The organism is Lysobacter sp. cf310, assembly GCF_900114355.1.
Taxonomy (GTDB): domain Bacteria; phylum Pseudomonadota; class Gammaproteobacteria; order Xanthomonadales; family Xanthomonadaceae; genus Lysobacter.
Genome location: NZ_FOSS01000001.1, coordinates 980,368 through 1,429,025, shown reverse-complemented (window position 1 = coordinate 1,429,025; position 448,658 = coordinate 980,368). Strand labels below are relative to the sequence as shown.

The following is a 448,658-nucleotide window of genomic DNA, read 5'->3' as shown; positions in this document are numbered from 1 at the left end:
GCGGCGCATCTGGTCGGCCGATGCCGCGCGCGCGGCGTCGCGCAGGAACAGGTAGTACTCCAGGCTGGACGGCGCCAGCAGCGCGGCGCTGGCGGGATCGTCGCGGCTGCTCAGCTGCGCGTAGCGATCCCAGGCCTGGCTCACCGCGTTCATGTCGGCCAACTCGTCGGCCGCGAACGCCGGTGCGGCGAACAGTGCGAAACACAACATCCAACAGCGCATCCATCATCCCCTTGAGTATTGCGTTCGATCGCCGCGGATCGGCCCGCGCGCGCATGCGCGCGGCGGGCGCGGCGTCGGCATCGCTCACCGATTCCAGTACGGGTTTTCCTCGCCCGAACCCGGCGGTCGCAGCGTATAGCGTTTGTAGGTCCACTGGTATTGAGCCGGATCGCGGCGCGCGATGCGTTCGACCGCGGCGTTTAGCGCGGTCGTCGCGATCGTCAGATCGTCGTCGCCGATGTCCGCGGGCGCGGGTTCGATGTGCAGCGCGAAGCCGGGCGTGCCGTCGTGGCTGTCGATGCGTTCGCAATAGGCGAACAGCACCGTCGCGCCGGTGCGGCCGGCGAGGCGGCCCAGCAGGGTCATGGTCAGCGCCGGCACGCCGAAGAACGGCGCGAACTCGCCGTCGCCGGCCTTGGGCTGCTGGTCGGGCAGGATGCCGGTCACCCCGCCCGCGTTGAGCAGCTTCCACAACTGGCGCACCGCCGGGCCCTCGGCGCGGATCTGGGTGACCCGGTCGGGGGCGTCGGCGCGCACCAGGTTGAGGAAGGCCTCGCCGATCTTGGACTCCGGCGGCCGGTACAGGATCGCCAGCGGCGTGCGCGAGGCCAGCCACTGGTTCAGCAGCTCCCAGTTGCCGTAATGCGGTGCGGCCACGATCACCCCGCGTCCGGCCGCGATCGCCGCATCGAACAGCTCGGTGCCGTGGGTCTCGCGCAGCAGGGCCAGGTTCTCCTGGTGCGGCCGGGTCCACAGGCGCAGGGTCTCCAGGATCTGGCGCCCGGTGGTGCGCAGGATCGCGCGGTGCCATTGCTCGCGCTCGGCCGGCAGCAGCTCGGGGTAGGCCAGCTCCAGATTGACCCGGGTCACCCGGCTTTCGCGGCCGTCGCGCCAGCGCCAGGCGGCCGCGACCAGGTCGCCCAGGGCGAGCAGCCAGGACCAGGGCAGGCGCGCGAGCGCGGAGGCGAGCAGATAGAGCAGGCGGGCGACGAAACGGGTCATCGCGTCAGTCTAGCCGGCGCGGCCGCCCGGCCCGGTGCGCAGGCTGGCCGGATGCGCCGGGCCGGGCGACACTGTGCGGCCCGTCGCCGAACCGCAGGACCCGCCGCCGCCGTGCTCAGCCTGATCCAGCGCGTGACCCAAGCCGCCGTGACCGTGGACGGCGAGACCGTCGGGGCGATCGGCCCCGGCCTGCTGGCCCTGGTCGGGGTCGAACCCGGCGACGGCGAGGCACAGGTTTTACGCATGGCCGAGCGCCTGCTGGGCTACCGGGTGTTCGCCGACGAGGCCGGGCGCATGAACCGCGGCCTGGGCGACACCGGCGGCGGCCTGCTGCTGGTCAGCCAGTTCACCCTGGCCGCCGACACCCGCAGCGGCATGCGCCCGGGCTTCAGCACCGCGGCCGCCCCGGAGCTGGCTGAACCGATATTCAACCGGCTGGTCCAGGCCTGCCGGGCCGCCCACGCCGGGGGGGTGGAAACCGGGCGCTTCGGTGCCCATATGGTGATCAGCCTGGTCAACGATGGCCCGGTCACCTTCCTCCTCCGGTCCTAGATCGGGCCCCAGCCGGCCCGGCCTGCTATACTGGAACGTTCCCTAGACCTACAAGCGCGGGTGGCGCAGCCCATGGCCAACGAACGACAGCCCCCTCCGTCCGATATCAAGCTCCTGATCAGCAAGGGTTTGGAGCAGGGCTATCTGACCTATGCCGAGGTCAACGATCACCTGCCGGACGACCTGGTCGACGCCGAGCAGATCGAAGACATCATCGGCATGATCAACGGCATGGGCATCGAGGTGCACGAAGTTGCGCCCGACGCCGAAACCTTGCTGCTTGCCGACGGCAACACCGGTAACCGCGAAGTCGACGACACCGCGGCCGAAGAAGCCGCGGCCGCGCTGACCGCGCTCGACGGCGAAGGCGGCCGCACCACCGACCCCGTGCGCATGTACATGCGCGAGATGGGCACGGTCGAGCTGCTGACCCGCGAAGGCGAAATCGCGATCGCCAAGCGCATCGAGGAGGGCCTCAACCAGGTCCAGGCCTCGCTCGCTTCGTTCCCGGCGACGATCCAGCTGATCCTGGAAGACTACGAACTGCACAAGGCCGGCAAGAAGCGCCTGGCCGAGATCGTGGTCGGCTTCAACGACCACCTCGACGAAGAGCCCGAGCCGCCGGCACCGGTGGTGGTGGCCGAGGTCGAAGTCGGCGACGACGAAGAAGTCGAAGCCGCCGCCGACGAGGAAGCCGAAGAGACCGTCAGCGGTCCGGATCCGGTCGAAGTCGCCAGCCGCATGGAGTCGATGGCGGACAACTACGGCAAGTTCCAGAAGGCGTACGCCAAGAACGGCCCCAGCCACAAGACCGTGCTCAAGGCGCGCGAGGACATGGCGGCGGTGTTCGTCACCCTCAAGCTGCCGCTGGCGCTGACCGATTCGCTGGTCCGCAACCTGCGCGACGTGGTCGGCAAGATCAAGGACCACGAGCGCAAGATCCTCGACCTGTCCACGCGCGTCGCCAAGATGCCGCGTAAGGATTTCATCCGCGCCTGGGAAGGCAACCAGACCAATCTGGAGTGGGTGGACGAGCTGCTCAAGCGCAAGCAGAAGTGGTCGTCGGGTCTGCGCGACGTCAAGGACCAGGTCATCGCCGAGCAGGAAGCCACGATCGCGATCGAGCAGGCCTCGTTCCTGACCCTGGCCGACATCAAGGAAATCAGCCGTGCGATGGCCTATGGCGAAGCCAAGGCGCGCAAGGCCAAGAAGGAGATGGTCGAGGCCAACCTGCGCCTGGTGATCTCCATCGCCAAGAAGTACACCAACCGCGGCCTGCAGTTCCTCGACCTGATCCAGGAAGGCAACATCGGCCTGATGAAGGCCGTGGACAAGTTCGAGTTCCGTCGCGGCTTCAAGTTCTCGACCTACGCCACGTGGTGGATCCGTCAGGCCATCACCCGTTCGATCGCCGATCAGGCCCGCACCATCCGTATCCCGGTGCACATGATCGAAACGATCAACAAGCTCAACCGCATCTCGCGCCAGATGCTGCAGCAGTACGGCCGCGAGGCCACGCCGGAAGAGCTGGCGAAAGAAATGGACATGCCCGAGGACAAGATCCGCAAGGTCATGAAGATCGCCAAGGAGCCCATCTCGATGGAGACTCCGATCGGCGACGACGAGGACTCGCACCTGGGCGACTTCATCGAGGACACCAACGTGGAGTCCCCGGTCGAAGCCACCACCAACATCAACCTCTCCGAGACGGTCCGCGACGTGCTCGCCGGCCTGACCCCGAGGGAGGCCAAGGTGCTGCGCATGCGCTTCGGCATCGACATGAACACCGACCACACCCTCGAGGAAGTCGGCAAGCAGTTCGATGTCACCCGCGAGCGCATCCGTCAGATCGAAGCCAAGGCGCTGCGCAAGCTGCGTCACCCGAGCCGCTCGGAACAGCTGCGCAGCTTCCTCGATATCGACTGAAGCCTGCCGCTGTCGCAATACGAAAAAGCCCCGCCGATGCGGGGCTTTTTCTTTGGGCCGCGACGAGACCCCGGCCGCGCGATCGCGGCTTACGCCGCTCCTACCCCAAAGCGGCGCCCCGCTGCTCCCTGTAGGAGCGGCGCAAGCCGCGACCGCGCAAACGAAGCGACGTCGAAAGCTCACTCAGCCGACGCGGCACCAATTCGCTGCGCCATGCAGCCATCGGCAGCGCAGCCACTGGGCAAAGGAAATTCGTCCCGCATCGGGTCGCGGCTCACGCCGCTCCTACCCCAAAGCGGCGCCCCGCTGCTCCCAGTAGGAGCGGCGCAAGCCGCGACCGCGCAAACGAAGCGACGTCGAAAGCTCACTCAGCCGACGCGGCACCAATTCGCTGCGCCATGCAGCCATCGGCAGCGCAGCCACTGGGCAAAGGAAATTCGTCCCGCATCGGGTCGCGGCTCACGCCGCTCCTACCCCAAAGCGGCGCTCCGTCGCTCCCTGTAGGAGCGGCGCAAGCCGCGACCGCGCAAACGAAGCGACGTCGAAAGCTCGCTCAGCCGACGCGGCTCCAATCCGCTGCGCCCATGCGTCCATGCGCCCATGCCGCCATCGGCAGCGTAGCCGCTGGGCATATCAGATTCGTCCCGCATCGGGTCGCGGCTCACGCCGCTCCTACCCCAAAGCGGCGCCCCGCTGCTCCCTGTAGGAGCGGCGCAAGCCGCGACCGCGCAAACGAAGCGACGCCGAAAGCTCGCGACGCCGACTCAACCCACGTCGTAGAAGAACTGCTCGTGCACGATCTTGCCGTCGCGCACGCGGTAGACGCAGATCTCCGACATGTCGATGCGGCCCATGCCCTTCATGGTCACGTCCAGGTGCATCGACACGCTGAACCAGTTGCCCGCGACCACCGGGTCGCTGCAGCTGCTGCCGTGCATGGCCTCGATGCTCTCGTTGAACTTGCGGCCCTTCTCGCGGATCGCTTCCATCCCATGCGCATTGCCCAGCGCTTCCGGCGGCAGGCCCTCGGGTTCGATGCTTACGGCATCGTCGGCATACAGCTCGACCTGGGCCTGGTCGTACTCGCCCTTGCGGCACAGCTCGACCAGGCGTTGCGCGATCTGTTCGGTATTCATGAGGGAACTCCTTGGGTGGGAGCCAAAGCGTACGCCCGCTCTGCTGACAGCGTGTTGTCAGGGGTGAGCGTCGGCGCAGGCCCCGTCTACGAGGGCGCGATGCGCCGGATCAACGCGGCCGCAGCAATTCCAAGGCGTCGTAGCACGCGCCCATGGTGTGATAGTCGGTCTTGCCGGCCGGGCTCTTCTCGTCGCTGTACTTGCGGTTCTGGCGATCCAAGATGCGGAACCACGCGCCGTGCCGGTGATCGACGAAATGCTCCCAGCTGTAGGCCCACAGGCGCTGATACCAATCCCAGTAGCGCGCATCGCCGGTGCGCTGGGCCAGGCGCGCGGCCGCGGCCAGCGATTCGGCCTGCACCCAGAAGTACTTGTCGTCGTCGCAGACCGCGCCGTTCGGATCGAAGCCGTAGCTCAGCCCGCCGTGCGCCTCGTCCCAGGCATGCGCGACCGCGGTGTCGAACAACTGCTGCGCGGTCGGCAACAACCACTCGACCGGCGCGCCGCGTTCCTGCGCGTGGTGGTCCAGGATCAACAGCAGCTTGGCCCACTCGGTCTGATGCCCGGGCTGGAAACCCCAGGGCCGGAACAGGTGCTTGGGATCGTCGCGGTGGTAGTCCCAATCGACGTTCCAGTCGCGGTCGTAGTGCTCCCACACCAGCCCGCCGGCCAGCGCCGCCTGCCGCCGTGTCATCTGGCTGGCCAGGGTGCGCGCGCGGTAGTAGTAGCGCGAGTCGCCGCTGGCCTCGTAGGCCGCGATCAAGGCCTCGCACAGATGCATGTTGGCGTTCTGACCGCGGTAGTCGGTGAAGCGCCAGCTGGCGTCGGCCTCGTCGCGGTAGAGCCCGGCGTCCTCGTCCCAGTACCAGGTCTCCAGCAGCTGCCAGGTTTCCTCCAGCCAGGGCGCGGCCTCGTCGATGCCGGCCTTGATCGCGCTGGCGTAGGCCAGCATCACGAAGGCGACCCCGTAGGCATGGTTGCTGCGGTCCTCGGGCACGCCGTCGCGCAGGGTCCAGGCGTAGCCGCCGCCGACCGGATCGCGATGGGCCTGGCGCAGATAGCGCAGGCCGTGGCGTGCGGCGTCGCGGTATTCGTCCAGGTCGAACTCGCGCGCGGCCATGGCGTAGTTGAAGACGAAGCGCGTGCTGCTGACCAGATGCCGGTGCGAGCGGTCGTAGACGCTGCCGTCGTCGCGGAAGTAATGGAAGAAACCGCCGGCCGGGTCGATCGCGCGCGGGTGGTAGAACGCCATGGTGTCGGCGATGTGCGCGCGCAGGAACGCGGGGTCGCGGAAATCCGGCAGCGTGCCGTCGTGCAGGGGGGCGTCGTAGCGGCTCATAGCGGTTCTTCCATCACGGCTGCTCTTCCATCAATAGCTCCACTTCCGAACGCGGCGGCATCGCCGCGAACGCGCCGTGGCGCGTGGTCGCCAGCGCGCCGGTCGCGGCGGCGTAGCGCAGCGCATCTTCGAACAGCGCGCGGTGCTCGAGGAAGGCCGGAAAGTCAGGGGCTTGCACGTCCAGCGTCGCCAGCCGGTGCAGCCAGCCGCCGACGAAGGCGTCGCCGGCGGCGGTGGTGTCGGCCGGCAGCACCTCGAAGGTGGGCAACTCGCCCTGGCGCGTGCGCGTGTACCAGCGGATCGGCGCGGCGCCGTCGGTGACCAGCACGCAGGTCGCATAGCCGTGCCACAGGCGCTGCAGGGCCGCGGTCTCGCTGCCCAGCGGCGCGGCCAGGAACGCGAGCTCGGAGCGGCTGAGCTTGATCGTGTCGGCCTCCAGCAAGGCCCGCCATACCGTAGGCAGCGGGTCGAAGGCGTCGGCCCACAGTGCCGGGCGCAGGTTGAGGTCCATGCTGACCAGCGCGCCGGCCTGGCGCGCGCGCTGCATGCCCGACAAGGTCGCGTTGGCGATGCCGGCCTCGGTCAGGCTGTTGGAGCAGACGTGGAAGGCCAGCGCATCCTCGAAGCAATGCGCCTGGTAGTGCTCGGCGCGAAACAGCAGATCGGCTGCGGGCGGGCGGTAGAAACTGAAACTGCGCTCGCCGTGCGCGTCCAGCGACACGAAGGCCAGCGCGGTTTTGGCGCCGGCGGTGCGCACCGTGTAGCGCACGTCCACGCCGACGTCGCGCAGCTGGTCGTAGAGGAAGTCGCCGAACATATCCTCGCCCAGCATGCCGACGAAGCGCGCCTGGCCGCCCAGGCGCGCGATCGCGCTGGCGACGTTGGCCGGCGCGCCGCCCGCGTATTCGACGAAGTGGCGCGACTCGCCCGGCCGTTGCGGCGGGCGCGCGAGGAAATCGATCAGGGCCTCGCCGAAGCAGACGATGGCTGCGCGCGGCTCGCGGGCCATCAGCACGCCGCTCCGTTCGGCGATGCCGACGCGAATAGTTTGGACTTGTTCGAAGCGTCCCGGCTGCAAATGCGCCGGCCGGCGACAGTCGCGGCCGCTGCGCGGGGCAGGGCACGACCGCTCATAGGGCGTCTCCGCAGGAGGCGGAAGCAATGGGGTTGGCGGCGCGAAGGGGTGGACGCATCGAGCCGATAGTACGCGCGGATATCGCACTGCAATCGTGCGCAAGCGGCATCATCGATACGGCCTGGATGCGCTTGCATCGGCCTGCCCCGGCGAACCGAAGCGCCGTGCCTGCGCCGCGCTGCCGCGTCGCGCGCCGAAACTCGTGGGCGGTGCTGCTCGAAATCGTTCGTCCAGGGCGGGCGCGGGTCGGCGCCGACGGGGTGCGGCCATGGCAACGAGCGAGGCTGGGGCGCATGCGTTGGATCGTTCTAATTGCATCGCATGCTGCGCCCCGCCGCAGCGCCGCGCATTCTGCGGTGCAGCATGCGGGCCTATCGGCCGCATGCTAGCGTTTGCAAGGTTTAGAACGATCTAAATTCACTGCCAGCGCCCCGGTCGGGTCCGCCCGGGGCGCTCACCCGGAGCCGTCCATGCCTGCCGATGTCTCGTCCCCGCGCCCCTCGCCCAAGCGCCGCCTGCCCTGGCCGCTGCTGTTGGCCTGGGCCATGAGCGGCCTCGCCGCCGCGGCCGCGCCGCCCGCGACCGACGACGCCGGTCGCCGCGCCTACGCCGCGGTCGATCCCTTCATCGGCACCGGCGGCGAAGGCCACACCTTCCCCGGCGCGGTGGTGCCGTTCGGCATGGTCCAGCTCAGTCCCGACACCCAGATCAAGCCGCGCAAGGAGGCCTACGGTTGGGCCGCGGGCTACCGCTACGACGACACCAGCGTCGTCGGCTTCTCGCACACCCATTTCTCCGGCACCGGCCACTCCGACCTCGGCGACGTGTTGCTGATGCCGATCGCGGGCGAGGTGCGCCTGGAGCGTGGCGAAGACGGCAAGCCCGGCAGCGGCTACCGCTCGCGCTTCCGCCACGACGACGAAGTCGCCCAGCCCGGCTACTACGCCGTCACCCTCGACGACTACCAGGTGCGCGCCGAACTCACCGCCACCGAACGCGTCGGCGTGCATCGCTACAGCTTCCCCAAGGGCAAGCCCGCGCACGTGCTGATCGACCTGCGCACCAGCATGTACGACTACCCCGGCAAGGTGCTGTGGTCGCGCCTGCGCCTGCGCCCCGACGGTACCGTCACCGGCTTCCGCGAAACCCGCGGCTGGGCGCCCGGCCGCCAGCTCTATTTCGCGATGCGCTTCTCGCGCCCGCTCAGCGGCCACCAGTTCCACGACACCGAACAGGACGTGATCTACAAAGGCTTCCCGCCGCCGGCCGAGAAGACGCCCGCGTTGCGCGCGCAGATCGAAGGCCGCCAGCTGGTCGGCGCCTTCGACTTCGCCGACGCCGCCGGGCAGTCGCTGGTGGTCAAAGTCGCGATCTCTCCGGTCAGCGAGGACAGCGCCATCGCCAATCTCGATGCCGAAGTCCCCGGCTGGGATTTCGACGGCGTGCGCGCGCAGGCGCGCGCCAGCTGGACCCAGGCGCTATCGGCGGTCGACCTCGACGCGCCCGAGCCGATGCGCAAGAGCTTCTACACCGCGCTGTATCACACACTGATGGGCCCCAGCCTGTTCATGGACAGCGACGGCCGCTATCGCGGCCCCGACAACGCCGTGCACCAGGCCAAGGGCTATCGCCACCACTCCACCTTCTCGTTGTGGGATACCTATCGCGCGCTGCACCCGCTGCTGACGTTGGTGCAGCCCGAGCAACGCAACAGCGACTTCGTCAATTCGCTGCTGGCCTCGCGCCGCGAAAGCCCCTACGGCGTGCTGCCGGTATGGGCGTTCCACGGCCAGGAGACCTGGTGCATGATCGGCTACCACGCCGTGCCGGTGATCGCCGACGCCTACATGAAAGGCATCCGCGGTTACGACGCCGACGAAGCCCTGCAGGCCATGGTCGCCAGCGCCAGCTACGGCCCCTACGACGGCATCGCCCAGTACATGGAACTGGGCTACGTGCCGATCGACGAAGAGGGCGAGGCCGCCTCCAAGACCCTGGAATACGCCTACGACGACTGGACCATCGCGCGCATGGCCGAGGCCATGGGACGCAAGGACATCGCCGCGACCTTCAACAAGCGCGCCGGCAACTGGAAACACGCCTTCGACGCCAAGACCGGCTTCATGCGCGCGCGCAAGCGCGACGGCGCCTTCCGCGAACCCTTCGATCCCACCGTCAGCGGCTACGGCAGCGACTACACCGAAGGCAACGCCTGGCAGTACTCCTGGTACGTCCCGCAGGACGTCGCCGGCCTCACCGCCGCGCTAGGCGGCGACGCCAAACTCGTCGACAAACTCGACCAGGTCTTCGACGCCAAGGTCGACCCCAAGATCTTCGAGCACATGGAAGACATCACCGGCCTGATCGGCTGGTATGCGCACGGCAACGAACCCAGCCACCACGTCGCCTATCTGTACGCCTACGCCGGCCAACCCTGGCGCACCCAGGAACGCCTCAAGCAGATCATGGCCACCCAGTACGCGCCGCGCCCCGACGGCCTGGCCGGCAACGACGACCTCGGCCAGATGTCGGCCTGGTACGTATTCACCGCCCTGGGCTTCTACCCGGTGGCCCCGGCCAGCAACGAGTACGTGATCGGCCGCCCCTTCGTCCCGCGCGCCACCCTCACGCTGCCCAACGGCAAGCGCTTCAGCGTGATCGCCGACGGCCTGGACGACGCCCACACCTACATCGGCCGCGCCACCCTCAACGGCCAGCCGCTGGACCGCGCCTACCTGCGCCACGACGAAATCCTCGCCGGCGGCGAACTGCGCTTCACCATGCAGGCGCAGCCCGACAAGGCCTGGGCGACCGACCCGAAGCAGCGGCCGTACTCGATGTCCTCCCAGCCCTGAGCCCGCAGCGGCCGCACCGCGCCCAGCGACGCGGCCGCCGCAGGCGTACCTAGCCGGCACCCCCGGCCCGGCTTATGCCGCGCGGCCCGCTCCCGTAGAATTCCCCGACGCGCGGGCCTATAGCTCAACGGTTAGAGCAGAGGACTCATAATCCTTTGGTTCCAGGTTCGAATCCTGGTGGGCCCACCATGTTGCGTCGGGTGGGTATCGGTTCTGCGGGAGGCGCATCAAAGGCTGCCGCGCTTCGCCAATCTTTGATGATTGGTCGCCGTATTTATCGCTTCTAAACCGGGTCAAGTCGATATGAGGATGGCTCCGGGCAGAATGGAGCCGGTTCGCATGTGGCCCGCCATGTAGGGCTCATGAAATTCAACCTGACCCAATTTCTTCTTGTCCAGCTGCAGCACTGCAGAGAAAGGGTCAACTCCGTTACGATTACGGAATGAATCGCGACCAACTCAAAAAGCTCGAAAACGACCTGTGGTCAGCAGCCGACAAGCTCCGAGCCAACTCAGACCTGAAGGCCAGTGAATACAGCACCCCGGTGCTGGGCCTGATCTTCCTGAAGTTCGTTGACAACAAATGCCGCCAGCACGAAGCGGCCATCGCGCAGGAGTTCAAGAAGCTCCAAGGCACTCGCCGGGAGCGGAGCGAAGAGGAAATCGCCATCGAAAAGTGCGGCTTCTATCTGAAGCCACAGGCACGCTACGACTACTTGCTCAACCTGCCCGAGAAGGAAAACATCGCCAAGGCCATACGCGCCGCGATGGCCAGCATCGAGAAAACAAAGCCCGAGTTGCTGGGCGTACTGCCGCAGGAGGAGTACGACCGCTTTACCCGCAGCCCCAAAAATCAGCATATCCCCAAGGACTTGCTCAAGCTGTTCTCCGACATCCCAGTGGACGCCTCGGGCGACGTCTTCGGCCAGATCTACGAGTACTTCCTGGCCAACTTCGCGCTCAGCGAGGGCCAGGGCGGCGGCGAGTTCTTCACGCCACGTTCTGTTGTCAAGCTCATGACCGAGATCATAGAACCCCACGGCGGTAAGGTCTTCGACCCCGCTTGTGGCTCGGGCGGCATGTTCGTGCAGTCGGCGGACTTCATCCACCAGCACCAGACCGACAAGGCGGCCGACCTTGATGTATTTGTCTGCGGCACCGAGAAGACGCTGGAGACGGTCAAGCTCGCCAAGATGAACCTTGCGGTGAATAACCTGCGCGGCGACATCAAGCAGGCCAACACCTATTACGAAGACCCCTTCAACGCCTTTGGCGCCTTCGACTACGTGATGGCCAATCCACCCTTCAACGTAGACGACGTGACGCTGGACGCCGTGGAGAAGGACCGCCGCTTCAACACCTACGGCGTGCCTCGCAACAAGACCAAGGCCAAGGCGTCGGGTGGGGGCAAGGACGGCAAGGAAAAAGCCGTCGAGACCGTACCCAACGGCAACTACCTGTGGATCAACCTCTTCGCCACGTCGCTCAAGCCCGGTGGCCGTGCCGCGTTGGTGATGGCCAATTCTGCCAGTGATGCCCGCCACTCCGAGGCGGATATCCGCCGCACGTTGATCGAGCAGAACCTTATCTACGGCATGCTTACGCTGCCGTCCAACCTGTTCTACACCGTCACTCTGCCGGCCACGCTGTGGTTCTTCGACAAAGGCAAGACGGATGAGAAGGTGCTGTTCATCGACGCGCGCAACATCTTCACCCAGGTTGACCGTGCCCACCGCGAGCTGAGCGACGAGCAGATCCAGAACATCGCCCTCATTCCCCGCCTGCACAAGGGCCGCCGCCAGGAATTCGTGGACCAGGTGGATCGCTATCTGCATCAAGGCATGGCTCAGCTCAAGGAGGCGGCCGAGCACCTGCCGGCCTTGAGCGAGCGCCTGCTGGCCGTGCTGGCCGAAGAGGCGGCCGACCCACAAACCAACCGGGCCGCGCGCGACGCTATCGCCGCGCTGCAGGCTCAGTGGGGCCAGCTCACCGCGCTGCAGCAGGCTCAAGCCCAGCACGAACGCAGCCGCGGCCAGAAGCACAGCGTGGATGACCGCAACGCCGCGCAGCTCACGCTGCGCGCCCGGTTCACGCCCTTCTTCAGCGGCGTGCACGCTGCCGTGAAGGCGCTGGACAAGGCCATTCGAGAAATGGACAAGCGCAAGGCCGAGGCCGCCAAGGCAGATGGCAAGCGCGCCACCGCCAACCGACAGACCAAGGGCGTGAAGGCGGCGGTGCAGGCCCTCCACGACGAGCTGAAGGCCGCCGAGCTGTACTACCAGCATGTGAGCTGGCTGCAGGAGCGTTTCCCGAAGGCGGCTTACGAAGACGTCATCGGCCTGTGCAAGCTGGCCAGTCGCGAAGAGATGGCCGAACAGGATTGGTCGCTGAACCCGGGGCGGTATGTAGGTGTGGTGATCGAGGAGGATGGGAAGACGGAGGAGGAGTTCCTGGCTGACCTACAGTTGTCCATGGATGATTTGGATGAGCTTGACAGCACTGCACTCCGCTTGAAGGCGATCATTGATTCCAACCTTAAGAAGATCTGCGAGTCCAGCTGAATGAATCGGTGGCGCGACATCAAGATCAAAGAGGTGAGCGAGTACGTGACGGTCGGCTTCGTTGGCTCTATGGCCGATCAATATGTCGAGACTGGCGTTCCGTTCCTGCGGTCGTTGAACATTCAGCCGTTCAGGCTCAACTACAACGACCTGAAATACATCCCTGAGTCGTTCCATGACTCCATCAAGAAGTCGAAGCTGCGCCCGGGCGATGTAGCCATTGTCCGCACGGGCTACCCGGGTACTGCCTGTGTGATCCCGGCGGACCTGCTGGATGCCAATTGCAGTGACTTGGTCATCCTTCGTCCCGGCCCAGAGCTAAATCCGCACTACATCGCAGCCATTTTCAATTCCTCCTTTGGTCAGAGCTTAGTAGGCGGAAATCTGGTTGGTGCTGCACAACAGCACTTCAACGTGACCGTTGCGAAGGAGTTGAAGCTGCGTCTGCCGCCCCGTAGCGAACAAGACAAGATCGCTGCTGTCTTGGTCGGACTGAACGACCTGATCGCCAACAACCAGCGCCGCATCGCCTTGCTGGAGTCCATGGCCGAAGAAATCTACCGCGAGTGGTTCGTGCGGATGCGATTTCCCAAGAGCGATGAATATGCGAACCAAACCCAGGTGGATCTCGTGCCGCTTGAACAGCTTGGCACCTTCCTCAACGGCTATCCGTTCGATCCAACGGAGCTGCATGACGAAGGACTACCGATCGTCAAGATCAAAGAACTAAACGCAGGCGTCTGCGCTGGCACGCCGCGGAACGCTGGCGACAAGATCCCCAGCAGATACAAATTCGGGAATGGCGACATCGTCTTCTCGTGGTCTGGCTCGTTGGTAGTTCAAGTCTGGCATCAAGGCCCCGCGTTGCTAAACCAGCACCTTTTTAAGGTCACACCAGCGACGGGAGTGTCGAGGGATTTTCTGTATTTCTCGATCAAGTTCGCCATTCCCATCTTCGAGTCGTTGACGACAGGCGCGACCATGCAGCACATCAAGCGCAAGGAGCTACGGTTTGTGAAGGTGCGGGTGCCTCAGCCGCTACTCATGAAAGCGTTCGACAGCTTGGTTTCACCCTTGATTGAAAAAGCTCTTCGACTAAAGCAGATCAGCGTGAAGTTGAGGGCTCAGCGCGAAGCACTACTCCCTCGCCTGATCTCCGGAAAACTCCGCGTCGATGCCTTAGACATTCAGTTTCCACCTAGTATGCAGGAGCAGCCGCCCGAAGGGGCCGCGCAGCCTGCGGCAATCTCCAGTTAACAGGTCTTCTTCCCCACAACGGGTAACGCCAGGAAGGTGCCATGGCCGCTGCGAAGAATTTCATCAGCGAAGACGACATCGAGCACGCTTTGCTGCAGCGGCTCCAGCACCTGTGCGGCTTCGATGCGCTGAATTGCTTCACAGTCCAGTCCGATGACCTGAACGACGGCTCCGGTCGCAGCGACAAGCGCGAGGTGATCCTGGCCGACCGGCTGCGCGCCGCGCTGGAGCGACTGAATCCGCAGGCCCCGGCCCACGCGGTGGACCAAGCCCTGGCCGAGTTGCTGCTGCCGCGCACCGCGATGAGCCTGGTAGCGGCCAACCGTCAGATGGATGCTTTGCTGCGCGATGGCGTGCCCGTGACCTACAAGCCCCAAGCTGGGCCCCAGGCGGGCCAGACGGTGACCGAGCGGCTGCGTGTGATTGACTTCGATTCGCCCGAGCCGCAGGACGGACGCAACCACTACTTGGTGGTGACGCAGCTCTGGGTGCGTGGCGAGCATGGCTACCGGCGGCCCGACATGCTGTTGTATGTGAACGGCCTGCCGCTGGTGTTCATCGAACTGAAGAACAGCAACGTCAAGTTGCGAGCGGCCTTTGAAGACAATCTCACGACCTACAAGGCCGAGATCCCGCAGCTTTTCACCGCCAATGCCCTGTGTTTGTTGAGCAACGGCATCGAGACCAAGCTGGGCAGCATTACCGCGCAGTGGGAGCACTTCTTCAACTGGCTTCGGGTGGACGACGAGAAAGAAGCGCTTGACCGTTCGGCCATTGCGGCGCAAGGACTGAGCGTGGAACGGGTGGTGCTGGGGTTGCTGAAGCCAGAGAAGTTGCTCGACTACGTGGAGAACTTTTGTGTGTTCTACCGCGAGACACAGAAGGTGATCGCGCAAAATCACCAGTTTCTCGGCGTGAACAACGCCTTCGCGCAGTTCCAGCGCCGCCGCGAGCTAAAAGGCAGGCTGGGTGTGTTCTGGCACACCCAGGGCTCGGGCAAGAGTTTCTCGATGGTGTTCTACACACGCAAGATTTTCCGGAAGCTCACCGGCAACTTCACCTTCGTCGTCGTGACCGACCGGGACGACCTGGACGGGCAGATCTATCGCAACTTCCTGCATACCGGCGTGGTGGCTCCGAAGGACGATGTGCGCCCACGCGATAGCGCCAAGCTGCGCGATATGCTGGGCAAGAACAAGCGCGTGGTATTCACGCTGATCCAGAAGTTTCGCTACGACAAAGGCAGGGACTACCCGCTGCTATCCGACCGAGACGACATCGTCGTCATTGTGGACGAAGCGCATCGCACGCAGTACGCCGGCCTGGCCGCGAACATGCGCGCCGGCCTGCCGCGAGCCAACTTCCTTGCCTTTACTGGTACACCGCTACTGGGCAAGGAGCGCAAGACCAGCGCCTGGTTTGGCGACTACGTGTCGGAATACAACTTCAAACAGAGCGTGGAGGACGGCGCCACGGTGCCCCTGTTCTATGAGAAGCGCGTGCCTGAGGTGTTAATCCAGAACGATGACCTGAGCGAGGAGTTCGCAGAGATTCTGGAGGACGAGAACCTCGACGATCAGGCGCAGGAGAAGCTGGAAAGGCGTTTCGCGCAGGAAATGGAGGTCGTCAAGCGCGAGGATCGGCTGGATACGATTGCGCGCGACATCGTCTACCACTTCCCACGCCGCGGCTACCTGGGAAAAGGCATCGTCATCTCGGTGGACAAGTTCACCGCTGTGACCATGTTCGACAAAGTGCAGGCGCTCTGGAAGGCCGAACTCAAAGTATTGAACGGCCGTATCGCGGCCACGAGCAACGATGTGGAGCGCCAGCGCCTGAGGCAGCTCAAGGCCTGGATGGGTGCGGCGCAGATGGCGGTGATCGTCAGCGAAGAGGCCGGCGAGGAAGAGAGATTCGCCAAGAAGAAGCTTGACATCAGGCCTCACAGGCAGCGCATGAACACGCTGGATGAACACGGCCACGATATCGAGTTCAACTTCAAGGATCCCGAGCACCCGCTGCAACTGGTGTTCGTCTGCGCAATGTGGCTGACGGGTTTCGATGCGCCGACGGTCAGTACGCTCTATTTGGACAAGCCGATGCGGGGCCACACACTTATGCAGACTATCGCGCGGGCCAACCGCGTGAGCAGTCATGAAATTCTGGGTGTAGCCAAGCGGAACGGCGAGATTGTGGACTACTACAACGTCTTTCGCCGCATGAAAAAGGCGTTGAAAGACTATGCCGCCGGCCCCGAGGACGAAGAGCTGCCCGTGCAGGACAAGAGCCAGCTCTTCGCCCTGCTGGACGAGGCCATTGAGCAAGGTCTGACGTACTGCCATAGCCAGGAGGTGCCGCTGCACGAGGCGCTGGACCGTGGCGACGTGTTCACCAAGCTGGGCCAGTTCAACGGCTTTGCCAACACGTTGCTGGCCTCCGAGGAGCAGCGCAAGTCTTTCAATGTCTACGAGAACACGATCTCGTCGCTGTACGAGGCCTGCAAGCCCGAAGTGCTCGAACAGAAGAAGGGTCGCGTTGTGTCGGCCTTCCAGTACCTGCGCGGGGTAATGGATAGCATCGTGGAGCAGGCCGACATCGACAGCGCAGTGCAGCGCATCGAGGCGCTACTGGATGCCAGCGTGGTCGTGGACAATACCGAGGCCTTCTCGGTCAAGGAATTCGAAGCGCAGTACGACATCGTGCAGCGCGGCAAGGCCTGGGACCTGAGCAAGGTGAACGTTGAGAAGCTGCGTGAGGAGTTCAAGAACGCGCCCTTCAAGAACATCGAGATCGCAGACCTCCAGGCCTTCTTGCAGCGCAAGCTGGCCGAGATGCTGGCGCAGAACACCACGCGCGGGGACTTCTTGCAGCGGCTGCAGAACGTGATTGACGCTTATAACTCGGGCGCCACCTCCACCGAGAATTACTACGAAGAGTTGACAGCCTATGCTAAGGAACTCAAGGAAGAGGCTGAGCGCCATATCCGCGAGGGGCTAACCGAGGATGAATTGGAGCTTTTCGATCTGCTGAAGAAGGACGCCCTCACTCAGGACGAAACGCAGCGCGTGAAGCTTGCGGCTAAGCATCTACTGCGGCGCTTGATGGAAGAGCAGCCTAAGGTGCTGGTGCAAAACTGGCACCAGAGTACGCAGACGCAACAGCAGGTGCGAGCCGAGATCGAACGCGTGCTCGATGCCGACCTTCCGGAAAGCTATGACCGTACCACCTTCAAACAGAAGTGCGACAACGTCTACGACCTTGCCATTGCGTACGCGCTGCACGGCAGGAAGTGGGCGGCATGAGCGTGGGTTGGCGGGGGGCGCTGCTGAAGGGAGCCGTGTTACATGCTGTGCCAGAGAAATGAGGTCAGTTCATTCTCGCAGCGGCAACTGCCGAAACGTGACGGGCTCATTTTCGATCCTTTTCGCAACGCAAAGTTCGCAAAATCCAACCTGACCCTATTTCTGTGGGGGCTGTGGCGGCTTCCGCCCCGAAGCGGACATCCGCTGGATGCACGCTCTGCCCAGATTGTCGGGTCCGGCTACAGGTCGGCTTGTTGACCGGACCTGGCAGCCCTAAGATCGAGGTGTATAAAGGGGGGGGCAAAACACACCATTTGGTGCGCTGCGGATAAGTCGTATTACAGGACCTAGAGATCCGGCTATTGGGTAGTTGGGTGCGCATGAAGATCACCGGCAGCTGGCAGATCGCACATCTAAGCGAATCGCAAAGATTCGTCCTTTACGCTGGCGCGTATCTCGAAGCCTCGCGATCTGTATGCCTCCGCATGCGTGCCGAGGATACTGAGAACACTTGGCCCAATGCGGCAGTGACAATGATGCTTGCGGCTCACGCCGTGGAGCTATTCCTTAAGGGTGTCATCCACAGTCGAGACCCAAAGGCACTCGCCAAGATCCATCGCATTGATCAGCTTGCCGAGACTTACTACGGATTGTTCCCAGAGGAGGAATTCGCCTTCGACGTCCCGTTTCAGGGGGATTACCCCGGCTTTTCCGAAGACGAGATCGCTACACTCAAGAAGGAGGAGCCGATTCCGAGCATCCTTTTTCGCTACCCAGTAAAGTCATCGGGCGTCGAATGGCAGGGGGTCCATGGATTCGAGGCGCAGGGGTTTCTTGAGCTTATCGCAGAGCTAAGAGATGTTTTCTCGCGCATCAGCGATCGCATCTAGCAATTCACTCAAGCCGAATCCGCTTCGCGGATCAGCTTAATTCCGGACTTAGTTGTCTATGGCGCATCTCAGTCAATTGCAGAAGCTCAAGCTCGCGATTACCGTCGGCGCGCTTGTGGTGGCCGCCGTACACGTCATCTGGCCTAAGCTAGCAATTGACGCAATCACGCTCGGGCTTGTCGTCGTCGCCCTGCTCCCTTGGCTGGCACCGCTGGTGAAGTCTGTCGAGCTGCCGGGCGGGCTGAAAGTTGAGCTACAGGAGGTAAAGGATGCCGCTGGAAAGGTAAGGAATGCGGGTCTATTGGAGCCTTCGGCCAATCCCGAAAGGATTGAACATACTTTCCTCCAGGTCGCTCAGCGCGACCCCAACCTCGCGTTGGCAGGTTTCAGAATCGAGATAGAGCGCCGATTGGTTGCGCTGTGTGAGCGGAACGGAATCTCGGCTAAGAACCGAGGCTTGGGATATCTCCTGCGCGCGCTCAGCGAGAAAAATTTGCTCACCCCGGAGCAAAGTTCGGCCATTGCAGATTTGGCGTCCCTTCTCGACTCTGCCACACATGGCGCTTCGGTGGATCCGGCTGCGGCGCAGTGGGCGCTTGATATTGCCCCTGAGCTTCTAGAATCCCTGTCGCGTCTGATCTCACCCACCGGCCCCAAGACATTCGTTGGTGCGCAGCAGCCCCGATTCGCCCATGAGGGTGACTTTTGGGTGCAGGAATAGACAGCTAGTAATTCATTTGGGCCGACATCGCTTTGCAGTGCGACCCGATTTAGGCGTTAGATAGGGGCAATTCGTGGGGATTGAAGTACTAATTTCACTGCTGGCCGGCTTGCTCAGCATGACACTAGGTGGAATTGCATCCACCGATGCAATTCGCAAAGCTTTGGGACATCTTCTAGGGGCAGAGGTCGTCCCTGTTGAGAAAAGCTATAGCGAACGCCTTGCCGAACTTACGGCAAGTCTAATTGACGCATCTCAACAGGTAGATTCAATTCTTGTTGAGCTTTCACAAGTGGCGCAAGAGAAAGAACGCGCTGCATTGAAGCTGGCGGGCGAACTTGCTGAGTTGGAAGGGAAGGAGCTCGAGCTTAGAGAGCGCGTCGATGCACTCCAGAATATGCCTCTCCCAGCGGTAGAGCACTTCGCAAAGATTATTGGATCGGGTGAGAAGCGCAGTGCAAAGCGTGACTATATCCTCTTCGGTGCGGGCGTTGTAGTTAGCACTGCTATTGCAATCGTCTTAAAGTTGATTGGACTTGGCTAAAGCTATGTCTATCAATTCATTCAAGCTGAAATCATTTCGGGGATCGGCTTGGTTCAGGTGTTGGGCTGTGCGGGAGCCTGTCGTGGAGATGACGTGACCACTAGAGCAATCTATTGCAGTAGGTGCCGCGATTTGAATGGGCACCACATTGCTCGCGGCAGGGTCGACCCTAGCGTCTTTAGGCGCATTACTGTTGTTGGTCGCAAGAGGAGCGGCGCCTATAGTTGCAAGTGTGAGTGCGGCCATACTTGGTCCTCCGTGTCTCCGGAGGCAGCGGAGCTCTACAAGCGGGCGGGCCTCTAGTGCTGCCCAGTAATTCATTCAGGCCGAACCCGCTTCGCGGGTCTACAGAAGCGGGGCAGATCGGACTGCCCCACATCCCACAGATGGAATAGGATCAGATTCATTTCCGCAGCGGAAACAGTCAAGAACAGTGGCAGGTTCATTTTCGATCCGTTCGTAACGCAAAGTTCGCAAGATCTAACCTGACCCTATTTCTCAACCTGACCCTATTTCTGTGCTGTCGGAGAGGGTGGCCTGCGACCATTGCTTGAGTCCTGGCGCATAGCGGCCGGTCCGCTGCAGGTATCCATGCGCGATGACCTCTTCGATATCGAGGTTGTCGTGGTCATCGAGAAACTTCGACTTCGTCGACTGGTAGACGATCAAAGGCCGCCCTCCTTGTGGCCGTCGCTCATAGTTCGGTGTATTTCTTGCTATTGCCTCTGGCCAGATCGACCGGGTACTTGGAAGCATTGACCTCCAGCTTCTTCCAGGCTGCCGCGATCGGGTCTATGCCGAGCTTGTCCGCGAATCGGAGCAGGTATAGCAGGACGTCGGCAGTCTCCTCGGCGACGGCCGCTAGCTTGGACTCGTCCAGGGCCTGGCTTTGAGCGTCGGTGAGCCATTGGAAATGCTCGAGCAGTTCCGCGGCTTCCACCGACAAGGCGGTGGCCAGATTCTTCGGGGTGTGGAACTGGTCCCATTCCCGGGCCAGGGCGAACTCCCGCATGGCCTCCTGCAGAGCCTCGATACTGCGTTCCATGTTGCTCATCCGTGCGACGTCAGAGCAATGCTAGCTCACCGGAAGGCTGGGGAGTCGACACCCCGCTGGCGGTCGGTTGACGCTAACCTCCTGACCAGGAATGGGGTCAGAGTGCACTTCACGAGACGCGCTGGCTGGATGTCATAAAGAGCAGCCTGCTCCCATGTCAGGTCCTGTTACCCCGTCGTTCCCGATAGGCCTGCTTTGCCACAGCCGGGGCCAGGGCCGAGCGCCGCGCGGAATCGCCGAGCCGTTCGAATCGCCCGACGAGCCGTTGCCGGGATCGCCGGTTCCGGGGTTAGCATCCACGCATCTGCGTCAGCGCGTTCCCGGCACCCATGGCCATCACCGCATCCCGTCCTTTCGATCTGCCGCGCGAGCGCCTGTTCTGGTTGCTGCATCTGGGCGGCTGGGCCGCCTATTTCAGCCTGGGCTATCTGCAGTCGGTGGCCTACGGCAAGCCGGCGGGCTATTGGGTGGTGCCGCTGACCGCCACCGTCACCGGTTCGCTGGTCACCCTGGGCTTGCGCTATCTGCTGCGCAGCGCCTGGTCGCTGTCGCCCCGGCGTCTGCTGGCGGTGATGGTGGTGCCGATCCTGGCCAGCTCGGCGGTGATGGACCTGATCACGCGGCGGGTCATGATCGAGTTCTGCGACACCTGCGTGCCGATGAACAACGCTGCCTACGTCGCGTACGCGCTGGGCTATATCTACGTGGTGCTGGCCTGGGTCGGGCTGTACATGGGGATCAAGTACTACCACCAGCTGCAGGACCAGACGCGGCGGGCGCTGGCCTCGCGCACCATGGCCCATCAGGCGCAGTTGAAGATGTTGCGCTACCAGCTCAACCCGCATTTCCTGTTCAACACGCTCAACGCCATCTCGACCTTGATCCTGGATCGGGACAATCCCACCGCGAATCGCATGGTGCAGGGCCTGTCCTCGTTCCTGCGCCACTCGCTGGACAGCGATCCGATGCAGCGGGTCACTCTGCGTCAGGAGCTGGACGCGCTGACCTTGTACCTGGACATAGAGAAGATGCGCTTCACCGAGCGGCTGCGCGTCGAGACCGACATAGAAGAGGAGTGCTGGCGCGCGTTGCTGCCGAGCCTGTTGCTGCAGCCGCTGGTGGAGAACGCCATCAAGTACGCGGTGGCCAAGCGGGTCGAAGGCGGGCTGTTGCGGATCGAGGCGCAGCACGAAGGCGAGCACCTGGTGCTGCGGGTCATCGACGACGGCCCCGGTTGCGGTGCGCTCGAGAACGGCGAGCTGCCCCCGGGCAAGGGCGTCGGCTTGCGCAACACGCGCGAGCGTCTGGCCGTGCTGTACGGCGACAGCGGCGGCTTCATGGTTCGCAATCGCCGCCGCGGCATCGAGGTGGAGCTGCGCCTGCCGTTCGAAACCAAGGCGCCGGGGAGTAGTCATGGATAACAGCGTTCGCCATCAGGCAGTCGAGCGGGAAGACCGGCTGGCCCAGGCCCGGCTGCGTACCATCATCGTCGACGACGAGCCGCTGGCGCGCCGCGGTCTGGAGCTGCGGCTGAGCGAGCACGCGGACGTGGAGGTGGTGGGCCAGTACGGCGACGGTGCGGCGGCCATCGCCGCGGTGCACCTGCAGCGCCCGGACCTGATGTTCCTGGACGTGCAGATGCCGGGGGTCGACGGCTTCGAGGCCCTGCGCCACATACCCGCGGCGGAGATGCCGCTGGTGGTGTTCGTCACCGCCTACGATCATTACGCGATCCGCGCCTTCGAGGCCTCCGCCACCGACTATCTGCTCAAGCCCGTGGACGAAGGCCGCCTGGCGCAGGCGTTGGCGCGCGTGCGCTACGCGCGGACCCAGCGCGATGCCAGCGGCCACTGCGCGCACCTGCTCGGCCTGCTGGGCGAACTCAGCGGCCGGGAGCCGCTGGGGCTGGACGAAGCGCTGCGCCCGGACGTCATCGAGCAGCTGCGCAACGACAACAAGCTGGCGGTGCGCGACGGAGGCCGCACGGTGCGTATCGACCTGAGCAGCATCCGCTGGATCGTTGCCGCGGGCGATTACATGTGCATCCACACCGACGGCGAAACCTTGATTCTGCGCGGGACCATGCGCGAGCTTGAGAAGCAGTTGGACCCGCAGCGCTTTCCGCGCATCCATCGCTCCACCATCGTCAATGCCAAGCGGGTGGTGGAACTGCGCCCGCACACCAACGGCGAAGGCTTCATCCGGCTGGACTGCGGGCAGGAACTGAAGCTGTCGCGCACGCATCGGGAAAAAGTGGCCCTGCTGATCTGACGCGGGCCGCTTTGGCGCGCGTCCGCGCCCGCTCTCCCGCGCTGGCGGGAGTTAAACGGCATGCGCGCGATTCTTGCGAACCGTATCGGGCCGCGAGCGCGGAGGGCCGGGCAGTGCCCGCGCGTCGCAGTGCTTGCGGCCAGGGCGCCGATAGCGCGCATCGCATGCGGCGAACGCTTGGTCGCACCACTGCAACCACTGGTCGCAGACTGTGACTTCCGGCCCATAGCGTGGTCGCGGGCGCGGCGCATCGTGCGCCGGCCTGCCTGCCGACGAATGCGCCATGAAGATCACCGAAGCCTCCTTGCGCAATCCCGCCGCCGTCGCCGTCGCCGTGGTGATGGTGTGCGCCTTCGGGTTGATGAGCCTGCTCGACCTGCCGCTGCAGCTGTTCCCGGACATCGAGCGCCCGCAGATGTCGATCCAGACCGGCTGGCGCGCGGCATCGCCGCAAGAGATGGAATCGGAGATCGTCGAACCGATCGAGGCGGTGATGCAGGGCCTGCCGGGCCTGGAGGAAATCGCGTCCAATGTGCAGGCCGGTAACAGCCAGATCAGCCTGACTTTCGCCGTCGGCAGCGACATGGACGCGATGCTGGTGGAAGTGCTGGCGCGCATGAACCGCCTGCAGCCGCTGCCGCGCGACGCGACGCCGCCGGTGGTGCAGGCCGGCGCGGACAACGCCAACAATTCGCTGACCTTCTTCTTCGTGCAGAAGCTGCCGGGCACGCCCGGCGACATCCTCGACTATCGGCAGATGATCGAGGACCGCATCGTGCCGCGCCTGTCCGCGGTGGAGGGCGTGGCCGGGGTGGAGATCAACGGCGGCGCGCCGGAGGAACTGACGATCACCCTGAATCTGGAGCGTGCCGCGGCGATGGGCATCCAGATCCCGGAGGTCGCCGCGGTGGCCGCGCGCGCCACGGATGTGTCCGGCGGAATCGTCCAGGCCGGTCGTCGCGAGTACGTGATGCGCTTCGCCGGCCGCTATTCCCCCGAGGCCCTGGGCGAGCTGATCCTGGCCTGGCGCGACGGCCGTCCGGTGCGCCTGGGCGATGTGGCGCAGGTGGAAGTGAAGCGGCCGGAACAGCGCTTCTTCGCCTATCAGAACGGCAACCCCGCGATCGGCTTGCGCATCCTGCGCGAGAACGGCGCCAATGTCCTGGACACCCTGAACGAAGTGAAGGCGGTGGTCGAACAGGTGCGCGAGAAGGAGCTCAAGCCGCTGGGTCTGGACATACGCCAGAGCTTCGATGCGTCGGTGTTCATCAACCGCGCCGTGGGCCTGCTGTCGGGCAACCTGTTCGCGGGCGTGCTGCTGGCGATCGGCTGCCTGTGGTGGTTCCTGCGCGACGTGCGCGCCACCACCCTGATTGCCTGCGCGATTCCGATCTCGCTGCTGGCCACCTTCATCGTGCTGCAGCTGACCGGGCGCAGCCTCAACGTGATTTCGCTCGCCGGTCTGGCGTTCGCTGTGGGCATGGTGATGGACGCGGCCGTGGTTGTGGCGGAGAACATCGTGCGCCTGCGCGAAGAGGGCATGCCCGCCGGCCGTGCCGCGCTGGAAGGCACCCGCCAGGTCGGCGGTGCGCTGTTCGCTTCCACGCTCACGACCGTGGCCGTGTTCCTGCCCGTGATCTTCATGGAGGACGTGGAGGGGCAGTTGTTCGCCGATCTGGCGCTCACGATCTCGATCGCGGTCGGCATCTCGCTTCTGATCGCGTTCACCGTGCTGCCGGCGGCCGCGGGCAACTGGCTGCGCGTCGGCAAGCAGAACCCGCAACAGCATCGCTACTGGGCCGGGGTCAGCGAATGGGCCCTGCGTACGACGACCGGCCGCCGCCGCCAGTGGGCTTGGGTCGGCGCGCTGGTGGTGGCGCCGATACTGCTCACATTCGCCCTGTTGCCGCAGATCGACTACCTGCCGCCGGTGAAGCGCGCGGCGGTGGATGCCGTCTTCAATTTTCCGCCGGGCATGAGCCCGGAGCGCGTCAATCGCGAGATCGTGCCCACGATCCTGCAGCGCATGCGCCCGTACATGGACGGCGAGAAGGCGCCGCAGCTGAGCAACTGGTACATCAACGTCTGGCCCGGCGGCGGCACCATCGGCGCACGCGTGGTCGACCCGGACGATATCGGCGAGCTCGAGCGCATCGTGCGCGACGAGATCGTGGTCGGTTTCCCCGATACCCGCGCCTTCGCCGGCGAGGGCGAGCTGTTCGGCAGCTTCGGCGGCTCGGCGCGTGCGATCCAGATCCACCTGCAGCACGGCGACGGCGACGCGCTCGCGCGCGCGGCGGAAGCCGGACGCAAACGCCTGACCGAACTGTTCCCCGGCGCGAACGTCCAGGCCTGGCCCAATGCCGACGCGGGTACGCCGGAGCTGCGCATCAGCGCCGACGACCGCCGCCTGGCCGAAGCGGGCTGGCAGCGGCCGGAGCTGGGCACCGTGGTGCGCACGCTGGGCGACGGCCAGTGGTTGGGCGAGCACTTCGACGGCGACCGCCGCCTTGCCATCATCCTGCGCAGCAATCGCGAGGAAGATTTCAGCCGTCTCGACGCGGCGCCCCTGGCCACGCCGCAGGGCGGTCTGCTGAGCCTGGGCGAGTTGGCGCGGGTAGACACCGTGCTGGCGCCCAATCAGTTGCGCCGCATCGATCGCCGTCGCACCGTGACCCTGACGGTGGACCCGCCGGCGGCGATGTCGCTGGAGGAGGCGCTGGACATCGTCAACCAGGACGTGGTGCCGGCACTGCGCGACGCCCTGCCCACCGACGCCGCGATTCGCATCTCCGGCAGTGCCGACCGCCTGGGCCAGGTCGTGCGCACCATGGGCTCGAACTTCGCGATGGCGCTGGTCGTGCTGTTCCTGCTGATGGCCGCGATGTTCCGTTCGCTGCGCGACAGCGCATTCGTCATGGCGACCTTGCCGATGGCCGTGTTCGGCGGCGTTCTCGGCCTGCTCGCGCTGGATCTGGTCGCGGGGCAGACGCTGGATCTGCTGTCCATGATCGGCTTCATCATGCTGCTGGGCATGGTCATCAACAACGCGATCCTGCTGGTGGCGCAGACCCGCGACGCGCAGGCGGCCGGCGCGTCGCTGGAGACGGCGCTGCAGCAGGCACTGGAGCAGCGTCTGCGTCCGATCCTGATCGCCGCGCTGACCGGTGTGCTGGGCGCGTTGCCGATGGCGATCAACCCGGGCCCCGGCGCCGTGATCTACCGCGGCTTGGCCGCGGTATCGGTCGGCGGCGTCGCGCTCAGCCTGGTGTTCACGGTGGTACTGGTGCCCGCGCTGCTGCGTCTGGCCGAGGCCCGCCGTCCCGTGCGCATCCGCGACGCCGCGCCGGATGGCGCGCTGCCCGACCCCCTGTCCTGACCTCCTTCCCCACGGAGTACGCCATGCGCACCTTGCACAAGACACTGATCGCCGCGGCGCTCGCCGCCGCATTGTTCGTTCCGTTGTGGGACTACGACGCCGACGCGAGCGCTCCAAAAAAACCCGACGCGCCGCCCGCGATCGTCGGCGTGGCCGCCGCCGTGAGCACCGAGCTCGCGCCGCGCCGCTGGGCATCCGGCAGTGTCATCAGCCGTCAGGATGCGCGCGTGGCCAGCGAACAAAGCGGCCGCGTGGTCCGCGTGGCCGAGGTCGGCCAGCACGTAAGCGCCGGTGAGCCTTTGGCGGTGCTGGACGACGCGGTGCTGCGTCTGCGCGAGCAGGAAGGGCAGGCGGAGCTTGCGCGCATCCAGGCCCAGCTCGATCAGGCCACGCGCCAGGAGCAGCGCTACGCGCAACTGGCCGCGCAGCAGAACATCGCGCGCGCTCAGTACGAGCAACTGCGCGCTGATCGCGACGTGCTTACGCAGGACCGTGCGCGTTCGCAGGCCCTGCTGGCGCAGACGCGGCACCAGCGCGCGCAGATGACCGTGCGCGCGCCGTTCTCCGGCGTGGTCGCCGAGCGCCAGACCCAACTGGGCGAGTACGTGGCCAGCGGCGCGGCGGTTGCCCGACTGGTCGACACCTCGGCGCAGGAGGTGCGGGTGCGCGCGCCGGTGGACCTGGCCCGCTACCTCGTGGTCGGCATGCCGGTGCTGGTGCGGGTGGACGGCCGAGAGCGCACCCATCCGATCAGCGCGTTCGTGCCGGTGGGCGACGAGGCCTCGCGTCAGTTCGAATTGCGCATCGCGATGGATGCGCGCGAACTGCCGGTCGGCACCGCGGTGGAAGTGGGCATGCCCAGCGCGGCTCCGCGCGTGACCGTGGCGGTGCAGCGCGACGCGGTGATCCTGCGTCGCGAGGGCAGTTTCGTGCTGCGCGTGGGCGCCGACAACAAGGCCGAGCGCTTGCCGGTGCGGACCGGCACCGAGGTCGGCGACCTGGTCGAGATCAGCGGTGAGGTCAGGCCCGGCGATCGCCTGATCGTGCGCGGCGGCGAGCGGGTGGAACCCGGCCAGGCGGTGACCGTGCAGGAGGCGGCGAGCCGGGTGGCGCTGCGTTAGCGCAAAGGGTGTTGGGTTCATTTCTGACCGAGCGCCGCCGCATCGGCGCTTCGCCGGCGCGGACGGAAAGGGGCCGCGAGGACGGGGGTATGATGTCCGCGAACCCCCAGTAAGAAGCCGCGGCATGGCAAAGGCAAACCCCCTTCAGGAACAGCTGCTCAAGGCAGGCCTGGTCAAAAAGTCCAAGGTGGCCGAGGTGGCGCGCGAGCAGAACAAAGCGCGGCATGCCAAGGGGCCGTCCGGGCCCAGCGAGGCCCAGCTGGAAGCGGAGCGGGCGCGGGCCGAAAAGGCCGAGCGGGACCGCGCGCTGGCGGCGGAGCGCAAGGCGCAGGCGCGTGTCGCCGAACTGCGCGCGCAGGCGCGACAGATCATCGAGGACAGGAAGGTGCCGCGCTCGGGCGAGAGCGAGTACCGCTTCACGGCAGGCGGGGTCATTCGCACCCTGCTGGTCAACGAGGACCTGCGCAAGAAGCTGTCCGCCGGCGTACTCGTGATCGCCTGCCTGGACGAGCGCTACGAATTGCTGCCGCGCGCAGCAGCGGACAAGGTCCGCGAACGCGACGCCAGCATGATCGTGCTGGATCATGGGCTGGCCACCGATGCCGGTCCTAGCGCGACGACCGCCGAAGACGATGCGTATTACGCGCAGTTCCAGGTGCCCGACGATCTGGTTTGGTAACCGGCGCCTAGAAGCCCGGGAGTTATCGGGAGTCAGTGATATAGCCGCGGGTGCCCTGCGCTGAGGCCGGGGCCGACAGGCCAGCGTGTGGCCCTGGCCGAGCAACGTCGCCGCGCGTCGGGAAGGGGATGGGCCGTCAACGTCGCTGCCCTCCGCAGGGCTATGCTGCCTGCGCACCACGAGCAGCACAGACCGCAGCTCCCTATCACCCAGCTCAAGGATGAAGCCATGAACGACACTCAGGATGGCCGGGCCACGCAGCAAGGCGTGCCCGCCGACAAAGCGGCCTATCTGGCCGAAGCCACCGCACTGTTCAAACAGATCCTGCCGTTATGGGACTCGGCCGGCAATGTCTGGCGCACCGCCTGCGCGTTCGACAGCCTGCTCGATTACTTCGTGGTCAGCGGCACCGACGGCACGAACTACGCCAATGACGCGTTGACCGCGTTGGATCCGACCCGGAAAGGCAATTGGTGGGACGATTTCGGTTGGATCGGCATCGCGGCCTTGCGCGCGGCCGAGTCGGACTTCGCGACCCAGCACCGCTACGACTTCCTCAAGATCGCGATCAACTCCTGGTGCTACATGTACGGCGCGGGCTGGTCGACGGCGTCGGGTCCGCAGGGGATTTATCCCTACCTCGACCCGCCGGGTTGGGCGAGCTTCGCCAGTACCCACACCAAGAACACGGGCGCGCCCAATTGCTGGCTCTACATCAACCAGACCTGGCCGGGCGTGACACCGGACATGCAGGCCCAGCTGCGTCCACGCTATTCGCCCGGCGGCATCTGGAACTCGCCGTTCACCGCCACCGAGCATCCCCTTCCGTCGGCCGAGTACAACAGCGGCGGCGGCGACGTCCTCAATCCGATTCAGAACACCGTCACCAACGCGGTCTATGCGCTGCTGAGCCTGCGCTTGTCGCAGGCCGCGAAGCGGTCGGATTTCGCGCCGTACTTCACCGGTGTGAGCTTCAATCTCGCGGCCTGCAATCAGGCTTGGGAAAACCAGATCGCCTGGTGGCAGTTGTGGATGCTGAAGACGGCGGACCCGCTGCAGTCGTTGTTGCTGACCGGGCAGCAGGGCTCGCAGGGCGGGTCCTTGGTGCGCGAGCGCGTGTCCAGCTTCCATGCGGTGAACAACGAGATCTACTGGGATTCCTCGTACAACAAGGACATGACCTGGAGCGGCGACCAGGGCCTGCTGATCGGCGCCCTGCGCGAGGCCAATGCGATCTACAAAGCCTCGCCGCCGCCGGTGTGCGGCCTGTATCCGGATCTGATCAAAGGCTCGTTCGCCAACTACTTCCGGCCGCGCACCTATGGCTCGGTCAGCGGCAATTTCCCGTTGCCGTGGTTGGAGGTGGGCGCCGCTGACCCGTACAACGCGACGCCGCCGGGCAGCGACTACGGCGATTACCAGACCGGCGTGGGTGCTTACATGCGCTATCTGCTGCAGGCCTACCAGGCCGAGCCGGCGCTGCTGAGCGCGTACAAGCCGGCGATCATCGCCGCGGCCAATGCGCTGGTGAATCCGGCGTTCGGCGCGCCGTCGCCCGCGGGCTCTTGCGACGCGTTCACGCCGCAGGGCAGCGACAAGGCCGACCTGATGTCGGCCTACGTCAATCGCTTGGCGGTGCTGACGCTGGCGATCGCGATGAGCTGAGCGTCCGCAATGCGGTCGTCGGCGCCGCGAGGCGTCGGCGGCCGATGGTGTCGATCGAGGATTCGATGGGCGACGCGCGCGCCGCGTCGACCGCCGGCGGCGGCCTCACACCGGCAAAGCGGTGGTCTTCTTGACCGTGCGCAGCGCCAGCGTCGATTGCACGCGCACCACGCCGGGCAGCTGGGTCAGGATTTCGGTGTGGATGCGCTCGAAGTCGGCGGAGTCGGCGTAGGCCACGCGCACCATGTAGTCCGCGGTGCCCGCGAGCAGGCAGCACTCGGTGACTTCGGGGTGGTGCTGGATGGCCGCTTCGAACGCGTCCAGCGAGGCGCGGCCCTGCTGGTCCAGCGACACCAGCACGAAGGCGGTGCCGGGCAGGCCCACCACTTTCTCGTCCAGCAGCATCACGTAGCGCGCGATCAGGCCGCGCTCCTCCAGCAATTTGACCCGCCGCAGGCAGGCCGAGGGCGACAGGTTGATCTGCTGGGCCACGTCGGCATTGGTCAGGCGGCCGTCCTCCTGGAGCAGGCGCAGGATGGCGCGATCGCGGGCGTCCAATTTCAGTCGCATATTATTCGATGAATAGCCGGAATACTGGCGAATAATGCGGCATTGGCTGTCGCCAGGCAACGAAATTGGCGAATAAGTGCATGTTTGCTCGTCCATACTGCCTCCCCACAAGGCGCCGGACGAGCCGGGGCCAGATCAACGGCGAGAGCAGACCATGCGCATTGGCGTCCCGAAGGAAATCAAGAACCACGAGTACCGCGTAGGTCTCGTGCCCTCGTCCGTGCAAGAGCTGGTGCACCACGGCCATCAGGTGATGGTGCAGGCGGGCGCCGGTCTGGGCGCGGGTCTGTCCGATGCCGACTACGTCGCCGCCGGCGCCGTGATCGTGGACGGCGCCGACCAGATCTTCGCCGAGGCCGAAATGATCGTGAAGGTGAAGGAGCCGCTGGCCGAGGAGCGCGCCAAGCTGCGCCCGGGCCAGATCCTCTTCACCTACCTGCACCTGGCGCCCGATGCGGCGCAGACCAAGGACCTGATCGCCTCGCGCGCGATCTGCATCGCGTACGAAACGGTGACCGCGGCCAACGGCTCGCTGCCGTTGCTGACCCCGATGTCGGAAGTCGCCGGTCGCCTGGCGCCGCAGGTCGGCGCGCACGCGCTGGAGAAGGCGCAGGGCGGCCGCGGCGTGCTGCTGGGCGGCGTGCCCGGCGTGCCGGCGGCCGAAGTCGTGATCCTCGGCGGCGGCGTGTCCGGCACCCACGCGGCGACCATCGCCGTCGGCATGGGCGCCCAGGTCACCGTGGTGGACCGTTCGGCCGATGCGCTCAAGCGCCTGGCCACCCAGTTCGGCACCTCCATCTCGACCGTGTTCTCGACCCGCTCGGCCATCGAAGAGCTGGTGCGCCGCGCCGATCTGCTGATCGGTACCGTGCTGGTGCCCGGCGCCGCGGCGCCCAAGCTGGTCACCCACGACATGGTCCGCACCATGAAGCCGGGCTCGGTCATCGTCGACGTGGCCATCGATCAGGGCGGCTGCGTCGAGACCTCGCACGCCACCACCCATGCCGCGCCGACCTACGTGGTCGACGGCGTCGTCCACTACTGCGTGGCCAACATGCCCGGCGCGGTCGCCCGCACCTCGACCTTCGCGCTCAACAGCGTGACCCTGCCGTTCACTCTGGCGCTGGCCAACCACGGTTGGAAGGAAGCGCTGAAGCGCGACGTCCACCTGCGCAACGGCCTCAACGTCTCCGAAGGCCACGTGACCTGCGAGCCGGTAGCCGAGGCGCACGGCCTGCCTTACGTGAGCGCGGAAACCGCGATCGGTCTGTAAGCGGCGCAAGTCGCTTGCGTGAAAGGGGCGGCGGTGTTGCGCCGCCCCGTCCCGCGAAGGGCGCAACGTCCTTCGCTGCCGGGGCCCAGCCCCGGCGAGGCGGCATCGCGGCGCAGTGAGCCGCGATGCGCGTCCGGCGGTAGAAGATGGCTGCGCGCCGCTCCCGCCCTCTGTTCCCAGGGTCTACCTCGGCTCGTGTCGACGCACCAGCGCCGTGCACGCGGCTGCATGCGCGATGTCCGCGAGTCGGTGCACTCCGATATTGCACTCCTGAGCGCTGCCCAGTGGGTAGGGAGGCGGCGCGGCGGTCGCGTTCTCCTTATTGCGGCGGCTCGCGAGCCCAGGAGGGCGGACGTTGCCGCGGCGCATAGGGGAGGAGTGCCGGTCGATCGCCACGTTGCTCAAGCGGCGGGCCCTGCCTCGTCCCCGATCTGGCAATCAAGGACTATCCACAGGAGGTGACTCATGATCGTGCGTACGGCAATGGCAGTGGTACTGGTGGCGGGTCTGGTCGGCGCGGTGCCGGCGGCGAAAGCGGCGCCTTTGGCTCCGTCGTTCGAGGAAATCTGCCCCATCGGCACCGAGTGCGGCGGCGATGGCGAAGGCGGCGGCAGCAGCGGCGGTGGCGGAGCGGCACCGACCTACGTGCTGCAAGGCGTGATCCAGAACGAGGGCTACGAGAGCGGTCCAGCCGGTGGCAAGCGGGTCAAGATCCGCGGCTACTCGCGCTTCGCCGACGTCAACAACAACCGCGTCGATGCGGACTTCATCAGCGTGCGCTGCAACGCCTACGACGCCTTGGGCGGCTACACGACCGAGTACGACGAGGAGAGCGATGGCGCCCTGGTCGACGTGCATTTCCCGTCGAACTGGATCTACGGCGCCTATCGCAAGATCACCGTGGTCTGCGTTCACAACGCGACCAACGGCGTGAACACCTATAACGCGACCAGCACGGCGGAGTTCACCATCCCGTAAGGGGCGGGCCTGCGATCCACAATAAGGCTGCGGCGCCCGGAGCGTATCCGGGCGCCGCAACCGATCGCGGGCGGCGTCGTTGCGATCCCTCGCTCACAGCGTTCCAGGAGCGGGGGCGGGGACGCTGATAGGGTGTAGGCCCCGCCACTGCCACGCGATACCCGCATGCACATCGCACGAGCCTTCCCCGCCGCTTGCGCCGCCTTGCTGGCGCTGTCGATCAGCCTGCCGTCGCGCGCGGCCGACAAACCCGCTTCCCTGGTCGGTACCTGGCGCGTCGAGCGCATCACCGACACCGACGCCAAGACCGGCAAGGTCGTCCATCCCTATGGCGAGCATCCCAAGGGCTATATCGTCTACGATCCCACCGGCCATCTGAGCGTGCAGATCATGCGCACGCCCGCGACGCCGCCGTTCGCCTCGGGCGACGACGCCAAGGGCAGCGATGCCGAAGTGCGTGCCGCCTACGACGGCTTCGTCGCCTACTTCGGGACTTACGAGGTGGATGCCAAGAAGGGCGTCGTCGTGCATCGGGTGGAGGGCAGCCTGATGCCCAGCTACACCGGCACCGACCAGCCGCGACCGTTCCGGGTCGAAGGGGATGTGCTCACGATCGAGGGCGACAGCGAGGGCGTGCATTTCCTGCGTCGCCTGCGGCGTGTGTCTCAATCGGTCCGATAAGATCGATTCGGTCAATCCGCCGGGGAGCGCGAGTGCAACAGGAAAAGGGATTCTCCAAGTACTTCGATTACGTATCGAACTTCGTCCATCTCGAGATCAACCTTCGTTCGGAGAGCGAATGCGGTCAGTACCATGAAAGATGGATGCGCACCTACGGCGCCGCCATGGCCGCGTGGACCGATTACGACGCCGCGGTCTGGTGCGTTCGGGTCAGGCAATCGTTGAAGCTGTGCTTCAGCGCCACTTACTTCGCTTTGGTGGCGAATCAGACTCGCGAGCAGGGATCGCTCGCGGCCAGCTACTACATGGCCTATTACGCGTCCATGCATGCCATGTGGGCGGTCATGTACCTGCATCCCCACGAGTCGGTCGACAAAATCACCGACATCACGCATTCGAAGATGGCCAACGCCTTCTATGCGGGGTTCTCGCAGGCGAATACCGCGATCATCCGGATGAATTCGAAGGAGCTGGTGGAGGATCTGCGTTTCCTGCGCGAGTACTACTCCTATCGAATGCCGCTGAATCCGCCGTTCGGTAAGGAAGAGGCGTTTTCGAACGCTCACGTCTCACTGGGCGGTTTCGTCAAGCAATGCATTCAGTTGGCGAACCTTCATTCGCACCTGATTCATAAGGCGGCCAGGAAGGCGGATGTATCCAGCGCGGTCGTTCCCGCCGACCGCTGGTCGGACTTCCAGAACGATTTCTTCCGAATCAATGGCAAGGAACACAAGTCGCGCGGGTTGCGTTTGCTCGATCCGGCCGACAGGTACGCACAGGCGGAATTGCTGAATACAGGGGGCGATCTGCTTCCCATCTCCATTCAGTACGATCACATGTTCGACGAGTACATGACCTATGCCCGAGAGGACGCGTCCGAGGAACTCCTGAAGCAGGTTAGGTCGCTGGTGTATCGCGCGCTGTTCTAGGGCATGAGCCCGGTTCGCGCACTAGTGCGGATCGGCTAGCGCAACTCCCCGGTTCGCGGCATCCGCTGGAGCTCTTCGATCACCTTCCTGGGCGCGCGCAGCCTGATCTGCACGGGAAAGGACTCCTGCACGACCACGTCCTTCACCGCGCCGCTCTTCTCCAGTTCCATCACCCGGGCCAATACGGGGTCCGGGGACTGGGCGCTGCCGACGATCAGCGCGCTCTCGTAGGGCGCCTGATCCGCTGCCTGCGGCTTGTCGCCGGGATTGCAACTGGCCGACACCATCATCGCCAGGATGAATGCGATTCTCATGCTTGCCGCCTTGCGTGTTGGGGTTTAGGGGCTGGAACGTGGCGCGCCATACCGCGGCGCGCCACGTGGCTGTTGCGGTACCTCGATACCCGTTGCCAGGTTAGGGGTAGGTGGCGATCCAGTTCTGCAGCTGGTTGTAGACGGTGCTGGTCAACCGCGTGCCGCAGTTCTGCGTGGGCGAGCCCGTGGTGTGGATGCCGCGCACGTTGACGCCGCTGTCGCTGGCGATGCCGCTGCCGCTGTTACCGCCGAAGGTGTCGATGGTGTAGCACAGGCGGTAGGAACCGCTGGTCGAAACCGTCCCGGAGTGCGTCCACATCGTGCCCAGCGGCTTGTCGCCCGGATAGCCGCTGATGGTGTGGGTGCCGCCCGAGTACACGCCCCAACCGGAGTTGCCGCCGTGCGGGGCCGAGCTGAGCACGATCAGCGCGTAGTCGTAGTTGCTGTCGGCACTGTTGTGCCAGGCCGTCGTGGTGACGGCGCGGGCCCAGCTGGTGGTGCCCCAGGGCTGGTAGCTGCCGTTCTGGGCGGTGGTGAAGTTCAGGTCGGAGTACCAGGTGCCGGCGCCGTTGGACACGCAGTGGCCCGCGGTCAGCACGTGCTTAGGCGTGATCAGGGTGCCGGTGCAGCCGATCGCGATACGGCCGATATGCCAGTACGGCGAAGCGACGGTGTTGGTGACCTGCACGCGATTGTCCGGGCCGATGACGACGGTGGGCCCGACCATGGCGCTACCGAAGCGCAGCGGCAGCTTGGGCGGGGTATTCATGCTGGTGGAGGTGCGGCCGATCATTTCCAGATCGCTGATGGCCTGCTCGAAGATGGCCACGTCTTCCGGATCCATTCTGGATTCGTACTGATCGCCGTTGCGGGTGACCATGATGGTGCTCAGGCCGGCCGCCTTCTGGCCGGGCGTCTGCTGGCGGGCGTCGGTGACGATGCCCATCTCCGGCAACGCACGCGTCACCAGGTTGCCGCCGTGGATGAACCGGGCTTTCTCGTTCAACTTCCGGAATGAAGGTTCCTTGGCTTGCGCCGTCTCCATCGCCGGGACCGAAATCAACAGCACCAAACTCAGCGCGACTAGCGTTTTCATAACAAGCTCCGTTTGTGGTGGGGTAGTCCTTTAACGGGTAGCCGAGAAAGCGCGTCCTGCAATCTCTCGACCCGAGCCGTTCGGGCAGTGGCCCGATTCGGCTCCGACGAAACGGGCGCGGGGCGGTCCGTTTCGCCGACACGGCCTTCCATGGCCGCGCGCACAGCGCGTCTCGCGACGCTCTGTCGGTTCTGACGTTTGGCGCGGCATTCCATCAGGCATGCGCGCGCTCGCGGCGTACCGAATGCCGCGGCTGCGGTGGTCGCTCAGTAGGGCGAGCGCGGTCGGTTCGATTAGGCGCGCGCGGTCACGGCGCGCTGCGGAGGCGGCCTTGGTTCGTAAAGGACGAGTCCAACGGAGAGACGGTGGGCCGCGGAAAATATCCAGCACGCGCCTGCGTTGATGCGCATAGCGACCTCCATGTCCACACGGAAAACCGATCGATGATCCGCCCGCTGTGCCTGGGCGGTGAGAAACTCCATTTCTTGCGCGACTTAATTACGCTCTAAAGTGTTTTTTCGTCGTGATGCTACTCACAAATGTTCAAACACGAAGCGTGTGGTCGCAGTAGGCATCGCGTAGAGCGCATCAAGGGTTTGTCGGCGTGTCTGCTCGACGCGAATACTTTTAATTTTCTTGAAGGTCCATTGTCATGATCCTCATGTCGCCGGGATCAACGAAGGTCCGGTTCGTTGCCTGGACAGGATCGTAGCGACTGTCGGCAGAAGGGGCTTCCAGGGGTGGTCGCGGCCGCCGCACCAGGCCGAACCGGCGAGCGCAAGGTGGGCACGTTACTCATGCCATGTTTCTCTGCGCAGCGCGCTTCGCTAGCATCGGCAACCATGCTCGCATCGTATCTGCTGTTCTTTTTCGCCGGCCTGGGCGCCTTTAATGGCCTGGCGCTGTCGCTGTATTTGCTGTGGCGACGGCCGGCGACGCCGGCGCAGCGATGGCTGGCGGTGCTGGTGCTGATGCTCAGCATTCGCACCGGCAAGTCCGTGCTGTTCTACTTCTGGCCCGAGATCTCCAAGCTGGTCCTGCAGGTCGGTCTGACCGCCTGCTTTCTGATCGGTCCGAGTTTGGTCGGGCTGGTGCGCGCCTGGGCCGATCCGCAAGGTTTACGCACCCGCAGGGATCGGGTGATCGGTATGGGACTGCTCGCGCTCGCGATCGGGTTTGGCCTGGCCTTCCCGTATGCCGACCATGTGGGCTTGTGGGGCTCGGTGTGGCGCTGGACCCAATTCGGCTGGCTGGCCTGCCTGTTGGCCGCCGGCGGACTGTTCGTGCGCGCCACGCGGCAGCCGGACCGCCATGTCGCCGGCGACGGCTTGAACCGTGCCCATATCGCGGCGGTGGTCGCGGGCGTGGCGGTGATCTGGCTGGCCTATTTCACCACCGGGCTGACTTCGTACATCGTAGGCGCGCTGTCGTTCTCGCTGGTGCTGTATCTGAACCTGATCGTGGCTCTGGCCCAGCGCGGCAAGCGTCGCGCCGCGCCGCCCTATCAGGACCGCAAGATCGCGGCTGGCGAAGCCGAAGCGGCCTTGCAGGCCCTGCACAAGCTGATGGCCGAGGAACGCTTGTACGAGGACGCCAGCCTGAGCCTGGTCCGGCTGGCGCGGCGACTCAACATGACCCCGGCGCGTTTGTCGCAGCTGCTGAACGACAATCACAAGATCGCCTTCAGGCCGTACCTGCTGCAGCTGAGGGTCGAGGCCGCCAAAGAACGCTTGAGCGCGACCGATCTGGTGTCGATGGAGCAGGTGGCCGAGGCCTCCGGCTTTCTGTCCATGTCCACGTTCTACACCGGCTTCAAGAAGGTCGAGGGCACGACACCGGCCGCCTGGCGGCAGGCGCGGCTGGCGAACGCCGGCTCTTGAAACGCGTTTCCGGAGTCCGGAAGCGCGTTGCAAAATATTGTTTAGAAAGGGAAACAAGCAGCATGTCGGGATTCCCTCACTAGGAGTCCATCGTGCCAGCGCTTCCCTCTTTGCCGACCGTCGTCGGCACCGTGTCCTTACGCGGCGTGTTCGTCCGACTGCTGCGCAGCGCCCTGCTCTTGCTGTTGGTGAGCGGCTGGGCGCAGGCCGCGCCCCTGGCCGATGACCGTCAGGTCGCCGCCGTGATCCAGGACTACCTGCAGGGCAGTTCCTACAACCGGCCGGAGCAGCTACGGCGCGCGTTCCATCCCGATGCCCGTCTGTACCTGAGCCAGGGCGAGAGCGGCATGCGCGAGGTGGGGGTCGAGGAGTATGTCGGCGGGTTCAACAAGAATCCGGGGCAGTTCAACGGCCGCTACGGTCGCCTGATCAGCGTGCAGGTGGACGGCAACATCGCGACCGCGAAGGCGGAGATCCTGATCGGCAAGGATCAGGCGCGCTACGTCGACCTGTTCCTGCTGAGGAAGCTCGGCGACGAATGGCGGGTCATCAGCAAGACGGCGGCGCGCCGCCAGGCGCCGGCGCATGGCCGCCAGGTGCTGCTGGTGGTATCCAATGCCGACACGATGCCTGGTACCAGCCTCAGCGCCGGCAACAGCTTCGCGGAGCTGACCCACGCCTATACCGCGTTCCGCGAGGCCGGCTATGGCGTGCAGTTCGTCAGCCCCGAGGGCGGGGCGGTCCCGCTGGCCTACATCGACACCCGCGATCGGGATCAAAAGGCCAAGGTCTACGACGGCGATTTCATGTGGGCCCTGGCCAATACGCGCCGGCCCGAGGAGGTGAACGCCGCCGACTATGCCGCGCTGATGTACATCGGCGGCAGCGCCGCGATGTATGGCGTCGCCGACCATCTCGGCCTCCAAGCCCTGGCGGCCCGCCTCTATGAGCAGCAGGGCGGCGTCGTCTCCGCGGTGTGCCACGGCAGCGCCGGCCTGGCGAATCTGACGCTGTCCGATGGCTCGCCGCTGGTCAGCGGAAAGCGCGTCACCGGTTATCCCGACGCGTTCGAAGACAAGAACGCGCCGTACTACAAGACCTTGCCGTTCTCGATCGAGCAGCGTTTGCGGGAGCGCAAGGGCATGTTCAGCCACGGCGCCCGCAACAGCTCGCACGTGGAAGTCGATGGCCGGCTTATCACCGGCATGAATTGGCAGTCCACGCGCGATGTCGTCGCGGCCGTGGTCCGGCAGTTGCAAGGCGACAGCGGCGCAAGCCCGGCGGGAGCGACGGAGAAGCGCTGAGGGCTTCGAGCTGGCGCTTGCAGCGGTTCGGGTAAGCGGCAGGCGCCAGGCTCAGTGCAAGCAGGACACCTGCTCGGCCACGATCCGCCGCAACTTCTCCGGGTTGCGCTGCACATACACCCGCAGGATCCGTTCGCCGTCGGTGTCGTAGGACTGGGCCGACTCCAGCTGGTCGCCGAAGTAGCGCAACACGCCCACGCGGCCGTTGATGGTGGCCAGTTCCAGGCGCAGTTCGTGCTTGCGGCGCAGGGTGCAGGCGAACAGCAGCTGGGCGATGCGATCGCCGCCGACCATGGGCTTGGGCAGGGCGGTGACGATGCCGCCGCCGTCGCCGACCAGGACCGCGGACTCGGCCATCATCGTTTTCATGGCGCCGAAGTCGGCGTTGGTCCAGGCCTCGGTGAAGCGGCGCATCAGGTGGCGGTGGGCGTCGGCGGACACCAGGTAGCGCGGTCGTTCCTCGCGCAGTTGGCTCTTGGCGCGGTGCACGATCTGGCGGCAGGCGGCTTCGCTCTTGTCCAGGGTGCTGGCGATGTCGCTGTAGTCGGCGTCGAAGACCTCGCGCAGCAGGAAGGCGGCACGGGCTTCGGGGGCGAGGCGTTCGAGCACGGTCAGGAAGGCGATGGACAGGTCGCTGGAGGCTTCCTGCAGCTCTTCGGGCGTGGCCGGGCTTTCAGTGAGGATGGGTTCGGGCAGCCAGATGCCGACGTAGTGTTCGCGCCGGCTTTGCACGCGACGCAGGCGGTCGATGGAGCGGCGGGTGGTGGCGATCACCAGCCAGGCTTCGGGGTCGGCGACCTGCTCGGGGTCGGCTTCGTTCCAGCCCAGCCAGACGTCCTGGACCACGTCCTCGGCCTCGGCCAGCGAGCCGAGCATGCGATAGGCCACGCCGAGCAGGCGGGGCTGGAGCTGAGTAAAGGTGTGGGTTGCGCCTTCCATAGAACCAAGGTCGCACGAGGAGGCCCGATTGTGACGGATCCAACGTCGGGCCGGCGCAAAGCCGGCCTGACGCAGCGCGGGCTCAGGGCGCGGGGATCAGTGCGGGCTTGTCGATGTCCTTGAGCAGCACCACCACGAACTTCGCCGGCTTGTCGCGGCTGGCGTTGCGGCCGACGGTGTGCAGGTCGTTGGGGCCTTCGTAGAAGCTCTGCCCGGGCGTCAGCGTGACCTCCTTGCCGCCGGCCACGCCCATCACGATCGAGCCTTCGATCACATAGACGAAGGCGTGCGCATCGTGGCGATGGACCGGGTCGGCGCCGCCGGGCGGGTATTCGACGGCGAGCATCAGCGCTTCCTTGCCCGGGTAGTCGCGCAGGGCCTGGGTCATGACCGGCGTGACGGTGGGAGGCGGTGCCTCGCTGCCGGTCTGGCCATGCGCCGCGACCGCGCCCGTCCACAGCAGGGCGAGCAGGCTCAGGGAAGAATGAATTCGCATGAGGGACTCCTGTGTTGCGTGGGGTGGGCTGGGCGCGCGCGGCGCCCAGCGGCCGGCCTCAGGACAGCTGAGCCTTGTCCAGGCCGAAGGCTTGGTCGGCGCTGCCCGGTACGGTGCGGAAGCCGACGTTGACGCGGTTCCAGGCGTTGATGGCCATGATTTCGAAGGTCAGGTCGGAGATTTCCTTTTCCGACAGCTGGCCGCGCACGCGCTCGTAGAGGTCGTCGGGCACGCCCAGCGGCGACAGCTGGGTCAGCGCTTCGGTCCAGGCCAGAGCGGCGCGCTCGCGCGGGATGAACAGCTGCGACTCGCGCCACGAGGCGACGTGATACAGGCGCAGCGGGCGTTCGCCGTGGATGGTGGCTTCCTTGACGTGCATGTCCAGGCAGAAGGCGCAGCCGTTGAGCTGGGAGGCGCGGATGCGGATCAGGTCGCGGGTCGACTGCTCGATCGACGACTTTTGGCTGAGCAGGCTGAATTCGACGAGCTTCTTGAACAGCTCGGGGGACTGCTGCTGGTAATCGACGCGTTGACTCATGGCGCAAGCTCCATTCGGTGAGGGGCCCGGCGGGCGGGGGCCCGACCGGTTGGCGGCCAATCTAGGCAGCGCCGGAGCGGCCCGGTAGGTCGCCGCACGGACGCGCGGTGTTGAGCGCGGCGCACCAATGCGGCGGCGCTGTAACAAAACGCCTCGCTGCTGCGTCCTTGTCGTATGAGCTACCCCAAGGACCACCTCGAAACCGCTTCCGCGGCCGCGAACGCGGACCGTGTCTGGTCCGAATTCATGGCCACGCTGAACCTGCTGGCGCCGGAGGTGCGGGCCGCGTTCCTGCTGCATGAGGTGTTCGAGGCCGGCTACGACGACATCGCCCGGCTGATCGGCCAGCCGGCGCAGGTCTGCCGCGGCCATGTGGAGTACGCACGAGCGCATGCGCAGGTCCGCATGCATGCACTGAGTCCGAAAGCGAAGGCCATGTCGCGATGAGCGCCAACCTGTCAGACCCCCAGGAACGCCAGCTCCCGCTGGAATCCAGCTTCTCCGCCAGCTATGCCGGCGTGATGGCCTTCATCGCGGTGGCCACCGAGGGCAGCTTCGCGCGCGCCGCCGACCGCCTGGGCGTCGGCCGATCGGCGGTGAGCCGCAGCGTGCAGAAGCTGGAGGGCCAGTTGGGCGCGCGCCTGTTCTCGCGCACCACGCGTTCCACCTCGCTGACCAGCGAGGGCGAACGGTTCTTCGAGAACTGCCGCCCCGGCGTGGAGCGCATCGAGCAGGCCTTGGAGGACATGCGCGATCTGCGCGAGGGGCCGCCGCGCGGGCAGCTGCGGGTCGCGGCCACGCACGGCTTCGGGCGCAAGGTGCTGGCGCCGCTGATGCGCGAGTTCCGGCTGCGCTACCCCGACATCGCGATCGAGCTGCTCCTGGACGAGCGCGAGGCCGATCTGGCCGTGGATCGCGTCGACGTCGCCTTCCGCGACGGCCGCCTGGACGATAGTCAGGTGATCGCCAAGCAACTGGTGCCCATGCAGATGTTCGTCTGCGCCTCGCCCGAGTACGTGCGGCGCCATGGCCTGCCCGCCGCGGTCGCCGACCTGGACATGCATGCCTGCATCAATCGGCGCCTGCCCAACGGGCGCCTGCGCAGCTGGGACTTCAAAGTCGAGGGCCGCGCGCACAGTCTTATGCCGAGCAGCGATCTGGTGTTCAACGACGACGACCTGATCCTGCAGGCGGTGCTGGACGGGCAGGGCCTGGCGCAGATGCCGGGCTTCCAGGTCTGCGAGGCTTTGCGCCAGGGCCGCTTGCTGTTCGCGCTGGCCCAGTACGCGCCCGACGATCGCGGGCACTACCTGTGCTACCTGAGCCGGCGCCAGCTGCCCAAGCGCATCCGCGCCTTCATCGACTTCGTCACCGTGCAGGTACGCGCGCTGAATCTGGATTGCGCGCAGCACATGAGCCGCCTGCTGGCCGTGCCGCCGGCGCGCGCCGACCTGGCCGCGCTGCACGACGACGAGGTCGAGGCCGCCTGATTGGTGCGTGCCGGGAAACACCGTGCAGCCGGCCGCAGGGCTACTGCGGCCGGCGCGCGGCTCCTAGCATCGTTGCGCACTCGCCGGTGACGCCTACGGACACCGGCTCCCCCGTCAGGATCTCAAGAGGTGGAACATGAAATTCGTCGTCATCGGTGGCACCGGACTGATCGGCAGCAAGGTGGTCTCGCGTCTGCGCGATCAGGGCCATGAAGCGCTGGCCGCGGCGCCGTCGACCGGGGTCAACATCCTGACCGGCGAGGGCCTGGACGCCGCGATGGCGGGCGCCGACGTGGTGGTGGACCTGGCCAACTCGCCCTCGTTCGAGGACGCGGCGGTCATGGAGTTCTTCCAGACCGCGGGCCGCAACGTGCTGGCGGCCGAAGCGCGCGCGGGCGTGGGCCATCATCTGGCGCTGTCGGTGGTGGGCACCGAGAAGCTGTCCGCCAGCGGCTACTTCCGCGCCAAGAGCGCGCAGGAGGAATTGATCCGCGCGTCCGGCCTGCCCTACACCATCGTCCACTCCACCCAGTTCTTCGAATTCCTGCCCGGCATCATCCAGTCCGGCAGCGAGGGCGACACCGTGCGCCTGCCGACGGCGTTGATCCAGCCGATCGCGTCGGAAGACGTGGCCGCGGCGGTCGCGCGGCTGGCTTTGCAGGCGCCGGCCAACGGCATCGTCGAGATCGCCGGCCCGGTGCGCGAGCCCTTGTCCGACCTGGCGCAGCGTTTCATGAACATCGTCCAGGACCCGCGCGAGGTAGTCGGCGACGCGCATGCGCGCTACTTCGGCGCCGAATTGCAGAACGACACCCTGGTGCCCGCCGGGCCGGCCTGGCAGGGCGCGCTGAACTTCGAGCACTGGCTGGAACAGTCCGAGTACGCGCGCTACGTCCCGCGCGCCTGAGCGCGCACGCGCAGCCATCGGCCACCGGACCCCGCGTGCGCGCGATCGCGCCACGCGCCCGCGCCGCGGCTGCAAGGCATCGGTCGAACCCGACACGGACATTCGTCGCGCATGAGCCCCTTGCAGCCGCCCCCGCCGAGCTTGTTGGACAAATATGTCGGCGACGAAGCCCTGGCGCTGTACACCGGCCGCGTGCGCGTGACCGGCGGCGAGGCCGCGCATGCGCGCGCCTCGGGCGTGGTGCGCTCGGACGATGGCGCGCTGGATGCGCAGCTGCGCATGCCGGTCGAGCTGGGCGGACCCGGCGGCGGCAGCAATCCCGAGCAACTGCTGGCCGCGGGCTACGCGGCCTGCTTCCACGGCGCGCTCACGCTGCTGGCCACGCGCGCGGGCGTGGAATTGAGGGACGTCGCCGTGGATGCGGCAGTGACCTTCGCGCGCGATCCCGTCGACGGACTGTTCCTGCTGTCGGCCGACATCCGCGTGAGCCTGCCCGGCGTGGAGCGCGCGCTGGCCGCCGAACTGGTGCGCAACACCGAGCGCATCTGCCCCTACGCCAAGATGTTCCGCAACGGCATCGATCACGTGGTGGTGCTGGCCAGCGAGCCCGAAGCCTCGTCGTCCGCCGGTCGCGCGGATGATGCGTGAGCGGCGTGCGTCCGACATCGCGGCCGCACCGGCCGCACGCATCGGCGCGTGATCCACGGGCGCTGCACGCGCTTCGCGCATGGTCGGAGCCGGCTTCGGCGCCTGCGCTAAGGCAGCACCATCAACAGCGTACCGGCGGCCGCCAGTGCGGCGGTCCAGAGGGGGCGCCGCGTGCGCGCACTCAGCAGGGTCGGGAACCTGGCGGCTGCGCGGCAAACGCCGACGGCGATGGTGCCGGTGGTGATCAGCATGGCGGTCATGTGCAGCGCGACTGCGGCCAGGGCCAGGGTCAGCGAACCGGTGGCCGAGATTTCGCGTGCCGGCGTGTCCGACATGCACAGCGGTACCAATGCCGGAACCAGCATCAGTCCGGCGCCGTGCGCCGTGGCCATCAGGCAGGACCACAGCGCCATGCCGGCGTGACCGGCAGGCGCATGGACGCGGACACCGCTGCGGCCGCGCCGGTCTTCGCCCGGCGCGGCGGCACGCAGCCAGCGGTAGCACGCCAGGGCGACGAGCAGGGCGCCCGCGAACGCCTGTACCCGGCCGCGATCGACCAGCACGCCTTGCGCAACCGCGAGCACCACGATCGCCACCGAGGCGGCGTGTCCGATCGCGATGGGCAGCAGCGCAAGGCGTGCCCGGGCGCTGTCGCGCGAGTCCAGGCCCGAGGCGGCGGCGAACATCCAGCCGCTGGTCGGGCTCAGCCCGTGCAGCGCGCCCAGTCCGGCGACCGCCAGCCATGGCCATATGCCGCTCACGATGCGCGCCTGCGAGCGGTCAGGATTGAGACGCGCAACACGCGGCCGCCGCCGGCGCCTTTGTCGGCGCCTCGGACGCGTAGCGATCGTGATGGCGCACCCAGGCCATCGGATAGTCCAGGCCGTCTTCGTCGCGCCCCTTAGGCGTCAGGTCCAGCAGGGCGTAGGTGTGCATCATCGCTTCCACGCCGCGGCCGTAGCGCGAGTAGGTGTGGAAGACCTGGCCCGCATCGTCGCGATAGAACACGCTGATGCCGGGCGCTTCCTCGTGCGGGAAGCGCTGGATCATGTAGTTGTAGTCGGCGTTGCCGTCGGCGACCTCGTCCGCGCTGAAATTGACGCCGAAGTCGCGATTGAAGTCGGTTCCGTACGAGGACACCCACTTGAACCGCCAGCCCATGCGTTCGCGAAAGCGCTGGATATCGGACAGCGGCGCACGCGATACGACCAGCAGCGTCACGTCGCGCTGGGCCAGGTGGAGGTTGGCGCCGTCGTTGTGGTCGGCCATGTAGGAACAGCTCTTGCAGCCTTGCTCCCAACCCGGCGCGAACATGAAGTGCTGCACCAGCAACTGGCGGCGGCCCTCGAACAGATCGGCGAGGCGGCGCGGGCCGTCGGGGGTGTCGAACCGGTAGTCCTTGTCGACGCGCAGCCACGGCAACGCACGGCGTTCGCGCGCGATCCGGTCCTGCAGGCGGGTGAGTTCCTTCTCGTGCGCCAGCAGCGCTTTGCGTGCGGCCAGCCAGGATTCCTTGGACACGACGGGGTGATCGGCGAGGTGGATTTCGGCAAGTGCGGCGTTCATGCGGTGCTCCTGGACCCGGGGGTCGGTGGTGGTGAGCGGGCACGGAATCGGCGGCGTGCGGGCAAGGTGCGCCCGTCTCCGGTCCGTTGGCCGGAGGGAGGGCAGAGCGCTTGCGGGCGCGGCGCGGACCCGACGCTCGGGCGGTCCGCGGGGCGGGGTTTCGGCGACGTCCGCCGATGCTCGGTCGGCCGTGCTGCCGGTGTGGCGCCTGATCCCGATGTCCGATGGCGCCAACGGCGGCGCCGTGGGAGCAATGTACCCAGCGATCGGCGCGGCGGGGAGTAACAGGATTGTCGCGAATACGGCGGGCGGGAATGGTCTCGTTTCGGCCCGTCGCGTGTCCGGCGCGGCGTTAGGGAATCCGGTCCAGGTTGGCGTTCACCCGCAGCAGCAGGGCGGCCAGCTGTTCCTTCTCTTTCGCGCTGAATCCCGCCAATGCCTGCCGGCTGGTGGCGTCCATCACCGCCTTCGCGCGCGGCATCCGTTCGCTGGCGCGATCGGTCAACGAGATCAGGCGGCTGCGCTTGTCGTTCGGATCCGGCACGCGCCGCACCCAGCCGTCGCGCTCCATGCGGTTCAACAGTTGCGCCATGCTGGGTTGCTCGACCTGGGCCAGGCGCGCGAGCTCGGCTTGCGACAGCGCCTCGACCTTCTTCAGGGACACCAGCACCGGCAGTTGCCCGATCGCGAACCCGAGTTCGCGCAGAGGGCCGTCGACGATGCGGGCAAAGGCCCGATTGACCTGACCGATGAGACGCAAAGGATTGTCGGACGGGGCATTGGCGGAGGTCTTGATCATATATAGGTAGCTATGTTTATATATAGGAACCTATCATAATCGAAACGAGCGTTCCCGTGGAGTCGCACCCCAAGATCGCCATCGTTGGCGCCGGTCCCGGCGGACTGACGCTGGCCCGCATCCTGCATTTGCACGGCATCGCCAGCACCGTGTTCGAGCGCGAGACGCATGCGCTGGAGCGGCCGCAGGGCGGTACGCTGGACCTGCACGAAGGCTCCGGCCTTTGGGCGCTGGAACAGGCCGGGCTACTGGAGGCGTTCCAGACCATCGCCCGCCACGAAGACCAGGGCACGCGCCTGCTCGACATGGCCGGGCGGCTGCTGTTCGAAACGCCGGACGCCAGCAGCGGCGACCGCCCCGAAGTCGACCGCACGGCGCTGCGCGCGATGCTGCTCGATGCGGTGCCGCCGGATTGCGTGCGTTGGGCTTGCGGTCTGCGCGAGGTCCGGCCGCGCGAGGACGGGCGCTGGGACCTGGCCTTCGAGCACGGCGGCGAGGGGCCCTACGATCTGGTGGTCGGCGCCGATGGCGCCTGGTCGCGGGTGCGCCCCTGCTTGTCGCCGTACCAGCCGCAGTACAGCGGATTGTGTTTCGTGGAGTTCGGCATCGACGACGTCGATCGCCGTCATCCGGCGCTGTCGCGCTTGGTGGGGCGCGGCAAGATGAGCGTCGAGGGCCGGGGCAAGGCCATCATCGCGCAGCGCAACGGCCACGCGCATATCCGCGCCTACGCGATCTTCCGCGTGCCGGCCGACTGGGCGGGCAAGCGCTACGATTTCGCCGCGCCGGCTTCGGTGCGCGCGGGCCTGATCGGCGAGTTCGACGGTTATGCCGACGCGATTCTGGACCTGATTCGGGCCAGCAACGACAGCTTCGCCGTGCGCCCGATCCATGCGCTGCCGGTGGGCCATCGCTGGGCCAACCGGCGCGGCCTGAGCCTGATCGGCGATGCCGCCCATGTCATGTCGCCGTTCGCCGGCGAAGGCGTGAACAACGCCATGCTCGATGCCGCCGAACTCGCCGGGGCGCTGGTCAAGGGCGCCAGCTGGGCCGATGCCGTGGCCGCTTACGAGCAGCACATGTTCGAGCGTGTGATCGAATCCGCGCAAGCTTCGGCGGAGGGTGCGGCGACCTTCCTGTCGCACGACGGGCAGGCGCTGACCCTGGAGATGTATCGCCACCATAGTGGCGTGGCGGCGATGGCCGACTGAGCGGCGCCGGCGACGGGCGATCGTGGGCTGTCATCCGGTCTGGCCGCGCCCGACCTGAGCCGGCGTCGGGCTGCGATGGTGGCGATATGGGGCGCGACCGTCATTGCGCGCTCCCGCCGCTGCGCGACGCGGTGCCATCGCCTTCGAGGAAGCGGTACGTCCTCTGCTCGTCGTCCAGCACCAGCGCGCGCACGCCGTCGCGCTGGGTCACGGTGAACCGGAATCCGGCGACGCTGGGCGAGATCGATTCGATCACGGTGTCCGCCTCGTCCCGGGTCATCAGCACCTCGGTGCGCCAGCCGCCGAAATCGAACCAGGTACTCGTGCCTTCCATGACGATGCGGATCGAGCCCAGGGTGGGGTGGGAGTACATCGGCGCCAGTCGCCGCAGCGTTGGCGCATCCAGCGGCGCGAGTTCGACGCGATGTTCCTCGCGCTCGCGCCGCAGACGCGCCGGCAACGCATCCAGGGTGGCGGCGGCGCCGCGATCCACGTCGAACAGGAGCTCGATGAAGCGATCGGCGAAGAATCCGCGCACCTGCGCGCCCGCGTCGGCGTTCATCAGCAGCACATAGCCGACGTCGTTTTCCGGTAGCCAGAAGATCTCGGCCTGATAGCCGGCCATGCTGCCGCCGTGCACCACTTGCAGGATGCCGGCCCTGCGGTCGGTTTTCAGGCCCATGCCGTACCACTGGTCCACGCCGCCGCGCGCGACCTGGCCCTTCAGGCGTTCGTGCAGCGCCTGCTCGCCGATGTAGCGGCCGCCCTGCGGCAGGCGTCCGGACGCCAGTTCCATGCGCAGGTAACGGGTGAGATCGTCGATGTTGCTCCAGGCGCCGCCGTCGGGCCGCATCGGGATCGACATCAGGTTGTAGCCCATCGCGGCCACCGCGACCTCGCCGTCGATGGTGGTGCCGTGCGGCGAGGCGAAGTTGCCGCGTTGGGCGAGCGCGAAATCGAAGGTGGTCGCGCGCATGCCGAGCGGATCGAACACCAGTTCCTGCATGGTTCGGTCGTAACCCTCGCCCAAGGGCAGTTCAGGATGAGCGACGTGGGCGCCGAGGTAGCCCGCGGAGACGGCCATCAGGTTGGAGTACTGGTAAAGCTCGCCGATCTCGGCCGTGGGTTTGACGGTAGCCAGCAAGCCGAGCACGTCGTCCGGGTCCAGCTCGTCGCCGGACAGCACCCACTCCATGTCCTGCGCGGGGATGCCGGTGCAGGCGCACAACAGGTTGCGCACGCGGATCCGTTGCGTCAGCGCCGGATCGCCGACCTTGAACGAGGGCAGCAGGCGCGCGGCGGGCGCGTCCCAATCCAGCTTGCCCATGTCGACCAGCTTGGCCAGCATCAGCGAGGTCAAAGGTTTGGTGACCGAGGCGATGAGGAAGCGTGTCGAGGCATCGACTTTGTCCGCGCTGCCGACCTTGCGCACGCCGAGCCCGCCGGCGTACTTCACTTCGTCGTTCTGCACCACGCCCAGGGCCAGGCCTGGGATGCCGAGGCGGCTGCGCGCGTCCTCCAGGAATCGCAGCAGGGTGGCGATGCGGTCGGCGTCGAGTTCGTGCGCCCGCTTGCCCGCCAGCGTGTCGGGCACGTAGGTCTTGGCGCGCAGGCTGGACAGCACGCGCGTGACCTGGGCCTCGCGCCGGCTCATCGATTCCGACGGCAGGTCCATGATCGCGACGATCCAGGTCTCGCCTTCGTGCAGCACCTGCGCGCGCACGACGCGATTCGGATCCTGCGCGCTTTCATAGTCGTAGCTGCGTATCGAGGACCAGCCCGCGCGCAGCGGACGGTCGCGCGCGTCGCGCAGCCGCGGCGCGCCCGCAGGACGATAGTGCCGCCACGCCGATGCCACGGCTTCCTCCGCGGTGTGAGCGACCACGTCCACGAGCGCGATCCGGGCGTCCTCCGTCGGTGTGCGCATCACGATGGCGGGGCCCTGTGCCTGTGCGGTCCAGCCGGCCGGGGTGATGTAGCGCACGCCCGATACGGTGCGGTTCCACGCGTCTTCGCGCAGTACGCCGGCCTGCGTCGACGTGGCCGGGGCGATGCCGTCGAAGGCGGTCGCGGCGCCGGTTTGAAGCAATAGGCAGCCCAGGGCGGCCAGGGGCCACCAGCGGCGTCGTTTCATGTTGGAACCCCTTGTCGGTCTGTGAGCTGGACGTACGGCGGGCGTGGGGAGACGGCGACTGCGGCCGCGGAACCGGGGCCTTAGGGATAGCCCAGCGACTTCTGTGCGGCCAGGAACTTGGCTTGCGCTTGTGCGGTTGCGATACGGAACTTCGACTCGGCGGCCGAATGCATGCGGCCATAGCGCTGGTTCAAGCGGGCGAGACGCGCGTCGCTGTCGGCTTGTGGCGCCGCCTGCGCCAGCGCTTCCAGCTCTTGGCCATACGCATCCATGAGGTTCTGAAGGGTTTGCGTGTAGTCGTCGTGGCTGGCGTAAAGGAACTGCGAGTACTCGGCGTGCAGCGCGGTGAGGGCGTCGGGATCCGTTGCCGCCGCTTCTGCGGCCGCGGAGGAGGGGAGCGCGGGCATCGCGGGGGCCGCGTATGGGGTGCTCTCGGCGATGGGATGCTTCAAGGCGATGCGCGGCGCCGCGATGTCCGCCACCACCCACAGGACGATCAGCGCGGTGGCCACGGATAACAGGGTGCCCTGGCCCGTCCACCGCGAGGGCTGCGGCGACTCGATGATCGCGTCGATGCGTTGATCGAGCGTTCCCAGGGAGGCGGCGGCGCACAGCGCCCGCGCCTGTGCTTGCCGCTTGGTGGGGGCGAGCTGCTCGACCGATGCCAGCAGCGCTTCCGCATAGTCGATCGAGGCGCCGTAGGCTTGCGACGCGCGCAGGTCGCAGGCGATTTCGCGCGCCGAGTCCAAGGCCGCACCCATCCGTCGGACGATGGGGTTCCACCAGAACAGCGCTTCGACCAGGCGCTGCATCAGCAGCACGGGCAGGTCCTTGCGCCGGATGTGCGAGGCCTCGTGCAGCAGCACCGCGCGCAGCGCATCGATCGACAACGAGGCTGCCAACTCGTCCGGCAGGACGATCTTCGGGCGAACGATTCCCAGCGCCGCGGGGCCGAACGAAGGCGAGACGTGGATGTGCGTGCCCGCGGGAATCGCGTGCCGGTAGGCGCGCTCGAGCGCGAGGGAGCGGTGCGACGCAGCCAGGACCCGGCGCGCGCCGATTTGCGCGGCCAGTAGCCGCGCCAGCCCCCACGCGGCGCCCGCCAGCCACAGCGCGACGAGCAATGCCGCCAGCTCGGGCGGGACCGTCATGTCGTCGTGCTGCTCGCGCCGATCGGGATGCGCGAGCGCGGTGGCGGGCGCGGCGGATTCGGTCGCGAGCCGCCAGCTCGGATTCGAGACGGAAACGGTAGTGGAGGCCAGCGCCTGCTTCGCCGGCAAGGGAATCGCGGGGCCGACCACGATCAAGGCGAACGCCAGCAACAGCAGCGCGGCGCGTTTGCCGGGCGCGATCGCGCCGGTCCGGATCGCGATGTACAGCACGGGCGCGACGATGAGGCAGAGCAACAGGTGCTCGACCGCGTAACTGAGCAACCACAATGCCAGGTCCGCCATCATGCTTTGCCCTTGTTCCGCGCCGCGCGGACCTTATCGCGCAGCGCCGCGATCTTGCCGGGGTCGACGTCGTGGTTCTCGATCAGGTGCAGGGCCAGCGCTTCGGGCGAGCCGTCGAACAGCTGCGTCATCAAATGGCTGAGCGCGCGTTCGCGCACGTCGGCCTTGGTCAGGCTGGGGCGATAGATGAAGGCGCGCCCTTCCTGGCGGAACGTCACCAGGTCCTTCTTGTGCAGGATACCGAGCATGGTCAGCACGGTGGTGTAGGCGACGGGCTTCTGCTCGGCCAGGGCATTGGCGACCTCGCGTACCGAGGCTTCGCCCAATTCCCACAGCACCTCCAGGATGGCCTGCTCGGCTTCGGTCACCGATTGGGATGCGGGTCGGGCCATGCGGGGCGTCACTAATTCTTTAGTTGTGGCCAGCCTAGGCGCGGCTGCAGGGGTTGTCAACTATGTAATTAGTCGTGGTCCGGGCCGCCGCGCGTTCGCCGGGGGCGTTAGGACGGACTGCCGAACCGCTCCGCGTACACCTGCGCCACCCAATCCACGAACACGCGCACGCGCGGCGACAACTGGCGGTGCGAGGGATACATCGCCGATACCGGGATGCCGGTGCTGGGCCAGGCGTCCAGCACCTCCACCAGGCGGCCGTCGCGCAGTTCCTCTTCGACGTGATAGCGCGGCAGCTGGATCAGCCCGCAACCGCGCAGCGCGCACGTCACGTAGCTCTCGGCATCGTTCACCGCGATCCAGCCGCCGAGTTCGAACTCGCGCACCTGGCCGTCCACGATCAATTCGAACGGGTAGCGCCGATCCTGGCCGCTGGCGAAGAAGCCGACCGACTGGTGCGAGGACAACTCGTCCGGATGCCGCGGCGTGCCGAAGTACTGCAGGTATTCCGGGCTGGCGCACACCACTTCGGGCATGACCGCGAGCCGCCGCGCCACCAGCGAGGAATCCTTGGGCGTGCCCGCGCGCACGACGCAATCGATGCCTTCGCGTACCAGGTCGACCAGGCGATCGCCGCTGCTGATGGTCAGGTCAATTTGCGGATAGCGGCTGCGGAACTCGTCGATGCGCGGCAGCACGATGCGGGTCGCGTGGGTGCCGTGCAGATCCAGACGCAAGGTGCCGCGCGGATTGCTGGCGATGGTGCGCAAGGAGGATTCGGCGTCGTCCAGGTCGGCGAGCAGATGCACGCAGCGTTCGTAGAAGGCCTGACCGTCCAGGGTCGGCCGCACCTGGCGCGTGGTGCGTTCGAGCAGGCGCGTGCCCAGGCGCGCCTCGAGTTCCTTCATTGCGTAGGTGGCGGTGGCGCGCGGCATGCCGAGCGCGCCAGCGGCACGGGTGAAGCTGCCCAGCTCGACGATGCGGGTGAACAACTGGAAGGAATCGAAACGGTCCATGCCCGGATTGTTATCGATTTTTGAATTCTATTGCCAATTATTGCTGATTTATCCAGCTGGTCTCAACAAGAACAATGCCCCCGTCCCTCGCGTCGCCCGACGCCGAGCCCCACCGGAGCATAGACATGAGCAGCACCGCAGCCCCCACCGAGGCGTCCGTTTCCGCCCCCGCCAGCGCCAAGGTCGCCCTGGTCACCGGCGGCTCGCGCGGCATCGGCCGCGCCATCGCGCAGCGCCTGGCCGCCGACGGTTTCGCCGTCGTCGTCAACTACGCCGGCAACGCCGCCGGCGCCGAGGCCGTCGTACAGGACCTGCGCGCACAGGGCGGCATCGCCATCGCCGTGCAGGGCGACGTGAGCGACGCGCAGGACGTCAGCCGCATGTTCGCCGCCACCTTGGAGGCCTACGGCCGCATCGATGCGGTGGTGAACTGCGCGGGCATCATGCCGATCGCGCCGATCGCCGAGTCCAGCCTGGCCGACTTCGACCGCGTCGTCGCCACCAATCTGCGCGGCAGCTTCCTGGTGCTGGCGAACGCGGCCCGACACCTGGGCGAGGGCGGTCGCATCATCGCCTTCTCCACCAGCGTGATCGCCAAGGCCTTTCCCAACTACGGGCCTTACATCGCCTCCAAGGCCGGCGTGGAAGGGATGGTGCCGGTGCTCGCGAACGAATTGCGCGGGCGCGGCATCACCGTCAACGCGATCGCGCCCGGCCCGGTCGGCACCGAACTGTTCTTCAACGGCAAGACCGACGAGCAGATCGATCGCATCGCCAAGCTCGCGCCGCTGGAGCGTCTGGGCACCCCCGAAGAGATCGCCGCCGCGGTCGCGTTCCTGGCCGGTCCGGACGGCGGCTGGGTCAACGCCCAGGTCCTGCGCGTCAACGGCGGCTACGCCTGACTCCTCGCCGCATCCCCTGCCTCAGTCCCTGTTCGCCACTTCCCGCCGCACGCGTCGTGCGCGCTCTAAATGGAGATTCACCATGCAAGGCCCGACTATGAAAAACGTGATCCTGGTGACCGGCGCTTCCAGCGGTTTCGGCGCGATGTCCGCGCGCGCGCTGGCCCATGCCGGCCACACCGTGTACGCGAGCATGCGCGACAGCGCCGGCCGCAACGCGCCGCAAGTGCAGGCCGTGCGCGACTACGCGCAGCAGCACGGCGTCGATCTGCGCACGGTCGAACTCGACGTGCAGTCGCAGCCCTCGGCCGAGGCCGCGATCGCCCGGATCGTCGCCGAACACGGCCGCATCGATGTGGTGATGCACAACGCCGGGCACATGGTGTTCGGCGCGGCCGAGGCCTTCACGCCCGAGCAGTATGCGCAGGCCTATGACGTCAACGTGCTCGGCGCCCAGCGCGTGAACCGCGCCGCCCTGCCGCAGCTGCGCCGCCAGGGGCGCGGTCTTCTGCTGTGGATCGGCAGCAGCAGCCACCGCGGCGGCACGCCGCCCTACCTGGCGCCGTACTTCGCCGCCAAGGCCGCGATGGACGCGCTGGCGGTGAGCTACGCCAGCGAACTCGCGCGCTGGGGCATCGAGACCGCCATCGTGGTGCCCGGCGCGTTTACCCAGGGCACCAACCATTTCCTCCACGCCGGCAAGCCGGCGGACGAAGCGCGTCAGGCCGAATACGACCACGGCGCGACGCGCGGATTGGCCGAAACCGCGCTCGCGAACCTGGCCGCCTGCGAACCGGCCGATGCGGATCCGGCCAGCGTCGCCGCCGCGGTCGTCGACGTGGTCGCCGCGCCCTATGGCCAGCGCCCGTTCCGCGTGCATGTGGACCCGTCCGACGATGGTTGCGCGGTGGTGGCGGCGGTCGCCGACCGCATCCGCGCGGAGTTCCTGCGCCGCATCGAACTGGCGGACCTGCTGGCGCCGCGCATGGACCAGGAGCAGGCCCATGCGCGCTGAAGGATTCGCACGCCAACTCCAGATGATCGTGGGCGAATCCGTGGTCGCGTCCTCGGCGGCCACTTTCAGCCTGCTGGTGCTGGAGCTGCCAGTGTGGGCGATGTTCGTCGGCTGGATCGCCTACTTCACGCGCGGCCTGAACTGGCGCAACGGTCTGATCAATCTGGGCTGCGTGCTGATCGGTTTGGCGCTGGGCCTGGGCGCGGCGCACTTGCTGGCGCTGATGAATCCGCTGCTCGGTCCGTACGCGATCAGCGTGGCGGTGATGGCGATCACCGTGGTCGCGCTGGCGCTGGCCAAGCTGCCGGTGTTCAACAACGTACTGGGGTTCTTTCTCGGGTTGGTCGCCTACTTCGCCTCGCACCAGCCGCCCACGCCGGCCACGTTCGCGCAGTTGGGCCTGGCCGCGGCCGTCGGCAGCCTGGCCGGATTCCTGGCCCACGCCTGGGCGCACCGCGTCACCACCGCGGCCTCCTCTCATTCCGTCGCCTGAGGCGACGACCACCGCAACGACAGTCAGGAGTACGCCATGCCGTTCGCCAACTACAAGTTCCCGCAAGGGATCCTCGATCACCAACGCAAGGAAGAGCTCATCCATCGCACCACCGCCCTGTTCGTCGAGTACTTCGGCGAAGGCGTGCGCCCTTACTCGATGGTCCTGGTCGAGGAGGTCGCCGACGGCGGCTGGGGTCGCGCCGACGAGACCCTGACGCTGGAGAAGATGGGGTTGTCGCCTCAGCCGTAGCGCCCAAGGCCGAGCCTCGTCGTTCATCAGGAGCCCAGTCCATGACATCCCACCGATCGCATCGTTACCGTGTGCGCGTAACAGCCCTCGGCGAAAGCGAAGCCGAGGTCAGCTTCGAGGTCGAGCAGCACGACGACCTGCTGGCCATCGTTCAGCGCGTACGCGACGGCAGCCCTTATTCCTCGGACGATGCCGGCGCGCTGGCGATCGGCCTGAAATTGTTCAGCGGGGTCATGCTCGCGCATCGCGACGATCCCTTGTTCGCGGACATCCGGCCCGCCGTGCGGGTGCTCATCGGCAACCTGAAGTCGCGGGTGGGCGCGAACGGCGGTGCGCCATGAGCCTCGAGCCTTCCGCTGTCGCGGGCGCCACCTCGGCCGAGTCTGCGACGCGTTACGAGGCTGCGGCGTACGCGTTGCTCAGGCTGGTGTTCGCCATCGTCATCCTCACGCATGGCTTGCCCAAGGCGCTGGGCATCGCGCACGGCTCCATGGCCGATCCCATGGCGGGCTCGATCGGACTGATCGACAAGGTCATGGGACTGCCATTCGCGCCGCAGCTGGCGTTCTTAGTGATGCTGCTGGAGACGGTGGGCGCGCTGGCCTTGGCGCTGGGCTTGCGCACCCGCGCGGTCGCGCTGTTGCTCGCGTTCGAAATGGTCGGCATCAGTCTGGCCCTGGGGCCCACCTGGCCGTGGATAGATCGCGGCATCGAGTACCCCGTGCTGATGCTGTTCCTCTCGCTGTACATGGCGTTCAAGGGCGGCGGGCGCTGGTCGCTGGATCGCAGGCTCGCGCGCGGGCGCTGACGGCGCCGAGCCGCGCGAGCGCAAACAAAAACTGTCGAGTGAACATAGGCCGGCCCGCCGCTTGCGGGCGGGCGGCGGGGCTAGGATGCGCTCAGGCCCGGGTTCGGCCGATCCGTGGGAGGCGTCGATGAGCGTCCGCAAGGCCCGCCTTGTCGCAGCGTGGCACGGCGGCTGGCGAGCAGGCGTATTGGCGATCGGCCTTCTGATGTCGGCCTGCGCCGAACCGCCACGCACGGTGGTCATCATCGGCGGCACCGCCAGCGAAGGGCCGGGCAAGCACGACTACCCGCAGGGCGTGCGCAAGCTGCAGGCGCTGATCGAGGCCACGCCGCAGGCGCGCGCGTCGCTGCGCGTGGTCGCTTATCCCGACGGCTGGCCGCAGGACCCGCGCGCGCTGGACGGCGCCGACACCGTGGTCTGGTACTTCGACGGTCTGGAGCGCCATCCCTTGCGCGATCCGCAACGGCGCCGGCATTTCGAGACGCTGATGCAACGGGGCGTCGGACTGGTCGCCCTGCACCAGGCCTCGACGGTACCGATGGGCGAGGACCTGGGTTTGTCGCGCTGGCTGGGCGGCGCGCGCGAGGGCATGTTCGATCGCAGCACGCAGTGGGCGGAGCTCGTGCCGACCGCCGCCGGCGGAACGTTGAGCCGTGGCGTGGCCGCGTTCGCCTATCGCGACGAGTTCTATCCCACCTTCCGTTTCGCGCCGGGCGGCGGCAAGCGCATACCGGTGCTCAAGACCACGCTGCATCCGCAGTTCCGCGCGGGGCGCCCTGTGATGGAGGACCGCGCCGAGGACGCCACGGTGGCCTGGGCCTTCGAGCGCGAGGGCGGCGGCCGCGGTTTCGTCTACAGCGGCGCGCACTATCTGAGCGCGCTGGAGCAGCCGCAGCTGGCGACCTTGTTGCTCAATGCGATCGCGTGGTCGGCCGGAGCGCAGCTGCCGCGCGATGGGCTGCGGGCGAGCGGCCCGCGCGCCGAGACAGCGTCGGCCGACGTGGTCGCGGCCGCAAGCCCCGAGCGCGCCGGCTTCCATATCGACGCGGCCCGTTCCGGTTGGCGCCGCGACGAGCGCGTGTTGAAGCCGGGCAATGTCGACGAGGCCGGCTTCGGCGAGGTCTGGCAATCGTTGCCGCTGGACGGCGAGGGCGGCCAGCCCGCGCGCCTGTATGCCTCGCCGCTGTATCTGGACCGGCTCACGCTCACCCAGGGGCCGCTGCGCGGGCAAAGCTTCCCGGTGGTGATCGCGGCCAGCAATACGGGTTATGTCTACGCCATCGCCGCGGCCAAGCGCGGCGATATCGCGGCCGGTCGCATTCTGTGGCGCACGCGTCTGGGCGCGCCTTGCCATCTGCAGCCGGCGCCGCTGGACGGTGTTGCCACCGGCATCCTGAGCACGCCGGTGATCGATGCCAGGCGCGGCCGCGTGTACGTGACCCACTGCGATCCCAAGGCGCGCTGGCAGGCCTATGCGCTGGATCTGGGCAGCGGCGCGGTGCAGCCCGGCTGGCCGGTGCGACTGGACGAAGAACGCCTCAACGCCGTCAACGCGAACGCCGGCCCGCGACGGGTGCCGCCGAAGCGGCGCTTCGATTTCCGTGTGCAACGCGGCGCCTTGAACCTGTCGCCCGACGGCGGGCAGCTGTACGTGGTGTTTGGCGAGAGCGAGACCGGTTGGCTGGCGGCGGTGGATACGCGACGGGCCGTGGTGAGCAGCGCGTTCGCGGCGGTGGCGATGCCGCACCGCGGCAGCGGCGGTATCTGGGGCGCGGGCGGGCCCGCGGTCGATGCCGAGGGGCGGGTCTACGTGGTCACCGGCAGCGGCTTCGAGGGGTATCAGGACAGCGCGCATGACTGGACGCAGTCGGCGCTGCAACTGACGCCGCCCGGCGAACGCGGCTTCGTGCTCAGCGGCAGCTACACGCCGTTCAACTATTGCCAAAGCGCGAAGATGGATATCGACCTGGGCTCGGGCGGCGCCGTGCTGTTGCCGGAAGCGGCCTCGGGCGATGCGCGGCGCCTGCTCGCGTTGGGCGGCAAGCAGGGCAATGTCTATCTGCTCGATCGCGACCGCATGCCCGGGCGTCTGGATCGGCGCCCGCCGTGTTCCGACGACGCTGCCGGCGATGCGTCCTTGCTGCCGCCGCAGGCGCAGCCGCAGTTCGGCACGCGCGGGCCCTTGAACGTATTCGGCCCCTATTCCGAGCAGGACGCCGCGCTGGATCTGGCGCGTTCGCGTTCGCTGCCCGCGACCTTCCGCGATCGGCGCGGCACGGACTATCTGTTCGTCACCGGCAACAGCAAGCGCGCGCCGGGCTCGGCGGACAGCGTGCCGCCCTCGCTGGTGCGGGTGCGGGTGGTGCGCGCTGCGGGACGGCCTCCGTTCCTGGCCATCGACCGTCGCGAGACCACGCTGGTGCTGGGCAATCCGGGGTCGCCCGTGGTCACCAGCCTGGGCGCGGACCATGCAATCGTATGGGTGCTGGACGAGAACGCGCCGCGCTCGGCGCTGTTGAGCGGGGCCGGTGCGCCGCGCCCGGTGTTGTATGCCTTGGAGGCCGAGAACCTGCGCCTGCTATGGCGCAGCGCGCCGGGCGAGCTGCACACCAGCGGCAAGTACAACGAGCCGGCGTTCGGCGGCGGCCAGGTGTACGTCGGCACCGACCGCATCCAGGCCTTCGGTTTGGGTGGGCGCCGCATAAGTCGGCCGGCGCCCGTGCCGCCCACGGTCGCGACCGTGGTGCCGTCCGCGCCCTCGAACGCGTTGACGGGTGTGGCCGTCGAGGCGATCTACGGTCAGCGTTGCGCGGCCTGTCACGACCACGCCGTGGGCAACATCCCGCCGCGCGAGGTGATCGCCCGCCATCCGCGCGAGCGCATCGTCTACGCCTTGAGCGAAGGCGCGATGCGCCCGCAAGCGGCAGGCCTCGGCGCGGAACAGATCGCACAGCTGGCGGACTACCTGCGGCGCGGCCGCAAGTAGGCGCTCTGCGCCGCGCACGCTTCAGCCGGTGCCGCTGGCGAGATAGTGCCCGACCACGCGCTGGAACCGGTCGTGATCCATCTGCAGGCTGTTGGTGTACACGACCACCGGGGTAGACACCGTGGCGTGCGCGGACAGCATGCGCTGGTAGAGCCGGTGATCGCGGTGCGCGGCCAGGAACCGATCCGCATCCTTGAGCTGCACCTTGTAGCCGTTCAAGGACGGCGTGGTGAAGTCGGTATAGCGCTCGATACCGGCGATGTCGCTCCAGCGGATCTTGATATCGCCGCTCAGGTCCAGTCCTTCCGGCCCGGCCCTCAAAGGGCTGCCGCCGCGCAGCTTCGCCATGCCGACCAAGCCCAGGCCCAGGAACAACAGGGCGCCCAGCACCGTCATGGGATAGAAGATGGCGGGGTTGCGCAGTATCGCCTTCAGGCTGTTCGGGTCGGGTCCGCGGTAGGCCAGGTAGGCGGCCGCCAGGCCCAGCGCAAGCAGGAACAGCGAGGAGATCAGGACCTTGCCTTTGTGGATGTCGGCCGAAAACGTAGGGGTGTTCACGTGTCGCCTCGAAGTCTGTTTCGTGGCCCGGCGCGATCGCGCACGGGGGTCCTTGCAGCGCAGGCGTCGCGGTCGCGCCGGCGGTTTCCGCCGCGATGCAGCGGCGGGTCGCGATCGATCTTCGCGCAGGTTCGCCGGCGGCGGCAACCGGCACGATGCGGTCCGTCGCCGTGCGCCCTGGCGCTATTCGCGGCGCTTGCGGGGTTTGCTGCGCGTGCGCGGCTTGCCGCTTTCGCGCTGCGGCGGATCCTGCGCCGCCAGCACGCCGCTGCCGTTCATCTGCTCCAGCCACGACAAGGCGTCGGCATAGGCCAGGAACTGCTGCAGATAGCCGGGCGAGAGTTCGCGCATCAGGCTGAGCGAGCGATGCACGAGACGGCTGGAGTTGAGCGGGCCGGCGTGGGTGGAGGACTGCTCCAGCGAACGGCGTACCTGGCTGTCGGTGCGCACGTCGGCCCACAGCTGGCGGAAATCGCCGAGCAGCGCCAGCTCCGGCAGCGCGGAGGTCGCGCCTGCATCGTCGTCGTCGCGGCTGTGGCCATTGCGGGCGCGGCCGCGATCCGCGAGCTCATCGGCCAATGCGCCCAGCGCTCCGCGCGTACAGCTGCCTGCGTCGGCGCGGGCGGGCGCACCGCGCGCGAGTTCGCGCGCGTAGGCCTCGATGAGGCCGGCGAGCTTTTCATCCAGCACGCGTCGCGCCTGGCCGCCATGGGCGGCCGCGCGCCGGCGCAGCGCCGTCATGTAGTGGAAGGCGAGGGGATCCACGCGATCGACGCCCTGCTCGCGCCAGGCGTCGAGGATGGCGTGATCGGGCGTGGCTTTATCGCGCATGGGCGGGCGCACCGCTGCGCTGCAGACGCGGGACCGGCGCCATTTCCACGCGCCGGTTGTTGGCGCGGCCGGCGGCGCTGGTGTTGGCGCTGACCGGCTGTTCGGCGCCGAATGCGGCCGCGAACACCGCCGACGAAGGCACGCCCTCCGCGATCAGGGCGCGGGTCACGGTGAGCGCGCGCTGCGCCGACAGTTCCCAGTTGTCGGCGAACTCGGGATTGCTCTGGCTGACCTGGCGGTCGTCCGTGTAGCCGCTGACCATCAGCGCTTCGTCGCGTTCGCGCAGGTAGGCCGCGAGCGGGCGCGCGATGCTCTTGAGCACCTCGCGTCCCTCGGGCTGCAGTTGGTCGGAATTGAGCGCGAACAGCACGCTGCCGCGGATGCCGATGCGTCCGTCGACCAGGGTGATCCGGCCCGCCGCCAGCGGCACGGCCAGGGCCCGCTCCAGGGTCAGGCGGCGCTGAGTTTCCAGCTTGCGCTGGGCGATTTCCTGCTTGAGCTTGAGCTCCAGTTGCAGCTGCACCGCGATCACGCCGACCAGGATCAGCACGAAGGCGCCGAGCAGGATCGACATCAGGTCGCCGAACGCGGCCCACACCGGCACCGACGCGTCGGCGTCGCCCTCGACCTCGTTACCGAAATCGGTACTCATGCCGCCGTGGCGCCGTTGGCCGCGCGGCGGCCGGACAGCTGCTGCATGTCCTCGACGATCTGCTTCTGCGCCAGCAGGCTGAGGTCGACGACCTCGCGGGCCTGGGCGACGTAGTAGGCCAGCTGTTCGTCGCTGCGTGCGAGCGAGCGCTGCAGCGCGTCCTCGATGCCTTGCAGGCGTGCGCTGAGCTGGTCGTTGGACTCGCCGAACACGCGCGCCGCCGCGCCGAAGGCCTCGCCCAGGCTGGCCACTTCGACCGCGCCCACGCTGACCTGGTCGGCGACCGCGCCGAGCTTGCCGGTTTCGGATTCGATATGACCCATGAAGCGCGTGCCGACCCGATCCAGCAGATCCGCAGAAGTCGAGACCAGGGCGTCGATGGCGGCGCGCTGCTCGGTCGACGCGTGGTTCACCGCCGCCAGCAGGGTGTCCAGCGTGGCCATCAGCTGGGTGCGTTCCTCCAGCACCGCGGTGTCGCGGGCCATGCTCTCGGACAGGTTATGGCGCAGTTCGCCGATGACCTCGGCGGCGGCCTTGGGCGCTTCCGAGGCGGTATCCACCAGTCGCGAGATCTCGGCGAGGGTCTGGCTGGCGTGCGCCTGGCCGCGCGTGCCGATCTCGTCGGCGGTGCGGGCCAGGGTGTCGCAGATCTCGCGCTGGCGCTGCGCGGTGTCGGCGCCGGCCTGCGCCCAATCCTCGCGCAGGGCGGCGCTCATCGATGCCAGCGATTCGGTCCAGGCGCTCAGGCGCTGCTGATCCTGCGCGGCCAGCACGGTCTTGAGTTCGCCGTGCGATGCATCCACCGCGCGCAGCAACGAGGCCGAGTGCTGCTCGAAGGTGGCGGCCGCGGCGCTCAATGCATCCTGGTTCTGCGTCGCCAGGCCCGTGTTGTGGTCCTGCTGCTGCGCCAGCGCTTGGGCCCAGGCCTGTGCGACCTGATCGGCGGTGCTGTCCAGGCGCGTGGCCACGCCCTCCACCAGCGCCAGCGAGCGCTGCTCGAAGCCGGCGCCGAACCGATCCAGCGCGGTACCCAGATCGGCGGTGAGCGCTTCGTTGGCTTGCTGTTGCTGAGTCAGCGAGCGAGTCCAGAGCTCGGCGACGTGGCCGGTCGTGGTTTCCAGATGACTGGACCAGCCCTGCAGCTGACGCTCCACGGCCACGCCGACGCTGTCGCGCAGCGCGGCGGTCTCCTGCGCCATCGCCGCCATCGTGGTCCGCATCACCGGCTGCAAGGCTTCGCTGGCGACGCGCACGCTGTCGGAGACGCTGCGCTGCAGGGACTGCTCCACCGACGCGGCCAGTTGCGCGAACACGGCTTCGGTCTTGTCGTGGAAGGCTTGCTGTTGAGCGAGCTGGCGCTCGTTCGCGCTCAGGCTGTGCCGTTCGATCGTCGCCATCATCGTCTGCAGGCGTTCGATCAGGGTCGGCGTCAGGTCGGTCTGGCGCTGCAGCAGCTGCAGGCCTTGCTCGCGCCGATGCGCTTGCGAGTACGCGTGCAGGTCGGTGGCGATCTTCGCGTCCAGGGCCTGCACCGCGCGCAGGCGTTCGCGCCGGCGCAGCGCCGACAGCAGGCCGAGCATGGCCGAGGTCGCCACGCCCGCGATCGAGGTGCCGAAGGCGAAGCCCAGGCCCTGCACGGGCGCGGCCAGCGAGTCGCGGATCGCCTGCAGATCGGTCGCGGTTTCCAGCGCCATGCCGGTGCCGCGCAGCATCGCCATCATGCCCAGCAGGGTGCCCAGCATGCCCAGCAGCACCAACAGGCCGACCAGATAGGGCGTGAGCGCGGGGCCCGGCAGCGGCAGGCGCTGGCCTTCGACGCGCTGGCGCACCGCATTGCGCAGAGAGGGATCGAGTGGGGCCAGCCAGCTCTCCAGGCTGGAAGGCGGCGCGGTCAACGCGTCCAGGCCGTGTTCCAGCGTAAGCGTGGCTTGCCGGTAGCGCAGCAGTTCCAGGGCGCCGGCGAGGTAGCCGGCGGCGATCAGCGCGGTGACCGCCAGCCCCAGCGGGTTCGAGCCGAGGTAGCCGGCGCCGATCCAGCACACCGCCACCAGGCCGAGCGAAAACACAACAAGATCAAGCGTATGTCTGTACATGACGTCCCTGGGGGTGGGGGCGAAGCGCTGCAAGCAGGCCTTCCAGCGGGAGAAAACGGACATCCAGTTCGGCCAGCAGCACGCCCTGCATGTCCCTGCGAAAACCATCCAGCCAGGCATCGGACGCCGTCGTCGGCGCCTCGATCCGGGCCTGTTGCGCGGCCAGGCGCGAGCGTTCGAAGTGCTCGCCGAGCAGGCCGGGCACCGCGGCCAGCAAGGCCTGTTCGCGCGGGCTGAGCACGCCTTCCATCAACGCGTCCAACTCCGCCAGCCGGCTCATCCGCGGCGAACGCGCGCCGAGCAGATCGCGCAGGCGTCCGCGCCAACGTCCGGTCGCGGTCAGCATGGCCCGCTGGGTGGACAGGTAGTGCTGACGGAACACCGCGTAATCGGGCTCCGGCGCCTGCGCGTCCTGCGGATCGGTCGCGCACAGCTCAAGACAGCCGGCGATCGCGCGGGTCAGCGAGGCGCGCGTGGCGGCGTAGGCGGCCTCTTCGGCTGCGTCGAAGGCCGGCCCGCCCGTGCCCACCGCCGGCGAGGCGGCGTCCAGCACCCGCGACAAGGCGACCGCCCGGGTCCAGTCGATCCAATCGCTCAACCGGTCCGACAGCGTTGCGGGGGGAGGCGGTACATCGACGTCCGTGAGGCGAGCGAGCAAGCGAATGAACGTCGGGCCACGGACCAGGGTCCGTTGTAGAGCTTCCAAAGTACGACTGGCCAAAAAACGACCAGTTTACAGGGTGCGGGCAAAGGCCGGGTGCCTGTGGTTGGCGCCCGCCGGGCCCGCCTGGAAACGCGGGCGGGGCCTGGCTGCAGGCCTAAACGGCCGTTCAGCTGGCCTGAGCCGCGGCGTAATGGGCGCGCATGAACTCGGTATAGGCGCGCACCTTGGGCGGCAACGGCCGGGCATGTGGATAGATGGCGTAGTAATGGCGCTTACCCGCCTGCAGCTGCGGCAGGATCCGCAGCAGCCGCCCGGCGGCCAGGTCCTCGCGCACGGTCAGGCGCGTGAACGCGGCGATGCCCTGTCCGGCCAGCGTGGCCGCATGCAGGGCCAGGATCGAGTCCAGGCGCAGGCGCTCGCCGCACTTGACCGTCGCTTCCGCGCCGGTCGCCGACGTCAGCTGCAGGCTGGAGCCGTCGCCGGCATAGGCCAGCAGCGCGTGCGCGGACAGATCGTCGATGTCGCGCGGCAGGCCGCGCTGGGCGACGTAGTGCGGCGCGGCCACCAGCACGCGCTCGGACACCGCCAGTTCGCGCGCGACCAGGGCGCTGTCCTGCAGCGGTCCGGCGATGCGGATGGCCAGGTCGAAACCGCCCTTGATCAGATCGACGATGCGGTCGTCGCAGGACAGGTCCAGATCGATGCGCGGATAGCGCTGGGTGAAGGCCGGCAACCACTGCGCGAGTTCCAGCGCACCCACCGCGTGCGGCAGGCTGAGCCGGAGCAGGCCGCCGGGTTGCTCGGGATCCGCGCTCAGGCGTTGTTGCGCGGCCTCCATCCTGTCGAGGATGTCGACGCAGTCGCGGTAGTACTGCGCGCCCGCCTCGGTGGTGGTGAAACCGCGGCTGTTGCGATTCAGCAGGCGCACGCCCAGATGGGTCTCCAGCTGGCGCAGCAGGCGCGACATCGAGGTGTGGGTGGTGTCCAGGCGTTCGGCGGCCTGGGTGAAGCTGCCCGACTCGATGATGGCGCGGTAAGCGCGCATGGCGGACAGCTGATCCATGGTTCCACTCCAGGCGGACGGCATCCGCGACGCACGGATGCCGCGTGCGCGCAGGGTATCAGCGGACCGGGAGCGCGAGTATCCGATCGGTGCTCATCACATCGCCGAAGGTGTCCTCGATTTCGGCCAGGGCCGAGGCGTGCAACTGCTTATGGCCGACGCTGCCGCCGTCGCGCAGGTCGAGGTCGCGCGTGGCGCTGGCGTCGGAGGACACCACCACCTGGTAGCCCTTGGCCGCGGCGTCGCGCGCGGCGCCGGCGACGCAGGCATGGGTCTGCAGGCCGGCGATGATCAGGGTATCGGCGCCGGCTTCTTTCAGGACCTGCTCGATCTCGCCCGCGGAACGGCCCGCGAACACGCTGACCGCGTCCTTGCGCACCACGCGCTCGCCCTTGCGCGGCTGCAGGTCGGCGTGGAAGCCGACGGTGTCGCCGCCTTCGGCGAACAACGGCGCGCCCGCCGGCAGCACGTGCTGGACGTGCACGACCCGGATGCCGCTGCGATCGGCGAACTCGATCAGGCGGCGGGTCTGGCGCAGCGCGGTGGCGCCGTCGGGGATGGGCATGCGCCCGCCGCTGAAGTATTCCTTCTGGAAGTCGATCACCAGCAGCACGGTCTTGCCGGCCTGCAGCTCGGCGACCGGCGCGGCGCCGGCCATGCTGCGGATGGTGGGGTGGGACGCGCGCGCGGCGGCCTGGGCATCGATGGGGCCGAGTCCGGCGATGCCGAGCGTGGCGAGTCCGAGCAGAGTGGCGATACGCATGTGAGCGGGCCTTGGGTTTGGGGTGGACGCCATGATGCGAGCGCGGCCGCGGATCGCTTAGAGGCCTGCGCGAACACCAACTGTGCGAATTCCGCACAGATCGACGACGCCGGTCGGGCGCCCGGCCGCGCTCGACCCGCCGCCAGTGGAGTGGTCAAATCACGGACGACGCCGATCGTCGGTGCCGTCCGCGCGAGAGGTGGAGCTATGGATCGTATCGAGGCCATGAAGGTCTTCATCGCCGCGCTGGACGAAGGCAGCCTGGCCGGCGCCAGCCGCAGGACCGGTCGTTCGCCGGCGGCGGTGAGCCGGGCCGTGGCCTACCTGGAAGCGCACGTGGGCGTGCCCTTGCTGCACCGGACCACGCGTTCGATCAAGCTCAGCGAGGCGGGCGAACGCTATGCGGCCGCGTGCAGGCGCGTGCTCGCCGAATTGGAGGAGGCCGACCGCCAGGCCGCGGGCGAGCGTTCGGTACCGCGCGGCACCCTGACCATCACCTCCACCGTCTACGTCGGCGTGGAACTGCTGCGTCCGATCGTCGACGCGTTCATGGACGAATACCCGACCGTGAGCGTGCGCATGCATCTGCTGGAGCGGCCGGTCAACCTGATCGACGAAGGCATGGACCTGGCCTTGCGCGTCACCCATCTGGCCGACTCCACCCTGGTCGCGCAGCGCGTCGGCGAAGTCAGGCGGGTGGTGGTGGCCTCGCCGCGCTATCTGGCCACGCATCCGCGCATCGAGCAGCTGTCGGACCTGGCCAAGCACAAGATCATCACGCTCGCGCACATGGGCATGGACTCGTGGAGCTTCCCGCCCGCGGAAGGTTCAAGCATTGCGCGCTCGGTCGCGTTCGCGCCGCGGCTGGTGGTGAACAGCGTGCGCGCGATCGTCGCCTCGGCGGTGGAAGGCTATGGGGTGACGCGCGCGCTGTACTACCACGTCGCCGACGAGATCGCGCGCGACGAGCTGCGCGTGGTGCTGGCCGATGCCGAGCCCGGTCTGATTCCGGTGAGCCTGGTGTCGCCGCAGGGACGGCTGGCCGTGCCCAAGGTGCGCGCCTTCGTCGATTTCGCGCTGCCGCGCCTGCGCGCGGTGTTCGCGCGCCTGAGTCCGTAGCGCGACGCGTTCCGGCGATTCAACCGCCGCACGGAAGAATGTCTGCCTGAGGACGGGGATTCGCAAGCTGGGGATGCGCTCCTAGATTGGGGCGGTCGGCAAACGCTGCCCAGCCCGGGCAGGCCGATCTCCTTCCCCACTCAGAGCGCATCCCATGAACAGTTCCAGCAAAGTAGCCATCGTCACCGGCGCCTCTCAGGGCATCGGCGCGGGCGTGGTCCAGGCCTTCCGCGACCGCGGCTATCGCGTGATCGCCAATTCGCGTTCGATCAAGCCGTCCAACGATCCCGACGTCCTCGCCATCGCGGGCGACATCGGTGAACGCGCCGTCGCCGAACGCGTGGTCGCCGAAGGCCTGGCCAAGTTCGGCCGCATCGACACCCTGGTCAACAACGCCGGCATCTTCGTCGCCAAGCCCTTCACCCAGTACAGCGCCGAGGACTACGCAAGCGTGCTGTCGGTCAATGTGGCCGGCTTCTTCCACGTGACCCAGCTGGCCCTGGCCGAGATGGAGAAGCAGGGCAGCGGGCATGTGGTCACGGTCACCACCAGCCTGGTCGACCATGCGATCGACGGCGTGCCGTCGGTGCTGGCTTCGCTCAGCAAGGGCGGTCTCAACGCGGCGACCAAGTCGCTGGCGATCGAGTACGCCAAGCGCGGCATCCGCGTCAACGCGGTCTCGCCCGGCATCATCAAGACGCCGCTGCACGCGCCCGAGACCCACGAATGGCTGGCCGCGCTGCATCCGGTGGCGCGCATGGGCGAGATCGCCGACGTGGTCCAGGCCATCGTCTACCTCGACGGCGCCGGCTTCGTGACCGGCGAGATCCTGCATGTCGACGGTGGCCAGAGCGCCGGTCACTGAGCGCGGCGGAACGGGTTGGCGCCTCGGATCGGGGCGCCGGCGAACAGTCCATCCGTTGCGGTTACGCGAGGAGTGCGCCATGAGCGAACGTGCGGCGATACAGGCGCTGATGCAGCGCTACTTCCGCGGCATCCACGAAGGCGACGTGGAGGCGCTGCGCGACGTGTTCCACCCCGATGCGCGCATCGAGGACGGGTATGCCGGTGGCTTGCGTACGCGCAACGTCGAGCAGTACCTGTCGGCGGTCGCCTCCCGTCAGAGCCCCAATGCCGCGGGGGAGCCCCTGCGCATGCAGGTGCTCTCGATCGAGGCGCATGCGGGCATCGCCACGGTCGGCGCGGAGCTGCGCTTCCTCGGTGGGCACTACTACAACGCACTGTCGCTGCTGGACTGCGATGGCCGATGGCGGATCGTGCACAAGTTGTTCGCAGCGGCGAACGAGGCATCGTGATGGTCGTCATCGCAGCGCAAAGATCAGGGACATTCATCAATACGGTCGCGACGGCCGTCCTGGAGATCTGAAATGAACAAGGCTTACTGGGTCATCGCATGGCAGTCCATCACCGACCCGGTCGCGGTGGAGCGCTATGTGGCGCCCGCGACCGACGCCATCCTGGCGCACGGCGGGCATGTGATCGCCGCCGGCGTGCCGGCCAAGGCCTACGAATCGGGCCTGTCTTCACGCCTGGTCGTGGTCGAGTTCGACAGCCTGGACGCGGCGGTGTCCGCGTACGAGAGCGCCGACTATCAAGCCACCCTGGTCCATCTGGTCGGCGCGGCCGAGCGCGACGTGCGCATCATCGAGGGGCTGGCCTAGGCGCCGGTCGATCCGCGGCCTCTAAACCCTCTGCGCGTCCGGCGCATCCCTGTGTGGGCGTCGGGCGCGCCAGCGTGCGCGCCACGAGCATCCATCTTCACGTCATGGGCGGGTCCGCCTGAGGGAGTTTCATGCTGTCCGGAAAACCGCGTTTCATGGTGACGATCGTTGCCGCTGCCTTGCTGCTGCCCGGCCTTGCCGCCGCCAGCGCCTTGGACGAGGCCAACGAGCGGGCCCGTCGCTACGTACTGCAAACGATGCAGGATCAACGCATACCCGGCCTGCAGGTCGCGGTGGTCCGGGACAATCAGTTGGTACTATCGGAAAGCTACGGTCTGGCCAATGTCGAGAACAAAGTGCCGGTCACCGACACGACCCGCTTTCCGATCAATTCGGCGACGAAATCCTTCACCGGCGTGGCCATGATGCAACTGGTCGAAGCCGGGCGGGTCGAGCTGGACGCGCCCGTGTCGCGCTATCTGGACGATTTGCCCGAAGCCTGGCGACCGATCCGCGTACGGCAGTTGCTGGCCCATACCTCGGGCTTGCCGGATGTGGTCGGTCCTGAGGGCATGATCGATGGGCTGCCCGAAGCCGAGGCCTGGAACGCGGTGAAGTCGCGCCCCATGGAAGCGCCGATAGGCGCGCGCTTCAGTTACAACCAGACCAACTACGGCCTGCTCGCGCGGATCGTCGCCAAGCAAAGCCATCTGCCCTACGAACGCTACCTGGCCGAGCGCCAGTTCGCCGTGGCGGGCATGCCCCAGACCACGTTCGGCGACAGCTACGACCTGGTCGCCAACGCGGCAACCATGTACAGCTATTTCCCGCGCGGCACCATCGCCGCCGACGACGGCAAGCGTCTGTCGCATTGGTACTACGAGATGCCGCCCAGCCTGTGGTCGGGCGGCGGCATCCAGACCACGGCCGGCGAATTGGCGCATTGGCTGATCGCGCTGTCGGACGGCAAGCTGATCGGCGCGGACTCGGTCCGGCGCATGTGGACGCCGGAGAAGCTCAACGACGGCACCGACGGCGCCTGGGCGGCCGGTTGGCCCGTGCTCGCGCCGTCTCCGCACCGCCAGCTGGCCGGCATCGGCGGCGCGCGTGCCGCGTTCGTGGTCTATCCGGATGATGGGCTGGCGGTGGTGGTGCTGACCAACCTGGTGGGCGCGAATCCGGAGCGCTTCATTCCCAAGATCGCCGAACTCTACCAACCCCTGCGGCGTACTCGCGCACGATAAGCCGGACCGGTCGGCGCCGGCGTTGGCGGATCGGCCGCCATCGCCGGCGCCGGGCGGTGGCTCAGGTCAATCGATCCGAGCTCACGATGCGGGTGCCGGGAGACGGCGACAGCGCCGACTCGATCAATGCCTGTGCGATGCGTTCGGCGGGATTGATCCGCCAGGCGCGTGGCAGTACCGGCCCCAATATGCCCAAGGCCACCTGCGCGGCGCGCTCCCCGCCGCGATACTCCGTGCGACGGCCGCCGATCAGGCCGGGACGCACCAGGCTCAGCGAGTCGAAGCCCAGTTCGCCCAGGTCGCGCTCGAGTTCGCCCTTCACGCGGTTGTAGAAGAAGCGCGAATGGGGATCCGCGCCCAGCGCGGAATTCAGCACGTAGGTCGAGCATCGGTGGCTGCGGGCGAGCTTGGCCACCGCCAGCGGATAGTCGTGATCGACCCGGCGGAAGGCCTCGCGCGAGCCGGCGGCGCGCAGGGTGGTTCCCAGCGTGCAGATCGCGGCATCGGCATGCCACCACGCGGCCTGCTCGGGCAGCGCATCGAAGTCCACGACCGGCGCCAGCAGCTTGGGATGGGCGACCGTGACACGGCGCACCGGCGCGACGACCTCGGCGATACCGGGGTGCGCCAAGGCCCGTGCAAGCACTTCGCGGCCCACCAATCCGGTCGAACCCACCAGCAGGAGTTTCATGCGCGCTCACTCGCCATGGCGCTCGCGCAGGGCCGCGAGGGTCCGGGCCGGATACTTGCACGCCGCGCCATCGATTGCATCCGGTCCTCGCCTGGCTTTAATCCTTTTGCGGCTCATCCGCATCCGAACGGATGCGGATGAGCCGCACGGGGCGGCGAAGGTCGCCCACTAACGTCAGCGCCGACCTCTAAGGCGGCGCCACCAGGAGCAGAACATTGGCTAGAACGCGGGCGATCTGGGGTTTGTTCTTGGGCTTGGTTTGTCCCGGCTTGGCCGCGGCGCAGGTGGATCTGTCCACGCTCGACCAGGGCATGCCGGGACCGCGCAGCCAGGTGCTGGTGCTGGGCTCGGTGCACCTGAGCCAGGGGCGGGAAACCTTCGACCGCGAGTCGCTGGCGCCGGTGCTGGAGCGCTTGGCCGCGTTCAAGCCGGACATCATCACCATCGAAGCCTTGTCCGGCGAGCAATGCGATCTGGTGGCGCGGCATCCGGCGATCTACGGCGGGCCGGACGGTCCGGGCTCGTACTGCCGCAAGCTGGATGCGGTCAAGGCGGCGACCGGGCTGGACGTGCCCGCGGCGATCGGCGAGGTCCACAAGACCCTGAAACAATGGCCCGCGGCGCCCACGCCCGCGCAACGTCGTCGTCTGGCCTCCTTGTTCATGGCCGCCGGCGACCGCAACTCGGCGCTGGTGCAATGGTGGCAACTGCCCGCGTCCGAGCGCCGCGCCGGCGACGGTTTGAACGAAGCGCTGGTGGCGCTGCTGGAGAAGGAGGCGCTGAGCAGCAACGAGAACGCGTCGATCGCGGCGCGGCTGGCGGCGCGACTGGGCCTGCAGCGCGTGCATGCGGTCGACGACCACACCGGCGACAACGTCGACGTGAGCGACGTCGATGCGTTCGGCAAGGCGGTCCAGCAGGCCTGGAGCCTCGGCGCGCCCGCGGCGCAGGCCATGCGCGATCGCGAAGAGGCGATCGGCAAGTCCGGCGACATGCTGGCGCTGTACCGTTACATCAATCGCCCCGACGTGATGCGCTTGGCGATCGCGGCCGACTTCGGCGCGGCGCTCCAGGACCCTTCGCCGCAACGCTACGGCCAGCTCTACGTCGCCGGCTGGGAGGCCCGCAACCTGCGCATGGTGGCCAACATCCGCGAGACCTTCCGCGAACGTCCGGGTGCACGCGTGCTGTCGGTCGTCGGCGCCTCGCACAAGCCCTGGTTCGACGACCTGCTCGGGCAGATGCAGGGCGTGGATATCGTCGACGCGGAGCGGATCTTGAAGTGAGGTCGGGGCCCGCGTAGACGCGGTCCCGGTCAGCCGGGCGTAGTATCTTCATGTGGAGATACTTCGCCTGGATACCATCGAGCCATGCCCAAGTCCGCCCAACCGCCGCTGCCCAAGCCCGACGAAGACGTGGTCGATCAGCTGCTGCGCGACTGGCGGCGCGAGCGGCCGGATCTGGACGCGTCGGCGATGGCGGTGGTCGGTCGCGTGCTGCATCTTGGGCGCCTGCTCGAAGCCGGCGCCAGCGAATGCCTGCGCGAGACCGAGCTCAGCTACACCGAACTGGACGTGCTGGCCACGCTGCGGCGTTCGGGCGCGCCGTACCGGCTCACGCCGACCCTGCTGCGGCGTTCGGTGCTGCTGACCTCCGGCGCGATGACGGCCTGCCTGAATCGCCTGGAGGCGCGCGAGTTGATCGTGCGCAGCCACGAGGACCACGACCGCCGAGCGCTGGCGGCGGCGCTGACGCCCAAGGGCCGCAAGCTGATCGACCGCGCCATCGAGGCGCGTTTCGCGCAGGCCCAGCAGGCGATCGCCGGGCTCAGCAAGAACGAAAGCGCCGAGCTGGCGCGGCTGCTGCGCAAGCTGCGCCTGCGCATGCCCGGCGAGCGCTGAGCCGGCGGGCGATTCACCTATGCCCGAGCCCGCCGCCGCGACGGCGCGCGCTCAGCGGAAATGCGCCTCGATCTGCTCCAGCGACTTGCCCTTGGTTTCGGGCAGGAAGAACGCCGCGACCAGGAAGTACACCACGGTGCAGCCGGCCCAGAAGAAAAACATGCTGGCGTAGCCATAGTGACCGACCGTGGGCAGGAAGATCGCGGCGATCACGGTGGACACGAACTGGTTGATCAGCAGGGCGATGCTCATGCCGTTGGAGCGGATGCGGGTGGGCATCAGTTCCGACAGCGCCAGCCACACGCACACACCCGGACCGACCGCGAAGAAGGCGACGAACACCAGGATGCAGGCCGCGACCGCCCAGCCGTGCGCAGGCGACGGCACCGGGCCCAGGCTGGCGCGCTCGATGCGCAACGGCGCCTGCGCGGCCGCGACGGGATCGGGGAAGGGGTTGAGGTGGATGCGGCGGAAGAACGCGCCGATCACGCTGTCGGCCTGCACGCTGTCCTGGCGCCGGATCGTGAGCTCGGTATCGCCCAGCGCGTCGCTGCGCAGCGAACGCACGTTGCTGAAACCGCCGTAGGCGTAGGCCACGGTGAGTTGTTGCGGCTGCGCGGTCGGGTCCACGCCCAGGCGCTGCCATTGCGCGGTATCGAAACGCAACGTCAGCGCGTCGCCGGCGATCTGCTGCTGCAAGGGCTGGCGTACGTCCTGCAGGCCGCGCTCGGCCTGCACGAACAGCAGCGCCGCCGCGAGCAGGGACAGCGCGATGCCGCCGCTGCCCAGCATCAGCAGGAACTTGCGGCCCTTGCGGTCGACCAGCACCAGCGCGACCACGGTCATCACCGCGTTGAGCAGCTTGATCGAGACGTCGGCCCAGTTGGCCGCCGCGCCGGGCAGGCCGGCCTGGTTGAGGATGTTGACCGCATAGGCCAGCACCGAGTTGATGCCGGTGGCCTGGGTGAAGGCGAGGATCGCGCAGGCCAGCAGGAACGGCCACACGTAGCGGCGGCTGAGCAGGCGGTCGCGTTCGCTGGTGGTACCGGTCGCGGCGGTCGTCGGCGCCTGCATCTGCCGGAGCGTGGTCTCGACTTCGGCCGCGGGCACGGTGCGTTGCAGCGCCGCGCGCGCGCGGTCGATGCGGCCGCGCCGCACCAGCCAGCGCGGCGATTCGCTCAGCAGCAGCACGCCGGCGCTGAAGATCAGGCCCGGCAGCAGGCAGCTCCAGAAGATGGTGCGCCAGGCGTGATCCTTGACCGCGAACAGCACGCGTTGCTGTTCGGCCGCGGCCAGCGACTGTACCGAGGCCGTGGCGGCATCGACGGCGTGCGCGTGATACAGGCCGATCACCGCGGCCAGCACCAGGCCGACCGTGAGCAGCAGCTGGAACATCGCCGCGCCGCGACCACGGCGTTCCGGGCTCAGCACCTCGGCCAGGTACAAGGGCACGACCACGCCGATCAGGCCGCCGCTGATGCCTTGCAGCAAGCGTCCCAGCAGCAGCGGAAAATAGCCCGAGGCCAGCGCCATCACCGGAATGCTGAGGGTGAACAACACGCCGGCCAGCAGCATCGCGCCGCGACGGCCGATCAGATCGGCGATGGCGCCGGCGAACAGCGAGGACAGCACGCTGCCCAGCAGCACCGCCGCGACCACGAAACCCAGCTGCTGGCTGCTCAAATGCCAGCTCGCGGTCGCGGTCGTCTCCAGATACGGCAGGGCGCCGGCGATGATGCCGATGTCGATGCCGTAGAGCAGGCCGCCCATGCCGGCGATGAACAACAGGTAGCGGATGCTCCAGCGCGGCGTGTCGGTGCGGGCGGGCAGGGGCGTGGCGGCGGAAACGTCGTTCATCGGGCCGGTCCTGTGTGCGAGTGAGCCGTCGTGCGGTGCGCGTGCGCGCCGAACGGGCGATGGCGGTACGGTGTTGCGACTCCAGCGGGCTGCTTGGGGGCTGGTCTAAGCCAGGGCGACCTCGTCGCCCTCGACGAAGACCTGGCGCAGCCGCAACTGCGGATCCAGCACCACCAGGTCGGCCCAGGCCTCGGCCTGCAGGCGGCCGCGGTCGTGCAGCGCGAGGTAGTCGGCCGGATACAGCGACAGACGGTGGGAGGCGTCGGCCAGGTCCAGGCCCAGCGAGACCAGATTGCGCAAGGCCTGGTCCATGGTCAGCGCGCTGCCGGCCAGCGAGCCGGTGGACAGGCGCACGCAGCCCAGGCATTTGTGCACGCGCTGCGAACCCAGCGCGTATTCGCCGTCGGGCATGCCGGTGGCGGCGGTGGCGTCGGTCACGCAGTACAGGCGCGGAATCGCGCGCAGGGCGGCGCGGATCGCGCCCGGGTGCACGTGCTGCAGGTCGGGGATCAGTTCCGCGTACCGCGCATGCGCGAGCGCGGCGGCGGCGATGCCGGGGCGGTAGTGGTCCAGCCCGATCATGCCGTTGAACAGATGGGTGAAGCCGGCCGCGCCCGCTTCCAGCGCGGCCACGCCGTCCTCGTAGCTGCCCGCGCTGTGGCCGAGCTGGACGCGGATGCCGAGCGCCGCGAGTTGCGGGATCAGCTGGCGGTGTTCGCCGATCTCGGGCGCCAGGGTGAGCACGCGGATCGGCGCCAGCGCGTGCAGGCGCCGCACCTGCTCCATGGTCGCCTCGACCACCAGCGGCGGCTGCGCGCCCAGGCGTTCCAGGCTGATGTAGGGGCCTTCCAGATGCACGCCCAGCACCCGCGCCATGCCCGCTTCGGGGGCGGCCATCGCCGCGGCGAGCCCGCGCAGGGCGTGGACGATGTCGTCCTCGTGCGCGGTCATGGTGGTGCCCAGCAGGGCGGTGGTGCCGTGACGCGCATGGGTGCGCGCGATCGTGCGTGCGGCGTCGCCGCCTTGCATCAGGTCGACGCCGGCGGCGCCGTGTACGTGCAGATCGATGAAGCCGGGCAGGATCAGCGCGTCGTCGTCGCCGCCCCGGTCCGTGTGCGCGGCGCGGATGCGGCGCACGCGTTGGTCGAATTCGATGCTTCCGCGCACCCATCCCGTTGCGGTGAGGATGCGGCCGTGCAATACGCGGGGCGTGGTCAAGGTGGCGGCTCGGCGATGATCACCTCGATGCCCAGCCGCTGCAGTCCCTCGCGGTACTCGCTGCTGATGCCGTCGTCGGTGATGACGGTGTGGATCTGATCCAGGCGCGCGATCCGGTGCAGGCTCACGCGTCCGAACTTGGAGGCGTCGGTCAGCACCACGACCCGGCGCGCGTGCTCGACCATGCGGTGGTTGAGGCTGGCTTCGGCCTCGTGGTGGGTGGTCAGGCCGAACTGCAGGTCCAGGCCGTCCACGCCCAGATACACGGCGTCGAAGCTGTAGGGGTTGAGGCTGGCCTCGGCCTGGCTGCCCTGTAGCGACAGCGACTGCTTGCGCAGCAGGCCGCCGGTGAGCAGCAATTCCACGCCGGGCGCGTTGGCCAGTTCCCAGGCGATGTTGAGGCCGTTGGTCATCACGGTGACGTCGCGATGCTGACGCAGGTGGCGCGCCAGGGTCATCGTGGTCGAGCCCGAATCGATGATGATGTTGTCGCCGGGCTTGACCAGCCGCGCCGCGTGCGCGCCGATGGATTCCTTCAGCGGCAGGTTGAGCGCGTCCTTCTCGTGGATGTCCTGTTCCTGCGGCGGCGTGCGCACCAGGGTGGCGCCACCGTGGTTGCGCGTGGCCAGGCCCTGCGACTCGATATGGGTCAGGTCGGCGCGGATCGTCACCGAGGACACGCCGTAGCGTTCGACCAGATCCGCGACCTGCACGTTGCCGTGCTGGACCAGCAGCTGCAGGATCTGTTGCCGGCGTTGGCGGGTGTTTCGCATGACGGGCCCTGGAGGTTCGGAACGGAAGCGAAAGCTTAGCCTTACGAAAGCGGGTTGGCTGCGGAGGTTTCGTTTCCGGTCCCGGCCCGGTTGCGGGCGCAGGCGCGCGCGTACTCGGCCAGGCGGCCGTGGATCTTGTGACGGATCAGGGCCAGCGGCTCGGCGGCCAGGCGCCCGGCTTCGACCTCGCGCTGCTGCTCGGGCATGAACTGGCTGAGCAGGATCGCCGGCAGCGGGGTCTGGCGCAGGTTGTCGATCAGCGTGCGCAGCGCGGCCCGCACTTCCGGTTCGCCCCAGTAGTAGCGGCTGCGGTCGCTGAGCGCGTAGGCGCGCAGCAGGCGCAGTTGGCGCTCGTCGCCGTGGTAATGCTTGCGCCAGTGCGCGGGCCGCTCGCGCATGCAACGGTCCAGCACCTCGACCAGGTCGGAGCACTGCGCCGGCGGCAGCAGTTCGCGTTCGATCGCGGCCAGCGCGAACACCGCCTCGCGGTAGGCGTAGGTCGCGGCCGGGCCGACCTTGAGCACCGCGTAGTGGTCGCGCACCAGCGCGTGCAGCGACTCCTCGGTCTGGTAATCGGTGGAATGCGCTTCGTAGACGATGCGCGGCTGGCTCTCGACGAAGGCCGAGAGCGCGTGCGCGGCCCGCGGATCGTAGTGCTGCACGCGGCTGTGATCGAAGTCGACGCCGGGCTGCACCACCATCGCGATCACGCGCTCCCAGGCCGGCGCGAGGTCCGGCCCGAGGAAGGCCTGGCGATGGATCTCCAGCGTGCGCGCGGCCGCGTCGGGTTCGGTGACCGCGACGCCGTCGGCCAGCGAGGCTTCGCCGCCGGGCACCGGCACTTCGGTGCCGATCACGTAGACCGGCGGCGCCAGGCCGGCTTGCGCGGCGGTGCGTTCGGCGACGCGCGCCAAGTCCGCCGAGCGCGCGGCCACGATCTCGTCGGGCAGGGGCGTGGGATCGTCGGCGCAGGACATGCTGCAGTCGAGGTGGATCTTGTGGAAGCCGGCGCCGACGTAGGCGGCGATCAGATCGCGCGCATGCGCCATGGCTTCGGCGGCAGGGCGCTGCTGCCAGGCGTTCGGGCCCAGATGATCGCCGCCCAGGATCAGGCGTTCGCCGGGGAAGCCCTGGGCGCGCGCGAGCGCCAGCACGTAGTCGCGGTACTGCGCCGGGGTCATGCCGGTGTAGCCGCCGAACTGGTCGACCTGGTTGGAGGTGGCCTCGATCAACAGCACGGTGCCGTAGTCGCGCGCGACCTGCATCGCGGCCAGCAGCACCTGTTCGTTGCTGCAGCACACGCTGTACAGGCCGACGGGTTCGCCCCGGCGGTGGGCGGCGATCAGGGTTTGGACGGCGGACATGGACGGGTCTCGGAGATCAGGCGGTGCGATGGCGTTGGCGCGCGAGCAGGGCGGCGCCGCGTGCGCCGCCGGCATCGCCGAACAGCGGCGGCAGGATCGGCGGCACGCGCGGGCCGCCGAACAGATGCGTGGCCACCGCGGCGGGCAGATCGCGATACAGGGCATCGAGCTTGGACAGGCCGCCGCCGAGCACGATCACGTGCGGGTCCAGCGTCAGCACCAGGCCGGCCAGGCCGTAGCCGAGCAGGTCGCGATGGATCGCCAGCGCCTGGCGCGCCTGCGCGTCGCCTTGTTCGGCGCGCTGCGCGATCGCGCTGGCGTCGACGGCGTCGCCGCCGAGCTGTTGGTGGATCAGGGCCAGACCGCTGCCGGACACGTAGCGCTCCATGCAGCCGCGCAGGCCGCAGGCGCAATCCAGCAGCGGCAGGCCGTGGCGCTGCAGCAGCGCGGCCGGCACGCTCCAGTGGCCCCATTCGCCGGCGATGCCGTTGTAGCCGGCGATCAGACGGCCTTCCAGGCAATAACCGCCGCCGGCGCCGGTGCCGAGGATGGCGCCGAACATGCTGGGATAGTCGGCGGCCGCGCCACCCTGGGCTTCCGACAAGGCGAAGCATTGGCAGTCGTTGCCCAGATACAGCGGACGTTGCAGCTGTGCGCGCAGGTCCTGTTCGACGCGTTGGCCGGTCAGCGCCGGCACGTTGGAGCTGAGCTGGCGCCCGCTGTCGCGGTCGACCACGCCGGGCACGCCCAGGCCGACCGCGAGGCCGCCGTCGCCGAGCTCGGCGTCGGCGCCGCGCACCAGCTCGATCACCGCTTGCTGGAACGCCTCGTAATCCTGCGTCGGCGTGGCCACGCGGCGGCGATAGCGCACCTGCATGGCCTCGTCGCAGGCGACCAATTCGATCTTGGTCCCGCCGATGTCCAGGCCGTAGTAGGTCCGCGTGCGGGCGCCGGCATCAGTCATGGCGATGGACGATCACGCCTTGGACCACACGATTGACGGTGCCGTCGGGAAAGGGATTGTCGGGCGTCAGGCCGAGCGCGGCCGAACGCAGCAGGGCGTAGCGCTGGGCCATGCTCAGCCACAGCGGCGCCAACCAGGGATCGGGCAGGGCCGGCGCGTCCAGGCTGAAATCGCCGTCGGCATCGTCGCCGCGCGCGGGGCCCACCGAGAGCACGCGGCCGGCGATGCCGTCGCGACGCAGCTCGTCCAGCAGGTCCTGTTCGTAGCGGCGCGCCACCGCTTCGGCGCTGCGCAGCACCACCACCAGGGTGTCGCCGTCGAGCGTGGACTTGGGGCCGTGGCGGAAGCCCAGCGGCGTGTTGGCCAAGGCCAGCACGCGCCCGGCCGTGAGTTCCAGCAGCTTGAGCGCGGCTTCGCGCGCCAGGGCCTCCAGCGGTCCGCTGCCCAGATAGATCACGCGCGTGTACGGCGACTGCGCCAGCGCCGCGACCGGCGCCGCCCAATCGTCGAGCGCATCGTGCAGGTGCGCGGCCAAATCGTGCAGGCGTTGCAAGCGTTGCGGCCACGGCACCGTGTCGAACGCCGCCAGCGCCGCCAGCAGCATGCAGCTCAGGCTGCTGGTCATGGCGAAGGCGCGGTCGCAGCTCAGCGGCGGCATCAGCAGGGTGAGCGTGTCGGCGCGGTCGCGTCCGCGCCGCGCGAGTTCGCCCTCGCCGTTGCAGGTGATGTCGAGGAAACGCGCATCGGCCACGCGCTCGCGCACCAGATCCACGGCGGCCGTGCTTTCCGGGCTGGAGCCGCTGCGCGCGAACGACACCAGCAGGGTCGGACGATCGCGCTGCAGGTACAGCGAGGGATGGGTGAGCAGGCTGGTGGTGTGCAGGGCGCGTACGTCGGCCGGCCATTGCGCGTTGATCTGGTCGGCGACCATCTCGGCGATGAAGCCCGAGCTGCCGGCGCCGGTGAAGATCACCCGATGCCCGGGCTGGCGCAGCCAGTCGCCGAGAAAGGCGTCGATGCGTGCGCGCGTCTGCTCCAGCGCCTGCGCCAACTGCACCCACAGCTCGGGCTGCTGCGCGATTTCACGGGCGGTGTCGGCTCCGCCCAGGCGCTGCCAGGCGGACAAATCGGGGAGCAGGGAAGCGTCCATTCATGGTTCCTGTTGGGCGCGCTCACGATCTGTGTTTTCTTTCGAAATGTCAAACATCGAAAGCTAATTGAAAGATTTTGGCGCCGCGCCTGGGTTTACGGTGTCCGTAGGGCGGATCGTGCTGCTAAGCAGCAATTCCGCGGTTCTTGCGCAAGTTTCGATCATTCCGCGCCTCGATACGAAAGTGGTGCTTTGCACAATCTTTCGATATGAGGAAAATATCCTTCTTTTTCCTTTGCAATTTGTTGACATATTTCGACGGGCTGCCCTAGAGTCGGTCGCAAGCGTTTCGGATCCCCGCATACGGCGGGCTTGGGGGCAAGGTGGACACCAGCGCACGAGGCCACGGCCGCCTGCTTATCGCAGCCTTGTCCTGGCTGTTGCTGTCGGCCGCGCCCGCGTCGGCGGAGCCGGTCGGCGATCTGCGCGCGATCGCGCCGGGTTCGGCCAGCGCGGCGACCCCGAGCTGGGAACTGAGCACCGCCAGCGGCGCGCGCGTGCGCATCGAACTGCTGCGCGCCGATCTGCTGCGCGTGCAGGCCGGCCGTGGCGGCAAGCTCAGCGCCAACGGCGACAAGGCCACGCCTATCGTGCCCGCGCAGCCCGCCAACAAGGTCGAGCACAGCTACGAAGAAGACGCGAACGAAGTGCGCATCCGCACCGAAGCGCTGGTGCTGCACATCCAGCGCCAGCCGCTGCGTCTGTCCCTGGAGCGCATCGAAGGCGGCCGCGCGATCGCGTTGTGGCGCGAGCTGCAGCCTTTGGACCTGGCCGCCGAGCAGAGCGTGCAGGTGCTGTCCAGCGATGCGGGCGAACACTATTACGGCGGCGGCCAGCAGAACGGCCGCTACGAGTTCAAGGGGCGCGAGCTGGAGATTTCCTACTCCGGCGGCTGGGAGGACGGCGATCGTCCCAGCCCGGCGCCGATGCTGTTGAGCTCGCGCGGCTGGGGCATGCTGCGCAATACCTGGAGCGACGGCAGCTACGACCTGCGCCAGCCCGATCAGGCCACCCTGCTGCATCGCGAGGGTCGCTTCGACGCCTACTACTTCGTCGGCGCCGGCCTGCCGCAGTTGCTGGACCGCTACACCGCGCTCACCGGCCGCGCCGGCCTGTTGCCGCGCTGGGCGCTCTCCTACGGCGACGCCGATTGCTACAACGACGGCGATAACAAGAAGAAGCCCGGCACCGTACCCGAAGGCTGGAGCGACGGCCCCAGCGGCAGCACCCCGGACGTGGTCGACAGCGTCGCGCGCAAGTACCGCGAGCACGACATGCCCGGCGGCTGGATTCTGCCCAACGACGGCTACGGCTGCGGCTACAAGGACCTGCCCAAGGTGGCGCAGGGCCTGGCGCGCTACGGCTTCCGCACCGGCCTGTGGACCGAGGACGGCGTCGACAAGATCGCCTGGGAAGTCGGCACCGCCGGCAGCCGCGTGCAGAAGCTGGACGTGGCCTGGACCGGCAAGGGCTACCAGTTCGCGATGGACGCCAACCACGCCGCCTACGACGGCATCCTGAAAAATTCGGATTCGCGCCCGTTCCTGTGGACGGTGATGGGCTGGGCCGGCATCCAGCGTTACGCGGTGGCCTGGACCGGCGACCAGAGCGGCAGCTGGGACTACATCCGCTGGCATATCCCGACCCTGATCGGCTCGGGGCTGTCGGGTCTGGCCTACGCCACCGGCGACGTCGACGGCATCTTCGGCGGCAGCGCCGAGACCTACACCCGCGATCTGCAGTGGAAGAGCTTCACGCCGGTGCTGATGGGCATGTCGGGCTGGTCCTCGGCGGGGCGCAAGCATCCGTGGTGGTACGACGAGCCCTACCGCAGCATCAATCGAGACTACCTCAAGCTCAAGATGCGCCTGACGCCGTACATGTACGGCCTCACCCGCGAAGCCGAGCTGACCGGCGCGCCGCCGCTGCGCGCGCTGATGTGGGATTACCCGCAGGATCCGCAGGCCTACACCGAGGCGCACAAGTACCAGTTCCTGCTCGGTCGCGAACTGCTGGTGGCGCCGGTGTACCGCAGCCAGGCCGCCAGCCGCGGCTGGCGCCGCGACATCCATCTGCCGCCCGGCCGCTGGATCGACTATTGGGACGGCCGCCAGCTGCAGGCCGGTGCGCAGGGCCGCCAGCTCGATCGCCAGGTCGATCTGGCCACGCTGCCGCTGTTCGTGCGCGCCGGCGCGATCCTGCCGATGTATCCGGCCATGCTCTACGACGGCGAGAAGCCGCTGGACGAGCTGACCCTGGACCTGTATCCGCAGGGCGAGTCGCACTACGTTTTGTACGAAGACGACGGCAACACGCGCCGTTACCAGAAGGGCGAGTTCAGCGAACAGGCCATCGCGATGCAGGCGCCGGCGCAGGGCAGCGGCGAAGTGCGCGTGCGCATCGAAGGCCAGCGCGGCGAATACGCCGGCCAGTTGCCGCAGCGCCGCTACGCCTTGCGCCTGCTCAGCCGCGAGCGCCCGCGCGTGGTCGAACTGGACGGGCGCGCGCTGCCGGCGCTGGCCGATCGCGCCGCGCTGCAGGCCGCCAGCGAAGGCTGGACCTACGATCCGGCCGACAGGCGCGGCAGCGTGCACGTGCGCACCGCGCCGATGGATATCCGCAGCGCGCTCGCGTTCCGCATCGATCTGCCGACCGCGCCCGCCGCGCCCGACGACGAGTTCCCGGCCGCGCCCGCGCAGGGTCGCGCGCTGCCGCCCGACAGTCTGCTGGTGGTCAACCGTCCGGCCGAGGAGCCCGGCCATCCGCTGGAGAACGCCTTCGACGACGACCCGGCGACCTGGTTCCGCAGCGTGCGCAATCAGGCCGTGCGCACCGGCGCGCACGAATGGACGATCGGCTTCGGCGAGCGCGCCCTGGTCGACGGCATCGAGATCGCGCCGCGCAACGATCAGCACTGGAAGCACGGCCAGGTCCGCGACTACGAAATTTATCTGGCCGACAGCAACGGCGAGTGGGGCGAACCGATCGCGCGCGGCCAGCTCAAACTGCAACAGGAGCTGCAGCGCATCGATTTCGCGCCGCGCGCCGGTCGTCTGCTGCGCTTCCGCGTGCTCAGCACCCAGAATCCGGACGGCGACGCCGCCAGTGGCAGCGACCCGATGGTGTCGGCGGCGCAGGGCGGCGGCGCGCGCGCGGTCGACGCGCAGCGTCCGCGCGACGTCGGCCCGATCGCGCTGTCGACCTTCCGCGTGCTCGAGCACCGCGCGCCGGAGCGTCCGGAGCGGCACTACTACCTGTCCGAACTGGCGACGGCCACCGACATCGCGCGCGACCGCGCCTACGGCGGCGTCAGCGAGATGCGCATGAACGGCCTGCAGTTCCGGCGCGGCCTGGGCGTGGGCGCGAACAGCCGGCTCGATCTGAACCTGCAGGGCGACTGGCGCCTGCTGCGCGCCGATCTGGGCGTCGACGACCGTTGCCGCGACGCCGGCGGCCTGCAATTCCAGGTCTGGGGCGACGAACGCCTGCTGTTCGACAGCGGCCTGGTGCGCGCGCCGGGCGTGGTCAAGCCCGAACTGGATATCCGTGGTCTGAAGCGTCTGAGCCTGCGCACCCTCGGCGCGCAGGGCGCGCATCCGGCGCAGGTCTGCGCCAACTGGGCCAATGCCGTGTTGATCGGACAGGAGGGCGATACCGCCGCCATCGCCACGCCCTAAGCCAGCGTCATTCCTAGCACTCGCCTTCCGACTGCGGCCCCACGGCCGTGGCACCGGAGCTTTGTTGCCTAACGCAAGCCAACCCGCCCGCGCAGCGCACGGCGCTGCCGATCGAAATGGAGCCGAAGATGTTGCATTCAAGCCAACGCTGTCGCCAACGCCGCATCCCCGTCACCGCGCTGTCCGTCGCCCTGGCCGCCGCATTGGCGGGCCCGGTCTACGCGCAGACCGCCGACACCGCCGCGCCGGACGCCGAGGCCAAGGAAAAGGCCACCGAACTGGAACGGATCCAGGTCACCGGCTCCAACATCAAGCGCACCGATGTCGAAACCGCTTCGCCGGTGCAGGTCATCAGCAAGCAGGACATCGAGAACATGGGCGCGCGCACCCTGCTGCAGGTGCTCGACAACCTGCCGGCGGCGCGTCCGGCGCAAGTGGATTCCAAGTCGCTGTTCACCGGTTCCGACGGCGCTTCGCAGGCCAATCTGCGCGGCCTCGGCGCGCAGGGCACGCTGGTGCTGTTGAACGGCCGCCGCCTGTCCTATTACGGCGCGCCGGCGGGCTTCCAGACCCAGTTCGTCAACATCGACTCGATCCCGGCCGCCGCGATCGAGCGCATGGAGGTGCTGACCGACGGCGCCTCGGCGGTGTACGGCACCGACGCCGTCGCCGGCGTGATCAACGTGATCACCCGCCGCGAGTACCAGGGCGCGGAGATCAACCTCACCACCGACTTCGCGCCGCGCTTCGACTCCTACGGCGAGCACCAGCTCAGCTTCACCGGCGGTTTCGGCGATCTGGACGAGGACCGCTACAACGTCTACGGCTCGGTCAATCTGTACCGGCGCGACCCGATTCCGCTGTCGGAGTGGTACGACAAGAAGCCCGAGCAGTTCTACGTCAACAACCCGAACTACATAAACAATCTGCGCCTGGGCAGCGGCAGCGCGCCGGGCGTGTTCAATCCCGGCAGCTACTTCGCGATCGACCCGGTTACCGGCCGGCGCACGCAGGAGGCGGCTCCGGGCTGCCAGAACGTCGTCGTCGAGGCGGCCGGACCGCGCTGCATCTGGCAGACCTGGCTGAACAACGAGATCGACGGCGGCGCCCAGTCCGAGCGCGCCACCGCCTACGTCAGCGCGCGCTTCCTGATCGGCGACACCACCGAAGCCTTCGCCGAAGCCACGTACACCGACATCGACCTGCGCGCCAACGGCGGCACGCCGCGCGCGTTCGGCACCACCACCGGCAACCCGACCAGCTGGTTCTCGCGCAATACCGGCAACACCGTCAACCAGTTCTTCTATCCCTACCTCGGCCCCAACAACGTCTACAACAAGGCCAGCCCCGCGCTGCGCGCGATCAACGGCGGCGTGGTCGGCCTGCAGTACCTGCTGCAGGACGTGGGCGGCGACCACTTCGGCCAGCGCAACACCGACAAGAGCTACCGCGGCATGTTCGGCCTGCGCGGCGCGCTGGGCGACTGGAACTGGGAAACCGCCTTCACCACCGCCGGATCGCATTCGGTCACGTATCAGACCACCAACGTCAACCTGGAAGGCTTCGAACGCGCCTTCGGTCCGTTCACCGTCGACCCGGCCACGGGCCGCGTGATCATCTCCGACAATCCGGCCTACAAGTTCGGCGAGATCAGCGAGGCCAACGCCAAGCTGCTGCGCGAGGCCTACCCGACCTTCGACATCGAATCCTGGACGCGCCTGCATACCCTCGACGGCAAGATCGAGGGGCCGCTGTTCGCGCTGCCCGCGGGCGAAGTGCGCGCCGCGTTCGGCTTCAACCTCAGCCGCGAGACCTTCTTCACGCCGGGCAACCCCGACGCGGCCAATGGCCTGATCACCCAGCAGGGCGGCTCCTGGTTCGACGGCAAGCGCACCACCTACGCGCTGTTCGGCGAGGCGGTGGCGCCGATCACCGACAAGCTGGAGCTGGAACTGGCCGCGCGCGTGGACAAGTACCCGAACTTCAACGCCAACTTCGCGCCCAAGATCGGCCTGAAGTACCAAGCGTTCGAGCAGCTGATGCTGCGCGGCACCTATTCGGAAGGTTTCCGCGCGCCCAGCCTGGCCGAAGCCGGCGAAGGCGGCGTGTTCGCGCAGATCGGCGGTTACCGCGACGAGGTGCGCTGCAACGAGACCAACGCCATCGCCAACCTGCTGCTGCAGTCCGCGCGTCCCGGCGACGTGGACCTGGGCCGCACGCTGCGCAACTCCGACTGCAGCCGCAACGTCGCGCGTCTGACCCAGCCCAACCAGGGCCTGGAGCCGGAGAAGGCCAAGATCGCCACGCTGGGCTTCGTGTACGAGCCGACCAACTGGCTGTCGGTGTCGGCCGACTACTGGTTCATCTACCGCCGCAACGAGATCGTCGCGCCGGACTACAGCAAGCCCGAGGACATCCTGGCGATGACGCGCTTCGGCATCACCGACGCCGACCGCGCCAACCTGGCCGCGCTGGCGGCGATGTGCGCCGATCCGGCCAGCGGCGTGACCTGTCCGGGCACGCTGCCGGGCTACAGCATCGGCAACATCTCCAGCGTCATCGGCCAGTACCGCAACCGCGGCCGCACCCTGGTCGACGGCTTCGACATCGACGCGCGCAGCCGCTTCGACCTGGGCGACTGGGGCCGCTTGAACGTCGGCGTGGCCGCGACCATCGCGCGCCGCAACATGTACCACGCCGGCGACGATTCGGGCTGGCTGTACGGCAACACCGTGGGCTACTACAACAACCCGCGTCTGCGCGCGACCTTCAACGTCGACTGGAACTACGGCGACTGGAACACCAGCTTCTACGTCAACTACGTCGGCAAGACCAAGTGGGCCTACGACCGAATCGACGCGCAGGACAACAACGAAGAGACCTGCACCGGCAGCTATGTGTCGGTGCAGCCCAGCAAGTGCGACGGCGCGCCGGCCTGGTGGACGGCCAACCTGGGCGTGACCTGGAAGCCGACCGACAAGCTCACCGTCGGTGCCACCGTCAAGAACCTGTTCGACCGTCATCCGTTCTACGACCCCAACGACTGGATGACCTTCCCGGGCTACACCAACAACTTCGGCCGGGTCTTCAGTTTCTCGGTGGGCTACAAGTTCTGATCGCGGCGCACCGCGGCCGCTCCTGACCGGGGCGGCCGCCGTGCGCGACCACGCCACGACGACACGTCTTTATCAGGAGGGTTCCATGCGCACCATCCGCCATGCCGTGCTGTTGCTGTGTCTTTCGCTGTCGTCCAACGCCTACGCCCTGGTCGCCGGCGGCATGGTCGCCATCGACCGCCAGTGGCCCGCCACCGATGTGGGCTACCTGGACATGAACTTCCCCACCACCGTCACCGACGAGCCCGGCAAGGACGGTTACACCTACTGGGCGCACCAGTTCTGGTTCAAGGGCGGCGACGGCGGCTACCTCGGCCTGCAACAGCGCGACGGCCACAACAAGGCCTTGAACTTCTCGATCTGGAAAGCCACCGGCTGGACCGCCGAACCCGGCACCCAATGCGCCTACTTCGATCACGAGGGCAGCGGCGTGCAGTGCTGGGTCGCCTACGACTGGCGGCAGCGCGCGACCTACGACATCCGCATCGTCGCCGAGGCGCCCGCGCGCTGGGCGGCCTACATCGTCGACACCGCCAGCAACGGCCAGCGCAAGGTCGCGACCATCCACGTGCCCGCGGCCTGGGGCGCGCTGACCAACCGCACCAACACCTTTCTTGAGGACTACGCGCAAGGCAGCCAGGAGCGCGCGAGCTGCGCGGCCGTGCCGGCCAGCAGCGCGGTGCTGCATGCGCCCAGCGCGGAGCAGGGCAGCGTGGCGCCGGTGACCAGCACCGCCACCACCTATGGCATCTGCGCCACCATCGCCCGCGCCGCCTGCACGGCCGAGCAGGACTGCACCGCCGCGGCCAACGTCTACGGCACCCTGGGCAGTCCGCAACGCCTGCTCAACGAACACAGCGGCTACTGCCTGGACACCTTGTCCGGTGGCGCCCAGGCCGGCCTGTGGGACTGCGCCGCCAACGCCAACCAGCAGATCGAGCGCGACGACGGCTTCCGCCTGCTGATGCGCTCGCGCAGCAAGTGCCTGCAGGCCGACACCGACGGCAAGGTGCGCCTGGCCGATTGCGGCAACGGTTCGCGCCAGCGCTGGCTGCCGATCCCCGGCTCCAACGAGGTCTACAACGTCGGCGCGCGGCAGTGCCTGGACCCCATGAACGGCGCGGTGCGCGGCGCGTACCTGCGCACCTACACCTGCCTGGCCAACGGCTATCAGCGTTGGCGCCTGAAACCTTGACCTATTTCGGCGGATCGGACGGTTTCGCGCCGTCCGCCCGCTTTCATTCGAACCACGCGTGGCAAGCTGATGGCAGAGCCGGCCGCGGATGCACAGGAGCACAGCATGAACCGTAGAGATTTCATCATCGCCAGCGCCGCGATCGGCGCCAGCGCCCTACTGCCGAACACGCCGGCCTGGGCCGCGAAGCGGCGCATCCGCCTGGGCCTGATCGGCACCGGCATGCGTGGTCAGGTGCTGCTGAAGGAACTGCTGCGGCGCGACGACGTCGAAGTGGCGGCGCTGTGCGACATCGAACCGATCATGCTGCAGCGCGCGCTGGATATGGCCGCCAAGGCCGGCAAGCCCGCGCCCAAGGCCTACGGTCAGGACGGCGACGTGCATGCCTACAAGCGCCTGCTGGCGCAGCGCGGCCTGGACGCGGTGATCATCGCCACGCCCTGGGAATGGCATGCGCCGATGGCGATCGACGCGATGGAGGCCAAGGTCGCGGTGGGTTGCGAGGTCGTGGCCGGCGTCACCCTGGACGATCACTGGCAGGTGCTGCGCACCCAGCTGCGCACCGGCACGCCCTACATGCTGTTGGAGAACGTGTGCTACCGGCGCGACGTGATGGCGGCGCTGCAGATGGTGCGCGCGGGGTTGTTCGGCGAACTGCTGCACCTGCAGGGCGGCTACCAGCACGATCTGCGCGCGGTGAAGTTCAACTCCGGCGATCCCGATCAGCCCTACGGCAGCGGCGTGGAGTTCGGCCCCAAGGGCTGGTCCGAGGCGCGCTGGCGCACCGAGCATTCGGTGCGCCGCAACGGCGAGCTCTACCCCAGCCACGGCATCGGCCCCTGCGCGATGTACACCGGCATCAACCGCGGCAACCGCTTCACCCGTATCAACAGCTTCGCCACCAAGGCGCGCGGCCTGCACGAATACACCGTGGCCAAGAGCGGCGGCACCACCCATCCCAGCACCCAGGCCAGCTTCAAGCTCGGCGACGTGGTCACCACCACCCTGGCCTGCGAAAACGGCGAGACCATCCTGCTGCAGCACGACACCTCGCTGCCGCGCCCGTACTCGCTCGGCTTCCGCGTGCAAGGCACCAAGGGCCTGTGGATGGACCTCAACCAGTCCATCCATATCGAAGGCCGCAGCCCGCCGCACAAGTGGGAGGAGTTCAAGACCTACCAGGACCAGTACGACCACCCGCTGTGGCGCAAGTACGCCAAGGACGCCGAGGGCGCCGGACACGGCGGCATGGACTACTTCGTGATCCATGCTTTCGTCGAAGCCGTGAAGGCCGAAGCGCCGATGCCGATCGACATCTACGACGCGGTGGCCTGGAGCGCGATCACGCCGCTGTCGGAGCAGTCCATCGCGCAGGGCTATCAGACTCTGGACTTCCCGGACTTCACTCAGGGCCTGTGGAAGTCGCGCAAGCCGATCTTCGCCTTCGACGCCAAGTACTGAGGTCGGCGACCGCCGGCGGCCACGGCCGTCGGCGGCGCGCTCAGATCGACACGCCCGCCTGTTCCAGCAGCCAGCTCCGAAACGCGCGGATGCGCGGATCGTCGCGGCTGCGCTGCGGGTAGACCAAGTGATAGGCGTAGTCCGGCGCCACCGGCACGACCGTGTCGAACAGCCGCTGCAGGCGGCCCTGGGCGAGGTCGTTGGCGATCATGTCCAGGTCGGCCAGGCCGATGCCGCCACCGTCGATCACCGCCTGCACCACGTGGCTGGAATCGGCGAAGCCGACGCAGCGGCGGTCGTCGAAACCCTCGATGCCGGCCGCGGCCATCCACATCCGCCAGTTCGGCCAGACCATGCCGTCGGTCTTCCAGTCGACGTAGTACAGGGTGTGCCGCAACAGGTCGCTGGGCTGTTCGAGTCTGGCGCCGTCGGCGAGCAGGCGCGGGCTGCATACCGGCGCGATCACGGTGTCGAACAGGCGGTCCGCGCAGGCGTCGGCGACGCGGCCGGTGCCGAAACGGATCGCCAGGTCGATGTCGTCGCCGTCGAAGTCGCGCAGGGCATCGCTGATGTCGAAGCTCAGTTCCAACTCGGGGTGCGCGGCCTGGAATTGCGGCAGGCGCGGCAGCAGCCAGTTGGTCGCGAAGCGCGCGCTCAGAGAGATGCGCAGCTGGGTGGCGCCGCGCGCCATGCCGCGCGCGCGACCGACCGCGCGCTGTAGCGATTGCAGCGCCGAGGCCGCGGCCTCGAACAGCACCATGCCGGCCGGCGTGAGCTGCAGGTTGCGGCCGCCGCGCGCGAACAGCACCAGATCGAGCTGGTCCTCGAGCTCCTTGATCTGGTGACTGACCGCGGCCGGGGTCAGTCCGACCTCCTCGGCGGCGCGGGTGAAGTTCAGATGCCGGGCCGCCGCCTCGAAAGTCCTGAGCGCGCGCGTGCCGGGCAACAGGCGGTTCATCGGTGTGCGGGCCGGCTGGACGGGGGCTGAGGATTGCCCGTTTCGGTCGGGCGGGTCAACGGCGGCAGGCGGGGCGCGCGCGCCGTTCTGACGGGCCCGCAGGCCGCGCGAGGCCGTGCCGGGAGCGGCGCCGCCCCGGCGCCCGCGCAATTGCGGGATAATCGCGGTTGCCGGCGACGCCCGGCTCCGGCGTCGCCGCCTTCCTGGCTACCGCATGGCCGCAGGTCGCGGGCCCGGGTTCGCGCGCCGCACGGCGCCCGCGCCGTACGCACCACCGCCCCTCGCATTGAAAGCAGCCGCCAGCCATGAACACTGATTATCGCAAGCCGCTCCCGGGCACCACGCTCGACTATTTCGACGCCCGCGCCGCCATCGAGGCGATCGCGCCCGGCGCCTACGACCGCTTGCCCTACACCTCGCGCGTGCATGCCGAGAACCTGGTGCGGCGCGCCGAGCCGGCGATGCTGGCGGCCTACCTGACCCAGCTGATCGAGCGCCGCAGCGACCTGGACTTTCCCTGGTTCCCGGCGCGCGTGGTCTGCCACGACATCCTCGGCCAGACCGCGCTGGTCGACCTTGCCGGCCTGCGCGACGCCATCGCCGAGCGCGGCGGCGACCCCTCGCAGATCAATCCGGTGGTGCCGACCCAGCTGATCGTCGACCACTCGCTGGCGGTGGAGCACGGCGGTTTCGACAAGGACGCGTTCGCCAAGAACCGCGTCGTCGAGGACCGCCGCAACGAGGACCGCTTCCATTTCATCAACTGGACCAAGCGCGCGTTCCGCAACGTCGATGTGATCCCGCCGGGCAACGGGATCATGCATCAGATCAATCTGGAGCGGATGTCGCCGGTGGTGCACGCGCGCGACGGCGTCGCGTTCCCCGATACCCTGGTCGGCACCGACAGCCACACGCCGCACGTGGACGCGCTGGGCGTGATCGCGATCGGCGTCGGCGGCCTGGAGGCCGAGAGCGTGATGCTGGGCCGCGCTTCGTGGATGCGCCTGCCCGAGATCGTCGGCGTGCATTTGAGCGGCAAGCCGCAGCCCGGCATCACCGCCACCGACATCGTGCTGGCGCTGACCGAGTTCCTGCGCCAGTCCAAGGTGGTCGGCGCCTATCTGGAGTTCTACGGCAGCGGCGCGTCCGCGCTGACCCTGGGCGACCGCGCCACCATTTCCAACATGGCGCCCGAGTACGGCGCCACCGCGGCGATGTTCTTCATCGACGACAAGACCATCGACTACCTGCGCCTGACCGGTCGCGAGGACGCCCAGGTCAAACTGGTCGAGACCTACGCCAAGCAGACCGGCCTGTGGGCCGACGCCCTGGTCGGCGCGCATTACGAGCGTGTGCTCGAGTTCGACCTGTCGACCGTGGTGCGCAACATGGCCGGCCCGTCCAACCCGCACAAGCGCCTGCCGACTTCCGAGCTGGCCGCGCGCGGCATCGCCGGGCAGTGGCAGGACGTGCCGGGCCAGATGCCCGACGGCGCGGTCATCATCGCCGCCATCACCAGCTGCACCAACACCAGCAACCCGCGCAACGTGATCGCCGCCGGCCTGATCGCGCGCAACGCCAATGCGCGCGGCCTGGTGCGCCGGCCGTGGGTGAAGAGCTCGCTCGCGCCCGGTTCCAAGGCGGTGCAGCTGTACCTGGAAGAGGCCGGCCTGCTGAGCGAACTGGAGCGGTTGGGCTTCGGCATCGTCGCCTTCGCCTGCACCACCTGCAACGGCATGAGCGGCGCGCTGGACCCGGCGATCCAGAAGGAAGTGATCGAGCGCGATCTGTACGCGACCGCGGTGCTGTCGGGCAACCGCAACTTCGACGGCCGCATCCATCCCTACGCCAAGCAGGCCTTCCTGGCCTCGCCGCCGCTGGTGGTCGCCTACGCGATCGCCGGCACGGTGCGCTTCGACATCGAGAAGGACGCGCTGGGCTTCGATGCCGACGGCCAGCCGATCACGCTCAAGGACATCTGGCCCAGCGACGAGGAGATCGACGCGATCGTCGCCAGCAGCGTGAAGCCGGAGCAGTTCCGCCAGGTCTACGAGCCGATGTTCCGCTCCGACGGCGCCGTCGGCGGCCAGATCGATCCGCTGTACGCCTGGCGCCCGCAGAGCACCTACATCCGCCGCCCGCCGTACTGGGAAGGCGCGCTGGCCGGCGAGCGCACGCTCAGCGGCATGCGCGCGCTGGCGGTGCTGGGCGACAACATCACCACCGACCACCTCTCGCCGTCCAACGCGATCATGCTCGACAGCGCGGCCGGCGAGTATCTGGCCAAGATGGGCGTGCCGGAAGAGGACTTCAATTCCTACGCCACCCATCGCGGCGACCACCTCACCGCGCAGCGCGCGACCTTCGCCAATCCCAAGCTGCTCAACGAAATGGTCCGCGACGACGCCGGCAAGGTGCGTCAGGGTTCGCTGGCGCGGATCGAGCCGGAAGGCCAGGTCACGCGCATGTGGGAGGCGATCGAGACCTATATGGAACGCCGCCAGCCGCTGATCATCATCGCCGGCGCCGACTACGGCCAGGGCTCTTCGCGCGACTGGGCGGCCAAGGGCGTGCGCCTGGCGGGCGTGGAGGCGATCGCGGCCGAGGGCTTCGAGCGCATCCACCGCACCAACCTGATCGGCATGGGCGTGCTGCCGCTGGAATTCCTGGCCGGCACCGACCGCAACACGCTGGGCATCGACGGCACCGAGACCTTTGATGTGATCGGCGAGCGCACCCCGCGCGCGCTGCTCACCCTGGTGATCCACCGCCGCAACGGCGAGCGCGTGGAGGTGCCGGTGACCTGCCGCCTGGACACCGCCGAGGAAGTGTCGATCTACGAAGCCGGCGGCGTGCTGCAGCGCTTCGCCAACGATTTCCTCGAGTCCGCGCAGGCGGCTTGAGGCCGGTATCGCCGACCTCGCCGCCACGGCGGTCGAGGTCGCGATCCTCACGCAACCATTCCCCCGATCCACGGAAGCCATCGCCCATGTCGCAGCTCCCCCAAATCCGCATTCCCGCCACCTACATGCGCGGCGGCACCAGCAAGGGCGTGTTCTTCCGCCTGCAGGATCTGCCGGCCGCGGCGCAGGTGCCCGGGCCGGTGCGCGATGCCTTGCTGATGCGGGTGATCGGTTCGCCCGATCCCTACGGCAAGCACACCGACGGCATGGGCGGCGCGACCTCCAGCACCAGCAAGGTCGTGATCCTGGCCAAGTCGGACGTGCCGGATCATGACGTCGACTATCTCTACGGCCAGGTCGCGATCGCCCAGCCCTTCGTCGACTGGAGCGGCAACTGCGGCAATCTCAGTTCCGCGGTCGGTCCCTGCGCGATCGCGGGCGGCCTGATCGACCCCGCGCGCGTGCCGCACGACGGCGTCGCGGTCGTGCGCATCTGGCAGGCCAACATCGGCAAGACCATCATCGCGCACGTGCCGATCAGCAATGGCCAGGTCCAGGAGACCGGCGACTTCGAGCTCGACGGCGTGACCTTCCCGGCCGCCGAGATCGCGCTGGAGTTCCTGGATCCCGCCGACGAAGGCGAAGGCGAGGGCGGCGCGGCGATGTTCCCCACCGGCAATATCGTCGACGAGCTGGACGTGCCGGGCGTGGGCACGCTGCGCGCGACCATGATCAATGCCGGCGTGCCGACCATCTTCCTCAACGCCGCCGACCTGGGCTACACCGGCGCCGAACTGCAGGACGCGATCAACGGCGATCCCGCGGCGCTGGCCAAGTTCGAAACCATCCGCGCCCACGGCGCGGTGCGCATGGGCCTGATCGCCGACGTCGCCGACGCGGTACAGCGCCAGCACACGCCCAAGGTGGCGTTCGTGGCGCCGCCGCGCGAGTACGTGTCCTCGGGCGGCAAGCGCATCGCCGCCGGCGACATCGACCTGCTCGCACGCGCGCTGTCGATGGGCAAGCTGCACCACGCGATGATGGGCACGGCCGCGGTCGCGATCGCCACCGCCGCCTCGGTGCCCGGCACCGTGGTCAACCTGGCCGCGGGCGGCGGCAACGACCGCGCCGCGGTGCGTTTCGGCCATCCCTCCGGCACCTTGCGCGTGGGCGTGGAAGCGCGTCAGGTCGACGGCGAATGGGCCGTGACCAAGGCCTCGATGAGCCGCAGCGCGCGCGTGCTGATGGAAGGCTGGGTGCGGGTACCGGGCGACGCGTTCTAAAGGACGCCGGACCTGGCGCTCTGGCCGCCCGCAGCCGCCGGAGCCGTTTGCCTCGCTGGTCGCGCCAAGCCACGGCTCCGCCGGACTGCGCCGGCCGGCGTGGGGCCGGGCGCGACCGCCCGTCGTCTGCTGCCACCGAATATGTGGACTATAAGTGTCGCAAGGGTGCCAGGTAGCGGTATCCTCGCCGCCGTGCCCGCCTGGAGCTTCGCTCGGCCGGGCCGGAGCAGCGGCCCGGGGTGGGTGCTCGCCGCAGCCTGATCGTCAAGGAAGTCGAAGCGTCATCGCCAGGGAGGTGCGGTTATGGGCTACGAATTCGAAAAGCAGACGTTCGCCAGCGGCAAGCAGGTGACGCTGGTCAGCTGGGAGGACGAATCGCCGACCCAGCACGGCGCCAAGCTGCAGAACAAGCCCTGGAAGGCCACCGACGCGCGCGCCGCCGTCGGCTTCTACGACTCCACCGTCGAGTACATGCGCAACGACTGGGCCGCCAAGCACATGGCGCCGAAAGCGGTCGTGACCACGCATGGCAGCCTGATGCTGTATCACAACGCGTCCACCAACACCTGGCATTCCACCGACGCCCTCGACATCGACCACGTGGTGCCGTGGAAGCAGCACCTCGCCAACAAGGGCGCGCGCAACCACGCCGAAGCCAACATGGCCTACAACGACGTGGCCAACCTGCGCATGCTGCCGGCGGTGGTGAACCGCGCGCGCGACAGCGCCGACAATGTGCTGAACACCTATGGCAAGGATTCCAGGCAGTGGCAGGAATGGGTGGACCAGCGTTTCGGTTTCGACGCCAAGGCCAGCGCTTCGGCATTCGACCCGGATAAGGACCTGGCGCGCCGCACCGCCGCCACGACCAGCAAGGAATGGGCGCCGGAGGACGGTCGCAAGGGTCTGAGTTTCGACGCGGCTGTGGCCGGAAAGTGGTACGAATCACAGCTGCACAAGCAGTATGCGACCACCGTGGAGATGAGCCATCCGACCACGGGCGCGAAACAGAAAGTGCCTTTGTTCTATTGCGCCGCCTCCAGGCAACTGTGCACCCGCGACGCCCTGGACATCGATCACGAGCTGCGTTTTGAGGCCCTGGCCAAGGCGATGATGAAGTACGCGCCGGACGGCGGCATCACCAAGGCCCACGCGGCGGACGCCTACAACGAAACCAGCAACCTGCGCCTGGTCAGTCGCGGTGCCAACAGCTCGCACGAGTGGGAACTCAACGCGGAAATGAGCTACCGAGACGATGATGGTCCGGCCCGAGCCGGCGATCGCGAGCAGCCGTCGGCGACGCTGCCCGACAGCATCCGCGATCAGGTCCGCAGCGCGATGGGCCAAGGCCGCGGCACGATCACCGGCATGCAGGATTTTTCGTTCCCGTCCGTCCCGCAGGCCAGCCCTTTCATGCCGATGTACCAGTTGGGCGCGCAGGCCAGTCTCTCTCTGCCGACGTTCGCGTCGGCGACGCTGGCCAGTCCTAGCTTGCCCACGGCTCCGCCGCCTACGCTGGCCAGCCCCTTCATGCCGATGTACCAGTTGGGCGCGCAGGCCAGTCCCTCTCTGCCGACGTTCGCGTCGGCGACGCTGGCCAGTCCTGCCTTGCCCACGGCCCCGCCGGCTACGCCGGGTACGCCGGCCAAACCCTTCATGCCGATGTACCCGCCGGCCCCGCAGGGCAATTCCTCCGCACCTACGGTTGCGTCGGCTCCGGCGGCGAGCGCCGCCGTGTTGGTGCAGCCGCCGGCCAAGCAAGCCGCTACCAGCGCCCCTACGCCGTCGTCGGTGTCGCCCAGTCAGAGTAGTCCGATCCTGCTCAACGACGCGCGACATCCGGACAACAAGCTCTATCTCAGCGCGCTTTCCAGCGTGCAGAAGGAGTACGGCGACAGGTTGTCGAAGCCGCAAAGCGAGAGTTACGCCGCGTCCGTAACCTTGATCGCCAAGACCAATCAAATGCCGAACGTCAGCCGGGTGGTGAGCAATGAAGGCACGCTATATACCGTGTGCGACTTCGGGCCGTTCAATCGCAAGGTCGTCCCGGTCGAGGAAAGTCAATTGAAGGGTCGGACCATGGAGCAGAACACTCGGGATGTCGCCGCGCTGCCGGCCGCGACGCAGGCGGCCAGCCAGTCAGCGCCGACGCGCAGCCCGACGATCGGCCATTGAATCGCGTTAGCGCGGCGAGCCTGGGCCGGATCGACGGCGACAAGCGCGACCGCGAATCGAATCATCGTGTAAGTCCAAGCATCATCGACCAGGAGAGGCGGTAATGGGACACACCTTCGAGCAGGAAAACTTGAGCAGCGGCAAGCAGGTGACGCTGGTCAGCTGGGAGGACGAATCGCCGACCCAGCACGGCCCGAAACTGCAGAAAAAGCCGTGGAAGGATTCCGACACCCGTTCCAGCGTCGGCTTCTACGACTCCACCGTCGAGTACATGCGCAACGACTGGGCCGCCAAGCACATGACGCCACAGGGGTTCGAGACTCCGAAGGGCAACGTGATGCTGTATCACAACAAGAGCAGCAACACCTGGCATTCCACCGACGCGCTGGACATCGACCACGTCAAGCCGTGGAAGGAACACTTCGACGCTCTGGGCGTGAAGACCCACGCCGACGCCCACAAGGCCTACAACGACGTCAGCAATCTGCGCATGCTGCCGGCGGTGGTGAACCGCGCGCGCGACAGCGCCGACAACGTCTACAACACCTACGGCGCGGACTCGCCGCAATGGAAGCAATGGGTGAGCGAGCGCTTCGGCTTCGACGCCAAGGCCGACCATCCGTCCTTCGACGACAGCACCGATCTGGCGCGCCGCACCAAGACCACGATGGAGAAGGGCTGGGAGCCGGACGACGGCCGCAAGGGCCTGAGCTTCGACGCGGCGGTGGTCGGCAAGTGGTACGAGTCGCAGCTGCAGAAGCAATACGCGTGCACGGTCGAGGCCACCCACCCGACCAGCGGCGCCAAGCAGGAGGTGCACCTGTTCCGTTGCGCCGCGTCCGGCCAACTGTGCACGCGCGACGCCCTGGACATCGATCACGAGCTACCGTTCGAGATCCTGGCCAAGGCGATGATGAAGCACACCCAGGACGGCACCGCCACCAAGGCCAACGCCCTGGACGCCTACAACGAGACCAGCAACCTGCGTCTGGTCGGTCGCAGCGTCAACAGCTCGCACGAGTTCGAACTCAACGAGCAGATGGAGTTCCGCGACAAGGAGAAGCCCGAGCGCCGCAACGAGTTCAAGGGCTGGCTGGTCGACGACGGCGGCCAGCTCAGCGACTCGATGCGTCAGCAGATCCGCGAGCTGGCGCGCACCTACGAACCGGGCCGCCCCATCTTGCTCAAGGACGCCGATCATCCCGACAATCGCTTTTACACCCTGGCCATGAACGGGCTGTCGAAGACCGATATCGGTCAGAAGATGAGCGGCCCGGAGCGCGAGAACGCCGCCGGCGCGCTCGCGGTGGTGGCCAAGGGCGCGAACCTGAGCTCGATCGACGTGATCACGCGCAATCATGACGGCAGCACGCTGTTCGCGGTTCAGGGCGACATCAAGGGCGCGCATACCTACGGCATGGTCGCTACGTCGGTGGCGGTCAATTACTCGATGGCCCAGGCCACCCAGGACATGGCCAAGCTGACCGCGACCCAGCAGAACCAGCAGCAGACCACGGTCAAACACATGAGCCAGTAACGGCGCTGCGTCGCCGTCAAGGAACCCAACCATGCCTTTCGAAGACGTCACCCTGCAAAGCGGACAGCACGTGACCCTGGTCAGCTGGGGCGACATGACGCCGACCCAGCACGGCGCCCGGCTGCAGACCACGCCCTGGACCGCCCAGGACACGCGCGAATCCTTGGCCTTCTACGACTCCACGATCGAGTACATGCGCAACGAGTGGGCGTTCAAGAACATGCACGCGCAGCTGGTGGAGACGCCGCAGGGGCGGGTCGCGCTGTTCCACAACGCCAGCACCGACACCTGGCACAGCACCGACGCGCTGGACATCGATCACGTCACGCCCTGGAAGCAGCACTGCATCAACAAGGGGGTCGACAATCAGGCCGACGCCAACATCGCCTACAACGATGTGGGCAATCTGCGCATGCTGCCGGCGGTGGTGAACCGCGCCCGCGACAGCGCCGATCTGGTTTACAACACGCACGGAGCGAACTCGCCGCAATGGCAGAAGTGGGTCGACGAACGCCTCGGCTTCGACCCCAGCGTCCAGCACCCCGGCTTCGACGAGGACCGCGACCTGGCGCGTCGCCACAAGACCACCATGGAAACGCCGTGGTCGGCCGACGAGGGCCGCAAGGGCCTGAGCTTCGACGCCCGCGTCGCCGGCAAGTGGTACGAGGCGCAGCTGGAACAGGCCTATGCGACCACGGTGCAGGTCAAGAGCCCGACCACCGGCAAGATCAGCGACGTGCATCTGTTCAAGTGCGACGCTTCCGGCCAGCTGCTCACCCGCGATGCCCTGGACATCGATCACCGGGTGCCGTTCGAGATCCTGTCCAAGGAGATGATGAAGTACGCGCCGGACGGCGGCATCACCAAGGCCCATGCGGCGGACGCCTACAACGAAACCAGCAACCTGCGATTGGTCGGCCGCAGCGCCAACAGCGGTCACGAGTGGGAACTGGATCGGCACGGCCAGTACCGCGACAAGGTCGAGATCAAGCCCATGCCCGGCGACTACCGTGAGGATCAGCTGACGCTGTCCAGCGGCATGCGCGACCAGATCCGCGCCGCGGTGCAGCAGACCTACGGCGGCATCGGCAGCATGCACGAAGGCGGCTTCGGCGGGCAGCCGTTCGGCGCGCCGCAGCAGCCACAGGCGATCCTGCTCAACGACCAGCGCCATCCCGATCATCCGCTGTTCAACAACGCGCTGCAGTGCGTGCAGGCCGAGTACAAGGCGCTGGGGCCGCAGCAGCAGGAAGTGTTGGCCTCGTCGGTGGCGCTGTTCGCCAAGCAGAATCACATGCCCGAGATCTCGCGGGTGGTGAGCCACGAAGGCAGTCTGTATGCGGTGCGCGATCACGGGTTCAGCGGCGCGCGCGACGTGGTCCACCATCCCGAGCAGAACCTGCTCAACCGCACCCTGCAGCAGAACAGCCAGGAGATCGCCACCCTGGCCACGCCGACCCAGCAGGGCTGGCAGCAGGGCCAGCAGCAGAACCGCGGTCTGGTCCAGTAATCCGCGCCGCGACAGCGCCTGCGTCTAGCCGTTCACGGCTGGGCGCAGGCCGCTTGCGCCAGGACGAAATCCGGCTAACCGCGTTCGGCGCGCTTCATCCAATCCCGTAGACGCAACGCATCGGGATCGAGATGACAACCAGTAAACGCAGCACGCATGCCTGGGCATGCGCTGGATGGGTATTGCCTATGGCGTTCGCCGGCGGCGCGCAGGCGGCCATCGTGATCGACGGAAACGTCGACGAGGCCGAGTGGCAGCAGGCGCGCACGTACGAGGATTTCAAGGTCACCGAGCCCTACCGCTTGGAAGCGCCTCCGGCGGGCGCGGGCACCGTGGCGCGCTTGCTGTCCACGCCCGACGGCATCGCGGTGGCGTTCGAACTGGAGCAGTCCAGCGCCTTCGCGCGGGTCAGGCCGCGCCTGCAGCGCGACCAGCAGCGCGCCGCCGACCGCGTCAACCTCAGCATCGATTTCGACGGCGACGGCCGCAGCGCCTACAGCTTCAGCGTCGATCGCGCCGGCTCGGTGCAGGACGGCGTGATCGCCAACGAAAACGTGCTGAACCTGGACTGGGACACCGACTGGTCCTGGGCGGTCAGCGAGACCGAGCGCGGTTGGCAGGCCGAGCTGCTGATCCCGTGGTCGGTGGCGACCATGCGCGGCGCCGATGCCGCCACGCGCAAGGTCAAGGTCTATTTCAGCCGCGTCCTGGGCAGCAACGGCGAACGCCAGGCCACGCCGGCGGTGGCGACCTCGCGCGGGCGTTTCGTGTCCGACTTCGCGCCGATCGAAATCGCCCAGTACCGCAAGCCCTTGCTGCATTTCTGGCCTTACCTCACCGCCCATCATGACCTGATCGACGGCCGCACCCGCTACAACGCCGGCGTCGACGTGTTCTGGAAGCCCTCGCCGACCTTCCAGCTCAGCGCCACGATCCATCCGGATTTCGGCCAGGTCGAGTCCGACGACCTGGTGATCAACTTCGACGCGGTGGAGACCTTCTACAGCGACCGCCGCCCGTTCTTCACCGAGAACCAGAGCATCTTCGACCTGACCACGCCCGACTCGGGGCGTCTGATCCACACCCGCCGCATCGGCGGCGACGCCGACGACGGCTCCGGCGCCAGCGACATCGACGCCGCGCTCAAGCTCAACGGTTCCGTGGGCGCGCTGGGCTACGGTCTGCTCGCGGCCAGCGAGGACGGCGAGGCCGGGCGCGACTACTACGCCGCGCGCCTGCAATACCCGCTGCGGCCCGGCCTCAATCTGGGCTGGCTGGGCAGCCTGGTGCGGCGGCCGTATCGCCAGCGCGAGGCCCAGGTGCAGGCCGTGGACCTGAGCTGGAAGCCCAACGAGCGTCTGATCGTCAACGCCCAGGCCCTGGCCAGTTTCATCGACCAGGCCGGGCGCCGCAGCGACGACAGCGGCGCCTGGCTGCGCATCAACTGGACGCCGTCGGACCGCTGGCGCTACGAACTGGAGGCGACCCATTTCGGCGGCCGCCTGGACTTCAACGACCTCGGCTTCCAACGCCGCGCCAGCCTCAACGAACTCGAACTCACCGGCGTCTATCTGCACCGCGTGCAGGATCCGACCGCGCGGCTGGGCAGCACGCGCTGGTCGGCCGAACTGCAGGCGCGCAGCAACGACCGCGGCGATCGCCTGCCTACCTACCTGCTGTTGGGCAGCAGCCTCAATTTCCGCAGCGGCGACCTGATCACTCTGGAGGCCAGCCTGGTCAGCGCCGGTTGGGAGGACCTGATCTCGCGCGGCCACGGGCTGTGGCGGCGCTCGGGCCGATACGATGCGGAGATCGGCTACACCAGCCGCCGCTACGGCGACTGGTCGCTGGGCGCTTCGATCGGGCTGTCGCCGCGCGGATTGAGCGCGCACCCGACCCGGGAACTGGTGCTCAGCGCCAACTGGTACCCCAACGACGCCTTCAATGCCTCCTTCGAGTTCGGCCCGGACCGCGGCGAGGACTGGCTGATCTGGGAAGGCGGCCGCGACTTCGGCCGTTACGCGCGCCGCGGCGACTTCGCCAGCCTGGGCCTGAGCTGGTTCCCGGGCCAGCGCCACGAACTGCGCCTGAAATCGGAATGGGTGGCGGTGCGCGGCAGCCAGGGCCAGCGCTACCAGCTGCAGCCCTCGGGCCGGATGGCCGCGACCGGCCTGACGCGCCCGGACTTCGACGTCAACAATTTCGGCCTGCAGCTGCGCTACCGCTATCTGTTGGGCCCGCAGTCGGACGTGTTCCTGGCCTATTCGCGCGGCGGCTACCGGAGCCAGGAGCGCGACGGCATCGGCGGCGGCGCGCTGTTCGACGACGCCCTGGGGCTGCGCGACGCCGACCAGGTGCTGGCCAAGATCCGCTACCGGTTCTAGGCCGGGGCGCGGTGCCCGCAAATCCGGGCTAACCGATCGCGGGGTGGGTGCATCCTAGTGGGATGGACGGCGGCGACCCACCCTTGGACAGCGCAGCGCAATCGGCGGTGGCACGCGCACGCGCCGGCGACGAGCGCGCGTTCCGTGGGCTGGTGGACGCGCATGCGCGGCCGCTGTTCCAGTTGTGCTTCCGCATCACCCGCGACGCGGCCCTGGCCGAGGACGCGGTCCAGGAGACCTTCTACAAGGCCTGGCGCGGGCTGGCCGGTTACGACGGGCGCGCGGCGTTCTCGACCTGGCTGCACCGGATCGCGGTGAACGCGGCGCTGGAGCAACTGCGCCGCGATGCCCGTCATCGCCAGGACGCCCCCGCCGCCCATCCGGAGGACGAGGAGGGCGCGGATTTCCTGGCCGCGCTGCCCGACGACGCGCCGGATCCGGAGGCGCGCGCCTCCGGCGTGCAGATCGGCCTGCGCATCGACCGCCAGATGCAGCGCCTGAGTCCGTCCGAGCGCGCCGCTTTCGTCCTACGTCATTGGGAAGGCGAACCGCTGGAGCGGATCGCCGAGACCCTGGGTATGAACACCGGCCAATGCAAGCAGGCCATCTTCCGCGCGGTGCGCAAATTGCGCGACGCACTGGAAACCTTGAGGTAAGCCATGTCCATCCGCGACGACGACCTGATCCTGTACCACTATCGCGACGGCCTCGCGCCGGAGCGTCTGCGCGAGATCGCGTCCGCGCTGGCCGCCTCGCCCGAACTCGCCGCGCGTTATCAGCGCCTGCGCCAACTGTTGGCCGCGGCCGACGCCGACGCGCTGCCGCCCTACGATCCGGACCTGGAGGCGCGCCTGTGGCAGCGCCTGCAGCCGCGCCTGGCCGAGACGGCGGCACCGACGGTCGCGTCGCTGCCGCCCTCGAGCGCGCGCGCGCACGCGCGGCCGCGCCGCCGCTTGCGCGCCTGGGGCGCCGGCCTGGCCGCGAGCGCCGCGCTGGCGCTGGCGGTGTATCTGCCTTACGCGCGCCGCGACCCGGCCCCGCCCGCGCCGATCGCGGTCCAGCCCGCCGCGCCCGCCGCCGCGCCGGTGCGCACGCCGGAGAGCGCGGGCCAGGACCGCGCCGACCGCGTGCTCGACGCCTACGTGGCCGGCCATCTGCGCAGCACCGAGGGCCTGTTGCTGAGCGTGGTCAACAACGAGAGCGGGGCGCTGGCGCCGATGGACCCGGACTATGTGCGCGATCTGGTCGACGACAACCGCCTCTACGCCGCCGCCGCGGCCGAGCGCGGCGACCGCGCGCTGGCCGGCTTCCTGCATTCGCTGGAGCCGACCCTGATCGAACTGGCTAACCGAACGCCCGCCGCGGGCGTCGAACAAGAAAACGCGCTGCGCGACTACGTCGACGGCAGCGATCTGGTGTTCCAGGTGCGCGCGGTCGAAGCGCGTTTGCAACAGCGCAGCGGCGCGGCCGCCACGCAGGAAGGAGCGACGACATGATCCGCTACACCCCATTGCGTCCGTGCCTGACGGCGCTGGCCCTGGCGACCCTGCTGTTCGCCGCGCCCCTGGCGGCGGCGCCGCTGGATCCGGGCGGCGAGATGAACGCGTTGTACTGGCAGGGCCACAGCGCCCTGGGCGCGGGCGACTGGCGCGGCGCGCAGCTGCGGTTCGCCGATCTGGAGCGACGCCTGCGCCAGAACGAACCCGACGCGGTCGACGCGGCGATCTACTGGCAGGCCTATGCGCTGATGCGCGCCGGCCGCGACGACGAAGCGACCGCGCTGGTCAAGCGCCTGCGCGGCGAGTTCCCGCGCAGCCGCTGGAACCGCGACGCCGCCCAGCTGCTGCACGGCCGCAACCAGGCGCCGGTGGTCGAGGGCGACGATTCGCTGACCTCGCTGCTGCAGCAGCCGCCCGCGCAGGCGATTCCGAAACTGGTGGCCCTGCTCAACGGCAACGGCGCGCCGCGATTGAAGCAGCGCGCGCTGTTCCTGCTCAGCCAGATGGACGACGCCGGCGCGCTGGCGCAGGTGGCGGTGGTCGCGCGCGGCAACGATCCGCTGCTGTCCGAGCGCGCGGTGCGCATGCTGGCGGTGGCCAATGCCGGCGACGAGCTGCGTCAGGTCTATGCCGCCGTGCCGCAGCTGGATCGCAAGCTGCTGGTGCTCAAGGCCATGGGCGTGGCAGGCAGTTACCAGGACCTGGCCGAGGTCGCGCGCCGCAATCCGAACGTGAGCCTGCGCCGCGGCGCGCTGCAGGCGCTGGGTGTGGCCGGGCAGAGCGAGGTGCTGGCCGAGGTCGCCAACAGTTCCACCGATTCCGGGACCCGGATCGCGGCGATCCAGGCCCTGGGCACCGCCAATGCCACCCGCGATCTGCTCGCGCTGTATCCGAGCGTGCGCAGCGCGCCGCTGCTGCGCCAGGAAGTGCTCAAGAGCCTGCTGGTCGCGTCCAACGAGGGCGTGGTGATGAAGCTCTATCACCAGGCCGCCACGCCCGACGAACAACGCGCGGTGCAACGCGTGCTGCTCGACGCCGGCTACGACCCCAACCGCCCGCGCCGCTGAGCGCGACGTCACCGGAGTTGCCACGATGCGTATCCGATATCCGATTCGTGCCGCGCTGTATGCGGCCCTGGTCCTGGGCCTGCTGGCCTCGATGCTGGTCAAACCGGCCAGCGCCGCCTCCGAGGAAGGCGCCGCCCTGGTCGAGGCGGTCAGGGCCGGTCGCATCGACGCCGTGCGCCATCTGGTCGCGCGCGGCGCCGACATCGACGCGGCCGTGCCCGGCGAGGGCAGCGCCCTGATCGAAGCCGCGCGCCGGCGCGATCCGGCCCTGGTCGCCGAGCTGCTGCGCCTGGGCGCTCGCGTCGACCTCAGCGTGCGCGGCGACGGCAATGCCCTGATCGCGGCCGCCGCGCAGCGCGACAACCTGGCAGTGCTGCGGCGCCTGGTCGAGGCCGGCGCCGATGTGGACGCCATCGTCGAGGACGACGAAACCCCGCTGATCAACGCCGCGCGCAGCGGCGACCTGCGCTCGGTGAGCTATCTGGTCGAGCGCGGCGCGGACGTCAACCTGGGCGTGTCGGTGCGCGCGCATGCCGGCGCGGCGCTGGTGTGGCGTTCGCCCTTGAATCAGACGCGCGCGAACGACGTGCGCCGCTATCTGATCGAGCGCGGCGCGCGCCGCTGATCAGGCGTCCGGCGCGGGCGCGGCGCGCAGGCAGTCGGCGAGGAATTCGACCGTCGCGCGCACGCCCGGCAGCAGGCCGCGGCGATGCGGCATCACCAGGGTCGTGGTCACGCGGCCCGCGTTCCAGTCGGGCAGCACGCGCCGCAAGCGGCCGTCGCTCAGCGCTTCGCGGCAAAAACCTTCCGGCACGCAGGCGATGCCCAGGCCGGCGCAGGCCGCGCGCATCAGCGCCACCGACTCGTTCGCGCTCATGCGCGCGCGCGGCGCCACCTGCAATCGGCTGCCGTCGCGATGGTGCAGGGTCCACACGCTCGCGCCGGCGGCGGTAAGCACGCCGTCGTGATCGGCCAGCCGTACGGGCGCATCGGGCGCGCCGTGCGCATCCAGATAGGCCGGCGCGGCCACCAGCACGATGGTCTCCACCGCGAGCGCGCGCTGCACCAGGCCCGAGTCCGGCAACGGCGCGAAATGGCTGCGCAGGGCGATGTCGTAACCCTCCTGGACCAGGTCGACGAAGCGGTCGCTCACGTCCAGCTGCAGCTGCAGCTTGGGATGGCGCAGCGCCAGGCGCGGCAGATGCTCGGCCAGATACAGCTGCGCGGTCGGCACCGAGGCGGTGATGCGCACGCTGCCGCTGGGCTCGGCCACGCGCCGGCGCACGCTGGCCTCGGCGGCCTCGGTTTCGATCAGGGCGGCACGCGCGTGTTCGTAGAAGTCGCGACCGACTTCGGTGAGGCTGAAGCTGCGTGAGGTGCGGTGGATCAGGCGCGCCTGCAGGCCGGCTTCGAGCTCGGCCACGCGCTTGCTGACGGTGGACTTGGGCACGCCCAGGCGGCGCCCGGCGGCGGCGAAACCGCCGTCCTCGACCGCGGCGGCGAACAGGACCAAATCATTGAGGTTGAGCATAGGAATGTCCACATATGTAGACGATTAGTCCACGAAACCTAGTCTACTCAGCCTAAGTCCACGTCCATAGTCTTTCTCCAGGACCAAACCGGCCCAACACCCACCCTGGAGATCCTTATGCAAGCACACCCCATCCTCTATTACGGCGTCCCCTCGGGCTGCTCCTTCGGCTCCATCGTCGCCCTGGAATGGCTGGGCCAGCCCTATGCGCTCAGCCGCATCGAGATGCCCGAGATCGTGACCGGCGCCGAGTTCCGCCGCATCAACCCGGTCGGCGAGACCCCGGCCCTGATGGACGCGCAAGGCCAGACCTTGGCCGAGAGCATGGCGATCCTCAATCACATCGCCGCGCGCGGCATCGATCGCGGCCTGGGTTACCTCCAAGGTAGTCGCGATTTCGACCGCCTCAACCGCATGCTGGCCTTCCTCAACACGAGTTTCTTCAATGCCTTCGCACCGCTGTGGTACGTGCTGGAACACGAAGTGTCGGCCGCGGAAAAAGCGGCCTTGGTGAAATACGGCCGCGCCAAGGTCGAGAAGGCGCACGCCGAGCTGGAGGCCATGATCGGCGACGGTCCCTGGCTGCTGGGCGCGCAGCGCACGGTCGCCGACGCCTACTTCATCGGCATCGCGCGTTGGACGAAGTACCACGACGTCGTCGACCGCCGCGACTATCCCAAGCTGCAGCGTCTGTACGACGCACTGGAAGCGGATCCGGCGGTGGCGTTCGCGCATGCGATCGAGGCGCAGACGCCGGCCGTGAGCAGCGGCGGCTTCCGTGGCGAGATCGCGCTGGCGCAGACGCTGCCGCGGCTCGCGCAGGCCGCCTGAAGCTCGCCGCCGCGGCGGCATAGTGCGGCGCCGGTCACAGCGGCCGGCGCCGCCAGGCAAGTCATGCGTTATGCGATGCGGCGCGGATGACATTCGTCAATTACGCAGGCGCGGTCGCGATGCGAAGCTGGGTCACAAGCCGGTGTGGTCTCCATCGGCGCAGGCGACGGAGGGCAGGATGAACTCGAACAGACGCGCCCTGGTGCTGGGCGCCAGCGGCGGGATCGGCGGCGAAGTCGCGGTGCGCCTGGTCCAGCGCGGCTGGGAAGTGCACGCCCTGCAGCACCGCAGCCGCATGGCCGGGCGCCGCGGCAACGGCATCTACTGGTGGCGCGGCGACGCCATGCAGCGCGACGACGTGATGCAGGCCGCCAAGGGCGCCTCGCTGATCGTGCATGCGGTCAATCCTTCGGTGTTCCAGGACGGCGATGCGCAGTCGTTGAGCATGCTGCAGCACAGCCTGGACGCCGCCGTCGCCGGCCGCGCGCGCCTGCTGTTGCCGGGCAGCGCCAGCAACTACGCGCCCTCGGCGGCGGTGGCGGAAGACGCGTCGCAGCAGCCGCAGACGCGGCGCGGCGCGCTGCGGGTCGAGATGGAGCGGCGCGTCGGCGATGCGGTCGCGCAGGGCGCGCGCGCCTTGATCGTGCGCAGCGGCGACCACTTCGGACCGCATGCCGGTCACAGCTGGTTCGCCCAGGCCATGGTCGAAGCCGGCCGCGCGGTGGGCAGCGTGCGCTACCCCGGCCGCGTCGGCATCGGCCATCAATGGTGCTATCTGCCCGACCTGGCCGAGACCATGCTGCGCCTGGTCGAGCAGGAAGAGCGCCTGGACGCTTACGAGCGCTTCCATGTCGGCGGGCATTGGGATGCCGACGGCACCGCCATGACCGCGGCGATCGCGCGCGCGCTGGGGCGCGCCGAGCTGCGCGTGAAGCGCTTCCCATGGGCGCTGCTGCGCATGAGCTCGCCGCTGCTGCCGATGTTCCGCGACATCGCCGAACAGCGTCGGCTGTGGATGGAGCCGGTGCGGCTGGACAACCGCCGCCTGCTCGCCTTCCTCGGCGAGGAACCGCGTACCGATCTGGACACCGCCGTGCGCGAGACCTTGTACGGCATGGGCTGCCTGGACGCGGCGCCGCCGGCGCCATCCGCACCCGCGCGCGCGACGCTCGTGCCCGAGCCGCCGCCGCTCGATCTTGCCCTGCTGGAGCGCAAGCTACTCGAACGCGCGCTGCAAGACCATGCCGCGCAGATGCGCGGCGAGGAACTGGCGATCGCGGCCTGAGCACGAGGCCACGCGCGCTGCACAGTGCGCATGCGGCGGGTCGGGTAGAGTGTCGACGCTCGGCCTCGTCGGCGGATCCCGCGCCTGCGTCGCCGCCCCGATCCTGACGGAGTCGCCATGCCCTCGACCGCGCAAGCGCCCGACCGCGCGTCCGCAGCAGCCATCGTTTCCATCGTCGGCCTGACCAAGGCCTATGCCGGCGGTTTCCAGGCCCTCAAGGGCGTGGACCTGGCGATCCGCCAGGGCGAGATCTTCGCCTTGCTGGGCCCCAACGGCGCCGGCAAGACCACCCTGATCAGCATCGTCTGCGGCATCGTCAATGCCAGCTCGGGCACGGTGCACGTCGACGGCCACGACATCGTGCGCGACTTCCGCGCCGCGCGCGCCAAGATCGGCCTGGTGCCGCAGGAGCTGTCCACCGACGCCTTCGAAAGCGTGTGGGACACGGTCAAGTTCAGCCGCGGTCTGTTCGGCAAACCGCCCAATCCGCAGCATCTGGAAAAGGTGCTGCGCGACCTGTCGCTGTGGGACAAGAAGGACGCCAAGATCATGGCCCTGTCCGGCGGCATGAAGCGCCGTGTGCTGATCGCCAAGGCGCTGTCGCACGAGCCCAAGGTGCTGTTCCTGGACGAGCCCACCGCCGGCGTCGACGTAGAGCTGCGCCGCGACATGTGGAACATGGTGTCGGCGCTGCGCGCCAGCGGCGTGACCGTGATCCTGACCACGCACTACATCGAAGAGGCCGAGGAAATGGCCGACCGCATCGGCGTGATCAACCATGGCGAGATCGTGCTGGTCGAGGACAAGGTCGCGCTGATGCGCAAGCTCGGCAAGAAGCAGCTCACCCTGCATCTGCAGACTCCGCTGCAGCAGCTGCCGCCGGCCCTGGCCGGGCTGGCGCTGGAGCTGTCGGCCGACGGCAACGAGTTGGTCTACACCTTCGACGCCCAGGCCGAGGAGACCGGGATCGCCGCGCTGCTGCGCTGCCTGGGCGAACACGGCATCGACTTCAAGGACCTGCAGACCACGCAGAGCTCGCTGGAGGAGATCTTCGTCAGCCTGGTGCGCTCGAACGCGCGCGGAGCGACGGCATGAACGTCCACGCGATCCGCGCCATCTACTACTTCGAGATGCACCGCACCTGGCGCACCCTGATGCAGAGCATCGCTTCGCCGGTGCTGTCAACCTCGCTGTACTTCATCGTGTTCGGCTCGGCGATCGGCTCGCGCATGGTCGCCATCGACGGCATCAGCTACGGCGCCTACATCGTGCCGGGCCTGATCATGCTGGCGCTGCTGACCGAGAGCATCTCCAACGCCTCCTTCGGCATCTACATGCCCAAGTTCACCGGCACCATCTTCGAGATCCTGTCGGCGCCGATCTCCTTCGTCGAGGTGGTGCTCGGCTACGTCGGCGCGGCCGCGACCAAGTCGGTGATCCTGGGCGCGATCATGCTGGCCACGGCGCGCGTGTTCGTGCCGTTCGAGATCGCGCATCCGTTCTGGATGCTCGGTTTCCTGGTCCTGACCGCGGTCAGCTTCAGCCTGTTCGGCTTCATCATCGGGGTGTGGGCGGACGGCTTCGAGAAGCTGCAGATCGTGCCGATGATGATCGTGACCCCGCTGGCCTTCCTCGGCGGCAGTTTCTATTCGATCCACATGCTGCCGCCGCTGTGGCAGAAGCTGTCGCTGTTCAACCCGGTGGTCTACCTGGTCAGCGGTTTCCGCTGGAGCTTCTACGGCGTGTCCGACGTCAGCATCGCGGTCAGCGTGGGCATGACCATGGCCTTCCTGCTGCTGTGCCTGCTGACGATCTGGCTGATCTTCCGCACCGGCTACAAGCTCAAGTCCTAGCCGGCTCAGGGCCGCTCGCCGCGGCCTTGCGCCTTGGCGTTGGCGATCACCGCATGCACCAGGTCGCGATCGCGATGGCGCGAGATCGCGACCGCGCCCAGGGCGATCGCGCGTTCGCGCATCGCCGTATCGACGTCGTAATGGGCGCCGCTGGCCTTGTTCTGGAACGCGCGCCGCGGAATCCCCAGGCGCTGCGCGAAGGCGTGCAGCTCGTCCAGGGTGTCGGCCATCAGGTGGGCCCAGCGCGCGCCGCGCCAGGGCCAGACGGCATCGTCGACGTAGACGGTCATGCGCGATCCGATGGGGGAGGGCCCCAGTATCCGCCAAGCGGCGGCGTCACTGCGCCAGTTCGACGCGGTCGCGGCCGGCGGCCTTGGCCCGGTACAGGGCGTTGTCGGCCTTGCGGATCCAGGACCCGGCGTCGGGCGTGCTCGGCCCGGCTTCGGCCGCGCCGATGCTGATCGAGCAGCGCAGGCCCTGCGCGAACAGGCGTTCGCGCACGCGCTCCAACGCGCGCTCGGCCACGTGCCGGGCCTCGCTGAGGTCCGAGCCGGGCAGCACCACGGCGAACTCGTCGCCGCCGTAACGACCGGCGGTGTCGGTCTCGCGCAGGCAGTGCTGCAGCAGCGCGGCGAATTCCTCGATCACCTGGTCGCCGACGGTATGACCCTGGCTGTCGTTGATCTGCTTGAAATGGTCGATGTCGATCATCATCAAGGTGGCCGGGCGCTGGGTGCGCTGATGGCGCGCGAGCTCGCCGCGCACCACTTCCAGCCAGTGCCGGCGATTGGCCAGGCCGGAGGCGAAATCCACCACCGCGACCTCGCGCAGCAGCTTGTTCTGCAGGCGCACCTTGTGGCCCAGCTCCCAGGTCGCGATGCCGATGGTGAGCGGGTAGGCGATCAGCAGCGGCAGCGAGCCCAGGATCTCCATCTGCCCGCTGTGCGGCGCGAACGCGAAACCGTTCAAGGCCGCCACGATCGCGCAGGTGGCCATCATCCACAGCAGCGCGCGCGAGGCGAAGCGCGGGCCGCCGACGCTGAGCTTGTCCATGGTCAGCATCACCGCCAGCAGCACCGAGGGCAGCAGGTTGAACTGCATCAGCGCGATCCAGACCCCGCCCATGGCCGAGTCCACGGTCAGGTTGCGGAACTCGGTGCGGTCGGGGTGGGCGTTGCGGCGCGACAGCCAATAGGCCAGGTGCGGCCAGACCAGGCCGTTGAACGCGAGCAGCGCCCACACCGCCGCCGGCGCGTCGGTGGCGTACAGGCCCGAGCCCACGCACAGCATGCCCAGGCCCAGGCCGATGCTGCGCATGCGATGGATGCGGCGGATGAAACGCAGGTGCGACTGCGTCAGGTCGGCGGCGAGTTGGGTGGACGGCATTGCGACAGCCTGTGGCTTGGACCAGTGTCTCGAACCAGGGTCGGGCGATGTCGTGGGGGATGCGGCTCGTCCTGTGCGGATTGTCTCAGATCGTCGTGCAGGCGATGTCGACACGGCCGCGCCGCGGCCCCCGCAGGCACGGTCGAACCGGCATGCCGATCGTGGCGTGAAGGCGGGGCCGCACCGGGCCGGCAATGCCCGCCCTAGAATGGGGTACGCCCGATTGCGACGACCGTCATGCAGATTTCCGCCCTCCATCACGTTGCGCTGATCTGTTCGGACTACGCGCGCTCCAAACACTTCTACACCCAGGTGCTGGGGCTGCGGGTGATCGCCGAGGCCTACCGGGCCGCGCGCGACTCCTACAAGCTCGATCTGGCCCTGCCCGACGGCAGCCAGCTGGAGCTGTTCTCGTTCCCCGATCCGCCGCCGCGGCCGTCGTATCCGGAGGCGCGCGGCCTGCGCCACCTGGCCTTCGAGGTGGTCGACATCGAGGCCGCGGTGAGCGCCCTGCAGGGCCATGGCGTGACGGTGGAACCGGTGCGGGTGGACGAATACACCGGCCGCCGCTACACCTTCTTCGCCGATCCCGACGCGCTGCCGCTGGAGCTGTACGAGCGCGCGCCCGACTGAGCGCGCCTTCAGTCGCGCGCGATCGCGTGGCCTTCGGCCGCCCAGGCCGCGAAACCGCCGGCGAGCGGCCGCACGCGCTTGTAGCCGCGGCGCTTGAGTTCCTGCGCCAGCACCGCCGCCGAGGCCTCGTTGGGGCAGTCGCAGTACACGATGACCTCGTCGGCCGGGATCAGCGGCGCGTCGGACAGGGTGGCGACGAAGATCGCGCCCGGGATCCAGCCGGATTCGGCGCGGCTCTCGGCGCGGCGGATGTCGAGGATGGTCGGGCCGTTGCCGTCCTCGATCATGCGGTAGAGCTCGCCGACCGTGATCCGGGCCATGCGCAACTGGCGCAGGAACCACTGCCGGCGCACCCACTTGTAGGCCACGAAGGCCGCGATCAGCGCCAGCAACACCGGCAGCGCGTAGTGGCCCAGCGCTTCCAGACGTTCGAGCACGTCGTTGACCGCGCGATGGAACACCGCGCCCACCGCCACCGCCACGCTGGCCCATAGCAGCGCGCCGATCGCGTCGAACAGCAGGAAGCGGCGCGTGCTGGTGCCGGTGTCGCCGGCCAGGGTGGTCGCGACCGCGGCGAAGCCGGGCACGAACTTGGCCACGATCAGCGAAGGCGCGCCCCAGCGCGCGTACACCCCGCGCGTCATCAGCACGCAGGAATCCGGCGACAGCGATAGCCGGCACATCAGCCGCAGCAGGGCGTTGCCGAAACGGCGCCCGCCCAGGAACCACAGCCAGTCGGCGATCACCGCCGCGGCCGAGGCGACCAGCACGATCGCCAACAGACTCTCGCCGCGGTCCACCGCGACCGCGGCGGTGACGATGATCGGCGGGTAGGCCGGTACCGGCACCCCGCCCTGATCCAGCAGCACGGCGACGAAGACCACGAGCAGGCCGTAGCTTTCGATCAGGTGCAGCAGCATGTCCATCGGGGTCCCGGGCGGCAGGCCACGCGGGCCAGAGCGGCAGTGTCCGCGCAGCCCCGGCGCCGCGCAATCGGCGCCGGGAAGAAGCAGCGTTGCGCGGCTGGCACGCCGCGCCGACGGGCCTGTGGCGCCCGCGCTTACAGCCGCGCGGCGTTGGCCAGGGCGCGCACCTCGTCGAAACGCCAGTCGCACAGCAGACGGCCGTTCTCCCACACCGTGACCATGGCGTCGTCGTAGCCGGCCGGCCGCGCCAGGTCCTCCAGCGTCGCCGCCTCGGCCGGCACCGGCACGGTCTTGAAGTGGCCGTACTCGCGATGGCGCAGCAGGGTCATGCGGCCGCGCTTGCTGGCCTTGCCCTTGTCGGTGACCGGGTCCTTGTAGACGTCGATCCATTCGCCGTTCACGCGCGCGGCCGAGCACTTGAGCGCGAACTTCTGGGTGTCGCGGTCCAGGCGCTGCAGCAGGGCGCCGCCCATGCCGAAGGCGAGGTTGTCGGTGGCGTAGCCGTAGCTGGTCGCGCGCTCCAGGATCGCGCGGATGCTGGTCGGGTTGATGCCGTCGCCCTGGATCACGCGCACGTGGTTGAGCACCTTGTAGCCCTTGCCGTTGACGGTGTGGCCGAAGGCCTCGTCCAGCAGGCTCAGGCATTGGTGGACCACGTCGACCGGGTCGCCGGAGTCGGGGCGTATCACCACGGTCGCGCCGGAGGCGATGACCTCCTCGCGCAGGGTCTGGCCCCAGTGCTCGCGGATCGCGTGGAAGATGTCGTAGCTGTCGGAGACTACCGCCACGATCGCGCCGGGCTTGGCGAACTGGCGCAGCATGTTGCGGTAGGCGTCGACCTCGTGCTCGCGGCCCCAACTGGTGATGGTGCTGTGCTCGGCGGCCGGGATCGAATAGCCGGCCATGGCCTCGTGGTAGTAGGCGCGCGCCGCGAGCAGGCCGGCGACGGTGTCGGTGCCCATGAAGTTGACCAGGTGGGCGACGCCGCCCAGCGCGGCGGACTCGGCGCTGGATACGCCGCGCGCGCCGAAGTCGTGCAGCTTGAACGGCAGCTGGCCTTCGGGATCGTCGCTGGTGCGCTCCAGGAACTGGCGGATGGTCTGCTTGGCGTGCCAGCTGATCGTGGCCACGGTCACCGGGTACCACAGGCGCAGCAGCAGGGTCTCGACGTAAGAAGGCACCCAATAGGCCTGGGGATCGGTGGATTCGATTGTGACCAGAGCCTGGTGGGTCGGCACCACCGTGCCTTCGGGTACCGCGCGGATGCGCAGCGGCAGCAGACCGCCGTGGTGGTCGACGATGTAGCGCCAGCCGGCTTCGTTGAAGGGCTCGCCGTGCGCGGCGTAAAGATCGCGCGCTTCGTCGATGTCGGCGTGGCTGATCGGCTTGCCCAGGTATTCCTTGAGGATGGCCTGCAGGCCGAAGAACACGGTGCGGTCGTAGACGCCGCCGCGCGATTCGACATAGAAGAAGGTGGCGTCGGTACCGGGCGGGTATTGCAGCCAGTGACTGGCCTTATAGCTGTCGGTGTTGAGCAGCAGGTTGTTCAGGCATTGCATGACGGGAAGCTCCTTCGCGTCGGGATGGCCGGCGGTCTGTCCGCCGGTGGGTGCGGCCGGCGGTTCAACCGCGGCCGAGGAAGAACTCGAGAATGTGCAGGTGGTCTTCGAACAGCTGCGGGCCCATCTCCAGGGCCACGCTGACCGGGATCCAGCGCGCCTTGTCGGCGTCGTCGCCGCCGCGCACGTCGGGCAGCTCGCCGCTGGGGAAGTCGAAATGGAAGGCGTGGGTGATGGTGCGCCCGCGCTGGCTGCGCTCGGGATGGTCGAACACGTGCTGATGACGGATCGATCCCTTCAGCACCGGCAGCGGAATCTTCAGCCGGGTCTCTTCGCGCAGCTCGCGCAAACAGGCGTCGAGCAGGCTTTCGTCCTGGCCGACGAAGCCGCCGGGCAGCGCCCACAGGCCCTTGCCGGGTTCGGCGCGGCGCCGCACCAGCAGCACGTGGCCGGAGTGCACCACCACCGCGTCGGTGGTGACGAAGGTGGGCGGGTAGGGGGCGTCGGCCCAGGCCGCGCGGTAGGTGTCGATGAACTGGTGCTCGGCGACCAGTTGCTTGAACGCCGGCGAGTTCTTGCGGAAGGCCTCGAGCATGTCGAACACCGGGCCGGGCACGTTGGCGCGGATCAGCATCAGGCCGCCGTGGCTGTCGAGCTGGTTGGCTTCGTACAGATAGCGGCGCAGCTCGGTGGCCGAGAGGGTGGCGGTGTGCTGCACGTCGACCAGCGGCCACTGCGGAAACTCGCGCAGGTAGTAGCTGGAGGCGTCCTTGTCCTGGCCGATCAGGCCCACGCGCGCCTGTGCGTCGCCGCCGTCCTGGGCGATCGCCTCGGCGACCGCGCGCTGCACGCCGGCGATCCAGCGGCTTTCGTTGTACAAGCGGTCGCGCAGCGGCCGTACGATCAGGCGTTCGCTGGCGTCGCTCAGGGCGGATTGAATCATCACCGCGCGCTCGGCCACGGTGAACGGGTTCTTGGTGGTGCGCGGGGTATCGGCCGAGCCGACCAGGAAGATGACCTTGCGGGCCTTGCTCAGGGCGAGGCGGGCGACGGCGGCGTGACCGTTGTGGAACGGTTCGAAACGCCCGATGAAAACCAGGTAGTCGTAATCCATGAGGCTCCCTCACGGTTGATGGGCAGCCCCGGGTCTGTCCCTGGGCTTGGCGATCATGCTACGCCGATCGCCCAGTGCCGACAACGCGATCGCGTCGCCGATTTGCGACCTGGCGCCGGTTCCGCCGGTCGCGCCTACGCCTGATCCTCACACGCGCCGTCGCAAGATCGCGCATGGGGCGAATGCCGACGCGAATGAACGCGCGGCGGCGGCCCTCCGCTCGGCGGGAGAAAGCACGTGCAATTGCGAGGCGCCCAGCAGACGTTGTTGATCACGCTGTATGCCAAGGCCCTGGACAACCGTTCGGCGCAGCCGTTGCTGCACGACGAACTGGCCGACGAGATCGTGCGCAGGATCGACTACGACTTCGGCCGCTTTCCGCTCAATCCAGGCCAGATCGCCGGCATCGCGCTGCGCGCCAAGGTGCTGGACGACTGGGCGCGCGAATGGCTGGCGCAGCACCCCGACACCATCGTGCTGCACCTGGGCTGCGGCCTGGACACGCGCGTGTTCCGGATCAACCCGCCCGCCGATCTGGACTGGATCGACATCGACTATCCCGAGGTGATCCAACTGCGCCGCGAGTTGCTGCCCGAACGCTACGGCAGCTACCGCATGCTGGCGGTGGACGCGTCCGACCCGGACTGGCTGGCGCCGATCGCGGGCGGGCGCCCGGCGCTGGTGATCAGCGAGGGCTTGTTCCCCTACCTGGGCGAGGCCGACGCGCGCGACCTGGTCAAGCGGGTGATCGATCGTTTCCCGCGCGGCGAATGGCTGTGCGACATCTACAGCCGCTTCGCCCTGCGCCTGCTGCGGCGCTCGTGGGTCGCGCGCAGCACCGGCGCGCGCTTCGGCGACTGGGGCTTCGACGATCCGCGGCAGATGGAGGACTGGCACCCGCGCCTGAGCTTCGTCGACGAACCGCGTTTGGGCGAACGTCCCGAAGTGCAGGGGCTGCCCGCGCGCCAGCGCTGGCTGTATCGCGCCTACGATCGCTGGAACTGGCTGCGCCGACTCGGGCGGATGGCGCGCTACCGGTTCTGAGGCGCGCCACGCGCCGCTTCGGATCGCCTTGCGCTTACTTCGCCGCGCGCGACGCCGGCGGCGCCTTGCGGAACGGAATCGCCAGGCGGTTCCAGGCGTTGATCGCGATCACCGCGTAGTTGAGCGCGCCCAGGCCCTGCTCGCCGAACGCGGCCAGCGCGCGTGCGTACACCGCGTCGGCGACCGGCGCGTCGGCCACGCGGGTGACCGCCTCGGTCCAGGCCAGGGCGGCGCGCTCGCGTTCGTTGAAGGGGCCTTCGTCCCAGACCCGCAGCAACTGCAGGCGCTCGGCGGTTTCGCCGTGGGCCAGGGCTTCGCGCGTGTGCAGCCACAGGCAGTAGGCGCAGCCGTTGATCTGCGAGGCGCGCACGTTGATCAGATCGATCAGGGTGGCTTCCAGGCCGCTGCTTTCGACCGCGGTGTGCAGGGCGCCCAAGGCCTGGAGGCCGCTGGGCAGTAGGGTATTGGTATCGAGGCGTTGCGACATATGCGTGCTCCGGTAGGGAAGGGCGGCGCCCGTGCCGGGCGTCTGCGGAGCAGGTTAGGATGTTCATCGGTGAAATACATTCCGATACGAATGCAAGCGGTGATTGCATGAATGAACAACGTCTGTCCTGGGACGACTACCGTTTCATCCTCGCCGTCGGCCGCGCCGGTTCGCTCAACGGCGCGTCCAAACGCCTGGGCGTGAGCCACCCCACGGTGTTCCGGCGCATCAACGAGATCGAGCGCAAGCTCGGCGCGCGCCTGTTCGAACGCGCGCGCGAAGGCTATGCGGCGACCGTTACCGGCGAGGAGGTGATCGCGGTCGCGGCCGAGATCGAGCAGCGCATCGAGGCCACCGAGCGTCGGCTGTCGGGCCTGGACGCGCGCCCGGCCGGGAGCCTGCGCGTGACCACGGCCGAGGCGCTGCTGAGCGGCCTGATGCCGCCGTTGCTGGCGCGCTTCCGTCAGGCCTATCCGCGCATCGTGCTGGAGCTGACCGCCGACAACGCCACCCGCGACCTGAGCCGGCGCGAAGCCGACGTGGCGGTGCGGCCGGGCGGGCAACCGCCGGACAGTCTGATCGGGCGCAAGATCGCGACCATCGCCGCGGCGGTGTACCGGCCGCGCAAATTCAAACTGCGCGCGGGCGCGGACCTGGGCGAGCAGGACTGGGTGGTGCCGGACGACAGCCTGTCGCATATCGCGATGGCGCAGTGGGGGATCAAGCGCGGTTATCACGAGACCGCGGTGCTGCGCAGCAACAGCCTGCTCGCGCTGCGCGACGCGGCCGCGGCGGGGATAGGCATGGCGGTGCTGCCCTGCCATCTGTGCGACGGCGACGCGCGCCTGGTGCGGGTCGGCGATCCGATACCGGAACTGCGTTCGGACCTGTGGCTGCTGACCCATCCGGACCTGCGCCGCACGGCGCGGGTCAAGGTGTTCCTGGACGCGATGCGCGCGGGCTTCGCGGAATTGCAGCCGCGCCTGGACGGTCTGCCCGCGCGCCGGGGGTAGGAAAAATCCTACAAACGATCGAGCGCTCGGATGACGTTATCTGCCTCACAAAAAGCGCACATTGATCACGTCCCCGACAGCACGGCCTTAGGCACCGGCAGGACGCCGCGCCACGGAGACGGACGCCGAGACAGGAACTGTCGGAGCTGGGCCGGGGACGCCTCATTCAGAGCAAGGAAGCGCCATGTTTCGCGTCGAACTGAAGCTGCGTGACGGCAACGACGGCAAGGCCCTGACCACCGCGATCGCGGAACTGGCGCAGGATTACCTTAGCCCCGAAGCCGCGCTGGAAGCGGTGCTGCCGCTGGCGCAGCGCTACGCGGAACAATCGCGCAATGGACTGTGGTTGCGCATCTACGACGCGCGCTCGCAGGCTGTGTTCGGCACGCTGGTCCCCTAGGCCCGCGTGAAGCCCGTGCCGCCCGGAACGTTGGACGAGCGCTCCGGGCGGCGCGGGCGCCTCTCAGGCGCTCGCGCCGCGATCCGACTAATCGGGATCCAGCCAGCCGGCCGCGATCGCACCCGCGACGTCGGCTTCCACATCGATGTCCCAGCGCAAGGCCGGCGCGTCGAGCCAGGCCAGTTCCTGCTGCGGCAGACGCGCGAGCAGCGCGCCGAAGCCGCGGTCGCCGTACAGGCCCCGCGCCTGCGCCATCAGTTCGCCTGAGACCACGGCCGGAATCCCCGGCGCATCGCCGTGCCGCGTCGCCGCGCAACCTGAGCGCGCCCGCGCCGCGTCGGCGAGCAGGGTTCGCAGATGTTCCAGCTCCAGGGCCGGTTGATCGCAACCGAGGATCAGCACCGCGCCGGTATGGGCGGCCAGCGCCGCCGCCCCGCATTGCAGACTGCTGGCCAGGCCGTGCTGCCACTCCGGATTGAGGCAGAGCTCGGCGGGCAGGTCTTCGATCGCCGCCTGCAGGCGCGCGGCCTGCGCACCCAATACCACCAGCAGGCGTTGCGGCCCGGTCTGCGCGGCCAGGCGCACGGCGCGATGGATCAGGCTTTCGCCGTCGCGCGACAGCAGCTGCTTGGCGCGGCCTAGCCGGCGGCTGCCGCCCGCGGCCAGCACCAGCGCCGCGTGGCTCATGCCGGCGCGTGGCGCAGCGACTGCAACTGCGCGGCGACGCTGAGCGCGATCGCTTCCGGGCCGTCGCCGCCGAGCTTGAGCCCGATCGGCGCATGCAGGCGCGGCGTCAGCACGGCGCGCGCGGACTCGGGCAGCACCAGGAACAGATCGTCGCGGCGCTGGTGGGGCCCGAGCAGGCCGACGAATCCGATCTCGCTCGCCGCCAAGGCTTCCAGCGCTTCGCGGTCGAGTTCGAAATGATGATGCATGACCAGCGCGGCGTCGTGCGGACGCGCGCTCGCCAGCGCCTGCGCGGGCGCACGCGCGATCGCGTAGTCGGCGTGCGCGGCCTGTGCGGTCCAGCGCGGCCGCCGTTCGACCACGCTGGTGATCCAGCCCAGCGAGCGCAGCAGCGGTAGCAGCGACGCCGATTCCGGACCGGCGCCGAACACCAGCACCGACGGCGGCCGCGCGATCTCCAGCAGCCAGGCGGTTTCGCCGCGGCCCAGCCACGACGGCGTCGCCACCGGCAGGGTCCAGGGCTGGTGTTCGCCGCCGACGCGCGCGCGCATGGCGCCGTTGAGGTTGATGTCCAGGCGCAGGTCGCCGTGACCGCGCCGCCATTCGTCGACCAGCGCCGGCAGCGCGCGCAGCGCGGCCAGCGGCAGCAGGGCCAGGCGCAGGCGGCCGCGGCAGCCGATCGCCGAACCGTCGAACAGGTCCTCGTCGCTGCGGGTGTCGATGTCCATCCACTCGACCCGGCCGTAGCGCGCCGCGGTCGCGGCCAGCTCCTCGATCTCGGGCTCGATGCAGCCGCCGCTGAGCCAGCCGACCTGGCCCTCGCGCGCGCCGAACAGGGCCACCGCGCCGGGGTGCACATAGGTCGAGCCCTCGCTTTCCAGGACCACGGCCAGGCTGGCCGGGTCGCCGCGTTCCTGCGCGCGCACCGCGGCTTCGAGGGTGCCGCGCACGCCGCCGGCGGCGGGCAGGGCGGGCGCAACGGGCGGAGCGTCTGGCACGGCGAATCCCTGAGCGCGGACGACGCTGCGATCATGCGGTCTGGCCATGACGCCTGCAATGCGGGGCCGCCATGGGCGGCGCGCTTCTTGCAGGGGCGCGGTCGCGGCGGTCGTGGATGGCGCAAACACGGTGGCAGGCGTATGTTCGGCTTTCCCCAGCCGCCGCGAGGGATACATGAAACTGCATGTCAACGGCAGCGAGCACGAGGTGGACGCCCCACCCGACATGCCCCTGCTCTGGGTCCTGCGCGACCTGATGCAACTCACCGGCACCAAGTTCGGTTGCGGCATCGCCCAATGCGGCGCTTGCACCGTGCACGTGGACGGCGCCCCGCGCCGCGCCTGCGTGACCCCGGTTTCGACCGTGGAAGGCAAACAGATCCTCACCATCGAAGGCCTGTCGTCCGACGGCAGCCATCCGGTGCAGCGCGCCTGGGCCGAACTGGACGTGGTTCAGTGCGGCTACTGCCAGTCCGGTCAGATCATGTCGGCGGCGGCCTTGCTGGCCAAGGTGCCCGCGCCCACCGACACCGATATCGACCAGGCCCTGTCCGGCAACATCTGCCGCTGCGGCACCTACCCGCGCATCCGCGCGGCGGTGAAGCGCGCGGCCGGGCTCGGCAAGGCCTGAGTCGCGCGCGCGGCCGCGCGGCCGCCGCGAGCTTCGCCATTCGCAACGGAGGTGTGCCGTGAACGCTGTGCCTCAGCCTTCCCGACGTCGGTTCCTCAAGGCCGGTGCCGTCCTCGGCGGCGGACTGGTGATCGGCTTCGTGATCCCCGGCGCGCGCCGCTACGCGTTGGCCGCGCAGGCCGCCGCCAGCGCCGCCGCGCCGTTCGTGCCCAACGCCTTCCTGCGCATCGGCGAAGACGACAGCGTGACCGTGCTGATCGCGCATTCGGAGATGGGCCAGGGCGTGTGGACCGGCCTGGCCATGCTGGTCGCCGAAGAACTGGATGCGGACTGGTCCAAGATCCGCGTCGAACACGCACCGGCCGCGCCGGCCTACGCGCACACCGCGTTCGGCCAGCAGATGACCGGCGGTTCCACCAGCACCTGGTCCGAATTCGACCGCTACCGCCAGGCCGGCGCGACCGCGCGCCAGCTGCTGGTTGCGGCGGCCGCGCAGCGCTTCGGCGTGGCCGAGGCGGACATCCGTACCGAGAACGGCGTGGTCGTGGCCGGCGCGCAACGCGCACGCTACGGCGAGCTCGCCGCCGAGGCCGCGAAACTGCCGGCGCCGAAGGCCGCGCCGGCGCTCAAGGACGCCAAGGACTGGAAGATCATCGGCAAGCCGACCAAGCGCCTGGATTCGCCGGAGAAGATCACCGGCCGCGCGAAGTTCGGCATGGACGTGCAGTTCGAGGGCCTGCTGACCGCGGTGGTCGCGCGCGCGCCGGTGTTCGGCGGCAAGGTTAAATCCTTCGACGCCGCGGCGGCCAAGGCCGTGCCGGGCGTGCGCGACGTGGTCCAGGTGCCCAGCGGCGTGGCCGTGGTCGCCGATCACTACTGGGCGGCCAAGCAGGGCCGCGACGCGCTCAAGGTGGAATGGGACCTGGGCCCGAACGCGGGCCTGGACACCGCCCAGCTGCGCGAGGAATTCCGCAAGCTTGCCGCCACCCCCGGCGCCGTCGCCGCGCAGGCCGGCGATGCCGCCGCCGCGTTGGCCAAGGCCGGCAAGACCCTGGACGCCGAGTACAACACGCCCTATCTCGCGCATGCGCCGATGGAGCCCCTGAACTGCACGGTCAAGATCGACGGCGACGGCTGCGAGATCTGGACCGGCACCCAGTTCCAGACCGGCGACCAGCATGCCGCCGCCGGCATCCTCGGCCTCAAGCCCGAACAGGTGCAGATCCACACCATGTTCCTGGGCGGCGGCTTCGGCCGGCGCGCCACCACGAACTCGGATTTCGTGTCCGAAGCGGTGCAGGTCGCCAAGGCCGCGGGCAAGCCGGTCAAGACGGTGTGGTCGCGCGAGGACGACGTGCGCGGCGGCTATTACCGGCCGATGTACCTGCAGCAGGCGCGCATCGCGGTCGACGCACAAGGCTATCCGGTGGCCTGGCAGCATCGCCTGGTCGGCCAGTCCATCATCGGCGGCACGCCGTTCGAGGCGCTGATGGTCAAGAACGGCGTGGACGCGACCTCGGTGGAGGGCGTGTCCGATTCGCCGTACTTGAAGGACATCCCCGACCACCGCGTCGAACTGCATTCGCCCAAGACCGGCATCCCGGTGCTGTGGTGGCGTTCGGTCGGACATAGCTACAACGCCTTCGTGATGGAAAGCCTGATCGACGAGCTCGCGCATGCGGCGAAAAAGGACCCGGTCGAATACCGGCGCGCGCTGCTCAAGTCGCATCCGCGTCACCTGGCCGCGCTGAACCTGGCCGCCGAGAAAGCCGGCTGGAGCACGCCGGCCGCGCAAGGGCGCGGGCGCGGCGTCGCGGTGCACGAATCCTTCGGCAGTTTCCTGGCCCAGATCGCCGAGGTCTCGGTGGAGAACGGCGCCATCCGCGTGCATCGGGTGGTGTGCGCGATCGACTGCGGCCTGGCGGTGAACCCGGAAGGCGTGCGCGCGCAGATGGAATCCGGCATCGCCTTCGGCCTGGGCGCGGCCCTGCACAGCGCGCTGAGTTTCCAGGACGGGCGCGTGCAGCAGTCCAACTATCACGACTACCAGGTGCTGCGCATCAACGAGATGCCGCAGGTCGACGTCCACATCGTGCCCAGCACCGAACGCATGGGCGGTGCCGGCGAACCGGGCACGGCGCCGATCGCGCCGGCGGTCGCCAACGCGGTGTTTGCCCTGACCGGCCAGCGCCTGCGCGAATTGCCGCTGCGGCTCAAGGCCTGAGGAGGACCCCATGCGCATCCTGCTTACCTGCAGCCTGGTCCTCGCGCTCGCCGCCTGCGGCCCGCGACCCAGTCCCGAGCAACGCGAGAAAGCGGTGGCCGCGTTCGCCACCGTGCAGAAAGTGTTCCAGCACCCGCGCTGCCAGAACTGTCACATCCCCGGCGACCAGCCGCTGCAGTTCGACCAAGGCCAGCCGCATGCGATGGGCGTGGTACGCGGCCCCGAAGGCAAGGGCGCGGCCGGCCTGCCCTGCGCGACCTGCCACGGCGAGAAGAACCTGCCCGCCAGCTACGGCCCGAACGCGCCGCCGGGCGCGCCGCATTGGCAGCTGCCGCCGCCGGATCACAAGATGGCCTGGATCGGTTTGCCGCCCAAGCAGCTGTGCGAAATGATCCAGGACCAGAAGCGCAACGGCGACCGCGACTTCGCCGCTTTGCTCAAGCACGTCAGCGAGGACAAGCTGGTGCTATGGGGCTGGGAGCCCGGCGGCAACCGCCTGCCGGTGCCGGTGCCGCACGACGAGTTCGTGGCCCAGTTCAAACTCTGGGCCGATGCGGGCGGTCCCTGTCCGGCGGCGTAGCCGCTCGGTTGCCGGAACCGCTTCGCTTCTTGCGGGAGCGGCGTAAGCCGCGATCGCGGCCGCATCGTCGCTTCATTGCCATCGCGGCTTACGCCGCTCCCACAGGGTAAGTATCTGGCAGAGGGCGCTCGTACGCTTTTGAGTTCGCTGCAAGCTGGCACCCGCAGGTGCCGCCTGCGGCGGAACGTTTCCGGAATCGTCCCGCGAATCGAGGCCCGCGCTTCGCGGCGCGGGCCTCGTCGCATCAGCGCGCGGGCGTCGCCGGATGAGCGTCCTCGCTCTCCCGATGCAACCATCGATACAGCACCGGTAACACCAGCAGGGTCAGCAGCGTCGAGGACACGATTCCGCCGATCACCACCGTCGCCAGCGGCCGCTGCACTTCCGAGCCGGCGCCGACGTTGAAGGCCATCGGCAGGAAACCCAGCGAGGCCACCAGCGCCGTCATCATCACCGGACGCAAGCGTCCCAAGGCGCCGTCGACGATCGCGTCGTCGAGGCGATCGCCCTGTTCGCGCAGTTTGCGGATGAAGGCGATCATCACCAGGCCGTTGAGCACCGCCACGCCCGATAGCGCGATGAAGCCCACGCCGGCCGAGATCGACAGCGGTATCCCGCGCAGCGCCAGCGCGATCACGCCGCCGGTCAGCGCCAGCGGCACGCCGCTGAACACGATGGCCGCGTCCTTGGCCGAACCGAAGGCCCAGAACAGCAGGGCGAAAATGATCGCCAGCGTCACCGGCACCACGATCGCCAGACGCTGGCTGGCCGATATCAACTGCTCGAAGGTGCCGCCGTAGTCGATCCAGTAGCCTGTCGGCAGCTCGACCTGGGTCGCCACGCGTTGGCGCAGGTCGCCGACGAAGCCGCCCAGGTCGCGGCCGCGCACGTTGGCGGTGATCACCACGCGGCGCTTGCCGTTTTCGCGATTGATCTGGTTCGGCCCCAGGGTGGTCTCGATCTTCGCCACCTCGCGCAGCGGCACCGTCTGCGGCGCGCCGGACATCCACGCGGCGGCGCGGCTGGACTCGTCGACGTTGTCGTTGCCGGCCAACGGGATGGGCAGGTCCTGCAGAGCCGCCGGATCCTGGCGCAGACGCTCGGGCAGGCGAACCACGATGTCGAAGCGACGATCGCCTTCGAACAGCTGGCCGGCCACTTCGCCGCCCACCGCCGTCGCCACCGTGTCCTGCACCGCGCCGGGATTGAGGCCGTAACGCACCAGCGCCTGCCGGTCCGGCACGATCGTCAGCAAGGGCAAGCCGGTCGCCTGTTCCAGCTTGACGTCGGCGGCGCCGGGTACCGCTTTGGCCACCTCCTCGATGCGCCGGCCTACTTCGACCAAGCGATCCAGGTCGTCGCCGTAGAGTTTGATCGCCACGTCGGCGCGCACGCCCGAGATCAGCTCGTTCATGCGCATCTGGATCGGCTGGGTGAACTCGTAGTTGTTGCCCGGCAATTGCTTGACCGCCGCTTCGATCTCGGCGACCAGCTGCGCCTTGGATTTGCGCGGGTTCGGCCATTGCTCGCGCGGCTTTAGCATCAGGAAGGTGTCGGCGACCGAGGGCGGCATCGGGTCGGTCGCGACCTCGGCGGTGCCGAGTTTTCCGAACACGCGCTCCACCTCCGGGAACTGCTTGATGCGCGCTTCCAGGGTGGCCTGCATCTTGATCGCCTGCTCCAGGCTGGTGCCCGGAATGCGCATCGCATGCATGGCGATGTCGCCCTCGTCCAGGCTGGGAATGAACTCCGAGCCCAATCGCGTCGCCAGCAAGCCGCACAAGGCGATGCCGGCCAGCGCGCCGCCGATCACCCAGGCGCGGCGACGCAAGGCCCAGGCCAGTGCGGGTTCGTAGGCCTGGCGCGACCAGCGCATCAGCCGGGTTTCCTTTTCCTCGACGCGGCCGCGCAGGAACAGGGCGATGGACGCGGGCACGAAGGTCAGGCACAGCAGCATCGCGCCGGTCAGCGCCAGCACCACGGTGATGGCCATCGGGTGGAACATTTTCCCCTCGACGCCGGTGAGAGCGAAGATCGGCAAATACACCGCGGTGATGATGCCCAGGCCGAACAGGCTGGGACGGATCACCTCGGCGGTCGCCGACGCGGTCGTATCCAGCCGTTCCCCGTCGCTGAGCGGGCGTTGCAGCGCATGCTGCAGTTCGCCGAAGCGGCGCAGGCAGTTCTCGATGATGATGACCGCGCCATCCACGATCAGGCCGAAGTCGAGCGCGCCCAGGCTCATCAGATTGCCCGACACGCCGCCGCGGACCATGCCGGTCATCGTGAACAGCATCGCCAAGGGGATGACCGCGGCGGTGATCAAGGCCGCGCGGAAATTGCCCAACAACAAGAACAACACCACGATCACCAGCAAGGCGCCTTCGATCAGGTTCTTGGCCACCGTCTTGATGGTGCGATCGACCAGCGCGGTGCGGTCGTACACCGGCGCGGCCGACACGCCGGCCGGCAGGCTTTTGTTGGCCACGGCCAGTTTTTCGGCGGCGGCCTGGGCCACTTCGCGGCTGTTGGCGCCGATCAGCATGAACGCCGTGCCCAGCACCACCTCGCGGCCATTCTGGGTCGCCGCGCCGTTGCGCAGCTCCGGGCCTTCGCCGACCTCGGCCACGTCGCGCACGCGGATCGGCACGCCGTCGCGACGGTCCAGCACGATGTCGCGGATCGCGTCGAGATCGGCGACCTGGCCCGGCGCGCGCACCAGGAACTGTTGGCCATTGCGTTCGATGTAGCCGGCGCCGACGTTCTGATTGTTGGCCGCGACGGCCGCGACCACGTCGTGCAGGGTGAATCCCAGGGCCACCAGCCGCGCCGGGTCGGGCGTGATGTGAATTTGGCGGGCGTAGCCGCCGATGGTGTTGACCTCGGTTACGCCGGGCGTATTGCGCAACTGCGGCCGCACTACCCAGTCCTGCAAGGTGCGCAGGTCGGTCGCGGTCCAGGGCGTGCCGTCCTTCTTGCGCGCATCGGGCTTGGCGTCGACCGTGTACATGAAGATCTCGCCCATGCCGGTGGCGACGGGGCCCATCTGCGGCTCCAGTTCGGCCGGCAGTTGCGATTTCACCTGCTGGATGCGCTCGGCGACCTGTTGGCGGGCGAAGAACAGGTCGGTGCCGTCCTTGAACACCACCGTGACCTGCGACAGGCCGTAGCGGGAAATCGAGCGCGTGTAGTCCAGGCCCGGCAGTCCGGCCAGCGTGGTTTCGATGGGGAAGGTCACCCGCTGTTCGGATTCCAGCGGCGAGTAACCGGGCGTCTCGGTGTTGATCTGCACCTGGACGTTGGTGATGTCGGGCGTGGCGTCGATCGGCAGCTTGGTGAAGCTCCAGACGCCCACGCCGATCAGCGCCGACGTCAGCGCGATCATCAGCCATCGGTGCGCGATGGCGAAGCGAATGATTTTCTCGAGCATGAGTGTTTCCTCGGTATTCGGGTGGGCCGCGCGTCGCGAACGACGCGGCGGCGTGCGCCGGACCGCTGGCCGACAGGCCTGGCGGACCGTTGCGCCCTCAGTGGTCGTGGGAAGCGCCGGACTTCTCGATGTCCGCCTTCACCACGTAGCTCTGCTCGACCACCACCTGATCGCCGGCTTTCAGCCCCGAAAGCACCTCCACCCGTTGCGCGTCGCGCTTGCCCAGTTCGACCGGGCGCACTTCGTAGACGTCGCCTTGGCGGATGAACACCGCATCCCAATCGCGAAAGGTCTGCAGCGCCGCCAGCGGCACCACCAGCTGGGCCGGCTGGCGCTCCACCGTGATGCGCGCCTTGACCGCCGAACCCGGCCGCCACAGGCCATCGGCGTTGGCGATGGTCGCGCGCGCCACGGTGCTCTGGCTGGCGGTGGCGGTGCCGGGCAGCACGCGTTCCAGCGTGGTGTCGGCGGTGACGCCGTCGCTCATGCGGGTCACGGTGACCGGCACGCCGGCCTGGATGTGTTGGGCATCGGCGCCGAACACGTGCAGGTCGACCCACAGCGAAGACAGGTCGGCGACTTCGAACAGTGCCGCGCCTTCGCCGGCCACCGAGCCGACCGCGGCGTTGCGCGCGAGCACCACGCCGGCGATCGGCGAAGCGACGGTGTAGGTGGTCAGGCTCAGGTTGCTTTCGATGCTGGCCAGCGGCTGGCCGGCACGCACCTGGTCGCCGACGTTCGCGTTCAAGCGCCGCACCGGACCGGGGAAGCGCGCCGCCACTTTGGCGACCCGCCCCTCGACCGGAGTGAGCAGGCCTTGGACTTCGTGCTCGTCGGCGATCACACCGGCCGCGGCCGGCGCGACGCGGATGCCGGCGTCGTGCGCGACCTTGGCCGCGATCTGGGTCCGCCCCTCGTAACTGGGGTAGGCCCAACGCAAGGCCGTGCCGGCGATGCGGGCCGTCACTTCGACGTCGAACGAATGCGGTTCGCCGACGACGCTGGTCGCCATCAGGCTGCCGTCCGCCTGGGGTTTCAAGGCATGAGTCTCGGCGACGCCGCCCAGACGCCTGAGCCGGACCTCGACGGTGCCGGCAGACGCCGACAGCGGCTTGCCGTCGCGGTACAGCCAGGCCTGGTACTTCGGCGGCGTGCCGTCCTCGGCGATCGCCAACTCCACGGCATAGCCGTTGCTTTCCAGCACGCGGCCGCCGTGCTCGCCCTTGCGCGGCGCTTCGGCCTCGGCATGCGCGTCGCCTTCGTCGTGGGCGTGCTCGGCCGGCGCGGACGGATCGCCGCCGCAGGCGGCCAGCAGCAGGGTCAAGGCCAGTGCGGCGCTGAAGTGAGAGATCTTCACGGGGCGGTTCCTTGTGCGGTGGAGGCGGCCGGAGCGGCGACGAAGGCCTCGCCGGTGAGCCTCTGGATTTCGATCAGGGCGCGCTGCGCTTCGAGCGCGGCCTCCAATTGCTGCTTGCGCCCATTGGTGCGCTCGGACTGCAGCTGCGCCCATTCGAGGTAGCTGATGGCGCCCGCGCGGTAAGCGCGTTCGGCCGCGGCTTCGGCGCGCGCGAGCTTGGGCAGCACGTCGTCGTTGAGGCGTCGCACCTCGAGCGCGGCGACCTGGTAGCGGCCGTGCGCATCGGCCAGGGTCGAATACAGCGACATTCCCTGGGCTTCGCGTTCGATCCCCAGCATCGCCAGCTCGGCTTCGGCGGCGCGGATATCGGGAGCGGCGCGACGCGACGCGCCCAGGGGCAGGGCCACGCTGCCCAGCAGCGCCTGGTCGCCGGTCTCCTGCAGGCGGCGCAGGCCGAACTGCCATTCCAGATCCGGCGTCGCCTGGGTGCGCGCGAGCTGCAGCCGCGCCTCGCGGATGCGGCCCTCGTCGGCGAAGCGCGCGATCTCCGGGCTGCGCTGCAGCAGCTCGGCGAGCGCGTCGAAGTCCTGGATCGCCGGCAACGTCAGAGGATCGCCGGCGGCGGCGGCGAAGCCCGGATCGCGCTCGCCCCACAGCGCCGCCAGGTGCCGGCGCGCGGCGAGCCGACGCTGCGAGGCGCGTTCGCGCTCGAGTTCGGCGCGCGCCAGCGCCGCCTGCGCGGTCAGCACCACCGATTCCGGCGAGGCGCCGGCTTGCAGGCGCTGGCGCGCCGCGGCGACGGTCCGTTGGCGCTGGCCGATGTCGAGTTCGGCGATCGCGTGTTGGCGCTGCGCGGCGACGATATTCAGGTAGCGGCGCGCCGCTTCGGCCAACAGATCCAGGCGCCGGCTTTCGCGTTCGACCGCGAGCGCGTCGATGCGGCTTTGCGCGAGCGTGCGTCGCGCGTCGAGCTTGCCGCCGCGTTCGAACACCGAGGCCAGGGTCAGCGACAGTTCGGCGCCGCGCAGGCCGCTGAGCTCGCCGCTGCCGAAGGCGTTCTCCAGCGTCGCGCCGGCGGTCAGGGCCGGGCGCTGGCCGGCGCGGTCGAGTTCGGCCGCCAGCGCATCGCGACGGCTGCCGAACAGGCGCAGGTCGGGGTGGGAGGCATCGATGCGCGCGAGCGCATCGTCGAGGGTGAACACCGCCGGGCGCGCGGGCGCGGCGGCTGGATTGGGGACTGGGGCAGGGGGCGACGACTGCGCCAGTGCCGGAAAGCACAGCGCAGCCGCCAGGACGGCCGTAGCCGCTGGACGCAACCGCATGGGGAGGTACTCCGAATCGGGACAGGAAGGTGCGGCCGGCAATGCCGGCGTAAGCCTCAGCCCGCGATCGGGGGACGGAACGGTGCCGGCAGCGGCGCCGGCACGAAGGCGAACGCGCGCGGCGGAACCGGCTCGCGCGTTTCGAGCGCGAGCATGCGCAATTCGTAACGCGGCAGCATCGCGGCCTGCGGGCCGCAGCAGTGGCTCAGGTGCCAGCGATTGTCGCCGTCGTCGGCGGTGCCGGGCTGGCCGGGCGGATGGTCGTGGCCGTGCTCGCCCAGGCTGAGTTCGGTCTGGGCGGCGTCGATCGCCGCGATCTCGCGCGCTTCCTCGGCGAAAGCCAGCGCCGGCCGGATCACGGCCATGACCATGAGCAGCCCGAACACCAGGCAACGCAGGATCGACGACAGGGGCGGCAGGCCGGACATGGGCGCTAGGGTACGGCCGCGGCGCGGCGATACACAATTGCGCCGACCCGGCACAGCGCGTGCCGCACGGGCGTCACATGCGCTGGCCAGACTGCGCGCCTCGTCTACAGGGGGCGTGCCATGAAGTGGGTTCGGAGCTGTGCGGCCGTCGCCGCGCTGGCGTGCCTGGCCGCATGCGGCGGCGCGCAGGCGCCGCAAAGCGTGCAGGCCTCCTCGTCGCTGGATGCGGTGCCGACGCGCCCGGCCCTGGCCAACCTGGATGCGCAGCGCCTGCGCATGCTGGCCGCGCAGGCCCTGCGCGGCCAGCGCATGTACGCGCCGGCCGGCGACAACGCGGTCGAGTACTACCTGGCCCTGCGCGACAAGCAACCCGGCGACGCCATCGTCGCCAACGCCCTGCAGGAGCTGCAGCCCTATGTGCTGATCGCCGGCGAACAGGCCCTGGCCGGCGGCGAGCTGAACGAAGCGCAACGGATGCTGGATCTGCTCGCGCGCGTGGACGCGCAGGCGCCCGCGCTGCCGCGCCTGCGCGAGAGTCTGTTGGCGGCGCGCGCCGCGCAGGTCGAACAGAGCCAGCGCCTGGATGCGCAACAGGCCGAACAACTGCGGCTGGCGCAGCAGCGCGCGCTCGCGAACGCGGCCAAGCCCGCGGCGCCGATCGCGGCCGCGCCTGCGCCCGCGACCATCGCCGCGCCGCCGGCCCCCGCGCCGGCCGCCGCTTCACCCGCGCCGCTGCCCGAATCGGCCGCGATCGCGCCGCCGCCGCCCGCGCCGCGCAACGCAGCACCGGTCTCGCGCCCGCTGCCGCGCCTGATCAGCGACTCCGCGCCGCGCTATCCGCTCAGCGCGCTCAATCGCCGCATCGAAGGCAGCGTGCAGATCGCGTTCGTGATCCAGCCCGACGGCAGCGTGACCGCGGTGCGCCTGCTGTCGTCGACGCCGCCGGGCGTGTTCGACGAAGCCGCGCTGGCCGCGGTCTCGCGCTGGCGCTTCGAGGCCGGCGGCGAGCGCGTGCCGACCAGTCGCACCCTGAGCTTCCGCCTGCCCAAGGGTTGAGCCGGCGCCGTGACGCCGGTGCTGGCGGCTCGCCGGGGCGGCAGCGCACAATGCGGCGATGACTACCGCCACCGCCCCCCTGCTGGACACCGTCGAACACGAAACCGGCCCGACGCCGGCCTGGACCGTGCTGTGGCTGCACGGACTGGGCGCCGACGGCAACGACTTCGCGCCCATCGTGCCCGAGTTGCTGCGCCCCGGTTGGCCGGCGCTGCGCTTCGTGTTCCCGCATGCGCCGGTGCGCGCGGTCACGATCAACAACGGCGTGCGCATGCGCGCCTGGTACGACATCCGCGATTTCAGCGACCTCAACCACCGCGCCGACGAAACCGGCGTCGACGAATCGGTGGCCCAGATCGAGGCCCTGATCGCGCGCGAAGCCGAACGCGGCGTGCCGGCCTCGCGGGTGCTGCTGGCCGGTTTCTCGCAGGGCGGCGCGGTGGCCCTGGCCGCCGGCCTGCGCCGCACGCAGCCGCTGGCGGGTCTGATCGCCCTGTCGACCTACCTGCCGATGCCCGATCGCCTGGCGCGCGAGACCCAGGACGCCGCGCGCGCGCAGCCCTTGTTCATGGCCCACGGCAGTTACGACCCGGTGGTGCCCTTCGCCGCCGGCGAGATCAGCGCGGCGCGCTTGCGCACGCTCGGCCTGAGCCCGGACTGGCACGCCTATCCGATGGCCCACCAGGTCTGCCTGGAGGAAATCCGCGACCTCGGCGACTGGATGTCGCGGCGCTTCGCGGCCTGAGCATGAGCGCCTCCGGCAGCGAGCGCGAACCCTGGTTGCCGGACCTGTGCCGCCTGCCGCGGCTGGTGGTGATGCTGAGCATGGCCGAGCTGATCGTGGTCGTGCTGGCGCTGGCGCCCGACGGCGGCGCGCCCTGGGATTGGCAGCGCTTCGTTTCCGGCAGCACCTTCGCGTTGTGGCTGGCGCTGACCGTGTCGGTGCTGCTGTGCGTGTCGCGCGAACGCCTGCTGCGTCTGCCCGCCAGCCTGGGCGGCGTGATCGCGACCGCGGCGGCGGCGCTGCTGGGCGCCACTTTCGCCGCGATCACCCACTCGATCGACCACGCCGTCGGCGCCAGCCTGGTGCCGCCCGGGGTGACGCTGGCGCGTTTCAGCCTGGGCACCGCGGCGGTGACCATGCTCGCGGTCGGCGTGGTGCTGCGCTATCTCTACGTCAACGACGGCTGGAAGGCGCAGGTGCGCGCCAGCGCGCGCGCCGAGGTCGACGCGCTGCAGGCGCGGATCAAGCCGCACTTCCTCTTCAACAGCATGAACACCATCGCCGGCCTGGTGCGCAGCGACCCGGTGGTGGCCGAGCGCGCCGTGCTCGACCTGTCGGATCTGTTCCGCGCCGCGCTCGGCGCCGGCGAGTCCGACTCCAGCCTGGCCGAGGAGGTCGAGCTGGCCGAGCGCTATCTGGCCATCGAGCAACTGCGCCTGGGCGACAGGCTGCGGGTGGAGTGGCGCAAGCACGAGCCGCTGCCCTGGACCCTGCCGATGCCGCGCCTGGTCCTGCAGCCGCTGGTCGAGAACGCGGTCCTGCACGGCATCTCGCGCCTGTCCGGCGGCGGCACCCTGGAAATCGAACTGGCCGTCAGCGGCCCGACGCTGGCCCTGCGGGTGCGCAATCCGGCCCCGGCGCCGGCCGAGGGCCCCGGCAACGGCACCCGTCACGCCCAGCGCAGCATCGGCCAGCGCCTGCGCTACGCCTACGGCCCGCAGGCACGGATGACCGCGGGCTGGGCCGAGGACTACTATCTGTGCGAACTGCACGTGCCGACTGGGGTGGAGGCGCTGTACCGATGAAGGGCGCAATGAGGATAGTCATTGCCGACGACGAGCCGCTGGCGCGCGAGCGCCTGCGCACGCTGCTGGCCGAGCAGCACGGCGTCGAGGTCGTGGCCGAAGCCGCCGACGGCCAGCACGCCCTGCACGCCTGCGCCGAGCATCAGCCGGACCTGGTGCTGCTGGACATCGCCATGCCCGGCATCGACGGCCTGGAAGCGGCGCGCCATCTGGCCGCGTTCGAGCCGCGCCCGGCGGTGGTGTTCTGCACCGCCTACGACGCGCACGCGCTGTCGGCGTTCGAGGCCGAGGCGATCGACTACCTGGTCAAGCCGGTGCGCGCCGAACGCCTGAGCGCCGCGCTGGAGCGCGTGCGCACCTTCGCCGCCGGCCGCGAGCGTGGCGGCGAGGTCGCGCCGGGCCAACGCCGCACCCACCTGTGCGCGCGCCTGCGCGGCAGCCTGCGCCTGATCCCGATCGAGGACGTGCACTACCTGCACGCCGAAGAGAAGTACGTGATCGTGCATCACGCGCGCGGCGAGGACCTGATCGAGGAATCGCTGAAGTCGCTGGAAGACGAGTTCTGCGAACGCTTCGTGCGCATCCACCGCAACTGCCTGGTCGCCCGCCACGAGATCGTCGAACTCAAGCGCTGCCCCGACGGCCACGTCCAGGCGGTGCTGCGCCACGGCAAGCAGCCGCTGGAAGTCAGCCGGCGCTGCGTGTCGGCGCTGCGTGAGACTTTGAAGCATCTGTAAGGGGCGTCGTTGGGTGTATGGCGGGCGCTCCGGCGAGGGTCGGGGGAATTCGCGACCCAAATGCAGGCTGTGACTTCAGGTGCCGCCCGTACCTTGAGGAGCCGTAGCTCAGGGGCCACTCGTGGCGCCAGGAGCCGTTCGTTGTGAGCCTGCGAACCATGGGCGGTGGGTCCGTGGCGCCGCAAAGCAAATCCCCCTCGATCCCCCTTTTTCAAAGGGGGAGGCTAAGCAGCGCTGCTTCTAGTGCCGGTCGTGGTGAGCCTGCGAACCATGGGCGGCGGGCCCGCGGCGCCGCAAAGCAAATCCCCCTCAATCCCCCTTTTTCAAAGGGGGGGCTAAGCAGCGCTGCTTCTAGTGCCGGTCGTGGTGAGCCTGCGAACCATGGGCGGCGGGCCCGCGGCGCCGCAAAGCAAATCCCCCTCAATCCCCCTTTTTCAAAGGGGGAGGCTGAGCAGTACCGTTTCGAGTGAGCCCGCGAACCGTGTGCGGCGGGCCCGCGGCGCCGCAAAAAGCAAATCCCCCTCAGTCCCCCTTTTTCAAAGGGGGAGGCGCACACGTCGCGGATGGCGAATGCCGTTCCCGCCCCGCTTTTGCGGTTCCCCCCTTTGAAAAAGGGGGGCTAGGGGGGATTTGCTTCTAAAATTCCCCCCATGACCCGCCTCCGCATCGCCACCCGTAAAAGCCCGCTCGCCCTGTGGCAGACCGAGCACGTCGCCGCCCGCCTGCGCGCCGCCCACCCCGGACTGGAGGTGGTGCTGGTGCCGATGAGCACCCGCGGCGACGAAGTGCTGGACCGCTCGCTGGCCGCGATCGGCGGCAAGGGCTTGTTCCTGAAGGAGCTGGAAGTGGCGATGCAGCGCGGCGACGCCGATTGCGCCGTGCACTCGCTCAAGGACGTGCCGATGGAACTGGAGCCGGGCTTCGCCCTGCCCGCGATCCTGGAGCGCGCCGACTACGCCGACGCCTTCGTCAGCCCGCAGTACGCGAGCATCGACGCGCTGCCGCAGGGCGCGCGCGTGGGCACGTCCTCGCTGCGCCGCCAGACCCAACTGCGCGCGCGGCGCCCGGATCTGCACCTGCTGGACCTGCGCGGCAACGTCAACACCCGCCTGGCCAAGCTCGACGCCGGCGAGTACGACGCGATCGTGCTCGCGGTCGCCGGCCTGGAACGCCTGGACCTGGGCGCGCGCGTGCGCGAACGCCTGCAGGCGCCGCAGTGGCTGCCCGCGCCGGCGCAGGGCGCGATCGCGATCGAATGCCACAGCGATCACCTGGCCACCCGCGCCTTGTGCGCCGCGCTGGACCACGCCGACACCCGCACCTGCGTCGAGGCCGAGCGCGCCATGAACCGCGCCCTGCACGGCAGCTGCCACGTGCCGGTGGCCGCCTACGCGCGCCTGGACGGCGAACACCTGCGCCTGGACGGCCTGGTCGGCGCCGCCGACGGCCGCCAGGTGCGCGCCCACGGCGAAGGCCGCGGCGACGCCCCCGAATGCCTGGGCCTGGAAGTCGCGCAAGCGCTGCTGGCGCAAGGCGCCGGCGACTTCATCGCCGCCGCGCTGTGAATGCAGCGGCGCCGACTGCGCCCGCCTCTCAGCGCCGGTAGAGAGCGCACGCAGGCACGGGGTCGCCCGGAAGGGAGAGCGGACCCAGGCACGAGGTCGCCCGTAGTGAGAGCGGATGCAGGCACGGAGTCGCGCAGTCCTATCGCTGTGGGAGCGGCGTAAGCCGCGATCCGCGCGGCCAGCCCCAGCTTCGCAATCGCGGCTTACGCCGCTCCCACAGGAAGCCGGCCATCGATAGCCAGGGGTAGGAGCGGCGCAAGCCGCGACCGCGGCACGCCGATCAGCTGCGCAACCTCCGATGCCTGTGGCTGCCTGAGCCGCGATCCACGCAGGCAGCCGCAGCTTCGCAATCGCGGCTCACGCCGCTCCCTCAGGAAGCAGGCCATCGATAGCCGGGGGTAGGAGCGGCGCAAGCCGCGACCGCGGCATCCATCAAAGGCGCACGCCGCGATTCCCGCGACCGGCCCAACCGCGACGGCCGCTAAAACCGCCGCCGCAACTCGATCGAACTCTCGGCCGACTCGCTGCCGCCGCCGCCGTCGGAATCGTGGCGTATCGCGAAATCGGTCTCCAGCGTCCAATCCGGCCACAGCGCCACGTCCAGCCGCACCGACTGCTTGACGAAGGTGTCGCCGTGCCCGCTCTCGACGAACACGCGCTGGGTCCAACGCGCGCGATCGCCGATCTTCTGCCCGAAGTTGAGCTCGCCACGCATCACCGCGCCCGGACGGTTGATGCCGTCGTCGTACAGCGGCGCCAACCGATAGCCGGCGCCGAACTGCAGGCCGAGCTGGGTCGGACCGTCGCGCAGCACCTGCAGGCCATACCGGGTGCCGATGCGGAAATCGTTGGAATACGCGCCGCGGCTTTCGCGCGCGGCGGCCGGTGCGCTCAGGCCGATGTAGCGCTGCGAGCCCGGCAGGCGCAACGGCCGCCGCGCTGGCCGTTGCGGCTCGGCCAGTTCGCGTGCCTGCGGCGGCGGAGGCGCCAGCGCCAAGCGCCATTCCTCGTCGCCGCAGCGCGTCGAAAAACAGTACAGCCGCATCTGCGCCGGATCGCTGGCGAGCGCCATCAGCGTGGGGTCGCCGGGGACCGGCATGGTCGGCAATGTGAGGAGGGGGCCGCCCAACAGGGCGAGCCCGAGCAAGCCGGACATCGTCGTGAACAGGGCCGAATAGGTGCCAAGATCATGCCATGGAAGCGATTACAGTCCCAAGACCCAGGCTGAATCGCCGTCGCGACCGCGCCGGAACGCGGTCGCAGCTTCAGTAATACAGTGTGACCAGGTGCCGGGCCTGGGCGAAGAACAGCCAGCGTTCGACCAGCGCGCCCAGCAGCGCGGCGGCCGCCGCCAGCGGGAACGCGACCCAGGCCGCGCCCGGCCACAGCCACACCAGCAGCGCCAGCAGCAGCGGCACGGCCGCGAACGCGAGCACCGCGATCAGGCGAAGCTTGCGCGCGTGCTTGCGCGCGAGCACGTAGCCCATTTCGCGGGTCAGATAGTTGTCTTCGGTATGCGGGCGCTCGAACACGCTGAGCTCGCGACCGGGCAGGCCGACCGCATCAGCGCGGGTGACGGTGAGCGGCGTGCTGTCGATCGCGCGCCAGTAGCGCAGTTTCATCGCCGCCACCGCCAGCGCCAGGATCGCCAAGGCCACCGCCAGCAAGCGCAGCGCGGGGGTAGGGGTACCGGTCGTCGGCAGTACGGCGGCCAGCAACGCCCATCCCGTGAGCAGCGCGAAGCCCAGATAGACCGGTACCACCAGGCGATGGCGCCAGGCCGGAATCGGCGGCAGCGAGGCGTAGATCATCGCGGTGCACGCCACCGTCAGCAGTGCCAGAACGCTCAACGCGCCGCCCAGCCACGGCACCCATGCCGCCAGTCGTGCGGCATCGGCCGCGTCGCCGCGCGCGGCCAGCAGCGCCAGCGCCGCCAACGCCAGCGCGGGTACGAAGGTCGCCAGCGCCAGCACGCCTTCGCGCGACAGCCACGAGGTGCGCCACTGCGAGAACGCGCGCCAGGCGCGCAGCGGCTTGCCCAGGTGGAAGGTGGAAGCCAGCAGCCCGACCGCGGCCAGCACCAGGCCCAGCGCCAGTACGATCAACATCAGCGTTGCCGTCACCGTGACGTCGTCGGACAGCGCATGCAGCGACGCCAAGCGCGAGCTCGCCAGCAACGCGCCCAACCACGCGAGCAAGCCGTAGCCGGCGCCGGACAGCGTGGTGAACAGGATGACCGAAAAAGCAGGATGCATCAGCGCACCGGCAGCGGGCAGCGAGAGTGCAGGGTGGGGCACGCCGCGGTCGCCGCTTGGTTGCGCGATCCATCGATCGCACCGGCGACGGCTTGCGGCGCACGCGGCCGCAGTCGCGGCGTTTCCGCGTTCGCGCGCAGGGCGGTGCCGGCAAGAGCGATGCGCCCCATGCTCATCGCGACAGCACCCGGTCCAGCCAGCGCAGCACCGGCGGCAAGGCGGCGGCGTCCAGCGTTTCCGCGGGCGGCGTGGGCGCGGCGGCGGTATCGCCCGCACGGCGCGGGCGCGGCGGCAGATACTGGTTGGTCGGCTTGTAGCCCAGCTCCGGCATCAGGTCGACGCCGCCGCGCGCGGCGACCAGCTGCGAGACCTTCGACTCCGGATCGCCGAGGTCGCCGAAATGGCGTGCGCGCGTCGGACAGGCCTGCACGCAGGCCGGTTGGCGCTCGGCTTCTTCCAGGTGTTCGTTGTAGATGCGGTCGATGCACAGCGTGCATTTCTTCATCACGCCTTCGACCTGGCTGTACTCGCGCGCGCCGTAAGGGCAGGCCCAGGAGCACAACTTGCAGCCGATGCACTTGTCCTCGTCGACCAGCACGATGCCGTCCTCGGCCCGCTTGTAGCTGGCCCCGGTCGGGCACACGGTCACGCAGGCCGGAGTCTCGCAGTGCAGGCAGGAGCGCGGGAAATGCAGGGTCATCGCCGGTTGCGGCGCCACGCTCTGAGCGCCGCTCCCGCAACCGCCCGACGCCGGCTCCGCCGCCACCTCGTAACTGTGCACGCGGTTGAACCACACCCCGCTGGGATCCTTGCCGTACGGGCTTTCGTCGGTCAGCGGCGCGGCGAAGCCGCCCGCGTTCCATTCCTTGCAGCTCACCGCGCAGGCATGGCAGCCCACGCAGGTGTCCAGGTCGATCACCAGGCCCATCTTCTTCTTGCCCGGCGGCGGCAGGGCGGTCACCGTTTGCGCCCCGTGCTGATCAGCCACACGCCCAACGCGAACAGGGCGATGCCGAAGCTCACGCTGGGCAGCAGGCCCATCAGCACCGGCGTCAGCGAATCGTGGCCGGCGACGCTGCCGACCGGATCGAAGATGCCGGCGCCGATCAGGACCACCAGGGCGAAGCTCAGCGCCACGCAGCACCAGCCGACCAGCATGCGTAAGGAACGTTTCATCGGGATGCCTTGTCGCGGAAAGCCGCGCCGTAGCGCAGCGGTCGGTTGTCGGCCTCGCCCAGCGCCAGCGGCGGGAACTGCGGCGCGCTCTCGCCGACGGGCTCGACGCGTTCGATGCGCACGCGCAGGTCGAACCACGCCGCCTGGCCGGTGACCGGGTCGGCGTTGGCGTAGTCGCCGCGCGGGGTGATGTCGGAAATCAGGTGGTTGAGCAGGAAGCCCTTGCGGCCTTCCGGCGCGTCCTTGGCCAGGCGCCAGGCGCCCTTGCGCTTGCCGATCGCGTTCCAGGTCCAGACCGTGTCGGGCTGCACGTTGCCGGCGAACTTCGCCTGCACCGTGATGCGCCCGTGGTGCGACTGCACCGCGATCCAGTCCTCGTCGGCGATGCCGTGGCGCGCGCCGGTATCCGGATGCAGGTAGAGATAGTTGCGCGCGGTGATCTGGCGCAGCCAGGCGTTCTGCGAACCCCAGGCGTGGTACATGAACATCGGCCGCTGGGTGACCGCGCTGAGCGGGTAGCGGCTGGCCGAGTCGGCTACCTGCGCGCCCTCGAAGGGTTCGTACCAGATCGGCAGCGGGTCGAAGTAGGTCGCCACGCGCTCGCGGTGCTGCTCGGGTGGCCGATGCTCGCCGTGGCCCTGCGCGGCCAGGCGGAACTTCTGCAGGGTTTCCGAATACAGCTGCAGCACGATCGGATCGGCGTGGCCGATGAAGCCCATCTTCTGCGCCCAGTCCAGATAACCGCGGTTGGCCATCTTGAAATAGCGCGCGTGCTCCGGGATCGGGCTGCGCCAGAAACCGCCGTGCTCGATGTAGCGGTCCAGCTGCTGCGGGTTCGGCGGGCCCTTGGCCTCGAGGTCGCCGTGCTCGCCGCGCCAGCCCGCGAGCAGGCCGACGCCGGGCGCGCGCTCGTGGCGCACGATGTAGTCGGCGTAGTCGCGATAGCGCGGGCTGCCGTCCTCGTGCACCAGCCCGGGCAGGCCCAGGCGCGCGCCCAGATCGATCAGCACCGACTGGAAGCCGCGCACGTCGCGGCCCTCGCGCTGCTCCTTGGCGTCGACCACCGGATGACGGATCGCGTCGATCGCGCTCTCGGCATCGGAGATCGGGCGATCGAGCATGCTGATCGCGTCGAAACGTTCCAGATAGGTGGTGTCCGGCAGCACCAGGTCGGCGTAGGCGACCATCTCCGAGGCGTAGGCGTCGGCGTAGATGATGCGCGGGATGCGGTAGTCGCCGCTGTCGTCCTTGTCGGTGAGCCAGCCTATGGTCTCGGAGGTGTTCATGGCCGAGTTCCAGCTCATGTTCGCCATGAACATCATCAGGGTGTCGATCTTGTAGGGATCGCCGGCCCAGGCGTTGCGGATCACGCTGTGCATCATGCCGTGCGCGGACAGCGGGTAGGCCCAGGAGAACGCGTGGTCGATGCGGCGCGGCTGGCCGTGTTCGTCGACCACCAGGTCCTCGGGCGCATGCACGAAGCCCAGCGGCGCCGCATCGAGCACGCCGTTGGCCTGGCGCTGCTTGCCGGGCCGGTTCGGCGGCGCGATCGGTTTCGGGAACGGCGGTTGGTAGCGGAACGAGCCCGGCGTATCCACCGCGCCCAGCAGCATCTGCAGCAGGTGCAGGGCGCGGCAGGTGTGGAAGCCGTTGCTGTGCGCGCTGATGCCGCGCATGGCGTGCATGCTGACCGGGCGCCCGACCATCTCGCTGTGCTCGCGGCCGTGGGCGTCGGTCCAGGCGATCGGCAGGGTCAACGGGTGATCGAACGCGGCCTCGGCCAACTCACGCGCGATGCGGCGGATGGTGTCGGCCGGAATGCCGCAGCGTTCGCTGACCGCGTCGGGCGCGTATTGCGGGTCGAGATAACGCTCGGCGATCAGATGGAACACCGGGCGCGCGCGGCGACCGTCGGGCAGGGTGTATTCGCCGACCACGGCGGGCGAGATGCCGATGGCGTCGGCGCGCAGCGCGCTGCCCTCACCCTGTCCCTCTCCCGCAGGCGGGAGAGGGGATCCTTCGGCGGTATGCGTTGCGTCGTGAACAATGCCGGCTTCGGCCGCGCGCGCGGCGGCCGTGTGCGGCGTATCGGCTGCCTCTCCCGCTTGCGGGAGAGGGCCGGGGTGAGGGTCGCGCACCCAGCACAAGGGATGCCCTTCGCCATCGCGCGCGAACAAGCCGTCGTCCGCGCCGCCCGGATTATCGATCACCAGCCAATGCGCATTCGCATAGCGCACCAGGTAGTCCAGATCGATGCGGTCGGCCTTGAGCAGTTCGTGGATCAGTGCGAACGCGAACAGGCCGTCGGTACCGGGGCGGATCCCGATCCACTCGTCGGCGATCGCGCCGTAGCCGCTGCGCACCGGATTGACCGCGACGATCTTGGCCCCGTGCGCCTTCAACTTGCCCAGGCCCAGCTTGATCGGATTGGAGTCGTGGTCTTCGGCCACGCCCCACAGCATCAGATAGCGCGAGTGCTCCCAGTCGGGTTCGCCGAATTCCCAGAACGAGCCGCCCAGGGTGTACAGGCCGCCGGCGGCCATGTTGACCGAGCAAAAGCCGCCGTGGGCGGCGTAGTTGACCGTGCCGAACTGCTGCGCCCACCAGCCGGTCAGCGCCTGCGACTGGTCGCGGCCGGTGAAGAAGGCCAGCTCATCGGGATTGCGTGCGCGGATCGGCGCCAGCCAGTCGGTGGCGATGCGCAGCGCCTCGTCCCACTCGATCTCTTTGAACTCGCCGCGTCCGCGCTCGCCCACGCGCAGCAGCGGCTTGTCCAGTCGCGCCGGCGAGTAGTGCTGCATGATCCCGGCCGACCCCTTGGCGCAGAGCACGCCCTGATTGACCGGATGCTCGGGATTGCCCTGGATGTAGCGGATCTTGCCGTCGGCCAGCCAGACCTTGATGCCGCAACGGCAGGCGCACATGTAACAGGTCGTGGTCTTGACCTCGTCTCCAGGCGACGGCGACAGGTTCAGAGCTGGCTCTTTGGGAGCGGGCGCGGGCATGCGCGCATTGTGCCTGCGCGCGCCGGTTCCGGCGAGCGCGCGCTCAGGGGCGGCAGTAGCGGCGTTCGTAGTCGACCGCGCGCTCCAGGGCGGCGCGATCGCCGCCGACCGCGAGCGCGGCGATGTCCTTGCGGTTGTCCGGACACGGCGAACTGCGGCCGCCGAACAGGCTGCCGACCTTGTCGATCACCGACGCGGCACTGATCGGCTCGCGCATCGGCACGCCCAGGGTCGCGCCGGCACCGGGCAGGCGTGGGTTGCGGCTGGCGAAGGCGTCGGCCTGCGGTTCCAGCCCCGGCGGCGGGCGATCGCGCGGGCGGCCGGCCTGCTGCAGGTACACGGCCGACAGCGGGCGTCCGCCCAAAGGCTCCGGCGCGGCTTCGACCATCGGCGTCGCCGCGGGCGCAGGCAGGGCGCGTGTCGCTCGCGGTGCGGGTGCGGCTGTGGGCGCGGCGCGCGCGCTGGACGGAGCCGGCGTCGGCGCGCGGGTATCGCGCGGCGAGCTCACGAATACCACCTGCAAGGCCTCGTCCTCGCGCGCGCTCGCGGCGGGCGGGTCGAAGCGGAGGAAGCGGTTGAGCGCCAGGGCCATCAACAGATGCGTCGCGATCACGAGCGAGCCGATCCAGGTCTGCTCGACCCACCACTTCCTTGTCCGCATCGTCGGCTTCCGTTCCGGGGCGACGCATCTTGCGTGCGCGCCGGTTAAACGCTCGTTAGCCGCGATGTCGCGCGGCCGGCGCGCCTACTTCGGCAGCTCGACCCGGATGCCGGGATCGTCGAAACGCGAATAGCGAATGGTGGTCACCACCGGTTTTCCGCGCAGTTGCGCGCTGGTCACGATCTGCAGCGGATAGCCGTTGCCGCCCACCCACAAGGTCATGGTGCTCGCTTGCGGCTGGGTATGGTCGACGCGGTACTTGCGCGTCGCCACCCCGTCCAGGCTTTCGCTGCCCAGCGCGGTGACGCTCATGGTCTTGGCGTTCTCGGCCAGGCGCGCCGGGTCGCGCCATTGCGACAGCGTGCCCTGGGGCAGCGGCACCTTCATGCTTCGGCCGCCCACGTTCAGATACATGGTGTCGCCGACGACGGTCTGCTCGCCCGCGCCGGCCATGCGCATGCGGTAGCGGCCGGGCGCGGCGTAGTCGATGTCGTTGCGCATCGGGCGCTCGCCGGTCGAGCTCATGGTCGCGTGGAAGCTGCGCGCGGCCAGGAATTTGTCGATCGAGGCCGTCACCTCCTCGCGCGGACCGGCCCAGACCGCCGCCGGCGACAGCGTTACAGCCAAGCACAGCAAGCTTCTTGCGCACCCGATCACGTTCATGGCCCATCCGGCAGTAGCGGCCGTGCATCGGCCGATGCCATGCTTAACGCGGGAATCGCCCCCGACCAGCCAGACACGGCCGCCGAATCGCCATGGAACGCATCGAACGCATCCACGCCCTGCACCGCATCCTGACCGCCGCGCGCTATCCGGTGACCGTGCAGCGCCTGCAGGAGGACCTGGAATGCTCGCGCGCCACGGTCTATCGCGACCTGGCCTATCTGCGCGACTACCTGATGGCGCCGGTGGTCGGCAACGGCGAAGCCGGCTTCCGCTACGACAGCAGCGAGGGCGACCGCTTCGAGCTGCCGGGTCTGTGGCTGAGCTCGGAAGAGCTGCATTCGCTGCTGGCCGCGCAGCAGTTGCTGCTGCGCAGCGGCGGCGGCGTGTTGTCGAACGCGCTCGCGCCGTTGCAGCACCGCATCGAGAAGCTGCTGGACGAACACGCCGGCGGCCGCCGGGTGCCGGTCGAGCGCGTGCGGGTGATCCCGCACCGCACCCGCCGCCTGGACGAAACCGCGTTCCGCAACGTCGCCACCGCGGTGCTGGACCGCAAGGTCCTGAGCTTCGAATACCGCGCGCGCTCCACCGACGAGCGCACCCGCCGCAACGTCTCGCCGCAGCGCCTGACCCACTATCGCGAAAACTGGTACCTGGACGCCTGGGACCACGAGCGCGACGCGCTGCGCAGTTTCTCGGTCGACCGCATCAGCGGCGCCCGCATCGGCGAGGGCGAGGCGCGCGACGTGCCCGACGAGGAGCTCGACCGCCACCTCGCCTCCAGCTACGGCATCTTCTCCGGCACCCCCAAGGGCTGGGCCACCATCGTGTTCAGCGCCAAGGCCGCGCGCTGGGTCGCCGACGAGCACTGGCATTCGCAGCAGCAGGGCCGCTTCCTGCCCGACGGCCGCTACGAACTCAAGCTGCCCTACAGCGCCGGCCGCGAGCTGCTGATGGACGTGATGCATTACGGCAGCGACGCCGAGATCGTCGAGCCGACGGTGCTGCGCGAACAGGCCAAGAGCATGCTGTCGCTGGCGCTGGCCAACTACGACCGCTGATGGCCGGCGCCGACGCTCCGCGCATCCGCAGCGACGAGCATGTCGCGCTGGTGCTGGGCGCGGGCGGCGCGCGCGGGCTGGCCCAGATCGGCGTGATCGAGGCGCTGCAGGCGCGCTCGATCAACATCGTCGCCGTGGCCGGTTCCTCCAGCGGCGCCCTGGTCGGCGGCCTGTACGCGGCCGGCAAGCTCGACGCCTATCGCGACTGGCTGTACAGCCTCAGCCGCACCGACATGCTGCGCCTGCTGGACCCCGCGCTGGGCCAGGCCTCGCTGTTCCGCGGCGAACGCCTGATGCAGGCCCTGCGCGAACTCGCCGGCGAGCCGCGCATCGAGGACCTGCCGATCGCCTTCACCGCGGTCGCGGTGGACCTGATGCGCCAGCGCGAAGTCTGGCTGCGCGAGGGCGATCTGTGGGATGCGGTGCGCGCCTCGATCGCGATCCCCGGCGTGTTCACCCCCTATGAAGTGCACGGCCGCGAGCTGGTCGACGGCGGCCTGCTGGCGCCGCTGCCGATCGCGGCGACGCGGCTGTCCGACGCCCACCGTCTGATCGCGGTGGACATGCACGGCTGGCCGCAGCGCCCGCCCGGCACGCCGGCGCGGCGCAACGGCGGCGACGACGGCGCCAGGCAGGCCGACGAGGCCGAGGCCCAGGCCGTGCACACCCGCAGCGCGCGTCTGTGGCGCTGGTTCGGCCAACGCTGGCGGCGCGAGAACGCGGCCTCGGCGCCGGTCGCCGACGCGGCCGGTCACGAACTGGGCTTCACCGAGCTGATGGCGCGTTCGCTGGACACCATGCAGGCCCAGATCGCGCGCGTGCAGTTGGCCCTGGATCCGCCCGAACTGGTGATCCGCATCCCGCGCGACGCCTGCCAGTTCTACGAATTCTGGCGCGCGCGCGAACTGATCGCGTTGGGCCGCGCGGAAGCCGATAAAGCCCTGGACGCAGCGGGCTACTAGCGAAGCCTCCGCTTTTGCCGTGGGGTAGGAGCGGCGTAAGCCGCGACCGTGATTTCCACCTGCAGCGAACTTACAGCCACCGCCGTAGTTTCGGATCGCGGCTTGCGCCGCTCCTACCCCCAAGCCGGGTCGGGCGCGGCCGTAGGATGCGGTGAGCCACAGGCCAACCGCATCGCCGCGCCCTCCATGCGCCGGCGCCGGCGCAAGCGCCGCGAACGCCGCCTCAAACCCCTCGCACCCCCTCGAATCGAGGGTCGCAGCCTCTGAGACGCCCCCGTCCCAAGGTGAGCCCATCGGGCCGCCAGGCCCGGTCCCGCCACCCGGAGCCTCGCCATGCGCCAGTCCGTCGCCCGCCTCGATTCCTCCCGCCCCGCCGCCGACCCGATCGACCCGCGCGTCGAGCAGGCCCTGCGCTACATCGTCGCCATCGGCGCGGTGCTGGTGCTGCTGCTGCCGGCCGCGCGCGCCAACAGCGCCCAGATTGGCTGGCTGCCGCTGTGGCTGCTGGCGATGCCGCTGACCGCCTGGTGGGCGCTGCACCGCTTCCGCCTGCCGTGGCGCGCCGAGGATCAGGCCGCGCCCGCGGCCGCGCGCCGCCGCCGGCCGGGCGCCCAGGCCCGGCGCCGCGCGCGCCCGCTCGCACGCAGCGCCGCCGCGCGCGCGGCCTGAAACGCCTCAACGCGCAAAGTCGCGCTCGCGCGCGTCGCGGCTGGGGCGCGATCGGCGCCGAAAAGCCCGCGAATAGCGCCATAACGCGTGCGCGGCACACCCTCCCCACATGACTTCGGGCACGGCGGGGCGCGTCGGGCCCTGTGCTAGCGTTCGGCCTTTCCCTGTATTCGCGGAGCGCCGATGTCCACGCTGTCCAAGGCCTGCAAGCCGTTGCTCGTTTCGGTAGGAATGATCTCCATCGGCATCGCCGGTCTGGGGGCCCCGGTCGCCACCGCCGCTGCCGCCGAGGAGGCCGCCAAAATGACCACCGACGGGTCCGATCCCTACGCCTGGCTGGAAGACGTGCAGGGCGAGCGCCCGCTGGCCTGGGTGCGCGAGCGCAATGCCCAGGCCGAGGCCGAGCTGGCCGCCACGCCCGCGTTCAAGACGCTGGAAGCCGACATCCGCGCCATCCTCGATTCCGACGCCAAGATCCCCGGCGTGATGAAGATCGGCGACCACTACTACAACTTCTGGAAGGACGCGAAGCATCAGCGCGGCCTGTGGCGCCGCACCACCCTGGCCGAGTACCGCAAGGACAAGCCGGCCTGGGAAACCGTGATCGACCTGGACGCGCTCAACAAGGCCGAGGGCGAGAACTGGGTCTGGCACGGCGCCGACTGCCTCAAGCCGCAGTACCAGCGCTGCCTGATCGCGCTCTCGCGCGGCGGCGCCGACGCCGACGTCACCCGCGAGTTCGACCTGGGCACCCAGACCTGGGTCAAGGACGGCTACTTCCGTCCCGAGGCCAAGGGCGGCCTGCAGTGGATCGACCGCGACAACGTCTACGTGTTCACCGATTTCGGCGCCGGCAGCATGACCTCGTCGGGCTACCCGCGCATCGTCAAGCAGTGGAAGCGCGGCACCCCGCTCAGCGCGGCCAGCGTGGTCTACGAAGGCACCGCGGAGGACATGTACATCTCCGCCGGCCATGACCCCACCGAAGGGTTCGAGCGCGACTTCGTCTCGCGCACCATCGCCTTCTACAACAACGAGCTCTACTTGCGCGGCGCCGACGGCAAGCTGACCAAGATCGACGCGCCGAACTCGGCCGAGAAGGGCGTGCACCGCGAGTGGCTGACCCTGGAGCTGCGCGAGCCCTACAGCGCCGGCGGCAAGACCTATAAGCCGGGCAGCCTGATCGTCACCCGCTTCGACGACTTCATGGCCGGCAAGCGCGATTTCACCGTGCTGTTCGAGCCGACCGAGCGCAGCTCGCTGGCCGGCACCACCTGGACCCGCAACAAGCTGGTGCTCAACGTCATGGAGGACGTGAAGTACAAGCTCAGCGTGCTCACCCCGGGCAGCTGGCAGCGCAGCGAATTCGTCGGCGCGCCGGCCTTCGGCAGCATCGGCGTGTCGGCGGTGGACGACGACGAGAGCGACGACGTCTGGCTGACCGCCACCGACTACCTCACCCCGACCACGCTGTCGCTGGCCAAGCTCGGCCAGCAGCCGGAAACGCTCAAGACCATGCCGACCTTCTTCGACGGGTCGAACAACGTGATCGAGCAGCACTTCGCGACCAGCAAGGACGGCACCAAAGTGCCGTACTTCATGGTCCGTCCGAAGAACCTCAAGCTCGACGGCAGCACCCCGACCCTGCTGTACGGCTACGGCGGCTTCGAAGTATCGATGACCCCGGGCTACTCCGGCGGCGTCGGCAAGGGCTGGCTGGAGAAGGGCGGCGTGTACGTGGTCGCCAACATCCGCGGCGGCGGCGAGTACGGCCCGCGCTGGCACCAGGCCGCGCTCAAGGCCAACCGCCACAAGGCCTACGAGGACTTCGCCGCGGTCGCGCAGGACCTGATCGCGCGCAAGGTCACCTCGCCCAAGCACCTGGGCGTGCAGGGCGGCAGCAACGGCGGCCTGCTCACCGGCAACATGCTGACCCAGTACCCGGAGCTGTTCGGCGCCGTGGTCGTGCAGGTGCCGCTGCTGGACATGAAGCGTTACAGCCACCTGCTGGCCGGCGCCTCGTGGATGGCCGAGTACGGCGATCCGGATACGGCCGACTGGGACTTCATCAAGACCTTCTCGCCCTACCACCTGTTCGACGCCAAGCGCGACTATCCGCCGACCCTATTCACCACCTCGACCCGCGACGACCGCGTCCACCCCGGCCACGCGCGCAAGATGATGGCCAAGATGCTGGAAGCCGGTAAGGACGTGCGCTACTACGAGAACATCGAAGGCGGCCACGGCGGTTCGGCCAACAACGCCCAGGCCGCCCACATGAGCGCGCTGGCCTACACCTTCCTGTGGGACAAGCTGTCCAAGTAAGGCCCTAGCGACGGGCGCCGCACGGCGCCCGTCCTCCCCGGCAGGCATGCCCCGCGGCGGCTCGCGGCCCGCCGGCCATTGCGCTCTTCGCGAACGGACCCTATTTATGAAACCGACCTCCCTCCTGCTGGCCGCCACGCTACTGATGACCACGACCCCCAACGCCTCCGCCGCCGACGCCACGCTGCCGCCCGACGTGGCCAAGAAGCCGCATGTGGTCAAGGCCCCGCACGGCGCCCAGCGCAACGACGAGTACTACTGGCTGCGCGACGACAAGCGCGAGAATAAGGAGATGCTGGCCTATCTCGAGGCCGAGAACGCCTACGCGACCGCGCAGATGACGGCGCTGAAGCCGCTGGAGAACAGGCTGTACGACGAGATCGTCGCGCGCATCAAGCAGGACGACAGTTCGGTGCCCAGCCGCGAGCGCGGCTATTGGTACTACAGCCGTTTCGAGACCGGCCAGGACTATCCGATCCACGCCCGCCGCAAGGACGGTCCCGGCGTGGACGCGGCCTCGATCCAGAAGGCCAACGCCGACGGCGATTTCGCCGGCGAGACGGTGCTGCTGGACGTCAACGCCCTGGCCAAGGACAAGAAGTACTACCAGGTCGGCGACTACGCGATCAGCCAGGACAACCAGCTGCTGGCCTACGCCGACGACACCAACGGCCGCCGCCAGTACACCGTGCGCTTCAAGAACCTGGCCACCGGCGAGACCTACGCCGACGAGATCAAGGGCGTGTCCGCCAACCTGGTCTGGGCCGACGACAACAAGACCTTGTTCTACGTCGAGAACGATCCCGAGACGCTGCTGACCAAGCGCGTCAAGAAGCACGTGCTCGGCACCCCGGTCGCCCAGGACGCGGTGGTCTACGAGGAGAAGGACGACAGCTTCTACATGGGCATCGATCGCACCCGCGACGATCGCTACATCGTGATCGGCGTGAGCAGCACCGTTTCCGACGAACTGCGCTACGCCCCCGCGGCCGACCCCAGCGCGTTCACCGTGCTGGCGCCGCGCGCGCGCGATGTCGAGTACGACGCCGATCACTTCGGCGACCGCTGGGTGATCCGCACCAATGCCGACCGCGCCACCAACTTCAAGGTCGTCACCGCGCCCAGCGGCTCGACCTCGCGCAAGGACTGGAAGGACTGGATCGCGCACCGCGACGACGTCTACATCGAAGGCGTCGAACTGTTCCAGGGCTATACCGCCGTGGCCGAGCGCTCCGACGCGCTGGAGCGCGTCCGCATCCTCAAGGCCAACGGCGAATCGGAGTTCGTGAAGGCCGACGAGCCGGCGTACTCGATGGGCCTGTCGTCCAACCCCGAAGCCGATACCCCGTGGCTGCGCTACAGCTACACCTCGCTGACCACGCCCGCCACGGTCTACGAATTGAACGTGGACACCGGCGAGCGCCGCCTGCTCAAGCGCCAGCCGGTGCTGGGCGGCTTCGACGCGGCGCAGTACGTGACCGAGCGCGTCTGGGTGCCGGCGCGCGACGGCGCCCGCATCCCGGTCTCGCTGGTCTACAAGCGCGGCTTCGAGAAGAACGGCAAGGCCGCTCTGCTGCAGTACGGCTACGGCAGCTACGGCGCCTCGATGGACCCGGGCTTCAGCGTCGTCAACGTCAGCCTGCTCGACCGCGGCATGGTCTATGCGATCGCGCATATCCGCGGCGGCGAGGAAATGGGCCGCAAGTGGTACGAGGACGGCAAGCTGCTGAAGAAGAAGAATACCTTCACCGACTTCATCGACGTCACCGACTACCTGGTCAAGGCTGGCTACGCCGCGCCCGACCGCGTCGCGGCCTACGGCGGCAGCGCCGGCGGCCTGCTGATGGGCGCGATCGCCAACATGGCGCCGGACAAGTACCGGGTGATCCTGTCGCAGGTGCCCTTCGTCGACGTGGTCACCACCATGCTGGACGCCAGCATCCCGTTGACCACCAACGAATACGACGAGTGGGGCAACCCGGAGCAGAAGAAGTACTACGACTACATGCTCACGTACTCGCCCTACGACAACCTGTCCAAGCAGGCCTACCCGGCGATGTTCGTCGGCACCGGCCTGTGGGATTCGCAGGTGCAGTACTTCGAGCCGGCCAAGTACGTGGCGCGCCTGCGCGATCTGAACACCGGCGCCTACCCGCTGCTGTTCCGCACCAACATGGAAGCCGGCCACGGCGGCAAGTCCGGCCGCTTCCAGCGCTATCGCGAAACCTCCGAGATGTTCGCCTTCATGCTCGGCCAGCTCGGTCTGGCCGGCGGCGGTGCCGCCACCGCAACGCACTGACGCATCGCCGGTGCGGCCGCGGCGCTCGCCGCGGCCGCATACTGGCGGCATGTCGACTCCGCCCCCGCCCGAGGAGCCCGCCCCGGTCCGCCCCAGCCGTTTCCGCTGGGCCTGGTGGCTGCTGGCCTACGCCAGCCTGGGCCTGGGCATCGTCGGCATCGTGGTGCCCGGCCTGCCCACCGTTCCCTTCGTGCTGCTGTCGGCGTTCGCGGCCGCGCGCGGCTCCCAGCGCCTGCACGCCTGGCTGCTCGCGCACCGCCAGTTCGGCCCGATGATTCGCGACTGGCAGGCGCACGGCGCGGTCAGCCGGCGCGCCAAATGGCTGGCGGTGAGCATGATGTCGGTTTGCGCGGCGATCATGTTCCTGACCGCCCCGAAATGGTGGATGGCCGCCACCGGCACCGGCTTCATGACCGTGGTCGCAATCTGGCTGTGGGCGCGACCTGAACCGCCGCCGCGCTGAGCTTCGTTCGGTCGCGCTCGCGGGCTACACTGCGGCCATGAATGCACGCATCGTCCTGAGTCTGATCGCGCTGTCGCTGGCCGTCTCGGCCTGCGGCAACAAGGGCCCCCTGGTCCTGCCCACCAAGCCGGTTCCGGTGACCGCGCCGGCCCAGCCCGCGGGCGAGGTGCCGGTGCAGATGGCGCCGGAGGCCACGCCGCCGTCGCTGCCGCAGAAGGCGGCCGAGCCGCCGGCCGCCGAGCCCGCCACCGACACGCCCACCGACGACGGCAAGGACGATCCGACCCCGCCGGCCGACGGCGGCCGATGAGCCCCGGCGCGGAGCGAACGATGCAGCGTTTCAGCAAGATGCACGGCGCGGGCAACGACTTCGTCGTGCTCGACCTGCGCGGCGGCCTGGCGCCGCCCGCCGCCGCGCACTGCCGGCTGCTCGCCGACCGCCACTTCGGCGCCGGCTGCGACCAGATCCTCACCGTCGAGGACCCGCGCGAGCCCGGCTCGGTCGCCAGCTACCGGATCTGGAACTCCGACGGCTCCTCCTCGCAGCAGTGCGGCAACGGCGCGCGCTGCATCGCCGCCTGGCTGGTACGCGACGGCGCCGCGGGCGAGGGCAACTTCGCCTTGGACAGCCCGCTCGACACCCACCAGGTCGAACGCCTGTCCGAGCAGCATTACCGCATCGGCATGGGCGAGCCGCGCTTCGACCCCGATGCGATCCCGCTGCGCGGCTTTCCCGGCGCGCGCGACCAGTACGTGCTCGACATCCACGACACCGTGATCGGTTTCGGCGCGGTGTCGATGGGCAATCCGCATGCGGTGATCGAGGTCGACGACGTCGATGCCGCGCCGGTGGACAGCATCGCCTCGCTGCTGCAGTCGCACGAGGCGTTTCCCGAATCGGTCAACGTCGGTTTCGCCCAGGTCGAATCGCGCGACCGCATCCGCCTGCGGGTGTACGAGCGCGGCGCCGGCGAAACCCTGGCCTGCGGCAGCGGCGCCTGCGCCGCCGCCGCGGTGCTGATGCGGCGCGGCCGCGTCGACCGCGACGTCGCCGTGGTCCTGCCCGGCGGCGAGCTGCGCATCGTGTGGCCGTCCGACGACGCTCCGCTGTCGATGTCGGGGCCGGCCGCTTTCGTCTACGAGGGGGAATGGGCGCAATGAACGAAACCCTGGACAAGCTGGGCGCGCACGAGGTCGCGGCCTGGCTGCGTCGTCACCCGCGCTTCCTGCAGCAGTTCCCCGATCTGGCCCTGAGCCTGATCGTGCCGCGCGAGGAAGGCTCGGCGGCCTCGCTGGCGAGTTATCAGCTGGAGGTGCTGCGCGACAAGAACCGCGAACTCTCGCGGCGTCTGCAGGAGCTGTTCGGCAACGCTCAGGAGAACGAGCGTCTGTCGGTGCGCACGCACCAGCTCACCCTGGCCCTGATGCGCCAGAACAGCGCCGCCGACACCCTGCGCGCGATGGCCGCGACCCTGGCCGAGGACTTCAACGGCGACCGCGTGCGCCTGGTGATGTTCCAGCCCGTCGAGGGCCTGGACGCGCCCGAATGGCTGCAGGTGATCGCCGCCGACGACGCGCGTCTGCAACCCTTCCGCGACTGCCTGGCCGACGGCGAACCGCTGTGCGGCCGTCTGCAGCCGGAAAAGCATGCCCTGCTGTACGGCGCGCAGGCCGACGAAGTCCAATCCACCGCTCTGCTGCCGTTGCCTGGCGTCGGCCTGGTCGCGGTCGGCAGCCGCGACCCCAACCGCTTCTTCCCCGGCATGGGCACGCTGTTCCTGCGCATGATGGGCGAGTCGCTGGCGGCGGCCTTGAAGCGCTACTGAGCGCTGCGCCGCGCTTCCTGTGCCTTCGCAAAACGGTGAGGGCGCAGGTTAGCCACGGCAGGTTCGTGGGCGAATGAACGCCAGCGGGCCGCGCCCGCTGGCCTGGCGGGTTGAGGGAGATGTGCTCCCTGGCTGTTTTTAGATCGTCATCCCCGCGAAAGCGGGGGCCGTGACTTAAGCGACGCGCGACGGCGTCCGGTCCAAACAGCGGCGACCTTGCGGGCCTCCTTCCTGGTTCGACTGGCGCGCCCGGCCGCGCTCGCGAGCCTCCCTCGACATCGCCCACTCCGCATCGCAAGATGCCCACGATTCCGACGCACTCGTCGGAACCCCGGAGCCCGCGTCCCGTGTCCCCAGGACCGATCGAAGATTTCCTCGCGCACCTGCAAGTCGAGCGGCGCATGTCCGCGCACACCCTCGATGCCTACCGCCGCGACCTGACCGCGCTGGCCGACTGGGCGCAGACCCAGGGCGCCGATCCGCTGAGCCTGCATACCGAACAACTGCGCGCCTTCATCGCCGCCGAACACCGGCGCGGGCTCACGCCCAAGAGCCTGCAACGTCGTCTCTCCGCCTGCCGCAGTTTCTACGGTTGGTTGCTCAAACAAGGCCGCATCGACACCAGCCCCGCCGCCGCGATCCGCGCGCCCAAGGCGCCGCGCAAACTGCCGCAGGTGCTGGACCCCGACGAAGCCAAGGCCCTGGTCGAAGTGCCGACCGACGTGCCGCTGGGTTTGCGCGACCGCGCCCTGCTGGAGCTGTTCTATTCCTCCGGCCTGCGCCTGAGCGAACTGTGCGGCCTGCGTTGGCGCGACCTGGATCTGTCCGACGGCCTGGTCAGCGTGCTCGGCAAGGGCAACAAACAGCGCAGCGTGCCGCTGGGTTCGCACGCGCGCGCGGCGCTGAGCGAATGGCGCGCGTCCACCGGTGCGGTCAACGAGGCGCCGGTATTTCCGGGGCGCGGCGGCGCGCCGATCACGCCGCGCGCGGTGCAACTGCGCCTGCGCCAACTCGCCCAGCGCCAGGGCTTGTTCAAGCGCGTGCATCCGCATCTGCTGCGGCATTCCTTCGCCAGCCACATCCTCGAATCCTCCGGCGACCTGCGCGGCGTGCAGGAGCTGCTGGGCCACGCCGATATCGCGACCACCCAGATCTACACCCATCTGGATTTCCAGCACCTGGCCAAGGTCTACGACGCCGCGCATCCGCGCGCCAAGCGCAAGGCCGACAAGGAGGGCGCTTAGGCGCTACGAGCCCGCGCGAATCCCGATCCGCCACGCCGGCAGACGAGCTGGCCGCGTGCGCGATGCGCGACGGATTCGAGTGCGGGCGGTTCGCTTCGTCGTTCCGCCACCAGGCCCGCGACGGAAATCGTCGTCGCCGCGCAGCGCTCCATACTCGACCGTACATCGCCATCGCGCTTCGCGATGCGCCGCGCTGCGGTATCGATACAACGAGTTAGCGCCGAAAATCGAACTCGAAAATTGCGAAAAACACGCGCGGAAATTGGCTTGACGCTACCCGGGCGCGAAACCATACTCGACGTCGAGTGCAGGTGAAGGAATTCACCGCGGTATGCAACTCCAGGCGGCGCGGCCGTCATACAACTCGAGCATCAGCACCCGTGATTCAGGATCGGAGGGCGTGTGTTGAAAGAAGAAGCCTGGTCCGGCTTTCAGCGGGACCCGCTTGGATTTCTGGATCGGCAGTTGGCCGATGCCGGCGATATCGTCCAAACCGGACGCAACGAGTATTCGCTCGGCAACGCCGCCGATGCGCGTTCCGTGCTCAGCAATGCGGACGGCAGCTATGCCGAACATTCCGATTTCTTTCACACGCGCTACGGTTACTTCGAGCCCCGCTCCGCGCAGCTGAAGATGCGCCGCGAAGCGCGCGGCCTGCTCAAGGAGTTCCTGCAGGCGCGCGGGCCGGACGCCTTGCGCGATTTCGTACGCGGCCAGCTCGGCGCCACCAGTCAGTGGCCGGATGCCGGGAACTGGTTGAGCTACCGCTATCTGCTGCCGGCGCTGCTGGCGTCCGACCGCCCGCCGTCCCTGCGCCGCCTGCTCGATCAGATCGTGCAGCGCTCGGTGCTGGCTAACGCGCGTGCGCGTCAGCCGCGATGGCGGCGCATGTGGCTGCAGTTCAATACCACGCTGCGCTTGTCGAACGCGATCGGCGCCTGTCAGCGCCATCCGCGCGTCTCGCCGCTGGACATCCTCGACATCGTCGCCCATTCGGACGGGCCCGAGCGCCGCCAGGACGAACTGGTCGAGGTGTTCCTGTCCTTCCTGTTCGCCATTTCCGGGTCGGTGGGCTTCGTGCTCGCCTGGTCCCTGTATCTGTGGGGCACGCATCCGCGTCGCGATACGCCGGTCGAATGGATCGTGCAGGAGGCGCTGCGGCTGTGGCCGGTCGCATGGCAGTTGGGGCGGCGCCCGGCGCAGGCGCACGAACTGTCCGGCGTGAAGCTGGACGTAGCCGACGAAGTCGTGGTCTGTCCGTACATGGTCCAGCGCAATGCCGCCTACTGGACGGAGCCGGCCGAGTTCCGCCCCGAGCGCTGGGCGGATCCCGAGGCTTGGCGCAATCCGGCGTTCATTCCGTTCGGCCATGGCGCGCATCGTTGCGTCGCCGCCGACCTGGCTACCCAACTGGTCGGCGACATGCTGCGCAGCGTGCTCGAGCTGGGCGACGTCGAGGTGATCGCGCACGGCGATCGCCCGGTCGTGGCGTCGGCCATGGCGCCTCCGCCGTTCACCCTGACCATCCGGCCATCGCGCTGAGGAATCCCGTAACGATCCAGAATCCGCGGCGATCGCCCTGCGATCGCCGCAGCAAGAACTCCACGGCACGCTCAGCAGGAATGGCTACGCGCGTCGTGGCGTAAACGCGGTCAAAACCCACATATCCACATGGAGTGATTCGATATGAGTAAGGTTATTTGCGCGATGCGTGCCGCTTTCGGCGTGCGCGGTACCTCCGGCCCCAGCGCCGGCATCGGCGGCTGGCGTTGGTTGACCTACCACAACATCTAAGTGGTGGTGCCGGGGGCGGCGCTGCCGCCTCCGGCTTAAGAGCGGGGCCGGTCGTCATTGCGGCTTGCGGCTCCATGCGCATCGCCGGTCACGCGCGTACGCGAACGGCGGGCTCGCGATCCAACCAGAATTTCGCGGCAGCCTGACGGCGGCCGCAGCAAGGACTCCACGGCCCGAAGGCCGGTGCCGGCTCCGATGTCGTGGCGTAAACGCGGTCACTACCCACATATCCACAAGGAGAAGTTCGATATGAAGAAGGTCATTTGCGCGATGCGGGCCGCCTTCGGCGTGCGCGGTGCTTCGGGTGCCAGCATCGGCATCGGCGGCTGGCGCTGGGTGCATTACCACAACATCTGAGCCGTCCCACCGGAGGCGGCGCCGCCGCCTCCGGTACTCGGCGCGATGTCCATCGCAATCGATTCGGCGGCCGCGTGAACTCCGGTTCGCGCCGCGAGTCTGGCGGACATCGCCCGAAACCGACCCCATTCCGCGGCAACCAGGACACGGGCGCCGCAGCAAGAACTCCGCAACCCGAAGGCCGAATATCGCTTGCGCGTCGCGGCGTAAACGCAGTCCACCACCCATATCCAAAGGAGATAGATATGAAGAAGGTCATTTGCGCGATGCGTGCCGCTTTCGGTCTGCGCGGCGCAGGACACTGCGGCATCACCAACTGGCGTTGGGTCATGTACCACAACATCTGAGTGGTGGCGTCGGAGGGCGGCTTGCCGCCCTCCGGCATCGATCGGCGCGGCTCGCTCATTGCAGGGACACGGACGATGCAGGATTCGAAGATATTCGAGATACCGGCGGTGCAGGTGCTGCGCCGGCGTATCGAGGAGGAAGGCTCGGTGTTCTGGTTCAAGGACGAGGCGCTCGCGATCGCCGATGCCGAAACCGCGCAACGCATCGAGGCGGCGAACTACGCCGACCTGACCATGCTGGACGGCTTCTCCGACGTGGTGCGCGGCCGCAACAGCGAGCCCGTGTCCTGGCATCAGGTGCGCTCCGGCTGGCTGGGACAGATGCGCGCGCTCACCAGCGCCGAGGGCTTCAAGCGCCTGGCCCTGCGCATGCAGGCGCTGCTGGACGCCGAAAGCGGCAAGGATCAGGACCTGGTCTGGCTGGCCGAACGCGCGATGTTGGAACCCCTGGTGCCGGTGATCATCTCCGGCCTGTCGCCGCGCGCGCACCGGCGCGTGGTACGGGAAGTGATGTCGAAGGTGGCGCTGGTGCTGTCGGATATCGACGAGCACCGCTGCCCGCCGCTGCACCGTTCGAAGATGTGGGTCTATCAGTTTCTGGTCGGCGTGGAAGTCCGGCGCGAACTGAAGGGGCGCGTCAGCGGCCAGCGTCCGCGCCAAACGGACCTGACCGATCCCATGGTGGACATGCTGCCGGCGCTGGGTGTGGATCGCGCGGCCGATGCGATCACCGCACTGTTGACCGCGATCACCAGCTCGCCGGGCGCCTCGGCCGCCTGCCTGCTGTACGAGTGGCATCGCCAGGACGTATGGCGCGAACGCATGATCGCCGAATTGTCGGCCCTGTCCTTGGACGCGTTGTGCGAGTCGCCCGCGCGGCTGGCGCCGGCGACCACCCGCTTCGTCAAGGAAGTGCTGCGGATCTGGAGTTCTCCGCCCGTGGTCACGCGCGGCGTGCGTACCGATATCCGTTACGGCGATACCGAGCTCAAGGCCGGCCAGGGCTATGTGCTGAGCTCGTTCTTCATTCACCACGACAAGCGCCAATGGTCGGATGCGGACGTCTTCAATCCCGACCGCTGGTTGGCCGAGAGCCGCGAGCAGTGCCCGCACGGCAGCTACGTGCCCTTCGGCTGGGCGCCCAAGTCCTGCATCGGCGCCAACCTCGGCCTGGGCCAGTTGGTTCTGCTGGCGCATCTGCTGAGCACGCGGTACCGGCTGCAGATATCGAACCCGGAGCGCGCCAAGATGGCGATCGCCTCGGTGATCCGTCCCATGGATTTCACCGGCACGGTGGTCCGCCCATGAAAGCCGCGAACGCCGGAGGAGCGTCATGCAGGATCTGACCGAGGGCCCGATCGCCCGCCATCTGCTGCGGATGTGCGGCGTGCTGCTACTGAACGCCCTGGCCACGACGATATTCTCCCTGGTCAACATCTACTGGCTGGGGCGCCTGGGCACGACCGCGCAGGCGGCCGTGACCCTGGCGGCCATGCCGATGATGCTGGCGCTGACGCTGCTGCCCGTGCTCAGCATGGGCGCCGGCGTGCTGCTGTCGCACGCGGTGGGCGCCAAGGACCACGCGCGCGTGAACCGGATCTTCAACGAAGCCTTCGGCGCCTCCCTGCTGGTATCGGCGCTGGTCGCGCTGCTGACCTGGAGCAATCGCGACCTGCTCAGCCGCTTGATGACCACCGACGCCGACACCGCCGCGACCATCGCCTCGTACTACGGTTGGTTCATTCCCTCGATCGCGGTCCAGATTCCGATGCTGGTGCTGGCCGCGATGCTGGAGTTCACCGGCAACGTCAAGGCCGGCGCGATCGCACAGATCGGCACCGTGGCGCTGGGCGCGGTGCTGACGCCCCTGCTGATGTTCGGCTGGCTGGGCCTGCCGGCGATGGGTGTGGACGGCAACGGCGCCGGTTCGCTATTGGCCTGTGCGCTGGTGATGCTGGGTTTGCTCAGTTACCTCGCGCGCAAGGACGCCTACCTGCGCATGCAGCCGCGGGTCTGGTTCGCCTGGCCGCAGGAGCTGTGGGCCGCCATCAAGATCGGCGTGCCCGCGGGTATCGGCAGCGGCGTGGTCGCCGTGTCGCTGCTGGCGATCGGCTTGATGCTGCGCCCCTTCGGTCCGATCGAACAGGCCGGCTTCGGCGTCGGCCAGCGCGCGTTCCAGGCGGGTCTGATGCCGCTGACCGCGCTGGGCGGTGCGATCTGCATCGTGGTCGGCCAGAACTACGGCGCCGGTCTGCGCGAGCGGGTGACCGAGACCCTGCGCACGGGTCTGCTGTTCGCCTGCGTACTGGTGCCGGTGCTGCTGCTGGTGTTCCAAGGCTTGGCGCCCTGGATCGGCAGCCGCTTCTCCGACGATCCCGCCGTGATCGCGGCCAGCGCGTCGTTCATGCGCATCACCGCCCTGGATTTCATCCCGCTGTGCCTGGCCAATACCGCGTTCGCGGTGCTGACCGGCATGGGCAACACGCGCGCAGGATTGGCCGCGCAGTTGCTGCACATGGTGCTGCTGGTGAGCCTGGCGGGCAGCCTGTCCACGCTGGCGGGTTTCCGTCCGGTCTGGATCTGGTGGTCGATGGTCGCCGCCGGTTCGACCCAGGCGCTGATGGCATGGTGGTTCCTGCGTCGCGAATTCGGCCGACCGGCGGAGTCGACGGCGGGCGCGCCCGCCGACAGTCTCCCGGCCACCCAGTGACGACAGGACATGCGCGCATGAACGCGATGGATGGGCAGCGACGGGCGCAGGCTACGGACGCGGTGCGATTCGAGGGCGAGTGCGCGGGCCTGCAGGCGTACCGTCTGGCCGCGAACGGTCTGCGCATGCTGTATCTGCCGATGCGCAGCGCGCCGGTGGCGCTGCTGATGGTGACCTACGAGGTCGGCAGCCGCCACGAGGGCGAGGGCGCGCGCGGCGTGAGCCACATGCTTGAGCACATGATGTTCAAGGGCAGCGCCGGATTCGACAAACAACGCGGCAACGGCATCCACGATCTGCTGCTGCCGCTGGGCGCTCAGGTAAACGCCACTACCTGGTACGACCGCACCCATTACTTCAACCTGGTGCCGCGCGATCGCCTGGACCTGGTCGCGCAAATCGAAGCCGACCGCATGAGTCACCTGAGCCTGGATCCGGCCCAGATCGCCACCGAGAAGTCGGTGGTGCTCAACGAGTTCGACCGGCTGATCGGCGATCCCGTCGAACAGCTGCAACTGGCGGTCTGGCGCAGCGCATTCCCCCGCCATGCCTATGGCGTGTCGGTGATGGGCGTGCGCGAGGACATCGCCGGCTTCGATCGCGAGCGTCTGCTCGCGCACTATCGGGCGCACTACCGGCCCGACAACGCCACGGTCACCGTCATCGGCGACGTCGAACGCGACCCAGCCCTGGAGATCGTCGCGCGCCATTTCGGCGGCGTGCCGTCGCGTCCGCGACCGATGCTGGTCGAGCGGGCCGAACCGGAGCAGGACGGCGAACGCAGAACGCGTGTCGCATCGCCGGGTGCACCGGGCGTGGTGATGCTGGCCTATCGGACGCCGGCCGGCCTGGATCCCGACCTGGACGCGCTGGAGGTATTGGGGCTGGTGCTGGCGGGCGGCCGTTCGTCGCGGTTGCGCCGGCGCCTGGTCGCGACCGGCGCGGCTTCGGAGGTGTGGTCCAGCCTGTCGCGTCTGCGTCATCCCGGCCTGCTGCAACTGGGCGCGGTGGTGACGTCCGACGACGCGTACGAGCAGGTCGAACGCGCCCTGCGCGAGGCGATCGCCGAACTGGGCCGCGACGGCGTCAGCGGCGACGAGGTCGCGCGCGCGCAAGCGCGCATCCGCGGCAGCCTGTTGACCTCGCGCGACGGCGCGCTGGCCATCGCCATGCAGTTGAACGAGGCCATCGCCTGCGGCGATTGGCGGGCGTACGCGACGGCGGCCGATCGCATCGACGCCGTCACTGCCGCCGATGTGGCGCGGGTCGCGGACCGCTATCTGCACGACCGCGGGCTCACGGTCGGTTACCTGGTGGACGCGGCCGCGGAGGCGCAGGCATGAACGCGCGCTTGCGCGCCGAGCATCCGCGCCGCGTCGCCGCGGTCGCGCTTGCGCACGGACACTGCTATGGCTTGCAGGTCGGCACGCCGGCCATCGTTGCGCTTAACGGTCGTTTCCGCACCGGCGCGCCGCGTACGCCCGGCGACGCCGTGCTCCAGCATCTGGTCGCGGCATTGGTGGGTTGCGCTAGCCGACGCCACGGCGAGTACGAGATCGCGGAGCTGTTCGAAAGCCGCGGCGCCTCCTTCACCGTCGAGGCCGACGCCGACGGCCTGCGTTTCGGCGTGCGCGCCTGCGCGGCCGATCTGGCCGCGGTCGCGGAGTGGACGATGGCCTGCCTGCGCGAGCCCGCCTTCGACCAGGCCCTGCTCGATGCCGAACGCGCGCGCCTGATCGCCGAGTTGCACTACCGCGCCCTCGATCCCGCCCACGCCGCCGTCGGCGGACTGACGCGCCTGCTGTATCCGCCGACGCATCCGGCTTGCGAGGCCGATCCCGACGCGCAGGCGGCGCTGCTGGAAAGCTGCAGCCTGGACGACGTGCGCCGTTTCCATCGCGAGCGCTACGGCGCCAACGATCTGCGCATCGCGGTGGTCGGCGACTACGATCCCCAGGACGCGGCGCGCCTCGTCGAACGCGAACTGGCGGGCTGGGCGCCGCGCGCGCTGCCGGAATTCGCGGGCGCCGACGACACGGCCGCGGCGGCGGGCGAACTGCGCCTGTGCTTGCCGGGTCAGGAAAGCCATGGTGTCGCCTTGGGGCAGCGCTTGGGCCTGACGCGTGAGCATGCGGATTACCCGGCGTTGCAGCTGGCCAACCGCATCCTCGGCGGGGCCTACGCTTCGCGCCTGGTCGCGAGCGTGCGCGAGCGACAGGGGCTGAGCTACGTGATCCGCTCGGCCCTGGTCGAAGCCCCGCGGGCCGGCGGCCATTGGCAGATCGCCTTGTCGGCCAGTCCGGACAAATTGCAGGCCGCCTTGGCGGCCACGCGAGCGGTCGTCGCCGAGCTGGCGGACGAGGGCGTGCAGGCCTTGGAGTTCGAGAACGCGCGCCGCGCCGCGATCGGCGCCTACCAGATCGGTCTGGCCACGCTGGACGGACTGAGCGCGGCGATCCTGTCGGAAGCCGAACTGGGGCTGCAGCCCGACGACCTGCAGGGCTACGAGCGCCGGCTGTCGGCACTGGACCTGGCCCAAGTCAATCGCGTGATCGCCGACTGTCTGCAACCCGAGGCCTGGCGCGCCTGTATCGCCGGGCCGCTGGCGCCCGCTGACTGAGCGGCGGGCGCGACGGCGCTCTAGAACCCGAGTACCTCGCCGTCCAGCGGCATCTGCTTGCGGTGTTCCACGCGTGCCGGACTGAACTTCGCGTCCGGATCGATCGCGTCGGTCAGGGTCCAGGTGCCCGGCGAGCGGTAGGCCTCGAACACGAAGGGCAGGCCTTCCGAGCCCTCGAAGGTCACGGCGTTGGACACGTGGATATGCAGATGCGGACCGTTGGTGTTGCCGGATTGTCCGAGCCGTCCCAATACCCGGCCGCGGCGCAGCTTCTGTCCCGTCTTCACCGCCACGCTGCCGGGCTGCAGGTGCGCGTAATGCACGAACACGTCCGGGGCGATCTGCAGCACCACGTAGTTGCCGTACAGGCCGTGCGCGGTCAGCGATTCGGGTTCGGGCTGCGCTTCCAGCGGCGCGTGATCGGGCGCGCCATCGCGCACGTCGCGCACCACGCCGTCGGCGACCGCGAGCACCTCGGTGCCGTAGCCGATCCAGTCTTCGCGTTTGCTCTTGGTCAGATCCATGGCGCCGTCGCGCAGCGCACGGCCGTTGCCGTCCAGGCCGAACACGTCCAGCGCGTAGCGTTGCGGAATCGTGACCTGGCCGTTGGCCGCGACCAGGCTGCCCCAGTGGTGCGAGCGCGAATTGCCCGGGCCTTCGCCGGCCAGCCACAAGCCCGCACGCAGCGGCGGCCCCAGCGTTATCGGCGGCTTGGTATCGACCGCGACGCGCGCGCCGTCGACCCGTTCGACGGCGCCCTTGGCGTCGACGAATTCGAGGCGATGGCGCAACACGCGCGGCGCCGGCCGATCCGCCGGTAGCGTCAGCCACAGGAACGCGATCGCGCGCATGCCGGCGGCGACCGGCACGCTGTCGCTCGTCGCGGCGTCGTCGGCGGGACGGGGCTGCACTATCTGCGTGAGCGCCTCGCCCTCGTAGTTCGCCAAGGGCCGGGTGTCGTCGTCGGCGAACACCGCGATGCGGCGCAGGCGCAGCACGCCGGTATCGCGATAGAAGTTCGTCACATGCAGTTCGTAAGCCAGGTGGGTGCGGCCGTCGCCGCCGAGCACCGGCGCGGGCGCCCAGGGCGTGCGTACTTCGACCGGCGCCAGAGCGCGTTCGGTGCTTGCGGCCTGCGCTACGAACAGGCCCAGCGTCGCGAGCAAAACGCCGATCGCGCCCATGCGTGAGCGGGCGAGGGCGGTCGAATGGAAACGGGTGCTGAAGGGCATGCGATCGTCCTGGAGGCCAGTGCTTGCGGTGCGGGCACGCGGCCCATACTAGCGGCAGTCCGCGCGCCGTCCGCGGGCGCCATGGCCGGCCGCCGTGACCACCGGCACCCCTTGCGCCCGCGCCGGCCGGCCCCATCAAGGGAATTCGTATCCCGGAGGCCGTATGGACCCCAGCCAGAACCCCAACACCTTCCACGCCACCACGATCGTCTCGGTGCGCCGCAACGGTCGCGTTGCCGTTGCCGGCGACGGGCAGGTGACCTTGGGGCATACCGTAATGAAGGCCAACGCGCGCAAGGTGCGCCGCCTCGGTCGCGACGGCCAGGTGCTGGCCGGTTTCGCCGGCGCCGCCGCCGACGCCTTCACCCTGTTCGAATTGTTCGAGGCCAAGCTCGAGAAGCACGGCCAGCTCACTCGCGCCGCGGTCGAACTGGCCAAGGATTGGCGCACCGAACGCCGCCTGGGCAAGCTCGAAGCGCTGCTCGCGGTGGCCGACCGGGAGACCTCGCTGATCATCAGCGGTACCGGCGACGTGATCGAGCCCGAGGACGGCATCATCGCGATCGGTTCCGGCGGCATGTACGCGCTGTCGGCTGCGCGCGCGCTGATGGCGCACACCCAGCTCGACGCCCGCACCATCGCCACCGAGGCGATCGGCATCGCCGGCGACGTCTGCATTTACACCAATCGGAACGTGGTGGTGGAGGAGCTAGGAGTGAGCGGACAGGAGTGAGGAGCGAGCTAACGCCGCGTCCTCATCGTTGTTCCGCCCGCCCAGGCCTTCGCTCGCTACTCACTTCTCTGGACTCACTACTCCCCTTATGAAACCCGACAACAGTCACGCCACCATGACTCCGCGCGAAATCGTGCAGGAGCTGGATCGCCACATCATCGGCCAGCAAGCGGCCAAGCGCGCGGTCGCGATCGCGCTGCGCAACCGCTGGCGGCGCATGCAGCTCGCGCCGGATCTGCGCAACGAGGTGATGCCCAAGAACATCCTGATGATCGGCCCGACCGGTGTAGGCAAGACCGAGATCGCGCGCCGCCTGGCGACACTGGCCAACGCGCCCTTCGTCAAGGTCGAAGCCACGCGCTTCACCGAGGTCGGCTACGTCGGCAAGGACGTGGAGCAGATCGTGCGCGACCTGGCCGACACCGCGGTCAAGCTGTACCGCGAGCAGGCCAAGCATCGCGTGCGCACCCAGGCTGAGGAGCGCGCCGAAGACCGCATTCTCGACGCTCTGCTGCCCAAGCGCATCCCCGGCGGCTTCGGCTTCGGCGCCGACACCCCGGCGCAGGACCATCAGGCCCCCGACAACGACACCCGCGCCAAGCTGCGCAAGCAGCTGCGTGCCGGCGAGCTCGACGAGCGCGAGATCGAAATCGAAACCGCGGTCAATCTCGGCGTCGACATCATGGCTCCTCCTGGCATGGAGGAGATGAGCCAGCAGCTGCGTCAGATGTTCTCGCAGGTGTCGGGCGGCAAGACCCACAAGCGCCAGCTCACGATCAAGGCCGCGCGCCCGCAGCTGATCGAAGAAGAGGCCGGCAAGCTGGTCAACGAGGACGAGGTGCGCGAGGCCGCGATCGAAGCCTGCGAGCAGCACGGCATCGTCTTCATCGACGAGATCGACAAGGTCGCCAAGCGTTCCGAGAACGTGGGCGGCGGCGACGTCAGCCGCGAGGGCGTGCAGCGCGACCTGCTGCCGCTGGTCGAAGGCTCGACCGTGAGCACCAAGTACGGCGCGGTCAAGACCGACCACATCCTGTTCATCGCCTCCGGTGCCTTCCATCTGGCCAAGCCCAGCGACCTGATTCCGGAGCTGCAGGGCCGCTTCCCGATCCGGGTCGAGCTGGGCGCGTTGAGCAAGGACGACTTCGTGCGCATCCTGACCGAGCCCAAGGCCGCGCTGACCACCCAGTACGTCGAACTGCTGCGCACCGAGGGCGTGACGCTGTCCTTCAGCGCCGACGCGGTCGAGCGTCTGGCCGAGATCGCCGCTCAGGTCAACGAGCGCCAGGAGAACATCGGCGCGCGCCGCCTGCACACCGTGCTCGAACGCCTGCTCGACACCCTCAGCTACGAGGCGCCCGACCGCGGCGGCCAGGCCGTGGTGATCGACCGCGCCTACGTCGACGCCCACCTGGGCGAGCTGGTGCAGGACCCGGACCTGAGCCGCTACATCCTCTAACCCGAACCGCGGCGGCCGCGACGCGCGGCCGCCGTGTCAGGTTTTCCGGCCCCGGGCAGACTATGCAGACAGGGGACCCAGGAAGACCGGTATGGACGACACCGCGGACGCGGTAACGAGGCAGGGCAACGACGCCGACGCGCGCACGCGCGTCGGCGCGGCCGTAGCGCCGGATTTCGACGAGGTGCTGCGCGAACACGGGCCCATGCTCAGCCGCATCGCGGGCAGCTATCAGTCCGAGCCCGGCCGGCGCGAGGACCTGCTGCAGGAAATCAGCCTGGCGCTATGGCGCGCCCTGCCGGGCTGGCGCGGGGAAGCCTCGCTGCGCACCTTCATCGCCCGGGTCGCGCACAACCGCGCCATCGATTACCTCGCTCGCCACCGGCGGGTGGAAGACGAGCTCGACGAAAGCCATGCCGATCCGGGCGACGATCCCTTGCGCCATGCCGAAGCGCAGCAGCGCCGCCGCAACCTGCTGGAGGCGGTGCGGCAGCTGCCGCTGGGCCAGCGCCAGGTCGTGGTGCTGGCCCTGGAAGGTTTTTCCCTGCGCGAGATCGGCGACTCGCTGGGCTTGGAAGAAAACACCGTCGCGCAACGGCTCAGCCGCGCGCGCCGGGACCTGCGCGACAGCCTGGGAGCATCGGCATGAGCGACCCGAATTTCGACTGGGGCAGTCTGGGCGACGAGTGGCGCGCGCAGCCCAGCGCGGGGATCGACGTCGATCGCCTGCGCACCGAGGTCCGCAAGCGCGGGCGCGCCCTGCGCCGGGCCCTGCTGGGCGAGGTCGCGCTCACGCTCGCGAGCCTGGCCACGCTGGCTTGGCTGATGCTCAAGACCGACGCGTCCGATCCGATGATGCTGGTCTTCGCCTTGCTGATCCCGACCTCGATCGGCTTCCAACTGTGGTCGCTGTGGCTGCGCCGCCGGCAACTGCGCGACGACGGCCTGGACGCGGCCGCGATGCTGGAGCTGGAGATCGGACGGGTGCACGCCGGCCTGCGCTACTGGCGCCACGGCACCTGGTATGGCGTGCTGCTGTTGTTGGGCGTCTACGCGGTGGCGCTGACCGGCCTGAACAGCGCCAACCCGACGCACACCGGCGGCATGATCGGGGGCGCGATCGGCGGCGGCCTGGGCGTGCTGTTCTCGGCCGCGACCTCCTGGTACAAGCACCGCGGCGCGCGCAGCCGCCTGACCTACTTGCGCGAATTGCAGGCGCAGTTGAACGACGCCGAGGCCTGATTCGTTCCACCGCGTCGCGTTCGGCGACGCGGTGGACGCTTGCCCGCGGGCGGCCACGCTCGGTTAGCCTGTGGCGCATGTCCGCACCGATCTCATCCGCGCCATCGCCCGCCCGCACCGTTCTGGTGATCGGCGCCGACGGCTTCCTCGCCGGCTACATCCTCGCGGCCCTGCGCGGTTCGGGCTGGCGCGTGCTGCGCGGCGTACGCCGCGGCGGCGTCCTGAGCGAGGACGAGCGCTACTGCGACCTCACCCAGCTGACCCGCGAGCAAGACTGGCGGCCGCTGCTGGCCGGTGTGGACGCGGTGGTCAATGCCTCGGGCATCCTGCGCGAAGGCGGCCGCCAGCGTTTCGACCGCATCCACATCGACGCGCCGCTCGCGCTCGCGCGCGCCTGCGTAAGCGTTGGCGTCGCGCGCTACGTGCAGGTGTCGGCGCTGGGCCGGCCCGAGGACGGCGAGTTCATCGCCTCCAAACATCGTTTCGACGAAGCGTTGCTGGCCCTGCCGCTGGACGCGATCGTGCTGCGCCCGTCGGTGGTCTATGCCACCTCTGGTTCGTATGGCGGCACCTCGCTGCTGCGCGCCCTGGCCGCATTCCCTGGCGCGCAGCTGTTGCCGGGCGACGGTCGTTGGCCGATCCAGCCGCTCGCGGCCGAGGACCTGGGCGAGCTGGTCGCGCGTGCGCTCGACGCAGGCACGCGCGGTGTATACGAAGTCGGCGGCCCGCAGCCGACCAGCCTGCGCGACTACCAGCGCCAGTGGCGGCGCTGGTTGCGTATCGACGGTCAGCGCGTCTGGCAGGTACCGCAGGCGCTGGTCTCGCTGCAGGTGCGGATCGGCGAATGGCTGGGACGCGGTCCGGTCGGCGAGACCATGTGGCGCATGCTCCGGCGCGGCAACGTGACCGCGCCGCAGGCGTCCGCGCGGCTGCGCGAGACCTTCGGCTTCGCCCCGCGCGCCCTGTCCGAGGTGCTGGCCGCGCACCCCAGCCAGGTCCAGGACCGTTGGCAGGCGCAGCTGTATTTCCTCGCGCCGACCTTGCACGTGGCCATTGTCGCGCTGTGGCTGCTGTCGGCCTGGGCCGGATGGGTCGCGCCGGCGGCGGATATCGACGCGCTCGCGTCCGGCTCGGTCCTGCAGCACCTGACACCGGTCGCGCTGGCGCGCATCACCGCGACGCTGGATCTGGTGCTGGCCGTTTGGCTCGCGAGCGGCCGGCGACCGCGTTGGGCCCTGGGCCTGATGGGGCTCAGCGTGGCCGCCTACACCCTGGCGTTCGGCTTGGCCTTGCCGGGACTGTGGCTGGACCCGCTGGGCGGACTGGCCAAGAATCTGCTGGTGCTGCCGGCGCTGGCGGTGGCCTGGGTGCTGGCGGAGCGGAGATGAGCATGGCCTATCTGTGGGTGAAGTGGCTGCACATCCTGTCCTCGACGCTGCTGTTCGGCACCGGCCTGGGCATCGCCTTCTTCTTCTGGCTTGCGCACCGGCGCGGCGACGCACGCGTGATCGCGGAGACCGCGCGCACCGTGGTGATCGCCGACGCCTGTTTCACCGCACCGGCGGTGGTCGTGCAGTTTTTCAGCGGTCTGTGGCTGGCCTACAGGCTGGGTCTGCCGTTCGAGCTGTTCTGGCTGAAGACGGCGCTGATGCTGTTCTTCGTGATCGGCGCCTGCTGGCTGCCGGTGTTGTGGCTGCAGTTGCGCGCGCGCGATCTGGCGCGGGTCGCGGCGCGCGACGGCACGCCCTTGCCGGCGGCCTACTACCGCACCATGCGCTGGTGGTTCTGGCTGGGTTGGCCGGCCTTCCTCAGCGTGCTCGCGATCTTCTGGCTGATGGTGCTCAAGCCGGTGTAGCGGCACGCGGGCGGGTGCCCGCGTGCCGCACGGCGATCAGTCTTCCGCGATCCGGGTCCAGCCTTGCGGCGCGGCCAGCGAGGGCTTGAGCTTGAGGCCGCTGTCCAGGCGCAGGTCGCGCACCACGATCGAGTACGCCGGCTTGCCCTGGCGGTCGCTGCCGACCAGCTTCAGCAGCACGCCGGTATCGCTGTCGACCCACATGCGGAAGCGATCGGCGCCGAGTTTGCGGCCCAGGTAGTCGCCGTGCTTGCCGGCGACCACGGTCGCATCGCGGCCGAGCAGGCGTTGGTGGCCGGCGATGCGCACGTCCTCGGTGGACAGCCAGAACGCGTAGTTCTGCGGCGACAGCACCGCGTCGGCGCCGACCGCGCCGGCCGGATCCGGGCGGTGCACGAACACCGGCTCGCAGCGCGCGTTGCGGTACTGGCGCGCGCCGCCGGGCGCGGGCGCGTCCAGGGCGCGGGTCTCGCGGTAGGACGCGGTCTGCGGATACAGGCTGAGGGTGGTGCCGGCGCGGCTCACATGCTCTTCGACGCGGCCGCGGTCGCGCGCGATGCGCACGAAGCTGGTGCGCGCGGATTGCGAGACCTCGAAATCGATCGCTTCGTCCTGGCCGTTGTTGCCGAAGCGCACGTCCACCGAGCCGGCCGCGTCGCGGTAGCGGTCGACGGCGTCGAGCATGCGCTGCTGCAAGGCGGCGACGCGCGCGTCCTGCGGCGCCACCGCGGCGCAGCGGCCGCTCAGATCGCGATCGGCTTCGGTCACGCGCGGAGCGGCATCGGCCGCGGCCAGGCCGTTGAAATACAGCTGCACGATGTCGGCGCCGTTGCGGCCGTTGCCGCTGGGGGTGACGGTGAACAAATAGCCGTAGCCGTAGCCGACGTAATTCCAACCACCGGGCGCCGTGTTCTGGTTGATGGCCGCGGTCTGCTGCGAGCCGTTGGCGGTGTTGATCACGTTGTAGCGCGCGTAGGCGTCGGTGAAGGCGGCGTTGTTGAGCCAGGCGTAGAAGCTGTAATAGCGGTCGGTGCCGGGGAAGAAGTAGCCGTACCAGCCGCTGTTGGTGGAGTTGAGCCGATCGTCGCCGTTCCAGTCGCCGGCCTGGCCGCTGCGGTAGACGTAGTTGTGGCCGCCCATGTTGCTGCAATTGGGGTATTGGCCGGCGGAGCGGTCGTTGTCGCACTGATAACTGCCGGCCCAGGCCGGGGCCGCGCACAGACCGGCGGCGGCGATGGCGCCGAAGATCAGCGCGCGCTTACGCATTACGTTCATTCAATCTCCTTGAGTACCGCTGCATGGATGGACGCGCCATTCCATTGATCACCCCTGCACGGCCAAGGGTAGCACCGTCGCATGACGGTGGATCGCGGTCTCAAGTCGCTTCGATACGCGAGCGCGACGCGCACAGGCGTCGCGCTCGCGCAGCGCGTTCAGTCTTCGCCGATGTCTTCGTTCCAGACCTCCGGATGCGCGGCGATGTAACCGCCGAGCAGGTCGATGCACTCGCCGTCGTTGAGGTCGATCACTTCCACACCGCTCTCGCGCAGCCAGTCGACGCCGCCCTGGAAGTTGACCGATTCGCCGACCACCACCGTGCCGATGTTGAACTGCCGCACCAGGCCGCTGCAGTACCAGCACGGCGCCAGCGTGGTGACCATGATGGTGTCGCGGTAACGGCGCTGGCGGCCGGCCTTGCGGAAGGCGTCGGTCTCGCCGTGCACGGACGGGTCGCCTTCCTGGATGCGGCGGTTGTGGCCGCAGCCGAGCAGGCGGCCGTCGTTGTGGTACAGCGCCGCGCCGATCGGAATGCCGCCTTCGGCCAGGCCCTGGCGGGCTTCGGCGACGGCGGTGGCGAGCAGGGCGCGGTAGTCGGGGGTGGCGATCATGCGGAACTCCTGAAGACAGACGCGCAGTCTGGCGCGCCGGCCCGATGCGGTCGAGAGGCGCGGGGCGGGCATAATCGGCGCCTCCGCCGCCACCCCCGATCCGCGCCGCATGATCTTCTGGAGCCTCGTATTCGCGATCGGCGCCGGCCAGGCCGCACTGCTGGCGCTGGCCCTGTGGCGGCGGCCGGTGAACGCGCAGGCCAATCGGGTGCTGGCCGGCTGGGTGGCGCTGATCGGCATCGATCTGGCGGTGAAGGCGGTCTATTTCCACGGCCCCGCGCCGGAGCTGCTGAAGGCCTACCGCCTGGTCGGCTTGTTCCCGTTCCTGTACGGCAGCCTGTTCTATCTCTATGTGCGTGCGTTGACCGAGGCGCGCGGTCTGGATCGCCGCGACCTCGTGCACCTGGCCGGCTTCGTGCTGTCGCTGTTGCCCAATCTCGGCGTATTCCTGTTCGACGTCGCGCAGCAGCGCGCGTTCTTCGAGCATCTGCGCGCAGGCGGTTACTGGCCCGGTCGGCCCTGGCTGGACATCGGCTTGTTCGTTTACAGCCTGAGCTATGTGATCGCCGGCCTGGTGCGCGTGCGCCGCTATCGGCGCGGCCTGCTGCAACGGCGTTCGGATGCCGACCGCATGTCGCTGCACTGGATCGACGCGATGGCGCTTTCGCAGATCGTGATCTGGTGCATCGCGGTGGTGCAGTGGCTCGCGCGCATTCCCTGGATCGACTACCCGCTGATCTACGGCGCGGTGGTGGCCTGGGTGTTCGTGGTCGGTTATCTGAGCCTGCGCCAGGTCGCGGTGGCGGCCGAGCCTGCGCCCGAATCCGTCGACACCGCGAAGATCGAGGCGCCGGCCGCCGACGATCCGCGCTTCCCCGCGGTCGAGGCGCGGCTGGCCCAGCTGATGGCGCAGGAGCAGCTCTACCGCGAGCCCGCGCTGACCATCGGCCATCTGGCCAAGCGCAGCGGCTATCCGGAATACCTGGTGTCGGCGGTGATCAACCGCCGCTTCGAGGGCCACTTCTGGGACTACATCAACCGCCAGCGCGTTGAAGCCGCGCGCGCCTGCCTGGCCGATCCCGGCGATGCGCGCACCATCCTCGACATCGCCTACGCCTGCGGCTACACCTCCAAGTCCACCTTCAATGCCGCCTTCAAGCGCCAGCTCGGCCAGACGCCCAGCGCCTACCGCCAGCATCACGCGACGCCGGTTGAGTAGGCGCGGCGCGTGCCCAGCCGCGCGCGTATCGACGGCCAGCGCAGCAGCAGCTCGCAGATCGCCAGGTTGAGGGTCCAGCAGGCCCAGGCCGCGGTGATGTAGACCGGCAGGAACGGCCACTGCATCGCGCCCGCGCCGACCCCGAGCATGATCCGCAGGGTCACCGCCGAGGCGGTCAGGGCCACGCTGCGCGACATCCAGCGGCGGTGGCGTTCGAAGTCGCGGGCGATGGCGTAGCGGATGCCGACCGCGGTGCAGGCCACCCAGACCACCGCCAGCAGCGCGAAGCCCGCGCCGCTGGCCGCGCCGCCCTGGGAATGGCGCGCCAGCGACAGCGCCGAGATCGCGGCGAGCAGGATCGCGCCGGCGTAGACGCCGCCGCCGAGCCGGTGCAGGCGCGGCCAGCGCCGGCGGATCCCGCCCAGCAACTGCAGCGGCGCCAGCAGCAGGGCCAGTCCGGCGCCGAAGATATGCCCGGGCACGTCCCAGCCGGAGACCGCGAAGCGCGCATCGAAGGGGTTGCCGATGTTGCTGTCGCGCGAGAAGAAGGTGAAGGCGTACAGCGCCACCGCCAGACAGCCCAGGCCGAAGATCAGCGCCGCCATCCGACGCAACCAGACCGTCCCAGCCGACATAAGCCACCTCCACAGGATTCAGGAGGCTGCAGCGTGGCTTTGGCGCCGCCGCGGGTCGTCCGAGCCGGCGGATTCGTACGTCCCGGACGGCCGAATCGGTCGCCCGCGCCGGATTCAGGCGCGGCCGGGGCGCAGCAGGTCGATGTGCGGGATGCCGTCCTCGACGTAGGGCGCGGACGAGGGCGCGAAGCCGTGGCGGCCGTAGTAGCCCTGCAGGTGGGCCTGGGCGCCGATCTGGATGTCGGCGCCGGGCCAGCGCGCCTCGATCGCGGCCAGCGCGGCCTCGATCATGGGATCGCCCAGCCCCTGGCCGCGGAACGCCGGCGCGGTCAGCACGCGTCCGAAACTGACCTGCGGGTAGCTGAGCCCGGCCGGCAGGATCCGCAGATAAGCCGCGAGCGCGCCGTCGGGCGCGCGCCCGAGCAGGTGCAGGGCCTCGGGATGGCGGTCCTTGCCGTCCGGGTCCAGATACACGCAGTTCTGCTCGATCACGAACACTTCCGCGCGCAGGCGCAGCAGCTCGTAGAGCTCGTCGCGTTCGAGCTCGGCGTAGGGCTTGGCTTGCCAGCGCAGGCTAGGGGCGGGGGTCATTACAGGATGATGCCGCAGTGGGCGGGGTTGCGCTGCCCTCACCCAACCACGCCCCGGCCCGCCCGCATGGCGGTCGGGCGCTCGGTGCAGCGCGCGCCAGTGGCCCGCAAGCGCCCGTGCACGGGAGAGGGGCCAGAAGCGCAAGCGGTTGCGGCCAGGGCCGTCATTTCCGGAAGCCCCACGACCGCCATGCGATAATCCCGGCCATGAGCGAACAGACCCAAAAACCCGACGACACCACCCACTTCGGTTTCCGCGACGTGCCCAAGGGCGAGAAGCAGAAGCTGGTCGGCGAGGTGTTCTCCTCGGTCGCCGGCAAGTACGACCTGATGAACGACCTGATGAGCCTGGGCGTGCATCGGGTCTGGAAGCGTTACTTCGTGTCCACCGCGCAGGTCAAGCGCGGCGACCGCGTGCTCGACCTGGCCGGCGGCACCGGCGACATCGCCCTGCTGCTGCGCGACCGCGTCGGCGACAGCGGCAGCATCGTGCTGGGCGACATTAACGGCGCCATGCTGCGCGTGGGCCGCGACCGCATGACCGACATGGGCAAGGTCGGCGGCTTCGAGTACGTGCAGATGAACGCCGAGAAGCTGCCGTTCCCGGATGCCAGCTTCGACCTGGTCACCATCGCCTTCGGCCTGCGCAACGTCACCGACAAGGACGCCGCCCTGCGCGAGATGCAGCGCGTGCTCAAGGTCGGCGGCCAGGCCCGGGTGCTGGAGTTCTCGGAAGTGAAGGCCGAGTGGTTCAAGCCGATCTACGACTTCCACTCCTTCAACATCCTGCCCAAGCTGGGCAAGCTGTTCGCCAACGACAGCGACAGTTACCAGTACCTGGCCGAGAGCATCCGCAAGCACCCGCCGCAGGACGAGCTCAAGCGCATGATGGGCGAGGCCGGTTTCGCGCGCTGCGACTACAAGAACCTGTCGGCGGGCATCGTCGCGATCCATACCGGCTACAAGGTCTGAATCGATTCGAACACAGCCGCTAGGGCGGCGAGGGCGGGCGATGTCGTTGTGCAAGCACTGTGGGGAGCGCCCCGCGATGATCGAAGGCTCCGGCTGGCGTTCGCTGTTGCTGGGCCTGGTCTGGTTCTGGATACCCGCGCCGTCGCCGCGCGATTACTGCCGCGACTGCGGCGGCGGACTGGGCTTTCTTTGGTTGCTGCGCTGCTTGCGGTGCTGGCGATCGGCTTCGTCCTGCTGTTGATCTTTCTGTAGGCCGAGGGCGGATTCGCCGCAGGCCGCGGACGAACCCGTCCTCAGCCCACCAGCTTCAAACCGATCACCCCGCCCACGATCAGCGCCAGGCACAGCAGCCGCGCCGCGGTCGCGGGTTCGCCGAAGGCGACGATCCCCGCGATCGCCACGCCGACCGTGCCGATGCCGACCCAGACCGCGTAGGCGGTACCCACCGGCAGCCACTTCAGGGCCAGTGCCAGCATCGCGAAGCTCGCGACCGCGGACGTCAGGCCGATCACGCTGGGCCATAGACGCGCGAAGCCTTCGCTTTGCTTGAGCGCGATCGCCCAGACGATCTCGAGCAGCCCGGCGCCGACCAGCAGCGCCCAGGCCAGCATCGCCGCGCGCGTCATCGCCGGCTCAGGCCGAGAAGCCGCCGTCGACCGAGATCGCGGCGCCGGTGATGAAACGCCCGCCCGGACCGGCCAGGTGCGCGACCGTGTCGGCCACGTCCTCGGCTTCGCCGTAACGGCCCAGCGGCAGGCCGGCGCGCTGGTGCTCGGCGCCTTCGCCGTCGGCAGGATTCATCTCGGTGTCGATAGGACCGGGCTGGACCACGTTGGCGGTGATGCCGCGCGCGCCCAGATCCTGGGCCAGGCCCTTGCTCAGGCCGACGGTGGCGAACTTGGTCAGCGAGTACAGGGTCATGCCCGGCGCGCCCACGCGTTCGCCCAGGCAGCTGCCGATGGTGATGATGCGGCCGCCTTCGCCCATGTGCTTGGACGCGGCCTGGGCGGCCGCGAACGGCGCCTGCACGTTGATCGCGATCGCGCGTTCGAAGCTCTCGCGCGACTCGTCCTCGAAGGGGCCGTACATGAAGATGCCGGCGTTGTTGACCAGGATGTCGATGCGGCCGAATTCGGCTACGGTGCGTTCGACCGCGGCGACCACCGCGTCGGGGTCGGCGCTGTCGGCGCGGATCGCGAGCGCGCGGCGGCCGCCGGCTTCGATCGCCGCGACCACGGCCAGCGCCCGTTCCTGCGAGGCCGCGTAGGTCAGCACCACATCGGCGCCGTCGCGCGCCAGGCGCTGCGCGGTGGCCGCGCCGATACCGCGGCTGCCGCCGGTCACCAGCGCCACTTTGCCTGCCAGAGGGGTCATCGTCTTGTTCCGTAGGAGGGAGGCCGCCGATGCTAGGCGCCTGCGCGCGCCCACGCAGCCGGGCGCGCGGGACTGACTGTTGCAGCGGCTCAGGGCGGAAAGCAGCGTTGCGGGGCCGGCGCTGACCGGGCCCGGGCGAACCGCCATGCTGTGCGGTGCCCCCGGCGCGGACTAGGCGCTAAACTCGAACGCTCGATCCCTTGCCGTGGGCCTTCCATGCGTTATTCGATCCTCACCGTTTGCCTCGCCGCCGCGCTCGCCCTGGGCTGTTCGCGCGAAGCCGCGCCGCCCGCCGATGGCGCCGCCACCCCCGCCGCCAAGACGGAGACCGCCGTGACCAGTCCTGCCGTGGTCGACGAGCATTCCTACGCCCAGCCGGACAAGGTCCGGATCGACGACCTCGCCCTGCAGCTGGCGGTCGACTTCGAGCACAAGCAGCTCAGCGGCTCGGCCACCTACACCCTGAACTGGGTGGACAAGGCCGCGACCCAGCTGGTGTTGGACACGCGCGGCCTGAACATCGAGAAGATCGTCGGCGAGCGCAGCGACGGCAAGTGGAACGATCTCAAGTTCGCGCTGGCGCCGGCCGACAAGCTGTTCGGCAGCAAGCTCACCATCGAAACGCCGGAGCGCAACGCGCGCGTGCGCGTGACCTACAAGACCTCGCCGGACGCGTCGGGCCTGCAGTGGCTGACCCCGGCGATGACCGAGGGCAAGAAGACGCCCTTCATGTTCAGCCAGTCGCAGCAGATCCACGCACGCTCCTGGGTGCCGCTGCAGGACACGCCCAGCGTGCGCTTCACCTACACCGCGCACGTGACCGCGCCCAAGGACGCGATGGTGCTGATGAGCGCCGACAACGATCCCAAGGCGGCGCGCGACGGCGACTACGAATTCAAGATGCCGCAGAAGATCCCGTCCTATCTGCTCGCGATCGCGGCCGGCGACCTGGTGTTCCAGCCGATCTCGCAGCGCAGCGGCGTGTGGGCCGAGCCGGCGATGGCGCCCAAGGCGGTGGCCGAGTTCTCCGACACCGAGAAGATGATGGAGACGGCCGAAAAGCTGTACGGCCCCTATCGCTGGGACCGCTACGACATCCTGGTGCTGCCGCCGTCGTTCCCGTACGGCGGCATGGAGAACCCGCGCCTGACCTTCGCCACCCCGACCGCGATCGTCGGCGACAAGTCGCTGGTGTCGCTGATCGCGCACGAGCTGGCGCACAGCTGGTCCGGCAACCTGGTGACCTTCTCCACCTCCAACGACGCCTGGCTCAACGAAGGCTTCACCAGCTACGTCGAGAACCGCATCGTCGAAGTGCTCTACGGTAAAGAGCGCGCCGACATGGAAAGCCTGATCGGCCGCAACGAGCTCAAGTCGGAGTTCACCGAAGACAACAAGGCGCTGCAGCGTCTGGCGATCAAGCCCGGCGATCTGGACGATCCGGACAACAACCTCACCGGCACCGTCTACACCAAGGGCGCCTGGTTCCTGCAGTTCCTGGAACAGCGCTACGGTCGCGAAAACTTCGACGCCTTCCTGCGTGGTTACTTCGACCACTTCGCGTTCCAGAGCATCTCGACCCAGCAGTTCGTCGACTACGCCAAGGCCAATCTGCTCGACAAGTACCCGGGCAAGGTCACCCAGGCCGAGTTCGACGCCTGGTTGTACGAGCCGGGCATCCCCAGCAACGCGCCGCAGACGCCGTCGGCGCGCTTCGACGCCATCGACGCCGCACGCAAGGCCTGGCTGGACGCCGGCACGCTGCCGGACAAGGCCGCGACCGCCAAGTGGTCGACCCAGGAATGGGTGCACTTCGTCGAAGGCATGCCCGACACGCTCAGCGTCGACCAGCTCAAGGCCCTGGACGCCGCCTACAAGATCACCGGCACGCCCAACGGCGAGATCGCCCAGCGCTGGTATCCGCTGACGGTGCGTAGCGGCTACACCCAGGCCGACGCCGCCATCGCCGCCTTCCTGCAGCGCATCGGCCGCCGCAAGCTGATCATGCCGACCTACAGCGAGCTGGTGAAGACGCCCGCCGGCCTGAAGCTGGCCGAGGACACCTTCGCCAAGGCCAAGCCCGGCTATCACCCGATCACGACCGAATCGGTCGAAGCGGTGATCGCCAAGGCCAAGGCCGCGCCGCAGGCGGCCAAGTAAGCGACGCCATGCGTTGGCGTCGCGCCAGACTCGCGGCCGCCCTCGTGGCGGCCGCGTTGTTTGCGACGGTCGCCGTGCTGTTGTGGCGCGATCCCTATCGGGTGGTGCTGGCCGACTACAACCGCCAGCGTATCCTCGCCGGCCTGTCGCGTGACAGCCTCAAGCTAGACGACCATCGCTGGGTCTACGCCTACAACGACGAAGCCCCGGCCGGCGCGCCGGTGCTGGTCATGGTCCACGGCTTCACCGGCAGCAAGGAGAACTGGTACCCGCTGGCGCAGCGCCTGCGCGGCCGCTACCGGCTGCTGATTCCCGATCTGCCGGGCTGGGGCGAAAGCCAGCGCCGCGACGGCGGCGACTACGGCTTCGTCGCCCAGAGCGCGCGCCTGGCGCGTTTCATCGAACAGGTCGCGCGCCCGCGCGGCGGCGAGGTGGTGCTGCTGGGCCATTCCATGGGCGGCGGCATCGCCGCCCTGACCGCGGCGCGCCATCCGCGCGCGGTCGATCGCCTGGGCCTGTTCGACGCGGCCGGCGTGCGCTTTCGCGACAACCGCTTCGGCGTGCAGGTGCTGGCCGGCCACAATCCCTTCGCGGTCGCCGACGGCGCCGGCCTGCAACGCTACCTCGACACCGTGTTCTACGACGCCGCCGCCAAGCCGACGATCCCGTGGCCGGCCGACGAGATCTACATCGCGCGCCGCAAGCGCGACGCCGCGTTCGAGCAGACCGTGCTCAACCGCATCGGCCGCGGCCCGGAACGCTTCCTGCCCGGCGAAGAAGCCGCCAGGATCCGCCAGCCCACCCTGCTGCTATGGTGCCGCCAGGACGCGGTGATCGATGCCAGCGCAATGGCGCTGTACGCCGCGCGCATGCCGCAGGCGCGGCAGGTGCTGCTGGACGGCTGCGGCCATATGTCGCCGGTGGAGCGGCCCGACGCGGTCGCGCAAGCGATCGCGCAGCTCGCCGGCCCGCCCTGACTTCTTTTACGAATCCGACGAACCGATACGAGACACGCCGATGAACGCCAGGACTCCGATGCTGCTGCTCGCCGTCACGCTCGCGCTCGCCGCCTGCAAGCCGGCCGAAGACCCCAAGGCCGCCGCCGCGGCCAAGGCTGCGACCGACGAGAAGGCTGCCGAGGACATGGCCAAGTCCTTCGAGGCCGCCGTGGCCTTGAACAAGTGGGACGTGGCGCGCGCGCACGGCGACGTGCTGACCGCGCAGTACCCGAACAGCCAGGCCGCCGCGCGCATCAAGGCGCAGTACGAAGTGGCCAAGGTCGAAGCGGTCAAGGCGCTGGAGACGCGCCGCCTGGCCGCGCTGTGGTCGTACCAGACCCAGCCGGTGCTGTCGGGCGGCGAGCAACGTTCGGCCGCGCTCTACGCCAAGGACCACATCGACACCGACGGCGGCGGTCCGCGCGAAGTGCGGCTGATCTTCCGCGATCATCCGGAGTGGGGCCGCAGCAGCTATCTGGTGTTGCAGGCCGGCGATTTCGATTGCTACGGCGGCTGCAAGGTCAAGCTCAAGGTCGACGACGCCGCGCCCAAGCCGGTGGCCGCGAGCCGTCCCAAGACCGACGAGGCCACCGCGATGTTCATCGAGGACGAGCGCATGCTGTGGCGCACCGTGCGCGGCGCCAAGACCATCGCGATCGAGTTCCCGGTCAAGGCCGGCGGCACCCGCACCGCGGTGTTCGAAGTCGGCGGCCTGGACGCCAGCCAGATGCCGGGCTGGAAATGAAGGAACGCGGCTGGCGCATCGCCGCCGCGCTGACCGGCCTGACCGCGATCGCGCTGCTGGGCGCGGTACTGGCCTGGCAATGGTTCCTGCATTGGCAACCCGATCGCGCCCGTTACCCGCTGCGCGGCATCGACGTGTCCCACCATCAGGGCGCGATCGACTGGCGCGCGGTCGCCGCCGACGATGTCGCCTTCGCTTATCTGAAAGCCAGCGAAGGCGGCGACCACCGCGACCGCCGTTTCGATCAGAACCGCCGCGACGCGCGCGCGGCCGGTCTCGCGGTCGGCGCCTATCACTTCTTCACGTGGTGCAAGCCGGGCGCCGAACAGGCGCGCAACTTCCTTGCCGCCGCCGCACCGGCCGCGCACGACCTGCCGCCGGCGCTGGACCTGGAGTTCGGCGGCAATTGCGGGCGCAATCCCGACAGCGCCCAACTGCGGCGCGAACTCGACGCCTACCTGAGCCAGGTCGAAGCCGCCTACGGCCAGCCGGCCTTGCTCTACGTCACACCGGAATTCCTCGCCGCCCACCAGCGCGACCTGCCACCGCGCGCGCTGTGGCGGCGCGCGATCGTGCGCAAGCCCGATGCCAGCGCCCGCTGGGTGATATGGCAATACCACAACCGCGGCCGCGTGCGCGGCATCGACGGACCGGTGGACTTGAACGTGTTCGACGGCGACGCCGCGGCGTTCGCGCGCTAGCGCGCTACGCGGGAGCTGTGAGTAAAAGCGGTAGCGACTCGCCGTGCCCGCGCTGACGGCATCGGTGCGCTCATGCAGATGACAATGACAGGCCGAACGCACCCCGCATCCTCCCGCGAACAGCTTTGGGGTAGGAGCGGCGTAAGCCGCGACCGCGTGGCTACCAAATCGCATCGCCCCTCCATCAAGCCAGCCCCATCGCTACGCCTCCGCGACAGTCCCCTGTAGGAGCGGCGCAAGCCGCGACCGCGCCCCCACGACCCACGACACCACCCCAATCGAGCGGTTCTGCCACACATCGACGCGCCTCCACCCCCGCTTCCTGTGGGAGCGGCGTCAGCCGCGATCGCGAAACAGCAACCCCTGCGCAAATCCAATCGCACCGCCACCGACAGAGCCGGCACAGTTTTAATGCCGACTATTAGCCGATCCCCCGGACCGGACAGCCAAAATTCGACCTCGCCGCAGCATAAAACTGCGGAAAACATGCGCCCTCAGTATGTCTAGAACCGCCTAAACGCCTGTGCTATCCGGTGAGACGCACCACAATGGCATGGAGGCGTCATGGCTACTCGCAATGAGAACGAAGATTCCGCGCAGGATCCCGCGCGCAGAGGCGAAGGCATCAGCGGCAATCCGGAGGTCGACGGGTTCCGCCTGACGCCCGCTCAACCCGAGGTCCAGGGACCGCCGCAGCACCCGCCGGCGGAACCGCAGCAAGACAGCGAACATCGCCTGCGTCCCTTGGGGCCGGCGCCAGGCGCAACGCGCGATGCCTATGTGGATGTGGACGGCGATCTGGGAGCGAACTCGATAACAGGCGGCGTACGGTACGGCGAGGGCAACGTCTATGTCGAAGGACGAGAGACGTTGCATCCCAATGGTCGTGTGGACGGCATTGGGGTGGGGACGGGTGTTCAATTCGATAACGGCGTCCGCATGGGGGTAGATGCTTCGCCGGGACGGCCCAGCCTCAATGTCTCTATCCCCCTCGGCGGCCCACGAGGTTCGGGCTATAGCGACGGCCAGCGCGATGTGCATACCCCTCTGGTACCACCCGTAGGGCAGTTGCCGACGCCGCCCCTAACCGAGCCACTGCGCCCATATCGTCCGACCGAAGAATCCTTCCGAGGCAATCCCGATCTCAACCGGCCGGACCAGCCCACCGGCATGGCGGCGGATGTGCATGCCGGTCGCGTGCCCGGCCTGGGTCCATCCTCCGCGAGTGCGGCCTCGGTTGCGGTCGATCCCACCCTGCGCGCACAAGCCGAAGCGCACATCCACCGCATCAACGACGGCCTACCCGAGAACGCGCGCCTGCCCGTGACCGAGACCGCGCAAAGCCTGGCCGGCACCGCGGAACTGCGCGGGCTGCCACGCATCGGCTACGTCGAGCTAGGCAATCCCGGTGCCGACGGCGAGCGCCGCCTGTTCCTGGGTGCCGAAGCCAGGGCGCGCGAGCGTCAGCCCGGCGCCGAACTGATCAGCGTCGGCGCCAGCGACGCGCGCCGCGGCTTGTCGGTCGAAGCGACGGCCGCATTGGGCGAGAAGCGCGAGCAGGAATCGCGCACGCCCGCTGCGCCCGTGGCCGATCCGCAGCAGCAGGCGATCGCACCGCGGTCGATGTAGGGGCGCGGCATCGCGATCGCTGGTTGGGTCGGTGCCGTCCGCCAGGCGGCGTCGGCCACCGTCTGGCGGGGAGGGCGGCGATGTTTGGCATCGGCCGCCCTGCGTATAACGCGCGTCGCCGCAAGCGATCGCGGCGTTCGCTAGCCGCTATTGCACGTTGCAGCTGAAACTCAACACCGTGGTTTGCCCGGTCGTAAGCGTGCCGAGGGTAATGCCGGCGCCGGTCAGGTTGGCGATCGTGAAGCTGCCCACAGGCACGCCATCGCCAGTGATCGTCACCGTGTTGCCGCCAGGGCAGGCGATGCCGGCGCCCGGTGCATCCCGCACCACGGCGCCGGTCACCGAATCGGGCCCGTTGTTGGTGACGCGCAGCTCATAGGTGGTCGGCGTACCGGAGGCGACGGTGTCGCTCGCCTGATCGACGTTGCCGTTCACGCCCGGCGTGTTGGTCTTGGTGATGCTCAGGTCGGCGCTCTGGCGCGCATTGGTAAAGGTGCAACTGATGCTCGCGCCCGCCGCGGTGCCGGTGGACGGGATCGTGACCGTGCGGGTAGGCGCGTCGAACGTGGCCGTCGCGCCGTTGGTGAGCCCCGTGCAAGTCACGCCCGTCAGTACGAAGCCGGCCGGGGGCGCCGCCTCGGTGATGGTGGTCTGAGTGCCCGTGGCAGCCAAGGTCTGCACCGCGCCCTGCACGCCGGTGCCGGCGGTCGCGGTGGTGATCGCATGGCTGGCGATACCGTTGCTGCCGCTGAAATTGAAGCTGCCGACGCCGCCGTTCGAGATCTTGGTGACCGTCACCGTGCCCGTGCGGGTGTTGTCGAAATGGCAGCGGATCAGGCTGTTGACCGCCATCTGACTGCCAGGAATGGTGTAGGTGTGAGTGGCAGGATCGAACGTGGCCGATACAAGCTGGTTGGACAGTGGCGGCGCGCGCGCGCCGTCGTAACACAGGAAGGTGGGGTTCGCGCCGGTGACCCAGCCGGCGACGGCGGTCTCGCTGATGGTGGTATCGACACCTGCGGCACCGAGCCGGAAGCTGGTGCCGTCCACGAAGGCTCCCGCGGTAGCAGCCGCGACGGTGTCGCCCGGATATCCGTTGTTGCCGGTAAAGCTGAAGCTACCGGTGCCGCCGAGCGCTCGCTTCACCACCTGCATTTGCGGAACGCTGGGGATGGAGACCGTCATGTTTATGCCTTCAGCGAACGCGGTTTGTGCCGGGCCCGCCCAGGTGATCGTGAAGAAGAGCTGGGTGATGCCGATTCCGACGAACATCACCGAACCGCAGCCGACCAATAAGGTGCCGGAACAGCCGCCCGTCGGCGGCGAGTTGGAATTGAAGTTGACGGTGCCGTTGGAAGGGCCGCCGACCGTGTTTCCAGCCACGAAGAACGCGGCGTTGCCGGACACGGCCAGCGCGTTGACGCTGCCCCCGGTTGCCGTGGCGGACGTCAACTGCCATATGGACGTCGAACTCCTCGCGGTGCAATTCACCCCCGTGCAGGTGGCGCGCCAAATGCCCAAGTCCTCGATATGCAGGATCGGATTGTTGATCGGCCGGCTGAATGTCACAGCGATGAAGCGAGTGGTGCCTTGAGGCGCGATGTCCAGACGCACCGACCCCCTGCCCGCAATGACTTCTCCATACGGGTTGCCGTAAACGCCGGTGGCCGTCATGGCGCCGAGCGCATAGGGCGTGGTGCCCTGGTCGCCACCAATGGCGATCGTCGTCCCGTTGACCGTTGCTGAGGCCAAATCCGGATTGATGACGGTCCAGGCCGTCGGGGTTTCCGCTTGCGCTAGCCTGGATATGCCAAGCAAGGCCAGCAACAGCCATGAGCAGGCACGCATAAGGCCTGCGCCACGGTTACGCATTACGTCGGCTCCTGGACCCGCACCGGAATGCCGCGTGCGCGTCCCGCTTCCTCGCCTCGACGGAACGCATGCCTCCGGACACCCGCTGGCTTGATCGGCATGGCCTGGGTAATCGGGTGCGGGTCGACGGCTGGTGGCTGGAGGGCTCATGTTCTGGCCTAACGGGGTCGATGGGCGGGGGCGGACTCAGTCCGACCGGTCACATGAGTAAATCGCATCTCTTTTGTGGATTAGGACACCATTTAGGCTCCAATTGAGCGCTATTGCTGTGGTTACCTTCCACTAGAGAGGCTTAGGTCGTGTTCGGGAGGGGCGCCGGTGTCGCCTACACCCCCGATTCCGCGCACCAGACGTCTGCCTTGGGCACGCAAGTGCACACCCGCAGCGACCTGATCTATGGCGCCCAACCGTGCGTTAGCGGGAGGGGATGCGCGAGAGCGTGCAGGCTGATCGGGCGTGTTTCATGGGTGACCAGGCGGACTCAAGCTCGGCTATCGCCTTGGGCCGCCTGCGGCGACCCGTCCTAGCGGCCTATGGCGGCCCCGACTTGCCGGCGAGCGCCGGGCATGGATTGGCCGGGCAGGCGCACGGCCCTCGTGTCGGCTTCGTCGGGCGATCCAAATATATGCAGCTCCGGCCCCTCGTAGGGTGCGGTTCTTACCGCACCCTACGAGTGATGCAACACTCTGCCGCTGTGCGACAGGCGCACGCCGATCGCGTCGCGGCGAGCTACCTACCGCCGTAGGGCGCGGAGAACGAACGCGAACCGCGCCACCGCGCAACTGCGGGCGCTATTGTCTGTGCCCGCCCTGGTCTCGTGCCGCTCTGCCGCCTATTGCACGTTGCAGCTGAAGCTCAACACCGCGGTCTGTCCGCTGGCCAGGGTGGCGAGGGTGATGCCGGACCCGGTCAGGTTGGCGATCGTGAAGGCGCCCACGGGCACGCCGTCGCCGGTGATCGTGACCGTATTGCCGGCAGGGCAGGTAATGCCGGCCCCGGGCGTATCCCGAACCACCGCACCGGTGGCCGCATCGGCCCCGTTGTTGGTGACGCGCAGCTGGTAGGTGGTCGGCGTGCCGGAGACGACGATGTCGCTGGCTTGATCGACGTTGCCGTTCACGCCCGGGGTGTTGGTCTTGGTCACCGACAGGTCGGCGCAAAGCGGATCCACCGCGACGGCGGCGCTGTTGTTGGCGGTGCCGCCAGGCGCCGGGGTGACGAACCCGGCCTGCACGGAACTGCCTTCGGCCACGGCCGTATCGTTGTCGGTGATGGTGGAGGTGTTGGTGGTCGCTGCGCACTGGGTGGCGGCCACGGTGCCGGTGATGGTGTAGGTCAGCACGCCACCGGCGGCGCCGCTGTTGCCGGCAGGCAAGGTGACCGACGCCGCCGTGATCGCGCCGGTGCCGCTGGCAGCGGGGCAGGCGGGCGTGGGCGTGCCGCTGGCGGCGCAGGTCCAGCTGAAGGCGGTGAAGCCGGTCGGCAGCGCATCAGACAGAGTCGCGACGGCATCGTGCACGGTCAAGTCGGTGCCGGTGCCGACCGTTGGCCGCGCGGTGTTGTTGCGGTAGGTCACGGTGAAGGTGGTGGTGCCGCCTGCTGCCGGCGTGGCGTTGGAGGTGGTCTTGGTGGTCAGCAGGTCCATGTCGTTGTCGAGGATGCGATAGACCGTCGTCGCGCCTGTCGCCGCGCTGCCGCAGGTAGTGGTATTGCCGATCGTGTAGACGCTGGGGGCGGCGGCGATGCTCAGGGTGACCGTTTCGTTGTCCTCGATAACGGCGTCGTCGACCATGCTGACCAGGCCGGTCATCGTGACTTCGGTGGGCGTTGCGTACACGCCGGCGGGAATGGTGAAGGAGCTTGCCACCGTGAAATCGGCGGGTGAGGTGGCGGTGCCGCCCGCCACGATGTTGATTGTGACCGTGGTGCCGCCCGCCGGCACCGTGCCGGCCACCACCAGGATGGGCTGGGTTACGGTCTGGCCTTCGCGGGTCGTGTAGGTGGCGCCACGGAACTCGATCACCGGACGCAGGGTGATGTCCATGTTGTCGATGAAGTTGCCGGCGGCGGGATTGCCCGCGGCCGTACTGATCGCCTCGAAGCCGATGTTGTGCGAGTCGCTCGTGCCGGTCCAGGTGAAGTTGGCGGTGTAGCGACGCCAGCCGCCGGTGCCGAGGCTGGTGCTGCAGGTCGGGTTTCCGACAGCGCCGTCGGTTGCGCCAGGAGTGGACGAGGCGCTGCTGCCGCACAGCTGCGTGCCGCCACCGCCGTTGTTGGTGGTGATCATGCGCAGCACCGTATTGGCCTGGCTGTCGATGTTCATTTCAGCGACATCGCCCACCGTTGCGCTGACGCGGCCGCGATGCGAGACCGAAATGCCGATTTGCTCGCCCTGGATCAGGCACACGTTCTGGTAGATGCGCGAGTTCTGCCAGGCGTTGAGTTCCGCGTGCTGGGTGCCGTCCGCCGAGGGCGTCGCCGCCGCCGGGACGGCACCGGCATCGACGAAGCTGTTGTACCAAAGTTCGATCTGTCGGCCAGTGACGTTGGGTGTCGTGGCCGTGACCGGGGTGCAGTAGACATTCGAATTGAGGATGCCCGGCGCGACGAAGAAGGTGTCGGTCACCGCATGCGTGGTTTCCCAGCCCGGAACCGCATCGGCGCCGAAAATCGTGAAGCACGAGGCGTTGATGTCGTTGGCCGCATTGCCGTTGGCCGGGTCTTCGAAACTGTCGTTGACGGTGCCACGCTGGATCTGCGCTTGCGCGGGCACCGCCAGCAACATGCAGATCGCCACTAGCCCGAGCGTCCAGAGGGAGGCCTGTCTACGTGGCCGCCACGCCGATAGGTTTCCGGTGGCGATCGCGCGCGCGTGCCGGGCCGATGGGAGGTTTTCAAGCGCGACGCGATTCGTATCCATGCGGCTCCGTAAGGGCTCTTGGTTCGGCTCGCTTGAACGGCGATGCGAACCGCGCCGGCATCCGTCGTGCAGCGGCTGTTCGAGATCGCGGGGTTAGCGGCCCCACTGCCGAATTCGCGCAACGGTAGGGAGACAGGACATGCCCAGGTCGCCATCAGGCGCGGGCTTGGAGCGCGGCCTCATCATCGATAGGCGGAGTGGGCCATGGCGGACCGCACCATGCGCAGCTTCTGAGCTCGCGAGCGCGCGATGCGCTGCCCCTGGGCGACGCGGGCGACGCGCCATAGTGCCGCGACCGGCCCGCTACAGACGAGTTTCACGGAAACGGCGCCAAGGGTCCCCTCTGGATGGTGGCCGCAAACGCAGAGGGCGCAGTCGCCTGCGCCCTCTCCGCGATCGTCTATTGCACGTTGCAGCTGAAGCTCAGCACCGTGGTTTGCCCGGTCGTGAGCGTGCCGAGGGTAATGCCGGTCCCGGTCAGGTCGGCGATCGTGAAGCTGCCCACCGGCACGCCGTCGCCGGTGATCGTGACCGCATTGCCGCCGGGGCAGGCGATGCCGGTTCCGGGCGTATCCCGGACCACCGCGCCGGTGATAGACGTAGGGCCGCTATTGGTAACGCGCAGGGTATAGCCGGTCGTCCCGCCCGCAGTCACGCTGTCGTTGGCCTGGTCCACTTCTCCGTTCACGCCCGGCGTGTTGGTCTTGGTGATGCTCAGGTCGGCGGAGCTGGTTTGGTTGCTGAAGACGCAGGTGATGTCGTCCAGCGCGGCCAAGTTGGACAAGCTGAAACTGCTGCCGTTGCCGCTGGGCATAACGGTACCGGTGCCGGCGGTGGCGTTGGTGCAGCTGTAGCTGGTGGTGTAAGCGCCTATCGTGCTGGCGCTGCCCGCCGCCATGGCTTCGGACAAGGTGTAGTTGGTAGCGGTATCGGCGTTGGCGAAATCGGCGGTGCCATTGGCCGTGCTGCCGCTGCCTGTGGTGCTGGCCGTTCTGGTTGCCGCGATCGCGGTCTGCGTTCCCGCGACGCTGAGCGAAAATTGGTCGGCGGGGGCGATGCGTCCGTTCGGCAATTGCTTTTGCAGTCGAACGCGCGGTCGGCTGTTGGTGTAGGTGCAGGTCACCGGGCTGGCGGGTATGACGCTGTTGGCCGGCAGGAGCACGGCACCCGTTGCCACGTCATATGTCGGCGCAATGGCCCAGCCGGTGCAATTGATGGCCGTGACCCTGTACACGCCGAATGCGCTTTCGGTGATTCCGGTATCCAGGAACCGATTAGCCACCACCATCGGCTGTATACCGAGCGAAGCCGTGACCGTTCCATTGTCGGCCCATGAGTCGAAAGTCGACGGCGCATTGGCCGCCAAGGTAACGACGGTTGGATTGCCCTGTGTGCCTGCGGTTGTCAGGTCGGCGTCGAGATTTACCGTGGTGTAGACGAATCCCTTGGCGCTCTCCTGGCGGTTGGTCTGCTTGACCAGGCATACCGTGGGCGTCTCGATATTGGCCAGGCGAACGGTGAAGTCGTCGGTGGCGCCGTCGGAGGTGCCGTTTTGCGTGCGGCTGGTGCGGAATTGCAATACCGCGCCGGACGCTACGCCCGCGGGAAGGGTGATCCGGTAGACCTTCATGCTGGGCAAGCCCGAAACGTTCCAGTCGCCGGAAACGAGGGTCAGCACGGCGCCGTTGCTCGCGAACGGCGCAGGCGGGGCGAGGGGGCCTGCCGCTCGATACGTCGATGTGTTGAAGGTCGCATAGACCACGTTGTTGTAGCGCACTTCCAATCGGGCCTGATTGCCATTGACCCCGTTGGCGCCGCTGGCGTTGGCCCAGGACACCGAAAAAACGATATCGCTGCCACCGGTCACGCCGCCGGCCACGGTTTGCTGCATGGAATTGAACACATTCAGGCTGCCGGCGTTGCCGCCGAAATTCTCGGTGTGGGTCACGCCGCCGCCGCCGGCATTTCCCCAGCCCGTTCCGGCCACGATGGTCTCGCTCCAGGGCGCCGCCACGCCGCTGGGCAGGGTAGGGGCGATTACCGGCGTCAAGGCACTACAGGTTTGCGCGCTGGTTTGGCCGGACAGTAGCAGGCCGGCAGAGCACAGGCAGATCAACCAGACACGTTTGCGAACGGCGCTGCTTCGCGATGTATCGCGCACAGGCCGATCCAGGCAGTCGTCGGCGATACGGCCGGTCGCAGCTTGCGCGTGGATGTCACTCGGCGAGCGAGCCGTTCCGCGCTCGTTCGCGGCGGCGGCCATCGCGTAAGGCCCTTTGAACACGAGATTCCAGAAACCATTGCCGAACATGATGCCCCCTGATGGCCACTCAACTCGCCGGATGCGCGTTTGCCCCGCCTTGTCTGCCTGGACGTCCGCTTCGGCGCTCACGGATCGCCGCGCGATTCGTCGGCCCAACGTGGCCAGACCATGAAGACAGAAGGTATTCCTTTCAGCCAGCCAGCCGATCCGGGCTGGTCCGAAGCGTGGCGCGCTCCGACGGTCTCTGCTTCTGACGCGCATGCAAGCTTCACAGGGTAGCTCGCGAAACCGCAGTGGAATAGGACACATTACCGCACGGCATTAGTCACTAATGCGGATCGCTTTCGCACAGATTCCATGCCTTTAGATCATGCTTTGAGTGTCCGTATCGCTGAGCGCGCGCCAGCAACAAAAGCCTCGAGACGTTCTGCATGAATTCCGTAGCGATACGAGCCTTGTACTCGTGCGTCGTAGGGTGCGATGAGCGAATGAGGCCCGTGCCGTTGCGCAACACCCAACCCTGGTGATGGCGCGGTAGTCACTGCGCCCTACGAGCGATGTGCACGAGCTCCCTCCGGTTCGGGTATCGTATGCAGTCGCCTATTGCACGTTGCAGCTGAAGCTCAGTATCGCGGTTTGCCCGCTGCCCAGCGTGCCGAGAGTGATGCCGGTACCGACCAGGTCGGCGAGCGTGAAGCTGCCCACCGGTACGCCGCTGCCGGTGATCGTCACCGCATTGGCGCCAGGGCAGGCGATGCCGATGCCTGGCGCGTCCTTGATCACCGCGCCGGTCACCGAGCCGGGGCCGCTGTTGGTGACGCGCAGGGTATAGGTCGTAGCCGCGCCCGCGACGACAGCGTCGTTGGCTTGATCCACTTCGCCGTTGACGCCCGGCGTATTGGTCTTGGTGATCGACAGGTTGGCGTTGCGCTGGTTGCTGAAGCTGCAGGTTAGGGTGGCGTTGAGCGCGGTTTCGCTGCCCGGAATGGTGTAGGTGCTGGTGGCCAGGCTGCCGACGACGGTGTTGGCGGCGTTGCGGCATTCGACCGTGCCCAGGGTCCAACCCGCCGGGAGGGCGCTTTCGTTGATGGTCACGGGATTGCCGGGCGCCGCTACGGTGTAGGCCTGGGTGCCGGCGAGCGCGGTGTTGCCGTCGACCTGGGTAGGCGTGGCGGTGCTGGTGGTGGTGGTCGTGCCGGTGGTCTGCGTGGTGTTGGTGAGGGTGAAGGTAAACGGGCCGCCGGTCGTGGCCGGGGTGCTCTTGTTCAGCACCAACTGCGGCGCTTGATCGATGAAGAAAGTCCTCGACGATTCCCGCCGCGTGTTGTTGCACAGTGGGTCCGCACTGAGCCAGCCGCTGGTGCCGCCGCCGCCGTTGATGATCAGGCCGAACTGCTCGGCGCCCTCGCCCGCGACGCCATCGGCCAAGATGTTCACCGTCACGTCGACCGTGGCCTGGCCATGCAGACCGCCGGCATAGTCGCCGGCGGGCACGAACAGCGACCAGGTGTTGGTGCCCGTGGTGTGGCTCAACGTCGGCGCACCGTTCGGGCCGGTCGGTGCGCTGAGGTTGAAGTCGGTATCGGGCGTGGCGGTGGAGCCGGTCGCCAGGCTGATCGGTATGGTGATGCCGGGTGCCGGGACGCGGCCGTTGATGCGGAACGACAGCTTGGGTGCCGCGGTCGTGCCGGTCGCGGGTTCGGTGGTGTGCGAGTCGGAGGCGGGGTCGGTGCCGCCGCCAAGGTCGACCAAGGGTTGCAGGGTGATGTTGACGTTGCGGATGTAGTTGCCGAATGCGCTGGTGGCAGGCAGCACCGATTCCAGGCCGATCTGATAGATGCCGCCCGTGGCCGGCCCGGGGAGGGTTTCGCCTACGCCGACGGCGATGAAGGTTGCAAGCGCGGGCGGTCCTGCCGTGTTGGTCGTAAGGGAGGTGAACTGGCTGATCGGCGTGGCGGGAAAGCCGCTGTTGGCGGGCCAGATGCCGATACGTGCCTGGCTGGCCGTGTTGGCGCCCAGGTTGGCATCGGTCGAAGTCGGATCGGCCAGTTCGAAGGTGAACGGAATCGATTCACCGGCTGCCAGGCAGATGTTTTGGTAGATGCGGCCCGGCACGTGCGCGTTGAGTTCGGCGCTGCCCGTGGGAACCAGCGCACCTTCGAGGTTGGCCAAGCCGTTGGTGATGCCCAACTGGATGGGGTGCGAGATATTGCCGTTGGTTACGCCAGCGGACGGGCCGACATTTCCCACCGGCGGTACCACCACGTCCGGCGGGGTGGTTTGGGTGACCAGGCCGCCCGTGGTTTCCCAGGCGATCACGCACAGTTGCGAGCCCAGGGTGGGTTGCGGATCGGGCGGGGTCACGCAGCGCGCGTCGTTGAAGTATTTCAGGCACGAGTTGGTGGACGTGCAGAAGTTCTGGGAGAAGGTGACGGTGCTGGTGGTGTAATCCCTCTCGAACGCGCCGTCGACCCCGTTCTTCAACTGGATGAAGTTGCGGTTGAGGATCACGCGTTGCTGCGCCGATACCGGCAGCGCGGCCGCGCCGCCGAGCAGCAGCACGGCGAGCAGGCTGGACCACGTCCGCCGCCGGCATTGCCGCAGTCGCCACTGGACGAAGGCATTGCCGCGCGCTGCGCGCCACCACGGCGCTTGCGTAACACGCCCGTTGTAAGTGGAACTCATCCCGCCCCCGCGACCTGTTGCTCTAGAAGTGATGGCGGTCCCTGCCGGGTTGGTAAGTGCGCATCCGCAGTAGCGGATCGCAATACGACTTTGGATGCAGCGCATCGCTATGGGCATGTGCCGCGCATCGGTTTGGAAATCGAATTTCGATGCGCAGACAGGACAGCGCCCGCGCCGGTTGTGCGGGCGTCGTGCACCATGGCTCGTATCGGGCGCTAGCTGCGTGCCGATGCGGGTCTGCGCCCGCACAAACGAAAAGGCCCGCAGCGCTCCCCGGTGTTGCGGAGGCGATGCGGGCCTTGGTGCGCGCGTCGTGCGCGCGCGATGTCGCGCGGCGTTAGCGTTACAGCGCGTAGCCGAACTGCTGGCGGAACTGCTCGGCGAATTCGTCGTAGTCGAAACGCTGGTTCTGGGTGCCCGGGTGTTCGACCTTGAGCGCGCCCATCAGGTTGCCCATGCGGCCGATGGTCAGCCAGTCGTAACCCTTCTCGATGCCGAAGATCAGGCCGGCGCGGAACGCGTCGCCGCAGCCGGTGGGATCGGTCACGCGGCGCTCGTGCGCCGGCGGGATGTCGTAGGTCTTCTCGGCGGTGTGGATCAGCGAGCCGTGCGGGCCGCGCGTAGTGATGTAGGCCTTCACGCGCTCGACGATCTGCTTCTCGCTCCAGCCGGTGCGTTCCTGCAGCAGGTTGGATTCGTAATCGTTGACGGTGACGTAGTCGGCCTGTTCGATGAAGTGGCGCAGCTCTTCGCCGTTGAACAGCGGCATGGCCTGGCCCGGATCGAAGATGAAGGGAATGTTGGCTTCGGCGAACTCGGTCGCGTTCTGCAGCATGCCTTCGCGGCCGTCGGGGCTGACGATGCCGAAGCTGACGCCGGCGACGTCGCGCACGTGGTTCTCGTACGAGCGCATCATCGCGCCCGGATGGAAGGCGGTGATCTGATTGTTGTCGTGGTCGGTGGTGATGAAGGCCTGCGGCGTGAACAGCTCGTCGATCACCTTGACCTGGTCGAGGCGGATGTTCTGCTCTTCGAACCACTCGCGATAGGGGCCGAAATCCTGGCCGACGGTGGCCATCGGAATCGGATCGCCGCCGAGCAGCTTGAGGTTGTAGGCGATGTTGCCGGCGCAGCCGCCGAACTCGCGACGCATGCGCGGAACCAGGAAGGACACATTCAAGATGTGCACCTTGTCCGGCAGGATGTGGTTCTTGAACTGGTCGGGAAACACCATGATGGTGTCGTAAGCCAGAGAACCGCAGATCAGTGCAGACATCGCTGAAACCCCAATGTTGAGAGCCGCTCGGTGCAGCGCCGGTGGGCGCGGAGCGGCCATAAAAACGGCGGCCCTATGCCGCCCGGCGGCGTAGGGTAGCCGCTGCGGGGCCGCCCGGCCAGTTTGTGACGCAAATCAGGATTCGGCCCGGTCCCGGCGAGGGAGCCCTATTCAGGCTCGGACCGGCCCCGGACCGGGGCCGCCCCGGCAGATGACCCCTGACGGCGAAAAGCGTCGGAAAGCGTTGTTTTTCCTTGCTCGCAGGGGGGGCGGGCGTTAGGCTAGCGAACCTCTTCTTGCCTCCCTTTTGACGGCCTATCCCCCGATGTTCAAGAAGTTTCGCGGCATGTTCTCCAATGACCTGTCCATCGACCTGGGCACGGCCAACACCCTCATTTATGTGCGTGGACAAGGGATAGTCCTGAACGAGCCTTCGGTGGTCGCGGTGCGCCAGGACCGTCTGATCGGCGGCAACCGTACGGTTGCGGCGGTCGGCGGCGAGGCCAAGCAGATGCTGGGCCGTACCCCTGGCCACATCACCACCATCCGTCCGATGAAGGATGGCGTGATCGCCGACTTCACCTACACGGAAGAGATGCTCAAGCACTTCATCCGCAAGGTGCACAAGTCGCGTTTCCTGCGCCCGAGCCCGCGCGTGCTGGTCTGCGTGCCCTGCGGCTCGACCCAGGTCGAGCGCCGCGCGATCAAGGAATCGGCCGAAGAGGCCGGTGCGCGCGAGGTCTACCTGATCGAGGAACCGATGGCCGCGGCGATCGGCGCCGGCATGCCGGTGACCGAGGCGCGCGGCTCGATGGTGGTCGACGTCGGCGGCGGCACCACCGAAGTCGCGGTGATCGCGCTCAACGGCATCGTCTATTCGGCCTCGGTGCGGATCGGCGGCGACCGTTTCGACGAGTCCATCATCAATTACGTGCGCCGCACCTACGGCACCCTGATCGGCGAAGCCACCGCCGAGCGCATCAAGCTCGAGATCGGCTGCGCGTATCCGCAGCAGAAGGCGTCGACGATCGAAGTCTCCGGCCGCAACCTCGCCGAGGGCGTGCCGAAGATGATCCTGATCAATTCCAACGAAGTGCTGGAAGCGCTGCGCGAGCCGCTGGCTGGGATCGTCTCGGCGATCAAGCTGGCGCTGGAGCAGACCCCGCCGGAGCTGTGCGCCGACGTCGCCGAGCGCGGCATCGTGCTCACCGGCGGCGGCGCCCTGCTGCGCGACCTGGACCGTTTGATCAGCGAGGAGACCGGCCTGCACGTGCAGGTGGCCGACGATCCGCTGACCTGCGTCGCCCGTGGCGGCGGCCGCGCGCTGGAGCTGGTCGACATGCACGGCAACGAGTTCTTCGCTCCGGAATGACGCAACGCGCGCCCGCGCTGGTCGGAGCGGGTGGGTCCGAAACGCGACGACCAGCACAGTTTTTGCAGTATTCGCGAGTCGGCAGCGCGCCTGCCGTCCGCGACCCGGGACGGCAGGACGCTGTCCCGATGCAGGCGCCGCGTTCGCGGCCGCTTCCGTCCGCCTCTTTCGACTCGTAGACCCCGCCCGTGCCGTCTTACGCCGGTCCTCCCACCACCGCCCGCATTGGTGATGTCGCAGGGACCTTGCGCCTGCTCGCCTATCTGGCGCTGGCCGTGGTGCTGATCGTGCTGGACCACCGCGGCGGCTGGTTGAACCAGGCGCGCCGCCAGGCCGGGGTGATGGTGGCGCCGCTGTGGGCCGTGGCCGGCTGGCCCGGTCGCGTGGCCGAACGCATCCACGACGACGCCGGCACCTTGAGCCAGCTCACCGAAGACAACCGCCGCCTGCGCAACGAGCTGCTGGTGAACCAGGCGCGCATGGCGCGGCTGCAGACCCTGGTGGCCGACAACACCCGCCTGCGCGGCCTGCTGGAAGCGGCCGAGCGCGGCAATCTGGACGTGGTGCTGGCGCCCATCCTCGACATCGACCTGGACCCCACCCGTCAGCGCCTGGTGCTGGACGCCGGCAGCCGCGACCGCGTGCGCACCGGCCAGAGCGTGATCGACGCCGGCGGCCTGCTCGGCCAGATCATCGGCGTCAATCCCATGCACGCCAACGTGCTGCTGATCACCGACCCCTCGCATGCGGTGCCGGTGGCGGTGGCGCGCAACGGCGTGCGCCTGGTGGTCTACGGCGACGGCCGCAGCGACATCCTGCGCCTGGCCAGCGTGCCGCTGTCCAGCGACGTCAAGGTCGGCGACCAGTTGGTGACCTCGGGCCTGGGCGGGCGTTTCCCGCCGGGCTTCCCGGTCGGCACCATCGCCGCGCTGCGCCCCGACGACAGCCGCGCCTTCCTGATCGGCGACGTCAAGCCGGCGGCCAAGCTGGATCGCGGCCGCGAGGTGCTGGTGCTGCTGTCGATGCCGCCGCCGGTGAACGCGGAGGAGTTCGACAGCGCGGCCGCGCCGGAAGCCGCGGGCGCGACGGCGGGCACCAGCACAGGCACCACTGCCGCGGGTGCGATAAGCGCAGGCGCGAGCGCGCCAGCGCCTGCCAACGCCGCGTCGGCTGCAAACCTGCCGGCGACGCGCGCACCCGCTACCGCCGCGCCCGCGAATCGCACGCCCGCGTCCACCCCGCCCAGCGAGCCGCGCCGATGACCCGCACCCGCCAACACTGGGTGCTGCCGGTCAGCCTGATCGTCGCGCTGCTGCTGGGGCTGCTGCCCCTGCCGCTGGCGCTGCAGCCGCTGCGCCCGTACTGGCTGGCGCTGGTGCTGGCCTACTGGGTGATCGAAGACCCCGATCGCGCCGGCCTGGGCTTCGCCTTCGCGATCGGCCTGCTCGGCGATCTGGTCTACGGCGGCCTGTTCGGCGAGCAGGCGCTGCGCTTGGTGGTGATGACCTTCATCCTGCAGCGTTTCCGCGCGCGCCTGCGCTTCTTCCCGCTGTGGCAGCAGGCCTTGTGGGTGGGCGGGTTGATGCTCAACGACCGCATCGTCACCGCCGCGATCCATGTCGCCCTGGGCGAACCGACCCTGCCGGCCACGTTCTGGCTGGCGCCGCTGTCGGGTCTGCTGCTGTGGCCGCTGATCTTCCTGCTGCTCGACGCGCTGCGCCTGGGCACCTGGCGGAGGCGCTGAGCCGTGGGCCCGCGCCGCCGCTGGTTCGGCCAGCACCCGCTGAAGAAGCGGACCTTGAAGAACGCCGCGGCCGAGGCGGACCAATTCCGCCGCCGCGCCGCGGTCGCGTTCGCATTCGTGCTGCTGGGCGTGCTCGGCCTGGGCTTCTGGTACTACCGCCTGCAGGTGCTGCAGCACGCCGACTACGTCACCCGTTCCGACGCCAACCGCATCAAGCTGCGGCCGGTGGTGCCGGGGCGCGGGCTGATCTACGACCGCAAGGGCCGGATCCTGGCCGACAACGTGCCGGCGTTCCGCATCGACGTGACGCCCAGCGAGGCCGGCAAGACCGAGACCTGGATGCCGTCGCTGGCCAAGCTGATCGCGCTGTCGCCGGATGACATCCAGCGCTTCGAGAACGAGCGCAAGGCCACCCGCGGTTTCAAGCCGATCACCCTGAAGCTGCGCGTGAGCGACGAGGAGGCGGCGCGCTTCTCGGTCGACCGCTGGCGCTACCCGGGCGTGGAGCTGGTGTCCTACCTCAACCGGCGCTATCCCTACGGCGAACTGCTGTCGCACGTGATCGGCTACGTCGGCCGCATCGACACCAAGGACCTGGAGACGATGGCCGAGGGCAACGCCGCCCTCACTCACGTCGGCAAGACCGGCCTGGAGCGCTATTACGAGGAAGCGCTGCGCGGCAAGGTCGGCTACGAAAAGATCGAGACCAACGTCGACGGCCGCCCGATGGGCCAGGTCGGCCACGTGCCGGCGCAGCCGGGCGCGGACCTGCGCCTGAGCATCGACCTGGACCTGCAGCGCGCGATGGTAGCCGCGTTCGGCGATTTCGACGGTTCGGCGGTGGCGGTGGATCCACGCACCGGCGAAGTGCTGGCCATGGTCAGCCTGCCGGGCTACGACACCAATTTGTTCGTCAACGGCATCTCCAGCGCCGACTACCGCGCGCTGATGGACAACCCCTCGCGGCCGATGTTCAACCGCAACGTGCTCGGCGGCGGCCCGCCGGGTTCGACGGTGAAGCCGCTGATCGGCCTGGCCGGCCTGGACAGCGGCTTGCGCACCGCCGACGACAAGGTGTTCTCGACCGGCGAGTTCCATATCCCCGGCCAGAAGCGCGGCTATCGCGACGCCCACGGCGGCGCGGGCTGGACCGATCTGCGCAAGTCGATCTCGCAGTCGGTGAACTACTACTACTACAAGCTCGCCTACGAGATGGGCATCGCCCGTTTCGAGCAGTACATGCGCAAGTACGGCTTCGGCGGGCCGACCGGCATCGACCTGGCCGGCGAGAACAGCGGCGTGGTGCCGTCGGCGGCGTGGAAGGCCAAGCGCAGCAAGGAAGGCTGGTACCCGGGCGAGACCGTGATCGCCGGCATCGGCCAGGGCTATTGGGTCGCGACCGCACTGCAGCTGGTACGCGGCACCGCCGCGATCGCCAACGGCGGCGACCTGCGCCGTCTGCACCTGGTGCGCGAGCGCCGCGACGGCTACGAATCGCCGTGGACGGCGGTGGAGCAGCCGGTGCCCAGCCGCATCACCGACAACCCCGCGCATCTGCGCGCGGTGCAGGAAGGCATGGTCCAGACCATGCTGCCCGGCGGCACAGGCGCCGGCCTGGTGCGCGGCGCGCCCTATCAGAGCGCGGGCAAGACCGGCACCGCGCAGAAGATCAGCCGGCGCGGCAACGTCAGCATGAACCCGCATTCGCTGCCCTACCACCTGCGCCATCAGGCCTTGTTCGTGGGCTATGCGCCGGCGCAGAACCCGACCATCGCGGTGGCGGTGGTGGTGGAGCACGGCGGTTACGGCGCCAGCTCGGCCGGCCCGATCGCGCGCAAGATCTTCGACGCCTGGTTGCTGGGCAAGATGCCGGAACCGGACCCGGCCGAGCACAACGCGATTGCGCCGCTGAGCGCGCCGGTCGCGACGACCAGCGCACAAGCCGCACAAGCCGCGCTGGCCGCGGCGGCGGCCGAGGCGGGCGTGGTCGCCAATACGCCGGCGCCGGTGTCGCCGGCGTTCGCGGTGGGTGAGCTGAGCCCGCAGGCCTTGGCGGCCGAGGCCGCCAAGGGGCATGCGAATGCGCCTACGGTGAGTGCGCAGCGGGGTAGGGCGGCCCTCGCTCCACCCGCTGCCGCGCCTGCGGCGACGGCATTGCCGCCACGCGGTGGCGCCACCGGCACCGCGCCCGCGAACGGTGCCGTGTCGCCGCCGCGCCAAAACGGCGCCGCACAGCCGAATCGAAACGGCGCCGTGCCGCCGCCGGAGCCGCGCCGGTGAGAGTGATCCTGCGCTGGCTGTTCGATCTGATCGCGCGCGCTCTGCGCACCGTCGACCTGCCGTTGCTGGGCGCCCTGCTGGCGCTGATGGCGATCGGTCTGGCGGTGCTGTACAGCGCCGGCGACCACTCCATGCGCATGGTGCTGGCGCAGGGCTCGCGCTTCGGCGCCGGCCTGGTCGCGATGTGGCTGTTGTCGCGCATGCCGACCTCGCAGCTGCGCAACTGGACGCCGCTGATCTACGGCGCCTCGCTGCTGCCGCTGCTGCTGGTGTTGGCGATCGGCACCGGCAAGCACGGCCGCCATTGGATCGACCTCAAGGTCTTCTATTTCCAGCCCGCCGAGCTGCTCAAGCTGAGCCTGCCGATGATGGTGGCCTGGTACCTGAATCGGCAGGCGCTGCCGCCGAAGTTCCTGTCGGTGCTGGTGGCCGGCGTGGTGATCGCGGTGCCGACCCTGCTGATCCTGCTGCAGCCCGACTTCGGCACGGCGATGCTGGTCGGCATCAGCGGCGCGTTCGCGCTGTATCTGGCCGGACTGCCCTGGTGGTGGTTCGGCGCGGCCTTCGGCGGCATCGCCGCGATCGCGCCGGTGGCCTGGTTCTGGCTGCTGCGCCCGTATCAGAAGGACCGCATCCTGACCTTCCTCAACCCCGAGTCCGATCCGCTGGGCACGGGCTGGAACATCATCCAGTCCAAGATCGCGATCGGCGCCGGCGGCATGACCGGCAAGGGCTGGCTGCAGGGCTCGCAGTCGCACCTGAACTATCTGCCCGAACACACCACCGACTTCATTTTCGCCGTGCTCAGCGAGGAATTCGGCTGGCTGGGCGTGGCGGTGGTGCTGAGCCTGTACCTGTTCGTGGTCGGGCGCTGTCTGTGGATCGCGGCGGAGGCGCGCGACGGCTATTCGCGCCTGATCGCGGGGGCGCTGGGGCTGGCGTTCTTCGTCTACGTGATCGTCAACGGCGGCATGATCGCCGGCCTGCTGCCGGTGGTCGGCGTGCCCATGCCGCTGCTGAGCTATGGCGGCACCTCGGCGGTCTCGCTGCTGGCCGGCCTGGGCGTGGTGATGGCGGTGCGCGCGCATCGGCCGGTGCACGGCGGGCGCTAGCGCCGGCAAAGCGGCCCTCATCCGCCCTGCGGGCACCTTCTCAGCCTTGCACTCCCTTCGGTCGCCGCATGCGGGAGAAGGGACGGCAACATTCATCGACCTGCACGCTTTAGCCCCTCTCCCGCTGGCGGGAGAGGGGTTGGGGTGAGGGCCGGCGCGAGCGACAAAACGCCAACCTCATTAGTCGCCCTCATCCGCCCTGCGGGCACCTTCTCAGCCTTGCACTCCCTTCGGTCGCCGCACGCGGGAGAAGGGACGGCAACATTCATCGACCTGCACGCTTTAGCCCCTCTCCCGCTGGCGGGAGAGGGGTTGGGGTGAGGGCCGGCGCGAGCGACAAACGCCCACCTCACCCGTCGCCCTCATCCGCCCTACGGGCACCTTCTCCCGCACGCGGGAGAAGGGACGGCAAAATTCATCGACCTGCATGCTTTCGCCGCACGCGGGAGAAGGGACAGCAAAATTCATTGACCTGCACGCTTTAGCCCCTCTCCCGCTGGCGGGAGAGGGGTTGGGGTGAGGGCAGGCGCGAGCGACAAACGCCCACCCCATCCGTCGCCCTCATCCGCCCTGCGAGCACCGTCTCAGCCTCGCACTCCCTTCGGTCGCCGCACGCGGGAGAAGAGACCGCAATGCCATCGCGTCCTCGCGCCGATTAAGCAACACAACCTGACTATCGGCCGCGATCTTCACGTATTCACGGTTTTGGCCGCTGTTTTCGCGTGCTAACCTCGCGGCGATGACTCGACGCCCCAACACCGTACGCCGCGCCGCGATTTGCGCGCTCACGCTCGCTCTGGCGGCTTGCGCCACCCAGGCGCCGCCCCCGACCGCCGCTCAGCCCCAGGCGCCCGCGCCGGTGCCGGCCGCGCCGGCCGCCAAGCCCGATCCGCTCGCCCATCTGCCGCCGCCGGTGGTGCCGATGCCGATCGAGCAGGCCCGCGCCGCGTTCGTGCGCGATACCGCCGCCAAGTATGCGATCGACCCGGCCTACATCGAGTCGGTGCTCGCCAAGGCGCAGATCCGCGACAGCATCGTCGCCGCGATGTCGCGTCCGGCCGAGGCCAAGCCCTGGCGCGATTACCGCCCGATCTTTATCACCCAAAAGCGCATCGACGGCGGCCGCGCCTTCCTGGCCGAGCACCGCGAGCAACTGGCGCGGGTCGAGGCCCAGACCGGCGTGCCGGCGGAGATCATCGTCTCCATCCTCGGCGTCGAGACCAGCTTCGGCGGCAACACCGGCAGCTATCCGGTGATCGACGCGCTGTACACGCTGGCGTTCGCGTATCCGCGCACCGGCGATCCGGCCAAGGCCGAACGCGAGAACCGCCGCGAGGCCTTCTTCCGCGACGAGCTCGGCCAGTTGTTCGCGATGGGCAAGGAAAACGCGATCGACGTCTCCACCCTGACCGGCAGCTACGCCGGCGCGATGGGCTGGGGCCAGTTCATGCCGTCCAGCTACCGCCAGTACGCGGTCGACGGCGATGGCGACGGCAAGAAGGACCTGTTCACCGATCTCGACGACGTGTTCGCCTCGGTCGCCAACTACTTCGTCAAGAAGGGCGGCTGGGTGCGCGGCGGTCCGATCGTGGTGCGCGCCAACCGCGACGCCAGCGCGCAGGACTTCAAGCCCGACAATATGGATCCGATCATTCCGCTCAGCGACCTGGCCGTGCGCGGCTACCGTCCGCTGGGCACGATCGCGCCGACCGAAACGGCGACGCTGTTGAACCTGGAAGGCGTCGCCGGCCCGGAGTATTGGCTCGGCTTCCGCAACTTCTACGCGATCACCCGTTACAACATCTCCGCCCACTACGCGATGGCGGTGTACCAGTTGTCCGAGGCGATCGCCGGACGGGAGAATCCCTTGGCCGCGAACAGCAACGGACAGCCTCCGGCATGAAGCGGCTGATCGCCGCGATCCTGCCCCTGGCCCTGGTGGCCTGCGCTAGCGCCCCCAGGAAACCCGCTTCCCAGTCGGTCGCCTTGCCCGACCGCGACGGCGTCCATCGCGCCGGCCTGCCGTCGGCGGGCGGGCGCAAGAAATCGCCCTATGCCCCGGCCCAGGAAGACCCGCGCACGCGCGGCAACTACACCGCCGGCGGCCTGTACGCACCGGGCGTGCGCGACAGCACGCCGGACCACGTGCCCGACGTCGATTCGATCCCGGAACCGGAGATCGTCGCCGAGCCGCGCTCGCGCTTCGGCAACCGCTCGCCCTACAGCGTGCTGGGCAAGACCTACCGCGTGCTCGACAGCCACGACGACTACGTCGAGACCGGCACCGCCTCCTACTACGGCCAGAAATTCCACGGCCGCCGCACCTCCAACCTGGAGGTGTACGACATGTACGCCTTCACCGCCGCCCACAAGTCGCTGCCGCTGCCGAGCTTCGCGCGCGTGACCAACCTGGACAACGGCAAGTCGGTGACGGTGCGCGTGAACGACCGCGGCCCCTTCCACGACGGCCGCGTGATCGATCTGAGCTACGCCGCCGCGGTCAAGCTGGGTATCACCCAGCGCGGTACCGGCCGGGTCGAAGTGCGCGCCCTGCATCCGGGCGAGGCGCCGCCGCCGGTGTACGCCAGCGCCGCCAACAATCCGCCGCCGGTCGCCGCCGCCAAGCCGCCCGCGCCCAGCGCGATGGACCGTCTGGTGTCGGCGATTCCGGTCGCCAACGCTAGCGCCGGCGAACTGCCTGCGGGTGCGCGCATCGCCACCGGCAAGCCGGCGCCGGTGGCCGCCAAGCCGGCCGCGGCCGTGGGCAAACCCGCGCCGGGCGGCGACTACCGCTTCGACATGCTGCAAAACGGCAAGACCATGACCGCCGACGAGTTCGAGGTCTGGATGAAGTCGCGCCAGGTCCGGGTCGCCACCGGCAAGGCCGTGCGCATCGACAACGCGCCGCCGCGCAAGCTCAGCCGCGCCGAGCGGCGCGCGCTGGAAAAGCGCCAGAAGGCCGAGGCGGTCGCCGCCGCCGCGCTGCCGGCGCCGCCCAAGGCGCCGCCGCCGCCCAGCCCGGACAAGGCCGCGACCGTGGTCGCCGCGGCGATCGAACGCAACGAAGTGCCGCGCGGCGAAGACGTGACCTTGCAGGTCGCCAGTTTCAGCGCGCGCAGCAACGCCGACCGCGCCCTGGGCATGCTCAAGAGCGCGGGCATCGACGAGGCCCGTTTGCTCGACGGCAACGCCAACGGCCAGAAAGTCTGGCGCCTGCGCGTGGGTCCGCTGCAGGCCGCCGCCGCGCCGGAACTTGCCGCGCGCATCGTCGGTCTGGGCTTCGGACAGCCGCAGCGCGTGCGCGACTGAACGCGCCAGGAGCTATACCGCGCTCCGGACTGGTCCGGCGCGGCGCGGGGCAGGACGTCCCGCCGTCGATCGCGACCCGGGACGGCCGCATCGAACGCACGGGGAGGGCGCAGGCCCGGCCCCGCCGAACTGGAGCGCCCCGGATGGGTCGCTCCAGCCTAGAGTTCCCAGCCTAGAATTCCCGACGCAGAATTCCCAGCCCAGGCCGGCACGAGACCGGCTCCCCGGAGTAGTTGAACGATGAAAGCCCGCTTCACCCCTCGCGCCGCCGCGCTCGCAGCGTTCACCGCGGCCTGCCTGGTCACCACGACCGCCGGCCTGGTCTTCGCGCAGACGCCCGTCCCGAAGCCCGCCGCGGCCCTGCCGCCGGCCAGCGATTCGCTGCCCGTGCCGCCGCCGCCGGCGATCAAGGCCAGCGCCTGGGTGCTGATGGATGCCGCCAGCGGCAACGTGCTGGCCGGCGAGAACATCGACACCCGCGTCGAGCCGGCCAGCATCACCAAGGTCATGACCAGCTACGTGATCGCCGCCGAGCTCAAGGGCGGCAAGATCAAGGACAGCGACCAGGTGATGATGACCGAGAACGCCTGGCGCAAGGGCGGCGCGGCCACCGACGGCAGCTACTCCGGCTTCGAGGTCAACAAGACCGCGCCGCTGGTGGACATGGAAAAGGGCATGGTGGTGCAGTCCGGCAACGACGCCGCGATCGCCCTGGCCGAGCACGTCGCCGGCAGCGAGGACGCCTTCGCCGCGCTGATGAACCAGTACGCCGCGCGCATCGGCATGAAGAACTCGCACTTCATGAATCCGCATGGCCTGTCGCAGGAAAACCACTACTCCAGCGCCCGCGACCTGGCCCTGCTCGGACGCGCGCTGATCCACGATTTCCCGGTCGCGTACTCGTACAACAAGATCAAGGAACTCAAGGTCGGTCCGATTCTGCAGTCCAACCGCAACCGCCTGCTGTGGCGCGACCCCTCGGTCGACGGCATCAAGACCGGCCACCATTCCGGCGCCGGCTACTGCCTGATGGGCTCGGCCCTGCGCGGCGACCAGCGCCTGATCTCGGTGGTGATGGGCTCGACCTCGGACGACCAGCGCACCGTCGACAGCCAGGCCCTGCTGAACTGGGGCTTCCGCTTCTACGAAACCCACCGCCTCTACGACGCCGGCAAGTCCATCGCCAAGCAGAAGGTCTGGAAGGGCACCGCCGACGAAGCCCAACTCGGCGTCGCCGAGCCGCTGCTGGTGACCGTGCCGCGCGGCAAGTACGCGCAGCTCAAGCCCAGCATGGACGTCAACAAGACCCTGGTCGCCCCGATCAAGCAGGGCCAGGCCGTGGGCACCGTCAAGGTCGTGCTGGACGGCAAGGTCATCGCCCAGCGCCCGCTGGTCGCGCTGACCGCGGTCGAAGAAGGCGGCTTCTTCAAGCGCCTGTGGGACGAGTTCTGGATGTGGTGGGAGTCGGAGTAAGCGACTCGCGCATCGCAGCGATGAAAGGGCCGGCGCACGCCGGCCTTTTCGTTGCTGCGTTCATTCGCTTTCTGTGGGAGCGGCGTGAGCCGCGATCGCGACCTGGCCATCGCGATGCGGCTCCGGGTCGCGGTCGTCTTCGCCCAGCGCTTCCTGTTGCAAGCGCTCCCGCCAACGCCGCTTCTCGATCCGGCGCACGTTCGGTTCCGCGGCCAGCCGATCGAGATAGCGCATCAGCCACAGCAACTCGTCGTCGTTCTCGTTCTGGCCCAGGTACTCGTCGACGCGGACCAGGTTGCCGTAGTTGTAGGCATGCTTGGACGGCGTGTCGTCCACGGCGATCACCTGTTCCAGGCGGTAGCCGCGCCGCTTGAGCTTCTTCAGAGGCTTGCGGTTGTGGTATCCGCCGGTGGTCCAGTCGCGCGTGATGGAGCAGCGCTCTCTGGCCCAGACGAAGCTCAGCGATTCGGCCGGAAACAGTTCGGCCACGATCGCATCGGCGTAGCGGCGCCCGGACGAGGTCCATACGCCCACCTCGAAGCGGGCCAGGGCGTAGGCGATGAACTCGGCCAGATGCGGGCGACGATAGACGTAATAGCCGCAGGCGCGGAAATCGGACGCGCGATTCAGTTCGACTTCGCTGGCGTAGAGCAGCGTTTCGTCGAGATCGAGCACGAGCAGATGGCGAGGCGGCATGGTCGTCGCGCGTCGTCGCGCCGGGTCCGGCGAATGGAGTGTCGCGGTCGAGCCTAGCGCAGACCGGGGCAGGCGGCGAGCGGCCGCAGCGGCCCTAGAACCGCAGAAAATACGGAATCGCCGCCAGCACCGCCCCGATCAGCACCATCGCCCAGTTGTTGGAGACGAAGTAGGGGAACGCCATCAGGCCCAGTCCGCACAGCAGCGGCACCGGCGCGCCCTGGCGCTTGCCGTACATGAAATAGCCCAGCCCGATCGAGCCGAACAGCAAGCCCCACCACAGCGACGCTGTATTCATCCTGCGAGCCTCCCGGAACCGGCCGGAAGGGGCATCCTACGCCTGCTTGGGTTCGGCCCCCCACGGACCCATAATTCGCGCATGGACATTCATTCCGACAATCCCGATCACGGCTTCCAGTTCCCCGGTACCTTCGAGCTCAGCGCCATGGGCACGGCCGAGGCCGGGCTGGAGCGCGAACTGCCGCGCCTGCTGATGGACGCCGGCATCGAGGTCGAGGCCGAAACCATCCAGTGGAAGCACTCCAGCAGCGGCAAGTACGTGTCGGTGCGGATCAGCTTCCGCGCCGCCGACCGCGCCCAGTACGACCTGGCCCACCAGGTGCTGCGCGACCATCCGGAAGTGAAGTGGACGCTGTAATCGACGCGGTGGCGGCGGTGTTGGGCGGCGATCGCGGCCCGCCGGTGGCGCAGTTGCGCGACCTGGGCCGTCAGCCCTACGAGCCGGTCTGGCGCGCGATGCAGGCCTTCACCGACGCCCGCGACGCCGACACCCCCGACGAGTTGTGGCTGGTCGAGCACGACCCGGTGTTCACCCTGGGCCAGGCCGGCAAGGACGAGCACGTGCTGATGCCGGGCGATATCCCGGTGATCCACGTCGACCGCGGCGGCCAGGTGACCTACCACGGGCCCGGCCAGATCGTGCTGTACCCGCTGCTGGACCTGCGCCGGCTCAAGGTCGGGGTGCGCGAGTACGTGGACCGGATCGAGCAGGCGGTGATCGACACCCTGGCCGAATGGAACATCGAGGGCGCCCGCAGGGACGGCGCGCCGGGCGTCTACGTGGCCGGGGCCAAGGTCATGGCCCTGGGCATCCGGGTCCGGCGCGGCTGCACTTTCCACGGCCTGGCCTTCAATATCGCCATGGACCTGTCGCCGTATCAGCGCATCAATCCCTGCGGTTACCAGGGGTTGCAGGTGACCTCGGTGGTAGACTTGGGTGGCCCGTCCGGGCTGGACGCGGTCAAACCGGTGCTGGTGGACCAGCTGGCCCGGCAATTCGGCCTGACGGTGGAAACCGCCGAGCCGTTGAGCTTCTGATTTCCCTGCTTCCGTTCGCGGGAGCACGCTTTACGTCATTAGTTCCGCTAGTGGAACCAATGCTTGATTTCCCTTCTCCCGCATGCGGGAGAAGGTGCCCGAAGGGCGGATGAGGGCGCGCGAATCCGCCAGCCGCCGCGATCGTCGCGGTGCCTGCCCTCACCTCAGCCCTCTTCCCCCCAGGAAGAGGGGGCTAAACGACAAGAGTTAACGCAGCGCCATGACCGATCCCGCCTCCAAGACCATCCCGCTCACGGTCGTCAGCGGTGGCGCGCCCGACGCGCCGGCGGTGCTGCAGTCCACCACCATGACCCCGGGCGCCAAGCAGCTGGGCGGCGACAAGATCCAGCGCTCGCCGGTGCAGTTCGTCGACGCGCCGGTGCTGCGCAAGCCGTCTTGGATCCGGGTGCGCATTCCCTCGGGCAATTCGGTCGCCCAACTCAAGGCCAAGCTGCGCGAGAACCGCCTGGTCACGGTCTGCGAAGAGGCTAGCTGCCCGAACATCCACGAGTGCTTCAGCCACGGCACCGCGACCTTCATGATCCTGGGCGAGGTCTGCACGCGGCGTTGCTCGTTCTGCGACGTCGCCCACGGCCGCCCCAAGCCGCCGGACGCGAGCGAGCCGGCCAACCTGGCCCGCACCGTCGCCGACATGGGCCTGAAGTATGTGGTCATCACCAGCGTCGACCGCGACGACCTGCGCGACGGCGGTGCCCAGCACTTCGTCGACTGCATCAAAGCGGTGCGCAGCGAAAGCCCGCGCACCAAGATCGAGATCCTCACGCCCGACTTCCGCGGCAAGGGCCGCATGGAGCGCGCGCTGGAGATCCTCAACAGCAATCCGCCGGACGTGTTCAACCACAACGTCGAGACCGTGCCGGACCTGTACACCAACGTGCGTCCGGGCGCCGACTACCAGTGGTCGCTGACCCTGCTGCAGAAGTTCAAGGCCCAGCATCCCGAGGTCGCGACCAAGTCCGGCATCATGCTGGGCCTGGGCGAGACCATGGAGCAGGTCCAGGCCACGCTGCGCGATCTGCGCGCGCACGACGTCGACATGATCACCATCGGCCAGTACCTGCAGCCGACCCCGCACCATCACCCGGTGCTGCGCTACTGGACCCCGGAAGAGTTCAAGGAACTCGAGCTCTACGGCATGGCGCTGGGCTTCACCCATGTCGCCTCCGGCCCGCTGGTGCGCTCGTCCTATCACGCCGACCGCCAGGCCATCGAAGCCGGCTTCGCCGCCGCCTGATCGGCGGTCCCGGCGCCACGCGCGCCGGGTATGATCGTCGGCGACGATAGGGCGTCGCCGGGGACACCGAATGAAACTTTTGCGCACGAGCCTGACGCTCGCGCTGTTGGGCTGCGCGCTGCCGGCGTCCGCGGCCGATACCGATAGCGCAAGCGCCGACGACGCCAAGCAGCGCGCGACGACGATGGCCCTGGTGAGCGGCCTGTACGCCGACAAGCGCTACGCCTACCGGCCCCGCGCGCTCGACGACGCCTTGTCCGCCGAGCTGTTCGATGCCTGGCTGGCGCGACTCGATCCCGACCGCCTGTACCTCAGCGCCGCCGATGTCGCCGGCCTGCAGCCTTATCGCTCGCAACTGGACGACGCGATTCGCGCGCGCGATCCGGCGCCGTTCCTGGCCATGCGCGAACTCGTGCTGACGCGCCTGGACGCGCGCATGGCGGGCATGCCGGCCTTGCTCGCGCGGCCTTTCGACTTCGACACACAGGACAGTTGGGCCCCCGATCGCAGCGCCGCGCCCTGGGCCGCCGATGCGGCCGCCTTGGACGTGCTGTGGCGCCTGCGGCTCAAGAGCGAGGCGCTGGATCTGAGCCTGGGCGGACGCGATCCGGCGCAGGTGCGCAGCGCGCTGGAGCGTCGCTACGCCGCGCTCGCGCGCGCCGCCCACGGGCCGTCGGCGCAGGCGGTGTTCGCCGAGGTCCTGAGCACCTATGCCGGCACCAGCGATCCCGGCGGCGACTATTACCCGCCCAGCACCGCCGAGCGCCTGCTCGATTCGGCGCCCGACACCGTCGGCGTCGGGTTGTCGCTGAAGCGTGAGCGCGGCGACGAAGTCTCGCTGGTCTACCTCAGCGCGGGCGGTCCGGCCGTGCGCGCCGGTTTGCGCAGCGGCGATCGTCTGCTGGCATCGGGCGAAGGCGAGACGGGCGCGCTGGAGGATGTGGACGGCGTCGACCTGGATACGCTGGTGACGCGCCTGCGCGGCCGCCCCGGCAGCCGCGTGCGCGTGCAGGTGCAGCCGGCCGGCACCCTGCCGGGCGAGCCCACGCGCACCGTGGTGCTGGAGCGCGCGCGTGCCGGCATGGCCAACCAGCACGCCTCGTCCAGCGTGATCGAGGCCGGCGGCAAACGCATCGGCGTGATCGTGCCGGGCAGCTTCTACGTCGATTTCGAACGCATGCGCAGCGATCCGGGCAATCACCGATCGGTTGCGCGCGACGTCGCCGAGTTGCTGCGTCAATTGCAGGCGCAGGGCGTCGACGCCGTGCTGCTGGACCTGCGCGACAACGAAGGCGGCGCCCTCAGCCAGGTGCCGGAACTGGCCGGCCTGTTTCTGAGCGCGCCGGCGGTGGTGCAGATCCGCGAGGGCGGCGGCCGCGTCGATCTGCTCGACCCGGCCAAGGGCGCGCTCTGGACCGGGCCGATGGCGGTGCTGGTCAACGGGCGTTCGGCCGCGGCCTCGGAAATATTCGCCGCCGCGATCCAGGACTACGGCCGCGGTCCGGTGATCGGCGGCCTGACCTACGGCCGTGGCAGCGTGCAGAACCTGATCGATCTGGACCGCTGGCCGGGCGGCGGCCAGGGCCCGCGTCACGGCCAGGTCCGTTTGACCATCGCCCATGCGTTCCGGGTCAGCGGGCAGCCGCTGGAGGCGGTCGGCGTGACTCCGGACCTGGCGCTGCGGCCCGCCGCCGCCGCGCCGACGCGCAAGCCGGGGCCGCGGATCGTGCCCATGCCCGGCTACCGGCCGGCGCCGGCGGCTCCACGCCTGGGCGTGGTGTCCGCGCATCAAGCGCGCGCCGCGGCCGACGGCGACTTCCGGCGCTGGCAGCAGCGCCAGCAGGCCCTGGCCGCGCACGCACGCGGTCCGCTGTCGCTGAACCTGGCCGCGCGCCGCGCCGAGTTGGCGCGTCTGGGGCCGCCGCCGCAGACCGATGCCGAGCTGGCCGAGGCGGCCGCGGTGCTGGCCGACGCGGCCGTCGCCGCCGCACGCTGATCGGAACAGCCCCGTTTCGCCCTGTCCCGCGTTCAGATCGATGGGCGCCGGCGCGGTCGCGTAACGCCGGTCTAACGCTTGCGCTCGCGAAACTGAACGCCATCCGCCCCCGGATGCCCAAAAGCGTTACCGCCACGCGTGACAGGCACGGCAACTTTCGGCACTGTGGTCTTGTCCAATCCCGCTACATCCTCGACGCCTAGGCCAAGCTCGGCCATGAAGACCCCCGCGATGACCGCCAAGACCACTTTGTTCGCCTTCATGCTGACCGCCCCGCTCGCGCTGCTCGCGCGCGCCGATGCGGGCGGCGCCCCGAACGCCCTGACCAATGCGCCGACCGCCGACCAGGCCACCGCCGCCAAGCTGGTCTACGGCGTGTTGTCCGACAGTCGCTATGCCTACCGTCCGCGCGCGCTCGACGACGCGCTGTCGGCGGACATGCACAAGCGCTATCTGGAATCGCTGGACGCGGGCAAGCAGTACTTCACCGCCCAGGACATCGCCAAGTTCGACGCCTACAAGACCAAGCTGGACGACGCCATCCGCGGCGGCGATCTGAGCCCGGCCTACGCGATCTTCGCCACCTTCAAGCAGCGCGTCGACGAGCGCGTGAACTACGCGCGCGCGCTGCTCAAGCAGGACATCTTCACGTTCGACGGCAGCGACCGCTTCGAGTTCGACCGCGAGAAGGCGCCGTGGGCCGCCGACACCGCCGCGCTGGATACGCTGTGGCGGCAGTCGGTGCGCAACGACTGGCTGCGCCTGAAGCTGGCCGGCAAGAAGCCCGAGGACATCCGCAAGACCCTCGACAAGCGTTACCAGAATCTCGCCAAAGGCTTCTCCGAGCTCAAGAGCGAGGACGTGTTCCAGACCTTCGTCAACAGCTACGCCAACGCGATCGATCCGCACACCGACTACTTCACTCCGAAGTCGGCCGACAACTTCAACATGACCATGTCGCTGTCGCTGGAAGGCATCGGCGCGGTGCTGCAGAAGCAGGAGGACGTGGTCGCGATCCGCGAGATCGTGCCCGGCGGCCCGGCCGGCAACTCCGGCAAGCTCAAGGCCGGCGACCGCGTGGTCGCGGTCGGCCAGGGCGACAGCGGCGCGATGGAAGACGTGATCGGTTGGCGCATCGACGACGTGGTCGCCAAGATCCGCGGCGCCAAGGGCACCAAGGTGCGCCTGGACGTGATCCCGGCCGAAGCCGGCCTGGACAGCAAGCCCAACCGGTTGGTGCTGGTGCGCGACAAGGTGCGTCTGGAAGACCAGGCCGCCAAGTCCGAGATCATCACCATTCCGGCCAAGGACGGTGCGCCGGCCAAGCGCATCGGCGTGATCAAGCTGCCGGGCTTCTATCAGGACTTCGAGGGCCGCCGTAAGAACAACGCCGACTACGCCTCGGCCACGCGCGACGTCAGCAAGCTGCTGACCAAGCTGCGCGCGGACAAGATCGACGGCGTGGTGCTGGACCTGCGCTACAACGGCGGCGGTTCGCTGGACGAAGCGATCGAGCTCACCGGTCTGTTCATCGACCGCGGCCCGGTGGTGCAGGTGCGCCAGTCCGGCGGCCGCATCGAGGTCAACAGCGACGACGATTCCGGCATCGCCTGGGAAGGCCCGCTGGCGGTGCTGATCAACCGCGGCTCGGCTTCGGCCTCGGAGATCTTCGCCGGCGCCATCCAGGACTACGGCCGCGGCCTGGTCATCGGCGAAACCACCTTCGGCAAGGGCACCGTGCAGAACATGCTGGACCTGGACCGTTGGCCGGCCAACGAAGGCCCGCGCTTCGGTCAGGTCAAGCTGACCATCGCTCAGTTCTTCCGCGTCAGCGGCGGCTCGACCCAGAACAAGGGCGTGGTGCCCGACCTGTCGTTCCCGGCTTCGGTCGACGCCAGCGAGTACGGCGAAAGCACCTACGACAACGCGCTGCCCTGGACCAAGATCGCGCCGGTGCCGCATGTGCGTTACGGCAACTTCGCGCCGCTGCTGCCCAAGTTGTCTGCGCTGCACGACAGCCGCATCGCCGCCGACAAGGAATTCCAGTGGTGGTCGCAGGACGTGACCGAGTTCCGCGCCGAGCGCGCCAAGAAGTCGATCACGCTCAACGAAGCCGAGCGCCGCGCCGAGCGCGACCGCGACGACGCCAAGCGCAAGCAGCGTCAGGCCGAGCGCAAGACCATGGGCTTGGACCTGGATCCGCTGGCCGACGACAACGGCGACGACGGCCTGCAGTCGAGCGAGCGCAACCTGGCCCAGGAAGTGGCGCGCGAGAAGGCCGCCGAAAAGCGTCCGGATCCGCTGCTGCGCGAGTCCGCCTCGATCCTGGCCGACGCGGTGCGTCTGCTCAACGACGACCGTCAGCTGTCGGCGCAGGTGCTGCCGACCTCGAACAAGCCGGGTCATTGGGCCGACTGAGCCGCGACGCCACGGCGACGTACCCGAAGGCGCGCTCCGCAAGGGCGCGCCTTCGTCGTTTGCGGGCCGGCGAACGGCCGCGGAACCGGCGCTGACGCGCCCGCGGGCAGGGTGCAAGAATCGGATATCGCGCCCGCGCCGGCGGCCCTAACCTGCAGGCCATGAACGCCATGACCCCGATCCGCGATCTCACGCCCCTGGACAAGCTCGACCAGGCCCGCGCCCTGCTCGACGCCGGCGAGCCGACCCTGACCGATCTGGCCAGCGCCATCGGCATCAGCGCCTCGCACCTGCAGCGCCGCTTCACCGCGCGCTTCGGGATCAGCCCGGCCGAGTACCTGGCGCAGCGCAAGCTGGGCACGCTGAAGTCGGCGCTGCGCGAGGGCAGCGACGTCAGCGCCGCGCTCTACGACGCCGGTTACGGCTCGCCCTCGCGCGTATACGAGGGCGGCGCGGCGCGCCTGGGCATGACCCCCGCGCGCTACCGCGCCGGTGGCGCCGGCGAGCAGATTCGCTGGAGCCTGGCGCGCACCGCGCTGGGCACGGCCCTGGTGGCGACCACCGAACGCGGCGTGTGCATGGTGGAACTGGGCGAGGATGCGGCGGCGCTGGAAGCCAAGCTGCGCGCCGAGTTTCCGCAGGCCCAGCTCGAGCGCGTCGATGCCGGCCGCGACGAGTTCCTGGCGCCGCGCCTGCGCGCGGTCGCCGACACCCTCGAAGGTCAGGCCCACGCGGTATCGGTGGACCTGCTGGGCACGGCGTTCCAGAAGAAGGTCTGGGACGCGCTGATGAAGATCCCGGCCGGGCAGACCCGCAGTTATGCGCAGGTCGCCGAGGCCATCGGCGCGCCCGGCAGCGCGCGCGCGGTCGCGCGCGCCTGCGCCGGCAACCGCGTCGCGGTGGTGGTGCCCTGCCATCGCGTGGTGCGCGGCGACGGCTCGCTGGGCGGTTACCGCTGGGGTCTGCCGCTCAAGGAAAAGCTGCTGCAGCGCGAACGCGCGGCGTAGCCGGACTTGCGCGGGCAGGGCGATCGCGGCTCACGCCGCTCCCACAGGGAGCAAGTACGACGCGTCTAACCCAGCTTGGGCCTTCTGTGGGAGCGGCGTGAGCCGCGATCGCGTCACCCATTCGCCGCCGCACACCGCAACTGGCAGCCACCCGGCTACCGCGTCCTGCGCATCCCCAGCCTACTTGCGCCGACGCGTCGCCTTCGGCGCGTCCCGCGTCGGCAGCTCCAGGCCATGCTTGACCACGTCGAACACCAGATGGGTTTCGTAGCGGCGGATGTTGCCCTCGTCCAGGAACAGCCGGTCGGCGACCTGGCGGCAATGGGCGACGCCGGTGGTGGCCAGGATCACCAGGTAGTCCCATTGCCCGGCCAGCACGTAGCACTGCTGGACCTCGGGCGCGGCGCGCATGCGCGCGTAGAACGCGGCGTGCCGGCTCGCCGATTCGCGCTCCATCGTCACCCACACCGCGGCCAGGGTGCTGCCCAGGGCGATCGGGTCCAGCAACGCGACCTGGCGCAGCAGGCCGTGCTCGCGGTAGCGGGTCAGGCGGCGCTGCACCGCGCTGGGCGACAGCCCGATCGCGTCGCCCAACGCGGTCAACGTGGCCGAAGCGTCGCGCTGCAGCAGCGCCAGCAATTTGTGGTCGAGTTCGTCGAGCGCGAGGGGGCTGCGGGCCATGCAAAAATTTTGCGTTCAAGCGGGCGAATTTTCAATCGCCTGTCTGCCCACCCGGATAGTCTGAATGGGTCGAATCCCCCGAAGAGCCGCATGCAGCGCCTCGCCCCCACCGCCCCCTCAGTCCGCGCCGGCGTCGAGCGCTACGGCGTCCGCGTGGCCCGGCGCGCGGACATCGCCGCCATCCACGCCCTGATCCGCGAGCACGGTCCCAGCCCCTGGAACTACCTCGCCGAGCCGGCGCTGTCCGAACACCTGCGCGCGATCGGCAACGGTGTGGACGCCGTGCTGGCCCATCTGGACGAAGCGCTGGTGGCGGTGGTGACCTACGCCGACAGCGACGACTTCGCCTGCTACCAGAGCGCCGGCCGCGAACGCGCGCGCCATGGCCACATCGGCGAGGTGGTGGTGCATCGCGACCATCGCGGCGCCGGCCTCGGTGCGCGCCTGTTGGGCGAGGCGGTGGCGCAGTTGCGCGCGCGCGGACTGCGCGAGTGCTATGCCGAACGGCACGAAGAGAACGCGGGCTCGGCCGGCATGATGCGCAAGGCCGGCTTCGTCGTCGTCGACAGCTTCCACGACCCCGTGCGCCGCAACGTCGGCAGCTGCCGCACCGCGGTCTGCGTACACCGTTCCCTCTAACCCGGTTCCACCCGAAAACGCCGCACCCGTTACCGATTCGTCTCTCCCTCCCTCCTCCTTCCTGGAATAACCGCCGCATGAGCGCCGCATCACCCACCGCAGCAAGACTGGCCCCCGGCGCGATCGCGGTCGCGCTCGCATTGGCTTCGGTCTACATCCTGTGGGGCTCGACCTACCTCGCGATCCGTTTCGCCCTCGAAAGCTATCCGCCTTTCATCCTCGGCGCGCTGCGCATGTTCATCGCCGGCGCGCTGATGTACGGCGTGCTGCGCTGGCGCGGCGCGACCCCGCCCACGCGCAAGCAATGGCGCACGCTGTGGGTGCTGTCGATCTGGATGGTGCTGCTGTCCAACGGCCTGGTGAACCTGGCCGAGACCGAGGTCGGCTCGGGCCTGGCCGCGATCGCGGTGGCGTCGATGCCGCTGTTCGCGGGCGTGTTCGCGATGCTGCGCGGCCGGCATCCGTCCAAGATCGAATGGATCGGCCTGGTGATCGGTTTCCTCGGCGTGATCTGGCTCAACGCCGGCAGCGCGCTGTCGGGCTCCACGCTGGGACTGGTCTGCTTGATCGTCGCGCCGATCGCCTGGGCCTGGGGCTCGATCTGGAGCCGCGACCAGGACCTGCCGTCGCCGTTCATGGCCGCCAGCGCGCAGATGCTGACCGGCAGCGTGTGGATGCTGGGCGCGGCCGCGGTCACCGGCGAACGCATGAGCGCGATGCCCAGCGCGGGCGCGACGGGCGCCCTGCTGTACCTGGTCGTGGCCGGTTCGATCTTCGGCTTCACCGCTTACATCTGGCTGCTGCACCACGTGCGTCCGGCGCTGGCCACCAGCTACGCCTACGTCAATCCGCCGATCGCGGTACTGTTCGGCGCGCTGCTCGCGGGCGAGCGTTTCACTTCGCACGATCTGGGCGCGATGGCGGTGATCCTGGTCGGCGTGGTCATCATCACCCTGGCCAAGGCGCGCGCCGCGCGCATGCCGGTCGCGACCGCGCCGAACGAGCCGCCGGCATGAACGCCGCGCAGGCGGAAGGGCGCCGCGGGCTATGGATCGCGGCCGCCTCGTTCGTGCTGTGGGGGCTGATGCCGCTGTACTGGCACCTGCTCAAGGCGGTGCCCTCGCTGCAGATCGTCGGCCACCGCATCGTCTGGAGCGCGGTCATGGTTGCGGCCTGGCTGTCGTGGAAGCAGGGCGGCGCCTGGCTGCGCGGCGTGCTCGCGCAGCCGCGCAAAGCGGCGATGCTGGCGCTCAGCGGCGTGCTGATCGCGTTCAACTGGGGCCTGTATATCTGGGCGGTCAACGCCGGCCACGTGATCGAAACCAGCCTGGGCTATTTCATCAATCCGCTGGTCAACGTGGTGCTGGGCGTGGCCTTGCTGCACGAGCGCATGAACCGCGTGCAATGGCTGTCGGTGGCGCTGGCCGCGGCCGGCGTGGGCTGGTTGACCTGGCAGTACGGACAGGCGCCGTGGATCGCGATCGGATTGGCGCTGTCGTTCGCCGCCTACGGCCTGATCCGCAAACTGGTCGCGGTGGAAGCGGTGACCGGCCTTGGCATCGAAAGCGTCTATCTGTTCCTACCCGCGTTGGCAGTGTTGCTGTGGGGCGAAAGCCATGGCCAAGGCGGTTTCCTCGACGGCTGGGGCCTGGGCATCGGCTTGATGCTGGTGCTGGCCGGCGCGCTCACCGCGCTGCCGCTGATCGGCTTCGCCTACGCGGTGCGACGGGTGCCGCTGTCGGTGGTCGGCCTGATGCAGTACATCGCGCCCACCCTGCAGTTCCTGATCGGCGTGCTGGTGCTGCACGAGCCTTTCGACCGCTCGCGCCTGATCGGCTTCGTGTTCATCTGGATCGGTTTGCTGATCTTCGCCGGCGAAGGCCTGTGGCGCTCGCGGCGGCAGGCGGCGCAGGTGGCCTGAGGTCGAGGGGTCAGGCCTTCATCCAGTACCAGATCGCGATCGCCGCCAACGCGATCGTGCCGCCGATCCAGAAGTCCCTGCGTTGTCGCGCCGCCGCGGTTTTGCGACGCGCTTGTTCGCGTTGCATCGCGCGCGCGCGTCGGCGCGCATCGGATTCGGCTTCGCGCTCGCCGGCGTCCTGCAATAGGCGCAGGCGCTGCGCGTAGTCGATGACGGGATCGCCACTGATGGTCGGAGCGGTGTGCGCGGCAGCGCGCGCTTCGGCGCGCTCGCGCCCCTCGTCCAGGTCGCGTGCGACCTCGTCCAAGGGCAGGTCCCGACACCAGTCCGCGACGAACGGCGCCGGATCGGCGCGGCGCAGCCGCAGCGCCAGCGCGTGGACCGCTTGCGGATCGGTCTCGAACATATGCAGCGGCAGCGCGTACAGGCCGTAGTCGGTGTGTGGCGCAGGCGTGGACTGCCGCATCCAGAACGGTACGGAATAGCGCTGCGGATGGCGCAGACACAGGTCCAGGTAGTGGCGGACGCGCAGGCCATCGTCGTCGGTGGAGCGTTCCGTGCGCAAATTCAGGCCGACCACGTCCGACCATGGGATGTCGCCGATCAGGACCGTGCGCAAACCGCGCTCGTCCAGGCTCAGGTGCGGCCCCGAGTGCAGCACCGCGATCAGCCAGGGCAGCAGCAGGGCCCAGGCCCCGGCCAACACCGGCAGCAGCACCAGCACCACGCCCCATCTGCCTTCCAGCATCGCGCCCGGCAACGAGGTGGACAGCATGCCCAGGACGGCTGTGGCCAGCAGCGCGCTGGTCCGGTGCATCTGCGCATCCAGCCGCCGCGTGCATGGGATCTGCGTGAGTTCGGCTTGCTCTTGCACGCGCGGCGCTCCCCGCTGCCCGATCGGCGCCAGCCTAGCCGATCCCGCGGCTGGCATGTTGCGTCATTCGATGTAGTCGATCAGGAAGTAACCGGCGACGATCAGCAGCAGATAGGCGACGACCATGGCCCGGGTTAGCGAGCGCCGGCGCGCGATGTCGTCCGCGCGCCAGGCCCGCTCGCGGCGTAGGCCTTGAACATGTTGGTGCTCGTAGGAGGCGGCGCGGCGTTCGCCCGAGTCCTGCGATTCGCGCAATCGTTGCGCGTAGGCGGCCGCGTCTTGTCCAGCGGGTTGCGGCGCGTCGCTGGGCGCTGCGCCGCTGAGCGCGACCGGCGCGAGACCGCGATCGCGCAGATGCGCGGCGACCTCGTCCAGCGGCATGTCGGGGTTCCAGCCTTCCACGAAGGGCGCCGGATCGGCGCGGCGCAAGGTCACCGCCAGCGTGTAGAGCGTTCGCGCCTCCACGTCGAACAGGCTCAACGGCACCCAGACCAGGCCGAAGTCGGAGCGCGTGGAGCGCATCGGCGGTCTCATCCAGAACGGGGCGCGATAGCGCTCCGGGCGGCGCAGGCACAGCTGCAGGTGGTAGCGCGGCCTCAGCGTGAAGTTCGCCCGCGAGTAGTAGGTGTACAAGTGCAGGCCGACGATGTCGGACCAGGCGATCGCGCCGGTGAACACCGTGCTCAGGCCGTGTTCGTCCAGTGTCAGATGGGGGCTGGGTCGCAGGCTGGCACGCAGCAGGGGCAGGAACGACAGTCCGATCGACGCGAACACCAGAGCCGGCCAGCCGGTGCGCCAATGGCCTTTCAGCAGTTCGGGTACGAACAAGACCAGCATGGCCAGGATAAGAATCGTGCCGACCAGAAACGGTCCGCGTCGAAACCGGCCGCGCAGCTGTCGGACGCGCAGCGCGTGGGTGAGTTCGCGATCGGCTTCCATGCGCGGCGGTCCCGGGGCGTATCGAGTGGCGCCAGCCTAGCCGATCCTCCTGCCGCCGCCGATACCGGCCCGGCGCAAGCGCCTGCGGAACGGCGGACCTGACCCACAAAAACGAACGAGGCGCCGCGAACGGCGCCTCGTCGTGTAACGAATCGGCGGCGCGCTCAGGCCGCGCGCAAGGCCGTAGTCACCGGCAGGCGCGCCGCGCGCAGGGCCGGGAGTAGGCCGCCGACCAGGCCGATGCCCAGCGCCCACTTCAGTCCGTTCCACAGCAGCTCGGGCGAGACCTTGAACTGGAACACCACCTGGCTGAAGTTGCTACCTAGCGTAGACACCTGATAACCGTTGAACACCAGCCAGGCCAGGACCGCGCCGAGCAGGCCGCCGAGCAGCGCCAACAGCATCGTTTCCAACATCACCGCCACCACCACCGGAAGGCTACGAAAGCCCAGTGCGCGCAAGGTCGCGATCTCACGCGCCCGCCCAGCCACCGCGGCATACATGGTGTTGAGCGCACCGAACACGGCGCCGATCGCCATGATGGCGCCGATGACGATGCCCAGTGCCGTAATCAGCTTGGTGAGCCCTTCGGACTGTTTGGCGTAGTAGTCGTGCGTGGTCTGTACGTCCAGCTTCAAACGAGGGTCGGCGGCCAGCGCCTTCTTGAGGTCCTTGAAGCCGTCCTTGCCCGCCAGCTTCACCGTCACCGACTGGAACGAGGTGCGCTGGTAGGTCGAGGCCAGCACTTCGCCGTCCGCCCACAGTTCGGAGTCGTGCGAATCGCCGGCGGCGAAGATGCCGACCACGGTCCAGTTCTGGTTGGCCAGCTCGATCTGCTTGCCGACTTCCAGCCCGCGGAACTGCTTGGCCGCGCCCTGGCCCGCGATCAGTTCTCGCAAGCCCGCGCCGAACTTGCGGCCCTTCACCATCTTGACGTTGGGACGCAGCGACCAGGCTTCGCTGCCGACGCCGCGCAGCTGCGCATTGGCGTCGTTGCCGTCGCTGACGGTGGGCAGGTTGATCACCTGCGACAGCTCCGGCGAGACCTGGGCGCGACCGTTGCCGTCCTTGGCGATGCCGGCCAGGGCCGAGATCAGCGGGACCTGGTCGCGGGTGATGACCGAGTTGGTCTCGGCCTGCGAACCGCCGCGCAGAACGATCGCGGTGTCGTCGCTGCCGGTCTGCTTGAGCGTGTTCTGGAAGCCTTCGCCCATCGCCAGCATCGCCACCAGCACGCCGACCACGCCGGCGATGCCGATCACGATCACCGAGGACGCGCCCCAGCGCTGCGGCAGGCTGGAGATGCCGACGCCTGCCACGATCAAGGCTTGCCGCCCGCGCTGTGTGAGCAACAGCCAGGCGGTGCCCAGCACCACCGTGGTCGCCAGGATGATTTGCGCGACCAAACTGTTGTCGAACAACAGGAAGATCACCGTCGCTAGGACCGCATAGAAGCCCCAAGCCAGCATCAGCCGTCGAACCAGCCCATTGAGCAGGCCGGACCGGTCACGCCAGTTGCGCAATGCATCCATCGAGTCCGGAGCCAGCAGGTGAAACAGGCCCATGATCAATACGTAGACCGCGGGATAAGCCAGTCCGTGCGTGGTCTTTCGAAGTAGGAACTGTTCGGCGAAAAACGGCACGCCGGCCACTACCAACGAAAATGCCCAGAACACAAAGGAGATACAAAAACGCCCTAAGCTCTTCATGACAGGAGTCCTTGTTTAGCGGCCGGCCAATGCATCGACGATCTTCAAGCGCATGCCGCGTATCGCAGGCAGCAAGCCGACCACCACACCGATCACCACCATCAAGCCCAGGCCCATGGCCCAGGTTTGCGGGAGCACGGTAGGCAATTGAATCGCACCGCCGCTGTACTTACTGAGGCTAGGCATCAGCAATGCGGCCAGACATAGGCCGATCACGCCGCCGAGGACGATCAGTAGCGTCGACTCGGCCAGCACCAGCGCCAGCACGCTGCGGTCGCTGAAGCCGATGGTCTTGAGCACCGCCAGTTCCGGAATGCGCTCGCGCACCGCCTGGGCCATGGTGTTGCCGGTCAGCAGTAGCAGGGTGAAGAACACCGCGCCCATGATCGCGGTCACGATCAGGCCGATGTCGGCGAACTGCTTGGCGAAGGACTGGTTGAAGGCCTGTTCGGTCTGGGTCTTGGTCTCGTGGTCGGAGTTCTCCGACAGCGCGTCGATGCCCTTGGCCACGCGGGTAGCCTGGTTCACGTCGCCCAGCTTGACCATGTACCAGCCGACCCGGCTCTTCACGTAGTCGTTGGACTCGTCGAAGTACTTCCAGTGGAACAGCAGCTGGTTCTCTTCGCCCTTGCGCTTGCTGTCCTTGATCTCGAAGATCGCGCGCAGCTTGAGCGGCCAGTCGTTGCTGCCCTTGGTCGGGAAGATCGTGGCCTGCAGCGGAATGGTGTCGCCGACCTTCCAGCCGTGGCGCTTGGCCAGCGAGGCGCCGACGATCGCGCCCTGGCGATCGGCCTTCCAGGCTTTGACCTGGTCGGCGGGCACCACGTATTCCGGATACAGGTCGAGGTAGTCGGGGCTGACCGAGAAGTTCGGGAAGAAGTTCTTCGGATCCTGGTAGATGCCGCCGAACCAGGCCGCGTAGGCGACCTTTTTCACGCCCGGCTGGGATTCGATCTGGGTGAGCAGGTTGTAGGGCAGCATCTGCGTGATCGACAGGCGCGAGGCCACGACCAGGCGGTCGGCGCCGGCGACGCTGCCGCCGGAGTTGAAGGCGACGCGGACCGAGTCGAGCATGCCGAACAGCAGGAACGCCGCCACCACCGACAGCAAGGTCAGCAGGGTGCGGGTCTTGCTTCGGAACAATGCGGCCCAGATCAGGTGCAGGTATTTCATGTCTGCTTTCCTTTAGGTGTTTCCTTCTCCGCGCGGGAGAAGTGGCTCGAGGAGCGGATGAGATCCGGTGCGAGGCCTAGGCCGTCGCTGGCGTCCTCTCCGGGCGGAGAGGGCGTGCGGATCTCAATGCGCGCCGCCGTCGGCCGCGAGGGTGCCCTTGTCGAGATGGATCGTGCGGCGCGCGTGATCGGCGGCCTTGGGATCGTGGGTGACCATCACGATGGTCTTGCCGTGGTCGCGGTTGAGCGACTGCAGCAGGGCCAGGATCTCCTCGGCCGACTGACGATCCAGATCGCCGGTGGGCTCGTCGCAGATCAGCAGGGTGGGGTCGGACACGATCGCGCGCGCGATCGCCACGCGCTGCTGCTGGCCGCCGGACAGTTCGTTCGGGCGGTGCTTGCCGCGTTCGGCCAGGCCGACCAGCTGCAGCGCGATCTCGGCGTTGCGCTTGCGCTGGGCGGCGTTGAGCTTGGTCAGCAGCAAGGGCAGCTCGACGTTCTTCTGCGCGGTCAGAGTCGGCATCAGGTTGTAGAACTGGAACACGAAGCCGACATGGTTGCTGCGCCACTGCGAGAGCTGGCCCGCGCTCATGCGGTCGATGCGCTGATTCTCGATCTCGATCTCGCCGTCGCTGGGGTTGTCCAGGCCGCCGATCAGATTGAGCAGGGTGGTCTTGCCCGAGCCCGACGGACCCATTAGCGCGACGAAGTCGCCCTTGGGAATGTCGAGGTTGATGCCATGCAGCACTTCGACCTTTTCGGGGCCGCGCTGATAGGTCTTCTTGAGGTTGCGGATCGAAACCAGCGTATCCATCTTGGACTTCCTCGCGCGTAAATTAGGGAACGGCTTTAAGGGTTATTCGCTACTGGAGGCGGAATCGTCACTGGCGGACTCCCCGCCCGCCGCGGCCACGCGCACGCGCGCGCCGTCTTTCAAATCGTCCGGCGGGCTCAGCACCACGGTCTCGCCGCCCGCCACGCCCTGGGTGACCTCGCGGTCGTCGCCTAGGCTGCGGCCGAGCTTGAGCGCGCGCTGCCGGACCTTGTCTTCTTCGACCACGAAGGCGACGTCGCCGCCGTCGCGCTGCACGATCGCGGCCGCCGGCACCAGCACGCCGGGCTTGGGCTGATTGGCCGCGACCGGCTTGGCCGCTTCCAGGAAGCTCACGCGCACGCCCATGTCGGGGACGATGCGCGGGTCCTTGGTCTTCAGCGCGATGCGCACCTTGACCGTGGCCTTGCCGCGGTCGGCGGCCGGAATGATCGCGATCACTTCGGCCGGGATCTTCCAATCCTGGTAGGCGTTGAGCGTGGCTTCGACCGGCATCTTCGGCTGCACGCGGCCGATGAAGGCCTCGCCGACGTCGACTTCGACTTCCAGCGAGTCCATGTCGACGATGGTGCCGATGCCGGTGCGGGTGAAGCCGCCGCCGGCCGACAGCGGCGACACGATCTCGCCCGGCTGCGCGGCCTTGGCGGTGACCACGCCGGCGAACGGCGCACGCACCACGGTATTGTCCACGCCCAGGTCGGCGATGCGCAGGCGGCCGCCGGCGACCTTGGCGTTGCGCTGCGCGGTCAACAGCTGCGCGCGCAGCGAGTCGCGCTGCGCCACGGCCTGATCGTATTGCGAACGCGACACCAGTTGCTGCTTGACCAGGGTGGACAGGCGGGTGGCGTTGATCTCGGCTTCCTTGAGCTGGGCCTGCACGCGCACGGTGTCGCTCTGCGCGGCGCCGAGCTGCGCATCGGCCAACGAGCGTTCGGCGTCGGCATCGATCGGATCCAGCGTGGCCATGATCTGTCCGGCCTCGACGCGCTGGCCTTCCTCGATCATCACTTCGCGCACCTTGCCGGTGATCTTGGCCGAGACCGTGGCCATGCGGCGCGCGACCACGTAGCCGGTGGCGTCCAGCACCGAGGCGCTGCCGCCGCCGTTGCCGATCGCCACCGCGGTGGCGGTTTTCACTTCCGGCGCGTTGCCGCGGCCGAACACCGCCCAACCGGCGACGCCGAGCACCGCGATCAGGCCGATCGCGCCCAGCGCGATCCACAGCCCGCGTCCTCCGCCGGAGGGCGGCGGCGGAGCGCTACGGTCGATGCGGAGTTCCTTGAGCAGATCGGAGGAGGTCGCCATATCCCAACCAGACGAAAAAGTTTGCCTAGTGTGACCGTAGGCTGTTCTAGCGCCAACCTGCCGGAAGTCAGAATCTGTCAGCAGGCTGGCGCCGCGGCGCTAGGTCGCACCGGTACCGGCGGCGGCGATCATCGACTGCAGCGCCCCCAGGTGGCGCTCCAGTGCGCCGCGGCCTGTCGCGGTCATGCGGTACCAGGTCACGGGCTTGCGTTCGACGAAGTCGCGGCGCAGCGAGAGATAGCCCGCCTCTTCCAGCCTGCGCAGCTGCGCGCCGAGATTGCCGTCGGTGAGTTGCAGTTGCTGCTTGAAGGCGGCGAAGCTGATCTCGTCGTGGCGCATCAGCAGCACCGCGATCGCCAAGCGCACGCGGTGCTCGAATTCGGGATCGAGTGCTGCGAGCGCCTTCATCGCGGCGCTCCGCTCCCGCGCCGCAACGCGGACATGCCGGCCCAGGTCAGCGACGCCGCGGTGGCGATGCCGGCGAAGGTCCAGGCATAGGGCGGCGAGAACAGCATCATCGCGGCGTAGGCGACGTACATGATCAAGCCGCTCCACAGGATGGGACGATCCAGATGCACGCCCGCCAGCGCGTAGGCGGTACCGCCGATCAGCAGGAAGTTGGCGACGCCGGCATAGATCTCGACGCGGCCCAGGGCGATCGGCAGCCCGGTCAGCAGAAACGCCACGCCGGCCACCAGCCAGTGATAGCCGTAGCGCCGCCCGCTTTCCCTGTCGATCACGCCGTTGCGGCGGCCGTGGCGCATCCCCAGCCAGACGCTGAGCAGGCCGCCGCCGATGCCGGCGAAGAACCAGTACGGCGCGGCGATACGCGGCGCCCAGTCCGGCAGGCAGAAGCCGATCAGCACCAGCAGCGCCCACAGGAAATAGATCGCGGGCACACCGGGCGAGCGTTCGTGGTGGCGCACGGCGCGAGCGACGTAATCCAGGTTGCTCTGCAGCTCGTCTTGGGTCATGGCGGCGGGGTCGGTGGAAGGAGATTGCAAAGTACTCTGAAATTCAGAGTTTAGCAACAGGGGTCACGCCGGACCGGAAACCGGCCGCTGCGGGCGCCGATGCAGGCGTCAGTAGGCGTTGGCGTTCGGACTGAAACGCACGTTGACGGTGACGTCCACGCAGGCGTTGACCGGCAGGTTGACCCCCGCGATCGCCACCGCGGTGTCGCCCAGCGTGCCGCCGGTGGCCGGGCAGCTGCCGCCGCCGGAGCCCACGCAGGCCCAGGGCCCGGTCAGGCTCACGCCGCTGGGCAGGGCATCGTTGATGGTGGCGCCGTTGGCGCCGTCGGGCCCGGTCGGGTTGCAGGCCTGGATCGTGTAGGTGGCGATGTCGCCGGGCGTGTAGGTGGTGACGTTGCCGGGCTGGGTCTTGGTGATGGTGAGGTCGGCGCACATCGGATCGACCGTGGCGCTGGCGCTGTTGTTGGCGCTGCCGCCCGGCACGGGGGTGGTGAAACCGACCTGCGCCGCCACGCCTTCGCCCAGCGGTGCATTGGTCGCGATCGAGGCGTTGTTGGTGAGCACGGCGCATTGGGCCGTGCCCAGGGTCGCGTTGATGGTGTAGGTAACGGTGCCGCCCGCGACGCCGCCGGTGCCGGCCGGCAGGGTCGCGCTGCCGGAGATAGCGCCGCTGCCGCTGGCGGCCGAACACACGCCGCCGTTGCTGCCCGCGCAGGTCCAACTGGTGAAGGTCAGGCCCGCCGGCACGGCATCGGTGATCGTCGCGATCGCATCGTGCGCGGTGGTATCGCCGACCGTGGGCTTGGCGGTGTTGTTGGTGTAAGCGACGGTGAATTGGGTGGTGCCGCCCGCAGGCGGGGTGGCGTTGCCGCTGTTGGTCTTGGTGGTGCGCAGGTCGACGTCGTTGTCGAGGATGGTGAGCGTGGCGGTGTTCTGCACCGTCGCGCTGCCGCAGGAGGTGGTCGAGGCCAGGGTGTAGGCGGCGGCGTTGGGCAGCACCTGCACCAACACGGTCTCGTTGTTCTCGATCACGCCGTCGTCGATGATGGTGATCGGGATCGGGAAGCGGTTGTCGTCGTAGGTGCCGGCGGGAATCGTCACGTTCACGTTGCCGCCGTTGATGAGGTAATCGCCGCCCGTAGTCGCGGTGCCGCCGGTGATGTTGACCAGTACGGTAATGCCGCCGGCCGGCACGGTGCCGGTGATGCGGATCGTCGGCAGCGAGGGCACGGCCTGGGCTTCGCGGGTGGTGTAGCTGACCGGATCGAATTCCAGATACGGGCGCAGGGTGACCTGGATGTCGTCGAGGAAGTTGCCCGCGGCGCCGCCGCCGACGGCCTGGAAACCGAAGTTGTGGTTACCGCTGGTGCCGTTCCAGTTGAAGCTGCCCGAGTAGTCGGCCCAGCCGTTGCCGCCGGCGGCCACGGTGCAGCTGATGTTGTCGACGCTGCCGCTGTCCACGCAGACCGGAATGCCGCCGGCCACGGTCGTGCTCGACAGCACCGCGACCGTGTTGGCCGTGCTGTCGATGTTGAAGTTCATGACGTCGGGCGTGACGTTGCTGTTGCGGCCGCGGTGGCTGAGCCGCCAATCCACGCGCTCGCCATTGGTCAGGCAGATGGTCTGCGACAGGCGCGAGGGGGTGTAGGCGTTGAGCTCGGCGTGCTGGTCGCCGGCGCGCGGCGGCACGCTGCTGAAGGCGGGGCCGCGCCAGATCTCGACCGGGCCGTTGATGCTGGCGCCGTTGGTGACGCCGGCCAGGGAGCAACTGCCGGTGGCGAGATTGCTGGGGTGATCGGTGGCCCAGCCCGGAACCAGGCCGACCGGCAGGATCAGGAAACAGTTGCTGCCGGTCAGCACCGGCTGCTCGAATCCCAGATTGACGAAGGTGCGTTGGACCTGCGCGCTGGCGTCGGGTGCGAACACCGCCGCGGCCACGGCCAGGCCCAGAGCGCCGAGACGGCGCGTCGCGTGATCCAGCATTCCCCTTCCTCCTTGAACCCGGCGCCAGGGCGCTGGTGCCGGCGATGCGAATCTGCAGTTGCCGTCGCAAGCCCCGATGCGCGGGGCGCTGTCGGGGATCACGCGGTGGGCGCCAGGTTGCGGCCATCCTCGGCCGCAGTTCCGTAGCGTACTGCTTCACGCCAATTTACACGTTTGTTGCTCAGGAAGAGTGATAGAAAACGCCCAAAAGCGCGCCCGAATGCTCAGTAATCGCCCGCATTCGGGCTGAAGCGCACCGGCACGCTGACAGTGACGCAGGCGCCGACCGGCAGGTTGATGCCGGCCACGCTGACGGCGGCGTCGTTGATCGCGCCGCCGCCGGCCGGGCAGGCCCCGCCGCCGCTGCCGCTGCAGCTCCAGGGGCCGGTCAGGCGCACGCCGCTGGGCAGCGGGTCGCTGATGCTGGCGCCGGTGGCGGCGTCCGGGCCGGCGTTGTTGCAGGCCTGCAGGGTGTAGGTGCTGCTGGCGCCCGGCGTGAACGAGGTGGCGCCGCCGAGCTCGGACTTGCTGATCGCCAGGTCGATGACGATCGGGCGATTGTTGTAGGTGCAGGTGATGTCGGCGCGCGCGCGCAGGGCGCTGCTCGGCACGGTCAGCACCGCGCCTGCGAGGCTGCCGAAGCTGGCCGGGTTACCGGTGATCGCGGCATTGGCATCGCTGCAGCTGGCGCCGGTCAGCAGCCAGCCGGGCGGCACGGTCTCGGTGATCGTCACCGCGCTCGCGGTCGCGCTGACGTTGGCCGTGGCCGAGGTCGCCAGGGTCGCCGAGGCGGTGGTGGTGACCGCGAAGCTCGCGCTGCTGAGGTTGGTCGCGCTGAAGTTGAAGCTGCCGGTGGTGGTCTGGCTGATCTTGCCGACGCGCACCGTGGGGGTGAGCGCCGGCAGGACGATGCGGTAGTCCTCGACTTCGCCGTCGGTGGACACGCCGGTGGGGTCGGCGACGGCGGCCAGGGTCGGCGCCAGGCGCAGGCGCATATAGCTGGTGGTCTGGGCGACGTAGCCGCTGGGCAGGGTCCAGGTCAGGGCGACCGTGTTGCTGCCGGCCGGGCAGGTCGCGGCATTGGAGGCTTCGCCGGCGTCGAAGGCGCCGTTGCCGTTGAAGTCGATCCAGCCGCGCACGCGCGCCGGGCCGACGCAGGCGACGTTGGCGATGCTGTAGTTGCCGCCCGGCAAGGCATTGGGCGCGGCCACATTGGCGTAACCCGCGCCCAGCGGGCCGTTGGTCTTGGGCAGGGCATCGACGTCGCTGCCGCCGATCGCGCCGGTGGCGTCGGCGTCGGCCTGCACGGTCGCGCCCAGGCGCGCGTTGTAGATCAGGGTGGCCAGGTTGGCCGGGTTGTTGAAGTTGACGCCGGTGGCGGCGACGCCGCCGGTCCAGGCCGAATTGAGCACGTGCGCGGCGATGCCGTAGCTGGTCGGGATCGCCTCGGAGAATTCCAGTTCCAGCACCGCGCCCACCGCGACCGCGGACACGCCGCCGCCGCGCGCGATCACGCGCGCGCCGGTGGCGCCGTCGACGAAGCCGACCAGCGACGGGCCGCCGCGCAAGCTGGCGGTGGCGTTGCCTTCGCAGCTGGTCTGCGGCGCGGTCGGGCCGTTGAAGCGCACCTCCTGCGGGGTGCCGGCGATCACGTTGACCGTGCTGGCGCTGCCGCACTGCGAGATCTGGTCGATCACGCGCAGGGTGCCGCCGCTGGTCAGGCGCGCGGCCACGTACTCGCTGCCGCCGCTGGCTTCGGCATCGGCGAACACCAGGCCGGTCAGCGCGAACGGCGCACCGCCCAGGGTGGCCGAGCAATTGAAGTTGAACTCGACCGTGGCGCCGCCGTTGACGCGCAAGCCCACCGACAGCGTGTTCGGATTGGCGCCGGCGCCGGGCTGGTTGCCGCCGATGTTGTACAGCTCGTCCAGCCCGTCGCCCTGCCAGCTGCCGGGCGTGTACACGAACAGGCCCTGGGTGCCGGCGGTGGTGGTCGCGTTGGACAGGGTGCAGGTGATGTCGAGCCGGTTGGCCGCGGTCGCCGGCGAGCCGATGTTGAAGCCGCGGGTGATGGTGGCGCCGTTGTAGACGTCCTGGCCGTTGTTGCCCCAGTCGACCCAGAAGATGCGCGAGCGGTGCAGGCCGCTGCCGCCGGTGGCGAACTGGGCGTGGGCGTAATGCGGAAGCAGCGCGGCGCAGGCCAGCGCCAGCGTAAGAGCCAGGCGTATAGCGGTCACAGAGGGTCCCCGATGGATGCGGACGGACCCTTAGGCGCCTCTACGGGCGGATAAGCTGGCTCAGCGCTTAGTGACGCAGGTCACACGGCCCGTTCAGGTTCGCACTGTAACGGGTATTTTGTGTGCCTGAAAGCGTTTTTAGTGTGCCACTTATGTGCCAGGTTGGGCCTGAGCCTTGAGCAGAGCGTAGGCCGCGCGCAGGCCCTGCGCCTCGCCGCCGGCGGGACGGCCGGCGCGGTCGGCGTCGTTCCAGCTGTACACGTCCAGGTGCGCCCAGGGCAGGGCGGCCGGCACGAAGCGCTCCAGGTACAGCGCCGCGGTCACCGAACCGGCCATCTTCGAGGGCCCGCCGTTGGCGATGTCGGCGATCGCGCTGGTCAGGTAGCGCAGGTAGGGGCGCCACAGCGGCATGCGCCACAGCGGGTCGCGCTGCTGCTGGCCGGCGTCGAGCCAGCGCTGGGCCAGGGCGTCGTCGTTGCTGTACAGCGCCGGCAGATCCGGGCCCAGCGCGATGCGCGCCGCGCCGGTCAGGGTGGCGAAGTCCAGCACCAGCGCGGGCGACAGTTCGCCGGCGTGGGTCAGCGCGTCGCACAGCACCACCCGGCCCTCGGCGTCGGTGTTGTCGATCTCCACGCTGATGCCCTGGCGGGTGGCGATGACTTCGCCGGGGCGGAACGCGTCCGGACCGATCGCGTTCTCCACCGCCGGCACCAGCAGGGTGATGCGCAGCGGCAGCTTGCGCGCCATCACCAGCTCGGCCAGGGCGATCGCGTGCGCGGCGCCGCCCATGTCCTTCTTCATGTTGCGCATGCCGTCGGCCGGCTTGAGGTCGAGGCCGCCGGTGTCGAAGCACACGCCCTTGCCGACCAGGGCGATGTGCGGATGCGCGGCGTCGCCCCAACTCAGGCGGATCAGGCGCGGCGCGCGGTGCGAGGCGCGGCCGACGGCGTGAATGGCGGGAAAGTTCTGGCTCAGCAGTTCGTCGCCGACCACCGCGTCGATCTGGGCGCCGTGGCGCAGGGCGATCTCGCGCGCGACCGCTTCCAACTGCTCCGGGCCCATGTGCTCGGTCGGGGTGTTGATCAGGTCGCGCACGCGCAGGCAGGCCGCGATCAGATCGTCGGTTTCGCCGTCGGCCTGGGCGACCAGCAACTGCGCCGGCGCGCGCGGCGGCTGCTTGTAGCGGCTGAAACGATAGCTGCCCAGGCCCCAGCCCAGGCGCAGCGCGGCCAGGGTGGCGGCGTCGTGCGTGCCTTCGACGCGCCAGGTCCGCAGCGGCAGGCCGAACGGGGCGTGGCCGTAGGAATACGGATCCAGCGCATCGCCGATGCCCAGCACCGCGCCGCCCAGGCCGCCGTCGGCGCCGGGCAGGGTCAGCAGGGTGCCGGCCGCGGCCTCGTAGCCCTGCGCCGTCACCCAGGCCGCGCTGGCCGCCGGCAGGGTCGCGCGCCAGGCGGCGAAGTCGGCGCGCGCCACCAGGTGCAGCGGCAGCGCATCGACGGCGGAATCGGTAAAGCCCAGGGGCAGGTTCATGCGGCGGCGGTATCCGGGGTCTGGGCCGCGTCCAGCCAATCGGCGAGCGCGGCGAGGGTGTCGAATTCGAGGTCGGGACGCAGGCCGGCATGCGGCCACTCGCGCCGTTGTCCGGCGTCGTCGACGCGGTTGATCCAGCAACTGCGCAGTCCGGCGCGATGCGCGCCGACCACGTCCAGCTCGATGTCGTCGCCCACGTGCAGCACCTGCTGCGGCTCGCAGTCCAGGCGCGTGCAGGCGGCGTGGAAGATGCTCGCCGCCGGCTTGGCTTCGCCGTGTTCGCGCGCGCCCAGCTGGAAGCGGAACAGATGCATCAGGCCGATCCGCTGCAGGTCGGCGTTGCCGTTGCTGAGCGCGGCCAGCGGCACGCGCGCGGCCAGGCGCTCCAGCGCGGCCACCGAATCGTCGTAGTGCTCCACCTCGCAGCGCGCGTTGAAGAACACCTCGAACGCGGGCGCGACCAGGCCCAGGTCGTCGCCGGAATCGCGCAGCATGCGCTCCAGGGTGAGCTTGCGCTGATGGGTGAAGTCGTGCGCCAGGTGCGGGTGCTCGGCGGCGATCTGATCGCGCAGGCGGCGCATGGCCTCGGCCGGCCAGCGCTGCGCGGTGCGCGGCGCGTGCTCGCGCAGCCACTCGCCCAGCGCGCGTTCGGCGCGGATCATCACCGGAGCGATCGGCCAGAGGGTGTCGTCGAGGTCGAGGGTGATGGCGCGGACGGGGAAAGTCATCCCGCCATTTTAGCGCCTAACGCGTGCATTACTGCGGCATTCCCGCGCGAAACGCCTGAGGGTTTTCACTCAGGCGACGGCCGCGCGGCGCTCACTCCAGCAGCTTGGACCACTTCTCCAGACCCTCGATCCGCGCCAGCACCAGCTTCACGCAGACCAGCATCGGCACCGCCAGCAGCAGGCCGACGATGCCCCACAGCCAGCCGAAGAACATCAGCGCCAGGATCAGGATCAGCGGCGACAGCCGCATGCGCCGGCCCAGCACGATCGGGGTCACGATCTGGCCCTCGATGGTGTGCAGCAGCAGGTAGAGGCCGGCCGGCAGCAGTGCGCGCCAAGCCTCGTCGAAGGCCACGAAGCCCATCAGCAGCATGGTCACCATGCCGATCAGCGGGCCCACATAGGGCGCGAAGTTGAGGATCGCCGCCATCGTGCCCCACAGCAGCGCCTCCGGCAGCGGCACGCCCAGCCAGAACAGCGCGCCGGCCAGGGCCAGGCCCAGCGCGGTATTGATCACGCTGATGGTGAGCACGTAGCGCGAGATCTCGCGCTCGATCGACTGCAGGATGTCGACGGTGATCTTGCGTTCGCGCAGGCCGGGCAGCAGGTTGATCGCGTTGCGCTGCAGGCTTTCGCCGTAGACCATGAAGAAGAAGGTCAGCAGCACCACCGCCAGCACCGAGGCCACGTACTTGGGCGTGGAGGTCAGCGACTTGTAGGGGTCGTTGAGCTCGGTCTTGACCACCTGCACCGGCTTGGCCGTGCTCTCGCCGCCGGCGGCGCGCGCGATGTTCTGCGCGGCGCGGTTGGCCTCCTGCATCGGCTTGGTCATCTCGCGCAGCTTGGGCGCGAGCTGCTTCATCTCGCGCGGCACCTGCCGCACCCATTCGCCGGCCGGCTCGATCAGCTGGTTGGCCAGCAGCCCGGCCGCCGCCAGCCCGCCGATCAGCACCAGCAGGGCCGCGGCGAAACGCGGCAGCCACAGCTTGCGCAGGCCGCGGATGATCGGGTTGCCGATCAGGGCGAAGAACGCCGCCAACAGCACCGGCAGGATCAGCGCCTGCGCCGCCCACAGGGTCGCGCCCACCGCCAGCGTCGCCAGCACCACCACCGAGGCGGGCGCGCGCGGGCGCGGCGGCATCGGGGTCTGCGCTTCGTCGTCGGCCGGCGCGGGCGCGTCGGGTGAGGCGGTGGATTCGTGCTCGGCGGACGCGTTCAAAAGTCGATGGGATCGGCGGCGGAACGCACAGCTTGCACCGTCGCTTCGGCGCGCGCCACGACCGCGTCCTCGCCTTCCTCGACCGCCGCCGCGACGGTCTCGGTATTGTCGGCCGCGCGCTCGGCCTGACTCGCGGCGACGCCGGCGCTGCCGCCGGCGAACAGGCTGGACAGCATCGACACCATCTGCATCATGCCGCCGCTTTTGGCCGCCACCCGCAGCGGTTCGGCGCGCCCGACCGCGAAGCCGCTGACCAGGCCGGCGATCACGATGCGTCCGGGCGTCCAGGCTTCGCGCCAGGAATGCCGGACCTGGCGCAGGTTCGCCACCAAGCGGCGCTCCTGCGCTTCGACCACGTCTTCGGCCTGGTGCACCTTGGCGATCAGCTGTTCGAAACTCACGGGCGTCGGGCCTCGCAATGCGATGGATCGGAAAACCTAAGTGCGATCAGGGCGGCGTCAGATCGACGCCGCGTTCGTCCTTGCCGGCGCCGGGGCCGTCCGGCGGCCAGCGCCGCGCGGCCTCGCGCGCCGATTCCGGCGAGCCCGGCGTGGGCGTGACGTCGGCCAACTCGCCGATGCCCAGCCGCGCCAGCTGCCGGCGCGTGGCCTGCATGCGGGTGTGCTCGAAATAGCGCACCGCCTGCCAGCCCGCCCAGGCCGTCACCGCCAGACTCAGCAGCGCGGTCAGCAGCAGCGCCAGCGACCACGGCACGCCGAGGGTGCGGCTGAGGAACACGATCAAGGTCGCCATCAACAGCAACCAGGCCGAACCGCCGAACGCGATCGCCACGCCCATCAGCGCCAGCGCCCGGCCCAGCGCGCTGCGCGCCAGCGAGATGTCGGCCGCGACCAGGCTGCGCAGCGCCTTGGCGGTGTCGCCGGCCGCGCCCAGACCGGCGCGACCGGTGTCGCCGAGCTGGCGCAGCGATTCCAGCAGATCCGGCGCGGCCTGGGCCGCGGCGTCCTCTCCGTCCGCGCCCGCATCGCCGCCGGGCGGTTGCGGCGGGCGCTCGTCCCCCATGGCCTGCATGCCTGGCCTTACTTGTCGCTGCCGCGGGCGAGCTTGGCGATGATGAAGCCGGCCGCGAAGGCCACGCCGAACGAGGCCAGCGGACGCTCGCGCACCAGCTCGGCCGCGCTTTCGATCAGATCGCGGCCCTTGTCCATCAGCACGTCGACCTGTTCGCGCGCCGCGCCGCCGGCGTGCTCGGCCGCGGCGATGCCGGCCAGCGCGCCGTCGGCCAGGTCGGCCTTGACGTTGGCCTTGCCGATCTTCAGTTCGTCGCCCGCCGCGCCGGCGGCGCCGCGGATCGCCACGCCGGCGTCGGCCGCGGCTTGTTTGAGGTGCGATCCGGCTTCACCGAGGTTGGCCTTCATGGCATCGGTCGAGGTAGGGCTCATTGCATTCTCCTGGGAAAAGGGCGGAACTCGTCTGCGCTGCGCGTCCCGCGATGATCGCTCATCCCCGAGTCCGCATTACTGCATCAACAGGTTGGCGACCGCGTTGCCGCGCATCACGCGCAGGACCAACTGTGCCGGAGGCCGTGTGAAGCTCGCGCGGAAGCCCGGCAAATCCTCGAAATCGCCGGCATTGGCGGCCACCACCACGTCGCCCGAGCGCAAACCGTTGCGCTCGGCGCGGCTGCCGCGCGCCACCGATTCGATCAGCACGCCCGAGGCGCCGGACTGGCGCAGGCGCTCGGGCAGTTCGGCGAAGCTGGCGCCGCCCAGGCGTTCGTCCAGGTCCTTGCCGGCATAGGCCTTGGGCTGCTCGCGCAGGGTCGCGGCCAGTTGCAGCGGCTTGCCGTCGCGGCGCACCTCCAGCGAGACGCGCCCGCCGATCGCCTGCAGGCCTTCGAAGTTGCGCAGCGCGTCGCGGCTGTCGATACGCTGGCCGTTCGCGGCCAGGATCACGTCGCCGGCCTTCAGGCCCGCCGCCGCCGCCGCGCTGCCGGCGAACACCCGCGTGACCACCGCGCCGCGCGGCTCGTCCAGCTGCAGCGCCTGCGCCAGGCGCGCGTCCACGTCCTGCGATTCCAGGCCCAGCGAACCGCGCCGCACCACGCCGTCGTTGGCGATCAGCTGGTCCTTGATGTTGCGCGCCAGATTGGCCGGAATCGCGAAGCCCAGGCCGATGTTGCCGGCCATGCTGCCCTGCGGGTTGAAGCTGGCGGTGTTGATGCCGACCAGCTCGCCGTTGAGATTGACCAGGGCGCCGCCGGAATTGCCCGGATTGATCGAGGCGTCGGTCTGGATGAAGTTCTGATAGCCCAGCCCGCGCAGACCGCTGCGGCCCACCGCCGAGACGATGCCCGAGGTCACGGTCTGGCCGATGCCGAACGGGTTGCCCACCGCGACCACGAAATCGCCGACCTTGAGCGCGTCGGAGTCGGCCAGGGTCAGCGAACTCAGGTTCTCGGCCGGAATCTTCATCACCGCGATGTCGGTGTCCGGATCGGAGCCGGTGAACTCGGCCTTGAGCGTGCGTCCGTCGCTGAGCGTCACCGACACCTCGTCGGCGCCCTCGATCACGTGGTGGTTGGTCAGCACGTAGCCGTTCTTGGCGTCGATGATCACGCCCGAACCCAAGGACTCGTTGATGCGCTCCTGCGGGATGTTCGGGAACATGCGTCGGAACATCGGATCGTTGGCGAAGGGATTGCGGATGCGGATGGTCTGCTTGGTGTGCACGCTGACCACCGCCGGGGTCACCCGCGCCAGCATCGGCGCCAGCGAGGGCACCGGCTGGCCGCCCACCGCGGTCGGCAGCGCCGACACCGCCGGCAGCGCGGCCGCGGCCGGCGAGGCCTGGGCCGGGGCTTCCAGGCCGTCGCGGATCGCGGTGGCGGCGAAACCGCCGAACGCGGCGGCCAGGGTCAGGGCGAACAGGGTCGGCAGGGGACGAGGACGCATCGTGGAACCGTTCCGGATAAGAGCGTTAAGGGGGAGACGGGCGTCGCGGCGGCCCGGCACGGGGCCCGGCGCCGGCGGCGCGCGCGCAGCTGAACGAAGTGTCGGTCAAGCGCGCTAAATATGCGATGAAGTGTCCCGCCTGAGGGTTTCTACTCACGGCCTACGCACAAATTGTGGCCGTATTCCCAAAGCGTTTACGTAACGCGCGCGTGTGACGTTTGACCCCATCCAGACACGTGACTGCCATCAAAAAAACCGTTGACACCGTGCAGGGCCGGGCGTAGCTTGAGTCCTCGCTTCGACACTACATGTAGTGGTTGTCTTTGCGACGGGAGCCCAAGCTTAGGGGTTCGGCTTGGGTCGGTTAGGCGCCAACGGGGGGCGGCGCATGACAGGAGCAGGCTCGGCCCGATGCCACCAACACAATCTCGCACGCGGCGCGTAACGGCGCGATCGCGCGCGTAGCCGTCGGTGGCCAGCCACCACCGCGGTTCGCGGCAGGCAAGTGCGGTAGAGGTGCGGTAAGCAAGACCCCGATCCAGGCAACACATCCAGACAACACCCCGATTACCAGCAATCACAACAAGACTCACCCGGCGGCGGGCGCAACCGAACGGCCCGCCCCAGTTAAGGAGACAGGACAGGCATGAGTACGGTTCGCCTCGAGGCGGTCAAGACGGAAGCGGCTGACAAGGACATCCCGCTGCAGCCCGCATCCCAGGACATCTGGGACAAGAAGTACCGGCTGAAGACCAAGACCGGAGAGGCGGTGGACGCCGACATCGACTCCACCTACCAGCGCGTCGCCAAGGCCCTGGCCGACGCCGAGCCCACGTCCGAGAAGCAGCAGTACTGGTACGAGCGTTTCGTCTGGGCCCTGCGCCGCGGCGCGATCCCGGCCGGCCGCATCACCTCCAACGCCGGCGCGCTGGAGCACAAGCCCGCCACGTCCACGATCAACTGCACCGTCTCGGGCACCATCGAAGACTCGATGGACGGCATCCTCGAGAAGGTCCACGAAGCCGGCCTGACCCTCAAGGCGGGCTGCGGCATCGGCTACGAGTTCAGCACCCTGCGTCCGCGCGGCGCCTTCGTCGCCGGCGCCGGCGCCTACACCTCCGGTCCGATGTCCTTCATGGATATCTACGACAAGATGTGTTTCACCGTGTCCTCGGCCGGCGGCCGTCGCGGCGCCCAGATGGGCACCTTCGACGTCAGCCACCCCGACGTGAAGGACTTCATCCGCGCCAAGCGCGAAGACGGCCGCCTGCGTCAGTTCAACCTGTCGCTGCTGATCACCGACGGCTTCATGGACGCGGTCAAGTCCGACGCCGATTGGCCGCTGGTGTTCCCGGTCAACATCAAGGAACGCGGCGACCTCGACCTCAACGACGCCGACAAGGTCGTGTGGCGCGAGTGGCCGACCCACAAGAACTACATCTCCCGCGAAGACGGCCTGGTCGCCTGCAAGATCTACGGCCACATCCGCGCGCGGCATTTGTGGGACATGATCATGGTCTCGACGTACGACTACGCCGAGCCGGGCTTCATCCTGATCGACCGCGTCAACGAGATGAACAACAACTGGTGGTGCGAGACCATCCGCGCGACCAACCCCTGCGGCGAACAGCCGCTGCCGCCCTACGGCGCCTGCCTGCTGGGCTCGGTCAACCTGACCAAGTTCGTGCGCAACGCCTTCACCGACCAGGCGCAGTTCGACTGGGAGGAATACAAGGAAGTCGTGCGCGTGTTCACCCGCATGCTCGACAACGTGGTCGAGGTCAATGGCCTGCCGCTGGAACAGCAGCGCGCCGAGATCATGCGCAAGCGCCGCCACGGCATGGGCTTCCTCGGCCTGGGCAGCACCGTGACCATGCTGAAGATGAAGTACGGCTCGGCCGAGTCCTGCGAGTTCACCGAGCGCATCGCGCGCGAGATGGCCGTGGCCGGCTGGGAAATGGGCCTGGCCCTGTCCAAGGAGAAGGGCGCGGCCCCGATCATGGAAGAGCGCTTCGCCGTCACCGCCGAGATGCTGCGCAAGCGCCCGGAGATGAAGAAGGACGGCTGGAAGGTCGGCCAGGAGATCCCCGGCAAGCTCCTGCACGCGCGCTACTCGCGCTACATGCAGCGCGTGGCCGAAGTGGCGCCCGAGCTGGTCGACGAGCTGGCCGAAACCGGCGCCCGCTTCACCCACCACAGCTCGATCGCGCCCACCGGCACCATCTCGCTGTCCCTGGCCAACAACGCTTCCAACGGCATCGAGCCCTCCTTCGCCCATCACTACAGCCGCAACGTGATCCGCGAAGGCAAGAAGTCCAAGGAAAAGGTCGACGTCTACTCGTTCGAGCTGCTGGCCTACCGCGAACTCATCAACGCCAAGGCCATGCCGTTCAGCGACGAGGTCGGCACCCAGCTGCCCGACTACTTCATCTCCGCCGACGACATCACCCCCAAGGAACACGTCGACGTCCAGGCGGCCGCCCAGAAGTGGGTCGACAGCTCGATCTCCAAGACCGCCAACGTCCCCACGGATTACCCGTACGAGGACTTCAAGGACATCTACCGCTACGCCCACGAGCAGGGCCTGAAGGGCTGCACCACCTTCCGCTTCAACCCGGCCGCCTTCCAGGGCGTGCTGGTCAAGGAAGCCGACCTGGAGAACACCACCTACCGCTTCGAGCTCGAAGACGGCAGCGTGCTGGAGGTCAAGGGCAACGAACAGATCGAATACGACGGCGAAATGCACACCGCCGCCAATCTGTTCGACGCGCTCAAGGAAGGCTATTACGGCAAGTTCTAAGCCGGCCTTTGCTCCTTCCCCCCTTTGCAAAAGGGGGGCTAGGGGGGATTTCCGCGAAACTCGCTTACGCCGAAACCCGAGCCGCTAGAACCCCAATTCCCGGCGGAGGCGACCGTTCAAACGCCTCACGCGGCGCCCCCGGCCGGGCGCCGCGCAACACAGCCAGGCCGACGCGCGCGACGCGGTTCAGTGTTTTGCGCGCGCACCGGGTATAGGATCGCTCCGGTAACACCCCGATTACACATAGCCAATACGTAACGCCGACGAAAGCGCCCACGAGGAGGGCATATGAGCAACGGAAATGGAGTGACGGCGACCCTGACCCAGGCCGCCGAGAACGTGAAAGAAACCGCGTCCAACATCGGCAGCGCCATCGCCACCCGCGCCGAAGACGCCGTGAAGTCGGTCAAGAAGACCGCCACCAAGGCGCGCAAGGCCGCCAAGAAGGCCGTCGGCACCGCCAAGAAGAAGCTCGCTTCGGCCAGCGCCAAGGCCAAGAAGGAAGCGTCCGCGCTGAAGGCCAAGGCCACCGGCAAGAAGCCGGCCAAGAAGGCCGCTAAGAAGGTCGCCCAGAAGCCGGCCGCCAAGAAGGCTGCGAAGAAGGTCGCCAAGAAGCCGGCCGCCAAGAAGGCCGCGAAGAAGGTCGCCAAGAAGCCGGCGAAGAAGGCCGCGAAGAAAGCCGTGAAGAAGGCGGCCAAGAAGGTCGTCAAGCAGCCGGCCAAGAAGAAGGCCGCCAAGGCCGCCAAGAAGGTTCCGCGCCAGCCGGCCGCCCCTAAGAAGGCCGCCAAGAAGGCCGCGAAGAAGAAGTAAGCCTTCAAGCCCTCCCTCTCCCGCATGCGGGAGAGGGCTGGGGTGAGGGCCGCGCCTTACCCGCGCACCCAGACCAAAACTAGAAAAGCACCACCGCAACAGGAGCCTGGCCCATGGCCGTCAAGATCGAAAAGAAAATCAAGGGTTACAGCGTCGTCACCCCGGAAGACAAGGCCAAAGAAAGCGCCAGGTCCGAGGCCGCCGCGCGCAAGGCCGTCGACGAGCTGCCGACCGCCGACGTCATCCAGATGCACGAACGCATCGAGCGCCCCGAGATCCTGATCGGCTCCACCTACAAGATCAAATCGCCGCTGTTCGAGCATGCCCTGTACGTGACGATCAACGACATCGTCCTCAACGCCGGCACCGAGCACGAACTGCGCCGTCCCTTCGAGATCTTCATCAACTCGAAGAACATGGACCACTTCCAGTGGATCGTGGCCCTGACCCGCATCATGTCCGCCGTGTTCCGCAAAGGCGGCGACGTCACCTTCCTGGTCGACGAGATGAAGGCCGTGTTCGACCCGCGCGGCGGCTACTTCAAGCCCGGCGGCGTCTACATGCCCTCGCTGGTCGCGGAGATGGGCGCCATCGTCGAGGACCACCTCAAGTCGATCGGCATGATGCACGACCCCGACATGAGCGATGCCCAGCGCGCCCTGATCGCCGAGAAGCGTTCCGCTTACGAGCAGCGCTCAAAAAAAAACTCTGACGTAGCCGCGGTCGTTCCGGCTGCGGCCGCTGACGCCGGCCACGCCGAGGACATCGAAGTCACCGGCGAAGGCGTGTCGTTCCCGCCCTCGGCCACCATGTGCCACAAGTGCAGCACCAAGGCCGTGGTCATCATGGACGGCTGCGCCACCTGCTTGAACTGCGGTTACAGCAAGTGCGGTTGAGCGCCGGTAGGCGCCACCGTCGAATGACGAAAGCTGCGCGCGCAGCTTGAAACCGCTGGTCGGTCGCCCGGGTTGCCAGGACGGGCACCTGGACGCTGCCGCTACCCGAATGGGGCTCTCCGGAGCCCCATTTTATTTTGACGAACCACTGCCGCCCAACGCCTGCCGCGGTGGCTGCGAATGGTGGGGTTCAGTGCTTCCAAGCGCTGTGTAGCCCCTGTCTCCGGAACGTCTCAACGACGGAGACTCGCCTAGGGCACACTTGGCAAAAGGGGGCTGAATGTCGGCATGGAACGGGGCTGCGCTCCATCGCACACATAAGCAAGTTCTGGGCCGAGAAAGAGGGGCGTGGGTGGCCCTGGTCCAGTGCATGGGGCGTGCGACTGCGCGACGGCCAGCGAGGACGTATTCGACTGGAGTACGTAGTCCCTGGAGCTTCGCTTCTTCACCTGGCGAGCAAGGCATCGGACAAGCCAGCGCTTGGCAGGCGTGGATGAGCTGCCGCGGGCCACGGGCTTGATCTGTGTCGCGGATGGAGTTGCGGCGTTGCCTTTCGGGCAGCAAGTCTTATCCGGAACGACAAGCTGCTGCCGACACGTCGACAGACCGCACTCGCAAACTTGAGGAAGCAGAAATGCCTGGCGAACCTCTCGCGAGGTCTCCCGCTCCGCCTGCAGCGTCGCATGGCCGCAAACAGGCACTCGAAGAGATCGGCAGGCGTATCGCCACGAACGGCCCGTCGGTGCGACTCAAGCCGTGCCGCACGTCACTTGCGCGATACCTGTAATCAAGCACGGATACTTTGGCAAGCGACGCACCCTCACCGCTGCCTTCAAGCCTTGCGTATTCAGAACACCGTCGCTGCGCAGCGACGGTGAGTTGAATGGAAAACCAAATGGACTCAACCACGCTCAAGGAGAGCAAGCAATGATCAGCACTACGATGAAGGTTTCGTTGGGCATGGCCATCGGTGCCATCGGCATACTGGCGGCGCCGGCAGGGGCCGCAACGCTGGACCCCACGTTTGGTTCGGCCGGCATCACCTCCACCGCATTCGGCGGTTACGGCGCCGCCGCCCGGGTGGTTATCCAGCCGGACGGACGGATCGTCGCCGCCGGCCAGAACGCACTCGGCGACTTCGCGCTGGCCCGCTATACCACCAGCGGTGCGCTGGATACGAGCTTCAATGGCACCGGCAAAGTCACCACCACGCTGTCCGGCAGTTGCTCGGGACAAGCGCGCGCACTCGCCCTGCAGACCGATGGCAAGATCGTCGTTGCAGGCACTTCGTGCCCGAACTTCACCTCCACCCGCAACTTCACCGTTTTCCGCTACAACACGGACGGTTCGCTGGACGCCAGCTTCGGCAGCTCGGGCAAGACGACCGTCAATTTCTACGCGGGGGCGTCGGAAGCCTACGCCGTCGCGATCCAGGGCGGTTCGATCTGGGTTGCGGGCTATGCCGGTTCCGGCTTTGCGCTGGCGCGCCTTACCGGCAGCGGCACCTTGGATTACAGCTTCGGCAGCGGTACCGGCACCGTCACCTCGACGGTCGGCACCGGCTCGGCCCTCGCCAACAGCCTGGCCATCCAGGCGGACGGCAAGCCCGTGCTGGCCGGTTACGCATCGAGCGGCGGCACGGTATTCGCGTTGACGCGCTACACCACGACAGGCGCGCTGGACACCACTTTCGGTAGCGGCGGCAAGGTGCTGACCAATGTGGGCGGCACGTTCACCGGCAACTCCGCCGTCGCCACGTCGCTGGCGATTCAAAGCGATGGCAACATCGTCGCCGCCGGCTACGCGAATAGCGCGAACGCCGGCTACTATCGGGTGGCGGCCGTTCGTTACACCAGCACCGGCGCGCTGGACAGCTATTTTGGATCCGGCACCGGCAAGGTCCTTACCCCCATCGGCAACGGCAATGCGATCGGCAGCGATGTCGCCATCGATGCCAGCGGAGGCATCATCGTCGGCGGCTACTCCAGTGCGGGCAGCTACCGTCAGTTGACCTTGAATCGCTACGACCCGTACGGCAACCAGGACTACAGCTTCGGGCCTGTCGTCACCACCGTCGGCAGCGCGAATGCCGCTGTGCAAGGCCTTGCCCTGCAGAGCGACGGCAAGATCGTCGTGGCGGGCTATGGCAACTCGCCCGTGACCTTCGTGCTTGCCCGCTGTCAATAAGCTGCGGTTCGAATCGCCGACTTAAGGGCAGGGCTTGCTGCTGGGATGAGGGCAGGCCCTGCTGCGGTCGGTGCCGTTGACATACGCCACAGGGTCGTCCGTCCCAGGCTGGGGCGCGGGGTCGGATTTTCTGGAGTCATAAGCCCCAGGACTGTCGCCGTAAACCGGTCCTTGAGCCCATGAACCACCTGGCTGACACTGCGGTGCCCCGCACCTGCGACGCCGGACCCGAAAGGAAACGAAATGAGAAAACCGGCAATGGGCGGCGCTCGCCCAGTCGCGGTCGTCGGCCTGGCGGGGCTCGTCTTGCTAGGGCTCCCGCTGAGCGGTTTCGCGGAAGGCCGGTGTCCTGCCGGCATGTTCGAAACCGGATCACGGGACTTCATCGCCTGCGCGCCGATTCCGGGCTATGGCGAGGGAGGCGAGGAAGAGCGGCAAGAGACCATCGAGATGGTATGGGCCGACCGATGGGGCGCGTATGCCACGGAAAAAGGGGCCAGCGGACTGGGCGTGGCGAACGGTCGAGCGTCGAAAGCGGCCGCCGAAAACGATGCGGTACTCGACTGCAAGCAAGTGGCGAAAGAGCCAGGCAAATGCTCCGTGCAACTGTCGTTCTACAACCAATGCGCGGCATACGCTTGGGGCGGAGGGCACGGCATAGCGGCGTCCGCAGTCGACGAGAAGACCGCGATTCGCGAGGCGACCAAACTGTGCGACGAGGCATCCGGCGTGGAGTGTCTGATCTATCACAGCGGTTGCAGTTTTCAGGAGGCGGTTCCGCCCTAGAGACGGAACTGAGCGGGCGCCTCCGACCAGGCATCCGGAATCGCTGGGCTGCCGCGCCCGGAATCGGCCGGCAGCCGACTACGCTTCGAAGCGCTCGCTGGTGTCCATCCGGATGCCGCGCAGCTGCGCCGTTTTGAGGTGCTGTGCGTAGTTGGATTCGGCGAAGTAGCCCATCAGCAGAGAGCGGCGACGCAGGTTGCCCGGGTTCAGGCTGCCTGCGTGGACGAGGTCGGCGTCGAACACCAGGATGTCGCCGGCGGCGCCTGCCAGTTGCGTGCTGCGGGACTCGTCGTCCTCGCCGGGAGGCGCTGCGTCCGGCCTAGGGCGATGGCTGCCGGGCACCAGGCGGGTCGCGCCGTTGTGCGGGCCGTAGTTGTCCAGGAACGCCAGCGCGTTCACGGTATCGCCGGGCCGTCGCGCCGAGAGGTCGCGGTGCAGGCCCTGATGGCCGAGTCCGGGCAAGGGCTCGCGACCCTCCACTTGCGCCAGAAAGAACCGCTCGCCGATCAGCGCGCCGGCTGCGGCCAGCAGACGCGGCAGCCGGCAGACGGCCTGCACGGTCGGATCGAGATCCAGCAGCGAATGGCGCCAGTCCGCGCCGCGCGGCACAGGCCAGCGCTCCGACGGCTGCACGCCCGTATCGAAGGCGCGGCGCAGATCGCCCAGCCACTCCGCCGGAATTTCGCCGCGGAGCAGGGCATAGCCGTCCCGATGAAGTTGTTCGCGGTCGATCATGGGGTTTCGGCTTCGTCTGCAGGTGCCGGTTCTTTTACCGAGTCCGTGCCCGGAAGGACAGCCCGAAGGCGACGTGGGCGCGCAATGAGCGGCCGCCCGCAAGCGGTAGGGCCGCACGCCGCGAGACGGGAGTCGGCCAGGATTCGCGCGCCTGCGACCGGCCGCTTGCAAACCGCCCGCGCGCGTTTTACAGTGAACCATATGGTTCAGTATCAAGCCCGCCTCGACGCAACCTTCGCCGCGCTCTCCGACGTCACCCGGCGCGGCGTGCTCGAACACCTGGGTGGTTCGGAGGCCTCCATCACCGACCTTGCCCAAAAGTTCGATATGACCCTCACCGGCATGAAGAAGCACGTCAGCGTATTGGAGCAGGCGGGGCTGGTGACCACACAGAAGGTGGGGCGCGTACGCACCTGCAAGCTAGGACAGCGCCGGCTGGAGGAAGAGGCCGCCTGGATCGAACGCCACCGCCAACTCTGGAGTGCGCGTTTCGACGCGCTCGACCAGCTGGTCGAACAATTGAAACGCGAGGAGAAGGCAGATGCCAAAAGGAAACGAAGCTAGCCCCGACGCCATCAATCGCACCGTCGTGGAGCGCAAGTCCGACCGCGAATTCGTCGCGACGCGACGGTTCAACGCGCCCGCGCATATCGTCTTCGAAGCGTGGAGCAGGCCCGATTTGTTCAAGCAGTGGTGGGTTCCGGAGTCGGCCGGCCTGTCGCTGCTCTCGTGCGAGATGGAGGTTCGCACCGGAGGCAGGTATCGCCTCGTGTTCCGTCACCCGGCTACCGATCAACCGATAGCGTTCTTCGGCACCTACACGGAGGTGACGCCGAACAAGCGCATCGTGTGGACGAACGAGGAAAGCGATCAGGGCGCCGTGACCACGGTGACGTTCGAAGAAAACGCCGGCAGCACGCTGGTCACCTTGCACGAGCTCTACCCCACGCAAGCGGCCCTCGACGAAGCCCTCGCCGGTTCGGCGGAAGGTCTGCCGGAGCAGTTCGCGCAGCTGGACGCATTGCTCGCAAGAGGGGCGTGACCGCCGGCGCATGCGACGGATGGGCGAGGGGGCGCATCGGCCCGGAGCCGCTGGCTCGGCGCCGACGAATTGCCGATACTCGGATGGGGTTCTCGCGAGCCCCTTCCTTTCCCGAAACATCGCTTTCCAGGTGCCCGATGCGTCGTGCGGTCCTTGCCTTTTTTCTGCTGGCATCGTTCGGCGCCGGCGCGGTCGTCATTCGCGACGACGTCCCCGACATGCGTTATCGAATGGCCATATCCGAATTCCCGGCGTTGGCCGACGTGCCGGGCGAGGGCCATGGCGTCCTGATCGCACCGCGCTGGGTGCTGACCGCCGCCCACGTAGTGGGCTGGCAGCCAGGGGTGGATGCGGTCGTCGTCGGCGGCACTCCTTACGCCGTAAGCCGTGTCGTCGTTCACCCGGATTACAAGAAGCCGCCTCAGGACATGGTCGACGCGGCGATCAAGTCGGGCGATTGGGGCGCCTTCCTGGCGTTCATGGCCGCTTCCGACGACATCGCCCTGATCGAGTTGGTCGAGCCGGTGCGCGACGTGGTTCCCGTGCGCATCTACAGCGAATCGGCGCTGGGGAAGGTGGTGCGGATCATGGGGCGGGGCGCCACCGGGACGGGTACGCGGGGGCACAATCCGCACGGCCCGAATCGGACCGATCTGCGCCAGGGCTACAACGAGATCAGCAGTTCGGAGGGCCGATGGATCGGATACACCTTCGATCCGCCGCCGGCGGCGCTTCCGCTGGAGGCATCGCTGGGCAACGGCGACAGCGGTAGCCCCATTCTCGTCGCGGTAGGCGACGAATGGCAGGTGGCCGGGATCACCGCATGGAAGCGCGTGCAGGGCAATCCGATGGAAACCTGGCCGGGCAAGTACGGTCAGACGAATTACGGCGTGCGGGTGGAGCACTACCGCGGCTGGATCGAGAAGACGATCGCGGCGCCCGCGAAGCTATCGGGCCGAAACACCGAAATCCAAAATACGCCGTGAGGCGCGGGCTTCGATAGAAAGGCCCGAGAGAGGGGCCTTTCGGTCGCCGACAGCGCGTGGCTCGAACTCAGCCCGTGTCGCCCTCGATGCGCTTCACGCGCTTGCGGTAGGCCTGCACGTTGTTGCCGTCGATCTCCGTCTCCCGCGTTCCCGTGACCTCGCCGATCTTCTGGTCCGAGCCGGTCACCGGTTGCGCCTCGACGGTCGTTTCGCGTTCGAACGCGTGCGACTTGTCGGTGTTGCGGTAGTACCGATACAGGCCCCAATACAGGCCGGTGGCGCCGGCCGGGCCGAGCAGAAGCAGCCAAAGTCCGCTGTCGTCGCTCATTAAGAGTTCCCCACGATCCAGAGTGCGATGCCTTCCAGGAAGGTGCCGACGGTGATGGCGGTCAATAGCAGCTTCCACTGCTGTACCGGCACGCTGCCCATCGTCTCGCCGGTGCGGCCGTTCACGGCGATGTAATGCAGCATGCCGCCGTTGCTGCCCGGCTGGTGGTAGGAATACAGCCACACCGGCAGGTACATCGACACCCAGCGTGTGCCGTGGACGTCGAGCCGCTCCTGTTCCCAGCGCACGCCGCGACCGTAGCGCTCCACCGATTCCTCGACCTGGGCGCGGGCGATCGACAGGAGTTGGTCCTCCAGGCGCGGGCGCAGGTGCTGCACGTCGCTGTTGCGCTTCTCCGAGCTGAAGCCCGACAGATAGGACGCGTTCCACTTCACCGCGTTCTTGGTGTCGAATGGCAGGATGGTATTGATGATGTTGTTGGTGTTGACGCGGGTGTCCAGGTTGCCGCGCTCGGTGGAAGATTCCAGCGGCAGGTCGTCGACGGTGAAGTCCACGTGCCGTTCCACCCGATAGACGTCCGCGTCGTAGTAGGTCTTCTTGTTGTCGCCGCTGCCCTTGGTGTAGCGGCGCGTTTGGATTTCGCCCTTGCCGGCGATGTCGGCGCTGGCCTTGCCGTCGACGATCATGTACGGCAGGTAGACGCCGACGACGTTCTCCGGCGTGAACTGCTCCTTGAAGGCCTTCAACGCGAAGAAGCGGCGCTTGTCCACGAACTGACGGATACGGGCGACGGCGTCGTCCTTGCGGATGTGGAACGGCAGCACCGCATCGGGCACCGCGCCGTTGGCCACCTGCTCGTTGACGCCGAAGACGTGCCGGCACCAGTGACACCGCGCGGTCATCCCAGCCTCGGTGTTGACCGTCACCTCGGCGCCGCAGCCGGTGCACTTGAAGGTCATCAGGCTGGCGGCGTCGGCCGCGATGTCGCGCGCGCCCGAGGCGATGATGGTGCCTTTGAGCTGGTCGAGGCCCTCGCCGAGTCCGAACTCCTCCTCCACCCGCGCGCCTTGCCACTCGTTGCGGCAATACAGGCAAATCAGCAAGTCGCTGCCCGGCTTGTGGCGGATGTCGGACGCACCGCATTTCGGACAGCGGTTGAGGCCGTCCTTGAGCTCCTCGGAGGACGTGTCGATGGCGACCGGATCGGGCGCCAGCAGCTCCTCGCGAATCGGTTCGGGCAAGGCGGCCGGATCCAGCGGCGAACTGCCGGGCAGCGGCGGTACGTCCTGCGGCGACCCCGGGCCGGTATACGGCGGCAGCGGCGGCGGCGAACGGGTGGGGTTCGACATGGCGGCTATGCGGCTCCGGCTTACAGGCCCAACGTCTTGGTCTTGAGCGCGTCGTAGTCGGCCTGCGTGATCAGGCCCAGGTCGAGCATCTCCTTGGCCTTCTTCAACTTGGCGATCGGATCGTCGGCGGCGGCCGCGGCCGGCGCCACCGGCTGCTGCAGGCTGCCGACGCCGGCGCCGACCATGCCCGTGGCCATGCCGACGCCCATCAGGCCCGCCGCGCCGCCGTTTTCGCCGGCCGCCTGGATGCCCGCCGCGACGCTGGCTTGCAGGTTGGAGTTGCCGCGCGCGCCCGACAGCGCGTCGGCGCGCTGCACGGTCTTGAGCAGTTCCCGGGTGGTGGCGTCGTACTCGATGGAGACGATGGCGGTCTTGACGATGGCCAGGCCGCGGTCGGACTTCCACTGGTAGCCCGCTTCCACCGCATCGGACAGGCTCTTGGCGAAACCGAGCGAGTCCTGCTGGATCTTGGTGATGCGGTTGCCCTTGTCCGCATCGTTCGTATACAGGCTGAAGGCCGGCGCGAGCGAGCCGACGACTTCGTTGAAGAGCTGGCTGGCGGCGGCGTTGTCGACGTCGGTGAAATCGAAGACCTGGCCGGGCCGCAGGTAGGTGGCCGGCACGAAGTTCTTCACGAACAGGATCGGGTCGACGATCTTCAGCGTGTAGGAGCCGCGCGTCAGCGCGCCGACCTGGGTGTTGAGGAAGCCGTCGTTCCAGTAGATCTCCGACTGCGTGCCGAAGCGGTTGTCCGGCAGCTCCTTCAGCGAGACGAAGAACGCGGCCTGCTGCGCGCCCGGCTGGCCGCCGAACTTGAAACGCTCCCAGCTTTGCTTGATCAGCGAGCTGACCAGGCCGTCGCCGGCGAAGATGGATTGGGAGTTGAGGTCGTCCGACCGCCATTCGTAGCCGCCCGGCTCGGCGGCGAATCCGGTGATCGCGCCGTCCTGGAACAGCAGCAGCCCGTAGCCCTCGGGAACCACGATCTTCGAACCGTTGCTGATGATGTTCGAGGAGCCGCTGGTATTCGAACCGCGACCGGCATTGGTGCCGCGCGGCACCGCGGCGAACAGCGCCGCCGTCGACGGCAGGCCATCGGGAACCGTATAGAAGTCCTTCCACTGGTCGGCGAGCACGCCACCGACCGCACCTGCCACCGCCTGCACCAGACCCATGACATTCCCCAGGTTTCTTGGCCGGGCACCGTGCCCGCCTTGCACACCGAAACTATACAGTTCCGCGCGGCGGGCCGGAGGGGCGGGCCGGCTCGATCGGGCGCGCTCCATCGGTCTTGCCCAACACCCGGCGATCGGGCTGATGTTCGTTCCGTGCCTTCGGCGGCCCCTGGGCGACGCAGTCGTCGACCACGCCGTCGCCCGGCGCGATGTTGGCCGCGCCCTCCCGGCCCACCGTGTCGGGCATGGGGCGCACACCAGAGGCCGGTCCGTGCCGCTTCGGCCGCTTGCGCAAACTGGCCGCCGAGGCCGCCCTGGGCGAGGGCGCATCCACGGCGCGCGAGTGGTGGCTGGCAACGCGCCGGCCTTCGCGGTCCTTGGTTTGGCTGGCGACGCCCCAGGCCATTTTGCTTTCCGGACGCTTACGAGCGGGTAGGGGCGCCAGCGCCCCGAAACGGAGGGCGCAGCCTTCCCCCGGCCGCGACCTGCCAGCGCGATGGATCGCGCCGCTTGCTGCGGCGCATCAGCAGCCAGGCGCCGTCGAGCCTACAATCGTGCCCGCAACGACTGTCCGCTTAGCCAGGGCCCCTCACGCGTCAGCGCTCACCGGAGGCTTCAATGCGACGTCTCGCTCTTGCCGCAGCACTGCTCATGTTCTCAGCCGCGACCTGCGCCTACGAATGGCCGCTGGGTATTCCCAGCGACACCAAGGCCCAGTACTTCATCCTGGAAATCGGCGGCAAGTGGCCGGGCCGCACCGTCATCACCAAGCGCACCGCCTCGGCCGGCACCAGCTATTCGAAACGCTTCTACGACTGCCTCAACAGCTCGGTGAAATACCTGGGCAACGGCGCCACCCTGGACGCGATGGCGCGCTCCAGGCCGGAGGAAGACATGGCGCCGGTGGTGCCGCAGTCGGTGGCGGACTATGTGGGGCGTGAAGCGTGCAAGCGCTAAGGATCCGGAGCCAGGCTGTATGACCATCGCCACGCTCAAATCCTTGTTCGGCTACAAGGCCTGGGCCAACGCCGAGCTGTTCGCGCTGTTGGCCGACGTGCCCGCCGAACACGCCGGGCCGTTGCACGCCTGCATTCGCACGCTCAACCACGTCTATGTCGCGGACAGGATCTTCCGCGCCCACTTGAGCGGCGAGCCGCGACCGTTCGACGCGACCAACACGCAAGACACGCCGAGCCTGCGGCAGCTGCAGGCCGAGGTGCAGGCCACGGACGCCTGGTATCTGGACTATGTCTCCCGCCTCACCGAACCGGTCCTGGCCGAAGTCCTGGATTTCCGGTTCACCGACGGCGACAACGGCCGCATGTCCAGGGAGGAAATGCTGCTGCATATCGTCACCCATGGCGGTTATCACCGAGGCAACGTCGGCGAAGTGCTCCAGTCCATCGCGATCGACGCGCCGCGCGATCTCTACACCAAGTTCCTGCATCAGAGCGAGCCATCCAGGCGTGGTGCCTGAGCGTTCGCAGCTTGCGGTCAGGGCGCGCCGAACGCCGCCTGGAACAGTAAGGCGAATGCGGTAACGGCCGCGGCCGCATGGCCGACGACCAGCCAGGTCGGAAGCAGGCGTTGTCGCCATTTGTAGGCCAGGCTCATGACCGCTCCGCCGGCGGCGGCCAGCAGGAACAGCGCCAGCGCCAACACCGCGAAGGACGGCACGGTCAGCGTGCAAACGGCATAAGCCAGCAGCGTCAAACCCGACGCGGCCAGCAAGCCGTGCAGCATGGCCAACCACGCGGGCGGATTGCGCTTGCTGAAGAAACGGATGCTCGCCATGAGCAAGCCGCCCAAGGCGGTGATCGCCAACACGATGGTCGCAGTCTGAAGCATGGTCGCGATCCTCGAAGCGGGTTAAGCGCGCGGTCGCAGCCGACCAATCGGCGCATCCGGTCAGCGACTAGCGCGCGGGCGTCACGCGCCACACGACATTGCCGACATCGTCGGCCACCAGCACCGCGCCTTGGCGGTCGATCGCCACACCCACCGGGCGGCCGCGCGCCTGCCCCCGCTCGTCCAGAAAGCCGGTGAGTACGTCCTCGATCGGGCCGGCGGGCCGTCCGTTCGCAAACGGCACGAAGGCGACTTTGTAGCCGCTGGGCGGTTTGCGGTTCCACGAACCGTGCAGGCCGATGAAGGCGCCGTTGGCGTAGCGCGCCGGCAGCAATTGGCCCTCGTAGAACGCCAGCCCCAGGGCGGCGACGTGGGCGCCCAGCGCGTAGTCGGGCGCGATCGCCCTGGCCACCATCGCGGGGTCCTGCGGTTGCACGCGCGTATCGACATGCGCGCCGTAGTAACTGTACGGCCATCCGTAGAACGCGCCGTCGCGCACCGAGGTGAGGTAGTCCGGCACCAGGTCGCTGCCAAGCTCGTCGCGCTCGTTCGCCACCGTCCACAGGGCGCCGCTTTGCGGCTGCCAGGCCAGGCCCACCGGGTTGCGCAGGCCGCTGGCGTAAACGCGGCCCCGCCCCGTCTTGACGTCGATCTCGTGGATCGCGGCGCGGCCGGCTTCGATGTCCATGCCGTTCTCGCCGATATTGCTGTTCGAACCGACGCCCACGTACAGCTTGCCGCCGTCGCGACTGGCCAGCAGGCTCTTGGTCCAATGATGATTGCGCGGCGCGCCCGGGAGGTCCGCCACCTTCGTCGGCACGGCGTCGATGCGCAGGTCGCCAGGACGGTACGGCACGCGCACGATCGCGTCGGCGTTGGCGACGTAGAACGCGTCGCCGATCAGCGCCATGCCGAACGGCGACATCAGGTTCTGCAGGAAGACCGCGCGGACCTCCGCCACGCCGTCGCCGTCGGCATCGCGCAGCAGGGTGATACGGTTGGCGCTGGGCGCCGCGGCGCCGGCCTTTTCGAAAGCCGATTTCATGAACATGCCACGGATCGGATTCGACGCCGGATCCGGCGTCGGCGGACGATTGCTTTCCGCGACCAGCACGTCGCCGTTGGGCAGCACATACAGCCAGCGCGGATGATCCAGACCGGTCGCGAACGCGTTCACCGCCAGTCCCGTTGCCGGCGTCGGCTTCGCGCCCGTCGGCCAGCCGACGGCCTTGGCCACTTTGACGGTGGGGATCAGCGTGGAGGCGGGCTCTGGCAGCGTCGGGTTCGGCCCGGTGTCGGCCTTGGCGGCGAGGCGGGCGGAGCCGCCGCAACCGACGACGACCGCCAGCGCCAGCGCATACGCGGTCGCGCGTGCGAGCGGGGTGATGCGGAGCATGGCGGCCTCCTTATGAGGCAGCGCAGCCCAAACGCAATCTGCCTATGCGTTTCAGTGTCCGCTGGGCGCCATGAAGTCGATGTGACTTCGTATTCGTCGCGTGAAGGCATGGCTCCCGTAGAACGTTAACTCATGAAGACCTGCCTTTCACTGGAGATTTCCCGCCGACAACTAATCTGCCCCTGGTTATCGAACCAAGGCCAATGCGGCAAAGGAGAGGACGGCGCATGTACGTGATCATGGGCGGTACGGGGCATGTGGGGTCGGCCACCGCTGAGGCGCTGCTCGCGCGTGCGGAGGCGGTGGCCATCGTTACCCGTTCCGCCGAGCGCGCCGGCGAGTGGCGTGCGAAGGGTGCGGATATCGTCGAGGCGAATGTGGAGGACGCGGCATCGCTGCATGCGGCCTTGCGACGCGGACACCGTGCGCTCCTCCTCAATCCGCCCGCCGATACCAGCACGGATACCGACGCGGTCGAAAGGCGCACCGTCGCCAAGATTCTGGCCGCGCTCGAGGGCTCGGGTCTGGAGAAAGTAGTCGCGGAATCGACCGGGTGCGCGCAGCCCGGCGATCGCATCGGCGATCTCAACGTGTTGTGGGAGCTGGAGGAAGGTCTGCGCGGACAAGCCATCCCGGCGGCCATAAACCGGGCGGCTTACTACATGAGCAACTGGGACGGGCAACTCGACGCCGTGCGCGCCACGGGCCAGCTGCAAACCTTGTTTCCCGCCGATCTGGCGCTTCCCATGGTCGCGCCGCGCGATCTGGGTTGGGCGGCCGCCACCAGGCTGTTGTCGTCGCTGGACGACACGGGCGTGCGCTATGTGGAAGGTCCGCGCCTGTACTCGTCCAACGACGTCGCGCACGCGTTCTCGCAAGCCCTGGGCCGACCGGTGGAGGTGGTGGTCACACCGCGCGAAGCATGGAAGCAGGCCTTCCTCAAGCTGGGATTCTCCGACGCCGCGGCCGACTCCTATGCGCGGATGACTGCGGTCGCCGTCGATAGCGGCTTCGACGTGTCGGACGACCCGTTGCGAGGCACGACCACGCTCGAAGCCCATGTTCGGGATTTGGTGGCCAAGTCGCAGGCTTAGCCCAAGAGGAGCGGCCCCGCACAGAGACCAGCGCTGCGGTGCCGGAAGCGCGGGCCACGTCGCATCGGATAGCGGGCTTATCGTCGGTCTCCAGGGCCTTGCCTTGCGCGATCTGGAATAGAGTGCAAGAACGCCCCGAACGGAGCCGCGCCATGCTGGATCACCTCTTCCTGTCGGTAAGCGATGTCGGCCGCTCGGTCGCCTTTTACACGGCCGCCTTGGCCCCGCTCGGAATCGAGCGAAAACACGACTACGACGGCAAGGATGGCCCTCCGGGGCATCCCGATCTCAAGGGCTTCGGTGCCGATGGCCGGGTGTTCTTCTGGTTGCGTCATGGATCCGTGCAACCGGACGCGGTGCATGTCGGCTTCGTGGCGGCGGGTGAGGCCCAGGTCGATGCGGCCTATGCGGCGGCGATCGCGGCAGGGGCGACCGATCGGGGCGCGCCGGGGCCGCGATTGCACTACGACCCGCGCTACTACGCCGCGAATGTGTTGGATCCCGACGGGCACAGTCTGGAGTTCGTCTACAAGTGCTGGCAGCACCCGTCGCGATGAGGGATAGGGAGATGACGAGCCCGCCGTGTTCGCATTCGTTCGACGCGGGCTCGGGCGCCGTCTCGGCCATTCCGGCGCGCAGCCCAGGCCGTACCGCATGGCCGGCGATGGTGAGACAAGAATGTCCTGGTCGCGCAACGCCGGACGAATCCATGTAGCAACCGTTTTCCGTGCGCTCCACGCACGCGTAAGGCCGTGATGACCTGTCGCCGCGGGCTTACGCGTTGAATGGGTTACACAGGGACCGTGCATCAGCCATGGAGGCTAGCGCAACGCAACCGCGCCTATCGTAGTGCCATCGTCGTTCGCCGACGGTGTCGTCCGCAGTACGCATCGGGTCGTCAGACCGAACCCCCGCTATGCATCCGAGACCGGCTTCAAGCCCGGATGGGCGAAGCCATGCCGTCCCGCTGCCGAATCGTCGTGTACCGACGATGGACGCCTGTCACCAGGCAAACCCGAACCATCATGGAGAGTACGAGATCATGGAAAGGACGAACGACAATCTAGGGCGGACAGGAACGCCGCCGCAGCGACGCGGCATGCGGGCCGCGGTATGGGTGGCCTCCGGCTTGATCGCCGCGATGCTGCCGCTGGGCGCAAGCATGGCCCAGACGCCGATGGCGCCGCTGATCAACGAGAACGCGCCCAAGCGCATCCCGGGCCAGTACATCGTGGTTTACAAGCAGGGCGTGGCCAGCAAGTCGCTGCAAACCTCGCAGGAGCGCGTGCGCGCGTTAGGCGGCAAGATCGGCTACGTCTACAGCGCCGCGCTGCGCGGCTTCAGTGCGACCCTGCCGGACAACGCCGTGCGTAGTCTGCGCCAGAACCCGGACGTCGCCTACATCGAGGTCGACCAGGTCGGCGATCTCAACGTCGTCCAGAACAACCCGCCCGCGGGCCTGGACCGCACCAGCGAGCGCCTGCTGCCGCTGGATCTGCGCTACACCTACAGCGAAACCGGCAACAACGTGCACGTGTACGTGATCGACACCGGCATCCGCCCGACCCATAACGAGATGGTCGGACGCGTCTCGGGCGGCACCAACACCATGAACCTGGCCGCCGGCACCAACGACTGCCACGGTCACGGCACCCACGTAGCCGGCACCATCGGCGGCACCACCTTCGGCATCGCCAAGCAGGCGCTGCTGCATCCGGTGCGTGCGGGCGATTGCGCCAACACCTACCTGGCGCCGGTGATCGCGGCGGTGGACTGGGTCACGGCCAACCGGGTGCTGCCCGCGGTCGCCAACCTCAGCTCCGGCTTCTCGCCCAGTCCGACCCTGGACACGGCGATCGCGAACTCGGTGGCTTCCGGCGTCACCTACTCGGTCGCGGCCGGCAACAACAACGGCGACGCCTGCAACATCTCGCCTGCGCGCGCGCCGACCGCCATCACGGTCGGTGCGATCACTCCCGGCAACGACACTCGCGCCAACTTCTCCAACTGGGGCACCTGCGTCGATCTGTTCGCACCGGGCGTGAACACCTTGTCGGCCGGCATCGCCAACGATGCATCGACCGCGGTGATGTCAGGCACCTCGATGGCCGCACCGCACGTGGCGGGCGTGGCCGCGCGCTACCTGCAAGTCCACCCGGCGTCGACACCGGCAGCGGTCTGGGCGGCTCTGCATAACGCCAACAACACTCCCGCCACGCCGCTGTGGCCGGGCGTCATCAACCGCGGCGCGGGTTCGCCGAACGAGCTGCTGCACTACGGCTCGCTCAACGACGGCTTCAACGACGGCGATCCACACATCACCACCGTCAACGGCCTGAACTACGACTTCCAACCCGGCGGCGAGTTCGTCGCCCTGCTCGGCAATATGGGCATGGAAATCCAGACCCGCCAGACCGTCGTGCCCAGCGCGCCGTGGGTCAGCGTCAATACCGCCATCGCCGCACGCGTGGGTAGCTACCGCGTCACCTGGGTGCCCAACCTCAGCGGCGTGCCGGACCCCAGCGGCCTGCAGCTGCGCGTGAACGGCACGCTGGTCAATCCCGGCCCCGGCGGCATCGCCCTGGGCGTCGGCGGCCGCGTCAGCAAGTACGGCAGCAACGGCCTGCAGATCGACTTCCCCGACGGCACCACCCTGATCGCCACCTCCAACTGGTGGCCCAATCAGAGCCAGTGGTACATCAACGTGCGTGCGTACCACACGCCGGCGACGGAAGGCATCATGGGCGTGCTGACGGCCAACGAATGGAACCGCCCCGGTTTCGTCGACTCCTGGCGCGTGACCGACAAGACCTCGCTGTTCGACTACGCCAAGGAAGACTCCACGGGCAACTATCGCAAGGATCCCTTCCCGGAAGACAAGATCCCGCCGATGAAACCCGAGAACGTCGAGCTGGCGCGCCGCGTCTGCGAACCGCTGCAAGACCGCAAGATCCGCGGCGATTGCGAGTTCGACGTGGGCACCACCGGCGACGACATCTTCGCCAAGAGCGCCAAGGTCAGCCAGGACGTGCAGCGCGGCGGCACCGAGACCTCGTTGGGCGCCAACAACAAGGGCGGCGACAGCGTGATCCTCACCGCCACCGTGACGCGTCTGGCGCGCGGCCAGGAAGTGCCCACCGGCGGCGCCCGCCTGCTGGTGGACGGCAAGGACATCGCCGAAGGCGCGCGTTTGGACAAGGCCGGCCGCGCCAGCTGGACCGTGTCGGAAAGCGCCATCAAGGGCCTCAGCGTGGTCGCCGAGTACGTGCCGACCAAGGACAGCGAGTTCCTGCCCAGCAGCAGCGGCGCGCTGGAATACGGCCGCGAGGCCAAGCGCGTGACCAATACGCTGGCCGATCCGATCTATCGGCGTTTGTCGAAGTAAGGATGAAGCAAGCCGGCACTTACCACGCCGGATGAGGTAACCCAGCGTACGGGGGCGCCCGGGCATCGCCGATAGGTCGGTGGTGCCCGGGCGTATCGCGCCCTCGGAAACGGGGATCCGGAAACAAGGGGGCAGAGTGGGCTTTCTAGAAAGTCCACTCTGATCCTTGTTTCGCACGTGCAATGCCTGAGTGCGAGCGCGCATTTCAGCGTTCCCCCGTATGCGCGCAAGCCATTTTTACGGGAGGTTTGCGCGAGGCGATTGTTGGATCAGTTCCACTGCGTAGCCATAGAGAGCACTTCTGGCCTATATCCGTTCGTGAGGGGGCGGTGTTAGCTTGCGCGAGCCCACGCTGCCGTGTGCAAAAAACCAGGGGCCCTCGTGAGTGTCAATCGATCCGTTTTCTTGGTGACGATCATCGCCGCCGCCTGGGCCACGCCCTTCATCGTGCGCGGCCAGTCGGCGAGTGCCTCGTCCGCCGCTCGCCACGAGCAGGTGGACGCGATCTTCGCGCCGTGGAACGGCACCCACACGCCCGGCTGCGCGGTGGGTATTTCCCGCGACGGCGTGCTGGATTACGCGCGCGGCTACGGGATGTCGAATCTCGAGTACGACGTTGCCATCACCCCGGATTCGATCTTCCAGGTCGGCTCCATCTCCAAGCAGTTCACCGCCTTCTCGGTCGCGCTGCTGGCGCAGGACGGCAAATTGTCGCTGGACGACGATATCCGGAAGTACCTGCCGGAGATGCCGGACTTCGGCAAGACGATCACCATCGCGCACCTGATCCATCACAGCAGCGGCCTGCGCGAGCAGGGGCAGCTGCTGTATCTGGCCGGCTGGCGCAGCGACGACATGATGACCGAGGCCGACATGTTGGCCGTCGCTGCGAAGCAGCGAGGGCTGAACTTCGCGCGGGGGACCGAGACGCTTTACAACAACCTCGGCTACACCTTGCTGGCCATCATCGTGAAGCGCGTATCCGGCAAGCCGCTGACGGTCTTCGCCCAAGAGAGGATATTCCAGCCACTGGGCATGACCGACACGCATTTCCAGGACGACCACACCGAGATCGTGCGGCGCCGAACCGCAGGATATCAAGCGCACCCGGACGGCGGATGGCGTATCAGCATCCCCGCGTCCGACTACTACGGACCGACCGGCTTGTTCACTACGGTGGGCGACCTGCTGAAGTGGCAGGACAACTTCATCCACGCGCGTGTCGGTGGACAAGCGCTGGTGGCGTCCGTGCGGACATCGGCCATATCGGACAACGGCGTGGCGAGCGGCTACGGCGGCGGAGTATTCGTCCGCAGCTACCGAGGCCTGCGCACGATAGGGCACGACGGCGTGCATGCCGGGTATCGTGCGGACGCCGTCAGCTTCCCCGATCAGCGGCTGGCGATCGTGACCTTGTGCAACGGCGCCACGATTGCTCCACCGGAGCTCACGCAGAAAATCGCGGCCGTGTACCTGGGCGATCGCATGACGCCCGTGGCGCCCGCGGTGAAAGTGCCGGAACCGGAGTTGTCGACGCTGGCCGGCGTCTATTGGAGTTCGCTGACGGATGAAGTGGTACGAGTGGAGGTGAAGGACGGTTCATTGCGCCCCACTGGCGCCTCAAGTCCGTTGGAGCCGCTCGGGAATGGGCTATTCCGCTTGGGCGAGACGGCGCGATGGCGGTTCGACGCCTCCGCCGACGATGCGCTGAAAGCGCCCGAGCTGCGGATCTGGGATGCCTGGCCTACGCCAAGAATTTTTACCCGCGTCAACGAGTCGGTACCCTCGGCCTCGGCGCTGGCGTCGTTCGCGGGGAGGTACCGCATCGACGAGGTCGACATGACTTATACGGTGCTCATGGCGGATGGGAAGCTGACCATGCGATGGCCTCGCCAGACCGATCTCGTGCTTGAAGCCGTCGGCGGCGATCGCTTCGTCAGCGGCGCATGGACGGTGACTTTCACGCGCTCGGCATCGGGTGCGGTGGATGGCTTGACGCTTACTGCGCGTCGATTGCGGCGCATGCGCGCGGAGCGGCTCACGACAGCGGAGACGCCCGTGATTCGAGCCGGCACCAGCACCTAGGCGCGATGCGGCCGATGGCGGTCCTCGTCTCGGCTGCTTGCGCGTTGCGCCAGCTAGATCAGGCCAAGTTGAGTCGCCTTCAACGTGGCTGCCGCCCGCGTGCCGGCGTCCAATTTGCGAAACACGCTCTCGACATGGGTGCGCACCGTGCTGGGGCTGATGCCGAGCTTCTGCGCCGCTACCTTGTTGCTCGCGCCGCGGCTGATCCAGCGCAGCACGTCGCGCTCGCGTTCGGTGAGCAGCGCGGTGGACGATGCTGCCGGTGAACGGGTGGACTGCGATCGCGGTTTGTCGAGCAGCGCGCGCACGACCTCGGTGTCGTAGCGTCCAGCCGCGGCTTCGGCTGTCAGCAGGTCGCGCGCGGCTTGTTCCGTGTGCGCCGCACGCCAGGGGCGCTCGACCCGCAGCGCGGCGAACGCGGCGGCGGCGGCGAGGATGCGGCCTTCGATCGGGACGGCGCCAGCCTTGAGTTCGCGGAAGTAACCGGACCCGTCCTGGCGTTCGTAGGCGTACGAAGCGATCTCCGCCACACCGGCGAGCGAGCCGATCTGTCGCGCGGCGCGGCCCGTCCAGTACGGCACCAGCCGGATCCGTTCCCAAGCCGAGTCCGCGAGGCGGCCCGGGGTGTCCCAGACCATGTTGGGCACCGAGGCGCGGCCCATGCCGTGGATGAGCGCGGCGCAATAGACCCTGTGCTGGCTGGCCGCATCCAGGCCGAGCTGGAGCGCGGCGTTGCGCGCCAGCTGGGCGACCTGCAACGAGTAGCCGGTCATCCAGGGCAGCTTCAGGTCGACGACGTGGGCGAGGATCTCCAGCGAGGTCGTGCGGCCGGAAAATCCGGCATCCAGCGAGCAAGCGCCCGACAAGCCGGGATCGTCATCCAGGGCCGTCAGCCATCGCTCTGCGTTCGCCAGTGCGATATCGGCCAGCGCTGGCGGGTACAGCGCGCCTGCGCGTTCGGCGATGAGCTTGCAGGCGCGTTCGCGGCCGTACAGGCGCGTGAATATCTCGAGATCGCCGGCGATGGCCGCGGTATAGACAGGGGCAGGGACCTGTTCGCCGCGCAGGCCGTCGGGCGCGCCGGAGCCATCGTGGCTCTCGAACAGATGGCGCAGGGCGAATTGCGTCTCTTCGTCCAGTCCCAACTGAGCCGCGATGTCTCCCGAGACTTCGCAATGGATGCGCGACAGCGACAGGAAGGCGGAGCCTTTGCTGCGAGTGCCGGAACGGAAGGCGCTGTCGGAGGATTGGGTCGCGAGCAGCGCCTTGCGCCCGCTCACGTCGTCGCCGAACAGTTGGGCGAACTCGGGTGCGTTGGCGGTGCAGCCCGACCAGCGCAGCAGCGACACCGCGCTGGCGCGCGTGCAGCCTGCCGGGTCCGCGCCCGCCTCGTTGGCCAGTTGTGCCGCGATCCAGGCGGCGCGCGGCGAATGATCGGTGGGCTGACCCATCGAGAGATCGCCCACGAAGGCCAGCGATCGAATCACATCCAGCAGGGCGACGACGGGTTCGGTCACGGAGTGCGTTACCGGTAGGGGAGGCTGGGAAGTCTAGCGCCGCGGCTCCCGCGCGGGCCTCGGTCATTCAACCGATGGTGCGCGCAAGGGGCTGGCGCGCAAGCTGCGCTCCAAGGTTGGTACGCCAACCCCGTCCACTGACCCGCTGACCCCGTCCCGCCCATCCACCGACCCCATCCGGAGCATCCCATGAACCTCAAGTCCCTCGCCTTCGCCACCGTAGCCGCGCTGTCCTCGGCCTCCATCGCCCATGCCGCCACCCCGAATCCGGCGCCGAAGGGCGTCAAGAACATCGTCCTCGTCCACGGCGGTTTCGTCGACGGTTCGGGCTGGCAAAAGGTCTACAACCGTCTCAAGCAGGACGGCTACCAGGTCAGCATCGTGCAGAACCCGACCACCTCGCTGGCCGACGATGTCGCCTTCACCAAGCGCGTGATCGCCCAGCAGGACGGCCCGGTCGTGCTGGTCGGCCATTCCTACGGCGGCGTGGTGATCTCCGAGGCCGGCACCGATCCCAAGGTCGAGCGCCTGGTCTATATCGCCGCCTTCGCGCCCGACGCCGGCGAATCGGTGCAGTCGCTGATCGCCAACCCGCCGCCGGGCGCCTCGGTGCCGCCGATCCTGCCGCCGCAGGACGGCTTCCTGTTCCTGGACCGCAGCAAGTTCGCCGCGTCGTTCGCGGCCGACGTGCCGGCCGACGAGGCCGAGTTCATGGCGGCGTCGCAGGTGCCGTGGGGCGTGGAAGCCCTGGCCGGCAAGGTGAGCGTGCCGGCCTGGAAGGCCAAGCCGAGCTGGTACCTGGTCGCCACCGACGACCACATGATCCCGCCGCCGGCGCAGCAGATGATGGCCAAGCGCGCCGGCGCGACGGTCGCCGAGACCAAGGGCAGCCACGCCATCTACGTGTCCAAGCCCGAGGCGGTGGTGCGGATCATCGAGCAGGCGGCGCAGGGCAAGAAGTAAGGGCGCCTTGTTCCACCGATCGGAACGTCGACGCACGGATCGCCCCGCGTGAGCGGGGCGATCTATTTTGGGACGCAACCGCCGGCGTTGTGTGTGCGGGCGTCGCGCGGCTCAGGCCTGCAACGTCGTCGCGATCCGCACTTCGCCGGTCAGTACCTTGTGGATCGGGCAGGCGTTCGCGATCTGCAGCAGGCGCTCGCGCTGCTCGTCGCTCAGTTCGCCCTGCAGGGTCATCTTGCGCTCGATGTCGGTGCCTGCCGCCGGCTTGCCGTCCGGGTTGAAGCGCAGCGCGACTTCGACGCCGGCCAGCGGCCATTGCTTGCGCGCGGCGTACATGCGCACGGTGATCGCGGTGCAGGCGCCCAGGCTGGACAGCAGCAGGTGCTCGGGCGTGGGGCCGGTGTCGCCGCCGCCCAGGTCGGCCGGCTCGTCGGCCTGCCAGGTGTGGCCGCCGTCGTCGATGAAGGTCACCACGTAGGGCGTGGGCTGGGTGCTGGCGCGGACGGTCGCGACGGTCATGGCGTTCCTGAAGGCTTGCGGCATCGATGCCGCAGAGGCAGACCTTAAGCCCGCGCCGGCACCGGTACCAGCCGTGGCGGTCGCACGGACCATCCCACTGGCCGAATGATGCCTTGCTGATCAATCCGATTCGGTGCCGGGGCCGGGAGGATCGGCATCAGGTATCGGGGCTATCTGCAAGGCCTGGCTATCGGTGCAAGATAGGTGAGCCGATACCGATCGAGATGCCCATGAGAGTCATGCAGAAGACGCTACAGATGCTGAAGCAACGTCAGGCGCCGGTGGACCTGTATCGGGACCATATTTCCAGCGAGTCGCTGTCCGGCGTCGTCACCGACTACTCCGAGGATTTCGTATACCTCAGTCTCTTCACCGACGCAGGCCAGGCCAATGGCATCGCGGTCTGCTTCCGCAGCGACATCACCCGGATCCGTTGGGAAGGCAACGAGCGTCAAGCCTTGTCGCAGATGATTGAGGCCACGGGAGCCAAGCCGACCGCGCCTGCGCTGTCCCTCGACTCCCTGCAGTCGCTGCTGGAGTCGGTATCGGCGACCTTCGGCTACGTCAATGTGCTCACGGAGCGCATGGACGATTCGGTCACGTTCATCGGCGAAATCGCGGAGCTGGATGCGGAATCCTTGCTTCTGGAAACCTTCGGAACCTATTCCAGTCGGGATCGGAGCAGGCTGTGGCTCAGCCTCTCCGAGATCACTCGCATCGACGCCGATGCCGCATACGAGCGCAGCGTTGTCTATCTGGCGGGAAAGCCCGCTTGATCGGCGCTGTGTCGCGACATATCCGCCTCTGGACCTGCCGAGCTTCGACATAGGTCACCGCTCAATACGGGCGGCGCCTTCCAGCGCCGCCCGCGTCGCCGTCAGCGACCGGCGGTATTGGTCTGCCAAAGCGGCTTGCGTTGGTGGTCGTACACCACCACGTTGCCGTCGTTCTGCACGAACAGCACCGCGCCGCGCTTGCCGCCGGTGTTGCTCGCCCATCGGGTCTGGCCCGCGCCGTCGCGAACGGTCAGATTGCCGTCGGTCTGCATGTGCAGGGAGTGGCCGCTGCCGTAGACGTGGTTGGCCCAGATGGCGCCGACGTTCTGCTTGTACAGCACCAGGTTGCCGTCGCCCTGGATCGCCAGCGTGAATCGCTGGTCGCAGGAGGTCAGGGTGCCGTTGGTCTCGCGCCAATCGCGCGGATTCAGGCGGCCGCAGCTCGGCACCGTGCGCAGCACCAAGTCGTAGGCGTTGAGGATGGGTTGCAACGGCTGGAAATAGCCCTGCGGTGCCGGATCGCCGCAATTGTCGTCCCTGCCTTCGGAGAAATGGCCGCCGGAGTACACGCCCTGCGCCTCGGCGCTGGGGGTGATCACCGCACCGCCCGAATCGCCGAAGCCGGCGCAGGCGTTGGACTGGGTCAGGCCTTTGACGACGCCGTACTGCGGGCCGTAGTCGACCGTCACCTGCTTGGCCTGCACGGTGCCGCAGTGGTAGCCCGTCTTGTTCCCCGACCGGCACACCGCCGCGCCGATCGGCGCTTCCAGACCGCCGCGCACGTCGATGTCGACGCCGGCGTAGTTGTAGACCCAGGGCAGGATATGCCAGAGGTTCGGTTGCGTGTTCTGCACCCAGGCGTGGTCGGCGTTGGGGAAAGTGGAATAGGCGAAATGCCCGATCGCGGAATTGTTGGTGCCGCGCACCGCCATGTTGACCGTTCCGCAATGGCCCGCCGTCACGAAGCCGGGCGTGTTGCCGCGAAAGGCCGAGAACCCCGTCGAGCACCAGCTATCGGGCGTCAGGTAGCGATCGCCGCCGCGCAGGTCGTGCTGGGGTATGGGGCGCTGCGCGGAGGTCACGATGTGCACCATCCCGGCATCGATGCCGCTGCGCGCGATGAGCTCGATCGCCGCTTCCTGCGCGTTGGGGTCGATGGTCAGGACGATGCGGTTGTTGGGCAGATCGACGTTCCAGGCTTGTACGCGAGGGGCGTCCTTGCGCATGAGGCCGGCAGTCAGCCCGCGATGAGCCTGATCCAGCTGCGATTGGGCGACGTCCAGCTCGGCCGCGCTGTGCTTGAGCACACGCACTTCGTCGCCGCTCTGACGCATGCGACTGACCGCCTTGCGATCCGTCACGCCCAGGATCAATCGATAGTCGCCGGCGGCGTCGCGCTCCAGCCAGGTGCCGGCATAGTGCGCGCCCAGCCCGGCCCGTGCTTCGGCCTGCAAGCGCATCGCACGATGTTCGGTGGCGAGATAGGTCTGAAGTTGCGAGGGCTTCAGGCCGAGGTCGCGTTGCAGAGCCTGGCGCATGGCGGCCGGCATCGGGTTGGTCTGCGGCTCGGCGGCATGGCCGATGGCGGGTGCGAGCATTGCGCACAGCGATACGGCCAGCGCAGCGCCGGTGTGAGTGGCATTCATGGGTTCTCTATCCTTCCTTAGTGGTATGGGACGCACGCACGTCCTGTAGCGTCCGTGCCTATTCCCGTACGAGAGAGGGGGTGGAACCCTGACATTCAGCCATGGGTTTTTTCTCGGGCCTGGCATTCGGTCATCCAACGCCGGCCGAGCTGGCGCTGCCAGGAGGACGCGTTGGGCATCGCTTCCAGTTGCCGCAGCGCCGCGGCGAGCTCGCGGCGACGGTCGGCGCCCTCGCAGCGCGCGCGCTCCAGCGCGACCCGTTCGAAGCGCGGTTGCGATTCGACGATGACCTCGCCGGTGCGCCGGGCGGCATTGGCTTCCAGCGTCGCGACCGCGGCGGCGGCCTCGCCGCGTTGCAGCCGGGCCACGGCGCGCAAGCCGTCGATGTCCAGCAGCTGGCCATGGCCTTCCGCGTTGCGCCGCGCCGACAGGTGCCGTGCCCGCTCCAGATCCTGTTCGGCCAAGGCCCATTCGCCGCGCGCCAGCCGCGTCTCGCCGCGCCCCAGCAGGGCCGAGACGGCCGCCGGATGCTCTTCGCCGTGGAATTCCAGCGAACGCTCCACCATGCGGTCGTACAGGCGCAGCGCCTCGTCCAGGCGCTGGGTTTGCAGCGCCGCGAAGCCGAGGTTGCGGCCGATCAGCAGCTCTTCGTCCGGATTGCGCGGCACGAGCCGGCGCACCAGCGCGTCCGCCTCGCGCAGCAGCGGATAGGCCTTGGCCGCGTCGCCGTCGGTCAGGGCGATGCCTGCGCTGTTCACCAGCGCACGCACGTAGTCTTTGCGGGTATCGGGACCGCCGGCTTTGAGCAGCGCGAGGCTGCGATCCAGATAGCTCCATCCCTTGGCCTGGTCGCCGAGCGCGAAGTGGCCGAGGCCGATGTTGCCGAGCAGACGCGGGTATAGCGGGTCCTGGGTCGCGCCGGCGCGCTCCAGCACCTCGGCGGCCTGCGAGCTGTAGCGCAGAAACTGCCGCGGCTGGCCCAACCCGTAATGCGCGGTCGCCAAGCCGCGCAGCGCGTCGGCCAGAGCGAGCGGGTCGTCCTGATCGCGCAGCGCCGCGACCGCGCGCGCGTAGGCGTCGCGTGCTTGCGTGGGCATGCCCAGGTCGGTGTGGACCTGGCCCAGGGCGTGCAGCAAGGCGGCCAGGGCCTGCGGGGAGTGGCTACGGCCCTGCTGGTCCTGCAGCTGCTTCATCCCGCGCTCCAGCAGCTCGCGGGCCGTGACTTCGCCGCTGGCGGTCGCCTTCGGCGTGCTGGCGCGGAACAGGCTGACGAAGTAGTCGGCCACGGCGAGCGCCTTCTCGCGCTCGCGTTCGGTGCGTTCGAGCTGGCGGTCCAGGCTGTAGATGTGAAACGCGGCGAACGCGATGCCGACGGCGACGGTGGCGAAGACGGGCCAGCGCCGACGCAGCGTGCGGCGCAGGCGGTAACCGCGTTCGTGGCGGCGCGCGCGGATCGGCAGGTGCTGGGACCAGCGCAGCAGGTCGTCGGCCAGGGCCTCGGCGCTGGGGTAGCGTTCGCGCGGGTCCGCGGCGGTGGCATGGGCGACGATGCATTCCAGGTCGCCCCGCAAGCGCGCAGCCAGGCGCGAGGGCTTCATGGCGCGGGTGGCGGCGATGTCCGCGGCCGCCACCGGATGCTCGCGCAGCAGGGCGGTCCAACGCACGCTTAGCCGCGGCGGCGACGGCCCGCTCTGCGGAGGCGAACCCAGCAGCAAGGCCTGCAGCAGCAGACCGAGTTGATAGACATCGGTGGCGGTGGTGACCGGTTCGCCGCGGCGTTGCTCCGGGGCCGCCCAGGCGGGCGTCATCGAACGGGTCTGGGTTTGGGTGGGGTCGGCTTCGTCCAGCAGTTTGGCGATGCCGAAATCCAGCAGCTTGACCTGGCCAGCCGGGTCGACCAGCACGTTGGCGGGCTTGATGTCGCGATGCACGACCAGGTTGCCGTGGGCGAACTGCACCGCATCGCAGACCTGGCGGAACAGGGCGATGCGCTGTTCGAGCGTGGCCTTGCGGCCATCGCACCACTGGGTGATGGATTCGCCGGGGACATACTCCATCGCGAACCAGGGCTGGCCGCCCGCCGCCAGGCCGCCGTCCAGGAGCTGGGCGATGTGCGGATGCTGCAGGCGCGCCAGTACTTTGCGTTCGCGCAGGAAGCGTTCGGTCAGTGGCGAGAACCCGCCCCAGATTCGCTTCAGCGCGACCTGGCGCTGCCAAGCGCCGTCGGCGCGCTCGGCGAGGAACACCTCGCCCATGCCGCCCTGGCCGATGCGCCGCAACAGACGGTAAGGGCCGACCATGGTGCCGCCCGCTTCTTCGACCGCCGGCTCCGCGCCGGTGTCGCCTTCGTCCAGATGCGACAGCAGTGCGCGCACGCGCTGGGCTAGCTCGGGCTGCGTCGCGCAGGCGTCCCGCAAAAGCGTATCGCGTCGCTCGGGAGAGGCATCCAGCAGCTGGCGCAGCAAAGGCAGCGCCGCACGGTCGAGAGTATTCATGGAGGGGATCGCTCGATCGAGAGAATCGGAACACACAGCGGGAGTACGGGATCCGGTCCCGTTTCCTGACACTAGGATTGCAGGCGATCGCGCAGCCAGGCTCGGGCCGCGGCCCAGTCGCGGTACACGGTGCGCTCGTCCAGTTCGAGGATGCGAGCCACCTCCGGCACGCTCAGCCCGACGAAGTAGCGCAGTTCCACGACCTGGGCCATGCGCGCATCGAGTTGCTCCAGGGCCGCGAGCGCCGCATCGAGGTCGGGCAGCTGCGTTTGCTCGGGGATGGGCAGTTGCAGGGCTTCGGTGAAATCGTCGCGCCGCCAGGCGCCGCCGTGCTTTTCGCTGGCCGCTTTGCGGGCGCGATCGACCAGGATCTGACGCATGATCCGCGCCGCCGTATTGAACAGGTGGGCGGGGTTGTCGAACGCGACGCTGTCCTGGCCCAGCAGGCGCACGAACACGTCGTTGACCAGCGCGGTCGGTTGCAGGGTGTCGTGCCCGCGGTGCTCGCGCAGTTCGCGCGCGGCGATGGCGCGCAGGTCGGCATAGATCAGGGGCAGCAGCGAGTCCAGCGCGTCCGCATCGCCGTGGCGCCAACGCTGGATCAGGGTGTGCGAGTCCGGGGCCGTACCTGGCATGGCGCTCTCTCCTTGGGCCCGCCATCCTTGTGGGCACGGTCCATGGCCGTCAAGCGGGCGATGCACAGGGCGAAGGCATGGCGCCGCCCAAGGCGGGCGAGGACACCACAGGGCGGGGCGAGGCAGGCTGGCGAAACGCCGCGCCTACTTGATGCGCCGCTTCTCCAGCTTGCGCGCCAGGGTGCGCCGATGCAGGCCCAGCCGGCGCGCGGCCTCGGAGATGTTGAAGTCGCTCTCGGCCAGCACTTCGTGGATGTGTTCCCACTCCAGCGTCTTGATCGAGGTGGTGCGGCCGGTGAGCTCGACCTCGGCGTCGCCGGTGGCGCGCTGGAACGCGGCTTCGATGTCGTCGGTGTTGGAGGGCTTGGCCAAGTAATGGCGCGCGCCCAGTTTGATCGCCTCGACCGCGGTAGCGATGCTGGCGTAGCCGGTCAACACCACGATCAGCATGTCCGGGTCGTAGGCGTGCAGATGCTTCACGCAGGACAGGCCGGAGGCGTTGGCGGCGAGCTTGAGATCGACCACCGCGTGCGTGGGCGCGAACTCTTCCAGCAGCGCCGGCAAGCCGGCTTCGCCGGGCAGATGGCGCACGGCGTAGCCGCGGCGTTCGAACGAACGCACCAGGGTGCGCGCGAACGTGGTGTCGTCTTCGACGATCAGCAGCCTGCGTTCATTCGTCATCGCCGTGCTCCTCGATGGCAATGGCCGACAGCGGCAGGGTCAGGGTGACCACCGCGCCGCCCTGCGGCCGGTTGCGTGCCGTGAGCCTGCCGCCCAGCGTACGGGCGACGTTGACCGAAAGGAACAGGCCCAGGCCGCCGCCCGGGCGGCCCTTGCTGCTGTTGTAGGGCGTGCCCAGGCGCTCGAGGATGTCGGCGGCGAAACCGGAGCCGGCGTCGCTGACCTCGATCACGAGCTGGCCGTCGCGACAGTCGGCCTCCAGCGCCACCCAGGCCGGCGAGGCCTCCAGGGCGTTGTCCAGCACGTTGAACACCATCTGCCGGAGGCCGTCGTCGGAGACGATGCTGGGATCGTCCTGGCAATGGCGCTGATAGCGGAACGATTCCGGTGCGCGCGCGGTGCGCCACTCCTGGGCCAGATCGTCGAGCAGTTCGTGCAGGGTGGTTTCGACCGGCGATTCGCCGCGGGTTTCGCCGGCCGACAGCAGGATGTTGGTGACGATGGACTTGCAGCGTGCGACCTGCGCCAGCATTTCGGCGACGTCGTGGTGCAGTTCGGTTTCCGAGGCGATCGTGGGCAGGTGCTGCCAGTCGCCGAGGATCACCGACAGCGTCGACAGCGGCGTGCCCAGTTCGTGCGCGGCGCCGGAGGCGAGCAGGCCCATGCGCACGATGTGCTCTTCCTCGGCGGCGCGCTGGCGCAATTGGGCCAGGCGCACGTCGCGCTCGCGCAGGATGCGCCCGATGCGGGTGATGAACACCACCAGCAGGGCCGCCACCAGCAGGAAGCAGATCAGCAGGCCCTGCACGTAATGATCGGCCAGGCCCTTGCCGGGTTCGACCGCGATCTGCAGCGGCGTCGGCGACACCGCCAGGGCGGTGAAGCACAGGCCTGCGGCGGCGGCGATGATCCAGTTGGCGGGCGAGCGCAGCAGCACGGTGCCCAGCACCACCTGCAGCAGATAGAGGAAGACGAAGGGATTGGTGATGCCGCCGCTGTAGTAGAGCTGCAGCGTCAGCGAGACCACGTCCACCAGCAGCCCGATCAGCATCGCCAGGTTGGACACCTGAGCGCGCCGCTTCCACCACAGCTGGCTGCCGAGATTGAACGCGACCAGTCCGGCCAGGACGGCGCCCATCGGGCCCAACGGCAGGGCGATGCCGATGCCGTAGTGGACGACAAGGATGGTGACGATCTGCCCGACCACCGCGATCCAGCGCAACTGGATCAGCTGCTGCATGTTGCGCAGCCCGGTGCGGTCCTGCGAACCGCTCACGCCCAATTGGCGGGTCACGACGTCCGCGGCGGCCTCAGGAGCGCTGGATCGGGCTTGCATGACCGGGGGAGCCTCCTCGCTGCGCACGATCTTGCCGCAAACGACGCTCCGATGCGAACAGGTAATAGCCCGCGACCAGGGTCAGCGCGGCCAGGCCGAACCAGGTCAGGGCATAGGACAGATGATGATCGCGGAACGCTACCACGGTCATGCCGCCGCGCGGCCAGGCGTCGCTGGACGGGTCGCGGACGGCATCGATGAAGTAGGGCGCGCTGGCGTCGGCGGGCAGGCCTTGCGCACGCAGGATCGCGGCGACGTCGCGCGAGTACCAGCGCCCGCGAGCCGGATCGTTGCTGCGCAGGAAGCCGCCCTTGGGTTCGCTGATGCGCAGCAGTCCTTCGATCTCGACGCGTCCCGCGGGTACGGGCGCGGCCTGCGCCTGCGCGGGCACGAAGCCGCGATTGACCAGCACGTAGTCGCCCGCGTCGGTGCGCAGCGGCACCAGCACCCAGGCGCCCGCACCCAGCGCCGTTACGGCCTGGCTGCGCGCCTGCTTGTCGGGCAGGAACCGCCCGGACAGGCGCACGCGCCGGTAGCCGTCGCGTGCTTCGCCGACTTGCGCCCATCGCGCGCGGGAGGGGGGCGCGACCGGCGCGGCCTTGAGGCGGGCTTCGACGCGCGCGATCAGCGCGTGCTTCCAGCCCATGCGCTGCACTTGCCACACGCCCAGTGCGAGGAAGGCGATCAAGGCCGCCGCCAACGACGCGGCGAACACGGCCAACAACAGCGGACGGCGGCCGTGCGCCGGTGCTACGACCGCTGCGTGGCGCTCATCGCTCATGGCGCGTTCTTGAGCATTTCCTGCATGTCGTGCGCGCCGGGCATCATGTTCGCGTTCATGTGGTGCATCACCCACAGCGAACCGGTCAGCACGATCACCACCAGCACCACGGTGAAGATCAGGGCCAGCACGTTCCAGCCGCCTTCCGAGCGGGTGTTCATGTGCAGGAAGTAGATCATGTGCACGACCACCTGCACCGCGGCGAAGGCCAGCAGCACGATCGCCACCAGGCCCGAGCTCGGGATCACCTTGCACATCACCAGGCCGAACGGAATCGCGGTCAGCACCACCGACAGCATGAAGCCGGTGAGGTACTCGCGCGCCGAGACGTGCGGGATGCCGTCCTCGAGGTGGTCGTCGTGATCGTGCGTGTCGTGCTGGCTCATGGCAGCACTCCCATCAGGTAAACGAAGGTGAAGACGCCGATCCAGACGACGTCGAGGAAGTGCCAGAACATCGACAGGCAGGCCACGCGGCGGGTGTTGGCGCGGGTCAGGCCGTGGCGCTGCACCTGCACGCACAGCACCACCAGCCAGATCACGCCGAACAGCACGTGCAGGCCGTGGGTGCCGACCAGGGCGAAGAACGAGGACAGGAAGGCGCTGCGCTGCGGGTCCGCGCCCAGATGGATCAGGTGCGCGAACTCGTAGATTTCCACCGCCAGGAAGGACAGGCCCAGCACGCCGGTCAGAGCGAGCCAGCGCAGCATGGCGCGCTTGTCGCGGCGCTGCATCGCGATCATCGCGAAGCCGTAGGTGATCGACGACAGCAGCAGGATCGCGGTGTTCAGCGCCACCAGCCACAGGTCGAACAGGTCGGCGCCCGACGGGCCGGCGGCGTAGCTGCGGCCCAGCACGCCGTAGGTGGCGAACAGGCAGGCGAAGATCATCAGATCGCTGAGCAGGTACAGCCAGAAGCCGAACAGCGTGCCGTTCTGCGGATGGTGGTGCCCGGCGGTGTCCAGGAACACGGGCGAGCCGTCCTGGCGGGTCATGGCGATGGACTCAGACATGGGCAGCCTTCAGCTGTTCGCTGCGCGCCTGCTCGGTCGCGGCGACCGTGGCGGCGGGGATGTGGAAGTCGCGGTCGTAGTTGAAGCTGTGGTAGATCGCGTAGGCGACGATGCCCAGCAGCGAGGCGATCGCCAGCCACCACACGTGCCAGATCAGGGCGAAGCCGCACGCCGTGCTCACCGCCGCCAGGACCAGACCGGCCGGGGTGTTCTTGGGCATGTGCACCGCCAGGAAGCCGGAGCTCGGGCGCTGGAAGCCGCGCTGCTTCATGTCCCACCAGGCGTCGTTGTCGTGCACCACCGGGGTGAAGGCGAAGTTGTAGTCCGGCGGCGGCGACGAGGTCGACCACTCCAGGGTGCGGCCGTTCCAGGGATCGCCGCTGAGGTCGCGCAACTGCGCGCGCTTGCGGAAGCTGACGTAGATGCAGATCAGGAAGGCGGCGATGCCGATGGCGACCAGGACCGCACCGAACGCGGCGATCTGGAACCAGATCTGCAGCGAGGGATCGTCGAAGTGGCTCATGCGGCGGGTCACGCCCATCAGGCCCAGCACGTACAGCGGCGTGAACGCGAACCAGTAGCCGGCCAGCCAGAACCAGAACGAGACCTTGCCCCAGAAGTCGTCGAGCTTGAAGCCGAAGGCCTTGGGGAACCAATGGGTCATCGCCGCGAACAGGCCGAACACCACGCCGCCGATGATCACGTTATGGAAGTGCGCGACCAGGAACAGGCTGTTGTGCAGCACGAAGTCGGCCGGCGGCACCGCCAGCAGCACGCCGGTCATGCCGCCGACGACGAAGGTGACCATGAAGCCCATGGTCCACAGCATCGGCACCTCGAAGCGGATGCGGCCGCGGTACATGGTGAATAGCCAGTTGAAGATCTTCGCGCCCGTCGGGATCGAGATGATCATCGTGGTGATGCCGAAGAACGAGTTGACGCTGGCGCCCGAGCCCATGGTGAAGAAGTGGTGCAGCCACACCAGGTAGGACAGCACGGTGATGCAGACGGTCGCGTAGACCATCGACGAGTAGCCGAACAGGCGCTTGCCCGAATAGGTGGACACGATCTCCGAGAACACGCCGAACAGCGGCAGGATCAGGATGTAGACCTCCGGGTGGCCCCAGATCCAGATCAGGTTCACGAACATCATGGCGTTGCCGCCCAGATCGCTGGTGAAGAAGTTGGTGCCCGCGTAGCGGTCCAGGCCCAGCAGCGCCAGCACCGCGGTCAGCACCGGGAATGACACCACGATCAGCACGTTGGTGCATAGCGAGGTCCAGGTGAACACCGGCATCTTCATCAGGCTCATGCCCGGGGCGCGCATCTTGATGATGGTCACCAGCAGGTTCACGCCCGACAGCAGGGTGCCCACGCCGGCTATCTGCAGCGCCCATATGTAGTAGTCGACGCCTACCCCGGGACTGAAGGCCACCCCCGACAGCGGCGGATAGGCCAGCCAGCCGGTGGCGGCGAATTCGCCGAAGAACAGCGACATCATCACCAGCACGGCGCCGCTGACGGTCATCCAGAAGCTGAAGTTGTTGAGGAAGGGGAAGGCGACGTCGCGCGCGCCGATCTGCAGCGGCACCAGGTAGTTCATCAGGCCGGTGACCAGCGGCATGGCCACGAAGAAGATCATGATCACGCCGTGGGCGGTGAAGATCTGGTCGTAGTGGTGCGGCGGCAGGTAGCCCAGATTGTCGCCGAAGGCCATCGCCTGCTGCAGGCGCATCATCAGGGCGTCGGCGAAGCCGCGCAACAGCATCACCAGGCCCAGCACGATGTACATGATGCCGATCTTCTTGTGATCGATGCTGGTGAACCACTCCTTCCACAGGTAGCCCCACAGCCGGTACTTGGTGATCGCCGCGACCAGCGCGAGACCCAGGATGACCGTGCCGATGAAGGTGGCCGCGACGATGGGCTCGTGCAGCATGGGCACGGCGTCCCAGGTCATGCGACCGAAGATCGGGGAGGTCGGGATGGTGCCGCTTTCGAGAGACATCGGAGAACTTCCAGAAACGATTCGGGTCGTCGCTTGCGCGCGTCAGGGCGACTTCATGCCGGCCAGCATCGGCGACAGCGGCGGTTGATCGACGGTGCACACGTCCGCCGATACGTAGGCGCCCAGGCGCGGATCGCCGCGGCGCGGCATCGCCAGCGAGTTCAGGCCTTCCAGGCCCAGGCCGCCGGCGGCGTCCAGCGCCATCATCTGGTCCATGCACAGGCGCTCGGAGTCGACGCAGCGGTTGAGGATGGCGTTGTACAGGGTGGCGTCGACGTTGGCGTAGTGGCGCACCGGCTCGCGCTCGCTGGGTTTTTCCAGCTCCAGATAGGCCGCGCGCGTGAGCGAGTCCTTGCTGCCGCGCAGCCCGGCGATCCAGCGGTCGTAGTCGGCGTTGGACATGCCGTGGAACTTGAAGCGCATGTGCGAGAAGCCGGCGCCGCTGTAGTTGGCCGAGAAACCCTCGTACTCGCCCGGCGCGTTGATCACCGCGTTGAGCTTGGTTTCCATGCCGGGCATGCCGTAGATCATTCCGGCCAGATTCGGCACATAGAAGGTATTCATCACCGAGGAGGCGGTGATGTGGAAGCGCACCGGACGATCCACCGGCACCGCGACTTCGTTGACCGAGGCCACGCCTTCCTTCGGATATAGGAACAGCCACTTCCAATCCAGCGCGACGACCTGGATATCCAGCGGCTCCATCTGCGCCGGCACCGGGCGGCCGGCCGCGATGCGGTCCAGCGGGCGGTAGGGATCGAGCAGGTGGGTGCTGATCCAGGTGATCGCGCCCAGCGCGATGATGATCAGCAGCGGCACACCCCAGATCACCAGCTCGAGCTGGGTGGAGTGGTCCCAATCCGGGGTGTACTTGGCGCTGCGGTTGGAGGCGCGGTACTTCCAGGCGAACCAGAAGGTCAGCGCGATCACCGGCACGATCACCAGCAGCATCAGCGCCGTGGCCACCAGGATCAGCTGGCCCTGGCGGGCGGCGACGTCGCCGGCGGGGTCTAGCACCACCAGGTTGCAGCCGGAGAGCAGGCCGAGGGCGGCCAGCAGCGCGGCGGTTCGCAGGAGTCTGCGCACGTTGGACATGGGGGAGGGCGGAGTCCTAAATGATGGGCGACAATTTAGTCCCCGCGCCGCGCGCCGAGTATTGGACGTTTTGTCCTATCGCGTCCGGCCCCCGGCTCTGTCAGCCTAGGCTCGAACACTCCCTGCCCGACGTCGACTCCCGCACTCCAGATGGCTACCGCTCCCGGCCCCACCGCATCCACGCACGACCACGGCGTCAAGGCGCATGCCGACGTCGCCCCGGGCGAAATCGCCGTCGGCGTCGTGGTGGGGCGCGCCTCGGAATACTTCGACTTCTTCGTCTACGGCATCGCTTCGGCGCTGGTGTTCCCGTCGGTGTTCTTCCCGTTCATGGATCGCCTGCAGGGCACGCTGTACGCCTTCGCGATCTTCGCGCTCGCGTTCCTGGCGCGCCCGCTGGGCACGATGCTGTTCATGGCCATCCAGACGCGCTGGAGCCGCGGCGTCAAATTGACCGTGGCCCTGTTTCTGCTCGGCACCGCCACCGCCGGCATCGCGTTCCTGCCGGGTTACGCCACGCTGGGCTGGGTCTCGATCGCGCTGCTGGCGTTCTTCCGCGTGCTGCAGGGCATCGCCCTGGGCGGTTCCTGGGACGGCCTGCCGTCGCTGTTGGCGCTCAATACGCCCAAGGAGCGTCGCGGCTGGTACGCCATGCTCGGGCAGCTGGGCGCGCCGGTCGGCTTCATCGTCGCCTCCGGCGTGTTCGCCTTCCTGTACGCGAGCCTGGGCGAACAGGATCTGCTGAGCTGGGGCTGGCGCTATCCGTTCTTCGTCGCGTTCGCGATCAACGTGGTGGCGCTGTTCGCGCGCCTGCGCCTGGTCGTGGCCGAGGAATATCAGGACAAGATGGGCGAGCTCGAACTGGAGCCCACCCCGATCCGCGAATTGTTCAGCGCCAAGGGCCAGCACGTGGTGGTCGGCGCGTTCGCCGCGCTCGCCAGCTACGCCCTGTTCCACATCGTCACGATCTTTCCGCTGTCGTGGATCAAGCTGTATTCGGATCAGTCCATCGTCGGCTTCCTGATGGTGCAGATCCTGGGCGGCTTCATCGCCGCCGGCGGCATCATCGTGTCGGGCCTGATCGCCGACCGCGTCGGCCGCGCCCGCACCCTGGGCGGCCTGGCCATCGTGATCGCGATGTTCAGCGGCTTCGCGCCCACCTTGATGGGCGCCGGTTCGCTGGGCCAGGACGCCTTCATCCTGATCGGCTTCGCCCTGCTGGGCCTGTCCTACGGCCAGGCCGCGGGCGCGGTCACCGCCAACTTCGGCCGCCGCTATCGCTACACCGGCGCCGCGCTCACCTCCGACCTGGCCTGGCTGATCGGCGCGGCCTTCGCGCCGCTGGTCGCCCTGGGCCTGTGCTCGCAGTTCGGCCTGGCCTGGCTGGGCGCCTACCTGTTGTCGGGCGCGATCGGCACGCTCGCCGCGCTGGGCATCAATCGGGCGATGAACTACAAGAGCTGAGTCGCCGCCGCGACGCGCGCGCGTCAGGCCGGGATGTCGACCGTGACCGACTCGGCGCTGCGCTTGCCTTCGCCGTGGTACACCGCCTCGATGTTGTTGCCGTCCGGATCCAGCGCGAACGCCGCGTAGTACCCCGGATGGTAGTGGCGCTCGCCCGGTGCGCCGTTGTCGCGGCCGCCATGGGCCATCGCCTGCTGATGGAACGCATCCACCATCGCGCGGTCCCTGGCTTGGAACGCCAGGTGGTGGCGCCCGGTGAGTTCGCCGTTGGCCGCCTCGCTGCTGGCCGTGGACACGAACAACTCGTCGGCCCAGAAGAAATCGTCGCCGGTGCCGGCGATGGGAATGTCCAGCGCCTTGAACACGGCCTCGTAGAAGCCCTGGCTGGCCTTGAGGTCCTTCACCACCAGTTGAATGTGGTCGATCAGGCGACCGCGATAGATCCGTTGCGTCTCCATGCTGCGCTCCGGCGTGGGGGAGCGCCGAACCTAGCAACAGGGGCGCCAAGGCAACGTGTACGCCGCCGTCGCCACCGTCTTGGCGCAATCGCGCATCGGCCATGCAACCGATCGCGCGCTGCTCTTATCCCTGGCCCGAGACGTCCGGCGCAGCGCGCCGGGCATTCCCGTGTTCATGGAGGGGCGCATGCGTATCGGAGCGGTGGGGGCTGGCGGCTGGGTTGGACTGCGTAAGACGGCTTGCGGCGTCGGTTTGGCCTTGTTGGCGACGGCATTCGCGACGGGAGCGCGCGAGCCGGATGCCGCCGAGGTGCGGGTGCGCGCGGCGGCCGAAGACATCCGCGCGGCCTTGCAGGAAATACAGAGAACACCGGGCTCTTTTCCGGCGGTATCGGCGGTCGTGGTGCACGGCGACGACACGCCGCTGCGCTTCGTCCATGGCCTGGCGCACGCGGGCTCGCCGGGGACGGTCGACCATCGCTCGCAGTTCTACATCGCCTCGCAGACCAAATCCTTTCTCGCCCTGTTGGCCGCGCAGTTGGACGAGGACGGCGTGCTGCCGCTGGATACCAGCCTGGCGCAGATCTGGCCGCAGCTGACCCTGCCCGCGCCCGCGGACCCGGCCAAGATCCGCATGAGCGACCTGCTGTCGCATCAGGAAGGATTGAAGACCGACACCCTGAACCTGCTCACGGCCTACGTGCGGGCGGTGCCCGCCAGCGACTATCCCGCCATGCTGGCGCGCTACACGCAGGCGCGCGATCCGGGGTTCCGCTACGCCAACATCGGCGATCTGATTTACGCCGCGGCGCTGGAAACGCGAACCGGTCGGGATTGGAAGGATTGGCTGCAAGACCGGGTGTTGCGGCCCTTGCGCTTGGAACAGGTGCACAGCCGTTCCTCGCGGGCGCCCGCGCAGCGACTGGTCTGGAACCACCGTTGGGACGGTAGCGCCTGGATCGCGTCCGCGCCCAAGCCCGACGAACTGATGCACGCGGCCGGCGGTTTGCTGGCGTCTGCGGACGATATGGCGGCCTGGATGCGGGCCAACCTGCGCCGTCGTTCGCCTACGGGTACGCCCTCGGCGCGCAGTTTCGAAATCGCGCAGCGTACGGTGACGGCGGCGAAGCTGTCGGACGGCGAATTCGTGTGCGACGGCTACAGCCTGGGCTGGTACTCCTGCGTCTATCGCGATCAACGGGTGTTGATGCATCCGGGCAGCTACACCGGCGTGGTGTCCGCCACGGTGCTGCTGCCGGGCGCCGACGCCGGCTTCTCCCTGGTGATGAACAGCGACAGCGCGATCGAGGGCCTGGCACTGGAGCTGATGAAGGTGTTCATCGGCGCGGCGAGCGGCGGCGATGAAAGCCAGCGTCTGCGCAAGGCGGTGGCCGACTATCCCGGCCGACTGGCGCGCACCGTCTCGGCGCGACGCGAGGCCGTGCAAACGGCGCGCGCCGCGCCGGAGTGGAGCGCCTGGGCCTGGGCGCCGAGCCGCGAGGAACTGCAGCCTTATCTGGGGAGCTTCCAGAGCGAGCGTCTGGGTCGGCTCGACGTGACGCAGGGCGAGCGAGGTCTGCAGGCGCGGCTGGGCGCGATGCGGATCGAACTGACGCCGGCGCGCATAGGATTGTTCGGCGCCGGCAAATCCGCGCTCGATGCGCCCGAGCCTTGGCGCTATGCCGACGACGCCAATTCGCTGCGTTGGAACGACGAGGTGTTCGTGCGCGTGCACGCGATGCGCGCAGGCGGGGCGTCGAACCCATGAACAGGGTTCGCAAGCGCGTCAGCGATCGCGTTGCTGGTTCGCTTTGATCGGCGCGACGGTGATTTACAATCGTCGCGACGGTTTCACAAACACGAGATGGCGATGACCGAGCGATTGTTCGTATACGGAACGCTGGCCCCGGGGCGCATCAACGCGCATGTGATGGCGGATATTCCCGGGCAGTGGGAGCCCGCCAGCGTGACCGGCACGCTGTTGCAGGAAGGCTGGGGCGCGGCGCAAGGCTTTCCGGGCATCGTGCTGGACGAGCAAGGCGCACCAGTGCCCGGTCTGGTGTTCAGTTCCGATCATCTGGCCGAGCATTGGGCGCGCCTGGACGAGTTCGAAGGCGAGGGCTATCGACGCGTCCTGACCACGGCGACGCTGGCCGACGGCAACCGCGTGCAGGCTTACATCTACAGCCTGAGCGATACGGCCGCGCAGCGCGATTGAGCGTCGCCGAGCGCGGCCGCGCCGGTTAGAGCTCTTCCGGCGTCGCCTCGCGCGCGCAGCAATAGATGGTGAAACCGGTGTCCATCCCCTTGGTGTACACCAGGTTGCCGTAACGCAGATGCGTTTCGTCTTTGCAGGTGTAGGTGAACTTGGCCAGCACCAGCTTGTCGTCGCTGCCCAGCTTGCGGGTTTCGTTGAGCTTGTCCAGGGCGCAGCCCGGATAGAGGGTGAGCACGTCGCGTTCGACGATGCCCGGGGTGACGCCGCAACCGGCCAGCAGGCAGGCGGCGAGCAACAGAAGAATTCTAGGCATGGGTCCCCAGCGGTGTCGTGCGGCTAGACGGTGGCATCGCCCGTAGGCGTCCTTGGACTCGGTGCCGGCATCCTCATGCCTTCACCGAATGCCGGCGTCCAGGATACAGGCCGTCGCAACGGCGCGGACGGAAACTGGCCCGCGCCGTTTTGGTCGCAATGCCTGCCTGGTCGGCGATCAATCGCTGAAGCCGCGCGCGATCGACAGGCCTGCGGCGCGCGTCCGCGCGAAGTGGTTCGAATCAGAGGGCGCCGTAGTGCCCATGCAGGCGGCCGTAGTCCGGATCCAGGCGGAACCCTCGCGGCGCGCTGGCCGCGGATGCGGGCCAGGGTGGAGTCGCCACCCTGGCGGGCATCGAACGACACGGTGGGCGATCAGCCCGCCTGGTTCGCCTTGCAGTGCTTGTTGAGCGTGTGGACCAGCTGCAGGTTGGCGTCGCCCATGGCATCGGACAGCGAGCGATAGGCTTCGTCTTCGCTGCCGTTCCAGTTCATCGAGGCGGCCTGGGCGCGGATCACGAACGGCGCGCCGCCGTCGATCTGCACGCTGTACACCGCCACCGGGACTTTGGTGATGGTGTTCTGGCTCAAATACAGTTGCTTGATCTGCACCGCCACGCGGCGCGCGCCGGCCACGGCCGGGGCGTCGGGCGCGCTCATGCCGACCTTGATCAACTGCGTGCGCACCAGCGTAGCTGCGTCGTCGAGCAGGAACTGGTGCTTGCCCAAGCCGCCGGCGCGATTGCCGGCGGGGCGGGCGTCGACGACGTCGGCCAGTTGGAAGGCGCAGGCCAGGCCCGGCATCTTCTTGCCCGCCGGCGGTGCGGCCGGCAGGCGATCCTGCCTGACCACCACCTTGTGCACCTTGACGGCGCAGCCGCTCAGGGCGAGCGCGGCGGCGATCGCCCATGCGGTCGCGGTGCGGCTCATCGGCCGCCTGCGCCGGCGTCGGCGGCCGCCGGTGCGGGCGCGGCTTCGGCGGCAGGCGCGGCCTGTTGCACGGGCGCGGCCGGTGCGGCGACCTGCGTTTCGGCCGTGGCGGCGGCAGGCGTGGCGATCGGCGCGGCGACGGCGGTCATCTTGCCGGCGTTGAGGCTTGCGTAGCCGTTGATGTTCTGGAAGCGGGCATTGCCGGTGCGCACCCAGACGTGCTCGGGCGTGGCGCGCAGCGAGCGGCCTCGGTAGATGTTGCCGGCGAACGGGATCTTCTCGTTCTTGATCTTGGTCGCCGATTCGGCGCGGCCGGCTGCGGAGAAATCGTAGGCCAGCATGTCGGTGACCTGGGCGATGCCGTTGTCGATCAGCGCGCTCACGCCGGCCGGGCCCATCGCCAGCCAACGGCGGTCGATCGCGCCGTCCTCGCTGGGGTAATCGGTGACGCTGTACTGGAAGGTGTAGGGACGGTGGAGACGCCAGATTTCCTTGACCTTGCCGTTGCTCTTGCGCTCGCGGTGCACGTAACGCACGTTCAAGCTCACGGTCAGGCCGTTGAGCGTATTGCTCATCGAATAACGCGGGGTGATCACCAGCACGTCCTGCGGCAGCTGCGCGCTGTCCTTGGCGCTGACGGCGTCCCACTCGGTCGGCATCACCACCACCTGCGGGTTGGGCGAGAAACCTTCGCCGGCCAGCTTGGCGCGCACCGCTTGTTCCATGCGCTCGTTGAAGCGGTAATCCAGCAGCAGGTTGCGCATGTCGGCGATGCGCTTCTCGGCGGTCTTGGCCTGCGAGTTCTGCACCGCGCTGCCGATCAGGGCGCCGATCAGGCCGAACTGGGCACCCATCGCCGAAGCGGTGTTGGGCACGTCGACCGCGATCTCCTCCTGGCTCATCACCAGCTCGACCGGCAGGTCCTGGGCGATCGGCATGGGCAGCGGCACCGGCTTGGCGGCCGCGGCGTTGAACGAAAGGCAAAGCGCGGCGACCGTCGCCACGAGACGTACGAACATGGTTTTCCCCTGTAGTGATTCCCCTGCGCCGCCCCCGGGCGGCGGCCGCCCTGACGGCGGCCGCGCGAGTGTTTCATGGGCCGGCCGCGGCCGTAAACGGTGCGGCGCGCATTCATGCGCCGGGCCGGCGGCGGGCTGCGGCGGGGCGGGCTGGGCGGGTGCCCGGGGTCTCGCCTCGGGCGGCCAATAGGTGTACAAATGTACACCTATGGACCCGATCGACTCCCTGCCGCCGCAACGCGCCGCCGTGCTGGCCTTCCTGCGCCGGGAACTGGCCGCCGGGCGCGCGCCCAGCCTGGCCGAGATCGCCGCGGCCTTCGGTTTCGCCTCGCGCAATGCTGCCCAGAAGCACGTCCAGGCCCTGGTCGGCGAGGGCTTGCTGACCCTGGTGCCGGGTCAGAAGCGGGGGCTGCGCCTGCCCGGCGGCGGCGCCGACGTGCTGCCGCTGGCGGTGCTGGGCCGGGTCGCGGCGGGCACGCCGATCGGGGCCGACATCGGCCTGGACCAGCAGCTGTGGCTGGACCGCCGCCTGTTCTCGCCGGCGCCGGATTACCTGCTGAAGGTGCAGGGCGATTCGATGATCGACGACGGCATCCTCGACGGCGATCTGGTCGGCGTGCACCGCACCGCCGACGCCCGCGACGGCCAGACCGTGGTCGCGCGCGTCGACGGCGAACTGACCATCAAGCGCCTGCAGCGCGCGCGCCGGCAGATCCGCCTGCTGCCGCGCAATCCCGCGCATGCGCCCATCGTGGTGGAAGCGGATCAGGACTTCGCCATCGAAGGCGTCTACTGCGGCCTGGTGCGGCTGGGCTGAGATGGGCGGCGTGGTCGCCATCGAAACCCTGCTGGCCGCGCAGACGCTGTGGCATGCCGGGCGCAGCGCCAGCATCGCCGCCGCTGGCGAGCCGTCCGGGCACGCGGCGTTGGATGCATTGTTGCCGCAGCGCGGCTGGCCGCGCCGCGCGCTGACCGAGCTGCTGCTGCCCGCCGACGGCGTGGGCGAGTTGTCGCTGTTGTTGCCGACCCTGGTGCGCATGACCCAGGCCGGCGGCACGGTGGCGCTGATCGCGCCGCCGTATCTGCCGTATGCGCCGGCGTGGCAGGCCGCGGGTGTGGACCTGGCCGCGCTGCAGATCGTCGACGCCACGCCGCGCGATGCCCTGTGGGCGTTCGAGCAATGCCTGCGCAGCGGCGCCTGCGCGGCGGTGATCGGCTGGCCGCTGCAGGCCGATGCGCAGGCGCTGCGGCGTTTGCAGGTGGCCGCCGACAGCGGCGACTGCCTGGGTTTCGCCTTGCGCGATCGCAAGCACGCGGCCAATCCCTCGCCGGCCGCGCTGCGCGTGGAGTACGCGCGCGACGCGCGCGGCCAGGGCGCCTGGCATGTGCGCAAATGCCGCGGCGGTCCCGCGCCCGCGCAGGCCTACGCACCGGGCACGGCGTGAGGCGCGCGCATGTTGTGGGCCTGCATACTGCTGCCGCAGCTGGCGCTGGACGCCGTCCTTCGGCGTCTGCCTGATCCCGACCCGCCGCTGGCCCTGGTCGCCGGGCCGACGCAGTTGCGCAGCCTGCATGCGGTCAACACCCGCGCCGCCGAAGCCGGCCTGCGCGCGGGCATGCGCCTGACCGCCGCGCATGCCTTGCTGCCGGATTTCGCGATGGTGGAATACGAGCCGCAGGCCGAGGCGCGCTGGCAGCGCTTCCTGGCCGCCTGGGCTTACCGCCACAGTTCGCTGGTCAGCGCGCAGTGGCCGGGTTGCATCGTGCTGGAGGTGCGCGCCAGCTTCCGCCTGCTCGGGCCGTGGCCGCGCATCGAGGCGCGGCTGCGCGAAGAACTTGCCGCGCTGGGCTTCAGCCATCGCATCGCGCTGGCGCCGACCGCGCGCGCGGCGCACGTGCTGGCCGGTCTCAGCGACGGCCTGGCTCTGCCGCATCCCGGCGCGATGACGGACTACCTGGACCGCGTGCCGGTGCGGCGCGCGCGCCTGCCCGAGGGCGACGGCGAGCGCCTGCAGCGCATGGGCGTGCGCGACCTGCGCGCCTTGCGCGCGCTGCCGCGCGACAGCCTGCGCCGCCGCTTCGGTCTGCCGCTGCTGGAGCATCTGGATCGCTTGTACGGGCAGGCCGACGATCCGTTGAGCTACTACGCGCCGCCGGACCATTTCGATGCGCGGGTGGAGCTGGGCTACGAAGTGGAAAGCCACATGGCGCTGCTGTTTCCGCTGCGGCGTCTGCTCGGCGATCTGTGCACCTATCTGTCGATTCGCGACGGCGGCGTGCAGCGCTTCGTGCTGCGCCTGGAACACGAGGGCGCGCATACCGACGTCGAGGTCGGCCTGCTGGCGTCGGAGCGCGAGCCGGCGATGCTGTTCGAGCTCACGCGCAATCGCCTGGAGCGGGTCCAGATCGCGCAGCCGGTGGTGGCGTTGCGTTTGCTCGCGCGCGAACTGCCGCCGTTCGTGCCGGCCTCGCGCGATCTGTTCGATCTGCGCGCGCAACAGACCCAGCCCTGGCCGCAACTGCGCGAACGCATGCGCGCGCGCCTGGGCGACGAGGCGGTGTATCGGGTGGCGCCGGCCGGCGATCCGCGCCCGGAGCGGGCCTGGCGACGCGTGGACGGCGACGAGGCCCGCATCGGCGCGGCGCCCGCGCGTCCGCCTCGTCCGCTGTGGCTGCTGCCGCAGCCGGTGCCGCTGCGCGATCCGCAGCCGCGCATCCTGTCCGGCCCCGAGCGCCTGGAAAGCGGCTGGTGGGACGGCGCCGATGCGCGGCGCGATTACTACGTGCTGGAGACGGGCCAGGGCCAACGCGCCTGGGCCTATGCGCCGCCGGGCGAGCGCGAGGGCTGGATGCTGCACGGGTGGTTCGCATGAGCTGGGACGACGCGGTGAACGGCGTCGACCGCGACACGCCGGGCGGGCGTCCGCCGCGCGCCTGGGAAGTCGCGCAACGGCTGCGCCTGCAAGCGGCCAACGACGATGCCGACACCGCCGACGATCTGCCGGCCTACGCCGAGCTGCACTGTCTGTCGGACTTCTCCTTCCTGCGCGGCGCGTCCAGCGCCGAGGATCTGTTCGCGCGCGCCGTGCACTGCGGCTACGAAGCGCTGGCGATCACCGACGAATGCTCGCTGGCCGGGATCGTGCGCGCATACGAGGCCTCGCGCGCGACCGAATTGCCGCTGGTGGTGGGCAGCGAGTTCACCCTGGAGTGCGGCCTGAAGCTGGTGTTGCTGGTGGAAACCCAGGACGGCTACACCCGGTTGTGCCGGCTGATCACCCTCGCGCGGCGTGCGGCGCCGAAAGGCGCGTACCGCCTGACCCGCGAGGATCTGCGGCAGGTGCTGGGCGAGGGCGAAGCGGGCGTATTCGCCTTGTGGTTGCCGGCCTGCGTGCCGGACGAATCGCAGGGACGCTGGTTGCGCGACTTGTTGGGCGCGCGCGCGTTCCTGGCGGTGGAGCTACGCCGCGAAGAGGACGACGACGCGCGTCTGCGCACCCTGCTGGAGCTGGCCGCGCATCTGGATATGGAGGCGCTGGCCAGCGGCGACGTGCACATGGACCTGCGCCGCCAGCGCGTATTGCAGGACACCATGACCGCGATCCGCCACAACACGCCCTTGGCCGATTGCGGCGCGCAGCTGTTCCGCAACGGCGAGCGCCACCTGCGCACGCGTCGCGCGCTGGGCAACATCTATCCGCCCGAACTGCTGGCCGCCGCCGTGCGCCTCGCGCGCCGCTGCCGCTTCCGCATGGATCAGGTGCGCTACGACTATCCGGCCGAACTGGTGCCGGACGGGTATACGCCCACCACCTGGCTGCGCGCCCTGACCGAGGCCGGCATGCGTCAGCGCTGGCCGGACGGCACGCCGGAGGCCGTCGTCGCGCAGATCGACGGCGAGTTGGAGCTCATCGCCAAGCTCAGGTACGAGGCCTTCTTCCTGACCGTGGAGGACATCGTCCGCTACGCGCGCTCCTTGAACATCCTCTGCCAGGGCCGCGGGTCCTCGGCCAATTCGGCGGTGTGCTACGCGCTGGGCATCACGGCGGTGAATCCGGCCGAGAGCCGTTTGCTGATGGCGCGCTTTCTGTCCGAGGAGCGCGGCGAACCGCCCGATATCGACGTCGACTTCGAGCACGAGCGGCGCGAGGAAGTGCTGCAGTACGTGTACGCCAAGTACGGCCGCGAGCGCGCCGCCCTGGCCGCCACCGTGATCCGTTACCGCGGTAAGAGCGCGGTGCGCGACGTGGCCAAGGCCTTCGGGCTGCCGCCGGATCAGATCGCGCTGCTGGCCGAATGCTACGGCTGGGGCAACGGCGAAACGCCGATGGAGCAGCGCCTGGGCGAGGCCGGATTCGACCCGGACAACCCGCTGATCCGGCGCGTGCTGGCGGTGACCGCGCAGCTGCGCGGGCATCCGCGCCATCTCTCCCAGCACGTCGGCGGTTTCGTCATCAGCGATGCGTCCCTGAGCACGGTGGTGCCGGTGGAGAACGCGGCCATGGACGAGCGCACCATCATCCAGTGGGACAAGGACGATCTGGAGACCATGAAGCTGCTCAAGGTCGACTGCCTGGCCTTGGGCATGCTGACCTGCATTCGCAAGGCGGTGGACTTGATCGAACGCCATCGCGGTTATCGCTTGGACATCGCGCGCCTGCCGGCCGGCGATGGGCCGACCTACGAACTGATCCAGGCCGCCGACACGGTCGGCGTGTTCCAGATCGAATCGCGCGCGCAGATGAGCATGCTGCCGCGGCTGAAGCCCAAGGATTTCTACGACCTGGTGGTGGAGGTCGCGATCGTGCGGCCCGGTCCCATCCAGGGCGGCATGGTGCATCCCTATCTGCGGCGCCGGCAGGGCAAGGAGAAGGTGGATTACCCAAAACCGGAAATCAAACATATTCTCGGCCCGACCCTGGGCATTCCACTGTTCCAGGAGCAAGTGATGGAGCTGGTGATCCACGCCGGATACTCGCCGGCAGAGGCAGATCAGCTACGCCGTTCGATGGCGGCCTGGGGTAGGGGCGGCGACATGGAGCCGCATCGCGAGCGCATTCGCGAGCTGATGGAGGGCAAGGGCTACTCCTCCGCCTTCATCGAGCAGATCTTCGAGCAGATCAAGGGTTTCGGTTCCTACGGTTTCCCACAGAGCCACGCAGCCTCGTTCGCCAAGCTGGTCTACGTCAGCTGCTGGATGAAACGCCACGAGCCGGCGGCTTTCGTCTGCGCCCTGCTCAACGCGCAGCCGATGGGCTTCTACTCGCCCAGCGAAATCGTGCAGGACGCGCGCCGCGGGCGCGGCGACCGCATCGGCGTGGAAGTGCGCCCGATCGACGTGAGCAGCAGCGATTGGGACAACACCCTGGAGGGCGGCGAGCTGCGCGTCGGCGAGGACGGTGGCCGCCAAGCGGCGCTGCGCCTGGGCTTGCGCCAGATCGGCGGCCTGTCGAAAACGATGGCGCTTGCGCTGGTCGCCGCGCGCGCGCAGGCGCCGTTCGCGGACGTGCGCGACCTGTGCCTGCGCGCCGGCCTGGACGAGAAAGCGCGTCACGCCCTGGCCGAGGCCGGCGCCTTGCAGAGCCTGGCCGGGCATCGCCACGCCGCGCGCTGGGCGGTGGCCGGGATCGAGCGCCAACGCCCGCTGCTGCCCGACAGCCCGGACGAGGACCTCATCGAATTGCCGGCGCCGAACCAGGGCGAGGACGTAGCCTCCGACTACCGCGCGGTCGGCCTGAGCTTGCGCGCGCATCCGCTGGCGCTGCTGCGCAAGCGCCTGCATCAGCTGCGGGTGATGGACTCGCAGCAGTTGAGTACGCAACGGCACGGGCGCGGCGTGCACGCGGCCGGCATCGTCACCCAGCGCCAACGCCCGGCCACGGCCGGCGGCACCATCTTCGTCACCCTCGAAGACGAGCACGGCTCGGTCAACGTGGTGGTGTGGCAGGACGTGGCGCTGCGCGCGCGCAAGGCCCTGTTGGGCGCGCGCCTGCTGTCGGTGCGTGGGCGCTGGGAGCAGGTCGACGGCGTGCGTCATCTGATCGCGCGCGAGCTGCGGGACCTCAGCCATCTGCTCGGCGAGCTGCAGACCAGCTCGCGCGATTTCCATTGAGGTCGGCCATGAAAGCCCTGTGCGACTACGCCGACGACCTGTTCGCGCCCGACTGCCAGACCCTGGTGGACGACGCCGAGGGCGGGGTGCGCTACTGGCCCGGCTTCGTCGATGCCGCTACCGCGCAGGCCTGGTTCGAGACCCTGCACGCGCAGGCGGCCTGGACCCACCTGCAGCGCCCCATGTACGACCGCATCGTTGATGTGCCGCGCCTGCTCGCCCACTACGCCACCGACGAGCTGCCCGACGCATTGCCGCTGGCGCGGATGCTGCAGCAGGTGCGCGCCCGCGTGCCGGCGCCGTACAACCGCATCGGCATGAACCTCTACCGCGACGGCCACGACAGCGTGGCCATGCACCACGACAAGCTGCACACCCTGTTGCGCGGCCATCCCATCACCCTGGTCTCGCTGGGGGCGCCGCGGCGCATGCTGATCCGCGCCCAGCGCGGCGCGCGCGAGACCATCGCCGTGGATCTGGCGCCCGGCAGCCTGCTGAGCATGAGCCACGCCTCCCAGCTCAGCCACGAGCACGGCATCCCCAAGACCCGGCGCGCGCAGGGGCCGCGCATCAGCGTGGTGTTCCGCGTGCGCCCGCCGGGCTAGCGCTCCGGGGCGGGCGAAAGCACGGTCGACGCGACTAAGCGGTCGCGCGCCCGTGTAGCATCGCGGACGCCGCGCCCTGGTGCGCGTTCCCTCCGCTGCCTCGTATCGCCGTGTCCCGACTGCAACTGCTGGACCTGAGCATCGACCTGCAACGCCAACGCGTGGAACGCGAGGGCGTGGCTTTGGACGTGTCCGGTCTCAGCTTCCGCCTGTTCGCCTGCCTGCTCTCGCACGGCGACCGCGTGCTGGGTTTCGATCAGCTGGCCAGCGAAGTCTGGGCGCCGGCGGTGGTCAGCGAGGAAACCATCACCCAGCGCATCAAGCTGCTGCGCCAGGCCCTGGGCGACGACAGCCGCGCCCCGCGCTACATCCGCTCGGTGCGCGGGCAGGGCTATCAGCTGTGCGCGCCGCCGCAGCCGCTGGCGGATGCCGAGACCGCGCCGCAGGCACCGACGCGGCGAACGCGGCGCTGGTTGTGGGCCGGGCTCGCGGCATTGGCATTGGCAACGATCGGCGTGGGCGCGGCGCTGTGGTGGCGTACGAACCACGAACGCCCGCGTTCGCCGCTGCTGACGCGCGCGGCCTACTACGCCGGCATCGGCCAGGCCGACAACAACGAACGCGCGATCGCGCTCTACCAGCAGGCCCTGGCCGCCGATCCGGACGACCCGGCGGCGCTGCTGGGCTTGAGCCGTCTGTCCAGCGCGCGCACCTGCCTCTACAACGGCGGCCGCGACAACGCCGAGCGCGGCCTGCGCCTGGCCCGACAGCTGCTGCGCCGCGACGTCGACAGCGCGGCGGCCTGGAGCGCCTTGGGCTATGCGCACGACTGCCTGGGCGATATCGGCCAGGCCGTGGCCGGCTACGAGCGCGCGCTGCGGCTGGATCCGGACGACGACCACACCCGCGCTTCGCTGGCCTACCTCTACCAGGAGCAGGGCAAGATCGCCGACGCCCTGCGCGGCAACATGCAGCTGCGCGGCGATCCGGCGCGGGTGCGATTCCGCGACGTCCAGGTCGCGCGCGAGCTGGAACTGCTGGGCTTCGCCGAGGCCGCGCGCCGCCGGCATCAGGCCAACTTCCGTCTGTTCCCCGATAACGTGTTCTCCAACATCGCCTGGCCGCGCAGCCTGTTCGGCGCCGGCCGCTACGACGAGGCCGCCAGCGCCTTGAACGAGGCCCTGACGCGCGGCACCCCGCATCCGGAGCTGCACCTGCTGCAGGGCGAGCTGGCCCTGCAGCGCGGCGATCGCGCGGCCGCGCGCGCCGCGTTCGCGCAGGCGCGGCGGCTGCGCCCGCAGGGATCGCTGGGCCTCACCGTGGAAGGGCTGTACGCCGAGCCGGCGCCGAGTCCGCAATGGATCGCCCAGCGCATCGCCGAGCTGCGCCCGAAGGCGGGGCAGCCGGCGCCCTGGCCCAGCTTGTATCTGGAGCTGGCGCTGCTGGAGCTGGCGCGCCGGCAACCGGAGACGGCCGTGGCCGCGCTCGACGACGCGGTCGACGCCGGTTATCGCGACCGCGCCTACCTGCAGGCCTCGCCCTTGTTCCGTGCGCTGCACGGCGATCCCGGCTACGCGCGCGTGCTGGCGCGCATCGATGCCGATATCGCCGCCCAGCGCGCACGGGTGGCGTCGGCCGACTGGAAGCCGGCCGACCTGCCCTGAATCAGCGCAGCGCGGCCAACAGCTCGCGGAAGATCTCGCGCGACTGGGTGTGGCCGTTGCGCTGGTTGTAGGCGCTGCTGGTGATGGTCACCACCAACTGTCGCTCCGGCACCGCGAACACATAGTTGCCGCCATTGCCGGACATGGCCCAGGCGGCGACGTCGCGGCCGCCGACCTGGAAGTGCATGCGCCACCACTGGTAGCCGTACTCGGATTCGTCGTTGGCCTGGGCCTGCACGCTGGTCATGGCGGCGATGTAGCCGGCCGAGATCACCTGCTTGCCCTGCCAGCGGCCTTGGTCGACCACCAGCTGACCGAACTTGGCCAGGTCGCGGGTGCGGTAGCGGGTGCCGCCGCCGCCCATGCCGATGCCCTCGGGCGAACGGTTCCACTGACTGCGTTCGATGCCCAGCGGCCGCTCCAGGGCCTGCGCGGCGAACTCGGACAGCGGCTGACCGGTCGCGCGTTCGATCACCGCGCCGGCCACGAAGGAACCGGCGGTGCAGTAGGCGAACGCGCGCCCGTGCGGGCTGTCGGCCGGCTTGCGCATCCACGGCGCGTAGCCCTTCACCGGCAGCGCCAGGGCGAAGTCCAGCCAGCGCTCGGTCACGTACATGCGCTCCTCGTTGCCGGTGGAGAACGGATTCTCGTCGTCGCATTCCCACAGCGAGCTCATGGTCAGCAGATCGGCCAGGGTGGTCGCGCGCAGGCGCGGGTCGACGCGATGGGCAGCGGTGAATTCCGGGAAACGGTCGTAGACGCGATCCTGCACGCCGGGCAGCAGGCCGCGGTCGATGGCCGCGCCGGCCAGCAGGGCGGTCACGCTCTTGGTCGCCGAGCGTACGTCGTGCAGGGTCTGGGCGTCGGCGCCGTTGAAGTAGCGTTCGTACACGGGTTGGCCGCGCTGGACCGCCATCACGCTGGTCAGCTGCTTGAGACTGCCGTCGTCCAGGCGGGCGTTCAGCGCCTTCAGCGGGACCGGATCGAACGCGCTATCGCTGGGGCGCGCGGCCGGCCAGCCGTCGTCGGCGGCGAACGCGGCCGGACTGGCCAGGGCGAGCAACAACAGCAGGCGGTGCAGGGGCATGATCGGCTCTCATCGGTGGAAGGAGCCGCGATCACAGCGGGAAACCGTCTGAAGTGCCTGATCGGCGAGTGAAGAATTCTGAAGTCGTGCTGCGACGGGCTTTGCGACGCTTGCGCGGCGCCCGCCGAGTTCAGTCGGGCGGCGCGTGTTGGCGCGACGAGACCGTGTCGGCGTCGGTCGGCTCGCGGAACGGCAGCAGGTACATGCGCCACAGGCCCGGCTCGCTGGGGCCGATACCGGTCTGCACGACCGGGCCCTGGCTGTAGGTGCCGAACAGGCGGTCCCAGACGATCGCATTGCAGGCGTAGTTGCTGTTGCTCTGCTCGAACACCAGCGAGTGGTGGCGGCGGTGATGGTCGGCACCGGTGATCAGCCAGGACAGGCCCGGCGTGTGCATGCGCAGGTTGGCGTGCGCCAGCACCGCGTTGACCATCAGCAGGATGCCCGCGGCTTCGACCGCGCGTTCGGGCGCGCCGGTGGCGGCAGCCAGCAGCACCAGCGGCAGGATCAGGAACACCACCTCGAAGGGATGGTTGGTGCCGACGTTGAGCGCGTGCAGGTTCTGGAACCCATGGTGGAAGCCGTGCCCGCTCAGGCGCCACAGCAGCGGCCAGCGGTGGATGGCGCGATGGATCCAGTAATAGATCAGGTCGGAGGCGAAGAACAGCAGCGCGACCTGCAGCGGCAGCGGCCAACCATGGGGCCACAGCGCGGCGCCGGGGCCGCTGCGGAACCCGCTCAGGGCCGGTCCCAGCACCGCCTCGTAGGCGCCCAGCAGCAGCACCGACAGCGCCAAGGCCAGCGCGTACACGCCGATCAGGCGCAGGCGCGTGCCCAGGCTCTGCCGCCATTCCGGCATCGCCGGCAGCCAGGCCTCCAGGCCACTGGCCACCAGCAAGGCGACGATCAACACGATCAGGGTCGCCGCCTCGCTGGGCAGCAGGCTCCACCACAGCAGCAAGGCGCCGGCCAGGATCGCCGGCTGGGCGCCGCGTTCGACCCAGGCGGACAGGCGCGGGTGGGGGACGGGACTGGACGGCGGCATGCATGACTCCTGTCGGCATCGGTAGCGTCTGCGCTGTTTATAGGCCGGGCGACACCGGAGGTCTTGTGCCGGAAGGCCTTGATCCGACCTGCGGCGGTTCGTGGGGCGTTGCGGAACCGCAGGCCAGGCGTCGCCTAAACTGGGCGCATGTGCCGCTTCGTCACCGCCACCCTGCCCGCCGACGCCGACCACGCCGCCTTGGCGGCGATCGCGCAAAGGCATGGGCGCCGTCTGCTGCCGATATCCAATCCCAGCATCGACCGCCAGATCGGTCCCGGCTTGCGTCATTACCTGACCACGCCCGGGCATTGCGACTGCGACGTGCCGATCGGCCGGCGCCTGCGCGAGCGCGCCAAGGATACGGACGAGGCGGTCCAGCGCCTGCGCCGCAAAGGCTGGAGCGAGGCCAAGATCGAGCGCGCGCTCGCCCAGCAGCAGGACAAGCGCGCGCAGCGCATGGTCGAATCCGCGGCGCCGTGGCTGGCCTTCATCCGCGACATGCTGACCCAGACCAAGAACGCACATATGGGGCTGCTGATGCATCACTACAGCGGCGCCCTCGACGCCGACATCGTGCTGTCCGCGCGCGAAAGCCTGCCCTTGCCGATGTTGAGCGAGGAACTGTTGGAAGGCCTGCGCGAAGACGTGCTCTACGAATTCCGGCGCTAAGCCGTTCGCGCGGCCGCGCAAGGCCCTACACTCGCGCCTGATCCCCGCCGCGCTCGCTTGCAATGACCTCTACCGGTTTCTTGTCCGTCTTCGCTCCGTCCTTCGCCCTGGGCGGCCCCGTGTTGCTGGGTCTGTGGGGCGTCTTGCGCAGTCGCGGACAACCGCGCGCGGCTTCGTCGTCGCCGGCCTGGGACTGGAAGCTGATCCTGGCCTCGATGCTGCTGTACGCCTTGAGCTTCAGCCTGATCTTCTTCGTGCAAGAGCTGTTCCTGGTCCTGCCCAAGGCGTTCACGCCGGGCTTGCGGCCGACCCTGTTCCACAACAATCACAACTGGGACGGCGACAACCCGCTGGCCAAGCTGTTCCAGGGCACGGGCGCGCTGGCGACCCTGATCCTGGCCGCACTCTGCGCCTGCTGGCTCAAGCGCTGCCCGCCGCGTTCGGCGCTGTGGCGGATGTTCGCGCTGTGGATGGTCTTCCACGGCTGCTATCAGGCCCTGCCGCAGTTCGTGGTCGGCGCGATCTTTCCCGGCAACGACGTCGGCATGGCGATGGAATACCTGCAGTGGAGCGCGGCGACCAAGACCGTCGCCGCCTTGCTGGCGATGGCTTTGATCGTGTGGATCGCGGTGCGCCTGTTGCGCCCGCTGCTCAGCCTGGCCGCGCAGGCCGACGAGATCGCCACGCCGGGCCGGCGCGCGGGTTTCGTGTTCCGCGTCGCGACCCTGCCGGGCTTACTGGCCTTGCCTTTGATCATCGCGATGCGGGTGCCGGGTAGCCTGGACCAGGTCGCGATCGTGCCGGTGGCCGAGTACGTGATCGGCCTGTGGTGGATGCAGGCCGCGGCCTGGTTCGCGATTCCCGCGCGCGCCGGCGAAACCGCACCGGTGCGTTCGCTCGCGGTGCCGTTGCTGGCCTTGATCGCTTTGACGCTGATCTTCCATTTGATCCTGCGTCCGGGCATCGCATTCTACTGAGTGGGGCCGGCGGAGCTTGCGCGTCCGCCACCCCTGGCGCTCAGCCCTCGACCTCCAGCGTCCACTGCAGCGCCGGCAACGCGCTCAGGAACGCCGCCGCGTCGAAGGTCTGACCCGGTGCGACCACACCCATCGCGTGCGCGCGCCCGTCGAGGATCCGCACCAGGGCCTCGACGATCAACGGCGCGCTGACCGCATAGATGTCGCGCCCCTGCGCGAACGCACGATGGCTGCGGCCTTGGCGATGCACATGCACATCGACCGCATAGCGCTGCGCCGAAAGTCCGCTCGCATCGGCGGCCGTCGGCGGCGGCGTGTGCGGATCGCGCACGTCCTGGAGCGCGGTCAGGTTCATGTACGAATCCACGCGCGCACTGCGCACATGGCGCGACAGGGTGGCGATCTCCGAGAACGGCAACGCGACGGTGGACTGGACGCCGAAAGGCGCCGGGAAGGTCCAGTCGCGCGTCGCCGGCGGCTGCGCGAGCGGCGCCAGTTCGCCGTCGGCGATCACCAGGCGCGCGCGCTGATTGCGCTGGCCGGTGATGCGCGTGCCCGCGGTCGGATGCCAGCTGTCCAGCGCGACCGCTATTTCGATCGCGTCCGCCTCGGGCCAATCGCCCAGCGCGGCGGTGGCCAGCAGATCGGCCAGACCGCCGAAGAAGGCCATCGCCGGTATCGCGACGATGCTGGCGGCGCGGGCGCGCTCGTCGTAGTGCTCGACCAGATCGAGCACGGCGCCTTGCTCGGCGCACACATCGAGGTAGGGCAGCCCGGCGCGCAACGCGGCCTCCAGTACCGGCGCCGCGGTATCCAGGAAGGGGCCGGCGCAGTTGATCACCGCGGCGGCGCCGTCCAGCAGACTATCCAACTCGGCCGGCGACTCGATCGAGGCCTGACGGCGCTCCAGGTCCGGATGGATCTGCGCGAGCGCCGCCAGCTTGGCGGCGTCGCGTCCGCCCAGGCGCGGCACCAGGCCGCGCCGGAGCAGTTCGGCGATCACGAAGCGGCCGGTGTGGCCGTAAGCGCCGTAGACAGCGATGGTGTGCATCAGTTGAAACCCCGTGACGTAGCGTGAGAGAGCGGATGTGCGCGCTGGCGATTCATGCCGTGGCAGCCTGCGCGCCGGCCTGCTCGACGGAGTGCGCCTGCCAATGCGCGCGCAGTTCGCAGTTGAAGTCCTGCCAGCGCTCCTCGGGGAAGAAGATGCGCGCGCCCTCGAACTCCACCCGCCGCACCGTGCCCGGGATGGTCTGCTGCAGCCAGAGCGACCAGGGCAGGGGGAAATAGACGTCGTCGGTGCCCCAGGCGATCAGGGTCGGCGCCTGCAGGCGGCGCAGGCCGTCCTCGATCGCCAGGGTGTGGCGGCAGTCGAAGGCGTTGACGAAACGTTCCAGCTCGGCCAGTCGCGCCGGTTCCAGCAGCGGCCGCAGATAGGTGTCGATGGTGGCGTCGCTGACCTGGTCCGGACGCTCGTAAGCCGGCGCCAGCGCGCTGCGGAACACCGACTTGTCGGCCTGCATGGCGCGCAGGGTGTCGCCCAGTCCGCCCGCGGCCACCATCGCCACGAAAGGCTTGAACGCCTCCGGCGGCCAGTTGTCGTGGGCATCGCAGTTGCTCAGCGCCAGGCTGCGGATGCGCTGCGGATACAGCGCGGCGAAGATCTGGCAGATGCCGCCGCCGCTGTCGTTGCCGACCAGATCGACGCGGTCGATGCCCAGCGCGTCGAGGAACTGCGCCAGCATGTGCGCGTTGGCGGTGACCGATGCATCCTGGCCCGCGCCGGCCTCGGTGTAACCGTGGCCGAGCAGGTCCAGCGCGATGCAGCGCCGGCTGTCGCCGAGCTCGGCGAGCTGATGCCGCCACAGGTAGCCGTTGAGCAGCACGCCGTGCACGAATAACGCCACCGGGCCTTGGCCCTGTTCGACGTAGCTGATCCGGCCCGAAGGCGTGTCGACCGTGCGACGGTCGGCGAAATAGCGCTGACCGCCGCTCATGGCCGCAGCTCCGCTTCGCGCAGCTTGTGCGCGCATTCTTCGCAGCACACCTCGACGGCGCGGCCGCCGATCGTGACCTGGATCGCGTGTTCGTCCAGCTCGCTGTCGCAAGCGGCGCAGGTGTTCTCGTTCATGGGGTTCTCCGATATGGGCCCGGTTCGGGCACGCTCAGGAGACCATCGCGGCGGCGCCGCCGCTGTCGGATTCTTTAGCGGTTTGCGCGGCGCGCGCTCAGGCGCTCTTGGCCAGCGCCGAGCGCTGGAACGCTGAGGGCGTGCGGCCGTAGGCCTGCTTGAACGCGGCGCTGAAGTGGCTGTGGCTGGAGAAACCGAGGTCCAGGGCCAGCGCCGACATGTCCTGACTGTGCGGAATCCGGTCCAGCGCGCGCGCCAGGCGCAGGCGCAGGTGATAGCGATACAGCGGCAGGCCCTCGACCTGCTGGAAGGCCTGGGTCAGGTAGACCGCCGAACCGCCGATCTCGGCCGCGATCTCTTCCAGGGTCCAACGCCGGGTCAGGTCCGCGGCCAGCAAGACCTTGACCCGATCCACCAATCGGCGTCGCGCGTGCGTGGCCGCGGTGATGTGGGTGGTACGCGGTCCCAGGCTGCGGCAGACCAGGGTCAGGGCCAGGCTCTCGGCTTCCAGCGTTTCGATGCGGCCCAGTTGCAGGTTGTGCCGGAGCAGGGCGACCAGCGCCTGCGCGCGCGCATCGATGCGCAGCGATTGCAGACGGAAACCGAGCTGGTCGCGCTTTTGCAGCAATTCGGCCGGCGCCAGTTCGCGCAGCAGCGGTTCGGACAGCGCCAGCACCAGACTGGCGTCGCCGCCGCTGACGGGGTGGCTGACCTGGTAGCCCTCGCCGGCGTTGAACAGCAGGGCGTGGTTGGCGTCGGCCACCGACTGGTCCTGGCCGACGTGGCGCAGGTACAGGCCGCGATAAGGAAACACCAGGTGGGTCGAGGAGGCGCATTCCTCCTGGCTGCGATGGCGGCACTGACCGCCGCACAGCACGTCGCGCACCGCCAGGGTGCCGCTGTCGAACAATCGGGCGACTGCGAAATCCGACATCGTGTTCGTGCGGCCAGGTTCGGGCTTCGACGGCGATGATAGACAGGGCGGGCAGCGCCGGCCATGACCTGCGAGGTCATGGCGCGTCGACACCCTCGTGCCTAGCTCTCGGCCAGGAACCGCGCCGGCATGCGCTCGTAATAGGGGAACAGCTTGAAGTAAGGCCGCGCCTCGTTCAGCACGCGCGCGTAGGACGGCCGCTGCAGCAGACGTTCGAAGTAGGCGCTCAGTTGCGGGTAGCCGTCGCCGAACGGGGTCACGATGCCGGCGTAGAACAGGGCCGGCGCTGCCGCGCAGTCGGCCAGGCCGAATTCGTCGCCGGCGGCCCAGACCCGGTCGGCCATGCGCCGCTCGATCATGCCGTAGGCGATGCCCAGGCCGGCATGGGCATCGGCCACGCCGCGCGGATCGCGCTCGTCCTCGCCGCGCAGGCGGTCCAGCACGATCTTCTGCATCGGCACGCTTACGTACAGGTCGAAAAACCGGTCCCACAGGCGCGCGTCGAGGTTGGCGGTCGGATCGGCGGGCAGCAACGGCTGCGGACCCGGGTAATGACGGTCCAGGTACTCGATGATGATACTGGTCTCGGGCACCGTCGCATCGCGCGCTTCGTCGCGCAGCACCGGCATCTTGCCGACCGGCCACAGATCGAGGAAACGGGTGTGCTCGTCGGCGGCCGCGCGTTCGATCAGGCGCGGTTCGAAGGCGGTGCCGTTTTCGTACAGGGCGATCAGCACCTTGTGGCAGAACGAAGCCAGGGGATGCTGGTAAAGCACGAGCGCCATCGCGGTTTCCTCGATCGGGTCGGGCCTCAGGTTAGCCCGATGCCGGCCGCGGCGCAGCCGTGTCGAAAGGCAGGGCGCCTCAACCGGCCCAGGCCGCGCCGTCCACGCGGGACGGCGATGCCGCAGCGGGCTGGGTGCGCGCGACCTGGGCTTCCAGCACCGCCATCAGGGCCTCGCGCAGGGCGTGGGCGCGCTCGGGATCGATGCAATGCTCGTCGCCCATGCAATAGAAGCGCAGCTGGCCGTGCAGGGCGTACACGATCAGGCCCAGCGCGCGCACCGAATGCGAGTGCACGTACAGGCGGAAATCGTCCAGGCGGAACGGCGCCCGCTCGTCGACCAGATCGAGCTGGCCCAGATTCGACAAAGTGATGCGGTTCCAGCTGCCCTTCAGGCCGAGCGCATTGCCGAGCCGGATCAGCGCGTTCAAGCGCGCCGGCGCCGGTGGCCGGATCAGTTCGCAGAAGTGGTAGCGGCTGGGAATCTCGCGGGTTTCGCGCTCGATCTGCGCCTGTATCGAACGATGCGCTTCGCGCACGCGATCCCAGAAGCCGCTGCCGTCGTCCTGGCCGGTGCGGAACTTCAGGCCGCCGCCGCCGTAGAACAGGCGGTCGTCGGCCAGCGCCGGCACGCGTCCGCGCCGGCCGTCCATCGGGCTTTCGATCCAGGCCGGTACCTGTTCGCGGCCCAGTGCGGTGAGCAGGGCCGCGTCCAGCGCGACCAGCAGGGCGGCGTGCACCGACACGTCCTCGCGTTTGCAGCGCTGACGCAGCGCGCTGGACAGCACCGCGCCGGCGCTCCATTCCAGGTGGTGCTCGCGATTGCGCGGCGGCGCCATCGGCGGCAGCAGGCGCAGCGCCAGGCCGATCAGGCCGGCGACCCAGCGCCGGCGTCGCGGATGCGCGGGGACGTAGTGGCCGACGATATCGGCGGCGGTGAGCGGCGCGTAGGGCGGCAACGGCACGTCGTCGTACAGGGCGCGCAGGGTTTCCCTGGCCACGATCAGCAGGCTCATGCCGTCGCAGATGCGGTGCGAGGCCGCGAACAGCAGCTCGCTGCGGCCCGCGCCGCGCAGCCAGACCAGGCGTAACTGGGCCTGGCCCTCGGCGAAGGGCGTTTCCAGCTCCTGGTCGATTTCGCGGCGGCTATCGCCGTCGCCGCGCAAGCCCAGCACGCGCAGGGGGATGGGGCCGGCGCCATCGTCCACGTAGCGCACGGCCATGCCTTGCGTGCGCAAGGTTGCACGCAGGGCCGGATGCTTGGCCTGCACGCGCGCGATCGCCCTGCGCAGATCGGCCTCGGCGATTTCGCCGTCCAGCCGCAGCGCGTAGACGATGCAACCGTCGATCAGCTGCTCGATCGTGGACAGCGGGCGGCTCACCCGGCGTCTCCGGGCGCGGGTGCCGGCGCGGGCTTGGCGCGCTCGGCCGCCTGCGCCTCGCGACTGGCGCGGGTGCAATAGGCGTGAATGCGCGGATGCAGGCGTTCGAAGGTGCCCAGGCGTCCGCGCCGGCCGTCCAGGTAGCCGCAGGCGATGGCGGTGAGCTTGCGCAGCTTGTCGGGTTCGAACAGGGCCACGCACAGTGCTTGGTGCAGGGCCAGCGCGCCGCTGAGCCAATGCAGGCCCCAATGCGCCTTGTACAGGCGCAGGCAGTGCACCGCATTGCGCGCGCCGTAGTAGCGGCGCCAGGCGACGTGGTGGGTGGTATAGAGCTTGCCGTGGCGGCGGATGTGGCCGGTGGTCTGCTGCATGGTCACGTCGGCGTTCACGTACACCGGCACGCCCTGGCTGGACGCGCGCAGGCCGTACTCGATGTCGATGTACTCGATGAAGTAGTCCTCGCGGAAGGCGCCGAGCTTGCGATAGGCGGCGGCCGAGATCGCCGAGCCCGAGGAAATCACGAACAAGGTCGGGAACAGGCCGTGCTCGCGTTCGGTCATGCGCACCGGCCGGGGAAAGCGCCGACCCGGCGGAAACGTCGGCATGCACTTGCGCAGGTTGATCTCGTACACGCGCGGCCCGAGCACGAAGCTGTCGCCGCCGACCGCGGCGCAGGCCTGCATCATCGCGGTGAAGAACGAAGCCTCGATCTTGGAGTCCTGGTCGAGCAGGAAGATCACCTCGCAGCCGCGCGCCAGCAGCACTTCGGCGCCGCGGTTGTAGGCCCCGGCCAGGCCGCCGCGGTTGCGGTTGACCAGCACGTCGATGCGCTCGCGATGCAGGGCCGCGTGCAGGGCGGCGTCGGGTTCGGGCGTATTGTCCACCGCCACCAGGTCCGCGCAGATTTCGCGCGCGCGGCGCAGGTTGTCGACGAACTCGGCGTCGGGCTGGTAGAGCACGAAGATCAGGCCATAGCGGTTCATGCGGCGCGCACCGGTTCGGCGGAGACGGGAGCGGGTTCGGCGTGGGGCTGCGCTTGCGGCGCGGTCAGCGCCATCAGCAAGTCCATCGCGTGCTCGCGGATCCGCAGCGCGTGCGCGCGCGGCAGCGACTCCTCGTCGGAGGACAGGGAGAAGTCGTAGCGGCCCGCGTAACGCGAGATCACCAGCTGATGCGCGGGGGTCGCGCCGACCACGCCGGAGATGCCGCGCACCGCGCGCAGGTGGAAACCGCGATAGTCCTGAGTCAGCGACAGGCGGCCGAGATTGCTGAGGGTGAGCTGACGGCCCTCGCGGCGCGAACGGCCGTATACGACCATGCGATCGAACACGCCGTGCAGGCGTTCCAGGCCGAGGAAGTTGCGATAGACCTTGGCCGGCAGGACTTCGATCCTGCGCTGCAATTCGGCTTGTAGCGCGCGCGCCCGGGTCCAGAACTCGTCCGGCGCGGCGGTGCCCGCGCCGGTCTTGCCGGGGCGCAACTCGACCGTGGGCGCGATGCCGAACAGGTCGCGGTCGCCTAGGTTCGGCAGCAGGCTGCGCATGTCCACCGGCGCGACGAAGCGCTGGATGCGCTGCGCGCCGCAGACCGCGCGGAAGGCCAACACGAAGGCCAGGCTGATGGCGACGTAGGCGCTGACGTGTTGCGCGCGGCACTGCTCGGACAGGCGCCGGCTGACGGCTTCGTCCAGCGTCCACAACTCGCGGTAGATCGCGCCGTAGTGCTGCGCCGGGCGGTCGCGCACCAGCAGGCGCAAGGCCAGGGCCAGGGCGGCCGCGCGCCAGCGGATACTGCGCTGCAGACCGCGATCGGCGCGTACCGCGGCGGGCAGCCAGTCAGCGAAGCTGGGCAGCGCGTCGCGGGTCTCGATCGCGCGCTCAGGCCCGTCGCAATCGCGCAGCAGTTCGCCCAGCAGGTGGGTGAGCGCGCGGCCGTCGCAGATCGCGTGATGGCAGATCAGCACCAGTTCGCTGCGGTGCTCGCCGCGCAGCCAGAGCAGGCGCGCCAAGGGCTCGCGCCGGCCGTCGAAACACCGCTGCAGCTCACGCTCGGACCAGGTCAGCCAGTCCTCGTCGCTGCGGCGATCGATGATGCGCAGCGGGATCTGCGGCGGCGTGCGTCGCAACTCGAACCAGGGACGGCCCTCGCGTTCGACGATCAGGCAGCGCAGCAGCGGATGGCGGGCCTGCGCCTGACTCAGCGCGCGCAGCAGCGCGGCCGGATCGATCCGGCCTTCGATGCAGGCGGTGACCACGACATTGCCCGGCAAACTGCCGTCGCCGTACAGGGCGCGTTCGAACAGGCTCAGCGGACGGCCCGGCGGAGCGCTCATGCCACGCTCCGCAGGTGACGGCGCGGGCGCGGGACGGGGTCGGCGATCGCTTCGACCAGGCCCCAGGCGCGCAATTGGGCGACGGCGTTGCCGATCCCGTCTTCGGCGCGCACGGTGTCGCCCAGTCGCGCGGCGGCCTGCCGCATCGCCGGCGCCTGAGTGGCGGCGATGGCGGCCGCCAGTCGCGCCGCGTCCAGGCCTTTGCGCTGCACCGCCGGCGGGGCGACGCCGCGCGCGTGCAGGCAGCGCGCCCAGAACGGTTGATCGCCGTAGAACGGCACCACCACCGAGGGAATGCCCGCGCGCACCGCCGCCGCGGTGGTGCCGGCGCCGCCGTGGTGCACGGCGGCGCACATGTGCGGGAACAAGGCGTCGTGCGGGGCCTGGCGCAGGAAATAGCAGCGCCCGTCGCGCACGCCGTCGGCGCCGTCCAGGCCGCCCCAGCCGGTCGCGAGCACGGCGCGCAGCCCGCTGCGCTCGACCGCATCCAGCACGGTGCGGGTGAACGCGGCCGCGTCGGCGTTGACCATGCTGCCGAAGCCGACGTAGATCGGTTTGTCGCCGGCCTCCAGAAAGGCCTGCAGCGCCGGGTCGGGCTGCCAGCGGGTGTCCTGCGCGAACCAGTAGCCGGTGACCTGGGAACTGTCGGGCCAGTCCGCTGGGCGCGGCAGCAGGCTGGGGCTGTAGCCGTTGAGGGTCTTCTCGCGCTGGGCGTTGCGGCCCAGATGCGGGCCATGCCAGGAAAAACGCGGCAGCCCCAGCTGCGGTCGCACGATGTCGTTGATCGCCGGCTTCATCACATACCAGACCAGCAGATGGATCAGCCGGTACAGGCTCAGGCTGAGCCAGCCGGGCAGACGCTCGCGGCCGCCGGCCATCACCATCGGCGGCAGGATGCGCGAGGGCGTGAGCGGCTGCAGGCGCGCGATCGCGAACGGCAGGCCGCGCGCTTCCGACATCGCCTTGGCCAGCTGGATCGCGTTGCTGACCCCGATCAGCAGACCGGCGCCCTCGCTGGCGGCCAGGCCTTCGGCAGTCCAGTGCCGGGCCCAGTGCGCATAGCGTTCGCGGAAGGTGCGCGCCATCGCGTACAGGTTGAGGCCGCGATCGGCGATGGCGCGATCGGCGGCCAGCATGGCCTGGAAGTCGGCGGTCAGCGGGTAATGGTCCAGGCCGGCCTCGCGCACCAGCGCTTCGAAGTTGGCGCTGGTGACGATGCGCACCGGATAGCCGGCGCGCTGCAGGCCCTGGCCCAGGGCGACGCAGGGCAGCACGTCGCCGAGGGTGCCGATGGTGAAGATCGCGATCGGGCGGACGTCGCTCATGGTCGGCTCAGGCATGCGCCACCGTGCGCGGTTCGAAATCGTCGTCGGGTGCGTGCGCGGACGTCGGCGCGCGCGGTTGCAGGCGCTCCAGGTGCCGGCTCAGGACCTGGCCGATGCGCGCGGCGGGCAGGGTGTCGAGCACGCTCTCGTGATGGCAATCCAGCGCGTGCAGCTCGAAGCGGCCGCCGACGTAGGCGCGCCAAGTCTCGGGATCGTGTTCGATCAGCGCGGAGGGATCGCCCAGGCGCTGGGTGGCGTGGAAGTACACCAGGTCCAGATCCAGGCGGCGCGGCGCATGCCGGCGCGCCAGGCTGAGGTTGTTGCGCATCACCGCGAAGGCGTGTTCGACGAAGCGCGGATGATCGCGCGCGATCTCGCGCAGCAACGGCATCGAGCGCGTGTTGTAGGCGAGCAGGGCCGGGGCGAGTTCGTCCAGGCTGCGCGGCGCGGGCCCGGGGCCGGGTGCGATGCCGAGGAAGTCCAGGGCCGCGCGCACTTCGTCGGCCGGTTCGCGCCTCTGCGCGGGCAGGCTGGGCGTGAACAGATAACTGTCGATCATCGCCAGCAGTTCCACGCGCTCGCCCTGTTCGCTCATCTGCGCGGCGATGGCGTGGCCGATCAGGCCGCCCAGCGAACGGCCGAGCAGCCGATACGGCCCCTCGGGTTGGAGGCGACGGATCTGGGCCAGATAGTCGGCCGCGATCTCGTCGATGCTGGCCGGCAGACGGTCCATGCCGCGCAGGCCGCGCGCCTGCAGGCCGTACACCGGCATCGCCGGATCCAGGTGCCGCAGCAGGCCGGAATAGCCCAGGCTGAGGCCGGCGATGGGATGGATGCAGAACAGGGGGCGCGGCGCGGTGGCGGGCGCCGCGGCCCGCCGCAGCGACAGCACCGCACCCAGCGGGTCGCCGTGCTCGTGGTCGGTGCGTTCCAGCAGCGCGGCCAGGCCGGCGATGGTCGAGGCCTCGAACAGGCTCGCGACCGGCAGGCGTTTGCCGAAGCGCTCGGGCAGGCGCGCGATCAGTTGCGCGGCGATCAGCGAGTCGCCGCCGAGTTCGAAGAAGTTGTCGTGCACGCCGACCCGCGGCAAGCCCAGCAGTTCCGTCCAGATCGCCGCGAGCTTGCGCTCCACCGGCGTGCGCGGCGCCACGAAGCCGCCGCGTTCGCCGCGCTCCGGCGCGGGCAGGGCCTTGCGGTCGAGCTTGCCGCTGGGCGTCAGCGGCAGCGCCGGCAGGCTCACCAGTGCGCCGGGGATCATGTAATCGGGCAGTTGCTGGGCCAGATGACGGCGCAGCGCGTCGGTGTCGATGCGCTGGCCCGCTGCGGGCACCAGGTAGGCGCACAGGCGCAGGCCGCCTTCGCTGCCGGCGGGCTCGGCGATCACCGCGGCCTCGGCGACCGTCGGATGCCGCATGAGCTGGCTTTCGATCTCGCCCGGCTCGACCCGGATGCCGCGGATCTTGACCTGCTGATCGCTGCGACCCAGGTACTCCAGCACGCCGTCCTCGCGCCAGCGCACGCGGTCGCCGCTGCGGTACATGCGGCCTCCCGCGGGACCGAAGGGGTCGGGCAGGAAACGCTGCGCGGTCAGCTCGGGCCGATTGAGGTAGCCCAGGGCGACGCCGGCACCGCCGATGTAGAGCTCGCCTGGGCAACCGCTGGGCGCCAGGCCGCCGCTGTCGTCGAGCACGTAGAGACGGGTGTTGAGTATGGGGCGGCCGATCGGCGGCGCGGCCAGGTCCGCGGCCGACAATTCGATCGCGGTGGAGTAGACGCTGGTTTCGGTCGGTCCGTAGAGATTGCTGACCCGGTCGGCCAGCGTCGCCAATCGCTGCGCCAGTTCGGCCGGCAGCGCTTCGCCGGCGGCCAGCGCATGCACGCCGCTCAGGTCGGTGTCGCCGCTGGACAGCAGCATGCGCCACAGCGAGGGCGTGGCCTGCATGTAGCCGATGCCGTGCTCGCGGATCAGGCCGGCCAGGCGCGCGGGATCGCGCACGATGTCGGCGCCGGCGATCACGGTGCGCGCGCCCACCAGCAGCGGCAGGAACAGCTCCAGCGCGGCGACATCGAAGATCACCGTGCTGACCGCGAGGAAACGGTCGGCGGGCAGCGGCGCGAGCTGGCGGCGCATCGCTTCCAGCAGATTGCTCAGATTGGCGTGACTGACCTCCACGCCCTTGGGCCGGCCGGTGGAGCCGGAGGTGTAGAGCACATAGGCGCGCGACTGCAGCGCGGACAGGTCGAACGCGCGCGGCGTCGCCAGCGCGGGCGCGAGCTCGGCCGGCGCCAGCGTCGCCAGCGGCGTCGCCAATCGCGCCAGCCGCGGCGCCAGTTCCGCCGAGGTCAGCAGCAGCGCCGGCCGCGCATCGTCCAGCATGCTGGCCAGGCGTTCTTCCGGCGCTTCCGGATCCAGCGGCAGATAGGCCGCGCCCGCGAATCCGATCGCCAGCATGGCCACCAGCAGGTTCTCGTCGCGCGGCAGCGCCATCGCCACGATCTGGCCGGGCGCGACGCCGCGTTCGATCAGGCGGTTGGCCGCGTGCAGGCTGCGCACATGCAGCTCGCGATAGCTCAGGCGCCGCTCGCCGTGGCACACGGCCACCGCCTCCGGGCTGCGCCAGGCCTGTTCGGCGAACAGGGCCGGCAAGGTCGCGGCGGGCAGAGGCGCGGCGGTGTCGTTCCATTGCCGCAGCAGGCGTTTGCGTTCCTCATCGCCCAGCACATCGATCGCGCACAGGGCGACGGCCGGATCGTCCAGGGCGGCGTCGATCAGGCGCTGCAGGCGGCGGCGATGGTCGTCCAACTCGGCGTCGCCGTACAGCGAGGGATTGGCGTCGAAATCGAAACGCAGGCCGCCGTCGTCGCCGCGGTCGTAGACGAAGACGGTCAGGTCCTCGGCCGAGCCGTTGGACAGATTGCGCGGCACGCCGGTGGCGCCGCCGAAGTCCAGCGCATAGTCGAAGGGCTCGATGTTCACGCCCAGCCAGGCCACGCGCTGGCCCTGGCCGACCAGGCCCAGTTCGCGGCGCAGATCCTCGTAGCGGTAGCGCTGGTGGCGCAGGGCCTGCGCGACCACGCGCGCGACCTGCGCGATCAGCTCGCCTACGCTCTGTTTCGGCCGCATGCGCAGGCGCAGCAGCACCGCGTTGGCGAGCATGCCGGGCGTGTGTCGCAATTGATGATTGACCCGGCCGCTGACCGGCATGCCCAGCACCAGATCGGCCGCGCCGGTGGCGCGGAAGTAATAGGCCGCGATCAGGGCGATCAGCACCTGCGGCAGGCTGGCCGCGTGCTGCTTGCCCAGCGCGCGCAGGCGCCGGGTGCGGGCGCTGTCGAGAAAGCCGGTGCTGCGGCGCAGACCGCCGTCGCCGCGCGCGCCGCGGCGCGACAGGGTCACCGGTTCGGGCAGGTCGGCCAATTGCTCGTGCCAGTACTCGCGATCGCGCCGGCAGCGATCGGAGGCGCGGTAGCTCTCCTCCGATTCCAGCAGCGAAGCCAGGGTGCGGAAGCCGCTCGCGTCGGGCTCGCGATTGAGCGCATAGGCGGAGTAGATCTCGGCCACGCGGCGCGCGATCAGGCCGCCGGCATAGCCGTCCAGCACGATGTGATGCGCGCGGTGATACCAGACGTGGCGGTCATGGGCGAGCTTGAACAGGGCGCATACCCACAGCGGGCCGTCGTCCACCTCGGTCTGCGAGCGCAACTCGTCCGTCATCCAGCGCTCGGCGGCCGCGGCCGGATCGGCGTGCTCGGAATAGTCGAAGTAGGGGAATTCGTCGATGCGCGCGCCGACGATGCATTGACGCGGAACGCCGTCGACGTCGATCAGGCGCAAGCGCACCGCCTCGGCTTCGGACGAGACCTCGCGCAGGGCGCGCAAGAACAATCCGGGATCGATCCAGCCCTGGATATCGATCGCCTCGGCCAGGTTGAAATTGGCGCCAGGCCCGGCGATTTTCTGACTGAACCACAGCCCCAACTGGGCCACGGACAGCGGCAACGAGACTGCACGCGCATCGTTCATCGCACTGCTCCTTGTGCGCATCGCCGGAGTGGCTGCGGCTGCCTGCCGCCTCCGGTGCGATGTAGTCGTCCAGACGTGTTGGTGATGAGTTCTAGTCCGAACTCATACGCAGGTTGCCATCACCGCGAAATTGGAACTGTGAAGTCGATTGTGGATTCGTTGTGTACTGCAACAACGTCACGCCGTCGTAACGCGCGCATCGCATGAGTGGAATCACTCAGCGCGCGTGCGCGGTCTTCCGCGACTGGGTTGCGAACGTGCGGGCGCGTCGCGACCTTGGCGCGCTATCGCTTTAAGAAGCTTCGAAATCGGTCCGGCGTTCGTCGACGCGCGCGTTCGATCCGTACGCTTCAGCGTCGCAGGGACAAGGCAAACGTGCGCAAGGCGTCGCGTATCGCCTGCGTTTCGATGCCGCCGATGCCGAACACCAGCCCCAGTCCGGGATCGGGCCGCGTCGCGAATTCCCCGATGGCGCAGGCGCCGGGGGCATGCTGGCGCGCCTTGGTCAGCAAGCGCGTCGCCTGGCCCGGATCGCGGAAACGCGCGGACACATGGATGCCGGCTTCCGAAGGGATGGCGACCAGCCAGGGCCGCAACTCGCCGGCGAAGCCTTCGAGCATGGCGCGTCGGCGTTCGCCATAGAGTTTGCGCATGCGCCGCACGTGCCGCGCCAGATGGCCGTCGAGAATGAACTGCGCCAGCGCGTCCTGCAGCTGCGCATTGCCGGCGGTATCGATGCATTGCTTGGCCGCGGCCAGCGGCTCGCGCGCCCACGCCGGGGCGACCACGTAGCCGATGCGCAGCGCGGGGAACAGGCTCTTGGAGAAGGTGCCGACGTAGAGCACGCTGGCGTCGCGGTCGAGGGTCTGCAAGGCGTTGAGCGGGCGGTGGCCGTAGCGGAACTCGCCGTCGTAATCGTCCTCGACGATGGTCGCGCCGTGCCGGCGCGCGAACGCCAGCAACGCGATCCGGCGCGCCATCGACATCGCCACGCCGGTCGGGAACTGGTGCGAGGGCGTCACGCAGATCAGCCGCACATCGGTGGGCAGGCGGTCCACGCACAGGCCTTCCTCGTCCACCGCGATCGGCACCAGTTGGGCGCCGGCGGCGAGCAGGGCGGCGCGCAGCGGCGGATAGCCCGGGTCTTCGACCGCGACCTGGGTCTTACCCGGCACGACCAGCACGCGCGCGATCAGGTCGAACGCCTGCTGCGCGCCCGAGGTCACCAACACATCGTCGGCGCCGCAGGCGACCGCGCGCGCGAACGAGACGTGCTGGGCGATCGCGGCGCGCAGCCTGGGCCGGCCGTAGGGCGAGTGATAGTCGAAGGCGCCGATGTGGCGCGGGTGGTAGACGCGCCCGAGCAGGCGCCGCCAGACCTCGAACGGGAAATGGCGGTGTTCGGGCGTGCCCAGATGGAAGCCGGGCATCCAGGTCTCGTCGGCGTTGCGCGCGCGCGCCGGCAGGGTGCGCCACTGCGGGTTCAGGCGCTCGTCGGCCGGGCGCGCGCCGCCGCGCGCGGGCCGCGCCGACTTGGCCCGATAGTCGGTGACCACCGCCCTGGCGCCGGCACGGGTGAGGACATGGCCTTCCGCCACCAGCAGGTCGTAGGCCGCGATCACGGTATTGCGCGCCAGGCCGTAGGCGCTGGCCACGCGGCGCGTCGAGGGCAGCTCCACGCCCGGACGCAAGCGCTGGTCTACGATCGCCGCGCGCAACTGCTCGTGCAATTGGCGCAAGCGCCCGCCGTCTCCGTCGAGGTCGATCTGGAACTCGAAAACTGGTTCCACTGGGCTCATAAAAACTGGATCGTCGAAGGAACCAGTGTCAGCCTAAGCTAAGGCCACGCCTGCCACCAGGCGGCCGCGACCCCGTCCACCCTGCTGCGAACGGCGTCCTGCGAACGAACTAGAGGAAGACGACGATGGAATGGCGACTGGACTGCGAGCGCATCGATTGGGAGCGATTGTCCGAGCTCTACCGGATCGCGCCGCTGGGCGACAAGCCCGCGGCCGACCTGGCCGTGGTGTTCGGCAACAGCCGCTATGTGTGCTTCGTCTACGACGGCGAGCGCCTGGTCGGCGCCGGCCGCGCCCTCGCCGACGGCCTGGACTGCTCTTATCTGTGCGATATCGCCGTGCACCCGGACTATCAGGGCGGCGGCCTGGGCAAGGCGATCATCGAACGCCTGAAGACCCTGTCGGCCGGCCATCGCAAGATCATTCTCTATGCCAACCCGGGCAAGGAAGGCTTCTACCGCAAGCTCGGCTTCCTGCGCATGCGCACGGCGATGGCGATCTTCCTCAACCGCGAGCGCGCGCTGGCGACCGGCCTGGTCGCCGAGGACTGAGCGGCGCCGAAAAATTTTCGCGGGACGTGTCGATTCGGGTCACCGTGGTTCGTCGTTCCAGTGAGAGCCAAGACTCGGCGCCATTCCGGCGCCGGACCTCACCGGAGACCGACCATGAACCTGCTCAGCCTGACCCTGTGGGCCTGCACCGCCATCGCCGTGGCGCTGCCCGCCGCCGTATCGGCGGCCGAAACCCGTCCCGCCACCACGATCAGCGCCAGCGTCACCAAGGGGCGGCAGAAGATCGATGGCATCGACTACTACTACGAGATCCACGGCAAGGGCGAACCCTTGCTGCTGTTGCACGGCGGCCTGGGCTCGACCGATATGTTCGGCGTCGTGCTGCCGCAGCTGGCCGCGCACCGCCAGGTGATCGCGGTCGACTATCAGGGCCATGGCCGCACGCCGCTGGGCGATCGGCCCTTCAGTTGCCAGGCCAACGCCGACGACATGGCCGCGCTGGTCGCCAAGCTCGGCCACCCGCAGGTCGATGTGCTGGGCTATTCGCTGGGCGGCTGCGTGGCGCTGCGCATGGCGATCCAGAAACCGGCCAGCGTGCGACGCCTGGCGCTGGTGTCGGCGGCGTACTCCGACGAGGGTTTCTATCCCGGCATCCGCGCGCAGCAGAACGGCCTGACCGCCGCGGCCGCGCCGATGATGAAGGACACGCCGATGTACCAAAGCTATGCCGCGGTCGCGCCGAACGTCGACGAGTTCCCGCGCCTGCTCGACACCCTGGGCGACTTCATGCGCGCTCACTTCGACTGGTCGGCCGAGGTCAAGCAGCTGAAGCTGCCGGTGATGCTGGTCTATGGCGACGGCGACATGTACCGCCCGGAGTACATGGTCAAGTTCTATCAGCTGCTGGGCGGCGGCCTGCAGGATGCCGGCTGGGGGCGCGAGGCCCTGTCCCAGAACCGTCTCGCGATCCTGCCCGACCTGACCCACTACGACATCTTCGCCTCGCCGCGCCTGGCGACCACGGTGCTGCCGTTCCTGGACGGCAGCAGCGATGCCAAGAGCTGGGCGGAGCAGGTCAAGCCTGCGCAGTAAGCGCCTGCGATCCGATCCAAGTTGCGCCCCTGGGCCTGGCTAACCAGTACGGTTACTCTGCGCCCAGGGGAGCATTAGGACGATGCGCATGCGGCATACGGAAGCGGGCGAGCTCAGCTATACGGAACTGGAGCGGCGGATCAAGGCCTTGCCCGAGGGGCCGGCGGCGGTGTTGAACACGCCGCGGCCGTTCGCGATCCTGGGCGTGATCGGCAACGTCGGCATCATCCTGGGCTTGCTGCCGTCCCTGCTGATCACCTTCATGCCCCCGCGCGAATGGATGCTGTGGATCGCCCAGGCGGGCTTGGCGATCGCCGTGCTGGGCTGCGCGCCGGAATTTTTCCGCTCCATCTGGGTCGTGGGTCGCAGCATGCGGAACTGGCGCACAAACCAAGTGAGCCAGCTCGATCACGACATCGTGCAATGCCGCGAGCTGGTCGTATGGCTGCGCCGCTATCCGACCGAGCAACTGGCCGAGTACCTGCGCTTCACCCGCCGGACGCAGACGCGGCTGTCGGCCAAGATCGGCCTGATGGCCGGCGGCATCGACAAGCTCGGCATCGCGCCCTTGCTGATCGCGCTGGGCATCCAGATCAAGGCGTTCGTCGACTGGGGGCAGACTCCGCTCTGGCAGATTCTGCTCGGCCTGTTCCTCGCCATCGCCTACATGGTCGCGTTCATGGGCGTGCTCATGCGCCTGCGCCTACAGCTCTACGAGACCGTGCTCGAGGAGGCGCTGCAATCGCGCGTTACGCCTGGGCGCGGCCCGGAATCCTGATTCGTTCGTTTCCTACAGGGGGAAGCATGGCAGTGAAACAGGCGGCCAAGGCCGTACAGGCGCGCAAGCGCGGCAAGGCTGCGCTTTCGTTCGAGGCGGGGCTGGTCGATTATCTGGTGCGCGAGCACTTCCATGGCGACAGCGGCGAGTTCGCGCGCCACACCGGTTACAGCAAACAGCAGATCGAGTACTGGCGCGCGGGCAGCAAGAAGCCGCAGAAATCCACGCTGCGCTGGTTGCTGTCGGCGACGATCGCGCCCGAGTTCCGGGTCGCGGTCGAGTTCGAGCCGATCGACATCGTCGGCCGCAACGAGATCAGCAAGGTCCTGCGCGAGGCCCTGAACGGCCACGAGAAGAACACCGGCGTCTACGCCTTCTACGATTCGATGTGCAACGTGCTCTACGTCGGCAAGGCCAGCACGGGGTTCGGGCAAGAGATGTACCAGCAGTTGCGTGCGCCGCTGGGCATCGGCTTTCCGCGGGCGGTGACCAATGCGCCGAGCGAGCGCTGGATGGCGGTGAAGTACATCTCCGCCTACGAGATTCCCAAGGTCGACCATCTGGACTACCCGAAGCACGTGGAATCGCTGGTGCTGCGACTGTCCAAGCCGGTGGGCAACAAGGTGCTGGGCACGCTCAAGCGTTCCGCCCCGCCCAGGGAGCGCTGAGCACGGTGCGGCCGGGGCCGCGTCCCGGCCCCCGCTGCTGTATCGTTCCGCCTCCACCGCCCCGATCGCAGATGGCCGAATGAAGCCCGAATCCACGACCGCCCGCCCCGCCGAACCGCAGTTGGGCTACGCGATGAAACCGCGTCAGCTGGTGATGATGGGCCTGGGCAGCGCGATCGGCGCCGGCTTGTTCCTGGGTTCGGGCGTGGGCGTGCAGGCCGCCGGTCCGGCGGTGCTGCTGTCCTATCTGATCGCCGGCGTGCTGGTGATCATCGTGATGCGCGCGCTGGGCGAGATGGCCGCGGCCAAGCCGGCCAGCGGCGCGTTCTCGGTCTACGCCGCCGACGCCATGGGCGCCACCGCCGGCGCGACCCTGGGTTGGCTGTGGTGGGCGCAGCTGGTGATCGTGATCGCGGCCGAATCGGTGGGCGCGGCCGGATTGCTGGCGACGGTGTGGCCGGGGCTGCCGGTGGCGATGATGTCGCTGCTGTTCATGGTGGTGTTCACCGGTATCAACCTGTTGGGCGTCAAGAATTTCGGCGCCTTCGAGTTCTGGTTCGCGATCCTCAAGGTCGCCGCCATCCTGGCCTTCATCGCGATCGGCACGGCCCTGCTGCTGGGCTGGTTGCCGGAGGTGAAATCGCCGGGCCTGTCCAACTTCGTCGACCACGGCGGTTTCGCGCCCAAGGGCTGGGCCGGCGTGGGCGCGGCGCTGCTGGTGGTGATCTTCGCCTTCGGCGGCACCGAGATCGTCGCGGTCGCGGCCGCCGAAACCCAGGATCCCGTGCGCAGCATCACTCGCGCGATACGTACCGTGGCCTGGCGCATCCTGGTGTTCTACATCGGCTCGGTCAGCGTGATCATCGCGGTGGTGCCGTGGACCAGCGAGTCGCTGAAGTCGCCGTTCGCGGCGGTGCTGCAGGTCGCCAACATTCCGGGCGCCGCCGCCGCGATCACCCTGGTCGCCGTGATCGCATTGCTGTCGGCGCTCAACGCCAACCTCTACGGCGCCTCGCGCATGATCTTCTCGCTGGCCGAACGCCGCGAAGCGCCGCGCTTCCTGGCCGTCGTCGACCGTCGCCAGGTGCCGGTGGCCGCGGTGCTGGCCAGCGTCGCCTTCGGCTTCTTCGCCGCGCTGCTGGAGCTGTGGTACCCCGAGCGCGTGCTGCCGGCGCTGCTGAACGTGGTCGGCTCGACCTGCCTGCTGGTCTGGGGCATGTCGCTGGTCTCGCAGCTGATCCTGCGCCGTCGCGCCGACCGCCTGGGCACGCCGCTGCCGTTCCGCATGAACGCCTTCCCGTACCTGACCTGGCTGGGCCTGGCGATGCTGGGCGGCGTAATCGCGCTGGCCCTGCTCACCGAGGGCCCGCGCATGCAGCTGCTGTCCACGATCGCCTTGACCCTGGGCATCGCCGCGATCAGCGAGATCGCGCGGCGGATGCGCGGGTAAGGCCGCCGGAGAGAACCCCCGGCGAATCCGTCGCCGTCGATGGGCCGCGATGCGGGAGCGCCTGCCCTCATCACGCGCCCGCTCGCCGTGGAGCGGGCGCGCAGCGACCTCAGTACTGCACCAGCACGTCTTCCCAATGCCGATCGGGCGCCGATACGGTCGAGGCGTAGGTGCGGGTGTAGCTGCCGTCCCAGGGATCGTTGAAGTACACGTAGCTGCCCGAATACCCCTTCACCACCACGTCGTGGCCGCCGCCGTTGCTCCAGCGCCAGGACATGATGAAGGGCTTGTTGGCATTGATGCGGTACTGCAGGTCGGCCTGGCTCAGGTAGCCGTTCTGCTGATAGAAGCGCATCCCGCCCCAGTAGTAGTTCATGTGGTCGTCGACGTAGTAGTTCCAGTTGCCCTGATTGGCGGGGCTGTTCCAGTAGAAGGTGCTGTTGCCGCAGGCGTAGTTGATGTTGAAGGCCTTGTTGACGAAGGTGCATTGCGCCAAGGGCCGGCCGTGATACTGCAGGATCATCGTCGCCGAGGCGGCCCAGCACCAGTTGCTGTGTTCCTGCATGTGCAGAGGAACATTGAGCACGCCGGCCGATGCGGTGCCGGCGGCGCTCAGTGCCAGCAGCAGGGCAGTGGAGAGTTTGTTCTTGAGGTTCATGGCTTTCTCCGAAAGTAGGGGGTCACTGCCTGCCGCGCTGCAGGTTGCCCTGCACGGCGGATTGCAACGAGGGCAGCAGCTCCTCGCTGGTCAAGGTCGCGCTTTTCGCCGCCGCGTCGGAGAGGGACAGCGAGCGCCGCGCCGACCGCAGCGGCACGTAATGCGCGGTGTTGTCGGCGCCGCGCACTTCGATCAGGTCGGAGGTGGCCTGATAGATGCGCACGAAGCGGAACGCGCCGGCGCCGGTCGCCGGTGCGGACGCCGCGAGATCCTCGGCCAGCTTGGAGGAGCCCGCGCCGATCGCTTGCCAACGGCCCTGGACCTTGTTCATGTCCAGCAGGCCGACCGGCCGACCATCGGATAGCAGCATGAACTTCCAGGTATCGGTACCGCGCGTCATCCGGCTCAGATCGGCCGTCTGCTTGGCGAACATCAGCGGCGCCGGGTCGATCGTGCTCACCTCGAAGCCGGCGCCCAGCGACACCTTGCGAAGCTCGCCGAAGGTCGCTACCGCGATCGGAAAGTCCGCCGGAACACGCGCGTTGGCGACTTGCCCGCGCGCCAACTCCGACATCATCGTGCGCAGACCCTGTTGGGCCGCTGCGCGCAGCGTCGTATTCGATTGGTCGCGCAATGCGATCCTGCCCTCGGCGGCGGGCGACTGCGCCGCGGCGGAGAACGTGGCGGCGGCCGCGAGCAAGCCTAGGGCGATCGCGCGCGAGAAGACGGCGTTTTTGATGTGCCTGGTTTTCATCAATGAATCTCCAGAATGGTGTCGTTGATGTGCGCAAATGCGATGGGATTTTTCAGGCTCGATCGCGGGGAGGTGCGGGCGTCCTGTTGATGCCATCGTATGGAGCTACCCGATAGGGACGCGCCATCCGCCAATCGCCGCCGATTGCCGCAACGCATCACGCGAATTCGTGATCCCTGCCTGTGTTTTGAGCGATCGCGGCCCGCGAATTCGAAGCTCGAAAACGCGACCGGTGATATAGCGTGAGTCGCACGCGATGGACGACGTGCGCGCCGCGGCACCCGCCGCATCTGGAGCCGCCGTGATCGAGCGATCTGAAGGGACCGGGCCGACGCTTGCGGGCATAGGCGAAATCACCGTATTGCTGGGGCAGGCGCGCGGCGGGGACGATGCCGCCTGGGATCGCGTGGTGCATCTGCTGTATGCGGATCTGAAACGCCTGGCGCGGCGCGCCAGCGCCGGGGCCGCCGGGCAGGAGGTGACCGCGTTGGTGCACGACTGCTACCTGCGTCTGGATCGTTCGGGCGCCGACCATATCGAGAGTCGCGCCCATTTCCTTTCGCTGGCCTCGATGGTCATGCGCCAGCTGTTGATCAACCACGCGCGCGATCACCTCGCCCAGAAGCGCGGGGGCGATCAGGCCCACACCACGCTGGGCAAGGCCGATCTGGATATCGCGCAAGCGGTCTACTGCGAGGCCGAAGAACTGCTGGCGATCGACGCCGCGCTCAAACGATTGGGCGAAACCGACGCGCGCCTGGTGCGGGTGGTGGAATGCCGACTGTTCGGCGGGCTGAGCGAGGAGGAGACCGCGACGGCGTTGGCGCTTCCGCTGCGCTCCACGCAGCGGCTGTGGCAGCGGGCGCGTGCGCGCCTGCGCGCTCTGGCCGACGAGACCGGCTGAGCATCCCCGCATGACGCTGCGCGATCGCCTGCTCGAACCGCAAGGGGTGCTGCGCGGCGCGCTGTTCCAGGACCTGCTGCGCACGCGGCTCGCCGACCGCGCGCTGATGCCGGGCGCGCGCGTGGGCGCCTGGCGGATCGTGCGCGAGCTGGGCCGCGGTGGCATGGGCCAGGTCTACCTGGCTGAGCGCTGCGAAGGCGATTTCGAACAGACGGTCGCGCTGAAGTGGCTGCCGGACGCGGCCCAGTCGCCGACCGGCGAAGCCTTGTTCCGTCGCGAACGCCAAGTGCTCGCCGGGCTGTCGCATCCCAATATCGCCCGCCTCGTCGATGGCGGGCACACCGACGACGGACATCCGTGGTTCGCGATGGAGTACGTGCAAGGGTTGCCCATCGATCGGCATGCGCAGGCCAACGCGCTGAGCGAACGCGCGCGCGTGGCCTTGTTGCTGCCGGCGCTGGGGGCGCTCGAGTTCGCCCACAGCCGGCTGGTGATCCACCGCGACATCAAACCCGGCAACGTCCTGGTCGACCCGCAGGGGCAGGCCAAGTTGCTGGATTTCGGGATCGCCGGCCTGGCCCAGGACGAGGAACAGGCCACCGCGTTCACGCCGGGCTTCGCCAGCCCCGAACAGCGCGCCATGCAATACGTCGGCACGCCGTCCGACGTCTGGCAGCTCGGTCGTCTGCTGGACGCGGTGGTACGGGCGGGCAAGCTACGCGAGCCCTGCAAGGATCTGCTGGCCGTGATCGGCATGGCCACCCAGGACGATCCCGCGCGGCGCTATCCCACCGTCACCGCATTGAAGTACGACCTGATCCGATACCTGGAGCTCAAGCCGGTTGCGGCCCGACAAGCGGGCTACCTGTATCGCCTGGGGCGGATGCTCCGGCGCCATCCCATCGGTACGGTCGGCGTCGCCCTGGCGACCTTGGCCGCGACCGCGCTGGTGACGGGGTTCGTGGTCTATGCGGCGCAGGAGCGGTCGCGGCTTCGGCTGGCGCGCGACGAAACCGCCGCGGTCAACGATTTCCTGAGCGAGAACATCCTGGCCGCCAGCGATCCCTTCGAGGGGCGCGACCACGACCAGCCCATCGCCGATACCCTGGACGAGGGCATCGAAGCGGCCGAATCCCGCTTTCGCGAGCACCCCGGTACCGCGGGCCGCATCCTCGTCGCGCTGGGCAAGGGACTGATCTCGCGGGGGCGTTACGCCGCCGCCGAGCGCGCCGCCGATCGCGCCATCGTGCTGTTGGGTGGAGCGGATGGGACGAGTGCGAGAGCGATTGCGGATGCGCGTCTGCTGCGCGCGACCGTGGACATGTACCGCGGCTTTCCGGAGCGCGCGCAAGCGCGCCTGGACGAACTGCAGGCCGCGTTTCCCTATCGAGCGGACGCGCCGTCCTCGATGGAATGGCGCATTCAGGCCGCACGCGGGTGGAATGCGATGCTGCGCAATCGCTATGCCGAGTGCATCGCTACCTATACCGGCATTTTGGAGCGTCCGGGCGCCGTCGGCGGGAGCGAGCTAGGCGATGCCTACAGCAGTCTCAGCGTCTGTCAGACGGCGGCCGGATACCCCGCCCAAGCCCTGCTCAGCGGCGAGCGCGCCGCAGGCCTGACCAGCGCCGCCAGCGGCCCGCGCAGCGGCAATGCCGTCGTCGCGCGCATTCGCATTGCCGTGGCCCTGGGCGAGCTAGGCCGGCATCGCGAGTCCACCCGGCGCTTCCAGCGCGAGGTGGAGACGCTCATCGATTTGCTGGGGGAGCAGCACGGCGTCACCGCCGCCTACATGGATCATCTGGCGGTGCTGTATCTGTGCGGCGACGACCCTGTCCCTGCCGAGGCCTGGGCGGCGCGCAGTCTGAGCGCCCGCAAAGTCGCGTTCGGTCCGCGGCATACCTGGAGCATAGGCACCCAAGCCGTGTACGCGGTCGCCTTGCTGCGCAGTGGCGAAGTCGAACGCGCGCGACCGGTCGTCGCCGAGATCGAGCAACTGCAGGGGCTGGCCGAGGACCCCGGCTCGCAAGTGTGGGTCTACCGTGCGCTTGGCGAGTGGTATCTGCGCGCGCGCGATTTCGACAAGGCGATCGCCTACTACCGCGCGACGCGGCGGCTGGCGGCGCAGCCCGGCATGGAGGCGCGCTGGAACCTGCATGTCGTCGATGGGGCTCTGGCGCTCGCGCTGTCGCAGGCGGGCCGCCCGGACGAAGCGCGCGCGGCCTATGCCAGGTACGACGCGAGCACCCGCTACGCCAATCGCTGCGTCAGCACGCTGAGCCGCGACGTCGAGCTGGGCCGGGCGAAATTGCGCCCGCATCCCTCGGACCGCGCCGGGGCGCCGACCGTGCTGGCTTCGTTGCGGCGTCGGTCCGGGCGCGATTGGTAGGCCCAGCGGTTCGGGCGGCGTGCTGGCGCCGGCCGATCGGCAAGGGCAGCAGGCGAGGGCCGGCAATCGGCCCGTCAGGGCGCCGGCTTGGCCTGCTGCGCTGCCGCCTGGCGGTCCTGGATGCGTTGCGAGAGCGCGCGCATCGCCGGCTCCGACTCCTTCAGCATCGCCTCGATCCTCGCCGCCGGCAGCCAACGGCCCTGCACGAACACGCCGTCGATGCGGGCGACGTTGCGGATGTCGGCCAGCGGGTCGGCGTCGAGCAGAACCAGGTCGGCGCGCTCGCCTACGCGCACCGCGCCGCTGCCGCCCCGACTATCGAACAGCCGATGAGCGTTGATCGTCGCGGCGCGCAGCACTTCCAGCGGGGTGAGACCGACCTCGCGCAGTTCGACCATTTCCTGGTGCACCGAGACCCCGAACGCCAGACCCGGCAAGGGCGCGTCGGTGCCGACGGTCAGCGGCACGCCGCGCTTCCACAACTCGCGCGTGAGCAGGCGCGAGTAGTCGTAGCCGGCCGAGAACGTGTCGGCGCCGTCCTGGTTGCGGAACCTGGCGCTGAGGTAGTTGTTGTTCGCCGGCGCCCAATCCAGGCGGGTGACCGGATCGACCAGGGCCAGCCAGTCGCCGGGAACGGCCGGCACGTCGCGCTGCACGTACATGTGCACGATCTGCTTGAGCGTGATCAGGGTCGGGGTGACCCCGATCTTGTCGCGCGCGACAAGGTCGACCAGCGCGTCGATGTCGCGCGGGGCGAGGTTGGATTCGCGGCCGTAGCGGCCCAGTTCTTCGCTATGGGCGATGTTGTCCAGCGGATGCGCGAACGCGAAGGCGCGGTCCGCGCAGACGCCGCAGCCCAGTTCCGGCAGGTGACCGGAGCTGACCATGCCCTGGCGCCGGGTTTCCTCGACCACGGCCTGGTAGGTCTCGCGGTTGAGGAACTGATAAGGCTTGATGAAGTCGTAGCCGCGTTCGCGCGCGGCGCGCACGGCGGCGATGCCGTCGGCGGCGGTGGTCGGCGCGGCCGGCTTGGAGGCCGGCACCTCGGCCGGGCGCGGCGAGGCGACTTCCGCGCGAGGGCCGTTGATGCGCTTGGCCACGTACAGGCGCGGTCCGAGAATGCGGCCGGCGGCGATCTCGTCGCGCAGCCACAACAGATCCTCGTCGCTGTGGGCGCCGCCGCCCAGGTTGGCCGCGCCGGTCACGCCAGCCTTGAGGAAGCTCAGCAGCACGCGGCGGTCGTAGACGTGGTCGGCACCGGTATCCAGGCCGGACAGCACCGGATTCTTGCTGTCGCGCAGCGCGCCTTCGGTGGCGATATGGACATGCGCGTCGACCAGGCCGGGAATCAGGAATTTGCCGCGGCCGTCGACGTAGCGTGCCCCCAAGGGATGGAGCAGGGCGCCAGGTGCCTGGATACTCGCGATGCGACCCTCACGGATCACTACAGTGCGGTGCGTGAGCACCTCATCGGTATCGGTGGGGATTACCGTCACATCCCGGATCACCCAGACGCCGCGATCGGGCTTTGGAGCCGCCGGCTCGGCCGCGCCCGCGGGTACGCTACTCGCGACGCACAAGGCCGTCGCCAACCACAAAGCCTTCATTCGCCGCTCCACGCATTGCCAGGGCCATGATACGGGCGCGACCCTCGTCGTCGCGCCTCCTGGATGCGATGCCCGCGGCGGCGTCAGGGTTTAGCCGGCGCGCCCCACGTCGTCCGTGTGGACGTGAGACGCGCCGCCTGCCACGCAGAGCGGCCCCCCGACCGCGCTGCGACGCCTGAGGAGAGATTCAGGCGTGAACCCAGAACGCGCTTTCGGCGAAGCGCTCGTCCTTCCACCAGTTGGCGGTGCTGGTGCCGTAACGGAAATTGGTCGCGCCGGCCTGGCTTTGCAGCGGCTTGTCGACCTCGCCGCTGGCGGTGCGGTGCGCGCGCTCGGTTTCGGTCTCGGGCACCACCGGCAGGATGTGCCCGGATTTACCCTCGATCTTGCGCCGCGCCACGATCAGGGCGATCGCGCCCTGGTTGGCCTCTTCCTGCAGACGGGTCGGCGAGGCGACCTGGCGCCAGCCGAACTCGGGCCCGAAATCGCGCAGCCAGCGGAACAGGTCGTTGGCGCGCATCTCGAAGATGGTGTTGCCGATCAGCGGCTCGACGGTCTGGCCGCGACGCAGCTTTTCGATCGCCGGCGAGTTCCACCACACGCGCGGCAGATACACGCCGGCGAGATGGCAGTAGTCGTGGGCATAGATGTTGCAGAAGGTCAGGCCCGAATGCGGCTGATAGCGCTTGTGGCTGGGCTTGTCGACCGCGAGCCAGTCGATGATCTGGGCCAGATCGTCGCGCAGCTCCGGCGCATTGTCGCCCGAGCGTTCGGGCTGGCCGTCCTCGTTGAGCGAGTGCGCGCCGGCGGCGTCGCGGCGGCGCGTGACCGTGCCGGGTCGGCGCGGCATGAACACCGCGATCACGCCGGTGCGCGGCGGATCGCGCGCGGGCTCGACCACCGGGATCTCGCCCAGGCTGTTGTCGCGGACCAGGAAATCGGTCGAGCAGAAGCCGCGCAGCAGCGCGCCGAACAGACTGGTCTCGACCTCCATGAAGCCGTTGACGGCGCGGCCGCTGACCGCGCGCACCGGATGCCCGTCCGGTAACTCGCCCTTGACGTTGGCGGTGGGCGGGCGGCTGATCCGCGGCTCGCTGCGCAGGCGCAGGGTCGAGACGCGGGTGTCGACGCGGAAGAAGGGGCCGGTGGCGGTGACCGGACTGGGCGGAGGCACCGCCGCCTCGCCGGTGCGCGGCGTGGGCAGCGGCGCCGGCGCGTCCGGCGTCGGCACGGTCTGGGCCTGGCGGATGAAGTCGAAGATGGCCTGGCCGTAGAAGCGCTCGCCGTCGAAATGGCCCTGGCGCAGTCCGCGCTCGGGCTTGAAGCCGCCGGTGTTGTAGACGATCGCGACCGCGGCCAGTTCCATCGTGGTCAGCGTGGGACGGTCCTGCAGGCGCAGCTTGCGCAGGCCGCGCTTGAGTTCGGCCACGCACATCGCCAGGGTCTGTTCGAATTGCTCGTAGCGGCGTTCGAGGAAGTAGTCCGGGTCGTCGCGGAAGAACTGCAGATCGCGCTGGAACATGCCGAAGCCGTGGCAGAACTTGTTCGGTCGCGAGGCGGCGCCTTGATACGCCTCGATATGCGCGGCCATATCGACGAGCGCCGCGCGCGCGATCGCGAACATTTCCTCGCCGCGGCGGGCGGCCAGCAGCGCGGTCTTGGTCTGCGGAAACGCGCTGCGGCCGGCGTTCGCGTCCAAGGTGTCGCCCACGCACAGGGCCAAGATGCGTTCCTCGCTCATGTTCTTGCGCCGCAGCAGCGGCCAGACCTCGCCGGTTTCCTGGCAGGCCAGGGCGGTGATCAGGTCCAGGGTGAGCGGGGTGCCCGCCAGCGCCGGTACCACGCGCGCGGCGAAACGGGTCTTGAACCACAGCATGTCCGCGGTGCTCGGCATGGCCAACCTCCTTGTCGTGCCTCGAATCCGTTCTGCGCCGCTGAGCCTGGGCGCCACTTAGGGGCGAACGAATCGGCCACGCGGGATCGGCCAGGCCGGCGACGAACGGTCGCGGACGGCGCGTTCAATCTCCTATGCGGTTGCGACGGAAGCTTGCGCTCAGCCCAGCAGTTGCTGCGGCAGGGTGTTGAGTACGCGGCGGAACGGCTCGGATTCCGCGATCGCGCGCGAGACGATCAGCGAGCCCTGGATGCGCACCACCGCGTCCTCGGCGCGGCGCTGCGCCTCGCGCGCGGACACGCCGTCCTTCTCGCGCGCCAGTCGCGCGAATCCGTCGATCAGGCCGCGCAAGGACGCGTTGAGGCGATCCTGGAACAGCGTGCGCGCATCGCCGACGACCAGGTTGCCGAACAGACAGGCCTCGGCGCCGCCGCCGTAGAAGTGGTCGAGCTTGGCGATCACCTTGGCCAGGCGGCGCTCCGGCGTGCCGCCGCCCTGCATCGGCGCCAGCACCTCGTCCTGCATCCAGGCATCGACGCGATCGAACACGGCGCGCGCCATGTCTTCCTTACCGCCAGGGAAGTAGTGGTAGAGGCTGGAGCGGCCCAGGCCGGTGGCTTCGGACAACTGGCCCAGCGACGCGGCGTCGTAGCCGTGGCGGCGGAACGCGCCCAGCAAACGGTCGACGACGGCATCGCGGGAGAGCAGAGGGGCGGGCATGGCGGTCAGTCGGATGGAACGATCGGTCCAATATGGTTGCAGGGCGCGGCGCGGTCAATGTGGGCACCGCTGCAACACTGCGTCCGCATTACCTGCGTTGACGGGTGGGGTATCCGAATCTATTGTACCGATCGTTCGGTACAAAAACGCAACCCAACCCCAAGGAGTCCTCTCATGTCCGTCCCGACCGCACGCAAGTCCTCGCCCAGCCTGCGCACCGCCGCCGCCCTGTTGCTGGCGACCGCCAGCGTGTTCGCCGCACCGCTGGCGCTGGCCCAGACGCCCTCCGCCGGCATCGAGCGCCAGGATCCCAGCGCCGTCCACTACCGCACCGTCAAGGTCGACGGCGTGGAGATCTTCTATCGCGAGGCCGGCCCGCGCGATGCGCCGGTGCTGTTGCTGCTGCACGGCTTTCCGACCTCCAGCCAGATGTACCGCGACCTGATCCCGCGCCTGGCCGATCGCTATCGCGTGATCGCGCCCGACTATCCGGGCTTCGGCCGCAGCGCGACGCCGGCGCCGAACGAGTTCGAGTACAGCTTCGACCACTACGCCGTGCTGATGGACGGGTTCACCCGCCAGCTCAAGCTGCCGCGCTACGCGCTGTATCTCATGGACTACGGCGCGCCGGTGGGCTTTCGCCTGGCCAGCGCGCATCCCGAGCGCGTCGATGCGCTGATCGTGCAGAACGGCAACGCCTACCTCGAGGGCATCGGCAAGTTCTGGGACCCGATCAAGGCCTACTGGAACGACCACAGCGCCGCCAACGGCGAGCACCTGCGCCAGGCCGCGATGACTCTGGAAGGCACGCGCTGGCAGTACCTGCACGGCGAGCCGGATCCGTCGCTGGTGAGCCCGGACGCCTACACGCTGGACCAGGCCTATCTGGACCGGCCCGGCAACACCGACATCCAGCTGGCGATGATCTACGACTACCGCAACAATCTGCCCAAGTACCCGCAATGGCAGGCCTACTTCCGCAAGCATCAGCCGCCGACCCTGGTGATTTGGGGCAAGAACGATCAGATCTTTCTGGCCGCGGGCGCCGAGCCCTACCGTCGCGACAATCCGAAGGCCGAAGTGCATCTGTTGGACGCCGGCCATTTCGCCTTGGAAACCCAGGGCGCACGGATCGCGCAGCTGATCCGCGATTTCCTCGCCAAGCAGTGAACCGCCCGCAGCGCTCCGGTACGCCGGAGCGCTGTTCCGCTCTCTTCCGATCCCGAGACAGCCATGAACGCAAACCAACCCCGCCCGCCGCTGCCGCCTTTCAACCTCGACACCGCGATCGCCAAGGTGCGCGCGGCCGAGGACGCCTGGAACAGCCGCGATCCGCAGCGCATCGCCCTGGCCTACAGCCACGACAGCGCCTGGCGCAATCGCGCCGAGTTCTTCAACGGCCGACCCGCGATCGTCGACTTCCTGACCCGCAAGTGGGCGAAGGAGCTCGACTATCGGCTCATCAAGGAGCTGTGGGCTCACGGCGAGGACCGCATTGCGGTGCGCTTCGCCTACGAGTGGCGCGACGAGGCGGGCCAGTGGTTCCGCGCCTACGGCAACGAGAACTGGGAGTTCGACGCCGATGGCCTGATGCGCCAGCGTCACGCCTCGATCAACGACCTGGCGATCGAGACCGGCGCGCGCAAGTTCCATTGGGATTCGTCGCGCCCGCGTCCGCTCGATCATCCCGGCTTGAGCGAGCTGGGCCTGTAAACGCCGCCCATCCTGGGCCGGCGCCGCGCGCCCACCGGATACGGCGGGCGCGCATTGCCGGTCGCGGCCCGGCTTAGGGCAGGTACTCCAGCGTCGCCTCGGCGATCGCGGGGCAGGGCGCGCCGTTGTTGAACAGTGCGTCCAGACCGACCAAGGGATCGGCGGCGAGCGCGGTCGCGATGCAGCTGACCTCCTTGATCACGCGCGAGTTCTCCAGCCAATCGCAGGACGTGGGCTTCACCGCGCCGAAGGCGTGCTTCTTCCAGACATTGCGGGCGCCGCCGCATTGGGTGGCGGCCGGAAACGCATACCACTTGCCGCCGCTGTCCTGTTTGACGTTGAAGCCGGTGCCGGTGCAGGAGTCCAACGCGCCGCGCCGGCAGACGCGCGCGCACTGGTGCAACAGCTCCGGCGCCAGGTTGGAGGGACAGCCCTTGTTCTTGTTTTCCAGGTTGCACTCGCAGTAGTCGTTGGGCGGGTCTTCGATGCGGGTGACGTTGTAGCGGATCGCCAGCGCTTTCGAACCGACTTGGCCGGCCACCGCCAGGGTGAAGGCTTTCTCGTCGGCACCGTTGGCCTCCTGGATCGAGATCAGGGGCCGGCCGGCGGCGTCGACCTGGATCGTCGGCCAGGACTGGATCCGGTAAACGTGGATGGTTTCGCAGGGGCTGGCGCCCGGACAGGCGGCCGCGGCCGCGCCGCTCCAGCCCAGCAGGGCCAGCCCGAACGCCGCGCCCAGCAGTGCATGGGCGAACTTGTGTGTTGCAAGGCTCATGTCGCGTCTCCATGCGCGCGTGATAAGGACGGCGGACGCGCGCACGGGTCCGCCTGTCGTTACCAACGCCACGAGGCCGTGTTTGTGAGCTTAGCGCCGACAACGGCGGTGAAGGGGCTTGCCCGCGATGTCACACGGTTCCGCGCTGGATCGTCGTCCCGGTGTCCGCTGCTGCAGGGCGACCGTGCGGCGCGCGCTTGATCGCGCCGCCGCGGTCTCCATGTCCGACGGCATCCTTTCCCCCTTAGGACGATCATGACCATCTTTCATCAAACTCCGCTGCTGAGCCTGGCCAACCCCGCCGGCCTCTACGATCCCGCGCCCAACGGCTACTCGCATGTGGCCAGCGTGAGCGGCGCGGCGCGCTGGCTGCTGATCGCCGGCCAAGGCGGCGAAACCGCCGACGGGCGCCTGTCGCCGGACTTCCGCGATCAGGTGCGTCAGGCGCTGGCCAATCTGAAGACCGCCCTGGCTTCGGCTGGCGCCGGCACGGCCGACGTCGCCAAGCTCACGGTCTTGATCGTCGATCACAGCCAGGAGCGCCTGCACACGTTCGGGGCGGAGCTTCAAGCCGCGTTCGGCGATGCAGCCAAACCCGCCTGCACCCTGATCCCGGTGCCGCGCCTGGCCCTGGACGGCATGCTGTTCGAGGTGGAGGCGATCGCGGCCCTGGCGGCCTGATCGCGGCGGACCGCCCGCGCGCTGGCCCCTTGGCGCCGCCGGTGCCGTTGGGTTTCAGGACATCGCTGCGTTCATGGAGAGGACGACGATGAAACGCGAGTCGCAGGCCGCCTACGCCGATCCGGCCGATTACGCGCGTTTGAGCGAGGAGGCGCTGGTGGTGCACCAGCGCAGCCCGGTCAGCGCCAACGACAGCCTGCTGGTGTTCGTGCACGGCCTGGGCGGCAGTCGCTACGGGCCGGGCGCGACCTGGGGCCGCTTTCCCGCCTTCCTGTACGACGATCTGCCCGAGGTCGACGTCGGCATGTACCAGTACCGCACCGCGGCCGGACGCTGGGCCTGGACACGGTCGATCGCCCTGGAAGACGAAGCGCGCGTGCTCGCCGATCTGATCCGCGACCAGCTCAAGGCCTACAAGCGCATCGTCCTGATCGGCCACAGCATGGGCGGACTGCTGTGCAAGGCCACCATCCACCGTCTGCTGGAAACCGGCGAACACGACGCGCTCAAGCGCATCGCCGGACTGCTGCTGATGGCGACGCCGCAGTTGGGGGCGCTGCGGGTGCCGGCCTGGCTGGGCGCGTTCTCCTTCGATGCGCGCGCGCTGCGGCCGCACGGCGAGCTGGTGCGCAAGATCAATCTGAGTTTCGAAAACCACATCGCCCTGGACGAACGCGTCAGCACCTTGCGCAGGACCACGATTCCGACCTGGGCGGTGGAGGCCGTCTACGACCGCTGGGTGGACTCGCTGAGCGCGGGCATCGGCCTGACCTCGTCGCGGATCAAGGTGGTGCGCGGCTCGCACACCTCCATCGTCAAACCCGACGACCGCGACAGCGACGTCTACGCCTGGGTCAGGGAACGCATCGGCATCGCCCTGGATCGCTTCAAGTACGACGTGTTCGTGGCCGCGGCCATGGCCGGCCACAGCGGCGACGCCGAATACGCCGACAACCGCGCCACCGTGCTGGCGATGATTGAGGTGCTCAAGCAGCGTTGCGGCTATGCCTCGGTGTTCTACGCCGGCGCCACGATGCCGACGATGGAGGACTTCGACCCGGAGGAACTCGCGCTGCGCAAGGACATGGCCGCGCTGCGCGAGAGCCGCTATTTCATCCTGTTCTATCCGAAGAGGATCGTGTCCAGCGTGCTTTACGAGGCCGGTTGGGCGCTGATCCTGGGCAAGCCCGCGATCTACATCGTCGGCGACGACCAGGATCTGCCGTTCCTGATGCAGGAAGCCTCGCAGGCCTTCGTCGAGCGCCGCGTGCGCATCTTCGAATGCCCGGACCGCGCCAGCGTGCTGGAACGCCTGACCGCCTACGGCCCCGAGCTGTTCGACGCCAGCGCGGCCTAGCCGGCGACGCCGTCGTCCTCCAGCACCAGCCCGCGCGCGGCCAGCATGGCCTGGACGCGATCCAGCGCATGCGCGTAGTCCTCCGCGGCGGCGGCTTCGAGTATGGGATTGGCCAGCAGCGCGAAACGCGCGAGCACGTCGTGGCGGTCGGCATCGTGTTCCACCGCCGGCAGCTGGGTCTCCAGCGCGGCCAGTTCGGCATCGAGTCGGTCGCGGGTCCAGGGCATGGGCACCTCGGCGGGTGGAGGGCGCGCGCTCGTGCGAACCCGCGCGCCTGGATCATAATCGGGCGCTGTGTAGGAGGCGTCATGTCGCGACCTCGATTCGCTACGCGAGCACAAGCCCATACCAGCACGACGGCGCTAAGATGCGCGCCATGGACCGCCAGCGACGCGGGTTCGTGCTCATGGCCGGCGCCGCGATCGCCGGCGCCGCCTTCGCGCCGGTGCGCGCGAGCCCCGCAGGAGCGCAGACGATGTACGGATTGATCGGAAAGATGACCGCCCACGCGGGCAAGCGCGACGAACTGGTCGCGATCCTGCTGGAGGGCGTGCACGACATGCCCGGCTGCCTGAGCTACATCGTCGCCCACGACGCCGGCGATGCCGACGCGATCTGGATCACCGAGGTCTGGGACAGCCAGGACAGCCACGCGGCCTCGCTCAAGCTGCCGGCCGTGCGCGCGGCGATCGCGCGCGCGATGCCCATCATCGCCGGCTTCGATGCGGGCACCACCACCCGGCCGGTGGGCGGACACGGCCTCTAAGGCCGCGTCGCCGCGCTCACCAAAGATTCTTGCCGTCGATCACCGTCACCGGCACCGCGTCCAGGTCGAACTCGTCCAGCAGGCGCGCGTTGATGCTGATCTTGGGGTGGTCGAAATCCGGCTTGAAATCGACCCAGCTGGGGCTTTCGCCGTAGGTGGTGCAGCCGCAGGTGGCGCAAAAATGGTGGGCGACCATGCCGGTGTTCCAGCGGTAGGTGGCCACGTCCTCCAGCGGGGTCAGCAGGCGGAACTGCTCGGGGGTGTAGTAGGCCCATAGGCCGCCGCGCTTGCTGCAGATCGAGCAGGTGCAACGGGTCACTTCGGTCGGGGCTTCGGTCACTTCGAAACGGGTCTTGCCGCAGTGGCAACTGCCTTGCAGGGGCATGAGCGGGTCCTCGCTGGGTGTGGGCCATGATCGCCCGGGCGCGTGTCAGTTCCTGTCAGCAGCATGCGTGCAACGCAGTGCTGCGTGAGGAGCGTGTTGCGGGCTCGCCCGGCCGGCCCCATACACTGCCACAACCTCATAGCGGGAGCGGGCGATGGAACTGGGTATGGTCGGGCTGGGCCGGATGGGCGCGAACATGGCCGAGCGCCTGCTGCGCGGCGGGCATCGGGTGACGGGCTACGATCCCGGCGCGGCGGCGCGCGAACAGGCGGCCGCGCGCGGTATCGCCGGCGCGGCGACGCTGGCGGACCTGGTGGCGGCGCTGCCCGCGCCGCGCGTGCTGTGGCTGATGGTGCCGGCCGGTCGCATCGTCGACGAGACCCTGGCCCAGCTGCTGCCGTTGCTGGCCCCGGGCGACAGCGTGATCGACGGCGGCAACTCCAACTACAAGGACACGATGCGGCGTGCGGCGGAGCTGGCCGAACGCGGCCTGCACTTCGTGGACTCCGGCACCAGCGGCGGTATCTGGGGCCTGGCCGAGGGCTACAGCCTGATGATCGGCGGCGACGAGGACGCGGTGGAGCGCCTGCGTCCGCTGTTCGAGACCCTGGCGCCGGCGCCGGACCGCGGTTGGGGCCGGGTCGGGCCCAGCGGCGCCGGGCATTTCACCAAGATGGTCCACAACGGCATTGAGTACGGCCTGATGCAGGCCTATGCCGAGGGCTTCGCGATCATGCAGCGCAAGCCCGGCTTCGATCTGGACCTGCACCAGGTCGCGCAGATCTGGCGCCACGGCAGCGTGGTGCGTTCCTGGCTGCTGGACCTGGGAGCGGACGCGCTGGGCAAGAATCCGGCCCTGGACGGCATCGCGCCCTACGTGGAGGACTCCGGCGAGGGCCGCTGGACCGTGGCCGAGGCGATCGATCTGGACGTGGCGGCGCCGGTGATCACCGCCTCGCTGCTGGAGCGCCTGCGTTCGCGCGAAAGCGATTCCTTCGCCGACAAGCTGCTGGCGGCGATGCGCAACGAGTTCGGCGGCCACAAGATCAAGGCGGGCTAGCGCCTGAAGTGACCTCCGGCACCTAGCCTGGGCGGCGGTGCCGGCGCAAAGTGCGCCTGAACCCTGGAGCGCGACCATGCAACTGAGCCTGCCCGCCATGACCCCGATCCTCGCCACCGCGGGCATCGGTTGGATCTACTACCGCCGCATCCGCAGCCAGTTCGGCCGCCAGGCCTATCGGCCCACGCGTGCGCTGGTGCGAATGGCGATCCTGGGCGTGGCGATGGCGGCCCTGATCTTCGGCGCGGTCATGCTGCCGCACGTATGGCCGGGCGTGCTCGCGGGCAGCCTGATCGGCGCCGCGATCGGCGTATTCGCTTTGCGCCATACCCACGTCGAGCCCTGCCTGAAGGACGCCTACTACACGCCCAATCCCTGGATCGGCGGCGCGCTGTCCTTGCTGCTGATCGGGCGCCTGGCCTGGCGCTGGGCCGGCGGTGCGTTCTCCAGCGGTATGCCGACATCGCAAGCCAGCCCGCTGACCATGGCGATCGCGGCGACCCTGGTCGCTTACTACCTGGTGTACGGCATCGGCCTGCGCCGCCAGATCCGCCGCCCCGCGGCCGACGCGAGCGCGACGACCCTCGAATAGGCGAGGGCGGCGGCCTCCGACACCGCGGCCCGCCGCGTCCTGGCCGTAGGCCGCGACAGGCTGGCGCCGAAGGCCGCCATGGTCGTGATCGCGATCCGCCGACTCGCCTGCGAGCGGGCGCTGTGCGACGATCCGGCTGCGATGCGAACGGAGCGCGATGGTGCAGTCGGCAGTCGGTTTCCACACATTCGCTTCCAGACGGTGCGTCTCCAGGAAGCTCGTTTCCGTAGAGCTCGACTCTGAAAACGCCGCATGCGCGCGGCCTGTGAATGCGCTGCGTCTATGCGTTGCGGCGTTGTTGATCGCGGTCCTCGGCGCTTGCGCGAGCGTGCCCGAGCGCAACCCGCTCGCGCAATGGCACGGCTCGCCCAATTACGGCCCGCGCCGGGCCCAGCTGATCGTGCTGCATCACACCGAGATGGACAACGCCGAGGGCGCCTTGCGCGTGCTCAGCGCGGGCGACGGCGAGCGCCGGGTCAGCGCGCATTACCTGATCGACGCCGACGGCCGCCTGTATCAGCTGGTATCGGAACAGGACCGCGCCTGGCATGCCGGTGCCGGCAGCTGGGGCGGCATCGAGGACCTCAACTCGGCCTCGATCGGCATCGAGCTGGACAACGACGGCAGCGCGCCGTTCGCCGAGGCGCAGATCCAGACCCTGCTGCGCCTGTTGCGCGACATCACCCAGCGCTTGGCGATCCCGCCGCAGCTGATCGTCGGCCACGGCGACATCGCGCCCACGCGCAAGCACGATCCCAGCGCGCTGTTCCCATGGTCGCGTCTGGCCGAGGCCGGCTTCGGCCTGTGGCCGCGCGCCGAGCGCGCCGCCGCGCCGGCGGGTTTCGACCGCTGGGCGGCGCTGCGCACCATCGGCTACGACCTGCGCGATCCGGCCGCGGCGCAACGCGCCTTTCATCGCCATTACCGCGGCCAGGACAGCGAGGGCTGGCTGGACGGCGACGAGGAGATCCTGTTCGATCTGCAGCGGCAGTTGATGGCGATGCCGGCGGGGACGGGGGCAACAGCAAATCCCCCTTGATCCCCCTTTTCGAAGGGGGAGAAGAGCGTGCTGTGTGGGGGCCGAGTGGTCGTCGCTTACACGATGTGGGCGTGGAATCCGATCCGGTCCGGCGCGATTTCCGGCTTCAAGGTCAACGCGGGGATTTCGTACTCGCCGCCGTTCTGGCGACGGAACCCGATCGGCGCGGTCGTCCACAGCGCGTCCAGGCGCTCACCTAAACCGTCGCGCACCGCCGCGTAGCGCTGTTCGTCCATGCGGCTGGTGCGGTAGACCACGTACGGCGGCAGCACGTCGAAGCCCGGGTAGTGCAGCACGCCGTGCTGGATCGGGAACAGCAGGTCGTCGATCGGGCCGTTGACGCCGCGTGGGCCGTAATGGGATTCCCAGCCGCCGGTAGTGACGATCAGCATCGCGCGCTTGCCGGCCAGGGTGCCTTCGCCGTAGCGGTCGCCCCAGCGCACATCGGAGTGCTCGCCCACGCCGTAGCCGAAGCCATAGGCGTAGACGCGATCGACCCAGCCTTTGAGGATCGCCGGCATCGTGAACCACCACAGCGGGAACTGCAGGATCACCGCGTCGGCCCAGCGCAGCTTGTCCTGCTCGGCGGCGATGTCGGGACTCTGGCGGCCGCTGTCGTAGGCGCGCTTGGAGTCGAGCACCGGATGAAAGGGTGCATCGGCGGCGCGGTCCAGGTGATCGTCGCCGTCCAGCACGGCTTTCCAGTTCATCGCGTACAGGTCCGAGACCTGGACCTCGTGACCGGCCGCGCGCAGGCGTTCGACGGTGTAGTCCCTGAGCGCGCCGTTCAAGGATCGGGGCTCGGGATGGGCGTAGACGAGCAGGACGTTCATGCGGGATCTCGGGGAGGGGATGCGCGCAGGCTAGGAGCCGCCACGGTATATTGGAAATGAATTCTCAATATTCCAGGTATGTCGATGGATAATCTCCGGCGGCTGGACCTCAACCTGCTGGTCACCCTGGACGCGCTGCTGGCCGAGCACAACGTGACGCGTGCGGCGCAACGCCTGAATTTCTCGCAGCCCTCGGTCAGCGTGCACCTGGCCAAGCTGCGTGATCTGTTCGGCGATCCGCTGCTACTGCCGGGCCCGCGCGGTATGCGCCCGACCGCGCGCGCCGAGGCCTTGCGCGAACCGTTGCGGCAGGCGCTGGAGGCGGTCGAACGCGCGGTGTCGCCGCAGGGCCCCTTCGATCCGGCGCAGGCGCAGCAGACCTGGCGCGTGGCCTCGGCCGACTACGGCGAGTCGGCGGTGCTGCTGCCGGCCCTGGACGGCCTGCGCGCGCTGGCGCCGGCCTGCCGCCTGGCGGTGCTGCAGATGCAGCCTTCGCGCGTGGCCAGGCAGGCCGAACAGGGCGAAATCGATCTGGCCCTGCACACCACCCACGGCGCCCCCGAGGGCTTGCGTCGACGCGCCTTGTTCACCGAACGCTACGTGCTGGTGGGGCGCGCCGGTCATCCGCGTTTGAAGCGCCGCCCGACTCTGGCGCAGTTCTGCGCGCTGGAGCACGTCATCGTGTCGCCGGACGGCGGCGGCTTTCACGGCGTCACCGACGAAGCGCTGGCGCCGTTGGGTCTGGCGCGCCGGGTCGTGCTGTCGGTACCGCACTTCCTGTTCGTGAAATCGGTCGTGGCCAGCACCGACCTGGTCGCGCTGCTGCCCGAGCGGCTGGTGCGCGACGCGCCCACGCTGCGCGTGGTCGAGCCGCCTCTGGAGCTGCCGGGCTACGAGATGTCCATGCTGTGGCACGAACGCTCGCACCGCGATCCCGCCCAGCGCTGGCTGCGCGATCACATCGCCGCCTCGGTCTGAGGCCCAACCGTAGGATGCGCAGAGCCGAAGGCGAACCGCATCATCGCCCCGCACCGCGCTTCGTGCGGTCGCTACCGCAACCACGACCACCGCGGCGCGCGGCAATGACGTACGACGAATTGGGATAGTGATTCCCACAACATCGAATTCCCGCCAAAGCCATGCGCGGCGCGGGCTTGCGCCGATTGATCCGTTGCTGGAACGCAGACGCGGCGCCATTCGCGTTTATCGCTGCATGCGCGCCGTCTAGATTGCAAAGCCCGCAGCGTGGATCGCAGCGCGATCCGCCACCACCCCCGCCATCGTCGCGCAGCCCGCCTTCGTCGGCGGCGCTCGCGGCCGCGCCCTATTCGCAAGCTTCGGAGCCTCACGTGCTGCTCTTACCCATCATGCTGCTGTCGGCCGCGGGTTTCACCGTGCTGACCACCGAGTTCATCCTGGTCGGCCTGCTGCCGCCGCTGGCGCGCGATCTGGGCGTCAGCATTCCCGAGGCCGGCTTGCTGGTGACCTTGTTCGCGTTCGCGGTGGCCGCCAGCGGGCCGTTCCTGACCGCCTACTTCTCGCGCTTCGAGCGCAAGCGTCTGTTCGTGATCGTGCTGCTGCTGTTCGGCCTGTCCAACCTGGCCGCGGCGCTGGCGCCGAACATCGGGGTGATGGCGTTGGCGCGCCTGATCCCGGCGTTGGGCGTGCCGGTGTTCTGGGCCTTGGCCAGCGAGACTGCGGTGGACCTGGTCGGGCAGGAACGCGCCGGCCGCGCGATCTCGATCATTTCCTTCGGCGTGATCTGCGCCACCGTGCTCGGCGTTCCGATCGGCACCCTGGTGTCCGACGCCTACGGCTGGCGCGTGGCCTTTGCCGCGTTGGCGGCGGTCGCGTTCGGCAAGGCCGCGCTGCTGTACGTCTTCCTGCCGTCGAGCCGGCTGGAGCGCGCGCATTCGCCGCTGGCCGAACAGTTCCGGGTGCTGCGCGATCCGCTGCTGATCGGCCACGTGCTGCTGTCGACCCTGCTGTTCACCGGCATGTTCACCGCCTACACCTATCTGGCCGACCTGCTGGAGCGCCTGGCCGGTTTCGATGGCAGTTGGATCGGCTGGACCCTGATGGCCTTCGGCGCGGTCGGCCTGATCGGCAACAGCATCGGCGGGCGCCTGGTCGACCGCAATCCGATCGGCGCCTCGCTGTTGTTCAGCGCGCCGATGGCGCTGGGCCTGCTGGCGGTGGTGCCCGCGATCGGCTCGACCTGGGGGCTGATCCTGGCGCTGACGGTGTGGGGCGTGACCCAGGCCGCCTTGTTCATCGTCAGCCACGTGCGGGTGATGAAGGCCGCGCCGGGCGCGTCCGCGTTCGCGGCTTCGTTGAACATCTCCGGCGCCAACCTCGGCATCGGCGTGGGCGCGCTGGTCGGTGGCCGCGTGATCGACGCGATCGGCGTCGGCGCCCTGGGCTATGCGGCGGCGGCGATCGTCGCGGTCGCGATCGCCCTGTCGCTGTGGCTGATGTCGGCGCAGGCGCGCGCCGATGCGGCGGTCGCGGACTGCGCGGCCTGAGCGACTTGTCCGAATTTGGCGGCATCGCGTTGCGGCGTCTGCGCGCGCGCACCCTCACTTAGGATCGATCGTGCCGGCGCGCACCCACGCGTCGGCGCGGGCGACCGGGGACGCGCGCGCCCGCACAGACACGAGACGGGCGCGACCGGTCGTCCGGCCTCTTTGCAGGCAAGGAAACCATGCGCGCATTTCGTTTGAGTTTGATCCTGGTCGCGAGCTTGTGCATCGCGCCCATCGCCGTCGCTCAGCAAGAGGCACCGTTCGACACCGCCGCCGTGCTGGCGCAGCAACGCCAGATCCGCAGCGACATCGACGCCGGCAGCGGCGCCTACGGCCGTCTTCCGACCGATCTACGACGCGAAGTCGTGAGCCGCCAGAACGCCTTGTTCAAGTTGCTGGAAGGGCGCAGCTACGAGCAGCTGGACGAGAGCCAGCGCGCCCAGGTCGGCGACGACCTGGCCTGGATCGAGGCCGCGCCCAAGCAGTCGGCCGAGGAGCGCGTGGTCTGCGAGCGGGTGAAGTCGATGGGCAGCAACCGCGTCGAGCGCGTGTGCAGAACCGTCGCCCAACGCAAGGCCGATCGCGACCGCGCCGACAAGCGATCGATCGATCGCGCGCTGGAGCAGCGCAACGTCTGCGCCAACGCCACCTGCGGCGGCGCGCCCTGAGCACGCGACCGCAACGAAAAACCCCGGCTCGCGCCGGGGTTCTTCGTTCGTGCGGCGCTGCCGTTACGGCGTCGCGTCCAGGGTCTTCTTGGCGTCGATGATGCCGGTGCCGATCGGTTGCGCCGGCGTGGCGCCGAAGGGCTTGGTGTTGGCCTTCAGCAAGGCCTCGACCTGGGCCGGGGTGGGATCGGTGCCGGGCTTGGACAGCATCATCGCGACCAGGCCGGCCACGTGCGGCGTTGCCATCGAGGTGCCGCTGTAGGAGGCATAGCCGGCGGTGGTCGGGCCCTTGGTGCCCAGGTTGAGGGTCGACAGAATGTCCACGCCCGGGCCGGACACGTCCACGCCGGTGCCGTAGCTGGAGAAGCTGGCCTTGGCGCCGGCCGAGTCGGTGGCGCCGACCACGACGGCGTTGTTGCAGCTGGCCGGGGTCGCGCCGGACACGTCGGCATTGCTGTTGCCGGCGGCCACCACCACGGTGGTGCCGCGCGAGACCGCGCCGTCGATCGCCGCCTGCATCGCCGCGCTGCAGGTGCCGCTGCCGCCCAGGCTCATGTTGATCACGTCGGCCTTGTTGGCGCCGACCGCGGGCGCGCCCGCGACCGTGCCGCCCGAGGACCAGACGATGCCGTCGATGATGTCGGCCAGGGTGCCGCCGCAACGGCCGAGCACACGCACCGGCAGGATCTTGGCCTGGTAGGCCATGCCGGCGACGCCGGTGGCGTTGTTGGTCACCGCCGCGACGGTGCCGGCGACGTGGGTGCCGTGCCAGCTGGAATTGGTCGGCAGCGGATTGGCGATGCCGCACTGCAGGAAGGTGGTGTAGTCGCCCGGATCGGAGGGATCGGCATCGCGGCCGTTGCCGTCGCCGGCGGTGCTGGCGCTGCTGATGAAGTCGTAGCCGCCCGCGAGCACGTTGCCGTTGAGGTCCGGATGCGAGGTGATGCCGGTGTCGACCACCGCCACGATCTTGCCCTGGCCGAGATGGCCGCTGTCCCAGGCGGTGGTGGCGTTGCTGCCGCCGGCGCCGGTGCCGAAGCCGTACTGGCTGGAGAACTGCGGATCGTTCGGGGTCGCGATCGCGTACAGGCGGATATTGGGCTCGATGTACTCCACGTCGGGATTGGTCGCGATCTGGCGCATGAGCGTCGCGGCCTCGACGCTGTCGAGCAGGGTGCTGGCGCGCACCAGTTCGGCGCCGATGCCCAGACTGCGCTCGCGCTGCAGGCTCAGCGGCTTGGCGCGGCCGAACACGGTCGCGGCGTTGTTGAGGTTGCGCTGCAATACGCCGGCGTCGCTGCGGCTGGCGCTGCCGCTGCGGTAGCGCACGATGAAGCCGTCGACGGGGCCGTTGAGGCCCAGCGCGCCCAGATTCACGCGTTCGGCCGACCACGCCGGCGCGGACAGGCAGGCGGCGGACAGGGCGAGGGCGAGTGCGGCGTGGCGGAGGGTCGGGTGCTGCGATCGCATGGGGCTCTCCAGTGAGCGGATTCGGATGCCGCCCGGCGCTGGCGTGGCCGGACGACGGCAGGCGAGGGCGCGGTAGCGCCCCTGCGGCCGACAGTGCCGGGCGCCGAGAAGGAGGGTCAATCGGGAGAAATCCCTATGCATCGCCCACGTTCGATTGCATTCGCGACGATTTGGCGAACTTTCGGTGCACGTGTTGTGCCGCGCGCCCGCCGCCCCTGGGCCGGTACGCACGACCCAGCCGACTTATCCGGCGGGGGCTTCGTCCGGCTTGCGGCGGAGCAGATACACGACCGCGCCGACCGCCAGTGCGATCGCGGCCGCGACCAGGTTCTTCCAACTCGCGCTGGCCAGCAGGCCCAGCGACAGCAGGGTCGCCAGGATCGGGATCAGCGGCCCGCCCGGCAGTTGCAGCGCTTCGGGGCGGTCGCCGTGGCGGCGCCGCAGCACCAGCACCGAGACCGCGGTGCCCAGGTAGGTGCACAGGCGCGAGACCACCGACAGCAGAGCCAGCTGCACGAACGAGCCCGACAGCGCCAGCGCCAGCGAGATCGCACCGATGCTGAGGATCGCCACCGCGGGCGTGCGGAAGCGCGGATGGATCGCCGCCAGCGCGCGCGGCCCGTAACCGTCGGCGGCCAGTGCCAGCAGATAGCGCGGCGCCATCATCACCGTGTTGTTGTTGGTGCCCAGGATCGAGACGCTGGCGCCCACGGTCAGGATCAGCGCCAGCCACCAGCCGCCGAAACGCGCGGCGGCCTCGGCCAGCGGGGCCTTGGATTCGGCCAGGCCCGGCAAGGTGCCCAGCGCCACCCATTGCACCGCGAAGTAGATCGCGGTGACCGAGGCGATCATGGTCAGCAGCGCGAACGGCACGTCGCGGCGCGGATTGCGGTACTCGCCCGCGGCCGCCGGCAGGTTCTCGAATCCGGCGTAGGCGAACAGCAGCAGCAAGGCGGCCTCGCCGAGGTTGCGCAAGGGGATCGCGTCGCCGGGCAGGGCGCCGGCGCTGTCGGCGATCGCGGCGTCGAAGTGGCTGGCGCCCAGCAGCACGAACAGGAACAGCGGCAGCAGCTTGGCGATCGCCAGCAGCACGCCCGCGCGCGCGGCCGCGCGCACGCCGACCAGGTTGATCGCCACCAGCAGCGCCAGCGAACCCACCACCACGGCGATACGGCCCGCGCCGCTGGCAGCGCCCGGCCAGAAGTGCGCGACCGCCTCGGCCAGGCCGTTGCTGAGCGCGGCGGCGGTGGCGATGCGCGTGAGCAGCAGCATCCAGCCGACCTCGAAGCCGATGAACGAGCCGAAGGCCTCGCGCGCGTACAGATAGCCGCCGCCGGGCTGATCGAAATAGCTCGCGGCCTGGGCGTAACACAGCACCAGCAGGCCGACCGCGAAGCCGGCCAGCAGCACCGCCCACAGACTGGACGGGCCCAGCAAGGCGGCCGCGGTCGCCGGCAGCAGATAGATGCCGCTGCCGACCACGTCGTTGATCGACAGGCCCAGCAACTGCCAGCGGCTGACCGCGCGCAGGGTCGAGGGGGCGGTGTCGGCGGAGCGCGCGCCGGTGCGATCGGACGAGGACGGTTCCAAGGCATCACCGGGCGGGAGCGTGAGGGCCAGAGTGCCCGAGTCCGCGTCCGCGAATCCAGCGCGGACGCGCGGTATCGCGACCGCCGACACCCGTTGGGCGCCCGTTAGGCCGGCAATCACCGCCGCGGCGCTACTATCCGCACGCCTCGGCCGCCGCTGGCCGCCGACCCCAAGGAGATCGACCCGATGAGAGCGCTGATCCTGACCGCCGCCACCGTCGCCCTGCTGGCCGCCTGCAAGCCCACGCCGCCCGCCGAGACCGCCGCGCCCGTGGCGGATGCGCCCGCGGCCGCGCCTGCCGCCGCTGCGCCCGCGGCCGATCCCGCGCCTGCGCCTGCTGCGAGCGCGCCGGCCGCGCCCGCGGACGACGCCGGCCGCGCCCAGGTCAATCAGTCGATCGAGGAAGTGCTGGGCGATCCGGCCGTGTACGAGCCGGCGATCCTCGCCTTCCAGAAAGCGGTGGCCGCGCACGATGCCGCGGCGGTGGCCAAGATGGCCGACTACCCGTTCAACGCGACCCTGGCCGGCAAGCCGACCAAGATCCAGGACGCGGCCGCCTTCGTCGCCGCCTACGACCAGATCGTGACGCCGGCGATCGCCCAGGTCGTGACCGAGCAGAAGTACGCCGAGCTCGCCGTCAGCGGCAAGGGCGTGATGTTCGGCAACGGCGAGGCCTGGATCAACGGCATCTGCCAGGACAACGACTGCAAGCGCGTGGACGTGCGCGTGGTCGCGCTGCAGGCCGGCGCCGCGGCGGCCGCGCATTAACCGCCGACTGCCCCTGCCGTTCGCGCTCGCGCTGGGCGCCGCGCTCGCCTTGGGCGCGGCCGGCGATGCGCACGCGCGCAAGGTCTACCGCTGCGTCGGCCGCGACGGCTCGGTCAGCCTGGCGACCGCGCCCGAACCGGGCTCGCGCTGCGAAGCGCGCGAGTTCGACGACAACGTCGCCAAGGTGCCCAACCTGTGGGGCTCGATGGGCGTCATCAACGGCACCCTCTACGAGCGCCAGCAGGACGGCCAGACCGTCTACAGCACGCGCAATCTGCCCGGCTCGACCAAGGTGCTGTCGTTCACCGTGGAAACGCCGCCGGGCGAACCCGCGCACGTCGGCCTGGGCCAGGTCGGCAAGCCGCAGCTGGACAAGTACGCCGCGCAGTTCCGTTCCGCCGCCAAGGCCACCGGCGTCGACGACGCCTGGCTGCGCGCGATCGCGCATGCCGAGAGCGGCTTCAACGCGGCCGCGGTCTCGCCCAAGGGCGCGCAGGGCGTGATGCAGCTGATGCCGGCCACGGCCCGGGAATACGGGGTGGTCGATCCGTTCTCGGCCGAAGAATCGATCAACGGCGGCGCGCGCCACCTCAAGCAGCTGATCCGCCGCTACAAGGGCGACCTGACCCTGGTCGCGGCCGCCTACAACGCCGGCATCGGCGTGGTCGCGCGCTACGGCGGGGTGCCGCCGTACCGCGAGACCCAGGCCTACATCGCCAAGGTCCAGGCCCTGCACGAGAACTACCGCGCCGCGCTCGCGCCCAAGCCCAAGCGCAAGCGCGCCGCCAAGAAGCGCTGACGCGCACGCGACATCCGCTGCGCCGTCAGGCCACCGCCGCCTTGTGCGCCTCGAACGGCAACGGCGTGGCGCCGCTCTGGGCGACGATGCGCGGTTCGGCCGCGGTCAGCAGTTCCTTGCTGCCGTCGACCACCACCAGAATGCGGCCGGCCTCGATCTCGTCGTGGAACTTGCGCCGGATCGGGTCGGGCAGGGACGAGCCCACCAGCGCCGAGGCCCAGCAGCCGACCATCGCGCCGGCCATGGTCGCGGCCGCCGCGCCGGCCAGGGTCAGCGCGATCGGCGTGGCCGCGACCACCGCCAGGCCCGCCGCCAGTCCGGCCGCGCCGCCGATGCCGGCGCCGCGCAACGCGGCCGGCATCAGGTCGGTGTCGGCTTCCTTGCGTTCGTTGGGGATCGATTCGAGCTCGATGTCCGAGCGCGCGATCAACAGGATGTCGTCGTCGTGCACGCCGGCTTCCAGGGCGGCGTTCATCGCGGCCTGGGCGCTGTCGAGATCGGGCGTGCTGAACACGTGTCGGATCTTCATGCTTCCTCCTGACGATGTTTCGCCTTGGAGTCGCGATGCGCCGTATGGCGCCGCGCATCGTGCCGATGGCGGCCGAGCACGCGCAAGCTCGCAGCGTCGTCGCCCGGCCGTCGCGGCGAGCTTGGGCGCGCTCGGGTTACCGCGACGTGAGGGCGCCGCGCCTGCGCTTGGCGTTAACGTCGCGGTGCTAAGGTGCGATCCATCGCTTACCGCATTCATGGAGCTCCGCATGCGTCGCTATTCCGGTACCGCTTACGCCTTCGCCGCCCTGGCCGCGCTGAGTCTGGCCGCCTGCAAACCCACGCCGTCGCCGGAAGCCGCCACGCCTGCCGCCGAGACCGCCGCGGCGCCGACGCCGGCCGCCGAAACGACGGCGCCCGCCGCGAGCACGCCCGCGCCGTCGCAGTTCGCCGGCAAGGTCTGGGAGGTCAAGGAGTCGGCCACGGTCGAGAAGGGCACCACCTATGCCTTCATCGCCGACGGCACCCTGGTGATCGATGGCCCCGGCGGCACGCCGCTGCAGGCGCAATGGACGTTCGACGGCGGTCAGCTGACCCTGATCGAGGAAGGCCAGTCCTATCCGACCGACATCCTCAAGCTCGATGCGAGCGAGTTCCGCATTCGCAGCCATAACCCCGGCCAGCCGGTGGAAGTGCTGCTGGTGCCGGCGGCCGACCAGACCCTGCCGACGGTGCAGCCGAAGACGCCGATGTGAGCGCGCCCGCGGCCAACGAGGGTGCGCGCCGGCGCGCGCTGGTGATCGGCGCCGGCGGCGTGATCGGGCGCGCGGTCGCGGCCGCCTTGGCCGAACGCCATGAGGTGATCGGCGCCGGCCGCAGCGCCGGCGACGTGCGCATCGACCTGGCCGATCCGGCCAGCATCGAGGCCGCACTGGACCAGGCCGGGCCCTTGGACGCGGTGGTCTGCGTGGCCGGCAACGTCGCCTTCGCGCCGCTGAGTCGGATCGCGCCCGCGCCGATCGAGACCTCCACTTTCGGCCTGGGCCTGCGCGACAAACTGATGGGCCAGGTCAACCTGGCGCTCGCGGCGCAGACGCGCCTGCGCGACGCCGGCTCGATCACCCTGGTCACCGGCATCCTCAGCGAACAACCGATCGCCGCCGGCGCCTGCGCCAGCCTGGTCAACGGCGCCATCGAAGCCTTCGTGCGCGCGGCCGCGATCGAGCTGCCGCGCGGATTGCGCATCAACGCGGTCAGCCCGACCGTGATCGAGGAGGCGATGCCGGACTATGCCCCCTACTTTCGCGGTTTCGAGCCGGTGTCGGCCGCGCGCGCCGCGCTGGCCTTCGTGCGCAGCGTCGAAGGCCTGCAGACCGGCCAGACCTACCGCGTCGGCTGGTAGCGATGTCCATGCAGCCCTTCATCGACGTGAGCTGCCCGTACTGCGGGGAGACGATCGGCCTATTGCTGGACGTCTCCGCCGGCGATCAGACTTACATCGAGGACTGCCAGGTGTGTTGCCGTCCCATCGTCGTCTCCGTCGCCATCGACGAGGAGGGCGAGCCGCAAGTCGGCGTCAGCGCAGAGGACGAGGCATGAGCGCAAGAGTGGGCGGCCGCGCTGCGGCTTGGTGTCTGCTATGGGGCTGGGGGCTCGCGGCCTCCGCCCACGCCGCCGAGGTGCTGCCTTGGCAGCCGGCGCGCATCTCCAGCGCGCAGTTCGAATCGCATCCGGCCTTCGATCCGCGCAACGGCGATCTGTACTTCGTGCGCAGCCGCCCCGATTTCAGCGGCTGGCGCATCTACACCAGCCATTGCGGCGCCGACGGCTGGTCGGAACCCGCATCGCCGCCGTTCGCGGGCGACGGCGTCGAAGCCGATCCCTGGTTCACGCCCGACGGACGCAGCCTGTATTTCATTTCCTCGCGCTCGGTCGACGGCGTGCCGCGCAAGGACCTGGATATCTGGCGCGTGGATCGCGACGCCGACGGGCGCTGGGGCAAACCCGAACGTCTGCCGGCACCGGTCAATTCGCCCGGCGCCGAATGGTTCCCGCGCCCCGCCGCCGACGGCTGGCTCTATTTCGGCTCCAGCAACCGCCCCGGCGGCTACGGCAAGACCGACCTGTGGCGTGCGCGCCAGGGCGCGCGGGGCGCCTGGAAGCTCGAGAACCTCGGCCCCCAGCTCAACACCGCCGAGGACGAGTACGAGCCGCTGATCGCGCCGGGCGGCGAGCGCATCGTATTCATGGCCGGCGACGGCCTCTACGAAAGCCACCGCAAGCGCGGCAAGTGGGCGCCGCGCACCAGGCTGGGCCCGCAGATCAACGTCAACGGCAGCGAGATCGGCGCGCTGCTTTCGCCCAGCGGGCGTTCGATGCTGTTCGCGCGCGACACCAAAGGCGAGCGTTCGGGCGAGTTGTTCCTGCTGCGCGGCGAGGGCGACGAGGACTGGCCGCCGAAGTGTCCGAAGGGCGGCTGACACCTGCGGTCCGCGCGCACGTTGCGTCGGACTGAGCACCGGTACGGCCTGGGCGACGAATCGCCGCGGATCCGGCTATCGTTCGATCCAGTCCTTTCAGTCCGCGACCATGCCCGCAAGCAAAACCGCCGCCGCGCGCGGCCCGGCCGGCGACACGCTGGACACGCGCGCGCTCAATCGCGCCCTGTTGCAGCGGCAGTCGCTGCTGCGGCCGTCCTCGGAATCGCCGCTGGCGATGATCGAGCGCCTGGGCGGCCTGCAGGCGCAGGCGCCGAACCCGCCGTATCTGGGCTTGTGGTCGCGCTTGGCGGCGTTCCGCCCGCAGCAACTGACCGAGCTGATGCAGGGGCGCCAAGTGGTGCGCGCGACCATGATGCGCGGCACCCTGCATCTGGTCAGCGCGCGCGACTATCTGGATTGGCGCGCGACCCTGCAGCCGATGCTGCGGCGCCTGTTCCTGCAAAGCGATCAGGGCCGCGCGGTGCAGGGCATGGACCTGGATGCGCTGGGCGCGGCCGGGCTGACGTTGCTGGCGCGCGCATCCTTGAACGCGACCGAGCTGGGCGCGGCGCTGCAGCCGCAATGGCCGCAGCGCGACGCGGCGGCGATGGCGCGCTGGGTGCGCGGCGTCGAGCCGTTGATTCACGTGCCGCCGGCCGGGATCTGGGACTCGCATCGCCCCGCCGCCTTCGCGCCGGCCGCGCACTGGCTGGGCCAGCCCCTGAGCGCGGACGACGCCAGCGAGGCGATGGTGCTGCGCTATCTGGCCGCGTTCGGGCCGGCCACGGCGCAGGACATCGCCGCCTGGTCGGGCCTGCAGGGCGTGCGCGCGATCGTCGAGCGCCTGCGTCCGCGCCTGCGCACCTACCGCAATGCCGCAGGCGCGACCTTGTTCGATCCCGTGGATGCGCCGGCACCGGAGCCGGACGCGCCCGCGCCACCGCGTTTGCTCGCCGATTTCGACAACCTGCTGCTCGCCCACGCCGACCGCAGCCGCATCTTCGACGAACGCCACAAGGCGGCGGTGTTCACCCGCAACGGCATCGTGCGTGCGACCGTGCTGATCGACGGCTACGTGGCCGGCACCTGGAGCATGGAGCGCGGCAAGGACGCGGCGACGATCGCGATCGTCCCGTTCGCGTCGCTGTCCAAGCCGCAGCGCGCGGCTCTGGACGAACAGGCACTGCATTGCCTGAGCCGCTTCGCGCCGGATCTCGCGCACGCGGTGAGCTTCGACAGCGCCTGAGCGTGGACGCGCCGTGCCGGCCGTCACGTCGAATCCGCGACCGGCTTCGACGCCGGTGCGTGCGCGCGCATCGCCGCGGCGCCCGCGAACGCATGCGCGCATGAGCGGCCGACGCGCGATTTCGTAAAGGTTGTGTTGCGTTCAGCCAATCGGCGCACAGCGCGACCCCGCGCAATGCCGTCCTGGGTCACGTTTTGCCGTATTTCGGCGGGCTCGCCTAACGTCATTCGCGCGCGGTGTGGTTAAGCGAACGTAGCTTTAACGCTTCGCGCGCGCGATCGGTTCAGACGCGGGCCGGCAAGGTGCAGTCGTGCGGTGACCCCCAAGCTTTCAGACATCCGCGCAACACATCACCTCCAGGAGAGATCGCATGAATACCCTGTCCCGCAAGTCGTTGATCGGTGCTTTCGCCCTCGTCGCCAGCCTGTCGGCTCCGCTCGCGTTCGCGCAGCAGGCCGAGCAGGCTCCGCCGGCCGAGCAGGCGCAGAGCACCGATGCCGCGGCCGCCGCCGCGACCGATGCGACCGCTGCCCAGACCAGCGAGCCGGCTGCGACCGCCGCCGCGCCGCAGAAGAAGAGCTGGAGCGATGTCGACGTCGACAAGGACGGCAACCTCAGCAAGACCGAGGCCTCGAGCGTGCCCGCCCTGGGCCAGGTCTTCGACAAGGCCGACAGCAATGCCGACGGCTCGCTGACCGCCGACGAGTACAAGGCCTACGTGGCCAAGGCCCAGAGCAGCAAGCCGGCCAAGCACGGCGGCTGATACACGCTCGGTCATAGTGGAACCCGGGGGTGTGGACTCCCCTGCGGAGGAAGGGCGGCTAGGGCCGCCCTTCCTGTTTGCGGTCCCGGTTTTTCGTCGGGCCGCGCGCGCGGCATAATGCGCGCATGAATCGCACGCATGCGGCCGCCATCCGGCTGGTCGGCTTCGACGCCGACGACACGCTCTGGCGCAGCCAGGATTACTTCGATCAGGCCCAGCTCGACTTCGAGCGCATCGTCGGCGCCTACGTCGACCTGCACGACGCGGGCGTGCAGCAGCACCTCTACGAAGTCGAGAAGCGCAACATCGCGCTGTTCGGCTACGGCGTGAAGGGCATGGTGCTGTCGATGATCGAGGCCGCGGTCGAGATCACCGGCGAGCGCATCAGCGCCGCCGACCTGCACCGCATCGTCGGCCTGGGCAAGGACCTGCTGCGGCATCCGGTCGAGCTGCTGCCCGGCATCCCCGAGGCGGTGCGCGCGATCGCCGGCGAGTACGACGTGGTGCTGATCACCAAGGGCGACCTGTTCCATCAGGAAGCCAAGGTCAAGCAGTGCGGCCTGGCCGACCTGTTCCGTCGCATCGAGATCGTGAGCGAAAAGGACACCGCGACCTATGCGCGCCTGTTCGACGAGTTCGGCCTGAGCGCCGAGCAGTTCGTGATGATCGGCAATTCCCTGCGCTCGGACATCGCGCCGGTGCTGGCGCTGGGCGGCTGGGGCATCCACATGCCGTATCACGTGACCTGGGCGCACGAGAACGAGGCCGAGATCGCGGCCGACGCGCCGCGCCTGCGCCGCGTCGACGGCGCCGCCGCGCTGCCCGAGGCGGTGCGCGAACTGGCGCGCGCGGCCATCGCCTGAACGGGCGCCGACGCCAGCCCAACGCCGGCTGAGCGGTTCCGGCGCGGAACCGCGAAATTACGAAATCGTTCACCGTCGCGGTCGCATCGTCGCCCCATGCCTGCAATGGTGCAGGCTTGAGGAGAACGACATGACCGCACTGTCCCGATGGCTCGCCCCGGTGGTCGTGGCCGCCGGCTTCGGCGTGGTCGCGATGGCGCCGGCCCCGGCAATGGCGCAGAGCGACGACCTCGCCCGCGTGATCGTCGATGTGGCCGACGTGATCATCCGCGGCAACACCCCGTACTACCGTTACGGCAACTACGGCTACAACGATCGCCTGATCGTGGTGCGCGACCGCTACGGCCGCCCGACCTACTACCGCAACGTGCCGCGCCACGGCTATGCGCAGCCGCCGTACGGCAACGCCTACGGCTACCGCAACCAGTACCGTCCTGGCTACCGCACCGCCAACTGCAACCAGTACGGCAAGTGCCGCACCGAGTACTACGACGCCCGCTACGACCGTCGCCACGATCGCCGTTACGACAACCGCTACGACAACCGTTACTACGACGGCCGCTACTACGACAGCCGCTACGACCGCAGGCGCTACGACGACTAAGCGCCCACCCGACGGCACCGCGACCCGCGGTGCCGTCGTTTCGCCTGCTGCCGCGCACCGCGTTCGGTGCTAGCCTGCGGCCCTGCCCGCAAGGAGTCGTCCCTCATGAAATCGCTACTGCTGTGCGCCAGCCTGGCCGTCGCCGGCCTGGCCTCCGCCTGGGCCCCCGCGGCGCAGGCCGCCGGCCACGTCGACTGCAAGCTGCGCTTCAATCTGTCGGGCTGGTCGGTGTTCTACAAGACCTCCTCCGGCAGCGGCACGGTCAGCTGCAGCAACGGCCAGAGCATGGCGGTCAAGATCAGCGCCAAGGGCGGCGGTCTGACCGTGGGCAAGTCCAAGATCGAGAACGGCGTCGGCGAGTTCTCCGGCGTGCACAACATCTCCGAGATCCTGGGCACCTACGCCACCGCCGAGGCGCATGCCGGCGCGGTCAAGTCCAGCAAGGCCCAGGTCATGACCAAGGGCGAGGTTTCGCTGGCCCTGGCCGGCAAGGGCGAGGGCTGGGACCTGGGCGTGGCCTTCGGCAAATTCGTGATCTCGCGCTGAGCATGGACCGCGCCGCCGCACCGTCGCCCCAGCCGCCGCGCTCGCGCCTGCGCGTGCGCATGCTCGCGCTGCTGGCCTCGATCGCGGCGGTGTTGGGCATCGGCCAGAGCTGGGCGCAGGACTACGCCTTCGGCTGGGATCCGCGCAGCGGCGACGCTTGGGTCGATACCTGGCTGGGCGACGTGAACCGCTACGGCACGCGCTACCGCGAGCCCTTCGTCGACGAGATGGTGCGCAACTACGGCGCGCCGCGCGAGCTGGTGTCGGAACTGCTGGGCGCGCGCCGCTGGGCGCCGGGCGACGTCTACTACGCCTGCGCGCTGGCGCAGGTCTTGGGCCGTCCCTGCCGCTACGTGGTCGACGAATGGGAACGCAGCCACGGCGAGGGCTGGGGCGCGGTCGCGCAGCGCATGGGCATCAAGCCCGGCTCGCCCGAGTTCCACCGCCTCAAGCGCGGCTTCGTGCCCACCTACGACCGCTGGGGCCGTCCGATCGCGATAGACGCCGAGCTGCGCCGGGATTTCCCGAATCGGCCCAGCGTGAAGAGCAAGCGCGCGCAGCCGCCGCAGGCCGCGCGCGAGGCCGGCAAGGGCAAGGGCGCCGACAAGGCCAAGGGGCCGGACCCGCGCAAGGCCCCGGGCAAGCACTAGACGCGTCCACGCGGCGGGCTGGGGCGGCTTTATGATGGCCGCATGAGCGAACGCGTCCCCGCCACCGATATCCGCATCGTCGATTTCGCCCCGCAGTGGCGCGCCGATTTCGCCCGCCTCAACCTGGAGTGGCTGCAGCGCTGGTTCGTGGTCGAGGCCATCGACCGCGCGGTGCTGGACGATCCAGAAACCCATCTGCTCGCCGACGGCGGGCGTGTGCTGTTCGCGGTGGACGCAGCGCAGCGCGCGCTCGGTACGGTCGCGCTCAAGCACGAGGGCGATGGCGTCTACGAGCTCACCAAGATGGCCGTCGACAGCCGCCTGCGCGGCGGCGGCATCGGGCGCCTGCTGATGCTGGGCGCGCTGGAACGCTTCCAGGCGCTGGGCGGGCGCGAACTGTTCCTGGAATCCAGCACCAAGCTCACGCCCGCGCTGAAGCTGTACGAAAGCGTCGGCTTCCGTCATTACCCGGCGCCGCGTCCCGGCTCGCACTACGCCCGCGCCGACGTCTACATGGTCTGGCACCCGCCGGAATAGGGCCGGCGCGAGTCGCGCACGCGCTCACTCCTTCTTCTTGTTGTCCATCGGCCGCTCGTTCGGCGGCGGATCGTCGGCGTTGGCCTTGGGCGGCTGCTGCTGACTCATCGCGCGATGCGCGGCATCCATTTCGGCGGCGCTGACCTTGCCGTCGTGGTCGGCATCCATCCGCTCGAACATCGCGCGCGCGCCTGCGGCATGCTCCTCGGCGGTGACGATGCCGTCGCGGTTGCTGTCGATCACGGCGATCTTCTCGGCCGAACTCATCGTCTTCGGCTTGGCGGTTTCCTGGGCCAGAGCCGGCGTCGCGACCAGCGCGGCGGCCAGCGCCAGGGCATAGGCGCGGATCTGCGGTTTCATGACGGGCCTCCTTCGATGCAGCCCCTGCGCCCTGAGGTTCCGCCGCGCGCGGTGACGCGGCCGTCGGCGTCGGCCTGTTCAGGGCGGTTTGCATCCAAGCGATTCAGCTGCGGGTCGGTCGTGCGTGAGGCCGGCGCGCGCGGCTCGCGGTTCCCGCATGCGCCGGAACGGGCCGGGCGTGGGCTCAGGGCTCCGGCGGCGCACGCAACATCGGCCTGACCAGCATTGCGATGCCGGCCAGCAACAGCAGCACGCCCGTTCCCAGGGTCCAGTAAGCGCCGTCGTTGCCGGGCGCCATATGACTGTTCCAATAAGCGCCGGCGGCGCCGAACACCACCAGCACCGCGCCAAAGCCGAAACTGCCCAGGCCGAGCAGCAGCGCCAGCCACACCGGCAGGCGCAGGAACACCATGCCCCATGCCGCCAGCACCAGCACTGCGTAGGCCATGCCCGCTCCCTGTCGTCGACGGCCCTACGTTAGCGGCAGTGCGGCCCGTCGACAATTTCAGACCCGCGAGCGTCACGGGACTGGCGGCGGATCGCTGGTCATGGACGACTAAGGGCACTCGCCGATCGCGGTCTCGCAGTCTACGCCGCATTCCGCGGCCGCGCATTGCAGTGCGTTGTCTTCGCTGCTCGCGCTGATGGTGAAACCCCGGCAACCGGAGGGGCTGGTCGTGCCGCTGACGCGGAACGTCGTCGGCGCGGTTTCCTCGAAGGCGTCGCCGTATGTTGCGCGCCCGCACATCATGGCTTCTCCTTGCGAGTTGGCGATCACGCGATCCGTGCGGCTGCACCCGTTGCCGTTGCTGTAGTGGATATCGAAGTACTCGGCCTGCGCATACAGCTGGCCGGAGCAGGTGCGCTGCGTCGGCGGCGGATTCGCTTGATCCGGCGCGGATGGCGGCACCGCGTTGGCGGACACTCGGGTCGGACGACGCTCGGGCCCGCGTGCGTTGTCGCTGGCAGCCTGTTGTGCGGTTTCGACCGGCACGCACACATAGTCGTCCTGCGTGGCCCGGCGCCAGACATAGGGCGCAATGCAGGGAACGTTGAAGGCCCAGCATTCCTTGGGCTGACGGTCCGAGCCATCCAGGCTGGACATCCGGCAGGTATCGGGGTTGAAGCCTGGCGGGGCAACCCGCCGGCTGGCTGCGAGCTCGTTGTCGGCCAAGGTCTGCGCGCGCACCTCGGGTGTGACGCAGACATCGTCGGCCGGCGTCGCCGTGCGCCAGACGTAGCCCGATTTGCAGCCGTTGGGCACGGAATCGGCCGGTACTAGGGTTGCGGTGCAGGCGGCGGACGAGGGCTGCTGCGACACGCAGCCCTGGGTGCCCGCCGCGGTGCGCGCGTGCATGTAGAAGCAATAGTCCGTGCCCATGTTGAGGCCATCGAACTCGCGACTGGTGATACCGCCGTACAGGAGGTTGGAATGGGGCCCGTCCCCGGTCAGGTCGCGACCTAGATCACCACCGTAGAGGTCGCGTACGTGGAAGTCGAAATACATGGTATGGCCGCTTGCAGCGCCCGCCGCCGCCCGGCCGGTGGTGTTCCTCCAGCTCAGGCGAATGGCGGTGGGGGACAGTGGCGCGGCGACTAGATCGGTCGGCGTGCCGGGGCGTTCTTCACAGCTGGCGTGCGCCGGTAGGTTCGCGAATAGGGCCGCCACTGCGACGGTGTACGACCAGTCGAGCGCGTAGCGCGGCGGGTTGATGAGAGGACGGTGCGACATCTCGGCATCCTTCCGTTTCGCGTCGCGCGTCCGGAGTGGAAGAAACGGCGACTGAGGGACGTTCGAATCTCAAGTGCAGGCGCGATGCAGCCCGCAGCGCGTATCCAGCGCGGTCTTGAGTCCGCCCCTAGGCCAACGCGGCGCGCCCGGCGCGGCGGTCAAACACAGATCTGCCAGGGCCTTGGGGCGGCACCCCAGAGCCGGGGCTCCGCTAGCAGCCCTTACAATGGCCGCAATGACCGCCGCCCTCGCCATTCCCGCCATTCCCGCCGCGCAATTGCGCCTGTCCATCGCTCCGATGATGGACTTGGCGGAAATTCTTGAATTTTCAGTTAGTTGCGATTTATCGTGTTCAGTTTATGTGCACGCATTTACACACGCGAGCGTGTCATTCGCAACACCATCTATATTGCCGACAGTCATTGCAGACAACTTGCGGAAAAATAGCTTGGCGCAACATGGTGTCGGGACCAACGAGGACGCCTGACCATGCTCGCAATCGCTCGGCTAGCGAGTGAGGAGGCAGCTTGAGAAATACGGATACGCCACACTCGTATCTGGGTCGCTTCTGGCTACCCAGTCAGAGTGAGGAAACTGCAGTTTCCGGCGTCCTGGACTTCGACGAAGCTGGCGCCACGGTGCGCTTGGAGGGGGCTCTGACCCCGACCGGTCTGCTGGCTGACGCCATCGTTTTCGCCAAGCTCCAAGGGCGGCACGAAATGGCAACCTTGTTCAACTGCTTCGCATCCGCCAGCAGAAAGGGCGACGGTACCGTAGTGTCCTCCAAGATCGAATCCACGCGTATTGCGCTCGGCACACTGCGCAAGGATTTGGGCGGTCGAGGCGTGCAGTTCCGACTGCCAGGTAGCCCAACATGGTTCCATGAACAGTGCTTCGACGCCGACATCGGGGACCAGTCCAGTACGGTCGTGCGCTTCAAGGCGTTTGAGGTGACGCGCTACCCCTTGCCCGACAGACTCGCTCTCGAAAGGTTCTATTCGGCTACAGTGCCGTTTGGCAATTGGGGCTCAGAGCAATTCCACGTGGATCGCCCGATGGGCTTTCGGATTCTGTCGCCCACGCGATTGCCCTTCGAGCGACTGTGGGAGCTGATGTACCGCCTGCGAAGGTTCTTGGAGTTCCTGTCCCAGCAGCATCTGCCGCATACGCATCTGATGGTCATCGACGAGGCAGACATCGAGCGGGGGGTTCCGGATATTGAAATCAGGCACTCATCGCTGCATGCGGTCAAGCCAAGAAAGTTCGAATGGGACGAGCAGTTGGCGCAGTTCGACGACATACGGGATCGCTTCCCGGCGTTGTTGATGCGCTGGTTCGAGGTACATCAAGCCTATCCCGAAGCGTTCGAACGATACTTCGCGGCCTTCGACCGGGACAGGAAGGACATCATCCTGCACTTTCTCTGGAACGTCGCGGCGCTGGAAGAGCTACATAAGCTGCGCACTACGCGCATGACCAAGAAGGAATTTTCGTTGCTGGAACGCCTTCAGGACATCCGAGCGCGATGGGCTGCCGCGTTCAAAGTCATGCCATCAGATGATGCCCTCAGGCAGATAAAGGACAGTCGCCACTACTACGCGCACGCCGCTGGTGACCTCAGGGACAAGGCTGCGAAGAACTGGATCTTGCTGCGCTATGGTGATTTCATTGCGGCCCTATCCAACCTGGAGATTCTTGCGCTCCTTGGCCTGAGTGATGAAGACGCAATTGGACTGGCGAGAAACTACTGGATGAGTGAAACGCTTTGTCTGGAGAAGTATCCAGCGCACGAACGAGAATCCTAGGAGCCGAAATAGTGGTGTGCGCGCCGAAGCGAAAGGTGTGAAAGATGTGAGTGAGCAATCTCGTTAATCCGAGGCACCGGGACGCCGGGGTGGGGCGATGCCTGCAAGGCGGTACTGCCATTGGACTTACGCCTGTTGAACATCTCGTTGAACAATTCTATGTTAGGAAGTGATGTCTACGTATGGTTGAGAGAACGGGCGAGCATTGCGTCACTTCCGTGCCCAATCGGGCAACGTTCTTCGTCAGATTCCAGGTCGCCCCCACCACGCACAACCTGCACTACTCTGCCGTAGCTGGTGCTTATGCCGCATGCTGGGTTATTGCAGACAACGAAATTTCTGCTTATTCAAAGGCGCGCTTCTTCGTTGCGAAAGGCGAATGGACAGTCATTGACGAGGAAGTTCCAATTGTTGAAGTTGTAGAGGCGGATTTCACAGATCGCGATATTGGGCTTGCTCAGTTTCGAGTTGCGCAGGAGAAAGGCATCGCCATCGCCTACATATGCTGGTCGCTAGATGGAAAATCTGAGTCGGGCCCAATGCCGTTCGACCAGCCACAACTTTTTGATCTCAATACCTACGTCGGTAGGAAGAAGAAGTTGTCGAAGACCGGGCGGTGTCTGCATTACGCAAGCGGGGAGCAGTGTGGCGAGTTCATAAGCGCTCACTCAATCCAGAAGAATGGACAGCTTTCCGTCATTGCGCACGAAGGGCATGTCTACGCGTTATCGATGAATGTGGGGGGCATCAAGAAAAACGATGGTGGAGTCTCCCTCGTTAGGCATGGAATAGGCGGCGTCTCGACCTTCAATGGATTCTGCAACAGGCATGACAATGAGTTGTTCGCTCCGATAGACAAGACGCCGTTAGTACCGACAAGCGAGCAGGTTCTTCTCTATGCCTACAGGTCGCTGTGCAGGGAAGTCTTCGTCAAGGAAAACGCGCTAGATCTCATAGAAAGCCAGATCAGGGATCTCCCGGAAGGAAGCGCCATGCGCCCGACCTTAGATATAATGAAAGCGGGGACGTCGATCTCGCTGGAGAACCTGCGATCTCACAAATCGCAGTTCGATCTGGCAATATCTAGCAAGAAATATCTTGATATCGAATACCTTCTTTTCACGAGCAAGCAACCGCAAACTGTTGCGTTCTCGGGGTTGTTCTACCCTGAGTTCGATTTCTTGGGGCAGCCGCTGCAGGATCTGGCGGATCCTGAGTGCCGCTATGACCTCCTAACGTTCTGCTCTGCGCCCGTCCAGCACGGATGGGGCTTCTTGTTCGCCTGGCAAAAGTCGAGCGCTCCGACATGCCGCAAATTCATTGGATCACTTGCGGCTGTCATCCACGAGGACCAGAGGGCGGGAGCGGATGCCATGTTCCGCATGGTTGTCTCCAACTGCGAGAACACCGCTTTCTCTCCGCGATGGTGGGAGCGGCAATCTCCAGACGAGAAAGCGGCCGTCATTGAGTGCTTGAGTCGTGGCGTCGACCTGCACGTTCCTATTGACCCTGGCTACTTGAGTAAAGGGGCAGAAGGCGTCAGTCAGTGGGAATTCGATGGCGTGTATGCAGTGTATGAGTAATCGCTACGGAAAACTTGGGTCAGGTTCGTATTAGCTCTGGATATTTAGACTGCACTTCGAGTGCGAAGCGACGGAGCAGCCCGAGCCGGCGCTCAACGCCCACCCCGTACAATGCCCGCCATGACCGCCGCTCCCGCCACCGCCATTCCCGCCGCGCAACTGCGCCTGTCCGTCGCCCCGATGATGGACTGGACCGACACCCAGTGCCGGGTCTTCCACCGCGCGCTGGCGCCGCATGCGCGGCTGTATACCGAGATGGTTCACGCCAATGCGGTGATCCACGGCGATCGCGATCGGTTGCTGGCGATGGATCCGGTCGAGCATCCGGTGGCGCTGCAGTTGGGCGGCAGCGAGCCGGCGCTGCTGGCGCAGGCGGCGCGGATCGGCGCCGAGCACGGTTTCGACGAGATCAATCTCAACTGCGGCTGTCCCTCCGACCGGGTCCAGGCCGGGCGGTTCGGTGCCTGCCTGATGCGCGAGCCGGGGCTGGTGGCCGACTCGGTCGCGGCCATGGTCGCGGCCTGCGAGGTGCCGGTGACGGTGAAGTGCCGGCTCGGGGTCGACGACGATCAGCATTACGAGGTGTTCCTGGCCTTCATCGAACGCGTGGCCGCGGCCGGCTGCGGCATGTTCGTGGTGCATGCGCGCAATGCCTGGTTGAAGGGCCTGTCGCCGAAGGAAAACCGCGAAGTGCCGCCGCTGCGCTACGACTGGGCCTATCGCCTGAAGCAGGACCATCCGGAGCTGCAGGTGATCGTCAACGGCGGCATCGCCAGCCAGGCCGACGCAAGCGCGCACCTGGCCCACAGCGACGGCGCCATGCTCGGCCGCGCCGCCTATCACGATCCTTATTTGCTGCACCGCCTGGACGTGGCCTGGTTCGGCGGTGAGCTGCGCAGCCGCGCCGAACTGCTGCGCGGGCTGCGGCCCTACGTGGAAGACCAGCTCGCGCGCGGCGTCGCGCTCAAGCACATCACCCGTCACCTGCTCGGCCTGTTCCATGGCGAGCGCGGCGGGCGCGCGTTCCGGCAGGTGCTCAGCGAGGGCGCGCACCGCCCCGGCGCGGACTGGTCGCTGGTGGAACGCGCGCTGGCGCTGACCGAAGCGCGGGCCGACGCGGCATGATCGGCCGCGACCGCGAGGCCTTTCTCGCCATCGCGCGCGACTGCGCGCCGGACTTCGGCCCGGCCACCGCGCGCGCCGCCTTCCTGGTCGCGCCCGACGGCTTCGCGCGCGCCGAGCAGTCGGCCGGCGACAACCGCTACATGGCCGCCGCCGAGGGCTTCGACCCGGGCCTGGCCAGCGCCCAGCACCGCGAACTGCAGCGCGCGCTGTCGGCGCTGCTGCCCACGGTCTGCTTCGCCGGCGACCCGGACACGCCCGACGCGCTGTTCCCCAACAACGTCTATGCGACCGCGCCAGGCCGCACCCTGATCGGGCGCATGCGCCATCCGGTGCGCCAGCGCGAGGCCGCGCGCGCCGACATCCGCGCCTTCTTCCGCGAGGTGCTGGGTTACGCCGAGATCGACCTGTCGACCCAGCCGCACCCCTGCGAGCTCACCGGCGCGCTGGTGATCGACCGCGCGCGCGGGCTGGGCTACTGCGGCCTGTCCGAGCGTTGCGACGCCGAGGGCGCGCGCCTGATGCACGAGGCCCTGGGCCTGCGCGCGACCCTGCTGTTCGACCTGGCGGCGGGCGAATACCACACCAACGTGGTGCTGGCGGTGTTGGCCGGCCGCGCGGCCCTGATCTGCCCCGGCGGTTTCGCCGATCCGGCCGCGGCCGCCGCCATCGCCGCGGTCTATGCGCCGCACGCGATCGCGCTGAGCCCGGCCGAGCACGCCGCCTTCGCCGGCAACGCGATCGCGCTGTCGCCGGACCGGGTCTGGATGAGCGCGCGCGCGGCCGCGGCGCTGAGCCCGGCCAGCCGGGCCGGTCTGGCGCAGGCGGGCTTCGCCGTGGCGGCGGTCGCGCTGGACGCGATCGAGGCCGGCGGCGGCTCGCTGCGCTGCTGCGTGGGCGAGATCTACTGAGGTCCATTGACCACGATGTCATCGCCGCCCGGGCTTACGGGCGGTCGCGGCCTTCGAATTCGAGTACCGGGCGGTTTCGCCGACGCTCCGCGTCGTTGCTCGCAAGTACGGGCCTGAATGGTGGCTGGGACGTAAAGAAAAAGTTCAGACCGGATTCACCGCTCCGTTTCGAGAATGCCACCTCATCCAGCGCCCGTGCGCTATTGTTCCGTCACGTTGTCCTGTCGAGTCCCCATGAAGATCCTGTCCGCCCGAGTCATGGCCACGCTGCTGCTCGCCGCTACCGCGGTCGGGGCGGGCGACGCCTGGGCGCAGCAGGACCGGGGCGGCCGCGGCCAGGGTCAGGGCCAGGAGCGTCGCGACCGCGACGACGGCCATGACCGGCACGAAGGCCATCGCGCGTTGTCCGATGCAGTGCGCCGCGTCGAACGTGAAAGCGGCGGCGGCCAGGTCCTGAGCGCCGAGCGCGTGCCGTTCGACGGCCGCGACGTCAATCGGGTCAAGGTCGTCGACCCCAGCGGTCGGGTCCGGATCTACATGGACGACCCGCAGCAGGGCCGCGAACGTCGCAACGATGGCGGCCGTACACGCGGCGACGACAACGACAACGACTAACCTCTGGCGTAGAGGTCGCGCCCTCCGGCGCGGTCGACTGATAAGGGAGTGCCCATGCGAATTCTGTTGGTCGAAGACGAAGCACCGCTGCGCGAGACTCTGGCCGCGCGCCTGAAGCGGGAAGGCTTCGCTGTGGATGCCGCCCAGGACGGCGAGGAAGGCCTGTACATGGGCCGGGAAGTCCCGTTCGACCTGGGCATCATCGACCTCGGCCTGCCCAAGATGTCGGGCATGGAGCTGATCAAGGCCCTGCGCGACGAAGGCAAGAAGTTCCCGGTCCTGATCCTGACCGCCCGTTCGAGCTGGCAGGACAAGGTCGAGGGCCTCAAGCAGGGCGCCGACGACTACCTGGTCAAGCCCTTCCACGTCGAAGAGCTGCTGGCGCGCCTCAACGCGCTGGTACGCCGCGCCGCGGGCTGGAGCAAGCCGACCCTGGAGTGCGGGCCGGTCATGCTGGACCTGGCCGCGCAGACGGTCAGCGTCGCCGGTACCAACGTCGACCTGACCAGCTACGAGTACAAGGTGCTGGAGTACTTGATGATGCACGCCGGCGAGCTGGTCTCGAAGGCCGACCTCACCGAGCACATCTACCAGCAGGATTTCGACCGCGACTCCAACGTGCTCGAAGTCTTCATCGGCCGCCTGCGCAAGAAGCTGGACCCGGACGGCGCGATGAAGCCGATCGAGACCGTGCGCGGCCGCGGCTACCGCTTCGCCATTCCGCGCAGCGGGGAGTAAGGACGGGCTTCGTCCGGCCGCGGCCGGGCGAGGACGTCGGGCCGGGCATGCGGGCGGACGCAACTTTCAGCGAACTCAAGCGACCGGGCGCGAACGCGATTCGCGCCCGGTTTTCGTTGCTGCGCCAGAGGTCTCGGTCATGAGTCGGGGCCAGTCGCGTTCGCTGCGCGCCCGGTTTTCGTTGCTGCGCCAGAGGTCTCGGTCATGAGCTGGGACCAGCCTCGTTCGCTGCGCGCCCGGTTTTCGTTGCTGCGCCAGAGGTCTCGGTCATGAGTCGGGGCCAGTCGCGTTCGCTGCGCGCCCGGTTTTCGTTGCTGCGCCAGAGGCCTCGGTCATGAGCTGGGACCAGCCGCGTTCGCTGCGCGCCCGGTTTTCGTTGCCGCGCCAGAGGCCGCGCCCGTGAGCTGGGGCCAGCCGCGCTCGCTGCGCGCCCGCCAGCTGCTCGCGGCCAGTCTGGGCCTGCTGGCCTTCCTGGCCCTGGCCGGCTACGCCCTGGACCGCGCCTTCCTCGACACCGCAGAGAACAACCTGCGCGAACGCCTGCACGGCTACGCCCTGGCCTATGCGGCCAAGGGCGACTTCGACCGCAGCGGCGAGTTCGTCGAACCCTACGAGCCGATCGACCCGCGCTTCGACCAGCCCGGCAGTGGCCTGTACGCCGAACTGGTGCTGCCCAACGGGCATTGGGACTCGCCCTCGGCGCAGGGCCCGCTGCTGCCTCCGGCGGCCATGCTCAAGCCCAGCGAGCGCCGCTTCGAGGGCCCGCTGCCGATCACCGAGATCAACGGCGACGTCGGCGAGGCCTACCGCTACGGCATCGGCCTGACCTGGGCCGCGGGCGGCGACCCGCGCGCCGAATTCCCGTACACGATCTACATACTCGAGAACACCACCTCGCTCAGCGGCCAGGTCGCGGTGTTCCGCGGCGCGCTGTGGCGCTATCTCGGCGGCGCCGGCTTCATCCTGTTGCTGCTGCAGGCGCTGATCATGCAGTGGAGCCTGCGTCCGCTGCAGCGCGTGATCGACGAGCTCAAGCGCGTGCAGCGCGGCCTGGCCTCGCGCATGAGCGAGCGCCACCCGCGCGAGCTGGAACCGCTGACCGAAAGCATCAACGCCTTCATCGAGAGCGAGCGCGAGAACCTGGACCGCCAGCGCAACACCCTGGCCGATCTCGCCCACAGCCTGAAGACGCCGCTGGCGGTGCTACGCGCGCGCCTGGACGACGACGCGCCCGACGGCGAGCTGCGCGAGGATGTGGACCTGCAACTGCGGCGCATGAACGATCTGGTGTCCTACCAGCTCGCGCGCGCGGCCTCGGGCGGCCACGCCCTGTTCGCCGCGCCGGTCGCGATCGAACCGCATGCCGAGCAGATCGTGCGCGGCCTGGAAAAGGTGTACGCCGCCAAGGGCGTGCTGTGCGAGTTCGACGTAACGCCCGGCGTGCAGTTCCACGGCGAGCCCGGCGATCTGCAGGAACTGCTGGGCAACCTGCTGGAGAACGCGTTCAAGTGGGCGCATTCGCGCGTACTGCTGACGGTGACGCCGGGCGAGACCGCGCCCAATCGCCGCCCCGGCCTGCTGTTGGCGGTGGACGACGACGGCCCCGGCATTCCGGCGGAGAAGGTCGCGCTGATCCTGCAGCGCGGCGTGCGCGGCGACGAACGCGTGCACGGCCACGGCATCGGCCTGGCGATCGTGCAGGACCTGGTGCGCGGCTACCGCGGCACCCTGGACGTGGTGCCGTCGGACGAGCTCGGCGGCGCTCGCTTCGAGGTCAAGCTGCCGCCGGGGCTTTGAGCGGCGGCAAGGGGTAAGAGCAAATCCCCCTCCATCCCCCTTTTTGCAAAGGGGGAAGACCAGCCGCGCCCGGCCCTCGGTTGATTCGCAAACCCAACGCGCGAACCATCGAGTTCCCCCCGCACCGTCGAGTCCCCCCCTTTGAAAAAGGGGGGCTAGGGGGGATTTGCTGTTGCTATTGCTATTTTGCTATTGCTGTTGCAGTTGCCTTCGCTCCACCCCCACCCCTCAACCAAACGGCGACGGCCCATAGAAGCGCCGCAGCTGCGCCGCGATCTCCGGCATCGCCTCGCGCAGCAGGGCGGGGTCGCTGAAGTGGTATTCGGTCGCGACCGCGAAGAACTCCTCCGGCGCCTCGGCCGCGTAGGGATCGATCAACGTCTCGCGACCGGAATCGACCTCGTCGACGAAGCCGTCGTACACGCGTTGGAAATCGCGCGCCCATTCGCGTTGCCACGCACGCGGCAACGGCGGGGTGCCGTCGAGCAGGCCATCCAGCGCATCGAGTTTGTGCGCGATCTCGTGCGCGGCCACGCAGAAGCCCGCGCGCGGATCCTCGCAATCGGCCAGCACGTCGGCCCAGGACAGGATCACCGGGCCGGCGTCCCAGGCCTCGCCGATCAGCTCGTCCTGCCATTCGTGCAGCACGCCGGCGGCGTCGATGTGGCTGCGATGGACCCGGAACGCATCCGGATACACGATCAGCTGCGACCAGCCGCGCAGGCCTTCGGCGCCGAACTCCAGCAGCGGCAGACAGCACAGCATCGCCAGCATGCAGCGCTGGCGATCGTCGAGGCTGAGCTCGCCGATCGGGCTGATGGTCTTCTCGTGCACGAAGCGCGCGACCAGTTCGCGCAGGCGCGCGTCGCGCGACGCGTCCAGCGCTTGCGCCCACGGCACCGCCGCGCGTGCGTCGCGCCAAAGGTCGTCGGCGATGGGCGATGGGCGCCGCAGGCGGCGCAAGAGTTCGAACACGGCGGGCGAGGGCGGCGGCGGGAGCGACAGGCTAACCGCAAGCGTTCGCCTGCGCACACCGCTGCGCGCCGATGACGCAGGCGTGGACTAGAACGGTGTTTGCAACGGCAGGCTCGAGCGCGGCGCGCCCGAGCCGCTCGGGCTCAGCGGAACATGCCCGGCAGGAAGCTGTGCCAGCGCGGCGACTGCAGACGGCCGTTGTTGGCGTCGCTGTGCACCGTGGGCTTGGCCTTGGTATCGGCGGCGCGCGTCGGCGCGACCACTGCGCGATTGCTCGCGCGCACCGCATCCTTCTTTTGCGAGGAGCTTTCCGGGCAGCTTTCGTTCGCGCTCAGCTTGACCTCGCGCGCGGCGACGCTCGCACTGGCGAGGGCGATCAGCAGGCAGAAGCAGATCCGTAGCATGGCGGAATCCTCGTTAGCCCGGATGGGTATCGCCACCGGACAGATCCGGACTATAGCGCGAAACTGTGCGCCCCGTTGCGGCAACCCATGCTGCGTCGCAGCAGGTTCGGACGAACGGTTCGGGCAGACTCCGGGCATGAGCCCGCCGCGCCCACCCCTGACCGCTCCGGCCCTGCGCCGGGCCCTGATCGCCGGCGCCAGGCGGGTCATCGCCGGGCGCGACACTTTGAACAAGATCAACGTGTTCCCGGTCGCCGACGGCGACACCGGCAACAACCTGGCGCACACCCTGGGCAGCTTGCTGAATGGGGCTCTGAGCCGGCGCAGCCGGCATATCGGCGAGCTGCTGCTGCGCATCGGCAATGACGCGATCGACGGCGCGCGCGGCAATTCGGGCGCGATCCTGGCCCAGTTCCTGCACGGGGTGGCCGAGCACGCGCGCGGCCAGCCGGTGCTGGACGCGGCCGCGCTGGCGGCCTCGGTGCGGCATGGCGCCGACAGCGCGCGCGCGGCCCTGGCGCATCCGGTCGAGGGCACCATCCTGAGCGTGATCGGCGCCTTCGCCGACGCGCTGGACGAAGCCGCGCGCGAGGCGACCAGCGAGGGCGACCCGCGACCCGGTTTCGCGACGGCACTGGCCCGTGCCCGCATCGCCCTGGCGCGCACGCCGCAACAGATGGCGCTGCTGCAGCGCGCCGGCGTGGTCGACGCCGGCGCGCAGGGCTTCGTCGACCTGCTCGAAGGCATCGCCGAGTTTGTCGACGGCGGCCCGCGCGCGCTGCGCGTGCATGGCGCGGTCGCGGCCGCCAACGAAACCCCGAGCGCGAACGAGGCGCACGCGCCGCACGAGGACGTCGATCCCGAACGCCGTTGGTGCAGCGAATGCCTCTTGCTGGGCGAGGGCATCGAACGCGACCGCCTGCGCGCCGCGCTGGAAGCGATCGGCGCCGACTCGTTGGTGTTGGCCGGCGGCGCCACGCGCATGCGCGTGCATGCGCACGTCGGCGCGCCGCAGGGTTTGTTCGATGCCTGCGCCGCCTTCGGCGCGGTCGAGGGCATGAAGGCCGACGATATGCTGCTGCAACAGCGCAGCGCCGAATCCGCGCAGCGCGTGGCGGTGGTGACCGACAGCGCCGCCGATCTGCCCGAGGCCGTGCTCGAACGCCATGCGCTGCACGTGGTGCCGGTGCGGGTCAGCGTGGACGGCCGCGACTACCTGGACAAGGTCGGCCTGGCCACGGCCGAGTTCTACCGGCGCATGGCCGTCGCCGCCGACCTGCCCAAGACCAGCCAGCCGCCGCCGGGCGATTTCCGCCGGCCCTTCGATTTCCTGCTCGCGCACCATCCCGAGGTGGTCTACGTGGGTTTGTCGCGCGCGGTCTCGGGCACGCTGCAGTCCGGCGAGCAGGCGGCCACGCGCGCCGACCCGTTGCGGGTGCGCGTGTTCGACAGCGTCAACGCCGCCGGCGGACAGGGCCTGCTGGCCTGGCGCGCGGCCGAGCTGGCCGAGGCCGGCGCCGACCTGGCCGCGATCCTGGCCGAACTGGAACGCCTGCGTCCGCTGACCCTAACCTGGGCGATGGCGCGCGACATCACGCATGCGGTGCGCGGCGGCCGCATCCCGGCCTGGGCCGGGCCGGCGGTGCGCTACAGCGGGCTGACCCCGGTGGCGCGGATGAAGGCCGACGGCCGCCTCGGCGTGAGCGGCGGGCTGCTGGCGCGGCGCAGCGCGCCGGAGAAGTTCGCGCGCTACGTCGCGCGCCGGTTGCCGCGCGGCGCGCGCTGGCGCGCGATCGTCGGCCACTGCGATGCGCGCGACGACGGCGCGCGCTTGCTCGAATGCCTGCGCCGCCGCATCGATCTGGCCGAGGCGCACTTGGTCGAGACCGGCCCGGCGATCGGCGCGCACGCCGGGCGCGGCGCGCTGCTGGTGTCGGTGCAGCCGGCGCCGTGACGCTTTCGCGCTTCGGGGTGGGGGCGCCGCGCCTGGCCCAGGGCCGAGCTGCGCCATGCGGGCGCGGCGCTCGCGCATAATCCGCTTATGTCGTTCTCGTCCCTGTCCTCGATCGCGCCGCTGAGCTATGCGCTGATCCTCATCGCCTATCTGATCGGCTCGCTGTCCGGCAGCCTGCTGTTGGGGCGCTTGCGCGGCGTCGATATCCGCCAGCAGGGCAGCGGCAACGCCGGCGGCACCAACGCCTTCCGCACCCAGGGCCTGCGCTTCGCCCTGGGCGTGGTGGTGATCGATATCGGCAAGGGCGCGCTCGCGGCCTGGCTGGCGCTGAGCTACGCGCCGGTCGCCAGCGGCCTGAGCGTGACCGCGCACGGCTACCTGGCCGCGTTCGCGGCGGTGCTCGGCCATGTCTGGCCGCTGTGGCACGGCTTCCGCGGCGGCAAGGGCGCGGCCACCGCGGTCGGCGGTCTGCTGGTGCTGTGGCCGTACGCGACCCCGCCGCTGCTGATCGTCTGGGTCGCGACCCTGGTGCTCAGCGGCTACGTCGGCCTGGCCACCGTGCTGGCGGCGCTGTGCCTGCCCGTGCTGGCCTGGTGGAGCGACGCCGGCGAGCCGCGCCTGTGGTTCGCCTGCGCGGTGGCGCTGCTGATCGTCTACACCCATCGCGGCAATCTCGCGCGCCTGCGCGCGGGCACCGAGTCGCGCTTCGCGCGCGCGCGCCTGCTGCATCGCTTGCGCCGCGGCTGATGGACGAGCGCGCGCTGCTGCAACGATTGATCGCCGGCCCGGCCTCGGGCGACGCGCTCGCGCGCGTGTCCGGGCAGACCCGGGCGGCGGTGTGGAAACGCATCGAGGCGCTGCGCGAAGCCGGTGTCGCGATCGAGGCCAAACCCGGTCGCGGCTATGCCTTGAGCCAGCCGCTGGGTCTGCTCGATGCCGCCGCGATCGTCGCCGCGCTGCCCGCGCAGGCACGCGCGCGACTGGCCGAACTCGAAGTGGCCTGGAGCATCGACTCCACCAACAGCGAACTGCTGCGCCGGGCCACGCCCGCGCAGGGCGCGACGGTGCTGCTGGCCGAACGCCAGACCGGCGGCCGCGGCCGGCGCGGACGCGAATGGGCCTCGCCGCTGGCCGCGCATCTGTATCTGTCGCTGTCGCGCAGTTTCGGCGGCGGGCTCGCGCGCCTGGGCGGACTCAGCCTGGTCGCCGGCATCGCCGCGGTCGAGGCCTTGCATGGCCTGGGCTACGAGGGCGTGCGCCTGAAGTGGCCGAACGACCTGGTGGTGCTGGACGCGCGCGGCCTGCGCAAACTCGGCGGCCTGTTGATCGAAGGCGGCGGCGAACACGCCGGACCGGCGCGCGCGGTGATCGGCCTGGGGCTCAACGTGCGTATGCCCGCGGCCGCGGCGGCGGCGATCGACCAGCCCTGGTGCGATCTGGCCACGCTCGGCGACGCTGCGGCGCCCGCGCGCGACGCGGTCGCGGCGGCGCTGCTGGCGCGGCTGCTGCCGGCGCTGGACGAATTCGACGCCGACGGCCTGGCGCCGTTCCTGCCGCGCTACGCGGCGCTCGACGCGCTGGCGGGCGCGGCGATCGCGGTGCACGGCGGCAATGGCCTGCGTCAGGACGGCATCGCGCTGGGCCTGGCCGAGGACGGCGCGCTGCGCGTGCGGCTGGGCGACGGCTCGCTGCAGAACTTCCACGCCGGCGAAGTCAGCGTGCGGCGCGCGCCCGGAGCGAAGGCATGAGCGCCTGGCTGTTCGATCTCGGCAATACCCGACTCAAGTGCGCGCCGCTGCAGGCCGACGGCCGCGTCGGCGCGACGCTGGCCTTGCCGCATCGCGAGGAAGACGTCGCCGCCGCGCTGGCGCAGGCCTTGCCCGCGCGCATCGAGGTCGCCTATCTGGCCAGCGTGGCCGCGCCCGGCCTGCGCTTGGCGGTGCTGGACGCGCTCACCGCGCGTTGCGCGCGCATCGCCGTCGCGCGCACCCAGGCGCGGCTGGGCGAGGTACGCATCGCTTACGCCGATCCGCGCAAGCTCGGCGTCGATCGTTTTCTGGCCTTGCTCGGCACGCATGCGCGCGGCGACGGAGCCAGCCTGGTCTGCGGCGTCGGCACCGCCCTGACCGTGGACCTGATCGACGCCGACGGCCTGCACCTGGGCGGCCGCATCGCGCCGTCGCCGACCCTGATGCGCGAGGCCCTGCACGCGCGCGCGGCGCAGCTGCCCGAGCAGGGCGGCGACTACGTCGATTTTGCCGCCGACACCGAAGACGCGCTGGCCTCGGGTTGCGACGGTGCCGCGCTGGCCTTGATCGAGCGCAGCCTGGACACCGCCCAGCAGCGCCTGGGCCGGCGCCCGCGCCTGCTGCTGCACGGCGGCGGCGCCGAGGCCCTGCAGCCGCATCTGCCCGAGGCCGTGTCGGCGGCGGGGCTGGTGCTGGACGGGCTGGCGATCTGGGCCGCGGTCGAGCGCGAGGGCGCAGGCGTGGGCGGCGTTGCCGCCTGATCCCCGCGCGCGCCCGTCCGGCGGGCGCTGCGTGCTGATGCGCACACTTGCTGCCTAGAATCGACGCGTGATCCGCCTGGAACCCAGCCCATGCTGCTGCGCGCCCTGATCGTCCTGTTGCTGGTGCTGAACCTGGGCGTGGCCGCGTGGTGGTGGCAGCGCGAATCCGTGCCCGCCGCGGCGCCGGCCGTCGTCGCGTCCGGGATCGCGCCGCTGCGTTTGCTGAGCGAGACCGCGCCGCGCCCGCGCACGGCCGCCAAACCCACGCCGGTGCCGGCCGCCGTCGCGCCCGCGCCCGAGGCGACGCCGGCCGTCGCCGCGAACTGAGCGTCGCGGCGTCAGCGCGGCGTATCGCGGCCAGGCCGACTCGCGCGCATTCGGATCCGATCGATACGGGATGCTGCCGCACGCGATGTGCCTGTCGGCGCAACGCCGCATCGACGCCCCTGTGACGCCCGCCACCGCGCCGCACGCGCGCACGCAGCGAATATGACGCGCGTCGCAACGCGCGCGTTCGATGCCTGCGCGAACTGGGAGGGCGCGCGGCCCAGGGCATAGAATCGCGCCATGCTGGTCCGTGCGCTGCTCGTACTGTTGTTGATGCTCAACCTCGGCGTGACCGCGTGGTGGGGCCTGCGCGCGCCGGTGGCGCCGCCCGCGCCGGACACGCCGCCGCTGGGCATCGCGCGTCTGCAGTTGCTCAGCGAACGCGATGCGCCCGCCGCGCGTGCGAACGCGCGCCCCGCGACCGACCCGCCCAGCACCGCGTTGCGCGATGCCACCGTGAGCGCAGCGGCGCCGCCCGCCGCCGCTCCCGCCGCGCCGCCGGTCGCTGCGCCCAGCGCCGAGCCGGAAGCCGCTGCGCCTGCGCCCGCCGCCGAGGCCGCGCTCGCCAAGAACGCCCGTTGCTACAGCTTCGGCCCGTTCGAGAACGGCGACCTGGCCGCGTCCGCGCGGCAGTACCTGCAACCGCTGGCGCAACGCATCGCGGTGCGAGAACAGCGCGCCGCCCCCGCGCGTGGCTGGCGCGTACTGCTGCCGCCACAGCCCTCGCGCGAACAAGCGCAGGCGGTCGCGCAGCGCATCGCCGCGGCCGGCTTCAACGATTACTTCGTGGTCGCCGACGGCGCCGAGGCGCACGCGATCGCGCTCGGCCGTTACCGCACCGAAGACGCCGCGCGCAAACGCGCGCAAGCCCTGAACGCCGCCGGCTTCGCCGCCCAGGCCGAGCCGCTGGGCGACGCCCGCGCCAGCACCTGGCTGGACGTGGTCGCGGGCGAGGGCTTCGATCCCGACGCCGCCCAATCCGCGATCGCGGTGCAGCGCCGCGGCATCGACTGCGCGAAGTTGCGCTGAGCGGCGGCACGCCCGGGGCGTTTCCAGGCCGTATCCGCTCCGGAATCCGCCACCCGACGCGCGCACGGGCTAGAATGTCGCCCTTCGCCGGCATAGCTCAGTTGGTAGAGCAACCGCCTTGTAAGCGGTAGGTCGTCAGTTCGATTCTGACTGCCGGCACCAAAGCCCAGGCTCAGTCGTCGCCAAGACAACCCTGGGATGACGCCAAACCCCGCAAATTTCGGAATTTTTCGTGTCTTGTCGTTCTAGGTCGCCCCATCGCGGCCGGTCATGGCGGCGTTCACTGACACGCTGACGGCTGCGGTGATAAAGGCAATCTAGCACTTCGATGGTGGCGGATCCCAGTTACCCAATATGTCGTTGCTGTTTGTCCGCTATGGGGCGGAAGCGGACTTTTGCCGTAGACCGGTGACATACTCGCCCGACCGCGAGCTCTCCGTCGCCAAATGCTGTCTCCCCTCGACATCACCCCAGGCGGATCGTGCTGGGGCTGAATTGATAAAGGTCAGATTGGATGATCGGCACAGAGCAGCCCGCATCGACGAGCTCCTTGCGTCTTTGTGCGAAGTCTGTCTCGCTCAACCGCGGATCGAGAGCCACCTCAGAAACGATCCGGTCAAATGGGAAGGGAAATATCGCCAGACGATCATGCCCGTGATTGCCTTCCACATCGTGAAACAAGAGTCGAATCTCGTTTTCATGGGAAAACTCGGGTCGCTTCACGAGTAGCGTCCTCCCAAAACGATGCGGCTGTCCACCGAAAGCTAAGTCAGTAAATGTGGTTTCCGACAAGAAGCGCTCAATATCCGCTCGAGATTGATAGTCAACTGAGCCAATCAAATACTTGAGGCTCGCGAAGGTATCAGACTCTTGGTAAAACGACGAGAAAAGGGCTCGTGAAGTCGTGCCAATGCGAACGCCAGTTTGAGCTGCGCTATATATCCGCCACATCGCATCGCTATCGCGGTTCCGCGTCCAGCACTGGCCATACCAGCTTGCGGACAGGCTTTCCATGCTGACGTGCGTTCCGTCCGGCAATTCAGCATGGCTTTTAAGGAAGAAATTTTCGAAAGGATCGTCCCACTTCGACGGGTGAACCAGTGCATTCGTTTGTGTGCGAAGCACGTCCAACAATCGTTCGAGCGAGAAGATGCGATAGATCGGTGCATCCACGTCCCCGATATCGATCATGTTGTCTTCCATATGCGGTTTTTCAAGTATTCTCTTGCTCAATTTCTGTCCTGATCGTCGAGGCAATGGGATGGGATAGTCAACGGGTGGCCCGGGAGCTTCAAAAAACTGCGCTCAACTGCGGATACCCAAAGAACTTTCGGCCTAGGCGGCTGAGTTAGGAAGCTCGCTACTGAGGTAGCGCCGAATGTCACTGGGCGTAGGAGATCAGGTGGTTCCATGCTCCCTGCTTTGCAGTATTTCTCGATTTACTTAAGAAGCCAAGGCGAAAACCGAATGAAGGACGTATTGCCATTCACCTGATCGTCCGCTGCAGCGTCGACGAAAAATCTGAGCGCAACGAGCTCATCACTCACGTCAGCGACGGCTTCGTCATCGATCACCACAATCCATTGCTAGTCAGCAGCGCCTTAGGCGCACGCGAGAATATCCACCCATGCTCGTCTATGAGCTCGGCGATGATGTTTGGCTACGGCATCGTAGGTGGCCACCCGCTGCGCAACTTTGCTCTGAATAATAGCCGCTCTGCCCCAAGGCCGCTTCAGTCTTCTTTCGGCGGCCTCCTCAATTTCCTTTTTTTCGTCGGACTGTTTTCCCGCGGCGATTCCCAGCTCGAAAGCCCAGGAAAGGCATTGGCGCGGACACAGCGGCGCCGCCGCCTCTCTCCAGATAGCTTGGCTTAGGCGCCTGTACGCCAATGCCGGCTTCCGGCCATAAGGGAGTATTGGCCAACGCTTGAGTCAATACTCGTTGCGAATTCGCGACGGCTTGAACGAGTTACAAGGCCAGCCTATGTCGCCAGTTGAGATGTGCGCAAAGGCCTCCTATGTCGGGAAAGAGCGTGCTTGCGTTGACGCCGTGCCTGTCGAGTGAATGGATGATCGATAACCGGAACTTTGCGGGTACTCGGTACTCACTGAGGTACTTACGTGCTTGAGGGTTCTTGTCTAGGGCAACGAAGCTACTGCTTGTCTTGGAGTAGCGGTGCAGTGTGAACCAGCCGCTCTGAGCTGTGATTCTTTGATTATTCATTCTGGGTTGGATAACACGCGTCTTTGCAATCACGAATGGATCCTTGGAGTAGACGTCTTTCTCAAGTAAATCGTCTGCCTCCATCGAGTAGACATACACGTCCCCCTCGCATCGGTCAGAACAGGCGAACCAGAGAGCTGCTAGCGGATTGCTAGTCCAGTCGAGTAGGCGAGTTTTCAAGCCGTAATGCTGTGCATAAATGAGGCGGTCTAGCTCGGTTTCGCCCGCACCATTGAGAAGTGATGCGCCTTGAAGAGCCAGCTGTTGCAGTATCTGGCGCTCCTCTTTCGTTGTGTCACGCTTGGGATTCTTGCGTGCGACTCCAGGAAGTAAGTTGCCTTGCTTTGCTTGTCCACGAAAAAGCACCAAATCGGAAAATGGTCCGAGCGAGTCAGACTCTCGAATGAACTCGACTAGCGACTTTATTTCTTTCGTCTGCATGGATGTTTGGTGGCCGGCTAAAAGCCTGAGCTATGCTGCACCGCAAAGCGATGCTGACTTGAACGAATTGTTGGACATCAGGGGCGCCCCTGAGCCGGTGTTCTCTTTGTCAACCTGCGGTGCAACGAGATTTTATATGGCAGATCAGGAGGGCTCAGCGCTGCGCGATTGCACGAGGCAGGTTTTGATGTGGCCACGCTAGAAGAGTCAACGAAGCAGCAAATTCAATCAGTTCTACACGCTGGACTTCTCGACTCAATGAGGCATACGAGAAGATCAGCATCGCTTCTGGTTGTGACGACACAGACTTAGAACTCAGCCTTGCTACGTGACCCTTTGACTGCTATCAACGCAATTAGATCTCCCCTAATCCTCCACTACCTAATTAGGTATTCCTGGGGTCGGATACTGGAATTGCCTACGACACATCGTAGATGAGCTCATCCCCTGACAGAGCTCGATCTTAGGGCTGCTGGGCCTGGCTAACAAGCGGACACGCATAAGCCGACCCAGCGGCCTCGGCGGGGAAAGCCCTGCAATACGGCTTTGGGCAAAGAAGGACCCATTTCCGCTTTGGCTCGCAAGGGGAAGCTAACGCTATTCCGGCCGTCCAGCGTGGGCATAGGTCCGCTATCGGCGATAAGGGGCTTAGACCGACGTTAGAATCAGGCTGAGCCGCGAAGCCGCACCGACTCGAACAAATTGCCAGGCCTAATCGTTAAGTAAGCTGGACGGGGCAATGCGGAGGAGACGGATGTTTAAGCTAAGGACGCATGCTCCTGGACTTGGTGGGTCGAGTAGCTATCAAGATCAGACGAAATGCCTGACAGCGCGCCTATTGCATGGAGGTCGCAGCACGCACTGCACATTAGAAGAGTAGGCAGGGCCACGAGCGGCATCAGTCGCTGCGCCGCCTCGCATAGCTAAAGGCATCCGCCGGCGCGCCCTTCACTCGCGGGCCGCGCGTGCGCGTCTTCCACCCTTGCGCTTCGTGGTCTCGCGACTTTTCGCGAAGTCCGGGAAGGCCTCCGCTATCGGCTCTGCATCCGGCAAGATATAGAACACTCCGCCGCGCTCGAAGGTCGGACGGATGATCTGCTCGTAAAACTCGGGCGAGACGTTGATGCAGCCATGAGTGACGCGGTTGTCGTCCGGCGAAGGCGATGCAAGGCGTTCGGGGCGTCTCTCTTCCGGAACGCCAGTGGCGATAGGGTGGATGGAGACCGCGGAATCGTAGTCCACCCACAGCACGCGGCCTGCGTCGATCGACGGGCCGAAACCGCCCACGAAGCGGCCCGCGGGCGTGGTGCGATCCCGGCCTGGAATCTCGCGCAGCGCGAGGCCGGCGACGCCGGGGGCCGTGTGATCGCCGACCGCCGAGCCGAACAGCCCGGGTGCCGCGCCGCGAAGCCGGCCGTCGCCGCCGAACACCAAGATCTGCGCGGAGGCCTTGTCTATGACCGCGAAGGGATAGCCGTGGCTGTCCTTGGCGGCGACCACCCAGCCCGCGAGCTCGATCACCGTGGCGGATACGTCTTGATCGGGCGGAAGCTGATCGGCGGCGACGACTGGTCGCGCGGCGGCATCCTCGGCGCTGGCCGCGTCGAAGCTCGCGAACGCCAACGCCAATGCCAGCGCAGCATGAATGGCCCGGATCGCAGGGCGTGTGTCAGTACGGATGGGACGGTTCCTCGGAACGAAGACTGGATGAAGACAAGGAGACCGGCGGCCCGCATAGGCCACCGGTTCCCGGTTCAGGCCGTTCGTCGTGAATGGCGCAAAAGCGATTAACCGCGCGGCTTACGGCGCGGCGCCGCTTCGAGCTGCTGGACGCGGCTTTCCATTTGATCCAGGCGCTGGTTGGCCTGCTGGGCGGACTGATTGGCGGATTCGGCGCTCTGGGCCGCGCCCTGCACCTTCGTGTCGAGTTGATCGAGGCGCGAGTTGATCCCTGCAAACTCTTCTTTGTAAGTGGCGCAGGCGCCGAGGCTCAGAGCGACGATCGCCACGCCGAGCGTACGTGCCACCACCACATGTTGCTTGGTCAGAAACATTCCAATCTCCTTCGTCGGGGGAACCTGGAATATAGCGGCCTTTTTGCCGTCGTCATGACCCGTCTTCAGCTGAGGTTGAAGTACGTGGATGGATTGTGAAGATGTGGCAATTAGTGAGAGCTGCAGCTTGAATTCATCGGTTTCCGCGAGAATTCGCAGCGTTTGATCGACTCTCGCAAGCTGATCCGCAGTCACGATCCACATTCAAGGTGAGCAGCAGGTCTCAATGAGCGAGCTGTTTGGCACCGATTGATCTTCAGGGACTTCTTCGACTCCCTATTCATCAGCAAGGAGGGGCATGCCGGCCCTTATGCGCCTAGTGATCGACATAGTCTCCCGGCATCACTGTTGCGCCGCGCGCAATGTCCGCTTCGGATTGGAAGCGGACATCGCATCGGTCGTAACCTCCGCTTGACCTAAAGATCCGCTGAGGGCCATAGCAGAACTAGCGATGTAATGGCGAAGGCCGGAGACACTCGCAAGGACGGTCCCAGCGACTGGCCCTCATCGGCGGGCTGCTCGCGTTTCCGGGCTCAGGCAGGAAGCCTGCCCTTGAGCGCGTTGCGCGCCGCATTCGCCTGGTTGGCGTCGGCGAATTTGGGCAGCACGACGTGCCCGCCCAGCGTGACGATCTCGAAGGTCGAGGCAACCGCGCCGCCGCTCCCGCCGGTACCGGAAGGATGCACCGGTCCCAACGCAGCGATCTGGCGCGGGTCGATCAGGTATCCAGCCACTTCAGTCCACATAGCCCGGTCCTCCTTGATGTGAGCTCCGATGGTAGAGCACTGGTGCAGGCCGAGGGGCCCGGCCGGACGATCCGGACAACCGCGGCGCGCGGCCGATCGATGGGCGGGTAGTGCACCGCAGCGCGGCAACCGCGCGGACCCGCTGTTCGCATGCGCGAATGGGAGCGTTCCGGTAGTAGGCTTCAGCGGCCAACCTCACTAGCCACCACCGGAGACCGCCTTGGACCTCAAGTTCGAACTGGATCGCCTGATTTCGGAGATGAACCGGCAGGTCGCGCAGTTGCGCGAGGAGCTGGACGTCGCGCGCGGCGATCTGCTGGCCACCGATGCCGTTCTCCACGCGGTCGTCGCGACGCACCCCGATCGGAACCGCCTGCGCACAGTGCTGGCGAAATTCGATAGGCAAGCTTCCGAGCGCGCAAAAGCGGGGTCCAGCAAGTATCGATACGCCTACGTAGCGGCGATGAGCCGCCTCGAAGAGACGATGACGGACGCGGACGCGAGCGTGCCGGAATAGATTCGCGCGTGCAGGGCGCGCCAGCTCAGGCCGCTACAGATCGGCCAAGACGGCCAGGCCCGCGCCTGGTTCGGATTCCGCCCCTTCATTCGCGACCCAGGCGCGCGGCCGTGTCCGAGGCTTCCTTGCGCAACCATGCGCAGAACGCATCGGCCGACGGATGGCGCTCACTGCCCGTGCGGCGCACGATCCAGAACGCGTAGGCGTTGGGCAGCACGTGTTCGAAGGGCTGGATCAGGCGGCCGCGTTGCAGATCCTCCTCGACCAGCGGCGCGACGCCCAGGGCGACGCCGTGGCCGGCGACCGCGGCTTCCTGGGCCAGGTAGATGCTGGCGAACACCGGGCCGCGGCTCGCGTCCACGCGCGTCGCGCCGCAGGCCTTCAGCCAGGCCGGCCAGTCCGGCACGCCGGCGCGGCCGAGCGCGCTTTCGTCGTGCAGCAGAGTGTGGTGGCGCAGGTCGTCGGGCTTGGCCAATGGCGGCGCGAGGTCGTCGCGCAGCGTGGGCGCGCAGACCGGAAACACCGGCGCTTCCAGCAAGCGTTCGGCGTCGACGCCGGTGTAGCCGCCGGCCCCGTAGCGGATCGCGACGTCGGTGCCGTCGCGGGCGAAATCGCTGCGCTCGTTGCCGGTCTCGATGCGCAGGCGCAGTTCGGGGTGATCGCGATGGAATCGGTGCAACCGCGGCGCCAGCCATTTCGCGGCGAAGGACTCCACCGTGCTCACGCGCAGGTCCGCGACGGTGGGCGCCATCGCGCGGTCCAGGGCCAGATCGAGTTGCCCGAACACTTCGCCCAGCGACGCGGCCAGAGTCGCGCCCTCAGGGGTCAGCTCGACGGAGCGATGGCCGCGATGGAACAGCTTGCAGCCGAGGTAAGCCTCGAGGTGTTTGACCTGATGGCTGACCGCCGCCGGGGTCACGAACAACTGCGCGGCCGCGCCCTGGAAACTGAGGCAGCGCGCGGCCGCTTCGAAGGCCCGCAGGGCGTTGAGCGGAGCGGGGTGGCGGGACTTCACGGGCGCCTCGGGCTGACGGATGCCTGGGTCCATGCTATCAAGTTATTTTTACTAATGTGATCTCGAAAACATCTCGTTTGTCGCGCCCACACGCGCTGGCAATGATGCGTCCCTCGATACCAAGGGCGTTGGTCATGCGATTCGAAGCGTTGGGTCCCCAGGTGCTGATGTTCGTCGGCGACGGCTACGAGTCGGTCGCCACCGCCTTCCTGGCCGGAGACGAGGTCTTGCTGGTGGACGCCCTGGGCAGCGAGGAAGACGCGCGCTGGCTGCATCGCACGCTGTGCGTGGAGATGGGCAAGACGGTGCGCATGATCGTGGCGACCCATTACATGAGCGATCACCTCGCAGGCCTGGCGCAGTTTCCCGAGGCGCTGACGATCGCGCACCGCCACCATCGCCACAGCTTCCTGTCGCAGAACCGCCGCGTCGATGCGTTCTATCGCGAACCCAAGGTAGTGTTCGACCACGCGATGAGCATCCAATGGGGGCCGCACGAGTTGCGCTTGCTGCACAACCCCGGCAAGACCATGGACCACCTCAGCGTGGACGTGCCCAGCGCCGATCTGGTCTGCGCGGGCGACAACATCGTCGGCCGCATCGTGTATCTGTCCAAGGCCGATCCGCAGCTGATCCGCGCCGCGATCGGCCGGCTACGCCAGTTCGGTCGCGCCACGGTCGTGGGCGGACATATGGGGCGCTTTCCCGCGGCCGTGCTCGACCACGCGCTTCATTACCTGGATCGGCTGCAGGACACCGTCGTGCGTATCCGCGCCGAGCTCGCACCGCAGCAGGCCGATGCGCGCATCGCCGCGATCGCCATCGAGGACTGCCTGGCGCCGGGCGTGGCGCCGTTGGCGTTCGAACGCGAGTGGCACCAACGCAATCTGGAGGTCATCGTCGCCCAGTCGGTGTTCTCTTTCGATGCGGCGCTGGCCGCGCTGGCGGGTCGCGCATGAGCCGGCGCCCGCACCCGATCGATCGCCGCATCGCGCGCAGGCGATTCCTGGCCGGCTGCGTCGGCCTGAGCGCCGCGGCGCTGCTGCCCGCCGGGCGCATCCTCGCGGCCGCGCCGGCCGAGGGCTTGCGCATCCAACGTCTGGCCTGGGCGGGCATACGCCTGCAACTGCCGGGCGCGACCTTGTTCATCGATCCGCTGATCAATCCCGAGGCCTGGGGCCCGGCGCTGAAGGACAAGCTGATTCCGGTCGGCGACGCCGTCGGCGATACCTATGTGCTCATCACCCACGCGCATCCCGATCACTTCGACGCGATGGCGGTGGCGCAGGCGCTGAGCCAGGGCGGCGCGCTGGTGCATCCGGCCGGCACCAATCCGCTGCCGCTGCCCGAGAACGCGCGCGCACGGCCCAGCGCGCCCTGGGAGCCGCAACTGCTGGGCGATTTCACCGCCACGCCGGTGCCGGCTTCGGACGGTTACGGCGATCCGCAGGTGTCCTGGGTGGTGTCGGCCGGCGGTCGGCGCATCTTCCATGCCGGCGACACGCTCTGGCATGGGCATTGGTGGCGGATCGGCCGTCAGTTCGGCCCGTTCGATGCGGTGTTCCTGCCGATCAACGGCGCGCGCTTCGGTTGGCGCAAGCCGATCAGCGGCCTGCCGGGCGTGCTGACGCCGGAGCAGGCGGTGGCCGCCGCGACCATCCTGGGTGCGCGCCGTCTGGTGCCGATCCACTACGGCGTGTCCGGGCTCGCGGAGTACGTGGAAGTCGACGATCCGATCGGACGTCTGCGCAAGGCCGCGCGCGACACGCCCATCGACATCCATCCGATGGCGCCGGGGGCGTGGCTGGACTGAGCCGGCTGCGCTCAGTCGGCGCGCGTGGTCACAGCGCCTGCTCGGGCGCCGTCGATTCGTCGCTCAGCTCCAGCTCGTCCAGGCTGCCGCGCACCGTGCCCAGCGCCTTGAGTTCGTCGCGTTGCGGGCCAGGCGGGACGGTCGCCGGGCCGTGCCCGGCCCGGCGTTCGCGCCGGCGCTCAGCGCGGGCGCCGCACCGCGCGCACCTGGCCGCTGCTGCCGCCGCCGCAGTAGAAGCGGTCGCCGCCGTCGGACTCCAGGCCGGAGACCATCTTGCCCGCCGGCATCTCCACCCGTTCCAGCACTTCGCCGCTGTTCGGATCGATGCGACGCAATTCGCTTTCGTCGCTTTCCCAGGTGCCGTGCCAGAGTTCGCCGTCGACCCAGGTGACGCCGGTGACGTAGCGGTTGGATTCGATGCTGCGCAGGACCTTGCCGGTGTCGGGGTCGACCTGGTGGATCTTGCGGTCCCGGTATTGGCCGACCCACAGGGTGCCTTCGGCCCAGGTCATGCCCGAGTCGCCGCCCTGGCCGGGCGAGGGAATCGTCGCCAGCACGGTGCCGGTGGCCGGGTCGATCTTGTGGATGCGGTCCTGCACGATCTGGAACAGGTGGCGGCCGTCGAAGGCGGTGCCGGCATGCGCGGCGGTGTCGATCGAGCGCAGCGTGTCGCCGCTGTCGGGATCGAGGGCCTGCAGCGAATCGCCGGTCGCGAACCAGACGTTGCGTCCGTCGAAGGTGACCCCGTGCACGGTGTCCGTGCCGGGGAAGGGGCCGTACTCTCGTACGATGTGGGCGGTTGAGGTTTTCATGGCTGCACCGTAGCGCCTCTACAGCACGGCGGGGAGTAACAAGCTCGTCGCGAAACCGGGCAGCGGCGGGGTGGTCCAGCGGCGCGCGCGGCCGCGCCCATAGGACTGCACCTTGCCCGCGGCCGTCAGGGCGTCGAGCGCGCGCTGGACGTTGCGCTGGCTCGCGCCCAGCGCCAGCGCCAAGGCCGAACTCGACCAGGACTCGCCGTCGGCGAGCAGGGCCAGCACCGCGGCGTATTTCTCATCGACCGGCCGCGCCAGCACCGCCAGCTCGCGCGCATGGCGCGGATGCAGGGCATAGCCGCGCGCGGTCGCGTTCACTTCGGCCAGCGGCCGCAGCAGTGCGCGCAGGCGTCCGATCTCGACGCGCAGACGCGCGCGGTGGGTTTCGTCGATGCGTTTGAAACCGAAGGCGTGCGCGATCAGGGCATCGCGCGCGATATCGCCGGGCCAGGCTTCGCCCAGCGCACGCGCAAGCGCGAACAGGATCGGGCGCGAGGCCAGCGACACGCGCTCGCGGCCGTCGCCCAGCGCGTGCCGGCAGGCATCGATCACGAAGGCGTCCGAGCTCAGCAAGGCTTCTACCTGGTCCAGCCGCAAGGGCTGCGCGGCGCCGTCGCGGATCAGGCGCGCGGCCGGCGCGGCCAGCATGGCCTGCGCGCTGGCGACTTCCGCGATCAGCGCGGGTATGCCCGTGCGCCGCGCGGCCTGTTCGGCGCGCGCCAGCGCGGCGCGTGCGGGCTGGGTGCGCAGGCGGCGCATCGCGATGCCGGCCAGCACCAGTTCGTGCACCGCGCGCGAGGCCGGCGGCAGCGGTGCGGGATCGAGCTCGGCCAGGGCGCGTTCGGCGTCGTCCAGGCGGCCGATCAGGAGCAGGCGCCGGATCGCGAGTTGGCGCGCGTGCGCGGCATTCACGCGGTCGCCATGCGCCTCCAGCGTCGCGCGCGCCGCGTCCAGGGCCGGTTCGGACCAGCCCAGTTCGCGCGCGGCGAAGGCGATCTCGGTCTCGGCCAGCACGCAGCGCGCCCGCGCCACCGCCTCGGCGGGCGCGAACGCGCGCGCCGCGCGCCGCACCAGTTGCCGGGCACGCTCCAGATCGCCGAGCTGGGCCATCGCGATGCCGCGCAAGGCCAGGGCCGATGCGTCCTCGCGCAGCGCCACGTACTTCAGGGCGAGCAGAGGATCGCCCGCCGCGAGCGCGCGCGCGGCGGCCGTGATCAGCGAGTCCACCGGTATCCCGCCACGTCGTTCGCTCCCGCCAGCGCTCAGGCGCCGTCTAGGCTACTCCATGGCGTGGAGCGCGCCTGTGCGGCGAACGCGCAAACCGGGGCCTGCGCCGACGAGCCCGGCGGTCGTTTGAGTGCGACAATGGGCGCTTAGCCGGACGCGGCCTTCCTCGCGAAGCGCGGCCGGACAGGGCGGCCGCGCGGTCGCTCCGCCATCGCATTCGAAGCCGCTCGCCGGCAGGGTCAGGAGGATCACGTATGAGTCGCAGCTATCCCCCGGTTTCGCTGATCGGCGCACCGACCGACGTCGGCGCCGGACACCGCGGCGCACGGCTGGGGCCGGAAGCGCTGCGCATCGCCGGTCTCGAAGAGGCCTTGCTCAAGCGCGGCGTCGACGTGATCGACCGCGGCAACCTCGACGGCCCGCGCAATCCCTGGCAGAAGCCGGTCGACGGCTATCGCCATCTGCCCGAGGTGGTGACCTGGAACCGCCTGGTGATGGACGCGGTGGCGGCCGAGCTGCGCGAGGGCCGCATGCCGATCCTGCTCGGCGGCGACCACTGCCTGGGCCTGGGCTCGATCACCGCGGTCGCGCGCCATTGCCGCGAAACCGGCAAGCAGCTGCGCGTGCTGTGGCTGGATGCGCACGCCGACTTCAACACCAGCCGGGTCACGCCCTCGGGCAACGTGCACGGCATGCCGGTGGCTTGTCTGTGCGGCATCGGTCCGGAAGCGCTGACCACCTTGGGCGGCGAAGCGCCGGCGATGCGCGCCGAGGACATCCGCCAGATCGGCATCCGCTCGGTCGATCCGGGCGAGAAGCAGCTGATCAAGGAGCACGGCCTGGACGTCTACGACATGCGCTACATCGACGAGATCGGCATGAAGCGGGTGATGGAGGAGGCCCTGGAAGGCGTCGACGACAACACCCATCTGCACGTGAGCTTCGACGTCGACTTCCTCGACCCCAGCATCGCGCCGGGCGTGGGCACCACCGTGCCCGGCGGCCCGAACTACCGCGAAGCGCAGCTGGTGATGGAGATGATCGCCGACAGCGGGCGTCTGGCGTCGCTGGACATCGTCGAACTCAACCCGGTGCTGGACAAGCGCAATCGCACCGCCAAGCTGTCGGTGGACCTGGTCGAAAGCCTGTTTGGAAAGTCGACGTTGATGCGCGACTGAACGCGATGCGCGCGCCGCAGGATGAACGGCGGCAGCCGCGCAGGGCGCGATTCCACACCGGCTTCACATCGCCTAACGTCTCATTTCTCCAAGGTCACGCCGCCGGACGACGCGTCCGAACGGCTTACCGACCGGTTCTACCGACCAAGGAGAATTCAATGAAGCGTCTGACTGCCCTGTTGCTGCTCGCCCTGTTTTCGATGGGCACCCTGACCGCCTGCAACACCGTTGCCGGCGCCGGCAAGGACGTGCAGAAGGCTGGCGAGAAGGTCGAAGAGAAGGCCGAGGAAGTGCGCGACGGCAAGTAATCGCCTCGCGTTTCTCGCAAGAGAGAAAGGCCGGAGCGATCCGGCCTTTCTTTTGCGCGCATGCCGGCGCGTCGGCGCGCGAGATGCGCGCGCGTTCATGCGCGGCGCGCATTCGCCTAGCTGAAGCGTTCATCGCGTTCATCCTCATCAACACCCGGCTAACGCAATCGCGACCCTGCGCGAATGCCGCGCCTGCGAAGCTGCGTCAACGGTGCAGCACTCGCAGGCACCGTTCTCCCCCAAACGAGATCGAGGACTGACAGATGAACAAAGACATCATCGCGGGCAAGTGGACCCAGCTGAAGGGCAAGGCCCAGGCCAAGTGGGGCGACCTCACCGACGACGTGTTCGATGTGGCGGCGGGCGACTCCAAGTATCTCGCCGGCAAGCTGCAGGAGCGCTACGGCTGGGAACGCGAACGCGCCGAGAAGGAAGTGCGCGATTTCGAGAAGACCCTGAACTGACGATCTCGCCGATTCCGCCGCGGGCCGGTGCAGACGCCGGCTAGCGCGCGGATAGCCAAGCAGAAAAACGAAGGGCCGGGTGCGCACCCGGCCCTTCGCTATGCGCGGATCAATAGCGCGGCGGATCGGCGACGAAACCGCTGGGGAAAGCGCGCGGCTCGCGATTGCGGTAGTCCGGATAGCGCGGGTAGCGCGGCAGCACGCCGCGCGCGACCAGGGTGTTGTAATCGTCGTAGCGCAGCTGGGTGACCTGCGCGGGCGAGCGCGTGGCGCGATCGAAGCCGGTCTGCGACACCGGCGACCACTCGCGCTGGCCGTGACCGGTGCCGATCGACTGCGCGGCCATCGCGTCAGCGCTGCGCGATTCCGCGGCCGGCGCGGCGGCCTTGGCGGCGTCGTTGCCGGCGCGGTAACGACCGTCGGCCTCGCGTTCGCCGCGCGCGATCGGCGCGGGGTAGTCGTAGCGGTAGACCGGGCGGGCTTCCTCGAACACCGCCACGCCGATCACGCCGACGTTGTCGGGGCGGCCGGTGCGCGCGGCGTAGCTGTCGGGCAGGTCGGTGAACACGAACTGGGCCACGTCCTCCATCGACTTGCGCCAGCCGTTGATCTCGGTGCTCTGCCAGGGCTCGAGCACGTAACCGGCCTGCGAGGGGTGGGCGTTCTGGCCGGTCACGGCGTTGACGCCGTCCACCGACAGCACCACCAGCACGCGCTGGTCGCTGGTGTTGGTCAGGCGCACGGCGTAGCGGTGGCCGGGCGCGCCGGCGATCCATTGCTGGCCGCGGTAGGGGTAGGTGGGCAGCCAGTCGCCGGCATCGCGGTCGATCACCGCGACATCGACCAGGGGGCGTGCGGACAGCGGTGCGCAGGCGGTGGCGGCGATCAGGGCGCCGGCCAGCAGGACTAGGGAGCGGAACATGGCGGGTTCTCCGGGGTGGGCACTGCTGCGAACGCACCGGCATCGGCGGCGGGGTTAAGCGCCGGCGTCGGCGCCGCGGCCGTTGGCCGGCGCTCAGCTTCGGCGCGCCGGCGCGGCCGGCCACCTGGGCCGGGGCCAGCGGGTAAACTGGCGGGCCCTGCTCCATCCAGGCCCGCAATGACCCCGACCCGCGTCCTGACCGGCATTACCACGTCCGGCACTCCCCACCTCGGCAACTACGTCGGCGCGATCCGTCCGGCGGTCGCCGCCAGCCGCACCCCGGGCGTGGAGAGCTTCTACTTCCTCGCCGACCTGCATGCGCTGATCAAGGTGCAGGAACCCGAGCGCGTGCAGCGTTCGACCCTGGAGATCGCCGCGACCTGGCTGGCCTGCGGCCTGGAGCCGGACAAGGTCTGGTTCTATCGCCAGAGCGAGATCGTCGAGATCCCGGAGCTGACCTGGTTCCTGACCTGCGTGGCCGGCAAGGGCATCCTCAACCGCGCCCACGCCTACAAGGCCGCGGTCGATCGCAACCGCGCCGACGGCGAGGACGACGATGCCGCGATCACCGCCGGACTGTTCATGTATCCGGTGCTGATGGCCGCCGACATCCTGGTCTTCAACGCCAATAAGGTGCCGGTGGGCCGCGACCAGATCCAGCACATCGAGATGGCGCGCGATTTCGCCCAGCGCTTCAATCACCTCTACGGCGAACACTTCGCCCTGCCGGAAGCCGCGATCGAGGAGAACGTGGCGACCCTGCCGGGCCTGGACGGCCGCAAGATGAGCAAGAGCTACGACAACACCATCCCCTTGTTCGCGCCGCGCGAGACGCTGAAGAAGCTGATCTATTCCATCGTCACCGATTCGCGCGCGCCCGGGGAGCCCAAGGACGCCGAGACCTCCAACGTGTTCCAGCTCTACCAGGCCTTCGCCAGCGGCGCCGAGACCGAGCAGATGCGCGCGGCCTTCGCCGACGGCATCGCCTGGGGCGAGGCCAAGCAGGCGCTGTTCGAGCGCATCGACGCCGAAGTCGCGCCGCAGCGCGAGAAGTACGAGACCCTGATGGCCAAGCCGGCCGAGATCGAGGCGATCCTGCGCGACGGCGCGCAGCGCGTGCGCGCGACCCATGGCGTGCCCTTCATGCAGTCGCTGCGCGCGGCGGTGGGGCTGCGCGATCTGTCGCAAGTGGTGGTGGGCGAGCGCAAGAAAGCCGCCAAGGCGGCCGCGCCCAGCTTCAAGCAATACCGCGAGAGCGACGGCAAGTTCTACTTCAAGCTGGTCGACGGCGAGCGCGTGCTGCTGCAGAGCGCCGGTCACGAGTCGGCGCGCACCGCTGGCCAGCTGATCGGGCGCCTCAAGCAGGAAGGCGGCGCGGCGCTGCATCGCGCGCAGAACGCGGCGGTGCATGCGGGCGAGGAGCTGGTCGGGCATCTGCACGAAGGCGTGGAGTTGGCCGAGGTGGTCGAGGCGCTGGCGCAGTTCGCGGTCGAGGAAGGCTGAGGCAAGAGCGGCCCGCACCCCGATCCCTCTCCCACTCACGCGGGAGAGGGGCTGGAACGCAGAAGGGACGGCACGTCTTCGCTTATCGCCTGAGGGCGACCTAGACTGGCGGCCTCGCCCCACGCGTCGCTTCCATGACCGACTCCCATGGCATCGTCACCATCGATACCGGCTTTCATCGGCCGGCCTTCGATGCCGCTTATCTGATCGTCGAGCAAGGCCGCGCCGCCTATGTCGACTGCGGCACCCAGCATTCGGTGCCGGCCTTGCTCGCGGCGCTGCAGGCGCAGGGCCTGGCGCCCGAGGACGTCGACTGGCTGGTCCTCACCCATGTCCATCTCGATCATGCCGGCGGCGCGGGCGCGCTGATGCGGCGTTTGCCGAACGCACGCCTGGCGGTGCATCCGCGCGGGGCGCCGCACATGATCGATCCCTCGCGCCTAGTCGCCGGCGCGACCGCGGTCTACGGCGCGGAGGAAATCGCGCGCAGCTACGGCGAGATCCTGCCGGTCGCGGCCGAGCGCGTGGTGGCGGCCGGCGACGGCCATCGCATCGACCTGGCCGGGCGTTCGTTGCTGTGCCTGGACACGCCGGGGCATGCGCGCCATCACCTGTGCCTGTGGGACGAGCGCAGCCGCAGTTGGTTCACCGGCGACACCTTCGGTTTGTCCTATCGCGAATTCGACAGCGCGCGCGGCGCGTTCGCGATACCGACCAGCACGCCGGTGCAGTTCGAACCCGAAGCCTTGCAGGCCTCGATCCGCAAGCTGCTCGCCTACGAGCCGCAGGCCATGCGGCTGACCCACTACGGCCCGGTCGGCGACGTCGCCCGCCTGGCCGACGATCTGATTGCGCAGATCGACGCCATGGTCGCGCTGGCGCGCGCGGCCGACGGTCGCGCCGATCGGCATGCGCGCCTGGTCGCCTCGCTGGGCGAGCTCTACGTCGCGCGCGCGGCCGTGCACGGCAGCGCTTTGGACGCCGCCCAGGTGCTGGCCCTGCTGGCGGTGGACATCGAGCTCAACGCCCAGGGGCTGGAGGTCTGGTTGGGGCGGCATTGACCGGATCGGGCGCGAATTCAGCTGGCTGAATGGCCCCAGCCTTAACCGCCGGATGGCCGCCCTGGTAGCTGTGAGGGCGGTCACAAGACGGCGGTCCCCGGGACGGTAGCCTGCGTGGGTCTCTCCGGTACCCCCCGATGTCCCTTGCCCGCCTACGCGCCGTTCCGGCGCCCACCGACGAGGCTCAGCGCCAGGACGCGCTCGATGCCTACGCGGTGGTAGACAGCGTTTCCGAACAAGCCTACGACGACCTGGTGCGCCTGGCCGCGACGCTGTGCGACGCGCCGGCGGCGGCGATTTCCCTGATCGATCGCGACCGCCAATGGTTCAAGGCGCGGGTGGGCCTGGATCAAGCGCAGACCCCGCGCGCGCTGGCGATCTGCGATCACGCGATTCGCAGCCCGGGCGAAACCCTGATCGTGCGCGACGTCGCCGACGATCCGCGTTTCAGCACGCGGGTGGTCAGCATCGGCGGCCGTCCATTGCGCTTCTACGCCGGCGTGCCGCTGCTGAGCCCCGACGGCCATGCGCTGGGCACGATCTGCGTGCTCGACAGCCAGCCGCGCGAATTGCGTCCGGCCCAGCGCGACGGCTTGGAGGTGTTGGCGCGCCAGGCCCAGCATCTGTTGGAGCTGCGCCGCTACGCGATGGAGCAGCGGCGCCTGCTGAGCGAACGCGAGGCGTTCGCGCGCCGGCTCGAGGATGCGCAAGCCGATCTGCAGCGCCGCCACGACGAACTGCAGTACAGCGCCAGCCACGACGCCCTGACCGGCCTGCTCAACCGCGCCGCGCTGGCGCAGCTGCGCGAGAGCCCGCAGGCGATGCGGCGCCTGGAAAGCGCGCCCTACGCCTTGCTGCTGCTGGACGTGGATCACTTCAAGCAGGTCAACGATCGCTACGGCCATCTGCTCGGCGATCGCGCGCTGCGCGCGGTCGCGGATGCGGTCGCGTCCTCGGTGCGCCAGGGCGACATCGCCGTACGCTACGGCGGCGAGGAGTTCCTGATCGTGCTGCCGGACGCGCGCCTGGCGCAGTCCTACGAAATCGCCGAACGCATCCGCGGCCGGGTCGCGCGGTCCTCGCTGCCGTTCGCCTTGTCGGTGTCGGTGGGCGTGGCCGCGGGCGAGCCGGGCCGGGACACGCCCGAGCGCGTGTTCGACCGTGCCGATCAGGCCCTGTACCGGGCCAAGAACCTGGGCCGCGACCGCGTGGTCGCCGACGACACGCCGCGACGCGACTGACGCTTGCCGGGCCGCGAACGCGGGCGCAGACTGGCCTTGCGCTCAGGCGCAGGCGGCGACAAGTGGAACTTGCCGCGATCGCAGTCCGCGTAGCCGGACACCGGACGTCAGCACGCGCTTCCGAGGGCGTGTCATGCCCAGATACATCATCGAACGCGAACTGGTCGGCGCCGGCGCGCTCAGCGGCGCCGAGCTGCAGTCGATCGCGCGCAAATCCTGCGAGGTGCTGGATGGCCTGGGGCCGAAAGTGCAGTGGCAGGAGTCGTTCGTGACCGACGACAAGATCTACTGCGTCTACATCGCGCCCGACGAGGACAGCATCCGCCGCCACGGCGAAATCGGCGGTTTTCCGGTCACCAGCGTGGCGCAGGTGAAACACGTGATCGGTCCGACCACGGCGGAGAGCGCCGCGGCTTGACGCCGTGCGGTCCGATCGAGCCGCCGGCGCGCGCCGGACGGGCGATTGCGGCCGTTGCGATCAGTCCCAGACCTTGGGCGGCGCGCCGCGCTCGGGGTGCTTCATGCGCACCACGCAGAAGCGGTGGCCGGTGGGCGCTTCCATCACCCACCAGCGCTTGATGAACTTGATCTTCTTCGCGCCCAGGCGTTCCAGGCGCGCGGCTTCGGCGTCGATGTCGTCGGACTCGATGTCCAGATGCACGCGCGAGGGATGGTCCACGCGCTGCACTTCCACGTGCAGTTCGCCGGGCGCGTTGCGCAGTTCGACGTAACTGGCGCCGTCCTCGTCGTAGCCGTCGCCCAGGGGCAGGCCGAGCGCGTTGCTCCAGAAGCCGGCGGCGCGGTCGACGTCGCCGGTCTCGCAATCGATGATGAAACCGGCCAGGCGGCTGCGGTGGGTCATGCGGGGCTCCTATGCCTCGTCGAAGGCGGCGATCGGCTGGCCGAACTGGAGCAGATAGCCGTTGTTGTCGTAGATCGCGAACTCGCGCATGCCGTAGCCGAAGTCCTCGATCGGATAGCACACGCGCGCACGCTCGCGCAGACGCCGCCACCAACCGTCGACATCGTCGGTGCGCAGGTACAGCGAGCCGGTGAAGGCCGGCGCGAGGTCGCCCTCGTGCGCATTGAGGCGGCTGAGCATGAGTTCGACGCCGTCGCGTTCGAGCGCGGCCCAGCCGCCGGCGGCATCGCCGGCGCTGAGCTGGAAATCCAGCACCTGGGTGTAGAACGCGACCGTCGCCGCCAGGTCCGGCGTACGCAGCATCGGCGTCAGCGCGCGCAGGTTCATGGCGCGCCGCCGTCGATGCCGTTATGCGTACGCACGGTCGCCGCGATTACATCGGCCGCGCCAGATCGTCTAGCATCGCCTTGAGGAAGCGCGCGGCTTCGCCGCCGGTGCAGGCACGGTGGTCGAAGGTCAGCGACAGCGGGATCACCTTGTGCGATTCGAAGCCGCCCATCACCGGCGTCATCTGGTGGCGGCCCTTGCCGGCGGCGACGATGGCCACGGTCGGCGGCACGATCACCGGGGTGGCGTAGCGGCCGGCGAACATGCCGAAGTTGGACAGCGAGATGGTGTAGCCGCTGAGCTCGGAGGCCGGAATGCTGCGGTCCTCGACCTGGGCGCGCAGGCGGTTGACCGCCTCGCGCACGCCGCGCGCGTCGAGCACGTCGGCGTTGCGCAGCGCCGGCACGAACAGGCCGTCGTCGGTATCCACCGCGATGCCGATGTCGACATGCGGGTGCAGGGTGCGGGTGAGCTTGTCGCCGTCGAACCAGGCGTTGAGCGCGGGCACGGCCTTGCAGCCGGCCACGATCGCGCGCACCAGGCGGCCGGTGATGTCGTTGCCCGGCGCCCAGGCATGGATGTCGGCGTCGTCGCTGAGCGTGGTCGGCACGACCTTGGCATGCGCGTCGGCCATCACCCGCGCCATGTTGCGGCGCACGCCCTTGAGCTGTTCGGGCTGGCCGCTGACGCTCACGCCCGGCGGCTGGGTACGCATCGGTCGGCCGCTGGCCGACAGCGCGCTGCGCGCGGGCGCGGCGGCCGGGGCCGCGGCAGCCGCCGGCGCGCGATCGGCCGCGCGCGGCGCCGGTTCGGCGCCCGCGACGGCGCTGCCGTCGGCGGCGGCGCGCTTGACGTCGTCGCTGGTGACCACGCCGTCGCTGCCGGTCGCGCGCACGCGCGACAGGTCGACGCCGAGCTTGCGCGCCAGCGCGCGCACCGCCGGCATCGCCTTGACGCCGCCCACCGCGACCGCCTGTTCGCTGCGCACCGCGTCGGAGGACTGCATCGCCCCGACCACGGTGCCGCTGTCGGCGCGCTCGGCTTCGACGGCCTTGGCCGGCGCGGCCTCGGCCTGCGGCGCGGGCGCGGCCGGCGCGGCATGGCCGCCGCCGTGGTGATGGCCGGTGTCCTGGCCATCGGCGCGCTGCGGCTGGCTGGGGTCGAGTTCGAACTCGGCCAGCATGGTGCCGGTCACGACGATGTCGCCGGCGGCGCCGGCCAGCTTGAGCACCTTGCCCGACACCGGCGAGGGCACCTCGACCACGGCCTTGGCGGTCTCCATCGACACCAGGGTGTCGTCGAGGCGGATCGTGTCGCCGACCTTCACCGCCCATTCGACGATGGTCGCGTCGGGCAGGCCTTCGCCGAGGTCGGGGAGCAGGAAGGTTTTGGTGTCGGTCATGGTTCGATCGTCTCGTTGGTTATGCGGTCGTCGCCGGCCCGGGCCGGCGGCGGATAAGGTTCAGACCCACACGTCGTTGCGCGCGGTGAGGTCGCCGCCGGCTTCGCCGGTGTTGACCACGCCGCGCGGCTCGATGATGAGGGCATGGCATTCGTGTTCGGCGCGGGTGATGTGCTCGACGCCGCGCGGGACGACATACATCTCGCCTTCGCCCAGCTCCACGTCGTGATCGCGGAAGCCGATCTGCATGCGGCCGCGCACCACCATGAACACTTCGTCGGTGTGCTCGTGCGCATGCCAGACGAACTCGCCCTGCAGCTTGACCAGCTTGAACTGGTAGTCGTTCATCTCGGCGATCACGCGCGGCGACCAGTGCTCGTTGAAACGCGCGAGCTTGTCGGCGAGGTTGATCGCTTCGCGTGGCGGGGCGGACTCGGTCATGGCGATCCTTCGTCGAAGAGTTCCAGCGCGCGCGCCGGGATCCAGCCCTGTTCGCCGCGATCGTTCTCGGCCCACCACCACTGCGCGAGCTCGTAGTGCAGGGTCAGGATTTCGTCGGTCCGCGCGGCCAGTTCGCGGGTGTCGTAGTCGCTGAGCGCGGTGGCGGCGCCGCGTTCGCCGTCGAACAGCGCCGCCGGCACCCAGCCGCCGTGGCCTTCGCCGAGCACGGTCCAGACGAACTGCGGCCAGTCGCGGTCGCGGTCGCCCAGGGTCACGCGCTGGCCGCGCGAGACCTGGATCGGCGGCCGATCCGGCACGCGGTGGCCGACGACGACGCGCGCGCGACGCATCGCCCTGCGCTCAGCCCGCCGCCAGCGCGCGCTTGGCCGCGGCGACGATGCGTTCCACGCTGGGCAGGTACTTCATTTCCAGGCGGAACAGCGGGATGTGGGTGTCGTAGCCGGTGACGCGCTCGACCGGCGCGAGCAGGTCGTACATCGACTCCTCGGCCAGGCGCGCGGCGATCTCGGCGCCGAAGCCGGCGGTCTTGGGCGCCTCGTGCACGATCACGCAGCGGCCGGTCTTGCTCACCGATTCGGCGATGGTGGCGAAGTCCAGCGGACGCAGGGTGGCCACGTCGATCACCTCGGCGCTGATGCCTTCGCCGGCCAGCTTGTCGGCGGCTTCCAGCGCTTCCTTGACCTGCGCGCCCCAGCTGACCAGGGTCACGTCGCTGCCGTCGCGCAGCACGTAGCACACGTCCAGCGGCAGCGCCTCGCCGTCGTCGGCGACCACTTCCTTGTACTGGCGGTAGATGCGCTTGGGCTCCATGAAGATCACCGGATCCGGGTCGCGGATCGCGGCCAGCAGCAGGCCGTAGGCGCGCGCCGGCGAGGACGGCATGACCACGCGCAGGCCGGGCACGTTGGTGAAGATGGATTCGTTGGCTTCGCTGTGGTGCTCGGGCGCGCGGATGCCGCCGCCCCACGGCACGCGCAGCACCATCGGGCAGTGCAGACGGCCGCGGGTGCGGTAACGGAAGCGCGCGGCGTGACAGATGATGTGATCGACCATCGGATACACGAAGCCGTCGAACTGCGATTCGGCGACCGGCTTCATGCCCTGCGCGGCCAGGCCGACGGTGAGGCCGGCGATGGTGGTTTCGTCCAGCGGCGTGTCGAGCACGCGCTCGGAGCCGAACTGCTGCTGCAGGCCGGCGGTGGCGCGGAACACGCCGCCGTTCACGCCCACGTCCTCGCCCAGCACCAGCACGGTCTCGTCGGCGCGCATTTCGTAGGCCAGGGCCTGGGTGATGGCTTCGATCAGGGTGATCGCGACCGGCGTGGCCACGGCGTTGGCGGTCTCGACCTTCACTTTGGTATCGACGTTCATCGACGACCCTCCAGGGCCAGCGCGGCCGCACGTTGCGCGAGCAGATCCGGCGGCGGATCGGCGTACAGGTAATCGAACATCGCCTCGACCGGCTGCACCGGGGTTTCCAGGTAGGCGTTGATTTCGACGTCGACCTTCTTGCCGCATTCCTCGGCCCAGGCCTTCTCTTCGTCCTCGCTCCACAAGCCCTGCGCGGTCAGATAGGCGCGCAGGCGCGGCACCGGGTCGCGGGTCCAGGCTTCCTTGACCTCTGCCTCGCCGCGGTAACGGCGGGCGTCGTCGGCGGTGGTGTGGTCGTGCAGGCGATAGGTCATGAACTCGATCACGCTGCCGCCTTCGCCCTTGCGTGCGCGCTCGGCGGCGCGGCGCATGCCTTCCAGCACCGCGATCAGGTCGTTGCCGTCCACCTGCAGGCAGTGCAGGCCGCCGGCGATGCCCTTCTGGGCCAGGGTCTTGGCGCCAGTCTGGGCCGAACGCGGCACCGAGATCGCCCAGCCGTTGTTGATCACGCACAGGATCAGCGGCAGCTGGTAGGCGCCGGCCGAGTTCAGCGCGGCGTAGAAGTCGGTCTTGGACGAACCGCCGTCGCCGCAGCAGGCCACGGCCAGGTTGTTTTCCTTGCGCAGCTTGAACGCGAGCGCGGCGCCGGCGGCGTGCAGGCACTGGGTCGAGATCGGCACGCACCAGGAGAAGTCTTTCTTGGGGCCGGAGAAGTCGTTGCCGCGCTCGTCGCCGCCCCAGTACAGCAGCACTTCGCGCGGCAGCACGCCGCGCATGAACTGCGCGCCGTACTCGCGGTAGCTGGGCGCGAACACGTCGTCGGGCAGCATCGAGGCGCCGATGCCGACGTGGGTGGCCTCATGGCCCAGGCAGGCGGCGTAGGTGCCGAGCTTGCCGGTGCGTTGCAGTGCGATCGCCTTGGTGTCGAACACGCGCACGAACAGCATCTGCTTGAACAGCGGCAGCAGCTTGCTGGCGTCGCGGAACGCGGGCGGCAGTTCGGCGACGGGCTGGCCGTCGATGCCGAGGTATTGCAGGTATTCGATTTCGAACGTCGCGGCGACGGTCATCGCGGGGCAGTCCTGAATTGGGGATGGGGGAGGCCCGAACCTTCCCGCCCGGATCCAGTGCCGGCGCGCGGACCGTTCAGACTGGCTGGGTCCGCGGCGGCCGGTGAGGGCTTGCTGCGGACCTGGCGCTGTCGCAGCGGCCGCGGTGGCGGCTGTTGCGTGGTGCTGCGGATGATACCCAAACGCGTGTTAAGCGCCGTTGCGCGCTGCGGCATGCAAAAAATCGCGGAAACGACTAGGCGCGACTGCACGCGGGCGTACGGTTGGCCCCGTGTTGGGGGCGCTGCGCACCGCTTTGGGGGAGCAGCGGCGGGAGCCGCGACCGCGAAATCGAAGCGGCGGCGCCACATCGGAATCCGATTCGGCGCAGACGTGCGGGCTTGCGCGATCGCGGCTCACGCCGCTCCCACAGGGAGCAAGGGCAACCGCGGTCGAGGGCGGGGGGCACAAACGAAAAGGGCGCGGCTCGCGCCGCGCCCTTTCGTTCAAGCCTTGCTGCGGATCAGCGGCGGATCTGCACGCTGATGGTGTCGCTGTTGTTGCCGGCGACCGGGTCCGGGGTGGCGGCGCTGATGTTGGCGTCGAACACCAGGCTGCTGCCCACGGCCGGACGTTCCGGCACCACGACCGCCAGAGCGAACCACTGGGTACCGCGGTTCAGGTTGGTGCTGCGGTTGCACTCGGCGCGGAAGCCGGTGGGCACCGCGGTGCGTGCGCAGGTCCAGCCGGCCGGAGCGGCGACCGCCGCGGCCGAGACCGCGACGTTGCCGGTCAGCACCAGCTTGGGCTGGGCGGCGGCGTCCGGGCCGGCGTTGGTCACCGGCACCAGGAAGGTCGCGATCGCGCCCTTGCGCACCGGCAGCGCGCCGCCGGCGATCTGCACCGACAGGTCGGCCTGGGTGGTCACCACGACTTGCGCCGCGGCCTGGTTGTTGCCGTTGGCCGGGTCGCGGGTCTGCGACTGCGCGGCCACCGCCATGCGCAGCGGGGTGCCGCTGGCCAGGGCCGGCAGCACCACGTTCAGCGCGAACGTGGCCGAACCCTGCGAGGCCAGGCTGGCGGTGGTGCAGGTGACGGTGGTGGTGGTCGCGTCCTGCACCGGTGCGGCGCAGGTCCAGCCGGCCGGCGCGGTCGCGACCGGCGCCACCAGGGCGTCGAACACGAAGGCCACGGCGGCGGCATCGGCCGCGTTCGGACCGGCGTTGAACACGCCGGCGGTGTAGGTAGCGGTCTGGCCGGCGCGGGCGCTGGCCGGGGTGGCCGAGGCGCTCACCGCCAGGTCGGCGCTGCGGAAGGCGGGCACGCTCAGGACCAGGCGCACCGGGTCGTGGTCGGACACGCGCAGCGGCTGGCTGGCATCGCCGAAGCGGAACACGCCGAAGTCGGCGTTGATGCGGGCGTGGTCGACCGACAGGCCGACGTTGTCCATCACCAGCGCTTCGTTGATCAGCACGTGGTCCAGGGTCTGCGCGTTGCCTTCGAACACGTACGAGTAGCGCTGGGCCGGATCGGCGATCAGCTGCGAGCCGTCGACGAAGATGCTGGTCAGCGGGCTGTCGACGTAGGTCAGGACCTGGTCTTCGGCGGCTTCCTCGCCCTTGATGACGCCGAGCACGTCGGTGTAACCGTCGTTGAACTCGAACGCGTTGAAGTCGCCGACCAGCACGATCTTCTCGTTCGGGTTGCTCTGCTGCATCTGCTCGATCAGGCCGGCCAGGTAGGCCGCCTGCGCGCCGCGCTTGGCGCGCACGCGCGCGCCCTCGGTGGACCAGCCGTTGCCGCCGGCGGCGACGTCGTCGATGCCGTTGAGCGAGCGCAGGTGGTTGGCGATCACCGTGATCGGATACGACGCGCCGTTGTCCTGATGCACGATCGCGCGCAGCAGCAGCGGCGGACGGTCGTTGAGCAGGGCGGTGCTGCCGTTCGGATTGGCGAAGGTCGCGTCCTTGCCGTACTGCACCACTTCCAGCACTTCCACGCGCGGCTGGCCGGCGCCGTTGTCGCGGGTGGCGACCAGGAAGCCGACGTTGATGCCGCCCGGGTCGTTGCCCGACACCAGGTAGGGCACGTAGCCCGGCGCGCTGGGGCAGTTGGCGTTGATGCGATCGGCGAGGCGACCGAGGATGCTGATGTTCTCGACCTCGACCACGCCCAGGATGTCGGGCGTCTTCAGGTACTGGCAGATCGCGGCCGAGGTCTTGCCCAGGCGCTTTTCCACCGCCTCGGGCTTCAGCGTCGGCGCGCCGTTGCTCTCGGCCACTTCGTCGAAGAAGCGCAGCAGGTTGAAACCGCCGATGGTGATGTCTTCGTAGCCCGCGTCGGCGACCGCTTCGGGCTGCTTGCCGCCGGCGAAGGTCGGCGGGGTGGCGGTGTCGGGCAACAGCGCCCAGGTGCCGGCGAAGTAGTCGAGCACGCCGAGCAGGCCGGAGATCTGGGCCTGGCCGTCGACCGACAGCGGCAGCGCGCCGATCTGGCCGCGGCTGCGCACCATCAGGCGTTCCTGGTTGGTGTCGAAGCGCGGCGGGTTCTTGCCGGCCGGGATCGGGATCGTGTCCATGATGCCGATGCCGGGCTCGCGGAACGGCACCGCCACCTCCGGCAGACGCACGTAGAACACGCCGTCGCTGGAGGAGTTGGCGTCGTCTTCGTCGATGCTGCCGTCGGTGCCGGAGATCGCGACCGACTGGGCCACGCTCACGCGCATCGCTTCCAGGCGTTCCAGCGTGCCCGGGGTGGCGTTGGCGCCGAGCTCGGCCGAGCTCAGTTCGACCGCGGCCGGCAGGGCGACGCCGGTTTCCAGCAGTTCCACCGTCGGCGAGACCAGTTCGGTGATGCTGAGCTGGTTCGGATTCGAGGGCGGGGTGAACTCGTCGACCTTGGCGGTCACGCGCACGCGGTTACCGACCGCGGCGCTGGCCGGCGGCGCGGCGCCGGTGAACACGAACACCGCCTCGGAGGTGGCCGGGTTGCCGTCGTCGTTGGCGCTTTGCAGGAAGAAGCCGTTGTTGAACTTGCGCGCGGTGACGATGCCTTCGGTGACCACGAGCTTGTCGTCGTAAGCCGACAGCAGGCCGGCGCCCTGGATCTGGGCGATGGTCAGCGCGACCGGCGGATCCGGCGGGTTCGGCGGCGTGGTGCCGGTGTTGCGCGGGGTCGGCGCGCCGGTGCTGAAGTCGGCGCTGTTGTTGCCGGTGTCGGTGGCGCCGTCGTTCTTGCGCAGCGCGGCCGTGGAGTTGGTCAGCGTCGCGGTGGGCGCGGTCTCCGAGCAGTTGGCGGCGGTGCCGTAGCCGACGAAGTCGATCACGGTGGCGCCGCCGACCGGGCAGGCGCCCGTCAGCGAGACGTTGTTGTTGACCAGCGCGACCTTGCCGGCGGTGCCGGCCATGGCCAGGGTGCCGGTCGCGTCGGGCGTGGGCAGGTCGACGGTGCCGCCGGCGCCGTCGGCTTGCTTGATGAGGTAGTAGCCGCCCGCCGGAATGCTGCCGGTCAGCGGCGTGCGCGCCCAGGTGGTGCCGGCGGAGGACGCGTACTGCACGCTCCATCCGCTCAGATCGACCGCCGTGGCGCCGTTATTGCGCAATTCGATGAAGTCGCTTTTCAGCGTGGCGCCGGAATTGCCGCCCCCGCCGTAGACCTGACTGACCACGACCTGCGCTTGCGCGCCGCCGGCCATCAGGAACGCCAAAGCCACGGCCGCACAGCGGCCTAAGAACTTGTCCATGTTTTTCCCCGTTGGATACCGCCCGCCAGTCCCCCTGACGCGGGCTGGCAAGATTGTGCATCAATCGTCACAAATCGGCATTTCAAGGGCATGACGGCATACCATACGGTGATGGGGGTGGACCGTCCGGAAGGCGCGCGCTGCGGTACCCTTTGCGCCCCTAAGCGAGAACCGCGATGACCGTCGAGAAGAACCAGCGCGAACTGGAGACCGGAATCCACACCGATCTGCAGGGGCGGATCACCTATGCGGGCTATCTGCAGCTGGACCGCCTGCTGTCGGCCCAGCACGGTCGCTCCGACCCGCCGCATCACGACGAGTTGCTGTTCATCATCCAGCACCAGGTGTCCGAGCTGTGGATGAAGCTGATCATCCACGAGCTCAGCGCGGCCATCGAACACCTGCGCAACGACCAGGTCTGGCAGTGCCAGAAGGTGCTCGCGCGCTGCAAGCAGGTGCTGCGCCAGCTGACCGAGCAATGGTCGGTGCTGGAGACGCTGACGCCGTCGGAATACATGGGCTTCCGCGACACCCTGGGGCCGTCGTCGGGCTTTCAGTCGCTGCAGTACCGGCGCATCGAATTCATGCTGGGCAACAAGAACGAAGGCATGCTGCGGGTGTTCGGTCACGATCCCAACGCGCAGGCCGAACTCGAAAGCGCGTTGGCCGCGCCCAGTCTGTACGACGAATTCCTGATGTACCTGGCGCGCTTCGGCCATGCGATTCCGGCCGCGCATCTGCAGCGCGACTGGCGTCAGCCGCACGTCGCCGATCCGGCCCTGCAGCCGGTGTTCGAACGCATCTACGAGAACACCGACCTGTACTGGCGCGAGTACGCGCTGTGCGAGGATCTGGTCGACGTCGAAACCCAGTTCCAGCTCTGGCGTTTCCGCCACATGCGCACGGTGCTGCGCATCATCGGCTTCAAGCGCGGCACCGGCGGTTCCAGCGGCGTGGGCTTCCTCAAGCAGGCGCTGGAACTGACCTTCTTCCCGGAGCTGTTCGAAGTGCGCACCAGCATCGGCCCGGGCGGCGCGATCGTGCCGTGAGCGCGCGCCTGCACGAGTGCGTCGGCGCTCTGCTGGTGCGCGACGGGCGCGTGCTGCTGGGCCGACGCACGGCCGATCGCGAATTTCTCGCCGGCGCCTGGGACGTGCTGGGCGGACACATCGAGGACGGCGAGAGCGAGCTCGACACGCTGGCGCGCGAACTGGACGAGGAAGTCGGGGTGACGCCGACGCATTGGCGGCGCCTGGGCACGATCGAGGGCGAGCGGCCCGCGCCGTGGCGGCTGCATCTGTACGCGGTCGCGCAGTGGCGCGGCGAGCCCCGCAACCGCCAGCCCGACGAACACGAGGAATTGCGCTGGTGCGCGCGGGACGAGGCGGTGGCCTGCCTGGGCGCGGCGCATCCGGCGTTCGCGCGTCTGCTGGGCGAGGCCTTGGCCGCCGAAGCCGACTGAGGGCGCCGGCGCAGCGGCGCAGGGGCGTCGCCGATCGCGCAAACCGGGCGGCACGGCCGCGACGCGATGCGACCCCTGCCTGGCGCTAGGCATTCGTTCATGCGATCGGGAGCGCGGGCGGCGCGGTCGCAGGAATCGGCCCAGCTCCGGTCAAGCGCAAGCCCAGCGGTGGGATTCGGCAAAACCGCTTCCCGTTCAGACATTTTCGAGCGGCGCGCAGGGTCGATTGCTGCGCCGCAGCAATACGCGAGCGTCTTCACAAAGGTTTGACGGGACCGGCGGCAGCCGGTAAATCTCCCCGATCCCGTGCCGCCGGCAAGGGCAATCTCATTCAGTTTCGACACACGGGGGACACCGCATGAGCGGAGCCGCAACGACGACGGGCGAAACGCCCATTCCGGAATTCAAGCAGGTCCTGGGGCATCCCAAGCCTCTGTGGATGCTGTTCATGTCCGAATTCTGGGAACGCTTCGCGTTCTACGGCATCCGCTGGGCGATGGTCCTGTACATCGTGGCGCAGTTCCACGGCGGCGACGCCGGCTACGAGAAGCCCGCCAGCGAGCTCTACGGCGCCTACCTGGCGCTGGTCTACGCCTCGGCGATCTTCGGCGGCTGGATCGCCGACAAGCTGATCGGCTACCAGCGTTCGATCCTGCTCGGCGCCATGATCATGGCGACCGGCCTGTTCCTGTTGGCCTCGCCCACCGAGACCATGTTCAAGCTGGGCCTGGCCACGATCATCGTCGGCAACGGCCTGTTCAAGCCGATCATCTCGACCATGGTCGGCAAGCTCTATCTGCAGGGCGACGGCCGCCGCGACTCGGGCTTCACCATCTTCTACATGGGCATCAACCTGGGCGCGTTCCTGGCGCCGCTGGTCACCCAGTACCTGGCCCAGAAGGTGTTCGGCGTCAACGACACGCCGGCCTACAAAGTGGTGTTCATCTCGGCCGGCATCGGCATGGTGCTGAGCCTGATCTGGTTCTGGTTCGGTCGCGCCCAGCTCAAGGGCATCGGCCTGCCGCCGGCGGACAAGACCAGCCTGACCCGTTCGTTCCTGGTCCTGGGCGGCGCGGCGCTGATCGCGATTCCGATCTTCTACTTCCTGCTGACCATCAACGCGATGGTGCTGCAGTACATCCTGATCGCGCTGCTGATCGTGCCGGCCATCATGCTGGTGGTGGAGGGCATCCGCGAGGGTAAGGTCTCGCGCGACAAGGTGATCGCGATGCTGATCATCCTGACCTTCAACGTGTTCTTCTGGTGCTTCTTCGAACAGGCCGGCAGCTCGTTCAACTTCCTGGCCGAAAAGATCGTCGACCGCAGCATCGGCTTCGAAAGCCTGTTCATGGCGCTGGCCGGCGGCAAGGAATTCCCGGTCTCCTGGTTCCAGAGCGTGAACTCGGTGGCCATCATCACCCTGGCGCCGGTGATCGCCTGGATCTGGGTGCGCATGGGCCGCGCCAATCCCTCGATCCCGCGCAAGTTCGGCCTGGGCCTGATCTTCAACGGCCTGGCCTTCCTGCTGCTGATGTTCGCGCTGGTCAACCTGATCGCGCCGGACACCGGCAAGATCCCGTTCTGGACCCTGTTCGCGGTGTACTGGATCCAGTCGGTGGGCGAGCTGTGCCTGTCGCCGATCGGTCTGTCGATGGTGACCAAGCTGGCGCCGGCGCGCCTGACCGGCTTCGCCATGGGCGCCTGGTTCCTGTCGATCGCGATCGGCAACAACCTCGCCGGCATCTTCGCCGGCCAGGCCAGCGGCGAGACCGGCATGACCACGGCTTCGGCGCTGACCGCCTACACCATGGGCTTCTACATCCTGGCCGGTGCGGGCCTGCTGCTGTTCCTGATCGCCCCGCTGATCAACCGGTTGATGCACGGCGTCAAGTAAGCGCCGTCGCCCGCAGCCGTACCCCTAGGCGCCACGGCCGGAGAGCTCCGGCCGTGGCGTCGCCGCATTCGCAACCCGCTATCGCATGAGCGACTTCCGATGACCGTCACCAAACACGTCGAACCCGAATTCATCGCGCCGCCGCCGGGCGAGCTGGTCGGCCATCCGCGCGCGCTGTGGATGCTGTTCGGCGCCGAAATGTGGGAGCGCTTCGCCTACTACGGCATGCGTGCGCTGCTGGCGGTGTACGTGGCCACCACCTTCTTCAGCCTGCTGCCGGAAGGCGAAGCGCGCGCCCAGGCCAGCCTGACGTACGGCGCCTACACCGCGTTGATCTACGCCACCGGCCTGTTCGGCGGCTTCGTCGCCGACCGTTATCTGGGTTACCGCCCGTCGATCGTGCTCGGCGGTGTGATCATGGCGGTGGGCCTGTTCCTGCTGATGATTCCGCAGCTGACCTGGTTCCTGCTGGGCCTGGCGGTGATCGTGGTCGGCAACGGCCTGTTCAAGCCCAACATCTCGGCCATGGTCGGGCGCCTGTACGCGCCCAACGACCCGCGCCGCGATTCGGGCTTCACCATCTTCTACATGGGCATCAACGTCGGCGGCGCGCTCGCGCCCATCGTCTGCGGCGCGATCATCGGCAAGTACTACGGCTACCGCTGGGGCTTCTTCGCCGCCGGCGTGGGCATGATCTTCGGCCTGATGATGTTCCATTGGCTGCGCGGGCATCTGGGCCGCATCGGCGAATCGCCGGCGCCCGCGCTCAACCGCTCGCGCGTGTTCAAGGTGCTGCTGGGCTGCGTGGCCTCGGTGCCGGTGGTGTATCTGATGCTCAGCCGGACCGAGATCGTCGGCTACATCCTGTTGGTCATGATGGTCGGCCTGAGCATCTACTTCGTCGGCGGCAGCCTGCGCAGCGGCGACAAGGTGCAGATGCACCGCTATATCGCGATGCTGCTGCTGTTCCTGGCCAAGATCCTGTTCTGGGGCATGTTCGAACAGGCCGGCACCTCGCTGAACTTCTTCGCCAAGGACCACGTCGACGCGCCGTTCGACTTCACCCTGTTCCAGTCGGCGAACTCGGTGTTCATCATCGCGCTGGCGCCGCTGTTCGCCTGGGCCTGGCCGCGCCTGGACCAGCGCAACTGGAACCCGTCGGTGCCGCGCAAGTTCGCGCTGGCGCTGGTGCTGGTCGCGCTGGGCTTCTCGGTCCTGATCGCCGGCATCGCCTACATGGCCGACGGCAGCGGGCGCATTCCCTGGGAAATGCTGGTGCTGGCCTACCTGTTCAACACCATGGGCGAGCTGTGCCTGTCGCCGATCGGTTTGTCGATGGTCTCCAAGCTGGCCGCGCCCAAGGACACCGGCATGGCGATGGGCGCCTGGTTCCTGTGCTCGGCGATCGGCAACTACGTGGCCGGTCTGGTCGCGGCGGTGGCTTCCGGCGGCGACCTCGGCGGACTGGCCCAGTACTCGGCCACCTACACCCATATCGCCTACGCCGGCTTCGGCATGGGCGCGGCCTTCCTGCTGTTCGCGCCGTTCATCAATAAGTTGATGCATGGGGTGAAGTGAGCGATCGGAGGTCGTGTCGCCTCCGTCCGATCGGATCTGGTCTTGGAGGACGTATGACGCGCGCTGAATGGTTCGAACCCAAATGGCTGTGGCTGAAGCGTTTCGCACTGGCGGCGGGCTTGGGGATAGCCCTCATGATCGTCGGCATCGCGGCCGATGTCGTGGCGCTGACCTTCGTCGGTTGCGTGCTGTTCGCGCCCTTGATCTTCTGGGTCGCGTTCATTCCTATCCTGCATTGGAAGGATCGCTACATCGGCGGCGCGAGCAACGTCTGGGGCGCATTCCTGGTCTTCGAGACCTCGAGCTGGTCGAAGCTGTTTTATTGGTTCATCCACGTGCTGCCGGACTGGAGACGGTCCGGGCAGTACGCGGACGCGCCCTGATCGGCCGCGGTTGCCGATGCGCACGGACTTGCCGGAGATACGGGAACTGCTGGACGCTGCCCGATCCTATTTGGCGGGCAGCGTCGGCTTGACCTGGTTACATGGCTACATCGGCCAATGCGAGTTTTCGCCCGCCGTGCAGTCCGACGAGGTCACCCGCGTCGCCATTCTTGAGTGGCGGCAGGTGCTCGACAGCGCCTGGAACGAGTGGGGAATCAATCCGAACCCGCTGCCCGAAGCGGAGTTCAGGCGCTGGCTGCGGGAGCAACTGGCGGCTGCGACGGATACGCCATAGTCGCCGAGCGGCTTGGCCCGAACCGGGATTGGATGTTCAATGCGAACATGACCGGAGCCCGCCCCGAGGACCGATTGCCGCTATGGCGCGCGTATTCGGAATTCTTCCTCGACACCGAACTCGACGAACTCAGTTACGCCTATGTGGCGCGGACGGTGCTCGAGTCCGGCTTGGGCTTGGAGGCGGCCGAGGCGGTGCTGTGGAACGAGGTGTTCCCGGTGCTGCATGCGAACCTGCGCAATCACCTGGGCGTCTGGGACGGTTGGTCGGACGCATGGCTGCTCGCGCATCTGCGCGTCGCATCGGGCCCCGCCGTACGCGCCGGGCCGCGCGCCACGGTCGCCGAGATCGAGCGTTGCTGGCATCGGATGTGCGCGCACTGGTCCGAGCCGCAACCCGGTTGAGCCGACGGCGCTAGTCGCCCAGCGCCACCGCGCGCACGCCCGAATGCCCACGCACGAAAGCCGCGGCCAGGCGCAAGGTCGCTTCGCCGTCGCGGTCGCCGCGCAAGGCGCGCACCAGCCGCGCGGGTGTGGTACCGGTCCAGCGGCTGAGGTCGTGGGTGGCGTGGGCTTGATCGCTATAGCCATGGCGCGCCGCGGCGTCGGCGATGGCGGCGCGTTCCTCGTCCAGGCTGCGCAGCAGGGCCTGCAGGCGCCGCACGCGTGCGTACTCCTTCGCGGTCATGCCGACCGCGGCCAGGAAGCGTGCCTGCAGATTGCGCAGGCCCAGGCCGGTGCTGCGCGCGAGCTCGGCGATGCGCAGGTCGCCGTCGTGCCGGTCCAACTGCGCGAGCGCCTGTTCGATCGCGGCGTCCGGCGTTTGGCCGGCCGCGCGCTGCGCGAGCAGCGCCCACATCACGTCGGCGCCGTGTCCGGCGACGCAGGCGTGGGCGGCTTCGGCGAACGCCGCGGCGAAGCCCGGGTCGAGCTCGCGCAGGTCGGGGATGCGGTCGCGCAGCGCGGCCAGGCGTGCGCCGGCGATCAGGGGCGAGCCGGCCGGGGTCAGGCGCACGCCCAGGCAATGCACGGGCCCGGTCGGCTGCAGCCGGATCGGGCCGCGCTGCTGGGCGGCGAACAGCAGCGGCGCCTGCAACTGGGAATCGCCGTCGGCGCCGTACAGTCGCATCGGCGCGCCCAGGTGCGCGATCAGTTCGCAGCGGCCGTCGGCATAGATCGCCTGCACCTCGGGCGCGGGGGTGTCGTCGCGCAGCCGCCACAGGCATTGCACGTGGCGGCTCAGCGACGGCGGCGCGGGCTGCTCGCTGTAGTCCATGCCACCATCAAAGCCCGAGCCTGCGCGTTTTTACAAGCCGATCGCGGCGCGCCGGCGTTAGCGTGGCGGTCAATCGATCACGAAAAGGGGAAGCCGATGAATTTCGCCGCGAGTCTGCTGGGCCTGGGGTTGGTGCTGGCCGTGTCGCCGACGCCCGCCAGTGAAGCCGCCGCCGATCTGGGCTGGATGGCCGGGCACTGGTGCAGCGAAGCCGACGGGCAGCGCATCGACGAGACCTGGCTGCCGGCGGTGGGCGGGCGCCTGTACGGCGTGTCGCGCAGCGCGCGCGGCGAGCGCGTGGGCAGCTTCGAGTTCCTGCGCATCGAGCCGGTGGACGGCGTGCCGACGTATCTGGCCCAGCCCGGCGGCGGCCCGGCGACGGCGTTCCGGCGCAGCGAAGGCGGGCCGAACCGGGTCCGCTTCGAGAACCCCGCCCACGATTTTCCGCAGCGCATCGAGTACCGGCGCGAGGGCGAGCGGCTGCACGCGGAGATCGCGGGGCCGGGCCGGGACGGGAAGGAGCTGCGGATCGCGTTCGAGTACCGGCGTTGCGGGGAGTAGGTTCTGCCCGGGCATCGCACCGCCCTCGACCTGAGGCGCGGTGGCGATGCGGTTCGCCTTCGGCTCACCGCATCCTACGAGGCTACCCCCTCCCCGCGTTGCGGGAGAGGGGCTAACGCGTGGGCGCGATGAGAGGCGTAAGCGCGATGGGAGTCCCTTCTCCCGCTGGCGGGAGAAGGTGCCCGTAGGGCGGATGAGGGCAGCGCATGCGGTTGGCGTTACGCGCCTGCGCCGGCCCTCACCCCAACCCCTCTCCCGCGAGCGGGAGAGGGGCTAACGCGCAGGCGCGATGAGAAGCGCAGGCGCGATGAGAAGAGTAGGCACGATGGGACGTTTGCAGTCCCTTCTCCCGCCGGCGGGAGAAGGTGCCCGAAGGGCGGATGAGGGCAGCGCATGCGGTCGGCGTTGCGCGCCTGCGCCGGCCCTCACCCCAACCCCTCTCCCGCGAGCGGGAGAGGGGCTAACGCGTAGGCGCGATGAGAAGCGTAAGCGCGATGGGAGTCCCTTCTCCCGCCGGCGGGAGAAGGTGCCCGTAGGGCGGATGAGGGCGGCGCATGCGGTTGAAGTTCAGCGCGCGAGCCGGCCCTCACCCCAACCCCTCTCCCGCGAGCGGGAGAGGGGCTTGAATGCAGCGCTAGCTAGCTCACCCCGCCACCGGCATATCCGCCTCGGCCCGAATCTCCAGCTCGTCCAGCCGATCCAGCAAGCGGAACAGCAGTTCGCGTTCGGTGCCGTCCATGCCGTCCAGCAGGCGGCGTTCGAAGGCCAGCGCCAGCGGCGCGACCTCGTCGTAGATCTTGTAACCGTCCGGCGACAGCTGCAGCACCGAGCGGCGGCGGTCGTCGTCGTGGGTCTCGCGGGCCAGGCGGCCGGCCTCGATCAGGCGCGCCACCGCCCGGCTCACCGCGACCTTGTCCATGGCCGTGCGCTGGGCGACCTCGTTGGCCGACAGGCCCGGATAGCGGCCCAGCACGGCCATCACCCGCCATTCGGTCACGCTCAGGGCGAAGCGCTCGGAGTAGACCCGCGCGATCGCGCTGCTGACCCGGTTGGACAGCACCGACAGGCGGTAGGGCAGGAAATGCTCGAGGTCGAGCTCGGCATGGCGGGGGCGGGGCTTGTTCATGCTGCGCTGTACCTTGCTTGCATATGGTTTCATATGAAACTATAACGGCTCTTCGCACCAGGCCGTCCCGCACGGGGCCGGCCGCTACCTGAGAACAATGCCATGAATGCGCAGCCCAACCTCGGCATGCAGGTCACCACCTTCGAAAATCCGCTGGGTATCGACGGCTTCGAGTTCGTCGAGTTCGCCGCCCCGGCCGGTCAGGGCGAGATGCTGCACGACTACTTCCGCAAGCTCGGCTTCACCGCCGTGCTGCACCACAAGACCCGTCCGATCACGGTCTACCGCCAGGGCGGGGTGAACTTCCTGGTCAACGAGGACCCGGACAGCTTCGCCGCCGACTTCGCGCGTGCCCACGGCCCCAGCGCCTGCGGTTTCGCGATCCGTTTCAAGCAGCCCGGCACCACGGTGTACGACGCCGTGCTCGGCAACGGCGGCGAGGCGATCGTCGACCAGGCCGCCAGCCGCGCGGTCGACGCGCCGGTGGTCAAGGGCATCGGCGACTGCATGCTGTACCTGGTCGACCGTTACGGCGACCGGGGCAACGTGTACGAGGACTACCTGCCGGTGCAGGGCGCGCCGCAGAATCCGGCCGGTTTCGGTCTGACCTTCATCGACCACCTCACCCACAACCTCTACTTCGGCAACATGCAGAAGTGGTCGGACTACTACGAGCGCTTGTTCAACTTCCGCGAGATCCGCTACTTCGACATCAAGGGCGCCAAGACCGGCCTGGTGTCCAAGGCGATGACCGCGCCGGACGGCGTGGTGCGCATTCCGCTCAACGAGTCCAGCGATCCCAAGTCGCAGATCAACGAATACCTCGATGCCTACAAGGGCGAGGGCATCCAGCACATCGCCTGTTTCACCGACAACATCTACGACACGGTGGAAGCGATGCGCGCGCAGGGCGTGGAGTTCCTGGACACCCCGGACACCTACTTCGACGTGATCGATCAGCGCGTGCCCAACCACGGCGAGGACGTGCCGCGCCTAGCCAAGAACAAGATCCTGATCGACGCCGACCCGGAGACCCACCAGCGCAAACTGCTGCAGATCTTCACCCAGAACGCGATCGGTCCGATCTTCTTCGAGATCATCCAGCGCAAGGGCAACGAGGGCTTCGGCGAGGGCAACTTCCAGGCCCTGTTCGAGAGCATCGAACGCGACCAGATGCGCCGCGGCGTGCTCTAAGCTCGGCGCTTCAAGCCCCTCTCCGTCGGAAGAGGGGTGGGAGAGGGGCGGGACAGGGCCGTACGCTCAAATCCGCCTCTCCCCACTGTCAGGATGGATGAACATCGAAGCGGCGGTCGAGGCGACCCTCAGGGCTCCCGGCGGCCGGACCCTCGCCCCAACCCCTCTCCCGGAGGGGGAGGGGCTCTAAGCTCCAGAGCGCAATCGCCATGAACACCGCCGCCAACGACAGCGACAACGTGATTCCGATGCCCGAGCGCGATGCGCAGCGGGTGGCCGCGCGCGGCTATCAGAGCGGCTTCGGCAACGAGTTCGCGAGCGAGGTCTACACCGGGGTGCTGCCGCAGGGCCAGAACTCGCCGCAGCAGGTCGCCTACGGCCTCTACGCCGAGCAGCTGTCGGGCACCGCCTTCACCGCGCCGCGCGGCGAGAACCGCCGCAGCTGGCTGTACCGCATCCGCCCCGCGGCGATGCACGGCAGCTTCGCGCCGTATCCGCAGCCGCAGCTGCACAACGATTTCGAGCATGGCCCGGTCTCGCCCGACCAGCTGCGCTGGGATCCGCTGCCGATGCCGGACACGCCGGTCGATTTCGTCGACGGCCTCTACACCATGGCCGGCAACGGCTCGCCGGCCTCGCAGCATGGCGTCGGCGTGCATCTGTACGCGGCCAACCGTTCGATGGACGGGCGTTTCTTCTACGACGCCGACGGCGAGCTGCTGATCGTGCCGCAGCACGGCCGCCTGATCCTGGCGACCGAACTGGGCGTGCTCGAGGTCGAGCCGCAGGAGATCGCGGTGATCCCGCGCGGCGTGCGTTTCCGCGTCGAGCTGCCCGACGGCGTCGCGCGCGGTTACGTGTGCGAGAACTTCGGCGCGCTGATGCGCCTGCCCGACCTGGGCCCGATCGGCGCCAACGGCCTGGCCAATCCGCGCGATTTCCTGACCCCGAATGCGGCCTACGAGGACGTCGACGGCGAGTTCGAGCTGATCGCCAAGTTCCAGGGCCAGCTGTGGCGCGCCGATCTCGGCCATTCGCCGCTGGACGTGGTTGGCTGGCACGGCAACTACGCGCCGTACAAGTACGACCTGCGCCGCTTCAACACCATCGGCTCGATCAGCTTCGATCACCCGGATCCTTCGATCTTCACCGTGCTGACCTCGCCCAGCGACACCCCGGGCACGGCCAACCTGGATTTCGTGATCTTCCCGCCGCGCTGGCTGGTCGCGCAGCACACCTTCCGCCCGCCGTGGTTCCACCGCAACGTCGCCAGCGAGTTCATGGGCCTGATCCACGGCGCCTACGACGCCAAGGCCGAGGGCTTCGTTCCCGGCGGCGCGTCGCTGCACAACTGCATGAGCGGGCACGGCCCGGACGCGGCCACGTTCGAGAAGGCCAGCCACGCCGATTTGAGCAAGCCCGACGTGATCGGCGGCACCATGGCCTTCATGTTCGAGACCCGCGCGGTGATCCGCCCGACCGCGCAGGCCTTCGAGGCGCCGCACCGCCAGCGCGAGTACCAGGCCTGCTGGGCCGGTCTGCGCCGGCATTTCGAACCGCCGCGTTCGGCCTGAGGCCGCGCGGCGCTTCGCGCGCCGTTCACGCGCGGCCGCTAGGCTGCGCGCGTCTTGCACATGCTGCGTCGCAGCCGGGGTCGTAATGAAGCATGGTTCCCTCCAAGCGGGCGCGAGCGCGCTGCTGCTGAGTCTCGTCCTGAGCGCCTGCGGCGACCGCGCGCCCACCGAGGAGGCGCCCGCGCAGACCGCAGCGCCGGCGGCGGCCGATCAGCCCAGCGAGGACGTACCGCCGGCCACGGCGCCGACGCCGTTGGCGCCGGCCAACAACAGCGGCCTGGCGCGCATGGACGGTTACGGCGATCTGCGCCTGGGCGGCGATGCCGCCGACGCCCGGAAAGCCTTGGGCGGCGACGTCGCCGGCAAGGCCGACGAGCCCGGCGGTTGCTACTACCTGAGCTCGGCCAGCCGCCCGGAGCTGCCGGGTCTGATGATCGAAGGCGAGAAGCTGGTGCGCTACGACGTCGGCGAAGGCGAGGACATCGTCGCGCCCGGCGGCGGCAAGGTCGGCATGGGCGCCGACGAACTGCGCGCGTTGTACGCGGGACGCATCGAAACCCAGCCGCACAAATACGTCGACGGCGGCGAGTATTGGCGCATCAAGGACGCGTCGGGCTCCGGCGTGCTGCTGTTCGAGATCGTCGACGGCAAGGCCAGCCTGTGGCGCGTGGGCCTGGTGCCCCAGGTCGATTACGTCGAAGGCTGCTCCTGATCCCGGCCCGCCGACAGGGCCGTAGGCTGCGGTGAGCGCGGCGAACCGCCGCAACGCCATGCCCGCTCGCTCGCCGTAGCCCGCAAGCGGCCGTGGCGTCGATCCGCAGCGCCGATGGACGCCAGGCCCCGCACTCGGCATAGAATCGGGGCAGTGTCCGCGAGGGGAAGAGACCATGCTCGAAGCCATCGGCTTGTTCGTGCTGGGATTGGTGCTGCTGGCGCTGGGCGGCGATTCCATCGTCAAGGGCGCGTCCGGGCTGGCGCAGCGTTTCGGCGCCTCGCCGTTCGTGGCCGGGCTGGCGCTGGTCGCCTTCGGCACCTCGCTGCCCGAGCTGGCGGTCAACCTGCAGGCGGTGGTGCGCGGCGAGCAGAGCCTGGCGCTGGGCAACGCGGTCGGCAGCAACATCGTCAATTTCGGCCTGACCCTGGGCATCGCCGCGTTCGCCGCGCCGTTGCTGGTGCGTTGGCGCTCGCTGGCGCCGCTGCTGCTGGTGCTGATCCTGGGCACCGCCGCGGTGATCGTGCTGGGCCTGGACGGCGTGCTCAGCCGCGCCGAGGGCGCGGGCATGGTCGTGCTCTTCGTCGCCGTGGTCGCCTATGCGATGGCGCGCACGCGCCGCGAGGCGCCGGAACTGCAGGACGCGATCGCCGCGTTCGCGCGCACCCGCACCGATCTGGGCTTGAATCTGCTGCGCTTCGTGATCGCGGCGGTGCTGCTGTACTTCGGTTCCAAATTCGTGGTCGGCGCGGCGCCGCGACTGGGCGCCTCGCTGGGCCTGACGCCGTTGCTCACCGGCCTGTTGCCGGTCGCGATCGGCACCGCCCTGCCCGAAGCCGCCGCCGCCATCGCCGCCGCGCGGCGCGGCCAGGGCGACATCGTGGTCGGGCACGTGATCGGCTCCAGCCTGTTCAATCTGCTGATCGTGATCGGCGGCATGGCGGCCTGGAACGCGGTGGCGCTGCCGGCCTCGTTCGTGCGCTTCGAGCTGCCCGCGGCGATCGCGTTCGCGCTGATGCTGTATCCGATGCTGCGCGGCGACCTGCGCGTGAGCAAGGGCGAAGGCGCGATCCTCCTGGTCGCGCTGCTGGCCTGGATCGGCTTCGAGTTGGCGATGCTGCACCGTTGACGGGTACGGGGCGTAGACGCGGGCTGGATATACTGCGTCCATGAGCACGCCCTCGACTCCGCAGCCGTCGCCGTCGGCGCGTCCCCCATCGATGCGCGCCTTGCGCGCGCTGAGCAGTTTCTTCCGCCTCGAGGCCGCCGGCGGTCTGGTCCTGATCGCCGCGGCCGTGCTGGCCCTGATCGCGGCCAACTCGCCGCTGCACGATGCCTACGAGTCGTTCCGGCAGATGCCGGTGCAGGTGCGCATCGGCGCGCTGGATATCGCCAAGCCCGCGCTGCTGTGGATCAACGACGGCCTGATGGCGGTCTTCTTCCTGCTGGTCGCGCTGGAGATCAAGCGCGAGATGCTCAGCGGCCAGCTCGCCGGGCGCGCCCAGCTGATCCTGCCGCTGGCCTGCGCGAGCGCCGGCGTGGCGGTGCCGGCGCTGCTGTTCTATGCGATGAACCGCGGCGACGCCGAGGCCATGCGCGGCTGGGCGGTGCCGACGGCGACCGACATCGCTTTTGCCCTGGGCGTGCTGGCCTTGCTGGGTTCGCGCGTGCCGGCGGCGATGAAACTGTTGCTGTCGACGATCGCGGTGATCGACGACCTGATTGCGATCCTGATCATCGCGCTGTTCTATTCGCACGGCCTGTCGACGACCGCGTTGATCTGGGCCGGCGCCGCGCTGGCCGGCATGTGGCTGCTGAACCGGCGCGGGGTGACCGCGCTGGCGCCGTACCTGCTGCTGGGCGTGGTGTTGTGGGTGTGCGTGCTCAAGTCGGGCGTGCACGCCACTCTGGCCGGCGTCGCCACCGGCCTGATGATCCCGCACGTCGACAAGCGCAACGCCATCGACGACGCCCACGAGCACTCGCCGCTGGAAACCCTGGAGCACGCGCTGCATCCCTGGGTGGCCTACGCGATCCTGCCGCTGTTCGCCTTCGCCAATGCCGGCCTGGTGCTGGGCGGCCTGAGCCTGGACGACGCCATGGCGGCGCTGCCGCTGGGCATCGTGCTGGGACTGGTGATCGGCAAGCCGATCGGCATCGTCGGCATAGCCCTGCTGCTGCGCGCGCTGGGCTGGGTCAAGCTGCCCGCGGGCATGGACCTGCGCGCGATGCTGGGCCTGGGCCTGATGTGCGGCATCGGCTTCACCATGAGCCTGTTCATCGCCTCGCTGGCCTATCAGAACCCCCTGCATTACGAAGAAGCGGTGCTGGGCGTGCTGGCCGCGTCGGTGATCTCGGCGGTGGTGGGCTATCTATGGTTGCGCGCGGTGCTGCCGTCGCGCGCGCAGCGGAGCTGAGGGATGCGCCACGCTTTGGTGTTCGGGGCCAGCGGCCAGATCGGCTTGCCGTTGCTGGGCGCGCTGCGACGCGACGGTTGGCGCGTGAGCGCGGTGTCGCGTCATGACCAGCACGACGAACCCGGGCTGCACTGGCTGCGCGGCGACTTCGCCCGGCTCGAGGAACTGCCGCGCCGGGTCGATGCGATCTTCAGCTGCGGTCCGCTGGACGGCTTCGCGCGCTGGTATGCGGCCTCGCGGGTCGAGGCGCCGCGCGTGGTCGCGTTCGGTTCGACCAGCGTCGAGACCAAGCGCGGCTCGGCCGATCCGGACGAGCGCGACGTCGCCGCGCGCCTGCGCGAGGGCGAGGCGACCTTGTTCGCCGAAGCCGGCGAGCGCGCCGCGGCCGCGACCGTGCTGCGGCCCACCCTGATCTACGGCGCCGGCCGCGACGCCACCCTGACGCGGATCGCCGCGATCGCGCAGCGCTGGGGGCGTTTCCCGTTGCCGCGCAACGCCACCGGCCTGCGTCAGCCCGTGCACGTGGACGACCTCGCCGCCGCCGCGTTCGCCTGCGTCTCGGCGAGCGCCAGCCACGGCCAAGGCTACGCGTTGCCGGGCGGCGAGACCTTGCGCTATCGCGACATGGTCGCGCGCGTACTGGCCGTGCTGGAGCCGCCGCCGAAACTGATCGAGCTGCCGTCGCCGGTGTTCAATCTGGCCCTGCTGGCTGCGCAGGCCACGGGTCACGCCACCGGACTGGGCGAGGCCGCGGTGCGGCGCATGCGCAGCGATCTGGCGTTCGACCTGGGGCCGGCGCAGCGCGATTTCGGCTACGCGCCGCGCCGTTTCCTGCCCGAGCGCAGCATGTTCGATCCGCGCTGAGGCGCTCAGAGCTCGAAATCGCCGGGCTTGGTCTGCACGTTGGGCTTGTAGCTGGCGATGGCCAGGTAGATGCGGCTGCCGTCGCTCATCTCGAAACCGTAGCCGACCGGCTGGTCGTTGCCGAACCAGGCGGTGGCGCGTTCGACGTCGCTGCCGAACACGCGCGGATCCAGGCGCGCGCCGCGCAAGGGCGAGGACTTGCCGGGATTGAGTTCGCCCAGGGACGAATAGCGCTTGAGTTCGCCGGCCGTGCCCAGCGCGATCAACGCCAACGGATCGACGACCTTGTCGGTGCCGGCCTTGCCGGTCGCGCCGGTGGCCTTGTCGCGCCAGCGCGCGATGCCGGCCTGGGCGACGAAGGTCAACTCGTTCTTCTGGCCGGGGCGCAGCACGAAGCGGAAGCGATCCGGACGTTCCAGCAGCAGCTCGACGCTGTCGACGCTGACCAGCGCGTGCTCGGTCTTGCCCTTGAGCGGCGGCGCGTACTGGCTGATGCGGGCGACCACGTGCGCGCTGTAGTGGGTCTTGTCCATGCTCTGGAGCAAGGTGGTGGCCGAACTGGCGGCGTGCAGGGCCAGCGGCGCAAGGCAAAACAGGCCGACGGCGGCGAAGCGCAGGGGGAGTTTCATGGCGATGTTCCCGTAGCTGGAAGGGGGACGGACGCGCGGCTCAGCGGCAGGCCATGCGCGCGATCGTGCGCAGCGGCCGCGGCGGCTGCTGCATGGTCGCCGAGCAACGCGCCGACAGATCGGGCGCGCTGGCGCCGATGGTGCGCGCGTTGGCCAGGTCGGCCGGCACCCCGTCGACGCCGGGTTGCAGGCAGCGGCCCGGCAGCAGGTTGAAGGCCATGCTGCCCGAGGTCGTGCTGACCTCGACCATGATCGGCACGCCGTTGGTGTTGCACAGCTCGGTCAGGCGCATGTTCGGCGACAGCCGCGGCGGGCCGGGAATCTCGGCCGGCAGATTGACCGGAGTATTGCCCGAGCACACGCCCTCGTGCAGCAACTCGCTGTCGATGGTGCCGGTGATGCGGGTGATGGTGTGGGTGTGGTCGCGCAGGTTGGTGCGCTGGACGAAGATGCGGCTGCTGCCGTCGAAGCGCGAGGTCGGAATGGTCACCGAATCGCGATCGATGTCGAAGGTCACGTCGACGCGGTCGGCGGTGGGCGCGAAGGTGAAGCTGTCGGCGAACGCGCGCACCATGCGCGGCGGGAAGGCCTCGGGCGCGCTGGTGATGGTCATGTTCGGGAAATGCGCTGCGCAATCGACGTCGGCGGGGCAGGTCTCCTCGCGCAGCAGGTCGTAGGAGGCGGTGACCGTGTCGCCCGGGCAGTACTGCGCGGGCGTCACCTGGCCCATGCCGTTCAAAACGCTGCGCTCCAGCCGGCAACCGGCGAACAAGACCGAGCAGGCGAGCAGCAGGGCGAGGGCCGTGCGGGAGGTCCGTGTGGTCATGGCGGCGTCCTTGTCGAGGGGCGTGGTTTGGCGGCTGACAAGGACGATCAACGGCGTGGCGGCGCGCAAGCGGACACGGCCGCATCGCGACCGCGCGCCGCCATGCGCATTCAGGGCGTGTCGGAGGCCGGGATCGGGCGCGATTTGGCCAGCGCGCGCAGGGCGATGATGAAGACGCCGCCCAGCACCATGGCGCCGCCCAGCAGCAGGCGCGGTCCGGGGCGATCGCCCCAGAACGCCACGCCCAGGCCGATCGCGAATACCGGCACCAACAACAGCCAGGGCGTGACCAGCGCGACCGGATGGCGCTGCACCAGCACGTAATACAGGCCGTGGCCTAGCAGCGAGGACACGAACGCGGCGTAGATCGCGCCGAACCAGCCGACCCAGCTCACCGATCCCAGGCTGGCGATGCCGCCGGGTTCGAGCAGCGCGCTGATCGCCAGCAGCGGCAGCACGCTGAACAACGCGGTCCAGCCCTGCTGGCTGTAAACGTCGAGGCCGCGCAAGCCTTTCATCAGTACCGTGCCCACGGCCAGGAACGCGGCCGAGATCAGCATCAGCACCAGCGACATCGGCTTGTCCAGCACCAGCGGATCGAAGCCCAGCACCAGCACGCCGGCGAAGCTCACCGCGATCGCCACGCCGGTGCGCCAGGCGAAGCGCTCGCCCAGCATGGTCCAGGCCAGCAACGCGGTCATCGGCACGTAGCTCTGCATCACGATCGCGGGCGAGGACAGGTCGCCGGCCAGCTTGAGCGCGGTGAAGCTCAGGCCGAAGTGGAGCACGCCGATGCACAGGCAGACCGCGATCAGGCGCGGCCACTGCCCGGGCGCGGGGCGCTTGACGAAGAACATCAGCGGCAGCGCGAGCAGGGCGAAGCGCAGGCCGGTGAACAGGAACGGCGGAATCTCGCGCATCGCGAACGCCGAGGTCAGGAAGTTGCCGGCCCAGGCCAGGACGATGAGCAGCAGCAGGACGATGTCGCGGGCGGGCATGAGGTCGTAAGCCGGAAGCGGCGCGGCTTGGGCGTAGCCGCGCGGGTCCCATTGTCGCCGCTGGCGTGCGCGCGCGGCGCGAACGCCGTCGCACGCAGCGTTGCGCTTACGCGCTCAGTACGACCAGCCCAGCTTGCGATACAGCTTGGCCAGCACCCAGGCCGGCCCGATCAGCAGATAGCGCAGGTCGGTGAAGAAGCTGGGGCGCTTGCCCTCGTACAGCTTGCTGTGGCCGATGAACTGGCCGATCCAGGCCACCACGAACACGCCGATGCCCAGGTACAGCAGCTGCATCACCCCGAGGCGGTCGTGCAGGTACTGGGTCAGCCAGCCCGACAGCGCGAACAGCAGCAGCATGCCCAGGCCGAGTTTGCGCGAGGCGCGGTAATAGAACATCCAGGCCGCAAACATCGCCAGCCCGGCCCAGAAGCCGGCGCGGAACCAGGTGCCCGGCGAGGGGATGCACCACAGCAGGGCGATCACGCTCCAGGCGATCGCGGGCACGCAGATCACATGGATGAGCTGGTTGGCGCGGTTCTGGTGATCGCGCGAATAGTTGGCGAAGTAGCGATCGATCGGACGCTGCTGGTACGGGGCGTCTTGCGATGCGGGTTCGGCGGCAGTGCTCATGACGGGCTCCCGGCGGGTCAGGCGTGCGCGGCGGCGGACGGGCGGTTCAGTGCGCACCAGTACGGGAGAATAGCTGGATTACCGCCACCCCGGCCACGATCAGGCCGATCCCGATCATGCCGGCCAGATCCAGCGGCTGTTTCAGCACCAGCCAGCCGATCAGGGCGATCAGGACCACGCCCACGCCGGACCAGATCGCATAGGCCACGCCCACCGGCACGGTCTTGAGCACCAGCGAGAGGAAGTAGAACGCCGTCGCATAACCGGCTGCGACGATCAGCGAGGGGCCCAGGCGGGTGAAGCCGTCGGAGGCCTTGAGGGCGCTGGTCGCCACCACTTCGGCCAGGATCGCGACGGCGAGGAAGAGCAGGCCTTTGGGCATGAGGGTGGCTCCGAGGGCGGTGCGCGACGATGCGGTTCGCTGCGCTCACCGCATCCTACGGTCGATCAGCCGAGCCAGCCATGGACGATCCAGATCGCCGCCACACCGATGTACGCATACAACAAAATATCGCTGGTCAGCAGAACCACGCGCAATTTCTTGACGGTCGCTGCCAACCTGGGCAGCGGCGGTTGGAAGTACAGAACTTTGAATCGACACGGGCCGGATTTTGGGAGGATGCGTTGACCCCAGGTCCGGAACAGCTGCTGCGCATAATCGGGAGCGACTTCCGAAATGCGCAGCTTCGCGGTGTAGGCGCAAAGTTCCGCCGCCAATAGGCTGATCGCTACCAGCGCAAACAGTCCCAGCATCCAGCCCACGGACATATGCCGATTCCGGCCGACCTCAGTCGACCGAAATCCCCGCCAGCTTCTGCAGCGCCTCGGCGTACTTGGCGCGCGTGCGTTCGATCACGTCGCTGGGCAGCGGCGGGCCCGGCGGCGTCTTGTCCCAGCCCAGCGCTTCCAGATAGTCGCGCACGTACTGCTTGTCGTAGCTGGGCGGGCTGGTGCCGACCTGGTACTCGTCGGCCGGCCAGTAGCGCGAGGAGTCGGGCGTGAGCATCTCGTCCATCACGTACAAACGGCCGTCGGCGTCGGTGCCGAACTCAAACTTGGTGTCGGCCAGCAGGATGCCGCGCTGGGCCGCGAAGTCGGCGGCGTAGCGGTACAGGCGCAGGGTGGCGTCGCGCACGGCTTCGGCCAGTTCGGCGCCGACGGTGCGCACCGCGGTGTCGAAGTCGATGTTCTCGTCGTGGTCGCCGACGGCGGCCTTGGTCGAGGGCGTGAAGATCGGCTCGGCGAGCTTTTCCGCCTGGCGCAGGCCGTCCGGCAGGGCGATGCCGCTGATGCGGCCGGTGCGCTGGTAGTCCTTCCAGCCGCTGCCGATCACGTAGCCGCGCGCGATGCATTCGATCGGCACCGGCTTCAGGCGCTTGGTCACCACCGCGCGCTGGGCGTACGGCGCCGGGTCGGTGCCCGCGGGCAGGACCGCGGCGACGTCGATGCCGGTGAGGTGGTTGGCGACGATGTGCGCGGTCTTGCCGAACCAGAAGTTGCTGATCTGGCACAGCATCTCGCCCTTGCCCGGAATCGGGTCGGGCAGGACCACGTCGAAGGCGCTGAGGCGGTCGGTGGCGACGATCAGCAGGTAGTCGCCGGCGGGCGTGCCCGGCGGCAGGCGTTCGGCCGGCAGGTCGAAGACGTCGCGGACCTTGCCGCGATGGCGCAGCGGCAGGCCGGGCAGGTGGGACTCGGAAAGGGCGGATCGCAAGGTGGTCGACAACGTGTAGTCCCCATGGCGGCGGGCGGAATCCCCGTCGTCGGCCGCGTGCGCGGGCGCGACGGGGCCGGGCAGTGTACGCCGGCCGGGCCTCGCGTGCAGGTAGACTGGCGGCCGGTCCTGGGCAGGCGGTTGCGGCGGCGATGGCGACGAAACGCTGGTACGGCAAGTTGCTGGGGTTTTTCGCCGGTGCGGCGCTGTTGCGCTCCAACCCTTTCCTGGGCGCGCTGATCGGCCTGCTGATCGGCCATGCCTTCGACAGCGACTGGTTCAGGCTCAGCCGCGACAACCCCTACGCCGTGCTCGGCCTGACCGCCGAGGCCAGCGACGCCGAGGTCGACCAGGCCTACCGCCGGCTGATCTCGCAGTACCACCCGGACCGCCTCAACGGCGCCGCGCCCGAGCTGCGCCAGCAGGCCGAGACCAAGGCGCGCGAGATCAACGGCGCCTACGACCGCATCAAGACCCTGCGCCAGCGGCGCTGAGCGGTCCGGCCCGGCCGGATGGGCTGAGCCGGCGCGATCGCGCTTGGCCCGCCCGCGGCCGGAGGCGACAATGGCGGCCTGTCCGTCTGAGCCCCGCCCATGCAGCCCACCGTGATCGCTCCGTCCATCCTCTCGGCGAATTTCGCCAAGCTCGGCGAGGAGGTCGACAATGTGCTCGCGGCCGGCGCCGACTGGGTGCATTTCGACGTGATGGACAACCATTACGTGCCCAACCTGACCATCGGCCCGCTGGTCTGCGAGGCGCTGCGCAAGCACGGCGTGACCGCGCCGATCGACGTGCACCTGATGGTGGAGCCGGTGGACCGCATCGTCCCCGACTTCGCCAAGGCCGGTGCCAGCATCATCAGCTTCCACCCGGAAGCCAGCGCGCACGTGCATCGCACGATCCAGCTGATCAAGTCGCACGGCTGCCAGGCCGGCCTGGTGCTGAACCCCGCCACCCCGATCGAAGTGCTGGACTGGGTGCTGGAGGACCTGGACCTGGTGCTGCTGATGTCGGTCAACCCGGGCTTCGGCGGCCAGAGCTTCATACCCTCGGCGCTGGACAAGCTGCGCCGCGTGCGCGAGCGCATCGACGCCACCGGCAAGCCGATCCGCCTGGAGATCGACGGCGGGGTCAAGGCCGACAACATCGCCGAGATCGCGGCGGCCGGCGCCGACACCTTCGTCGCCGGCTCGGCGATCTTCAACGTCTCCGACTACGCCGATGTGATCGGGCGCATGAAGGCGGCGGTGCAGGGCGCGCGCGGGTGAACACCTGCGATCTGTGCGACCTGCACGGCGATCGCCTGCGCGTGATCGAGCTGCCGCTGCGCGACTACGGCGGACGTCTCGCGTTCGACGGCGTGGTCAGCACGGTGCGGGCGCACGAGGACAATTCGCGGGTGCGCGAGGCGGTGGCCGAATCCGGCCACGGCCGGGTGCTGGTGATCGACGGCGGCGGCTCGCTGCGGCGCGCGATGCTGGGCGACCTGCTCGCGGCCAAGGCGGTGGAGAACGGTTGGGCCGGGGTGGTCGTGATCGGCGCGATCCGCGACAGCGCCGCCATCGGCGCGCTCGAGTTGGGCGTCAAAGCCCTGGGCACTTGCCCGCGCAAGACCGACAAACACGATCGCGGCGAGCGCGACGTGGCGGTGGAGATCGGCGGGGTGATCGTGCGGCCCGGCGATTGGCTGTGCGCCGACGAGGACGGCGTCGTGCTGTCCGACGCCGTCCTCCGCTGAAACGCCGGGCGTCCTGCCCGGCGTCTTGAAACGGCGCCGCGGCGCCGTTCCGTAATATTGGAGGCAATCCAGCCTCCGCCCGTCGTCCCTGATATGGCCTTCGATACTCCAGGCCGGCGATGACGCGACGATGACAATCGCGCCATGAAATCGCGCGACGCGTTCACCGGGTCTTAGCGCGGCGCTGCTAGCCTCGCCGCTCCTCACGCGCGAGACCCCGCCCGATGCCGCAGCCGCACTGGCGCCTGATCCTCAACGGCAAGTCCGCCGGCGACGACGCCCTGCGCGAGGCGGTGACCGCGATCCGCGCCGATGGCGTCGACCTGGACGTGCGCGTGACCTGGGAAGGCGGCGACGCCGAGCGCTACGTGTCCGAGGCGATCGCCGACGGCGCCGACTGCATAGTCGCGGCCGGCGGCGACGGTACCCTCAGCGAGGTCGCGACCACGCTTGCCCATCGCGACGAGCCCGCCGACGCGCTGCCCGCGCTGGGCCTGGTGCCGATGGGCACGGCCAACGATTTCGCCAGCGCCGCCGGGCTGCCGGTCGACGCGCTGGAGGCCTTGCGACTGATCCGCGCCAGCCGCCCGCGGCCGATCGACCTGCTGCGCCTGGAAGCCGCCGACGGCACCCACTGGGCCGCCAATCTCGCCAGCGGCGGCTTCGGTACCCAGGTCACGGTGGAAACCGACGCGGGCCTGAAGAAGATGCTGGGCGGCCTGGCCTATCTGATCACCGGCATCTCCAAGCTCGGCCGCATCGAGCCGATCCGCGCGCATCTGCGCGGCGAGGGCTTCGACTGGCATGGCGACTTCATCGCCCTGGGCGTCGGCAACGGCCGCCAGGCCGGCGGCGGCCAGGCGCTGTGTCCGGATGCCCTGATCGACGACGGCCTGCTCGACCTGACCGTGGTGCCCGATCTCAGCGGCGAGGTCGGCGCCACCGCCGCGACCCTGCTGACCCAGGGCCAGCACGCGGCGCTGGAGCGGGTGGCGGTGCGCGCGCGCCTGCGCAGCGTGGAGATCGACAGCGAGCAGGAACTCACCCTCAACCTGGACGGCGAGCCGGTGCGCTCGCGCCATTTCCGCATCGACTGCGTGCCCGCGCGCGTACGCATGCACCTGCCCGCGGACTGCCCGCTGCTGACGGCGTCTACGCCGGCGGCCTAGACGCGCAGGCCCCCGTCGCGCCGGCCCGGCGAAGCCGTTACAGTGTCGGCCATGAAAGCCTGGGCGAACCCGCATTCCTTTTGCGCCGACGTGGGTTGGCGATGGTGGCCGTCGGCCATCGTCGCTCCTGCCCACTCGTCCATGAAGGAACCGCCGCGTGATTTCGCCCGAACTCTTCCAGCAACAGGCCGCTAACGGCTATACCCGCATCCCCGTCGTGCGCGAGGTCCTGTCCGACCTCGACACGCCCTTGTCGGTCTATCTAAAGCTCGCCGACGGCCCGCATACCTATCTGTTCGAATCGGTCGAGGGCGGCGAACGCTTCGGCCGCTATTCCATCATCGGCCTGCCGGCCAAGCGCGTGTACGCCTTCGCCGGCCACACCCTGTTCGTGACCGAACTGGGCGAACTGCTGGAGACCCGCACCGTCGAGGATCCGTTCGCCGAAGTCGAGCGCCTGCGCGCCGCGCACTCGGTGCCGCGCATCGAGGGTCTGCCGGGTTACACCGGCGGCCTGGTCGGCTGGTTCGGTTTCGAATGCATCCAGTACATCGAGCCGCGCCTGGCCGCCCCGCAGGCCGACGGCAGCCACAAGCCCGACGAGCTCGGCACGCCCGACATCCTGCTGATGCAGAGCGAGGAAGTCGCGGTGTTCGACAACCTCAAGGGCCGGCTGTATCTGATCGTGCACGCCGATCCCAGCGAGCCGCAGGCCTACGCGCGCGCTAACCGCCGCCTCGATCAGCTCACCCACCGCCTGCGCCACGCCGGCGCCGGCTATCCGGAAACCCTGGACTCGGTCGGGCTGGAGGAAGACGACTTCGTGTCCGGATTCACCCGCGAGGGCTTCATCGACGCGGTCGAGAAGTCCAAGGAGCTGATCCGCGCCGGCGACATTTTCCAGGTGGTGCTGTCGCAGCGCCTGAGCGTGCCGTTCAAGGCGCGCCCGGTCGACGTGTACCGCGCGCTGCGTGCGCTCAATCCCTCGCCCTACATGTATTTCCTGGATGTGGGCGAGACCCAGGTGGTGGGGTCGTCGCCGGAAATCCTGGTGCGTCTCCAGGACGGCGAAATCACCGTGCGCCCGATCGCCGGCACGCGCCCGCGCGGCAAGACCGTGGAGGAGGACAACGCGCTCGAGGCCGAGCTGCTGGCCGATCCCAAGGAGCGCGCCGAGCACCTGATGCTGATCGACCTGGGCCGCAACGACGTCGGCCGGGTCGCCGAAGCCGGCACGGTGCAGGTCGGCGAGCAGTTCGTGATCGAACGCTACAGCCACGTGATGCACATCGTCAGCGAGGTCACCGGCCGTCTCAAGGAAGGCCTGAGCTACGCCGAGGTGCTGCGCGCGACCTTCCCGGCCGGCACGGTCAGCGGTGCGCCCAAGATCCGCGCGCTGGAAGTGATCCGCGAACTCGAACCGATCAAGCGCAACGTCTATTCCGGCGCGGTCGGCTACATCGGCTGGCACGGCGACGCCGACACCGCGATCGCGATCCGCACCGCGGTGATCCAGGACGGCCGCCTGACCATCCAGGCCGGCGCCGGCATCGTCTACGACTCCGACCCTCAGAAGGAATGGGAAGAGACGATGAACAAAGGCCGCGCGCTGTTCCGCGCCGTGGCCCAGGCGGCGCGCGGCTTGTAAGCGCGCGTCGTCCGCGCGCCGCTGCTTCGCGGCGCGCCTCCATCCACGCGCGTCTGCTGTGGGGTAGGAGCGGCGTGAGCCGCGACAGGTCATGCGCTTGCGTCGTGAGATGCGCGCTGGCGTCGCCGTGTGGATGTCGCGGTCGCGGCTTACGCCGCTCCTACCCCAAAGCGGTCCGCGCGGTCGATGGCTCGTGCGCGCCCTATCCGCTAACCCCGGACTCCGACTTCGCCCGTTGCGATACAGGTGCCCCGTCCGACCGCGGACGGCAGCGCGTTCAGCATCGACACCACGATCGTCATCAAGGAGGCGACATGAAGTTGCGTACCCTGGCCTTGCTCGGCCTGGCTTTCATTTCCACCGCCGCGCAGGCGCAGGTCAACGCCCTGCCGCCGACGCGGCACATCCTGGTCTATGGCGATGCGCAGGCGCGCGCGGTACCGGACCGCTACAAGATCGCGATGCAGTTGGAGGCGATCGACGCCGATCCGGCGGCGGCGCAGGCGCGGGTCGAGGCCCATCTGCAGCAGACGCTGGCGCAGCTCAAGGCGGTCGGCGTGGCCGACAACGAGATCGTCGCGACCTCGTTGCAGGTCGATACCCGCCGCCGCTACGACGACAAGCTGCGCCAGGAGGTCTTCGTCGGCACCGGCGTGCGCCGCACGCTGAGCGCGCGCTTCGGGGGCAAGGAGGCGTTGGAACGCTTCCTTGCGAAAGTGAAGACCTCCGAGGAGCTGACGATTTCCAGCGTGGCCGCCGAGCTGTCCAGCGAGCCCGAGTTGCGCCGCCAGCTGCGCGAGAAGAGCATCGCCTCCTCGCGCGAGAAGGCCGAAGTGATCGCGCGCGCCTATGGTGCGCGGTTGGGCGGCGTCTACAGCGTGTCCGACGTCGCGCCCCAGTTCGACTACGGCGTGCGCGAAGGTACTTGGCCGGCGCTGTACGCCTGGTCGGGCAACGGCCGCGACGGCTATCAGCTGGATCGCATCCAGGTCACCGGCAGCCGTATCGCGCAGGCGCCGTCGACCTCGTTCCAGGCCGGCTACATCGACTTCCAGGACAAGATCTACACGGTGTTCCTGCTCGCCGACTGAGGCCGCGCCGGGGCCACGCGCGGGCCACGCCGGCCCGCGCCGAACATTACGGATAGTTCATGCGCCCGAAAGCTCGCCGGCAAGGCCCGGCGCGCAATCTGACCCTGCGCTGGGGCAGACCCCAACGACAAGAACCCGATCACCCGTGTTCCCAACCCACCGTCCAGGAGCCTCACCATGAACGTCCGCAATGCCCTGATCGCGCTCGCCCTGACCGCCGTCGCCGGTTCCGCGTTCGCCGCCGCTCCGGCCACCGCGCCGGGCGCCGCCGCTCCGGCCAAGACCGCCGCCGTCAAGCACAAGGTCCACAAGGCGAAGAAGGCCGAGGCCAAGGCCGCGACCGAAGCCAAGAAGAGCTGATCGCGCCGTAACCACCTACCGCAACTGCCGTACCGCAACCGCCTCCTTCCTGCGTTCCACCGTTCATACGTCCCCGAAGCCCACCTAAACCCCAGGTGGCTGCCCCGCCGGCTTCCTCCCGGCGGGGTATTCTTTTTGCGAGACCGGGAGTCGGCATGCGCGTCCTGCTGATCGAAGACGATCCCCATACCGCGGGCTTCATCGCCAAGGGCCTGCGCGAAGACGGCCACACCGTCGACCATGCCGACAACGGCAAGGACGGGCTGTTCCTGGCCACCACCGAGCGCTACGACGCGCTCGTGCTGGACCGCATGCTGCCCGGGCTGGACGGCCTGGTCCTGCTGCAGACCCTGCGCGGCGCCGGCAACCGCACGCCGGTGTTGCTGCTGACCGCGCTGGGCGAGGTCGATCACCGCGTCGAGGGCCTGCGCGCCGGCGCCGACGACTATCTGGTCAAACCCTTCGCCTACGCCGAGCTCAGCGCGCGCCTGGACAGCATCCTGCGCCGCGGCAGCGCCGGCGGCAGCGAGCCGACGCGCTTGCGCGTGGCCGATCTCGAACTCGACCTGCTCAGCCGCGAGGCCCGTCGCGGCGGCAAGCGCATCGAGCTGCAGCCGCGCGAGTTCCGTCTGCTCGAATACCTGATGCGCCAGGCCGAGCGCGTGGTCACCCGCACCATGCTGCTGGAAGCGGTGTGGGACTATCACTTCGATCCGCAGACCAACGTCATCGACGTGCACATCAGCCGCCTGCGCCAGAAGATCGACCTGGGCTATCCCAAACCGCTGCTGCACACGGTGCGCGGCGCCGGCTACCGGCTGGGCGCATGACCCTGCGCTCCACCAGCGGCCGGCTGGCGCTGGCGGTCACCGCCTCCTTCCTGCTCGCGTTCGTGCTGCTGGGCGCGGGCGTGCACTACACGGTGTCGGCGCTGCTGGTCGAGGACGCGCGCGAAGTGGTGCGCGCCGATGCCGCCGGCCTGGTCGAGCTGTACCGCGAACACGGCCGCGCGGCGCTGCAAAGCGAATTGCGCGAACGCCTGGACGCGCAGGACGATCCCGACGCGGTCTACGCCCTGATCGCGGCCGACGGGCGCGTGCTCGCGGGCCGCTACCAGGGCCGTCCGATCGCGCGCGCGCCGCACCAGCGCTGGACCGAATTCGTCGAGCGCGACGGCGACGAGCGCTTGCGCGTGGTCGCGCAACTGCAACGCCTGTCCGGCGGCGATACCTTGCTGACCGGCGTGCGCCTGCGCTCGCAGGGACGCTTCCTGGCCCTGATGCTGCGCACCGCGCTGGCCGCGCTGCTGGTCGCCGCCACCCTGGGCGCGCTGATCGGCTGGCTGACCTCGCGCTGGGTGTCGCGGCGCCTGCGCAGCCTGGACGACACCGCCGAACGCGTGGGCGGCGGCGAGCTCGCCTTGCGCGTGGCCCTGGACGGCAGCGACGATGCCTTCGACCGGCTCGCGCGTCGCTTCAACGGCATGCTCGACCGCATCGGCGAACTGCTGGGCGGCGTGCGCCACGCCACCGACCACATCGCCCACGACCTGCGCACGCCGCTGACGCGTTTGCGCAATCGCCTGGAGGAACTGCGCGACCGCCCCGACGGCGCCGGCCGCGAAGCCGAGCTGGACGCGGCGATCGCCGAGACCGACCAGCTGCTGCATTCCTTCGGCGCGCTGCTGCGGCTGGCGCGGATCGAGGCGCAGTCGCCGGTGCAGGACGAGCCGGTGCTGGACCTGGCCGAGCTCGCGCGCGACGCGGTCGAGCTGTACACGCCCAGCGCGGGCGAGCGCGGCATCGTCCTGCGCACCCAGCTGCCGCGCGCCGACGAAGCGCCGGCGACGGTGCGCGGCGACGCCGACCAGCTGTTCCAGATGCTGGTCAATCTGCTCGACAACGCGGTCAAGTACGCGCCCGCCGACAGCGAGGTCGAAGTGCGCCTGCGCCGCGAGCGCGGTACGGTCACGCTGGCCATCGGCGACCGCGGCCCGGGCATCCCGCCGGCCGACCGCGAACGCGTGTTCGACCGCTTCCAGCGCCTGGAGGCGCACCGTGGCTCGCCCGGCACCGGCCTGGGCATGAGCCTGGTGCGCGCGATCGCGCACCGCCACGGCGGCCACGTCAGCCTGGGCGACAACGCGCCCGGGCTGGAGGTACGCGTCGCGCTGGCCGCGGCCGAAGCCGGCCGCGGCTAGCGCCGACGCCGGGCCGGCCCGTCGCGTCGGGCCCGCGAAGCGGCTACAGTAGGCCCATGATCGTTCGCGCGAACCCGCAATTCCCGTCCAAGGCCGTCCCGGGCTGGCGATGGTGGCGTGCTGCCGCCGTCTGCGTTCCGTCGTCCTTCCGGGAAACCCCGCGTGACTCCATCGCCTTCGCTCCACGCCCGCGCCGTCCGCTGTCCAGCCTCGCCTGACGGCCGCGCGTCCCCGCGCCGCACCCCCTCGCGATCGTTATTTCCCGTGGACCGCCCGCGGCCGGATAATCGTGGGCTGGCGTCCGCGCAGCCGCGGCCGCCGCTGGATGTGTCCGCGCGTGGCGGCTCGCAGCCCGATCTCCGCTCCCCCAGCCCCGGCCCCCAACGCTTTCGAGACGCGTCATGTCCGTACTGATGATCGATAACTACGACAGCTTCACCTACAACCTCGTGCAGTACCTGCAGGCGCTGGGGGCGGAGGTGAAGGTGATCCGCAACGACGATCTGACGGTGCCGCAGATCGCGGCGCTGCAGCCGGAGCGGATCGTGATCTCGCCCGGCCCGTGCACGCCGAACGAGGCCGGCGTATCGCTGGACCTGATCCGCGAACTCGGCGCGAAGGTGCCGATCCTGGGCGTCTGCCTGGGCCACCAGAGCCTGGGCCAGGCCTACGGCGGCGACGTGGTCCGCGCCAAGACCATCATGCACGGCAAGACCTCGCGCATCCGCCACCAGGGGCAGGGCGTGTTCGCCGGGCTGCCCGACCGCTACGAAGCCACGCGCTACCACTCGCTGGTGGTGTCGCGCGAGACCCTGCCGGACTGCCTGGAAATCACCGCCTGGACCGAGCACGAGGACGGCAGCTTCGAGGAGATCATGGGCCTGCGCCACCGCGAGCATCCGGTCGAGGGCGTGCAGTTCCACCCCGAGTCGATCCTGACCGAGCACGGCCACGCTCTGCTCAAGAACTTCCTGGAGCGTTGATGATGATCCGCATGCCCTTCGTTTTCGCCCTTGCGCTGTTGGCCGGATCGAGCGCCAGCGCGCACGCGGCGACCCAGCCGTCCAGCAAGGCCTGCGCCGCCGACGCGGTGATTCAGGCCAAGAAGCTGCTGGCCTTCCACACCGACGACGACGACCGCGCCGAAGTGTCCGGCCCGGCCAAGCCACTGCCGTCCATCGTCAATCCGGCCAATCCCAAGCAGCGCTTCGACGTGCTGGAAGTCTGGGGCTACGTCTACAAGGGCCAGTACCGGATGCGCCTGGAGTACTACCGCCTCGGCGACGACTGCGTCCTGATGGGCCAGGAAATCCTCGAACACGCTTCGCTCTGATCGCCGAGCTTTGAATCCGGACCGCGCCATGCCCCTGACCCCGCAAGAAGCGCTGCAGCGCACGATCGAGCACCGCGAGATCTTCCATGACGAGATGGTCGAGCTGATGCGCATGATCATGCGCGGCGAAGTCTCGCCGACCATGACCGCGGCCATCCTCACCGGCCTGCGCGTGAAGAAGGAAACCGTCGGCGAAATCGCCGGCGCCGCGACCGTGTTGCGCGAGTTCGCGCGCCCGGTCGAGGTCGCCGACCGCAGCGGCCTGGTCGACATCGTCGGCACCGGCGGCGACGGCGCGCACACCTTCAATATCTCCACCGCCAGCATGTTCGTGGTCGCCGCGGCCGGCGCCAAGGTCGCCAAGCACGGCAACCGCAGCGTCTCGTCCAAGTCCGGCAGCGCCGACGTGCTCGAGGCCCTGGGCGCGGCGATCGAGCTGCAGCCCGAGCAGGTCGCGCAGTGCATCGCCGACACCGGCATCGGTTTCATGTTCGCGCCCGTGCACCACCCGGCGATGAAGGTGGTCGCGCCGGTGCGGCGCGAGATGGGCGTGCGCACCCTGTTCAACATCCTCGGCCCGCTGACCAATCCGGCCAGCGCGCCCAGCATTCTGATGGGCGTGTTCCATCCCGATCTGGTCGGCATCCAGGTGCGCGTGCTGCAGGAACTGGGCGCGCAGCGCGCGCTGGTGGTCTGGGGCCGCGACGGCATGGACGAGCTGTCGCTGGGCGCCGGCTCGCTGGTCGGCGAGCTGCGCGACGGGGTGGTGCGCGAGTACGAAGTGCATCCGGAGGACTTCGGCATCGCCATGGCCGCCAGCCGCAATCTGCGCGTGGCCGACGCGACCGAGTCCAAGGCCATGCTGCTGCAGGCGCTGGAGAACCGCGACGGCCTGCCGCGCGAGATCGTCGCCCTCAACGCGGGCGCCGCGCTGTACGCGGCCGGCACCGTCGACAGCATCGCCGAGGGCATCGCGAGCGCACGCGCCGCGCTCGCTTCCGGCGCCGCGCGCGCCAAACTGGACGAGTTCGTCGCCGCGACCCAGCGACTCGCGTCCTGAGCTCTTTCGCCAGCCTTCGCCAGCGAGCCCGACCATGAGCGATCCCTTCGCCACACTGCCCACGCCGCCGTATTACGCGGTGATCTTCAGCTCGCGACGCACCGATCAGGACGACGCCGGCTACGGCGAGGCCGCCGAGCGCATGGTCGAGCTGGCCGCGCAGCAGCCCGGCTATCTCGGCGTCGAATCCACGCGCGGTGCGGACGGCTTCGGCATCACCGTCAGCTACTGGGCGGACGAGGCCTCGATCGTGGCCTGGAAGCGCAATCTCGAGCACGCCGCCACCCGCGAACGCGGCCGCAAACACTGGTATGGTCGCTACGAATTGCGCGTGGCCAAGGTCGAGCGCGCGTACGGCTGGAGCAGGGGACCGCAAGATGAGTAAGGCCGCGCATGCCGGATTGCGCCTGCTGCGCAACGCCGAGGTGTACGCGCCGCAGCCGCTGGGCCGGCAGCACCTGCTGCTGGGCGGCGGCAAGATCCTGTGGATGGGCGCCGATGCGCCGTCCGTGCCGGCCGAGTGGTTGGTCGACAGCATCGACCTGCAAGGCCGGCGTCTGATTCCGGGGCTGATCGACGGCCATGTGCACGTCACCGGCGGCGGCGGCGAAGCCGGTTTCCGCACCCGCGTGCCCGCGCCGATGCTGTCGCGTTACACCCGCGCCGGCGTGACCAGCGTGGTCGGCCTGCTCGGCACCGACGATCTGGCACGCAGCACGCGCGAGCTGGTCGCGGCGATTTACGCATTGCGCGAGGAAGGCTTGAACGCCTGGGGCTATTGCGGCGGCTACCACCTGCCGCCGGCCACCCTGACCGGCAGCGTGCGCGGCGATGTGGCCTTCATCGAACCCCTGCTCGGCGTAGGCGAGGTCGCGATCAGCGATCACCGCTCCAGCCAGCCGACCCTGGACGAACTGCTGCGACTGGCCTCGGAAGCGCACGTGGCCGGCTTGATGACCGGCAAGGCCGGCATCGTGCATCTGCATCTGGGCGACGGCGCGCGCGGGCTGGAGCTGGTGCGCCAGGCCCTGGAGCGCAGCGAACTGCCGGCGCGCGTGTTCAACCCCACCCACGTCAACCGGCGCAAGGCGCTGTTCGAGGAAGCGCTGGCGCTCGCGCGCCGCGGCTGCTGGGTCGATCTGACCGCGTTCCCGGTCGAGGAGGGCGAGGACGCCTGGAGCGCCGACGAGGCCTTGCAGCGCTACCTCGACAGCGGCGCGCCGCCGGAGCGGGTAACGGTGAGCTCCGATGCCGGCGGCTGCCTGCCCTGTTTCGACGCGCACGGGCGCGTGTGCGGCATGGACGTGGGCGAGTCGGGCGCGCTGCTGGACAGCCTGAACGCGGTGCTCGCGCGCGGCGTCGCGCTGGAGCGCGCCTTGCCCGCCTACACCCTCAACCCCGCGCGCCTGCTGCGTCTGGACGCGAAGGGCCGGATCGAGGTCGGCGCCGATGCCGACTTGGTCGCCCTGGACGCGGGCGGGGCGGCGCATGATGTGTTCATAGGCGGGACGGCGCACGTGCGCGATGGCGCGGTGCTGCGCCACGGCCAGTTCGAAACCCCGTCGCGGCAATCCGATCAAGTTTAAGTAGAAGCGAGCAAGTAGATGGCACCCAGCAGAATCCCCGATGGCGAACAACGGGGTTGGATCGTTCCGATCGGCGGAGCGGAAGACAAAGAGAACGACACCGCCATCCTGCGGCGTTTCCTCCAGGTCAGCGGCGGCCGCTCGGCCGATATCGTGGTGATTCCCACGGCCAGCCGTCTGGCCGATACCGGCGATCGTTACGAGAAGCTGTTCAGCGAGCTCGGCGCGGCGCAGGTCGAGGTGATGGACTTCGACACCCGTCGCGACTGCCACGAGCCGGGCCGGGTGCGCCGGATCGAGCGCGCCAGCGGTATTTTCTTCACCGGCGGCAACCAGGTGCGGATTTCGACCCTGCTGGGCGGCACACCGGTGGCGCAAGCGATCCGTGCCCGCAACGCGCAGGGCGTGACCGTCGGCGGCACCAGCGCCGGCGCCAGTATTCTCAGCGAGCACATGATCGCTTACGGTGTCGAAGGGGCGTCGCCGCGCGCCAACAGCGTCCGGCTCGCGCCGGGCCTGGGTCTGACCAACCGCGTGGTGATCGACCAGCACTTCCGTCAGCGCGACCGTCTCGGCCGTCTGGTGGCGTCGCTGGCCTACAACCCGTTCGCGGTCGGGATCGGTCTGGACGAGGACACGGCGGCCTTCATCGCGCCCGACAACACGATCGAGGTCGAGGGCAGCGGTTCGGTCACCGTGGTCGACGCCGACGGCCTGCAGTTCTCGTCCATGCACCTGGTCGGCGAGAACGAGCCGGTGTGCCTGCTCGGCCTGGGCGTGCATATCCTCACCAGGGGCGCCACGTTCAATCTCAACACCCGCAAAGCATCCGCCGGTTCGCTGGCACCACCCAAGACATGAAGTGAGGTTCACATGCGCATACTCGAACGCACCGTCTACGTCGGCCCTTCGCTGTATGCGCATTTTCCGGTCATACGGCTGGAACTGGACCTGCAGGCGCTGGAGGCCTGGCCGACCGCGCGCCTGGGGCCGGCCTTCGTCGACGGCCTGCTGGCGGCGCTGCCCGGCCTGGCCGAGCACGGCTGCTCCTACCGCGCGCCCGGCGGCTTCGTGCGCCGCCTGCGCGAGGACGACGGCACCTGGCTGGGCCACGTGCTCGAACACGTGGCCATCGAGCTGCAGAACGTCGCCGGCGAAAACGTCACCTTCGGCAAGACCCGCAGCGTCGGCGACGACCGCCCCGGCGTGTACTCGGTGGTCTACGAGTACGCCCAGCGCGAGGAGGGCATCGCCGCCGGCGAGCTCGGTCTGAAGCTGCTCAGCTCGCTGCTGCCGGTCGAACTGCGTCCGGCCGGCAGCGTGCCCGAGGACTGGGATTGGGAATCGGCGCGCGACGACTTCATCCGCTACGCCCAGCGCCGCGCGCTGGGCCCGTCGACCGCTTCGCTGGTGCGCGCGGCCGAGGAGCGCGGGATTCCGTGGCTGCGCCTGAACACGCAGTCGCTGATCCAGTTCGGCCACGGCAAGTACCAGCAGCGCATCCAGGCCACGGTCACCGGCCGCACCCCGCACATCGCGGTCGAGCTGGCCAGCGACAAGGAAGAGACCAACAAGATCCTGGCCTCGCTGGGCCTGCCGGTGCCGCGCCAGGAGCTGGTCACCGACGCCTCGGGCGCGGTGCGCGCGGCGCGCAAGCTCGGCGGCGCGGTGGTGACCAAGCCTTACAACGGCAACCACGGCCGCGGCATCACCATCAACATTTCCAGCGAGGACGAGATCCGCGCCGGCTTCGAGGCCGCGCGCGAGCATTCGCGCTCGGTGATCGTGGAGACCTACGTCGGCGGCGACGACCACCGCCTGCTGGTGGTCAACGGCGAGCTGATCGCCGCGACCCGGCGCACGCCCGGCCACGTGGTCGGCGACGGCCAGCGCACGATCGCCGAGCTGGTCGAGGCGGTGAATCAGGACCCGCGCCGCGGCGTCGGCCACGAGAAGGTGCTGACCCGGCTGGAACTCGACGCTCAAGCCGCGCTGATGATGGAGCGGGTCGGCTACACCGCCGAGTCGGTGCCGGCCGACGACGAGGTCGTCTACCTGCGCTCCACCGCCAACCTGTCCACCGGCGGCACCGCCACCGACGTCACCGACATCATCCATCCCGACAACCGCGACATGGCGGTGCGCGCGGTGCGCGCGATCGGCCTGGACGTGGGCGGCGTCGACTTCATCTCGCCCAATATCGCCGAGAGCTACAAGAACGCCGGCGGCGGCATCTGCGAGATCAACGCCGCGCCGGGCTTCCGCATGCACGTCGCGCCCAGCGAAGGCACGCCGCGCGACGCCGCCGGCCCGGTGATCGACATGCTGTTCTCGCCCGGTACGCCGTCGCGCGTGCCGATCGCCGCGGTCACCGGCACCAACGGCAAGACCACCACCGCGCGCATGCTGGCGCACATCGCCAAGATGGCCGGCTACACCCCGGGCCTCACCACCACCGACGGCGTCTACATCGACGGCCAGCGCACGGTCGAGGGCGACATGACCGGGCCGGTGTCGGCGCGCATGGTGCTGTCGGATCCGCAGATCGACCTGGCGGTGCTGGAAACCGCGCGCGGCGGCCTGCTGCGCGCCGGCATGGGCGTGTCCGAGGTCAACGTCGGCGCGGTCATCAACATCCAGTCCGACCATCTGGGCCTGAAGGGCATCGACACCCTGGAGCAGCTGGCCGAGGTCAAGCGCGTGGTGGTGGAAGTGGCCAAGGATTGCGCGGTGCTCAACGCCGACGATCCCAACGTGCTGAAGATGTCGGCCTACACCGACGCCAAGGTGATCTGCTACGTCACCATGAATCCGGCCCACGCGCTGGTGCGCGAGCACATCCGCGCCGGCGGCCGCGCCTGCGCGCTCGAAGCCGGCGTCAACGGCCACATGATCACGCTGTACGACAAGGGCAGCCACATCCCGCTGCTGTGGACCCACCTGATCCCGGCCACGATGGAAGGCCGCGCCCTGCACAACGTGCAGAACGCGATGGTGGCCGCGGCGATGGCGTTCTCGCTGGGCATGAAGCTGGACGCGATCCGCCACGGCCTGCGCACCTTCGACACCACCTTCTTCCAGGCGCCGGGGCGCATGAACGTCTACAACGAGCATCCGTTCAAGGTGCTCATGGACTACGGCCACAACGCGCACGCGGTCGGGGTGATGGCCGATCTGGCCCAGCGCCTGGACGTGGCCGGACGCCGTCTGGTGGTGGTCGCCGGCCCCGGCGACCGCCGCGACGAGGACCTGCACGCGATCGCCGAGGCCGTGGCCGGCAAGTTCGACCACTACGTCTGCCGCCGCGACGACGGCCTGCGCGGGCGCGACGGCGACGAGGTGCCGCGCATCATCGCCAAGGCCCTGCAGGCGCGCGGCGTGAGCGAGGCCGCGATCACCATCATTCCCGACGAGCAGGCCGCGATCGACGCCGCCCTGCGCATGGCCCAATCCGGCGACCTGCTGCTGGTGTTCGCCGACGCGCTGGCGCGCTCGTGGAAGCAGATCATCCATTTCCAACCCGAGGGCGGCGTGGCCGCGGCGACCGCGCGCATCGAGCTGCCGCCGCTGGAGCAGACCCTGGACGAGGCCGTGGTCGCGGCCATGGAAGGCGTGGTCCGCGACGAACGCGGCCTGCGCTTCGAACGCGAAGAGAGCGATTGAGTGACGGCTGAGTCCAACCCAGCGGCCGCGCTACCGGAGTACGAGTTTCCGTTCGAGGATTCGCGCCGGTTGACTGGCGCGAATCTGTATTTCGATCGGCCTGGCGCGGTGCTGGAGACGCGGGGCGAGCGGCCGCAGGCGTCCGCGCTCGCGCGCTGGCGGCGGAACGTCGCCGAAGCGCGCGATCTGTTGCGCTGGCCGCAAGCAGGCGACATCGTCGTGCGCGAACACGCCAGCGGCGCATCCCTGGCCTTCGTCGCGCCGGTCGATTGCCTGTACAGCGCCACCGAAATCAACGAATGGGCGTGGATCGACGTGACCGGTCCGGTCGAGCAGGCCGCGTTGCCGCCGCATGCGCCCGGACACGCGGCGTATTGGGATCGCGACAATGCCTTGCGCACGCTGCAGGCCTCGGCGCGCGCGGAGGCGCGTCCCGACGTGATCGGACTGATCGAGCTGGCGCAAACGCATGCGGTGCTGGCCTACAGCGACGATGATGCGCTGTCGCTGGGCGAGGGTGCCGGCAGTCGTACCTGGGGCCTGGATGCGCTGCCGACGGCCGACGCAGTGCCCTGGCCGCAACTGCACGGCATCCCCAAGGCCATCGTCACCGGCTCCAACGGCAAGACCACCAGCGTGCGCGTGCTCGCCGCGATGGCGCGCGCGCAGGGCTGGCACACCGCCCACAGCAGCACCGATGGGCTGTACGTCGACGGCGAGTGCATCGACGGCGGCGACTACTCCGGCCCGGTCGGCGCGCGCACGCTGTTGCGCCGCCCCGACGTGGAGGCGGCAATCCTGGAGACCGCGCGCGGCGGGCTGCTGCGCCGCGGCCTCACCCCGCAGCGCGCGCGCGTGGCCCTGGTCACCAATATCAGCCCCGATCATTTCGGCGAGTACGGCATCCACAACCTCGACGATCTGGCGCAGGTGAAGCTCACGGTCGCGCGCGGCCTGGCCGAGGACGGCCTGCTGGTGCTCAACGCCGAAGACGAACTGCTGGTGCGGCATGGCGCGGCGCTGCCGCACCGGATCGGCTGGTTCGCGCTGGACGAGTCGCACCCGCGCCTGCGCGCGCACCGCGAGCAAGGCGGCGCGACCTGCGGCGTGCGCGACGGCCGCCTGCGCCTGCATTACGAAGGCCGCGATCACGACCTGGGCGAGGTCGCCGCGATGCCGCTGACCCTGGGCGGGCGCGTGGCCTACAACCTCGCCAACCTGACCGGCGCCGCGCTCGCGGCGGCGGCGCTGGGCGTCGCACCCGAGCGCATCGCCCAGGTGCTGGCGCGGTTCGGCGCCGCGCCCGGCGACAACCCCGGGCGCCTGCAGCGCTGGACCTACGGCGACAGCGAGGTCTACCTGGACTACGCCCACAACCCCGACGGCTTGGGCAAGCTGCTCGAGGTCGCGGCCCGGCCCGGGCGCCGGCTCGGCCTGCTGCTGGGCCAGGCCGGCAACCGCGAGGACCGCGACATCCGCGAACTGGCGGCGGTCGCGGCCGGTTTCCGGCCGGACCGGGTCGTGCTCAAGGATCTGGAGGGCTATATGCGTGGCCGCGCCGCGGGCGAGGTCGCCGCGATCCTGGGCGACGAGCTGCGCCGCCGCGGCCTGGCCGAGGGCGCGCTGGAGGTCTGCCTGGACGAGGTCGAGGCCGCCACCCGCCTGCTGCGCTGGGCCGGGCCGGGCGACGTCCTGGTGCTGCCCGTCCACAACAGCGAGGCCCGCGAGGCGGTCGTCGTCTTGCTCGATCGGCTGCAACTGGGACAATGGCGCCCCGGCCAGCCCCTGACGGGCGATGTGGAGATGATGGAATGACCGATGTTCTGCGCACGATCCTGGCCCGCAAGGTCGAGGAGATCGAACAGCGCAGCCGGGTGCGCTCGCTGGACGACCTGCGCGCGCGCGCGGCGCAGCAGGCGCCCACGCGCGGCTTCGTCGACGCGATCAAGCGCAAGCACGCCGCCGGCGAGGCCGCGGTGATCGCCGAGGTCAAGAAGGCCAGCCCGTCCAAGGGCCTGATCCGCGCCGACTTCCAGCCCGCGCAGATCGCGCGCAGCTACGAGGCCGGCGGCGCGGCCTGCTTGTCGGTGCTGACCGACGTGGATTTCTTCCAGGGCAGCAACCTCTACCTGGGCGAGGCGCGTTCGGCCTGCGCGCTGCCGGTGCTGCGCAAGGACTTCACCATCGATCCCTACCAGGTCTACGAGGCGCGGGTGATCGGCGCCGACGCGATCCTGCTGATCGTGGCCGCGCTCGAAGACGGCCCGATGATCGAAATGGCCGGCCTGGCGATGGAGCTGGGCATGGACGTGCTGGTCGAGGTTCACGACATCGACGAGCTGGAACGCGCGCTGCAGACCGATTGCGAGCTGATCGGCGTCAACAACCGCAACCTGCGCACCTTCGAGGTCTCGCTGGACACCACCATCGCCTTGCGCGACGCGGTGCCGCGCGATCGCACCCTGGTCACCGAGAGCGGCATCGCCACCGGCGCCGACGTGGCCAAGATGCGCGGCGCCGGCATCGAAACCTTCCTGATCGGCGAAAGCTTCATGCGCGAGCGCGACCCGGGTGCGGCTCTGCAGCGGCTGTTCGCGGCATGAGCGCGGCGGGGCGCTTTCCGCCCGCGCGCGAGGACGCGCCGCTGGTGGTGTTCGACTTCGACCACACCCTCTACGACGGCGACTCGGGCAGCCATCTGTTCGCCTGGCTGATCCGGCGCGCGTGGTGGCGGCAGGTGCTGGCGCTGCTGATCGCACCGGTGTTCGGGCCGCTGATCGCGTTCCTGCCGACCCGGCGCGTCGGCATCGGCGGCTTCGTCTGGGTCGGTTCGGTGGGCATGAGCGGGCGCCGCGAGTTCAACGGCGTGATCGACCGCTACGTGGCCGTGCACACCGACGAAATCCGCCGCCGCCTGCTGCCGGTGGCGCTGGACGTGCTGCACCACCATCGCGAGCGCGGCGACCGGGTGGTGATCGCCACCGGCGCGCCGCCGGAACTGGCGCGTGCGATCCTGGCCTTCGTCGCCCACGAGGACGTGCCGGTGGTCGGCACCCTGGTCGGCCCGCGCCTGGGCGGGGTCGGCGCGCTGCGCCACTGCCACTCCGAAATGAAGATGAGCATGCTGCGCGAGGCCGGCTACACCGCGCCGGTCGAGGTCGCCTATTCCGACAGCAGCGCCGACCTGCCGCTGCTCAAGGCCGCGCGCCGGCCGGTGGTGGTCAACCCCAAGGCGCGCCGCATTGCGATGTTCCAGCGCGTGCTGCCGCCGGGCACGCCCATCCTCAACTGGGGCTGCCCCGGCCGTGGCGGCGACGCGGTGGCGTCGGCGGCAGGCTAGGGCCGCGGCCTCGCAAAGATCGCCAGGGTTTCGTAATCGCGGCTTACGCCGCTCCCACAGAGAGCCAGGACGCCCCGTTGTGGGGCCGCAGTCCGCGCAAGCACGCACAGCGGCGAGCCGCCCGATCCGCGGCGGTCCCGTAGGATGCGGTGAGCACAGCGAACCGCATCGCCGCGCGGTATCGAGGTCGCATACGGCGCGGGTCGCTGCGCTCTCCGCACCCGACTAAAGTCTTAGAGGCCGATGGCCTTGAAGCAGGCGCGATGCGGGCCGCGACCGCGCAAATGCGCCGGGCGCGGACCTTCCGGCGCCGCGCCGTAGGATGCGGTGAGCGCAGCGAACCGCATCGTTGGGGGCTGAGGAGGCGGAGACGGTGCGGTTCGCTGCGCTCGCCACACCTGCGAGCGCTCCCGCTCGGCTGTCCGGCGGGGCTAGTCGCCCAACGCCTTCACGAACCGCAGCGAACCGTCGCTGTAGCCGCAGTCGCGGTAGAAGGCGTGCGCCTCGTCGCGGCGCAGGTTGCTGGTGACCTCGATGCGCGTCACGCCGACGCGGCGCGAGATCAGCTCGACCTCGCGCAGCAGGCGCCGGCCGATGCCCTGGCGCTGGCAGGCCGGCGACACCACCAGCGCGGTGATGCGCGCCAGCTCGGTGCCGTGGACCACCGAATACAGGGTGTAGAGCGAGATCAGGCCGCAGGCGTCGCCGTCGATTTCGGCCAGCAGCAGGTGCTGGCGCGGGTCGTGGCGGACCACGGCGATGCGTTCGGCCGCTTCGTCGCGGCTGCAGGGATAGCCCAGGTCGCCGAGCAGGCGGGCGACATCGTGGGCATCGCCCAATTCCGCCGGACGCACCCGGGGTGCGGTCTCGGCGGAAGGGGCGGCGCGACCCATCGTGGAAGGGCGGCTCAGCGCGTCCCGTACAGGACGACGGTCTTGCCGCGGGCGTGCAGCTTGCCGTCGGCCTGGAGCTTCTTGAGCACGCGGCCGGCCATTTCGCGCGAGCAGCCGACCAGGCGCGACAGCTCCTGGCGCGACACCCGCAGCTGGGTGCCCTGCGGATGGCTCATGGCCTCGGGTTCCTTGGCCAGGTCGTGCAGGGCGCGCACGATGCGGTCGGTCACGTCCAGGAAGGCCAGGCGGCCGGCCTTTCGGCTGGTGTCGAGCAGGCGGCGCGAAATCTGGGCGCCGATCGCGTACAGCAGCTTGGGCGCGTCCAGCGACAGCCGGGTCAGCAGCAGGTCGTAGAGGCGCTCGTGGCCGATCTCGGCGAGCTCGCAGGTGCTGCGCGTGCGCAGGATCACCTCGCGATGGTCGCTCTCGATGAACAGGCCGAGCTCGCCGACGAACTCGCCGGGGCCGAAGTAGCCCAGCACCAGTTCACGGCCGTCTTCCTCCTCGGTGATGATGCTCACCGAGCCGGAAACCACGTAATACAGGGTGCTGGCGGGGTCCCCCGGGCGGAACACGTCGGTCCGCGACGGGTAGCGTCGGCGGTGGCAGTGCGCCAGGAAGCGTTCGATCGTCGCGCCGTCAGGCAGCAACGGGCTATTGGTTCGGCGCAGGGCAGTCAAGGGGGCTACCGGATTGGCGGACATGGGATTGGGCTTAGGTTATCGAGTGAGCTTAGGACGAACCGGGGGATTGGGCAAATAGCGTCACCCTGCGGCACTCTACGTCACCCCGGGCCGATATGGGCAGTCCCCTGGCCGCCCAGGCCTCCGACTTGTGACAGCGGGACGACAGCCTGCGTTTCCCCCCGCTGCCGTTTGCCGCATAATCCACGCCCTCGCCGTCCGACCGGGATCCCCCTACCGTGGTCAAGCCGTTGCCGCGCCTGAGGTTGCAGGGTTTCAACAACCTCACCAAGGCCCTCTCGTTCAACATCTACGACGTCTGCTACGCGGTCTCGGAAGAGCAGCGCCAGCGGTACATCGAGTACATCGACGAGGCCTACAACGCCGATCGACTGACCCAGATCCTCACGGATGTGGCGGACATCATCGGCGCCAACATCCTCAACATCGCGCGCCAGGACTACGATCCGCAGGGCGCTTCGGTGACGATCCTGATCTCGGAAGAGCCGGTGATCGACAAGTCGGCCGCCAAGGGCGTGATCTCCGACGCCGTGGTCGCGCACATGGACAAGTCGCACATCACCGTGCACACCTATCCGGAGACCCACCCGGACAACGGCATCGCGACCTTCCGCGCCGACATCGATGTGGCGACCTGCGGCGTGATCTCGCCGCTGAAGGCGTTGAACTACCTGATCGAGAGCCTCGAGTCCGACATCGTGGTCATGGACTACCGCGTGCGCGGCTTCACCCGCGACGTGAAGGGCAAGAAGCACTACATCGACCACAAGATCAACTCGATCCAGGACTACCTGGCCAAGAACGTGAAGTCGCGCTACGAGATGCTCGACGTCAACGTCTATCAGGAAAACATCTTCCACACCAAGATGCACCTGAAGGAATTCGACCTCGACAACTACCTGTTCGAGGAGAAGGCCAAGAACCTGTCGTTCAAGGAGCGCATGAAGATCGAGGCGCGGCTCAAGCGCGAGATCGAAGAGCTGTTCCACGGCCGCAACTTGGTCGACTGATCGGGTTCGCGCGTTAGCGAAAAGGCCGGCGAAAGCCGGCCTTTTTCGTTGCTGGGGCAAACCGCGTATCGCGATCCACCTCGGCTCCCGCACGAAGCGGCCGCCGCAGTCGTGTCGCTACAGGCGGTACGCCACCGCCTTCATCAGCTTCGATGCCGCCGCCATCAGGCGGGGCACCGGCGGCGGCAGCAGGCGCGCGCCGGCGGCTTCGGCGTTGGCGGCATGGCGGGCCTCGTCTTCCTTCATCGTGCGCAGGATCGCGCGGCTGCGCGCGTCGGCTTCCGGCAGCGATTCCAGGTGCTCGTCGATGTGGGCCTCGACCTGGTGTTCGGTCTCGACCACGAAGCCCAGGTTCCAGCCGTCGCCGCGCAGGCCGGCGAGGGCGCCGATCGCGTAGCTGCCGGCGTACCACAGCGGGTTGAGCAGGCTGGGGCGGCTGTCGAGTTCGTCCAGGCGCTGCGCGCACCAGGCCAGATGATCGGTTTCCTCCTGCGCGGCCTCGAGCAGGTGCTCGCGCGTGGCCGCGTCGCGCGCGACCGCGGCCTGGCCGCAGTACAGCGCCTGCGCGCAAACCTCGCCGACGTGGTTGATGCGCATCAGGCCGGCGGCATGGCGGCGTTCCTGGTCGTCGAGCTCGATCTGGGCGGTGTCGGCGGCCGGGTTGGGGCGCGCGGCGTGGGGCGCGCCGAAGACGGTGTCGAGGGCGCGCTGCGCATCGCTGAGCAGGCGGTCCAGGGGAGACAGCTCGCGGATCGTGGTCATGCGCGCAGTTTACGGCGCGGCGGCGTTCGCCGGCAGTGAATCGGCGTCCTCGACCAGGCCGGCCAGGAACTCCAGCGGATGCAGCGGCGGCGTCGCCAGCGCCGCGCCCAGGTGCAGCCGGCAGCCGATATTGGCGCTGAGCAGGCGGCTCGCGCCGCTGTCGGCGAACTGGCGCAGCAGCGGCGCGCGGTAGTCGTCGGCGCGCTCGGGCTCGGTCAGCATCTGGGTGCCGGCCGCGCCGCAGCAGCCGTAGCCGGCATCGAGTTCGACCACGTCCAGCCCGGGCACGCGCGCCAGCAGGCGGCGCAGCGCCGGCACCGAGCCGACCACGTTGCGCTGGGTGCAGGGCAGGTGCAGGGCCACGCGTTCGCGCAGCGGGCGCAGGCGCAGCGCATCGGCCTGGGATTCGAGGAAGGCGATCGCATCGAGCACGCGCATGTGCGGTGCCAGGGCCTGTGCCAGGGCTTCGTGGCAGCCGCTGGCCAGGCTCAGCACGGTGTCCGCGCCCGCGAAGGCGGCGCGGTTGCGCGCGCCCAGGGCCTGCGCGCGCGTCGCGTCGCCCGCATGCGCATGCAGGCTGCCGCAGCAGGTTTGCGCGGGGATGGGGCGGATCCGATAGCCCAGATGGCGGCAGAGGCGCGCGACCGCGTCGCGCAGCGCCGTCTCATAAGGCCCGGCGACGCAGCCGACGAATAGCGCGACCTCGCCACCGGAGGGGTTCCCGGCCGGCAGCGCGGGCGCGGGGCGAACAGAGGGCGGTCTGGGCAGCGGCCGCCAGGCCCCGGGCAGGGCCGGGTAGGCCAGCCGATACAGCCCCAGCAGGGCGCGCAGCGCACGCGGACGCGCGGCCAGGGCCTCGATCCAGCGTTGGCGGCGGCCGGCGGGGCGGCGCTGGCGCTGACGACTGCGCGCCAGGCCCAGCAACTCGCCATACTGCACGCCGGCCGGGCACACGGCTTCGCAGCTGCGGCAGCCCAGGCAGTGGTCCAGGTGAGTGTCTGCGACCGCGCTGGGCTCGATCGTGCCCAGCGCCCAGGCCCGCGCCACGGCGATGCGCCCGCGCGGGGATTCGGCTTCGAGGCGGTCGTGGCCGTAGGTCGGGCAGGCCGGCAGGCACAGCCCGCACTGGACGCAACGGTCGGCCAGCGCCACCAGCGGGTCGGCGGAAGGCGGGCGGGCGGCGGACATGACCCCCGATGCTAGCACCGGTTCAGCTCGACTTGCAGGGCCGGGCTGACCCCGCTATCATTCCGCCTCTTTCGTTCCACATTCACAACGCGAGGCGAAATTCCGCGCCGCGCCCGCCCTGATCGCAGGTCGGGGAGATGCGCGAAATCAGCCCGACCAGGTACCCATAGCAGACTTCCATGAAGACTTTTACCGCTAAGAACGAGACCGTCCAGCGCGACTGGTACATCGTCGACGCGTCGGGCAAAACGCTCGGCCGCTTGAGCTCCGAACTCGCGCGCCGTCTGCGCGGCAAGCACAAGCCCGTCTACACCCCTCACGTGGATACCGGCGATTACCTCGTGGTGATCAACGCCGAGAAGATCGCTGTCACGGGCAACAAGCTCCAGGACAAGATCTATCACCGCTTCACCGGCTACGTCGGCAACCTGAAGAGCGAAACCCTGGGCCAGGCGCTGGAGCGCCACCCGGAGCGCGTCATCGAGATCGCCGTCAAGGGCATGCTGCCGAAGAATCCGCTCGGCCGCGCCATGTATCGCAAGCTCAAGGTCTACAAGGGCTCCGAGCATCCGCACGCTGCCCAGCAGCCGCAGCCGTTGGACATCTAAGGTAAAGACACGCACATGGCTATCCAGCAGAACTACGGCACCGGCCGCCGCAAGTCCTCCACCGCTCGCGTGTACCTGCGCAAGGGCGAGGGCAAGATCACCATCAACCAGCGTTCGATCGAAGAGTTCTTCGGTCGCGAGACCGCGCGCATGATCGTGCGCCAGCCGCTCGAGCTGACCCAGTCCAGCGACAAGTTCGACGTCAACGTCACGGTCGCCGGCGGCGGCATCACCGGCCAGGCCGGTGCGATCCGCCTCGGCATCGCGCGTGCGCTGGTCGAGTACGACGAATCCCTGAAGTCCGAGCTGCGCAAGGCCGGCTTCATGACCCGCGACGCCCGCGAAGTCGAGCGTAAGAAGGTCGGCCTGCACAAGGCACGTCGCGCTACCCAGTTCTCGAAGCGTTAATCGCAGTCGCAATTCTGCGTTTTTTGCTAAGATTTGTTCTATAGCCCCGTCGCCAAGCGGTAAGGCACCTGACTCTGACTCAGGCATTCGGTGGTTCGAATCCATCCGGGGCTGCCACAACAAGATCGATCCATGCCGGCGACGGCGCGGATCGGCAACAAGAAACCCGCCCTCCGGCGGGTTTTTTGTTTTTACGGCTCAGCCGCCACGCTGCGTAGGATGCGGTGAGCCGAAGGCGAACCGCATCGTCGCGCCGAACGGTCGCGAGGTGGGCTTCGGGAACTCGCCCCGACTCGCCGCCGACGCCCAGGCCCGGTAGGGTGAGGGCCGATTCGCGCGGGTCTGTTGCCCGCGACGATTCGGTTACAATTGAAACCATTGCGCTGCGGCGCCCCGCGATTTGAGGTCTGGATGAAGCTCGGTTCCCTGAAGGAAGGCGGCCGCGACGGCACGCTGATCGTCGTCTCCCGCGATCTGACCCGCGCCGTGCGCGCCAGCGGCATCGCCGACACCCTGCAGCGCGCGCTGGAGGACTGGTCCAACGCCGCGCCGCGCTTGAACGCCCTGTCCGACGCGCTCAACGCCGGCAACGCCGAGGGTGCGTTCGATCTGGACTACGCCGCCCTGGCCTCGCCGCTGCCGCGCGCCTACGAATTCGTCGACGGCAGCGCCTACCTGCCGCACGTCGAGCGCGTGCGTCGCGCGCGCGGCGCCGAGGTGCCGGAGAGCTTCTACGTCGATCCGCTGATGTACCAGGCGGTCAGCGCCGGCTTCTACGGCCCGCGCGATCCGGTGCGGGTGGTCAGCGAGGACTACGGCATCGACCTGGAAGCCGAGGTGGTGATCGTGACCGACGACGTGCCGATGGCGGCCACGCCGGAGCAGGCCGCCGCCCATATCCAGCTGATCGGCCTGGTCAACGACGTTTCGCTGCGCAACCTGATCCCGAACGAGCTGGCCAAGGGCTTCGGCTTCCTGCAGTCCAAGCCGCGCTCGGCGCTGAGCCCGGTGTTCGTGACCCCGGACGAGCTGGGCGAGGCCTGGCAGGACAGCAAGGTCCATCGGCCGCTGCTCACCCACATCAACGGCGAGTGGTTCGGCGCGCCCGAGGCCGGCGTCGACATGCAGTTCAACTTCGCCCAGCTGGTCGCGCATGCGGCCAAGACCCGGCCGCTGTCGGCGGGCACCATCGTCGGCTCGGGCACCGTCGCCAACGAGGACACCTCGCTGGGCGCGTCCTGCTTCGCCGAGCGCCGCACGGTCGAGACCCTCGAGCACGGCAAGCCCCTGACCCCGTTCATGAAGTTCGGCGACACCGTGCGCATCGAGATGCTGGACGCCGACGGGCGCAGCATCTTCGGCGCGATCGAGCAGCGCATCGAGCAACAGGCTTCCGCCTGACGGCAGCGGCGCGCCGGACGAGAGGTATCCCCGGCGCGCCGGCCACCGGCTAAGGTGGCGATCGACCAGGCACGACGGCAGATCCAGGGACAGGCAGTGGGCGAGCAACTCAGGCTGTATTCGTACTGGCGGTCGAGCGCGTCCTATCGGGTGCGCATCGGCCTCAATCTCAAGGGCCTGGCGTACGAGATCGTGCCGGTGCACCTGGTCCGCAACGGCGGCGAGCAGCACAGCGAGGCCTATCGCGAGATCAATCCGCTGGGTCTGGTGCCGGTGCTGGAGCACGGCAGCCGCAAGATGCGGCAGTCGATCGCGATCCTGGAATACCTGGACGAAACCTGGCCGCAGCCGTCGCTGCTGCCGGCCACCGCGCGCGACCGCCAGCGCGTGCGCGCGCTGGCCCAGACCATCGCCTGCGATATCCACCCGCTCAACAACCTGCGCGTGCTGCAGTACTTCGACCGCACCTGGAGCGTGCCGCATCCGGAGCGCGAGGACTGGATCAAGCACTGGGTGCGCGAAGGCTTCAGCGCGATCGAGGCGACCCTGACCGACCACCCGTCCACCGGGCGCTATTGCGAAGGTGACACTCCGACCCTGGCCGACTGCTGCCTGGTGCCGCAGGTCTACAACGCGCGCCGTTTCGGCGTGCCGCTGGACGATTTCCCGACCATCGTGCGGATCGAGCAGGCCTGCCTGGAGCTGCCCGCGTTCGACGCGGCGCGGCCGGAGAATCAGCCGGACATGCCTGAGCAAGCCGGCTGATCCACCAGTCGACAGTGCCGGACGTTCAATAGCGGGGTGGGTATGAGGCAGCGGTTCGCAGCGTTGGCGCTGGTCGCGTTGGTGGCGTCGATCGGATGGGGGGCGGATTCGGCTGCGGCGCCCACGCAGAAGTCGGGCCGCTTGATCAAGTTGTACGACAACCGCCACGGCATACCGGTCTATTTCATCAAGGACAGCCTGGTAAAAGGGGCGGCGTTCATTCAGATCGATTCATTGTCGGATCACGAGCCCAGCGATACTTCAGGCGCGAAATCGTCCACGTCGCTCATGCGGTTCAAATGCGGCAAGAAAGAGGTCTCGGTGGTCGACATCGTGCTCTACCCCGATTCGGGCGGACGCGGGCGCGCGATGGAAAGGCTGTTGAATCCGGACACTTCGTTCAAACCGGTACAGCGTGGATCGGAGAAGGAGTACATGCTGACGGTGGCGTGCGCCCTGTAAGTTGGAGCGCGTCGACTGGTCTGGCGTCCGCTACGCCTAAGAAAAAAGCCGGCCATCTCGCGATGGCCGGCCTTGTGCGTTGCGTGACGCCGCGCTCAATGCGCGGCGTTGGCGTCGTACATGTCCGCGTAAGGATCGTGCTCGGCGCCGCCCTCGGAGAGGCGGAACTTGAGCGCCAGGCCGTCGCGCGAGTCGGCCGCCTTGAGCGCCTCCTCCATCTCGATTCGGCCTTCCTTGTAGAGGCGGAACAGGCACTGGTCGAACGACTCCATGCCTTCTTCCAGCGACTCTTCCATCGCCTGCTTGATCTCGTGCACCTGGCCACGGCGCATCAGGTCGCGCACGTGCGGGGTGTTGATCAGGATCTCGGCGGCGGGCAGACGGCGGCCGTCGGTACCGACCACCAGGCGCTGCGACACCACCGCCTTGAGGTTCAAGGCCAGGTTCATCAGCACGTTCTTGTGCGCCGACTCGTTGAAGAAGTTGAGGATGCGTTCCAGGGTCTGGTCGGCGTTGTTGGAGTGCAGCGTCGCCAGGCACAGGTGACCGGTTTCGGCGAAGGCGATCGCCGCCTCCATCGTGGTCGCGTCCAGGATTTCGCCGATCAGGATCACGTCCGGCGCTTCTCGCATCGCGTTCTTGAGCGCGTTGTGGAAAGCGTGGGTGTCCAGGCCGACTTCGCGCTGGTTGACGATCGACTTCTTGTGCTTGTGCAGATACTCGATCGGATCCTCGATGGTGAGGATGTGGCCCGAAGTATTGCTGTTGCGGTGGTCGATCATCGACGCCAGCGTCGTCGACTTGCCGGAGCCGGTACTGCCCACGATGAGCACCAGGCCGCGCGGGGCCATGATGATCTCCTTGAGCACCTGCGGCAGCTGCAGTTCTTCGATGCTGGGAATGATGCTGCGGATGGCGCGGATCACCATGCCGACTTCGCCGCGCTGCTTGAACACGTTGATGCGGAACCGGCCCGCGTCGGGCAGCGCCAGAGCCATGTTCAGCTCCAGGTCGCGCTCGAACTGCGGTACTTGGCCCTCGTCCATCAGCGAATAGGCGATCTTCTTGACCATGCCCGGGGGCAACCCGGTGTTGCCAAGCGGGTACAGTCTGCCCTCGACCTTGATATAAACCGGCGCCCCGGTGGTCAGGAACATGTCCGACGCGTTCTTTTCCGTCATCAGCTTCAGGAAATAGCCGATGTCCATGCACACACCCCTTGTTAACGACTACGTACCGTTGCAAGCACGCCGCCGGCTTCCGACAATGGCCGAGCGCACTCCTTACGCAACGGCATCCCCTATGAACGCAAGCTTCGCACGAATCAGCTTCTCACAGATGCGCACCGTGGCGCTGGCACTAGTTCTCGCTTCCGCGCTGAGCGCATGCGCCTCGCTGCCGCCGCCGACCGCGGAGCTGGCCGCCGCCCAGCAGGCGGTCACGCGCGCCGACGGCGCCGATGCCGACCAGTACGCGCCGCAGGACCTGGCCGCCGCGCGCAATGCGCTGGGCCAGGCCCAGGGCGCGATGTCGCGCGGCCGCGAGGACGACGCCCGTCGCCTGGCCGCGGCCGCCGCCGCCGACGGCGACCTCGCCACCGCCAAGAGCCGCGACGCGGTGATCAACGCCGAGCTGGCCCAGCGCCGCGCCGAGATCGCCGACTTGCGCCGCCGCCTGCAGACCGGAGACGACCGATGAGCCTGCGCCATCTGCTCAGCTGCACCCTGCTGGCGACCGCGCTGGCCGCCGCAATGCCGGCCGCGTACGCCGCCGAGGACCCCGACGTGGCGCGGCTGTCGCGGCGCCTGACCGCGGTCGACGCCGACCCCGGCCTCAACGGCTTCGGCGCCTACGAACGCCTGCAGGCGCGCCAGGCCGTGCAGGTCCTGGCCGAGGCCAGCCGCCGCGACCGCGACGGCGCTTTCTACGTGGCCGAGCGCCGGGTCCAGATCGCCGAGATCGCGGCGCGCAGCCAGGCCGCGCAGCGCGAGGTCGACCGCCTCGACCGCGAGCGCAGCGATCTGCTGGTCGAGGCCAGCCGCCGCGACGCCGAACGCGCGCGTGCCGAAGCCGAGCGCCTGCGCCTGCAGGCGCAGATGCAGGCCGAGGAGGCCGAGCGCCTGCGCGCCCAGGCCGCCGCCGACGCGCTCGCGATCCAGGACGCCGACGCGGCCCTGGCCACGGTCGGCGACGCCCAGACCGCCAAGCTCAACGCCGCGCGCGAGCGCGAAGCGGCGTTGGCGCGGCAGGAGGCCGAGCTGATGGCCGGCGGCAAACTGCCGGCGTCCAAGCGCGAGGCGCGCGGCGAAGTGTTCGCCTTGAACCGCGATGCCTTCGGTGCCGGCAAGTCCGCCCTGGGCGGCGCCGCGGCCGGGCAGGTGCGGACCCTGGCGGCCTACGTCCAGGCCGGCCCTTCGGCGTCGGTCAAGGTCGAGGCCCAGGCCGGCGACGCCAAGCTGGCCCAGCGCCGCGCCGACGCGATACGCGATGCCCTGGTCGCCGGCGGCGTGCCCAAGAGCAAGATCCAAAGTAGCGGCCGCAGCGGCAAGGGCGATCGCGTCGACGTTGTGGTCGCGGACAAATAATCTTAATAATCAGTTATTTGTGACCTGTGTCCGCGCCAATGGCACCGCCTTGGCGCGGATCCGATGCCGATCCCGGCGAATGCGACCGTCGGCCTTGCCGACCCCGAAAAGGAGGAGTAGGGTCGAATACCCAAGCGGCCGGATTTCCGCTTGGCGAAGAGCCAGGCCGATGACGCAAGCCCACCATCTGCAGGAACCCGCCACCGCAAGCAAGTCGGTGGCCGGCCTGTATGAGGCCGGCCCCGCGCCCCGCCTGGCGCCCCTCACGGACCCCCCGCGACGCCCTGGTCATTAGGCCGGGGCGTTTGCTTTTCTGCTGAAGGAGGCTTTCATGTTCGAAGAACGACCGCAGCCCGAAATCGACGCCCTGATCAAGAGCAGCCCCGAGTTCAAACAGCTCTACCAGCGCCATAAGGAGCTCGACAAGAAGGTGATGGACGCGGAGCTCGGCGTGCTGCCGATCGACGACGTCACCCTGGCGCAGATGAAGCGCGAGAAGCTGGCGGCGAAAGACCGATTGACCCAGTTGTACGACACCCAGCCTCACTGAATCTTCTTCAGCGCGGGCGGTGGCGGCCATCCTCGTCGGCCGCCACCGCCCGCGGCTACCGGATGGGCCGTGACCATCGCCGGCCCGTACTCCCGACTCGTTTTCTGGCCCGGCCCGCGGATAAGCGCGGCCCGATCGCGCGTCGCACGGTTGTCGTGGGCGTGCGCCCGGTCGCGCTTGCGGGTTCCGACGATCGCTCGCGCGCGCGGCCGCGACGCGCGGCGCCCCGCTAGAATGGCCGGGTCCCGCCGCGCCGAACGCGGCCTCGCAGAAGCCGCGTAACCGCATGGCCATCCATCAATCCGTACTCGAACTGATCGGTCAGACCCCGATCGTCAAAGCCCAGCGCCTGGACACCGGCGTGTGCGAGCTCTATCTCAAGCTGGAATCGCAGAACCCCGGCGGTTCGATCAAGGACCGCATCGGCCTGTCGATGATCGAAGCGGCGGAGAAGGCCGGCAAGATCAAGCCCGGCGACACCCTGGTCGAAGGCACCGCCGGCAACACCGGCATCGGCCTGGCCCTGGTCGCGCAGCAGAAGGGCTACAAGCTGCTGCTGGTGGTGCCCGACAAGATGAGCCGCGAGAAGATCTTCAACCTCAAGGCCATGGGCGCGCAGGTGGTGCTGACCCGTTCGGACGTGGCCAAGGGCCATCCCGACTACTACCAGGACCTGGCCGAGCGCATCGCGCGCGAAACCCCCGGCGCCTACTTCATCAACCAGTTCGGCAACCCCGACAATCCGGCCGCGCACGAGTTCGGCACCGCGCCGGAAATCCTCGAGCAGATGGGCGGCCAGCTCGACGCGATCGTGTTCGGCTGCGGCAGCTCGGGCACCATGACCGGCCTGTCGCGCGCTTTCGCCAAGCTGTCGCCCAACACCGAGCTGGTGCTGGCCGATCCGGTCGGTTCCATCCTCGAGGAATACATCAACCGCGGCACGCTCTCGGACAAGTCGGCGAGCTGGATGGTCGAGGGCATCGGCGAGGATTTCCTGCCGCCGATCTCCGACTTCACCCGGGTCAAGCAGGCCTACGCGATCAGCGACAAGGAAAGCTTCCTGACCGCGCGCGAGCTGCTGGAGAAGGAAGGCATTCTCGGCGGCTCCTCCACCGGCACCCTGCTGGCCGCGGCGTTGAAGTACTGCCGCGAACAGACCCAGCCCAAGCGCGTGCTGGTGTTCGTGTGCGACACCGGCAACAAGTACCTGTCGAAGATGTACAACGACTACTGGATGCTGGACAACGGCTTCATCCAGCGCGAAAGCCACGGCGACCTGCGCGACCTGATCCTGCGCCCGTATTCGCAGCGCGACACGGTGGTGGTGGGCCCCAACGATCTGCTGGTCACCGCCTACCAGCGCATGAAGCTGTACGACGTCTCGCAGCTGCCGGTGATGGACGGCGAGCACATCGTCGGCATCGTCGACGAGAGCGACGTGCTGTTGCACGTGTACGGCGACGAATCGCGCTTCCGCGACCCGGTTTCGACCGCGATGGTCAGCAAGCTCGACAAGATCCCGGTGTCCGATCCGATCGAATCGCTGCTGCCGGTGTTCGACCGCGGCCACGTCGCCATCGTCATGGACGGCGAGCGCTTCCTGGGCCTGATCACCCGCATCGACCTGCTCAACTTCCTGCGGCGGCGCGTGCAGTGACCGCGGCGGCGGCCGAACGCTGGCTGCCGGGCGACCGCCTGCCCGATGTGTTGCTGCGCGACGGCGCCGGGCAGGCCCAGACCCTGCACGCCGAGTTCGCCGGCGCGCCGCTGTGGCTGGCCACCCCTGCCGACGAAACCGCGGTCGCGGCCCTGCCGGCGCCGCCGGCGGGCGTGCGCGGGTTGTGCCTGGGCGCGGTCGCGTATCCGAATCCGCCGGCGGGCTGGCAGGCGTACGCGACCGATCCGCGCTGGCTGGCGGGGCTGGGCGCGAACCGCTTGTGGCTGACCGACGACAACCTGCGCCTGCAGGCCGCGAACGCGCTGCCGGCCGCCGCGCCGCCGATGCCGGCCGCGGGCGAGCGCGCGCTGACGCCGGCGCAGACCTGGCGCATCGCGCCGGTGCTGCAGATTCCCGATGTGTTCGAAGCCGAGTTGTGCGCCGAACTGATCCGTCATCTCGATGTCGACTGCGGCGGCGGCGACGCGTCCGGCGTGGTGGTGCTGGAGGACGGCGAACAGCGGTTCCAGCTCGATCCCGCCGTCAAGCAGCGCCGCGAGAGTTTTCCGCGCGATCCGGCCCTGGAAGCGCGCATGCACGAACGCCTGCTGCGCCGCGCGCTGCCCGAGATCGCGCGCGTCTACCAGTTCAACGTGGCGCGGCGCGATCCGTTCAAGCTGCTGGCCTATCCGCAGGACGCGGGCTACTTCCGCGCCCACCGCGACAATGAAACGCCCGACGTCGCCTACCGGCGCTTCGCCCTGTCGGTGAACCTCAACGCCGGCGCCTACGGCGGCGGCGAGTTCCGCTATCCCGAATTCGGCCCGCACCTGTTCTCGCCGGCGACCGGCTCGGCGCTGGTGTTCTCGTGTTCGCTGCTGCACGAGGTGCTGCCGGTGCGCAGCGGCACGCGCTATGCGATGACCACGTTCCTGGCCTGAGCGCTCGCGCTCACAGACCCAGTCGCGGCCGCAAGCCGTCTGCATCCAGGCCGGTCAGCGCGCCGTCCGCCCAGGCCAGGCCGGCCTCGATCTGCGCCGCGTGCGCGCGCGCCGCCGCCGCCAGCTCGCGTTCGCGCGCGGCGGCATCGTAGGCCTGGCGGTGATCCTTGGCGTAGCGGTCGAGCAGGCCCGAGGCCGCGATCCGCGCGGCCCAGTCCGCGGGCACGGCCAGGCCGTAGTGCGCGGCCAGCTCGGCGGTGCGCGCGGCCGGATCGGCCAGCACGGCCGCGAAATCCAGGTCGATCAGGCGAGCGGCCATGGCCGGATCCGCGCGCAAGCGGCGCCAGCGCAGTTGTTCGGCCAGCCACAGGCGGGCCAGGCGGGCGCCGTCGCCGGTGGCCGCGGGCAGGCCGGCGGGGCCGAACTCGGCCAGGCGCAGGGCCTCGCCGGCCAGGCTGCCGTCGCGCAGGCCGTCCTCGCGCAGCATGGTCGCCAGCCAGCTGCGCAGGTCGATCCAGAGCAGGCAGGCGCGCCCGGGCGCCTGCGCCAGCAGGCGTCCCGCCAAGCTGGTCACGGCGCTGGTCGGCTTGATCAGCACGACTTGGCTGTCGTCGAAACGCCGGTTCAGCAGGCGCAGCACCGGGCCCTGCCAGGCCTGCGTGGCTGGGTCGTCCGGGGCCTGGGCCAGGCTCAGCAGGGGCAGGGGCTCGCGCAGGCCCAGCACCGGTTCCAGCGTATCGAGCAAGCGGCTGACCAGACTGGAGCCGCAATGTCCTATATGGAAAATCCAGTGCAGGGGCGCCGGGGTCGGCGGCGGCGCCAGCGCGGCCTCGATTTCGGTCAGCGACAGCTCCCAGCCGCGGATGTCGCGATGGTGCAGGGCGCGCTGGTCCAGGAAGCTCGCGCGGCGGTAGTCGGCGGGCTCGAAATGCAGCACCCAGCCGCGTCCCGCTGCCGCGTCGAAGGCGAACAATGGATAGGCTGCACTGTGACTGAAGTCGGGTGGCAGGCGCCGGGTCGGACTCATGGGCGATGGTAGAATTCGCGTTTGCGCATGCTAGCCGAAGCGGAAGAACGCAATGACTGAACGAAAGCCGGATGGCGGGGCGCACAAGCCCGGACTGGGCACCCTCGCGATCCACGCAGGCCAGTCCCCCGACCCGACCACGGGCGCGGTGATGACGCCGATTTATGCGACCTCGACCTACGCCCAGAGCAGCCCGGGCGTGCACCAGGGCTTCGAGTACTCGCGCAGCCACAACCCGACCCGCTTCGCCTATGAGCGCTGCGTCGCCGGCCTGGAGGGCGGCAGCCACGGCTACGCCTTCGCCTCCGGCCTGGCCGCGACCTCGACGATCCTGGAACTGCTGGATTCCGGCAGCCATGTGATCGCGATGGACGACGTCTACGGCGGTACCTACCGCCTGTTCGAACGCGTGCGCCGGCGCTCGGCCGGCCTGGACTTCAGCTGGGTCGACCTCAGCGACATCGCCGCCTTCGAGGCCGCGATCCGCCCCGAAACCAAGCTGGTCTGGATCGAAACCCCGACCAACCCGCTGCTGAAGCTGGTGGACGTGGCCCGCATCGCCGAGATCGCGCGCAAGCGCGGCCTGATCGTGGTGGTCGACAACACCTTCAGCTCGCCGATCCTGCAGCGTCCGCTCGAACTGGGCGCGCACCTGGTCATGCACTCGGCGACCAAGTACCTCAATGGCCACTCCGACATCGTCGGCGGCATGGTGGTGGTCGGCGACGACGCCGGCATCGCCGAGCAGATGACCTTCCTGCAGAACGCCATCGGCGGCGTGCAGGGCCCGTTCGACAGCTTCCTCGCCCTGCGCGGCCTGAAGACCCTGCACCTGCGCATGAAGGCGCACTGCGAGAACGCGCAGGCGCTGGCCGAATGGCTGCAGTCGCACCCGTCGGTGGAGAAGGTGATCTACCCCGGCCTGAGCTCGCACCCGCAGCACGAACTGGCCAAGCGCCAGATGCACGGCTTCGGCGGCATGGTCAGCATCCTGGTCAAGGGCGGCATGGACGGCGCGCGTCGGATGATGGAGCGCTGCGAACTGTTCGCGATCGCCGAATCGCTGGGCGGCGTGGAAAGCCTGATCAACCACCCGGCCGTGATGACCCACGCCTCGATCCCGCCCGACCGCCGCGCGGCGCTCGGCATCGCCGACAACCTGGTGCGTCTGAGCGTGGGTGTGGAGGATCTGGCGGATCTGCGCGCCGAACTCGAAGGTGCGCTGGCGCAATGAGTCATGGCCAGTTGATCAACTCGCACCTCCCGCCGCCAGCGGGACCGCGCAGCCTGTTCCTGGGGTTCTGGCGCGAGCGCCGCCTGATCGCGCAGCTGATCCGGCGCGACGTGCTGGGGCGCTATCGCGGCTCGATCATGGGCGTGGCCTGGTCGTTCCTGTATCCGGTGCTGATGCTGGCCGTCTACACCTTCGTGTTCTCCGTGGTGTTCGAGGCCAAGTGGCCCGGTTCGCTCGCCGGCCAGGGCAAGGCGCGCTTCGCGTTGCTGCTGTTCATCGGCGTCATCGCGCATGGCTTGATCGCCGAGGCCCTGATCAAGGCGCCCAGTTTGATCGTCGGCAACGCGAACTACGTGAAAAAGGTCGTGTTTCCGTTGGAAACGCTGGGCTGGAGCCTGATGGGTTCGGCGGTGTTTCATGCGCTGGCCAGCCTGACCATCCTGCTGGTGGCCAAGCTCCTGCTGGAGGGTTCGATTCCGCTGACCACGCTGTGGCTGCCGGTGATCCTGCTGCCGTTGGTGCTGTTCGCGTTGGGGATTTCCTGGCTGCTCGCCTCGCTGGGCGTCTTCATCCGCGATATCGGCCAGATGACCGGCGTGGTGTCGACGGTATTGATGTTCCTCGCGCCGGTGTTCTATCCGATCGCGTCGTTGCCGGAAAAGTACCGCGGTTGGGTCTATGCCAATCCCATCACGATCGCCATCGAGCAAAGTCGCGCGGCCTTGTTCACCGAGGTCGCTCCGGATCCGTCGCTGCTGATCCGCTACTACGCGTTCGCGCTGGTGTTCATGGCGTTCGGTTACTGGTGGTTCCAGAAGTCGCGCCGGGGGTTCGCCGATGTCCTCTGACGCCTTCCCCCAGCCGACCGATGCGACGCCCGCGGACCGGGCGATCGTGGTATCGGACGTCAGCAAGTGCTACCAGATCTACGAGCGTCCGCAGGATCGCCTCAAGCAGGCTCTGCTGCCGCGCCTGGACCGTATGGCGGGCCTCAAGCCGCGCACCTATTTCCGCGAGTTCTGGGCGTTGAGCGGCGTGTCCATGACGGTCGCGCGCGGCGAAACCGTCGGCATCGTAGGGCGCAACGGTTCGGGCAAATCCACGTTGTTGCAGATCGTGTGCGGCACCTTGTCGCCGACCAGCGGCACCGCCGCCATTTCCGGTCGCGTGGGCGCCCTGCTCGAGCTGGGCAGCGGGTTCAACCCCGAATTCACCGGTCGCGAGAACGTCTACATGAACGGCGCGATCCTGGGCATGAGCCAGGACGAGATCGCCAGCAAGTACGACGACATCGTCGCCTTCGCCGACATCGGCGATTTCATCGACCAGCCGGTGAAGACCTACTCCAGCGGCATGTACGTGCGCCTGGCCTTTGCCGTGATCGCGCATGCCGATGCCGAGATCCTGATCATCGACGAGGCTCTGTCGGTCGGCGACGTGTTCTTCGGACAGAAGTGCATGCGCTTCCTGCGCGACTTCCAGAAGCGCGGCACCGTGCTCTTCGTCAGTCACGACGCCGGCGCAGTGACCAATCTGTGCGACCGCGTTCTGTGGCTGGACGGCGGCCGTGTCGTGATGGATGGGCCGGCCAAGGAAGTTTGCGAAGCCTACAGCGCGAGCGTGTACGGCCATCGTCCTGAAGTGCTGCCGAAGCCAGCGGCGGAGCCGCTGGAGCGCGAGCACACCGACGATGCCGGCGTAATGGATGCGACGAGGGACAAATCGCTGGCCCCTGCCGAGACGGATGCCGAGGGGTTCGACCCCAGCCTCGATCACAGCCGCATGCGCGTGTTCCGTTTCGATCCGAACCTCGAAGGCTTCGGCGACGGCGGCGCCAGCATCACCTCGATGCGCCTGGAGAGTGTCGAAGGCCGCAAGCTGTTGCTGATGGAAGGCGGACAGGTCGTGCGCCTGATCATCGAAGCGGTAGCGCATCGCCACATCGCCAGCCCCATCATCGGCTTCTTCTTGAAGGACCGTCTAGGCCAGCAGTTGTTCGGCGTGAACACCTACCGCGATCACGATATCGCCAAGCCGGTCCAGCCCGGACAGACGGTGAGCGCGGTATTCGAGTTCCGCATGCCATACCTGCCGCCGGGCCGATACACGGTCGACACTGCGCTCGCGGACGGTACCTATTTCAATCACGTTCAAGCGATCTGGGTTTATGATGGTTTGGTGCTCGAGTCCGTGATGGAAACCCGTTCGACCGGGTTGGTGGGTATTCCCTTCCGTGCGATCGAGTTGAGCGTTACGGACCCGGCCGCGCCCGCGCATGTCGCCTCGCCGCAAGCCCACGGGACCTCGGCCTGATCGAAAACCCGACGTTCGCTCACGGTTTCCGGCGATGTGACGCCAGCGCCCCTGGCCGATGCCGAGCAGCCTGTCCCTCCCCCAAACCCCAGTTCCGGAGTTAGAAATTGAGTCCGTGTTCCCATATGCATACGTCTCGGTTGGCCGACTCCCTTGCGACGATGGTTCGCGTCGTTGCGCGCGTAGCGGAGGTTGAGGCATGAGTGCCGGAACGCCGCAGTTGAAACTCAATGCCGCCATGTCGCTACCGGCGGCGCGCGTGCCGCCCAGCGCGTGGATCGGCCACATTCCGTTCGCGTTCTGGCTGGTCGAAGAAGCCAAGCCGCGCATGCTCGTCGAGCTGGGCAGCCACCATGGCGCTTCGTATCTGGGCTTCTGCCAGGCGGTGCGCCACTGCGCCCTGGACACGCGTTGCTTCGCAGTCGACATGTGGACGGGCGACGAGCATTCCGGGTTCTACGGCGACGAAGTCTTCAAGACGCTTTGGCAATACAACCAGGAGCAGTACGGCGGCTTCTCGGCGCTGATGCGCATGAAGTTCGACGAGGCACTGGAGTACTTCGCCGAAGGCAGCATCGATGTGCTGCACATCGACGGCCTGCATACCTACGAAGCGGTGCGTCAGGACTTCGAGACCTGGCTGCCGAAGATGTCCAGCCGCGGCGTGGTGCTGTTCCACGACACCATGGTGCGCGAGCGCAACTTCGGCGTCTGGAAGCTGTGGGGCGAGCTGGTCCAGCAGTATCCCGGCTTCGAGTTCCAGCACACCCACGGCCTGGGCGTGTTGCTGGTTGGTCCCGATCAGCCGCAATCCCTGCTCGATCTGGCCGCATTGCGCGGCAGCGAAAGCGAGGCGACGGTGCTGCGTCTGTTCGATGCGCTCGGTAGCCGCATTTACGCGGATCGGCGCATCGCCGAGGCCGAGGCGCGCGCCGATGGCGCGTTGGAGCAGGCCAGGCAGCAGTTGGCCCAGATCGGCACAGTGGAGGCCAGTCAGAACGACATGGAACTGGCTGCCGCGCGCGCCCAGATCGCGCAGCTGAGCGGCGAGCTCGACACGGTACGCGCGCGCATCGCGGCGGCGCCACAGTCCACCGCCGCCGACGTGGTCGCACTGCAGACGGCGCTGGACGAATGCCAGGCGCAGATGCGGGCGCAGGACGAGCGCTTCCGCCAGATCATGGGCTCGCGCAGCTGGAAGTTGACCGCGCCTGTGCGCTGGCTGTCGGCGGCGTTCAAGGGTAAGTAGGCATGGGCTCGCTCAAGGCCCTGATCGGACGCTCGCTGCGCGATGCCTACCATGCCTTGCCGGTGTCGTGGTCGACCCGGCTGTCGCTGAAGCAGCTCGTGTTCCGGGGGCTGGCGCCGGTGTTATCGCGCACCGGTTCCTATCGGCGCTGGGACGAGCACGATCCTGAGGCTGGCGCGGGCTCCCCCGGCGGCGTATCGGTACCGGGCGTGGATCCGCGCGAACTGGCGCGGCTGTCCGAGCGCCTGGCGTTGCAGCAGCGATACGTGCGCCAAGTGCTGGCCTCGGCGCGTTCGGGCCGCAGTCTGGACTTCGTCGCCGCGCCGGCGGCCACCGGCCCGGTCGCGTTGCGCGCCAAGGCGATCGCGCTGTACCTGCCCCGGACCGCGTCCGGCGCCGATCACGATGCCGCGACGCAGTCCCAGGATCGCAGCGGCTGGGCCGATATCGCGGCCGCCGTACCCCGATTCGTCGGCCACGAGCAGCCCCGGCTGCCGGGCGAACTGGGGTTCTACGATCCGCAATTGGGTGCGGTCATGCAGCGTCAGGTCGAACTGGCGCGACTGCACGGCCTGCACGGTTTCTGCTTTCTGCTGAGCGGCGATCTCGATCGCAGCCCCTTGTCGCGTTACGTCGCCGATACGACGATCGATTTCCCGTTCTGTGTGTGCTGGTCGGCCACGATGCCTGCCGATGCCGATGCCGATGCCGATGCCGATGCCGATGCAGATGCAGTTGTCGACGCCGACGCCGACGCCGACGCCGATACCGATACCAATACCAATACCAATACCAATACCAATACCAATACCAATACCAATACCGATACCGATACCGATACCGATACCGATACCGATACCGATACCGATACCGATACCGATACCGATACCGATACCGATACCGATACGCCGACCCAAGACGACGGCGCGCGCTTCGTCGCCGAGCTGGCGCCTTACCTGGCCGATCCGCGCTATATCCGCATAGCGGGGCGCCCGCTGGTGGTGGTGCGCGGCCCGGAATCGTCGCCGGTCGATCGCGCCGTTCCGGAGCGCTGGCGCCAGGCCTGCCGCGAGGCCGGTTTCGGCGACGTGTTCCTGGCTGCGTTGCAGCCCGCAGCGCGCGAGCCCGAACCCCAAGCCGCCGACGATGCGCCGAACGCCGAGGTGGGGCATGATGCGATCGCTGTCGAAGCTGTCGAAGCTGTCGAAGCTGTCGAAGCTGTCGAAGC

At 68.7% G+C, this 448,658-nt stretch carries 418 protein-coding genes, 3 tRNA genes and 1 pseudogene (1 of these 422 running past the window's edge); 250 read left to right on the top strand and 172 right to left on the bottom strand.

Annotated features, from left to right (window positions below):
* Together BMZ45_RS06330 and BMZ45_RS06325 are read right to left on the bottom strand one after the other, a co-directional pair.
* A protein-coding gene (locus BMZ45_RS06330) for a tetratricopeptide repeat protein (RefSeq protein ID WP_139215411.1) crosses the window boundary here: on the bottom strand, positions 1–210 show its beginning. It extends 1,212 nt beyond the left edge of the window; only the first 210 of its 1,422 coding nucleotides appear in the window; its start codon is at positions 208–210; its stop codon lies off the left edge, out of view.
* A gap of 96 nt (positions 211–306) precedes the next feature.
* Entirely contained in the window at positions 307–1,224 is a 918-nt protein-coding gene (locus BMZ45_RS06325; RefSeq protein ID WP_091633749.1) for a lauroyl acyltransferase, read from the bottom strand.
* Positions 1,225–1,335: 111 nt separating this feature from the next.
* On the opposite strand from BMZ45_RS06325, the gene dtd reads away from it, so the two are divergent.
* Together dtd and rpoD are read left to right on the top strand one after the other, a co-directional pair.
* Positions 1,336–1,776: a D-aminoacyl-tRNA deacylase gene (dtd, locus tag BMZ45_RS06320; protein ID WP_091633747.1), complete on the top strand. Its 441-nt coding sequence runs from the start codon at positions 1,336–1,338 to the stop codon at positions 1,774–1,776.
* Positions 1,777–1,848: 72 nt separating this feature from the next.
* Complete coding sequence (gene rpoD / locus BMZ45_RS06315; RefSeq protein ID WP_091633744.1) at positions 1,849–3,702, top strand: RNA polymerase sigma factor RpoD; 1,854 nt, start codon at positions 1,849–1,851, stop codon at positions 3,700–3,702.
* Between the two features lie 764 nt (positions 3,703–4,466).
* Here rpoD and BMZ45_RS06310 read toward each other — a convergent pair.
* The 3 genes from BMZ45_RS06310 to BMZ45_RS06300 form a co-directional block, all read right to left on the bottom strand.
* Positions 4,467–4,838, bottom strand: a complete 372-nt coding sequence (locus tag BMZ45_RS06310) for a nuclear transport factor 2 family protein (protein ID WP_091633742.1) — start codon at positions 4,836–4,838, stop codon at positions 4,467–4,469.
* 109 nt (positions 4,839–4,947) lie between these two features.
* On the bottom strand, positions 4,948–6,090 hold the full coding sequence (locus BMZ45_RS06305; RefSeq protein ID WP_254776569.1) for an AGE family epimerase/isomerase: 1,143 nt from the start codon (positions 6,088–6,090) through the stop codon (positions 4,948–4,950).
* A gap of 100 nt (positions 6,091–6,190) precedes the next feature.
* Complete coding sequence (locus tag BMZ45_RS06300) at positions 6,191–7,186, bottom strand: carbohydrate kinase family protein (protein WP_091633736.1); 996 nt, start codon at positions 7,184–7,186, stop codon at positions 6,191–6,193.
* A gap of 596 nt (positions 7,187–7,782) precedes the next feature.
* On the opposite strand from BMZ45_RS06300, the gene BMZ45_RS06295 reads away from it, so the two are divergent.
* The 8 genes from BMZ45_RS06295 to BMZ45_RS21095 all read left to right on the top strand — a co-directional run bounded on the left by BMZ45_RS06295 (position 7,783) and on the right by BMZ45_RS21095 (position 19,441).
* Positions 7,783–10,167, top strand: a complete 2,385-nt coding sequence (locus BMZ45_RS06295) for a GH92 family glycosyl hydrolase (protein ID WP_091633733.1) — start codon at positions 7,783–7,785, stop codon at positions 10,165–10,167.
* Between the two features lie 113 nt (positions 10,168–10,280).
* A tRNA-Ile gene (locus tag BMZ45_RS06290) sits at positions 10,281–10,356 on the top strand.
* 253 nt (positions 10,357–10,609) lie between these two features.
* Positions 10,610–12,727, top strand: coding sequence for a type I restriction-modification system subunit M (locus BMZ45_RS06285; RefSeq protein ID WP_091633729.1), 2,118 nt, complete (start codon positions 10,610–10,612; stop codon positions 12,725–12,727).
* Positions 12,728–13,984, top strand: a complete 1,257-nt coding sequence (locus tag BMZ45_RS06280; RefSeq protein WP_091633726.1) for a restriction endonuclease subunit S — start codon at positions 12,728–12,730, stop codon at positions 13,982–13,984.
* A 41-nt stretch (positions 13,985–14,025) separates the two neighbouring features.
* Positions 14,026–17,286, top strand: a complete 3,261-nt coding sequence (locus BMZ45_RS06275; protein WP_091633724.1) for a type I restriction endonuclease subunit R — start codon at positions 14,026–14,028, stop codon at positions 17,284–17,286.
* 380 nt (positions 17,287–17,666) lie between these two features.
* Entirely contained in the window at positions 17,667–18,176 is a 510-nt protein-coding gene (locus BMZ45_RS06270) for a hypothetical protein (RefSeq protein ID WP_139215410.1), read from the top strand.
* 58 nt (positions 18,177–18,234) lie between these two features.
* Positions 18,235–18,897 carry a hypothetical protein gene (locus BMZ45_RS06265; RefSeq protein WP_091633718.1) on the top strand — a complete coding sequence of 221 codons (663 nt, stop codon included), beginning with the start codon at positions 18,235–18,237 and terminating at the stop codon, positions 18,895–18,897.
* Positions 18,898–18,970: 73 nt separating this feature from the next.
* Complete coding sequence (locus BMZ45_RS21095) at positions 18,971–19,441, top strand: hypothetical protein (protein ID WP_139215409.1); 471 nt, start codon at positions 18,971–18,973, stop codon at positions 19,439–19,441.
* Positions 19,442–19,939: 498 nt separating this feature from the next.
* Here BMZ45_RS21095 and BMZ45_RS21555 read toward each other — a convergent pair whose 3' ends face one another.
* Positions 19,940–20,110, bottom strand: coding sequence for a hypothetical protein (locus tag BMZ45_RS21555; protein WP_175488948.1), 171 nt, complete (start codon positions 20,108–20,110; stop codon positions 19,940–19,942).
* Positions 20,111–20,135: 25 nt separating this feature from the next.
* Positions 20,136–20,486: a nucleotide pyrophosphohydrolase gene (locus BMZ45_RS06260; RefSeq protein WP_091634161.1), complete on the bottom strand. Its 351-nt coding sequence runs from the start codon at positions 20,484–20,486 to the stop codon at positions 20,136–20,138.
* 338 nt (positions 20,487–20,824) lie between these two features.
* Here BMZ45_RS06260 and BMZ45_RS06255 point away from each other — a divergent pair, with 338 nt between their 5' ends.
* The 6 genes from BMZ45_RS06255 (at position 20,825) to BMZ45_RS06230 (ending at position 29,610) form a co-directional block, all read left to right on the top strand.
* Positions 20,825–21,916: a sensor histidine kinase gene (locus BMZ45_RS06255; protein ID WP_091633715.1), complete on the top strand. Its 1,092-nt coding sequence runs from the start codon at positions 20,825–20,827 to the stop codon at positions 21,914–21,916.
* Positions 21,909–22,766, top strand: coding sequence for a LytR/AlgR family response regulator transcription factor (locus tag BMZ45_RS06250; protein ID WP_091633713.1), 858 nt, complete (start codon positions 21,909–21,911; stop codon positions 22,764–22,766). The genes BMZ45_RS06255 and BMZ45_RS06250 overlap by 8 nt, the downstream gene beginning before the upstream one ends.
* Before the next feature lie 283 nt (positions 22,767–23,049).
* Positions 23,050–26,145: an efflux RND transporter permease subunit gene (locus tag BMZ45_RS06245; RefSeq protein WP_091633710.1), complete on the top strand. Its 3,096-nt coding sequence runs from the start codon at positions 23,050–23,052 to the stop codon at positions 26,143–26,145.
* A gap of 23 nt (positions 26,146–26,168) precedes the next feature.
* A complete protein-coding gene (locus BMZ45_RS06240) occupies positions 26,169–27,266 on the top strand; it encodes an efflux RND transporter periplasmic adaptor subunit (RefSeq protein WP_091633708.1) in 1,098 nt (365 codons plus the stop codon).
* A gap of 124 nt (positions 27,267–27,390) precedes the next feature.
* Complete coding sequence (locus tag BMZ45_RS06235; RefSeq protein WP_091633704.1) at positions 27,391–27,945, top strand: DUF2058 domain-containing protein; 555 nt, start codon at positions 27,391–27,393, stop codon at positions 27,943–27,945.
* Positions 27,946–28,173: 228 nt separating this feature from the next.
* Positions 28,174–29,610 (top strand): hypothetical protein, encoded by a 1,437-nt coding sequence (locus BMZ45_RS06230; RefSeq protein WP_091633701.1) that lies wholly within the window; start codon positions 28,174–28,176, stop codon positions 29,608–29,610.
* 105 nt (positions 29,611–29,715) lie between these two features.
* Here the strand turns inward: BMZ45_RS06230 and BMZ45_RS06225 are convergent, their stop codons facing one another.
* A complete protein-coding gene (locus BMZ45_RS06225) occupies positions 29,716–30,180 on the bottom strand; it encodes an Lrp/AsnC family transcriptional regulator (protein ID WP_091633699.1) in 465 nt (154 codons plus the stop codon).
* A gap of 154 nt (positions 30,181–30,334) precedes the next feature.
* On the opposite strand from BMZ45_RS06225, the gene ald reads away from it, so the two are divergent.
* The 4 genes from ald to BMZ45_RS06205 all read left to right on the top strand — a co-directional run bounded on the left by ald (position 30,335) and on the right by BMZ45_RS06205 (position 34,041).
* Positions 30,335–31,453: an alanine dehydrogenase gene (gene ald, locus BMZ45_RS06220; protein WP_091633696.1), complete on the top strand. Its 1,119-nt coding sequence runs from the start codon at positions 30,335–30,337 to the stop codon at positions 31,451–31,453.
* Positions 31,454–31,918: 465 nt separating this feature from the next.
* Entirely contained in the window at positions 31,919–32,431 is a 513-nt protein-coding gene (locus BMZ45_RS06215) for a hypothetical protein (protein ID WP_254776541.1), read from the top strand.
* 165 nt (positions 32,432–32,596) lie between these two features.
* Positions 32,597–33,112, top strand: coding sequence for a lipocalin-like domain-containing protein (locus BMZ45_RS06210; protein ID WP_091633693.1), 516 nt, complete (start codon positions 32,597–32,599; stop codon positions 33,110–33,112).
* Between the two features lie 32 nt (positions 33,113–33,144).
* Entirely contained in the window at positions 33,145–34,041 is an 897-nt protein-coding gene (locus tag BMZ45_RS06205; protein ID WP_091633690.1) for a hypothetical protein, read from the top strand.
* A gap of 35 nt (positions 34,042–34,076) precedes the next feature.
* Here BMZ45_RS06205 and BMZ45_RS06200 read toward each other — a convergent pair whose 3' ends face one another.
* Entirely contained in the window at positions 34,077–34,355 is a 279-nt protein-coding gene (locus BMZ45_RS06200; RefSeq protein WP_091633687.1) for a hypothetical protein, read from the bottom strand.
* Between the two features lie 100 nt (positions 34,356–34,455).
* Positions 34,456–35,451 (bottom strand): trypsin-like serine peptidase, encoded by a 996-nt coding sequence (locus BMZ45_RS06195; RefSeq protein WP_091633685.1) that lies wholly within the window; start codon positions 35,449–35,451, stop codon positions 34,456–34,458.
* An 842-nt stretch (positions 35,452–36,293) separates the two neighbouring features.
* On the opposite strand from BMZ45_RS06195, the gene BMZ45_RS06190 reads away from it, so the two are divergent.
* Together BMZ45_RS06190 and BMZ45_RS06185 are read left to right on the top strand one after the other, a co-directional pair.
* Complete coding sequence (locus BMZ45_RS06190; protein ID WP_175488947.1) at positions 36,294–37,331, top strand: helix-turn-helix domain-containing protein; 1,038 nt, start codon at positions 36,294–36,296, stop codon at positions 37,329–37,331.
* Positions 37,332–37,423: 92 nt separating this feature from the next.
* Positions 37,424–38,635: a nuclear transport factor 2 family protein gene (locus tag BMZ45_RS06185; protein WP_091633680.1), complete on the top strand. Its 1,212-nt coding sequence runs from the start codon at positions 37,424–37,426 to the stop codon at positions 38,633–38,635.
* A gap of 51 nt (positions 38,636–38,686) precedes the next feature.
* On the opposite strand, the gene BMZ45_RS06180 is transcribed toward BMZ45_RS06185, so the two are convergent.
* From BMZ45_RS06180 to BMZ45_RS06170, 3 genes are all read right to left on the bottom strand, one after another.
* Entirely contained in the window at positions 38,687–39,574 is an 888-nt protein-coding gene (locus BMZ45_RS06180) for an RNA polymerase sigma-70 factor (protein ID WP_091633677.1), read from the bottom strand.
* An 82-nt stretch (positions 39,575–39,656) separates the two neighbouring features.
* On the bottom strand, positions 39,657–40,070 hold the full coding sequence (locus BMZ45_RS06175; protein WP_091633675.1) for a cupin domain-containing protein: 414 nt from the start codon (positions 40,068–40,070) through the stop codon (positions 39,657–39,659).
* A 58-nt stretch (positions 40,071–40,128) separates the two neighbouring features.
* Positions 40,129–40,608, bottom strand: coding sequence for a carboxymuconolactone decarboxylase family protein (locus tag BMZ45_RS06170; RefSeq protein WP_091633672.1), 480 nt, complete (start codon positions 40,606–40,608; stop codon positions 40,129–40,131).
* Positions 40,609–40,782: 174 nt separating this feature from the next.
* On the opposite strand from BMZ45_RS06170, the gene BMZ45_RS06165 reads away from it, so the two are divergent.
* The 4 genes from BMZ45_RS06165 (at position 40,783) to BMZ45_RS06150 (ending at position 43,653) form a co-directional block, all read left to right on the top strand.
* Complete coding sequence (locus BMZ45_RS06165; protein WP_091633670.1) at positions 40,783–41,055, top strand: sigma factor-like helix-turn-helix DNA-binding protein; 273 nt, start codon at positions 40,783–40,785, stop codon at positions 41,053–41,055.
* Positions 41,052–42,098 carry a LysR family transcriptional regulator gene (locus BMZ45_RS06160; RefSeq protein ID WP_091633667.1) on the top strand — a complete coding sequence of 349 codons (1,047 nt, stop codon included), beginning with the start codon at positions 41,052–41,054 and terminating at the stop codon, positions 42,096–42,098. Before BMZ45_RS06165 ends, BMZ45_RS06160 begins: the two co-directional genes overlap by 4 nt.
* A gap of 136 nt (positions 42,099–42,234) precedes the next feature.
* Entirely contained in the window at positions 42,235–43,005 is a 771-nt protein-coding gene (locus BMZ45_RS06155; RefSeq protein ID WP_091633664.1) for an SDR family oxidoreductase, read from the top strand.
* A 111-nt stretch (positions 43,006–43,116) separates the two neighbouring features.
* Entirely contained in the window at positions 43,117–43,653 is a 537-nt protein-coding gene (locus tag BMZ45_RS06150; RefSeq protein WP_091633661.1) for an Ohr family peroxiredoxin, read from the top strand.
* Positions 43,654–43,760: 107 nt separating this feature from the next.
* Here the strand turns inward: BMZ45_RS06150 and BMZ45_RS06145 are convergent, their stop codons facing one another.
* The 3 genes from BMZ45_RS06145 to BMZ45_RS06135 form a co-directional block, all read right to left on the bottom strand.
* Positions 43,761–44,414 carry a hypothetical protein gene (locus BMZ45_RS06145; RefSeq protein ID WP_091633658.1) on the bottom strand — a complete coding sequence of 218 codons (654 nt, stop codon included), beginning with the start codon at positions 44,412–44,414 and terminating at the stop codon, positions 43,761–43,763.
* Positions 44,415–44,433: 19 nt separating this feature from the next.
* Complete coding sequence (locus tag BMZ45_RS06140; RefSeq protein WP_091633656.1) at positions 44,434–45,219, bottom strand: DUF899 domain-containing protein; 786 nt, start codon at positions 45,217–45,219, stop codon at positions 44,434–44,436.
* Positions 45,220–45,571: 352 nt separating this feature from the next.
* Positions 45,572–46,018, bottom strand: coding sequence for a MarR family winged helix-turn-helix transcriptional regulator (locus tag BMZ45_RS06135; RefSeq protein ID WP_091633653.1), 447 nt, complete (start codon positions 46,016–46,018; stop codon positions 45,572–45,574).
* A 56-nt stretch (positions 46,019–46,074) separates the two neighbouring features.
* Between BMZ45_RS06135 and BMZ45_RS06130 the strand changes: the two genes are divergently transcribed.
* Positions 46,075–47,229, top strand: a complete 1,155-nt coding sequence (locus BMZ45_RS06130; protein WP_091633650.1) for an FAD-dependent oxidoreductase — start codon at positions 46,075–46,077, stop codon at positions 47,227–47,229.
* 100 nt (positions 47,230–47,329) lie between these two features.
* Here BMZ45_RS06130 and BMZ45_RS06125 read toward each other — a convergent pair whose 3' ends face one another.
* The 4 genes from BMZ45_RS06125 to BMZ45_RS06110 form a co-directional block, all read right to left on the bottom strand.
* Positions 47,330–49,363: a serine hydrolase domain-containing protein gene (locus BMZ45_RS06125; RefSeq protein WP_091633645.1), complete on the bottom strand. Its 2,034-nt coding sequence runs from the start codon at positions 49,361–49,363 to the stop codon at positions 47,330–47,332.
* A gap of 80 nt (positions 49,364–49,443) precedes the next feature.
* Positions 49,444–50,820, bottom strand: coding sequence for a M56 family metallopeptidase (locus BMZ45_RS06120; RefSeq protein WP_091633642.1), 1,377 nt, complete (start codon positions 50,818–50,820; stop codon positions 49,444–49,446).
* Positions 50,817–51,209, bottom strand: a complete 393-nt coding sequence (locus BMZ45_RS06115; RefSeq protein ID WP_091633640.1) for a BlaI/MecI/CopY family transcriptional regulator — start codon at positions 51,207–51,209, stop codon at positions 50,817–50,819. Before BMZ45_RS06115 ends, BMZ45_RS06120 begins: the two co-directional genes overlap by 4 nt.
* Before the next feature lie 107 nt (positions 51,210–51,316).
* The gene (locus BMZ45_RS06110; protein WP_091633637.1) at positions 51,317–52,225 is read right to left on the bottom strand and encodes a LysR family transcriptional regulator; all 909 of its coding nucleotides are present in this window, start codon (positions 52,223–52,225) and stop codon (positions 51,317–51,319) included.
* Between the two features lie 125 nt (positions 52,226–52,350).
* On the opposite strand from BMZ45_RS06110, the gene BMZ45_RS06105 reads away from it, so the two are divergent.
* The 7 genes from BMZ45_RS06105 to BMZ45_RS06075 all read left to right on the top strand — a co-directional run bounded on the left by BMZ45_RS06105 (position 52,351) and on the right by BMZ45_RS06075 (position 58,681).
* Positions 52,351–53,127 carry an SDR family oxidoreductase gene (locus tag BMZ45_RS06105; RefSeq protein WP_091633634.1) on the top strand — a complete coding sequence of 259 codons (777 nt, stop codon included), beginning with the start codon at positions 52,351–52,353 and terminating at the stop codon, positions 53,125–53,127.
* Positions 53,128–53,224: 97 nt separating this feature from the next.
* Positions 53,225–54,142, top strand: a complete 918-nt coding sequence (locus BMZ45_RS06100; protein WP_091633632.1) for an SDR family NAD(P)-dependent oxidoreductase — start codon at positions 53,225–53,227, stop codon at positions 54,140–54,142.
* Positions 54,132–54,635, top strand: a complete 504-nt coding sequence (locus tag BMZ45_RS06095; RefSeq protein WP_091633629.1) for a DUF1097 domain-containing protein — start codon at positions 54,132–54,134, stop codon at positions 54,633–54,635. The genes BMZ45_RS06100 and BMZ45_RS06095 overlap by 11 nt, the downstream gene beginning before the upstream one ends.
* A 36-nt stretch (positions 54,636–54,671) precedes the next feature.
* Positions 54,672–54,887, top strand: coding sequence for a tautomerase family protein (locus tag BMZ45_RS06090; RefSeq protein ID WP_091633626.1), 216 nt, complete (start codon positions 54,672–54,674; stop codon positions 54,885–54,887).
* 41 nt (positions 54,888–54,928) lie between these two features.
* On the top strand, positions 54,929–55,228 hold the full coding sequence (locus BMZ45_RS06085) for a DUF3861 domain-containing protein (RefSeq protein WP_091633623.1): 300 nt from the start codon (positions 54,929–54,931) through the stop codon (positions 55,226–55,228).
* Positions 55,225–55,695, top strand: coding sequence for a DoxX family protein (locus tag BMZ45_RS06080; RefSeq protein ID WP_091633621.1), 471 nt, complete (start codon positions 55,225–55,227; stop codon positions 55,693–55,695). Before BMZ45_RS06085 ends, BMZ45_RS06080 begins: the two co-directional genes overlap by 4 nt.
* A 187-nt stretch (positions 55,696–55,882) precedes the next feature.
* Positions 55,883–58,681: a ThuA domain-containing protein gene (locus BMZ45_RS06075; protein WP_175488944.1), complete on the top strand. Its 2,799-nt coding sequence runs from the start codon at positions 55,883–55,885 to the stop codon at positions 58,679–58,681.
* A gap of 21 nt (positions 58,682–58,702) precedes the next feature.
* On the opposite strand, the gene BMZ45_RS06070 is transcribed toward BMZ45_RS06075, so the two are convergent.
* The 7 genes from BMZ45_RS06070 to BMZ45_RS06040 all read right to left on the bottom strand — a co-directional run bounded on the left by BMZ45_RS06070 (position 58,703) and on the right by BMZ45_RS06040 (position 65,200).
* Positions 58,703–59,239 carry a hypothetical protein gene (locus BMZ45_RS06070; RefSeq protein WP_091633615.1) on the bottom strand — a complete coding sequence of 179 codons (537 nt, stop codon included), beginning with the start codon at positions 59,237–59,239 and terminating at the stop codon, positions 58,703–58,705.
* Positions 59,240–59,422: 183 nt separating this feature from the next.
* Positions 59,423–60,070, bottom strand: coding sequence for a DUF2894 domain-containing protein (locus tag BMZ45_RS06065; protein ID WP_091633613.1), 648 nt, complete (start codon positions 60,068–60,070; stop codon positions 59,423–59,425).
* Positions 60,060–60,722 (bottom strand): OmpA family protein, encoded by a 663-nt coding sequence (locus BMZ45_RS06060; RefSeq protein WP_091633610.1) that lies wholly within the window; start codon positions 60,720–60,722, stop codon positions 60,060–60,062. The genes BMZ45_RS06065 and BMZ45_RS06060 overlap by 11 nt, the downstream gene beginning before the upstream one ends.
* Positions 60,719–62,815: a DUF802 domain-containing protein gene (locus BMZ45_RS06055; protein WP_091633608.1), complete on the bottom strand. Its 2,097-nt coding sequence runs from the start codon at positions 62,813–62,815 to the stop codon at positions 60,719–60,721. Before BMZ45_RS06055 ends, BMZ45_RS06060 begins: the two co-directional genes overlap by 4 nt.
* Positions 62,796–63,536, bottom strand: coding sequence for a DUF3348 domain-containing protein (locus tag BMZ45_RS06050; RefSeq protein ID WP_217643149.1), 741 nt, complete (start codon positions 63,534–63,536; stop codon positions 62,796–62,798). The genes BMZ45_RS06055 and BMZ45_RS06050 overlap by 20 nt, the downstream gene beginning before the upstream one ends.
* Positions 63,537–63,645: 109 nt before the next feature.
* Entirely contained in the window at positions 63,646–64,542 is an 897-nt protein-coding gene (locus BMZ45_RS06045) for a LysR family transcriptional regulator (RefSeq protein WP_091633602.1), read from the bottom strand.
* A gap of 58 nt (positions 64,543–64,600) precedes the next feature.
* Positions 64,601–65,200, bottom strand: a complete 600-nt coding sequence (locus BMZ45_RS06040) for a cysteine hydrolase family protein (protein ID WP_343124201.1) — start codon at positions 65,198–65,200, stop codon at positions 64,601–64,603.
* A 312-nt stretch (positions 65,201–65,512) separates the two neighbouring features.
* Between BMZ45_RS06040 and BMZ45_RS06035 the strand changes: the two genes are divergently transcribed.
* The 5 genes from BMZ45_RS06035 (at position 65,513) to BMZ45_RS06015 (ending at position 69,350) form a co-directional block, all read left to right on the top strand.
* Positions 65,513–66,424, top strand: coding sequence for a LysR family transcriptional regulator (locus BMZ45_RS06035; protein ID WP_091633596.1), 912 nt, complete (start codon positions 65,513–65,515; stop codon positions 66,422–66,424).
* 154 nt (positions 66,425–66,578) lie between these two features.
* Positions 66,579–67,289, top strand: coding sequence for an SDR family NAD(P)-dependent oxidoreductase (locus BMZ45_RS06030; protein ID WP_091633592.1), 711 nt, complete (start codon positions 66,579–66,581; stop codon positions 67,287–67,289).
* A 79-nt stretch (positions 67,290–67,368) separates the two neighbouring features.
* Positions 67,369–67,740: a nuclear transport factor 2 family protein gene (locus BMZ45_RS06025; protein ID WP_175488943.1), complete on the top strand. Its 372-nt coding sequence runs from the start codon at positions 67,369–67,371 to the stop codon at positions 67,738–67,740.
* A gap of 72 nt (positions 67,741–67,812) precedes the next feature.
* Entirely contained in the window at positions 67,813–68,106 is a 294-nt protein-coding gene (locus BMZ45_RS06020; RefSeq protein ID WP_091633586.1) for a DUF1330 domain-containing protein, read from the top strand.
* A gap of 155 nt (positions 68,107–68,261) precedes the next feature.
* Entirely contained in the window at positions 68,262–69,350 is a 1,089-nt protein-coding gene (locus BMZ45_RS06015) for a serine hydrolase domain-containing protein (protein ID WP_091634158.1), read from the top strand.
* 61 nt (positions 69,351–69,411) lie between these two features.
* Here the strand turns inward: BMZ45_RS06015 and BMZ45_RS06010 are convergent, their stop codons facing one another.
* Positions 69,412–70,041, bottom strand: a complete 630-nt coding sequence (locus tag BMZ45_RS06010) for an NAD-dependent dehydratase (protein WP_091633584.1) — start codon at positions 70,039–70,041, stop codon at positions 69,412–69,414.
* Positions 70,042–70,310: 269 nt separating this feature from the next.
* On the opposite strand from BMZ45_RS06010, the gene BMZ45_RS06005 reads away from it, so the two are divergent.
* Together BMZ45_RS06005 and BMZ45_RS06000 are read left to right on the top strand one after the other, a co-directional pair.
* A complete protein-coding gene (locus tag BMZ45_RS06005; RefSeq protein ID WP_254776540.1) occupies positions 70,311–71,327 on the top strand; it encodes a DUF5694 domain-containing protein in 1,017 nt (338 codons plus the stop codon).
* An 84-nt stretch (positions 71,328–71,411) separates the two neighbouring features.
* Complete coding sequence (locus BMZ45_RS06000) at positions 71,412–71,942, top strand: MarR family winged helix-turn-helix transcriptional regulator (RefSeq protein WP_091633578.1); 531 nt, start codon at positions 71,412–71,414, stop codon at positions 71,940–71,942.
* A gap of 51 nt (positions 71,943–71,993) precedes the next feature.
* On the opposite strand, the gene BMZ45_RS05995 is transcribed toward BMZ45_RS06000, so the two are convergent.
* The 6 genes from BMZ45_RS05995 to BMZ45_RS05970 form a co-directional block, all read right to left on the bottom strand.
* Positions 71,994–73,799, bottom strand: a complete 1,806-nt coding sequence (locus BMZ45_RS05995; protein ID WP_091633575.1) for an MFS transporter — start codon at positions 73,797–73,799, stop codon at positions 71,994–71,996.
* Between the two features lie 105 nt (positions 73,800–73,904).
* Positions 73,905–75,017, bottom strand: a complete 1,113-nt coding sequence (locus tag BMZ45_RS05990; RefSeq protein ID WP_091633572.1) for an N-acetylglucosamine-6-phosphate deacetylase — start codon at positions 75,015–75,017, stop codon at positions 73,905–73,907.
* Entirely contained in the window at positions 75,014–75,790 is a 777-nt protein-coding gene (locus BMZ45_RS05985) for a DeoR family transcriptional regulator (protein WP_057160233.1), read from the bottom strand. Before BMZ45_RS05985 ends, BMZ45_RS05990 begins: the two co-directional genes overlap by 4 nt.
* Before the next feature lie 41 nt (positions 75,791–75,831).
* The gene (locus BMZ45_RS05980) at positions 75,832–77,154 is read right to left on the bottom strand and encodes a D-tagatose-bisphosphate aldolase, class II, non-catalytic subunit (protein WP_091634156.1); all 1,323 of its coding nucleotides are present in this window, start codon (positions 77,152–77,154) and stop codon (positions 75,832–75,834) included.
* Positions 77,155–77,170: 16 nt separating this feature from the next.
* Positions 77,171–78,118: an ROK family protein gene (locus tag BMZ45_RS05975; protein WP_091633570.1), complete on the bottom strand. Its 948-nt coding sequence runs from the start codon at positions 78,116–78,118 to the stop codon at positions 77,171–77,173.
* Positions 78,111–79,268 (bottom strand): SIS domain-containing protein, encoded by a 1,158-nt coding sequence (locus BMZ45_RS05970; RefSeq protein ID WP_091633567.1) that lies wholly within the window; start codon positions 79,266–79,268, stop codon positions 78,111–78,113. The genes BMZ45_RS05975 and BMZ45_RS05970 overlap by 8 nt, the downstream gene beginning before the upstream one ends.
* Positions 79,269–79,591: 323 nt before the next feature.
* Between BMZ45_RS05970 and BMZ45_RS05965 the strand changes: the two genes are divergently transcribed.
* From BMZ45_RS05965 to BMZ45_RS05950, 4 genes are all read left to right on the top strand, one after another.
* Positions 79,592–82,945, top strand: a complete 3,354-nt coding sequence (locus tag BMZ45_RS05965) for a TIM-barrel domain-containing protein (protein ID WP_091633564.1) — start codon at positions 79,592–79,594, stop codon at positions 82,943–82,945.
* 128 nt (positions 82,946–83,073) lie between these two features.
* Complete coding sequence (locus BMZ45_RS05960; RefSeq protein ID WP_091634153.1) at positions 83,074–86,061, top strand: TonB-dependent receptor domain-containing protein; 2,988 nt, start codon at positions 83,074–83,076, stop codon at positions 86,059–86,061.
* Between the two features lie 85 nt (positions 86,062–86,146).
* Positions 86,147–87,256, top strand: a complete 1,110-nt coding sequence (locus tag BMZ45_RS05955; protein WP_091633561.1) for an RICIN domain-containing protein — start codon at positions 86,147–86,149, stop codon at positions 87,254–87,256.
* Positions 87,257–87,361: 105 nt separating this feature from the next.
* Entirely contained in the window at positions 87,362–88,717 is a 1,356-nt protein-coding gene (locus BMZ45_RS05950; protein WP_091633558.1) for a Gfo/Idh/MocA family protein, read from the top strand.
* 40 nt (positions 88,718–88,757) lie between these two features.
* On the opposite strand, the gene gcvA (BMZ45_RS05945) is transcribed toward BMZ45_RS05950, so the two are convergent.
* Complete coding sequence (gcvA, locus tag BMZ45_RS05945) at positions 88,758–89,675, bottom strand: transcriptional regulator GcvA (RefSeq protein ID WP_091633556.1); 918 nt, start codon at positions 89,673–89,675, stop codon at positions 88,758–88,760.
* Between the two features lie 305 nt (positions 89,676–89,980).
* Here gcvA (BMZ45_RS05945) and acnD point away from each other — a divergent pair, with 305 nt between their 5' ends.
* The 10 genes from acnD (at position 89,981) to BMZ45_RS05895 (ending at position 104,658) form a co-directional block, all read left to right on the top strand.
* Complete coding sequence (gene acnD, locus BMZ45_RS05940) at positions 89,981–92,578, top strand: Fe/S-dependent 2-methylisocitrate dehydratase AcnD (RefSeq protein ID WP_091633553.1); 2,598 nt, start codon at positions 89,981–89,983, stop codon at positions 92,576–92,578.
* An 86-nt stretch (positions 92,579–92,664) separates the two neighbouring features.
* Positions 92,665–93,861 (top strand): 2-methylaconitate cis-trans isomerase PrpF, encoded by a 1,197-nt coding sequence (prpF, locus tag BMZ45_RS05935; protein WP_091633551.1) that lies wholly within the window; start codon positions 92,665–92,667, stop codon positions 93,859–93,861.
* Between the two features lie 303 nt (positions 93,862–94,164).
* Positions 94,165–96,036, top strand: a complete 1,872-nt coding sequence (locus BMZ45_RS05930; RefSeq protein ID WP_091633548.1) for an XVIPCD domain-containing protein — start codon at positions 94,165–94,167, stop codon at positions 96,034–96,036.
* Between the two features lie 103 nt (positions 96,037–96,139).
* Positions 96,140–97,573, top strand: a complete 1,434-nt coding sequence (locus tag BMZ45_RS05925) for an XVIPCD domain-containing protein (protein WP_091633545.1) — start codon at positions 96,140–96,142, stop codon at positions 97,571–97,573.
* A 31-nt stretch (positions 97,574–97,604) separates the two neighbouring features.
* Positions 97,605–99,083 (top strand): XVIPCD domain-containing protein, encoded by a 1,479-nt coding sequence (locus BMZ45_RS05920; protein WP_091633543.1) that lies wholly within the window; start codon positions 97,605–97,607, stop codon positions 99,081–99,083.
* Between the two features lie 188 nt (positions 99,084–99,271).
* The gene (locus BMZ45_RS05915; protein ID WP_091633540.1) at positions 99,272–101,467 is read left to right on the top strand and encodes a DUF5916 domain-containing protein; all 2,196 of its coding nucleotides are present in this window, start codon (positions 99,272–99,274) and stop codon (positions 101,465–101,467) included.
* A 107-nt stretch (positions 101,468–101,574) separates the two neighbouring features.
* On the top strand, positions 101,575–102,123 hold the full coding sequence (locus BMZ45_RS05910) for an RNA polymerase sigma factor (protein ID WP_175488942.1): 549 nt from the start codon (positions 101,575–101,577) through the stop codon (positions 102,121–102,123).
* A 3-nt stretch (positions 102,124–102,126) separates the two neighbouring features.
* Positions 102,127–102,963 carry a hypothetical protein gene (locus BMZ45_RS05905; protein WP_091633533.1) on the top strand — a complete coding sequence of 279 codons (837 nt, stop codon included), beginning with the start codon at positions 102,127–102,129 and terminating at the stop codon, positions 102,961–102,963.
* Entirely contained in the window at positions 102,960–104,033 is a 1,074-nt protein-coding gene (locus BMZ45_RS05900; protein WP_139215406.1) for a tetratricopeptide repeat protein, read from the top strand. The genes BMZ45_RS05905 and BMZ45_RS05900 overlap by 4 nt, the downstream gene beginning before the upstream one ends.
* Before the next feature lie 25 nt (positions 104,034–104,058).
* Entirely contained in the window at positions 104,059–104,658 is a 600-nt protein-coding gene (locus BMZ45_RS05895; protein ID WP_091633528.1) for an ankyrin repeat domain-containing protein, read from the top strand.
* Here the strand turns inward: BMZ45_RS05895 and BMZ45_RS05890 are convergent, their stop codons facing one another.
* A complete protein-coding gene (locus tag BMZ45_RS05890; RefSeq protein WP_091633526.1) occupies positions 104,659–105,564 on the bottom strand; it encodes a LysR substrate-binding domain-containing protein in 906 nt (301 codons plus the stop codon).
* A gap of 117 nt (positions 105,565–105,681) precedes the next feature.
* On the opposite strand from BMZ45_RS05890, the gene BMZ45_RS05885 reads away from it, so the two are divergent.
* The 4 genes from BMZ45_RS05885 (at position 105,682) to BMZ45_RS05870 (ending at position 109,533) form a co-directional block, all read left to right on the top strand.
* Positions 105,682–106,395: a glutathione S-transferase family protein gene (locus BMZ45_RS05885; protein WP_091633523.1), complete on the top strand. Its 714-nt coding sequence runs from the start codon at positions 105,682–105,684 to the stop codon at positions 106,393–106,395.
* Between the two features lie 178 nt (positions 106,396–106,573).
* Positions 106,574–107,680 carry an NAD-dependent epimerase/dehydratase family protein gene (locus BMZ45_RS05880; protein WP_091633520.1) on the top strand — a complete coding sequence of 369 codons (1,107 nt, stop codon included), beginning with the start codon at positions 106,574–106,576 and terminating at the stop codon, positions 107,678–107,680.
* A gap of 117 nt (positions 107,681–107,797) precedes the next feature.
* Positions 107,798–108,775 (top strand): ABC transporter ATP-binding protein, encoded by a 978-nt coding sequence (locus BMZ45_RS05875; protein WP_091633518.1) that lies wholly within the window; start codon positions 107,798–107,800, stop codon positions 108,773–108,775.
* Positions 108,772–109,533, top strand: coding sequence for an ABC transporter permease (locus BMZ45_RS05870; RefSeq protein ID WP_091633515.1), 762 nt, complete (start codon positions 108,772–108,774; stop codon positions 109,531–109,533). The genes BMZ45_RS05875 and BMZ45_RS05870 overlap by 4 nt, the downstream gene beginning before the upstream one ends.
* A 5-nt stretch (positions 109,534–109,538) precedes the next feature.
* Here the strand turns inward: BMZ45_RS05870 and BMZ45_RS05865 are convergent, their stop codons facing one another.
* Positions 109,539–109,823: a DUF4031 domain-containing protein gene (locus BMZ45_RS05865; protein WP_091633513.1), complete on the bottom strand. Its 285-nt coding sequence runs from the start codon at positions 109,821–109,823 to the stop codon at positions 109,539–109,541.
* Between the two features lie 46 nt (positions 109,824–109,869).
* Complete coding sequence (locus BMZ45_RS05860; protein WP_175488941.1) at positions 109,870–110,919, bottom strand: diguanylate cyclase; 1,050 nt, start codon at positions 110,917–110,919, stop codon at positions 109,870–109,872.
* A gap of 237 nt (positions 110,920–111,156) precedes the next feature.
* On the opposite strand from BMZ45_RS05860, the gene BMZ45_RS05855 reads away from it, so the two are divergent.
* Positions 111,157–111,552: an SMU1112c/YaeR family gloxylase I-like metalloprotein gene (locus BMZ45_RS05855; protein WP_091633507.1), complete on the top strand. Its 396-nt coding sequence runs from the start codon at positions 111,157–111,159 to the stop codon at positions 111,550–111,552.
* Positions 111,553–111,560: 8 nt separating this feature from the next.
* On the opposite strand, the gene BMZ45_RS05850 is transcribed toward BMZ45_RS05855, so the two are convergent.
* The 3 genes from BMZ45_RS05850 to BMZ45_RS05840 all read right to left on the bottom strand — a co-directional run bounded on the left by BMZ45_RS05850 (position 111,561) and on the right by BMZ45_RS05840 (position 115,151).
* A complete protein-coding gene (locus BMZ45_RS05850; RefSeq protein ID WP_091633506.1) occupies positions 111,561–112,478 on the bottom strand; it encodes a rhodanese-like domain-containing protein in 918 nt (305 codons plus the stop codon).
* 134 nt (positions 112,479–112,612) lie between these two features.
* Positions 112,613–114,037, bottom strand: coding sequence for a nicotinate phosphoribosyltransferase (locus BMZ45_RS05845; protein ID WP_091633503.1), 1,425 nt, complete (start codon positions 114,035–114,037; stop codon positions 112,613–112,615).
* A 64-nt stretch (positions 114,038–114,101) separates the two neighbouring features.
* Positions 114,102–115,151, bottom strand: a complete 1,050-nt coding sequence (locus tag BMZ45_RS05840; RefSeq protein WP_091633501.1) for a bifunctional nicotinamide-nucleotide adenylyltransferase/Nudix hydroxylase — start codon at positions 115,149–115,151, stop codon at positions 114,102–114,104.
* Positions 115,152–115,388: 237 nt separating this feature from the next.
* Here BMZ45_RS05840 and BMZ45_RS05835 point away from each other — a divergent pair, with 237 nt between their 5' ends.
* Complete coding sequence (locus tag BMZ45_RS05835; RefSeq protein WP_091633500.1) at positions 115,389–116,195, top strand: class I SAM-dependent methyltransferase; 807 nt, start codon at positions 115,389–115,391, stop codon at positions 116,193–116,195.
* 34 nt (positions 116,196–116,229) lie between these two features.
* Here BMZ45_RS05835 and BMZ45_RS05830 read toward each other — a convergent pair whose 3' ends face one another.
* Positions 116,230–116,682 (bottom strand): carboxymuconolactone decarboxylase family protein, encoded by a 453-nt coding sequence (locus BMZ45_RS05830; RefSeq protein ID WP_091633497.1) that lies wholly within the window; start codon positions 116,680–116,682, stop codon positions 116,230–116,232.
* Between the two features lie 107 nt (positions 116,683–116,789).
* Here BMZ45_RS05830 and BMZ45_RS05825 point away from each other — a divergent pair, with 107 nt between their 5' ends.
* Complete coding sequence (locus BMZ45_RS05825; protein WP_175488940.1) at positions 116,790–117,695, top strand: LysR family transcriptional regulator; 906 nt, start codon at positions 116,790–116,792, stop codon at positions 117,693–117,695.
* 184 nt (positions 117,696–117,879) lie between these two features.
* Complete coding sequence (locus BMZ45_RS05820) at positions 117,880–118,095, top strand: hypothetical protein (RefSeq protein WP_091633491.1); 216 nt, start codon at positions 117,880–117,882, stop codon at positions 118,093–118,095.
* 87 nt (positions 118,096–118,182) lie between these two features.
* Here BMZ45_RS05820 and BMZ45_RS05815 read toward each other — a convergent pair whose 3' ends face one another.
* Complete coding sequence (locus BMZ45_RS05815) at positions 118,183–118,782, bottom strand: nucleotidyltransferase family protein (protein WP_091633488.1); 600 nt, start codon at positions 118,780–118,782, stop codon at positions 118,183–118,185.
* Positions 118,779–119,780, bottom strand: a complete 1,002-nt coding sequence (locus BMZ45_RS05810; protein WP_175488939.1) for an XdhC family protein — start codon at positions 119,778–119,780, stop codon at positions 118,779–118,781. Before BMZ45_RS05810 ends, BMZ45_RS05815 begins: the two co-directional genes overlap by 4 nt.
* 175 nt (positions 119,781–119,955) lie before the next feature.
* On the opposite strand from BMZ45_RS05810, the gene BMZ45_RS05805 reads away from it, so the two are divergent.
* Genes BMZ45_RS05805 through BMZ45_RS05795 form a run of 3 tightly spaced genes read left to right on the top strand, consistent with a single transcriptional unit; the run spans position 119,956 to position 123,215 of the window.
* Positions 119,956–120,411 carry a (2Fe-2S)-binding protein gene (locus BMZ45_RS05805; RefSeq protein WP_091633482.1) on the top strand — a complete coding sequence of 152 codons (456 nt, stop codon included), beginning with the start codon at positions 119,956–119,958 and terminating at the stop codon, positions 120,409–120,411.
* Positions 120,412–120,469: 58 nt separating this feature from the next.
* Positions 120,470–122,635, top strand: coding sequence for a xanthine dehydrogenase family protein molybdopterin-binding subunit (locus BMZ45_RS05800; RefSeq protein ID WP_091633479.1), 2,166 nt, complete (start codon positions 120,470–120,472; stop codon positions 122,633–122,635).
* Between the two features lie 10 nt (positions 122,636–122,645).
* Entirely contained in the window at positions 122,646–123,215 is a 570-nt protein-coding gene (locus BMZ45_RS05795; RefSeq protein ID WP_217643148.1) for a hypothetical protein, read from the top strand.
* 244 nt (positions 123,216–123,459) lie between these two features.
* On the opposite strand, the gene BMZ45_RS05790 is transcribed toward BMZ45_RS05795, so the two are convergent.
* The 4 genes from BMZ45_RS05790 to BMZ45_RS05775 form a co-directional block, all read right to left on the bottom strand.
* Complete coding sequence (locus BMZ45_RS05790; protein WP_091633477.1) at positions 123,460–126,645, bottom strand: efflux RND transporter permease subunit; 3,186 nt, start codon at positions 126,643–126,645, stop codon at positions 123,460–123,462.
* Positions 126,646–126,742: 97 nt separating this feature from the next.
* Entirely contained in the window at positions 126,743–127,963 is a 1,221-nt protein-coding gene (locus BMZ45_RS05785; protein ID WP_254776567.1) for an efflux RND transporter periplasmic adaptor subunit, read from the bottom strand.
* Between the two features lie 35 nt (positions 127,964–127,998).
* The gene (locus tag BMZ45_RS05780) at positions 127,999–129,324 is read right to left on the bottom strand and encodes a TolC family protein (RefSeq protein ID WP_091633471.1); all 1,326 of its coding nucleotides are present in this window, start codon (positions 129,322–129,324) and stop codon (positions 127,999–128,001) included.
* A gap of 56 nt (positions 129,325–129,380) precedes the next feature.
* Positions 129,381–129,752: a hypothetical protein gene (locus tag BMZ45_RS05775; RefSeq protein ID WP_091633468.1), complete on the bottom strand. Its 372-nt coding sequence runs from the start codon at positions 129,750–129,752 to the stop codon at positions 129,381–129,383.
* A 120-nt stretch (positions 129,753–129,872) separates the two neighbouring features.
* Between BMZ45_RS05775 and BMZ45_RS05770 the strand changes: the two genes are divergently transcribed.
* From BMZ45_RS05770 to hemC, 5 genes are all read left to right on the top strand, one after another.
* The gene (locus BMZ45_RS05770; protein WP_091633465.1) at positions 129,873–130,808 is read left to right on the top strand and encodes an energy transducer TonB; all 936 of its coding nucleotides are present in this window, start codon (positions 129,873–129,875) and stop codon (positions 130,806–130,808) included.
* A 58-nt stretch (positions 130,809–130,866) separates the two neighbouring features.
* A complete protein-coding gene (locus BMZ45_RS05765; protein ID WP_091633461.1) occupies positions 130,867–131,553 on the top strand; it encodes an alpha/beta hydrolase in 687 nt (228 codons plus the stop codon).
* 2 nt (positions 131,554–131,555) lie between these two features.
* Complete coding sequence (locus BMZ45_RS05760) at positions 131,556–132,617, top strand: sensor histidine kinase (RefSeq protein WP_091633459.1); 1,062 nt, start codon at positions 131,556–131,558, stop codon at positions 132,615–132,617.
* An 8-nt stretch (positions 132,618–132,625) separates the two neighbouring features.
* Positions 132,626–133,354, top strand: coding sequence for a LytR/AlgR family response regulator transcription factor (locus BMZ45_RS05755; RefSeq protein WP_091633456.1), 729 nt, complete (start codon positions 132,626–132,628; stop codon positions 133,352–133,354).
* A 650-nt stretch (positions 133,355–134,004) separates the two neighbouring features.
* Complete coding sequence (gene hemC, locus BMZ45_RS05750; protein ID WP_091633454.1) at positions 134,005–134,919, top strand: hydroxymethylbilane synthase; 915 nt, start codon at positions 134,005–134,007, stop codon at positions 134,917–134,919.
* A 481-nt stretch (positions 134,920–135,400) separates the two neighbouring features.
* Here hemC and BMZ45_RS05745 read toward each other — a convergent pair whose 3' ends face one another.
* From BMZ45_RS05745 to BMZ45_RS05715, 7 genes are all read right to left on the bottom strand, one after another.
* Positions 135,401–136,018, bottom strand: a complete 618-nt coding sequence (locus tag BMZ45_RS05745; RefSeq protein WP_175488938.1) for a DUF481 domain-containing protein — start codon at positions 136,016–136,018, stop codon at positions 135,401–135,403.
* 166 nt (positions 136,019–136,184) lie between these two features.
* Entirely contained in the window at positions 136,185–137,174 is a 990-nt protein-coding gene (locus BMZ45_RS05740; RefSeq protein WP_091633448.1) for a dimethyl sulfoxide reductase anchor subunit family protein, read from the bottom strand.
* Between the two features lie 172 nt (positions 137,175–137,346).
* The gene (locus BMZ45_RS05735) at positions 137,347–138,135 is read right to left on the bottom strand and encodes a 4Fe-4S dicluster domain-containing protein (protein WP_305791364.1); all 789 of its coding nucleotides are present in this window, start codon (positions 138,133–138,135) and stop codon (positions 137,347–137,349) included.
* Complete coding sequence (locus BMZ45_RS05730) at positions 138,132–138,350, bottom strand: hypothetical protein (protein WP_139215404.1); 219 nt, start codon at positions 138,348–138,350, stop codon at positions 138,132–138,134. The genes BMZ45_RS05735 and BMZ45_RS05730 overlap by 4 nt, the downstream gene beginning before the upstream one ends.
* Positions 138,347–141,355: a molybdopterin oxidoreductase family protein gene (locus BMZ45_RS05725; protein ID WP_091633447.1), complete on the bottom strand. Its 3,009-nt coding sequence runs from the start codon at positions 141,353–141,355 to the stop codon at positions 138,347–138,349. The genes BMZ45_RS05730 and BMZ45_RS05725 overlap by 4 nt, the downstream gene beginning before the upstream one ends.
* A gap of 43 nt (positions 141,356–141,398) precedes the next feature.
* Positions 141,399–142,016, bottom strand: a complete 618-nt coding sequence (locus BMZ45_RS05720) for a hypothetical protein (RefSeq protein ID WP_139215403.1) — start codon at positions 142,014–142,016, stop codon at positions 141,399–141,401.
* Positions 142,017–142,100: 84 nt separating this feature from the next.
* Complete coding sequence (locus BMZ45_RS05715) at positions 142,101–142,679, bottom strand: LolA family protein (protein WP_139215402.1); 579 nt, start codon at positions 142,677–142,679, stop codon at positions 142,101–142,103.
* 92 nt (positions 142,680–142,771) lie between these two features.
* Between BMZ45_RS05715 and BMZ45_RS05710 the strand changes: the two genes are divergently transcribed.
* The 15 genes from BMZ45_RS05710 (at position 142,772) to BMZ45_RS05640 (ending at position 161,356) form a co-directional block, all read left to right on the top strand.
* Positions 142,772–143,740: a helix-turn-helix transcriptional regulator gene (locus BMZ45_RS05710; RefSeq protein ID WP_091633439.1), complete on the top strand. Its 969-nt coding sequence runs from the start codon at positions 142,772–142,774 to the stop codon at positions 143,738–143,740.
* On the top strand, positions 143,740–144,702 hold the full coding sequence (locus BMZ45_RS05705; RefSeq protein WP_091633436.1) for a patatin-like phospholipase family protein: 963 nt from the start codon (positions 143,740–143,742) through the stop codon (positions 144,700–144,702). The genes BMZ45_RS05710 and BMZ45_RS05705 overlap by 1 nt, the downstream gene beginning before the upstream one ends.
* A gap of 333 nt (positions 144,703–145,035) precedes the next feature.
* A complete protein-coding gene (locus BMZ45_RS05700; protein WP_091633433.1) occupies positions 145,036–145,371 on the top strand; it encodes a hypothetical protein in 336 nt (111 codons plus the stop codon).
* Positions 145,372–145,554: 183 nt separating this feature from the next.
* Positions 145,555–147,696, top strand: coding sequence for a prolyl oligopeptidase family serine peptidase (locus tag BMZ45_RS05695; protein ID WP_254776539.1), 2,142 nt, complete (start codon positions 145,555–145,557; stop codon positions 147,694–147,696).
* Positions 147,697–147,802: 106 nt separating this feature from the next.
* A complete protein-coding gene (locus BMZ45_RS05690; RefSeq protein WP_091633427.1) occupies positions 147,803–149,995 on the top strand; it encodes a S9 family peptidase in 2,193 nt (730 codons plus the stop codon).
* Positions 149,996–150,044: 49 nt separating this feature from the next.
* Complete coding sequence (locus BMZ45_RS05685) at positions 150,045–150,458, top strand: YbaN family protein (protein WP_091633425.1); 414 nt, start codon at positions 150,045–150,047, stop codon at positions 150,456–150,458.
* Positions 150,459–150,495: 37 nt separating this feature from the next.
* A complete protein-coding gene (locus BMZ45_RS05680; RefSeq protein ID WP_091633422.1) occupies positions 150,496–150,768 on the top strand; it encodes an LPS translocon maturation chaperone LptM in 273 nt (90 codons plus the stop codon).
* Complete coding sequence (gene dapF / locus BMZ45_RS05675) at positions 150,765–151,619, top strand: diaminopimelate epimerase (RefSeq protein ID WP_091633419.1); 855 nt, start codon at positions 150,765–150,767, stop codon at positions 151,617–151,619. The genes BMZ45_RS05680 and dapF overlap by 4 nt, the downstream gene beginning before the upstream one ends.
* Positions 151,616–152,284 (top strand): DUF484 family protein, encoded by a 669-nt coding sequence (locus BMZ45_RS05670; RefSeq protein ID WP_175488937.1) that lies wholly within the window; start codon positions 151,616–151,618, stop codon positions 152,282–152,284. Before dapF ends, BMZ45_RS05670 begins: the two co-directional genes overlap by 4 nt.
* A gap of 299 nt (positions 152,285–152,583) precedes the next feature.
* Positions 152,584–153,528, top strand: coding sequence for a tyrosine recombinase XerC (gene xerC / locus BMZ45_RS05665; RefSeq protein WP_091633414.1), 945 nt, complete (start codon positions 152,584–152,586; stop codon positions 153,526–153,528).
* Positions 153,529–153,993: 465 nt separating this feature from the next.
* Positions 153,994–155,070 (top strand): cytochrome P450, encoded by a 1,077-nt coding sequence (locus BMZ45_RS05660; protein ID WP_091633411.1) that lies wholly within the window; start codon positions 153,994–153,996, stop codon positions 155,068–155,070.
* 1,031 nt (positions 155,071–156,101) lie between these two features.
* A complete protein-coding gene (locus BMZ45_RS05655; RefSeq protein ID WP_091633408.1) occupies positions 156,102–157,334 on the top strand; it encodes a cytochrome P450 in 1,233 nt (410 codons plus the stop codon).
* A 25-nt stretch (positions 157,335–157,359) separates the two neighbouring features.
* On the top strand, positions 157,360–158,736 hold the full coding sequence (locus BMZ45_RS05650; RefSeq protein WP_091633405.1) for an MATE family efflux transporter: 1,377 nt from the start codon (positions 157,360–157,362) through the stop codon (positions 158,734–158,736).
* Positions 158,737–158,753: 17 nt separating this feature from the next.
* Entirely contained in the window at positions 158,754–160,079 is a 1,326-nt protein-coding gene (locus tag BMZ45_RS05645) for a M16 family metallopeptidase (protein WP_175488934.1), read from the top strand.
* Positions 160,076–161,356, top strand: a complete 1,281-nt coding sequence (locus BMZ45_RS05640) for a M16 family metallopeptidase (RefSeq protein WP_091633400.1) — start codon at positions 160,076–160,078, stop codon at positions 161,354–161,356. The genes BMZ45_RS05645 and BMZ45_RS05640 overlap by 4 nt, the downstream gene beginning before the upstream one ends.
* A gap of 20 nt (positions 161,357–161,376) precedes the next feature.
* Here BMZ45_RS05640 and BMZ45_RS05635 read toward each other — a convergent pair whose 3' ends face one another.
* Positions 161,377–162,588 carry a M23 family metallopeptidase gene (locus tag BMZ45_RS05635; protein ID WP_091633398.1) on the bottom strand — a complete coding sequence of 404 codons (1,212 nt, stop codon included), beginning with the start codon at positions 162,586–162,588 and terminating at the stop codon, positions 161,377–161,379.
* 163 nt (positions 162,589–162,751) lie between these two features.
* Here BMZ45_RS05635 and hslV point away from each other — a divergent pair, with 163 nt between their 5' ends.
* From hslV to BMZ45_RS05605, 6 genes are all read left to right on the top strand, one after another.
* A complete protein-coding gene (gene hslV, locus BMZ45_RS05630) occupies positions 162,752–163,321 on the top strand; it encodes an ATP-dependent protease subunit HslV (protein ID WP_091633395.1) in 570 nt (189 codons plus the stop codon).
* An 88-nt stretch (positions 163,322–163,409) separates the two neighbouring features.
* Positions 163,410–164,780 (top strand): ATP-dependent protease ATPase subunit HslU, encoded by a 1,371-nt coding sequence (gene hslU, locus BMZ45_RS05625; protein ID WP_091633392.1) that lies wholly within the window; start codon positions 163,410–163,412, stop codon positions 164,778–164,780.
* A gap of 91 nt (positions 164,781–164,871) precedes the next feature.
* On the top strand, positions 164,872–165,429 hold the full coding sequence (locus tag BMZ45_RS05620) for an RNA polymerase sigma factor (protein WP_091633390.1): 558 nt from the start codon (positions 164,872–164,874) through the stop codon (positions 165,427–165,429).
* Entirely contained in the window at positions 165,426–166,022 is a 597-nt protein-coding gene (locus BMZ45_RS05615) for a hypothetical protein (protein ID WP_091633387.1), read from the top strand. Before BMZ45_RS05620 ends, BMZ45_RS05615 begins: the two co-directional genes overlap by 4 nt.
* Positions 166,023–166,099: 77 nt before the next feature.
* Entirely contained in the window at positions 166,100–167,410 is a 1,311-nt protein-coding gene (locus tag BMZ45_RS05610; RefSeq protein WP_091633385.1) for an SDR family oxidoreductase, read from the top strand.
* Positions 167,407–167,877, top strand: coding sequence for a DUF2269 family protein (locus BMZ45_RS05605; RefSeq protein WP_091633382.1), 471 nt, complete (start codon positions 167,407–167,409; stop codon positions 167,875–167,877). The genes BMZ45_RS05610 and BMZ45_RS05605 overlap by 4 nt, the downstream gene beginning before the upstream one ends.
* A 36-nt stretch (positions 167,878–167,913) precedes the next feature.
* On the opposite strand, the gene BMZ45_RS05600 is transcribed toward BMZ45_RS05605, so the two are convergent.
* Both BMZ45_RS05600 and BMZ45_RS05595 read right to left on the bottom strand, forming a co-directional pair.
* Positions 167,914–169,152, bottom strand: a complete 1,239-nt coding sequence (locus tag BMZ45_RS05600) for a hypothetical protein (RefSeq protein ID WP_139215401.1) — start codon at positions 169,150–169,152, stop codon at positions 167,914–167,916.
* A gap of 158 nt (positions 169,153–169,310) precedes the next feature.
* Positions 169,311–169,766 (bottom strand): nucleoside deaminase, encoded by a 456-nt coding sequence (locus BMZ45_RS05595; protein ID WP_056178240.1) that lies wholly within the window; start codon positions 169,764–169,766, stop codon positions 169,311–169,313.
* Positions 169,767–169,875: 109 nt separating this feature from the next.
* Between BMZ45_RS05595 and BMZ45_RS05590 the strand changes: the two genes are divergently transcribed.
* Positions 169,876–170,985, top strand: coding sequence for a helix-turn-helix domain-containing protein (locus tag BMZ45_RS05590; protein ID WP_091633376.1), 1,110 nt, complete (start codon positions 169,876–169,878; stop codon positions 170,983–170,985).
* Here BMZ45_RS05590 and BMZ45_RS05585 read toward each other — a convergent pair.
* Positions 170,964–171,620 (bottom strand): DUF2306 domain-containing protein, encoded by a 657-nt coding sequence (locus BMZ45_RS05585; RefSeq protein ID WP_091633374.1) that lies wholly within the window; start codon positions 171,618–171,620, stop codon positions 170,964–170,966. The genes BMZ45_RS05590 and BMZ45_RS05585 overlap by 22 nt on opposite strands.
* Before the next feature lie 114 nt (positions 171,621–171,734).
* Positions 171,735–172,211 (bottom strand): GNAT family N-acetyltransferase, encoded by a 477-nt coding sequence (locus tag BMZ45_RS05580; RefSeq protein WP_091633371.1) that lies wholly within the window; start codon positions 172,209–172,211, stop codon positions 171,735–171,737.
* A gap of 206 nt (positions 172,212–172,417) precedes the next feature.
* On the opposite strand from BMZ45_RS05580, the gene ubiE reads away from it, so the two are divergent.
* Together ubiE and BMZ45_RS21545 are read left to right on the top strand one after the other, a co-directional pair.
* Complete coding sequence (ubiE, locus tag BMZ45_RS05575) at positions 172,418–173,182, top strand: bifunctional demethylmenaquinone methyltransferase/2-methoxy-6-polyprenyl-1,4-benzoquinol methylase UbiE (RefSeq protein ID WP_057160279.1); 765 nt, start codon at positions 172,418–172,420, stop codon at positions 173,180–173,182.
* 76 nt (positions 173,183–173,258) lie between these two features.
* The gene (locus BMZ45_RS21545) at positions 173,259–173,423 is read left to right on the top strand and encodes a hypothetical protein (RefSeq protein WP_175488933.1); all 165 of its coding nucleotides are present in this window, start codon (positions 173,259–173,261) and stop codon (positions 173,421–173,423) included.
* 52 nt (positions 173,424–173,475) lie between these two features.
* Here the strand turns inward: BMZ45_RS21545 and BMZ45_RS05570 are convergent, their stop codons facing one another.
* Together BMZ45_RS05570 and BMZ45_RS05565 are read right to left on the bottom strand one after the other, a co-directional pair.
* Positions 173,476–173,790 carry a DMT family transporter gene (locus BMZ45_RS05570; protein ID WP_091634145.1) on the bottom strand — a complete coding sequence of 105 codons (315 nt, stop codon included), beginning with the start codon at positions 173,788–173,790 and terminating at the stop codon, positions 173,476–173,478.
* Positions 173,791–173,815: 25 nt separating this feature from the next.
* Positions 173,816–174,556: an SDR family NAD(P)-dependent oxidoreductase gene (locus BMZ45_RS05565; protein ID WP_056178255.1), complete on the bottom strand. Its 741-nt coding sequence runs from the start codon at positions 174,554–174,556 to the stop codon at positions 173,816–173,818.
* Between the two features lie 216 nt (positions 174,557–174,772).
* On the opposite strand from BMZ45_RS05565, the gene BMZ45_RS05560 reads away from it, so the two are divergent.
* The 5 genes from BMZ45_RS05560 to BMZ45_RS21090 all read left to right on the top strand — a co-directional run bounded on the left by BMZ45_RS05560 (position 174,773) and on the right by BMZ45_RS21090 (position 180,789).
* Positions 174,773–176,716, top strand: a complete 1,944-nt coding sequence (locus BMZ45_RS05560; RefSeq protein WP_091633368.1) for a M1 family metallopeptidase — start codon at positions 174,773–174,775, stop codon at positions 176,714–176,716.
* A gap of 8 nt (positions 176,717–176,724) precedes the next feature.
* Complete coding sequence (locus tag BMZ45_RS05555; protein ID WP_091633365.1) at positions 176,725–177,693, top strand: alpha/beta fold hydrolase; 969 nt, start codon at positions 176,725–176,727, stop codon at positions 177,691–177,693.
* Between the two features lie 58 nt (positions 177,694–177,751).
* Complete coding sequence (locus BMZ45_RS05550; RefSeq protein ID WP_091634142.1) at positions 177,752–178,459, top strand: hypothetical protein; 708 nt, start codon at positions 177,752–177,754, stop codon at positions 178,457–178,459.
* On the top strand, positions 178,456–179,160 hold the full coding sequence (locus tag BMZ45_RS05545) for a GH25 family lysozyme (protein WP_091633363.1): 705 nt from the start codon (positions 178,456–178,458) through the stop codon (positions 179,158–179,160). The genes BMZ45_RS05550 and BMZ45_RS05545 overlap by 4 nt, the downstream gene beginning before the upstream one ends.
* A gap of 564 nt (positions 179,161–179,724) precedes the next feature.
* The gene (locus BMZ45_RS21090) at positions 179,725–180,789 is read left to right on the top strand and encodes a hypothetical protein (protein WP_139215400.1); all 1,065 of its coding nucleotides are present in this window, start codon (positions 179,725–179,727) and stop codon (positions 180,787–180,789) included.
* Between the two features lie 147 nt (positions 180,790–180,936).
* Here BMZ45_RS21090 and BMZ45_RS21085 read toward each other — a convergent pair whose 3' ends face one another.
* The 5 genes from BMZ45_RS21085 to BMZ45_RS05505 all read right to left on the bottom strand — a co-directional run bounded on the left by BMZ45_RS21085 (position 180,937) and on the right by BMZ45_RS05505 (position 191,805).
* Positions 180,937–182,661: a prealbumin-like fold domain-containing protein gene (locus tag BMZ45_RS21085; protein ID WP_139215399.1), complete on the bottom strand. Its 1,725-nt coding sequence runs from the start codon at positions 182,659–182,661 to the stop codon at positions 180,937–180,939.
* An 832-nt stretch (positions 182,662–183,493) separates the two neighbouring features.
* The gene (locus BMZ45_RS05520; protein WP_139215398.1) at positions 183,494–185,581 is read right to left on the bottom strand and encodes a DUF11 domain-containing protein; all 2,088 of its coding nucleotides are present in this window, start codon (positions 185,579–185,581) and stop codon (positions 183,494–183,496) included.
* A 400-nt stretch (positions 185,582–185,981) separates the two neighbouring features.
* Entirely contained in the window at positions 185,982–187,973 is a 1,992-nt protein-coding gene (locus BMZ45_RS05515) for a DUF11 domain-containing protein (RefSeq protein ID WP_139215397.1), read from the bottom strand.
* Between the two features lie 471 nt (positions 187,974–188,444).
* Positions 188,445–190,634: a prealbumin-like fold domain-containing protein gene (locus BMZ45_RS05510; protein WP_175488932.1), complete on the bottom strand. Its 2,190-nt coding sequence runs from the start codon at positions 190,632–190,634 to the stop codon at positions 188,445–188,447.
* A 238-nt stretch (positions 190,635–190,872) separates the two neighbouring features.
* Positions 190,873–191,805, bottom strand: a complete 933-nt coding sequence (locus tag BMZ45_RS05505; protein WP_056178275.1) for a carbohydrate kinase family protein — start codon at positions 191,803–191,805, stop codon at positions 190,873–190,875.
* Between the two features lie 325 nt (positions 191,806–192,130).
* Here BMZ45_RS05505 and BMZ45_RS05500 point away from each other — a divergent pair, with 325 nt between their 5' ends.
* From BMZ45_RS05500 to BMZ45_RS05465, 8 genes and pseudogenes are all read left to right on the top strand, one after another.
* Positions 192,131–193,177, top strand: a complete 1,047-nt coding sequence (locus BMZ45_RS05500) for a rod shape-determining protein (RefSeq protein WP_091633338.1) — start codon at positions 192,131–192,133, stop codon at positions 193,175–193,177.
* A 245-nt stretch (positions 193,178–193,422) separates the two neighbouring features.
* A complete protein-coding gene (gene mreC, locus BMZ45_RS05495; RefSeq protein ID WP_343124199.1) occupies positions 193,423–194,439 on the top strand; it encodes a rod shape-determining protein MreC in 1,017 nt (338 codons plus the stop codon).
* On the top strand, positions 194,436–194,921 hold the full coding sequence (gene mreD / locus BMZ45_RS05490) for a rod shape-determining protein MreD (protein ID WP_056178279.1): 486 nt from the start codon (positions 194,436–194,438) through the stop codon (positions 194,919–194,921). The genes mreC and mreD overlap by 4 nt, the downstream gene beginning before the upstream one ends.
* Positions 194,922–194,960: 39 nt before the next feature.
* Positions 194,961–196,793: pseudogene (gene mrdA, locus BMZ45_RS05485) on the top strand (penicillin-binding protein 2); the annotation flags it as partial.
* A 404-nt stretch (positions 196,794–197,197) separates the two neighbouring features.
* Entirely contained in the window at positions 197,198–198,313 is a 1,116-nt protein-coding gene (rodA, locus tag BMZ45_RS05480; protein ID WP_091633333.1) for a rod shape-determining protein RodA, read from the top strand.
* 739 nt (positions 198,314–199,052) lie between these two features.
* Positions 199,053–200,216 carry a lytic murein transglycosylase B gene (mltB, locus tag BMZ45_RS05475; protein ID WP_091633330.1) on the top strand — a complete coding sequence of 388 codons (1,164 nt, stop codon included), beginning with the start codon at positions 199,053–199,055 and terminating at the stop codon, positions 200,214–200,216.
* Positions 200,213–201,622, top strand: coding sequence for a septal ring lytic transglycosylase RlpA family protein (locus BMZ45_RS05470; RefSeq protein ID WP_091633328.1), 1,410 nt, complete (start codon positions 200,213–200,215; stop codon positions 201,620–201,622). Before mltB ends, BMZ45_RS05470 begins: the two co-directional genes overlap by 4 nt.
* A 240-nt stretch (positions 201,623–201,862) precedes the next feature.
* Positions 201,863–203,095 (top strand): D-alanyl-D-alanine carboxypeptidase family protein, encoded by a 1,233-nt coding sequence (locus BMZ45_RS05465; protein WP_091633325.1) that lies wholly within the window; start codon positions 201,863–201,865, stop codon positions 203,093–203,095.
* A gap of 60 nt (positions 203,096–203,155) precedes the next feature.
* Here the strand turns inward: BMZ45_RS05465 and BMZ45_RS05460 are convergent, their stop codons facing one another.
* Both BMZ45_RS05460 and BMZ45_RS05455 read right to left on the bottom strand, forming a co-directional pair.
* Positions 203,156–203,791, bottom strand: coding sequence for an NIF family HAD-type phosphatase (locus BMZ45_RS05460; protein ID WP_091633323.1), 636 nt, complete (start codon positions 203,789–203,791; stop codon positions 203,156–203,158).
* A 94-nt stretch (positions 203,792–203,885) separates the two neighbouring features.
* On the bottom strand, positions 203,886–204,089 hold the full coding sequence (locus BMZ45_RS05455) for a hypothetical protein (protein WP_056178292.1): 204 nt from the start codon (positions 204,087–204,089) through the stop codon (positions 203,886–203,888).
* A gap of 81 nt (positions 204,090–204,170) precedes the next feature.
* Here BMZ45_RS05455 and BMZ45_RS05450 point away from each other — a divergent pair, with 81 nt between their 5' ends.
* The 6 genes from BMZ45_RS05450 (at position 204,171) to BMZ45_RS05425 (ending at position 211,805) form a co-directional block, all read left to right on the top strand.
* Positions 204,171–204,449, top strand: a complete 279-nt coding sequence (locus BMZ45_RS05450) for a DUF493 family protein (protein WP_056178294.1) — start codon at positions 204,171–204,173, stop codon at positions 204,447–204,449.
* Positions 204,449–205,129 (top strand): lipoyl(octanoyl) transferase LipB, encoded by a 681-nt coding sequence (gene lipB / locus BMZ45_RS05445; protein ID WP_091634137.1) that lies wholly within the window; start codon positions 204,449–204,451, stop codon positions 205,127–205,129. The genes BMZ45_RS05450 and lipB overlap by 1 nt, the downstream gene beginning before the upstream one ends.
* Positions 205,130–205,349: 220 nt before the next feature.
* Positions 205,350–206,384 (top strand): lipoyl synthase, encoded by a 1,035-nt coding sequence (lipA, locus tag BMZ45_RS05440; RefSeq protein WP_091633321.1) that lies wholly within the window; start codon positions 205,350–205,352, stop codon positions 206,382–206,384.
* A 70-nt stretch (positions 206,385–206,454) separates the two neighbouring features.
* Positions 206,455–208,380, top strand: coding sequence for a S41 family peptidase (locus tag BMZ45_RS05435; RefSeq protein WP_091633319.1), 1,926 nt, complete (start codon positions 206,455–206,457; stop codon positions 208,378–208,380).
* A 231-nt stretch (positions 208,381–208,611) separates the two neighbouring features.
* Positions 208,612–210,798 carry a carboxy terminal-processing peptidase gene (locus BMZ45_RS05430; RefSeq protein ID WP_091634134.1) on the top strand — a complete coding sequence of 729 codons (2,187 nt, stop codon included), beginning with the start codon at positions 208,612–208,614 and terminating at the stop codon, positions 210,796–210,798.
* Between the two features lie 161 nt (positions 210,799–210,959).
* Positions 210,960–211,805, top strand: coding sequence for a bifunctional transcriptional activator/DNA repair enzyme AdaA (locus BMZ45_RS05425; RefSeq protein WP_254776537.1), 846 nt, complete (start codon positions 210,960–210,962; stop codon positions 211,803–211,805).
* Between the two features lie 180 nt (positions 211,806–211,985).
* Here the strand turns inward: BMZ45_RS05425 and BMZ45_RS05420 are convergent, their stop codons facing one another.
* Entirely contained in the window at positions 211,986–212,486 is a 501-nt protein-coding gene (locus BMZ45_RS05420; RefSeq protein WP_091633316.1) for an Lrp/AsnC family transcriptional regulator, read from the bottom strand.
* A 90-nt stretch (positions 212,487–212,576) separates the two neighbouring features.
* Between BMZ45_RS05420 and BMZ45_RS05415 the strand changes: the two genes are divergently transcribed.
* The 3 genes from BMZ45_RS05415 (at position 212,577) to rarD (ending at position 215,046) form a co-directional block, all read left to right on the top strand.
* Positions 212,577–213,125: a GNAT family N-acetyltransferase gene (locus tag BMZ45_RS05415; protein WP_091633314.1), complete on the top strand. Its 549-nt coding sequence runs from the start codon at positions 212,577–212,579 to the stop codon at positions 213,123–213,125.
* A gap of 77 nt (positions 213,126–213,202) precedes the next feature.
* Entirely contained in the window at positions 213,203–214,141 is a 939-nt protein-coding gene (yedA, locus tag BMZ45_RS05410; RefSeq protein ID WP_091633311.1) for a drug/metabolite exporter YedA, read from the top strand.
* Positions 214,138–215,046, top strand: coding sequence for an EamA family transporter RarD (rarD, locus tag BMZ45_RS05405; protein WP_091633309.1), 909 nt, complete (start codon positions 214,138–214,140; stop codon positions 215,044–215,046). Before yedA ends, rarD begins: the two co-directional genes overlap by 4 nt.
* Positions 215,047–215,056: 10 nt before the next feature.
* Here the strand turns inward: rarD and BMZ45_RS05400 are convergent, their stop codons facing one another.
* From BMZ45_RS05400 to BMZ45_RS05320, 17 genes are all read right to left on the bottom strand, one after another.
* Positions 215,057–215,863 (bottom strand): hypothetical protein, encoded by an 807-nt coding sequence (locus tag BMZ45_RS05400; RefSeq protein WP_091633306.1) that lies wholly within the window; start codon positions 215,861–215,863, stop codon positions 215,057–215,059.
* Positions 215,864–215,983: 120 nt separating this feature from the next.
* A complete protein-coding gene (locus tag BMZ45_RS05395; RefSeq protein WP_091633304.1) occupies positions 215,984–216,859 on the bottom strand; it encodes a hypothetical protein in 876 nt (291 codons plus the stop codon).
* 164 nt (positions 216,860–217,023) lie between these two features.
* Positions 217,024–218,391 (bottom strand): ABC transporter permease, encoded by a 1,368-nt coding sequence (locus tag BMZ45_RS05390; protein WP_254776566.1) that lies wholly within the window; start codon positions 218,389–218,391, stop codon positions 217,024–217,026.
* Positions 218,392–218,583: 192 nt separating this feature from the next.
* A complete protein-coding gene (locus tag BMZ45_RS05385) occupies positions 218,584–219,741 on the bottom strand; it encodes an ABC transporter permease (protein WP_091633302.1) in 1,158 nt (385 codons plus the stop codon).
* A gap of 123 nt (positions 219,742–219,864) precedes the next feature.
* Positions 219,865–220,554, bottom strand: a complete 690-nt coding sequence (locus BMZ45_RS05380; RefSeq protein ID WP_091633300.1) for an ABC transporter ATP-binding protein — start codon at positions 220,552–220,554, stop codon at positions 219,865–219,867.
* A gap of 42 nt (positions 220,555–220,596) precedes the next feature.
* A complete protein-coding gene (locus BMZ45_RS05375) occupies positions 220,597–221,877 on the bottom strand; it encodes an efflux RND transporter periplasmic adaptor subunit (protein WP_091633298.1) in 1,281 nt (426 codons plus the stop codon).
* A 99-nt stretch (positions 221,878–221,976) separates the two neighbouring features.
* Positions 221,977–222,285, bottom strand: a complete 309-nt coding sequence (locus tag BMZ45_RS05370) for a winged helix-turn-helix domain-containing protein (RefSeq protein ID WP_091633296.1) — start codon at positions 222,283–222,285, stop codon at positions 221,977–221,979.
* On the bottom strand, positions 222,282–222,851 hold the full coding sequence (locus BMZ45_RS05365; protein WP_091633294.1) for a hypothetical protein: 570 nt from the start codon (positions 222,849–222,851) through the stop codon (positions 222,282–222,284). Before BMZ45_RS05365 ends, BMZ45_RS05370 begins: the two co-directional genes overlap by 4 nt.
* 108 nt (positions 222,852–222,959) lie before the next feature.
* Positions 222,960–224,834, bottom strand: coding sequence for a Calx-beta domain-containing protein (locus BMZ45_RS05360; RefSeq protein WP_091633292.1), 1,875 nt, complete (start codon positions 224,832–224,834; stop codon positions 222,960–222,962).
* A 224-nt stretch (positions 224,835–225,058) separates the two neighbouring features.
* On the bottom strand, positions 225,059–227,071 hold the full coding sequence (locus BMZ45_RS05355) for a CshA/CshB family fibrillar adhesin-related protein (RefSeq protein ID WP_091633289.1): 2,013 nt from the start codon (positions 227,069–227,071) through the stop codon (positions 225,059–225,061).
* Between the two features lie 150 nt (positions 227,072–227,221).
* A complete protein-coding gene (locus BMZ45_RS05350; protein WP_091633287.1) occupies positions 227,222–228,604 on the bottom strand; it encodes a leucyl aminopeptidase family protein in 1,383 nt (460 codons plus the stop codon).
* A complete protein-coding gene (locus BMZ45_RS05345; RefSeq protein WP_091633284.1) occupies positions 228,601–229,332 on the bottom strand; it encodes an HAD family hydrolase in 732 nt (243 codons plus the stop codon). The genes BMZ45_RS05350 and BMZ45_RS05345 overlap by 4 nt, the downstream gene beginning before the upstream one ends.
* A gap of 91 nt (positions 229,333–229,423) precedes the next feature.
* Positions 229,424–230,473, bottom strand: coding sequence for an AI-2E family transporter (locus BMZ45_RS05340; protein ID WP_091634127.1), 1,050 nt, complete (start codon positions 230,471–230,473; stop codon positions 229,424–229,426).
* Between the two features lie 74 nt (positions 230,474–230,547).
* Positions 230,548–230,952, bottom strand: coding sequence for a hypothetical protein (locus BMZ45_RS05335; RefSeq protein WP_175488931.1), 405 nt, complete (start codon positions 230,950–230,952; stop codon positions 230,548–230,550).
* Positions 230,953–230,998: 46 nt separating this feature from the next.
* A complete protein-coding gene (locus BMZ45_RS05330; RefSeq protein WP_254776536.1) occupies positions 230,999–231,574 on the bottom strand; it encodes a phage holin family protein in 576 nt (191 codons plus the stop codon).
* Positions 231,575–231,591: 17 nt separating this feature from the next.
* A complete protein-coding gene (locus BMZ45_RS05325) occupies positions 231,592–231,954 on the bottom strand; it encodes a hypothetical protein (RefSeq protein WP_056178339.1) in 363 nt (120 codons plus the stop codon).
* A 75-nt stretch (positions 231,955–232,029) separates the two neighbouring features.
* Positions 232,030–233,466, bottom strand: a complete 1,437-nt coding sequence (locus tag BMZ45_RS05320) for a Do family serine endopeptidase (protein WP_091633282.1) — start codon at positions 233,464–233,466, stop codon at positions 232,030–232,032.
* Positions 233,467–234,112: 646 nt separating this feature from the next.
* Here BMZ45_RS05320 and BMZ45_RS05315 point away from each other — a divergent pair.
* The 5 genes from BMZ45_RS05315 to BMZ45_RS05295 all read left to right on the top strand — a co-directional run bounded on the left by BMZ45_RS05315 (position 234,113) and on the right by BMZ45_RS05295 (position 240,945).
* On the top strand, positions 234,113–236,266 hold the full coding sequence (locus BMZ45_RS05315) for an adenosylcobalamin-dependent ribonucleoside-diphosphate reductase (RefSeq protein WP_091633279.1): 2,154 nt from the start codon (positions 234,113–234,115) through the stop codon (positions 236,264–236,266).
* 288 nt (positions 236,267–236,554) lie between these two features.
* Positions 236,555–237,076 (top strand): hypothetical protein, encoded by a 522-nt coding sequence (locus tag BMZ45_RS05310; RefSeq protein WP_091633278.1) that lies wholly within the window; start codon positions 236,555–236,557, stop codon positions 237,074–237,076.
* Between the two features lie 113 nt (positions 237,077–237,189).
* Complete coding sequence (locus BMZ45_RS05305) at positions 237,190–237,972, top strand: TSCPD domain-containing protein (protein ID WP_091633275.1); 783 nt, start codon at positions 237,190–237,192, stop codon at positions 237,970–237,972.
* Positions 237,973–238,899: 927 nt separating this feature from the next.
* Complete coding sequence (locus tag BMZ45_RS05300; protein WP_091633273.1) at positions 238,900–240,159, top strand: delta-60 repeat domain-containing protein; 1,260 nt, start codon at positions 238,900–238,902, stop codon at positions 240,157–240,159.
* A 243-nt stretch (positions 240,160–240,402) separates the two neighbouring features.
* Positions 240,403–240,945: a DUF4189 domain-containing protein gene (locus BMZ45_RS05295; protein WP_091633271.1), complete on the top strand. Its 543-nt coding sequence runs from the start codon at positions 240,403–240,405 to the stop codon at positions 240,943–240,945.
* A gap of 78 nt (positions 240,946–241,023) precedes the next feature.
* Here the strand turns inward: BMZ45_RS05295 and BMZ45_RS05290 are convergent, their stop codons facing one another.
* Positions 241,024–241,680, bottom strand: coding sequence for a phytanoyl-CoA dioxygenase family protein (locus BMZ45_RS05290; protein WP_091633269.1), 657 nt, complete (start codon positions 241,678–241,680; stop codon positions 241,024–241,026).
* 165 nt (positions 241,681–241,845) lie between these two features.
* On the opposite strand from BMZ45_RS05290, the gene BMZ45_RS05285 reads away from it, so the two are divergent.
* From BMZ45_RS05285 to BMZ45_RS05275, 3 genes are all read left to right on the top strand, one after another.
* On the top strand, positions 241,846–242,244 hold the full coding sequence (locus tag BMZ45_RS05285) for an ArsR/SmtB family transcription factor (RefSeq protein ID WP_254776535.1): 399 nt from the start codon (positions 241,846–241,848) through the stop codon (positions 242,242–242,244).
* Positions 242,222–242,722: an SRPBCC family protein gene (locus BMZ45_RS05280; RefSeq protein WP_091633267.1), complete on the top strand. Its 501-nt coding sequence runs from the start codon at positions 242,222–242,224 to the stop codon at positions 242,720–242,722. Before BMZ45_RS05285 ends, BMZ45_RS05280 begins: the two co-directional genes overlap by 23 nt.
* A 137-nt stretch (positions 242,723–242,859) precedes the next feature.
* Positions 242,860–243,708: a S1 family peptidase gene (locus tag BMZ45_RS05275; RefSeq protein ID WP_091633264.1), complete on the top strand. Its 849-nt coding sequence runs from the start codon at positions 242,860–242,862 to the stop codon at positions 243,706–243,708.
* A 67-nt stretch (positions 243,709–243,775) separates the two neighbouring features.
* On the opposite strand, the gene BMZ45_RS05270 is transcribed toward BMZ45_RS05275, so the two are convergent.
* The 4 genes from BMZ45_RS05270 to BMZ45_RS21080 are packed head-to-tail and all read right to left on the bottom strand — an operon-like array spanning position 243,776 to position 246,927.
* The gene (locus tag BMZ45_RS05270; protein WP_056178366.1) at positions 243,776–244,036 is read right to left on the bottom strand and encodes a hypothetical protein; all 261 of its coding nucleotides are present in this window, start codon (positions 244,034–244,036) and stop codon (positions 243,776–243,778) included.
* Complete coding sequence (locus tag BMZ45_RS05265) at positions 244,036–245,346, bottom strand: hypothetical protein (protein WP_091633262.1); 1,311 nt, start codon at positions 245,344–245,346, stop codon at positions 244,036–244,038. Before BMZ45_RS05265 ends, BMZ45_RS05270 begins: the two co-directional genes overlap by 1 nt.
* Before the next feature lie 20 nt (positions 245,347–245,366).
* Positions 245,367–246,521, bottom strand: a complete 1,155-nt coding sequence (locus BMZ45_RS05260) for an SPFH domain-containing protein (RefSeq protein WP_091633258.1) — start codon at positions 246,519–246,521, stop codon at positions 245,367–245,369.
* A 52-nt stretch (positions 246,522–246,573) separates the two neighbouring features.
* Complete coding sequence (locus BMZ45_RS21080) at positions 246,574–246,927, bottom strand: hypothetical protein (protein WP_139215395.1); 354 nt, start codon at positions 246,925–246,927, stop codon at positions 246,574–246,576.
* A 245-nt stretch (positions 246,928–247,172) separates the two neighbouring features.
* Here BMZ45_RS21080 and BMZ45_RS05250 point away from each other — a divergent pair, with 245 nt between their 5' ends.
* Entirely contained in the window at positions 247,173–247,478 is a 306-nt protein-coding gene (locus BMZ45_RS05250) for a hypothetical protein (RefSeq protein ID WP_217643147.1), read from the top strand.
* Positions 247,479–247,497: 19 nt separating this feature from the next.
* The gene (locus BMZ45_RS05245; RefSeq protein WP_091633251.1) at positions 247,498–247,998 is read left to right on the top strand and encodes a DinB family protein; all 501 of its coding nucleotides are present in this window, start codon (positions 247,498–247,500) and stop codon (positions 247,996–247,998) included.
* A 17-nt stretch (positions 247,999–248,015) separates the two neighbouring features.
* On the opposite strand, the gene BMZ45_RS05240 is transcribed toward BMZ45_RS05245, so the two are convergent.
* Complete coding sequence (locus BMZ45_RS05240) at positions 248,016–248,369, bottom strand: hypothetical protein (RefSeq protein ID WP_091633249.1); 354 nt, start codon at positions 248,367–248,369, stop codon at positions 248,016–248,018.
* Between the two features lie 67 nt (positions 248,370–248,436).
* Entirely contained in the window at positions 248,437–249,765 is a 1,329-nt protein-coding gene (locus tag BMZ45_RS05235) for a PQQ-dependent sugar dehydrogenase (RefSeq protein ID WP_091633247.1), read from the bottom strand.
* Positions 249,766–249,992: 227 nt separating this feature from the next.
* Between BMZ45_RS05235 and BMZ45_RS05230 the strand changes: the two genes are divergently transcribed.
* The 4 genes from BMZ45_RS05230 (at position 249,993) to BMZ45_RS05215 (ending at position 256,329) form a co-directional block, all read left to right on the top strand.
* The gene (locus BMZ45_RS05230) at positions 249,993–250,859 is read left to right on the top strand and encodes an NmrA family NAD(P)-binding protein (protein WP_091633245.1); all 867 of its coding nucleotides are present in this window, start codon (positions 249,993–249,995) and stop codon (positions 250,857–250,859) included.
* A gap of 152 nt (positions 250,860–251,011) precedes the next feature.
* Positions 251,012–251,416: a VOC family protein gene (locus BMZ45_RS05225; RefSeq protein ID WP_091633242.1), complete on the top strand. Its 405-nt coding sequence runs from the start codon at positions 251,012–251,014 to the stop codon at positions 251,414–251,416.
* Positions 251,417–251,958: 542 nt separating this feature from the next.
* Positions 251,959–254,244, top strand: coding sequence for a S8 family serine peptidase (locus tag BMZ45_RS05220; protein WP_091633240.1), 2,286 nt, complete (start codon positions 251,959–251,961; stop codon positions 254,242–254,244).
* 408 nt (positions 254,245–254,652) lie between these two features.
* A complete protein-coding gene (locus BMZ45_RS05215) occupies positions 254,653–256,329 on the top strand; it encodes a serine hydrolase (protein WP_254776565.1) in 1,677 nt (558 codons plus the stop codon).
* Positions 256,330–256,382: 53 nt separating this feature from the next.
* On the opposite strand, the gene BMZ45_RS05210 is transcribed toward BMZ45_RS05215, so the two are convergent.
* On the bottom strand, positions 256,383–257,846 hold the full coding sequence (locus tag BMZ45_RS05210; protein WP_254776534.1) for an HD domain-containing phosphohydrolase: 1,464 nt from the start codon (positions 257,844–257,846) through the stop codon (positions 256,383–256,385).
* Positions 257,847–258,035: 189 nt separating this feature from the next.
* On the opposite strand from BMZ45_RS05210, the gene BMZ45_RS05205 reads away from it, so the two are divergent.
* The gene (locus BMZ45_RS05205) at positions 258,036–258,809 is read left to right on the top strand and encodes an alpha/beta hydrolase (RefSeq protein ID WP_091633235.1); all 774 of its coding nucleotides are present in this window, start codon (positions 258,036–258,038) and stop codon (positions 258,807–258,809) included.
* A gap of 111 nt (positions 258,810–258,920) precedes the next feature.
* Here the strand turns inward: BMZ45_RS05205 and BMZ45_RS05200 are convergent, their stop codons facing one another.
* A complete protein-coding gene (locus BMZ45_RS05200) occupies positions 258,921–259,328 on the bottom strand; it encodes an OsmC family protein (RefSeq protein ID WP_091633233.1) in 408 nt (135 codons plus the stop codon).
* Between the two features lie 239 nt (positions 259,329–259,567).
* Here BMZ45_RS05200 and BMZ45_RS05195 point away from each other — a divergent pair, with 239 nt between their 5' ends.
* Positions 259,568–260,104 carry a hypothetical protein gene (locus tag BMZ45_RS05195; RefSeq protein ID WP_139215394.1) on the top strand — a complete coding sequence of 179 codons (537 nt, stop codon included), beginning with the start codon at positions 259,568–259,570 and terminating at the stop codon, positions 260,102–260,104.
* Positions 260,105–260,205: 101 nt separating this feature from the next.
* On the opposite strand, the gene BMZ45_RS05190 is transcribed toward BMZ45_RS05195, so the two are convergent.
* The 10 genes from BMZ45_RS05190 to cyoA form a co-directional block, all read right to left on the bottom strand.
* Positions 260,206–261,750 carry an alpha-lytic protease prodomain-containing protein gene (locus BMZ45_RS05190; protein ID WP_175488930.1) on the bottom strand — a complete coding sequence of 515 codons (1,545 nt, stop codon included), beginning with the start codon at positions 261,748–261,750 and terminating at the stop codon, positions 260,206–260,208.
* A gap of 95 nt (positions 261,751–261,845) precedes the next feature.
* The gene (locus BMZ45_RS05185) at positions 261,846–264,245 is read right to left on the bottom strand and encodes a serine/threonine-protein kinase (RefSeq protein ID WP_091633225.1); all 2,400 of its coding nucleotides are present in this window, start codon (positions 264,243–264,245) and stop codon (positions 261,846–261,848) included.
* A 71-nt stretch (positions 264,246–264,316) separates the two neighbouring features.
* A complete protein-coding gene (locus tag BMZ45_RS05180) occupies positions 264,317–264,880 on the bottom strand; it encodes an ECF-type sigma factor (RefSeq protein WP_091633223.1) in 564 nt (187 codons plus the stop codon).
* 144 nt (positions 264,881–265,024) lie between these two features.
* A complete protein-coding gene (locus BMZ45_RS05175) occupies positions 265,025–265,561 on the bottom strand; it encodes a response regulator transcription factor (protein ID WP_091633220.1) in 537 nt (178 codons plus the stop codon).
* Entirely contained in the window at positions 265,551–266,897 is a 1,347-nt protein-coding gene (locus BMZ45_RS05170) for an ATP-binding protein (RefSeq protein ID WP_091633218.1), read from the bottom strand. The genes BMZ45_RS05175 and BMZ45_RS05170 overlap by 11 nt, the downstream gene beginning before the upstream one ends.
* Positions 266,872–267,678: an SURF1 family protein gene (locus BMZ45_RS05165; protein WP_217643145.1), complete on the bottom strand. Its 807-nt coding sequence runs from the start codon at positions 267,676–267,678 to the stop codon at positions 266,872–266,874. Before BMZ45_RS05165 ends, BMZ45_RS05170 begins: the two co-directional genes overlap by 26 nt.
* Entirely contained in the window at positions 267,675–268,064 is a 390-nt protein-coding gene (cyoD, locus tag BMZ45_RS05160; RefSeq protein WP_091633215.1) for a cytochrome o ubiquinol oxidase subunit IV, read from the bottom strand. Before cyoD ends, BMZ45_RS05165 begins: the two co-directional genes overlap by 4 nt.
* The gene (gene cyoC, locus BMZ45_RS05155; protein ID WP_091633212.1) at positions 268,061–268,690 is read right to left on the bottom strand and encodes a cytochrome o ubiquinol oxidase subunit III; all 630 of its coding nucleotides are present in this window, start codon (positions 268,688–268,690) and stop codon (positions 268,061–268,063) included. Before cyoC ends, cyoD begins: the two co-directional genes overlap by 4 nt.
* Positions 268,683–270,662 (bottom strand): cytochrome o ubiquinol oxidase subunit I, encoded by a 1,980-nt coding sequence (cyoB, locus tag BMZ45_RS05150; RefSeq protein WP_217643162.1) that lies wholly within the window; start codon positions 270,660–270,662, stop codon positions 268,683–268,685. Before cyoB ends, cyoC begins: the two co-directional genes overlap by 8 nt.
* A gap of 78 nt (positions 270,663–270,740) precedes the next feature.
* On the bottom strand, positions 270,741–271,793 hold the full coding sequence (gene cyoA, locus BMZ45_RS05145) for a ubiquinol oxidase subunit II (RefSeq protein ID WP_091633207.1): 1,053 nt from the start codon (positions 271,791–271,793) through the stop codon (positions 270,741–270,743).
* A gap of 150 nt (positions 271,794–271,943) precedes the next feature.
* On the opposite strand from cyoA, the gene BMZ45_RS05140 reads away from it, so the two are divergent.
* Positions 271,944–273,257 carry an MFS transporter gene (locus tag BMZ45_RS05140; protein ID WP_091633204.1) on the top strand — a complete coding sequence of 438 codons (1,314 nt, stop codon included), beginning with the start codon at positions 271,944–271,946 and terminating at the stop codon, positions 273,255–273,257.
* Positions 273,258–273,280: 23 nt separating this feature from the next.
* Here the strand turns inward: BMZ45_RS05140 and BMZ45_RS05135 are convergent, their stop codons facing one another.
* Positions 273,281–273,715: a VOC family protein gene (locus tag BMZ45_RS05135; protein ID WP_091633202.1), complete on the bottom strand. Its 435-nt coding sequence runs from the start codon at positions 273,713–273,715 to the stop codon at positions 273,281–273,283.
* A 187-nt stretch (positions 273,716–273,902) separates the two neighbouring features.
* On the opposite strand from BMZ45_RS05135, the gene BMZ45_RS05130 reads away from it, so the two are divergent.
* Together BMZ45_RS05130 and BMZ45_RS05125 are read left to right on the top strand one after the other, a co-directional pair.
* On the top strand, positions 273,903–275,483 hold the full coding sequence (locus BMZ45_RS05130; RefSeq protein ID WP_175488929.1) for a serine hydrolase domain-containing protein: 1,581 nt from the start codon (positions 273,903–273,905) through the stop codon (positions 275,481–275,483).
* Between the two features lie 102 nt (positions 275,484–275,585).
* Positions 275,586–275,933 (top strand): gamma-glutamylcyclotransferase family protein, encoded by a 348-nt coding sequence (locus BMZ45_RS05125; protein WP_091634118.1) that lies wholly within the window; start codon positions 275,586–275,588, stop codon positions 275,931–275,933.
* Positions 275,934–275,958: 25 nt separating this feature from the next.
* Here the strand turns inward: BMZ45_RS05125 and BMZ45_RS05120 are convergent, their stop codons facing one another.
* The 3 genes from BMZ45_RS05120 to BMZ45_RS21540 form a co-directional block, all read right to left on the bottom strand.
* Positions 275,959–276,246: a hypothetical protein gene (locus tag BMZ45_RS05120; RefSeq protein WP_139215393.1), complete on the bottom strand. Its 288-nt coding sequence runs from the start codon at positions 276,244–276,246 to the stop codon at positions 275,959–275,961.
* Positions 276,247–276,620: 374 nt separating this feature from the next.
* Positions 276,621–277,175: a hypothetical protein gene (locus BMZ45_RS05115; protein ID WP_091633193.1), complete on the bottom strand. Its 555-nt coding sequence runs from the start codon at positions 277,173–277,175 to the stop codon at positions 276,621–276,623.
* Positions 277,172–278,194, bottom strand: a complete 1,023-nt coding sequence (locus tag BMZ45_RS21540) for a hypothetical protein (RefSeq protein ID WP_091633189.1) — start codon at positions 278,192–278,194, stop codon at positions 277,172–277,174. The genes BMZ45_RS05115 and BMZ45_RS21540 overlap by 4 nt, the downstream gene beginning before the upstream one ends.
* Before the next feature lie 217 nt (positions 278,195–278,411).
* On the opposite strand from BMZ45_RS21540, the gene lexA reads away from it, so the two are divergent.
* From lexA to BMZ45_RS05080, 6 genes are all read left to right on the top strand, one after another.
* Positions 278,412–279,011 (top strand): transcriptional repressor LexA, encoded by a 600-nt coding sequence (gene lexA / locus BMZ45_RS05105; RefSeq protein ID WP_091634116.1) that lies wholly within the window; start codon positions 278,412–278,414, stop codon positions 279,009–279,011.
* Position 279,012: 1 nt separating this feature from the next.
* Complete coding sequence (gene imuA, locus BMZ45_RS05100; RefSeq protein ID WP_091633186.1) at positions 279,013–279,639, top strand: translesion DNA synthesis-associated protein ImuA; 627 nt, start codon at positions 279,013–279,015, stop codon at positions 279,637–279,639.
* A 9-nt stretch (positions 279,640–279,648) separates the two neighbouring features.
* On the top strand, positions 279,649–281,067 hold the full coding sequence (locus BMZ45_RS05095; protein ID WP_091633183.1) for a Y-family DNA polymerase: 1,419 nt from the start codon (positions 279,649–279,651) through the stop codon (positions 281,065–281,067).
* Entirely contained in the window at positions 281,064–284,306 is a 3,243-nt protein-coding gene (locus BMZ45_RS05090; protein ID WP_091633180.1) for an error-prone DNA polymerase, read from the top strand. The genes BMZ45_RS05095 and BMZ45_RS05090 overlap by 4 nt, the downstream gene beginning before the upstream one ends.
* 8 nt (positions 284,307–284,314) lie before the next feature.
* Positions 284,315–284,911 carry an alpha-ketoglutarate-dependent dioxygenase AlkB gene (locus tag BMZ45_RS05085; RefSeq protein ID WP_091633178.1) on the top strand — a complete coding sequence of 199 codons (597 nt, stop codon included), beginning with the start codon at positions 284,315–284,317 and terminating at the stop codon, positions 284,909–284,911.
* A gap of 110 nt (positions 284,912–285,021) precedes the next feature.
* Positions 285,022–286,575: a winged helix-turn-helix domain-containing protein gene (locus BMZ45_RS05080; RefSeq protein WP_091633175.1), complete on the top strand. Its 1,554-nt coding sequence runs from the start codon at positions 285,022–285,024 to the stop codon at positions 286,573–286,575.
* A gap of 1 nt (position 286,576) precedes the next feature.
* Here BMZ45_RS05080 and BMZ45_RS05075 read toward each other — a convergent pair whose 3' ends face one another.
* Together BMZ45_RS05075 and BMZ45_RS21535 are read right to left on the bottom strand one after the other, a co-directional pair.
* Positions 286,577–287,662 (bottom strand): serine hydrolase domain-containing protein, encoded by a 1,086-nt coding sequence (locus tag BMZ45_RS05075; protein WP_091633173.1) that lies wholly within the window; start codon positions 287,660–287,662, stop codon positions 286,577–286,579.
* A gap of 130 nt (positions 287,663–287,792) precedes the next feature.
* Positions 287,793–288,707 (bottom strand): sterol desaturase family protein, encoded by a 915-nt coding sequence (locus BMZ45_RS21535; RefSeq protein WP_175488928.1) that lies wholly within the window; start codon positions 288,705–288,707, stop codon positions 287,793–287,795.
* Positions 288,708–288,854: 147 nt separating this feature from the next.
* Between BMZ45_RS21535 and BMZ45_RS21530 the strand changes: the two genes are divergently transcribed.
* Together BMZ45_RS21530 and BMZ45_RS05065 are read left to right on the top strand one after the other, a co-directional pair.
* A complete protein-coding gene (locus BMZ45_RS21530; RefSeq protein ID WP_175488927.1) occupies positions 288,855–289,376 on the top strand; it encodes a hypothetical protein in 522 nt (173 codons plus the stop codon).
* Positions 289,377–289,456: 80 nt separating this feature from the next.
* On the top strand, positions 289,457–290,353 hold the full coding sequence (locus BMZ45_RS05065; RefSeq protein ID WP_254776533.1) for a hypothetical protein: 897 nt from the start codon (positions 289,457–289,459) through the stop codon (positions 290,351–290,353).
* A gap of 40 nt (positions 290,354–290,393) precedes the next feature.
* Here BMZ45_RS05065 and BMZ45_RS05060 read toward each other — a convergent pair whose 3' ends face one another.
* The 11 genes from BMZ45_RS05060 to BMZ45_RS05015 form a co-directional block, all read right to left on the bottom strand.
* Positions 290,394–291,404 (bottom strand): saccharopine dehydrogenase family protein, encoded by a 1,011-nt coding sequence (locus BMZ45_RS05060; protein ID WP_091633165.1) that lies wholly within the window; start codon positions 291,402–291,404, stop codon positions 290,394–290,396.
* 52 nt (positions 291,405–291,456) lie between these two features.
* Positions 291,457–292,350, bottom strand: a complete 894-nt coding sequence (locus BMZ45_RS05055; RefSeq protein WP_091633163.1) for an alpha/beta fold hydrolase — start codon at positions 292,348–292,350, stop codon at positions 291,457–291,459.
* A complete protein-coding gene (locus BMZ45_RS21525) occupies positions 292,347–292,484 on the bottom strand; it encodes a hypothetical protein (protein ID WP_175488926.1) in 138 nt (45 codons plus the stop codon). The genes BMZ45_RS05055 and BMZ45_RS21525 overlap by 4 nt, the downstream gene beginning before the upstream one ends.
* 97 nt (positions 292,485–292,581) lie before the next feature.
* Positions 292,582–293,418, bottom strand: a complete 837-nt coding sequence (locus tag BMZ45_RS05050) for a helix-turn-helix transcriptional regulator (RefSeq protein ID WP_091633160.1) — start codon at positions 293,416–293,418, stop codon at positions 292,582–292,584.
* A gap of 101 nt (positions 293,419–293,519) precedes the next feature.
* The gene (locus tag BMZ45_RS05045; protein ID WP_091633158.1) at positions 293,520–294,203 is read right to left on the bottom strand and encodes a glutathione S-transferase family protein; all 684 of its coding nucleotides are present in this window, start codon (positions 294,201–294,203) and stop codon (positions 293,520–293,522) included.
* 79 nt (positions 294,204–294,282) lie between these two features.
* Positions 294,283–295,584 carry a condensation domain-containing protein gene (locus BMZ45_RS05040; protein ID WP_091633155.1) on the bottom strand — a complete coding sequence of 434 codons (1,302 nt, stop codon included), beginning with the start codon at positions 295,582–295,584 and terminating at the stop codon, positions 294,283–294,285.
* Complete coding sequence (locus BMZ45_RS05035) at positions 295,581–296,567, bottom strand: glycosyltransferase (RefSeq protein WP_091633152.1); 987 nt, start codon at positions 296,565–296,567, stop codon at positions 295,581–295,583. The genes BMZ45_RS05040 and BMZ45_RS05035 overlap by 4 nt, the downstream gene beginning before the upstream one ends.
* Positions 296,564–297,916: a condensation domain-containing protein gene (locus BMZ45_RS05030; protein WP_091633150.1), complete on the bottom strand. Its 1,353-nt coding sequence runs from the start codon at positions 297,914–297,916 to the stop codon at positions 296,564–296,566. The genes BMZ45_RS05035 and BMZ45_RS05030 overlap by 4 nt, the downstream gene beginning before the upstream one ends.
* The gene (locus BMZ45_RS05025; protein ID WP_254776532.1) at positions 297,913–299,241 is read right to left on the bottom strand and encodes a glycosyltransferase; all 1,329 of its coding nucleotides are present in this window, start codon (positions 299,239–299,241) and stop codon (positions 297,913–297,915) included. The genes BMZ45_RS05030 and BMZ45_RS05025 overlap by 4 nt, the downstream gene beginning before the upstream one ends.
* Before the next feature lie 7 nt (positions 299,242–299,248).
* Positions 299,249–303,265, bottom strand: coding sequence for a non-ribosomal peptide synthetase (locus tag BMZ45_RS05020; protein ID WP_175488925.1), 4,017 nt, complete (start codon positions 303,263–303,265; stop codon positions 299,249–299,251).
* 350 nt (positions 303,266–303,615) lie between these two features.
* Positions 303,616–305,064, bottom strand: coding sequence for a MocR-like pyridoxine biosynthesis transcription factor PdxR (locus tag BMZ45_RS05015; RefSeq protein WP_254776531.1), 1,449 nt, complete (start codon positions 305,062–305,064; stop codon positions 303,616–303,618).
* Positions 305,065–305,189: 125 nt separating this feature from the next.
* Here BMZ45_RS05015 and BMZ45_RS05010 point away from each other — a divergent pair, with 125 nt between their 5' ends.
* The 5 genes from BMZ45_RS05010 to BMZ45_RS04990 all read left to right on the top strand — a co-directional run bounded on the left by BMZ45_RS05010 (position 305,190) and on the right by BMZ45_RS04990 (position 309,564).
* The gene (locus BMZ45_RS05010) at positions 305,190–305,615 is read left to right on the top strand and encodes a GNAT family N-acetyltransferase (protein ID WP_091633138.1); all 426 of its coding nucleotides are present in this window, start codon (positions 305,190–305,192) and stop codon (positions 305,613–305,615) included.
* Positions 305,616–305,729: 114 nt separating this feature from the next.
* The gene (locus BMZ45_RS05005; RefSeq protein WP_091633136.1) at positions 305,730–306,668 is read left to right on the top strand and encodes an alpha/beta fold hydrolase; all 939 of its coding nucleotides are present in this window, start codon (positions 305,730–305,732) and stop codon (positions 306,666–306,668) included.
* Between the two features lie 88 nt (positions 306,669–306,756).
* On the top strand, positions 306,757–307,446 hold the full coding sequence (locus BMZ45_RS05000) for a hypothetical protein (protein WP_139215391.1): 690 nt from the start codon (positions 306,757–306,759) through the stop codon (positions 307,444–307,446).
* Positions 307,447–307,472: 26 nt separating this feature from the next.
* Positions 307,473–308,114, top strand: a complete 642-nt coding sequence (locus BMZ45_RS04995) for a hypothetical protein (RefSeq protein WP_091633130.1) — start codon at positions 307,473–307,475, stop codon at positions 308,112–308,114.
* A gap of 79 nt (positions 308,115–308,193) precedes the next feature.
* The gene (locus BMZ45_RS04990; protein ID WP_091633128.1) at positions 308,194–309,564 is read left to right on the top strand and encodes an amino acid permease; all 1,371 of its coding nucleotides are present in this window, start codon (positions 308,194–308,196) and stop codon (positions 309,562–309,564) included.
* Between the two features lie 109 nt (positions 309,565–309,673).
* Here the strand turns inward: BMZ45_RS04990 and BMZ45_RS04985 are convergent, their stop codons facing one another.
* Positions 309,674–310,222, bottom strand: coding sequence for a C39 family peptidase (locus BMZ45_RS04985; RefSeq protein WP_091633126.1), 549 nt, complete (start codon positions 310,220–310,222; stop codon positions 309,674–309,676).
* Positions 310,223–310,244: 22 nt separating this feature from the next.
* On the bottom strand, positions 310,245–311,072 hold the full coding sequence (locus BMZ45_RS04980) for a hypothetical protein (protein ID WP_139215390.1): 828 nt from the start codon (positions 311,070–311,072) through the stop codon (positions 310,245–310,247).
* A gap of 160 nt (positions 311,073–311,232) precedes the next feature.
* Here BMZ45_RS04980 and BMZ45_RS04975 point away from each other — a divergent pair, with 160 nt between their 5' ends.
* Both BMZ45_RS04975 and BMZ45_RS04970 read left to right on the top strand, forming a co-directional pair.
* On the top strand, positions 311,233–311,880 hold the full coding sequence (locus BMZ45_RS04975; RefSeq protein WP_091633121.1) for an ECF-type sigma factor: 648 nt from the start codon (positions 311,233–311,235) through the stop codon (positions 311,878–311,880).
* Between the two features lie 10 nt (positions 311,881–311,890).
* On the top strand, positions 311,891–314,269 hold the full coding sequence (locus BMZ45_RS04970) for a serine/threonine protein kinase (RefSeq protein WP_091633118.1): 2,379 nt from the start codon (positions 311,891–311,893) through the stop codon (positions 314,267–314,269).
* 74 nt (positions 314,270–314,343) lie between these two features.
* On the opposite strand, the gene BMZ45_RS04965 is transcribed toward BMZ45_RS04970, so the two are convergent.
* From BMZ45_RS04965 to BMZ45_RS04955, 3 genes are all read right to left on the bottom strand, one after another.
* A complete protein-coding gene (locus BMZ45_RS04965; protein ID WP_175488923.1) occupies positions 314,344–315,657 on the bottom strand; it encodes an amidohydrolase family protein in 1,314 nt (437 codons plus the stop codon).
* A 406-nt stretch (positions 315,658–316,063) separates the two neighbouring features.
* A complete protein-coding gene (locus BMZ45_RS04960) occupies positions 316,064–317,770 on the bottom strand; it encodes a hypothetical protein (protein ID WP_091633113.1) in 1,707 nt (568 codons plus the stop codon).
* Positions 317,771–317,929: 159 nt separating this feature from the next.
* Entirely contained in the window at positions 317,930–318,490 is a 561-nt protein-coding gene (locus BMZ45_RS04955; RefSeq protein ID WP_091633110.1) for a TetR/AcrR family transcriptional regulator, read from the bottom strand.
* Between the two features lie 174 nt (positions 318,491–318,664).
* Here BMZ45_RS04955 and BMZ45_RS04950 point away from each other — a divergent pair, with 174 nt between their 5' ends.
* Together BMZ45_RS04950 and BMZ45_RS04945 are read left to right on the top strand one after the other, a co-directional pair.
* Positions 318,665–319,660 (top strand): alpha/beta fold hydrolase, encoded by a 996-nt coding sequence (locus tag BMZ45_RS04950; RefSeq protein WP_056178532.1) that lies wholly within the window; start codon positions 318,665–318,667, stop codon positions 319,658–319,660.
* Positions 319,661–319,723: 63 nt separating this feature from the next.
* Positions 319,724–320,203 (top strand): nuclear transport factor 2 family protein, encoded by a 480-nt coding sequence (locus BMZ45_RS04945; protein WP_091633107.1) that lies wholly within the window; start codon positions 319,724–319,726, stop codon positions 320,201–320,203.
* A 73-nt stretch (positions 320,204–320,276) separates the two neighbouring features.
* On the opposite strand, the gene BMZ45_RS04940 is transcribed toward BMZ45_RS04945, so the two are convergent.
* On the bottom strand, positions 320,277–320,978 hold the full coding sequence (locus tag BMZ45_RS04940) for a hypothetical protein (protein ID WP_091633105.1): 702 nt from the start codon (positions 320,976–320,978) through the stop codon (positions 320,277–320,279).
* Between the two features lie 255 nt (positions 320,979–321,233).
* Between BMZ45_RS04940 and BMZ45_RS04935 the strand changes: the two genes are divergently transcribed.
* The gene (locus BMZ45_RS04935) at positions 321,234–321,659 is read left to right on the top strand and encodes a RidA family protein (protein ID WP_091633102.1); all 426 of its coding nucleotides are present in this window, start codon (positions 321,234–321,236) and stop codon (positions 321,657–321,659) included.
* An 88-nt stretch (positions 321,660–321,747) separates the two neighbouring features.
* Positions 321,748–323,016, top strand: coding sequence for an esterase/lipase family protein (locus tag BMZ45_RS04930; RefSeq protein ID WP_175488922.1), 1,269 nt, complete (start codon positions 321,748–321,750; stop codon positions 323,014–323,016).
* Here BMZ45_RS04930 and BMZ45_RS04925 read toward each other — a convergent pair.
* Positions 323,013–323,243 carry a hypothetical protein gene (locus BMZ45_RS04925; RefSeq protein ID WP_091633096.1) on the bottom strand — a complete coding sequence of 77 codons (231 nt, stop codon included), beginning with the start codon at positions 323,241–323,243 and terminating at the stop codon, positions 323,013–323,015. The two genes, BMZ45_RS04930 and BMZ45_RS04925, sit on opposite strands and share 4 nt — an antisense overlap.
* Positions 323,244–323,392: 149 nt before the next feature.
* On the opposite strand from BMZ45_RS04925, the gene BMZ45_RS04920 reads away from it, so the two are divergent.
* On the top strand, positions 323,393–323,782 hold the full coding sequence (locus tag BMZ45_RS04920; protein WP_175488921.1) for a putative quinol monooxygenase: 390 nt from the start codon (positions 323,393–323,395) through the stop codon (positions 323,780–323,782).
* A gap of 16 nt (positions 323,783–323,798) precedes the next feature.
* Here BMZ45_RS04920 and BMZ45_RS04915 read toward each other — a convergent pair whose 3' ends face one another.
* Positions 323,799–324,167, bottom strand: a complete 369-nt coding sequence (locus BMZ45_RS04915) for a GFA family protein (RefSeq protein WP_091633094.1) — start codon at positions 324,165–324,167, stop codon at positions 323,799–323,801.
* A 154-nt stretch (positions 324,168–324,321) separates the two neighbouring features.
* On the opposite strand from BMZ45_RS04915, the gene gnd reads away from it, so the two are divergent.
* The 3 genes from gnd to BMZ45_RS04900 all read left to right on the top strand — a co-directional run bounded on the left by gnd (position 324,322) and on the right by BMZ45_RS04900 (position 326,858).
* Entirely contained in the window at positions 324,322–325,227 is a 906-nt protein-coding gene (gene gnd / locus BMZ45_RS04910; RefSeq protein ID WP_091633091.1) for a phosphogluconate dehydrogenase (NAD(+)-dependent, decarboxylating), read from the top strand.
* A 76-nt stretch (positions 325,228–325,303) separates the two neighbouring features.
* On the top strand, positions 325,304–325,819 hold the full coding sequence (locus tag BMZ45_RS04905) for a hypothetical protein (protein WP_091633089.1): 516 nt from the start codon (positions 325,304–325,306) through the stop codon (positions 325,817–325,819).
* 328 nt (positions 325,820–326,147) lie between these two features.
* Positions 326,148–326,858 carry an N-acetylmuramoyl-L-alanine amidase gene (locus BMZ45_RS04900; RefSeq protein ID WP_254776530.1) on the top strand — a complete coding sequence of 237 codons (711 nt, stop codon included), beginning with the start codon at positions 326,148–326,150 and terminating at the stop codon, positions 326,856–326,858.
* A 56-nt stretch (positions 326,859–326,914) separates the two neighbouring features.
* Here BMZ45_RS04900 and BMZ45_RS04895 read toward each other — a convergent pair whose 3' ends face one another.
* Entirely contained in the window at positions 326,915–327,691 is a 777-nt protein-coding gene (locus BMZ45_RS04895) for an NAD(P)H-dependent oxidoreductase (RefSeq protein WP_091633084.1), read from the bottom strand.
* An 84-nt stretch (positions 327,692–327,775) separates the two neighbouring features.
* On the opposite strand from BMZ45_RS04895, the gene BMZ45_RS04890 reads away from it, so the two are divergent.
* The 3 genes from BMZ45_RS04890 (at position 327,776) to BMZ45_RS04880 (ending at position 330,884) form a co-directional block, all read left to right on the top strand.
* The gene (locus tag BMZ45_RS04890; RefSeq protein WP_091634111.1) at positions 327,776–328,669 is read left to right on the top strand and encodes a LysR family transcriptional regulator; all 894 of its coding nucleotides are present in this window, start codon (positions 327,776–327,778) and stop codon (positions 328,667–328,669) included.
* A 371-nt stretch (positions 328,670–329,040) separates the two neighbouring features.
* Entirely contained in the window at positions 329,041–330,216 is a 1,176-nt protein-coding gene (locus BMZ45_RS04885; RefSeq protein ID WP_254776529.1) for an MFS transporter, read from the top strand.
* 179 nt (positions 330,217–330,395) lie between these two features.
* Complete coding sequence (locus tag BMZ45_RS04880; protein WP_139215389.1) at positions 330,396–330,884, top strand: hypothetical protein; 489 nt, start codon at positions 330,396–330,398, stop codon at positions 330,882–330,884.
* Between the two features lie 63 nt (positions 330,885–330,947).
* Here the strand turns inward: BMZ45_RS04880 and BMZ45_RS04875 are convergent, their stop codons facing one another.
* Both BMZ45_RS04875 and BMZ45_RS21960 read right to left on the bottom strand, forming a co-directional pair.
* Positions 330,948–332,354: a S8 family peptidase gene (locus BMZ45_RS04875; protein WP_175488920.1), complete on the bottom strand. Its 1,407-nt coding sequence runs from the start codon at positions 332,352–332,354 to the stop codon at positions 330,948–330,950.
* Between the two features lie 243 nt (positions 332,355–332,597).
* On the bottom strand, positions 332,598–333,884 hold the full coding sequence (locus tag BMZ45_RS21960) for an APC family permease (protein ID WP_254776564.1): 1,287 nt from the start codon (positions 333,882–333,884) through the stop codon (positions 332,598–332,600).
* Between the two features lie 246 nt (positions 333,885–334,130).
* Between BMZ45_RS21960 and BMZ45_RS21955 the strand changes: the two genes are divergently transcribed.
* Positions 334,131–334,712: a hypothetical protein gene (locus tag BMZ45_RS21955; protein ID WP_175488919.1), complete on the top strand. Its 582-nt coding sequence runs from the start codon at positions 334,131–334,133 to the stop codon at positions 334,710–334,712.
* Between the two features lie 49 nt (positions 334,713–334,761).
* The gene (locus BMZ45_RS04860; protein ID WP_254776528.1) at positions 334,762–335,511 is read left to right on the top strand and encodes a lytic transglycosylase domain-containing protein; all 750 of its coding nucleotides are present in this window, start codon (positions 334,762–334,764) and stop codon (positions 335,509–335,511) included.
* A gap of 25 nt (positions 335,512–335,536) precedes the next feature.
* Here BMZ45_RS04860 and BMZ45_RS04855 read toward each other — a convergent pair whose 3' ends face one another.
* Positions 335,537–336,040, bottom strand: coding sequence for a hypothetical protein (locus BMZ45_RS04855; protein WP_091633069.1), 504 nt, complete (start codon positions 336,038–336,040; stop codon positions 335,537–335,539).
* A 229-nt stretch (positions 336,041–336,269) separates the two neighbouring features.
* Between BMZ45_RS04855 and BMZ45_RS04850 the strand changes: the two genes are divergently transcribed.
* From BMZ45_RS04850 to BMZ45_RS04800, 11 genes are all read left to right on the top strand, one after another.
* Positions 336,270–336,755 (top strand): hypothetical protein, encoded by a 486-nt coding sequence (locus BMZ45_RS04850; RefSeq protein ID WP_139215388.1) that lies wholly within the window; start codon positions 336,270–336,272, stop codon positions 336,753–336,755.
* Positions 336,752–337,402, top strand: a complete 651-nt coding sequence (locus BMZ45_RS04845; protein ID WP_091633064.1) for a short chain dehydrogenase — start codon at positions 336,752–336,754, stop codon at positions 337,400–337,402. The genes BMZ45_RS04850 and BMZ45_RS04845 overlap by 4 nt, the downstream gene beginning before the upstream one ends.
* A 2-nt stretch (positions 337,403–337,404) precedes the next feature.
* Positions 337,405–337,599, top strand: coding sequence for a CPXCG motif-containing cysteine-rich protein (locus BMZ45_RS04840; protein WP_056178582.1), 195 nt, complete (start codon positions 337,405–337,407; stop codon positions 337,597–337,599).
* Entirely contained in the window at positions 337,596–338,480 is an 885-nt protein-coding gene (locus BMZ45_RS04835) for a TolB family protein (RefSeq protein ID WP_091633061.1), read from the top strand. Before BMZ45_RS04840 ends, BMZ45_RS04835 begins: the two co-directional genes overlap by 4 nt.
* A gap of 109 nt (positions 338,481–338,589) precedes the next feature.
* Positions 338,590–339,726, top strand: coding sequence for a winged helix DNA-binding domain-containing protein (locus tag BMZ45_RS04830; RefSeq protein ID WP_091633058.1), 1,137 nt, complete (start codon positions 338,590–338,592; stop codon positions 339,724–339,726).
* A gap of 370 nt (positions 339,727–340,096) precedes the next feature.
* Entirely contained in the window at positions 340,097–340,489 is a 393-nt protein-coding gene (locus BMZ45_RS04825) for a hypothetical protein (protein WP_091633055.1), read from the top strand.
* Between the two features lie 125 nt (positions 340,490–340,614).
* Positions 340,615–341,352 (top strand): HAD family hydrolase, encoded by a 738-nt coding sequence (locus tag BMZ45_RS04820; protein ID WP_091633053.1) that lies wholly within the window; start codon positions 340,615–340,617, stop codon positions 341,350–341,352.
* 130 nt (positions 341,353–341,482) lie between these two features.
* Complete coding sequence (locus BMZ45_RS04815; RefSeq protein WP_091633051.1) at positions 341,483–341,956, top strand: hypothetical protein; 474 nt, start codon at positions 341,483–341,485, stop codon at positions 341,954–341,956.
* A 105-nt stretch (positions 341,957–342,061) separates the two neighbouring features.
* Positions 342,062–342,502 (top strand): hypothetical protein, encoded by a 441-nt coding sequence (locus tag BMZ45_RS04810; protein ID WP_091633049.1) that lies wholly within the window; start codon positions 342,062–342,064, stop codon positions 342,500–342,502.
* Positions 342,503–342,504: 2 nt separating this feature from the next.
* Positions 342,505–343,152, top strand: coding sequence for a hypothetical protein (locus tag BMZ45_RS04805; protein ID WP_091633046.1), 648 nt, complete (start codon positions 342,505–342,507; stop codon positions 343,150–343,152).
* A gap of 42 nt (positions 343,153–343,194) precedes the next feature.
* Entirely contained in the window at positions 343,195–343,689 is a 495-nt protein-coding gene (locus BMZ45_RS04800; RefSeq protein ID WP_091633044.1) for a GNAT family N-acetyltransferase, read from the top strand.
* A 24-nt stretch (positions 343,690–343,713) separates the two neighbouring features.
* On the opposite strand, the gene BMZ45_RS04795 is transcribed toward BMZ45_RS04800, so the two are convergent.
* From BMZ45_RS04795 to BMZ45_RS04785, 3 genes are all read right to left on the bottom strand, one after another.
* Positions 343,714–344,049, bottom strand: coding sequence for a hypothetical protein (locus tag BMZ45_RS04795; protein ID WP_091633041.1), 336 nt, complete (start codon positions 344,047–344,049; stop codon positions 343,714–343,716).
* Between the two features lie 184 nt (positions 344,050–344,233).
* On the bottom strand, positions 344,234–344,497 hold the full coding sequence (locus BMZ45_RS04790) for a hypothetical protein (RefSeq protein ID WP_091633039.1): 264 nt from the start codon (positions 344,495–344,497) through the stop codon (positions 344,234–344,236).
* A gap of 108 nt (positions 344,498–344,605) precedes the next feature.
* A complete protein-coding gene (locus BMZ45_RS04785; RefSeq protein WP_139215387.1) occupies positions 344,606–345,781 on the bottom strand; it encodes a fibronectin type III domain-containing protein in 1,176 nt (391 codons plus the stop codon).
* Between the two features lie 235 nt (positions 345,782–346,016).
* Here BMZ45_RS04785 and BMZ45_RS21070 point away from each other — a divergent pair, with 235 nt between their 5' ends.
* The 8 genes from BMZ45_RS21070 to BMZ45_RS04750 all read left to right on the top strand — a co-directional run bounded on the left by BMZ45_RS21070 (position 346,017) and on the right by BMZ45_RS04750 (position 354,352).
* Positions 346,017–346,268: a hypothetical protein gene (locus tag BMZ45_RS21070; protein ID WP_139215386.1), complete on the top strand. Its 252-nt coding sequence runs from the start codon at positions 346,017–346,019 to the stop codon at positions 346,266–346,268.
* 40 nt (positions 346,269–346,308) lie between these two features.
* Entirely contained in the window at positions 346,309–347,586 is a 1,278-nt protein-coding gene (locus BMZ45_RS04780; protein ID WP_091633034.1) for an ApeA N-terminal domain 1-containing protein, read from the top strand.
* A gap of 182 nt (positions 347,587–347,768) precedes the next feature.
* Entirely contained in the window at positions 347,769–349,169 is a 1,401-nt protein-coding gene (locus BMZ45_RS04775; protein ID WP_139215385.1) for a hypothetical protein, read from the top strand.
* 120 nt (positions 349,170–349,289) lie between these two features.
* Positions 349,290–350,294 carry a tRNA dihydrouridine(20/20a) synthase DusA gene (dusA, locus tag BMZ45_RS04770; protein ID WP_091633029.1) on the top strand — a complete coding sequence of 335 codons (1,005 nt, stop codon included), beginning with the start codon at positions 349,290–349,292 and terminating at the stop codon, positions 350,292–350,294.
* The gene (locus tag BMZ45_RS04765; RefSeq protein ID WP_091633026.1) at positions 350,291–351,202 is read left to right on the top strand and encodes an arginine deiminase-related protein; all 912 of its coding nucleotides are present in this window, start codon (positions 350,291–350,293) and stop codon (positions 351,200–351,202) included. Before dusA ends, BMZ45_RS04765 begins: the two co-directional genes overlap by 4 nt.
* Positions 351,203–351,460: 258 nt before the next feature.
* The gene (locus BMZ45_RS21950) at positions 351,461–351,817 is read left to right on the top strand and encodes a hypothetical protein (RefSeq protein WP_254776563.1); all 357 of its coding nucleotides are present in this window, start codon (positions 351,461–351,463) and stop codon (positions 351,815–351,817) included.
* 54 nt (positions 351,818–351,871) lie between these two features.
* The gene (locus BMZ45_RS04755) at positions 351,872–352,555 is read left to right on the top strand and encodes a response regulator transcription factor (protein ID WP_055909122.1); all 684 of its coding nucleotides are present in this window, start codon (positions 351,872–351,874) and stop codon (positions 352,553–352,555) included.
* A gap of 399 nt (positions 352,556–352,954) precedes the next feature.
* Positions 352,955–354,352, top strand: coding sequence for an ATP-binding protein (locus BMZ45_RS04750; RefSeq protein ID WP_091633022.1), 1,398 nt, complete (start codon positions 352,955–352,957; stop codon positions 354,350–354,352).
* A 228-nt stretch (positions 354,353–354,580) separates the two neighbouring features.
* Here BMZ45_RS04750 and BMZ45_RS04745 read toward each other — a convergent pair whose 3' ends face one another.
* Together BMZ45_RS04745 and BMZ45_RS21515 are read right to left on the bottom strand one after the other, a co-directional pair.
* Entirely contained in the window at positions 354,581–355,327 is a 747-nt protein-coding gene (locus BMZ45_RS04745) for a M90 family metallopeptidase (protein WP_254776527.1), read from the bottom strand.
* A 143-nt stretch (positions 355,328–355,470) separates the two neighbouring features.
* Positions 355,471–355,731 carry a hypothetical protein gene (locus BMZ45_RS21515; RefSeq protein WP_175488918.1) on the bottom strand — a complete coding sequence of 87 codons (261 nt, stop codon included), beginning with the start codon at positions 355,729–355,731 and terminating at the stop codon, positions 355,471–355,473.
* 136 nt (positions 355,732–355,867) lie between these two features.
* Here BMZ45_RS21515 and BMZ45_RS04740 point away from each other — a divergent pair, with 136 nt between their 5' ends.
* From BMZ45_RS04740 to BMZ45_RS04710, 7 genes are all read left to right on the top strand, one after another.
* On the top strand, positions 355,868–357,685 hold the full coding sequence (locus BMZ45_RS04740; RefSeq protein WP_175488917.1) for a DegV family protein: 1,818 nt from the start codon (positions 355,868–355,870) through the stop codon (positions 357,683–357,685).
* 87 nt (positions 357,686–357,772) lie between these two features.
* On the top strand, positions 357,773–358,432 hold the full coding sequence (gene plsY / locus BMZ45_RS04735; protein ID WP_091633016.1) for a glycerol-3-phosphate 1-O-acyltransferase PlsY: 660 nt from the start codon (positions 357,773–357,775) through the stop codon (positions 358,430–358,432).
* Positions 358,432–359,433 (top strand): bifunctional biotin--[acetyl-CoA-carboxylase] ligase/biotin operon repressor BirA, encoded by a 1,002-nt coding sequence (gene birA / locus BMZ45_RS04730; protein ID WP_091633015.1) that lies wholly within the window; start codon positions 358,432–358,434, stop codon positions 359,431–359,433. Before plsY ends, birA begins: the two co-directional genes overlap by 1 nt.
* Positions 359,430–360,194, top strand: coding sequence for a type III pantothenate kinase (locus tag BMZ45_RS04725; RefSeq protein ID WP_091633012.1), 765 nt, complete (start codon positions 359,430–359,432; stop codon positions 360,192–360,194). Before birA ends, BMZ45_RS04725 begins: the two co-directional genes overlap by 4 nt.
* A gap of 90 nt (positions 360,195–360,284) precedes the next feature.
* Positions 360,285–360,521 carry a hypothetical protein gene (locus BMZ45_RS04720; protein WP_091633009.1) on the top strand — a complete coding sequence of 79 codons (237 nt, stop codon included), beginning with the start codon at positions 360,285–360,287 and terminating at the stop codon, positions 360,519–360,521.
* 240 nt (positions 360,522–360,761) lie between these two features.
* On the top strand, positions 360,762–361,550 hold the full coding sequence (locus tag BMZ45_RS04715) for an SPOR domain-containing protein (RefSeq protein WP_091633006.1): 789 nt from the start codon (positions 360,762–360,764) through the stop codon (positions 361,548–361,550).
* 86 nt (positions 361,551–361,636) lie between these two features.
* Positions 361,637–361,712, top strand: a tRNA-Thr gene (locus BMZ45_RS04710).
* A gap of 303 nt (positions 361,713–362,015) precedes the next feature.
* Here the strand turns inward: BMZ45_RS04710 and BMZ45_RS04705 are convergent.
* From BMZ45_RS04705 to BMZ45_RS04685, 5 genes are all read right to left on the bottom strand, one after another.
* Positions 362,016–362,753 (bottom strand): DUF2971 domain-containing protein, encoded by a 738-nt coding sequence (locus tag BMZ45_RS04705; protein ID WP_091633004.1) that lies wholly within the window; start codon positions 362,751–362,753, stop codon positions 362,016–362,018.
* Positions 362,754–363,518: 765 nt separating this feature from the next.
* The gene (locus tag BMZ45_RS04700; protein WP_217643143.1) at positions 363,519–364,214 is read right to left on the bottom strand and encodes an FRG domain-containing protein; all 696 of its coding nucleotides are present in this window, start codon (positions 364,212–364,214) and stop codon (positions 363,519–363,521) included.
* 948 nt (positions 364,215–365,162) lie between these two features.
* Positions 365,163–365,843, bottom strand: a complete 681-nt coding sequence (locus BMZ45_RS04695) for a L,D-transpeptidase (RefSeq protein WP_091633001.1) — start codon at positions 365,841–365,843, stop codon at positions 365,163–365,165.
* A 158-nt stretch (positions 365,844–366,001) separates the two neighbouring features.
* On the bottom strand, positions 366,002–366,268 hold the full coding sequence (locus BMZ45_RS04690) for a hypothetical protein (RefSeq protein WP_091632999.1): 267 nt from the start codon (positions 366,266–366,268) through the stop codon (positions 366,002–366,004).
* A 533-nt stretch (positions 366,269–366,801) separates the two neighbouring features.
* Positions 366,802–367,014, bottom strand: a complete 213-nt coding sequence (locus BMZ45_RS04685; RefSeq protein ID WP_056178658.1) for a hypothetical protein — start codon at positions 367,012–367,014, stop codon at positions 366,802–366,804.
* Positions 367,015–367,234: 220 nt separating this feature from the next.
* On the opposite strand from BMZ45_RS04685, the gene BMZ45_RS04680 reads away from it, so the two are divergent.
* Entirely contained in the window at positions 367,235–367,531 is a 297-nt protein-coding gene (locus BMZ45_RS04680; RefSeq protein WP_091632996.1) for a hypothetical protein, read from the top strand.
* 85 nt (positions 367,532–367,616) lie between these two features.
* Here BMZ45_RS04680 and gcvA (BMZ45_RS04675) read toward each other — a convergent pair whose 3' ends face one another.
* Positions 367,617–368,546, bottom strand: coding sequence for a transcriptional regulator GcvA (gene gcvA, locus BMZ45_RS04675; RefSeq protein WP_175488916.1), 930 nt, complete (start codon positions 368,544–368,546; stop codon positions 367,617–367,619).
* 134 nt (positions 368,547–368,680) lie between these two features.
* Between gcvA (BMZ45_RS04675) and BMZ45_RS04670 the strand changes: the two genes are divergently transcribed.
* Positions 368,681–369,505, top strand: a complete 825-nt coding sequence (locus tag BMZ45_RS04670) for an MBL fold metallo-hydrolase (RefSeq protein ID WP_175488915.1) — start codon at positions 368,681–368,683, stop codon at positions 369,503–369,505.
* The gene (locus tag BMZ45_RS04665) at positions 369,502–370,359 is read left to right on the top strand and encodes an MBL fold metallo-hydrolase (protein ID WP_091632987.1); all 858 of its coding nucleotides are present in this window, start codon (positions 369,502–369,504) and stop codon (positions 370,357–370,359) included. The genes BMZ45_RS04670 and BMZ45_RS04665 overlap by 4 nt, the downstream gene beginning before the upstream one ends.
* Positions 370,360–370,538: 179 nt before the next feature.
* On the opposite strand, the gene BMZ45_RS04660 is transcribed toward BMZ45_RS04665, so the two are convergent.
* Both BMZ45_RS04660 and BMZ45_RS04655 read right to left on the bottom strand, forming a co-directional pair.
* Positions 370,539–371,171, bottom strand: a complete 633-nt coding sequence (locus BMZ45_RS04660) for a Vgb family protein (RefSeq protein ID WP_091632985.1) — start codon at positions 371,169–371,171, stop codon at positions 370,539–370,541.
* 18 nt (positions 371,172–371,189) lie between these two features.
* The gene (locus tag BMZ45_RS04655) at positions 371,190–372,401 is read right to left on the bottom strand and encodes a helix-turn-helix domain-containing protein (protein ID WP_091632982.1); all 1,212 of its coding nucleotides are present in this window, start codon (positions 372,399–372,401) and stop codon (positions 371,190–371,192) included.
* Positions 372,402–372,655: 254 nt separating this feature from the next.
* On the opposite strand from BMZ45_RS04655, the gene rocF reads away from it, so the two are divergent.
* The 3 genes from rocF (at position 372,656) to BMZ45_RS04640 (ending at position 374,351) form a co-directional block, all read left to right on the top strand.
* Positions 372,656–373,579, top strand: coding sequence for an arginase (gene rocF, locus BMZ45_RS04650; protein WP_091632979.1), 924 nt, complete (start codon positions 372,656–372,658; stop codon positions 373,577–373,579).
* 158 nt (positions 373,580–373,737) lie between these two features.
* Positions 373,738–373,887: an entericidin A/B family lipoprotein gene (locus tag BMZ45_RS04645; protein ID WP_056178681.1), complete on the top strand. Its 150-nt coding sequence runs from the start codon at positions 373,738–373,740 to the stop codon at positions 373,885–373,887.
* A gap of 263 nt (positions 373,888–374,150) precedes the next feature.
* A complete protein-coding gene (locus BMZ45_RS04640; RefSeq protein ID WP_091632977.1) occupies positions 374,151–374,351 on the top strand; it encodes a CsbD family protein in 201 nt (66 codons plus the stop codon).
* A 109-nt stretch (positions 374,352–374,460) separates the two neighbouring features.
* On the opposite strand, the gene BMZ45_RS04635 is transcribed toward BMZ45_RS04640, so the two are convergent.
* A complete protein-coding gene (locus BMZ45_RS04635; RefSeq protein WP_091632974.1) occupies positions 374,461–375,273 on the bottom strand; it encodes a hypothetical protein in 813 nt (270 codons plus the stop codon).
* Between the two features lie 177 nt (positions 375,274–375,450).
* On the opposite strand from BMZ45_RS04635, the gene BMZ45_RS04630 reads away from it, so the two are divergent.
* The 4 genes from BMZ45_RS04630 to BMZ45_RS04615 all read left to right on the top strand — a co-directional run bounded on the left by BMZ45_RS04630 (position 375,451) and on the right by BMZ45_RS04615 (position 379,496).
* Positions 375,451–376,776, top strand: a complete 1,326-nt coding sequence (locus BMZ45_RS04630) for a tryptophan--tRNA ligase (RefSeq protein WP_091632971.1) — start codon at positions 375,451–375,453, stop codon at positions 376,774–376,776.
* A gap of 134 nt (positions 376,777–376,910) precedes the next feature.
* A complete protein-coding gene (locus BMZ45_RS04625) occupies positions 376,911–377,837 on the top strand; it encodes an MBL fold metallo-hydrolase (protein WP_091632968.1) in 927 nt (308 codons plus the stop codon).
* A 137-nt stretch (positions 377,838–377,974) separates the two neighbouring features.
* Positions 377,975–379,078, top strand: a complete 1,104-nt coding sequence (locus BMZ45_RS04620; protein WP_091632966.1) for a GGDEF domain-containing protein — start codon at positions 377,975–377,977, stop codon at positions 379,076–379,078.
* Between the two features lie 133 nt (positions 379,079–379,211).
* Positions 379,212–379,496 carry a DUF4242 domain-containing protein gene (locus BMZ45_RS04615; RefSeq protein WP_091632963.1) on the top strand — a complete coding sequence of 95 codons (285 nt, stop codon included), beginning with the start codon at positions 379,212–379,214 and terminating at the stop codon, positions 379,494–379,496.
* A 60-nt stretch (positions 379,497–379,556) separates the two neighbouring features.
* Here the strand turns inward: BMZ45_RS04615 and BMZ45_RS04610 are convergent, their stop codons facing one another.
* The 8 genes from BMZ45_RS04610 to BMZ45_RS04575 all read right to left on the bottom strand — a co-directional run bounded on the left by BMZ45_RS04610 (position 379,557) and on the right by BMZ45_RS04575 (position 388,353).
* A complete protein-coding gene (locus BMZ45_RS04610) occupies positions 379,557–379,940 on the bottom strand; it encodes a VOC family protein (protein ID WP_056178701.1) in 384 nt (127 codons plus the stop codon).
* A gap of 9 nt (positions 379,941–379,949) precedes the next feature.
* Positions 379,950–380,327 (bottom strand): VOC family protein, encoded by a 378-nt coding sequence (locus BMZ45_RS04605; protein ID WP_091632960.1) that lies wholly within the window; start codon positions 380,325–380,327, stop codon positions 379,950–379,952.
* A 46-nt stretch (positions 380,328–380,373) separates the two neighbouring features.
* Positions 380,374–381,729, bottom strand: a complete 1,356-nt coding sequence (locus tag BMZ45_RS04600; RefSeq protein WP_091632954.1) for a dihydrolipoamide acetyltransferase family protein — start codon at positions 381,727–381,729, stop codon at positions 380,374–380,376.
* Positions 381,730–381,789: 60 nt separating this feature from the next.
* Complete coding sequence (locus BMZ45_RS04595) at positions 381,790–382,170, bottom strand: cupin domain-containing protein (RefSeq protein WP_091632952.1); 381 nt, start codon at positions 382,168–382,170, stop codon at positions 381,790–381,792.
* Positions 382,167–382,520: an SH3 domain-containing protein gene (locus BMZ45_RS04590; RefSeq protein WP_091632949.1), complete on the bottom strand. Its 354-nt coding sequence runs from the start codon at positions 382,518–382,520 to the stop codon at positions 382,167–382,169. Before BMZ45_RS04590 ends, BMZ45_RS04595 begins: the two co-directional genes overlap by 4 nt.
* 10 nt (positions 382,521–382,530) lie before the next feature.
* Complete coding sequence (locus BMZ45_RS04585) at positions 382,531–383,562, bottom strand: alpha-ketoacid dehydrogenase subunit beta (protein WP_254776526.1); 1,032 nt, start codon at positions 383,560–383,562, stop codon at positions 382,531–382,533.
* Positions 383,559–384,632, bottom strand: coding sequence for a pyruvate dehydrogenase (acetyl-transferring) E1 component subunit alpha (gene pdhA, locus BMZ45_RS04580; protein ID WP_091632947.1), 1,074 nt, complete (start codon positions 384,630–384,632; stop codon positions 383,559–383,561). The genes BMZ45_RS04585 and pdhA overlap by 4 nt, the downstream gene beginning before the upstream one ends.
* Before the next feature lie 502 nt (positions 384,633–385,134).
* Complete coding sequence (locus tag BMZ45_RS04575; protein ID WP_091632944.1) at positions 385,135–388,353, bottom strand: lamin tail domain-containing protein; 3,219 nt, start codon at positions 388,351–388,353, stop codon at positions 385,135–385,137.
* Positions 388,354–388,529: 176 nt separating this feature from the next.
* Here BMZ45_RS04575 and BMZ45_RS04570 point away from each other — a divergent pair, with 176 nt between their 5' ends.
* The 7 genes from BMZ45_RS04570 to BMZ45_RS04540 all read left to right on the top strand — a co-directional run bounded on the left by BMZ45_RS04570 (position 388,530) and on the right by BMZ45_RS04540 (position 394,369).
* A complete protein-coding gene (locus BMZ45_RS04570; protein ID WP_091632941.1) occupies positions 388,530–389,402 on the top strand; it encodes a tryptophan 2,3-dioxygenase in 873 nt (290 codons plus the stop codon).
* A complete protein-coding gene (locus BMZ45_RS04565; RefSeq protein WP_091632938.1) occupies positions 389,399–389,815 on the top strand; it encodes an NUDIX hydrolase in 417 nt (138 codons plus the stop codon). Before BMZ45_RS04570 ends, BMZ45_RS04565 begins: the two co-directional genes overlap by 4 nt.
* 358 nt (positions 389,816–390,173) lie before the next feature.
* Complete coding sequence (locus BMZ45_RS04560; protein ID WP_091632936.1) at positions 390,174–391,709, top strand: peptide MFS transporter; 1,536 nt, start codon at positions 390,174–390,176, stop codon at positions 391,707–391,709.
* A gap of 99 nt (positions 391,710–391,808) precedes the next feature.
* Positions 391,809–393,287 (top strand): peptide MFS transporter, encoded by a 1,479-nt coding sequence (locus BMZ45_RS04555; RefSeq protein WP_091632933.1) that lies wholly within the window; start codon positions 391,809–391,811, stop codon positions 393,285–393,287.
* A 53-nt stretch (positions 393,288–393,340) separates the two neighbouring features.
* The gene (locus BMZ45_RS04550; RefSeq protein WP_091632931.1) at positions 393,341–393,670 is read left to right on the top strand and encodes a hypothetical protein; all 330 of its coding nucleotides are present in this window, start codon (positions 393,341–393,343) and stop codon (positions 393,668–393,670) included.
* 16 nt (positions 393,671–393,686) lie between these two features.
* Entirely contained in the window at positions 393,687–393,965 is a 279-nt protein-coding gene (locus tag BMZ45_RS04545; protein WP_091632928.1) for a hypothetical protein, read from the top strand.
* A 47-nt stretch (positions 393,966–394,012) separates the two neighbouring features.
* A complete protein-coding gene (locus BMZ45_RS04540) occupies positions 394,013–394,369 on the top strand; it encodes a DUF7079 family protein (protein ID WP_091634093.1) in 357 nt (118 codons plus the stop codon).
* A 10-nt stretch (positions 394,370–394,379) separates the two neighbouring features.
* On the opposite strand, the gene BMZ45_RS04535 is transcribed toward BMZ45_RS04540, so the two are convergent.
* On the bottom strand, positions 394,380–395,240 hold the full coding sequence (locus tag BMZ45_RS04535; RefSeq protein WP_091632925.1) for a helix-turn-helix domain-containing protein: 861 nt from the start codon (positions 395,238–395,240) through the stop codon (positions 394,380–394,382).
* 96 nt (positions 395,241–395,336) lie between these two features.
* Between BMZ45_RS04535 and BMZ45_RS04530 the strand changes: the two genes are divergently transcribed.
* Positions 395,337–395,801 carry a DUF6265 family protein gene (locus BMZ45_RS04530; RefSeq protein ID WP_091632921.1) on the top strand — a complete coding sequence of 155 codons (465 nt, stop codon included), beginning with the start codon at positions 395,337–395,339 and terminating at the stop codon, positions 395,799–395,801.
* A 643-nt stretch (positions 395,802–396,444) separates the two neighbouring features.
* Here BMZ45_RS04530 and BMZ45_RS04525 read toward each other — a convergent pair.
* Positions 396,445–396,927 (bottom strand): MarR family winged helix-turn-helix transcriptional regulator, encoded by a 483-nt coding sequence (locus tag BMZ45_RS04525; protein ID WP_091632918.1) that lies wholly within the window; start codon positions 396,925–396,927, stop codon positions 396,445–396,447.
* A gap of 102 nt (positions 396,928–397,029) precedes the next feature.
* Here BMZ45_RS04525 and hppD point away from each other — a divergent pair, with 102 nt between their 5' ends.
* From hppD to BMZ45_RS04495, 6 genes are all read left to right on the top strand, one after another.
* Entirely contained in the window at positions 397,030–398,121 is a 1,092-nt protein-coding gene (gene hppD, locus BMZ45_RS04520; protein ID WP_091632916.1) for a 4-hydroxyphenylpyruvate dioxygenase, read from the top strand.
* A 248-nt stretch (positions 398,122–398,369) separates the two neighbouring features.
* Positions 398,370–399,695 (top strand): homogentisate 1,2-dioxygenase, encoded by a 1,326-nt coding sequence (hmgA, locus tag BMZ45_RS04515; protein ID WP_254776562.1) that lies wholly within the window; start codon positions 398,370–398,372, stop codon positions 399,693–399,695.
* An 85-nt stretch (positions 399,696–399,780) separates the two neighbouring features.
* The gene (locus BMZ45_RS04510) at positions 399,781–400,407 is read left to right on the top strand and encodes a hypothetical protein (RefSeq protein ID WP_091632910.1); all 627 of its coding nucleotides are present in this window, start codon (positions 399,781–399,783) and stop codon (positions 400,405–400,407) included.
* Between the two features lie 175 nt (positions 400,408–400,582).
* Positions 400,583–401,536 (top strand): sodium:calcium antiporter, encoded by a 954-nt coding sequence (locus tag BMZ45_RS04505; RefSeq protein WP_091632907.1) that lies wholly within the window; start codon positions 400,583–400,585, stop codon positions 401,534–401,536.
* A gap of 40 nt (positions 401,537–401,576) precedes the next feature.
* Positions 401,577–402,824: a Na+/H+ antiporter NhaA gene (gene nhaA, locus BMZ45_RS04500; protein WP_175488914.1), complete on the top strand. Its 1,248-nt coding sequence runs from the start codon at positions 401,577–401,579 to the stop codon at positions 402,822–402,824.
* 3 nt (positions 402,825–402,827) lie between these two features.
* Positions 402,828–403,688, top strand: a complete 861-nt coding sequence (locus tag BMZ45_RS04495; RefSeq protein WP_091632900.1) for an NAD-dependent epimerase/dehydratase family protein — start codon at positions 402,828–402,830, stop codon at positions 403,686–403,688.
* 5 nt (positions 403,689–403,693) lie between these two features.
* Here the strand turns inward: BMZ45_RS04495 and BMZ45_RS04490 are convergent, their stop codons facing one another.
* The 7 genes from BMZ45_RS04490 to BMZ45_RS04460 form a co-directional block, all read right to left on the bottom strand.
* A complete protein-coding gene (locus BMZ45_RS04490; RefSeq protein ID WP_091632898.1) occupies positions 403,694–404,317 on the bottom strand; it encodes a hypothetical protein in 624 nt (207 codons plus the stop codon).
* A 40-nt stretch (positions 404,318–404,357) separates the two neighbouring features.
* Positions 404,358–405,143 carry a hypothetical protein gene (locus BMZ45_RS04485; RefSeq protein WP_139215384.1) on the bottom strand — a complete coding sequence of 262 codons (786 nt, stop codon included), beginning with the start codon at positions 405,141–405,143 and terminating at the stop codon, positions 404,358–404,360.
* 110 nt (positions 405,144–405,253) lie between these two features.
* A complete protein-coding gene (locus BMZ45_RS04480) occupies positions 405,254–406,141 on the bottom strand; it encodes a DMT family transporter (RefSeq protein ID WP_091632892.1) in 888 nt (295 codons plus the stop codon).
* A 114-nt stretch (positions 406,142–406,255) separates the two neighbouring features.
* Positions 406,256–406,771: an Mpo1 family 2-hydroxy fatty acid dioxygenase gene (locus tag BMZ45_RS04475; RefSeq protein ID WP_091632890.1), complete on the bottom strand. Its 516-nt coding sequence runs from the start codon at positions 406,769–406,771 to the stop codon at positions 406,256–406,258.
* A gap of 46 nt (positions 406,772–406,817) precedes the next feature.
* The gene (locus BMZ45_RS04470; protein WP_091632887.1) at positions 406,818–407,153 is read right to left on the bottom strand and encodes a DMT family transporter; all 336 of its coding nucleotides are present in this window, start codon (positions 407,151–407,153) and stop codon (positions 406,818–406,820) included.
* Between the two features lie 65 nt (positions 407,154–407,218).
* Positions 407,219–407,539: a hypothetical protein gene (locus BMZ45_RS04465; RefSeq protein ID WP_091632884.1), complete on the bottom strand. Its 321-nt coding sequence runs from the start codon at positions 407,537–407,539 to the stop codon at positions 407,219–407,221.
* Positions 407,540–407,558: 19 nt separating this feature from the next.
* The gene (locus BMZ45_RS04460) at positions 407,559–408,485 is read right to left on the bottom strand and encodes a phosphoribosylaminoimidazolesuccinocarboxamide synthase (protein ID WP_091634090.1); all 927 of its coding nucleotides are present in this window, start codon (positions 408,483–408,485) and stop codon (positions 407,559–407,561) included.
* 152 nt (positions 408,486–408,637) lie between these two features.
* Here BMZ45_RS04460 and BMZ45_RS04455 point away from each other — a divergent pair, with 152 nt between their 5' ends.
* The 19 genes from BMZ45_RS04455 (at position 408,638) to BMZ45_RS04365 (ending at position 427,673) form a co-directional block, all read left to right on the top strand.
* Positions 408,638–408,979, top strand: a complete 342-nt coding sequence (locus BMZ45_RS04455; protein WP_091632881.1) for a J domain-containing protein — start codon at positions 408,638–408,640, stop codon at positions 408,977–408,979.
* 99 nt (positions 408,980–409,078) lie between these two features.
* Complete coding sequence (gene rpe / locus BMZ45_RS04450; protein WP_091632879.1) at positions 409,079–409,753, top strand: ribulose-phosphate 3-epimerase; 675 nt, start codon at positions 409,079–409,081, stop codon at positions 409,751–409,753.
* Positions 409,750–410,223: a ribonuclease E activity regulator RraA gene (gene rraA, locus BMZ45_RS04445; RefSeq protein WP_091632876.1), complete on the top strand. Its 474-nt coding sequence runs from the start codon at positions 409,750–409,752 to the stop codon at positions 410,221–410,223. The genes rpe and rraA overlap by 4 nt, the downstream gene beginning before the upstream one ends.
* Before the next feature lie 224 nt (positions 410,224–410,447).
* Positions 410,448–411,392: a lipid kinase YegS gene (gene yegS / locus BMZ45_RS04440; RefSeq protein WP_091632873.1), complete on the top strand. Its 945-nt coding sequence runs from the start codon at positions 410,448–410,450 to the stop codon at positions 411,390–411,392.
* A gap of 157 nt (positions 411,393–411,549) precedes the next feature.
* Entirely contained in the window at positions 411,550–413,040 is a 1,491-nt protein-coding gene (trpE, locus tag BMZ45_RS04435) for an anthranilate synthase component I (protein ID WP_091632869.1), read from the top strand.
* Between the two features lie 314 nt (positions 413,041–413,354).
* Positions 413,355–414,131: an SIMPL domain-containing protein gene (locus tag BMZ45_RS04430; protein ID WP_175488913.1), complete on the top strand. Its 777-nt coding sequence runs from the start codon at positions 413,355–413,357 to the stop codon at positions 414,129–414,131.
* Positions 414,132–414,308: 177 nt separating this feature from the next.
* Positions 414,309–414,491, top strand: a complete 183-nt coding sequence (locus BMZ45_RS04425; RefSeq protein WP_091632864.1) for a hypothetical protein — start codon at positions 414,309–414,311, stop codon at positions 414,489–414,491.
* 155 nt (positions 414,492–414,646) lie between these two features.
* On the top strand, positions 414,647–415,321 hold the full coding sequence (locus tag BMZ45_RS04420; RefSeq protein ID WP_091632861.1) for a winged helix-turn-helix domain-containing protein: 675 nt from the start codon (positions 414,647–414,649) through the stop codon (positions 415,319–415,321).
* Entirely contained in the window at positions 415,318–416,691 is a 1,374-nt protein-coding gene (locus BMZ45_RS04415) for a sensor histidine kinase (protein WP_091632858.1), read from the top strand. The genes BMZ45_RS04420 and BMZ45_RS04415 overlap by 4 nt, the downstream gene beginning before the upstream one ends.
* Before the next feature lie 401 nt (positions 416,692–417,092).
* A complete protein-coding gene (locus BMZ45_RS04410) occupies positions 417,093–417,674 on the top strand; it encodes an anthranilate synthase component II (RefSeq protein ID WP_091632856.1) in 582 nt (193 codons plus the stop codon).
* 11 nt (positions 417,675–417,685) lie between these two features.
* Positions 417,686–418,024 (top strand): hypothetical protein, encoded by a 339-nt coding sequence (locus BMZ45_RS04405; protein WP_217643142.1) that lies wholly within the window; start codon positions 417,686–417,688, stop codon positions 418,022–418,024.
* Between the two features lie 28 nt (positions 418,025–418,052).
* A complete protein-coding gene (trpD, locus tag BMZ45_RS04400) occupies positions 418,053–419,084 on the top strand; it encodes an anthranilate phosphoribosyltransferase (RefSeq protein WP_091634083.1) in 1,032 nt (343 codons plus the stop codon).
* A 34-nt stretch (positions 419,085–419,118) separates the two neighbouring features.
* Positions 419,119–419,469 (top strand): antibiotic biosynthesis monooxygenase family protein, encoded by a 351-nt coding sequence (locus BMZ45_RS04395; protein WP_091632853.1) that lies wholly within the window; start codon positions 419,119–419,121, stop codon positions 419,467–419,469.
* Entirely contained in the window at positions 419,462–420,670 is a 1,209-nt protein-coding gene (gene iadA / locus BMZ45_RS04390; protein WP_091632851.1) for a beta-aspartyl-peptidase, read from the top strand. Before BMZ45_RS04395 ends, iadA begins: the two co-directional genes overlap by 8 nt.
* 18 nt (positions 420,671–420,688) lie before the next feature.
* Positions 420,689–421,531 carry a cyanophycinase gene (locus BMZ45_RS04385; protein WP_091632848.1) on the top strand — a complete coding sequence of 281 codons (843 nt, stop codon included), beginning with the start codon at positions 420,689–420,691 and terminating at the stop codon, positions 421,529–421,531.
* Between the two features lie 12 nt (positions 421,532–421,543).
* The gene (gene cphA / locus BMZ45_RS04380; RefSeq protein ID WP_091632845.1) at positions 421,544–424,333 is read left to right on the top strand and encodes a cyanophycin synthetase; all 2,790 of its coding nucleotides are present in this window, start codon (positions 421,544–421,546) and stop codon (positions 424,331–424,333) included.
* Positions 424,334–426,148, top strand: coding sequence for a Mur ligase family protein (locus BMZ45_RS04375; protein WP_091632843.1), 1,815 nt, complete (start codon positions 424,334–424,336; stop codon positions 426,146–426,148).
* Positions 426,145–426,936, top strand: coding sequence for an indole-3-glycerol phosphate synthase TrpC (gene trpC, locus BMZ45_RS04370; RefSeq protein ID WP_091632840.1), 792 nt, complete (start codon positions 426,145–426,147; stop codon positions 426,934–426,936). Before BMZ45_RS04375 ends, trpC begins: the two co-directional genes overlap by 4 nt.
* Positions 426,933–427,673 (top strand): haloacid dehalogenase-like hydrolase, encoded by a 741-nt coding sequence (locus BMZ45_RS04365; RefSeq protein ID WP_091632837.1) that lies wholly within the window; start codon positions 426,933–426,935, stop codon positions 427,671–427,673. The genes trpC and BMZ45_RS04365 overlap by 4 nt, the downstream gene beginning before the upstream one ends.
* Before the next feature lie 431 nt (positions 427,674–428,104).
* Here BMZ45_RS04365 and BMZ45_RS04360 read toward each other — a convergent pair whose 3' ends face one another.
* Together BMZ45_RS04360 and crp are read right to left on the bottom strand one after the other, a co-directional pair.
* Positions 428,105–428,566: a GNAT family N-acetyltransferase gene (locus BMZ45_RS04360; protein ID WP_091632834.1), complete on the bottom strand. Its 462-nt coding sequence runs from the start codon at positions 428,564–428,566 to the stop codon at positions 428,105–428,107.
* Positions 428,567–428,580: 14 nt separating this feature from the next.
* Positions 428,581–429,270, bottom strand: coding sequence for a cAMP-activated global transcriptional regulator CRP (crp, locus tag BMZ45_RS04355; protein ID WP_031371492.1), 690 nt, complete (start codon positions 429,268–429,270; stop codon positions 428,581–428,583).
* A gap of 218 nt (positions 429,271–429,488) precedes the next feature.
* On the opposite strand from crp, the gene speD reads away from it, so the two are divergent.
* Positions 429,489–430,280 carry an adenosylmethionine decarboxylase gene (gene speD / locus BMZ45_RS04350; RefSeq protein WP_056178839.1) on the top strand — a complete coding sequence of 264 codons (792 nt, stop codon included), beginning with the start codon at positions 429,489–429,491 and terminating at the stop codon, positions 430,278–430,280.
* A 117-nt stretch (positions 430,281–430,397) separates the two neighbouring features.
* Here speD and coq7 read toward each other — a convergent pair whose 3' ends face one another.
* Both coq7 and BMZ45_RS04340 read right to left on the bottom strand, forming a co-directional pair.
* Positions 430,398–431,042 (bottom strand): 2-polyprenyl-3-methyl-6-methoxy-1,4-benzoquinone monooxygenase, encoded by a 645-nt coding sequence (coq7, locus tag BMZ45_RS04345; RefSeq protein ID WP_091632832.1) that lies wholly within the window; start codon positions 431,040–431,042, stop codon positions 430,398–430,400.
* Between the two features lie 9 nt (positions 431,043–431,051).
* Positions 431,052–432,230 carry a (Fe-S)-binding protein gene (locus BMZ45_RS04340; RefSeq protein WP_091632829.1) on the bottom strand — a complete coding sequence of 393 codons (1,179 nt, stop codon included), beginning with the start codon at positions 432,228–432,230 and terminating at the stop codon, positions 431,052–431,054.
* A gap of 179 nt (positions 432,231–432,409) precedes the next feature.
* On the opposite strand from BMZ45_RS04340, the gene rplM reads away from it, so the two are divergent.
* From rplM to BMZ45_RS04310, 6 genes are all read left to right on the top strand, one after another.
* Positions 432,410–432,838: a 50S ribosomal protein L13 gene (gene rplM / locus BMZ45_RS04335; RefSeq protein WP_056178849.1), complete on the top strand. Its 429-nt coding sequence runs from the start codon at positions 432,410–432,412 to the stop codon at positions 432,836–432,838.
* 15 nt (positions 432,839–432,853) lie between these two features.
* Positions 432,854–433,246, top strand: a complete 393-nt coding sequence (gene rpsI, locus BMZ45_RS04330; RefSeq protein WP_091632827.1) for a 30S ribosomal protein S9 — start codon at positions 432,854–432,856, stop codon at positions 433,244–433,246.
* 42 nt (positions 433,247–433,288) lie between these two features.
* A tRNA-Gln gene (locus BMZ45_RS04325) sits at positions 433,289–433,363 on the top strand.
* Between the two features lie 294 nt (positions 433,364–433,657).
* Positions 433,658–434,647, top strand: coding sequence for a fumarylacetoacetate hydrolase family protein (locus BMZ45_RS04320; RefSeq protein WP_091632825.1), 990 nt, complete (start codon positions 433,658–433,660; stop codon positions 434,645–434,647).
* A gap of 96 nt (positions 434,648–434,743) precedes the next feature.
* A complete protein-coding gene (gene maiA / locus BMZ45_RS04315; protein ID WP_091632822.1) occupies positions 434,744–435,412 on the top strand; it encodes a maleylacetoacetate isomerase in 669 nt (222 codons plus the stop codon).
* A 42-nt stretch (positions 435,413–435,454) separates the two neighbouring features.
* Positions 435,455–435,874, top strand: a complete 420-nt coding sequence (locus tag BMZ45_RS04310) for a surface-adhesin E family protein (RefSeq protein ID WP_091632820.1) — start codon at positions 435,455–435,457, stop codon at positions 435,872–435,874.
* A 95-nt stretch (positions 435,875–435,969) separates the two neighbouring features.
* Here BMZ45_RS04310 and BMZ45_RS04305 read toward each other — a convergent pair whose 3' ends face one another.
* Complete coding sequence (locus BMZ45_RS04305; RefSeq protein ID WP_056178868.1) at positions 435,970–437,082, bottom strand: PilT/PilU family type 4a pilus ATPase; 1,113 nt, start codon at positions 437,080–437,082, stop codon at positions 435,970–435,972.
* 94 nt (positions 437,083–437,176) lie between these two features.
* Between BMZ45_RS04305 and BMZ45_RS04300 the strand changes: the two genes are divergently transcribed.
* The 5 genes from BMZ45_RS04300 to BMZ45_RS04280 all read left to right on the top strand — a co-directional run bounded on the left by BMZ45_RS04300 (position 437,177) and on the right by BMZ45_RS04280 (position 441,607).
* Positions 437,177–437,572 (top strand): DUF4398 domain-containing protein, encoded by a 396-nt coding sequence (locus tag BMZ45_RS04300; protein WP_091632814.1) that lies wholly within the window; start codon positions 437,177–437,179, stop codon positions 437,570–437,572.
* On the top strand, positions 437,569–438,459 hold the full coding sequence (locus BMZ45_RS04295) for an OmpA family protein (RefSeq protein WP_091632811.1): 891 nt from the start codon (positions 437,569–437,571) through the stop codon (positions 438,457–438,459). Before BMZ45_RS04300 ends, BMZ45_RS04295 begins: the two co-directional genes overlap by 4 nt.
* Before the next feature lie 331 nt (positions 438,460–438,790).
* Positions 438,791–439,009, top strand: a complete 219-nt coding sequence (locus BMZ45_RS04290) for a YdcH family protein (protein ID WP_056178877.1) — start codon at positions 438,791–438,793, stop codon at positions 439,007–439,009.
* A gap of 286 nt (positions 439,010–439,295) precedes the next feature.
* A complete protein-coding gene (locus tag BMZ45_RS04285; RefSeq protein WP_056178880.1) occupies positions 439,296–440,666 on the top strand; it encodes a pyridoxal-phosphate dependent enzyme in 1,371 nt (456 codons plus the stop codon).
* Positions 440,663–441,607, top strand: a complete 945-nt coding sequence (locus BMZ45_RS04280) for a 2OG-Fe(II) oxygenase family protein (RefSeq protein WP_091632808.1) — start codon at positions 440,663–440,665, stop codon at positions 441,605–441,607. Before BMZ45_RS04285 ends, BMZ45_RS04280 begins: the two co-directional genes overlap by 4 nt.
* A 10-nt stretch (positions 441,608–441,617) precedes the next feature.
* Here BMZ45_RS04280 and BMZ45_RS04275 read toward each other — a convergent pair whose 3' ends face one another.
* Entirely contained in the window at positions 441,618–442,634 is a 1,017-nt protein-coding gene (locus tag BMZ45_RS04275) for a hypothetical protein (RefSeq protein WP_139215383.1), read from the bottom strand.
* A gap of 52 nt (positions 442,635–442,686) precedes the next feature.
* Here BMZ45_RS04275 and BMZ45_RS04270 point away from each other — a divergent pair, with 52 nt between their 5' ends.
* The 5 genes from BMZ45_RS04270 to BMZ45_RS21510 all read left to right on the top strand — a co-directional run.
* Positions 442,687–443,868 carry a cystathionine gamma-synthase gene (locus tag BMZ45_RS04270; protein ID WP_091632803.1) on the top strand — a complete coding sequence of 394 codons (1,182 nt, stop codon included), beginning with the start codon at positions 442,687–442,689 and terminating at the stop codon, positions 443,866–443,868.
* The gene (locus tag BMZ45_RS04265; protein WP_091632800.1) at positions 443,865–444,716 is read left to right on the top strand and encodes an ABC transporter permease; all 852 of its coding nucleotides are present in this window, start codon (positions 443,865–443,867) and stop codon (positions 444,714–444,716) included. Before BMZ45_RS04270 ends, BMZ45_RS04265 begins: the two co-directional genes overlap by 4 nt.
* Positions 444,706–446,181 carry an ABC transporter ATP-binding protein gene (locus BMZ45_RS04260; protein ID WP_091632796.1) on the top strand — a complete coding sequence of 492 codons (1,476 nt, stop codon included), beginning with the start codon at positions 444,706–444,708 and terminating at the stop codon, positions 446,179–446,181. Before BMZ45_RS04265 ends, BMZ45_RS04260 begins: the two co-directional genes overlap by 11 nt.
* 199 nt (positions 446,182–446,380) lie before the next feature.
* Positions 446,381–447,430, top strand: a complete 1,050-nt coding sequence (locus BMZ45_RS04255; RefSeq protein WP_254776524.1) for a class I SAM-dependent methyltransferase — start codon at positions 446,381–446,383, stop codon at positions 447,428–447,430.
* Positions 447,431–447,432: 2 nt separating this feature from the next.
* The coding region (locus BMZ45_RS21510) for a glycoside hydrolase family 99-like domain-containing protein (protein WP_175488912.1) at positions 447,433–448,658 on the top strand (1,226 nt) is incomplete at its 3' end.

What these genes read in the sequence shown, in the direction of transcription:
- BMZ45_RS05230 (WP_091633245.1), top strand. Translation starts at nt 249,993, where the DNA reads ATGTACGTGATCATGGGCGGTACGGGGCATGTGGGGTCGGCCACCGCT.
- BMZ45_RS05095 (WP_091633183.1), top strand. Translation starts at nt 279,649, where the DNA reads ATGTTGTGGGCCTGCATACTGCTGCCGCAGCTGGCGCTGGACGCCGTC.
- BMZ45_RS05550 (WP_091634142.1), top strand. Translation starts at nt 177,752, where the DNA reads ATGCTGCTGCTCGCCGTCACGCTCGCGCTCGCCGCCTGCAAGCCGGCC.
- prpF (WP_091633551.1), top strand. Translation starts at nt 92,665, where the DNA reads ATGTCGCAGCTCCCCCAAATCCGCATTCCCGCCACCTACATGCGCGGC.
- BMZ45_RS05595 (WP_056178240.1), bottom strand. Translation starts at nt 169,766, where the DNA reads ATGATCGCCACCCCCGACTACCGCGCCCTGCTCGCCACCGCCGTCGCC.
- BMZ45_RS05645 (WP_175488934.1), top strand. Translation starts at nt 158,754, where the DNA reads ATGAACGCGATGGATGGGCAGCGACGGGCGCAGGCTACGGACGCGGTG.
- hppD (WP_091632916.1), top strand. Translation starts at nt 397,030, where the DNA reads ATGAATGCGCAGCCCAACCTCGGCATGCAGGTCACCACCTTCGAAAAT.
- BMZ45_RS05000 (WP_139215391.1), top strand. Translation starts at nt 306,757, where the DNA reads ATGCGGCATACGGAAGCGGGCGAGCTCAGCTATACGGAACTGGAGCGG.
- BMZ45_RS05670 (WP_175488937.1), top strand. Translation starts at nt 151,616, where the DNA reads ATGAACGAAACCCTGGACAAGCTGGGCGCGCACGAGGTCGCGGCCTGG.
- pdhA (WP_091632947.1), bottom strand. Translation starts at nt 384,632, where the DNA reads ATGACCGTCGCCGCGACGTTCGAAATCGAATACCTGCAATACCTCGGC.
- BMZ45_RS21545 (WP_175488933.1), top strand. Translation starts at nt 173,259, where the DNA reads ATGATCGAAGGCTCCGGCTGGCGTTCGCTGTTGCTGGGCCTGGTCTGG.
- lipA (WP_091633321.1), top strand. Translation starts at nt 205,350, where the DNA reads ATGACCGATCCCGCCTCCAAGACCATCCCGCTCACGGTCGTCAGCGGT.
- BMZ45_RS04985 (WP_091633126.1), bottom strand. Translation starts at nt 310,222, where the DNA reads ATGAACCTCAAGAACAAACTCTCCACTGCCCTGCTGCTGGCACTGAGC.
- BMZ45_RS06210 (WP_091633693.1), top strand. Translation starts at nt 32,597, where the DNA reads ATGCACATCGCACGAGCCTTCCCCGCCGCTTGCGCCGCCTTGCTGGCG.
- BMZ45_RS21950 (WP_254776563.1), top strand. Translation starts at nt 351,461, where the DNA reads ATGGCCACGCTGCTGCTCGCCGCTACCGCGGTCGGGGCGGGCGACGCC.
- BMZ45_RS05955 (WP_091633561.1), top strand. Translation starts at nt 86,147, where the DNA reads ATGCGCACCATCCGCCATGCCGTGCTGTTGCTGTGTCTTTCGCTGTCG.
- BMZ45_RS04660 (WP_091632985.1), bottom strand. Translation starts at nt 371,171, where the DNA reads ATGAAAACCTCAACCGCCCACATCGTACGAGAGTACGGCCCCTTCCCC.
- BMZ45_RS05360 (WP_091633292.1), bottom strand. Translation starts at nt 224,834, where the DNA reads ATGCTGGATCACGCGACGCGCCGTCTCGGCGCTCTGGGCCTGGCCGTG.
- mreD (WP_056178279.1), top strand. Translation starts at nt 194,436, where the DNA reads ATGACCCGCACCCGCCAACACTGGGTGCTGCCGGTCAGCCTGATCGTC.
- BMZ45_RS06060 (WP_091633610.1), bottom strand. Translation starts at nt 60,722, where the DNA reads ATGAGTACCGATTTCGGTAACGAGGTCGAGGGCGACGCCGACGCGTCG.
- BMZ45_RS05270 (WP_056178366.1), bottom strand. Translation starts at nt 244,036, where the DNA reads ATGAGCGACGACAGCGGACTTTGGCTGCTTCTGCTCGGCCCGGCCGGC.
- BMZ45_RS05700 (WP_091633433.1), top strand. Translation starts at nt 145,036, where the DNA reads ATGCGCCAGTCCGTCGCCCGCCTCGATTCCTCCCGCCCCGCCGCCGAC.
- BMZ45_RS05780 (WP_091633471.1), bottom strand. Translation starts at nt 129,324, where the DNA reads ATGCGGTTGCGTCCAGCGGCTACGGCCGTCCTGGCGGCTGCGCTGTGC.
- BMZ45_RS05905 (WP_091633533.1), top strand. Translation starts at nt 102,127, where the DNA reads ATGTCCATCCGCGACGACGACCTGATCCTGTACCACTATCGCGACGGC.
- BMZ45_RS06305 (WP_254776569.1), bottom strand. Translation starts at nt 6,090, where the DNA reads ATGGCGTTCTACCACCCGCGCGCGATCGACCCGGCCGGCGGTTTCTTC.
- BMZ45_RS04615 (WP_091632963.1), top strand. Translation starts at nt 379,212, where the DNA reads ATGCCCAGATACATCATCGAACGCGAACTGGTCGGCGCCGGCGCGCTC.
- BMZ45_RS05190 (WP_175488930.1), bottom strand. Translation starts at nt 261,750, where the DNA reads ATGAATGCCACTCACACCGGCGCTGCGCTGGCCGTATCGCTGTGCGCA.
- rpe (WP_091632879.1), top strand. Translation starts at nt 409,079, where the DNA reads ATGCAGCCCACCGTGATCGCTCCGTCCATCCTCTCGGCGAATTTCGCC.
- ubiE (WP_057160279.1), top strand. Translation starts at nt 172,418, where the DNA reads ATGAGCGAACAGACCCAAAAACCCGACGACACCACCCACTTCGGTTTC.
- BMZ45_RS04340 (WP_091632829.1), bottom strand. Translation starts at nt 432,230, where the DNA reads ATGTCCGCCGCCCGCCCGCCTTCCGCCGACCCGCTGGTGGCGCTGGCC.
- BMZ45_RS04945 (WP_091633107.1), top strand. Translation starts at nt 319,724, where the DNA reads ATGAACGCAAACCAACCCCGCCCGCCGCTGCCGCCTTTCAACCTCGAC.
- BMZ45_RS05275 (WP_091633264.1), top strand. Translation starts at nt 242,860, where the DNA reads ATGCGTCGTGCGGTCCTTGCCTTTTTTCTGCTGGCATCGTTCGGCGCC.
- BMZ45_RS05765 (WP_091633461.1), top strand. Translation starts at nt 130,867, where the DNA reads ATGACTACCGCCACCGCCCCCCTGCTGGACACCGTCGAACACGAAACC.
- BMZ45_RS05710 (WP_091633439.1), top strand. Translation starts at nt 142,772, where the DNA reads ATGGAACGCATCGAACGCATCCACGCCCTGCACCGCATCCTGACCGCC.
- BMZ45_RS04490 (WP_091632898.1), bottom strand. Translation starts at nt 404,317, where the DNA reads ATGAAACTCCCCCTGCGCTTCGCCGCCGTCGGCCTGTTTTGCCTTGCG.
- mltB (WP_091633330.1), top strand. Translation starts at nt 199,053, where the DNA reads ATGACTCGACGCCCCAACACCGTACGCCGCGCCGCGATTTGCGCGCTC.
- BMZ45_RS05380 (WP_091633300.1), bottom strand. Translation starts at nt 220,554, where the DNA reads ATGGATACGCTGGTTTCGATCCGCAACCTCAAGAAGACCTATCAGCGC.
- BMZ45_RS05025 (WP_254776532.1), bottom strand. Translation starts at nt 299,241, where the DNA reads ATGAGCGACGTCCGCCCGATCGCGATCTTCACCATCGGCACCCTCGGC.
- BMZ45_RS05015 (WP_254776531.1), bottom strand. Translation starts at nt 305,064, where the DNA reads ATGAGCCCAGTGGAACCAGTTTTCGAGTTCCAGATCGACCTCGACGGA.
- BMZ45_RS05455 (WP_056178292.1), bottom strand. Translation starts at nt 204,089, where the DNA reads ATGAATACAGCGTCGCTGTGGTGGGGCTTGCTGTTCGGCTCGATCGGG.
- BMZ45_RS04955 (WP_091633110.1), bottom strand. Translation starts at nt 318,490, where the DNA reads ATGCCCGCCCCTCTGCTCTCCCGCGATGCCGTCGTCGACCGTTTGCTG.
- BMZ45_RS06055 (WP_091633608.1), bottom strand. Translation starts at nt 62,815, where the DNA reads ATGTACAGACATACGCTTGATCTTGTTGTGTTTTCGCTCGGCCTGGTG.
- BMZ45_RS05185 (WP_091633225.1), bottom strand. Translation starts at nt 264,245, where the DNA reads ATGAATACTCTCGACCGTGCGGCGCTGCCTTTGCTGCGCCAGCTGCTG.
- BMZ45_RS06000 (WP_091633578.1), top strand. Translation starts at nt 71,412, where the DNA reads ATGCCCAAGTCCGCCCAACCGCCGCTGCCCAAGCCCGACGAAGACGTG.
- BMZ45_RS05995 (WP_091633575.1), bottom strand. Translation starts at nt 73,799, where the DNA reads ATGAACGACGTTTCCGCCGCCACGCCCCTGCCCGCCCGCACCGACACG.
- BMZ45_RS04830 (WP_091633058.1), top strand. Translation starts at nt 338,590, where the DNA reads ATGCCCGCAAGCAAAACCGCCGCCGCGCGCGGCCCGGCCGGCGACACG.
- BMZ45_RS04995 (WP_091633130.1), top strand. Translation starts at nt 307,473, where the DNA reads ATGGCAGTGAAACAGGCGGCCAAGGCCGTACAGGCGCGCAAGCGCGGC.
- BMZ45_RS05795 (WP_217643148.1), top strand. Translation starts at nt 122,646, where the DNA reads ATGCGCATCCTGCTTACCTGCAGCCTGGTCCTCGCGCTCGCCGCCTGC.
- BMZ45_RS05900 (WP_139215406.1), top strand. Translation starts at nt 102,960, where the DNA reads ATGATCCGCTACACCCCATTGCGTCCGTGCCTGACGGCGCTGGCCCTG.
- BMZ45_RS05050 (WP_091633160.1), bottom strand. Translation starts at nt 293,418, where the DNA reads ATGTCGGATTTCGCAGTCGCCCGATTGTTCGACAGCGGCACCCTGGCG.
- BMZ45_RS05890 (WP_091633526.1), bottom strand. Translation starts at nt 105,564, where the DNA reads ATGCTCAACCTCAATGATTTGGTCCTGTTCGCCGCCGCGGTCGAGGAC.
- BMZ45_RS05395 (WP_091633304.1), bottom strand. Translation starts at nt 216,859, where the DNA reads ATGGAAGCCGATCGCGAACTCACCCACGCGCTGCGCGTCCGACAGCTG.
- BMZ45_RS04610 (WP_056178701.1), bottom strand. Translation starts at nt 379,940, where the DNA reads ATGACCCACCGCAGCCGCCTGGCCGGTTTCATCATCGATTGCGAGACC.
- BMZ45_RS04990 (WP_091633128.1), top strand. Translation starts at nt 308,194, where the DNA reads ATGAAGCCCGAATCCACGACCGCCCGCCCCGCCGAACCGCAGTTGGGC.
- BMZ45_RS05925 (WP_091633545.1), top strand. Translation starts at nt 96,140, where the DNA reads ATGGGACACACCTTCGAGCAGGAAAACTTGAGCAGCGGCAAGCAGGTG.
- BMZ45_RS06310 (WP_091633742.1), bottom strand. Translation starts at nt 4,838, where the DNA reads ATGAATACCGAACAGATCGCGCAACGCCTGGTCGAGCTGTGCCGCAAG.
- BMZ45_RS05195 (WP_139215394.1), top strand. Translation starts at nt 259,568, where the DNA reads ATGCAGAAGACGCTACAGATGCTGAAGCAACGTCAGGCGCCGGTGGAC.
- BMZ45_RS05370 (WP_091633296.1), bottom strand. Translation starts at nt 222,285, where the DNA reads ATGAAGGCGCTCGCAGCACTCGATCCCGAATTCGAGCACCGCGTGCGC.
- BMZ45_RS04790 (WP_091633039.1), bottom strand. Translation starts at nt 344,497, where the DNA reads ATGGCCTACGCAGTGCTGGTGCTGGCGGCATGGGGCATGGTGTTCCTG.
- rpoD (WP_091633744.1), top strand. Translation starts at nt 1,849, where the DNA reads ATGGCCAACGAACGACAGCCCCCTCCGTCCGATATCAAGCTCCTGATC.
- BMZ45_RS04850 (WP_139215388.1), top strand. Translation starts at nt 336,270, where the DNA reads ATGCGTCGCTATTCCGGTACCGCTTACGCCTTCGCCGCCCTGGCCGCG.
- BMZ45_RS05220 (WP_091633240.1), top strand. Translation starts at nt 251,959, where the DNA reads ATGCGGGCCGCGGTATGGGTGGCCTCCGGCTTGATCGCCGCGATGCTG.
- cyoC (WP_091633212.1), bottom strand. Translation starts at nt 268,690, where the DNA reads ATGTCTGAGTCCATCGCCATGACCCGCCAGGACGGCTCGCCCGTGTTC.
- BMZ45_RS05860 (WP_175488941.1), bottom strand. Translation starts at nt 110,919, where the DNA reads ATGCCGTCCACCCAACTCGCCGCCGACCTGACGCAGTCGCACCTGCGT.
- BMZ45_RS04875 (WP_175488920.1), bottom strand. Translation starts at nt 332,354, where the DNA reads ATGCGATCGCAGCACCCGACCCTCCGCCACGCCGCACTCGCCCTCGCC.
- BMZ45_RS05055 (WP_091633163.1), bottom strand. Translation starts at nt 292,350, where the DNA reads ATGAGCGGCGGTCAGCGCTATTTCGCCGACCGTCGCACGGTCGACACG.
- BMZ45_RS05565 (WP_056178255.1), bottom strand. Translation starts at nt 174,556, where the DNA reads ATGACCCCTCTGGCAGGCAAAGTGGCGCTGGTGACCGGCGGCAGCCGC.
- BMZ45_RS05815 (WP_091633488.1), bottom strand. Translation starts at nt 118,782, where the DNA reads ATGAGCCACGCGGCGCTGGTGCTGGCCGCGGGCGGCAGCCGCCGGCTA.
- BMZ45_RS05975 (WP_091633570.1), bottom strand. Translation starts at nt 78,118, where the DNA reads ATGACTGATGCCGGCGCCCGCACGCGGACCTACTACGGCCTGGACATC.
- BMZ45_RS04255 (WP_254776524.1), top strand. Translation starts at nt 446,381, where the DNA reads ATGAGTGCCGGAACGCCGCAGTTGAAACTCAATGCCGCCATGTCGCTA.
- cphA (WP_091632845.1), top strand. Translation starts at nt 421,544, where the DNA reads ATGCGCATACTCGAACGCACCGTCTACGTCGGCCCTTCGCTGTATGCG.
- BMZ45_RS05875 (WP_091633518.1), top strand. Translation starts at nt 107,798, where the DNA reads ATGCCCTCGACCGCGCAAGCGCCCGACCGCGCGTCCGCAGCAGCCATC.
- BMZ45_RS04805 (WP_091633046.1), top strand. Translation starts at nt 342,505, where the DNA reads ATGGACCGCGCCGCCGCACCGTCGCCCCAGCCGCCGCGCTCGCGCCTG.
- BMZ45_RS04740 (WP_175488917.1), top strand. Translation starts at nt 355,868, where the DNA reads ATGAGCCCGCCGCGCCCACCCCTGACCGCTCCGGCCCTGCGCCGGGCC.
- BMZ45_RS05020 (WP_175488925.1), bottom strand. Translation starts at nt 303,265, where the DNA reads ATGAACGATGCGCGTGCAGTCTCGTTGCCGCTGTCCGTGGCCCAGTTG.
- BMZ45_RS06100 (WP_091633632.1), top strand. Translation starts at nt 53,225, where the DNA reads ATGAAAAACGTGATCCTGGTGACCGGCGCTTCCAGCGGTTTCGGCGCG.
- BMZ45_RS05560 (WP_091633368.1), top strand. Translation starts at nt 174,773, where the DNA reads ATGCGTTATTCGATCCTCACCGTTTGCCTCGCCGCCGCGCTCGCCCTG.
- BMZ45_RS05705 (WP_091633436.1), top strand. Translation starts at nt 143,740, where the DNA reads ATGGCCGGCGCCGACGCTCCGCGCATCCGCAGCGACGAGCATGTCGCG.
- BMZ45_RS04810 (WP_091633049.1), top strand. Translation starts at nt 342,062, where the DNA reads ATGAAATCGCTACTGCTGTGCGCCAGCCTGGCCGTCGCCGGCCTGGCC.
- BMZ45_RS05500 (WP_091633338.1), top strand. Translation starts at nt 192,131, where the DNA reads ATGTTCAAGAAGTTTCGCGGCATGTTCTCCAATGACCTGTCCATCGAC.
- BMZ45_RS06285 (WP_091633729.1), top strand. Translation starts at nt 10,610, where the DNA reads ATGAATCGCGACCAACTCAAAAAGCTCGAAAACGACCTGTGGTCAGCA.
- BMZ45_RS05350 (WP_091633287.1), bottom strand. Translation starts at nt 228,604, where the DNA reads ATGAACCTGCCCCTGGGCTTTACCGATTCCGCCGTCGATGCGCTGCCG.
- BMZ45_RS05365 (WP_091633294.1), bottom strand. Translation starts at nt 222,851, where the DNA reads ATGACCCAAGACGAGCTGCAGAGCAACCTGGATTACGTCGCTCGCGCC.
- BMZ45_RS05075 (WP_091633173.1), bottom strand. Translation starts at nt 287,662, where the DNA reads ATGCCCCTGCACCGCCTGCTGTTGTTGCTCGCCCTGGCCAGTCCGGCC.
- BMZ45_RS04475 (WP_091632890.1), bottom strand. Translation starts at nt 406,771, where the DNA reads ATGAGCACTGCCGCCGAACCCGCATCGCAAGACGCCCCGTACCAGCAG.
- BMZ45_RS04840 (WP_056178582.1), top strand. Translation starts at nt 337,405, where the DNA reads ATGTCCATGCAGCCCTTCATCGACGTGAGCTGCCCGTACTGCGGGGAG.
- ald (WP_091633696.1), top strand. Translation starts at nt 30,335, where the DNA reads ATGCGCATTGGCGTCCCGAAGGAAATCAAGAACCACGAGTACCGCGTA.
- BMZ45_RS06125 (WP_091633645.1), bottom strand. Translation starts at nt 49,363, where the DNA reads ATGAAACGACGCCGCTGGTGGCCCCTGGCCGCCCTGGGCTGCCTATTG.
- BMZ45_RS05465 (WP_091633325.1), top strand. Translation starts at nt 201,863, where the DNA reads ATGAAAGCCCGCTTCACCCCTCGCGCCGCCGCGCTCGCAGCGTTCACC.
- BMZ45_RS05790 (WP_091633477.1), bottom strand. Translation starts at nt 126,645, where the DNA reads ATGCTCGAGAAAATCATTCGCTTCGCCATCGCGCACCGATGGCTGATG.
- BMZ45_RS06215 (WP_254776541.1), top strand. Translation starts at nt 31,919, where the DNA reads ATGATCGTGCGTACGGCAATGGCAGTGGTACTGGTGGCGGGTCTGGTC.
- BMZ45_RS05770 (WP_091633465.1), top strand. Translation starts at nt 129,873, where the DNA reads ATGAAGTGGGTTCGGAGCTGTGCGGCCGTCGCCGCGCTGGCGTGCCTG.
- BMZ45_RS04890 (WP_091634111.1), top strand. Translation starts at nt 327,776, where the DNA reads ATGGATAATCTCCGGCGGCTGGACCTCAACCTGCTGGTCACCCTGGAC.
- BMZ45_RS04395 (WP_091632853.1), top strand. Translation starts at nt 419,119, where the DNA reads ATGAGCGATCCCTTCGCCACACTGCCCACGCCGCCGTATTACGCGGTG.
- BMZ45_RS05045 (WP_091633158.1), bottom strand. Translation starts at nt 294,203, where the DNA reads ATGGCGCTCGTGCTTTACCAGCATCCCCTGGCTTCGTTCTGCCACAAG.
- BMZ45_RS05295 (WP_091633271.1), top strand. Translation starts at nt 240,403, where the DNA reads ATGAGAAAACCGGCAATGGGCGGCGCTCGCCCAGTCGCGGTCGTCGGC.
- BMZ45_RS05120 (WP_139215393.1), bottom strand. Translation starts at nt 276,246, where the DNA reads ATGCCTAGAATTCTTCTGTTGCTCGCCGCCTGCCTGCTGGCCGGTTGC.
- BMZ45_RS05690 (WP_091633427.1), top strand. Translation starts at nt 147,803, where the DNA reads ATGAAACCGACCTCCCTCCTGCTGGCCGCCACGCTACTGATGACCACG.
- BMZ45_RS05740 (WP_091633448.1), bottom strand. Translation starts at nt 137,174, where the DNA reads ATGCATCCTGCTTTTTCGGTCATCCTGTTCACCACGCTGTCCGGCGCC.
- BMZ45_RS05850 (WP_091633506.1), bottom strand. Translation starts at nt 112,478, where the DNA reads ATGGACATGCTGCTGCACCTGATCGAAAGCTACGGCCTGCTCGTGGTC.
- imuA (WP_091633186.1), top strand. Translation starts at nt 279,013, where the DNA reads ATGGGCGGCGTGGTCGCCATCGAAACCCTGCTGGCCGCGCAGACGCTG.
- BMZ45_RS04795 (WP_091633041.1), bottom strand. Translation starts at nt 344,049, where the DNA reads ATGAAACCGCAGATCCGCGCCTATGCCCTGGCGCTGGCCGCCGCGCTG.
- BMZ45_RS06090 (WP_091633626.1), top strand. Translation starts at nt 54,672, where the DNA reads ATGCCGTTCGCCAACTACAAGTTCCCGCAAGGGATCCTCGATCACCAA.
- BMZ45_RS06140 (WP_091633656.1), bottom strand. Translation starts at nt 45,219, where the DNA reads ATGAACGCCGCACTTGCCGAAATCCACCTCGCCGATCACCCCGTCGTG.
- BMZ45_RS04555 (WP_091632933.1), top strand. Translation starts at nt 391,809, where the DNA reads ATGACCGTCACCAAACACGTCGAACCCGAATTCATCGCGCCGCCGCCG.
- BMZ45_RS04920 (WP_175488921.1), top strand. Translation starts at nt 323,393, where the DNA reads ATGGACCGCCAGCGACGCGGGTTCGTGCTCATGGCCGGCGCCGCGATC.
- BMZ45_RS04495 (WP_091632900.1), top strand. Translation starts at nt 402,828, where the DNA reads ATGCGCCACGCTTTGGTGTTCGGGGCCAGCGGCCAGATCGGCTTGCCG.
- iadA (WP_091632851.1), top strand. Translation starts at nt 419,462, where the DNA reads ATGAGTAAGGCCGCGCATGCCGGATTGCGCCTGCTGCGCAACGCCGAG.
- BMZ45_RS05035 (WP_091633152.1), bottom strand. Translation starts at nt 296,567, where the DNA reads ATGAACCGCTATGGCCTGATCTTCGTGCTCTACCAGCCCGACGCCGAG.
- BMZ45_RS05885 (WP_091633523.1), top strand. Translation starts at nt 105,682, where the DNA reads ATGCAAGCACACCCCATCCTCTATTACGGCGTCCCCTCGGGCTGCTCC.
- BMZ45_RS06160 (WP_091633667.1), top strand. Translation starts at nt 41,052, where the DNA reads ATGAGCGCCAACCTGTCAGACCCCCAGGAACGCCAGCTCCCGCTGGAA.
- BMZ45_RS04715 (WP_091633006.1), top strand. Translation starts at nt 360,762, where the DNA reads ATGCTGGTCCGTGCGCTGCTCGTACTGTTGTTGATGCTCAACCTCGGC.
- BMZ45_RS04305 (WP_056178868.1), bottom strand. Translation starts at nt 437,082, where the DNA reads ATGGACATCGGCTATTTCCTGAAGCTGATGACGGAAAAGAACGCGTCG.
- BMZ45_RS05825 (WP_175488940.1), top strand. Translation starts at nt 116,790, where the DNA reads ATGAATGAACAACGTCTGTCCTGGGACGACTACCGTTTCATCCTCGCC.
- BMZ45_RS21515 (WP_175488918.1), bottom strand. Translation starts at nt 355,731, where the DNA reads ATGCTACGGATCTGCTTCTGCCTGCTGATCGCCCTCGCCAGTGCGAGC.
- BMZ45_RS04630 (WP_091632971.1), top strand. Translation starts at nt 375,451, where the DNA reads ATGACCCCGACCCGCGTCCTGACCGGCATTACCACGTCCGGCACTCCC.
- BMZ45_RS06165 (WP_091633670.1), top strand. Translation starts at nt 40,783, where the DNA reads ATGAGCTACCCCAAGGACCACCTCGAAACCGCTTCCGCGGCCGCGAAC.
- BMZ45_RS05720 (WP_139215403.1), bottom strand. Translation starts at nt 142,016, where the DNA reads ATGCGGACAAGGAAGTGGTGGGTCGAGCAGACCTGGATCGGCTCGCTC.
- BMZ45_RS06030 (WP_091633592.1), top strand. Translation starts at nt 66,579, where the DNA reads ATGAACAGTTCCAGCAAAGTAGCCATCGTCACCGGCGCCTCTCAGGGC.
- BMZ45_RS05320 (WP_091633282.1), bottom strand. Translation starts at nt 233,466, where the DNA reads ATGCGTCCTCGTCCCCTGCCGACCCTGTTCGCCCTGACCCTGGCCGCC.
- BMZ45_RS05435 (WP_091633319.1), top strand. Translation starts at nt 206,455, where the DNA reads ATGAAACTTTTGCGCACGAGCCTGACGCTCGCGCTGTTGGGCTGCGCG.
- BMZ45_RS04980 (WP_139215390.1), bottom strand. Translation starts at nt 311,072, where the DNA reads ATGGCATCAACAGGACGCCCGCACCTCCCCGCGATCGAGCCTGAAAAA.
- BMZ45_RS05775 (WP_091633468.1), bottom strand. Translation starts at nt 129,752, where the DNA reads ATGTCCGGCCTGCCGCCCCTGTCGTCGATCCTGCGTTGCCTGGTGTTC.
- BMZ45_RS06020 (WP_091633586.1), top strand. Translation starts at nt 67,813, where the DNA reads ATGAACAAGGCTTACTGGGTCATCGCATGGCAGTCCATCACCGACCCG.
- BMZ45_RS05060 (WP_091633165.1), bottom strand. Translation starts at nt 291,404, where the DNA reads ATGCACACCATCGCTGTCTACGGCGCTTACGGCCACACCGGCCGCTTC.
- BMZ45_RS05880 (WP_091633520.1), top strand. Translation starts at nt 106,574, where the DNA reads ATGAACTCGAACAGACGCGCCCTGGTGCTGGGCGCCAGCGGCGGGATC.
- BMZ45_RS05555 (WP_091633365.1), top strand. Translation starts at nt 176,725, where the DNA reads ATGCGTTGGCGTCGCGCCAGACTCGCGGCCGCCCTCGTGGCGGCCGCG.
- BMZ45_RS06190 (WP_175488947.1), top strand. Translation starts at nt 36,294, where the DNA reads ATGCTCGCATCGTATCTGCTGTTCTTTTTCGCCGGCCTGGGCGCCTTT.
- BMZ45_RS05960 (WP_091634153.1), top strand. Translation starts at nt 83,074, where the DNA reads ATGTTGCATTCAAGCCAACGCTGTCGCCAACGCCGCATCCCCGTCACC.
- BMZ45_RS04485 (WP_139215384.1), bottom strand. Translation starts at nt 405,143, where the DNA reads ATGACCACACGGACCTCCCGCACGGCCCTCGCCCTGCTGCTCGCCTGC.
- BMZ45_RS05170 (WP_091633218.1), bottom strand. Translation starts at nt 266,897, where the DNA reads ATGCAAGCCCGATCCAGCGCTCCTGAGGCCGCCGCGGACGTCGTGACC.
- BMZ45_RS04620 (WP_091632966.1), top strand. Translation starts at nt 377,975, where the DNA reads ATGTCCCTTGCCCGCCTACGCGCCGTTCCGGCGCCCACCGACGAGGCT.
- BMZ45_RS04550 (WP_091632931.1), top strand. Translation starts at nt 393,341, where the DNA reads ATGACGCGCGCTGAATGGTTCGAACCCAAATGGCTGTGGCTGAAGCGT.
- BMZ45_RS05635 (WP_091633398.1), bottom strand. Translation starts at nt 162,588, where the DNA reads ATGCCCTTCAGCACCCGTTTCCATTCGACCGCCCTCGCCCGCTCACGC.
- BMZ45_RS05510 (WP_175488932.1), bottom strand. Translation starts at nt 190,634, where the DNA reads ATGCGCTGCATCCAAAGTCGTATTGCGATCCGCTACTGCGGATGCGCA.
- BMZ45_RS21085 (WP_139215399.1), bottom strand. Translation starts at nt 182,661, where the DNA reads ATGCGTAACCGTGGCGCAGGCCTTATGCGTGCCTGCTCATGGCTGTTG.
- BMZ45_RS04285 (WP_056178880.1), top strand. Translation starts at nt 439,296, where the DNA reads ATGGCCATCCATCAATCCGTACTCGAACTGATCGGTCAGACCCCGATC.
- BMZ45_RS04300 (WP_091632814.1), top strand. Translation starts at nt 437,177, where the DNA reads ATGAACGCAAGCTTCGCACGAATCAGCTTCTCACAGATGCGCACCGTG.
- BMZ45_RS04510 (WP_091632910.1), top strand. Translation starts at nt 399,781, where the DNA reads ATGAAGCATGGTTCCCTCCAAGCGGGCGCGAGCGCGCTGCTGCTGAGT.
- BMZ45_RS04405 (WP_217643142.1), top strand. Translation starts at nt 417,686, where the DNA reads ATGCCCTTCGTTTTCGCCCTTGCGCTGTTGGCCGGATCGAGCGCCAGC.
- BMZ45_RS04820 (WP_091633053.1), top strand. Translation starts at nt 340,615, where the DNA reads ATGAATCGCACGCATGCGGCCGCCATCCGGCTGGTCGGCTTCGACGCC.
- nhaA (WP_175488914.1), top strand. Translation starts at nt 401,577, where the DNA reads ATGAGCACGCCCTCGACTCCGCAGCCGTCGCCGTCGGCGCGTCCCCCA.
- BMZ45_RS05640 (WP_091633400.1), top strand. Translation starts at nt 160,076, where the DNA reads ATGAACGCGCGCTTGCGCGCCGAGCATCCGCGCCGCGTCGCCGCGGTC.
- BMZ45_RS05165 (WP_217643145.1), bottom strand. Translation starts at nt 267,678, where the DNA reads ATGAGCGATGAGCGCCACGCAGCGGTCGTAGCACCGGCGCACGGCCGC.
- BMZ45_RS05290 (WP_091633269.1), bottom strand. Translation starts at nt 241,680, where the DNA reads ATGATCGACCGCGAACAACTTCATCGGGACGGCTATGCCCTGCTCCGC.
- BMZ45_RS05580 (WP_091633371.1), bottom strand. Translation starts at nt 172,211, where the DNA reads ATGACCCCCGCCCCTAGCCTGCGCTGGCAAGCCAAGCCCTACGCCGAG.
- BMZ45_RS04670 (WP_175488915.1), top strand. Translation starts at nt 368,681, where the DNA reads ATGCGATTCGAAGCGTTGGGTCCCCAGGTGCTGATGTTCGTCGGCGAC.
- BMZ45_RS05265 (WP_091633262.1), bottom strand. Translation starts at nt 245,346, where the DNA reads ATGTCGAACCCCACCCGTTCGCCGCCGCCGCTGCCGCCGTATACCGGC.
- BMZ45_RS05585 (WP_091633374.1), bottom strand. Translation starts at nt 171,620, where the DNA reads ATGTCGGCTGGGACGGTCTGGTTGCGTCGGATGGCGGCGCTGATCTTC.
- BMZ45_RS04480 (WP_091632892.1), bottom strand. Translation starts at nt 406,141, where the DNA reads ATGCCCGCCCGCGACATCGTCCTGCTGCTGCTCATCGTCCTGGCCTGG.
- BMZ45_RS05010 (WP_091633138.1), top strand. Translation starts at nt 305,190, where the DNA reads ATGGAATGGCGACTGGACTGCGAGCGCATCGATTGGGAGCGATTGTCC.
- BMZ45_RS04270 (WP_091632803.1), top strand. Translation starts at nt 442,687, where the DNA reads ATGACTGAACGAAAGCCGGATGGCGGGGCGCACAAGCCCGGACTGGGC.
- BMZ45_RS05755 (WP_091633456.1), top strand. Translation starts at nt 132,626, where the DNA reads ATGAGGATAGTCATTGCCGACGACGAGCCGCTGGCGCGCGAGCGCCTG.
- BMZ45_RS05650 (WP_091633405.1), top strand. Translation starts at nt 157,360, where the DNA reads ATGCAGGATCTGACCGAGGGCCCGATCGCCCGCCATCTGCTGCGGATG.
- BMZ45_RS05520 (WP_139215398.1), bottom strand. Translation starts at nt 185,581, where the DNA reads ATGGATACGAATCGCGTCGCGCTTGAAAACCTCCCATCGGCCCGGCAC.
- BMZ45_RS06110 (WP_091633637.1), bottom strand. Translation starts at nt 52,225, where the DNA reads ATGGACCGTTTCGATTCCTTCCAGTTGTTCACCCGCATCGTCGAGCTG.
- BMZ45_RS04265 (WP_091632800.1), top strand. Translation starts at nt 443,865, where the DNA reads ATGAGTCATGGCCAGTTGATCAACTCGCACCTCCCGCCGCCAGCGGGA.
- BMZ45_RS06250 (WP_091633713.1), top strand. Translation starts at nt 21,909, where the DNA reads ATGGATAACAGCGTTCGCCATCAGGCAGTCGAGCGGGAAGACCGGCTG.
- BMZ45_RS05300 (WP_091633273.1), top strand. Translation starts at nt 238,900, where the DNA reads ATGATCAGCACTACGATGAAGGTTTCGTTGGGCATGGCCATCGGTGCC.
- BMZ45_RS05430 (WP_091634134.1), top strand. Translation starts at nt 208,612, where the DNA reads ATGACCGCCAAGACCACTTTGTTCGCCTTCATGCTGACCGCCCCGCTC.
- BMZ45_RS04590 (WP_091632949.1), bottom strand. Translation starts at nt 382,520, where the DNA reads ATGCGTCGCGCGCGCGTCGTCGTCGGCCACCGCGTGCCGGATCGGCCG.
- BMZ45_RS05425 (WP_254776537.1), top strand. Translation starts at nt 210,960, where the DNA reads ATGAACGCCATGACCCCGATCCGCGATCTCACGCCCCTGGACAAGCTC.
- BMZ45_RS04595 (WP_091632952.1), bottom strand. Translation starts at nt 382,170, where the DNA reads ATGACCGAGTCCGCCCCGCCACGCGAAGCGATCAACCTCGCCGACAAG.
- rplM (WP_056178849.1), top strand. Translation starts at nt 432,410, where the DNA reads ATGAAGACTTTTACCGCTAAGAACGAGACCGTCCAGCGCGACTGGTAC.
- BMZ45_RS05090 (WP_091633180.1), top strand. Translation starts at nt 281,064, where the DNA reads ATGAGCTGGGACGACGCGGTGAACGGCGTCGACCGCGACACGCCGGGC.
- yedA (WP_091633311.1), top strand. Translation starts at nt 213,203, where the DNA reads ATGAGCGCCGCATCACCCACCGCAGCAAGACTGGCCCCCGGCGCGATC.
- rocF (WP_091632979.1), top strand. Translation starts at nt 372,656, where the DNA reads ATGAGTCGCAGCTATCCCCCGGTTTCGCTGATCGGCGCACCGACCGAC.
- BMZ45_RS21955 (WP_175488919.1), top strand. Translation starts at nt 334,131, where the DNA reads ATGAGAGCGCTGATCCTGACCGCCGCCACCGTCGCCCTGCTGGCCGCC.
- BMZ45_RS06040 (WP_343124201.1), bottom strand. Translation starts at nt 65,200, where the DNA reads ATGGCCGGCGCCGCGCCGGTCGCCGAGCTGCAGGCCGGCAAGACCGTG.
- BMZ45_RS04645 (WP_056178681.1), top strand. Translation starts at nt 373,738, where the DNA reads ATGAAGCGTCTGACTGCCCTGTTGCTGCTCGCCCTGTTTTCGATGGGC.
- BMZ45_RS04950 (WP_056178532.1), top strand. Translation starts at nt 318,665, where the DNA reads ATGTCCGTCCCGACCGCACGCAAGTCCTCGCCCAGCCTGCGCACCGCC.
- BMZ45_RS04525 (WP_091632918.1), bottom strand. Translation starts at nt 396,927, where the DNA reads ATGAACAAGCCCCGCCCCCGCCATGCCGAGCTCGACCTCGAGCATTTC.
- BMZ45_RS04855 (WP_091633069.1), bottom strand. Translation starts at nt 336,040, where the DNA reads ATGAAGATCCGACACGTGTTCAGCACGCCCGATCTCGACAGCGCCCAG.
- crp (WP_031371492.1), bottom strand. Translation starts at nt 429,270, where the DNA reads ATGTCCGCCAATCCGGTAGCCCCCTTGACTGCCCTGCGCCGAACCAAT.
- BMZ45_RS05715 (WP_139215402.1), bottom strand. Translation starts at nt 142,679, where the DNA reads ATGAACGTGATCGGGTGCGCAAGAAGCTTGCTGTGCTTGGCTGTAACG.
- BMZ45_RS21070 (WP_139215386.1), top strand. Translation starts at nt 346,017, where the DNA reads ATGACCGCCGCCCTCGCCATTCCCGCCATTCCCGCCGCGCAATTGCGC.
- hslU (WP_091633392.1), top strand. Translation starts at nt 163,410, where the DNA reads ATGAAACCCGACAACAGTCACGCCACCATGACTCCGCGCGAAATCGTG.
- BMZ45_RS05005 (WP_091633136.1), top strand. Translation starts at nt 305,730, where the DNA reads ATGAACCTGCTCAGCCTGACCCTGTGGGCCTGCACCGCCATCGCCGTG.
- BMZ45_RS05400 (WP_091633306.1), bottom strand. Translation starts at nt 215,863, where the DNA reads ATGCACCGGACCAGCGCGCTGCTGGCCACAGCCGTCCTGGGCATGCTG.
- BMZ45_RS05840 (WP_091633501.1), bottom strand. Translation starts at nt 115,151, where the DNA reads ATGGATTACGACTACCTGGTTTTCATCGGGCGTTTCGAACCGTTCCAC.
- BMZ45_RS05920 (WP_091633543.1), top strand. Translation starts at nt 97,605, where the DNA reads ATGCCTTTCGAAGACGTCACCCTGCAAAGCGGACAGCACGTGACCCTG.
- BMZ45_RS04425 (WP_091632864.1), top strand. Translation starts at nt 414,309, where the DNA reads ATGAACGTCCGCAATGCCCTGATCGCGCTCGCCCTGACCGCCGTCGCC.
- BMZ45_RS06015 (WP_091634158.1), top strand. Translation starts at nt 68,262, where the DNA reads ATGGTGACGATCGTTGCCGCTGCCTTGCTGCTGCCCGGCCTTGCCGCC.
- BMZ45_RS04365 (WP_091632837.1), top strand. Translation starts at nt 426,933, where the DNA reads ATGAGCGCGGCGGGGCGCTTTCCGCCCGCGCGCGAGGACGCGCCGCTG.
- BMZ45_RS04290 (WP_056178877.1), top strand. Translation starts at nt 438,791, where the DNA reads ATGTTCGAAGAACGACCGCAGCCCGAAATCGACGCCCTGATCAAGAGC.
- cyoA (WP_091633207.1), bottom strand. Translation starts at nt 271,793, where the DNA reads ATGTCCAACGTGCGCAGACTCCTGCGAACCGCCGCGCTGCTGGCCGCC.
- BMZ45_RS04835 (WP_091633061.1), top strand. Translation starts at nt 337,596, where the DNA reads ATGAGCGCAAGAGTGGGCGGCCGCGCTGCGGCTTGGTGTCTGCTATGG.
- BMZ45_RS04545 (WP_091632928.1), top strand. Translation starts at nt 393,687, where the DNA reads ATGCGCACGGACTTGCCGGAGATACGGGAACTGCTGGACGCTGCCCGA.
- BMZ45_RS04775 (WP_139215385.1), top strand. Translation starts at nt 347,769, where the DNA reads ATGGTTGAGAGAACGGGCGAGCATTGCGTCACTTCCGTGCCCAATCGG.
- BMZ45_RS04540 (WP_091634093.1), top strand. Translation starts at nt 394,013, where the DNA reads ATGACCGGAGCCCGCCCCGAGGACCGATTGCCGCTATGGCGCGCGTAT.
- BMZ45_RS04415 (WP_091632858.1), top strand. Translation starts at nt 415,318, where the DNA reads ATGACCCTGCGCTCCACCAGCGGCCGGCTGGCGCTGGCGGTCACCGCC.
- BMZ45_RS05950 (WP_091633558.1), top strand. Translation starts at nt 87,362, where the DNA reads ATGAACCGTAGAGATTTCATCATCGCCAGCGCCGCGATCGGCGCCAGC.
- rpsI (WP_091632827.1), top strand. Translation starts at nt 432,854, where the DNA reads ATGGCTATCCAGCAGAACTACGGCACCGGCCGCCGCAAGTCCTCCACC.
- yegS (WP_091632873.1), top strand. Translation starts at nt 410,448, where the DNA reads ATGCCGCAGCCGCACTGGCGCCTGATCCTCAACGGCAAGTCCGCCGGC.
- BMZ45_RS05375 (WP_091633298.1), bottom strand. Translation starts at nt 221,877, where the DNA reads ATGGCGACCTCCTCCGATCTGCTCAAGGAACTCCGCATCGACCGTAGC.
- BMZ45_RS04505 (WP_091632907.1), top strand. Translation starts at nt 400,583, where the DNA reads ATGCTCGAAGCCATCGGCTTGTTCGTGCTGGGATTGGTGCTGCTGGCG.
- BMZ45_RS21090 (WP_139215400.1), top strand. Translation starts at nt 179,725, where the DNA reads ATGGCTACTCGCAATGAGAACGAAGATTCCGCGCAGGATCCCGCGCGC.
- BMZ45_RS05600 (WP_139215401.1), bottom strand. Translation starts at nt 169,152, where the DNA reads ATGAACGTAATGCGTAAGCGCGCGCTGATCTTCGGCGCCATCGCCGCC.
- BMZ45_RS05545 (WP_091633363.1), top strand. Translation starts at nt 178,456, where the DNA reads ATGAAGGAACGCGGCTGGCGCATCGCCGCCGCGCTGACCGGCCTGACC.
- BMZ45_RS06010 (WP_091633584.1), bottom strand. Translation starts at nt 70,041, where the DNA reads ATGAAACTCCTGCTGGTGGGTTCGACCGGATTGGTGGGCCGCGAAGTG.
- BMZ45_RS04260 (WP_091632796.1), top strand. Translation starts at nt 444,706, where the DNA reads ATGTCCTCTGACGCCTTCCCCCAGCCGACCGATGCGACGCCCGCGGAC.
- BMZ45_RS04765 (WP_091633026.1), top strand. Translation starts at nt 350,291, where the DNA reads ATGATCGGCCGCGACCGCGAGGCCTTTCTCGCCATCGCGCGCGACTGC.
- BMZ45_RS06235 (WP_091633704.1), top strand. Translation starts at nt 27,391, where the DNA reads ATGGCAAAGGCAAACCCCCTTCAGGAACAGCTGCTCAAGGCAGGCCTG.
- BMZ45_RS05390 (WP_254776566.1), bottom strand. Translation starts at nt 218,391, where the DNA reads ATGGATGCATTGCGCAACTGGCGTGACCGGTCCGGCCTGCTCAATGGG.
- BMZ45_RS04640 (WP_091632977.1), top strand. Translation starts at nt 374,151, where the DNA reads ATGAACAAAGACATCATCGCGGGCAAGTGGACCCAGCTGAAGGGCAAG.
- gnd (WP_091633091.1), top strand. Translation starts at nt 324,322, where the DNA reads ATGGAACTGGGTATGGTCGGGCTGGGCCGGATGGGCGCGAACATGGCC.
- BMZ45_RS05470 (WP_091633328.1), top strand. Translation starts at nt 200,213, where the DNA reads ATGAAGCGGCTGATCGCCGCGATCCTGCCCCTGGCCCTGGTGGCCTGC.
- trpC (WP_091632840.1), top strand. Translation starts at nt 426,145, where the DNA reads ATGACCGATGTTCTGCGCACGATCCTGGCCCGCAAGGTCGAGGAGATC.
- dapF (WP_091633419.1), top strand. Translation starts at nt 150,765, where the DNA reads ATGAGCCCCGGCGCGGAGCGAACGATGCAGCGTTTCAGCAAGATGCAC.
- BMZ45_RS04915 (WP_091633094.1), bottom strand. Translation starts at nt 324,167, where the DNA reads ATGCCCCTGCAAGGCAGTTGCCACTGCGGCAAGACCCGTTTCGAAGTG.
- BMZ45_RS04720 (WP_091633009.1), top strand. Translation starts at nt 360,285, where the DNA reads ATGCTGCTGCGCGCCCTGATCGTCCTGTTGCTGGTGCTGAACCTGGGC.
- BMZ45_RS05130 (WP_175488929.1), top strand. Translation starts at nt 273,903, where the DNA reads ATGCGTATCGGAGCGGTGGGGGCTGGCGGCTGGGTTGGACTGCGTAAG.
- BMZ45_RS21080 (WP_139215395.1), bottom strand. Translation starts at nt 246,927, where the DNA reads ATGGCCTGGGGCGTCGCCAGCCAAACCAAGGACCGCGAAGGCCGGCGC.
- BMZ45_RS06035 (WP_091633596.1), top strand. Translation starts at nt 65,513, where the DNA reads ATGGATCGTATCGAGGCCATGAAGGTCTTCATCGCCGCGCTGGACGAA.
- BMZ45_RS05415 (WP_091633314.1), top strand. Translation starts at nt 212,577, where the DNA reads ATGCAGCGCCTCGCCCCCACCGCCCCCTCAGTCCGCGCCGGCGTCGAG.
- BMZ45_RS04935 (WP_091633102.1), top strand. Translation starts at nt 321,234, where the DNA reads ATGACCATCTTTCATCAAACTCCGCTGCTGAGCCTGGCCAACCCCGCC.
- BMZ45_RS04635 (WP_091632974.1), bottom strand. Translation starts at nt 375,273, where the DNA reads ATGTTCCGCTCCCTAGTCCTGCTGGCCGGCGCCCTGATCGCCGCCACC.
- BMZ45_RS05330 (WP_254776536.1), bottom strand. Translation starts at nt 231,574, where the DNA reads ATGGGGGACGAGCGCCCGCCGCAACCGCCCGGCGGCGATGCGGGCGCG.
- BMZ45_RS04430 (WP_175488913.1), top strand. Translation starts at nt 413,355, where the DNA reads ATGAAGTTGCGTACCCTGGCCTTGCTCGGCCTGGCTTTCATTTCCACC.
- BMZ45_RS06300 (WP_091633736.1), bottom strand. Translation starts at nt 7,186, where the DNA reads ATGGCCCGCGAGCCGCGCGCAGCCATCGTCTGCTTCGGCGAGGCCCTG.
- BMZ45_RS06120 (WP_091633642.1), bottom strand. Translation starts at nt 50,820, where the DNA reads ATGATGGCGGACCTGGCATTGTGGTTGCTCAGTTACGCGGTCGAGCAC.
- BMZ45_RS06170 (WP_091633672.1), bottom strand. Translation starts at nt 40,608, where the DNA reads ATGAGTCAACGCGTCGATTACCAGCAGCAGTCCCCCGAGCTGTTCAAG.
- BMZ45_RS04625 (WP_091632968.1), top strand. Translation starts at nt 376,911, where the DNA reads ATGACCGACTCCCATGGCATCGTCACCATCGATACCGGCTTTCATCGG.
- BMZ45_RS06265 (WP_091633718.1), top strand. Translation starts at nt 18,235, where the DNA reads ATGGCGCATCTCAGTCAATTGCAGAAGCTCAAGCTCGCGATTACCGTC.
- gcvA (WP_091633556.1), bottom strand. Translation starts at nt 89,675, where the DNA reads ATGAACCGCCTGTTGCCCGGCACGCGCGCGCTCAGGACTTTCGAGGCG.
- BMZ45_RS05315 (WP_091633279.1), top strand. Translation starts at nt 234,113, where the DNA reads ATGAGTACGGTTCGCCTCGAGGCGGTCAAGACGGAAGCGGCTGACAAG.
- BMZ45_RS05225 (WP_091633242.1), top strand. Translation starts at nt 251,012, where the DNA reads ATGCTGGATCACCTCTTCCTGTCGGTAAGCGATGTCGGCCGCTCGGTC.
- BMZ45_RS05450 (WP_056178294.1), top strand. Translation starts at nt 204,171, where the DNA reads ATGGACATTCATTCCGACAATCCCGATCACGGCTTCCAGTTCCCCGGT.
- BMZ45_RS04755 (WP_055909122.1), top strand. Translation starts at nt 351,872, where the DNA reads ATGCGAATTCTGTTGGTCGAAGACGAAGCACCGCTGCGCGAGACTCTG.
- BMZ45_RS04895 (WP_091633084.1), bottom strand. Translation starts at nt 327,691, where the DNA reads ATGAACGTCCTGCTCGTCTACGCCCATCCCGAGCCCCGATCCTTGAAC.
- BMZ45_RS05895 (WP_091633528.1), top strand. Translation starts at nt 104,059, where the DNA reads ATGCGTATCCGATATCCGATTCGTGCCGCGCTGTATGCGGCCCTGGTC.
- BMZ45_RS05505 (WP_056178275.1), bottom strand. Translation starts at nt 191,805, where the DNA reads ATGTCTGCACTGATCTGCGGTTCTCTGGCTTACGACACCATCATGGTG.
- BMZ45_RS06045 (WP_091633602.1), bottom strand. Translation starts at nt 64,542, where the DNA reads ATGGATCAGCTGTCCGCCATGCGCGCTTACCGCGCCATCATCGAGTCG.
- BMZ45_RS04470 (WP_091632887.1), bottom strand. Translation starts at nt 407,153, where the DNA reads ATGCCCAAAGGCCTGCTCTTCCTCGCCGTCGCGATCCTGGCCGAAGTG.
- BMZ45_RS05200 (WP_091633233.1), bottom strand. Translation starts at nt 259,328, where the DNA reads ATGACCGTCGCGACCGTCCGCGCCAGCACCCAGCCCACGCCCTACGTG.
- BMZ45_RS05985 (WP_057160233.1), bottom strand. Translation starts at nt 75,790, where the DNA reads ATGCGAAACACCCGCCAACGCCGGCAACAGATCCTGCAGCTGCTGGTC.
- BMZ45_RS05865 (WP_091633513.1), bottom strand. Translation starts at nt 109,823, where the DNA reads ATGACCGTCTACGTCGACGATGCCGTCTGGCCCTGGCGCGGCGCGCGC.
- BMZ45_RS05305 (WP_091633275.1), top strand. Translation starts at nt 237,190, where the DNA reads ATGGCCGTCAAGATCGAAAAGAAAATCAAGGGTTACAGCGTCGTCACC.
- BMZ45_RS04905 (WP_091633089.1), top strand. Translation starts at nt 325,304, where the DNA reads ATGCAACTGAGCCTGCCCGCCATGACCCCGATCCTCGCCACCGCGGGC.
- BMZ45_RS04560 (WP_091632936.1), top strand. Translation starts at nt 390,174, where the DNA reads ATGAGCGGAGCCGCAACGACGACGGGCGAAACGCCCATTCCGGAATTC.
- BMZ45_RS04925 (WP_091633096.1), bottom strand. Translation starts at nt 323,243, where the DNA reads ATGCCCTGGACCCGCGACCGACTCGATGCCGAACTGGCCGCGCTGGAG.
- BMZ45_RS04570 (WP_091632941.1), top strand. Translation starts at nt 388,530, where the DNA reads ATGACCGTCGAGAAGAACCAGCGCGAACTGGAGACCGGAATCCACACC.
- BMZ45_RS05175 (WP_091633220.1), bottom strand. Translation starts at nt 265,561, where the DNA reads ATGACGAATGAACGCAGGCTGCTGATCGTCGAAGACGACACCACGTTC.
- BMZ45_RS05140 (WP_091633204.1), top strand. Translation starts at nt 271,944, where the DNA reads ATGGCTACCGCTCCCGGCCCCACCGCATCCACGCACGACCACGGCGTC.
- BMZ45_RS06225 (WP_091633699.1), bottom strand. Translation starts at nt 30,180, where the DNA reads ATGCGACTGAAATTGGACGCCCGCGATCGCGCCATCCTGCGCCTGCTC.
- BMZ45_RS05745 (WP_175488938.1), bottom strand. Translation starts at nt 136,018, where the DNA reads ATGCCGGTCCCCGGCGACCCCACGCTGATGGCGCTCGCCAGCGATCCG.
- BMZ45_RS05915 (WP_091633540.1), top strand. Translation starts at nt 99,272, where the DNA reads ATGGCGTTCGCCGGCGGCGCGCAGGCGGCCATCGTGATCGACGGAAAC.
- BMZ45_RS04585 (WP_254776526.1), bottom strand. Translation starts at nt 383,562, where the DNA reads ATGAACGTCGATACCAAAGTGAAGGTCGAGACCGCCAACGCCGTGGCC.
- BMZ45_RS05325 (WP_056178339.1), bottom strand. Translation starts at nt 231,954, where the DNA reads ATGAGCCCTACCTCGACCGATGCCATGAAGGCCAACCTCGGTGAAGCC.
- BMZ45_RS06255 (WP_091633715.1), top strand. Translation starts at nt 20,825, where the DNA reads ATGGCCATCACCGCATCCCGTCCTTTCGATCTGCCGCGCGAGCGCCTG.
- BMZ45_RS05760 (WP_091633459.1), top strand. Translation starts at nt 131,556, where the DNA reads ATGAGCGCCTCCGGCAGCGAGCGCGAACCCTGGTTGCCGGACCTGTGC.
- BMZ45_RS21530 (WP_175488927.1), top strand. Translation starts at nt 288,855, where the DNA reads ATGTGCCGCTTCGTCACCGCCACCCTGCCCGCCGACGCCGACCACGCC.
- BMZ45_RS05695 (WP_254776539.1), top strand. Translation starts at nt 145,555, where the DNA reads ATGTCCACGCTGTCCAAGGCCTGCAAGCCGTTGCTCGTTTCGGTAGGA.
- BMZ45_RS04960 (WP_091633113.1), bottom strand. Translation starts at nt 317,770, where the DNA reads ATGCCGAGCACCGCGGACATGCTGTGGTTCAAGACCCGTTTCGCCGCG.
- BMZ45_RS05615 (WP_091633387.1), top strand. Translation starts at nt 165,426, where the DNA reads ATGAGCGACCCGAATTTCGACTGGGGCAGTCTGGGCGACGAGTGGCGC.
- BMZ45_RS05870 (WP_091633515.1), top strand. Translation starts at nt 108,772, where the DNA reads ATGAACGTCCACGCGATCCGCGCCATCTACTACTTCGAGATGCACCGC.
- hmgA (WP_254776562.1), top strand. Translation starts at nt 398,370, where the DNA reads ATGCCCGAGCGCGATGCGCAGCGGGTGGCCGCGCGCGGCTATCAGAGC.
- BMZ45_RS04700 (WP_217643143.1), bottom strand. Translation starts at nt 364,214, where the DNA reads ATGCAGACGAAAGAAATAAAGTCGCTAGTCGAGTTCATTCGAGAGTCT.
- BMZ45_RS04535 (WP_091632925.1), bottom strand. Translation starts at nt 395,240, where the DNA reads ATGGACTACAGCGAGCAGCCCGCGCCGCCGTCGCTGAGCCGCCACGTG.
- BMZ45_RS06105 (WP_091633634.1), top strand. Translation starts at nt 52,351, where the DNA reads ATGAGCAGCACCGCAGCCCCCACCGAGGCGTCCGTTTCCGCCCCCGCC.
- BMZ45_RS06180 (WP_091633677.1), bottom strand. Translation starts at nt 39,574, where the DNA reads ATGGAAGGCGCAACCCACACCTTTACTCAGCTCCAGCCCCGCCTGCTC.
- hemC (WP_091633454.1), top strand. Translation starts at nt 134,005, where the DNA reads ATGACCCGCCTCCGCATCGCCACCCGTAAAAGCCCGCTCGCCCTGTGG.
- BMZ45_RS05115 (WP_091633193.1), bottom strand. Translation starts at nt 277,175, where the DNA reads ATGAGCCGCACCGCGACCGCATGGGCGATCGCCGCCGCGCTCGCCCTG.
- BMZ45_RS04800 (WP_091633044.1), top strand. Translation starts at nt 343,195, where the DNA reads ATGAGCGAACGCGTCCCCGCCACCGATATCCGCATCGTCGATTTCGCC.
- BMZ45_RS05830 (WP_091633497.1), bottom strand. Translation starts at nt 116,682, where the DNA reads ATGTCGCAACGCCTCGATACCAATACCCTACTGCCCAGCGGCCTCCAG.
- BMZ45_RS05805 (WP_091633482.1), top strand. Translation starts at nt 119,956, where the DNA reads ATGAAACTGCATGTCAACGGCAGCGAGCACGAGGTGGACGCCCCACCC.
- trpD (WP_091634083.1), top strand. Translation starts at nt 418,053, where the DNA reads ATGCCCCTGACCCCGCAAGAAGCGCTGCAGCGCACGATCGAGCACCGC.
- BMZ45_RS05240 (WP_091633249.1), bottom strand. Translation starts at nt 248,369, where the DNA reads ATGCTTCAGACTGCGACCATCGTGTTGGCGATCACCGCCTTGGGCGGC.
- BMZ45_RS21540 (WP_091633189.1), bottom strand. Translation starts at nt 278,194, where the DNA reads ATGTTCGTACGTCTCGTGGCGACGGTCGCCGCGCTTTGCCTTTCGTTC.
- BMZ45_RS04705 (WP_091633004.1), bottom strand. Translation starts at nt 362,753, where the DNA reads ATGGAAGACAACATGATCGATATCGGGGACGTGGATGCACCGATCTAT.
- BMZ45_RS04455 (WP_091632881.1), top strand. Translation starts at nt 408,638, where the DNA reads ATGGCGACGAAACGCTGGTACGGCAAGTTGCTGGGGTTTTTCGCCGGT.
- BMZ45_RS04575 (WP_091632944.1), bottom strand. Translation starts at nt 388,353, where the DNA reads ATGGACAAGTTCTTAGGCCGCTGTGCGGCCGTGGCTTTGGCGTTCCTG.
- acnD (WP_091633553.1), top strand. Translation starts at nt 89,981, where the DNA reads ATGAACACTGATTATCGCAAGCCGCTCCCGGGCACCACGCTCGACTAT.
- BMZ45_RS04320 (WP_091632825.1), top strand. Translation starts at nt 433,658, where the DNA reads ATGAAGCTCGGTTCCCTGAAGGAAGGCGGCCGCGACGGCACGCTGATC.
- BMZ45_RS04930 (WP_175488922.1), top strand. Translation starts at nt 321,748, where the DNA reads ATGAAACGCGAGTCGCAGGCCGCCTACGCCGATCCGGCCGATTACGCG.
- BMZ45_RS04295 (WP_091632811.1), top strand. Translation starts at nt 437,569, where the DNA reads ATGAGCCTGCGCCATCTGCTCAGCTGCACCCTGCTGGCGACCGCGCTG.
- BMZ45_RS05030 (WP_091633150.1), bottom strand. Translation starts at nt 297,916, where the DNA reads ATGAGCGCTCCGCCGGGCCGTCCGCTGAGCCTGTTCGAACGCGCCCTG.
- BMZ45_RS04815 (WP_091633051.1), top strand. Translation starts at nt 341,483, where the DNA reads ATGACCGCACTGTCCCGATGGCTCGCCCCGGTGGTCGTGGCCGCCGGC.
- BMZ45_RS05385 (WP_091633302.1), bottom strand. Translation starts at nt 219,741, where the DNA reads ATGAAATACCTGCACCTGATCTGGGCCGCATTGTTCCGAAGCAAGACC.
- BMZ45_RS05125 (WP_091634118.1), top strand. Translation starts at nt 275,586, where the DNA reads ATGACCGAGCGATTGTTCGTATACGGAACGCTGGCCCCGGGGCGCATC.
- BMZ45_RS05260 (WP_091633258.1), bottom strand. Translation starts at nt 246,521, where the DNA reads ATGGGTCTGGTGCAGGCGGTGGCAGGTGCGGTCGGTGGCGTGCTCGCC.
- BMZ45_RS04880 (WP_139215389.1), top strand. Translation starts at nt 330,396, where the DNA reads ATGCGCGCATTTCGTTTGAGTTTGATCCTGGTCGCGAGCTTGTGCATC.
- BMZ45_RS05970 (WP_091633567.1), bottom strand. Translation starts at nt 79,268, where the DNA reads ATGGACGCTTCCCTGCTCCCCGATTTGTCCGCCTGGCAGCGCCTGGGC.
- BMZ45_RS06155 (WP_091633664.1), top strand. Translation starts at nt 42,235, where the DNA reads ATGAAATTCGTCGTCATCGGTGGCACCGGACTGATCGGCAGCAAGGTG.
- BMZ45_RS06280 (WP_091633726.1), top strand. Translation starts at nt 12,728, where the DNA reads ATGAATCGGTGGCGCGACATCAAGATCAAAGAGGTGAGCGAGTACGTG.
- BMZ45_RS04970 (WP_091633118.1), top strand. Translation starts at nt 311,891, where the DNA reads ATGACGCTGCGCGATCGCCTGCTCGAACCGCAAGGGGTGCTGCGCGGC.
- BMZ45_RS06080 (WP_091633621.1), top strand. Translation starts at nt 55,225, where the DNA reads ATGAGCCTCGAGCCTTCCGCTGTCGCGGGCGCCACCTCGGCCGAGTCT.
- BMZ45_RS04685 (WP_056178658.1), bottom strand. Translation starts at nt 367,014, where the DNA reads ATGTGGACTGAAGTGGCTGGATACCTGATCGACCCGCGCCAGATCGCT.
- BMZ45_RS06275 (WP_091633724.1), top strand. Translation starts at nt 14,026, where the DNA reads ATGGCCGCTGCGAAGAATTTCATCAGCGAAGACGACATCGAGCACGCT.
- BMZ45_RS05820 (WP_091633491.1), top strand. Translation starts at nt 117,880, where the DNA reads ATGTTTCGCGTCGAACTGAAGCTGCGTGACGGCAACGACGGCAAGGCC.
- BMZ45_RS05180 (WP_091633223.1), bottom strand. Translation starts at nt 264,880, where the DNA reads ATGCCAGGTACGGCCCCGGACTCGCACACCCTGATCCAGCGTTGGCGC.
- BMZ45_RS05235 (WP_091633247.1), bottom strand. Translation starts at nt 249,765, where the DNA reads ATGCTCCGCATCACCCCGCTCGCACGCGCGACCGCGTATGCGCTGGCG.
- BMZ45_RS05280 (WP_091633267.1), top strand. Translation starts at nt 242,222, where the DNA reads ATGCCAAAAGGAAACGAAGCTAGCCCCGACGCCATCAATCGCACCGTC.
- BMZ45_RS06325 (WP_091633749.1), bottom strand. Translation starts at nt 1,224, where the DNA reads ATGACCCGTTTCGTCGCCCGCCTGCTCTATCTGCTCGCCTCCGCGCTC.
- BMZ45_RS06230 (WP_091633701.1), top strand. Translation starts at nt 28,174, where the DNA reads ATGAACGACACTCAGGATGGCCGGGCCACGCAGCAAGGCGTGCCCGCC.
- BMZ45_RS04600 (WP_091632954.1), bottom strand. Translation starts at nt 381,729, where the DNA reads ATGACCGACACCAAAACCTTCCTGCTCCCCGACCTCGGCGAAGGCCTG.
- BMZ45_RS04385 (WP_091632848.1), top strand. Translation starts at nt 420,689, where the DNA reads ATGGCACCCAGCAGAATCCCCGATGGCGAACAACGGGGTTGGATCGTT.
- BMZ45_RS05085 (WP_091633178.1), top strand. Translation starts at nt 284,315, where the DNA reads ATGAAAGCCCTGTGCGACTACGCCGACGACCTGTTCGCGCCCGACTGC.
- BMZ45_RS05980 (WP_091634156.1), bottom strand. Translation starts at nt 77,154, where the DNA reads ATGTCCGCCGTCCAAACCCTGATCGCCGCCCACCGCCGGGGCGAACCC.
- BMZ45_RS05730 (WP_139215404.1), bottom strand. Translation starts at nt 138,350, where the DNA reads ATGAAACGTTCCTTACGCATGCTGGTCGGCTGGTGCTGCGTGGCGCTG.
- BMZ45_RS05245 (WP_091633251.1), top strand. Translation starts at nt 247,498, where the DNA reads ATGACCATCGCCACGCTCAAATCCTTGTTCGGCTACAAGGCCTGGGCC.
- BMZ45_RS04725 (WP_091633012.1), top strand. Translation starts at nt 359,430, where the DNA reads ATGAGCGCCTGGCTGTTCGATCTCGGCAATACCCGACTCAAGTGCGCG.
- BMZ45_RS21525 (WP_175488926.1), bottom strand. Translation starts at nt 292,484, where the DNA reads ATGAACGAGAACACCTGCGCCGCTTGCGACAGCGAGCTGGACGAACAC.
- BMZ45_RS05590 (WP_091633376.1), top strand. Translation starts at nt 169,876, where the DNA reads ATGATCTTCTGGAGCCTCGTATTCGCGATCGGCGCCGGCCAGGCCGCA.
- BMZ45_RS05680 (WP_091633422.1), top strand. Translation starts at nt 150,496, where the DNA reads ATGAATGCACGCATCGTCCTGAGTCTGATCGCGCTGTCGCTGGCCGTC.
- BMZ45_RS05605 (WP_091633382.1), top strand. Translation starts at nt 167,407, where the DNA reads ATGAGCATGGCCTATCTGTGGGTGAAGTGGCTGCACATCCTGTCCTCG.
- BMZ45_RS06240 (WP_091633708.1), top strand. Translation starts at nt 26,169, where the DNA reads ATGCGCACCTTGCACAAGACACTGATCGCCGCGGCGCTCGCCGCCGCA.
- hslV (WP_091633395.1), top strand. Translation starts at nt 162,752, where the DNA reads ATGGACCCCAGCCAGAACCCCAACACCTTCCACGCCACCACGATCGTC.
- BMZ45_RS05345 (WP_091633284.1), bottom strand. Translation starts at nt 229,332, where the DNA reads ATGACTTTCCCCGTCCGCGCCATCACCCTCGACCTCGACGACACCCTC.
- BMZ45_RS05855 (WP_091633507.1), top strand. Translation starts at nt 111,157, where the DNA reads ATGCAGATTTCCGCCCTCCATCACGTTGCGCTGATCTGTTCGGACTAC.
- BMZ45_RS21535 (WP_175488928.1), bottom strand. Translation starts at nt 288,707, where the DNA reads ATGCCGCCGTCCAGTCCCGTCCCCCACCCGCGCCTGTCCGCCTGGGTC.
- BMZ45_RS04530 (WP_091632921.1), top strand. Translation starts at nt 395,337, where the DNA reads ATGAATTTCGCCGCGAGTCTGCTGGGCCTGGGGTTGGTGCTGGCCGTG.
- BMZ45_RS06245 (WP_091633710.1), top strand. Translation starts at nt 23,050, where the DNA reads ATGAAGATCACCGAAGCCTCCTTGCGCAATCCCGCCGCCGTCGCCGTC.
- BMZ45_RS06065 (WP_091633613.1), bottom strand. Translation starts at nt 60,070, where the DNA reads ATGCGCGATAAAGCCACGCCCGATCACGCCATCCTCGACGCCTGGCGC.
- BMZ45_RS06085 (WP_091633623.1), top strand. Translation starts at nt 54,929, where the DNA reads ATGACATCCCACCGATCGCATCGTTACCGTGTGCGCGTAACAGCCCTC.
- BMZ45_RS04690 (WP_091632999.1), bottom strand. Translation starts at nt 366,268, where the DNA reads ATGTTTCTGACCAAGCAACATGTGGTGGTGGCACGTACGCTCGGCGTG.
- BMZ45_RS06260 (WP_091634161.1), bottom strand. Translation starts at nt 20,486, where the DNA reads ATGGAACGCAGTATCGAGGCTCTGCAGGAGGCCATGCGGGAGTTCGCC.
- BMZ45_RS04360 (WP_091632834.1), bottom strand. Translation starts at nt 428,566, where the DNA reads ATGGGTCGCGCCGCCCCTTCCGCCGAGACCGCACCCCGGGTGCGTCCG.
- cyoD (WP_091633215.1), bottom strand. Translation starts at nt 268,064, where the DNA reads ATGAGCCAGCACGACACGCACGATCACGACGACCACCTCGAGGACGGC.
- coq7 (WP_091632832.1), bottom strand. Translation starts at nt 431,042, where the DNA reads ATGACCACGATCCGCGAGCTGTCTCCCCTGGACCGCCTGCTCAGCGAT.
- BMZ45_RS05725 (WP_091633447.1), bottom strand. Translation starts at nt 141,355, where the DNA reads ATGCCCGCGCCCGCTCCCAAAGAGCCAGCTCTGAACCTGTCGCCGTCG.
- BMZ45_RS06135 (WP_091633653.1), bottom strand. Translation starts at nt 46,018, where the DNA reads ATGATCAAGACCTCCGCCAATGCCCCGTCCGACAATCCTTTGCGTCTC.
- BMZ45_RS06115 (WP_091633640.1), bottom strand. Translation starts at nt 51,209, where the DNA reads ATGGCCCGACCCGCATCCCAATCGGTGACCGAAGCCGAGCAGGCCATC.
- birA (WP_091633015.1), top strand. Translation starts at nt 358,432, where the DNA reads ATGGACGAGCGCGCGCTGCTGCAACGATTGATCGCCGGCCCGGCCTCG.
- BMZ45_RS04275 (WP_139215383.1), bottom strand. Translation starts at nt 442,634, where the DNA reads ATGAGTCCGACCCGGCGCCTGCCACCCGACTTCAGTCACAGTGCAGCC.
- BMZ45_RS04605 (WP_091632960.1), bottom strand. Translation starts at nt 380,327, where the DNA reads ATGAACCTGCGCGCGCTGACGCCGATGCTGCGTACGCCGGACCTGGCG.
- BMZ45_RS04825 (WP_091633055.1), top strand. Translation starts at nt 340,097, where the DNA reads ATGAATACCCTGTCCCGCAAGTCGTTGATCGGTGCTTTCGCCCTCGTC.
- BMZ45_RS06150 (WP_091633661.1), top strand. Translation starts at nt 43,117, where the DNA reads ATGAGCCCCTTGCAGCCGCCCCCGCCGAGCTTGTTGGACAAATATGTC.
- BMZ45_RS06200 (WP_091633687.1), bottom strand. Translation starts at nt 34,355, where the DNA reads ATGAGAATCGCATTCATCCTGGCGATGATGGTGTCGGCCAGTTGCAAT.
- BMZ45_RS05135 (WP_091633202.1), bottom strand. Translation starts at nt 273,715, where the DNA reads ATGGAGACGCAACGGATCTATCGCGGTCGCCTGATCGACCACATTCAA.
- BMZ45_RS06295 (WP_091633733.1), top strand. Translation starts at nt 7,783, where the DNA reads ATGCCTGCCGATGTCTCGTCCCCGCGCCCCTCGCCCAAGCGCCGCCTG.
- BMZ45_RS06175 (WP_091633675.1), bottom strand. Translation starts at nt 40,070, where the DNA reads ATGCGAATTCATTCTTCCCTGAGCCTGCTCGCCCTGCTGTGGACGGGC.
- dusA (WP_091633029.1), top strand. Translation starts at nt 349,290, where the DNA reads ATGACCGCCGCTCCCGCCACCGCCATTCCCGCCGCGCAACTGCGCCTG.
- BMZ45_RS04940 (WP_091633105.1), bottom strand. Translation starts at nt 320,978, where the DNA reads ATGAGCCTTGCAACACACAAGTTCGCCCATGCACTGCTGGGCGCGGCG.
- BMZ45_RS06025 (WP_175488943.1), top strand. Translation starts at nt 67,369, where the DNA reads ATGAGCGAACGTGCGGCGATACAGGCGCTGATGCAGCGCTACTTCCGC.
- BMZ45_RS05205 (WP_091633235.1), top strand. Translation starts at nt 258,036, where the DNA reads ATGAACCTCAAGTCCCTCGCCTTCGCCACCGTAGCCGCGCTGTCCTCG.
- BMZ45_RS06270 (WP_139215410.1), top strand. Translation starts at nt 17,667, where the DNA reads ATGAAGATCACCGGCAGCTGGCAGATCGCACATCTAAGCGAATCGCAA.
- xerC (WP_091633414.1), top strand. Translation starts at nt 152,584, where the DNA reads ATGCCCACGATTCCGACGCACTCGTCGGAACCCCGGAGCCCGCGTCCC.
- BMZ45_RS05250 (WP_217643147.1), top strand. Translation starts at nt 247,173, where the DNA reads ATGTTCTCAGCCGCGACCTGCGCCTACGAATGGCCGCTGGGTATTCCC.
- BMZ45_RS05310 (WP_091633278.1), top strand. Translation starts at nt 236,555, where the DNA reads ATGAGCAACGGAAATGGAGTGACGGCGACCCTGACCCAGGCCGCCGAG.
- BMZ45_RS04665 (WP_091632987.1), top strand. Translation starts at nt 369,502, where the DNA reads ATGAGCCGGCGCCCGCACCCGATCGATCGCCGCATCGCGCGCAGGCGA.
- BMZ45_RS06195 (WP_091633685.1), bottom strand. Translation starts at nt 35,451, where the DNA reads ATGAAAACGCTAGTCGCGCTGAGTTTGGTGCTGTTGATTTCGGTCCCG.
- BMZ45_RS05845 (WP_091633503.1), bottom strand. Translation starts at nt 114,037, where the DNA reads ATGCAATGCCTGAACAACCTGCTGCTCAACACCGACAGCTATAAGGCC.
- BMZ45_RS04410 (WP_091632856.1), top strand. Translation starts at nt 417,093, where the DNA reads ATGTCCGTACTGATGATCGATAACTACGACAGCTTCACCTACAACCTC.
- BMZ45_RS05460 (WP_091633323.1), bottom strand. Translation starts at nt 203,791, where the DNA reads ATGCCGCCTCGCCATCTGCTCGTGCTCGATCTCGACGAAACGCTGCTC.
- BMZ45_RS06095 (WP_091633629.1), top strand. Translation starts at nt 54,132, where the DNA reads ATGCGCGCTGAAGGATTCGCACGCCAACTCCAGATGATCGTGGGCGAA.
- BMZ45_RS05610 (WP_091633385.1), top strand. Translation starts at nt 166,100, where the DNA reads ATGTCCGCACCGATCTCATCCGCGCCATCGCCCGCCCGCACCGTTCTG.
- BMZ45_RS04420 (WP_091632861.1), top strand. Translation starts at nt 414,647, where the DNA reads ATGCGCGTCCTGCTGATCGAAGACGATCCCCATACCGCGGGCTTCATC.
- rarD (WP_091633309.1), top strand. Translation starts at nt 214,138, where the DNA reads ATGAACGCCGCGCAGGCGGAAGGGCGCCGCGGGCTATGGATCGCGGCC.
- BMZ45_RS04310 (WP_091632820.1), top strand. Translation starts at nt 435,455, where the DNA reads ATGAGGCAGCGGTTCGCAGCGTTGGCGCTGGTCGCGTTGGTGGCGTCG.
- BMZ45_RS04465 (WP_091632884.1), bottom strand. Translation starts at nt 407,539, where the DNA reads ATGTCCGTGGGCTGGATGCTGGGACTGTTTGCGCTGGTAGCGATCAGC.
- BMZ45_RS05340 (WP_091634127.1), bottom strand. Translation starts at nt 230,473, where the DNA reads ATGCCGCCGCGCCCGCGCGCGCCCGCCTCGGTGGTGGTGCTGGCGACG.
- BMZ45_RS05620 (WP_091633390.1), top strand. Translation starts at nt 164,872, where the DNA reads ATGGACGACACCGCGGACGCGGTAACGAGGCAGGGCAACGACGCCGAC.
- BMZ45_RS05655 (WP_091633408.1), top strand. Translation starts at nt 156,102, where the DNA reads ATGCAGGATTCGAAGATATTCGAGATACCGGCGGTGCAGGTGCTGCGC.
- plsY (WP_091633016.1), top strand. Translation starts at nt 357,773, where the DNA reads ATGTCGTTCTCGTCCCTGTCCTCGATCGCGCCGCTGAGCTATGCGCTG.
- BMZ45_RS04975 (WP_091633121.1), top strand. Translation starts at nt 311,233, where the DNA reads ATGGACGACGTGCGCGCCGCGGCACCCGCCGCATCTGGAGCCGCCGTG.
- BMZ45_RS05930 (WP_091633548.1), top strand. Translation starts at nt 94,165, where the DNA reads ATGGGCTACGAATTCGAAAAGCAGACGTTCGCCAGCGGCAAGCAGGTG.
- BMZ45_RS05420 (WP_091633316.1), bottom strand. Translation starts at nt 212,486, where the DNA reads ATGGCCCGCAGCCCCCTCGCGCTCGACGAACTCGACCACAAATTGCTG.
- BMZ45_RS04785 (WP_139215387.1), bottom strand. Translation starts at nt 345,781, where the DNA reads ATGTCGCACCGTCCTCTCATCAACCCGCCGCGCTACGCGCTCGACTGG.
- BMZ45_RS05685 (WP_091633425.1), top strand. Translation starts at nt 150,045, where the DNA reads ATGTCGACTCCGCCCCCGCCCGAGGAGCCCGCCCCGGTCCGCCCCAGC.